This window comes from Roseovarius sp., from assembly GCF_965228755.1.
Lineage (GTDB): Bacteria > Pseudomonadota > Alphaproteobacteria > Rhodobacterales > Rhodobacteraceae > Roseovarius.
On sequence record NZ_CBDDIG010000013.1, the window covers coordinates 114,665 to 557,283 of the forward strand.

Here is a 442,619-nt window from a genome sequence, read left to right on the forward strand (position 1 = left end):
GGCCGTAATCCTTGACCGTGGTCCCGCAGCCGGAGGTGTTGATGACGATGGCGTCGAGCCCGTCGCCATCCATCTCCGCCGCCCAGGCGCGAATGTTCTTCGCAGCGGTGGCGTGGCTCTCCTTCGTCTTGCCCATGTGATGGGTCAGCGCCCCGCAACAGCCCGCACCTTCCGCCACTACAACGTCGCAGCCCAGCCGCGTGAGCAGGCGGATGGTCGCGTCGTTGATATCGGTATTGAGCGCCTTCTGCGCACAGCCCGTCATCAGCGCCACGCGCTTGCGGCGCTCGCCTTTCGCGGCAAAGGTCTGGGGGTCGTCATTTCGGCTGACGGGCGGGATGCGCTTCGGCGCCATCTCCAGCATTGCCTTGAGCCGTGCATCGGGCATCAGCCGCGCGAAGGGCCGCCCGATCTTGGCGCCCAGCAGCGCAAGGCGGAAGCGCGTCGGGTAGGGCAGGATCTGTGCCAGCGTCCAGCGCAGCATCCGCTCGTAGAAGGGGCGCTGGTAGCGCTCCTCGATATATTCCCGCGCGTGGTCGACGAGGTGCATGTAATGCACGCCCGAGGGGCAGGTCGTCATGCAGGCGAGGCAGGATAGGCACCGGTCGATATGCTTGACGGTCTTCTCGTCCGGCGTCCGGTCGTTCTCGAGCATGTCCTTGATCAGGTAGATGCGCCCGCGCGGGCTGTCGAGCTCGTCGCCGAGAACCTGGTAGGTGGGGCAGGTGGCGGTGCAGAAACCGCAATGGACACAGGCGCGCAGGATCTGGTTCGAGCGGGCGGTGGCCGGGTCCTGAAGCTGGGTCTCGGTGAATTCGGTCTTCATTCGGCTGCCTCGCGTGCCTGGGCCATGAGGCCGGGGTTGAGCAGGCCCTTCGGGTCGAACCGCTTGCGCAGGCCCTCCTGCAGGGCGGCGACGGGGGGCGCAAGCGGCTGGAACACGCCGCTGCGCCGCGTGCCGCGGATCAGGGTGGCGTGGCCGCCGGTTTTGGCGATGGCGGTGCGGATGTCCTGGCCGGCGGTGCCCTTGGGGACGCACAGCCAAATCAGCCCGCCGCCCCAGTCATAGAGCGCCTCGGCGCCGTCGATGCGGGCCACGAGGCCCGGCGCATCGGTGGGTTTGACCGAGAGGCGCCATATGTCGCCGTCCTTGCCATGGAAGGGCTGAACATCGCGGATCGCGCGCCATGTGGCTTTGGTGCTGTCGGGGTCGGTGTCGATGGTGAACTCGCCGAACGCGGCCAGCGCTTTCCGGAGCTCTCCCGCGCGATAGGCGACCGAGGCCTCTGTGCCTTCGATCCGGATCAGCGTAAGCGGCGCGCCCTCTGGCCCGGACTGCATATGCGCGGCGCCGGTCACCTCGTAGGGCGACCCCAGCGCGCGGCAAAGCGCCGCGATGGCGGTCTCGTCATCCAGCCCCTCGCAGGTCAGCGAACCTGTCACCTGTGTCTTCGGCAGCACCTTCAGCGCCACCTCGGTCAGGATGCCCAGCGTGCCGTAGCTGCCTGCCAACAGCTTGACGAGGTCATAGCCGGTGACGTTCTTCATCACCCGTCCGCCATTGCGGATCACCTCGCCCCGCCCGTCGACGAAGCGCACGCCCAGCAGGAAATCCCGCGCCGCGCCGCACTGGATACGCCGGGGGCCCGAGACGTTGGCGGCGAAGACACCGCCGATGGTGGGCTCGCCCTCGGTGCCCAGCAGCCCGCGATGGTCCATCGGCTCGAAGGCCAGCCGCTGGCCTTCCTCCGCCAGTGCCGCCTCGACCTCGGCCAGCGGCGTGCCCGCCTTGGCCACCAGCGTTAGCGCGCCCGGCTCGTAGAGGTCGATGCCCGACAGCCCCGCGGTGGTCAGCGGCGCCCCGTTCACCGGCACCCCGATCGGCCGCGTGCCGCCGCCGCGAATGCGCAGCGGCTCGGTCGTGTCACGCACGATCCTGGCCAGTTCGGCCTCGGTCTCGGGTCTCAAATCTTTCATTGTTCCAAAAGTACTCCGGGGTGAGGCCGCAGGCCGAGGGGCAGCGCCCCTATTCTGCGGCGATCCTGTGCGCGTCGGACGCGGCCAGCGGGAACACCTTGGCGGGGTTCAGCAGCCATTTCGGGTCGAACACGTCCTTCACGGCCATCTGCATGGCAAGGTCCTTCTCGCCATATTGATGCGCCATCAGGTCGCGTTTCTCGATGCCGACGCCATGCTCGCCCGTCAGGCAGCCGCCCACCTCGACGCAGAGCTTGAGGATCTCGGCGCCGAATGCCTCGCAGGTCTCCAGATCGCCGGGCTTGTTGGCGTCGAACAGGATCAGCGGGTGCATGTTGCCATCGCCCGCGTGGAAGACGTTGGCAACGTCGAGGCCGAATTCCTTCGACATCTCGCCAATGCGTTTCAAGACGTAGGGCAGCTGGCTTACCGGGATCGTACCGTCGAGGCACATGTAATCGTTGATGTTGCCCATGGCGCCGAAAGCGGATTTCCGGCCCAGCCAGATCTTGGCGCTTTCCTCGGCCGAGCCGCTCTGGCGCAGTTCGACGGGGTCATGGGTGCGGGCGATGCTCATGATGGTCTCGAGCTGTTCGTCGATCTCGGCCTCGCTGCCTTCGACCTCGACGATCAGCAGCGCCTCGCAATCCGGGTAGCCGGCCTGGGCGAAATCCTCGGTGGCGCGGATGCAGGGGCGGTCCATGAACTCGATGGCCACGGGAAGGACGCCGGCCTTGATGATGTCTGAAACACAGGCGCCCGCCACCTCGTTCGAGTCGAAGCCGATCAGCACGGGCCGCGCGCCCTCGGGTTTGTGCAGGATGCGCAGGTTGGCCTCGGTCACCACGCCAAGCTGGCCCTCCGAGCCGCAGATCAGGCCGAGCAGGTCATAGCCCTCGGCATCGAGATGCGCGCCGCCCAGTTCGATCACCGTGCCGTCCATCAGCACCATGGTCACGCCCAGAAGGTTGTTGGTGGTCACGCCATACTTCAGGCAATGCGCCCCGCCCGAGTTCATCGCGATGTTGCCCGCGATGGCGCAGGCGAGCTGGCTCGAGGGGTCGGGGGCGTAGAAATACCCGTCCTCCTCGACCGCGCCGGTGACGGAGAGGTTGGTGCGGCCCGACTGCACGCGGATGAAGCGGTTGTCGTAGTCGGTTTCGATCACGTCGTTGAGGCGCGCCACGCCGAGGATCACGCTATCTTCGGTCGGAAGCGCCCCGCCCGCCAGCGAGGTGCCCGAGCCGCGCGGCACCACCGGCACGCCCATCTCGTGACAGATGCGCAGCACGTCCGAGACCTCCTGCGTCGTCGAGGGCAGCACCGCGGCCAGCGGCGGGCACTTGTAGGCGGTCAGCGCGTCGCACTCGTAGGCCCGGGTTTCGGCCGGATCGGAGATGACGGCGTCGGCGGGCAGAATGTCCAGCAGGCGGGCGACAAGGTCGGCCTTCCTGGACAGGATGTCCGGATTGGGGGCGGGCATTTCCATTGAAGCCTCCTTAATTGGTAAAGTAATATAACCAATCCCCCAAATCGGCAAGGTGGCTCGTCTCGCCAAATGGTCGCGGCCGGCGCACACAAAGACGTGACCGCCTGACATACGATTCGCTTCTAAGGTTGCCGGATGAAGATGCGGTGGATTCTCCTTTTTGCCGGCCTGACCGCCGGCCAGGCCCTGGCTGGTGAGCCCGTGGTAAAGGATGTGACGGTCGAGAAGGTCGGCATGTTGTGGAACGTGCACGTGACGCTCGAACATGACGATACGGGATGGGACCACTTCGCCGATGGCTGGGAGGTGCTCGACAAGGAGGGCAACCGGCTGGCCTATCGCGAGCTGATGCATCCGCATGTGAAGGAACAGCCCTTCACGCGCTCGATCAGCGGGGTCGTCATCCCCGACGGGACGCGGGAGATCTTCATCAAGCCGCATTGCTCGGTTCATGGCTGGGCCGAGACGCCGACGCGGGTCGAGCTGTCGCCCTGAGCGTTTAGCGCCGCCCTTCCCTGAGCCATCCGCCGACGATCAAAGCCGCCGCCAGCGCCAGCACCAGCCACGCGGGCAGGAGCGGCAGCTGGGTGACGGCGCGGGTCTCATAGGCGCCGCGCGGAGTGATGCCGATCCAGCCGCGCCCGGCGGCAGGCCGGCCCTCGCGCACCTCGCGGATGCGGGGCAGGCCATGGGCCAGCGCCAGCGCGCCGCCGCCGGTGGCGTCGATCACCTCGGACAGGGGCTCGGTGCTGGCGATGGTTTCCTCGAACTCCACCGGCGAGGCGGGGCCGAGGCCGATGACGGCGGTATGATCGCCATTCTCGAGCCGGTAGAGGCCGATCTCGGGGCCGTCGAAGAGGGCCTCGAACCGGCCGGGCGAGACCTCTTCCAGCTCCATCTCCATGACCTCGCCCGAGGGGGTGGTGATGGTGACCGGCCCGACGGTTTCCGACAGTGAGCGGCGGATGATGCGCATCTGCTGGCCGGTGGCTTCGGCCCAGAGCGCCTCTTCCTCGAGCTCCGGCTCCTTCATCATCCAGTGGGCGAGGCGGCGGAGCAGTTCGAGCTGCGGCCCGCCCCCCTCGAAGCCGCGGTTCCAGAGCCAGGCGTGATCGGAGCCGAGCAGCGCCACGCGCCCCTCGCCGACCCGGTCGAGCACCAGGAGCGGGCTGTCGTCGGCGCCGGTCATGACCACGTCGCCCGTGGGCTCGGCCAGTTCGATCTGGCGCATCCAGCTGCCCCAGCCGTCATCGCTTTCGGGCTCCAGCCCGGCGGTAACCGGGTGGCGCTGGCCGAGGTCGGTGACCTGAGGACGGTAGCGGCGTTCGATGACCCGCGCCGTGGGGCGCGCGGGCATGATCGATTCCAGCGGTGTGCGAAACAGGCTGTCGGCGCTGGCGAAATCGGGGCCGGCGGCGATCAGCACCGCGCCGCCGGTCTCGACATAGTCGCGCACGTTGTCGAGGTAGATCGACGGCAGGATGCCGCGCCGCTTGTAGCGGTCGAAGATGATCAGGTCGAAATCCTCGATCTTCTCGAGGAACAACTCGCGCGTGGGGAAGGCGATGAGGGACAGTTCCCGCACCGGCACGCCGTCCTGCTTTTCGGGCGGGCGGAGGATGGTGAAATGCACGAGGTCGACCGAGCTGTCGGATTTCAGCAGGTTGCGCCATGTGCGCCCGCCCGGGTGCGGCTCGCCCGAGACCAGCAGCACGGAAAGGCGGTCGCGCACGCCGTTGATCTGCACCAGCGCGGTGTTGTTGCGATCGGTCAGTTCGCCCTCGGCCTCGGGCGTGGAGAATTGCAGCACGTTCCGCCCGCCATGGGGCAGGGTCAGCGGCAGGTCGATCTCCTGGCCGATGGGCACTTGGTAGCGCTGCGGTTCCTCGCCGTCGATCGAGATGTCGATCGGCACGGTGCTCACGCCCTCGGGTGCGGCGCCGTCATCGTCGACCCGCAGGGTCATCGTGATCTCTTCGCCGAGGATGCCGAAGGCGGGGGCGTTGTCGACGGTCAGCTTGCGATCCCAGTCCTCCTCGCGCCCGGTGTGCAGCAGGTGCAGCGGCGCGGGCAGGTTCGGGGCGCGGTCGAGGTCGTGCAGGCGGCCGTCGGAGAGCAGTATGGCGCCGGCGACGCGGCCGCTGGGTTCCTCGGCCAGCGCCTCGGAAAGGGCGGTCATCAGTTGCGTGCCGGAATTATCGGCCCCGTCCGGCACGGCGATACGGCGGACCTCGGTGTTCTCGCGGGCTTGTAGCCGCGTGGCGAGGGTTTCAGCGGCCTCCGACGTCGTGGTGGCGCGGTCGGCGAGGCGCTGGCTGGCCGACTGGTCCTCGACCAGCAGGACGATATCGGTCAGCGGGTCACGCTCTTCCTGCTGGTAGGCCGGGCCGGTGAGCGCGGCGATCACCACCAGCGCCGCCAGCCCGCGCAGGGGCCAGCCCGAAAGGCCGCGTAGCAGGGCCAGCCCGATGCCGACAATGGCCATGCCGCCCAGGCACGCGATCAGCCACCATGGCAGCAGCGGGTCGAAGACGATGGAACCGGTCATTGGCCAAGCCTGTCGAGCAGGGCAGGCACGTGCACCTGGTCGGATTTGTAGTTGCCCGTCAGCACGTGCATGACGAGGTTGACGCCGAAACGGTAGGCCAGTTCGCGCTGCCGCTCGCCGGCATAGCCGCGGCCCACGGGGAACATCGGCGCGCCGGTTTCATCCATCGCCCAGGCCGCCGCCCAGTCATTGCCGCCGATCACCACCGGGGTGACGTTGTCGTTGAGGTTGCGGAAGGGCATGCCCTCGACCTTCTCGGCATCGGCCGGCGCCGCCTCGACCCAGACGCCGCGGCCGGTGAAGCGGCCGGGGAAATCCTGCAGCAGGTAGAAGGTGCGGGTGAGCACGTGATCCTCGGGGATGGGCTCGAGCGGCGGGATGTCGAGCGGGCGGGCGAGGCGTTGCAGCTTCTGCCCGTTGGGCGAGGAGGCGCCGAAGCCCGCGACGTTGGCGTCGCGCGTGTCGAACAGGATCATGCCGCCGGTGCGCAGGTACTCGTTGAGCTTCACATAGGCCTCGGCGGTGGGGATCGGCTGGTCGGGCGTGACCGGCCAGTAGAGCAGCGGGTAGAGCGCGAGGTCGTCCTCTTCGAGGTTGACGCCGATAGGCTGCGCCGGCTCGACGGAGGTGCGGAAGTAGAGGGTTTCGCCGAGGCCACGGAGGCCGGCGTGGGCGGCCTCGTCAAGCTGGCTGTTGCCGGTCAGGACATGGGCCAGCACCACCTCGGAGGCGGCGGCGAGCGCCTTGTCCTGTTCCTGTGCCTCGCCCTGTTGGGGCATGGCCAGCAAGGCCGCGAGGATCAAGGCCGCGCGGACGGGCATCAGCCGGCCGGAGAGGGCGAGAGAGGCGAGGATATCGGCCATCAGCAGCACCAGCGCCGCCGCCAGAAGCCAGCCGCCCAGCGGCGCCTCGGGCGGGCGGGCGAGGCCCCTGACGGGGACATTGGCGGGCCATGTGGCGGGGCTGAGCGTGGTGTCGTCCTTGATCACGTTGAGTGCCAGCCGCCGGTCCGGCCCCTCGTAGAGGCCGGGGCGGAGGTTGGGGCCGATCGGGTCGGTGATGAGTGTCTCGCCATCGACGCCGGGCAGGGTATCGGCGTCGTTGAGCGTGCCGAACCCGTCGAGCACCTCGATCGGCTGCCACGTGGTGCCCTGCATCTCCGACAGGTCGGGCAGGGCCACGGCGGAGGAGACCGCGAGACGTTCGAGCATCTGCACGAAGAGGCCCGAAAGCGGCAGGGTGGACCATTCGGCATTGGCGGTGACGTGGAAGAGCACCACCTGCCCCGCGCCGATGCGCTTGCGGGTCACGAGCGGCGTGCCGTCGGTCAGCTGGGCGATGACGCGGGAGGCGAGCGTGGGGTCGGGCTGGGCCATGACCTGGGCCGAGACGGTGACATCGTCGCTGATCTCGAGGCCGAAGAAGGGGCTTTCCTCGGGGAAGGGGGCCAGCGACTTGGGCTCGCCCCAGCTCATCGCGCCGCCGACGGTGCGGCCCCCGGCGCGCAGGCGGACGGGCATGAGCGGCGCTTCCTCGTCGCGGGAGACGTCGCTGGCAGCAAGGCGCGGGCCGGCGAAGCGAAGGAGGAGGCCGCCGTTCTCGGCCCATTCGAGGAGTTCGGCCTGCTCGGCGCCAGAGAGGGTGGCGACATCGGCCAGCACGATCACGTCGGGGTTCGCCGGCAGGATGTCGATCAGGGCCCCGTCGAGGATATCGGCGGACGGGATCAATGCCTGTTCGAGGTAATGCAGCGGCGAGAGCAGTTCGAGGCCTTCACGGTCTTCCCGCCCGGCGATGAGCGCGATCTCGCGGCGGCGCAGGCTGTCATCGGTGAGGGTGACGGCGCCGGCGTGGCGCTGGCCTGCGATCTCGAAACGCGTGAGGCGGGCCCGGAGTTCGGCAGGAATGGACAGCTCGCCCGTGGCGGTGGTGGCGTCGGCCTCGAAGGTGAGGGGCATGGTGGCCAGCATCCGCGGCGTGCCGGAGGGGTCGCGGCCATGCGCCTCGACGGTAACCTCGCGCGGGGTGCCGGCGCGGGCGCGGGTGGCGGTGAGTTGCACGGCGCCGTCGATGATGGTGGCCGGCGCAAGGGCGATGACCGGGGCGGGGCTTTCGTAGACGGTGACGGGGCCGCGCGATTGCAGTTCGGACAGGAGCCGGTCGCGGCCGTCGCGGGCGAGACCGTCGGAGAACCAGCGCGTCTCGAAATCCTCGTCGCCCAGCATGGCGGCGGCTTCGGCCATGGTGCCCGGTGTCGCCTCCCATGCGGACGGGGCGAGGCCGGAGAGGCGGCTGCGCCAGGTCTCGGCAGCCTGGAAGTTGGGGGCTTGCGGTTCGGTCAGGCGGAGGATGGCGACGGGGCGGGATTCGCGGCCCGCCTCGGCCAGCATGGCGTCGAGCAGGTCTTCCTGTGCCGGCCAGTCGCGGGCGGCGGCCCAGGAGCCGTCGAGCACGATCAGCAGCGGGCCGGTGGCCGCCTGTTCACCGTCGTCCTGCGGGTTCAGCACGGGGCCGGCAAGGCCGACGATCAGCGCGGCAACGGCCAGCATTCGCAGCAGGAGAAGCCACCACGGGGTGCGGTCGGTGACGGTGTCGTCATCCGACAGGCCCAGGAGCAGCGCCACGCCGGGGAAGCGGCGGCGGATCGGGGCGGGGGGCACGGCGCGGAGCAGGATCCACAGGATCGGCAGGGCCGCGAGCGCCAGGAGGAGCCACGGGGCGGTAAAGCCGATGGGGCCCAGCATCATCGTGACGGCCCCCCGTCGAAGGCGCGGAACAGCCAGAGGAGCGCCGATTGGGCGCTGTCGGAGGTGTGGTGGAGGCCATATTGCCAGCCGGTCGTGGTGCAGAGCGCATTCAGCTCGGCCTTGCGCTGGGCCAGGCGGGCGAGGTAGCGGTCGCGCAGTTCGGAGGCCTTGAGGGTTTCGTGGGCCAAGGTGCCGCCGACGCTTTCGAAGATGGTGCGGCCGCGGTAGGGAAACGCCTCTTCCGCGGGGTCGAGCACTTGCAGCAGAACGCCCTGAACGCCGCGGTCGGCGGCGCCGGTGAGGGCGGTGCGGGCGGCGGCGATGTCGCCCATGAAATCGGAGATGAAGAGCGCCCGGCCATGGGGCAGCATGCCGGTGCTTTGCGGGTGGCCGTAATCGTCGGCGCCGTCCTTGACCAGGGCCTCGGCCAGCCGCATCATCTGGGCCTCGCCGCGCCTTGGCAGCAGGTCGGACCCGGCCAGCCCGACACGTTCGCCGGCCCGGTTCAGAAGGATCGCCACGGCCAGCGCCAGAAGGCGGGCGCGGTCTGATTTCTCGGGATATTTCGGGTCGGAGGCAAAGCGCATGGAGGCGGCGGCGTCGACCCAGATCACCACGCTCTGCGCGATCTGCCATTCGCGCTGGCGGACGAATTGCGAGTCGGACCGGGCCGAGCGGCGCCAGTCGATATAGCGGCGTTCGTCGCCGGCCTGGACGGGCCGGTATTGCCAGAAATCGTCGCCCAGCCCGGCGCGGCGGCGGCCGTGTTCGCCGAGTAGCACGGTGCCCGCCAGGTGCTCCGCCCGTGCAAGAAGCGGGGGGAGGCGGGCCGCCTCGTGTTCGGCCCGCGCGCGAAGGGGGGCGACGGTGCTCAAGCGGCGGCCTCGATCCGGGTGATGTCGGCCACGGTGTCGGCGATCAGCCCGTCGAGGCTTTCGCCGCTGGCGCGGGCGGCGAAGCTGAGGGCCATGCGGTGGGTGAGCACCGGCTGGGCCATCGCCGCCACGTCATCGGCATCGGGTGCGAGGCGGCCTTGCAGCATGGCGCGGGCGCGGACGGTGAGCATCAGCGCCTGTGCCGCACGCGGGCCGGGGCCCCAGGCGACGGTGTTGCGCACGGTCTCGGACGCCGTTGCATCGTCGGGCCGGAAGGCGCGGACGAGGTCGAGAATCATCTCCATCACGCTTTCGCCCACGGGCATCCGCCGCAGCAGGGTCTGGGCCGCGATCAAGTCTTCGGCGGTGAAGACCTGGTGGGCCTTCGCCTCTTCCGCGCCGGTGGTGGCGAGGAGAATCTCCCGCTCGGTGTCGCGGTCGGGATACTTGACGTCGATCTGCACGAGGAAGCGGTCGAGCTGGGCCTCGGGGAGGGGGTAGGTGCCCTCCTGTTCGATGGGGTTCTGGGTGGCCAGCACGTGGAAGGGCGGGGCGAGCGGGCGGTCTTCGCCGGCGACGGTCACCTGCCGTTCCTGCATGGCCTGAAGGAGCGCCGACTGGGTCCGGGGGCTGGCGCGGTTGATCTCGTCGGCCATCAGGAGTTGGCAGAAGATCGGGCCGGCGATGAACTTGAAGCCGCGGCTGCCGTCGGCGCCGGTTTCCAGCACCTCGGAGCCGAGGATGTCGGAGGGCATCAGGTCGGGGGTGAACTGGATGCGGTTGCTGTCGAGGCCCATGACGGTGGAGAGCGTCTCGACCAGCCGGGTCTTGCCTAGCCCCGGCAGGCCGATCAGCAGGCCGTGGCCGCCGCAGAGGAGTGCCGAAAGCGCAAGGTCGACGACCCGCTGCTGCCCGATGAACCGGTGGGTGATCGAGGCGCGCGCCTCGGCCAGCTTGGCCTCGAGCGCCTCGATTCCCTGGACCAGATCGGCATCGTCTGACATGGCAAAACTCCTGTGCAGGCTATATCCCTTGAGGAGAGTGTATCGCGCGGAACGCAAATGGCAAAAGCAATGAGCAAAGAAACGATCAACTCCCCGTCAACGGAAAGCCTGGCCGAGGCGGCCAAGGCGGCGCAGGGCAAGGGGCTGCCGCCGGTGCACCTTTGGACCCCTGATTTATCAGGCGATATGGACATGCGGATCGCCCGTGACGGCACGTGGTTTCACGAGGGGACGCCGATCAATCGCGAGGGGCTGGTGCGGCTGTTTTCGACCATACTGAAGCGGGAGGGGGACGCCTATTTTCTGGTCACTCCGGTCGAGAAATGGCGGATCGAGGTGGAGGATGCGCCCTTTGTCGCCGTGGATTTCGAGGCGGAAGGCGAGGGCGAGGCGCAGAGCCTGATCTTCGAGACCAACGTGGGCGACCGGGTGGTCGCCGGGAAGGACAACGCGATTCGGGTGGAGCGGGACGACGCGACCGGGGAGCCGGCGCCCTATGTCATGGTGCGCGACGGGCTGGAGGCGCTCATTGACCGGAAGAGTTTCTATCGGCTGGTGGAGATCGGGGCGGAGGTCGAGGGCTGGTTCGGGCTATGGTCCGAAGGTGTTTTCTTCAGGGTCATTCCCGCCGACGAAATGAAGGGGGAGGACGGGGCATGAGCACGAAACTGGCGGTGATCGTCGGCGTCGGGCCGGGGCTGTCGGCGTCGCTGGCGAGGCTGTTGTCGGGCGAGGGGTACGAGGTGGTTCTGGCGGCGCGGGACGTGGCCAAGCTCGAGGGGCTGGCGGTCGAGACCGGGGCACGGGCGGAGGCGCTGGATGCCGTTGATATCAAGGCTGTCGGGGCGTTCTTCGAGGCGCTGGACCGGGCGCCGGACGTGGTGGTCTACAACCCCTCGGCGCGGGTGCGGGGGCCTGTTGCGGAGCTTGATCCGGAGGCGGTGAGGAAGGCCGTCGAGGTGACCGCGTTCGGCGCGTTCCTGACCGGGCAGGCGGCGGCGAAGCGGATGTTGGCGGCGGAGCCGGAGGGCGGCGTGCGGGGGACGATCCTGTTCACCGGGGCGTCGGCCGGGGTGAAGGGGTTTCCGCAGTCGGCGACGTTCGCGATGGGCAAGTTTGCCCAGCGGGGGCTGGCCGAGAGCATGGCGCGGGAGTTGCATCCGCAGGGGGTCCACGTGGCCTGGGTCAATATCGACGGGGCGATCAGGAACCCCGGCCGGACGGAGCCCGCCGACAATCCGGACAGTATGCTGGATCCGGACGCGATTGCGCGCGCCTACCTGGACCTGATCCGGCAGGACAGGTCGGCATGGTCGAACGAGTTAACGCTTCGCCCCTGGGTGGAGCGTTTTTGAACGCGGGACGTTGAACGTACTGCGCCGGGGTGGAGACTGACCGGAAGAGATTACGGCTTGGTTAAGCCGGGGGACGCAAGCCTAGCTGCGCACCACGTAGACCGAGCATTCCGCGTGGGTGACCACGTGGGAGGCCGTGGTGCCCAGAAGGTAATCCTGCACCTTGGGGTTCGCCGCCTCCATCACGATGAGGTCGACCTTGCGCTCGTCGGCGAGCTTGACGATCTGGCGATGCACCGCGCCCTTGCGGACGATCGGCTCGACCTCGACCCCCTCGGCGGGGTGGGACCTGAGGAAGATCTGAAGCTGTTCGCCCCAGTAAGTGTCTGAATTGTATATGTTCATGTTGCGCTCGATCTCGGGCGCGACGGTGGCGAGGATGAGCCTGGCCCCGCGCCGGCGGGCCATGTCGACCGCCTCGGAATAGGCGTTGTACTCGACCTTGGCGTGGCGAAGGTTGATGGGGCAGAGGATCAGCCGGGTGGGGCGGGGCATTTCTATGGTCCGAATCGATGTGTTGGCCTTGCAAGGTAGCCGATCGCGCCTTTCCGGGAGGTTTCACAGCGACCGATCAGGGGCTAAAACGGACCATCGGCGGGGCCGGGAAAGGCCGGATTTCCGACGTCGGTATAACGTCGGTATTTTGTCGGTATTGCGTCGGTGCGGTGGGGTCAGGGTTTGGTGAGGATTTGGCCGGAGGGTGCGTTCCGGTGACGAGAAGGAGAGCGGCCATGGCCCGGAAGACCAAGACGCAGCGCATCGCGCAGGAGCGGCTGATGCATGACATGATCTACCTGATGCAGGACACATGGGTGCCCGAGCAGGTGGCCGAGGCGGTGCCGGAGGCGTGGCACACGCTGGAGCATGACCTCGACGTGACCGAGGGGAAGGAGAAGGTGACGCTGTACCTCGATGCCTCGGTGGCGAAGTTCTACCGGGCGATGGGGAGGGGCTACCAGGGGCGGATCAACCGGCTTCTGGGGACGTATGCGCATATGAAGGTGGCGGAAGAGGTGCGGGTGGCGGCGGCGTTGCGGAAGCGGTTGGGGTGATGTTCCGGTTTGGGGGTCGGGACGGGTGGCGTTCTGCGATGGGGGTGGGATGCCCCGGTCGTTGGGAGGCCCCGGGTGTGACCCGGGGCCTTTTGTGGTTCTGGGTCCCGGCTCGCGGCCGGGACGGGGAGGTGGCGCCTCGGCCTCAGATGCTCTGGCCGCCCGAGACCTCGATGCGCTGGGCGGTGATCCAGTGGGTCTCGCCCGCCAGCAGCGCCGCCACGGCGCCGCCGATGTCGTCGGGCAGGCCGGCGCGGCCGAGGGCGGTGTGCTCGGCGATCATCCGGTTGACCTCGGGGTTGTCGCGGACGGTGCCGCCGCCGAAATCGGTTTCGACGGCCCCCGGCGCAACGGTGTTGACCGAGATGCGGCGCTCGCCCAGCTCTTTGGCGAGGTAGCGGGTGAGCACCTCGACCGCGCCTTTCATCGCCGCGTAGGCTGCGTAACCCGGCAGGGCGAAGCGGGCGAGGCCGGAGGAGATCATGACGATCTTGCCGCCATCCTCGATCATCGGCAGGAGTGCCTGGGTCAGCAGGAAGGGCCCCTTGACGTGGACGGCGTAGAGGTCGTCGAGCTGGTCCGGCGTGGTGTCGGAGAAGAGCGCCCAGTGGCCGGTGCCGGCGTTGTTGACGATATGGTCGATCGTGTCGCGGTTGAAGGTCTCGCGCAGGGTGGTGCGGAGGCGGTCGGGGAGCGACGCGATCCGGGCCGGGTCGGTCTGGTCGAGCTGGAGGGCGGCGGCGGTGCCGCCTTGCGCTTCGATCTCGGCCAGGGTTTCCTCGGCGGCCCGGGCGTTGCCGGCGTAGGTGAAGACGACGCCGATGCCCTGTTGCGCCAGTTTGAGCGCCATGCTGCGGCCGAGGCCACGGCTGCCGCCGGTGATGAAGGTGATCTTGTCGGTCATGGGATGTCCTTTCGCGGTGTTTGCCTGTGACCGGATATGGCGGAAGGCGGGGCGCGGTGCCTGCCGGATTGTCCGGAAGACTTGCCCGATCCTCCGACAGTGGCGGGGAAAGGCGTGGCAGAGGGGCGCGGGCATGGCATAAAACTCCGGACGCGTGCGTGGAGGCGATGATGGCGGATGACAGGCTGGTGGCGGCGGCGGAGCGGATCTGTGCGGCCGGGGGCGTGCGGGACGGGACGCTGACAACCGGGGTGACCGGGCTGATGATCGCGCGGCGGCCGGCGCCGTCGGCGCTGGAGGCGATGGTCTACGAGCCGCTGGTGTGTTTCGTGGTGCAGGGGGCGAAGGACACCGGCACGAAGGCCGGGTCGGTCAGGGCGTCAGCGGGGCGGCTCTTGCTGGTGAGCCATGACATTCCGATCGTGTCGCGGATCGTCGAGGCGACGGCGGCGCGGCCCTATCTGGCGCTGATCCTGCCGCTGGACCTGTCGGTTTTGCGGGGGCTGGAGGAGGAAATCGGCGGGTCCGGGGGTGGCGCCGTGCGCGGGGCGCTTTCGGTGCACGAGGCCGACGCTCCGATGAGGGAGGCGTTCGGGCGGTTGCTGGGGCTGGTGGAGCGGCCCGGGGAGGCCGGGGTGCTGGGGCCGCTGGTGCAGAAGGAGATCCATTACCGGCTGCTGACCTCGCCGCAGGGGGCGACCCTCAGGGCGTTGTTGCAGGCGGATGGCCATGCCGGGCGGATCGGGCAGGTCATCGCGCACCTGCGGGCGCATGTGGCCGACCCGTTGACGACCGAGGAGCTGGCGCGGCTGGCGGGGATGAGCCGGTCGAGCTTTCACGAGCATTTCCGGACGGTGACGGCGACGACGCCGCTGCAATACCAGAAGGAATTGCGGCTGTTGCAGGCGCGGGAGCGGCTGCAGGCGGGCGGACAGAGCGTGTCGGCGGTGGCGTTCGAGGTGGGGTACGAGAGCCCGACGCAGTTCAGCCGGGAATATGCGCGGAAATTCGGCGCCTCGCCGCGGCATGACCTGCGGGCGTGAGGCTCAGATATCCTTGCGGGCGTTGAGGGCGGCGGTGATCGTGCCGTCGTCGAGGTAGTCGAGCTCGCCGCCGATGGGCACGCCCTGGGCCAGCGAGGTCAGGCGGACGCGGCCTTCGAGCTGGTCGGCGATGTAATGGGCGGTGGTCTGGCCATCGACGGTGGCGCCGACGGCGAGGATGACCTCGGTGATGCTTTCGGTGTCGATGCGGTCGATCAGCTTGGGGATGCGGAGCTGTTCCGGGCCGATCTGGTCGAGGGCGGAGAGGGTGCCGCCGAGGACGTGGTAGCGGCCCTTGAAGACCTGCGCGCGTTCCATCGCCCAGAGATCGGCCACGTCCTCGACCACGCAGATCTGGCCGTTGGCGCGTTTCCCGGCGGTGCAGATGTCGCAGAGCTCGGTGGTGCCCACGTTGCCGCAATTGTCGCATTCGCGGGCGGTGGCGGCGACGCGCTGCATCTGGTCGGCGAGGGGCATCAGCAGCAGTTCGCGCTTGCGGATGAGGTGGAGCACCGCCCGGCGGGCCGAGCGGGGGCCGAGGCCGGGGAGCTTGGCCATCATCTCGATCAGGGCGTCGATATCGCGGGTGGAGTTCATGATGAAACGCGCGGCAGGCCCCGGGTCAGGCCCGGGGCGGGGGCAGGATGCCGCCCCGATCCGGTGACTGCAAACCCCTGGTTCAGAACGGCAAATCCATGTCCTTGGGCAGGCCCATGCCCTCGGTGATCTTGCCCATCTCCTCCTTCGCCTTGTCGTTGGCGCGGGTCTGGGCGTTCTTGATGGCGGCGAGGATGAGGTCTTCGACCGCTTCCTTGTCGTCGGGGTTGAAGATCGAGGGGTCGATGTCGAGGCCCTTGAGTTCGCCCTTGACGGTGCAGGTGGCCTTGACGAGGCCGGCGCCGCTTTCGCCCTCGACGGTCATGTTGTGCATCTCTTCCTGAAGGCTGGCCATCTTCTGCTGCATCTCCTGCGCGGCCTTCATCATCTTGGCCATGTCGCCCATCTGGCCCAGTCCCTTGAACATGTGATCTCTCCGAAGTTCGGGTTTCGTTTCCGTGTTGACCCATAGATACGGGGGGCGGCGGGCCGGGACAAGGGCGGTGCAGAAGGCGGGACGGGCAGAGGGCGGGCGAATCGGGGTTAACGGGCTGAAATTGCGGGAAAACCGGGTGTCGGTACCGCGTCGGTGTCACGTCGGTATTTTGTCGGTGCAGCGGTCGGTGCCGGGGCCGGTCAATGTGGCGGGCGGTGCGGTAGGGGGCGATATCTTGAAAAGAGATCGGGGCGAGGTCTTTTCAAGAATTCGTTTGGCCGGGGCGGTCGATCGGCGCAGACTGGGGGCGACCGGATGGACCGTGAGAGGAGGCGGGCGATGCTGAGCGGGGGATGCCAGTGCGGGACGGTGCGCTACGAGGTGCGGGCCGAGCCGGTGGGGCTGTATGTCTGCCATTGCACGGAATGCCGGAAGCAGTCGGCCTCGGCCTTCGGGATCTCGGTGATCGTGCCGGCGGAGGCGCTGGCCGTCACGCAAGGCACCCCGTCGACATGGTCGCGGGCCACCGATCGGGGCACGGGGCTGGATTGCTTTTTCTGCCCGGATTGCGGCAGCCGGTTGTGGCATGCGCCGGACCCGGCCAAGGGGACGGTTTCGGTCAAGGGCGGGTCGCTCGATACGCCGGTCGACCTTGGCGCGGCGGTGCATATCTGGACGGCGCGGCGGTTGCCGGGCGTGGTGATCCCGGAGGGCGCGCGGAGTTTTCCGGGGGAGCCGGAATAGGGGCTGTCGCCCCGGTGCCTGCGTGAAACGTGTCAGTCGGTGAGCCGGAGAAACTCGAGCAGGTCGGCATCTCCCGGGGTGTCCGCCAGTCGCTCTCGTGCCAGCTTGCGGCCGCCCGACGTATCGCCCGACAGGTGCATCGCCCAGGCCAGTTCGGTCCAGTTCCGGGTCTCTTCCGGGGCGAGGGACATAAGCTTCCTGGCCAGCGGGAGCGCGCGGTCGCCATTGCCCAGCATGTTATGGGCGCGGACGGTGAAGTAGAGCGCATCGGTGTTGGCGGGGTCGCGCAGCACGGCCTGTTCGCAATCCGACACCGCTTGGGCGAACCGGTTGCGATCCTGCCGGACCACGCAGCGCGACAGCCAGCCCTGCCAATGGTCGTCGGTTTCAAGGATCCTGGTATAGAGCGCCTCGGCGTCTTCGTAGCGCTGCATGGTGCGGTACGTCCATGCGAGCATCCGCATGTGGGGCGCGGCCGGGTCGAGGCGGATGGCGGTCTCGAGGTCGTCCGCGCTTTGTGCGAGTTGGCCGAGTTCGCGGTGGGCGACGCCGCGGTTGGCATAGGCCTCGGCCAGCCACGCGTCTTCGAGCGTGTCCGAGGCGATGGCCGCCGTGCAGGCCGGAATGGCAATCCGGGGGTCGGTATTCGGGTCGGTTTCGAAACAGGTGAGGGGGCCCTGGGCCTGGGCGGCGAAGGGGATGAATGTCAGCAGGAGCGGGAGGAGGCGGTTGGACATTCGAGGGGGCGCTTCGGGTTTGGGGGCGGGATGGGCGAAGACGGGTGGGTTCGCGCCCACCCCGAGGATCATGGAACGACGGGTTCTCCCATCGGTAAGTTAAAGTCTTCGTATTCCCAGAGAAGGTAACGGCTCAGACGCTCGGTGAAGGCAGGCCAGCTGTGCGAGCGCCGGAATTGGTAGACGAGTGCCTCAAGCGTTTTCTGGACGTGGCCGGGGGTTATGGTCTCGACGATCAGCATGCCGCGCGGCCAGAGGCCCGAGCAGTTGGGCACCTGGGTGGCGATCCAGGCGGGGTTGCAGACGATGAGTTGGAAATTGTCCGCCGCGTCATTGCCACGCTCGCCTATGGACGCGGTCATGGCCAGCATCGCGGGGGTGCCATCGTTGGGCGGGAACGCGTCAACCCAGTCGATTGACTTCACTTCGGGGTCGAGCATGGGGTTACGTTCCTCTGCCGTGGGTTGGGGGACGGTACCACGGGAGGGGAGGGAGGCAATGGTTGGTTTGACTTTGTTCGGATGGCGCGTGCGGTGGGTTTCACCCACCCTTCGGGTGCGTTTTCCGGGGGAGCCGGAGCAGGGGCCAGGGTAACGGCACGCGCGACCCTGGCCCCGGGCAAACGTCACCCCATCTGTTCCTTGCGCAGCAGGATCACGGTTCCGGCCGGGTCCGACGTCCAGTGGCCGGTGACGTTGGTCAGCGGTTCCAGTTCGTCCCGGCAGGGGCTGCCAAGCTCTGACAGGGCCGTGTCCGGATCGTCGTCGAACAGCTCGATCCAGAGATCCGTCTGGCTTTGCTGCGGTACGCGGTCGATCCACAGGGTCATGCTGCCGAAATCGAACCCCGTGCTGTGATCCAGTTCACGGGTGACCGTCAGCCCCACCTTGTCGCGGTAGAAGGCGACGGTGTCCTCCCAGAGATGCAGGGGAACCTTGATGGCGATGTTCTTTCCGGGGGTCATCTGGTGTTGTCTCCTTTTCGGGTCCGGTTCACTTGTAGAAGCCGTCACGCAGGTTGATCCCGTGCTCCAGCCAGGCCTTCATGGCGCAGAGCATTCCCGTCCAGCCCTGGCAATTGCCGAAGGAGGAGGACAGGCCGGCCTCCGTTTCCGGCCAGCCGAACTCGCTGATCCGGACCAGCGTTCGCCCGTCTTCGAGCCCCTGGAATTCCATGGTCACGGTCGTCCAGGTGTCGGCGATCCCGTCGGCCTCCCATTGCAGCACGATCCGGCTGTTGGGCACGACCTCCTGCACCAGGACGGGAAAGGCACCGGGAAAATCGTGGAAATCCCATGTCACCTCGGCCCCGGTTTCCAGCCGCCCCCGTGCGCCGCCGGTGGTGAAATACTGCGACAGGCGGTCAGGCGAGACCACGGCCTCGAAGACCTCCTCCACCGGTTTGGCGATGCGCCCGGCGACGGTGAATTTCAGTTCCATGGTGCGAATCCTCTTTGTTTCCCGTTCATAATGTTATAGTTTTATAACATGTCAACGGAAGAAAGATTCGACACCCTTTTCAAGGCGCTCGGCCACCGGGCGCGGCGGCGGATTCTCGACCTGATCAAGGACGGCCCGAAAACCACGGGCGCGCTGTGCGAGGTGCTGACCGATCTGGATCGGTGCACGGTGATGCAGCACCTTTCGGTGCTGGAAAAAGCCGGGCTGGTGGTGGTGGAGCGGCGCGGTCGCGAGCGCTGGAACCACCTCGACGCCCTGCCCATCCATGACGTCCAGAAACGCTGGATCGGGCCTTATGCCGCGCACGCGATGGGCATGCTTTCGGAGTTGGAGGGGCTGGCGGAATCTGAGGCCGAAGTTATGCCGGGGGAGGCCGCCGACAAGACCAACGCCTGAGAGACGCGGGCCGCGCGGCAACCCGTCCCGGAACGTGAAAAGGGCGGGGAAATTCCCCGCCCTTTCCGTTTGGTCTGTCGCCCGGGTTACGCCGACTTGGCGAGGTTCCGGAGCACGTAGTGCAGCACGCCGCCATGCTCGACATATTCGATCTCGATCGCGGTATCGATCCGGCTTTTCAGCGTGATCTCCTTGGTCGAGCCGTCGGCATAGGTGATGGTGCAGGGCACCTCGGCCTGGGGCTTGATGTCGCCTTCGAGCCCGGTGATGTCGAAGGTTTCTTCGCCCGTCAGCTTGAGCGAGGAGCGGGTGTCGCCGCCGGTGAACTCGAACGGGATGACGCCCATGCCGACGAGGTTCGAGCGGTGGATGCGCTCGAAGCTTTCGGCGATCACGGCCTTGACGCCCAGCAGGTTGGTCCCCTTGGCCGCCCAGTCGCGCGAGGAGCCGGCGCCGTATTGCTCGCCGCCCACGACGACCAGCGGCACGCCCTGGTCCTGGAACGCCATCGCGGCCTCGAAGATCGAGGTCTGCTTGCCGTCGGGGCCCTTGGTATAGCCGCCCTCGACGCCGTCCAGCATCTCGTTCCTGATGCGGATATTGGCGAAGGTGCCGCGCATCATCACCTCGTGGTTGCCCCGGCGGGAGCCGTAGGAGTTGAACTCGCGCACCGGCACCTGCCTCTCGACAAGGTACTGCCCGGCGGGGGTGCTTTCCTTGAACGAGCCGGCGGGCGAGATGTGGTCGGTGGTGACCATGTCGCCCAGCAGCGCCAGCATCCGCGCGCCCTTGATATCCGAGATGGTGCCGGGATCCTTGGACATGCCCTGGAAGTAGGGCGGGTTCTGGACATAGGTCGATTGCGGCGGCCAGTCATAGGTTTCGCCTTCCGACGTCTCGACCGCCTGCCATTTCTCGTCGCCCTCGAAGACCTCGCCGTATTTCTCGATGAAGGACTCGCGCTTGACGGTCTTCTGCACGAGATCGGCGATTTCCTTCTGGCTCGGCCAGATGTCCTTGAGGAAGACGTCGTTGCCGTTCTTGTCCTGGCCCAGCGGCTCGCGGGTGATGTCGACATTCATGTCGCCCACCAGCGCGTAGGCCACCACCAGCGGCGGGGAGGCCAGGTAGTTGGCGCGGACGTCGGGCGAGATGCGGCCCTCGAAGTTGCGGTTGCCCGAGAGGACCGACACGCCGATCAGGTCGTTGTCGTTGATGCATTTCGAGATTTCCGGCGCCAGCGGGCCGGAGTTGCCGATGCAGGTGGTGCAGCCGTAACCGACGAGGTTGAAGCCGATGGCGTCGAGGTCGTCCTGAAGCTCGGCGGCCTCGAGATACTCGGTCACCACCTTGGAGCCGGGCGCCAGCGAGGTCTTGACCCACGGCTTGCGGTTCAGCCCCAGTTCGCGCGCTTTGCGGGCGACGAGGCCGGCGCCGATCATCACGTAGGGGTTCGAGGTGTTGGTGCAGGAGGTGATCGAGGCGATCACGATCGAGCCGTCATGCATCTGGTACTTGCTGTCCTCGGTCGAGACGTAGCCGCGGGCGTGGTGCCCCTCGTCGCCGGGGATGTCGCGGGGCTCGGGGGCGCCGCCCTCGTCCTCCCAGCGGACTTCGGACTTGCCGTTGACGTCGCGCCCCTCGCGGAAGCCGCGCACGTAATCGTGGAAGGTGGTCGCCGCCTTGTCGAGGTTGATGTGGTCCTGCGGCCGTTTCGGGCCGGAGATGGCGGGCACGACGGTGCCCATGTCAAGCTTGAGCGTGTCGGTATAGACCGGGTCGTAATCCGGCCCGCGCCAGAAGCCGTTTTCCTTGGCATAGGCCTCGACCAGCGCGATGCGGTCCTTGTCGCGGCCGGTGAGTTCGAGATAGCGCAGCGTCTCGTCGTCGATCGGGAAGAAGCCGCAGGTGGCGCCGTATTCGGGGGCCATGTTGGCGATGGTGGCCCGGTCGGCCAGCGGCAGGTGATCGAGGCCGGAGCCGTAGAATTCGACGAACTTGCCGACCACGCCCTTCTCGCGCAGCATCTCGACCACTTTCAGCACCAGGTCGGTGCCGGTGGTGCCCTCGACCATCTTGCCGGTCAGCTCGAAGCCCACGACCTCGGGGATCAGCATGGAAATGGGCTGGCCCAGCATCGCGGCCTCGGCCTCGATCCCGCCGACGCCCCAGCCGAGGACGGCCACGCCGTTGATCATGGTGGTGTGGCTGTCGGTGCCCACCAGCGTGTCGGGATAGGCGACGGTTTCGCCGTTCTGGTCCTCGTCGGTCCAGACGGTCTGGGCGAGGTATTCGAGGTTCACCTGGTGGCAGATGCCGGTGCCCGGCGGCACCACGCGGAAGTTGTTGAACGCGTCCTGGCCCCATTTGAGGAACTGGTAGCGCTCCATGTTCCGCTCGTACTCGCGGTCGACATTCATCTGGAAGGCGCGGGGGTTGCCGAACTCGTCGATCATGACCGAGTGGTCGATGACGAGGTCGACGGGGTTGAGCGGGTTGATCTGCTGCGCGTCGCCGCCCAGCGCCACGATCCCGTCGCGCATGGCGGCGAGGTCGACCACGGCCGGCACGCCGGTGAAATCCTGCATCAGCACGCGGGCCGGGCGATAGGCCAGCTCGCGGTTGGCGCGGCCGCCATTGTCGGCCCAGTCCGAGAAGGCCTTGATGTCATCGGTGGTGACGGTCTTGCCGTCCTCGAAGCGCAGCATGTTCTCGAGCACGACCTTGAGCGCGGCGGGCAGGCGGGAGAAATCGCCCAGCCCCGCCTTCTCGGCGGCGGCGATGGAGTAGTAGGAGACGGTCTGTCCGGCGACGGTCAGCGTCGTCCGTGTCTTCGAGGTATCCTGGCCGACTGTGATGGGCATGCGGGCATCCTTTCGCGATGAGGGCTGGCATTCCGGCCTGCTTCTGACCCATTTGGGCGTGGCGATCAAGGGGGCAGGGCGGTTTTGTATACTATTGCACACAATTACCCGAGTCGCAAGCATCACCCGGCTCTCGCGAAACCTTGATTGGTCATGTATGACGGGGGCGGGTAATCCTCGACGGGCACCAGAACAGACACAATTTCCGGACGATATCCATGGCTAGACTCGGCGCTTTGCTGACCGCATTCCTGATCACCCTCGCGGCCCCGGCGGCCGCGCAGGAGCGGCCCGTGCTGGTCGAGCTCTACACCTCGCAGGGCTGTTCCTCCTGCCCGCCGGCGGATGCCTTCCTGCACAAGCTGGCCGGGCGCGACGACGTGATCGCGCTGGCCCTGCACGTGGATTACTGGGATTACATCGGCTGGAAGGACAGCTTTGCCAAGGCGGAATACACCGCCCGGCAGCGCGGCTATGCCAGGGTTGCCAACCGGCGCATGGTCTATACCCCGCAGATGATCATCAACGGCACCGACCACGTGGTCGGCACCCGGCCGATGGACGTGACCGACCTGATCCGGAAGCATCGCGGTAGCGCGGCGCCGGTCGCCCTGTCGGTGGCCGAGCGGTCGGGCCGGCTGGAAATCGACGCCACCGCCGCGGCCGGCGCCGCCGGCAGGGCCACGGTGCGGCTGTTCCGCTACCTGCCGCAGGAAACGGTCGCCATCCAGCGCGGCGAGAACGCGGGCAAGTCGGTCAGCTATTCCCACATCGTCACCGACATGGATATCGTCGCCGACTGGGACATGCGCCAGCCGCTCGATATCGACGTGCCGCTCAGCGGCGACCTGCCCGCCGTGGTGGTGATCCAGCGCAACAGCTTCGGCCCGGTCGAGGCGGTCGCCAAGATCGACTGACGGCGCCGCCGCCCCGGGCTTCTTCTTGGGGAAAATATCCTGGGGGAGTCGTTGACCCCGCAGGGGGCAACGGCGGGGGCAAGGCCCCCTGCCCGGGCGCCGGGTCTCACTCCGCGAATATGGCCTTGTATTCCTGGATGCTGCGGGTTCTGGCCTTTGCGCGGGGGGTGCCTTTCGGCGGCAGGATGAGGCCCGACTCGTTGATGATCATGATATGGTCCTCGAGGACGCGGGCGGCCTTGTCGAGGTGTCCGGCCTTCAGTTCCGCCAGGATCTGCTTGTGTTCGCCGAAGGATTGGGTCCGGTAGCCGCCCTCGCCGCCCTGGAGGCGGACGCGCAGCGCCGTGATGGAAGAGGCGGTCAGGTCGTAGGCCTGCGGCAGGAAGCTGTTGCCCGATTCGCGTATGAAGACCTCGTGAAACTCCCTGTCGGCGGTCTCGTACTGGGCCCAGTTGTCACGGGACAGGGCCCGTTCCATGCGGTCGACCGTCTGCTCGAGCGCATCCAGAACGACGGGCGCCGCCTGCTGCATCGACAGCCGCATGCCCGCCTGTTCGAGCACGGCGCGAAAGGTGCTCATCTCGAGCACGTCCTCCGGGCCCGGCGAGAAGACGTAGGTGCCGGCCTGGGGGACGATGGTGACGAGGCGGATGTCGCGCAGCTTGAAGAAGGCCGTGCGAACAGGCGCCTTGCTCATCCCGAGGGCCTCGGCGATCTGCATCTCGGAGAGCCGTTCGCCGAAATCGAGATCGCCCGAGACAATCGCGTGGCGGATGCGGGTGAACGCCTGGTTGCTTAGCGACACATCAGTTTCCTTCGCTTCCTGCCGCAGCGCGCGGCGCAGGTGTTTTCCATAATTTATCCAAACCGCTTGACAAACAATAGTACAACTAGAATTCTAGTGTAAACAGTTTGCGTGAGGAAGATTGCAAGATGCCCAAGTTTCACCTGATGACCCCGGACGCCCAATATGCCGACGACGCGACGATCGAGCGCGAAACGGCGGGGCCGGATGTCACGTGGGACATCTTCCGTGAACGCGACCCCGGCCGGATTCCCGCCGAGGCCTGGAAGAAAGCCGACGCGCTGGTGGTCTGGCACGAGATGCCGATCACTGCCGAGGTGATCGACAGGCTTGACCGGTGCCGCGTCATCGTGCGCGCCGGCGTCGGCTTCGATCACATCGACCTGGACGCCGCCGCCGAACGTGGCATTCCGGTGTGCAACACGCCCGATTACGGCACCAGCGAGGTGGCGGACCATGCCATCGCGATGATGCTGAACTTCAAGCGCGGCCTCAGCTCCTATCATCGGCGGCTGATGGACTCGCCGCAGGAGGGGTTCGACCATTCCCGCGCGCCGCTCATGGGGCGGCTTCGGGGGCGGACGCTGGGGATCATCGGGCTGGGGCGGATCGGCACGGCCACGGCGCTGCGCGCCAAGGCGTTCGGGCTGGACGTGGTGTGCTATGACCCGCAGGTCTCGCGCGGTGCGGAGATCGCCGTGGGCGTGCGGCGGGTCGAAAGCCTGCGCGCGCTGCTCGAGACCAGCGACATCGTCAGCCTGCATTGCCCGCTTACCGACGGGACGCGCGGCATGATCAATGCCGAGACGCTGAAGCTGATGAAGCCCGGCGCCATCCTGATCAACACCGCGCGCGGCGCCATCGTGGACGTGCCCGCCCTGCTGGCGGCGCTGCGCGACGGGGTGATCGCGGGCGCCGGGCTCGACGTGCTGCCGACAGAGCCGCCCGCACCCGAGGACGCCATCGCGCGGGCCTATGCCGATCGGGCCGATCCGATGACGGGCGAGAGGCTGTTGCTGTCGCCGCACGCGGCCTGGTCGAGCCCCGAGAGCGTGGCCGATGCCCGCCGCCTTGCCGTGGAAACGGCGGTGATGTGCGTGGCCGAGGGCCGCATCCGCAACCTCGTGAACAAACCGGCCCCTGCCGCCATGACAGCGGCCGAATAGACCAACGCCTGCGGACCACGAACGGCCACCGCAGGCCGACGGAGGGAGGCCGGGCCACAGGCCCGGTCGTCCCGAATGACCAGAGCATCCATGGGAGGAGCAAACACATGAAAAGCAAGATAAGCATGATGATCGCCGCGGGCGCGTTGAGCGCGGCGGCGGGATTGCCGGCCGCGGCGCAGGAGTATTCGTTCAAGTTCCAGTCGGTCGACCCGGCGGGCAACCCGAACTTCATGATCCAGGACGAATGGACCGAGCGTGTCGAGCTGATGAGCGGCGGCCGGATCCAGATCGAGCTGCTGCCTGTGGGCGCCGTCGTGGAATACAACGAAACCCAGGATGCCGTCGGCGCCGGCATCCTCGACGGGCATATCACCGATGTCAGCTATTTCTCGGGCAAGGATCCGGCCTTTGGCCTGATCGCGAACCCGATCGGCGCCTGGTCGTCCCCCGAGGAGATGTTCCGCTTCATGCGCTATGGCGGCGGCAACGAGCTGATGCGCGGGTTGGAGGAGCCCTACAACCTTCGCTTCGTGGGCGCGACGACCACGGGGCTCGAAGGGTTCGTTTCCAGCGTTCCCCTGAGCGGTGTCGACGATCTCAAGGGCCTCAAGGTGCGCGCGCCCGAGGGGTTGATCCAGCAGGTCTTCGACGCGGCGGGCGCCGTGCCGGTGAACCTGCCCTATGCCGAGGTCTTTACCGCGCTGGACAAGGGCGTGATCGACGCGGCCGACTCGACGGTGTTCTCGACCAACCATTCGCAGGGGCTGCACGACGCGGGCAATCACCCGGTCTATCCGGGCTTCCATTCCATGCCGCTGGTGGAAGTCGCCATGAACCTCGACAAGTGGAACGAGCTGCCCGAGGACCTGCAGGAGATCATGACCGTGTCGGTGCGCGACCTGGCGTCGGACATGGTGGCGCAGCTGTCGATCAAGGATCTCGAGGCCGTCGCCGAAGCGAAGGCGGATCCCGACATCACCGTGCATAACTGGTCGAGCGAAGAGCGCACCCGTTTCCGGACGATCGCGATGGAACAGTGGGAGACCATGGCCGGCCAGTCCGAGAACGCCCGGAACGTCTATGACACGTTGACGACGTACCTGGCCGAGCAAGGCATGCTCGACTGATCCCTCGCGTCAGGCGGACGGATCGACCGTCCGCCTGACTTTGCTTGCCCTCAACCGGACAGTTTCAGAAATGGCACGACGCGACACTGCGACCAGCGAGGCGTTACCCGACGCTGTCGCCTCTCCGGGTTCCCCATTGCCCCAGTCCGGGCGCCTTGGCCGGGGCATCAGCCGCCTTACGGGGCTTTTCGCGGCCGGTATCCTGCTGGCGGCGGCGGTGCTCGTCCTGGAAGTGGTGATGCGGTATTTCTTCAATGCCCCCACCACCTGGGCGCATGAGACCTCGATCTTCCTCAGCGCGATCACCTTCATCTTCGGCGGGTTGCTCTGTGTCGTGCGCGACAGGCATATCCGTGTCGTGCTGCTTTATGACCTGGTGACCGGACGCGCCCGGCAGTTGTTGGACATCGTGATTTCCCTGCTGTGCGCGTTCTCTACCGGCTTTTTCACCTGGGCGGCGTGGCGCATGGTCGAAAAGGCCATCTTTCGCCCGTCGGGCGGTTTCTATCTCGAGACCAGCGGCAGCGCCTGGAATTCGCCCGCGCCGGCGCTGGTCAAGATCTTCCTGCTGGTCGTCCTGGTCGTGATGAGCATCCAGTTCCTGGTTCTGGCCATCCACTACATGCGGGCCGGGATCGGGCGCGGAAAGGCGGACCGCCCATGACCTTCCTGTCGTCATTCCTGGACCTGAGCGCGCTGGGTATCGAGGGCGGCACGCTCGTGATGTTCGGGCTGCTGGTGTTCCTGCTGCTGACCGGCATGCCCCTGGCGATGGTCACGCTTCTGGTCGCCCTGCTGTTCGCCATCGGCTGGTTCGGGCCGGCGGCGGTGCCGCTGATCACCAGCCGCGTCTATTCCTTCGTGTCCTCCTTCGTTTTCGTGTCGGTGCCGATGTTCGTGCTGATGGCCGCGATCCTCGACCGGTCCGGCATCGCCCGCGACCTGTTCGACGCGATGAAGCTGATCGCGGGCCGCGTGCGCGGGGGCGTCGCGGTGCAGACGATCTTCGTCGCGGTCATCCTCGCCGCCATGAGCGGCATCATCGGCGGCGAGATCGTGCTGCTGGGCCTGGTCGCCCTGCCGCAGATGCTGCGCCAGGGCTATGACCGCCGCCTCGCGATCGGCGTGGTCTGCGCCGGCGGATCGCTCGGCACCATGGTGCCGCCCTCGATCGTGCTGATCATTTACGGCCTGACGGCGAACGTCTCGGTCGGTGACCTGTTCACCGCCGCCTTCGTGCCCGGCTTCATGCTGGCGGCCTTCTACGTGGCCTATGTCCTGTTCCGCTCCTACACCGACCCCACCGCCGCCCCCCCGCCCGAGGCCGAGCAGATAGGCGCCCCCGCGCGCCGGGCGCTCCTCAAGGGGCTCGCGCTCCCGCTTCTGGTCGTCATCTTCGTCCTCGGGTCGATCTATGGCGGCATCGCCTCGGTCACCGAGGCCTCGGCCGTGGGGGTCGCCGGGGTGATCCTTTCGACCATCGTGCGCCGCGAGTTCAGCTTTGCCATGCTGCTCGACGCGGCCCGCCAGACGCTGATGACGGTCGGCATGATCGTCTGGATCGGTATCGGTGCCAGCGCGCTGGTGGGCGTCTATAACCTGATGGGCGGCATCGACTTCATCTCCTCGCTGATCGCGGGCGTTTCCGACAACCCGACGATCATCGTGCTGACGATGATGCTGATCCTGTTCCTGCTGGGCATGTTTCTCGACTGGGTCGGGATCGCGCTTCTGACGATGCCGATCTTCGTGCCGGTGATCCGCGACCTGGGTCTCGATCCGATCTGGTTCGGGGTGTTGTTCGCCATGAACATGCAGGTGTCGTTCCTGACACCCCCGTTCGGGCCGGCCGCGTTCTACCTCAAGAGCGTCACCCCGCCCGATATCACGCTGGGGGAGATATTCCGCTCTCTCGTGCCGTTCATCTGCCTGCAGGTTCTGGCGGTCGGGCTGCTGATCCTCTTCCCGCAGATCGCGGTTTACTGAGCGGGACGTCATCCATTCCCACACTGCGAAGAAAGGCAGAAATAGCATGAAACTGGTACGCCATGGCGGCGCCGGGCAGGAACGGCCCGGCCTGATCGACGAGAACGGCATTTTGCGGGACCTGTCGGGCAAGGTGCCCGATATCGACGGCCGGGTGCTCGGGCCCGAAGCGCTTGCGGACATCGCCGCGCTCGATCCGGCCACGCTGCCGCCGGTCGAGGGAACACCGCGCCTCGGGCCTTGCGTCGGCCGGGTGGGCAAGCTGATCGGCATCGGGCTGAACTATTCCGACCACGCGGCGGAATCCGGGCTGGACGTGCCCAGCGAGCCGATCGTCTTTCTCAAGGCCACCACCGCAATCTCGGGGCCCTACGATGATGTCGAACTGCCCAAGGGCGCCGAGAAGGTCGACTGGGAGATCGAGCTGGCCTTCGTGATCGGCACGCGCGCCAAGAACGTGTCGGAGGCCGACGCCATGGCGCACGTGGCGGGCTATACCATCGTCAACGACGTCTCAGAGCGGTGCTGGCAGGCCGAGCGTCAGGGGCAGTGGACCAAGGGCAAGAGCCACGACACTTTCGCGCCGATGGGCCCGTGGCTGGTGACGAAAGACGAGATCGCCGACCCGCATGACCTTGGCATGCGGCTGGATGTCGATGGCGAGCGCCGGCAGGACGGCACGACCCGGACGCTGATCTTCGGCATTCCGTACCTGGTCAGCTATCTCAGTCATTTCATGACGCTGGAGCCCGGCGACGTGGTGACCACCGGAACCCCGCCGGGCGTGGGCCTGGGGATGCGCCCGCAAGTCTGGCTGCAGGACGGGCAGACCATGCGGCTGGAAATCGACGGGCTGGGCGTGCAGGAGCAACAATGCGTTCGCACGGGATGACGGACCCGGCGGAGGCCGGCGAGTACGACTATATCGTTGTGGGGGCGGGTTCTGCCGGTTGCGTGCTGGCGAACCGTCTCAGCGCCGATCCGAAGACCCGTGTCCTGCTTCTCGAGGCCGGGGGCAGCGACAACCGGTTCTGGGTTCATGTGCCGATCGGTTATCTTCATGCCATGGGCAATCCGTCGATGGACTGGTGCTATCGGACCGAGACGGAGGAGGGGCTGGGCGGCAGGGCGCTGGATTATCCGCGCGGCAAGCTTCTGGGCGGGTGTTCGTCGATCAACGGCATGATCTACATGCGCGGGCAGGCGCGGGACTATGACCAGTGGCGGCAGATGGGCAATGCCGGCTGGGGGTGGGAGGATGTCCTGCCGTATTTCCGGAGGTCCGAAGATCATTTCGGCCCGGAGGATGCGGTGCACGGTGTCGGCGGCGAGTTGAGGGTGGAACGGCAGCGGCTGAACTGGCCCATCCTCGACGACGTGGCGAAGGCGGCGGCCGAGATCGGGATCGACCCCACCGAGGATTTCAACGACGGCGACAACGAGGGATCGGGCTATTTCCCGGTGACCCAGCGCCGCGGGATTCGGTGGAACGCGCGCAAGGCGTTCCTCGATCCCGCGCGGCGGCGGGCGAATTTGCAGGTGGTGACGGGCGCCCATGTGGAGCGGATCGTGCTGGATGGCACACGCGCGACGGGAGTGGAGTATTCCGTGGGGGGGCGAGCGGCGCCGGGCCCGGGCGGGGCGGGAGGTGGTGCTGTCGGCGGGCGCCATAGGCACGCCGCAGATTCTGGAACTGTCAGGGATCGGCGATCCGGGACTGCTGGCCGATCACGGGATCACCGTGCGCCACGCCCTGCCGGGCGTGGGCGAGAACCTGCAGGATCACCTGCAACTGAGGACCGTGTGGAAGATCACCGGGGGCAGGACGCTGAACGACCGGGCCGCCACGCTGTGGGGCAAAGCCTCGATCGGGCTCGAGTATTTGCTGAAACGCTCCGGCCCGATGTCGATGGCGCCGAGCCAGCTCGGGATATTCTGCCGCTCGTCCGACCGGCATGAGAGCGCCAATATCGAGTTCCATGTGCAGCCCCTTTCGCTCGACCGGTTCGGCGCGCCGCTGCACCGCTATCCGGGGATGACGGTGTCTGTCTGCAACCTGCGGCCCGAAAGCCGGGGCAGCGTGCATCTGCGGCCGGGCGATGTCTCGGGCGCGCCCGAGATCCGGCCCCGGTACCTTTCGACCGATGCCGACCGGATCGTGGCCGTGGAAAGCCTGCGCACGGCGCGGCGCCTGATGCGGACCGCCGGCATGGCCCGCTATGCGCCCGAAGAAGTGCTGCCGGGGCCATCCTGCGACAGCGACGCGGCGCTGGTGGAGGCGGCGGGGCAGGTGGGGACCACGATCTTCCACCCGGTCGGGACCGCCGCGATGGGCGAGGGGCCGATGGCGGTGGTCGACAATCGCCTGCGCGTCCATGGCCTGTCGGGTCTGCGCGTGGCCGATGCGTCGATCATGCCGACCATCGTGTCGGGCAATACCCAGGCCCCCGTCACGATGATCGCGGAGAAGGCGGCGGAGATGATGCTGGAGCGGTAAGGCCGGTTCGGCAAGCGCATGTGCTGGCCGGCCCGTCGAGGGCCACGGGCCGCGCCCGGACTGCGCCCGCTTTCAACGAGAGCAGGTGATGTTGGTCATGTGGGTGTTGCCGCGGAACTGGAAGTAGAGCGTGTTCGGGTCGGACATGATGGCCGGCATCTGGAAGGGCTGCTGGCCGCTGCCGGCGCGGTACATGGTGCCGAGGAAGACCACCTCGGCATTGCCGTAGCCGGGTTGGGGGCCGTATTGCCCCTGCATCTGGACGGGGGCGCGGCCGACCACGGGGTTCTCGTAGAAGCCCTCCGCGGTGAAGCCGGTGTCGGGCCGGGCGGTGAGTTGGTATTCCCAATAATGCAGGTCGAGGGGCTGGCCGCTGAAGGGTTCCATGGCGTAGCGGCAGTACCAGGAGCCGGCGAAGCGCTCGGCCTGGGCGTGGGCGAGGCCCGCGAGCCCGCAGAGGGCGAGGGCGGTGACGAGGGTGCGTGTCGGCATGGGCTGTGGCCTCCGGCGGGATGGGGGATGATAGCCCGGCCGGTGCGATCTGCCTAGCCGGTGATCAGGTCAGCACGCCCCCGACCGGCGCCAGCGGCGGCGGGGCGGGGCGGCCGAGCGCCTGGGCCGCGGAGATTTCGATGGTGCGGCACATGGTGTGGAGGGGCAGGCCGTTCTCGACATTCTGGAAGGGGTGTTCGAGCTCGCGGGTGACCGCCTGCAGCCCGAAGAAGACATAGGCGACGATGGCTGCGAGGAGAGGCGTGAACCAGCCCGCCTGGTCGGCGAGGGCGAAGGGCAGCAGGAAGCAGTAGAGGTAGGTGGTGCGCCGCACGAGCAGGGAATAGACGAAGGGCAGCGGCGTGGTGGCGATGCGTTCGCCGCCCGCTTGCGCCAGCCCCATGGCCGAGAGCGTGCCGGAGAGGGTCATGCGCGCGTAACCGTCGAGCCCGGCGCCGGCCAGCGCGGCGTTGATGCGGGAGAGGGCGGCGTCGGCGGGGTTGGACCGGGTCAGCAGGGCGTCGGCCTCGGCCGCGTCGAGCCAGGGCAGGAGGTCGGCGCGGGTGTCCTCGCCGCGCAGGGCGCCGCGGTGGAGGTGGGCGAAGGCCACGGCGTTCGACAGGACGCGGGCATGCAGCGCGGGGTCGGGGGAGAAGAGCGTGACCTGCCGGCCGAGGTTGCGGGTCTCGGCGATGAGCTGGCCCCAGAGGCTGCGGGCCTCCCACCAGCGGTCATAGGCGGCGTTGTTGCGGAAGCCGAGGAAGAGCGAGAGCGCGATGCCGAACACGCCGATGGCCGAGATCGAGACATGCGGCAGGGGCAGGGCAAGCCGGTCGATGGTGAGGATCGCCGCCGAGAGCCCGGCCACGGCGAGGATCTTGTGCAGGATGCGGGGCACGATGGAGCCCTGCATCACGAAGAAGAGGCGCAGTGCCGAGGGCTGGTCGAGCACGATCATGGGGTCGGGTCCGGTTCAGTCGCCGAGCTTGGCGTGGACCTCGTCGAGGTCGATCTCGCCCGTGGGCATCTTGTTGGACGGGTCTTCGAAATCGTAGCGGAAGAGGTCGAAGTCGCGTTTGTAGATCTCGTAGACGAGATGCATGGAGAGGTCGTCGAAATAGTCCTCGACCGGGTGGGCGCGTTTCGGCCCGTGGCCTTCGCTTTCGTTGAAGCGGGGGATCTTCGCCAGGTCGACCTTGTGCGGTGTTTCGATGGATTTCAGCACGTCGGCCATGCCGTCGTTGAACGCCTCGGTCCAGAAAATCTTGTCATAGCGGCCGCCGTTGACGATGAAGGTCGAGACGTGGCCGGACATGGCCGACCAGTGGATGTCGGGCTCCATCGGGCGTTTCCAGCGGATGGTGTCGCGGGCGAAGAGCAGGAAGCGGCGGAAGCTTTTGATCTGGTCGAACTCTTCCTTGCCGTCCTCGCCGCCGACCTCGACCCCGTATTTCTGGACGAGCAGGGGCACCAGCTTGCCGCGGTAGCGCTTGCCGTTGCGCTGGATGCCGCAGATCTTGTCGAAGAAGCTGGAGAGGATGCGGGTATAGGGGTTGCGCACGCAGGTGAAGGCGTAGGAGCGGTGTGCCGTCACGTTGTCATGGATGAGCGGCTGGCTTTCGTCGCGGGCCCATTTGTGCAGGCCGTCCTGCGCGTCGTGAATGTCACCGTCGAAGAATTCGCCGTGATCGGAGTAATACATGATCTGGCCGATCGTCGAGCAGGCGCATTTCGGCACCACGCGATAGACGACGCTTTCGCTTTCGGTCATCCACGTGCCCGGAAACCCCATATTTCTGCCTCCACCTTCACCCGCCGCCTTTTTTTTGCGGCTTCAGCTTTGTAGCGTGAGGAAAAACCCCGCGAAAGGACGTTTCTTCAGGCCGTGTTCATGTCTATCACTGTAATCGACAAAAGATAATATCGGGTAGCGCGTTTCCGTCATGGCAAGAATTGCCTTCATCCTTCTGTGCCACAAGGACCCCGACGCCATCATCCGTCAGGCCGAGATGCTGACGGCGGTGGGCGATTACATGGCGATTCATTTCGACGCGCGGGCCAAGGTGGAGCATTACCGGCGGATCCGCTCGGCGCTGGCGGACAACCCCAACGTGACCTTCGCGCGCAAGCGGATCAGGTGCGGGTGGGGGGAGTGGTCGCTGGTGCAGGCCTCGCTTTATGCCGTGGAGGCGGCGGTGGAGGCGTTTCCGCGGGCCACGCATTTCTACATGCTGTCGGGGGATTGCATGGCCGTGAAGTCGGCCGCCTACGCGCACGAGTTCCTTGACAATGACGATGCCGATTACATCGAGAGCTTCGATTTCTTCGAGAGCGACTGGATCAAGACCGGGATGAAGGAAGACCGGCTGATCTATCGGCATTACTTCAACGAGCGGGTGCAGAAGCGGCGGTTCTATACCTCATACAACCTGCAGAAGAAGCTGGGGCTGACGCGGCCCATTCCGGCCGATCTGCAGATCCAGATCGGCAGCCAGTGGTGGTGCCTGCGGCGGCGGACGATCGAATGGATCCTCGATTTCACCCGGCAGCGGCGCGACGTGATGCGGTTCTTTGCCACGACGTGGATTCCGGACGAGACGTTCTTCCAGACGCTGGTGCGGCACGTGGTGCCGGAGAAGGAGATCAGGACAAGGACGCTGACCTTCCTGATGTTCACCGATTACGGGATGCCGGTGACGTTCTACAACGATCACTATGACCTGCTGTTGTCGCAGGATGCGCTGTTCGCGCGGAAGATCAGCCCGGAGGCGACCGAGCTGAAGACGCGGCTGGGGGCGCTTTACGCCAACGAGGAGGCCACCTTCCAGATTTCCGACGAGGGGCGGAACCTTTACAAGTTCCTGACCGGGCGGGGGCGGATCGGGCGGCGGTTCGCCAGCCGGTTCTGGGAGACGGAAAGCTCGCTTGGCCGGGAGCGCGAGCTGATGATCGTGATCTGCAAGAAGTGGCACGTGGCCAAGCGGGTGATCCAGCGGATCCGGCAGGTGGCGAACGTGCCGACCATCGATTACCTGTTCAACGAGGAGGACACGCCGCTGCCCGACCTTGGCGGGATCCAGGCGACGCTGGGCAAGCGGACGCGGCACCGGCGGGCGCTTATGCGGATGCTGTTCGACTATTTCGACACCGATCGGCTGATCGTGTGCATGGACCCGTCGAACCTTGACCTGTTGCATGATTTCGCGGGCGACCGGTCGACGACGAAGATGCTGGAGATCCAGTGCGAGTTCACCGACGCGTACCTGATCGGGCATGCCAAGCGGGTGGGCTTGGCGGGCGAGCAGACGTCGCCCCAGACGCTGGAGCGGCTGTTGCCGACGATCCGGGGCGACATGATCTACGAGAGCGACCGGATCAGGGACGCGGAGTTCGAGCATCACGGGATCATCCGGGAGAGCGCCGAGCCGGACGAGAACGCGCCGCCGATCGCGCGCTTCCTTGATATCCCGCCAGAGAAGGCGCTAGAGATTGCCGAGACGCCCCGTCTTTTCGCTGACTAGGATGTGACCGCCATGCCTTTCGCCTATGACGACCAGAACATTTTCGCCAAGATCCTGCGCGGCGAGATTCCCAACGACACGGTGCTGGAGACCGAGCATACACTGGCCTTCAACGACATCCAGCCGCAGGCGCCGGTGCATGTGCTGATCATCCCCAAGGGGGCCTATGTCAGCCATGACCATTTCGCGGCGGAGGCGTCGGATGCGGAGATCGTGGATTTCACCCGCGCCACGGCCGAGGTGTGCCGCAAGACCGGCGTGACGCTGGGCGAGGGGGGCGAGGGGTTCCGCTCGATCGCCAATGCCGGGGTGCATGGCGTGCAGGAGGTGCCGCATTACCACCTGCATATCCTTGGCGGGCGGCATATGGGGCGGATGCTGTCGAAGGATTGAGGGGCGGCCGGCGCGCGGCCGCCCTGTCGGTCAGGCGCCCTCGGTTTCGCCGTTGAAGGCCCAGATGCGGTGTTCGAGCGCCGTGGTGCCGCAGCCGCCGCCGGCGTTGGCCTCGTAGATCGCGGCGCGCCCCGGTGAGGGGTGCGAGATGGTCAGCGCGTCGAGGATCGGGGTGCCGTCGCGGTTCCTGAACTGCCAGAGGAATTCGACCGTGCGGTTGCCGATCACGGCGATCGAGCCGAGGTCGTTCACGCCGGTATCGCCGCCCCCGTCGGCGGGGTAGGTGAAGCAGCCGAGGCCGACCTTCTTGCCGTCGACCTCGAGCAGGTCGACCTCGCGGGCGAGGCGGTGCAGCAGGACATCGGCGGTATAGGGCGTGGCGTTGACGCCGCCGTTGCAGGGCACGCTGTCGAAGAGGCCGGTTTCGTCGCAGAGGGTGACGCGGCGGGTGCCGTTGTCGGTGAGGCGGCGCAGGGCCGAGCGGTAGGGGCTGCCGGCCTCGTGGACGGTTTCGCGGATGGCGGGGATCTTGAGCACGCCGCTGAGGCCGGCGGGCAGGACGACCATGTCCTCGGAGCGGATCTTCTCGTCGGTCAGCGCCACCTCGGATTGCAGCGGGGTGAAACGGTATTTCCGGAACGCCTCCTCGTCGAACACCGCCTTGTCGGGGCCGAAGCAGGCATCCTCGTTCCAGCCCTCGGAAAAGGCGGCCTGTTTCGAGTAGAGCATGGCGCTGATGGCGATGGGCACGTCGGCGCCCACGAGGCGGCCGTTCAGCGCGTCGGCGATGCTGTCGCAGACGCGCTTGGTGTCGTGCCGGTCGGAGCCGACATCGCCCCAGGCGGCCTTGGTGGCCGGGTTGGTCTGGACGAAATAGTCGAGCGGTTGAACGATGTCGTTGTCGACGTGGATCTTGCTGTCGCGGATGTCGTTGAAGGTGGGGTCGGCGCTGGTGAGCAGGATCGAGGGCTGGTAGTCGAGCGAGACCTCGAGGCGCAGGTGGTTGTTGCGGTCTTCGGCGGTGCGGGTGTTGCGCGGGTAGAAATCGGCGCGGATGCCGTAGGTGCTTCCGGCGCCGGCGTGGCGCAGCGTGCGGCTGGCGGTGATGGTTTCGACCTGTTCGAACGGCTCGAACATGTCGTCGAGGAAATCCAGAGCGGCGCCGACGCGGGCGGCGTTCGACCCGAGAACGAGGCTGTTGAGGCTGGCAAGGCTGACCGTCTTGCCGTCGGCGCCGTTCCTGAACGTCTCGCTGCCGTCATTGCCGAGCGCGAAGAGCCGGGCGACGTTATCGGTCACGAACTCGGTGGTCGCGCCCCGGTGCAGCACCAGCCGGACGCGGCGGGACTCGTCGTTCTTGAAGAAGAAGCCGATCTCGCCGCCGAAATCGATCAACTGGTTGTCGGAGATCGAGGAGAAGCTCTGGCGGCTGGTATAGGCATAGACCGGGCGGCGGTGCAGCACCTTGACCTCGCCGTCGATGAATTCGACCACTTCGACCGAGAGCATGTAGGTCTGTTCGGTGTCGTTGAAGTAGCTGCCGAGCCAGCCGAGGAAGGAGCGGTCGGCGAATTCGCGGGAGTCCGGAGTCAGCTCGGCGCTGAGGGGGGTATTGTCCCTGGGGTCGAGCAGGCGGAAGGAGAGCCGCCCGTAGCCGGCGCGCGCGGGGGGCGCATCCAGCGTGACGGGCTCGTGCCAGGTGACGCGGGGGGCGAGGGTGAGGGCGATCGGATCGTCCGTGCCAGGCTTGGGGTCGGGGCAATGGCCCACCTCGACATTGCAGGCCGTGGCGGCGGTGCCGAAGGCGAAAAGCGCGCCGGCCAGAAGAATGGAAGGAATGCGGTTTTTCATGATGCTCCCCAAATAAATAGCTATTATTCCCCTAATACCCTGAAATTAGACCACAGTTTGGGCGATCCGTCGAGTGTGGCGTACCGCGGGCGGGTTTCGATCTTGCCGTTTGGGGGTCACTCCCCATATGCAGGCAGAGGACAGGAAACAGACGGATTTCGCTCCCATGACCCTTCGCGACCGCGCCGGTGCGTTCATCGACCGGCCTCTCGTCAGAAACTTCATTCTCGGCGTGATCCTGTTCAACGCGGCCATCCTGGGGCTCGAGACGTCGGATATCGCGATGGCGCGGGCCGGGGCGCTGATCGTCACGCTGGACAGTATCTGCCTGGCGATTTTCGTGGTGGAGATCGCGGTCAAGCTGTTTGCCCGAGGCGGGCGGTTCTTTCGCGACGGTTGGAACATCTTCGACTTCGTGATCGTGGCGATCTCGCTCGTTCCGGCGGCGCAGGGGCTTTCGGTGCTGCGGGCACTGCGCATCCTGCGGCTTCTCAGGGTGCTGTCGGTGACGCCGTCGCTGCGTCGGGTGGTGGAAGGGCTGATGAGTGCCTTGCCGGGGATGGCGTCGGTGTTCCTGCTGATGGGGATCATCTTCTACATCGGCTCGGTCATGGCGACGAAGCTGTTCGGCGAGAACTTCCCCGAGTGGTTCGGGACGCTGGGGCGGTCGGCCTATTCGCTGTTCCAGATCATGACGCTGGAAAGCTGGTCGATGGGGATCGTGCGGCCGGTGATGGAGGTCTATCCGCAGGCCTGGGCGTTCTTCGTGCCGTTCATCCTGGTGACGACCTTCGCGGTGGTGAACCTCGTGGTCGGCCTGATCGTGAACTCGATGCAGGATGCCCATCACGAGGAAGAGACCGAGAAGACCGGCAATTACCGCGACGAGGTGGTCGCGCGACTGGAGCGGATCGAGCGGATGCTGGAAAGCCGCGGGAAGTAGCCGCCCTCAGGTGCTGCGGGTGAGGTCGAGGAAGACATCCTCTAGATCGGCCTGTTCGGTGCGGACGTCCGAGATGCGGATGCCGGCGCCGCGGACCGCCTCGAGTACCTGCTCGGCGGAGGTGCGGCCCGACTGGTAGGTGATTGCCAGCTCGCCATGGGGGCGGGTTTCCACCTCGATCCCCTCGGCCTGTGGCAGGTGGGTGACCGGCGCGTCGGGGCGGATCACCAGCGTCTTGGCGTCGAGCCGGCCCAGGAGGTTGCCGGTGGTGTCGCGGGCCACCAGCTCGCCGTGGTTGATGATGGCGATCTCGTCGCACATCTGCTCGGCCTCTTCGAGGTAGTGGGTGGTGAGGATGATGGTCATCCCCTCGTCGTTGAGGCGGCGGACATTGTCCCACAGCATGCGGCGGAGTTCGATGTCGACCCCGGCGGTGGGCTCATCCAGCACCAGCACGGCGGGGTGATGGACCAGCGCCTTGGCCAGCAGCAGGCGGCGGCGCATCCCGCCGGAGAGGGTGCGGGCATAGGCGTGGGCCTTGTCCTCGAGCCCGACGAGGCGGAGGATCTCGTCGCTGCGGCGCTGGGATTTCGGTACGCCGTAGAGCCCGGCCTGCACCTCGAGCGCGCCGCGGGGGGTGAAGAACGGGTCGAGGTTCAGCTCCTGCGGCATGACGCCGATGGCGGCGCGGCTTTGCCTTGGGTTCACGTCCTGGTCGAAGCCCCAGATGGTGACCCGGCCGGCGGTCTTGACCACCAGCCCGGCGAGGATGTTGATGAGGGTGGACTTGCCCGCGCCGTTGGGGCCGAGGAGGCCGAAGACGCAGCCCGTGGGAATATCGAGATCGACGCCTTTGAGGGCGAGCTTTTCCGGTTCGCCCTTGTGCGGCGGGTAGGTCTTGGTCAGGCCCCGGATTTCAATGGCATTCCCGCCCATCGCTGCTCTTGCCCCCGGCTTTTCGATCTTCCATATTCGGACCTAGTTCAACCGAGCGGAAAAGGAAACTGCCAGATGGTGACACAGGCCCCCGAAACCCGGATCGTCGACAGCTACCGGATTGCCTGCGACGGCGGCGGAGAGGCGCTGGGCCATCCGCGTGTCTGGCTGATGATCCCGCAGACCCTCGGCTGGGTGGAATGCCCGTATTGCGACGCGAAGCTGATCCACAAGGATTTCGAAGGCAAGGTCTGAGGCGCGATGTGCGCCCGTGCGGGCGCGCCGGTTGTCTCGCCGTCGCCCCTTGGGCGCCGTCTCGGGTTTGTGGCCGGGGTGACGTGCCGGGGCGGGCGGTGGTCCGCGTGGATGGGGCCGGAGCCTCCGGCGGGGATATTTGGGCCAAGAAGATGCCGGGCTCGTGTGCGCCGGTATGGGAGGGCGCGGGATGCATCCGTTGATTTCTGAAGAGCATGTCGAGGCGTATCAGCGGGACGGTGTCGTGCTGATCGAGGGGTTGTTCGCCGATCATGTCGAGGCGCTGCGCGAGGGCGTGGCGCGGAACATGGCGGAGCCGGGGCCCTACGCGGCGGAGAACCTGAAGGAAGGGGAGGCCGGGCGGTTCTTCGACGATTACTGCAACTGGCAGCGGATTCCGGAGTTCCGGGAGGTGATCGAGGCCTCGCCCGTGGCGCAGGTGGCGGCGGAGCTGATGCGGTCGGAGACGGCGCAGGTGTTCCATGACCACGTGCTGGTGAAGGAGCCGGGGACGTCGAAGCCGACGCCGTGGCATCAGGACGGGCCCTATTATTTCGTCGAGGGGCGGCAGAACGTGAGTTTCTGGTCGCCGCTCGATCCGGTGGAGGAGGCGAGTTTGCGCTGCGTGGCGGGCTCGCACCTGTGGGAGAAGCCGGTGCTGCCGACGCGGTGGCTGTCGGAGGAGAGTTTCTATGCCGATCCGGAGGCCTATATGCCGGTGCCGGACCCGGATGCCGAGGGGATGCGGGTGGTGGAATGGGCGATGAAGCCCGGCGACGCGGTGGCGTTCCATTACGGCATCCTGCACGGGGCGCGCGGGAACGAGACCACGCGGCGGCGGCGAGCGTTTTCGCTGCGGCTGGTGGGGGATGATGCGCGGTACGTGGAGCGGCCGGGGCCGACCTCGCCGCCCTTTCCCGGGCACGGGATGGCGCCCGGGGAGCGGTTGCGCGAGGATTGGTTCCCGGTGGTCTGGCCGGCCTAGCCGAAGATGATGTAGAGGCCCGCCGCCGAGGTCAGCCCGCCGAGGACGCGCAGGGCCGGGGCGTTGGTGACGAGCAGGCGGGAGGCCGCGACCGCGATGCCGAGGCCGGCGGCGTGCAGCAGCGCCGTGGCGATGGCGAAGCCCGCGCCGAATTGCAGGGCGCTGGCGCCGCCCAGCTCGCCGCCATGGGCGTGGCCGTGGAACAGCGCGAAGGCGGCGACGAGGGCCATGGCGAGGCGCGGGTCGGGGCGGAGTGCCAGGGCCACGACGAGGCCCAGCACCACGATCGAGGTGAGGATCGCCGGTTCGACGAAGGACAGGGGCAGGCCGGCCAGCGCCAGCAGGAAGCCCGCGATCATGGTGGCGACGAAGGCGGTGGGGACGAGCCAGACGGCGCGGCCGCCGATCTGTGCCGCCCAGAGGCCGACGGCGATCATGGCGAGCACGTGGTCGAGGCCGAAGATCGGATGGGTGACGCCGGCGAGGAAGGAGCCGTATTCGCCCGGCGGCAGGTGGGCGGCGGCCGGGGTTGCGGCGAGCGTCAGGGCGAGGATGGGGAGGGTGCGGTTCATCGGTGGCTCCTTGGTGTGGGTTGGCCGGGCGCCCCGGTATGGGTCGCGCCTTTCGGTGAGGGGAGTTGTGCACGGGATGGCGGCGGCGCGCAAGCGGATGGCGCGCGCCATGTCGTTGCGGAAAACGAGGTCCCGGCCCGGGGGCCGGGACGGGTGGTTCGGGGCCCACCCCGCCGGGGCGGGGTGGGGGAGGCGGATCAGCCGAAGACCTTGGTGAGGGCCTTGTCGGTGGCCTCGATGATCTGGTCGATATCGTCCTTGGTGGCGATCAGCGCCGGGGAGTAGCAGAGCGTGTTGTTGAGCCCCGGGACCGAGCGGTTCATCACGCCGATGATCACGCCTTGGGCGTTGCAGTCGCCCGCGACGGCCTGGACCATCTTCTCTTCCGCCGGTTCCTTGGTGGCGCGGTCGGCCACCAGTTCGGCGCCGAGGAAGAGGCCCTTGCCGCGGACGTCGCCGATCACCTCGTGCTTGTCCTTGAGCGCGCGGAGCTGGTCGAGCATGTAGTCGCCCATCTTCGTGGTGTTCTCGAGCAGGCCTTCCTCCTCGATGATCGCCATGTTTTCCAGCGCCGCCGCCGGCCCAGCGGTGCAGCCGCCGAAGGTCGAGATGTCGCGGAAGTAGTTGAGCGGGTCGGAGGTGTCGTCCTGGAACATGTCGAACACCTTCTCGTTCGTCACGCAGCAGGCGATGGCGGCATAGCCCGAGGCCACGCCCTTGGCCATGGTCACGAAATCGGGCTCGACGCCGTAATGCTGGTAGCCGAACCATTCGGTGCCGGTGCGTCCGACGCCGCAGACGACCTCGTCGATATGCAGGAGGATGTCGTACTTGCGGCAGATTTCCTGCACGCGGGGCCAGTAGCCCGGCGGGGGCGTGATGACGCCGCCGCCCGCCGTCACCGGCTCGAGGCAGAGGGCGCCGACGGTGTCGGGGCCTTCGGCAAGGATTACCTCCTCGATGGCGTTGGCGGCGGCGAGGCCGTATTCCTCGCCTTCAAGATCCCACTGGGCGCGGTATTCCATGCAGTGCGGGACGCGGACGAAGCCGGGCACGAAGGGGCCGTATTGTTCGCCGCGCTGGTCCTGGCCGCCGGCCGAGATGGCGGCGATGGAGGAGCCGTGATAATCGCGGTCGCGGTAGAGGATCTTGTACTTCTTGCCGCCGTAGCGCTTGTGGGCGATCTGGCGGACCATCTTGAAGGCCTTTTCGTTGGCCTCGGTGCCGGAGTTGGTGAAGTAGACGCGGCTCATGCCGGGCATCTTCGAGATCAGCTTCTCGGAGAACTTGGCGCCGGGGATCGAGCCGGCGGTGCCGGCGAAGTAGTTCAGCTTGAGCAGCTGGTCGCGGACGGCGTTGGCGATGCGTTCGCGGCCGTAGCCGACGTTCACCGTCCAGACCCCGCCGGAGACGGCGTCGAGATGCTCCTTGCCGTGCTGGTCCCAGACACGCATGCCCTTGCCCTCGACGATGATGCGGGGGTCGGCCTTGGGGTCGGGGCCGGTCCAGCCGGCGTGCTGGATCAGGTGATGCCAGACATGGGCGCGGTCGGCCTCGACCACGCCGGAGAGGTCGTTATCAAGCGGTTTGCCGTCCATCGTGAATGCTCCATCATGTTGGGCCCGGCGGGAGGGGCCGGGCGGTGTCATTTGATCATATCAGACCCAGATCGGGCGAGACTGTTAGGGCCAGTGGTCATTCGCGTATAAGGCCAGCGTTTCGGGGGCTGGAAATGGGCGGTTTGTGGTGCGGGCGTTCGGGGGTAGGCTGGGCCGGGGGTGCGGGGCAAGACCCCGGTTGCGAAGGAGAGAGTCATGATCCGTGTTTTCAGTGGGTTGCTGATGGTGCTGGCGGCGCAGGCCGGCGCGCAGGAGGGCCCGTCATTCGATTGCGGCAAGGCCGGGAGTACGGCGGAGGAGCTGATCTGTGCCGATGCGGGGTTGGCCGCGCTGGATCGGCGGGTGGCCGGTCGGTACGCGGCGGCGCTGGAGGTCGCGGGCGGTGATGCGGACGAGCTGCGGGCCTACCAGCGGGGCTGGATCAAGGGGCGGGACGAGTGCTGGAAGGCGAATGATCCGGCGGACTGTGTCCGGGCCGAGTACCTGCGGCGGGAGGCGGAGCTGGTGACGCAATGGATGCTGGAGGCGCCGTTCAACACGGCGTTCTGGGCCTGCGGGGGCAATCCGGCGAACGAGGTGGTGACGATGTTCTTTGACACGGAGCTGCCCTCGCTGCGCTTCGAGCGGGGGGATTCGGTGGATACCGGGGTACAGGTGATGGCCGCCTCGGGGGCGAAATACGAGGGGAGTTTCGGGCGGTCGATCTGGATGAAGGGGGACCGGGCGACATACCGGGAGCCCGACCCGGACGGGACCAGCTTCGAGTGCGAGCTGGTGGAGGAGCGGTGACGGGCGCCGCGCGTGGCCCCGGCTCGGGGGCCGGGGCGGGTGAGGTTTGGTGGTGAGGGCGCCGTTCAGCGCAGGGTGACGGCGCCGCGGAGCGTGTTGGTGGCGGTGCCGTTGGCGGGGTTCACGTTGGACATGAAGGTGCCGCCGCCCGAGGCCTTGAGCCAGAGGCCGCTGCCGCTGCTGATGTGCCAGTAGCCGTGGATATTGCCCTGGGGGTCGCGGCGGCGGGCGTTCCAGCCGAGCGTGACCCGGTCGCCTTCCAGCCCGTCGAGCACGCAGACGCCGTTGCCCTCGACCGCGCCGCCGCGCACTTCCAGCACGCCGAAGCAGGGCCCGCTGAGCTTGTTCATGGGATTGGTGGAATCCTCCATCTCGAAGCTGTTGTAGATGGCGCGGACATTCATGAACTGGTGGTCGGCGCCGACCTCGATCACCTCGGTCTTGGACTGGCCCCTGGCGTTGCCGTCGCTAGTATAGGCCTGGGCCGTGGCATGGCCCGCGGCAAGGAGCGCGGCGAGGGCGGCGATGGTGGCTGTGCGTTTCATGATGTCTCCCCTTCGAGTTTGTCGTTGGTTCGTCATCCCGAGTCTAAGGGTGCAATCGTCACGCTGGCAAGCCGTGAGGGGCCTGGCCGTCAGGCGCGGGCGTCCTTGGGAGAGCCCATGACCACGAAGCTGGTGATGGCGTTGACCTGTGGCAGGGTGCCGATCACGTCGGTATGGAAGGCCTTGTAGGCGGGCAGGTCGGCCACCTCGATTCGCAGGAGATATTCGACCGAGCCGGTGATGTTGTGGCATTCGACCACTTCCGGCGCGACCGCCATCGCCCGCTCGAACGCCTCCTGGCTGGCCTTGGTGTGCGAGTTGAGGCCGACGGTGGCGTAGGCGACGAAGCCGATGCCGAGGCGGCTGCGGTCGAGCACGGCGCGGTAGCCGGCGATGACGCCGCGGCGTTCGAGCTCCTGCACGCGGCGGAGGCAGGCGGAGGGGGAGAGCCCGATTCGCTCGGCGAGGTCGAGATTGCTGATCCGGCCGTCGCGGGACAGCTCCTGCAATATATGTTGGTTGATGTGGTCCATGGGGATGAATAATTGCAAATTTTATCTTCAAGCGCAAAAGAAAGCAATTCAAATGCACGGATAGCAGCATAGGTTTGCGTTCATGACACTCGATATATTCACCGCCCTTGTCGCCTTTGCCTTCGTCACCGTCATCACGCCGGGGCCGAACAACTTCATGCTGATGGCCTCGGGGGCCAATTTCGGCTTCCGGCGGAGCGTGCCGCACATGATGGGGATCGGGCTGGGTTTTCCGTCGATGGTGGTGCTGGTCGGCGTGGGCGTGATGCAGGTCTTCGACCTTTGGACGCCGAGTTATACCATCCTGAAGGTCCTGAGCGTGGCCTACCTGCTGTACCTGGCGTGGAAGATCGCCCATGCCGCGCCGCCGAAGGAGGCGGAGGATGCGCCGGAGGGCAAGCCCCTGTCCTTCGTGCAGTCGGCGGCGTTCCAGTGGGTGAACCCGAAGGCGTGGAGCATGGCGTTGAGCGCCATCACCCTTTACGCCGCCAGCCGCGACCTTGCGGCGGTCCTGTGGGTTGCCGGGGTCTACGTGGCGGTCTCGGTGATCAGCACGACGAGCTGGACGGTTCTGGGCCAGCAGATGCGGCGGTTGCTGAACAATCGGGTGCGGCTGCGGGTGTTCAACTGGACCATGGCGGTGCTGCTGGTGGCGACGCTGGTGCCGGTGTTGTGGCCCGCCTCGACGTGAGGCGTTCGGCGCGGGCGTCGGGATCTGGATATTTGGACCAAGAAGAAGCCGGGGGAGTGCCGCGTCGGTGACGTTCGGTGCTTCTCGGGCCGGGCGGGCGCGTGCTATGGCGGTGGGCATGAGAGTGACGTTGCTGCATACGGCCGAGGGGCACCGGGCGCGGTTCGAGGCGCTGGGCGCGCGGATTTCGCCGGGGGCGGCGCTTTGCCAGGTGGTGCGGGAGGACTGGCTGGCCCGGGCGCAGGGCGGCGTTTCGGCGGAGCTTGAGGCGGAGATCGCCGATGCGGTGGCCGGGGCGGAGGGCGTGGTGATCTGTACCTGCACGACGATCGGGCCGGCGGCGGAGAAGGCGGGCGCGATGCGGGTGGACTGGCCGATGATGCGGGAGGCGGCGCGGAACGGCGGGCCGGTGCTGCTGGCCTACGGGCTGGAGAGCACCTGGGGGCCGAGCCTTGGCCTGCTGGAGCGGGCGCTGGCGGCGGAAGGGCGCGAGGCCGTGGTGCATCCGATGCCGCTGATGCGGTTCTGGCCGCTTTTCGAGGTGGGCGAGACGGAGGCGTTTGCCGCCGTGGTGGCCGGGGAGGTGCGGCAGGTGATCGAGAGCGGGCGGGAGATCGGCTGTGTCGTGCTGGCGCAGGTGTCGATGGCCGGGGCGGCGGAGTTGTTGGGGGATGTCGGCGTGCCGGTTCTGGCCTCGCCCGAGCTGGCGCTGAAGGCCGGGCTGGAGGCGTGAGCGATCCCGCGGAACTGGCCGGGCGGGTGCTGGAGACATACGAGCGGAACGCGGCGTGGTATGACCGGGAGCGGAGCCGGGTGCTGTTCGAGCGCGGGTGGCTGGACCGGTTTGCGGGGATGCTGCCCGGGGGCGGCCGGGTTCTGGACGTGGGCTGTGGCACCGGGGCGCCGATTGCGGAGTATCTGACAGGGCTGGGGTTTGCCGTGACCGGCGTGGACGGCGCGGCGGCGATGATCGAAATCGCGCGGGCAAGGCGGCCGGAGGGGGACTGGCGCGTGGCGGATATGCGGGCGCTGGCGCTGGAGGAGCGGTTCGACGGGGTGCTGGCGTGGGACAGTTTCTTTCATTTGACGCGGGAAGAGCAGCGGCAGGTGGTGCCGAAGCTGTTGCAGCATCTGGGGCCGGGCGGGCCGCTGATGCTGACGGTGGGGCCGGGGGATGGCGAGGCGGAGGGCTGCGTGGGGGACGAGCCGATCTACCATGCGAGCCTTGACGGGGAGGAGTATGCCAGCCTGTTGCGTGAGGGTGGGGCGGAGGTCGTGGCCTACGTGCTGAACGACGAGACCTGCGGGGGGCACGGGATCCTGCTGGCGCGGAAGCGCTAGCGGCGGAGCGAGAGGATGCCGGCGGCGACGATCAGGGTCATGCCGGCCAGCGTGACCGGGCCGGGGATGTCGGCGAAGAAGATCACGCCCCAGACCACCGCGAAGCCCACATAGGCGAAATCGAACGTGCCGATGACCGAGGAGGGCCCGGCCTGGTAGGCGATGGCGGTGCCGACGCTGCCGATGATGATGGAGAGCGCGAGGATCGCCATGGCGCCCCAGTTGGCCGAGGTCATGGCGGCCCAGGGGGCGGAGAGGAAGCCGGTGTCGGCTTGCGGCAGGAAGAGCGTGGCGAGCCCGCCCGCGAGGACGAAGGCGATGTTGAGGGCGAGGGCCAGCATCATCGGATGTTCGCCGCGGCATTTCGTGCGGGTGAGGATCATCGCCGCGGCGTAGAGCATGGCGGCGAGGAGGGGCAGGAGGGCATAGGCGCTGAAATGCTCGGCGTCGGGGCGGAGAATCAGCAGGACGCCGGCGAAGCCGAGGGCCACGGCGAGCCAGCCCAGGGGCGGGATGCGGTCGCGGGTGGCAAGCGCCGAGAAGAGGGTGATGAAGAGCGGCAGGGTGTAGTAGGCCGCCGCCGCGATGGCGAGCGGCAGGTGGGGGAGCGACGCGTAATAGGCGATCCACATCGTGACGAGGAGCAGGCTGCGCAGGGCCGTCCAGCCCGGCGCGGCGGGGCGGGTGAGGGCGGCGGGGAACCAGAGGGCGAGCACGCCCAGCAGCAGGGGCAGGGCGAGGGCCGAGCGGAGGGTGAAGATCTGCCAGAGCGGGAAGCTCGAGGAGGTGAGCTTGATGATGGCGTCGCCCAGCGACAGGCCCAGCACGGTAAAGACGATGGTGCCCACGGCGAGGGGCAGGTTGTCGGGCCGGTGCGGGGTGGCGGGGGCGGTCACGGGCGGGCTCCTGTCGGGTCGGGGGCAGCTTAGCCGGTGAGGGCGTGGCCGCAAGGCGATGGCGCGGGGGTGCTGACAGCCCCTGTCGGGGTGTCGATTTGTTTGCAAATCCACCCTTCAGCGGCCATATACGGGCACGACAGTACGGGAGCGACGTGGATGACCAATTACCTCGACTTCGAAAAGCCGCTGGCCGAGATCGAAGGCAAGGCCGAAGAGCTTCGGGCGATGGCGCGGGCGAACGAGGATATGGATGTCACGGAAGAGGCCGGGGCGCTGGACAAGAAGGCGGCCACGATGCTTCAGGACCTGTACAAGGGCCTCACGCCCTGGCGGAAATGCCAGGTGGCGCGGCACCCCGACCGGCCGCATTGCCGGGATTACATCAAGGCGCTGTTCCACGAGTACACGCCGCTGGCGGGCGACCGGAACTTTGCCGACGACCAGGCGGTGATGGGCGGGCTCGCGCGATTCAACGACCGGCCGGTGATGGTGATCGGGCACGAGAAGGGCAACGACACCAAGAGCCGGATCCAGCGGAATTTCGGCATGGCGCGGCCCGAGGGCTATCGCAAGGCGATCCGGCTGATGGAGATGGCGGACAAGTTCAACCTGCCGGTGATCACGCTGGTGGACACGCCCGGCGCCTATCCCGGCAAGGGCGCCGAGGAGCGGGGCCAGTCGGAAGCGATTGCACGGGCGACGGAGACCTGCCTGCAGATCGGCGTGCCGCTGGTGAGCGTGATCATCGGCGAGGGCGGCTCGGGCGGGGCAGTGGCGTTTGCCAGCGCCAACCGCGTGGCAATGCTGGAGCATTCGGTCTACTCGGTGATCAGCCCCGAGGGCTGTGCCTCGATCCTGTGGAAGGATGCCGAGAAGATGCGGGAGGCGGCGGAGGCGCTGCGCCTGACGGCGCAGGACCTGCACAAGCTGGGCGTGACCGACCGGATCATTCCCGAACCGCTGGGCGGCGCGCATCGCGATCCGCCGAAGACGATCAAGGCGGTGGGGGAAACCATCGAGGCGATGCTGGGCGAGCTGTCGGAGAAGCACCGCAAGGCGCTGGTCAAGGCGCGGCGGGACAAGTTCCTGGCGATGGGCAGCAAGGGGCTGGCGGCCTGACGAAGGCGGGGCGCCGACCCGGAGGCGTGAGGGATGGCGGCCATGTTCGACCACGTGACGCTGGGTGTTTCGGATATCGAGACGGCGCGGCGGTTCTATGACCGGGTGATGCCGGTGCTGGGCCTGCCGCTGCTGTGGGACAACGAAACGATGCTGACCTACGGGATCGAAGGCGGGCAGGATTTCGGCCTGCAGCGCGATGACGGCACCGCGCGGCATGGGACGCATGTGGCGTTCAGCGCGCCGGACCGGGAGAGTGTCGACCGGTTTCATGCCGAAGCGCTGGCCGGTGGTGGAAGCGACGCCGGTGCGCCGGGGCTGCGCCCGGAATACCACGGCGCCTATTACGCCGCCTTCGTCAACGATCCCGATGGCAATCGGCTCGAGGCGGTGTGTCACACGCCGTCAACCTGAGGGGCGCGCGGCCCACCGCGATGTCGGCGGGCGGTCAGGCCAGCAGCATCTTCAGCCCCTGGGTCACGTCCGAGCGCACGGCAAGGCGGAGGCCCGGTTCGTCGCCCGCCTTCAGCGCCGCGATGATCAGGCGGTGGTAATGCGGCGGGTCTTTCCGTTGCAGGCGGCCGTAAAGCGCCCGCATCGTCGGGCCAAGTTGCAGCCAGACTGTTTCCGCCATCGCCAGCATCGCCGGCGCCTGCGCCCGGAGGTAGAGGGTGCGGTGGAACTCGAGGTTGCGGCGGATATAGCCCACCGCGTCGTGCCGGGCGGTCATCTCGGCGATGTGGCCGTTGATCGACTGCAGCCGGTCGATCAGCGCGATATGGGCGCGGGGCAGGGCGCGACTGGCCAGTTCCACCTCGATCAGGGCGCGGAGGGCGGCCAGCTCCTCGATGCGTTCGTTGCCAAGCTCGGGCGTGGTGACGCGGCCCGAGCTGGAGACGGTGAGCGCGCCTTCGGCGGAGAGGCGGCGGATCGCCTCGCGCGCCGGGGTCATGGAGACGTCGTACTCGGCGGCCAGCCCGCGCAGGGTCAGGGCGTGGCCGGGGGGCAGTTCGCCATGCATGATGCGCGTACGCAGGCCCCGGTAGACGCGGTCATGGGCGGAGCTGGGCGCCGGATCGGGGCGGGGTGTGATCAACATGTCGGTATTTGTGATCACGCGCGGGCCCTCGTCAATCGCCAAAGCGGTAGCGGTGGAGCGACGCCCCGTTGTCGCGCAGCCAGCGGCGGAAGGGCTGGTAGCCCGGCTTGAGGCGCTCGACCGTGTCCCAGAAGGCGCGGGAATGGTTCATCTCGGCCAGGTGCGCGACCTCGTGCGCGGCGACGTAGTCGAGCACGTCCGCGGGGGCGAGGATCAGGCGCCAGGAATACATCAGCCCGCCGTCATGCGAGCACGAGCCCCAGCGCGAACGGGTGTCGCGCAGGGTGAGGCGGGCATAGGGGCGGCCGAGCACGGTGGCGTAGCGGTCGGACGCCTCGGCCAGCCGGTCGCGCGCCTGGGCCTTGAGCCAGGCGCGGAGGCGGGCGGGCACGGCCTCGGGCGCGCCGGGGACAAGGAGGGTTTCGCCCTCGGCGCGGACGCTGCGCCCGGTGCCTGCGACGATTCGCATCGGGACACCGCCGACGGGAAGCTCGGCGCCGAGGGTCACGTCGACCTCGTCGGGCCGCTGGCTGAGCTGCTTGCGCAGCCAGCCGGCCTTTTCCTCGGCGAATTCCAGCGCCTTCCGCTCGGCCACGCCGCGGGGCAGGGTCAGGGTGACCCGCCCGTCAACGCCCGAGACGCGCAGCGAAATCCGCCGGGCCCGGGCCGAGCGGCGCAGGATCAGGGCAACCGGGGGGTTGCCGGGAAGGATGTGATGGCCCATATGCCCTCGATACAAGCTTTTCGCGCAGGCCGGTGCAAAGCCTTTGACACCTCACCGGACTTATGGCAGGTGGCGCGGATTGTCTGCAAGACCAGAGAGATTCAAGAGGGATCACCCATGCCCAAGGAAGAATGGGGCGTAAAGCGCGTCTGCCCGACCACCGGCAAGCGGTTCTACGACCTGAACAAGAACCCGATCGTCAGCCCGTATACCGGCGAGGTGGTGGAACTGGAAACCGGCAAGAGCCGGTCGATCACCGCCGATGCGGAGGACGCGGAAACCAAGAAGATGAAAGCCGGCAGCGACGACGTGGATTCGAGCGTGCTGGACGATGATGATGATGTCGATGTCGATCTGGGCGATGACGTGCTGGACGACGACGATGATGACGACAACGTCTCGCTCGACGACATCGCCGACGTGTCGGACGAAGACAACGAGAACTGATGGCGCGGGGGCGGGATTTTCCACTTGATCCCGCCCGGCGCTTTGCCTAGATAGCGGCAATTGCCGGACCCGGTGGTCCGGACAGGTTTGGGGCCTTAGCTCAGCTGGGAGAGCGCTTGCATGGCATGCAAGAGGTCAGGGGTTCGATCCCCCTAGGCTCCACCAAACTTCCCTTTTTCAGAACATTCACAGGATTGCCCTGCTTGTCAGAAGTCGCGGGTTTGACGGTGGCGATGCCGTAAATGCCCCGCGCCCCGCTGGGCGCGCGTGTCTGCCGTTTGGCGGCGGCTGTCGAGCGTCAGGCCCTGGCGGCGTGCCTTGCGATACGCTCTGCCAGTTCCGGCAATATCGGCAGCGGAAGTTCGTGCCCGACACGATCGAGAACGTGAAGCGATGCGCCGGGAATACACTCGGCAAGGGCGCGTCCGTTCTCGACCGGCAGGATCGGGTCTTCGGCCCCGTGAATGACCAGAACCGGCTGGCCGATCTCCCGAAATCGGCTGGTCCAGTCGTCGCGGGTTGCAACCGCGCCGTGATTGAACATGCTGGACAGGCTATCCGTGCGCGACATCACCTTTTCGACCATTGCAATTGCGCGTTCTTCATCGAATGGGGCCATGCTCCCGGCGCAGAGCCGCTCACTCTCGACGAGAAACGCCCTCACGTCGTCGTGGTTCGACCAGTCCAATGTTCCAAGTCGTTCGAAATGATCAAGGAACGATTGCGAAATATGGGGCAGGTCTTCGCCGTCCCAGCCAAGCGGTTCTGACGCAATCAGGGTGAGCGTGGCGACCCGGTCCGGCCGTGTGAGGGCCAGCATCTGGCCGATATAGCCGCCCAGCGACATGCCGACGATGTCTGCCTTTTCGATCCCTTGGGAATCGAGCACGGCGAGCGCGTCCTCGGCAAGATCCTCTACCGAGTAGGACGCCTCGCCCAATGGCACGGTTGTCGATTGCCCGGTGTCGCGATGGTCGTAACGGATCACGTGATGCCCGCGTTCGGCCAGGGCGGTGCAAAATTCCTCCGGCCAGCCCAGCATGGACGCCGTCGCCCCCATGATCAGAAGTATTGGCGGGTTCCCCGGGTTTCCGAAGCTCTCGGTGGCCAGTGCAATGTTGTTATGTTCGACAAGCCGCATGTCAGGTTCCTCGCTCGAACTTCAAATACGAGCGGCGTGGGTTGGCTACAATGGCCAAGTCCGGGTCAAAGCGGACCTTCGCTTGAGGATGAGCGGCGATGGCGTGCCGTCAGGGCCGGTTGCGGGCTTCGAGCGCGGACAGGAGCAGCAGCGGCACGAGCGACAGGGCGAGGCCGAAACCGGCGGCGGGCAGCCAGCCGGCGTGGGAGACGACCGCCGCGTAGGCTGGCGGGCCGAGGAGGGAGCCGGCTGCCCCTGCCTGGGCCAGGGCGCCGTTGGCGGGCCCGAGCCCGCCGGGACCGGCGAAGCGGGGGATGGATCCGAAGGCCAATGGCGGGAAGAGGCCGGCCAGCAGGTTGAGCGCGAGGAAGAGCGCGGCGCTGGTGCCGAGCGACGCGGCCGGGTGGAAAACGCCGAAGAGCAGGCATGCCGGCAGGAGCAGGCCAAGGGCCAGGACCGGCAGGGAAAGCCGCAGCGGGGAGCGGCGCGAGAGCCAGAGCGGCAGGGCGATGCCGGCGATGGTGAGGAAGCCGCCGAGCCCGGTGATAAGTCCGGCCAGCCCCGGTGTGGCGCCTTTCTGCGAGATCAGGAATTCGGGCATCAGGGCGAGGATGCCAACGTGGAAGCAGGTGAAGCCGCCGAAGCCCGCGGCGAGGACGAGCGCCGTGCCGGAGGGGCGGAAGGCGGTGATCGGGGCGGTGGGTCTGGCGGCGGTTGCGTGGCGCGGGGCGCAGAACCAGAGGGCGGCGCCCGCCAGCGCCCACATCAGCAGCACCCCGCGCCAGCCGAGCGGGGCGGCCAGCGCGCCCGAGAGCACGGTGCCGAGGCCGAGCCCGGCCGGGAAGAACGTGCTCCAGACCACGAGGGCCGCGCCGGGGGAGAGGCGTTGCGCCTCGCGCGCCATCAGCACCGGGGCGGAGACGATGACCGCGAGGTAGCCGGCGCTTTCGGCCACGCGTGCGGCGGTGAGCCAGGGGCCGGCGGGGGCCAGCGCCTCGCCCAGGCTCCCGGCGGTCAGCAGCGCGAGGCCCAGCGACAGGGTGCGCCATTCGCCGCAGCGCGCGGCGATGCCGGCGGCGGGGGCACCGAAAAGCGCCCCGCCCAGTTCGATCAGCGAGATGACGATGGCGCCGGCCAGCAGGGAAAGGCCGAGCTCGGGCGAGATCAGCGGCATGAGCGGGGGCATCTTGCCCATCTGCGCCGCGGCCAGGAGGCCGGTCAGGTAGATCCAGGTTTCACGTCGTCCGAGCGGCATTGCGGCACCTCCGTGAGGCCGCGATAGTTGGCGCTTGCCGGGGGCGCGAGGCATAAGATATTCCTGACACCATGGACGAGACCCCTGACATGCCGCCGCGCTGCCGGAGCGATCTGGGGCGCGGGCTCAGGACGTGGCGCGCGCTGCACCGGGTGAAGCAGAGCCATGCGGCGGAGCTGTTGGGCGTGTCGCAGCCCCAGATCTCGCGCTGGGAGCGGGGCGAGCAGCGGCCCGGCGGGGCGGAGGCGCGGGCGCTGGCCGACCTGCTGGCGGCGCGGCTGACCGGGGCGGCGGATCGGCGGTTGGGACAATTCGTGCGGGACAGCGCGGCGCCGGTGCATCTTGTCTGCGACCTGACCCATCGGCTGCTGGCCTTCTCGGGCGCACGGGCGCGGAGCTTCCGGCGCCCGCCGGAGGAGCTTGACGGGGCGCTGCTGTGGGAATGCGCCAGCGCGGAGATCGTGGCGGCGGAGGGCCGGCTGGAGGCGGCGGGCTGGTACGACGTGGCGGCGCCGGTGATGGCGTTCCGGACGAGCGGGCGGAAGAGCCGGCTGCTGGAGATCCGCGAGGGGCCGATGGCGTGGACGCGGTTCCGGCTGTCGGATGGCAGCCATGCGCGGCTGGTAGAGACCTTGTGAGGCGGTAAGGGGCCGAAATCTTTAGAAGATTTCGGGACGATTTCTTTTGAAGAAATCGGGCCCCTGCCTCAGCTGTGTTCTTTCAGCAGGCGCTGTTTCTGGCGGTTCCAGTCGCGCTTGGCAGCGGTCTCGCGCTTGTCGTGGTTCTTCTTGCCCTTGGCGATGCCGATCTTGAGCTTGGCGATGCCGCGATGGTTGAAATACATCACCAGCGGCACCAGGGTCATGCCCTTGCGCTGGGTCTCGTTCCAGAGGCGGGCCAGTTCCTTCTTCGAGACCAGCAGCTTGCGCTTGCGGCGCTCGTCATGCTGGAAGGTCTTGGCCTGTTCGTAGGGCGCGATATAGCCGTTCACCAGCCACAGCTCGCCCTCCTCGACCATGGCGTAGCTTTCGGCGATGTTGGACGAGCCCTGGCGGAGGGATTTCACCTCGGAGCCTTCGAGGATGATGCCGCATTCGAGGTCGTCCTCGATGGCATAGTCGAACCGGGCGCGCCGGTTCTCGGCTACCACCTTGTAGTTCGGATTGTCCTTCGGTTTGGCCATCGGTCGTCCTCTGGGCGTCTCGGGTTGATGCCGGAAGGATGCAATATAGGGCATGGGCGACCCGGAGGAAAGGCGGGGGTTCGCCGATCGGGGGCCGGATGGGGGAGGAATGCCACAGGATTGTCGCGAGCCGTGATTGGACAGGCCCCGGCACAGGGGATATGGAGGTAAAAATGAGCGCGGCGCGACAGACCGAGCATGGCGGAGACGAGGATGAAAGACATGGCGGAAAAGCTGTTCGGAACCGATGGCGTACGAGGGAGGGCCAACAGCTGGCCGATGACGGCCGAGATGGCGCTGAAGCTGGGCACGGCGGCGGGCCGGTTCTTTCGCCGGGACCAGAACGAACACCGGGTGGTGATCGGCAAGGACACGCGGCGGTCGGGCTACATGATCGAGTATGCGCTGACGGCGGGGTTCACCTCGACCGGCATGGACGTGTTCCTGCTGGGCCCGGTGCCGACGCCGGCGATCGGGTACCTGACCCATGGCCTGCGGGCCGATGTGGGGGTGATGATCTCGGCTAGCCACAACCCGGCGCATGACAACGGTATCAAGCTGTTCGGGCCGGACGGGTTCAAGTTGTCGGACGAGGCCGAGGCGGGCATCGAGGCGCTGATGCAGAACGGCGTGCCGCTGTCGCAGCCCGACAATATCGGCCGGGCCAAGCGGTTCGAGGACGCGCGCGGGCGCTACGTGGAATATGCCAAGACGACCTTCCCCTATCGCAAGCGGCTGGACGGGTTGCGGGTGGTGGTGGATTGCGCCAACGGCGCCGCCTATCGCACCGCGCCGAGCGTGCTGTGGGAGCTGGGTGCCGAGGTGATCCCGATCGGGGTGGACCCGAACGGCTACAACATCAACGACGGCTGCGGCTCGACCCACCCGGAGGCGGCGGCGCAGAAGGTGCTGGAGACGCGGGCGGATATCGGTATCTGCCTGGATGGCGATGCCGACCGGGTGGTGCTGGTGGACGAGACCGGCCACGTGGCTGACGGCGACCAGATCATGGCGCTGATCGCCACGCGCTGGGCCGAGGACGGGCGGCTGGCGGGCAACACGCTGGTGGCGACGGTGATGTCGAACCTTGGCCTCGAGCGGCATCTCAATGCCAGGGGCATCGACCTGAAGCGGACCGCGGTGGGCGACCGCTACGTGGTCGAGGAGATGCGCGCCGGGGGTTACACGCTGGGCGGCGAGCAGTCGGGGCATATCGTGATGACGGATTATGCCACCACCGGCGACGGGCTGATCGGGGCGCTGCAGTTCCTGGGCTGCATGGTCGAGACCGGCAAGCCGGCGAGCGAGCTGGCCCGGGTGTTCGAACCGGTGCCGCAGAAGCTGGTGAACGTGCGCTACAAGCAGGGCTCGCAGCCGCTCTCGGCCGAGGCCGTGCAGGAGGCGATTGCCAAGGCCGAGACGCGGCTGGGCAATGACGGGCGGCTGCTCATCCGCAAGTCGGGGACCGAGCCGCTGATCCGGGTGATGGCCGAGGCGCTGGAGCCGGGGCTGCTGGACGATGTGCTGACCAGCGTGGTCGATGCGGTGAAGGCGGCGAGCTGAGGGTGGCGGCGGTTCGCGGCTTTAGGGTGACACGCTTCGCGCAGATCGTATAGTGGGACAGGCTTCGGGGCTCCGAATGTGTGCTTGGCGCGATTGGCCGCCAAGCGAGCGCGGTTGAAGCCGAACTAGTACACAGTCCCGATTGGTTTGCGCATGTCAAAAGAACTTTCGGATCATTGGTCAAAGCTGGAAGGCACGGTTCATCCCGTCGACGTGCCGACTTTCGAGTCCTTCCCGGATCATGAGTTCAATCTGGATTTTCCTCCTCCAGCCTTCATCGGAGACGTGATCAATGCCCCGATCGTCATACTGGGGAATAACGGCGGGTACAGCAGTTCGGGAACACCGAACGAGTTTCCTGATCCGAGGGCGCATGACGAATATCGTGACATGCTGGCGAATCCGCGTCCGGTCAGCCCAAACGAAAGAACCATAGCGCGCTATTACCTTGAGCGAAATTACAGTCGATGGTTGGTGGACGGTGTCGGGGTGCTGGTGAACGGGGTCGCCTACCGTTCAGTAGATGGAAGGGCGAAGCACGTAGCCCGCATGACGAGATCCCTTCCTTCGGCGTTGTACCACCAGGATTGGTTGCGGCAGGTATTACTGCCCCAGGTCGAGCGAGGCGAACGGTTCGTCATCGTTCATCGGTGGAGCCGCTGGAATGGTGCGGCGGAGTTGCTTCGCAATTGCCGGAACGCTGTGTTCTCAACGAATTCGATCAGCGGGAACCTGGCCGCTAGTCAATTGGAGGCGGGCGACTCATTCTTGTCGAGGCTTTAGGTCGCTGTACTCCGTGACGCTGAACGCCGAATACGTCCGTGCACTCGCCCCCCCTCACCCGAACAGGAAATCGTCCTCGTCGATCCGGCCTGTCACGCCCTCCAGCGTGATCGTCCCGTTGTCCCAGCTGATCACCGTGTCGCCGCCGCTGCGGCGGATCGTGAGGTCGTCGTAGTCGGCGCCCCCGTCGAGGCGGATCACGTCGGTGCCGTTCTGGTAATCGGTGATCGTGTCGTGGCCGGTGTTGGTATCGGTGTCGAAGATGAACACGTCGCGGGCGTTGCCGCCGCTGAGGATGTCGTCGCCGCCGCCGCCGATCAGGGTGTCGGCGCCGCCGATGCCGATCAGCGTGTCGTTGCCGTTGCCGCCGTCGAGCCAATCGTTGCCGTAGCCGCCTTCCAGTATGTCGTACCCGCCGCCGCCATACAGCACGTCGTTGCCGTTGTTGCCGCGCAGGCTGTCATCGTGGCGGCCGCCGTCGAGCGTGTCGTTGCCGTTCTGCCCGAGCAGCGTGTCGTTGCCGTCGCCGCCGGAGAGGCTGTCCCAGTTGAACCCGCCCTTGAGCGAGTCGGCGCCGCCATCGCCGAAGAGCGTGTCCTCGCCGTTGTTGCCGATCAGCGTGTCGCCGCCGTCGCCGCCGCGGGCGATGTCGTCGCCGTTCTGGGTGTGCAGGTAGTCCGCCCCGTTGCCGCCGATCAGCAGGTCGGCATCGCCGCCGCCCTTGATCGAGTCGTTGCCGTCGCCGCCGTTGAGCGTATCGCGGCCTGCCCCGCCATAGAGCGAGTCCGCCCCCGCGCCGCCGTACATCGAGTCGCTGCCCGCGTCGCCGCGAAGCTCGTCGTTGCCGGTGTCGCCGGTGATGTAATCGTGCCCCTCGCCGCCGTGCAGCCGGTCGTTGTGGTCGCCGCCGCGCAGCGTGTCGTTGCCGGCCTCGCCGTAGAGCGTGTCATGGCCGGTCTGGCCGAGGAGGCTGTCATTCCACCCGCCGCCGAAGAGGAGGTCGTTGCCACCGTCGCCGCTGAGCGTGTCGTGACCGCTGTCGCCGCGCAGCGTGTCGGCCCCCGCGCCGCCGAACAACCGGTCGTTGCCGACCTGGCCGCGCAGGGAATCGTTGCCATTCTCGCCGCGCAGCGTGTCGGCCCCCGATTGTCCGAACAGCCTGTCGTCGCCGTCGCCGCCCTCGAGGCTGTCATTGCCGGTGCCCCCGTCGAGCCGGTCGTTGCCCGCGTCGCCGGCCAGCGTGTCGTCGCCGTCGTCGCCGCGCAGGGTATCGGCGCCGTCGCCGCCATTGAGCCGGTCGTTCTGGGCGCCACCGAGCAACAGGTCGTTGCCCAGGTCGCCATGCAGGGTGTCATCGCCATTGCCGCCCTCGACGGTGTCGTCGTCACCCTGGCCGAACAGGGCGTCGCCGCCGTTCTGGCCCAGGAGCCGGTCGTTCCCGCTGCCGCCATAGAGCGTATCGGCGCCCTCGCCGCCGTAAAGCAGGTCGGTGCCGCGCCCGCCCTTCAGGATGTCGCCGCCATCCATTCCCAGGATCCGGTCGTTGCCCCGCCCGCCGACCAGGAGATCGCCGCCGTCATGCCCCTCGAGCGTGTCGTTGCCGTCATTGCCGATCAGCGTGTCGGGCCCCCAGTCGCCGCGCAGCAGGTCGGCGCCGGTCGTGCCGTCGATTTCACGGGCCGGGGCCGAGAAGCTGCGGTTGATCGCCACCTCGACGGCGCCGCGCACCGCCTCGGGGTCGAGCGGCTGGCCATTGGCACTGCGCAGGATGATGGTCTCGCCCCGGTAGGTGATGCGGGCGCCGTAGGAGGTGCTGACGATGTCCAGCCGCGCGACGTCGTAGAGGAAGGGCAGGCCCGAGAGGTCGAGGATGTCCTGGGCCGGGTCGAAGCCGACGATCGTGTCGGTCTGGCCGTCGGGGGTGAGCACGTAGCGGTCGGCACCGCCGCGCCCCTCGAGCCGGTCGCTGCCGCTGCCGTCGAGCAGGATGTCGTCGCGCCCGGTGCCGGTGAGGGTGTCGTTGCCGGTGCCGGCGACGAGGACGGTTCCCTGTTGCGACAGGTCGGCGCGGAGCACGGCGATGCCGGCGTCTTCCTCGGTGGCCGCGAAGACCTGGAGTTCGTCGCCGATGACGGCAAGCTCGAGCGCGGTCACGTCGCCGAGCGGGGCCTGGATCGTGCCTTCGAAGCTGTCGATATGGACGAGCCTTCCATCGGGCATGAGCTCGAACAGCGTGACACCGCCATCACCGCCCGCCGCCACCACGTAGGTATGCCCGTCATGGGTGAGGGTGGCCACTTTCTGGACGTTGCCGAAGCGCGAGTCGCGGGTGTCGAGCACGTGATCAGTCGGCGTCAGCCCGCCCTGCGCGTCGAGCCGCATGACGCTGAGCGCGCCGGACTCGCCGTTCGAGGGTTCCGAGGCGACGATCACGTAGGTGCCCTGGGCCGTGGTGGCAATGGCGATGTCGGTGGGCACCATGATGCCGAGGCCCTGCGCCGGGCCGATGCTGTCGCCCGCGCGGGCCTCGTTGGCGCCGATGGTGTAGGCCGTGACGCCGTACTCGGACTGGCTGGCGACGATGACGATATCGGTGCCGCCGACCCCCGCGGTGGCGGCCGCGGCGATGGCGTCGGCATGGGTCGCGGCGGTATCGGCGACGGTGTAGCCCGTGCCGAGCGACCCGCCGCCCGTGCCGTGCACCGAAAAGCCCGCCTGCCCCGGATCGGCGAGGATCAGGTCGCCGCCCGCCGTGATGGCCGCAACCGCGGGCGCCGCGCCGATATCGGCGCCGCGCAGGACCGCCCGCCCGCCAAGATCGCCGCCCGTGCCGAGGGTATAGCGGAGGATGCCGTCATTGTTGAAGCCGGTGGCGTAGAGCCGGACCGTGCCGCCGGTGTCGGTGACCAGAAGGTCGTGGCCGGCGCCGCTGACCTGGCCGGTGGTATGGAGTGCCTGATCCCCCGAATGCGGCAGGCGGTCCTCGCGCAGGCGGTAGGTTGCGAGCCCTCCTTCGGGTCCCGAGACCGAGATCAGCACCGGGCCGTTCGGCCCGTCGACATACTCGAGGTCGCTGATGCCCGTGTCCAGCACGCCCTGGCCGGTCGCGATCGTGCCCCGCAGTTGCAGTTCCATCCTGCTCACCCCTTTGTTCCACCGCCAGAAGGGATGCCGCGCGATGTGGCGCCGAAGCGGGATGGCATTGGGGCGAGACCGTGAAAAACCCGTCGAAATTAATTCGACGGGTTGGGTATTATCGGTCTGTTAAGGTTCCGGTCAGAAGCGGGCCGCCAGCGCGGCGAGGCCTTCGGGCGGGGCGGGCCAGTGCGCCGCATCGTCAACTGGCCGGGAGGGATCGTCTGTCGCCGTGGCGCAGGCCGCCCGCATCTCGGCGATCCAGCCCTGCATCCGCCGGATCGTCGCCACCTCGTTCTCCGTCAGGGCCGAGTCGCCGCCGCCCGCTCCCCGGCGCGCCTGTTCCGCGAGCAGGGCATGGGCCAGGTTCATCTGCGTCACCTCGTCCACGACCGCGAGGATGCGGCGGCGGCATTCGGTTTTCGCGGCCATATGCCGTGCCTCTGCCGCGCGGCGGGTCTTTTCCCCGGCGGTGATCATCTGGGTCAGGTCGATATTGCTCATGCCGGGCCCTCCGTTCCGGTGGCGTGGGGCGGCAGGGGCACCGGCCCGTCCGCCGTCAGGGTGAGGGGCGCGGGAAAGCGTGCGTCCTGCGCCGCGCCGGCCCCGTGCGGCAGGATCAGGGGCACCGTCAGTATACCTGCCGCGTCGCGGGTCACGTCGCCCGCGATCCACGGGCTGGCGATTGCCGCGCGCGGCAGGGTCGCGCCCGGCGGCACGGGCGCGAAATCGAACGGTTCGTCGTTGATCGTCAGGGTATCGCCCGACCGGGCGAGGGTCAGCGCCCCGTCGGCGCGGATCGGTGAAAAGGTCAGTTTCATGGTCTCGCTCCTCCTCAGAACCAGCGCCCGAAGGCGAAGACGTTCATATCCGTGGCCACCGGCCCGCCCGATGAGTCGAAGGCCTGAACGTCACAGCTTGTCGTGCCGGAGAACCCGGATTGCATCGCGCCGCCGCCAGACAGGGTGGCCTTGGTCAGAATCCCCTGCACCGTCGGCGCCTGGTCGAAGGCGGCGGGGTACGTCCAGATCACGGCGCCCACCGCACCGGCCAGCCTGCGCTTGCCGCAGATCTGCGTGCCGTCGGCAAAGCGCACGTAATCGCCGTTGGCATTGCTGCCCCGTTCGATGACCGCGCCGGTGGGGGTGCCGCCGGATTGGGTCACGGTGCCCAGCAGGTTGCCCGGCCCGAAGCCGTAATCGGCGCGCATCAGGCGGCCCGCGGTGGTATCGGTGGGGGATTGCTGGACGGCCGCGCCGGTGAGCTGGAAACCGGTTTCGATCTGCTGGGTCGCCGGATCGGCGCGCAGGGCGTCGTGCCACGTGCTGCCGTCATCGCTGACCTTCACGGAAAAGGCGGTGTCGCCGGCGAGGCCCATCTCGGCATGGCCGGTCCAGTTCGACTGGAAGAGCAGCGAGGCGGTGTCGGTTCCGGCGGATTTGTTGATCTTGAGCTGGTGGCCCGCGCCCTCGTGGGTGAGGAGCGTGGCGGCGGAGGCGACGGCGAGGCGGTTGGTGCCGTCGGAGGCCGTGTTGATGCCGATGCCGTCGAGGTTGTCGAGGTCGGGGAGGATCTCGGCCCAGCCGGTGCCGTCGAAGACCTTGAATTGTTCGGTGGCTTTGTCCCAGGCGCGCCAGCCCACCTGCGGGTCGATGAAGAGCCACGCCTCGGTGATGCGCAGGGCCAGCTTGTTCGGCTCTCCCGCCCAGTCGTCGGTCGGGCTGGGGCCGATGGCATAGAGCGTGCCGGTGACGGGCTCGAAGGGCGGGGTGTTGGCGCCGGTCTCTTCCAGCGCCGCCTGGACGAGGCCGTCGAGCACCTGGAGCGCCTCGTTATGGGTGACGTGTTTCTGCGCCTGGGACGGCTGGATCAACGGCAGGTCGAGGCGCGCGGTGATGTCGGACATGGGTGGTCGGCTCCCTTGGATTAGGTCGCCGGAGGTCTAGGGTGCGGTGCATTAACGGAGGTTGAGAGGACCGTGCGTTGCGCGGATCAGGCGCCGCGTTTCGAGCTGGTGGCCTGCGGGTCGATGTCGCCGTCGGGCCTGAGCACCACGCCGAAGAGGGTTTCGGCCTGATCAGTCGTGTAGCGGCCCAGCGCCACGTCCCGCGCGACCAGCGCGGGGTCGCGCGTCATCGGGTCGCCGTATCCGCCGCCGCCGGGGGTTTTCACGCGCACGCGGTCGCCGGGGGCCAGCGGGATGTCCTGTTCCTTGGAGAGGTGTTCAGGGACGTAGGCCGTGCCGTCGCGCCAGACGGTGACCTCGTTGGGCGCGCCGTCGGCGCCGCCCAACACGCCCTGGGGTCCATAGCGGCCGTGATCCATCACGAAGCTGGCCTTGGCATTGCCGCGGCGGAGTTCGAGCTCGTAATCGAGGCCGAAGCCGCCGCGCATCTGCCCTGCGCCGCCGGAGCCTTCGCGCAGGGCGTAGCGGTGGTAGAGGACGGGGAAGGCCTGTTCCATGATCTCCACCGGCGGGGCCTTGGAGATGCCGATGGTCGAGCAGCCGTTGGTGATGCCGTCGCCCCCCGCATAGCCGCCATAGCCGCCGCCGGAGAGCTGGTACATGACGAAGTCGCGGCCCTTCGCCGGGTCGTGGCCGCCAAGGGCGAAGTTGCCGGAGGTGCCGGCGGGGGCGGCGGTGACCCGGTCCGGGAGGGCGTCGACGAGCGCGGCGAAGACCGCCTCGGCGATGCGTTGCGAGACTTCCGCCGCGCAGCCCGAGACGGGGCGGGGGTATTGGGCGTCGAGGAAGGTGCCCTCGATCCCGGTGATGGTGAAGGGCTCGAAGGCGCCGGCGCTGATCGGGACCTCGGGGAAGATGTGGCGCATGGCGAGGTAGACCGACGAGAAGGTCGTGGCGCGGACGGAGTTCATCGGCCCGGCGCAGGGCGCGCTGGAGCCGGTGAAGTCGAAGGTGAGCTGGTCGTCCTGCCGGGTGACGGCAAGGCGGATGGCGAGGGGTTCGTTGACCACGCCGTCGCTGTCGACCCAGGCGGTGGATTGGTGCGTGCCCTCGGGGATGTCGGCGATGAAGCTGCGCATCTGGGCAGCGGCGCGCTTGCGGAGTTCGGCGATGGCCTGCGAGACGGTAGTGTCGCCGTACCGGTCGAGCAGCGCGTCGAGCCGGGCGGCGCCGAGGTCGAGCGCGGCGGCCTGGGCCTTGACGTCGCCGATGCGCTGGTCGGCGACGCGGATGTTGGAGCAGATGATGGCGTAGATTTCCGCGTCGAGCTGGCCTTTCTTGAAGAGCTTGATGGGCGGCAGGCGCAGGCCTTCCTGTTCCACCGCCGTGGCGGAGGCGGAGAAGCCGCCGGGCACCGCGCCGCCGGTGTCCGGCCAGTGGCCGGTGTTGGAAAGCCAGCACCAGAGCTGACCGTCGCGGTAATAGGGCCGCGCGAAGCGCACATCCATCAAGTGGGTGCCGCCGAGATAGGGGTCGTTGACGATGTAGATGTCGCCGGGCTCGGGGGCGCCGGCGCGGCCCTCGCGGATCATCCGGATGAGGGTGCGGGTGGAATATTGCATGGTGCCGACGAAGACCGGCAGGCCGCCCGCGCCTTGGGCGATGAGCGCGCCGTCGGCGGCGTCGTAGATGCCGTCGGAGCGGTCGTTGGCCTCGGCGATGACGGGAGAGAAGGCGGCGCGGGAGAAGCTGAGATCCATCTCGTCGCAGACCTGTTGCAGGCCCGCCTGGATGACGGAGAGGGTGATGGGGTCGATCATGCGGCTCGTCCCGGGTTTGTTTCGTGGTGCGAGGCCCCGGTTCGGGGGCCGGGGCGGGTGTGCGTTGGGGTCATGTTGGCGCCCCCACGTGAAGGATGATGTTGCCGTGCGGGTCGCCTGTCGCCCGGTCGCCGGGTTCGATGAGGAGGGTCGTGTCCATCTGTTCGATGATCGCCGGTCCGGAGAGGGTGAAGTCGAGCGGCAGGTGATCGCGCCAGTAGATTGGTGTGTCGTGGATGTCGTGGCCGAAGCGGACGGGGCGGGTGCCGGTCTGCGCGTCGGCGAGGGCGGGTTTGCGGCCCGACGGGTCGATCAGGGTGGAGAGGTCGAGCGGCACGCGGGCGCCGATGACGGAGCAGTTGGCGTTGACCACGTTGGCACGGATTTCCGAGAGTTCGACCCGGAAGCGGCGGAAATAGGCGATCTCGAACAGCTCGCGCAGGCTGGCGTTGTCGATCTCCGGCGTCTCGAGGTCTACGCGGAGGAGGTGGGTCTGGCCGACGAATTGCATGTCGACGCTGTAGAGGTGGCGGAGGCCGCGGATTTCGACCCGCTCCTTGGCGATCAGGCGTTCGCCCTCGGCTTTCTGGGCGGCGAAGATGTCGGCGAGCTGGGTTTCGGCCAAGGCATCGACGGGGGTGTTGATGGTTTGCACGAAATCGTGGCGGAGGTCGGCGACGACGCAGCCGATGGCGTTGGTGATCCCGGGGCGGCTGGGCACGAGGACGCGGGGGACACCGAGCTCGCGGGCCAGCGCCGCGGCGTGCAGCGGCCCCGCGCCGCCGAAGGCGAAGAGGGCGAAGTCGCGCGGGTCGGCGCCGAGGGAGAGGGAAACCATGCGGATCGCGCCTGCCATGGTGGTGTTGGCAAGTTGCACGACGGCTTGCGCGGCTTCGTGGGCGGTGAGGCCCAGCGGTTTGCCGAGGCGTTCGGCGAAGATGTCTTCGACGGTTTGGAGAGTGACGCCGCCCTTGACGGCAAGGCGCCCGGGGTCGAGCCGGCCGAGGAGGAGGTTGGCGTCGGAAATCGTGGGTTCGGTGCCGCCGCGGCCATAGCAGATGGGCCCGGGGTCGGCGCCGGCGCTTTGCGGGCCGACTTCGAGGAGGCCCGCGGCGTTGACGCGCGCGATGGAGCCGCCGCCGGCGCCGACGGTGCGCACGTCGACCATGGGCACGTGGATCGGCATGGCGTACTCGATCTCGATCTCGTTCGAGACGGCAGGTTCGGCGCCGCGCACCAGCGCCACGTCGGTCGAGGTGCCGCCCATGTCGTAGGTCAGCAGGTCGGGCATGCCGGCGACGCGGCCGGTATAGGCGGCGGCCATCACGCCAGAGGCGGGTCCGGACATGACGGTTTTCGCCGCTTCCCGTGCCACGAAACGCGAGGAGACCATGCCGCCATTGCCGTTCATCACCAGCACGTCGCGGTCGTACCCGCCCTCGGCGAGGCTTTCGGTCAGGCGGCGGAGGTAGCGGTCGAGGATGGGCTGGACGCTGGCATTGACCGCCGCCGTGACGCCCCGTTCGAATTCGCGGGATTCCTGCAGGATGGCGTGGCCGAGGGTGATGTGGCTGTTGGGCCAGATCTCGGCCAGCACGGCGCCGGCGCGCTGTTCATGGGCGGGGTTGGCGTAGGAATGGAGGAAGTGGACAACGACGGCCTCGCACCCGGCGTCGAGCAGGGTTTGCGCGGCGGCGCGCACGGCGTCTTCGTCAAGCGGGGTGACGACGGCGCCGGCGGCATCGACCCGTTCCGGCACTTCGAGGCGCAGGTCGCGGGGGATGAGGGGCGTGAACTGGCCGGTCATGCCGTAGGCCTGCGGCCGGGTGCGGCGGCCAAGTTCGAGCACGTCGCGGAAACCTTGCGTGGTGATGAGGCCGGTGCGGCTGAGCTTGCGTTCGAGAACGGCGTTGGTAGTTGTCGTGGTGCCGTGCACGATCAGGTCGAGCGCGGCGAGGTCGCATTCGGCGGCGGTGAGCGCGTTCATCACGCCAAAAGCCTGGTTTTCCGGCGTGCTGGGCACCTTGGCGATGCGCACGGCGCCGGTCGTCTGGTCGAGCTGCAATAGATCGGTGAACGTGCCGCCCACATCGATGCCCGCCACCAGCCCGGACCGTTCCTGCGCCATCTGCCCTCAACCCCTGTTGTTATCGGTTGCGAGCGTTGTCGAGCCTTGGGGAAAAGTCAACGTGGCGGGTTTGGGCTTGATCCCGCCGGGCCCGCGTATAACTTGGAATCATTCTAAACAGAAAGGCCGCACATGATTCCCGGTATATCCTCCCGCCGCCGGTTTTCGGATCTGAACGAACAGGAAATCCTCGCGCTTGCCATCTCCTCGGAGGAGGATGACGGGCGCATCTACCGCTCCTATGCCGAGATGTTGCGGGAGGATTACCCCGATACTGCCCGTGTCTTCGACGGGATGGCGGAAGAGGAGGATGGCCACCGAAAGGCGCTGATCGAGCTGCACCGCAAGCGGTTCGGCGAGGTGATCCCGCTGATCCGGCGCGAGCACGTGGCGGGGTATTACGCGCGGCGGCCGGTCTGGCTGGTGGAAAACCTCGGGATCGAACGGATCCGCGAGGAGGCCGAGGCGATGGAACGGGACGCGGAGGCGTTCTACCTCAAGGCGGCGGCCAACACGACGGATGCGGACACGCGCAAGCTGTTGGGAGACCTTGCGGCGGCAGAGGCGGGGCACCAGGACCGGGCCGGCGAGCTTGAGCAGGAACATCTCGACGACGACGCCCGCGCCGCCGAATCGCGCACCGCGCGGCGGCAGTTCGTGCTGACATGGGTGCAGCCCGGGCTGGCCGGGCTGATGGACGGCTCGGTCTCGACCCTGGCGCCGATCTTCGCCACGGCATTCGCCACGCAGGATACGTGGACCACCTTCCTTGTCGGGCTGGCGGCCAGCGTGGGGGCGGGGATATCCATGGGCTTCACCGAGGCCGCCAGCGACGATGGCGAGCTGTCGGGCCGGGGCAGCCCGGTGAAGCGCGGCATCGCCAGCGGGGTGATGACCACGGTGGGCGGGCTGGGCCACGCGCTGCCCTACCTGATCCCGGATTTCTGGACCGCGACGATCATCGCCTTCATCGTGGTCTTCGTGGAGCTGTGGGCGATCGCGTGGATCCAGAACCGCTACATGGAGACGCCGTTCTTCCGGGCGGCGTTCCAGGTGGTGCTGGGCGGCGCGCTCGTCTTCGCGGCCGGGGTGCTGATCGGGAGCGGGTAGAGGGGGCTGTCTGCCCCCTCCTGGCCTGCGGCCAGTTCACCCCCGAGGATATTTCCGGCCAGAAGAAGCCTGGGCGGCGGTGGCTAGGCGAGGTCGGTCTGGATCCAGCGGGGGGAGTGGTGGATGTCGATGGTCTGGAGGCGGCCGGGGCCGGCGTTCTCGAACCTGTGGGGCTGGCCGGCGGGGGCGAGCACGACCTCTCCGGCGGCGGCCTCGATCACCTCGTCGCCGACGAAGAAGCGGGCGTGGCCGGTGATCACCACGAAGGTCTCGTCGTAGGGGTGGACGTGCACGCGCGGGCCTTCGCCGATCGTGTCGGTTCCGTAGGCGAGGATGGTGTTGGCCGAGCCGATGGTTTCGCCGGCCAGAGCGCCGCGCCACGGGCCCTCGCCGGACGGGTCGAAGGCCCGGGCCTTGGCAGCGGGCCGGTCATCGGGCGGGGCGGTGGCGGGGTCGTAGTCGCGGCGCGCCATTCAGCCGGCATCCTCGCGCAGGGTGTCGGCGACGAGCGCGTTGGCGTGGCCGTGGCCCATGCCGTGCTCCTGCTTCAGCCAGGTGACCAGCTCCATGTGCTTCCTGCCGGGTTGGGTGCGGATCAGGGTCTTCCACTCGGCGATGGGGCGCCCGTATTTGGCCTCGATGGACGGGAAGTAGGAGGCGGGGCCCTTGATCTTGTCGGTCATTGTCTCTGCCTTTCCTTGCCGGGGCGATGGCCCGTTCGCGGCCAGATATACCGGCTTTGCGATCCGGGAGGGATGATTTCTTTTCCCTCGACCGCATGGCGCGGGTCGGGTGGCAACGGTTTGTTAACCATTGCCCGTCCAAGGTGGCAGCGCGGCCGATGCAGGGGTGCAGCCGGCCGCGCAAGGGCAGCCGCGGCGCGACATCCCCGTTCGCCGCTCGGGAGGGGGCAGGGCATCGCGCTGCCCCCTTCTTCCTGCGGCGGGGCGGCGGCGGCCGTATTCCCGTTTGCGCTCCGGGCGGGGCATGCTAACAAGCGGGCGATGCTGGAAATTTTCTTACAGACCCTGCCGTTCTTCTGCGTGATCGGGCTTGGCTTCGGGGCCGGGCGCACCGGCTTCTTCACCGAGGAGGCGACGGCGTGGCTGACCAAGTTCGTGTTCTATTTCGCGCTGTCGGCGATGCTGTTCCGGTTCTCGGCGAACCTCTCGTTCGGCGAGGTGTTCAACATGCGCTTCATCGCCGCCTACCTGTGGGCCACGGCCTTCGTCTATGGGGTGGTGATGATGGTGGCGTTCCTGCGCGGCGCCTCGATCGAGGAGGCGGCGTTCGAATCGCAATGCGGGGTGATCGGCAACGTGGGGTTCCTGGGCGTGCCGATGCTGACGCTGTTGATGGGCGAGGCGGCGATCGGGTCGGTGATGCTGGTGCTGTCGATCGACCTGATCGTGTTCGGCTCGCTTGTGGTGGTCCTGGTGACCGGGTCGCGCGACGGGGCCGTGGGGCTGGGCGCGCTGAAGACGGTGGGAATCGGGCTGCTGAAGAACCCGATGATCGTGTCGATCGTGCTGGGGCTGGGCTGGTCGGCGCTGAAGCTGCCGATCCCGGGCGTGATGAACGATTTCCTGTCGCTGCTGGGCGGCGCGGCGACGCCCGGGGCGCTGTTCGCCATTGGAGCGTCGCTGGCCACGAAGAAGGCCGAGCGGCCGGTGATCGCCGGGTGGCTGAGTTTCAGCAAGCTGGTGCTGCACCCCGGGGCGGTGGCGTTCTCGGCGCTGCTTTTGTTCCCGGTGGAGCCCTATGCCGCCGCCGTGATGATCGCCGCCGCGGCGCTGCCGGTGGCCGGCAACGTCTACATCCTGGCCGAGCATTACCGGATCGCGCCGCAGCGGGTGTCGGCCTCGATCCTGATCTCGACGGCGCTGGCGGTGATCACGGTGTCGCTGGTGATCGGCTGGGTGGGGCAGCTTTACTGAAAGGATCCGTCGCATGAGGGAAGAGCCATCCGGGTACGAGCCGCTGCCCCTGCCGCACCGGCGGGAGTTGGGCGATGCCGTCGCCTTGAAGGCGGTCGAGGCGTTCCGCGCCTTGATGCGGCAGCGGCACACGGTGCGGCACTACGAGACGCGGGCGGTGCCGGAGGAGGTGATCGCCACGGCGATCGAGACCGCGGGCCTGGCGCCGAGCGGGGCGAACCAGCAGCCCTGGCATTTCGCGGCCGTGGCCGACCCGGGGATGAAGGCGAAGATCCGGGCGGCGGCCGAGGAGGAGGAGCGGCAGTTCTACGAGGGCGGCGCGGGCGACGCGTGGCTGGCGGCGCTGGAGCCGATCGGGACGGATGCGAGCAAGCCGCACCTGACGGATGCGCCCTGGCTGATCGTGGTGTTCGCGCAGCGCTACGGGGTGAACCCCGACGGCACGCGGCGAAAACATTACTACGTGCCCGAGAGCGTGGGGATCGCGACCGGCCTGCTGATCACCGCGCTGCATACGGCGGGGCTGTCGATGCTCACGCATACGCCGAACCCGATGAAGTTCCTCAACGGATTGCTGAACCGGCCGGAGAATGAAAAGCCGGTGATGATCCTGACCGTGGGCCATGCCGCCCGGGAGGCGACGGTGCCCAGGGCGGCCACCATCAAGAAACCCCTGGCAGAGATCATGACGGTCTTTCGCGCGGAGTGAGGCGGCCCCGGGTTCAGCCGCCGCTTTCCATCAGGTCGACTTCAACGGGCTGGTAGAACAGTTCGACATCGCTTGCCGCCATGACCCCGGTGCAGACCCGCCGTGTCTCGATATCCTCCACCAAGAGCTCGAACATCGCGCGCTGTGTCTGGTGGAGGTCGCAGGAGGCGCTTTTCGAGACCTCGCAGATCACGCCGTGCAGGCGGTAGGCCCGCAGCATCGGGCAGCGCAGCGCCGTGTCCATGTCGATGCTGTGACGGAAGTCGAGCAGCTTCTGGCGGTCCTGTTCGGCGCGGGCCTTCTCGGCCTCGCTCAGGCTTTGCCACATGGCGCTGTCCGGCTGGTCTTCGAGGCTGTCGAGTTCGATGATGACCTGGGCCTTGGCCTGGGCGTAGCCGATCACGTGGCCGGGGTTGTGGTTGGAAAAGACGATGGTGTTGATCTTGTAGGGTTCGGCCTTGAGAAGGGCGCCTTTCGAGTCAACACGGCTCAGAACGTTCGCGTACTCCCTCCACAGCTCGGGATCGTAGGGAGAGGCCGCCAGTTGCCGGCGGACATATTCGAGCTCCTCCTCCGGCGGGACGCGCTCGACCACGCGGCTGGAGAACATGTCGCCCTTCATGTCGTATGTCGATATCCAGCTGGCCATGATCTTGTTCAGGCCGGGGTTGTAGGGATCGCATTTCAGCGCTTCGGCGGCGTGTTCCTTGGCGCGCCGCATGTGCGCCTCGCTGATGAAATCGTAGCCGTAGCGCCAGGCGACGTGCTCGTCGAAGCGCCGGGCGTTCTCGTAGTCGAAGAATCCGTCGCGCGTGAGATAGGCGTGGGCAAAGGCGGCATCGGCGCGCGTGGCGCTGTCCGAGGTGGCGTAATGGATGCGCAGGTAGTCGAGGGACGGCATCGGCGTCTCGGCAAGGGTCTTGAGCGCCCAGTCGCCTTTCTCGCCGTAGTAGAAGCTGAGGGCCGTTCCGACCTTGCAATGAAGCACCGGATCGACCTCGCCCATGTCGAGGGCGGGGGCGTAATAGTCGCACAGGGCCTCGACCATCTCCCACGAGCCGCCCCAGCCGGGGACGGTCATGTCGAGGCCGCGCTCGAGCGTACCGGGGTCGGGCCGCAAGGTCATGGCCTCGTCCAGCACCTCGAGGGCGCGGGCGGTTTGCCCCGTTGGATTGGCCAGCCGCAGGATCGCATCGGAGGCCGGCAGAAGGGCCGGTTCGCTTTCGTAGGCCGCATGGGCCAGTTGCCATGCATCGAACTGCAATTCGCGGAAGACGTCGAGCGCCTCGGGATAGATGAACCGGGCGCGTTTCTCGCCCCGGATATGCCAGGCGGTGGTGTAGAGGACCCAGGCCAGCCCGGTGCGGGCATAGGGGCTTTCGGGATGGGCCTCGAGCCACCCCTCGGCGAAGCCGGCGATCTCGGGGCTGTTGGTGCCGAAGACCTCGTAGAGCCAGCGCAGCTGATTGACGCTGACCTTGTCCGCCGCGGTCAGTGCCTGAAGCTCGGAAAAGGCGGTTTCGACGAGCGTATGGTCGCCCTCATCGATGGCGGCGTAGAGATCGGCCTTGGAGAAAAGCGCGTTCTCGTCGGCCGTGTCCTGGGCCGCGGCCGGTGCCGCCAAGGTGATGAGGGCCATCATCGTAAAGAACTTGATAACGCTGGACATGGTATCCCTTCCCGGAAGTTTCAGCTTCAGGTTGAGCTGCGCTTTGCGGCGTGAATGTGGCCCTTGCTGGGAAACTGGAAGGCTGGGCATGTCGCTGTTGCAATTGCCTGCGCCGGTTTTGCGTTTCCAGTCTTCGGCAGGCTTGTTAGAGACGGGTAACTCTGGGTCCTGGCATGGGAGAGAAGAATGGAAACCGTTTCCGAGAACGCCTGTTTCGGCGGTGTGCAGGGTGTGTACAGGCACGCCTCGAAGGCCTGCAGTTGCGACATGACCTTTGGCCTGTTCCTGCCGGAACAGGCGAAGGACGGGCCGGTGCCGGTGCTGTGGTACCTGTCGGGGCTGACCTGCACGCATGAGAATGCGATGACCAAGGCGGGCGCGCAGGGCTGGGCGGCCGAGCAGGGGATCGCGCTGGTGTTTCCCGATACGAGCCCGCGGGGTGAGGGCGTGGCCGACGAGGATTCGTTCGACATGGGCCAGGGCGCGGGGTTCTACGTGAACGCCACGCAGGATCCTTGGGCCAAGCATTTCCGGATGTGGGACTACGTCGGCGAGGAGCTTCCCGACCTGGTGGCGAGCGAGTTCGCGATTGACGCCAGCCGGCAGGGGATCACCGGGCATTCCATGGGCGGGCATGGCGCGCTGACGCTGGCGATGGGGCTGAAGGGGCGGTATCGCTCGGTGTCGGCCTTCGCGCCGATCTGCCATCCGACGGCGAGCGACTGGGGCCGCAAGCAATTGGGCGGCTACCTGGGCGATGGCGAGGCCGCGTGGGCCGCGCATGACGCGACGCTTTTGATGCGGGAGGCCGGGTTTGACGGGCCGATCCTGACGGATACCGGGACGAAGGACCAGTTCTTCAAGCTGCTCAACACCCATGACTTTGCCCATGCGGTGGCCGAGCGGGGGCAGCAGGCGAACCTGCGGCTGCAGCCGGGCTATGACCACAGCTATTTCTTCGTCTCGAGCTTCATGGAGGATCACGTGAGCTTCCATGCCGAGGCGCTTTATGCGGGGTAGCTTGGCTACGGTTTGCGAAACACGCGCGGTGTTAAGGGCTTCAGCCCGCCGCGCATCGGCCGCTGGCCGGCAGGCGATTGCTCGCAATCGCCGAGAGGTGGGCCGCCCCGACGGTCCGGCGATTTTGCTGGCGGAGCGTGACCTCGTGAGGGAAGAAGTGCCTGGCCGGTATAAAGCGCCAAGCCATATCCGTTGGTTCGCCGCTCCGCGGCCCGTCGATGCGCGGCTTCTCAACCGGGCGCCGGATTTCGCCGCAGACTGTATTCGGAAGGACATTGCATGAGCCATTACGACCTCATCATCATCGGTTCCGGCCCCGCCGGGCGGTCGGCCGCGATCCAGGCGGGGAAGCTGAAGCGGCGGGTGCTGGTGATCGACCGGCGTGACCGCCTTGGCGGTGTCTCGGTGCATACCGGCACGATCCCGTCGAAGACCCTGCGCGAGACGGTGCTGAACCTCTCCGGCTGGCGTGAGCGGAGCTTTTATGGCCGGTCCTACCGGGTGAAGGAGGATATCGGCGCGCAGGACCTCAAGTCGCGCCTGCACAAGACGCTCGATTACGAGGTCGACATCCTCGAACACCAGTTCAACCGCAACCATGTCGACACGCTGCACGGCATGGCAAAGTTCATCGGCCCGAACGAGGTGGAGGTGGCCACCGAGGCGGGCGAGGTCAGCCGGCTGACCGCCGACCGGTTCCTGATCTCGACCGGGACCAAGACCTATCGGCCCGATTACGTTCCTTTCAACGGCTCGACCATCGTCGACAGTGACGAGTTTCTCGAGCTGGCGCAGATCCCGCGCAGCCTCGTTGTTGTGGGCGCCGGGGTGATCGGGGTGGAATATGCCACCATGTTCTCCGCGCTCGACGTGCGGGTGACGCTGATCGAGCCGCGGGATACGTTCCTCGATTTCATCGACAGCCGGATCATCGAGGAGTTCACCCACCAGATCCGCGACAACGGCGTCGACCTGCGGCTTGGCTCGGCCATCGAACAGATCGAGGATGCCGGCGGCCATGTCGAGGTGAGCATGGCCAACGGGCGCCACGTGCGGGCCGAGATGCTGCTGTTCGCCGCCGGGCGGATGGGGGCGACCGAGCGGCTGAACCTCGATGCCGTGGGCATTGAGACCGACCATCGCGGGCGGATCGAGGTGGACCGCAAGACCTACCAGACCTCGGCCAGGCATATCTATGCCGCCGGCGACGTGATCGGGCACCCGAGCCTCGCCTCGACCTCGATCCAGCAGGGGCGGATCGCGGCGTGCCATGCGCTCGATACGCCGACGCTGCCGGAAAGCCCGTGGTTTCCCTATGGCATCTACTCGGTGCCCGAGATTTCCACCTGCGGCATGTCCGAGGAAGAGATGCAGGAGCGCGGCATTCCCTACGAGGTGGGCGTGGCCCGGTTCCGCGAGACCAGCCGGGGGCATATCATGGGGCTGGAGCACGGGATGCTGAAGATGCTGTTCAGCCTTAAGACCCGCCGGGTGCTGGGCGTGCAGATCGTGGGCGAGGGGGCGACCGAGCTCATCCATATCGCGCAGGCGGTGCTGAACCTGAAGGGGACGGTGGATTACTTCGTGCAGAACACGTTCAACTACCCGACGCTGGCCGAGGCCTACAAGATCGCCGGGCTCGATGCGTTCAACCGGATGCCCATTCCCGAGGAATACAAGGTGAAGCGGGAAGCGGGTAAGAAAGCGAAGAAGGCGTGATCTACGTCGATGCCGATGCCTGCCCGGTGAAGGCCGAGGTGGAGCGTGTGGCCACGCGGCACGGCGTAGGCGTGAAGATGGTGTCGAACGGCGGCATCCGGCCGTCGGCCAACCCGGCCGTCGAGACGGTGATCGTGCCCGAGGGGCCAGACGAGGCCGACAAGTGGATCGCCGAGCGGGCCGGTGTGGGCGACGTGGTGATCACCGCGGACATCCCGCTGGCCGCCCGCTGTGTCGAAGGCGGCGCGCTGGTGCTGAAACCCAATGGCGAGGCGCTGACCGAGCGCAACGTGGGCGCTGCGCTGGCCACGCGCGACCTGATGAGCGACCTGCGCGCCGCCGATCCGTTCCGGCAGGGCGGCGGCAAGGGGTTCACCAAGGCCGACCGGTCACGCTTTCTCGACGCGCTGGAACGGGCGCTTCGCCAGGCGTCGCGCTGAGCCGTTTTTCCGGGCGCGGCGCTTTACAATCCCCGCCCGCTCCCGTTTGTTGCCGGGAACAGCGAACGGGACTTCATGACGCAGGTTTCCATAGAACGGTCCAACCTGGTGGGCGCGCTCTGTGCGTTCACGGCGGCGCTGTGCTTTTCGCTGAACGACGTGGCGATCAAGTTCGTCTCCGACGGCTACGCGCTGCACCAGGTGGTGTTCCTGCGGGCGCTGGTGGGCATTCCGACCTTCCTGATCCTGGTGATGCCGTTCTTCGGCGGGTTCCGGGTGTTCCGCACCCGCCGCCCGCTGGCCCATGCCGTGCGGGGGCTTTGCGTGGTGTTCGCCAACTCCTTCCTGTTCCTCGGGCTGGCCGCCCTGCCGATTGCCGACGCGGTGGCGATCTTCTTCGTCTCGCCGCTGGTCATCACCGTCTTCTCGGTGATCTTCCTGCGCGAACGGGTGGGCGCGCGGCGCTGGGCGGCCATCGCGGTGGGGTTCGTGGGGGTGTTGCTGATCGTCAAGCCGGGCACGTCGGCGTTTCAGCTGGCCTCGGTCTTCCCGATGATCGCGGCCTCGCTTTACGCGGTGATGCACATCATCGCCCGGCGGATCGGCGACACGGAAAGTGCCGCGACCATGGCGATCTATTCGCAAAGCTGCTTCCTGGTCGTCAGCGCCGCCATCGGGTTCAGCATCGGCGACGGCAAGCTGGCCGGATTGGCGCCCGACGACCTGGATTTCCTGCTGCGGGCCTGGGCGCCGGTGGACATGGCGGATATCCCGATCTTCATCCTTCTGGGTGTCAGCGGGCTGGCCGGCGTGCTGTTCATCAGCCAGGCCTACCGGCTGAGCGAGGCGGCCTTTGCGGCGCCGTTCGAGTATGTCTCGATGCCGATGGCGATCCTCTGGGGTGTCACGGTGTTCGGCACCTGGCCCGACGCGGTGGCCTGGGCCGGCATCGCGCTGATCCTCGGGTCGGGGCTTTACCTTGTCTGGCGCGAATCGCGCAAGGGCACCCACGTGGCCGACGGGCCGGTCAGGAGATAGGGGCATTTCATGACGATCAACGCGGTGATTTTCGACATCGGCAACGTGCTGATCGAGTGGCAGCCGGAGAAGTATTTCGACCGGGTTCTGGGTAAGGCGCAGCGGCGCGAGCTGTTCGACGAGGTCGATATCCACGGCATGATGGTGAAGATCGACGCCGGCAATGTCTTTGCCGACGTGGTCGAGGATACGGGGTGGGCCCATCCGGCATGGCGGCAGGAAATCCTCAAGTTCCGCTGGAAATGGACCGAGATCGCCCAGCCGGAGATCCCGGAGTCGGTGAAGCTTCTGCGCGCGCTGAGGGCGAAGGGCGTGCCGGTCTTCGCGCTGAGCAATTTCGGCAAGGAGAACTTTCCGCTGAGCGAGGCGCAGTTTCCCTTTCTCAAGGAATTCGACCGCCGCTACATTTCCGGCGAGATGAAGATGATCAAGCCCGATCCGGAAATCTACGCCGCCGTCGAGGCCGATTGCGGCCTCGCCCCGGAGACGCTGTTCTTCACTGATGACCGCGAGGACAACATCGCCGCCGCCGCCGCGCGCGGCTGGCAGACACACCGTTTCGAAACGCCCGAGGGGCTGGCCCGGAGGCTGGTCGAGGCCGGGCTTCTGACGCAGGAGGATATCGCATGAGCATCACCATGATCCCGTTCGACGAGGGCGAGAAACATCTCGACTGGATGAAACTCTGCGCCGCGTTCGAGGCCGGGCACACCCTGCCCAAGGCCGAGATCGGCGATACCTTCCTCTACCGCGACCCCGACACGCTCCTGTCGCGCTCGGCGTGGATCGACGGCATGGGGCTGGCGGTGAAATCGGCGACGATCTTTCCGGACAACCCCAGGGCCGGCAAGCCGATGATCCACGGGTCTGTCTGTGTCTTCGGCGATGGCGACGGTCAGCTCGAGGCGGTGATCGACTTTCACCTCGTCACCAAGTGGAAAACGGCGGGCGACAGTCTCTATGCCGCCACGAAACTGGCCCGGCCCGACAGTGAGAACATCCTGATCGTGGGGGCCGGCACTGTGGGGCGGTCGCTGTTCCAGGCCTATTCCGCCGCCTTCCCCAAGGCGCGCTTCACCGTCTGGAACCGCACCCGCAAGAATGCCGAGGCGATGGTCGAAGACTGCCCGGGCCTGCAGGTGGCCGATGACCTCGAGGCCGCGGTCGGCGCCGCGGATATCGTCACCTCCGCCACCATGTCGACCGAGCCGCTGCTGAAGGGGGAATGGTTCCGACCCGGCCAGCATGTCGACCTGATCGGCGCCTACCGCCCGGACATGCGCGAGGTCGATGACACGGCGCTCAAGCGGGCGCGCATCTTCGTCGACAGCTACGACACCACCGTCGGCCATATCGGCGAGATCAAGATCCCGCTCGAGGCGGGGGTGATTGCCCGCGACGACCTCGTGGCGGACTATTACGAGGCCGATAACTTCAAGCGGCAGAGCGACGACGAGATCACGCTCTTCAAGAACGGCGGCGGCGCGCATCTCGACCTGATGACCAGCCGCTACATCCTCGACGCCTGGGCCGCCGCGCAATGACCTGGTGGGCCGTCATCGCCATCCTTGCCGCCGTGGCCATCTGGCCCTTCGCGGTCGAGGCGCTGCGGCCCCGGATGACCCGAACAAGGCGGGACGCCGCGCCGGGGCAGTTCACGACCCTCTCGCAGGGTGTCACCCACTACCAGTGGCGCGGGCCGGAGGATGGGCCAATTGCCGTCTGTGTCCACGGGCTCACCACCCCCTCCTTCGTTTGGGGGCCGATCGCCGAAGAGCTGGTGCAAGCAGGCTATCGCGTTCTGACCTATGACCTCTACGGCCGGGGTTTCTCCGACCGGCCGAGGGGCGAACAGGACAGCGCGTTCTTCCTCCGCCAGCTCGACGACCTGCTCGAGGATCAGGGCGTGTCGGGCGAGATCACCCTGCTCGGCTATTCCATGGGCGGCGCCATCGCGTCGGCCTTCGCGGCGCAGCAGGCCGGGCGCCTGCGGCAGCTTGTGCTGCTCGCGCCGGCGGGGCTGGGCCACGATCTCGGGCCGGTGGCGGACATGGCGGTGAAGTACAATTTCTTCGGCCGCTGGATGATGCTGGGCTTCTACGCCAAGTCCCTGCGCCGCGCGACCGAGGCCGAGCGCGGATTGCCCGGCCGGATCGACCGGATCGTCGAACTGCAGATCGCCGAGACGCGGCAGAAGGGGTTTGCACCCGCTGTCCTCTCCTCGCTGCGCGGTATCCTCGACGAGGATCTCGAAGACGCCCACCGCGCCATCGCGGGGGCGGGCACGCCGGTGCTGGCCATCTGGGGCGAAAAGGACGACGTGATCCCGCTCACCTGCAAGGACACGCTGGCCGAGTGGAACGGCCAGGCGCGGCAGGCCGTGGTGCCCGATGCCGGCCACGCGCTGGCCTATACCCACACCGATGCGGTGATGGCGGCGATGAAACCGGTGCTCTGACCGGCTCAGGTCAGCGCCGGCTGCATCCGGTTCTCCTTCACCGGCAGGTGCACCAGCGCCGAGAAGGCACCGACCCCCACGCCGACCCACCAGACGGCGGTGTAACTGCCGTAGATGTCATACATCCGCCCGCCCAGCCAGACGCCCAGGAAACTGCCCAGCTGGTGGCTGAAGAACACGATGCCATAGAGCGTGCCCATGTAGCGCAGCCCGTAGAGATGCGCGATCAGCCCGGAGGTCAGCGGCACCGTCGCCAGCCAAAGCGACCCCATCCCGACCGAGAAGATCAGCACCGTCGCCGGCGTCATCGGCACCATGATGAACCACGCGGCGATGATGGTTCGCCCCGTGTAGATGCCCGCCAGCAGGTATTTCTTGGAATAACGCTTGCCCAGCCAGCCCGCCGTCAGCGTCCCGGCGATGTTGGACAGGCCGATCACCGCGATCGCTGCCGCGCCCAGCGCCGAGGTCGAGGTGATGCCGATCCCGTGCAGCACGCTGCCCGAGGCGATGGGCCCGCACATCTCGGTCACGAAGGCGGGGAAATGGGCGGTCACGAAAGCGAGCTGGTAGCCGCAGGAGAAGAAGCCGAGGAAGATCAGCGTATAGGACGGGTCGCGGAACGCCCGGCCCAGGATCGCGCCCATGCTCTCCTCGAGCTCGGCCTTCGACGCAGGCTCGGGCGCGCGCATCAGCGGAAGCATCATCAGCGCGGCAAGGATGGTCACGGCAAAGACCACGAACACCATCTGCCAGCTCATCAGGCTCAGCAGCGCCTCGGCCACCGGTGGGCCCACCACCTGCCCGGCTGATCCGGCGGCGGTGGCGATGGCCAGGCTCATCGAGCGGTTCTCGTCCGAACTGGCCCGGCCCACCACGGCAAGGATCACGCCAAAGCCGGTGCCGGCAATGCCGAAGCCCACCAGAACCTCGTAGACCTGGTGCGCCCCGGGCGACACCGCGAAGGAGGACAGCACCAGCCCCGCGGCATAGATCACCGCGCCCATCACGATCGCCTTGCGGTCGCCGATCCGCTCGGCCAGCATACCGAAGATCGGCTGGCCGATCCCCCAGGCGAGGTTCTGGATGGCGATGGCCATGGAAAACTCGACCCGAAGCCAGCCGAACTCTTCCGCGATCGGGATCTGGAACACCCCGAACGAGGCGCGGATCGCGAAGGATATCAGCATGATGACACATCCGGCGATCAGCACCGGCGTGAAGAGGGGGGTCGATTTCTGCATGGCGCGCTCCTGTCGCCGCGCAGATTACCCCTCGGAAGGGCGGCGTCAATTCAAGGATTGTGCGGGTCACAATCACCGTTCGTGACGCCACGGCGGCACAGGCGCTTTTCTTGGCCGCGCCGTCGCGCTATGCGGGGCGGATGGAAACGCTGCCCCAAAGATATGACCGCCTCGTCGCCGAGGGCAAACTGACCCGCGATCCCGCGCAGGAGGCGGCGCTGCCCGAGTTCGAGCGCATCCGCGCCGATCTTGCGAAACCGCAGAAGAAGGGCTGGTTCCGCAAGGCGCCCGAACCGCCCAAGGGGCTTTACCTCTGGGGCGGGGTCGGGCGTGGCAAGTCGATGCTGATGGACCTGTTCGTCGACACGCTCGAGGTGCCCAACCGCCGGGTGCATTTCCACGCCTTCATGCAGGAAATCCACGCCGGCATGCACGCCGCCCGCAAGCAGGGGGTGGAGGATGCGCTTTCCCCGGTGGCCAAGGAGGTCACCGAAAGCGTCCGCCTGCTGGCCTTCGACGAGATGCAGATCACCGACATTACCGACGCGATGATCGTGGGCCGGCTTTTCGAGGCGCTGTTCGACGCCGGTGTCGTGGTGGTCACCACCTCCAACCGCGTGCCCGACGACCTTTACAAGAACGGCCTCAATCGCCAGCTTTTCCTGCCCTTCATCGACCTGGTGAAGGAGCGGATGGTGGTTCATGAAATGGCCGGCCCCACCGATTACCGGCAGGACAGGCTGGCCGGCACCCGCACCTATTTCACCCCGATCGACGCCGAGGCGCGCGAGAACATCAAGGCGGTCTGGAACGACCTCACCGATGGCGACAGTGCCCCCCACACCCTCGTGGTGAACAAGCGCGAGGTCACCATCCCCGCCTTCCGCAACGGCGTCGCGCGGGCCAGCTTCTACGACCTGTGCGCCAAGCCGCTCGGCCCCGCCGACTACCTCGCCATCGCCGAGGCGGCACGCGTGCTGGTGCTGGAGAACATCCCCCAGCTCTCGCGCTCGAACTTCAACGAGGCCAAGCGCTTCGTCACCCTCGTCGACGCGCTTTACGAGGCCGGCACCCAGCTCATCTGCTCCGCCGCCGCCGAGCCGGAATACCTCTATGTCGAGGGCGAGGGCAGCTTCGAATTCGAACGCACCGCCAGCCGCCTGCGCGAAATGCAGTCGGAAGGCTGGGCGGAGGATTAGACCCCACACCCGCTTCTTCTGGCCAGAAATATCCTGGGGGAGACGTTGAAATCCCGAAGGATTTCAACGGTGGGGGCAAAGCCCCCAGACCACCCTCACCCCGCCCGCGACGTCGCCTGAAGCCAGTTGATATACAGCCGCTCCGCCCGGTCGTTGAAGCTCTCCATCCGTTCCGCACAGGCCGCCTCGAGATCATGCACCGCGTCCGCCCCGATGGCCTTGTCGAGTGCACCCGCATATTCCGGGATGTTGTTCCAGTTGCGTACGGTATCGGCCTCGATCTCCATGTGAAACTGCATGGAATAGGCCCGCGTCTCCCATTTCATCGCCTGCACCGCGCAATCGGGCGAGGTGGCCAGCACCTGCGCCCCCTCGGGCAGGGCGGTCACCTCGGCCGAGTGCCATTGCAGGCAGTCGAACCGTTCCGGCAGCCCGTCGAACAGCACCCCGTTCGCCCCCGCTTCGGTCAATTGCACATCCATCACCCCGATCTCGGGCGTCTTCGACGGCCCCACCGAGCCGCCCAGCGCCTCGGCCAGAAGCTGATGGCCCAGGCACAGGCCCAGGTAGGGCATCCCCTCCTCGGCCACCGCCTTGCGGATGAACGCCTTTTCATCCTTCAGCCAGGGATGCTGTTCCTCCTGCCAGGTGTCCATCGGTCCGCCCATGACCCAGAGCGCGTCGAACCCCTCCGTGCTGTCGGGCAGCGGCTCGCCCTCGTCGAGCTCGATCGCCTCCCATGTATGACCGTCCTCGCGAAGGAATTTCCGGAAGACGCCGGGATGTTCGACACGTTCGTGCTGCAGGACGAGAATATGCATGGGGCCCTCCGTTCTCTCGCGCCCGAGACTATGGCGCGGGCCGGCAATTTGACAAGCGACGAGCGCAAACCGCGCCGCGCGTGACGCAATTGCATCCCCTTACCGATAGGCAGAAGGCGGCTGGCCGTACTGCGCCGCATAGGCGCGCGAGAAATGCGAGGAGCTGGCGAACCCGGTCGCCAGCGCGATCTCGGTCAGCGACAGGGGCGAGTTGCGCAGCAGGCTCTGCGCCTTCTCCAGCCGAAGCTCGCGGTAATAGCGCATCGTCGGCCGGCCCAGCTTGTCGGTGAAGAGCCGGTTGAGCTGCCGTTCCGACAGCCCGGCGGTCTGGGCCAGATGGGCCAGGTCGACCGGTTCGGCCACGTTCGCCTCCATCACCTCGACCGCGTCGAGGATGGCGGCGTTGTTCACCCCCACCCGCTCCACCAGCCCGGCGCGCTGCGGCCCGGCCGAGGGGCGCACCTCGGTATGCATGAACCAGTCACTGACCAGCCGGGCGAAGGGCTTGCCGTGATGCTGGGTGATCAGCGCGTGCATCAGGTCCATCGGCGCCGAGCCGCCGGCACATGTCACCCTGTCCCGGTCGATCACGTAGAGCGAGCGCTCGATCAGCAGGTGCGGCGAGATCTCGGCCAGCGCCGCGGCATGTTCCCAGTGCACCGTCATCCGCCGCCCGGCCATCAGCCCGGCGCGCGCCAGGATGATCGGCCCGCCCGACACGCCGCCCAGCGGCACCCCCTCCCGCGCCATCCGGGCCAGCCAGTTGATCACGGCGCGGTCGTCATACCTCGTGGGGTCGCCGCCCGCGACGACGAACAGGTAGTCGAGCGACAGGTCGTCGCCCACCTTGGCCTGCGGCATGACCAGCGCCGCGCCGGAGCTGGCGATCGGGTGGCCCGAGGCCGAGATGTTGATCATCTCGTAAAGCGTCCGCCGCGCCAGCACGTTCGCCGCCCGCATCGGCTCGGTCAGCGCGGCATAGGACATCACCGCGAACCCGTCGATCGGCAGGATGCCGATTCGCCGCCTGGTCACGGATTTTGTACCAATTCTGTCCATAAAAGGCATGTATCCGACTGTTTGGGAAAAGTCGAGACGATCGGAACGCGTCATGCTGGGGCTGACTCAAGGATAAGGATTCCCGCCCGATGCGCTATTCAGCATTCAGGATCTTCAAGGAAGGCCTGACCGGCAACAAGGGATGGAAACCCGTCTGGCGCGACCCCGAGCCGAAGGCGGAATACGATATCGTCATCATCGGTGGCGGCGGGCACGGTTTGGCCACGGCCTATTACCTCGCCAAGGAATTCGGCCACCGCAACGTCGCCGTGCTGGAAAAGGGCTGGCTGGGCTCGGGCAATATCGGGCGGAACACCACGATCATCCGCTCGAACTACCTGCTCCCGGGGAACGAGCCGTTCTACGAGATGTCGATGAAACTGTGGGAGAACCTCGAGCAGGACACCAACTACAACTCGATGGTGTCGCAGCGCTCGATCCTCAACCTCTTCCACACCGACGGACAGCGCGACGCCTTCGTGCGGCGGGCGAACGCCATGTTCCTCGCCGGCGCCGATGCCGAGCTGGCCGATGCCGCCGCGCTTCGGCGCGAGCTGCCCTTCCTCGATTTCGACAATGCCCGCTTCCCGATCAAGGGCGGCCTCTTCCAGCGCCGCGGCGGCACCGCCCGGCACGACGCGGTCGCCTGGGGCTACGCCCGCGGCGCCGATAGCCGCGGCGTCGACATCATCCAGAATTGCGAGGTCACCGGTTTCGACATCCAGAATGGCAAGTGCCTGGGCGTCGAAACCAACCGCGGCGCGATCAAGGCGAAGAAGGTGGCGGTCTGCGTCGCCGGCTCGTCAAGCCGCGTCATGGCCGCGGCGGGCATGCGCCTGCCGATCGAAAGCCACGTGCTGCAGGCTTTCGTCACCGAGGGTCTGAAGCCAGTTCTCCCGGGCGTCATCACCTTCGGTGCCGGCCATTTCTACGTCAGCCAGTCCGACAAGGGCGGGCTGGTCTTCGGCGGCGATATCGACGGCTACAACACCTATGCCCAGCGCGGCAACCTGCCGGTGGTCGAGGACGTGGCCGAGGGCGGCATGGCGATCATGCCGATGATCGGCCGCGCCCGGCTTCTGCGGTCCTGGGGCGGGCTGATGGACATGTCGATGGACGGCTCGCCCTTCATCGACAAGACCCATATCGACGGGCTCTATTTCAACGGCGGCTGGTGCTACGGCGGGTTCAAGGCGACGCCGGCGAGCGGGTACTGCTACGCCCACCTGCTGGCCAAGGACGAGCCGCACCCGACCGCCGCGCAGATGCGCCTCGACCGGTTCCGCAGCGGCAACATCATCGACGAAAAAGGCGTGGGCAATCAGCCCAACCTCCACTGACGAGCGCGCTCATGACTTTTCATCTTTCCAAAAATACTCACTGCGCAACGCCGGACACGGGGGCCACCGCATGATCATTCCCCACCCCCTTCTCGGCCCGCGCGACGCCGCCGAATTCGTCTATCTCGGTGATGCCAGCCTGATCGACCGGCCCGACTGGCAGGCCGAGGGCGCGATGGAGCAGTTCCACGATTACGGCTACCTGCGCGACAACCCGGCCGGGCAGCACCAGGAGCTCTGGTATCACGAACAGGGCGACCGCTCGTGGCTGGTGGTCACGCGCGACACGCTGACCCATGAAATCACCCATGTCGAACTGGCCCGCGACGTGGCGCGCGCAAGGGGGCGGGGCAAATGACGCAACCCAACCGCATCGGCGGTGGCCTGATCGACCGCGCGAAACCGCTCAAGTTCCGTTTCAACAACAAGCCCCTGACGGGGTTCGAAGGCGACACGCTCGCCTCGGCGCTTCTGGCCAACGGCCAGCGGCTGGTCGGCCGGTCCTTCAAGTATCACCGTCCGCGCGGCATCTTCACCGCCGGCTCGGAAGAGCCCAACGCGCTGGTCCACCTGCGCACCGGCGCCCATACCGAACCCAACACCCGCGCCACCATGGCCGAGCTCTTCGACGGTCTCACCGCCAGCAGCCAGAACCATCGCGGCTCGCTCGAATTCGACATGATGGCGATGACGGATTTCCTCTCGCCCTTCCTGTCGGCGGGCTTCTATTACAAGACCTTCATGTGGCCGAAAGCCTTCTGGGAAAAGGTCTACGAACCGGCGATCCGCGCCTCGGCGGGGCTCGGGCGGCTGTCGATGGAGGAAGACCCCGACCAGTATGACAAGGGCTTCCTGCACTGCGACCTGCTGGTGATCGGCTCGGGGCCCGCGGGCCTGTCGGCGGCACTGGCGGCGGGCCGGGCCGGGGCGCGCGTGATCCTGGCGGACGAGGATTTCATAGCCGGCGGCCGGCTCAATTCCGAGACACTGGAACTGGGCGGCATGGCCGGTCACGACTGGGCGGCACAGGCGCTGGCCGAACTGGCCTCGATGGACAACGTCCGGATCATGACCCGCACCACCGTTTACGGCGCCTACGATCACGGCATCTACGGCGCGCTGGAGCGGTGCACCGACCACCTTGCCGACAGCGCCGGCAAGCCGCGCCAAATCCTGTGGCGGATCTATTCAAAGCGCGCTGTCCTTGCGGCGGGAAGCACCGAGCGGCCCATCGCCTTCGGCAACAACGACCGCCCCGGCGTGATGCTGGCCGGCGCCGTGCGGACCTACGTCAACCGCTTCGGCGTGGCGCCGGGCAAGGAAGTGGCCGTTTTCACCAACAACGACGACGGCTGGCGCACCGCCGCCGACCTGTCGGCGCGCGGCGTGCATGTCCGTGCCGTGATCGACAGCCGCGACCGGGCTGCGCCGATCAGCCTGCCCGACGTGCGGCATATCCGCGGGGCGAGCGTGGTGAACACCGTGGGTCGCAAGGGGTTGAAGGCGATCACCCTGACCGACGGACAGGTGCTTCCGGTCGACTGCCTCGCCGTCTCGGGCGGGTGGAACCCCAACGTCCACCTGACCTGCCACCAGCGCGGCAAGCCGGAATGGCGCGAAGATATCAAGGCCTTCGTCCCCGGCGGCACCCTGCCCGCCGGCATGGTCGTGGCGGGCGCTGCAAATGGCTCGATGACGCTGGCCGCCGCCCTCGCCGAAGGCCGGGCACAGGCCGAGGCGCAGATTTCCGACCTCGGGTTCACCGCCGCCAAGGCCGACCCGGTCGCGGCCCAGGATGAACCACAGGAAAACGCCGCCTTCTGGTACGTGCCCGAAAGCCGCCATCGCGCCTGGCTCGACCAGCAGAACGACGTGACCGTCAAGGACGTGAAGCTCTCGCACCAGGAAGGCTTCCGCGCGGTCGAACACCTCAAGCGCTACACCACGCTCGGCATGGCCACCGACCAGGGCAAGACCGCCAATATCCCGGCGCTCGCCATCATGTCGGAAATTACCGGCCGGACCATCCCCGAGACCGGCACCACCATCTTCCGCCCGCCCTTCACCCCCGTGCCCATGGGCGCGCTGGCGGGCCGGGCACGCGGCAAGGATTTCCGCCCCTACCGCCTGACCCCTTCGCACAAATGGGCCGAAGAGCATGGCGCGAGCTTCGTCACCGTCGGCAACTGGCTGCGGGCGGAATGGTACGTTCAGGGCGACGAGAAGGGCTGGCGCGACTCCGTCGACCGCGAGGCCAAGACGGCCCGCGAAAAGGTCGGCATCTGCGATGTGACCACGCTGGGCAAGATCGACATCAAGGGCCGCGATGCCGGCGCCTTTCTCGACAAGGTCTATGCCAACACATTCTCGACCCTGAAGGTGGGCAAGGTCCGCTATGGCCTGATGCTGCGCGAGGATGGCATCTGTTACGATGACGGCACCACCGCTCGCCTAAGCGAGAACCATTACGTCATGACCACCACGACGGCCAATGCCGTTCTGGTCTTCCGCCGGATGGAGTTCGCCCGCCAGTGTCTCTGGCCCAACATGGACGTGCACCTGATTTCCACCACCGACGGCTGGGCCCAGTTCGCCGTCGCCGGCCCGAAATCGCGCGACCTGTTGCGCAAGGTGGTCGACAAGGATGTGGACCTGTCGAACGAGGCCTTCCCCTTCATGTCCTGCGCCGAGATCACCGTCTGCGGCGGCACGCCCGCGCGGCTGTTCCGCATCTCCTTCTCGGGCGAGCTGGCCTATGAAATCGCCGTGCCCGCCCGCTACGGCAACTCGATGATGGCGGTCCTGAACGAGGCCGGCGCAGAATTCGGCGCCGTTCCCTACGGCACCGAGGCGCTCAGCGTCATGCGGATCGAGAAGGGCCACGCCGTCGGCAACGAGCTGAACGGCCAGACCACCGCCCACAATATCGGGCTGGGCAAGATGGTCAGCCAGAAGAAGGAATGCATCGGCAACGTGCTGTCGCAACGCCCCGAGATGATCCGTGACGATGCGGTCCGGCTGATGGGCTTCCGCCCCGTCGACCGCTCGCAGAAGCTGATCACCGGCTCGCATTTCATCAACAAGGGCGAGGAGGCGGTGATGGTGAACGACCAGGGCTGGATGACCTCGGTCGCCTGGTCCCCCAACCTCGGCCATTCCATCGGGCTGGGCTTCATCAAGTCGGGGCACGAGCGCAAGGGCGAGATAGTTCGCGCCGTCAGCCCCGTGCACGGCACCGAGATGGAGGTCGAGATCGTGTCGGCCCATTTCATCGACCCGGAAGGAGAGCGTCTCCGTGGCTGAGTTCACCCTCACATCCGCCCCGCCGCTGGCCGGCGTGGACCAGACATTCGACGGCCTCCACCTGCGCGCGCCCAAGGATCTGGCGATCGTCGCCGTCGCCCTGCCGCTGGGCGGGGAGGATGCGGCGCTGGCCGCTATCCGCAAGGGCTATGGCGCCGACCTGCCTGCGCCCGGCAAATCCGCCACCGCACAGGAAGACGGCGCGACCCTCCTGCGGCTGGCCCCCGACCAGGCCTTCATCCTCTTCCACCGGGCCGAGCCGGATGCCGAAACCATCGTCGCCGGGCGGATCGGCGATACCGCCTATCTCACCGACCAGACCGACACCTGGGTCGCGCTGGAGCTGTCCGGCCCGCGCGCCCGCACGGCGCTGGAACGGATCTGCCCGCTCGACATTCACCCCGACGCCTTTGCCGTCGGTGACGCCGCGCGCACGGTGATGGAGCATCTGGGCACCATCATCCTCCGCACCGGGCAGGACAGCTTCCTGCTCCTCTCCGCCAGTTCCTCGGCCGGCTCGTTCCTGCATGCCGTGGAAACCTCGATCAAGAACGTCAGCTAAGGGATTCACAACGCGGATTTCAGGGCTCCGCGCCACGAAGGGAAAGGAAGATAGCACATGTATCTCGAGAACTTCGAACGCGCCCGTACCGCGGTGGCGACACCCGTGTCCGGACGGCGCAGCCTGTCCGGCGAATTCGTCTTCATCAGCCAGGATGACAGCGTGGCCTTCCTGGCCGAGGCCTGCATCGACGTGTTGCGCAGCGCCAACCGCCTGACCGGGCAAGCGGCCTACGACTGGGTGCATATCCGCGGTGAGGCAGAGCTGTCGCAAGCCTGCGGCCCGGTCTGCGGGCCCGACCAGACGCTGGTGCTGATCGGCGGCACCGACGCGCCGTGGCAGCCCTCGGCCGAGGGCCTGACCACCCTGCGCGCCGCGATCCGCAACGCCGCCCGCGTCTGCGTGGTGGGGGCGGCGGTCTTCGTGCCGCTCGCCGCCGGCGTGCTGGCCACCAAGCGGCTCGCGGTGCATCCCAGCTTCCGCCCCGGGGTCGAGGAAGGCGCTCAGGGCCCCGAGATCGTCGAAGGCACCACCTGTCACCACAAGGCGATGAGCAGCGCCACCGGCCATGTCTCGGCCATCCGGATGATGGTCGACCTTGTCGGCGTGCGCGATGGAGAGTTCACCCGCGTGGCGCTGGCCCGCGACCTCGGGCTCAACGAGCCACAGGCCGAATGCGGCTCTGGCGAGCACTGGCGCTACAAGCGCATGGCGCAGGGCGACGAGGTGATCTGCGAAGCCCTCCAGATCATGCGCGACCACCTCGAGGACACGCTGACCGTCGGCCAGATCGCCGATATCCTCGACGTCTCCCCCCGCAAGCTCGAACGCGGGTTCAGCGAGTATCTCGGCCAGACCCCCCTCAAGGTCTACCGCGACTTGCGGCTCGAAAGGGCGCACAGCCTTCTGGCCCAGACCTCGCTTCCGGTGGGCGAGGTGTCGGTCGCCTGCGGGTTTTCCAACGTGACGCTGATGAAGAAATGGTTCCACCGCAAATACGGCCAGATGCCGGGCGAAGTGCGCCGCCATGCCTTCGCCGGCGCCGGCCGCGCCGCGTAAGAGGGGTTTGACCGCCACGCGCGGTCTTGCCATCCTCTGGCCATGGTGAAAGGCGTCCTCCTCGATCTCTCCGGGGTTCTCTACGAAGGCGACCGGCCCGTGCCCGGCGCGGCCGAGGCCGTGGCGAAGCTGCGCGCGGCCGGCCTGCCGGTGCGCTTCCTGACCAACTCGACCCGCGCGCCCCGCCGCAAGCTGTTGGAAAAGCTGCGCAAAATGGGGTTCGAGCTGGAGGATGACGAGCTTTTCACCCCCGCCAAGGCCGCCTGCGAGAAACTGGAAGAAAACGGGCTCACGGCGCACCTTCTGATCCACCCCGACCTGGCCGAGGATTTCGCGGGCTACGAGACAGCGGAAACCCCCGGTGCCGTTGTGGTCGGCGATGCCGGCACCCATTTCACCTACGACGCGCTCAATGCCGCGTACCGCACCCTCGCCGATGGCGCCAGGTTCTACGCGCTCGCCGCCAACCGGGCTTTCTGCGACGCCGACGGCGCCCTGAGCATGGACGTCGGCGCCTTCGTCGCGGCGCTGGAATATGCCAGCGGGACAAAGGCCGAGGTTCTGGGCAAGCCCGCCAAGGCCTTCTTCCACACCGCGCTCGACGAGATGGGCGTGGCCCCCGAAGACGCCGCCATGGTCGGCGACGATGCCGAGTCGGACGTCGCCGGCGCCCTCCGCGCCGGGCTGGGCCGCGCGGTGCTGGTGAAGACCGGCAAGTACCGAGATGGCGACGAAGCCGGCACAGACCCGGCGCCAAGCCACGTGGCCGCCGACCTCTCCGCCGCGGTCGACTGGCTGCTCTCCTGACGCCTCAGAAGATCCTCTGCTCGATCTCCCTCGGGTCCGCCACCTCGACATGCCAGAAATCCACCGCCCCCTCGGGCAGGCGCTGCAATACCCGTTCCAGGTCGGCCCGGCTGGTATAGCGCCGCAGGGTCCATGCCACCGCCTCGATGGCATTTTCGGGCGTCAGGTTGTGATCTTTCCGCACCGCCATGACCTCGCGCACCAGCGCGGCGCGGTCGGCGAAGGGCAGGGGCGGTTCCTCCACCTGCCATCCGTTGATGAACACTGCCCGCGGGATGGAGGGAAGAACCGACGCGAAATCAATGCCTTGCTGCGCGGTCAGGCGGCGCCGGAACACCTGAAGCACGCCATCCATCGCGGTATAGGCCGAGTTGTCCGAGACAAGGTCCATCCGGTCCTTAAGGTCGTCCAGTATCGCCCGCCATTCCTTCGAGGCGTGGCGATAGGTCCATGGCATCGGCATCGGGTCCTCCTTCGCTGCACGTCGCCTTGGCCATCGCTTCTAGACCGTATCGGCTGATCTGTCTCCGGCGCGAAATAAAAAACCCCCGGCGTTTCCGCCGGGGGCCTTCTGACGTTCAATCCGCCTTGGCTCAGCCCGCGTGCCGGGCCTGGGCGCGGAACTCGGTCTGGTCGGTGATCGAGAACCGCCCGCCCTTGACCTTCTGCAGCTTGCCCTGCCGCAGCAGGTGCCCGAAGGAGCGCAGCCCGTCCTCGCGGGAGAACGACTCGAGCTCCACCTCCTTCAGCTTGCCCATCAGCATCGGGCGCGAGAACTGCTGGCGGCCCTCGATATCGGCCATGTAGGCGGCGGCGGCTTCCAGAAGCTCGGGCAGGGTGGAGGCGCCGATCTGTTCGGCGAACTCGCTGAACCCGCCGTCCTCCACCGGGGCGCTCCCGGTGGTGCCGGAGACCTGTGCCGACACGCGGCGCGGGCGAACAGGGTCGCGCGGCGTGTCGACCCGCTGTTCGGCCACCAGCTTCAGCGGCGCCTGCCGCGTTTCGGCACCGGGGCGGCGCGAGCGCGGGGCATCGTCCGTACCCATGGCGCGGTGGCGGCGCGGGCGCACCACGCTGGCCAGGTCCGAGCGATAGGGATCCTCGTCGGTTTCCTGCTCCAGCGTGCTGCCGGCGTTCTTCTCGGCCTTGGTGGCGGCCACGGCGGCGCGCAGGTGCTGGATGGCGTTGCGGCGCTTGTTGGAGTCGGGCGCCTCGAAATGCGTGTCGGCGGTGTCGAACAGGCGCGAGGCATCCGATTCGGTGTCCGAGCCCTGCAGGCGCGCGGCCCTGCGGGCCCCGGGCATGTCATCGGCCTCGTCCATCGCGGCCTCGACCGGCGCGGTCCCGGGCGCGGGGGCACGTTCCTCGAACATCTGCTCGGGCTCGTCGGCCTCCGCACGGACAGGCTCCGCATCCTCGAAATCGGTCTCGTCGATCCCGGCCTCGTCGCCCAGCATCTCGTGGGCGGCAGGGGCCTCGTCGAACGCGGCGCCCTGCTCCATCTCGGCCTCGACCTCGGCCAGCTCGCGCTGCAGCTCGGCCTCGTCCTCGGGGCTCAGCATCGCGTCGGTGTCATCGGCCGGGGCGGCCGCTTCCGGCGCGGCGGCGGCAGGCGCCTCGTCCTCGTCGAAATCTTCCTCGATCTGGCCCGAGGCGATCGCCGCCTCGAATTCGCTGCGCTTCATCTTCAGCACGCGGGCCCGCAGGGGGCGCTCGGGCTCTGCCGTGGCCTGTTCGCCGGTCAGCACGAAGGGCGTGGCGTCGTCCTCGGCGTCAAGGTCGTCCTGCCGGGCGTCATCCGTTCCGGCCTCGGCCACGTCGCCCCGGGCGGCCACGTCGTCGGCCGGCATCGCGTCGGCCAGAAGCTGCGACAGGGTATCGTCCGACATCCCGTCATCCAGCTCCGGCTCATCCGCGTCGGCCTCGGCGGTTTCGGCCTCGGGCTCTTCGGTGGCCTCGTCTGCCGCTTCGGCCAGGCGGGCGCTCAGGTCGGCAAAGTCGTCCTCGTCACTGTCCTCGGCCACGTCTTCGGCGCGTGCCACGGCGGCGTCATCCTCGGCCAGCGTGGCATCCAGCTCCTCGGCGGTGCGCTGCAGGAAATCCTGCGCGTGCTCGTCCTCGGAATAATCGTCGGTGGCGTAGCTGTCGCTCGAATGGGCGACGACCGACCGGATCCGGCGCAGCCGCGCGGCAACGCTGTCGGCCTCGTCGGCGGCGGGGGCCGGCGGGATGATCACTTCCTCGGCGTCATCCTCGGCGTAATCCTCGTCATAGCCGGCGGTCAGGTCATCGTCACCCTCATCCGCGACGTTGGCGAAGGCGTTCGGCTCTTCGTCCACGTAATCGTCATCGTCGTCGTCGTCTTCCGCCGTCAGGTCGGCCATGGCCTCCTGCAGGGCGGCATCGTCATCCGCGTCATCCGCCGGCTCTTCCTCGATAACGATCTCGTCTTCGGCAATGACCGGCTCTTCCGCGGCGGGGGCCGCGGCGGTCAGCGGTTGCTGCTCCTGCGGGGGCGTTTCGATGGCAACCTCGGCCGCGGCCTCGTCTTCCGGGGCCTCCTCTGCGGTGTCGGTATGGGCGTGGATCGCGGTTTTCAGCGCCTCGCTCTCATCCTCGACGCTGGCCAGCGCGGCGGCGGCGGCAATCTGCTTCGGCTCGGGTTTCGCCTCGGGCCCGGGTTCGGGGGCGGCCACCTCGGCCTCGGCCGCGGCCTCGGCGGCGCGCAGCACGATCCGGCCTTCGTTCTCGTGCGCCTCGACCCGGCGGGCGATCTCGCGCTCGGCGATCCGGGCCAGCATCTCGGCGTCCGGCGTCGGCGGCTCTGCCCCGAAATACCGGTCGTCGGCGGCGAGGTCACGGAAGTACTCCGCAATCGCCTTCATGGTTTCAAACGAGTCGTCGAACCCTTCAAGCGTGCATGAAAAGGTGCCGTAGGAAACCGTCAGGATTTTACTTGTACTTACCATAATATCGCTCACATTGATCTGCCCGCTGGCCCCGTGTTTACCATGTTCCCCTAGACCAAAGCGGTTCGATTCTTGGAGTATTACCGTATCATTTAGTGGTTAGAATGTGTTCTATTTCTTAATCGGGTTACAATCTGCGGAGTCTTGCCTTGATTGTGCATGCCAGTGAACCAGTCACGTTGATCGGCGGCGCGTCGGTGACGAAAACGCGTATCGAGCGGGCGCTGGCGTTGGCGCCGCAGGTCGTCGCGGCCGACAGCGGGGCCGACGCGGCGCTGGCAAACGGGGTCGAACCGGCCGCCGTGATCGGCGATTTCGATTCGATTTCCGACGCGGCACAGCGCGCCCTGCCGCCCGCCGCCCTCCACCGGATCGCCGAGCAGGACAGCACCGATTTCGAGAAATGCCTGCGCAACATCCGCGCGCCGCTGGTCGTCGGCATCGGCTTTTCCGGCGACCGGCTCGACCATGCGCTCGCCGCCTACAACACGCTGGTGCGCTTTCCGGGCCGCCGCTGCATCCTGCTGGGGGCCGAGGAGCTGGTCTTCCTCGCCCCGCCCTCGATCTCGCTCGACCTGACGGCGGAAACGCGGGTGTCGCTCTTTCCCATGGGCGCGGTCGAGGGGGTGTCGGACGGGCTGGAATGGCCGATCAACGGTCTGAACTTCGCCCCCGACGGGCGGGTCGGCACCTCGAACATCGCGACCGGCACGGTGCACATGTCCTTCACGGCGCCCAAGATGCTGGTCATTCTCCCCGAACACGCGCTGGAAACGGTGGTCCGGTCGCTTCTGGGCACCACGGCGCTCTGGTCGGGCGATTAGGGCTGCGGCACGGGGCGGCGTTCCAGCTTGCGCTCGCGCACGAACACGAACAGCCCCGACGCCACGATCAGCCCGATCCCGGCGAAGGCCAGCGCGTCGGGCAGGTCGCCGAACACGTAAAAGCCCAGGATCGTGGCGCTGACGATCTCGAGGTACTGGATCGGCGCCAGCAGCGAGGCCGGCGCGAAGGCCAGCGCGAAGCTGATGCAGACATGCGCCAGCGTCGCGAACACCCCCAGCGCCAGCAGCAGCCAGAACTCGCGCGCCTCCGGCCAGACCGGGTCGAGCGGGGCCACGCCCGAGCCGTCGAAGGCCCACAGCAGCGGCACCGCCAGCGCCAGCGCGGCAAAGCCGGTATAGACCTGCAGGGTGATCGGGTGCATCCGCGTCGCCATCCGCCGAGTCAGGATCATGTAGAAGGCAAAGCACAATGCGGTGACCAGCGGCAGCAGCGCCACCAGTCCGACCTCCTCGAAACTGGGCTGGATGATCAGCAGCGCCCCGGCAAAGCCGATGGCACAGGCGACATAGCGCCTTGGCCCGATCGGCTCGCCCAGCAGCAGCCCGCCCAGCAGGGTCAGGATGAAAGGCTCGACGAAGAAGATCGAGATCGCCTCGGCCACCGGCATGAACCGCAGCGCGGTGAAGAAGAACGCCGTCGCCACCAGCAGAAGCGCTGCCCGCACAAGGTGCAGCGCCACCTCGCCCCGCCCGGGCCGGTGCAGCCAGCCGAAGGCCAGCGCCAGCGGCACCAGCAGCACCGATTGCGCCACGAACCGCGTCGTCGCGATCTGGCCCACGGCCACGGCATCGCCGATCAGCTTGGCGCAGGTGTCCATGGCCGGGGCGATGATGGCAAAGCCCACCATTAACAGAATACCGAGGCCGGTCCGGCCGGTGTTTGCGATCATGGTCCTGCTGCCTGTCCTGCGTGCGTTCCTGCGCGGCACTGCACAGAAAAGCGGCAGGGGGTGCAAGCGCATTCTGTCCTGAAAACCGGTGACAATGCCGGGCTACCGATAGAACCTGTCGCCTGCCGCCCGACCCCTCAGCAGTTGGGCACGTTCACCGCCAGCCCGCCAAGCGAGGTTTCCTTGTACTTCTCGCTCATGTCCGCCCCGGTCTGCCGCATCGTCTCGATGCAGGCATCGAGCGGCACCAGGTGCGTGCCGTCGCCGCGCAGGGCCAGGCTGGCCGCGCTCACCGCTTTGATGGCGCCCAGCCCGTTGCGCTCGATGCAGGGCACCTGCACCAGCCCCTTCACCGGGTCGCAAGTCATGCCGAGGTGATGCTCCAGCGCGATCTCGGCCGCGTTCTCGATCTGCTGCGGCGTGCCGCCCAGCACCGCCGCCAGCCCGGCCGCCCCCATCGCCGCCGCGCTGCCGACTTCCGCCTGGCAACCGGCTTCGGCTCCCGAGATCGAGGCGTTGTACTTGACCAGCCCGCCGATCGCCGCCGCGGTCAGCAGGAAATCCTCCACCTGCGCCTCCGACGCGCCCGGCACATGCTCCAGCCAGTACTTGATCACCGCCGGCACGACGCCCGCCGCGCCGTTGGTGGGGGCGGTCACGACCTGCCCGCCGGCGGCGTTCTCCTCGTTGACGGCCATGGCATAGGCGCTCATCCAGTCGTTGATCTTGTGCGGCGCGTTCAGGTTGGTGCCCCGCTCGGCCACCAGCGCATCGGCAATCCCCTTGGCCCGCCGCTTGACATACAGCCCGCCGGGCAGCTCGCCCTCGGTGGTCAACCCGCGCTCGATACAGTCGTTCATCACCTGCCAGATACGGCTGACACCCGATTTCAGGTTCTCCGACCCGCCGCGCGAAATCTCGTTGGCCTTCTTCATCTGGGCGATGGACTTGCCGCTGGTCTCGGCCATCTCCAGCATCTCGGCGGCACTCTTGAACGGGTAGGGGACCGGCTCGCCCTCTTCCGTGTTGCGCCCCGCCGCCAGTTCGGCCTCGGTCATCACGAAACCGCCGCCGATGGAATAATACGTCTCCTGCAGGATCACGTCGCCCTGCTTGTCGGTCGCCATCAGGATCATGCCGTTGGCATGGCCGGGCAGGTTCGGCCCGAAATCGAAGGTCAGATCGTCCTTGGGGTGAAACTTCAACGTGCCGAGGCCCTCGGGCGACACCGTGTGCGTCTCGCGGATCTCCTCGAGCACCTTCTCGGCCCGCTCGTGGTCATAGGTCTCGGGCAGGAACCCGGCCAGCCCAAGGATCGTCGCCCGGTCCGTCGCATGGCCCACGCCGGTGAACGCCAGCGAGCCATGCAGCGAGCCCTTCACCCCGTGAAACCCGAACGGCGCCGCGCGCATCTTGTCGAGGAACTTGCCCGCCGCCACCATCGGCCCCATCGTGTGCGAGGAGGAGGGGCCGATACCGACCTTGAACATGTCGAAGACGGAAAGAAACATCAGGTGGCGCTGCCTTCTGGTGGTGTTGCGTGTCGCGGAGCGGTAAAGGGCGTCTCTCCCAGCCCCTCCGCATCTATGGCAGCCCCGACGGCCTTGCAACGTTCCAGACGCGTCGCCATGGCCTGCATATGCGGCCAATCCGCCAGCCGGACCCAGGCGTTGTGCTCCGCCGCGGGGTATAGCCGGGCCCAGCGGATCAGGCAGGCGATGTAGAAATCCAGCACCGAGCGGTCCGCCCCGCAAAGCCACCCCGGCCCCGCCGCCGCCTGCGCCTCGATCAGGGACAGGTGCCGGGCGATCTCACCCTTCAGATGCTCCCGAAGCGCGGCCTGCGCGCCTGGGTCGTCGCCCACGTACTGCGCCGGGTAGAACCGCATTCGCAGCGCCACGTGCAGCGTGTTCGAGGTGAAGAACAGCCATTTCAGGAACGCGCCGCGCTCGCTGCTGTCGGGCGCCGGGGCCAGCGCCCCGTGCCGGTCGGCCAGCCACAGAAGGATCGCGCCGGTCTCGAAGATTGGCCCCTCCGGCGTCTCCAGCGCGGGGATCAGCCCGGCAGGGTTCATCTTCAGATACTCCGGCGCCTTCTGGCCTCTTGCCTTGCGGTCGACCAGCGCGGTTTCGTACGGCACGCCCAGCTCCTCCAGCACCAGCCGGATGATGAGCGAGGCGTTGTCGGGGGCGTAATGCAGGCGATAGGGTCGGGTCATGCGCCGCGCATAGGGCCCTGCGCCCGGCCTGTCATGCCCGAAAACGACCTCCCGCCGCGCGGATCGGTGAATTTCACCGGCCGTTAACCATCTCGGCCTACCCTCCCGTCCACACATCCCGAAAGGAGGGGCGCCATGTCTGCCGCCTGGTTCGTTCTGTTTCTCGCCACGCTCTGGCTCGCCATGTTCGGCGCCGATCCGGGGCGCGCGGTCACCCATCCGCTGCAGGTGAAGGTCGTTCCGCCCGCCTAGGGCCCGATTCCCCCGCTTTTTTGCGGCAATTGCCCCTCGCACCGTGCGCGCAACTCTCTTATAACCGGCCAGAGTGTTCGGGAGTTGCCTGCCATGTCCGGAGAGTTGTCGCCCATCGACAAGGCGAAATTCGTCGCCGCCAAGCGATCCGTCGACTATGTCGAGGACGGCATGCGCGTGGGCCTCGGCACCGGAAGCACCGCGGCGTGGATGGTGCGCTGCCTGGGCGAACTGGTCCGCGACGACGGGCTCAAGATCCGCGGCGTGCCCACCTCCGCCCGCACGGCAGAGCTCGCCCGCGACGTGGGCATCGACGTGGTCAGCCTGGACGAGGCCAAGTGGCTCGACCTCACCATCGACGGCGCCGACGAGTTCGACGGCAACCTCAACCTCATCAAGGGCGGCGGCGGCGCGCTCTTGCAGGAGAAGATCGTCGCCACCGCCTCCGATCAGATGATCGTGATCGCCGATATCGGGAAAGAGGTCGAAACCCTCGGCGCCTTCCCCCTGCCGGTCGAGGTCATCCCCTTCGGCTGGCAGACCACCCGGTCGCTGATCGAGGAGCTTCTGGTCAGCATGGACGTGCTCGGCCGCGACGCCTCGCTCCGGATGAACGGCCGCCACCCCTACATCACCGACGAGGGCAACTACATCATCGACCTCCATCTCGGCCGCATCGGCAACCCGCATCAGCTCGCCATGGTGCTCAACCAGATGCCGGGCGTCGTTGAAAACGGGCTTTTCATGGATATCTGCGACATCGTGATCCTCGGCCACGGCAACGGCAAGGTCGAGACGCGCGATATCAACGAAGGCACGGTGGAAGAAGACCGTCTGGATTTCATGGAATCCGACAATCTCTTCTCCGACCTGCAGGATTAGGACAAAAACGATATGAGCTTCGACTACGATCTCTTCGTGATCGGCGGCGGATCGGGCGGCGTGCGCGCGGCCCGGGTAGCGGCGCAGGGCGGCGCCAAGGTGGCGCTGGCCGAGGAAGACCACTATGGCGGCACCTGCGTGATCCGGGGCTGCGTGCCCAAGAAGCTGATGGTCTTTGCCAGCGAATACCCCGGCCAGATCGAAGACGCACAGGCCTATGGCTGGAAGGTCGAGGCCGGCGCCTTCGACTGGACCGCCTTCAGGACCCGCCTGCATACCGAGCTCGACCGGCTGGAAGGCGTCTATCGCAAGCTGCTCTCCTCCAACGGGGTCGACACCTACGACGCCCGCGCCACGCTCGAGGATGCCCACACCGTCAAGCTGTCGACCGGCGAAACCTTCACCGCCAAGCACATCCTTCTGGCCACCGGCGGCCGCCCGGTCCGCCCCGACCTGCCCGGCGCCGACGAGGGGCTGGTATCGAACGACATCTTCCACCTCGACACGCTGCCGAAATCCATCCTGATCATCGGCGGCGGCTACATCGCCTGCGAGTTCGCCGGCATCCTCAACGGCCTCGGCGTCGAGGTGACGCAGTTCTACCGCGGCGCCCAGATCCTGCGCGGCTTCGACGAGGAGGCGCGCGGCCTGATCGCCGACGAGATGATCGCCGGCGGCATCCACCTGCATCTCGGCACCGACATCAAGCGGGTCGAGAAAACCGGCGACGGCTACCGCGTGACCGGCACCAACGGCACCGAGCACACGTTCGAAAAGATCTTTTTCGCCACGGGTCGCCGGCCCAACACCGACGGCATGGGGCTGGAAGAGGCGGGCGTGAAGCTCGGCCGCAAGGGCGAGGTGCTGGTCGACGAGTACAGCCAGACCAGCGTGCCCTCGATCTATGCCATCGGCGACGTGACCGACCGGGTGAACCTGACCCCCGTGGCGATCCGCGAGGGGATGGCCTTTGTCGAGACGGTGTTCAACGGCAACCCCACCCCGGTCGATCACGAGCTGATCCCGACGGCGATCTTCACCCAGCCCGAGTTCGGCACGGTGGGCCTGTCGGAAGAGGCGGCGCAGGAACAGGAACCGATCGAGGTCTACGCGACCTCGTTCAAGCCCATGCAACAGGCCTTCGCAGGCCGGTCCGACCGGGTGCTGATGAAGCTGATCGTCAGCCAGGCCAGCCGCAAGGTGCTGGGCTGTCACATCGTCGCGCCGGGCGCGGGCGAGATGATCCAGATGGCCGGTATCGCGGTCAAGATGGGCGCCACGAAAGAGGATTTCGACCGCACGGTGGCGGTACATCCCACCATGTCGGAAGAGATCGTGACCATGCGGAGCCCGGCGCGAACCGGTTGATTTTTGCCTGTGAAACCACAGGTTATGAAGTAGCGTTTGGACGGACGCCAAAACAGAGGAAGAGGTTAAATGGCTGGACATTCTGGCGGCCCCTGGGGCGGCGGCGGAAACTCGGGAGGCAACGGCGGAGACGACGACCGTCGCGGCAACCGGGGCGGGCGGCGCCCGCCGGAAGGGGGCTCGCAGATCCCCGAGATCGACGAGCTTGTCAGGAAAGGCCAGGATCAGCTCCGCGTGCTCATGGGCGGCCGCGGCGGTTCGGGCAAGGGCAACGGCACCGGCCCGGGCGGCGGCGCGCCCTTCGGACGCGGCGTTTTCGTCATCGGCGGCCTGATCGCCGTCGTGCTCTGGGCCATGGCCAGCTTCTACACCGTCAAACCCGAAGAGCAGTCGGTCGAGCTGTTCCTCGGCAAGTACTATTCCACCGGCGACCCCGGCCTCAACTTCGCGCCCTGGCCGCTCGTGACCGCCGAGGTGATCAACGTCACCTCCGAGCGCACCGAGAACATCGGCAGCGGTCGCGGCTCGTCTTCGGGCGGCGACGGCCTGATGCTGACCACCGACGCGAACATCGTCGATATCGACTTCCAGGTTGTCTGGAACATCAACGACCCGGCAAAGCTTCTATTCAACATCCGTGATCCGCAACTGACGGTTCAGGCGGTGTCCGAGGCCGTCATGCGCGAGATCATCGCCGCGACCAACCTCGCCCCGATCCTCAACCGCGACCGTGGGATCATCGCCGACACCGCGCGCGAGAATATCCAGGCGACGCTCGACGAATACCAAAGCGGCATCAACATCGTCCGGGTCAACCTCGACACCGCCGACCCGCCGCGCGAGGTGATCGACGCCTTCCGCGAGGTGCAGGCCGCCGAACAGGAACGCGACCGCCTGCAACGCCAGGCCGATGCCTACGCCAACCGCGTTCTGGCCGAGGCCCGCGGTGAAGCCGCGCAAGTGCTCGAACAGGCCGAAGGCTATCGCGCCCGCGTCGTCAACGAAGCCATCGGTGAGGCCAGCCGCTTCATCGCCGTGGCCCAGGAATTCAACCAGGCGCCCGAGGTCACCCAACGCCGCCTCTACCTCGAAACGGTAGAGCGCACGCTCGGCAAGATGGACAAGATCCTGCTCGACGAATCCACCGGTGCCAATGGCGAGGGCGTGCTGCCCTACCTGCCCCTTGACCAATTGCGCCGCCCGCGGCCCGCCGGCAACGAAGGATCGAACTGATGCGCAAATCCGCTTTCTTTCTGCCCATCCTTGCCGTTGCGATCATCGGCATCCTGTCCTCGCTCTACATCGTGGACGAACGTGAAAAGGCCCTTGTCCTGCAATTCGGCCAGATCAAGAAGGTCGTCGATCAGCCGGGCCTCGGCGTAAAGATCCCCCTGATCCAGGAGGTCGTGCGCTACGACCGGCGGATCCTGTCGCTCGATACCGACGCGATCGAGGTCACGCCCTCGGATGACCGCCGGCTCGTGGTCGATGCCTTCACCCGCTACCGGATCGCCGACGTGGTCCAGTTCCGGCAGGCTGTCGGCATCGGCGGCACGCGCGTCGCCGAAGACCGGCTCGCCTCGGTCCTGAACGCCCAGATCCGCGAGGTGCTGGGTGCCGATCAGGTGACATCCGACACGATCCTGTCGCCACAGCGGCGCGACCTTGCCGTCCGCATCCTCGAGCAGGCCCGTGCCAGCGCGGCGGGTCTCGGTCTCGAAATCGTCGACGTGCGGCTGAAGCAGACCAACCTGCCGCAGCAGAACCTCGACGCCACCTTCGCCCGGATGCGGGCCGAGCGGGAACGCGAGGCCGCCGACGAGATCGCCCGCGGTAACGAGGCGGCACAGCGCGTCCGCGCCGCCGCCGACCGGACCGTGGTGGAAACCGTGTCGAACGCCGAACGCGAGGCCGAGATCGCCCGAGGCGAGGCCGATGCCGAACGCAACCGGATCTATGCCGAGGCCTTCGGCAACAACCCGGATTTCTTCGCCTTCTACCGCTCGCTCTCTGCCCTCGAACGGTCGATGAACGAAGAGAATTCGACCATCGTCTTCTCCCCCAACAGCGAGTTCCTCGGCCAGATGTTCGAGGCCGTGCGCGCCGACGGTCTGGGCGAGGTCGCCATCGAGGAGATCGACATGGAACGCCTCCGCGAAATGGCTCCGGAAACCGAGATTTCGCCGGACCTTCCGGAAAGCGAGCGGCGCCGCCTCGAAGAGGACGCCGCCCAGCAGGAAGCCGAGAAGGAGGCCGAAGCGGCCGCGGAAGCCGCGGAAGAGGCGGCCGAGCAGGCCGCCGAGGATCTCGGCGAGGGGGCCGCCGCGGAAGAGGAGGCGGCGGAAGACGACACCGGCGCCACCTCCGACACCGCCACCGAGGAGCCGGAGGCCGACGACACGGCCACCGGTGACACCGCGACGGAGGACCAGGCCGCCGACGACACCGCGACGGACCAGCAGACCGACGCGGAAGACCCGGCCGATGAAGAGGTCACCAATTGATTGCCACGTTCTTTCTGGCCCTCGGGCTGGTACTCGTGGTCGAGGGGCTGGTCTATGCACTGGCCCCTTCGCTTGTCGAGCAACTGCTCGCCGCCCTGCGCGCCCTGCCGCATGACAGCCGTCGCCTGATCGGGCTGGGTTCGATCGCCATCGGGCTGGTGCTGGTATGGTGCGCAAAGATGCTTGGCGCCTGACATGCGCCCTTGCTTTGGCGCTCGCGACAGGTTCACATGGTCGTGACACCGGCTTGCCAAGTTTTGCGTCTCGGGCAACCGTTCATAAATAGAAGTCCAGGACAACAACTGCCCTACCGATGATGACAATCGGATCAACCGGAGGAGAGTTTCCATTGACAGCACAAACCATCGCACAGCAACAGGACGCACGCGGCGCACTGCGGGCCTTCTGGCTGACGGCGCTCGCCATGGGCCTCGTCATCGCCCAGGCCATCGCGGCCCAGGCGCGCCCCGACAGCTTTGCAGATCTCGCCGACACGGTCAGCCCGGCCGTCGTCAACATCACCACCTCGACGGTGGTGGCACAGGGCACCGGGCCTTCGCCCATCGTCCCCGAAGGCTCCCCCTTCGAGGATTTCTTTCGTGAATTCCAGGATCGCAACGGCGACAGCCCGCGCCGCACCTCGGCGCTGGGGTCCGGCTTCGTGATCTCCGAAGACGGCTATGTCGTCACCAACAACCACGTCATCGAAAGCGCCGACGAGGTGATCATCGAATTCTTCTCGGGCGAGGAACTTCCGGCCGAGGTGATCGGCACCGACCCCAAGACCGATATCGCACTGCTGAAGGTCGAGGCCGACAAGCCGCTGCCCTTCGTCAGCTTCGGCGACAGCGACGCGGCCCGCGTCGGCGACTGGGTCGTCGCCATGGGCAACCCGCTGGGTCAGGGCTTCTCGGTATCCGCCGGGATCGTCTCGGCCCGCAACCGGGCGCTGTCGGGCACCTACGATGACTACATCCAGACCGACGCCGCCATCAACCGCGGCAACTCGGGCGGCCCGCTCTTCAACCTCGACGGCCAGGTGATCGGCGTCAACACCGCCATCCTGTCGCCCACCGGCGGCTCGATCGGCATCGGCTTCTCGATGGCCTCCAACGTGGTCACCCGCGTGGTCGATCAGCTCAAGGAGTTCGGCGAAACCCGCCGCGGCTGGCTCGGCGTCCGCATCCAGGACGTGACCGACGACGTGGCCGAGGCCATCGGCCTCGAGAAGGTCGCGGGCGCGCTGGTCACCGACGTGCCCGAGGGCCCCGCCGCCGAGGCGGGCATGGAAGCCGGCGACGTGATCATGTCCTTCGACGGCAAGGATGTCACCGACACCCGCAGCCTCGTCCGCCAGGTCGGCAACAGCCCGGTCGGCAAGACCGTGCGCGTGGTCGTCTTCCGCGACGGCAAGACCAAGACGCTGAAGGTCGAACTTGGCCGCCGTGAAGAGGCCGAGGGCGCCATTCCCGCGGCCCAGCCGGGCGAGGACGAGCCCGACGCCCAGGAAGACGCGGAGAAGACCGTGCTCGGCCTGACCCTCGCGCCGCTCGATGACGAACTGCGCGGGCAGCTCGAGCTTGAGCCCGAAACCAACGGCCTTGTCGTCAAGGACATCGACACGCTGTCCGAGGCCTACGAGAAGGGCATGCGCGCCGGCGACGTGATCACCGAGGCCGGCCAGCAGAAGCTGCGCGCCATCGGCGATTTCGAGGACCGCATCGGCGAGGCCCGCGAGGCCGGGCGCAAGTCGCTCCTGCTTCTCGTCCGCCGCGCCGGCGAGCCGCGCTTCGTGGCCCTGTCGCTGGACGAGGCCGAAAGCGGCGGCAGCAGCGAATAAGCGACGCACTCGACCGTTAGCAAGCAACAGCCCCGGAGGTCTCTCCGGGGCTGTTTTTCGTATCCGGAACCGCCATGGCGCGGCCCGCTACAGCGATTTCATCAGCAGAACCCAGCGCTCGGTCTCGGTGTCCCAGCTTCCCTTTTCGCAGGGCCGCTCCGCCGTCTGCCGGTACCCGTGCCGTTCATATAGCCGCCGCGCCCCGGTATTGTCGCTCGCGACGATCACGCTCATCCGCGGCACCCCCTCCGCCCGGCCGATCTCTTCCGCGATATCCAGCAGTTGCGACCCGAGGCCCTTGCCCCTGTGCTCGGGATAGCAGGCCAGGACATTGACATACCAACTGTCGAGCGCCTCTTTCTCCAGCTCCTGAAGCGGCCGGAAGAGCGGCGGGAAATCCGCGCCGATCGACTCCGGCTCCGGCCCGATCCGGTACCCGGTCAAGCCGGCGACGGCCCCTTGCCCGAAATCCGCGACGACGATCTGCCCCTCGCCCGCCTTCGCGGCCTGCCGGGCACGGCCGATCTCCCACGGATCCTCGCCCGCGCCGGCAAGCCCGGTCCAGATATGCAGCGGCAGGCCCTCGCCGGCGAAGTTCACCAGGTCGGCAAGCTGCGGCGCGTCGCTTTCGCGGGCAAGCCTGAAGGGCGGGTCGAGTTCGATCATGGTGGCCTCCTGCCAGCCTTGCGGGTGCAACGCGGCGCGACAGGAGGGATTCCCTATGCCACCCCACGCAACGCCGCGCTTTCTTGAAAAGAAAGCGGACCGAAATCTTTCAAAGATTTCGCCCACTTGCGCCGATAACCGTCATCGGGGCGCCCCTCGCGGCGCGCCCCGACCCGTTCCGCTACGGCCTCAGAACGACTGCGTCGTGTAATCCACCTCGTCGGGGTACAGCGTGTCCTCGATCGACGTGGTATGCACCCGCTTGAGGAACCCGTCCTCGACCCGGCTGATATACTGGTGCCCGAACACCTGGTGGGTCTTGCCGTTGAACCGCTTCGCCCCCTGCGGATGCTCGTTCGATTCCGGCATGTCGGTCATCGCCTCCACCGCCTCGATCAGCGCGGCACGGTCATCCGGCCCCTTGTAATCGGCGGCCTCCATCCCGGCCTTCAGGATATGCAGCGTCTCCCAGCAGCCGAACATGTGGGCATAGGTCGACACGTCGCTCGCATCGCTCACCGACGCGCCGCGCTCGTCCACGCCCACCTTCTCGCGGAAGAACTTGTCGAACTCGGTCTGGTCCTCCTGCGCGTGGCGCGGGTTACCCTCCCAGAAATAGGTGCCGTCGAGGTACTCGAGGCCGGGGCTCGCCATGTCGACCGCCTCGAGGCTGTCGATGAAGCCGAAGATCTCCGGCCGGCTCGGCCCGAAGAACTCGCCCAGCTCCTTGACGAAGGTCAGCACGGCCGGGCCCACCATCACGTGATACAGAACCTCCGTCTCGCGCGGGATCTTGGGGAAATACTTGGTAAAGCTCGTCTCCGACGGCGGGATGGCGATATGCTCCAGCACCTCGCCGCCCTGCTCCTCGATCGCGGCGGTGAAGAAATCCCGGTGATCGTGGCCAAAGGCGAAGTCGGGGAAGACCATCGTGACCTTCTTGCCCAGGTTCTCCGCCACGTAGGGCGCCATCGCCTGCACCTGGCTTTTCACGTCCGTGATGCCGGGCTGCAGCGTGTACCGGTTGAGCATGCCGCTGGCCACGTGATGGCCCTCGGAGACCACGAAATACGGCAGCTTCAGCTCACCCGCCCGCGGGGCCGAACCGATCACCACGTGGCTGAACAGCGTGCCGAACCCCACGTCACAGCCATGCTGGTTGGCGAATTTCTCCACCACCTCGGCGCCGCGCTTGGGGTCGGTGCCGTCATCCTCGGCGACGATCTCGATCATCCGGCCATTGATCCCGCCATTCTCGTTGATCAGCTTGGCGGCGGCCTGTGTGGTGCGGTCGTACCAGCGGCCATAGGCGGCGCCGATGCCGGTGCGGTGCACCTGAAAGCCCACCTTGATCGGCTCCGATGTCTGCGCCTCGGCGAACCGCGCCCAGAGCGGCAGGCTCGCCGCGCCCGCGGCGCCCCCCGCCAGTGTCTTCAGCGCGCCGCGGCGCGTGGTGCCCTTGATGAGTCTGGTCATTGCAAGCTCTCCCTGTTGCTTGACCCGATCCTGCGAAGCGTCAGCGCGTTTGTCCAGTGTCTTGCGGGGGTCACAGGCCCCGTGGCGAGGCCAGCAGCCACAACCCGAACACCGTGTAGGCAACCATGAACGCCGCCAGCGGTGCCTGCCCCAGCACGGCGCGGCGGGTGCCGGGCGTGTCCTTCAGCGCCAGCGCATGGGCCAGCAGGATGGCGATCACGTGCCCCGCCACCACCACCCCGGCCTGCGTCAGCCAGATCAGCTTGACCGTGCCGGGCGTGTTGAAAAACCCCGTGGTGACATAGAACTCCGCCAGCCCCAGCAGGCTTGCACCGTTGCCCAGCGGGTCGTTCAGCGCCTTCAGCACATATTGCCCGTCGACCAGCAGCGCGGTCAGGTAATGGGCCACGTGATAGGCCAGCGCGATCGGCAGGATCGACGGCGCGAACAGGCAGAACGCCTCTCGCAAAGGCCGCCGCGTCCCCGCCAGCCGCTCCCCCAGCCACAGGCAACCGGCAAACGCCCCGATAAGCGCCAGGTTGCACCCCACCAGCCCCGCCAGCGTCTGCCCGATCACCGCTGACCGGCCGGGAAACTCCAGCGGGTTCACCCCCAACACGCCCATCCACCAGAACGTCTCGTTCAGCCCGTCGAAACTGCCGGTGCCCAGCAGAACCAGCGTGAACACCGCCAGCGCCAGCGGCGGCGCCTTGAGCCGGATCACCTGCCACCCCGGCAGCCCCGCCGCCACCCGGCCCCTGAACCGGCCCAGCACCGCCATCCGCGCATATATCCGCATCAGCACCGTGATCCCTTCGGCCCTTACCATCCAGGCGGGCCCGAACAGCACCAGCCCCAACAGCGCCACGTACCAGTAGGCCCCGGCATAGGCCGCCAGCCGCGCCGGATCGCTCGGCGCCGGATCGGCCAGCAGGAACCCGGCGAAGGCCACGAAGATCCCCACCGCCGGCCAATGCCCCAGCCTCCGCGGATAGCGCCACGGCGCCCGCGCCCCGGTCAGCCGGGCCAGTACCGCCGCCGGCCCCGTCCACGGGTTCGTCCAGCGCCAGTGAGGACCCACCAGCCCCTGCAGCGTGACCAGCCCGATCCACCACACCGTCCAGACGAAAAGCGGCATCGGGTTCACCGACGGATCCCGCGACCCAGTGAACCCGCGCCACACCAGAAAGGCCAGAAGCCCCGCCGTTAGGCAGGAGGTGACATGCCGGAACCCCGCGCTGGCGGGCCACAGCCGCACCGTGCGAAACAGCGCCTCCGCCGCGCCCGGCGGCAACAGCGCCAGCAGCACCACCGTCAGCCCGACACTCGCGCCCCCGGCGGCGATATAGACATCCGTGGGAAGCAGCAGCACGAACCCCTGCTCCGAGGCATGCGCCAGCGCCGCCCCCGCCGACAGCACGACACCCGCAACGACAGCGAGAAAGGCGAGCGCGGATATGGATATTTTAACCAAGAAGAAGCGCAGGCGCGCCCCGGCTTCTTCTGGCCCCAAATATCCCCGCCGGAGGCATCCCGTCACCTGCCCCAAGCGCGCCCGCCGATGGCTCATCCGCCGCTCTCCGCCTGCCTGTCCCGACGCCAGCGTCGGGCGTGGCGCGGGCCAAGTCAAGCGGCGCCGGGGTCAGGGCTGCTCCCCCCGGCGCGCCAGCTCGTCGACCCGGCCCAGCGACAGCAGGTGGATCTCCCGCGCCAGCCGCAGCGTCGGCTTGACGCAGAACAGGACCGAACCCACGACGAAGAACCAGATCGCCACCGTCTCGGTCTCCTTCCAGAAGAACAGCACCGAGCCGATCAGGAAACTCACCGCCGCGCTGAAATCGACGACCGTATGGGCGATCTCGTAGGCGGCATATAGACGTCGGCTGCGCTCGCTTCGCTGCCGGTTCTCATGTCTGAAAAGGGGCATGTGGCGACCTCCGGTTCCGGGACGTTCGCGGGATACCATAAACGCCCCGTTCCGTGTCGCAACCCGACGGCTCATAACGTGGATCGGATGCCGACGCTAAAGGCTTTAAGCTATTTGGGCGCGCCAATCGAGTAGAGCACCCAACTCGTCAAAAGTGCCGCTATTAATGACACTACAATCGTCGGTACATTCTCGACGGTATTGGATACCCAGCGATGTATAACGGGTCGATCGTTTTTCTCTATGAATTCCCATCCTTCCCGTGTGAGTCGAATAATTTCGTCTTCGGTTGGATAGGCTGACTTATCTACACCATGCTTCCAGGTCAGTTCTTTGTATTTCGAGCGCTCCAAGAAACCAAATCGCCAAGCTAGGATCAGATAATCCTCGAATTCTCTGCCCGAAAATGGGTGGGCTGATACCAAGGACCACCGCATCCTATTCGATTTTCGGCTGTGTTTCTCATTGGGCCAACCTTCCAATAAGCCGTTGTACTTCATCCCGTGGATTCCGGCTTCAGCAACGACAGATAGAGCTTGAGCCATAAGCTTACTGTCGTAACTGAAAGTCACCTACTTAACCCGCCATGCAGCGTCGGCACATCCAGGCTCGAAAACCCGTAATGCCGCAACCACCGCAGGTCGGAATCGAAGAACGCCCGCAGATCCGGGATGCCGTACTTCAGCATCGCCAGCCGGTCGATGCCGATGCCGAAGGCGAAGCCCTGCCAGCGGTCGGGGTCGATATTGCCGGCCTGCAGCACCTTGGGGTGCACCATGCCGCTCCCGAGGATCTCCATCCAGTCGTCGCCCTCGCCGATCTTCAGCGTGCCGCCTTCCCATGAACAGCGGATATCGACCTCGGCCGAGGGCTCCGTGAACGGGAAATGCGAGGCGCGGAAGCGCAGCTCGACCGCGTCCACCTCGAAGAACGCCTTCACGAACTCCTCGAGGCACCATTTCAGGTTCGCCATCGAGATATCGGTATCCACCGCCAGCCCCTCGACCTGGTGGAACATCGGCGTGTGCGTCTGGTCGTAATCGGCGCGGTAGACGCGGCCCGGGCAGATCACCCGCAGCGGCGCGCCCTGCAGCTCCATCGACCGGATCTGCACCGGCGAGGTATGGGTGCGCAGCACGTGCGGCGGGCGCTCGTCGCCCTCGGCCCGGTGCATGTAGAACGTGTCCATCTCGGCCCGCGCCGGGTGGTGGCCGGGAATGTTGAGCGCGTCGAAATTGTGCCAGTCGCTCTCGACCTGCGGCCCCTCGGCCACCGAGAACCCCATATCGGCAAAGATCGCCGTCACTTCCTCGGTCACCTGGCTGACCGGGTGGATCGTGCCGCTGCGCCGGGTCCGGCCGGGCAGGGTGACGTCCAGCCACTCGGTCTTCAGCCGCTCGTCCAGCGCCGCATCCGCCAGCGCCGCCTTCTTGGCCGCGAGCGCCGAGTTGATCTCGTCCTTCAGCGCGTTCAGCTTCGGCCCGGCCTCCTGCCGTTCCTCGGGCGTCATCTTGCCCAGCTCGCGCATCTTCAGGCTGACCTCGCCCTTCTTGCCGACGGCCTGCACGCGCAGGTCCTCCAGCGCGGCCTCGTCCTTGGCCCCGGAAATCAGGGAAATATACTTGTCGCGCAGATCGTCCATCGCCGGGCGCCCTTGGTTGTGCTGTCGGCTGTCCTGCTAGCCGGGCGGGGGCCCGAATGCAAGCGGTGGCGGGGCTTTCGCCCTATCGCAGCGCCTTGGCATAGTCGGCCGTGAAGGCCGCGTAGCCCTCCGACGTCACGGCATGGCGGCCCTGCATATGCCCGTGCAGCTCCGGCAGGCGGTGGAAGGGCACGTTGGGCAGGGTGTGATGTTCCACGTGATAGGGCATGTTCCACGCCAGGAACCGGATGATGCGGTTGGTATAGGTGGTGCGCGTGTTCTCGAACATGTTCGCGACGAAGGCACAACGCCCGTGCTCGGCCAGCAGGTAGAGCCGCAGGAAGGGCTGGCCGACAAGGCAGGGCAGCAGCCACACCCAGAAAAGGAGGGGCGTGAACAGAAGGCTCGCCAGCGCCACGGCATAGATCGCCAGCATCCATCGCGCCTCGGCCACCACCCGTGGCCGGGCGCGCTCCGGAATATACGGCCCCGGGTCGCGCCCCAGCGCATTCCGCACCGTCACCCCGATCATCGCTCCCCAGAAGGGCAGGCCCGAGACGTGGCGGATATACTGCCCCCAGGTCTCCGGCTTGCCGCCGCCGATCAGCTCCGGATCCTTGCCGGGGATATTGGTGAACCGATGATGGGCCAGGTGAAAATACCGGAACCACTCGAAGGGCTGCGACAACAGCAGGCCACAGATCCGCCCGACCCATTCGTTGACCCACAACGTCCGAAACGGCGTCTTGTGCGTCGCCTCGTGCTCCAGCGTGAACAGGAAGCAAATCGCGATTCCCTGCGCCACCACCGCCACCGGCCAGAGCCACCAGCCCTGCGCGATCCACACCCCGAACAGCCCGATCAGCCCGAAATGCCCCGCCAGGTGGCGCAGGCCGGGGGCATCCTCGGTCGCGTTCAGGTCGGCCAGCACCTCGCGGGGCAGGGCGGCGGTGAATTGCTTGTGGTCCATGGCGCAGAGCCTATGCAGGCGCCGCCCGCGCGGCAAGGGGCGTCGAAAGACCGCCGGCTCGCGCTTTCGTCGGTTGACACTGTGCGCGCGGATTCTTAGCGCAGCAAGACGACTCTTTTTCTCAAGAAAGGCAGGCCCGATGCGTTCCTTCTCCCCCGCAGACCAGTTCCTCTTCGGCCTGATGAACGCCAGCCTGCTGTTCACCATCGCCTACTGGATCCTCGGCTTCGACCGGCAATTCGCCACCGGCTTCGCCATCGAGGACGGGCCCGTCGAATACGGCACCGCGCTGATGCTGTTCGTCTCGGCGCTGGTGCTGGCCTGGCAGGCGGTACGCCAGGTCCGCAAGGGCCAGGCGCTGGCCGGCGCCTGCTTGACGCTCTACGCGCTGATTTTCGTCTTCGGCACGGGAGAGGAGATTTCCTGGGGCCAGCGCATCTTCGACCTGGAAACGCCCGACTACCTGATGGAGCACAACTACCAGGAGGAGATCACGCTGCACAACATCGTCGTGGGCGGCAAGCAGCTCACCAAGACGGTGTTCGGCGGCGGGCTGACCGTCGCCATCCTGCTCTACCTCCTGGCCCTGCCGGCGCTCTACGGCAAATCCGCCCTAGTCACCCGGCTGGCCGACCGGCTGGCGGTGCCGGTGCCGCTCTGGCGCCACGGGATCATGGGCGTCGTCGCCAGCGTGGTGATGCTGGTGATCGACATCCCCCGGCAGTGGGAGGTTTATGAGCTGGTCTTCAGCCTGCTCACCGTGTCGATCTTCCTCGCCCCCGCGAACCTCGCCTCCTTCGGGCGGCGCGAGGTTACTTGAGCAGCATCCACGCGCCCATCGCGATCATCACCAGGTTCTCGGTCAGCGACACGAAGCCCAGCGGCACGTTGGAATTCCCGCCGACACAGGCGCATTTCAACTCCCGCTTGTCCACGTAAACCGCCTTGAAGACCGAGATTGCGCCCACCGTGCCGATGAACAGCGCCACGGGGGCTGCCAGCCATATGAGCGCCCCGGCGATCATCAAGATCCCCGCCAGCGCCTCACCGAACGGGTAGAGATAGCCGTAAGGCACCCAGCGCCGGGCCAGCAGGTCGTAATTGAGGAACATGGTGGAAAAGCTCTCCACGTCCTGCAGCTTCTGCACCGCCAGCAGGGTCATGGCGGTCGCGGCGAACCATTCCACCGTGCGGATGTCCAGCACCGTGCCCAGCGACGCCCAGGCAATCGCCAGCGCCACCAGCGCCGAGACGGCGAAAATCGCGATCACGGGGGTGTAGGAGGTCTCGCCCTCCTTCGCCACGGAATACCCCAACCGCTCGCGCAACTCCTCGTAGCCGCCGACCCGCTCGCCGCCGATATAGGTCTGCGGCGTGGTCTCGACGCCTTCGCGCTCCATGAAGGCATCCACCTCCTCGCGGCTGGTGAGCAGGTGGTCGTCGACCTCGTAGCCCGACCGCTTCAACAACCAGCGCGACTTCAGCCCGAAGGGACAGAGATGATCCGGCATGTCCATCCGGTAGAGGCTGGCGGTGCGGGCATCGGCGGGGGCGGATATGTCGGCTGTGGCTTCGGTCATGACATGAGAGAAACGTGCCGGCCCTGCGGAGTGTTCCGGGCACGCTCGATTTCAGTCACCCGCCACCCAGTTTCACTTTTCCAAAAATACTCGAATCCCGCCGTCCGCCACGCGCGGGGCGGCCACCATCTTGCCACCCCCCCCAAACAGAAAAACGCCGCCGGCATCCCTGCCCGGCGGCGCTTCATTTTGTCCCTCGGTGCGACTGGCTTACCGTGCCAATGCGCTTTTTGCCTGCTCGACGATCGCGCCGAACGCCGCCGGCTCGTGCACGGCCAGGTCGGCGAGAACCTTGCGGTCCACCTCGACCCCGGCCAGGCTCAGGCCGTTGACGAAGCGCGAATAGGTCAGGCTTTCGTCATGTGCGCGCACTGCCGCGTTGATCCGCTGGATCCACAGCGCACGGAAGTTGCGCTTGCGGTTCTTGCGGTCCCGGGTGGCGTACTGGTTGGCCTTGTCGACAGCCTGTGCCGCCACCTTGAAGGTGTTCTTGCGGCGGCCGTAATAGCCTTTCGCGGCGCTGGTGACTTTCTTGTGACGGGCGTGGGTAACGGTCCCACCTTTAACGCGTGCCATTGATCAGTTCTCCTTAGCGCGAATAGGGCATCATCGGCTTGATGATCTTCTCATCAGCCTTGCTCAGCGTGGTCGTTCCACGCGCGTCGCGGATGAACTTGTTGGTGCGTTTGATCATCCCGTGCTGCTTGCCAGCCTGGGCGCGGATCACCTTTCCGGTGCCGCTGATCTTGAACCGCTTCTTGCAGCTCGACTTGGTCTTCATCTTGGGCATTTCCGGCTCCTTTGTCGGTCGGTTGTTCTACGCGACTCGGCATGCCACTCCGGCCGGCCGCGCTGATGAGCGGGCGATATACGAAGTTCCGACCAGATAAGCAAGGGGGAATCCGGGCGGCTCAGCCGGGCTCGTGCACGTGCCCGGCCTCGTCCCGCCGCTCCTCCAGCGCCTGCCGGATGATCTGCACCGAGGAGGTCAGGAACAGCCCCGCCATGATCCCCGCGACGATCAGGTCGGGCCAGCCGGTCGTGGTGCCCCAGACCCCCAGCGCGGCCAGCATCACCGCCACGTTGCCGATCGCGTCGTTGCGCGAACACAGCCAGACCGAGCGCACGTTGGCGTCGCCGTCCTTGTACTGCATCAAGAGCAGCACGCTCGCCACGTTCGCGGCCAGTGCCATGAACCCCACGACGCCCATGATCCCGGCCTCCGGCACGCCCACCACGAACACCCGGTAGACGGTCGAACCCATCACCCACAGCCCCATCAGCAACAGGCTCACGCCCTTGGCCAGCGCCGCCGTCGTGCGCACCTGCACCGAGGCGCCGATCACCGCCAGCGAAATGCCATAGGTCAGCGCGTCGCCCAGGAAATCCAGCGCGTCCGCCTTCAGCGCCTGCGACTGCGCCATCTGCCCGGCGCCCATCTCCACGGCGAACATCGCCGCGTTGATGGCGATCACCGCCCAGAGCCTGCGTTTATAGGCGTCCGACACCCCGTCGAACTTCGCATCATGTCCACAACAGCCTGCCATGGCCCACCTCGTTGAAATTCCGTTGAGCCCAACCTAATCTCTCTAGGAACTAGAGCTTCAAGAGGTCTTTTCATGTTTTCCATCGGAGAGCTGTCGCGCCGCACCGGGGTCAAGGTGCCCACCATCCGCTATTACGAGGAGATGGGCCTGATCGCCGCCGCCGGGCGCACATCGGGCAACCAGCGGCGCTATGGCCGCGACGAGCTGGAACAGCTGGGTTTCATCCGCCACGCCCGCGACCTCGGCTTTCCGCTCGGCGCCATATCCTCGCTGATCGAGCTGCAGCGCCACCCCGACCGCACCTGCCAGGAAGCCTCGGATATCGCGCAGGCCCAGCTTGAAGACGTGCGCCACAAGATCGCCCGGCTCAGGGCGCTCGAAACCGAACTGGGCCGCATCGTCGACGGCTGCTCGGGAAAGGGCGCGCCGCAGGATTGCTACGTGCTGGCCTCGCTGTCCGATCACGACATGTGCAATATAGAGCACGGCGCCGATCACTAGAGCCGATCATTAGCCGGGCCTCAGATGAACTCCGCCACCACCCGCACGAAGACCTCGGGGATTTCCTGGATCGTGTAGCCGCCCGGCTGTTCGCGGAAAGCCCAGACGATCATGCAGCCCGCGATGATCGCGACCACCGCCGCCACCCGCGGCGTCCGCCGGTCGGCAATGGCCGACAGCATCGACGGGACCGCCAGGACCGCCAGGACGATACCGATGACAAGCAGCAGGTCGGGGCTCACGCGCGGTCCTTCCCTCTCGTTGGGCGGGTCACAGCTTCCGGCTCAGGTTATCCCGGATCGGTGGAATAAATCAAACTCTCCTGACAGGGCGCCACCCGCAGGATGTTGGTGGTCCCCGGCACGTTGAAGGGCACCCCGGCGGTCACCACGATCTGGTCGAGCGGCTGGGCATAGCCCTGTTCGCGCGCCGCCCGCGCGGCGTTCAGCACCGCCTGCTTGAACCGGTCCAGCTGCCCCGTCATCACGCAGTTCACCCCCCAGGTCAGCGCCAGCCGCCGGGCGGTGCCGACAAGGTTGGTCATGGCGATGATCGGCACGCGCGGCCTTTCGCGGGCGGTCAGCAGGGCGGTCGTGCCCGACTGGCTGAAACAGCAGATGGCGACGATATCCGTGGCCTCGGCAATCTCGCGCGCGGCGGCGACGATGCCGTCGGCCACGCTGGTGCGGCTGATCACCCGCGACGCCTCGATGATCTGGGTGTAGGTCGGGTCGTTCTCCACCTCCCGCGCCACGTTGTCCATCGTGGTCACGGCCTCCACCGGATAGCTGCCCGCGGCGCTTTCCGCCGACAGCATCACCGCGTCGGTCCCCTCGTAGATGGCGGCGGCCACGTCCGACACCTCGGCCCGGGTCGGCATCGGGCTCTCGATCATCGATTCGAGCATCTGCGTCGCCACGATCACCGGCTTGGCCTGCGCCCGGCATTTCCGCACCAGCCGCTTCTGGATCGGCGGCACGTTCTGCACCGGCAGCTCGACGCCCAGGTCGCCCCGCGCCACCATGATCCCGTCCGAGGCGGCAAGGATGTTGTCGAACCACTCCACCGCCGAGGGCTTCTCGATCTTCGACAGGATCGCGGCCCGGCCCTTCGCCAGCGCCCGCGCCTCCTCGACATCCGCCGCCCGCTGCACGAAGCTCAGCGCCAGCCAGTCGACGCCCAGCTCGCAGGCGAATTCCAGATCCTCGCGGTCCTTTTCGCTCAGCGCCGCCAGCGGCAGCACCACGTCCGGCACGTTCACCCCCTTGCGGTTGGAAATCGTGCCGCCCACGATCACCTCGGTCTCGGCATAGCCCTCGCCGCACTCCGTCACCTTCAGCCGGATCTTCCCGTCATTGACCAGCAGCGTCGCGCCCGGTTCCAGCGCCTCGAAAATCTCCGGATGCGGCAGGCAGACACGAGTGCCATCCCCCTCCGCCTCGTCAAGGTCCAGCCGGAAGGCGGCGCCGGGCTCCAGCTCCTCCTCGCCCTTCGCGAATTCCCCCACCCGAAGCTTCGGGCCCTGCAAATCGGCCAGGATCCCGATCGGGCTGTTCAGCTCCTCCTCGATCTGCCGGATGATCCGGTGCTTCTCACGGATGCCTTCATGGGTGCCGTGGCTCATGTTCAGCCGGAACACGTCGGCCCCGGCTTCATGCAGGGCGCGGATCATCTCGTAGCTCTCGGACGACGGGCCGAGCGTGGCGACGATCTTGACGTTGCGGTGGCGTCTCATGGGCGGGGTGGTCCTCCGGCTGCTCGTCCGCCCGATCATCATGGCGCGGCGGGGCGTGTCAATGGGCCTGTCGTGAATGGCGGCAGGGCGTACGGATTAGCTGTTATCGCTAACGGGTTTACAGCCGGTTATTACCCAATTCACATCCCCGCGCAACTGTCCTAGAGGGTGGGCAAAGGACATGACACCCCGATGACATACCACCCGTTCGAGATCGAAGGGGCCGACCGCCCTGCGCGCTGGCTCGTGACCTGCGACCATGCCGCCAATACCGTGCCGCCTTTCGTCAATGGCGGCACGCTGGGGCTGGCGCAGGGCGACATGGCCCGCCACATCGCCTATGACGTGGGCGCCCTGGGCGTGGCCTGCGAACTGGCCCGACAGCTCGACGCCCCCTTCATCGCCACCAATTTCTCCCGCCTCGTGATCGACCCCAACCGGGGCGAGGATGACCCGACGCTGCTGATGAAGCTCTATGACGGCACGATCATCCCCGGCAACCGCCACGCCGGGGCGGAAGAGCTGGAGCTGCGCCTCAACCGCTGCTACCGGCCCTATCACACCGCGCTGGCCGAGCTTGCGGCGCGCCGGCCCGATACCGTCATCGTCTCGGTCCACAGCTTCACCCGCCAGCTTCAGGGCCGCCCGCCCCGGCCGTGGCACGTGGGCGTGCTCTACGCCGCCGACGAACGCCTCAGCCGCCCGCTCACGGCCCGCCTGAGGGAAGAGCCCGACCTCTGCATCGGCGAGAACGAACCCTATGGCGGCCACCTCCCCGGCGACGCCATCGCGCGGCACGCCATCGCCTATGAGCGGCCCAACGTCCTCTTGGAAGTCCGCAACGACCTGATCGAGGAAGAGGCCGACCAGGTCGCGTGGGGCAGGCGGCTCGCGCCGATCCTGGAGGAAGCGGCGGAGACGGCGGGAGTATAACGCCGGGCAGCGCCCGTCCGCGGGTGGGCGCTGCTTCAGCTTTGACTGTTGCTTTATGGTGCCGCCCACTTCCAACGTCTGATCAGCATGGCCCCGTCGCAAAAGCGCCCGCCCTCGGGGGCGGACGGGCGCTGCCCGGTGGCGCGCCCTTGGCGCGCCTTTGTTCCGGGCAGGAAACACTTCACCCCGACCGCAAAATCTTCTCCATCGCCTTCCCCTTCGCAAGCTCGTCCACCAGCTTGTCCAGGTACCGGATCTCCCGCATCAGCCGCTCCTCGATCTCCTCGACCCGCACGCCACAGATCACCCCCCTGATCTCGCCCCGCGCCGGGTTCATCTCCGGCGCATCGGCAAAGAACGCCTCGAAATCCCGCCCGTCCTCCAGAACCGCCTCCAACCCCGCCTGATCATACCCGGTCAGCCAGCGGATAATCTCGTCCACCTCCGCCTTGCTCCGGCCCTTCTTCTCGGCCTTGGCCACGTAATGCGGATAGACGCTCGCGAAACTCATCCTGTAAATCTTGTGCCCGGCCATCGACGCCTCCCTGTACGACTGACCCGATCCTACCACATGCCGCCCCCCGGCACAGGCCAACTTTCCGGTTGCACCCCGCGCCCCCGCCCGCCTTTACTCCCCCCAAACAGGAGACCGCCATGCCCCACATCACCATCGAACATTCCAAGGGCCTCGATACTACCCACGACCTGCAGGCCCTCTGCGACACCCTGTGGGAGGCCTTCGCCAACCCCCCCTCCGTCACCGCCCCCGACACCGTCCGCACCCGCACCATCGCCGCCACCGCCTCGCGCATCGGGGTCGAACCGCAAAGCTTCGCCCACGCCACCCTCCTCCTGCTCCCCGGCCGCGACGAGGCCACCCGCGCCGAACTGGCCCAGCTCACCATGGACCACCTGCAAAAACATCTCCCCGACGTCGGCAGCCTCACCGTCCGGCTCGACGACTTGAACCAGCCTTACCTCAAGCGCATGTTGTAACCCGCCTTGTCAGCGCCGCGCCAATATCCCGACGTGTTCCACAAGCACCGCTGGACGGTTCTTCCCGAACCCGTGCAACGCGCAGTCTACGAGATTGGCTGTGCCAGCCGCCGCGACCAGGTCGACCCGGGGCAGATCGACACGTACAGACAAGGCCTTGCCAACCTCACACCCGCGGCTGTGCCGCGCGGAGGCTACGAGATCAGGCGGCTTTACAAGCCGGACGAACCCTGGGTTCGTCCCGTGGATGAAATTCCCAACCAGGCGCCCCCTTGGTACCGCATCGGGCCCGGTGGCGGCGGCTCAGGTGACCGCCATCGCCTCACGCGGTACCCTGACCTTGGCTGGCTCTTCCTCTTCCACGGTGACGGCTATCTCCGCCAGGCAGCGCTTGAAGCGCTCCCCGGCCCGCCGCGGTCGCCCTTCGAATTCGCCGCCATCTGCTATCGCCTGAACGACTGGGTCGAGAACGTGCGTCTTGCGGCAGAGGCCTATGCCGCCCGCGCCTTCCCCGAGACCGACCCGAGTGTCATCGCCGGCGCCGCTCTCTTCCTGCTGGAGATGGAGCCGCACCTGCAACGCTGGTCCGACAGGGGGCAGGGCCTGATGCGTCATGCGCTTGCCCGCCCGGATGTCGCGGCCTCTCTTGCCCAGATACTGGAAACGGCCCTGACCGGCCGCCAGGGCTTTCTCCTGCAACAACTGCTTCGCGACCCGCCGCTAGACACCAGCCTGCATCGCCTCGCCCATCACGCCGCGCATCCGGGCGTGCGCCGCGTCGCCATGACGGCGCTGCTCACCGGCGAGGCGCGCTGGCTCACCGGCCACCGCTTCGAATGGACGGACAAGACGATGGGCCTTCGCAAGCGTATCCCGACCCACGACACCCGTTCCCTCACCGTCGCCCGCGACCTCCCCGCGCTCCTCTCCGCGGCCGCCCATGACCGGTCTCCCAAGGTCCGGGAAGTGGCTGCCGACGGCTTGATTGCCCACCGGGAAAAGGCCACATCCCACATGGACGCCCTTGCCGCACACCTTGCAGAAGACACATCTCCCTCGGTAAGGTCGCGTGCCGCCTTCTACCTGAACCGCCGATAAGGAGACCATCATGGACGACCAGACCCGCATCGAGCTCGAGGCCGCCGCCTTCCGCGCCCTGCGCGAGCACCTGATGGAAAAGCGCACCGACGTGCAGAATATCGACATGATGAACCTCGCCGGGTTCTGCCGGAACTGCCTGTCGCGCTGGTACCAGGAGGCCGCCAACGAGCGCGGCATCGAGATGGGCAAGGAAGAGGCGCGCGAGATCTTCTACGGCATGACGATGGACGAGTGGAAGGCCAACTACCAGACCGATGCCTCGCCCGAGAAGCAGGACGCCTTCAAGACCGCCTTCGCCGAGAACGTGGGCGACAAGGGCTGAGGTGCCGGCCTCCGACACGCTCAACCTCGTCGGCCGGGTGCTGATCGCGCTGCTGTTTCTCGGCGGCGCGGTGCAGAAGCTCTCCGACCCCTCGCAGGTGGTCGGGATGATCACCGGCATCGGCCTGCCCGGCTGGCTCGTCTGGCCGGTCACGGCCTTCAACATCGTCGCCGGCCTCTGCCTCGTGCTGGGGCCTTACGTCCGATGCTGGGCGCTGGTCCTCGCCGCCTATTGCGTGTTCACCAGCTATTTCCACTGGCAGCTCCGCGCGGACCCGTGGCAGGTGACGATCATGGTCAAGAATATCGCCATCGCCGGCGGGTTGCTGATCCTCGCGGCGCAGGGGCCGGGGCGGCTCACCCTCTTCGGCCGGGCGCCCCGCTAGGCCGAATCCCGCATCTTGTGCCTCAACCCACCGCGCGCCACATTCACACCCGCCCGATACCGGCCCCGCACCGACGCGATACCGACGAAATACCGACGTGATACCGACGTCGGAACCCCTTCAAAATATAGCCGTTAACCTTCGAATCGCCGATCTAGTCGATCCACACCGTCACCCGGTCCGCCCGCCCCTCGGCGTCGATCACCGACAGGGTGGAATATCCCCGCGACAGCCCGTCCAGCACCGTGTCCCGCCGATGCACCCCGGTCAGCACCGCCGCCCCGTTGGCCAGCCACGTAAAGGGCGGCGTCCCGTCGCGCAGCTTGACCGCCAGCCCCGCCCCCTCGACCGGAAGCCGCGCCCCGGCGGGCGGAAAGATCAGCTTCGGCGCATCCTCCTCCGGCCGGAACACCGCCTCGCGCCCGGTGAAGCGTTTCAGGGGCTGCGGCAGCTCCGCCGTCGACACGATCAGGGTCTCCGGCGGCGGCGGGCGCAACGGGTCGGCCTCGGGCTTAAGCCTCTGGAATGCCTCGAAAAGTATCGGCGCGGCCAGCTCCCCGCCAAAGGCGCCGGGCACCGGCGTACCATCGGCCCGGCCGATCCAGACACCGGCCACATGCGCCCCGTCGAACCCCACGGCCCAGGCATCCCGGTGGCCGTATGACGTGCCGGTCTTGTAGGCGATCCGCCCCCGCGGCGCCCCCGGCGGCGGCGCCAGCCCGGCCAGGATATCGCCCACCTGCCACGCCGCCGACCGGCTGATAACCTCCTGAACCGGAAGGGTTTCCGGGCCGTCCTGCCAGTAAAGCGGCCGGCTCCGCCCTTCGTTGGCCAGCATCGCGTAAAGCTGCACCAGGTCGGTCAGCGTCACCCCGATGCCCCCCAGCGCCACCGCCAGCCCCGCCTGGTCCCCCGGCAGCTCCGCCCGCACCCCCGCCTTGCGCAGCGCATCCATCAGGTGCGCCGGCCCGATCTCGTTCAACAACAGGATCACAGGGATATTCAGCGACTGGCGCAGCGCATCCGTCACCGGCAATTCCCCCCGGAACGCCCCGTCGAAATTCTGCGGCGCATAGCCGCCAAAGGCCACGGGCCGGTCGTTGATCAGCGTCTGCGGATGGGCCAGCCCGCGGTCGAACCCCATGGCATAGACCAGCGGTTTCAACGTCGATCCGGGCGAGCGCAGCGCGCGCGTCATGTCCACATATCCCTGCCGCCCGTCCCCCGCGCCATAGCTGGCCGATCCCACCGAGGCGAGGATCTCTCCCGACCGGTGATCGGCCAGAACCACCGCCACCGAAACCCCCTCGGGCAAGGTGCGCAGGCTGTCTTTTGCCAGCGATTCCAGGCTCTTCTGCAGTGTCCGGTCAATGGTCAGGCTGTGCCGTTGGGCCACCGGGTTGCCCGCCAGCGCAAGGTCGGTCAGGTGCGGCGCCAGCGCCGGGAAGGGCTTGCGCGCATGGGGCACCGGCTCCGACACCGCCGCGGTGATCTCGCTCTCCGACAGTACCCCCGCCCGCCCCAGCCGCAGCAACACCCGGTCACGGGCGTCCCCGGCGGCGGCGCGGTCCCGGTCCGGCCGCCGCGCCTCGGGCGACTGGGGCAGGGCGACCAGCAGCGCCGCCTCGGCCGCGGTCAGGCGCTTCGGTTCCTTGCCGAAATAGGCCAGCGTCGCCGCCCGGACCCCTTCGAGGTTCCCGCCAAACGGCGCCCGGGTGAGATAGAGCTGCAGGATCCGCTCCTTGCTGAACCGCCGCTCCAGCGCCAGCGCCACCCGCATCTGTCGCAGCTTGCCGGAAATCCGCCCGGTGCCGCTGTCCTCCAGCAGCCGCGCGGCCTGCATGGTCAGGGTCGAACCGCCCGAGACCACCTCCCCATGCCAGAGCGCCTGCCCCACCGCGCGCAGCATGGCGCGGGGGTCGACGCCGGCATGGCGATAGAACCGCTTGTCCTCGTACCCGATCAGCATCTCGACATAGCGCCGGTCCACCGCATCGGGGCTGACCGACAGGCGCCAGCGGCCATCCTCCACGGTGTAAAGCCGCAGCAACTCGCCATTCCGGTCTCGCATCTCGGTCGAGGTTTCGGTGACCAGCACGGGCAGGACGGTCGCATCGACCCAGCGGTCGAGCGCGTCGCGGCCAAGGGCAAAGCTGAACAAGGCGAGCGCCAGGGCGAGAGACAGGCGGTCAGCCCTCATGGGAAACCTCGCCTTCCCAAAGCGCCGGGTAGAGCGTGACGAACCCGGCCCGGTCATAGGTGAGCTGGGTCGCGTAATCGGTCTGTTCGGCCCTGTAGGACATGACGTCGGGCTGGCCGGTGCGGGCATAGGTCTGGTCTAGCCGTTGCAGCGCCGGCTCGGGATAGAACAGCCACGCCGCCGAGGATTCAAGCGCCTCGTCGCGGGTTTCGAGCAGGCGGCGCAAGGGCATCAGGTTGGTGGCGGGCGTGAAGGACAGGTCGATATCCACCACGCCGTCCAGCCCGGGCTGCTCGGTATCGTTGAGCAGCCACAGGCCGTTCTCGCGCCGCGCGTTGAACCGCACCTCGCGGTCGTCATGCACCCCCGCGATGTCGGCGCTCAGCGTGTGCCAGTCCGCATCACAGCGCACCACATAATCGAGCGCCGCAAAGCCGCCCTCGTCACGGAACCGCGCGTGCCCCAGCAGCAGCCAGCCATGGGCGGCGGGGCATAGGCGGCACGCGTCCTCCCCCTCGCGGTCGAGCGCGCGCCAGCGGGCGGTGGCGATGGCCTGCTCGGTCACTCGGTCACGCGCATCCGCCCGGTGGCCGAATGCGCCCGGTATTGCGGGCGGTACATGTCCTCCACCGAGACCGCCGGGTGGTGATACTCCCCCGGCGAGACGGCGCGCACGATATAGGCCAGCTCGAACGGCCGGTCCGAGAGCCAGTCGACGGCGGCAAGGAACCGGTCGGCGCGGAACTCGGTATGGCGCGCGTCGGCGGGCTCGAGCCAGTCGAGCGCGCGAATATCGCCGGAGCGCAGCAGGTTGGGGTTGTCGATCTCCAGCCCTGCCGGCAGCGGGTCGTCGACCATCAGCCGGGCCTCGCCCTTCTCGAAGGGGGTGACCTTGATGACGGTGACAAGGCGGGTGCCCGTCTCCACGCTGTCGAGTGTGACGGGCGCGCCGTCGAGGTCGAAGTAGCTCCGCTCGATGGCATAGCCATAGCCGCCCGCCTCGGGCGCGACGGTGGGCACGCCGATGGTGGTGAGTGTGATGTCGACCGGTCGCTCGCCGGTGTTGGCGATGGTCTGGTCGGTGAACATCTCGGCGCGCACCTTCTGCACCAGCGGGCCGGAAACCGGATCGCCGTTGAGGGTGAGCCCGGCCAGCGACGGATCGTCGATCAGCGCCTGGGTGGCCAGCAGCGTCCAGGCCTGTTCCTGGGTCGACATGTTGGGCCCCACGTCGGACAGCGTGTCGGCCAGCGCCGAGGCGTCGACCACGTTGCTGCCCGCCTCGACCGCCAGCGCCAGAAGGCCCGCGCGGTCGCGCAGCCGGGTGCCGTAATCGGCGCGCCAGACATGCTCTTCCGCCCCGTCCTGCGCCACGACCCGGCGCACGGCGAGCGCGAACATCCGGTCGGCGCGCGTCTGGTCGCCGTAGGAGGCCAGCGCCGAGCCGAGCTGAGCCAATGCCAGCGGGGTCGAGAACGCCTCGGCCTTCACGTCGGCATAGTAGCGCAGATCGCCCATCCGCGCCGCCCCTTCGCGGGCCAGCACCATCAGCGCATAGGCCACGTCTTCGCCGCCCTCGTCGAAATCGGGGGCATAGTTGACGCGGTTGCGCAGGTTGTCCATCGCCATGGCGAAGGCCTGTTGCGGCACGTCATGCCCCTTCGCCTTGGCGCGCGACAGGAAGTCGGTGACATAGGCGTCGAGCCAGAAATCGCCCGAATCCGGGTACCACAGGCCAAAGCCGCCGCCGGTGGATTGGCGGGCAAGGACGCGGGTCACGGATTGCCCGATGCGCCGGTCGATGCGGTCCTGCTCGCCCAGCCCCAGCGCCTCGGCCACCGCGTTGAAGTAAAGCAGCGGCATGGCCTGTGACGTGACCTGTTCGGTACAGCCATAGGGGTAGCGATCAAGCGCGGTCAGGAGTTGGGGGGCGTTCATCTTCGCCAGCGGGCCGGCGGAGAGGATGGCGCTTCCGGTGCCGGGTTTCAGTTCGGCGAAGACGTCTTCGTTCAGCGTGAAGCTGTTGCCCGCCGCGAGCGAGAGGCGGCGGGTCTCGGCCACCTCCGGATCGTTGGAGCGGACGCCGAGCTTGAGTGACTTGGTCAGTTGCTGCCCATCCGGCGTGGAGAGCGCGACGCGGAGGTCGTAATCCCCCACCTCTCCCGCCGTGACGGGCAGGCGGAAGGTGGCCTTCTGCTTTTCGCCAAGGTCGAAGCCCGACGGGATCGCATCGCCCAGCGTCAGCCCCTCGGCGGTCACATCCAGCCCCATCCGACCCGAAGGCCCGTCTGCATGGACGATCTCCAAGAGCAGGCGGCTCTGGTCGCCGGGGGCCAGGAAGCGCGGCAGCGAGGCGGTGACGACGACCGGGTCGCGCACGATGACGTCACGCTCGGCCTGACCCACGGCGCGGGGCGACCACGCGATGGCCATCAGGCGCACGGTGCCGTTGAAATCGGGGATGTCGAACGTGGCCCGCGCCGTGCCATCCGGGCCGATGGTGAGCGGGCCCGAGAAATAGGCGACAAGCTCGTCCTGCGGCGGGGGCGAGTCGAACTGGCTTCCCGAGGCGTCGCCGCCGGAGCGGACCTGCCCCTCTGCACCGTTCATCCCGTCGATCAGCCGCCCGTAAAGGTCGCGGATTTCCACGCCGAGGCGGCGCTGGCCGAAATAGTACTCCGACGGATCGGGGCTTTCGAACCCGGTGAGGTTGAGGATGCCCAGATCGACCGCGGCAAGCGTGACATAGGCGGTGTCGCCCTCCCCGATGCCGTCGACATTCACGGTGACATCCAATGGCCCGCGCGGGTCGGACATGTCCGGCGCGTCGATGGCGACGGAAAGCTGCCGGTCGCCGGGCTCGATCTTGGCATAGGACAGGCCCAGCGACCGCGCGGGGTTGTGGCCGGAGGCGACGTTCATCGGGCGGATCACCTGCGCCGTGACATAGGCGCCGGCGCCCCACTCGTCGGTGACATCAAGCGGAACGGTGTTCTCGCCCTCGGTGACCTCGACCGCCTGCATGTCGATCACGTGGTTGGACATGACGGTGATGAGCGCCGTGCCGGCATAGCGCGGCACGATGCGCAGTTGCGCGGTGTCGCCCGAGCGATAGCCGGGCTTGTCGAGCGACAGCTCCAGCGTGTCGGGCGTGCTGGAGGCGTCGGCGGGGGCGTACCAGCCGGCGTAGAAGTCGGAGGAGGCGGCGACGTAGGTGCCATCGGTACGTTCGACGACCAGCTCGTACTGGCCCCATTCGACAGGGGCGGAGACGGTCACCGGGTCCCCGCCCAGCGTGGCCTCGCCGGTGGCGACGCGCTTGCGGGTGGTGACGGGTTCCCAGTTCCACGAGCCGTAATCCTGGTACCACTGGTAGCGGGTTTCGACGCGGTTCACCGTCCATGTCACCTGCATCGGCCTGGGCGACAGGTCGGTGCCGAGGGAGATGACCTGGAAGGTGGCATCGGTGCCTTCGGCGACGACACCGTCGAAAGAGGGTTTCAGGCCGATCATCGGGCCGGCGGGGGCCAGCATCCGTTTCGTCTGGCGCTCGACCGGGCGGCCGGAGCCTTCGCGCACCGACATGGTCACCGTCGCCTCGAACGGGCGGTCGGTGACGGAGGTTTCGGGCATCTCGACGGGGGTGACGAGGATACCGTCAGGGCCGGTGGTGCCGCCGTCGATATAGCCGGAGCGGGCGTTGACCTGTTCGTCATGCCGCCCGAACTGGTAGCCGGGGAAGGCGTCGAGCGACCGCTTGGGCCGCAGCGTGACGGTGCCGTTGGCCTTGAGCCCGGCACCGGGCGCGCCGAAGAGGTACTTCGCATCGACGGTCAACTGCGGCTTGTCGCCCGGCCGGATCTCGCCCTCGGGCAGTGACAGCTCGAAGTCGATCCGTTCCGGCAGGAAATCCTCGACCAGAACGGTCTGGCTGGCCAGCGTCTCGGCGTCGGGGTCGGCCTTGATGTCCAGCGTCCACGCGCCGCGCGGGGCGGTGGCGGCGACGGGCAGGGTGAAGACATGCCCGCCGGCGGAATCCTCGGCCGAGAGGTGGCGGGAATACTCCACGCCATCGGGGCGCTTGAGGATGGCGGTCAGCGGCAGGCCCTGCACCGCCTCGGCGCCGCTGTCGCGGGCCAGTGCCGTGGCATGGATCACCTCGCCCGCACGATAGGCGCCGCGATCGGTGGCAAGGAACACGTCGACCGGCGGGGCGGGCTGCCGCCCCTCGACGCCACGGTCGGAGAGGTCGAAGGCCGGGTCGGTGAGGGAGAGGAAGGCGATATCCTCGTCGCCGCGCTTGGCAAGAACCATGGCGGGGCCCGCGCCGTCGGTGCCCCGCGTCAGGCCGGGGGCGAAGAGGGCGTGACCGTCGGCATCGGTTTGCAACTGGCCGAGTTCCCGGTTGCTGCGGGACAGCAGGGTCAGCGTCACGCCCTCCTGTGCCGCCGCATCGCTGAGGCCGCGGACGAAGACGTGCAGGCCGTCGGTGCCCTTGAGCGTTGTCAGCCCCAGATCGGTCAGCACGAACCATTGCGTCGCGCCGGCATCGTCGTAAAGGTCAACGCCCGGCACGCGGGCGGTCAGCGTGTAGATGCCCGGCGGCTGGTCGGCCAGCACCTCGCCCAGCGGCAGGCGGGTGGTCATCGTCCGGTTCAGCTCGTTCTGCACCTCGCCCTTGCCCTGCCAGATATCCTCGGCAATGTCGTCGGCGAAACGCGAGTCCTCGTAATAGCCCAGCGGACGGGCGAAATAATCGTCCTGGATGGCGCGCAACAGGTTGCGGTCGCTCACCCGGCGCAGGATCAGGTCGACCTCCTCGAGGTTGACGGTTTCCAGCGGCAGCGCGGTATCGGCGGCCTTGGGCAGCACGTAGTTGCGGCCCGGGAAGGCCACCTTGGGCGAGCGGTCGCGGACGTAAAGCGTGATCTCCACGTCTTTCAGAAGCGTCTCGCCCGTTGCCGCGGGCAGCCCTTTGCGGAAGGTGACGCGGTAGCGCTCCCCATGCTGGACACCGTCGATGCAAAGCTGGCGCTCCTCGGCCTGCACCACCAGCCCGGCATCGGGCAGGCGGACGTAAGGCGTGTAATCGGTGCCGGCCTGGATCAGGTCCTCCGAGAACTCGGCACAGATGCGCGGGCTGGCGCTTTCATTGTCGGACCGGTGCTCGGTGATGCGGAAGCCGTACTTGGCGACGGCGTTTTCAAGCGCCGACAGAACGTCGTCGCGCGGCTGGATGCTTTCGGCAAGGCGCAGGGCATGGACCATGTCGCGCCCCCGGTCGAGCCGTTCCAGTGCCGGGGCCATGGTCAGCAGCGCGTTGATCCGCACCGGGTCGGATCCCGCGCGAAGATAGGCGTTGGTGGCGGCCTCGACCGCGCGGCTGGCGTTCTGGCGCCGCTCGGAATGCTTGTCGGTGTCGATCAGCATCGACAGGCGGGCATACTCGGCCCACTGGTCGGCCGCGTCGGTGGCGGCGACGATGGCGCCGGTCCAGCGCATCGCGTTGAGGAAATCGTTCTGCGACATCTGCTGCTGCGCGGCCGAAAGCATGGCGGCGGGTTCGTACTGGCCGCCGGGGTGGCGCCACGAGATGTCGAGCGCCTGCGAGCGGGCGTTGTTCAGATCGCCGGGCGAGAGGAAATCGAGATCGGCGGCGCGGGCGCCGGCCTGTGACAGCACGCCGGCCTCGGTATTCATCACACGGGCCGAGACGGCCCCTTCGTAGGCCTGCGTATCCTGCACCGCGCTTTTCGGGAAACAGGCGTTGGAGCGGGAGTTGAACGTGTAGGCCCGGCAATTCGCATCGGCGAAACAGGCGGTGCGGCAGGCGGCGCGCGTGGTGTCGAAAAGCGGCTGCAGGTCGGCGCCGTAGAAATCGGTGTCGAGGGTGACGACCTCGCGCCGTTCCGGAACGGCGCCCTGCGCGGTGGCCAGCGTCGCGGCCATGGTGAACAGAATGACTGAAGCAATGAAACGGAGCATGGGACCCTCCCGGTCAAATGACGTCCCATGTTGCCACGCGGCTCGGCGTTGCACAACGATTCCAACGCGGGGACATGAAAGGTTAACGCCTTGTTCATGTTCCTGACGGAAGGTGGCGGCCTTATCCGGGGGATGTGCGGAGACCGGCCATGAGCCTTGCCAACAAACTGGCCGAAGAGCGCCGCGCGCGGCTGGCGGCGGAGCGGCTGCTGGAACAGAAGCAGGCCGAGCTTCATGCCGCGAACCGCAAGCTGGGCCGGCACGCCATGGCCCTGTCCGAGGAGATCGTCGAGACCCGCGCCGAGGTGCAGGTGGTGCGCGACGAGAACGCCCGCTTCCGCTCCGACCTGAGCGCCGCGAACCAGAAGATCCGGATCGCCGAGCGGCGGCTGTGGCACTCGATCGAGACGATCCAGGACGGGTTCGCCTTTTTCGACGCCGACGGCCGGATGATCGCCGCGAACAAGTCGTGGCTGTCCGTGTTCGACGGGCTGGAGGAGGTGAAGCCGGGCATCGCCTATGTCGAGATTCTGCAGATCGTCACCGAGGAGGGGATCGTCGACATAGGCCGGCAGGATCCGGCGGCATGGCGCGAGGCGATGCTCGACCGCTGGCAGGGCCCCGGCCCGGAACCCGAGGTCATCCGGCTCTGGAATGGCGAGTACATCAAGCTGATCGACCAGCGCGGGCATGGCGGCGACGTGGTCAGCCTTGCGCTGAACATTACCGATACCGTGCGCTACGAGGAACAGCTTAAGGACGCGCGGCGTCAGGCCGAGGCGGCGAGCAAGGCGAAATCCTCGTTCCTTGCCAACATGAGCCATGAGATCCGGACGCCGATGAACGGGATCGTCGGCATGTCGGAGCTGCTGATGGACACGGTGCTGAACGAGGAACAGCGCCTGTTCGCGGACACGATAAAAAGCTCGGGCGAGGCGCTCCTGGTGATCATCAACGACGTGCTCGACTATTCCAAGATCGAGGCCGGCAAGCTGGACCTGCACGAGGAACCGTTCGACCTCGAGCGCTGCATCTACGAGCTGGTCACCCTGATGCAGGCCAGCAGCCGCGACAAGGGGGTCGAGCTGTCGGTGGAATACGACATGTTCCTGCCGGGCCGGTTCGTGGGCGACCCGGGGCGTATCAGGCAGGTGCTGACCAACCTGCTCGGCAACGCGGTCAAGTTCACCGAGGCCGGCCAGGTCACCGTCCGGGCCACCGGGGTGCAGGGCGCGGACGGCATGACCGAGCTGCATGTCAGCATCGAGGATACCGGCATCGGCATCCCGGCGGACAAGGCCAAGCACATCTTCGGCGAGTTCAACCAGGTCGACGAGGCGCACACCCGCAAGTTCGAGGGCTCGGGGCTTGGGCTGGCGATATCGCAACAGTTGATCGCGATGATGGGCGGCCGGATCTGGGTGGAGTCGGAGGAGGGCGTCGGCTCGACCTTCGGCTTCACCCTCCGCCTTCCGACGGCCGAGGCGCTGGAGGCCGATGACGTGCGGTTGCCGGAGGGGTTGCGGACGGTGCTGGTCGTCGATCCGCAGGCGCCGCGGCGCGCCGTGCTGGAGCGGCAGATGACGGCGCTCGGGCTGTCGACGCTCAGCGTGGGAAGCGGTGCCGAGGCGCTGGCGGCCCTGTCGGAAACCGTCGATCTGGTGCTGGCCGAGCATACGATGCCCGAGATGGACGGCATGGAACTGGCCGAAGCGATGCGGGCGGCGGGGCAGGTGGCGCCCGTGCTGGTGCTGAGCCGCGAGCCGGGCGTGGCAGAGCAGGATCCTGCCAGGGAGTACGTGAATGGCATTCTGCCCCGGCCCCTGCAGAGGAGCGATTTCTTCACGGCGCTGCGCGGGCTGGAACCGGCCGGCGGGCCGGGCACCCCGGCCGCCGGGGGCCGGGCGATGCGGGTGCTGGCGGCCGAGGACAACCGGACCAACCGGCTGGTGTTTTCGAAGATGGTGGCGGCGCTGGATATCGAGCTGCGCTTTGCCGGCAACGGGATGGAGGCGGTGGAGGAGCACCGGGCGTTCGCGCCGGATTTGATCTTCATGGACATTTCCATGCCTGAAATGGACGGAAAGGCCGCCACGCGGTGCATCCGAGAGGCCGAGGCGGAGACCGGGCGCCACGTGCCCATCGTGGCGATGACGGCCCATGCCATGGGCGGGGACGAGGCGGAGATTTTGGCCGCCGGGCTGGATCGTTACATGTCCAAGCCGCTGAGCAAGGCGGCGATCACCGCCGAAATCGCGGCGGCCTGTCCGGCAGGGGTGCGCCCGCCGGTTGCCGGGGTTCAGGCCGCCTGCTGAGGGCGGACGAAGACGGGTTTTCCCGGTTCCGACAGGTCCGGGCGATGGCGGTAGCCGCCGCTGTCGAACCCGGTCAGGCTGTCGGGGTCTGTCAGGCGGCGCTGGAGGATGAAGCGCGCCATCGCGCCGCGTGCCTGCTTGGCGAAGAAGCTGACCACCTTGGGGCCCTCGGGCTTGTCCTCCATGAACACGGGCGTGACGACGCGAAGCTTGAGCGCGCCCGGCTTGACGGCGCCGAAATATTCCTGGCTGGCGCAGTTGACCAGCGTGTCGGTGCCCAGCGTGTCGGCGTGCTCGTTGAGCGCCTTGGCGATGCGGTCGCCCCAGTAGTCGTAAAGCGATGTGCCGCGCCGGGTCTTCAGGCGGCTGCCCATTTCGAGGCGGTAGGGCTCGATCGCGTCGCGCGGGCGCAGCAGGCCGTAAAGCCCCGACAGGATGCGCAGGTGATCCTGGGCGTAGTCCATCTCCTCGGGGTCGAGAGAGCCGGCTTCGAGCCCGGTATAGGTGTCACCGGCAAAGGCCAGCGCAGCGGGCTTGGTCTCCATCGTGCCGAAGGCCTTGAACCGGTCGGCGTTGAGCTTGGCGAGGGTTTCGCTGATCCCCATGAGCTTCTGCAGGTCTTTGCGCGTGAGGCGGCGGGCGGTCCTGGCCAGCGACTCGGCGTCGTCCGCGAAATGCGGGTCGGTGGCGGGGATATCCACCGCCGACATGTCGAGTTTCTTCGCAGGCGAAAGCACCACCAGCATTGATTGATCCCCCAGGTAATATCCGCTGCCGGTGACTTAATCCGCCATCTGCAGAACGTCCAGAAACGCCGCGCCGAACCTGTCGGAGCGTTTCTCGCCCAGAAGGCGCGCCATGTCCTGCAGCGTGCCCGGCCGGGCCGAGGCGACGCGGGCGAGGAGCGACGATGAACAGCTCAGCGGCTTGTCGGTGCCGCATTCACCCCGGGCCAGGTCGGCCTGCACGGCCAGAAGCCGGTCGTACAGCTCCCCCGCCTCGCGCCCGGCCAGCTTGCGGCGGGTGGGGTGCATGGCCTCGGCCTCGCCCCGGATCACCTCGAGGAACCCCGCGCCATACTGCTCCAGCTTCTTGGCGCCGACGCCGCTGATCCTCGCCATGTCGTCGAGCGTCTGCGGCCGGCGCTCGGCCATCTCGATCAGGGTGCGGTCGTTGAAGACGATATAGGCGGGCATCTTCGCCGCCTCGGCCAGCGCGCGGCGCTTGGCCTTCAGCGCCGAGAGAAGCGGCGCGTCCTCCTCCGACACCAGCGCCTTGGCGGCGGGCCGGCGGGGCGTCTTCTGCATCGTGTCGCGGCGCAGCGTGATGGGCTCCTCGCCGCGCAGCACCGGGTGCGCGGCCTCGGTGATGCGCAGCGCGCCGTGGCGTTCGGGGTCGGGGCGGACAAGGTCGTGGCCCATCATCTGCCGGAAGATCGCCTGCCAGCCGCGCCGGTCGATATCGCGACCGACGCCGAAGGTGGGCAGGTCGTCATGTCCGCGGGCGCGGACCTTTTCGGTCTCGTTCCCGGTCAGCACGTCGATCAGGTGCCCGGCGCCGAAATACTCGCCTGTCCGCAACGCGGCCGACAAAGCCTTCTGCACCGCCTCGGTCGCATCGAACGTCTCCGGCGGCCGGTCGCAGAGGTCGCAATTGCCGCAGCCCTGCGCGTCCTCCCCGAAATAGCGCAGAAGCGTGGTGCGGCGGCATTCCAGCGCCTCGGCCAGACCCAGCAGCGCGTTGAGCCGCGCGTGATCGGCCAGCCGCCGCTCGGGCGGGGCGAGCCCCTCGTCGATCTGGGAGCGGCGCAGGCGGATATCGTCGGCCCCGAACAGGGTCAGCGTCTCCGCCGGGGCGCCATCGCGGCCCGCTCGGCCGATCTCCTGGTAATAGGCCTCGATCGACTTGGGCAGGTCGGCATGTACCACCCAGCGGATGTCGGGCTTGTCGACCCCCATGCCGAAGGCCACGGTGGCAACCACGATCAGCCCGTCCTCGGTGCTGAAGCGGTGTTCCACATGGCGCCGGTCGTCGGCCTCCATCCCGCCATGGTAATGGCAGGCATTATGCCCGTCATCCCGCAGCGCCTTGGCCAGCGTTTCCGTCTTCGCCCGGGTGCCGCAATAGACGATGCCCGACTGCCCCTTGCGGGCGGCGACGAAAGCGGTGACCTGCTGGCGCGGGCGGTCCTTCTCGGCAAAGGCGAGGTGGATGTTGGGCCGGTCGAAGCCGCGCAGGAAGGTCTGGGGCGTCTGGCCGTCGAAGAGCTTCTGAACGATCTCGTCCTGCGTCTCGGCATCGGCGGTGGCGGTAAAGGCCGCCAGCGGCACGTCGAGGGCGCGCCGCAACTCGCCGATCCGCAGGTAATCGGGCCGGAAATCATGGCCCCATTGCGAGACGCAGTGGGCTTCATCGACCGCGATGAGCGACACGCCGATGCGGCGGAGCATCCCCATCGAGGAGCCGGCGGCGAGGCGTTCGGGGGCGATGTAGAGGAGCTTCAGCCGCCCTTCCTCCAGCGCCTCCCACACCGCACGGGTCTCCTCCTCGGTATTGCCGGAGGTCAGCGCGCCCGCCTCGACCCCGGCCGCCCGCAGCGCGCGCACCTGGTCGCGCATCAGCGCTATGAGGGGAGAGATGACGACGGTCACCCCCTCGCGAAGCAGCGCGGGCAGTTGATAGCACAGGGATTTGCCCCCGCCCGTGGGCATGATGGCCAGCGTGTTCTGGCCCTCGGCGACGGTGTGAACGATCTCTTCCTGCCCCGGCCGGAAGGTCTGGAATCCGAAGACATCGTGCAGAAGCGTGGCAGCGCTGTGCATGAAAAGGCCCGTAGAATTTTATCTGTCTGCTCTTACGCAGAACCTTTTCACACTAAGATTCGGTAAACAAGACCCGGCTCAGTAAAACGCCGCCGCGTTGTTCGCCAGGATGATCCGGATCGCGTAGACGCCGATCAGGGCCACCAGCGGCGCGAGGTCGATGCCGGACATCGGCGGAAGGATCTTGCGGATCGGCCGGTAGATCGGTTCGAGGATGCGGTTGAGCATGTCCCAGATCTGCGCGACGAGCGGCTGGTGCAGGTTCAGCACCTGGAAATTGATCAACCAGCTCATGATCACGTGGGCGATGATGAAGAACCACAGGATATCCAGCAGAAGAAACAGGATCTGTAAAATCGACGTCATCGGCACCTTCCTCGATCTGCGACCGCTCAACACCTAAGCGGGCAGCCCCGGAATCGCAAGTCTGACGCAGGGTTTCGGTTGACGTCGCGGACAGGCAGGCAGAGGTCAGGGGCAAACCGCAGGAGGCAACGCCCGATGTACCCCTTCATTCGCATGGTCTGGCAGGTGTGGAAATACCGCAAGGCGGCACCGCTTTCGGTGTTCGGCACGCACGTGTCGCGGCATGTCTGCCTGCCGTGGGATATCGACATGTGGATGGAACTGAACAACGGTCGGACGCTGACGCTCTATGACCTGGGCCGCATCCCGATGGCCTATCGCGTCGGGCTGGTCGAGGTGCTCAGGCGCAAGCGCTGGGGGCTGACCATGGCGGGGGCGAGCGTGCGCTACCGGCGCCGGGTGCGGGCCTTCGAGACGGTCGAGATGCGCTCGCGGCTGGCGTATTGGGACGCGCGGTTCTTCTATATCGAACAGTCGATGTGGAAGAAGAGCGGCGACTGCGCCAACCACATCGTCTATCGCTCGGCCGTGACCGGCAAGGACGGGATCGTGCCACCGGCCGAGGTGATGGGCGAACTGGGCGTCGAGGCCGCGGCGCCGCCCGCGCCCGAGTGGGTGGCCGCGTGGATCGAGGCCGACAACGTGCGCCCGTGGCCGCCGATGCAGGATTGACTTGAAAGCCGCTCTCTGAGCCTGTCTTATCGCCAAAAAGGCATTGGGGACAGGCATGGCGGAACCGTCGCGACGCAAACGAATCTGGGGCTGGTACTTTTTCGACTGGGCCAGCCAGCCCTATCACACGTTGCTGGTCACCTTCGTCTTCGGGCCGTTCTTCGCCTCGGTGGCGTCGGAATACTTCATGAACGCCGGGCTGGCCGAAGAGGCGGCCGACGCACAGGCGCAAGGCCTGTGGTCGATGTGCCTGACGGTGACGGGGCTGATCATCGGGTTCGGGGCGCCCTTCATCGGCGCGCTGGCCGATACCGCCGGGCGGCGGCTTCCGTGGATCGTGGCGTTCTCGGTGATGTACGTGGTCGGCGCCACCGGCATCTGGTGGACCGAACCGGACGGGTCGAACATGCTGTTCGCGCTGTCCTGCTTCGGCATCGGCTTCATCGGGGCGGAATACGCGCTGATCTTCGTCAACTCGCAGCTTCCCTCGCTGGCGCCGAAGGAGGAGGCCGGCGCGGTCTCGGGCTCCGGCTTCGCCTTCGGCTATGTCGGCGGGATCGTGTCGCTGGCGATCATGCTGACGCTGTTCTTCGACGACGGCGGCAAGACGCTGCTGGGCGCCGACCCGGCCCTCGGCCTCGACCCCGAGGCGCGCGAGGGCACGCGCTTTGTCGGGCCGTTCACGGCGCTCTGGTTCGCGGTCTTCATGATCCCCTATTTCCTCTGGGTGCGCGATACCGGCCCGTCGCGCAAGGGGCGCGGGGTGGGCGATGCGCTGCGGCTGCTGAAAAAGTCGATCGTGGCGCTGAAACACCGGATAAGCCTGTCGGTCTATCTCGGCTCGTCGATGTTCTACCGCGACGCGCTGAACGGGCTTTACGGGTTCGGCGGCACCTACGCGGTGCTGGTGCTGAACTGGTCCATCATCTCGGTGGCCATCTTCGGCATCGTCGGCGCGATTTCGGCGGCGGCGTTCAGCTGGGTCGGCGGCCGGTTCGACCGGGCCTTCGGGCCAAAGCCGGTGATCATCGTGGCGATCCTCGGGCTGATGCTGGTCTGCTTCACCGTGGTGGGGATGGACCGGGCCCAATTCTTCGGCATCCCGCTGGAAGCGGGCTCGGCCCTGCCGGACATGGTGTTCTTCGGCTGCGGCGCGCTGATCGGCGGGCTGGGCGGCGTGTTGCAGGCCTCCAGCCGCACGCTGATGGTGCGCCATACCGATCCGGCGGCCCCCACCGAAAGCTTCGGCCTCTACGGTCTTTCGGGGCGGGCGACGGCCTTCATGGCGCCGGCGCTGATCGGGCTTGTCACCACCCTCAGCGGCAGTGCGCGGATCGGCGTCTCGCCGGTAATTCTCCTTTTCCTGATCGGCCTCGTCCTGCTACGCTGGGTGAAAGCAGAAGGGGACAGCGACACATGGTCCGTCACGTCAAACTGATCGCGCTCATCATCGGCCTTGCGGGCTGTGGCGGCTCGGCGCCGCAGGATTACGCGGCGAGCGAGCCGATCCTCTCGACCCAGAACATCCCGGCCTCGATGCAGGGCGTCGAGGCCAAGCAGCTTTTCGGCGCCCGGCCGCAGGGCTCGCAACAGGCGCCCACGCCCTTCGGCAGCTACGCCAAGGGCTGTGTCGCCGGCGGCGTGCAATTGCCCGAAACCGGGCCGACATGGCAGGCGATGCGCCTGTCGCGGAACCGCAACTGGGGCCACCCCGAGACCATCGACTTCATCAAGAAACTGTCGGCGAAGGCGGCGCAGCAGCCGGGCTGGGAGGGCCTCTATGTCGGCGATATCAGCCAGCCGCGCGGCGGGCCGATGCTGACCGGGCACCGCAGCCACCAGATGGGGCTCGACGTCGATATCTGGATGCTGCCGCCCAAGCGGCTGAACCTCACCCGGGCCGAGCGCGAGAACATCTCCTCGATCTCGCTGCGGCGGGCGAACGGGGCCTATACCAACGACAACTGGACGCGCCAGCATCACGAGATCATCAAGGCCGCCGCGCAGGATCCGCGCACCGCCCGGATCTTCGTCTTCCCCGGCGCCAAGGTGAGGATGTGCAAGGAAGAGACGGGCGACCGCTCCTACCTGAACAAGATCCGGCCGTGGTACGGGCACCATTACCATTTCCACGTCCGGCTGAGCTGTCCGCGCGGCGCCAAGAACTGCGAGAACCAGGCGGCGCCGCCCGCCGGCGATGGCTGTGACGATGCGGAGGAATGGGTGCGCAACATCATCAACCCGCCGCCGCCCGACCCCAACGCCCCGCGCCCCAACCCGCGGCGCGAGCTGACCATGGCCGACCTGCCGGGGCAGTGCGTGTCGGTGCTGACCTCGGAATAGGCGCGGGCCTTGCCACCCGGCGGGGCAGGCTGTAAGGGCGACCGGTCCCCCGGCAGGGGACTTGCGGAAGGGATCGTCCGACGTCATGAAACACACCCTGCTTCCCGGCATCCTGGCCATGGCCGCGATCGTCGTGGCCTCGAACATCCTGGTGCAGTTCCTGTTCGGCCAGTGGCTGACATGGGGGGCGTTCACCTATCCGCTGGCCTTCCTCGTGACCGACGTGATGAACCGGGTCTACGGGCGCGCCGCCGCCCGGCGCGTGGTCATCGCGGGCTTCCTCGTCGGGCTCGCCTGTTCCTTCATCGGCACGCAGATCACGGGCGAGTTCGGGCCGCTCGTCACCCTGCGCATCGCGCTAGGCTCGGCCGTCGCCTTCCTCACGGCGCAATTGCTCGACATCGCCATCTTCGACCGTCTCCGCGCCGGGGCGTGGTGGCGGGCGCCGATGGTCTCCTCGCTGATCGGCAGCACCGTGGATACCGCGCTTTTCTTCACCATCGCCTTCTCCGCCAGCCTCACCATGCTGGAGCCCGGCAACGATGTCGGCTGGGCCAACGAGGCGCTGCCGCTGCTGGGCCTCGGCCCGGTCGCGCCGCTCTGGATTTCGCTGGCGGTGGCGGACTGGATGGTCAAGCTGGCACTGGCTTTGCTCGCTTTAGTGCCGTTTCGCATCATCGTGAGGTCACTGATGCGCCGGACCACATGATTTTGTTTTGACAAAGCGAAAATCTGTGGCAGGCTCTGGATAACGGCAACAGTTTGAAAGGAGGTGATCCAGTGTCTATAGAGGTATTGGAGAGAGGTGACGGAACAGTTCGGGAGGGTCTCGTCTAGGGCAGCCCCTGGGCGTCTGACGCCCCCGGATTGGTGCGCCTAACCGCACCGCCTCCTACAACTCTAGAGGGCCGCTTCCTTGCCGGGGCGGCCCTTTTGAATTCGGCCATGTCCGACGTCGGTATCACGTCGGTATTCTGTCGGTATCGCGTCGGTGCCAAGGCCCGACAGCAAGAGGACCCCATGCTGCGCATCACCAGCCAGATCACCATCGAGGACTGGGAACTGACCGAGCAGTTCACCCGCTCGGGCGGCCCCGGCGGGCAGAACGTCAACAAGGTCTCGACGGCAGTCGAACTGCGCTTCGAGGCCGAACGCTCGCCCAACCTGCCCGACCCGGTGAAACGCCGGCTGAAACGGCTGGCCGGCCGGCGCTGGACGAAGGACGGCGCGGTGCTGATCCAGGTCGAGGACACCCGCAGCCAGGCCCGCAACCGCGAGATCGCCCGCGACCGGCTGGCGGAACTGGTGAAGAAGGCCTGCGAAATGCCCAAACGCCGCATCCCCACGAAGCCGTCGCTGGGCTCGAAGAAGCGGCGGCTGAAGGCGAAGAAGGTGCGCGGGGAGGTGAAGGCGCTGCGCGGACGGGTCGAGGGGGAGGAGTGAGGATGCGCCGAGGGGCGCTTCCGTTGCGGGATGTACCAAGGATTGGTATATTAAATGCGAAGGAGAGCGCCCATGCCCCGCAACACCTCGGTCGTGCTCAGCGACCACTTTAACGATTTCATAACCCGCGCGGTGGAGAGTGGCCGCTACAGCTCGGCCAGTGACGTCGTGCGCGCGGGGTTGCGGATGTTGGAAGAAAACGAAAAGGCATTCCTGGAACTGAAGGCCGAGGTCGAGGCGGCCCACCGGCAGGTGGAGGCCGGTGAAACGGTTGAGACGGACCTCGATGGGTTTCTTGGCAAGATGCGTTCGCGGGCTGAATGAGGCGGTTTCACCTGTCGCCACTTGCCGAGAGCGATCTGACGGAGATCTGGAGGTACTCGGCCGAGACATGGGGCGAAGCGCAGGCTGACCGGTATGTAAGCGATTTGTTCGACAGGTTCGCATGGGTGGCGGATCACCCGGAGATGGGGCGCAAACGTCCCGAGATATTGCCCGGTGCCAGTTCGATGCAGGTTGGGCGTCATGTGATCTTCTATGAGACGGTAGCGGGGCGTGTCGTGATTCTGCGGATCGTTCACGAGAGGCGGAACATGGCGGCGTTGCGGTTTGTGGGTGAGGGGGAGTGACGGTGGGTCGATGCACGTCGTATGAGCGGTTTTAGGCAGCGAAGTGAGAAGATGTCGGATGCCGGGCTGAAGCCCGGCCTACACCCCCACCTCCCCCAACGTCACAAACCCCACCCCCCGCTCAACAACCGCCCCCAGGAACCGCCGCAGATCCTCCGGGGTCGAGAAGAACTGCGAGCCCTTGCCCGGCGCCCTGATGTCGTGGCCGGCGAAGACCCCCGTGCCGCCCGTCTCGGCGATCCGGTCGAGCAGCCGCTCCTGCCAGTCCCACCCCGGAAAGGCGTTGTGCCGGAAGTCGCAGAACCCCACGCAGTCGACCGCGTTATGCCGCCCCGGCGCATGGTAGAGGCGCGCCGGGATATCCGCCTCCGACAGGTTCTTCGGCCCGGCCGCGCGGGTCACGGCAAAGCGTTTGGCGGTCTCCGCCAGCGTCTCCTCGGTGAAGGCATGGAACGGGCTGGCAAAGCTCTTCGCGGGAAAGCCCAGGGCCCGGTGCTCGGCCACGCCCGCGTCGATCTCGTGCTCCAGCCAATGGGCCAGGCCATGCCGGCGCAAGTAGGGGCCGAGCTTGGGATGGGTGCGGGAGTGGAAGGCGATCTCGTGCCCGTCCGCCTGCAGGGCCTGCAGTTTCTTCACCTGCCGGGGCTTGGCGTTGTGCAGGTTGCAGACGCAGAAGGTGGCCCGGGCGCCGAATTCGTCGAAGACGGGCCGCGCCGCGTGCCAGCTTCCGGCGAAGAGATCGTCGAAGGTGAGGCAGACGGCGCCGCTCACACCACCACCTCCAGCGCCTCCTGTTCCCCCACGCCGAAGACGCGCTTGTAGCGGGCGATCTCGCTTTCGGGGCCCATCGCCTTGTTGGGGTTGTCGGAGAGTTTCACCGTGGGGCGGCCATTGGCCGACACCGCCTTGCACACCAGCGAGAAGGGGGCGAGCCGGTCGTCGGGGGTCAGCCCGCGGAAATCGTTCGTGAGCAGCGTGCCCCAGCCGAAGGAGGGGCGGCAGCGCCCGGCGAAGCGGCTGTGCAGGTCGATGATCTTGTCGGTGTCGAGCCCGTCGGAGAAAATGATGAGCTTCTTGGTCGGGTCCTCGCCGCGGGATTTCCACCAGTCGATGGCGATCTCCGCCCCCTCGGCCGGGTCGCCGCTGTCGACGCGGATGCCCGTCCAGCCCGCCAGCCAGTCGGGCGCGCGGTCGAGGAACCCCTTGGTGCCGTAGGTGTCGGGCAGGATGATCCGCAGGTTGCCGTCATGCTCCTCGTGCCAGTCCGACAGCACGTCATAGGGGGCGCGGGCGAGGTCGTCGTCGGTGTCAGCGAGCGCGGCGTAGACCATCGGCAATTCATGGGCGTTGGTGCCGATCGCCTCGAGATCGCGGTTCTTGGCGATGAGACAGTTGGAGGTGCCGACGAATTTCTCCCCCAGCCCCTCGCACATGGCGCGCACGCACCAGTCCTGCCAGAGGAAGGAATGCCGCCGCCGGGTGCCGAAATCGGCGATGCGCAGGCCGGGCACGTCGCGCAGGCGCTCGACCTTCTCCCACAGCTTGGTCATGGCGCGGGCATAGAGCACTTGGAGCTCGAAGCGGCGCATGTCGTGCAGGACGGCGCGGCCGCGCAGTTCCATCAGCACCGCCAGCGCCGGGATCTCCCAGAGCATCACCTCGGGCCAGGAGCCTTCGAAGGTCAGCTCGTACTGCCCGTCGCGTTTTTCAAGCTGGTAGGGCGGCAGGCGCAGGTTCTCGAACCATTCCATGAAGGCCGGCGTGAACATCTGGCGCTTGCCATAGAAGGTGTTGCCGCGCAGCCATGTGCTCTCGCCCCTTGTCAGGGAAAGCGAGCGGATATGGTCGAGCTGTTCGCGGAGTTCGCCCTCGTCCACCAGCTCGGCCAGCTTCACGTCGGTCGAGCGGTTGATGAGGGAGAAGGTGACCTGCGTGTCGGGCTTGTTGCGGAAGACCGACTGGCACATCAGCAGCTTGTAGAAATCCGTGTCGATGAGCGAGCGGACGATCGGGTCGATCTTCCACTTGTGGTTCCAGACACGGGTCGCGATATCGACCATGGGTTTCCTCCCGGGCGGGTTGCCGGACCGGTTAAAGCAAAGGGGGGCGGGGGTGGCAAGCCTTGGCGGTCGGGGTCGGTTGCTGCCGCGCAGCGCTGGGCCGCGGGCGGCGATCCAACGGAAGTGATTGGCAGTTTATGCCAGCCACGTCATCGAGACCTGACAGCATTGCGCCGTGCTTGGCGAAATCGCCGGGCCGGGGGGCGGCCCGGCGATGCGCGGCGGCGCGCCCTTGGCGCGCCTTTGTTCCGCGCGAGGTTTCCTTGACGGGATCGAAGTTCGAAGGGAGGTGTCACGCCTCGTTCGATGGCGTCCTCTTCCGTTTGCCAGTACCCGAAGGTTCAGCCGCCGTGTTCGGCCTTGCTGTCTTCCGGCGCCTCCGCGCGTTCGTTCAGCCCGTAGTCGCGCAGCACGTGGGCCACGCGGAGGCGATAATCGGCGAACATGCCCGCCCGCCCCTTGGCCTGGGCCCGGCGATGGGCGGCGAGCCGGCGCCATTCCTCGACCGCCTCTTCGCTTTCCCAGAAGGACAGCGAGAGCAGCTTTTCCGGGTGCATCAGGCTCTGGAACCGTTCGACCGAGATGAAGCCGTCGATCTGTTCGGCGAGCGGGCGCATTTCGGCGGCGATGTCGAGATAGTGGTCCTGTTTCCCCTCGGTGGGGATGACCTCGAAGATGATGGCGATCATTGGCTCTCTCCGTGCGGTGTCGAGACGAGTTTCAGGAAGGTCCGGTCTTCGCGCAACAGGAAGTTTTCGGCCTGGGCGAAGGCGTAGTTCTCCTGTCCCAGCGGATCGGCGGCCAGCCGGGCGCGGTAGGCTTCGTACTCCGCCAGCGACGGGATGGTGTAGATGCCGTAGGCCAGCGTCGAGGAGCCTTCGTGCGGGGCGAAATAGCCGATCAGCCCGGCGCCGCAGCGGGGGATGGCCTGGCCCCAGTTGCGGGCGTATTGCGTGAACTGGTCTTTCTTGGTGGGGTCGATGTGATAGCGGATGACGCAGGTGAGCATCGGGGTCTCCTTTCCGGGGTGATGGGGGCAGCCTAGGGCATTGTGTGGTTCCGATGGTTCGGTTACGGTCAAACCATGAGAGACGGACCTGACATTGCCCGGGTGGCCGCGCTGATCGGTGATCCGGCGCGGGCGAACATCCTGACCGCGCTGATGAGCGGCAAGGCGTTGACCCTGTCGGAACTGGCGGGCGAGGCCGGGGTGACGCTGCCCACCGCCTCGGGGCACATGGCGAAGCTGGCCGAGGGCGGGCTGGTGGGCACGCGCAAGCAGGGGCGGCACAAGTATTTCGCGCTGGCGAGCGACGATGTCGCGCATGTGCTGGAGGCGCTGATGGGGCTGGCGGCGGGCACCGGTCAGTTGCGCCACCGCCCCGGCCCGCGCGACCCCGAGATGCGGAAGGCGCGGGTCTGCTACAACCACCTGGCCGGCGACATGGGCACGCAGATGTATGACAGCCTGATGGCGCGCGGGATGCTGCGCCATGCGGGCAAGGCGCTGGAACTGACCGATGAGGGGCGAGCCTTCGTGGCGGCGTTCGGCATCGACCTCGACGCACTGCCCCGCTCGCGGGCGCCGCTCTGCCGCGATTGCCTCGACTGGTCGGAGCGGCGGGCCCATCTCGCGGGGCGTCTGGGCCGGGCGATGCTGGGGCATATGGAGGCGTCGGGCTGGGTCAGCCGGGTGAAGGGCTCGCGCATCCTGCGGTTCTCGGCGCGGGGCGACGCGGCCTTTCGCGAGGCGTTCGGCCCGGCCTGACGCTCAATACCAGATTGCGGGCGGGATAAGGCCAGTATACGTTTGGCCCTATGTCGATCCCCGTCGAGACCTTTTTCCTCAATCCCGAAGCGCAGGGCACGCTGCAAGCGCAGATCCAGCAGATGATCGCGCAGGGCATCCTGTCGGGGCGGCTGCGGAAGGGGGAAAAGCTGCCCTCCTCGCGGAAACTGGCGGCGCATCTGGGGGTCAGCCGCATCACCGTGACGCTGGCCTATACCGAGCTGCAGGCCTCCGATTACCTCGAATCGCGCGACCGCTCGGGCTATTTCGTCTCGCAGAACGCGCCGGAGCCGCCGCAGTTCGCCGCGCGGCATCCGCGGCAGGACAGCATCGACTGGTCGCGCGCGCTGGGCCGTCGGTTTACCGGCGGGGCGACGCCGGTCAAGCCGCGCGACTGGTGGAGCTTTCGCTATCCCTTCGTCTATGGGCAGACCGATCCGTCGCTCTTCGATCATGCCAACTGGCGGCATTGCGCGCTCCGGGCGCTGGGGCAGAAGGATTTCCAGGCGCTGACGACGGATTACTACGACAATGACGACCCGCAGCTGATCGAGTTCATCGCGCGGCATACGCTGCCGCGGCGGGGGATCCTGGCGCGGCCCGAGGAAATCCTCGTCACCATGGGGGCGCAGAACGCGCTGTGGCTGACGGCGCAGGTGCTGTTGACGCAGCGGCGCACGGCGGTGGCGGAGGAGCCGTGCTACCACGCGCTGCGCGATATCCTGACGCAGTCGCGCTGTCACCTTGCCCCGGTGCCGGTGGACAAGGACGGGCTGCCGCCCGAGGCGCTGCCGGACAGCGCCGACGTGATCTTCACCACGCCCAGCCACCAGTCGCCGACCAATGCCACCATGCCGCTGGCCCGGCGCAAGGCCCTGATGGCAAGGGCGCGGGAGATGGAGGCGCTGATCGTCGAGGACGATTACGAGTTCGAGATGGCCTTCCTCCGGGCGCCGCTGCCGGCGCTGAAATCGCTCGATACCGATGGGCGGGTGATCTACGTGGGCAGCTTCTCCAAGTCGATCTTTCCGGGGCTCAGGCTGGGCTATCTCGTCGGGCCCGAGCCGTTCATCCGCGAGGCGCGGGCGCTGCGCGCCAGCGTCTACCGCCACCCGCCGGGGCATATCCAGCGGACGGCGGCCTACTTCCTCAGCCTCGGTCATTACGACAGCCTGATCCGGCGGATGGGGCAGGTCTTCGCCCGCCGCCGCAAGGTGATGGAGGAGGCGCTGGCGGATCACGGCCTCGGCGTGGCGGGCCGCGGCGTGTTCGGCGGCTCGTCGATCTGGATGCGCGCGCCGGAGACCGTGGACACGGGCGAGCTTGACCGGCGCCTGCGCGACAAGGGCGTGCTGATCGAGCCGGGGCGGCCGTTCTTTCACGCGCCCGAGCCGCCGGGGAATTACTACCGGCTGGCCTATTCCTCGATTTCCTCCGAGCGCATCCCCGAAGGGGTGGCGCGGCTGGCCAACGAACTGGCGCTGATGCGCTGACTGGCTTTAGTCGGGCGCCAATTCTGGCCCTAACGATGCCCCGGCCCGTGCCGTAGGTTTGCCGCAACTCCGGCGCACCGCCGGCTTTGGATTTCAGGAGACACCCGCATGAAAATGACGACCGAAGAAGCTTTCGTGAAGACGCTGCAGATGCATGGCATCCAGCACGCCTTCGGAATCATCGGGTCCGCCATGATGCCGATTTCGGATATTTTCCCCAAGGCGGGGATCACCTTCTGGGATTGCGCGCACGAGGGCAGCGCCGGGATGATGGCCGATGGCTATACCCGCGCGACCGGCAAGATGAGCATGATGATCGCCCAGAACGGGCCGGGCATCACCAATTTCGTGACCGCCGTGAAGACCGCCTACTGGAACCACACGCCGCTGCTGCTGGTGACGCCGCAGGCGGCGAACAAGACCATCGGGCAGGGCGGCTTCCAGGAAGTCGAGCAGATGAAGCTGTTCGAGGACATGGTGGCCTACCAGGAAGAAGTGCGCGACCCGACGCGGATCGCCGAGGTGCTGAACCGGGTGATCCTCAAGGCCAAGCGCGCCAGCGCCCCGGCGCAGATCAACGTGCCCCGCGATTACTGGACGCAGGTGGTCGATATCGAGCTGCCGCAGATCGTGGCGTTCGAGCGGCCGACGGGCGGGAAGGAGTCGCTCGACCGGGCGGCGGAGCTGCTGAACGCCGCGAAGTTCCCGGTGATCCTGAACGGCGCGGGCGTGGTTCTGGCTGGCGGGATCGAGGCCAGCAAGCAACTGGCCGAGCGGCTGGATGCGCCGGTCTGCGTGGGCTACCAGCACAACGACGCCTTCCCCGGCTCGCACCCGCTCTTCGCGGGGCCGCTGGGCTATAACGGGTCGAAGGCGGGGATGGAGCTGATCTCGCAGGCGGACGTGGTGCTGTGCCTCGGCACGCGGCTCAACCCGTTCTCGACCCTGCCGGGCTATGGCATCGATTACTGGCCCAAGGGCGCCAAGATCATCCAGGTCGACCTGAACCCCGACCGGATCGGGCTGACCAAGCCGGTCAGCGTTGGGATCGTGGGCGATGCCAAGGCGGTGGCCGAGGGCATTCTCGAGCGGTTGTCGGACAGCGCGGGCGATGCCGGGCGCGACGAGCGCAAGGCGCTCATTGCCAAGACGAAATCGGCCTGGGCGCAGCAACTGTCCAGCATGGATCACGAGGATGACGATCCGGGCACCACGTGGAACGAGCGCGCGCGCAAGGACAAGCCCGACTGGATGAGCCCGCGCATGGCGTGGCGGGCGATACAACAGGCGCTGCCGAAGGAGGCGATCATCTCGTCGGATATCGGCAACAACTGTGCCATCGGCAACGCCTACCCGTCCTTCGAGGAAGGCCGGAAATACCTGGCGCCGGGGCTGTTCGGGCCGTGTGGCTATGGCCTGCCCTCGGTGATGGGGGCCAAGATCGGCTGTCCGGACGTTCCGGTGGTGGGCTTTGCCGGCGACGGGGCGTTCGGCATCGCCGTCAACGAGCTGACCGCCATCGGCCGCGAGGAATGGCCGGCGATGACGCAGATCGTCTTCCGCAACTACCAGTGGGGCGCCGAGAAGCGGAACTCGACCCTGTGGTTCGACGACAACTTCGTCGGCACCGAGCTGGACGAGGGCGTCAGCTATGCCGGGATCGCCAATGCCTGCGGGCTGAAGGGTGTGGTGGCGCGGACGATGGACGAGCTGACCGACGCGCTGAACCAGGCGATCAAGGACCAGATGGAGAACGGCACCACCACGCTGATCGAGGCGATGATCAACCAGGAGCTGGGCGAGCCGTTCCGCCGCGACGCGATGAAGAAGCCGGTGGAAGTGGCGGGCATCGACCCGGCCGACATGCGCGAGCAGGTGGTCTGAGCCGATGAGCGGTGCCGGCGGCGAGGACGCGATACTGGTTCTCAATGCCGGGTCCTCCTCGATCAAGTTCGCGGTGTTCGGCGGCGACCTGAAGGAGCGGCTGCGCGGGATGGCCGACGGCATCGGCGGCGAGGGCGCGCTGCGCGTCGGGCGCAACCGGCAGAAAGCCACGTTCGGCACCCATGCCGCCGCGCTGGCGGCGGTGCTGGAAGGGCTGGCGGCGCAGGGCTTCTCGGCCGACCGGTTCCGCGCGGCGGCGCACCGGGTGGTGCATGGCGGCATGGAGCTGACGGCGCCGGCGAAGATCGACGTGCACGTGCTGGCCGGCATCCGGCGCTGCGTGCCGCTGGCGCCGCTGCACAACCCGCACAACCTTGCCGCCATCGAGACGCTGGCGCGGCTGGCGCCGGACCTGCCGCAATGCGCCAGTTTCGACACCGGGTTTCACGCCTCCAACCCCGAGGTGGCCAAGCGCTATGCCCTGCCGGCGGATATCGAGGCGCGGGGCATCCGGCGCTACGGGTTTCACGGGCTCTCCTATGCCTCGCTCGTGCGGGCCATGCCGGAGGTGACGGGGGAGGCGCTGCCCAAGCGGCTGCTGGCCTTCCACCTCGGCAACGGCGCGTCGATCTGCGCCATCCGCGACGGGAAATCCGTGGCCACGACCATGGGCTATTCGCCGCTTGAGGGGCTGAGCATGGGCACGCGGGCGGGCAGTATCGACGGCAATGCCGTCCTCCGCCTCGCGGGCGAGGACGGGATGGATGCGACGCTCAGGATGCTGAACAAGGAAAGCGGGCTCTGGGGCCTGTCGGGCGGCATTTCCGACATGCGCGCGCTGCTTGAGGATGAGGGCGAGCGGAGCCGCTTCGCGGTCGAGCATTTCTGCTACTGGGCGGTGCGGCACGCGGGCTCGATGATCGCGGCGATGGAGGGGTTGGATGCCGTGGCCTTCACCGGCGGCATCGGCGAGAACGCCGCCCCGGTCCGCGCGCGGATCGCCGAGGGGCTGGGCTGGCTGGGGCTGCAGCTCGACCAAGAAGCCAACGACGCCGGCCGCCCGAGGCTGCATGCCGATGGATCCGACGTCGGCTGCTGGATCGTCGAGGCACAGGAAGAGCGCCGGATCGCGGCGGATGCGCTGGACTTGCTGGGGGCCGGATGATTGGATCGCGTGGGAAAATCGTCTGGATTTCCGCTCGACGTGGAACGCATGGTTTCCAACGGGCGGGAAATTCAGGAAAAGGGTCGCCGGCCCTATCAACCTATCATAACGTGCCGCCGGATCGGGAGACAGATTTCACATGAGCTTTGAGCAGCCGCGAATCAATACCTCGCCCAAGGTGTCGGACGAGGTGCGGAAGACCACGTGCTACATGTGCGCCTGCCGCTGCGGGATCAACGTGCACATGAAGGACGGCAAGGTCGCCTATATCGAGGGCAACCGCGACCATCCGGTGAACAAGGGCGTGCTTTGCGCCAAGGGCAGCGCCGGGATCATGCAGGTCAACGCGCCGTCACGCCTGCGGGCGCCGTTGAAGCGTGTCGGCCCGCGCGGCTCGGGCGAGTTCGAGGAGATCAGCTGGGACGAGGCGCTCGATATCGCCACCGGCTGGCTGGCGCCCTTGCGCAAGAACGACCCGTCGAAGCTCGCCTTCTTCACCGGCCGGGATCAGAGCCAGTCCTTCACCAGCTTCTGGGCGCAGAATTTCGGCACGCCCAACTATGCCGCGCATGGCGGCTTCTGCTCGGTCAACATGGCCGCCGCCGGTATCTACACCATGGGCGGCGCCTTCTGGGAGTTCGGGCAGCCCGACTGGGACCATACCAAGCTGTTCATGATCTTCGGCGTGGCCGAGGACCATGACAGCAACCCCATCAAGATGGGCATCGGCAAGATCAAGGCGCGCGGCGCCAAGGTGATCGGGGTGAACCCGATCCGCTCGGGCTACAATGCCGTCGCCGATGACTGGGTCGGGATCACGCCGGGCACCGATGGGCTCTTCATCCTGTCGCTGGTGCATTGCCTGCTGAAGGCCGGCAAGATCGACCTCGACTACCTCGCCCGCTACACCAACGCCGCCTGCCTGGTGAATCGGGATTCCAAGTCGCCCGAGTATGGGCTGTTCCTGCGCGACGCCGACGGCAAGCCGCAGGTGATCGACCGCAACACCGGCAAGCTGGCGCCGTTCGACCAGAAGGGCGTGCGGCCCGATCTTTCCGCCAGCTACCGGCAGGGCGGGATCACCCACAAGCCGGTGATGCACCTGATGGCCTCGCGCTACCTTGCCAAGGAATACGCGCCCGAGGCGGTGGCCGAGCAATGCGGCGTGAAACCCGCCAAAATCCGGGCCATCGCCAACGAACTCGCCCGCGTGGCCTTCGAGGAAGAGATCGTGCTCGAGCGGGAATGGACCGATTTCCGCGGCGAGAAGCACTCCGTCATGAAGGGCCGCCCGGTCAGCTTCCACGCCATGCGCGGCATCTCGGCCCATTCCAACGGGTTCCAGACCTGCCGGGCGCTGCACATGCTGCAGATCCTGCTGGGCTCGGTCGAGGTGCCGGGCGGGTTCCGGTTCAAGCCGCCCTATCCCAAGCCCGTTCATGCCCACCCGACGCCGCATTGCAAGTCCACCCCCGACGCCCCGCTCGACGGCCCGCACCTGGGCTTCGTGCGCGGCCCGCAAGACCTTGCGCTGAAGGAAGATGGCAGCCCGGCGCGGATCGACAAGGCGTTCACATGGGAAAACCCGATGAGCGCGCACGGGCTGATGCACATGGTCATCAGCAACGCCCATGCCGGCGACCCCTACAAGATCGACACGCTGTTCATGTACATGGCCAACATGTCGTGGAACTCCAGCATGAACACGCGCGGCGTGATCGACATGCTGACGGACAAGGACGAGAACGGCGAGTATGTCATCCCACGGATCATCTATTCCGATGCCTACAGCTCCGAGATGGTCGCCTATGCCGACCTGATCCTGCCCGACAAGACCTATCTCGAGCGCTACGACTGTATCAGCCTGCTCGACCGCCCGATCTGCGAGGCGGACGCGGCGGCCGACGCGATCCGCTGGCCGGTGGTGGAGCCCGACCGCGACGTGCGCGGCTTCCAGACGGTGCTGGTGCAGCTGGCCAACAAGCTGAAGCTGCCGGGGTTCACCGATGAGGCGGGTGCCGCGAAATACACCGACTACGCCGATTACATCACCAACCACGAGCGCAAGCCGGGCATCGGCCCGCTCGCCGGGTGGCGCAGCGGCAAGACCGGCCTCACCCACGGGCGCGGCGCGCCGAACCCCTCGCAGTTGAAAAGCTACATCGCCAATGGCGGGTTCTTCATCAAGCACATCCCCGACGAGGCGGCCTATATGAAGCCGTGGAACATGGCCTACCAGGAGTGGGCCGTGGGGATGGGCATCTATGACAGCCCGCAGCCTTATGTCTTCGACCTCTATGTCGAGACGATGCGCCACTTCCAGCTCGCCGCCGAGGGCCATGGCGAGCGCCAGCCGCCCGCGCATCTGCGCGAGCGGATCAAGCAGACCCTCGACCCGCTGCCGGTCTGGTACCCGCCCTTCGAGGACGGCAGCATCGACACCGGGGAATACCCGGTCCACGCCCTGACCCAGCGGCCGATGGCGATGTACCACAGCTGGGGCTCGCAGAACGCGTGGCTGCGGCAGATCCACGGGCAGAACCCGCTCTACGTGCCGACCAAGATCTGGCAGAAGGAGGGATTTGCCGAGGGCGACTGGGCGAAGGTCACGTCCGCCCATGGCGAAATCGTGGTGCCGGTGGCGCATATGGCGGCGCTGAACGAGAACACGGTCTGGACATGGAACGCCATCGGCAAGCGCAAGGGCGCCTGGGCGCTCGACGAGGATGCGCCGGAGGCGACGCGGGGCTTCCTGCTGAACCACCTGATCCATGAATTGCTGCCGCCCAAGGGCGACGGGCTGCGCTGGTCGAATTCCGATCCGATCACCGGGCAGGCGGCGTGGTTCGACCTGCGGGTGAAGATCGAGAAGACCGCCGCGCCGGACCAGGCGAAGCCCGAGTTCAGTGCCATCCGCTCGCCCGTCGGCAAGGGGCCGGACGAGCTGCGCTGGAAGGTGGGCAAATGAGCGCGCCGGAGATCACGGGACGTGACGGCGTGCGGCTGGCCACGTATGCCGAGGGCCCCGAGGACGCCCCGGCGCTGCTGTTTATCCACGGCTGGGCACAGCAATCGGTCTGCTGGCGGCCGGTGATGGACCGTCTGAAGGACCGCTTCCGCGTGGTGGCGATGGACCTGCGCGGCCACGGCGCGTCGGACAAGCCGGAGGGCGACGGGCCCTATACCGACACGTCCCTCTGGGCCGATGATGTGAAAGCGGTGATCGAAGGTTACGGGCTGGAAAAGCCGGTGCTCGTGGGTTGGTCCTATGGCAGCCGGGTGATCGCCTCCTACCTGTCGGTGCATGGCGATGACGCCCTGGCCGGTGTCGTGCTGGCGGGCGGTATCCTGACCATCGGCGCGGCGCGGGAAGACTGGATGGTCGGGCCGTCGAGCCCCGGCGTGCAGCGCGACCTCTACACCGACGACCTGCCAAGGCGGCTGGCCGCGACGGCAAAGTTCGTGCGGGAGTGCACGGCGCAGCCGCTCGATACGCAGGCGTATGGTGAGCTGGTCGGCGCCAACATGCTCTGCCCGCCGCATGTGCGCCGGGCGCTTTTCGCGCCGGCATGGGATTTCCGCCCGGTCTACGCGGCGATGACCTGCCCCGGGCTGGTGATCCACGGCGTGAAGGACGACGTGGTCTCCGCCGCCACGGGCGAAGCGGCGGCGGCACTGATGCAAGACGCCCGCTACCTGCCCTACGACGGAACCGGCCACGCGCCCTTCCTCGAAAACCCCGATCGTTTCGCGGCGGATGTCGCGGACTTCACCGAAACCCGTGCCAGACGGAAGGAGGCGGTATGACGAGCCTGCCCGAGAAAACCGACCGCAAGCTGGGGCTGGTGATCGACCTCGACACCTGTGTCGGCTGTCACGCCTGCGTGGTCAGCTGCAAGGGCTGGAACACCGAGAATTACGGCGCCCCCCTGTCCGACCAGGACCCGTACGGCGCCGACCCCTCGGGCACCTTCCTCAACCGCGTGCATTCCTACGAGGTCCAGCCCGAGGAAGGGGCGGCGCAGCTCATCCACTTCCCCAAAAGCTGCCTGCATTGCGAGGATGCGCCCTGTGTGACCGTCTGCCCCACCGGCGCCAGCTACAAGCGCGTCGAGGACGGCATCGTGCTGGTGAACGAAAGCGCCTGCATCGGCTGTGGCCTGTGTGCCTGGGCCTGCCCCTATGGCGCGCGCGAGATGGACGCGGCGGAGGGGGTGATGAAGAAATGCACGCTCTGCGTCGACCGGATCTACAACGTGAACCTGCCCGAGGAAGACCGGGTGCCCGCCTGCGTGCGCACCTGCCCGGCGGGCGCACGGCATTTCGGCGATCTGGGCGACACGGAGAGCGCTGTCTCGAAACTGGTCGAGGAACGCGGCGGCATGGACCTGATGCCGGAACAGGGCACGAAGCCCGTCAACAAGTACCTGCCGCCCCGGCCCAAGGACGAACTCGACCAGGTCGACGTGCTGGCGCCCTATCTTCAGCCGGTGGCGGAGGAGCCGAAAGGGTTCATCGGCTGGCTTGATCGTACACTGGAGAAGCTCTGACATGCATCCGGCGCCGTCCGTCATCATCTTCACCACCCTGTCGGGGCTGGGCTTCGGCCTCCTGGCCTGGCTGGGCCTCGGCTTTCCGGAGGTCACCGGCTGGGTCGCCTTCACCTTCTTCGCCATCGCCTATGCGCTGGCGGTGGGCGGGCTGGTCTCCTCGACCTTCCACCTCGGCCACCCGGAACGCGCCCTGCTGGCCTTCACCCAGTGGCGGACATCATGGCTCAGCCGCGAGGGCGTCGTCTCGGTCGCCACGCTTCTGGTGATGGCTGTCTATGGCGCGGGGCAGGTGTTCTGGGGCGAAAGCTGGCGCCTCCTCGGCGTGATCGGCGCGGTTCTGTCGCTGGGCACGGTGTTCTGCACGGCGATGATCTATGCCCAAATGTCCACGGTGCCGCGCTGGAAGACACCGCTCACGCCGCTCCTCTACCTGATGCTGGCCATCGCCGGCGGCGCGCTCTTGGCGGGTCAGGTGAAGGCGGCGATGCTGCTCCTGCCGCTGGCGGCGGCCGCACAGGTGCTGTGGTGGATGCGCGGCGACGGCGCGTTCGCGCAGAGCGGCACGACACTGGCGACGGCCACCGGGCTTGGCGGCACCGGCAAGGTGCGCTCCTTCGAGCATCCGCATACCGGCAGCAACTACCTGCTGCGGGAATTCACCTTCCAGGTGGGCCGCAAACATGCCACCAAGCTGCGCTCGATCGCGATGCTGCTGGGCTACGTGCTGCCCTTCTCGCTGCTGCTCATGCCGTTCTCGCACGCGCTGGCGCTGGTGGCGGTCATCAGCCACCTTGCCGGCGTCGCGGCCTCGCGCTGGCTGTTCTTCGCGGAAGCCGAGCACGTGGTGGGCCTCTACTACGGCAAACGCTGACCGCCGCGCGTCAGCCCTTGCGGGTGGCCGCGCCCCCGGCTTCTTCTTGGGAATAAATATCCAAAACCCGACGGTTCAGCGGGCGCAGGCACATCCGGGGCTCAGCCCCACCCGTCGGTCCATTCGTCGACCTTCGGATCGACCCGGTTCCGCCGGAACCGCTTCCACCGCACGCGGATCGCCCAGAACAGCGCGGCCAGCACCGTCAGCACGATGATGTTGAACCACGGGATGATCCGCACGTCCGGCCCGGCGACAATCTTGACGTTCACCGCGTTGGGATAGATCGAGATGAACTCGTTCCGCCAGCCATAGTGGCGGATCGACACCCAGCGCGGGTTTTCCGAGGTCGACCTCAGGTCGGCCGCCTCGGCCTGAAGGTTCGAGGTGTCGAACTTGAAATAGGGCGGCCAGCCCCAGCCGGTATCCTCGTTGCGATACACCATCACCCGGCCGTTCGACCGTACCGCCGTGATGAAGAATACGTCGCGGTTCACCGTCCCCTCGGCCTCGCCCGTGCCCTGGTTCGCCCAGAAGATCGAGTTCTCGCCGAAATCGACCCGTTTTTCATAGGTGTCGGTGATCCGCGCGATGTCGTGCTGCGGCAGGGTGTAGTGCAGGAAGGCGCCCACAAGCAGCCAGAAGGCGATGATGAAAACCCATTTGACGTAGACCATGCCGGCCCCCTTTCCTGCTGTTCGCGCGATTCCTGCCTGTAGGTCTTGCATATAGGCATGGTGAGGCCATGGGCCAGACGTGAGCGCCGCGAGGTGCGGAATTTCGCGGCGGCGGCAGGGCCCTCGGCGCGGCGGGCGGAGACTCCATTTGGGCCCGGGGCCGGATTCGCGGTAGACTGGCGGGATAATCATAAAACAGGGAGTGCGATCCATGTGTGATATCTGCGTCATGAACGCCGTGAAGGAAAAGATGCTGTCACGGCGAAGTTTCTTTGCGGCCACCGCCGCAACCGGTGCCGCCGCCGTGCTGGGCGGCACGATCGCCGCGCCGCCGGCCATGGCCGCCGGGCACGGTGCGGTCGAGGATCTGACCCATGCCTACGGCCCCGATTTCCCGACCTTCTTCGGCGTCCCCGGCATCGAGATGGAGGCAAAGTTCAATTTCGACGAACACGGGTTCAACCTTTTCAACCTGAGCCTCAATGAACACACCGGCACCCATATCGACGCGCCGATGCATTTCTCGGCCGATGGCGCCTCGGTCGACGAATTGCCGGTGTCGTCGCTGGTGGCGCCGCTCTGCGTGGTGGATATCGCCGCCCGGGCCGAGGATGACCCGGATACGCAGGTGACGCCGGAGGATCTGAAGGCCTGGATCGACGCCAATGGCGAGATTCCCGAGAATGCCTGTGTCGCCATGCATTCGGGCTGGGGCGCCAAGGTCGGGGGTGACGGCTATCGCAACGCCGACGGGGAGGGGGCGATGCATTTCCCCGGCTTCCATGTCGATGCGGCCACCATGCTGATCGAGGAGACGGCGGCCCAGTCGATCGCGGTCGACACCCTGTCGCTCGACCACGGGCCCTCGCCCGATTTCGCGACGCATTACGCCTGGCTGCCCTCCGGCCGGTTCGGGATCGAGTGCATTGCCAATCTCGACAAGCTGCCCGCCGCCGGGGCGACCATCGTCGTGGGGGCGCCCAAGCACAAGGGCGGCTCCGGCGGCCCGGCGCGGATCTTCGCGATGACGTGATAGGGGAGCGGGGGCCTATGCGGTCCCCGATGCCCTACGGCGCCGCGCTGAGGATTTCGCCCACTTTCAGCGCCCGCATCGGGCTGCCGTCGACCTTGAGCTTGCCGGTCATCACCGCGGTGGTGGGGCTCTGGCTGCCTTCGACGATATTACGGAAGACCTGCGAGGTGGCCGTCAGTGTCAGGTCGGCTTCGCGGTCGCTTTCCACGGCGCCGGTCTCGTCCACGTAAAGACGGCCGAGATCGGGCATGTCGAGCGCGACGGAGCCCCGGATACGCCCCTTGGCGCGGGCACTGACGGCGGCGGCGAAGTCTTCGAGCGGGGTCATGGGCGGGGCTCCGGCTGGATGTTCGGGGACAGCATGCCAGAGGGCGCGGGAAAGCAAAGTGTGACGGTGGGTCATTTCGGCGATCGCAGGGAGGGAAGCCGCAGGTTTGGCCCAGGATGTCCTTGACGTAGGGAGGCCCCGGCTCGGGGGCCGGGGCGGGGAAGAAAATGATACCCGTCCCGGGCCTGACCCGGGACCTCTCGGCCAGCAAGACGCCCCGGCGCGGAGGCCGGGACGGAGCTAGCCTCACCCCACCACGTTGAACCCCGTCCCGTAGGGATAGCCGGTGATGTTCTCGTGGCCCTCCTCGGTGATCACCAGCACGTTATGCTCGCGATAGCCCCCCGCACCGGGCGCCCCCTCGGGCAGGGTCAGCATCGGCTCCATCGAGATGACCATGCCGGGTTGTAGCACCGTGTCTATATCCTCGCGCAGCTCCAGCCCCGCCTCTCGGCCATAGTAATGGCTGAGGATGCCGAAGGAATGGCCATAGCCGAAGGTGCGGTATTGCAGCAGGTCACGTTCTTCGAGGAAGGCGTTGATCTTATGGGTGACCTCGGCACAGCTCACCCCCGGCTTCAACAGCGACATGCCGTATTCGTGGGCGGCGACGTTGGCCTCCCATATCCTGCGGGAGGCTTCATCAACCTCGCCCAGGAACATCGTCCGCTCCAAAGCCACGTAATAGCCCGACACCATCGGAAAGGTATTGAGGCTGAGGATATCCCCGCGCTGCAATGGCCGCGCCGTGACCGGGTTATGCGCGCCATCGGTGTTCCGCCCCGACTGAAACCAGACCCAGGTATCGCGATACTCGGCCTCCGGAAAGACGCGCGCAATCTCCAGCTCCATCGCGTCGCGCCCCGCCATGGCCACGTCGATCTCCCGCACGCCTTCGCGCACCGCGTCGCGGATCGCGTAACCACCCACATCGGCAATGGCCGTGCATTTGCGGATCAGCGCGATTTCGGCCTCGGATTTCATCATCCGCTGGCGCATCGTCGCCGGCGCGATATCCAGCATGGTCAGCGGCTTGAGGAAATCCTCCAGCTTGTCCCGCCCGGCCAGCGTCAGGTGATCCCCCTCGTAGCCGATCACCGCGTTCTCGCCCGTCACCTCGCGCACCGCGCGCCAGAAATTGTCGCGCTGCCAGTCGGTATAGGTGATGTTGTCGCCCACCGACCGCCGCCACGGCTGGCCCGCGTCGATCCCCGCCGAGATGGTGACACAGTCGGTCTCGGTCACGACACAGGCATAGGGCCGCCCGAAGGAACAATAGAGAAACCCCGAGAAATAGGCGACGTTGTGCATCGAGGTCAGCACACAGGCGCTGGCACCCATCTGCTCCATCGTGTCGCGCAGATCGGCGAGGCGGGCCTCGTATTCGGAATTGGCGAAGGGCAGGGGCGCCTTCTCGCCATTGTGGAAGCGGTAGAAGTCAGGACGTGCAGTCATTTTCAGACCCTCCTTGATCAGAAAGGTCCCGGCGTTCAGGACTGTGGGGAAGGGCCGTGAGGGGGCGACGCCATCGCCCGGGCCCGTGGCTGTTCTTGCCGATCCGGGGCGATCCGGTCAAGACTGTTTGAGACTGAAGGAGAGTGGTGCGTGACGGAAGCATATCAGCCGGGCAAACGGAACCTGATCACCGATGTCGCGGGGCTGCGCGTGGGGCACGCGGGCGATGCGCGGGTCAAGACCGGGGCGACGGTGCTGGTCGGAGACAAGCCCTTCACCGCCGGCGTCCACGTCATGGGCGGCGCGCCCGGCACGCGGGAGACGGACCTGCTGGCGCCCGACAAGACGGTGCAGGAAGTGGATGCGCTCGTGCTTTCGGGCGGCTCGGCCTTCGGGCTCGATGCGGCCTCGGGCGTGGCGGACGCGCTGCGCGTCTCGGGGCGTGGTCTCGCCGTGGGGCCCGTGCGGGTGCCGATCGTACCGGGGGCGATCCTGTTCGACCTGGCGAACGGGGGCGAGAAGGACTGGCCGGAAAATCCCTACAAGCGGCTGGGGGCAGAAGCGCTGGAGGCCGCCGCTCCCGGTTTCGCGCTGGGCACGGAAGGGGCCGGAACGGGGGCGATGACGGCGGGTCTGAAAGGCGGGATCGGCTCGGCCTCGCTGGTGCTGCCCTCGGGCCACGTGGTGGGCGCGCTGGTGGCGGTGAACGCGCTGGGCTCGGCCATCATGGGGGACGGGCCGCAATTCTGGGCCGCGCCCTTCGAGATCGGCGAGGAGTTCGGCGGGCACGGGCTGGCCCCAACCGCCCCGCCACTGGCGCCGCACATCAAAGGCCGCGATCCGGGCAACACCACCATCGGCATCGTCGCCACCGACGCCGCGTTGACGCAAGCACAATGCACCCGCCTGGCCACCGCCGCCCATGACGGGCTGGCGCGTGCCCTTGTGCCGGCCCACACCCCGCTCGACGGCGACCTGATCTTTGCCGCCGCCACCGGGGAAAAGCCGCTCACCGATCCGCTGGCCGATCCGCTCCTGCTGGGCCATGCCGCCGCCATTTGCGTGGCCCGCGCCATCGCCCGCGGCATCTACGAGGCGCGGGCGGAGGCGGGGGATCTGACCCCCTGCTGGCGCGCCCGGTTCGGCTGACAGCTCTATTGAGTATTTGGGGAAAGATGAAAGACAGGCCCCGCTTTCACTTTTCCAGAAATACTCAAATTCCCGCCGGAGCTACGGGCGGCTCCAATTGCGTTTCTCTTGCGACGGGGCCGGACTCGCTATATCTCCATCCCCATGACACGGATTTTCGACATGGATGACCGCGCGCGCCTGCCCTGGCGCTTCCACGGCGCGACGATGACGGTGCTGGCGCGCCTATGAGCGCGCGGCCATTCCTGTCACACCATACTTCCATCTGAAGAACCGGAGAGGACCCATGTCCCCCAAGACACTCTATGACAAGATCTGGGATGCCCATCTCGCCCACGAGGCCGAGGACGGCACATCCCTTCTCTATATCGACAGGCACCTCGTGCACGAAGTGACCAGCCCGCAGGCCTTCGAAGGGCTGCGCATGGCGGGCCGCACCGTCCGGGCACCCGAGAAGACCATCGCGGTTCCCGACCACAACGTGCCCACCACCCCTGACCGGGTGAACGGGATCGAGAACCCCGAAAGCCGCATCCAGGTCGAGGCGCTGGACAAGAACGCCAGGGATTTCGGCGTGCATTACTACCCGGTCAACGACATCCGCCAGGGCATCGTGCATATCGTCGGGCCAGAGCAGGGCTGGACCCTGCCGGGCATGACCGTGGTCTGCGGCGACAGCCATACCGCCACGCATGGTGCCTTCGGCGCGCTGGCGCATGGCATCGGCACGTCGGAGGTCGAACATGTGCTGGCCACCCAGACGCTGATCCAGACCAAGTCGAAGAACATGAAGGTCGAGATCACCGGCCAGCTTCGCCCCGGCGTCACCGCCAAGGACATCACCCTCTCGGTGATCGGTCGCACCGGCACCGCCGGCGGCACCGGCTACGTCATCGAATATTGCGGCGAGGCGATCCGCTCGCTCTCGATGGAGGGCCGCATGACCGTATGCAACATGGCGATCGAAGGCGGCGCCCGCGCCGGCCTGATCGCGCCGGACGAGACCACCTTCGAATACATCAAGGGCCGCCCCCACACCCCGAAAGGCGCCCAGTGGGAGGCCGCGCTGGCATGGTGGAAGACGCTCTATTCAGATGACGACGCCCAGTGGGACAAGGTGATCACCATCAAGGGCGAGGATATCGCCCCCGTCGTCACCTGGGGCACCAGCCCCGAGGATGTCCTGCCCATCGACGCCACCGTGCCGGCTCCGGAAGATTTCAAGGGCGGCAAGGTCGAGGCCGCCCGCCGGTCGCTGGAATACATGGGGCTCAAAGCCGGCACGCCGCTGTCGGAGATCGAGATCGACACGGTCTTCATCGGCTCCTGCACCAACGGCCGGATCGAGGACCTGCGCGCCGCCGCCGCGATCCTCAAGGGCAAGAAGATCAAGGAAGGCCTCCGCGCCATGGTCGTGCCCGGCTCGGGCCTCGTCCGCGCGCAGGCGGAGGAAGAGGGGCTGGCCGACATCTTCAAGGATGCGGGCTTCGAATGGCGGCTTGCGGGCTGTTCCATGTGCCTGGCCATGAACCCCGATCAGCTCGCGCCCGGAGAACGCTGTGCCGCCACCTCGAACCGCAACTTCGAGGGCCGGCAGGGCCGCGGCGGCCGTACCCACCTGATGAGCCCGGCCATGGCCGCGGCAGCGGCGGTGACCGGCAAGCTGACCGACGTGCGGCAGATGATGTAATCTTTGGGGTTCTCGGATTACATCATCTATCTGGATGAAAGTGGGTCGCCCTCGATCGAGGCAGATAAGGGCGACTTTCCAGTGTTTGTCCTCGCATGCGTGTGCATTTCCAAGGAGCACTACGCCGATGTGATGGTGCCGAGACTACAAGCACTCAAGTTCAAGTACTTTGGCCATGATCAAGTCGTGTTTCACGAGCGTGACATCCGTCGGCAAAGCGGCGATTTTGTTGTCCTGCGAGGGGACAGAGACTTGCGTGAGAGCTTCTTGGTGGAAGTTACTGAGCTCGTTGCTTCATTCGACTTTGATTTGGCCGCAACCGTTATCGACAAGTCGAAGCTGGCGGAAAGATATCCCAATCCGATTTCGCCGTACGAATTGAGCCTGCAACTCACGATGGAACATTTAGCTCTAACTTTGCGAGAACATAACCAACTTGGAAAAGTTGTCCACGTGATCGCAGAATCGCGCGGAAAGTCGGAAGATGATCAACTTGAGCTAGTGTTCAGGCGTATCGCAGATGGTCAGCCACCGTTGCCGTCAAATCAAAGGAGACTGATTACTCAGTTCGATTGGAGGATTCGGTTTTGCGATAAGAAATCGAACTCATCAGGACTGCAGCTGGCGGACCTGATCGCAAGACCCGTAGGACTTAAACACCTTCGTCCAGATCAACCGAACCGCTCCTATGATGTGATCCAAAGGAAAGTAAAATGGTGGGTCAAACACTTCCCTTGAAAAGCGAAAGGCCACCGGACAAGCCAGTAGCCTAACGCCGACCGAAAAAAGTCCAGCCCACTTGCGTTTTAATATAACGTCGAATGGGTAAAATACAAGTTACCGTGACGGAGACAGAAATGGAAAAATTCACGAAAATCACCGGGGTCGCGGCGCCCATGCCGATGATCAACGTCGATACCGACATGATCATCCCCAAGCAGTTCCTGAAGACGATCAAGCGCTCGGGGCTGGGGGTGAACCTGTTCCACGAGATGCGCTTCGACGATGACGGCAACGAGATCGAGAGCTTCGTGCTGAACAAGCCGCAATACCGCGAGGCCGAGGTGCTTGTCGCCGGCGACAATTTCGGCTGTGGCTCGAGCCGCGAGCACGCCCCCTGGGCGATCAAGGATTTCGGCATCCGCTGTGTCATCGCGCCCAGCTTTGCCGACATCTTCTACAACAACTGCTTCAAGAACGGCATCCTGCCGATCGCGCTCCCGCAGGAGCAGGTGGACGTGCTGATGAAGGATGCCGAGAAGGGTTCGAACGCGCGGATGGAGGTCGACCTCGAGGCGCAGACCGTGACCACCTCGGATGGCGAGGTGATCCGCTTCGAGATCGACAGCTTCAAGAAGCACTGCCTTCTGGAAGGGCTCGACGATATCGGCCTGACGATGGAAAAGGCCGACGCGATTGCCGCCTTCGAGACCCGCGCCGCGGCCGAGCGCCCCTGGGTCTGAGGCGGCCCCGCTGCCTTAATTCCACGAGGATTTCGGCCTGCACGCCCCGCGTGCGGGCCGGAAACGCGCCACAGGCCTTAAGCGAAAGTTAGCGCGCGCCGTTCAGGTATAGTGGTGGAATTTGTGCCAACCACTGCATCTTGTGTATATACACAAGAACGTCAAATTTCCGTTCTTAAATTGATGCATTCCCGCACCACTTGCATCATCAATTGGACAGAAAATTCTGCTCTACTACCACCCAAGCTTGAGCCCATGGGGGAAAAGGGGCAAAAATTGGACAAGAATGAGGCAGACCGCCAAAATGAGCGGGATCAAGTTGGGACAAAGGCGCGGCGTCGTACCGCGCCTGGCCAGTTTGAAGGGAAACGGGCAGTGGTTTCGCAGATTGTCAGTGCGCTTTTTCGCGCTTATTGCGTGGCGGTTCTCGTCGCGCTTCCGGCGTTGCTGCTGCCGACCATCGCCTCCGATACCGCCCAGATCGTTGTCGTCATCGCCCTGCTGGCCGCCCTGCTGACCTTCATGGAATATTACGGCAAGTATCCCAGCATCGTCGAATTCCGCTTTGCCGCGCCTTTCAACCGCATCAAGTTCATCGCCCTGGCCGTGGCGATCATCACCATCTCGCTGATCATGCGGGGCAAGACCGACCCGAACGGGCTGACCGAGGTGCTGAGCCTGATCGGCGACGCGCTGGGCCGGGTGATCGATTTCCCCTATTCGCCGGTGCGGCTGGTGATCCTGATGCTGCCGCCCGATGCCGGGCCCGGCCTCGTGCAGGACGTGCGCACCGCGGCGGGCATCTCCTATTCCGTCTCGCTGGTGATGATGCTGGTCTTCGTCACCTACGTGCGGATGCTGAACTGGCCGATGCGCAAGGGGTCGTTCAACGTGTGGGTGAACCTGCCGCTCTTCGATCCGACGCGCGGCGGCGACGTGGTCGACCGGCTCAAGCGCGATGCCGGCGTTAACATTGTATTAGGGGCTTTGCTGCCATTCATTATCCCGACGGCGATCAAGGCGACGTCGGATATCATCGATCCGGTGTCGGTCGCCAATCCGCAAACGCTGATCTGGACGATAACGGCATGGGCCTTCCTTCCTGCAAGCATGTTGATCCGGGGCATCGCCCTGTCGCGCGTGGCCGAGCTGATCGAGGCCAAGCGCCGCCGGGTCTATGGCAAGGATGGCGCCGACGGGTTGCAGGAAGCCTGATCCTCGCCCTTGCTGCCTGGCTCTGGGCCGGGTCGGCGGTGGCCGAAACCCTCCGCATCGCGACATTCCACACCGAGCTGTCACGCAAGGGCCCGGGGCTTCTGCTGCGCGACATCCTGAAAGGCGATCCGCAGGCCGAGGCGGTGGCCGAGGTGGTGGCGCATGTGGCGCCCGACGTGCTGATCCTGCAGGGGGTGGATTACGATCACGGGCAGGAAACTCTGCGCGCCCTGCGTGACCTGATCGGCGCGGCGGGGGCCGATTATCCGCATGTCTTCGCCCTGCAACCCAACAGCGGCATGGCGAGCGGGCATGACCTTGACGGCGACGGGCGGCTGGGCGAGCCGGAAGATGCGCAGGGCTACGGCTGGTTCGCGGGCGAGGGGGGCATGGCGGTGCTCTCGCGCTACCCGGTGGCGCAAGCGGAGGTGCAGGATTTCAGCGACATGCTCTGGGCCGATCTGCCCGGCCAGATGGCTGATGACGGGATGAACGCGGCGGTACAGCGGCTCTCTTCTGTCGGGCACTGGGTGGTTCCGGTGAATTTGGGTGAGACGCGGCTGAACCTGCTCACCTTCCACGCCACGCCGCCGGTCTTCGACGGGCCGGAGGACCGGAACGGCCGGCGGAACCATGACGAGATCGCCTTCTGGCAGCGCTACCTCGACGGGGCATTCGGGCCGGTGGCCGAGGGGGCGTTCGTGCTGGCGGGCAATGCCAATCTCGACCCGGTCGATGGCGACGGGCGCAAGGGGGCGATCATGGCCCTGCTGGATGATCCGCGATTACAGGATCCCGTGCCGCGCCGCGCCGGCCCGGTGGAACAGGGCGAGGGGCAGGCGGGCGACCCGGCGCTCGACACCGTGGCGTGGACGACACCAGTGCCGGGGCACCTGCGGGTCAGCTACGTGCTGCCCTCGGCCAGCCTCGAAGTGCTGGCCTCAGGCGTGTTCTGGCCGGGCGAGGGCGACACGCTGGCTGACGCCGCCCGCGCCGCCAGCCGTCACAGGGTGGTCTGGGTCGACCTGCGCATCGAGTGATGGCGACACCGCCGCCGCGCCGGCTTGAGCCACGGCCCCGCCGCCCTTGCCAGCGCCTCCTGCGGCGGCGTGGCGGCGAAACGCGGGCAAAGCTCGTCGAACCGGTCGCTTTCCAGCCAGTGCGGCGTGTCCCACAGATAGCGCATCTCCAGCAACGAGCGCCCCAGCGGCCAGACCGGCGAGGCCAGGCTCAGCGGCAGCCACGACATCCGGCGCAGCGCGATGCTGCGCCCGGTCACGGCGGTCAGCATGTCGGTCATCTCGAACCCGGTCAGCGTGTAGCCGGGGAAGGTGACATCGGTGAAACCCGGCAGGCTTTCCTTCTGCCCGGCGATCTCGGCCGCGGCCCGGGTCAGATCGGGCAGGTAGGCCCAGGCATGGGGAATGTCCGGCTGCCCCGGATATGTCAGCTTGTCCCTCGGCAGCGACGGCAGCATCATCCGGTCGAGCCAGTTGCCCGACGCCTCGGTATCGATGAAATCGCCGGCGCGCAGGATCACGGTCTGTACCCCGCTGTCGCGATAGCTCTGCTCCATGCCGATGCGCAGCTCGCCCAGCGGGTTGGTGGCGTTGTGCGGCGTATCCTCTCGCCACGGCGCGGGCGTCTGGGCCCCGTAGACATAGACGTTGCCGGGGATCAGCACCATCGCCCCCGACAGGCGCGCGGCATCCTGGATCCGGGCGTGCAGCCCGGGCATCTCCGCGGCCCAGTCAGGGTAGGCGGGGTTCCACGCCGCGACGATCACGTCGGCGCCCCGCGCGGCCTCGTTCAGGTCATCGCGGCGGCGGTCGAAGGCGCGAATCGACCAGCCGGCATTCCAGAAGGCATCGGCGGCGTTGCGGCCGAACCGGCCCGACGCCCCGAGGATCAATACGGATTTCTGCATCTTTCGGCTCCCGTGTGTCCGATTGGATGACGCGACGATACCTGTTCCTGTCCGAATGGAAATTGCCAAAATTTCGTGAACTGGTATTCATGGGTGAATGGATAAATCGCTCTCCTCTCTCGACTGGACGCTGGTGCGCGCCTTCCTCGCTGTGGCCGATACCGGCTCGCTCTCGGGCGCGGCGCGGCGGCTGGGCGGCAGCCAGCCGACGCTGGGCCGCCAGATCCGGCAGTTGGAAACCGCGCTGGGGCAGGCGCTGTTCCACCGCCGCCCCAAGGGCCTCGCGCTGACAGAGAACGGCCGCGCGCTCCTGCCGGGGGCGCAGAAGATGCAGGCCGCCATGCACGAGATCGAGCTGACGGCGGCGGGCCGAGAAACCGGGCTGTCCGGCCCGGTGCGGATCACGGCAAGCGAGACTGTCTCGTTCTCGATCCTGCCGCCGATCCTCGCGAAGCTGCGGCTGGACGCGCCCGGCATCTCCATCGACCTCGTGCCCAGCGACAGCACCGAGAACCTGCTCTTCCGCGAGGCCGACATCGCGCTCCGCATGTACCGCCCGCGACAGCTCGAACTGGTGGCCCGGCACCTGGGCGACATCCGGCTCGGCATCTACGCCTCCCGCGCCTATCTCGACCGGGCCGGGCGGCCCGCCACCGCGCGCGAGCTCTTCGATCATCCGATCATCGGCTACGACCGCAACGAGGAGATCATCCGCGAACTGCAATCGCGCGGCTTCCCGGCCACGCGCGACTGGTTCGCCTTCCGCTGCGACAGCCACACGGTCAACTGGGAACTGGTGCGCGCCGGCTGTGGCATCGGCTTCGGCCAGGCCGGCGTGGCCCGGTCCGACCCCGGGATCGAGGAGATCCCGATCGACGTGAACCTGCCGGTGCTGCCGGTCTGGCTGGCCACCCACCAGGCGCTCAGGCATAGTCCGAGAATCGCGATGGTGTGGGATGCGCTGGCCGAGGGGATGGCGCCCCACCTGATGTGAAGGGGAGGTGCGGGATGGACAGGGTGACGGGCGGCTGCCTCTGCGGCAAGGTGCGGATCACGGCGGAGGGGGCGCCCGACCGGGTGGGCCTCTGCCATTGCCTCGACTGCCGCAAGCACCACGGCGCGCTGTTCTTCGCTGCGGCGATCTACCCGGCGGCGGCGGTGACCGTGGAGGGGGAAACGAAGGCCTTCAGGGGCCGCCATTTCTGCCCCGACTGCGGCTCGTCCCTCTTCGCCGAAAGCGGCGGGGAAAGGGAGGTGCATCTCGGCGCCCTCGACGCCCCCGACCAGTTCCGCCCCACCTACGAGGCCTGGCGCATCCGCCGCGAGGCGTGGCTGCCGGAATTTCCGCTCGCCGACAGCTACGAGAGGGACCGGGAAGAGGGCGCCTAGCCCGCCCTTTCTTGACCCTCCCCCGGCTTCGGGCTAGGCGATGGCGAGACATTCCCAGACAGAGGACCGCCCCCATGACCAACCCTTCGCTTCTTATCCTCCCCGGTGACGGGATCGGCCCCGAAGTGATGGCGGAAGTCGTCAAGATCATCGGCTGGTACGGCGACAAGCGGGACCTCAAGTTCGACGTCAGCGAAGACCTCGTCGGCGGCGCCGCCTATGACAAGCACGGCACGCCGCTGGCCGATGTCACCATGGACCGCGCGCAGAAGGTCGATGCCGTCCTGCTCGGCGCCGTCGGCGGGCCGAAATACGACAATCTCGACTTCTCGGTGAAGCCCGAGCGCGGCCTCCTGCGCCTGCGCAAGGAGATGGACCTCTTCGCCAACCTCCGCCCGGCGCAATGTTTCGATGCGCTGGCCGACTTCTCTTCGCTCAAGAAGGACGTGGTCGCCGGCCTCGACATCATGATCGTCCGCGAACTCACCAGCGGCGTCTATTTCGGCGAGCCGCGCGGCATCTTCGAGGAAGGCAACGAACGGGTCGGCATCAACACCCAGCGCTACACCGAGTCCGAGATCGACCGCGTCGCCCGCGCCGCGTTCGAGCTGGCCCGGCGGCGGGGCAACAAGGTCTGCTCGATGGAGAAGGCCAATGTGATGGAATCCGGCATCCTCTGGCGCGAGGTCGTGCAGAAGGTGCATGACGAGGATTACGCCGATGTTCAGCTCTCCCACATGTACGCCGACGCCGGCGCGATGCAGCTCACCCGCTGGCCCAAGCAGTTCGACGTGATCGTGACCGACAACCTCTTCGGCGACCTGCTGTCGGACCTCGCCGCCATGCTGACCGGCTCGCTCGGGATGCTGCCTTCGGCCAGCCTCGGCGCGCCGATGGCGAACGGCCGGCCCAAGGCGCTCTATGAGCCGGTCCACGGCTCGGCCCCGGATATCGCCGGGCAGGGCAAGGCCAACCCGATCGCCTGCATCCTCAGCTTCGCCATGGCGCTGCGCTATTCCTTCGACAAGGGCGACGAGGCCGCCCGCCTCGAAGGCGCGGTCGAGAAGGTTCTCGCCGACGGCCTCCGCACCGCCGACCTGCTGGGCGAAGAGGGCGTGACGCCCGTGTCGACCAGCGAGATGGGCGATGCCATCGTCGCGGCGCTCGACGCCAGCCTGTGATCGAAACGCGGCCCTATGCCCCCGGCGACGGGGCCGCGTTCGAGACGCTCTACCACGGCTACCTTGACCATTACCGCCTCGGCCCCCCGGACGGGGCCGAGACCGCGCGGCTGATCGCCCTCCTGGATGACGGCCGGCACATGTCCTGCCTGATGGCCCATGACGGCGGCCGGCCCGTGGGCTTTGCCACCTGGGCGCTGACCTTCCCGGCGGGGCGGGGCACGGCACTGCTCATGAAGGAGCTGTTCGTCGACCCGCAGGCGCGGGGGCGGGGCGTGGGGCGGCACCTGCTGGCGGGTCTTGTCGAAATCGCCGAGGCCGAAGGCTGCGTGCGGTTCGACTGGCAAACCGATGGCAGCAACGCCGGCGCGCAGGCCTTCTACAAGGCCGTCGGCGCGCCACAGGTCGGCAAGCTCAGCTACCGCGTCCCGGCGGACGCGCTCGCCGCCTTCCGCGCCCGGCTCACCCCGCCTTCCGGTCGCCGGCCGTAGGCGCCGAGACCCAGTAGCCCGCCAGCCGGTCGGCCAGAACGCCCTTCTTCTCGCCCAGCATCTGCGCCGCCAGCCCGAACGCCCGCTCGCGCAGCACCCGGCTCTCCGCCGCCGCCAGCGCCTCGACCCGCTTGCGGGCCTTCTTCGGCAGGTCGTCCGACGCCGCCTTCAGCGCCGCGTTCAGCACCACCAGGTCATGATCGCTGCCCAGCACGTCCGACAGCTCGTCCAGCGTGTCGATCCTGGCATGCATTGTCTCGGGCCACGCCTCGCGCAGAAGGCGGCAATGGTACCAGTGGTACTTCACCCGCTTGCGCCATTCATGCAGCAGCTCGGCATTCCCCGGGTCGCGCCCGGCCTTGCGCCAGCACTTGCGCGCCCGGCCATAGGTCTTCTTCAGCCCGCCTGCGATCACCTCGTGCGTGGTGCCCTCGACCGGCCAGGCCACGGCCCGCTTGCGGGCGTCTTCCAGCCGGGTCGCGACCTCCTCGATCCGGCCGGGAAGGTCGGGGTCGTGCAGCATCGCGTCGCAGCGCTCGGTGGCCCAGTTCATCAGCGGGGCCAGGCTGTCGTCGCCGGCCTTTCCGGCCAGCACGTCCAGCGTCTTGCTCAGAACCTGCGCATCGCGCAACTCCGAGAACAGCCGCCCGATATCGCGGAACTCCCGGTTCTCCGCCGTGTACAGCTCGCCCAGCCCGGGCCGCACCAGCCGCACCAGCCCGCGCAGCTTCTTCATCCGCTTGCGCACGTCATGCACCCGCGGCTCCAGGTCGCCGCCGTCCGCCAGCGAGTCGAGCGCCGCACCGATCTGGTCATCGGCGACGCGCCGCAGATTCTCGGTCAGCGGCAGGCCGGGTTTGAAATGGTATGTCATGTCACCGGTCATTACATATCAAGCCTTGCACCGATTTCCATGATTTCGCCACTTGCAAAACGCCGGGCAGGCGTATAATCGCGTGGCTCAGCGTCGGAGTGTAGCTCAGCCTGGTAGAGCACTGTCTTCGGGAGGCAGGGGCCGGAGGTTCGAATCCTCTCACTCCGACCATTTAAAAGGGTCCACAGGGGCCCTTTGGTTTTTCAGGGCTTGTTCATCCGGGACGCGTCCCGGAAACGAGAGGCCACCATGGTCGCACGGTGGCGAGATCGCTGAAACGGCGCAGCGCCTCAGGCGAGCTCCAATACTTTTTCGATCACGTACTCGGTCTGCTCTGCCGTCTGTCCGGGGCACATGGGCAGGCTGATGACCTCGTTCGCCAGCCGTTCGGCAAGGGGAAAGGCACCTTGCCCATGGCCAAGGTCGGCATAGGCTTTCTGCAGGTGGGGCGGGATGGGATAGTGGATCACGGTCCCGATCCCGGCCTCGGACAGGCGCGCCTGAAAGCGGTCGCGGTCGGGGTGGCGCAGCACGTAAAGGTGCCAGACCGGCTCGGCCCAGTCGGGCACGTAAGGAACGCACAGCCCGGCGCGGGAAAAGGCGGCGGTGTAGTCGCGCGCGATGGCGCGGCGGTGCTCGGTCCAACTGTCCAGAACCCGTAGTTTCACCGATAGCAGGGCGGCCTGAAGAGGATCCAGGCGGCTGTTGAAGCCCCGAATATCGTTCTCGTACTTTCGCTCGGACCCGTAGTTTCGCAGCAGCCTGACAGTCTGCGCAACATCGTCTTTCGATGTCGTCAAAGCCCCTGCATCCCCCAGCGCACCAAGGTTCTTGGTGGGATAAAAGCTCCAGGCCGCAGTGCCCACGCTGCCGATCCTGCGCGACTTGTAGCGTGCGCCATGCGCCTGTGCGGCGTCCTCCAGAACCTTCAGCCCGTTCTGACTGGCCACGGCGTTCAGCGCGTCCATGTCGGCGGGCTGCCCATACAGATGCACCGGCAGGATGGCCTTGGTGCGCCCGGTGATCGCTGCGGAGGCGCCGTCGGGGTCGATGTTATGCGTGTCCTCGAGTGGTTCGACGGGCACCGGAATTGCGCCGCACTGGCTCACGGCGAGCCAGGTGGCGATGTAGGTGTTCGACGGCACGATGACCTCGTCGCCCGGGCCGATGCCCAGCGCGAGAAGTCCCAGCTGAAGCGCGTCCAGCCCGTTTGCCGTTCCGATGCAGGCGCCGGCCTCGACATAGGCCGCAAAAGCGGCTTCGAAACGCTCCAGCTCGGGGCCCATGACATAGCTGCCGGAATGCGCGACGCGCAGAAGCTCGTGGTCCAGCTCGGCCTGTATGCCCGCCCGTGCCGCCGCAAGATCCAGGAAGGGGACGATCACGCCGCCCCCACCGCTTTGAGAAACTCGCCGCGGTCGCGGATATAATCCGTCTCGTCATAGGGTGCGGAGGCCAGAACCATGCAGACAGACCCGGAGGAGAAATTGTCGAGATAGCGCCACATCATCGGGCAGATATATATGCCGTAATAAGGCCGGTTGAGCTGGAACCGTTTCTTCTCGAACCCGTCATCCAGAAGCAGGTCGAAACTTCCCGACATCGAGATCACGAACTGGTGCAGGTGCTTGTGCGCGTGCTCGCCCCGGTCGGCGCCGCCGGGAACGTCGTAAAGGTAATAGACCCGCTTGACGTCGAACGGGATGTGGTTGTTTCCCTCGACGAAGGTAAGATTGCCGCGACGATCTTCAATTTTCGGGAGATCAATGAGCTTGCAGTCACTTAGGGGCATCTCAAATTACTCCACCTGCTTTCAGTGCTCGTTTCATTGCCGTGTCGGGACTTGATGCATTGAATACGGCTGTAATGCAACGTAGTGATATTCTACTTCTGACGCACAACAAACTGGCCAAGAATGTCTGACACAGGAGATGCGTTTTGAGGCGCGACGCGAAGCAGATCTTCGTCGGCGGTGTTCACAGATCGGGCACGACACTCGTTCAAAGGATCATGGGGTCTCACTCGGAAATCTACGCCGGACGAGAGTTTGATTTTACCAAGGACATCGCTGCCCTGCGTCGCCGTCTGCACGGCGGACACGAAACTGGGCGTATCGCGGACCTGGTCAACAAAGATGATATCGACAAGGCGGTCGAAAGCTTCACGATGAAGCTTTTCGAGCGTGCCCTGCGCGAAAGCGGAAAAAACATCCTTTGCGAAAAAACCCCGACAAACGCCTTGGTCATGGCAGACCTTTGCGAGTGTATGCCAAACGCATACTGTATTCTGGTTTTGCGCGACCCGCGGGCCATTGTCGCGTCAAATAAAGAGGTGGCGCGAAAGTACTTCGCGGAAGGGCTTCGTCCGCCTGCCTTTTGCGCCAGTGTGTCGGCCAGCATAAAGGACATCAACGAAACCTGGCGCAAAGGTTTGGCGGCGGCCGAGACATACGACCGTGTGAAAGCGATCCTTTATGAAGACTTGATCGCCAACCCCGAGCGCGTTGTCCGAGACATCTGCCAATTCGTCGGTTTGGAGTATGAGGAAGGCATGGTTCGGCCCGCTCCTTTGGAGGATCGGCAAAACCATGTGAGCGATCAGTTCTGGTATACGAAGGAAGAGCTGGCAAAGCCGATTTCGGATAACAGCCTCGAGAAGTACAAACAGGTCCTTTCACCGTCCGAGATCACCTTGGTGGAACGGTTCGTGGTCAGTTACCCGTTGGTTCAACATTACGGCATTGGCCAGCAGTCGCCTTCGTTTCTTGACCACTGCGCGATGTTGCGGAGCAAGTTCAACGCGCTGAAGATCATACAGAAAATTCGGGCCAGGCTCAGATGCTGAGGTCGGGCGATATAGAAGCAGCTTGCCGGATCGAAGCAACAACGCCACCGCGGATCTTTCCAGCGTCCCGTAACAGCGACAGGATGCAAACGTGACCATGACTGTCGATATCTCTCGTTACAGTTCCGACAAGAAAGGGGTGTGGGACGCGTTCGTAAAGACATCAAAGAACGCAACCTTCCTGCATTTCCGAGACTTCATGGAGTACCATGCAGATCGGTTCACCGACCATTCCCTGATGATGGCTGTGGACGGAGACCTCGTTGCAATATTGCCGGCGTGTGAAGAGCAGGGTGTTTTGAAATCCCACGCGGGTCTGACCTACGGGGGTATTCTGACAGGTCCGAGAATGACAGCGGAACGCATGTTGTTCATTGTTGAAACCCTTTTGCAGTATCTTCGCGACAACGGTTTCGACAGCCTCCAATACAGCCCTGCTCCTCATATCTACCACACACAGCCGGCAGAGGAGGACATCTATGCGATGCACCGCTTTGGCGGCGTGGTGACCAGGGTTGATGTCTCGTCGACAATAAACATGCTGGATCCCTTGCCCTGGTCGACGTTGAGAAAACGTGGCGTGAAGAAAGCACGGAAAGCAGGTTTGATTGCCGTCGAGAACAGTAAGTATGCACCGGTCTGGGACATTCTGGAGGAGAACCTCTCGTCCAAGCACGGGGCTCGCCCCACCCACACCCTTGCCGAGATAGAATATCTCGCCGGAAAGTTCCCGAAGGCCATCAGATTGTTCAACGCCATGAAAGATGACAAGGTTCTCGGGGCGATCGTCGTTTTCGACTGTGGTCAAGTGGCGCATGCGCAGTATATCACGAGCAACGAGGAAGGCCGGGATCTTGGCGCTTTGGATTACCTGACCGACAGCCTTTTAACCGAGCATTTCGCCAGTCGTCGCTGGTTCGATTTCGGGATCTCGACGACCGATCAAGGCCGCAATCTGAATGCGGGTCTGGCAAGACAGAAGGAAATGTTCGGCGCCAGAACGGTCCTGTACCAGCACTATCAACTCGAAGCCTGAAATAAAAAAGAGCAGCGGCAGACCGTGAAGAACTCCTATTCCATCGTAGTAATCGCGTACAATCAGTCCGCCTGGATCGAAGACTCGGTCAAGGCTGTCCTGCAACAGGACTGTGATCCCATAGAAATCGTGTTGAGCGACGATTGTTCGACGGACGACACGTTCACGAAGATGACCGCACTCGCGCAGAGCTACGACGGTCCTCACACGGTCGTACTCAACAGAAACCCCGTGAACCTGGGCGTGGCCGACCACGTCAACCGGACGTATGACCTGGCGTCCGGAGATGTCATAATCTCCGTGGCGGGGGACGATATCTGCTATCCCAATCGGGCGTCTCGAACGATCGAGGCCTTTGAAACCGATGATCCGCTGCTGGTCTTCTCGCAGGCACGGGTGGAAACCTTCGATGGGCAGGAAATGCCCAGAACCTATCAGAAGGGTGCACTCTACTCGGCTTATGACCTGACGTCGGTCGCGGTCTCGATGGAACTCTACCTTGGCGCAACGGCCGCCTGGCACAAGGACCTGTTCCGAAAGTACGGCCCGATCGCTTACCCCGAATGCTACGAGGATCTGATCTTCGGTTTTCGGGCCGCATTGGAGGATCGTGTCTCCTGCATAAACGAAGATCTTGTGCTCTATCGAGTTGGAAATGGCCTGACCAACAGCACGACACGGCCGTTAAACCGTGAAGAAAATTCCGAGAAGCGCGTGCGACTGTTGCAGCGCATGATCTCTGTGTTGGAACAACGGTATCAGGATGCCCGTACGTTCGGGTTGGATGAAGCTCACCCGGTATGCCAGACCCTCAAGGCCCTGCGGGATCGAACGGAAATGCGACTTTCGCACTATCGGGGAAACAGGCGACGCCACGTTCGAACGCCTGCTCGGTTAACGCATGCCTTGCTGTCGGAATGGCTGCGTGATGTCAGGAAACGCTGACAGGGCGCTCGCTCGAAGCAAGGCTCAGACCTTCCTTGCGCTCTCTACAAGGCGGTTCAACTCGCCGAACAGGTCCGCCAGCTTCTTGCGCTGTTCGGCTTCTTCAGCGCTCATCACGTCGCGCGGTTGCGCGTCCGCCTTCTCGCGCAGTTTCTCGGCAAGCTTTTCGTGCAGGCGGATGGGGCGGGGGTTCGCATTGTGCAGCTCGTACCCCAGTTTCTGCAGAACCTTGCCCCCCTCGGCTTCGACATATTCCAGTTCGCGTCCATCCATGGCCTCGAGATATTTTCGCGAATTATCCGCCTTGATAGGCTGCGCCACTTCCTTCCAGTAGATCGAGCTCTGAGCGTGCTTGATCGTCTCCGAACTGCTGTAAAACTCCAACTGTGACGCCTCGAACTCCAGCCCGACGCTTTCCATGATCGGGCTCAGAACCGCCTCCGGCGAGGTGATCAAATCCTCGTAGCGGATCGTGTGGGTTATGTTCGCCACGCGCGTGTCTTCCAGGGCCGACAGCATCCCCTCCTGCTCTCGCTTCCAGCGTGCCATGCCCTGCCGCATGGTGTTGGCGTAATGCCTTTTGCGTACCATGGAGACCGCAACATCGCGCCCGTCCCTAACCAGGTAGATGAAATGAGCGTTTGGAAAGTTCGCGGCAATCTCGACGGCATGCCCCATCAACCCTGGCTCCTTGCTCAGCCAGATTTCGCCACCACACTTCTCCAAGTAATATGAATTGTAGGCTGCGAACAAATCCCAGAAATTCGGCTCCCTCGGAAGCATCGCGAGAATGTCATCGGGATCCGGGAAATGCGGCCATTTGTTCATATGCGTCTGCGTAAGCTCACTCGCATAGGAGGTGATCTTCGCCAGCGGCAATTCTGCACCTTCGCGTTTGAAGGCCTCGAACACCGGGTGCAGGCCCGAGACCATCCCCGACGGCGGCGGTGAGGAAATGCGGGAGTTCGCGGACAAGATCGACCGAAGCAGGTTTGTGCCCGACCGTTCAGACGCCAGAATGAAGATGGCGGGTTTGTCGCGCATTGTGGTCATCCGACACTCCCCAGGTGGCCTGCCTGCTGTCATTACGATCGCTTGGACCTGTCGGTCGAACAAGCGTTACCTGCCTAACGCGGCACCTGCGGTTGTGCAATCCGCCGGATCAGGCCTGCGATTGCTTCTCACGTCCATGTCCCGCCATCAGATCAGCCCCCTGTCGTCAAGCTCCTTGCGGATGGCGTCGCCGTCGGCGCCGCGTTCGGGCGGGGCGGCGGGGGCCGGGACGGCCCCGCCGAAACGCGGGGCGGGCGCCGGTTGCAGGGTGGCGCCCGCCTCGGACCAGACGGCGCGGGCTTGCATGTGCGGGTCCCGTGCGGCCGCCTCCGGCGACAGGACCGGCGCGACACAGGCGTCGGAGCCGTCGAACAGCCCGGCCCAGTGGTCCACCGATTTCCCCGCGAAGATCGCCGCAAGGCGGACGCATTGATCGGGCCACTGCTCCCGGTCGTATTGCGCGGCAAAGGCGGGGTCGTCGGCAAGGCCCATGCGCGACAGGAACTCCGCATAGAATTTCGGCTCGAGGCATTGCACGCTGATCCATTGCCCGTCGGCACAGGCATAGGTCCGGCACCAATGCGCCCCGTCCAGCAGGCTCTGGCCCCGTTCGGTCACCGTGTTGCCCGAGGGCGCCATCGACATCAGAAGCGCCATCATGTGGGCCGAGCCGTCGACGATGGCGGCATCGACCACCGTGCCTTGCCCCGTGCGCCCGGCATTGAGGATCCCCGCCAGCAGCCCCGCCACGAGGTAGAGCGCCCCGCCGCCCACGTCTCCCACCAGCGTCGGCGGCGTGACCGGCGCATCGCCCGGCGCGCCCGCGTACCAAAGCGCGCCCGAGGTGGCGATATAGTTGAGGTCATGCCCGGCGGTCATCGCCCGCGGCCCGGTCTGTCCCCAGCCGGTCATCCGGCCATAGACGAGCTTCGGGTTGCTTTCCGCGAAACTCTCCGGCCCCAGCCCCAGTCGCTCCATCACGCCGGGGCGGAAGCCTTCGATCAGCGCGTCGGCCGAGGTGATCAGCGCCCGGGCGGTCGCAAGGTCGCTTGCATCCTTCAGGTCGAGCGTGATGGAGCGCTTGCCCCGGTCGAGCAGCGAGGGCCCGCTGCCCGTGGGGTTGGCCGAAACGGGGCGATGGATCACGATCACCTCCGCCCCCATATCGGCCAGCATCATGCCGGCAAACGGCCCGGGCCCCAGCCCCTCGACCTCGACGATGCGAATGCCTTTTAGCATGTGTGCCTCCCTCTTTCAGGCGGAGGGTAGCGAAGAGTGGAGACAGGGGAAATGCCGTTTCAACCGAGTGCCCCGCCAGACCCCCCGTTGCGCGCCACGCAACATCTCGTGGCACCCCCCAACGCACGCCACATCAACCAAGGCAGACACCGCCAAAAACACCGACGTAATACCGACAAAATACCGACGTTATACCGACCAGGGCTTCCTCTGCAAAATCAACGCATTAACCTTGATTCGCACCGAAGCGCCCAATCGCCCCGCTCAGAACCGCCGATGCAGCCGCTTCCGCGTCACCACGTACCGCTTCTTCTGCCGCTCCCGCAGGAACACGAACAGCCCCGCCCCCAGGATCAGCGCGATCCCGGCCAGCACCACCGGCCCCGGGAACTCGCCCCACACCAGCCAGCCCCACAGGATCGCCAGCGGCAGACCCACGTATTCGAACGGCGCAATCGTCGCGGCATCGGCAATCCGGTAGGCCGCGCTCAGGCAATAGCCGACGATGGCCGAGTTGACCCCCAGCGCCAGGAACAGCCACACATCCGCCCCCTCCGGCCAGACCCACGCCCGAAGCAGGAAAACAAGGCTCCCGTTTTCCACCCCCGCCGCATACCGCCCGTCGCCTGCCACCAGCCAGAACAGCCCGCTGACGATGATGAACCCCACCTGGATATAGATCGCCATCGCCGAGGCCTTGGAACTCACCCCCAGCTTCCGCGTCAGCACCTGGTTCAACGCATAGGCCAGCGCCGCGATCACCGGCAGCAGGTAGACCCACAGCGACACGTCGCGCGAGGCGTCGCTCTCCCACGGCCGGGTCATGATGATCACGCCCACCAGCCCCACCACCACGGCCCCGATCCGGAGCGGCCCGACCTTCTCGCCCAGAAGCGGGATCGACAGCAGGGTGATCATCAGCGGCGCCACGAAGAACACCGCCGTCGCCTCCGCCAGCGGCAGCACGGCCAGCGCGGCGAAATAGGTCATGTTGGCGAAGATGATCATCAGGCAGCGCAGCGCGTGCAGCCCCGGCGTGGCGGTGCGCAGAAGCGTCCAGCCGCCCTCAAACTGCAGGATGACAAGGCTGAAGGCGATGCCGATGGCCGAGCGGCAGAACACCATCTGGTGCAACGGATAACCGCCGGACAGGAATTTGATCAGCACGTCATTCCCGGACAGCGCCACAATCGCCAGCAGGATGAAACCGATCCCCGCCGAGGGGTTCTGAAGCCGTGCGATCCCTGTCATGAGGTGTCCTTTCCCCGATGGCCTAGCACGGGCGGGCAGGGCGCTCCATCCTCAATTGCGACATTCCGCCACATGGATGCGCGGCGCGCTCTTGGCCCGGCCCCGGCCCTGCGCTACGCTCGGCCCGACAGCGCGACAGGAGGGAGCCGCCGCCATGAAGATGAGTGACGAGAAGCAGATCAACGCCGACCGCGAAACCGTCTGGAACGCGCTGACCAGCCCCGACGTGCTTCAGGAATGCGTCCCCGGCGCCCAGGATGTGACCGGATCGCCCGAGGAGGGGTTCGAGGCCACCGTCACCCAGAAGGTCGGCCCGGTGAAGGCGACCTTCAAGGGCACCGTCACCTTCTCGGAAATGGAGAAGCCCGAGAAGCTGACCCTGACCGGCGAGGGCAAGGGTGGTGCGGCCGGCTTCGCCAAGGGCAGCGCGGCAGTGCGCCTGACCGAGAACGAGGGCGGCACGCTTCTGTCCTACGATGTCGAGGCGAAGGTGGGCGGCAAGCTTGCCCAGCTCGGCAGCCGGATCGTCGACGGCTTCGCCAAGAAGATGGCCGACCAGTTCTTCACCCGCCTCGAAGAGGTGATCGAGGGCCCGAAGGACGAGGATGAAAAGGCCGAGGCCGAGAAGAAGGGCTGGCTGAAGCGCCTGATCTCCTGACGGCGCAGGGGCGGCGATGGGTCGGCACCCAACCCGGAATTGTTCCGCCCAAATGAAAAGAGGCGGACCAAGGCCCGCCCCGTCTCGTCCGTATCAGATCGGCCTTACGGCCCTTCGATGATGTTCGCCACCATCTGGCCTATGGCGTTGCTGCCCTTGATCGACGGGTGGATCATGTCGAGCGCGTGATAGGAGGCATCCCCCTCGGGCACGAGGTCGGAGAGCGACAGGAAATGCACCCCGCTATCCAGCGCGGCCAGCTTCTCGACCCGGCGTTCCAGCTCGTCCCCCTCGTCGCGGCAATGCTCGATCAGTGACCCGCGCCCGGGGCTGCGCATGTACCCCACATAGACCACCTGGGCCCCCGACTGGCGCAGCTCCGACAGGAAGCCGGGGATGCGCCCCTTGCGCCCGTCTTTCGAGATCAGCCGGTTCAGCTTGCCGTCGCACACCATGCAGCCACAGCCGAGCCACAGGTCGTTGCCCCCGCCATTGACCACGATCCAGTCCCATTTGCCGGGCACGTATTGCTTGGTGATGTTGAGCCCCGCGCTGCCCGAGATCGGAAGCGGGTAGAAAAAGCGCGCGCCGATCACCGAGCGGTCGACCACCGGTTCGTGCAATGTCTGCTCGACGGCATCGGCCACGGCCCGGTCGGACATCCGGTGCGAGGCCAGCATCGAGTCGCCGACGAAAAGGATACGGGAGGGGTGATCGCGGCTGACGGATTCGCCGCAACCGGCCAGCAACAGGGCCGCGGCGGCCAGTTTGAACAAACGGGAAATTTTCATGGCAACAGACGTCCGACTCTTGAACAACCGAAGAGAAATGTGAAAGCAATCAAGCTTTCATCTTCGACCGTGACGCCCCCAGGAAGAGAGCGTGGCAGCAAAGTGTTTGATTCTCAACAAAATTCGGACACACCTGTTCGAGCGGGGGAAACAGTTGCGGTGAATCCTCACGATTCCGCGATTTTCGCACAGTTCGCACTGCGGTCAGGGCCAATTGCACTTCCCGGCGCGAAAGTTAGGTTGGCCGGATTACCAATCGCGAACAGGTGAGAATATGGCCCCCATTGTCGATGTCAGAGACCTGCGCAAAACCTTCGAAGGCGGGTTCGAGGCGCTGAAGGGCGTTTCGCTGCAGATCGAGGAAGGCGAGATTCTGGCCCTGCTGGGGCCGAACGGCGCGGGCAAGACCACGCTGATCTCGGCATTGTGCGGCATCACCACGCCGACCAGCGGAAGCGCCCTGGTGGGCGGGCACGACATTCTGACCGACTATCGCGCCGCGCGGCAGATGATCGGCCTGGTCCCGCAGGAAATCGCGCTGGAACCGTTCGAGAAGGTGATCAACTCCGTCCGCTTCTCGCGCGGGCTGTTCGGCAAGACGCGCGACGACGCCTTCATCGAAAAGACGCTCCGGCAGCTTTCGCTCTGGGACAAGCGCGACTCCAAGGTGATGGAACTGTCGGGCGGGATGAAACGGCGCGTGCTGATCGCCAAGGCGCTGTGCCACGAGCCGCGCGTGCTGTTCCTCGACGAACCCACCGCAGGCGTCGATGTCGAGCTGCGCCGCGACATGTGGCAGGTGGTGGCGGGCCTGAAGGAAAGCGGCGTCACCATCATCCTGACCACCCACTACATCGAGGAGGCCGAGGCCATCGCCGACCGCGTCGCCGTGATCAACAAGGGCGAGATCCTGCTGGTCGAGGAGAAATCGGAGCTGATGACCCGGATGGGCCGCAAGAGCCTCCGGATCGAGCTGACGGATCCGATCAGCGCGGTGCCGGAGGGGGTCGAGGACTATCACCTCGAACTGGCCCCGGACGGCCGCGCGCTGACCTATACCTATGACACCAACGCCGAGCGCACCGGCATCACCCGGCTGCTGCAAAGCCTGTCGGAGAAGGGCGTGGCGCTCAAGGATCTGCAGACCAAGCAGTCGAGCCTCGAGGAAATCTTCGTGAGTCTCGTCAACGAGGAGGACGCGGCATGAACCTGACGGCCGTTCGCGCAATCTACACCTTCGAAATGGCGCGGTTCTTCCGCACGCTGCTGCAAAGCTTCATCTCGCCGGTGATTTCCACATCGCTTTACTTCGTCGTCTTCGGCGCCGCCATCGGCAGCCGCATCGACCAGGTCGAGGGCGTCAGCTATGGCGCCTTCATCGTGCCGGGGCTGATCATGCTGACGGTGATGACCCAGGGCATCTCGAACGCCTCCTTCGGCATCTACTTTCCGAAGTTCATCGGCACGATCTTCGAGCTTCTGTCCGCGCCGGTGAATTTCCTCGAGATCGTGCTCGGCTATGTCGGCGCGGCGGCGACCAAGGCGCTGTTCATCGGCATCGTGATCCTCGGCACCTCGGCCTTCTTCGTCGACCTGAACATCCAGCATCCGCTGGCGATGGTGGCGTTCCTTTTGCTGACCTGCATCTCGTTCTCGCTCTTCGGCTTCATCATCGGGATCTGGGCGAAGAACTTCGAACAGCTTCAGCTCATTCCGCTGCTGATCATCACGCCGCTGGTCTTCCTCGGGGGCTCGTTCTACTCGATCTCGATGCTGCCGCCGGTCTGGCAGACGATCACCATGTTCAACCCGGTGGTCTACCTGATCTCGGGCTTCCGCTGGTCGTTCTTCGGTCAGGCCGACGTGGCGATCGGGTTCAGCCTCTTCGCCATCGGCCTGTTCACGGCGATCTGCCTCGGGATCATCTGGCTGATCTTCAAGACCGGCTGGCGCCTTCGCGCGTGACGGCCGCCGGAAAGCGGGCGTTCGGCCAAAGGCGAGGGGCAGGGCGGGGCGTGCCGCGGGGTAAGTGCGGCCAATAATGTGCCCCGCGTACAAGTTTTTTTCCTCCTGCGGGTAAAACAGCGGGCCCCGGCGCCTTGTTATGCCGGTCCCCGCAATCTACATCGGGCGGATGAAGCTTTCTTTGCCCCTTGTCGACCGCGGGACGCTGGTCGCCGTGATCCGCCTCAATGGTGCCATCGGTACGGGCGGCCGCGCCCAGCTCAATGACGAGGCGTTGGCCCCGATCATCGAAAAGGCCTTCAAGCGCGGCAAGCCGAAGGCGGTGGCGCTGGTGATCAATTCCCCCGGCGGCTCGCCCGTGCAATCCTCGCTCATCGCCGCGCGCATCCGACGGCTGGCCGAGGAAAAGGGCATTCCCGTCCACGCCTTCGTCGAGGACGTGGCGGCCTCGGGCGGCTACTGGCTGGCGGCCTCGGCCGACGATATCTGGGTCGACGACTGCTCGATCGTGGGCTCGATCGGGGTGATCTCGGCCGGGTTCGGCGCGCATGTCCTGCTGGCCCGGCAGGGGGTCGAACGCCGCGTCTACACCGCCGGCAAGTCGAAAAGCATGCTGGACCCGTTCCAGCCCGAGAAGGAAGAGGACGTCAAACGCCTCAAGTCCCTGCTCGACCAGATGCACGAGACCTTCACGGCTTACGTCAAATCCCGCCGCGGCGACCGGCTGGCCGACCGGCAGGACCTTTTTACCGGAGAGTTCTGGCTGGGCGCCCGCGCGGTCGAGCTGGGGCTGGTCGACGGGGTGGGGCACGTGGTGCCCAAGCTCAAGTCACTGTACGGCGACAAGGTGCGCTTTGCCCGCTACGGCAAGAAGCGCAGCCTGTTCCAGCGCTTCGGCGCGACCATGGCGCAGGATGCCATCGACACGATCGAGGAGCGGGCGGCCTTTGCCCGCTTCGGCCTCTGACGTGATCGTCAAAGTCGTCATACTGTTCCTCGTTTTCATGGTGGTGATGGCCATGTTCGGCAAGCTGAGGTTCCCCGGCCAGCAAAAGCTGGCCTCGGCGCGCTGCAGCCATTGCGGCAGGTTCCGGCTTGGCAAGGGCCCGTGCGACTGCCGGAAAGGCAAGCCGAAATGATGCCGTGGCTCTCTGCGGGACTCGGGTTGCTGATTCTCCTGCTCGCGGGGGACGCCCTCGTGAAAGGTGCTGTTAACCTCAGCCTTCGCGTCGGCATCCCCGCGCTGATCGTCAGCCTGACGATCGTGGCCTTCGGCACCTCTGCGCCGGAACTGCTGATCTCGCTCAACGCGGTGCTGGATGACAAGCCGGGCCTCGCGCTGGGCAACGTGGTCGGATCGAACACCGCGAATATCCTGCTGGTGCTGGGGGTGCCGGCGCTGATCTCGGGCCTGCACACCAGCCAGTGCGACACGCGCAAGACCTACCTGTTCATGATCGGCGCGTCGGTGATCTTCATCGGCCTCGCCTTCCGCGGCACGTTCGACGTGCTGTCGGGCGCCGTGCTGCTGGCGTTGCTGGGCTACGTTCTGGTCGATGCCTTCCGCGACGCGCGCGACCATCGCCGGGCCTGTGCCGCCGCCGTGCTCGACCCCGATGACGAGGAAGAGGTCGAGGGCGCCGATCCGGACATGCCGTGGTGGCAGATCTTCGTCTTCCTCGTGCTGGGCCTTGCCGGCCTGCCGCTGGGCGCCGACCTGCTGGTCGACAATGCCTCGATCATCGCGCGGCACTATGGCGTCAGCGACTCGGTCATCGGGCTGACGCTGGTGGCGCTGGGCACCTCGCTCCCGGAACTGGCGACCACGGTGATGGCCGCCCTGCGCCGACAGGCCGACGTGGCGCTGGGCAACGTGATCGGGTCGAACCTGTTCAACCTGCTGGCCATCATCGGCATCACCACCCTGATAGGACGCATTCCGGTCGATCCGGAATTCCTGCAATTCGACCTGTGGGTGATGCTGGCGGCCTCGCTGCTGCTGGGGCCGTTCGTCTTCCTGAAGTTGGATATCAGCCGGCTTTGGGGTATCGCCCTGACGATACTCTATCTCGTCTACGTCTTCGTCGTACTGAGCTGAGAAGGGGGGCAGGACAGATGACACGGGCACTGGTAACCGGGGCGGGCAAGCGGCTGGGCCGCGCGATGGCGCTGGAACTTGCGCGGCGCGGGCATGACGTGGCGGTGCATTACGCCAGCTCTGCCGACGCCGCGGCCGAGGTGGTCGCCGAGATCGAGGGGACGGGCCGCCGCGCCGTGGCGCTTCAGGCCGACCTGCTGGTCGAGGACGAGGTGCAGGCCCTTCTCCCCCGCGCGGCCGAGGCGCTGGGCGGGCCGATCCTGACGCTGGTCAACAACGCCTCGATCTTCGAGTATGACAGGATCGACACCGCCACCCGCGAAAGCTGGGACAGGCACCTCGAAAGCAACCTGCGCGCCCCCTTCGTGCTGATCCAGGCGCTGGCGGCCCAGGTGCCCGAGCCCGAGACGGACGAGAACGGCGAACCGGTGGCGCAGGGCCTCGCCGTCAACATGATCGACCAGCGCGTGCGCAAGCTGACGCCCGAGTTCATGAGCTACACCATCGCCAAGTCGGCCCTCTGGACCCTGACGCGTACCGCCGCGCAGGGCCTGGCGCCGAGGGTCAGGGTCAACGGCATCGGGCCGGGCCCCACGATCATCGGCCACCGACAGAGCGACGACCACTTCCGCCGCCAGCGGCAGGGCACCGTCCTGAAGCGCGGCGCCGACGCGACCGACATCGTCGCGGCGCTGGGATACCTGCTCGATGCGCGGGCGGTCACCGGGCAATTGATCTGTGTCGACGGGGGGCAGCACCTGGCCTGGCAGACACCCGACATCCAGGGCGTCGAGCCCTGAGCCTGCGACAAGTTGTACACCTGTCACGGCCCCGTGAGAGAAGCGTTACAAAAAGTTTAATGTTTTCAGTAGATTGCTGTATATACATTATTTTTTGTAACGATTTCAGTGGCTTGCAAAACTGCCTAAAAAATAGGCAGGTTAAGGAAACCAGCCAAAAACAACGGAAATTTTGGTATGCCAAGAAGTTGTCCGCAGTCTTATCCACAGGAATCGTGGAAAGCTTTCCTCTTGATCTCGCCCGGTTAAGATTGCAGCCCAGAGCAAGAATCATCAAGTTCCCCCAATGAACGACCAAACCCAGCAAACCGCGCCGCGCACCGGCCATTCCGTCATCCAGGGCTACCTGAAGACGCTCGACGCCTCGCCGGGTGTCTACCGGATGCTCGATGCCCATGCGCGCGTGCTCTACGTCGGCAAGGCGCGGAACCTGCGGGCGCGGGTGTCGAACTATGCGCGGCCCGCGGGGCACACGCCGCGCATCGCCCGGATGATCCGCGAAACCGCGTCGATGATGTTCCTCACCACCTCGACCGAGACCGAGGCGCTGCTGCTCGAACAGAACCTCATCAAGCAGCTCAAACCGCGCTACAACGTGCTGCTGCGCGACGACAAGAGCTTCCCCAACATCATGGTGACCAAGGCGCACCCCTACCCGATGATCAAGAAGCACCGGGGCGCCAAGAAGGAGAAGGGCGCCTATTACGGCCCCTTCGCCAGCGCCGGCGCGGTGAACCGCACGCTGGCGCAGCTTCAGAAGGTGTTCCAGCTCCGCAACTGCTCGGATTCGATGTTCGAAAGCCGCACGCGCCCCTGCCTTCAATACCAGATCAAGCGCTGCACCGCGCCCTGTGTCGGCTACATCTCGGAAGAGGATTACGGCGCGCAAGTGCGGGACGCCGAGCGCTACCTCTCCGGCCGGTCCACCGACGTGCAGGAGAAGCTGAAGACCCAGATGATGGACGCCTCCGAACAGATGGAGTTCGAGCGCGCCGCCGCCCTGCGCGACCGGATCAAGGCGCTGACCCAGGTGCAGACGGCCCAGGGCATCAATCCCCGCACCGTGAAAGAGGCCGACCTGCTGGCGCTGCATCTCGAGAACGGACAGGCCTGCGTGCAGGTCTTCTTCATCCGCGCCGGGCAGAACTGGGGCAACAACGATTTCTACCCGCGCGTCGGCGCCGACGTGGAAGAGGCCGAGGTGCTCGAGGCCTTCCTCGGCCAGTTCTACGACAACAAGGAGCCGCCGCGTCAGGTGATCCTCTCGCACCCGATCGAGAACGAAGACCTGATGGCCGACGCCCTGTCGGGCAAGCGGGGCGGAAAGGTCGAGATCCTCGTGCCCCGGCGCGGCGAGAAGGCCGAGCTGGTCGACAGCGCCCTGCGCAATGCCCGCGAAAGCCTCGCCCGAAAGATGGCCGAGACGGCGACGCAGGCCAAGCTGCTCAAGGGGCTGGCCGAGGCGTTCGAGCTGGACGAGCCGCCGAAACGCATCGAGGTCTACGACAACAGCCACATCCAGGGCACCAATGCCGTGGGCGCCATGATCGTCGCCGGGCCCGACGGGCTGATGAAGAACCAGTACCGCAAGTTCAACATCCGCGGCGACGACCTGACCCCCGGCGACGATTTCGGCATGATGAAAGAGGTGCTGACCCGCCGTTTCAAACGCCTGCTGAAAGAAGACCCCGACCGCGAAGAGGGCCACTGGCCCGACCTGCTGCTGATCGACGGCGGGGCAGGGCAGGTCAGCGCCGTGGCCCAGATCATGCGCGAGATGGGCGTACAGGACATCCCCATGGTCGGCGTCGCCAAGGGCATCGACCGCGACCACGGCAAGGAGGAATTCCACCGCACCGGCAAGCGCCCCACCGCGCTGCGCCACAACGACCCGGTGCTCTACTTCATCCAGCGCCTGCGCGACGAGGCGCACCGTTTCGCCATCGGAACCCACCGCGCGAAACGCGCCAAGGGCGTCTCGGCCTCGCCGCTCGACGACATCCCCGGCGTGGGTGCGGCACGCAAGCGCGCGCTGCTCACCCATTTCGGCTCCGCCAAGGCCGTCAGCCGCGCGGCGCTGAGCGATCTCAAGGCGGTCGACGGCGTCTCGGAAGGTCTGGCCCAGAAGGTCTACGACTATTTCCACGAGAAGGGCTAGGCGCCCGGGGGTTTCCACGGCGCCCTCCCGTGCTTACCTCATCCCCATTCCTCACCGCCCCTGACGCCGCCATTCAAGCGGCGCGAACGGCGGGTCACCCCGAAGAGGAGCACGGCAGGACAAGCGGCCAATCGGCTCCGCCCCACGCGACGCTTGACCTTTCCCGTGCCTCCGGAAAGGTCTAAGACTGGCCCCATGACGTGGACCATACCAAACGTGCTCACCACCCTCCGGCTGCTGGCGGCGCCGGCGGTGGCGGTGATGTTCCTCTATTTCACCCGGCCCTGGGCCGACTGGTTTGCGCTGGTCCTCTTCGTGGGCGCGGCGATCACCGATTATTTCGACGGCTACCTCGCCCGGATCTGGAAACAGACCACCAAGCTCGGCACCATGCTCGACCCCATCGCCGACAAGGCGATGGTGGTGATCGCGCTGATGGTGATCGTGGGCTATTCCAGCATGTCGCCCTGGCTGGTCCTGCCGGCCACCGTGATCCTCTTCCGCGAGGTGTTCGTCAGCGGGTTGCGCGAATTCCTCGGCGACACCGCCGGCACGCTTAAGGTCACCAGGCTCGCCAAGTGGAAGACCACCGCCCAGATGATCGCCATCGCCGTGCTCTTTGCCCAGGGCGTGTTCGAGCATTACCTCTGGGCCAGCACCGAAGGCATGGATCAGAACCTCGTCGACGCAATCCTGCGCGGGCAGGAGGACGACCTGCACGGCCTGCAATGGAAGATGACCGGCATGGTCTGGTCGGGCCATGTGGGCCTCTGGCTACTCTGGATCGCCGCGGCGCTGACGCTCATCACCGGGTTCGACTATTTCCGCAAGGCGACCCCGTTTCTGAAGGACTGACGCGATGGATGTTCTCTATTTCGCATGGGTGCGCGAACGCATCGGCCACCCCAAGGACCGCATCGAAACGCCCCCCGGCACGGTGCGCGAGCTGGTCGAGGACCTGCGCGGGCGCGAGGAGCGCTATGCCGTTGCCTTCGCCGATCTCTCGGCGCTGCGCGTGGCGGTCGACCAGCAGCTTTCCGATTTCGACGCCCCCCTCGACGGCGTGCGCGAGGTGGCGTTCTTCCCGCCGATGACCGGGGGCTGAGGCGCATGGAGATCCGCGTTCAGGCAGAGCCGTTCGATTTCGGCGCCGAGGCCGGCGCCTTCGCCGCGCGGCAGGCGGGCATGGGCGCCGTCGTCACCTTCACGGGCATCGTCCGCGACCTGCCGGATGGCGGCCTCCGCGCGATGGAGATCGAGCATTACCCGGGCATGACCGAAAAGGCGATCGGGGCCATCGCGTCAGAGGCCGCCGACCGCTGGCATACCGGCGACCTGCTGGTGATCCACCGTTACGGGCCGCTCGCGCCGGGCGAGATGATCATGATGGTCGCCACCGCCGCCCCGCACCGGGCCGACGCCTTCCAGGCGGCAGAGTTCCTGATGGATTTCCTGAAATCCCGCGCGCCCTTCTGGAAAAAGGAAGTGGCGCAGGACGGATCGGACTGGGTCGCCGCCCGCGACGAAGATGAAGACGCGCTGAACCGCTGGTAGGCGGCCGCGCTCAGTCGCGATAGTCCTCAGGATCCTCGGCCAGGGTCGAGCCGCCCACCGCCCAGTACCTGTCGCCCTCGTCGTCATCGGGTTTCCGGACCCCGGCAAAGAACAGCACGACTCCGACGAAGCCCAACAGCCCGCCACCGAACAGCGCGATATAGATATGGTCCTGATTGCTGCTTCCGGTGGCAAGGTTCAGCTCGTTCAGAACAAACGCCACCCCGCCCAGGACAAAGCCCAGCGACAGCAGCAGAAGGGTGATCTTCCTGATCATTCCGGCTCCTCCTCCACTGGAGGTAGCACAGTGTCGCGCGATTTCATCTTTCTGTCAAAGCCGGATCGGCGGGTTATGGCGCGCCCCAGCCGCCACCGCCGGGGGTCTCCATGCCGAAAACGCTGCCCGCGGGCAGCTCTATCTCGTCATTCCCGCCCATCTCGCGCCGCTCCCCATCGGGCAGAACGGCCCAGTTGCGCCCCACCTTGCCGGGCTCGCCCCCATCTACGCCGAAGGGCGGAACGATCCGGTGATTCGACAGCGTGGTCACCGTCGCCGGCTCCAGGAACCGCAACAGCCGGATCACCCCGTGCCCGCCACGCCACCGGCCCGCACCCCCCGATCCGGGCCGGATCGAGAACTCCTCCAGCCTGACCGGAAACCGTTTCTCGAGGATCTCCGGGTCGGTCATCCGCGTGTTGGTCATATGCGTCTGCACCGCGTCGCACCCGTCGAACCCCGGCCCCGCACCGGTGCCCCCGGCGATGGTCTCGTAATTCTGGAACCGGTCATTGCCCCAGACGAAATTGTTCATCGTCGCCTGGGATCCCGCAATCACGTGCAGCGCGCCGTAGAGCGCGTTGCACGTGGCCTGGCTCACCTCCGTATTGCCGGAAATCACCGCCGCCGGGTAAACCGGGTTCAGCATCGAGCCTTCGGGGACCGCGATGTTCAATGGCTTCAGGCAGCCCTCGTTCAGCGGTATCTCCGCCCCCACCATCGTCCGGAACACGTACAGCACCACGGCCCGGCAAATCGACCTGGGCGCGTTGTAATTCCCCTCGTGCTGCGGGCTGGTGCCGGTGAAGTCGATCGTGGCCTCCCGCGCCCCCGCATCCACCGTCACCTCCACCTCGATCACCGCGCCATGATCCATCGGGTAGGTGAACCGCCCGTCTTTCAGCCGGTCGATCACCCGCCGCACGCTTTCCTCGGCATTGTCCTGCACGTGGCCCATATAGGCCCGCACCACGTCCAGCCCGAAATTGTCCACCACCTTCAGAAGCGCCTGCCGCCCGGTCTCGTTCGCGGCAATCTGCGCCTTCAGATCGGCCATGTTCTGCGGGATGTTGCGACAGGGGTAGCGGCCCGATGCCAACAGCGCCTCCGCCTCCTGCTCCAGCAACCTGCCCTGATCGACCAGCTTCACGTTGTCGATCAGCACGCCTTCCTCGTCGATATGCCGGCTGTCGGGCGGCGCGCTGCCGGGCGTGCGCCCGCCGATATCCGCATGATGCCCGCGCGAGCCCAGCCAGAACACCGGCTTGTCGTCCACGAAGACCGGCGTCACCACCGTGACATCCGGCAGATGTGTGCCGCCATTGTAGGGCGAGTTCAGCACATAGGCATCGCCCGGCGCCGCGTCGGGGTTCAGCCGCATCACCGTCTTGATGGAATCCGACATCGACCCGAGATGCACCGGCACATGCGGCGCGTTCGCCACAAGGTCGCCGCGCGCGTCGAAGATGGCACAGGAGAAATCCAGCCGTTCTTTTATATTGACCGAGGCCGAGGTGTTCTCGAGCGTCGCGCCCATCTGGTCGGCCACCGACATGAAGAGGTTGTTGAACACCTCCAGCAGCACCGGGTCGGCCTCCGTGCCCGCCGCGCGATCCCGCGTCTTCGCCTCGACCCGTTCCAGCAGCAGGTTGCCCATCCCGTCCACCGACGCGGCCCAGCCCGGCTCGACCACGTTGGTGCCCGTGGGCTCCGTGATGATCGCCGGCCCGGTGATCCGGCTTTCGGGCGACAGCCTCTCCCGCTCGTATAACGGCACCTCCCGCCGTTCGCCCTCGATATGCACCGGCACCTGCGCCACCGGCTTGCCATCCCCCTCCGGCAGGGCCGCGCCGGGGCTTTGCCCCGTGCGCCCGATCGCCTCGACGCTCAGCATCTCGAACACGATTTCCCGCTCGGGTGAGGCAAAGCCGAACCGCTGCCGATGCGCCGCCTCGAAGCCCTCGCGCATCTCCTCCTCCGTCCCGAACGCCACCTCCAGCGCCTGGTGCGCGCCCTCGTACCGCAGATGCGCCCGCCGCGCGACGTCGATATCGGTGATCCCCTGGCTCTCCACCTCGGTCCGCGCCTGCCCGGCGATCCGCTCCAGCACCTCCCGCGCGGCCCCGACCTCCGCCAGCGGCGCATCCATCTGCACCTCCCGCATCGCCCGCACCTCGGCCAAGCCCATGCCATAGGCCGACAGCACCCCGGCATGCGGATGGATCAGCACCTTCCGCATCCCCAGCGCATCCGCCACCAGGCAGGCATGCTGCCCGCCCGCACCGCCGAAGCATTGCAGCGTGTAGCGGGTCACGTCATGCCCCCGCTGAACGGAAATCTTCTTGATCGCATTCGCCATGTTGTCGACGGCGATGCGCAGGAACCCTTCCGCCATTTCCTCCGGGCTGCGCGCCGCCTCCCCGGTCTCCGCCGCCACCGTCTCTGCCAGTTCGGCAAACCGCTGCCTCACCACGTCGGCATCGAGGGGCTCATCCCCCTCCGGCCCGAAGACGGCCGGGAAATGCCCGGGATTCAGCTTGCCCAGCAACACGTTGCAATCCGTCACCGCCAGCGGCCCGCCCCGCCGATAGCACGCCGGCCCCGGGTCCGCCCCGGCGCTCTCCGGCCCCACCTGGAACCTCCCGTCCTCGAACTTGCAGATCGACCCGCCCCCGGCGGCCACGGTATGGATATCCATCATTGGCGCGCGCATCCGCACGCCCGCCACTTCCGTCTCGAAGCTGCGTTCGTAATCGCCGGCATAGTGGCTGACATCCGTGCTGGTCCCGCCCATGTCGAACCCGATCAGCCGGTCATGCCCCGCCGCCTCGCCGGTCTTGACCATGCCGACGATCCCGCCCGCCGGCCCCGACAGTATCGCGTCCTTCCCCTGGAACAGCCGCGCATCGGTCAGCCCGCCATTCGACTGCATGAACAACAGCGCCTCGCAGGCCCGCCCCACGTCCAGCGCGTCGGCCACCTGGTCGACATACCGCCGCAACAGCGGCGACAGGTACGCATCCACCACCGCCGTATCCCCGCGCCCCACCAGCTTGGCCAGCCGGTTGACCTCGTGGCTCGCGGTGATCTGGGTGAACCCGATTTCGGCCGCGATATCCGCCACACGCCGTTCGTGCTCGGGGTTGAGATAGGCGTGCAGCCCGGCAATGGCCACGGCGCGGATGCCCCGCTCATACGCCCCCTGCAGCGTGATCCTGGCCTTGTCCTCGTCCAGCGGCGTCACCACCGCGCCATCGGCATCCAGCCGCTCGTCGAGTTCCGCCACCTCCTCGTACAGAAGATCGGGCCGCCTTATATGCAGGTCGAACAGCCGCGGCCGTGTCTGGTAGCCGATCCGCAACAGGTCGCGAAACCCCTTGGTGATCAGCAGCAGAACCCGCTCGCCCTTGCGCTCCAGAAGCGCGTTGGTGGCCACCGTCGTGCCCATTTTCACCGCCCGGATCGACCCGTCGGCGAAATTCCCCCGTTCCTCCATCACCTCGCGAATGCCCTGCACGGCGGCATCGCGATAGCGCTCGGGGTTTTCCGACAACAGCTTGTGGGTATGCACGTGTCCATTGGGGGCCAGCGCCACGATGTCGGTGAACGTGCCGCCCCGGTCGATCCAGAATTCCCACCGGCCCTCGCTCATCCTGCCGTGCCTCCTCACCCGCGTCTGGCAAGGTTTGGCCCCGCCGGTTCAAATGTCAACGCCGGATGGCATTGAAATCGGTGCGGTTTTCGGCGCTAATGCGGGCGAGTTTTGGATAAGGACGACCGCCCATGGAACTACGCCGGATCACGGAAGATTACACGGTCTCACCGCAGATCGACGTCGAGGATGTGCCAGAGATCGTGGGGGCGGGCTTCCGGTCGATCATGTGCAACCGGCCCGATGGCGAGGAGCCGGGCCAGACCGGCTTCGGCCTCATCGCCGAGGCGGCCGAGAAACAGGGGCTCGAGGTGCGCTCCGTGCCGATCGTCTCGGGCATGATCACTCCCGAGGCCCTCGACGAGTTCCGCGCCGCGCTCGAGGTGATGCCCCGGCCGATGCTGGCCTATTGCCGCTCGGGCACGCGCTGCACGATGCTGTGGGCGATTGCCCAGCACGGCAACATGGACGATGCCGAGATCGAGCGGCGCGCGGCGGCGGCGGGCTACGACGTCTCCGGCGTGCTGCGCCAACTTGGGGCGCAATGACCGGCTGGATCGCGCTGGGACGGGCCCCCGACGGTGTGCGCGCCTGCGTGATGCGGGGCGGGCAGCTTGCGGAACAGGTCACCGCCGGCACCGAGGCCGCGGCGCTGGGCAAGCTCTCCGAGCCGCCCGACCGGATCGTCCGCATCGGTGACGGGCCGCCCGCCAATCTGCCGGCACCGGTCCTGCCGCGTGAGGGCCGCGGCCTGCTCGGTTTCAGCCAGTCCTCCCCGCCCGACGTGATCGGTGGCTGGGTCCGGCTCTGGATTGCCGGCTTCCTGGCGACCCGTCCCAACTGGGACGGGGTGATCAACGCCACCGAAGGCCCGGTCAGCCACTGGATTCACATTAGCGCGGGCGAGGCGGTCAGCTCGCAAAGCTTCCTCACCCCCCGGCTGGTCGACGCGCTGGGCGGGGCCGAAACCTCCGATGCCGACGCCATGGCCGACAGCCTCAGCCGCCCTGAACGCCTCGCCGCCCATCTCCGCGCGGCCGAGGTTTCCGGCAACCTGCAGGCCCTCACCGGCCATCTCATCGGCGCCGAGCTCGCCGCCGCCCGCGCCTACTGGCTGGGCCAGCAAGTCGCGGTCATCGCCCCGCCCCCGGCCCCCGTCGCCACCGCGCTCAAGGCCCAGGGCGTCCCCTGCGACACCCACGCCCCCGACGATCTCCTCGCCCCCGGCCTCGCCGCCGTGGGCAAGGCCCTGGGCATGTAACCCGCCCCACGCTTCTTCTGGCCAAAAATATCCCGGGGGTCCGGGGGCTGGCCCCCGGTTCTGAACTACCCCGCAGGTGCCCCCGCCCGGTGCCGGCACGGCCCCGCCACGGCCGCCACGCCAAGGATCACCCCTGACACCGTCGCGATCATCCCCGCCGCGCTCACCGCGTTCTGTCCGCCCAGCCACAGTGGCCCGTAGCCCGCCAGCACGTAGCCCAGCACCGCCGACAGCGTCGCGAACCCCACCGACCAGCCGATCTGCGCCTCCAGCCGGTTGGTCATCATCCGCGCGGCGGCGGGCGGGCAGATGAACATGGCGATCACGATGATTGAGCCCACGGCGTCGAACGCCGCCACCGCCGCGATGGCAGCCACCACGACCAGCGACAGCCCGATCAGCCCGGTCGGCAAGCCCAGCGTCCGCGCGAACCCCTCGTCGAAGGTCGACAATTTCAGGGGCCGCCACAGCAGGAAGATGAACCCGCAGACGAAGACCAGCGTGAAGAACATCCGCGGCAGTTCCGGCGGCATCCCCTTCAGCGCCTCCCAATCGAGAAGCGAGGCCCAGCCCAGCCCGTCCAGCCAGATCAGGCTTTCGAGATTGCCGTAAAGCGCGTGCTGCACGTCGAGATGCACGCTCGACGTATCCGACTGCTCCAGCAGCAGCACGCCGCCCGCGAACATCGCGGTGAACACCACCCCCATCGCCGCGCCCGGCTCGATCCGGCCCACCCGGCGGATGATCTCGATCAGCAGCACCGTCACCAGCGCCGCCGCCCCCGCGCCCAGCAGCATCGGCCAAGCGGACACAACCCCCGTCACCAGGAAGGCCAGCACGATGCCGGGCAGCACCACGTGGCTGATCGCGTCACCGATCAGCGCCTGCCGCCGCAGCAGCAGGAAATTCCCCGGCAAGGCACAGGCAATCGCCGCGAAGATCCCGATCAGCAGCGGCGGAAGTGACAGCGAGACGAATTCCAGGCCCATCATGTCGCCGCCTCCGGTTTCAGCGAGCGGTCAAGCTCGGCTATCTGGTCCGCCGTCAAAAGCGTCTCCAGCGGCGTCAGCCCGTCATACCGGGCGGCGGCCGCCTCGTGCCGCGGATCGGCGCGCAACAATTGCCAGCGCCGCTCGTCCAGCAACGCGCGCGCCGCCTTGGCCCGCCCGGCCTCGGTGGCCACGCCGTCGGCGCGGATCAGCCCCGCCCGCCGCATCAGTCGCAGGGTCAGCCCCTCGTAGATCGGCTGCTCCTGCGCCAGGGCCAGCAGCCCCTGCCGCACATGCACCCGCGCTTGGAACCTGCGATGCCGCAGCACGGCGGCCAGCACTCCGCGCCCCGGCGCGCATAGCAGCGAGACGGCGAAGAAAGCGGCGGCGACGACCACGATGATCGGCCCCGTGGGCAGGTCCGGTGCCGTCGCCGACAGCGCCGCGCCGATCCAGCCCGAGGCCCCGCCGATGGCGCCTGCGATGCCCACCACGTGCCCCATCCGGTCGCTCCAGAACCGCGCCGCGACGGCAGGGATGATCAAGAGCGCCACGATCAGGATCAGCCCGACGATCTTCAGCCCCACCACCGTGATCGCCAGCGCCAGCCCCATCATCGCCAGGTCGGTCCGCCGCACGTCCACCCCGGTCGAGGCCGCGAACTCGGCATCGAACGCCACCAGCGTCATCGGCCGCCGCAACAGGATCACCAGCGCCAGCACCAGCGCGCCGCCGGTCGCTATGATCACCGCGTCGTTCCACAGCATCCCGGCGGTCGAGCCCAGCAGGAACGTCTCCAGCCCCGCCTGCCGCCCGGAACTCATCGTCTGGATCACCGTCAGCAACACGATCCCCAGCCCGAAGAACACCGACAGCACCGCCCCGATCGCCGCATCCTCCGCCAGCCGCGTACGGGTGGACAGCCAGCTCACGCAAAGGAGGCCAATCGCGGCAGAGACGGCCGAGCCCAACAGCAACCCCGGCAGGAACCGCCCGTCGCCGCCCAGCAGCACCATCGCGATGAACGCCAGCCCGACACCCGGCAGCGTCGCATGGCTGATCGCATCGCTCACCAGCGCCCGCTTGCCCACGTAAAGGAAGGTACCGGTGGCCCCGGCGGCAATGCCAAGCAGGGTGGCGCCGATGGTCACCAGCGTGGCGTTGTAACCAAGTTGCAGGGTAAGGGCGTCAAGCAGCATGGCTCAAACCCCGCGCGCGGCGATGCAGGCAACCCCCGCCCCGGGCCTGACCCGGGGCCACCGGGCCAGCCACAAGGCCCCGGCTCGGGGACCGGGGCGCGTATCGTCCCACGTCCAAGCCATCGAAAACCTACCCCGCCACGTTCATCTGCGCCGTCGCCAGCCGGCCGCCATAGGCCTCGTGCAGATGCGCCTCGGTGAACGCCTCCTCGACCGTGCCCTCGGCCACCCGCGTGGTGTTGATCAGGAACACCCGGTCGAAATACTCCGGCACCGTCGACAGGTCGTGATGCACCGCCACCACCGTCTTGCCCTGCGCCTTCAGCTCCTTCAGGACCGCGATGATCGCCTTTTCCGTCGCCGCATCCACGCCGGCGAACGGCTCGTCCAGCAGGTACAGGTCCGCCCCCTGCGCCAGCGCCCGGGCCAGGAACACCCTTTGCTGCTGCCCGCCGGACAACTGCCCGATCTGCCGGTCGGCGAAATCGCTCATGCCCACCCGGTCGAGACAGGCCAGCGCCGTCTGCAACTGCTTCGTGTTCACCCGGCCAAGCAGCCCAAGTTGCCGGTAGAGCCCCATCAGCACCACGTCGAGCACCCGCGTCGGGAAATCCCAGTCCACGCTCGCCCGCTGCGGCACATAGGCGATCCGCCCCCGCTGCTTCGCCAGCGGCTGGCCATAGCACGTGACCTTCCCCGACAGCGGACGCACGATCCCCAGCGCGGCCTTCAACAGGGTCGATTTTCCCGCCCCGTTCGGCCCCACGATCGCCGTCATCGCCCCCGCCTGGAACGTCGCATCGACCGAGAACACCGCCGGCTTCTCGCCATAGGAGACCGTCAGCCCCCGCACCGCCAACGGGCTTTCGGCCCGACCCTCGTCACGGGGCTGGTTGCGCCCGTCCTTTGCTGCAAGCGTCAGGTTCATCGCCTCAGCTCCCCGCCGCCAGCTTGCCGGTCATCCCGCGCTCGGGCACGTCGCCCCCCAGCGCCCCGGCGATGGTGCTCACGTTATGGTCGATCATCCCGATATAGGTGCCCTCGTAGGTGCCCGGCTTGCCCATCGCGTCGGAAAACAGCTCGCCGCCGATCTTCACCTCGTGGCCCTGCGCCGCGGCGCCTTCGACCAGCGCGCGCATGTTCCGGTCGGAGACCGAGCTTTCCACGAACACCGCCCCGATCTGCCGCTCGACCAGCATATCGACCAGCGTCCTGATCCGGTCCAGCCCGGCCTCGGATTCGGTCGATATCCCCTGGATGCCGACGACCTCGTAACCATAGCTCCGCCCGAAATAGCCGAACGCGTCATGCGCGGTCAGCAGCACCCGGGCGGGCTCGGGCACGGTGGCGAGCCTTTCGCGGGCATAGGCGCCCAGCCGCTCGATCTCCGCCAGGTGCGCCTCGGCATTCGCGGCAAACACCTCCGCATGCTCCGGCGCGGTCGCGGCCAGCGCCGTTTCCACCCCGCGCACCACGTGCGCCCACAGCTCCGGGACCATCCAGACGTGGGGGTCGAACTTGTTCTCGTAATCCTCGTGGCCGATCCGCTCGTCCACCGGCACGGCCTCGCCCACGGCGACGACATTGCCGCGCTCCCCGAGCTTCAGCAGCAGCTCTTCCATCTGCGCCTCGAGGTACAGCCCGTGCCACAGCACGAGGTCGGCGCGCGTGAGCGCAACGATATCGGTGCGCGTCTGGCGATAGGAATGCGGGTCGACGCCGGGGCCCATCAGCCCCTGCACCTCGACCAGCTCGCCGCCCACCTGCCGCGCGGCATCGGCGATCATGCCGGTCGTGGCGACCACGCCGATTTTCTCCTCGGCGGCCTGCAGCGGGCCCGCGGCCAGCGCCGTACCGGCAAGGATCAGTCCAAGGAAGTGACGTCGCAGGGTCAGCATGAATCGCGGTCCTTTCGGTTGCCTTGGCTCATGAATATGCGAGTCATTCGCAAAAAGTCAATGCAGTTGCGACTTATTCTCATTTTGCCCGGCATTCCCCCGCCGAAACCGTCGCGGCCTGCCGTGGCGGCCGGCTTGCCAAGGGCCGGGCCCCGTGCCACGCTTCCCCCATGAGCGACACGCAGGATGCCCCTTCACCGACGCAAACCGACCCCGCGCAGATGCACCTGCCGCAGGCGGTCGAGCCGCGCAACGCGGGCCTGCCGCTGGATATGGCCTGGCTCCGCTCGGTCCAGGCCAACACCTCCGCCATCGAACGCCGCGCCAAAACCCTGCCGGGCCGCCGCACCGTCAAGAAGGACCACCAGGCGGCATGGCTCTGCCGCGCCATCTCCTGCATCGACCTGACCACGCTCTCGGGCGACGACACCGAGGGCCGCGTCCGCCGCCTCTGCGCCAAGGCGCGCCAGCCGGTCCGACACGACCTGCTCGAGGCGCTGGGGATGGACGGCCTCACCGTCGGCGCCATCTGCGTCTACCACGAGATGGTCGCCCCCGCCGTCGCCGCCCTGCAAGGCACCAACATCCCCGTCGCCGCCGTCTCCACCGGCTTCCCGGCGGGCCTCTCGCCCTTCCCCCTGCGCGTCGCGGAAATCGAGGCCAGCACCGCCGCCGGCGCCCGCGAGATTGACATCGTCATCTCCCGCCGCCACGTCCTGACCGGCAACTGGCAGGCGCTCTACGACGAAATGCGCGCCTTTCGCGAGGCCTGCGGTGAGGCGCACGTGAAGGCCATCCTCGCCACAGGCGAGCTGGGCTCGCTCCGCAACGTCGCGCGCGCCTCGCTGGTCTGCATGATGGCGGGGGCGGATTTCATCAAGACGTCGACCGGCAAGGAAAGCGTCAACGCCACCCTGCCGGTGACGCTGGTCATGCTGCGCGCCATCCGCGAGTACCACGCCGCCACTGGCTGGCGCGTCGGCTACAAACCGGCGGGCGGGATATCCAAGGCGAAGGACGCGCTCGTCTACCTCTCGATGATCAAGGAGGAACTTGGCGACCGCTGGCTGCGGCCCGACCTCTTCCGCTTCGGCGCGTCGTCGCTACTGGGCGATATCGAGCGGCAGTTGGAGCATCACGTAACGGGCGATTACTCTGCCGGGTGGCGCCATGCCGTTGCGTGATCGCGCGGGGCCGACGTTGCGCCATTTGGATATTTGGACCAAGAAGAAGCCATGAGCGTTCGCGACATATACGATACGATGGCGTATGGTTCGGCCCCGGAAAGCGCCGCCGACGCCTATGCCTGGCTGGTCGACCAGGGCGACCGGTTCGGCCATTTCATCGACGGCGCCTTCACCGAGCCGGGCGAGGGGTTCGACTCGAAGAACCCCGCCACCGGCGAGGTGCTGGCAACGCTGACACAGGCCAGCGCGGCGGATGTCGACGCGGCGGTGGCGGCGGCCCGCAAGGCGCAGGGCAGGTGGGAACGCCTCGGCGGGCCCGGCCGGGCCCGGTACCTCTACGCGCTGGCCAGGCTCCTGCAGAAACACGCCCGCCTCTTCGCCGTGCTCGAAACCCTCGACAATGGCAAACCCATCCGCGAGGCGCGTGACATCGACGTGCCGCTGGCCCAGCGGCATTTCTACTTCCACGCCGGCCTTGCCCAGCTTCTGGAAAGTGAAAGGCCCGGCCAGCAGGCGCTCGGGGTCTGCGGGCAGGTGATCCCGTGGAACTTCCCGCTCCTCATGTTGTCGTGGAAGATCGCCCCGGCGCTGGCGGCGGGCAATACCGTGGTCCTGAAACCCGCGGAATGGACCTCGCTCACGGCGTTGCTCTTCGCCGATATCTGCCGGCAGGCGGGGCTGCCGAAGGGCGTGGTGAACATTGTCACCGGCGATGGCTCGGTCGGCGAAATGATCGTCGCCCATGACGGCATCGACAAGGTCGCGTTCACCGGCTCCACCACCGTCGGCCGACGCATCCGCGAGGTGACGGCAGGGCAGGGCAAGGCGCTCACCCTCGAACTGGGCGGCAAGTCGCCCTACGTGGTTTTCGACGATGCCGACCTCGACAGCGCGGTCGAAGGTCTCGTCGATGCCATCTGGTTCAACCAGGGTCAGGTCTGCTGCGCCGGTTCCCGCCTGCTGGTGCAGGAAGGCATCGCCGACCGCTTCCACGACAAGCTGCGCCACCGCATGGCCAACCTGCGCATGGGCAACCCGCTCGACAAGTGCATCGACATCGGCGCCATGGTCGACCCGGTGCAGCGCGACCGCGTGGCCGACATGGTCGCCGCTTGCGACAGCGGTCAGACCTACCGCGCCAACATCGACACCCCGCAAACCGGCGCCTTCTACCCGCCCACGCTGATCACCGGCCTGTCCCCCGCCGACCCGCTGATGCAGGAAGAGATCTTCGGCCCCGTCCTCGTCGGCACCACCTTCCGCACGCCGGCCGAGGCGGTGCAGCTGGCCAACAACACCCGCTACGGGCTGGCGGCCTCGGTGTGGTCCGAGAACCTCAACCTCGCGCTCGACGTGGCCCCCAAGCTGGCGGCCGGCGTGGTCTGGGTCAACGGCACCAACATGTTCGACGCCGCCGCCCCCTTCGGCGGGGTGCGCGAAAGCGGCTTCGGCCGCGAAGGCGGGTGGGAGGGGTTGTCGGCCTATCTCAGGCCGTCGGGCACCGTGAAGAAACTCAAACCCATCGAACCCTTCCCCGGCAATGGCGATCCGGATGAAGGCATCGACCGCACTCCCAAGCTCTATATCGGCGGCAAGCAGGCCCGGCCCGACGGCGGCTATTCCCGCGCCATCCACTCCCGCAGCGGCAAGTTGCTCGGCCAGGTGCCCATCGCCAACCGCAAGGATATCCGCAACGCGGTCGAGGCGGCGCGCGGCGCCTCCGCGTGGGCCTCGACCCCCGGCCATGCCCGCGCCCAGATCCTCTATTACATGGCCGAGAACCTCTCGGCCCGCGCCACCGATTTCGCCGCGCAGATCGACGCCCAGACCGGCACCCGCACCGGCAAGAAGGAAGTCGAGACCGCCATCACCCGCCTTTTCACCTATGCCGCCTGGGCCGACAAGTTCGACGGGCAGGCCCACGGCGTCCCCCTCCGCGGCATGGCGCTGGCGATGCGCGCGCCCGTGGGCGTGATCGGCGCCATCTGCCCCGACGAGGCGCCGCTCCTCGGGCTCGTCTCCGTTCTCGGGCCGGCCATGGCCATGGGCAACCGCGCGGTGCTTCTGGCCTCGGAACCCTTCCCGCTTTCGGCGCTCGAATTCGTGCAGGTGCTGGAAACGTCCGACGTGCCGGGCGGCGTGGCGAACATCCTCACCGGCTCCCATGCCGAGCTTGCCCCCCACCTCGCCGGCCACGCCGATATCGACGCCACCTGGTCCTTCTCCTCCTCCGACATCTCGGGGGACATCGAACGCGCCAGCGCCGGCAACCTCAAACGCACCTGGGTCAACAACCGCCTCTCGCGCGACTGGTTCGCCCCCGACGCCGAGGGCCGCGAATTCCTCGACCAGGCGACTGAGGTGAAAACCGTCTGGGTGCCCTACGGGGAATAGGGCCCGCGCCGGTCCGCCTTCTCCGTCAGCCCGGTAATATAGCGGCTGAACGCGTCATCCTCGCCCTCCAGAAGCCGGGGCAGCGCGGCGCGGAAATCGGTGCGGCGCAGCCAGTCGATCATGTCATCCTCCCACGACAGCCAGCGCCGCTTCGCGTCGCCCGTCAGGTGCTCGGAATGCAGGATGATATAGGCCTTCTCGAACAGCGAGACGAGCATCTCGAACACGATCTCCCGCCGCTCCTTCTGTTCGTCGGTCAGCGTGGTCTTCGGCGCGGCCCGGCTCATCAGCAGCAGGTCGGCATTGTCCATCACCAGCCGCAGGAAGCCGTCATATTCCTGTGTCAGGTTGCGGTGCAGCTCGTGCTCCTCGTTGATCCGCCGCAGCCGCTCCTCTCGGACGATCACGAAGATCGCGATCGGAAAGCCGAGCACGGTGACGACATAGCTGAGCCCTTCGAGCCATTGCATCAGCATGGGGGCGGTCCTTCCTTCGCGTGACACGCGACAGGATAGGGCAGGGGGCGGTCGTCGGGCAATGGCGACCACGTCCCGCCCCATCGGCCAGAAGCCGCGCGCCGCCACGGCCGCTTCGGCAGGCGCCTGCCGAGAAATGGCCGACCCGCTGACGCGCCCCCGGTTCGCGCTAGACTGATGGCCAGTCCCGCAGCATCAGCCAGGAGGTCCGACCATGCTCACATTCAACCGCTCCGCCGCCCTCGCGGTGCTCGCATCCCTGGCCCTGGCGGCAGGCAGCGCCTCGGCCCAGGGGTGGAACGACGGCGGCGCCTACTGGGACGGCTACAACGACGGCCAGCGCGATGCCTTCGTTCAGGGCAACTACATCCCGCGCGACCTCTACCGCCTGCTCGGGCCGGAGGCCTATTACCGCGACTACGGCCGCCCGCTCGAGCACGGCCTCTGGTATGCGGCGGCCAATGACGGCTCGCGCGTGCTGATCGACGCGGCAAGCGGTGTGCTCGTCGAGGTGCTTTCGCCCGGCCGCCGTGCGTCGCGGCCCTGGCAGAACCAGGCCGGCTACAACATCCCGCGCGGGGCCATGCCGCCGCCGGGGCTTTGCCGTGTCTGGTATCCGGACCGCCCCCCGGGCCACCAGCCGCCGCCGGGGCCGTGCAACGTCCACGTGCCCCGGGGCGCGGTGCTGGTCAGGGGATAAGGCCGCGCATCCTTGCCGATCCCGGCTTCCCCCGTCGCGCATAAAAAAAGCCCCCGCCAACAAGGCGGGGGTCACAGTTGAGTGCCTGCAATGTCAGGCCACAGGCACCGGCGGTGTTCTTCGGATTTCGGTAAGGGGCTTAGTTGGGCCTGTCGCCCATCTCCGCCCGGATCTGCTGGCGGAAGATGTCGATCGGCACCTTCTTCCCGTCGCGCTTGATGCACCAATAGGTCCAGCCGTTGCAGCTTGGTGCGCCTTCCAGCGCGGCGCCCACCTGGTGAATCGAGCCCTTCACGTCGTCGCCCACAAGCGTGCCGTCGGCGCGCACCTTGGCCTTGTGGCGGTTGTTCAGGGAATACAGTTCCTCGCCCGGGCGCAGCATCCCGCGTTCGATCAGCTGCCCGAACGGCACGCGCGGCGCGGCCCGCTTCGAGGCCGAAACCTCCAGCGCCGCCCGGTCATAGCGGCGGGTGTTGGCCAGGCGCTTCTCGGCGACCTTGCGATAGCTCTCCTCGCGCTCGATGCCGATGTAGTCGCGGCCCAGCATCTTGGCCACGGCGCCGGTCGTGCCGGTGCCGAAGAACGGGTCGAGCACCACGTCACCCGGATTGGTCGCGCCCACCAGCACCCGGTGCAACAGCCCCTCGGGTTTCTGCGTCGGGTGCGCCTTGTCGCCGTTCTCGTCCTTCAGCCGCTCATGGCCCGTGCACAGCGGCAGAACCCAGTCCGACCGCATCTGGATGCCTTCGTTCAGCGATTTCAGCGCCTCGTAATTGAACGTGTATTTCGCGCCTTCCTCCTTCGAGGCCCAGATCATTGTCTCATGCGCGTTGGTGAACCGCTTGCCGCGGAAATTCGGCATCGGGTTGGACTTGCGCCAGATCACGTCGTTGAGGATCCAGAACCCCGAATCCTGCAGCGCCGCGCCGACCCGGAAGATGTTGTGATAGGAGCCGATGACCCAGATCGCCCCGTTGGGTTTCAGCAGGCGCCGCGCGGCGGCCAGCCATGCGCGGGTGAACTTGTCATAGACCTCGAAACTGGCGAACTGGTCCCACGCATCGTCGACCGCATCCACCTGGCTGTTATCCGGCCGGTGCAGGTCGCCCCGCAATTGCAGGTTGTAGGGGGGATCGGCAAAGATCAGGTCGACGCTGGCCTCCGGCAGGCCATTCATCACCTCGATGCAATCGCCGGCAAGGATCGTGTTGAGCGGAAGCGCGGGCGCGCTCGCAACCTTGGTCATCTTCGTCATTGTCTGCCTCTGTCCCGGCGCTTCATGCGCTCTGAGTTGTTGGCTCCGAAGATGAGTCAAACCCGATTCGGCGTCAATTTCTTTTTTGAATCAGGAGGTTACTGATTTAACTTGATACAAGATATTGTGTACCGGTTTGAACGAACGCCTATGGTGTGGGGTCACACCGAGATTTTGAAGCGCGGCCATGTGGCTTTTCGAGCCATAGCCGGCATTGGTCTCCCAGCCGTATCCGGGAAACTGTTGCGCCAAATCCCACATGATGCGATCGCGCCGGGTTTTCGCCACAATCGACGCGGCAGCGATCGACACGCACAGCCCGTCTCCGCGGATCACCGCCCGCGCCGGGCCGCCACAGTTCCGGGGAATCATGTTGCCGTCGATCAGCGCCATGCAGGCCGGCCGGCTCAGCCCGGCCAGTGCCCGCTCCATCGCCAGGTGCGCGGCCCGCAGGATGTTGATCTCGTCGATCTCCTCGACGCTGGCATGGGCCACCGACACCTCGGCACAGGCCATGATCTGATCGTGCAGCTCGGCGCGCCGTTGGGCGGTCAGCTTCTTGGAATCGTCCAGCCCCTCGGGGATGCAATCCCGCTCAAGCACCACGGCGCAGGCGGTCACTGGCCCCGCCAGCGGCCCGCGCCCCGCCTCGTCGACCCCGGCCACGCGCAGCGCGCCCTGGCCCAGCAGGTCGAGTTCCATGGTGTAGTCTGGCCCGGTCATACGGGCAGAAAGCATGTTGCCCGGGGAAATGCAAAGGGCTCTTTGCCGCTGCCGCCCCTTGTCGCCCCGCGTCGCTCCGCCCCACCCGCCAAACGGAAAGAGAGGGCCGAAGCCCTCTCTCCCCAATGCGCGATGGAGCCGCCGGTTACCAGTTGCGGCGATGGCTGTGCCCGTAATCGTGATCGCAATACCGGTCATGGCGGTGATACCGTTGCCGCTGATACCGTTGCTGCCGGACCCAGCGATTGTGCTGCCGGACGCGCTGCTGCTGAACCCATCGGTTGTGCTGCCGCAGGCGCTGTGCCCGGTACGGGTCATAGCCGTGCCGCGAGACGTAATAGCCGTCGTTGTCGTTGGCGTCCGCGATGGCCATGCCGATGATCGCCAGCGCGGCGGCACCGGCGATGATCTTGGCGGTGTCGTTATCCGCGCGCGCCGGCGCGGATGACAGCACCGTCAGCGCCATGGCGGCGGCCATGATCGAGGTGATGAAGCGTTTGAATGGCATCGGGGCCTCCTTTCAGGCAGGGGTTACCATTACATCCGACCTCGCGATCGCCAGCGATGCCGGTCATGCCCCGAATCCTGCGCCCACCCCCCTCTGACAGGCAATATCGCCACGCCGTTATCCGATAACACGTCCGGAAAAGCCCATTTCCGGCAGGCCGTTATTGAATAGCCGCAGGGTTCGGCGCATGTTGGCGCCATGAAACGAACCCTCATCATATGCCTGCTTAGCGCAGGTCTCGCGCTGTCTGCCGCCGCATCGGCCCAGGCCGCCTGTCGTGTCGAATACAAGGCCAAGCGCGACAACCCGCTCGAGCTGTTCTTCGAAGTAGCGGTCGTGCCCGGCCCGTGCAACCCTGCAACCGCCCAGGCGCAACTTCGGCCAATCCTTGCCGGGAAAGGGCTGACCCTGCTCAAGATTCTGTCGGTGCGCGAAGAGTGACGGTAATGGGATGACGTGATGTGACGATGGGGGCACGCCAGTGGTGACAGACGATACAGGATTGGCCGCGGATGCGCGCCGCTCGGGCAGCCGCGTTGTGGTGGGCGGCGTCATCGCCATCGTGACGATCCTGTCAATGACCGCCGTCTTCCTGTTCCTGACCCTGCCCGACGGCAACGCCTTCAACGCCCGGGTCGAGCGTATCTTCGTCGAGAACGACGCGCTGACGGCCGAGGCCGAGATCAAGCTGCTGGAAATCCTCGCCCTCTCGGGCACCGCCTTTTCCGAAACGCTGACCAGCTATCGCATCGTCATCTTCGTGCTGCTGGTCTTCGCCACGGCGCTGCTGATCGCTGCGCTGGTCTTCCTCGTGATGCTGGTGGCGCTCAACCGCCGCATGGCCCAGATCGAGCGCTCGGGCATCCAGGTCAGCTCGCTCCTGATCAGCCGGGACGAGAACACCGTCTACCTCAACAACATGGGCTTCAAGCTGACCGAGGCGGCGATGGAAACCCTGGCCGTGCTGGCCGAGGCCCGGATGGACGACGACGTGCTCACCGGCGCCGAGATCGAATCGGTCATCTCCGGCCGCTCCAAGGAAGACTGCGAGGAAGCCGCGGGCGCCACCCGCATCAAGCGCCTGCGCGACACGCTGGGCAACCAGATGATCTCGGAACTTCTGGTCAAGAACATCGCCCGCCGCGGCTACATGCTGGCCATCGACAAGGACGTGATCCGGGTGATCTGATCGCGGTCCGCCGGGCGCCCCGCCGCCCGGCCTGCGTCCCGACGGCAACGCTTTTCGCCTTTGTCCCGGTGAAAGGTGGCTTTCTGTTCCCCGAAAGGTTGCGGGCCCGTGCCGCCCGTGCAACCTTACCTTTCCGCAAGGGAATTTGACAGAAGGCGGGGCCCACATGACATCCGGAATACGTGACCGCAAACGCGCCTGGCGCTTCGGTGCCGCCCTCGCCACGCTCCTTTCCCTTTCGGCCCCGGCCGCGGCCGACATCTTCGTCGGCGGCCCCAGCGCCGAGGTCGAGATCCTCACCGACGAATTCATGTCGCCCGAGGCCACGCTCAACTTCGTCGAAATGGCCCAGGCCTCGTATTTCGGCGCCTTCGTCTACAACCGGGCCGAAGGCACGTGGGGCGGGATCGCCAATGTCCACTCGCTGAAGTTCGCCCGCGCCCGCGCCATGTCGCTCTGCCGCAGCGAATCCCGGGTGCCGTCGCATTGCAAGGATTACGGCTATGTCACCGCCCATGGATACAGCCGGTCAAGTGGTCAGACCACGCTCAACAGCTCCGCCTCCGCCATGTTCCGGGCCTATCTGAAATCGACCTCTCCCGGGGGCTTCGGCGCCTTCGCCATCGCGCCCTTCGGCGCGGCGGCCTATTCCGGCAACAACGCCACCAGCAAGGGCGCGGCCGCCGATGCGCTCGGCAAGTGCCAGAAGGTGTCCAACGAGACCCGCGCCCGCGCCGCCCCCCATTTCTCCGCCGACAAGAGCTTCTTCAAGGCCAGCAACTGGAAATGCCAGGTCATCCACGTCCAGTCCCGATAGCGGCAAGGGGCGCTGGCGACCCCGGCAGGATTCGAACCTGCAACCTGCCCCTTAGGAGGGTATCGTTTATCATCTCATTTTCCTTTCTGTTTCAGGGGGATACCGGTTTCATCTTCAGTACGCTGTACGCGTCCTGTACGAATTTGCTCGCGCAGCATGGCTTGATCATCCTCCGCGTGGGCGTAAATCTGGTCGGGCAGAGAGACTGATTTCCAGCGGCCTGCCTTGGCGGCTGACACTGGATCTACACCCTGCCTCACGCGCAACTCAGTGTAGAAGCCGTGCCGGCCGGCAGCGTGGGCGGAAAGTGGTGCAATACCGGCGTCGCGACAGATCGTCAGCCATCGTTTGCGGTATCCTGTGGGGGTGGCATAGCCGAACACCCGAGCTTCCATGCGTTTGCCCGTTTTGCGGTTCAGAGGCCGCTTGGGCGGCAGGTTTGCCAGCTCAATCATCATGTCGTGTGAGATATCGACCCATTGGGCCGGATGGCCTTTCGCGGCTTTCAGCCAAACTCTCTTTCTCAGAAGGTCCAAATGCTCAGGGAGGATGGAAATCGCCTGGTCGATTCTCGCAGCCGTTTCGAACATGAAGTGCGCCAAGGCAGCGTTGTGGACGTCGGCATGAGCGCAGAATGCCGCTATCCACGCTCTGTCAGATGGTTTGCGCTCTACCCGGCTTTGTTTCCCTCGGTTGAGGTCTTGGTCGATCCGTTCCTTATCGGTGTACCGCTTGACCTTGATTGGTGGGCACTTCCCCAGATCATGGGCATTGTTTATCACCGCTCGGAGCGGGGTTACGATGCTTCGCCACATGGTGTCGGTGGAGGCATTGGGCTTTAGACGGAACCCGAGGTCGCGGAGATAGCGCGGTGTCACTTCGACAATTGGCTTTTCTAGAAAGTCATCTCCAAGAGCGTCCACGATGTCGAGAAGGCATTTGGCGTCGGCCGGCTTGGCATCGTAAAGCTGGACGGCATCCCCCATCGTCAGCTGTTCAGCCTCGTCTCCAAGGAGGTAACGACGCCTTTGCCTTTCCGTTTCCCGTTGGATCCATTCATGCGCGCCCGCTTTTGTAGATGCTCCCGTGCTGACTCTGTAGTACTCGGTGATCGGGCGCCCTTCGTATTCGACGCGGCCTCGGGCCCAGTAAACTGAACCGCGGGAGTATGCTTCGAGCGGCATGGTTGCGACTCCATCAAGATTTGATCGATGTGCTCGGGTAGAAGAATCATCGCGTTGCCAAACTTGCAGCACGCTCCAATGCGCTTTGCGCCCTCGCGAAGTGTTCGCACGCTGATCTCGAACCCGCGTTCCAACATCAGCTCAACCCACTGCTCCGGCGTTTTGCCGGTGTCGAGAATGATTGATCCAGTGTCGCGAAGTTCGGTCATATGCTCTTGCTTGGCTATCGGGATCATTCTGAGGCTCAGATGCCGAGTTCTTGGGCTGCAGCTTCCAATACTGAGTTCGGCTCGAGTGCCATCTTCCAGCACGTTTCAATCCAGATCCGGTCGACCGGAAGAACAAAAACTCCGCCCGGATTTCCCAAGAGGACATTCGCCTCCTTCCACCAATCGAAACCAGCATATCTTGGCACGGCGGTGGAGCCTTTGTGCGAGACGCAAAGCATCGTTTCGACCTTCGCATTCGGGTCGACAAAGGGAACACCAGGGATGCGGGCGTATTGTCCAGAAGATGGCCCCGCGGAATGTGCAAATGTCGCGCCAGCCCGTAGTGCCATTTCAGTTGATACGCTGCTTTTGATCAGTTGCGCTGCAATGGCGTATTGAACGACGCCATAACCTGTGAAGGTTCGATGCCGGCCCTGACTGCCACCACCTTCCGGCCCGTCCTCCGGCTTTGCACTATCAACGTACCGTGAAATCCACGTTTGAAGAGTAGCAGGTCGGATATCGGCGATCTCGGCCAATTCCTTGGAAGAGAACTGCTTGTCGCGAAGAACGTTCATTGCATCACCTCGAAAAACTCATGTGCAGTTTTACTCACAGTGCAGCTAAATTCAAGATAAAAATTCAGGTGAGTGAACAGTGGTTATTGCAGAGGGCTGCGTCGGCCAGTTCGCTTACCGTCGGCGGGTCATCCCGCTCGAACATGTCCTCGAATTGATCGGCCGGGATATTCCCCGTCCGCATCGCCTGCTTGTGCTGGTGTGGAGACATGCCAGCAGCGCGGGCGGCGTCGGTGCGGGAAAAAGGTCGGGCGCCCACCTTCTTTGTCCCCGGTGAATTGTGCATGCCCGTCGCCGGCTCAATCTGCTGCATTAGCTCGGCATAGTGGCGCAGCGCCCGGCCCTTGATCCGCATCGCCGCCAAATTCCGCAGGTGCGGATCAACATCTTCGTCGGCCTCCGGCGGCTCCTGATAGGTCGACCGGCGCGGCTTGGTGGAGGGGTAGCTCTTGCCGTCAGCGCCGGTGATCTTGGTGGGGGCGTCAGGTGCCGCATTTGCGGCAGCTAAGTTGCGGCGTACGGTGTCGTTGTTTACAGTCCCATCCGCCTCCGCGATCTGGCGGTAGGACATGCCGTCAGCGCTTTATCCGCGCCCACTTCGGCCTGCTGGAACTCGGTCCAGCAGCAATGGCTCACCACGGCGATAGGAAATACGCGGCGCCCAAACCCAATTCAGGTTCATGCGGGGGTAGACGGTTTTTATGATTTTGCTTGTTGAGAACATGATGCGCGCGACGAACTGGCTGTTTACGAACATGTTGAGCATTTTCTTTCCTTCGATTTAACTATTGAGCTCTCAGTAGGTTGACTGAGAGCGAACTTCGTCCTCTACCTTTTCCCATACCTCGACGGCGCCGGCGACAAAGCCGCGAGCGTATTGACGGCTCTGATCTTTGAAAAAGATGTCGTGCTCGTGCCTAACCTCGAACGGCGTGCCATCGCTTTTGCCATCGAAGATCAAATCTACAGCGTCGTCGGTCTCTGACAACCACATGAGCTGGTCAGCTTCGGCTTCTTTTGCAGCCCATTTCACGCCGTCCTCGTGGCCAGTGTTGAAATCTGCTTCCGCAGTGACAGCGTAACTCGCTTTCAGTCGGTCGACGATTTGTGCGTGATCCATATCCGTAATCCTTTTCCTTTTGTTGACCTCGAGCTCGAAAGCACGCGCGGCGACGCCTGACCAGGATACGATCTCCACCTCATCCATGCGTGCTCTGAGTTCGTCGGGGATACTGATGTTCATTCGTGCCATGCGCACTGCCTTCCATTGATGCGCATATTAATACAATTTTGCGCATAAATGGTCAATATGGTACTTGGTTGTGTAGCTTCTGGTTCTTTCGTCACGATGCGCAAAGAAGATGATGGCGGAAGGCGGGGTATGTTATATTTTTCAATAATTTAAGGGGACCGGCGCCGGGCGCTGCGCACAAGATACGCGAAAAATAGATTTTTCGCCGACAACGAATACCCACCAAAACCTTCCAAAACCTGACATTTGCTAGCTGCCCGGCGAGTAAAGTCCCTGCCACCTTGTGGGCATGTGGCCGTTCACCAGCAAACCGAAAATCGAAACGAAGGGGCTCGCCGAACCCGGCGATGACCTCTTCGCTGTCTTCGGTATCACGCCGACCTCATCGGGCAACGTCACCGTCACGCCGGATGCGGCGCTGCGAGTGCCTGCAGTCGGCTCTGCGATCCGCGTGATCTCCGAGGCCGTGGCCACGCTCGACGTGAGCGTGAAGCGCATCGAGAAGGATGGCACCGAGATCCTGGAGCCCGATCACCCGGCCCTGACGTTCCTTCGCGACAGCGCCAACGACTGGACCAGCGGCTTCGAGTTCCTGCGTGACCTGGTGATCGACGCGCTGTCCGACGACCGGGGCGGTACAGCCTATGTCAACCGCCTGGGCGACGGCCGCATTGGAGAGGTCCTCCGGTATCGCCGGGGCGTGGTCGACGTGCAGTTCGACGGCACCACGGGCGAGCCCACCTACAAGATCGACGCGCGCCCTGTGCCCGCCACGAACGTGGTCCACCTTCGCAGCCCGTTCGGACGCGCGCCGCTGTCGCTGGCCCGCGAGGCCATCGGCACGGCCATCGCCCTCGACCTGCACGCGGCCAAGCTGTTCGGGCGCGGGGCCCGGCCCTCTGGCGCGCTGAAGTTTCCGAAGGGCATGCCCGAGGAGTCGGTGAAAAAGGCGCGCGCGGCATGGCGGACCACGCACGAAGGCACCGATACGCAGGGGCAGACCGCGATCCTTTACGATGGCACCGAGTTCGAGCCATTCACCTTCAGCTCGACCGACGCCCAGTTTCTTGAAAACCGCAAGTTCCAGATCCTCGAAATCGCCCGGTGTTTCCGCGTGCCGCCGCCCATGCTGTTCGACCTGGAACGTGCCACGTGGAGCAACGGGGAACAGCAGGGCCGGGAGTTCCTGAGTTACACGCTTGAACCGTGGCTGAGGGCCACTGAGGGCGCCCTGCGCCGGGCGCTCTTCACCGATGAGGAGCGCGGCCAGTACGTCATCCGGTTCGATCGCGATGACCTCACCCGCGCCGATCTCGACACCCGCTCGACGGTGATCAACTCACTGATTTCGTCGCAAGTGATCAACCCCAACGAGGGCCGGCAATGGCTCGGCCTGCCGCCGCGCGAGGGCGGTAACCAGTTCATGAATCCGAACATCACGGCCGACGCTTCTCGGAACCAGGATGCCGACGACGACGAGGAGAACGACGATGCAGCTTGATGATATCCGCGCCTTCTCCGCCGACCAGGAGCGCGGCGCCTGGTTCGAACTCCTCGATCCGGTGACCGGCAAGTCGACCGGGATTCGGTTCAAGCTGGCCGGTCCCGACAGCGAGACACAGAACCGCGCCCGGCTGCGCCTGGCTGACGACCTGGCGGAAGTGGCGGATGCCGAGGGCCGCGTGTCTGCCGAGGCGCGGGAACGTGCCCGGCTCGACAGCCTGGCCCGCTGCATCCTCGACTGGGAAATCAGCGAAGGCGGAGAAGCACTTCCCTTCACGCATGCCAGCGCCGTTCGCCTCCTCAAGGCGGCGACATGGGTACAGGCGCAGGTGGATAGCTTCGCGTCTGACCGAGCTGCATTCCGGAGGGACGGCTGATGGAACGCGTATATCTCGAAACCAAGCTGGACGCCTCGGATGACGGCACGATTGAGGGGCTGGCATGGAAGTATGCCGAGGCCGACCGCATCGGCGACATGATCCAGAAGGGCGCCTTCACCAACACCTCGCTGCCGCTGCCCATGCTCTTCGGGCATGACCAGAACGATCCGATTGGCACGTGGGACACCGCCGAAGACGATACCGAGGGGCTGCGCCTCAAAGGGCGGCTTCTGGTGGATGAAGTGGCCCGCGCACGCGAGGTGCGCGCCCTGGTCCGTGCTGGCGCCGTGCGTGGCATCTCGATCGGCTTCCGCACCAAGAAGGCCACCCCGCACGCCCGTGGCGGCCGGACGATCACCGAGCTGGATCTCGTGGAAGCCAGCCTCTGCGTGATCCCGATGCACCCCGGTGCACGGGTGACCTCCGCAAAAACCGCCGTCCGCGCCCTGTCGCTGGCGGCATCCCTTCAACGCGCTGCGGCGCAGCTCGCACAAAGGACCTGACATGCGACATATCAAAAAGACCGAGCTGCTTGGCAGCACGGCGCTCACCCTCAAGGATGGCAGCGACGACGATCCGAACGACATCGTCACGAAAGCCATCGGCGATCTGACCGAGACCGTGAACAAGCGGCTCGATGAGATCGAGGAAAAGACCGACACCTCGAAGCTCGAGGAGCGGCTCGACAAGATCGAGGCAAAGTCGAACCGCGCCAAGGGCGGCGACGACGATCCCGACGAACAGGCAGAAATCGAGAAGAAGGCGTTCGGCAACTACCTGCGCCTCGGGAACCAGACACCACCCGACGAGATCAAGGCGCTCACCGTTTCAAATGATCCGCAGGCCGGCTATCTCGCGCCGGCGGAGATGTCGACGGAGTTCATCCGCGACCTGGTGGAGTACTCGCCTATCCGGTCGATTGCCAGTGTTCGCAGCATCACCTCCTCCTCTGTTAAGTATCCCAAGCGTACCGGCGTTACCAACGCGCAATGGGAAGGCGAGACCGAGGAATCAGAGGAGAGCGCGCCCACATTCGGCCAGCTCGAAGTGGTTCCGCACAAGCTGACGACCTTCACCGATGTTTCGAATGAACTTCTAAACGACAGCGGGGGCACCGCCGAGGCCGAGGTCCGTATGGCTCTGGCAGAGGACTTCGGGAAAAAAGAAGGTACCGCATTCGTCAACGGCACCGGCTCCGGTCAGCCCGAGGGCCTGATGACCCATGCCGATGTCCCGGCGACCATCAACGGTTCCACCTCGGCCCTCTCGGCCGACAAGTTGATTGAGCTCATGTACGCGCTTCCGGCAATGTACCGGAACGCGGGTACGTGGATGATGAACGGCACCACGCTGGGCGTGATCCGGAAACTAACCGATGGCGACGGAAACTTTCTTTGGCAACCATCGTTCCAGGCTGGCCAGCCCGAGACGCTACTTGGACGACCGGTGATCGAGGCCGTGGACATGCCCGATTACGAGAGTGGTTCATTCCCGATCATCTTCGGCGATTTCTCCGCCTATCGGATCGTGGATCGCCTCGCCATGTCGATCCTCTCCGACCCGTACACGCAGGCCCGCAAGGGCATCACCCGCATGCACGCCACCCGCCGGGTTGGTGGCCGCGTCCTGCAGGCCGCGCGCTTCCGCAAACTCAAGATGGCGACCAGCTAAGGAGCAACTGACATGCGAGACCAAGGATCGAATATCGGAGTGGTTCAGGCGGTCGCACCCGCCGTTCTCTCCGCCACCAACACCGCTGACCCGATCGACCTGCTGGGCTTCAACGCGGCGACGGTGGTCATCAACACCGGGGCCATCGTCTCTTCGGGCAACTTCACCGCGACGCTGCAGGAGAGCGAAGACGGCTCGACCGGCTGGACGGACGTTGCCGCCGCGCACCTCGTAGGCACTCTGCCTGCCACGCTCGAAGCCAACAGCGTCTACAAGCAAGGCTACATCGGTTACCGGCGGTACATCCGCACGGTCCTCACCAAGAACAGCGGCACCTCGATTGCCGCCGGGGTGACGATCGTGAAGGGACACCCCGCCGACGCGCCGGTGAGCTAAGGAATGGCAGGGGCAGCACAATGCCGCAAATTCCTCCTAGGTTGTGTTCATGCGGACACCGTTGTGGTGTCGGTGTTCGTTGCCCCTGCCAGCAAAAACGGGATGCCGAGCGCAAGGCGCGCTTCGACAAGACCCGACCGAATTCCAGCCAGCGCGGCTACACCGGTGCCTGGGAGAAAGCCCGCAAGGCGTTCCTGCGCCGCAAGCCGCGCTGCGCCCGCTGCGGTGCCCAGGCGACCGTGGTGGACCACATCAAACCGCACAAGGGCGACCAGACGCTGTTCTGGGATCAGGCCAATTGGCAACCGCTCTGCACACCCTGTCACTCCGGCGCCAAGCAACGTGAAGAGCGCCGTCTATCAGAAAGGTGAATGACATGACTATCTACGCAACCGCCGGAGCCAAGCTTTATATTGGTGGTGTCCTGGAGGACAAATCCAGTGACTTCGAGGAGTCGGATTTCGACGCCATCAGCTGGACCGAGATCAAGAGCCTGGAATCCCTCGGCACTCTCGGCGATCAGGCAAACGAAGTCACGATCGATGTTATCGGGGAAAATCGTACGAAACGGTTCAAGGGAACGCGCAATGCGCCGCCGATGGAGGTTGTCTGCGGGCTCGACTACTCCGACGCAGGACAGCAGGCCGTGATCGCCGCGGAGAAGGAAATCCACGATTATGCGTTCCGCGTCGTGTTTGACGATGCGCCGAGTGGCGGCACACCTTCTGAGCGCATGTTCATCGCCAAGGTTGCCAGCGCCTCAGAGGCCTACGATACAGCGAATTCCGTGATGCGGATGAACGTTTCCTTGTGGGTTAACTCCAACGTTGTGCGCATTGACGCAGACGATGGCGTGTAAGGCTGGCCGATGGCGATCGCGACCCTCGACCAATTGAACGATCAACTCTCGCTGACAACGGATATCCTCGTCTACGATGGGAACCTTTTGCAGGACAAACTTGATGCCGCGCAGGCTTACATCGAACGGATGCTGGGGTTTCGCATCGAGGAAGAATTCGGCGGTGAGGGGCAAGACCCCATCCCGCCTGATCTGGTCGAGGCCGTGCTGCAGTTGGCGGCGTGGTGGTACGAACAGCGCGAGACGGCCCTGACCGGTACGATCGTCGCCGAGGTGCCATTCGGCGTGCAGGAGATCATCACCGCCTATCGTGAGTTCACCTTCTGATGTCAGACGCTTCGCTCAAAAAATTCCAGGCACGGATGAGGGCCATTCCCAAGGCCGCGCGGAATGCGGTGCAGCCTGCCCTCGCGCAAGGCGGATATGAGATCGCCGAGGCCATGGAAAGCCTGGCACCGGAAGACAGCGGCGATCTGGTGGGCTCCATCGCGGTGACCCTCTCCGGTCAATCCACGCCACCCTATTCGCAGCCGGGTGGCTCGCATGTCGTACCAGAGAACCAGGTGGCCATCACCGCCGGGAACTCGGATGTGCGCTATCCACACCTGCAGGAATACGGCACCAAGCACCATCAAGCTCAACCGTTCTTCTGGCCCGGCTTCCGTCTGGCGAAACCGAAAGCCGAACGGCGCATCAAGCGCGCCATCGCCAAGGCGATCCGGGAGGCGAAATGAGCGTGGATCTTGCGGTTCAAAAAGCCATCCGTGCGCGTCTCGTGGCCACGTCAGCGGTCACCGATCTCGTGCCCGCAGTCTCGATCCTCGATCGCAACAGGGCGCCCGCACCAAGTCCGAGCATCATCCTGGGCGAGGTGCAGATCATGGACGAGGGTGACAGCATCAAACGCACGCGGTCGAGGGTCTACCATACGATCCACGTCTGGAAGGTTGAGCCATCCCGCGAGGGTGTGAAACTGATCAACGCGGCGATCAAGGCGGCCATCCATGCCGGTCGGCTGGATCTCGGCCCCGGCCTGCATTGTGCAGACTGGCGGGTGGCTTCCATGCGCGCCCTCAGCGACCCTGACGGCGAAACCTCGCACGGCATCGTAACCGTCAATCTCCTGGTGCAGGAGGTGCCATCATGAGGTCGGGCAAGCTTGTGCATATCATCGCGGTGCTACGCGCCACCACCACGGTGAATGATACCGGAACGCCGGTTCGGACCTGGGCGCAAGTTGCGGTTCTGCGTGCCGAGATCGTTGAGCGCGCAACACAGGACTTCCTTGAGAACGCGGGCGAAATCAGCACGGCGCGCACGGTCTTTCGGACGCGGTATCTCGATTGTGTGCTGACCACCGACCGGATCAACTTCGATGGCCAGCATTTCGAGATCGAAGAGATCAGCCGCATCGGTCGCCAAAAGGGGCTGGAAATCCGGTGCCGGCAGGTGACCGAGGAGGCCAGGTCATGAGGGGCACAAAGCCGAACCTGAGCACCGATCCGGACGCGCTTGGCTATGTGCCTGCGCCGGATTGGCTCGCCGACGAAGCCGCGAAGGAATGGCACCGCGTGATGCCGATCCTGACCGAACGGCGCATCCTGACCGATGCAGATCTCGGAAGCCTCGAAAATTACTGCATCGCCATCGGTACGGTGCGCGATATGGAAGCGCATCTTCAGGAGCATGGTCACGTCACGAAAGATATCGAAGGGCGGATGAAGCGTAACCCGGCGGTGGGCATTCAGTCGGACGCCATGACCCGTGCCCGCCTGTTGGCCGCCGAGCTTGGCCTGACGCCAGTGTCGCGGTCGCGCCCGGCAATCAGAGAGGAGGACCCGGCCAATGACGGCGACAACCCCCTCGACGTTTCCTGAGTGGATCTACGACGGTTCCGAAATCCCTGACCCGTTCGGCTATGGCGAGCGGGCGGTGAAGTTTCTGCGGGCGCTGCGGCACCCGAAATCCACGCTGCCCCGCCGGGCCTTCCAGCTCGACCCGTGGCAGGAGCGGATTGTGCGCCGCATCTACGGGCCACGCGACGAACATGGCCGGCGGATCGTCACGAGCGCGATTTTGCTTCTGCCACGCGGAAACAGGAAGACCAGCTTGTCCGCAGCGCTGGCCCTTCTCCACACCATCGGGCCGGAACGGGCACCCTCTGGCGAGGCCATCTTCGCCGCCCTCGACCGGACACAGGCCGGGATCGCCTTCCGCGAGGCGATGGGCATCATTCGGGAAGACAAGAGGATCGAGACGGCCGTCAAAGCCTACGATGCCCACAATGCCCCGAAGAAGGTGATCTACAAGAAGGACGATGCGGCGATGCAAGTGGTGTCCGGCGATGCCGGGCCTCAGCACGGCTCGACCCCGAACTTCGTGCTCGCCGATGAAATCCACCTCTGGCCCAACCGCTCCCTCTGGGAAGCCCTGACCACTGGTCTCGACAAGGTGGACGACAGCCTTCTCGTGGTGGCCACCACCGCCGGAAGGGGCAACGACAACCTTGCCCACGAGGTCATCGAGGATGCGCGCCGCGTGGCACGGGGCGATGTGGACGACCCGACAATCCTGCCCATTCTCTTCGAGGCTGCGCGGGATGTCGACTGGCGCGACGAGGAATTCTGGCATCGCGTCAATCCGGGTTTGCGCCATGGGTATCCGAGCCTTGCCGGCTTCCGGCGCCATGCGCAGCGTGCGGAACGCAGTGTCGGTGAACGGCAATCGCTGAAGCAGTTGAAGCTCAACATCTGGATCGACGCTGCAACCGACCCGTTCGTGGACATGGAGATCTATGACGCCGGGCGGAAGAGCTTCGACCTGGACACGCTGGAAGAGGCGGATTGCTGGCTGGCGGTTGACCTGTCATCGACCACTGACCTTTCCGTCATCGTGGCATGCTGGCGCGTGGCCGAGGGGTACTACGTGCACCCGTGGTTCTTCTGTCCGGAAGATACGCTGCGGATCAGAGAAAATGCCTCCGGTGCGAACTATGTCGAATGGCACGAGCAAGGCTTGATCACCGCGACGGAGGGCAACGTGATCGACTACCGCGAAATCGAAAGTCAGATCGTGGAGCTATGCGAGCGGTTCAATGTGCGCGAGATCGCCTTCGACCCGCACCTCGCACGGCAAGTGCAGCCCAACATCCTCGACAAAGGCCTACCTGCGATCGACATGCGGCAAGTGCCGTCCCTGATGATGCCCGCCTATCAGGAACTGGAACGCGCCATCCTCGGCGGTGAATTCCATCACGGCGCTCACCCGGTGCTGCGCCATTGTTTCGCGAACGTCGCGGTCAAGCGGAACGATCACGGCCATGTGGCCAAGTTCACCAAGGCCCAGAAATGGCTTTCGATCGACGGGGCCGTGGCAGCGGCAATGGCGGTATCGCGTTGCTCTGCAGATGAGGGCGGGCTCGTGACCTCGGCGGGCTGGTTCACTGACGACATGTGGACCGCATAAGGAGAATGGGAAATGGATGAAGAACGCCTGATCGTTGCCCTCGAAGCCCGCATCAGGGATTTCGAGAAGAACATGGCCAAGGCCGAGCGCCGGGGCACCAAGACCTACACCGGCCTGCGCCGAGGTTCCAAGGTCGCGACAACCGCGATGGAGCGGGATATGCTGGGCTCGACGCGCCGGATCAACCAGGCGCTCGCAACCACCTCGACCCGCATCGGATCATTCGGCAAGGCATTTGCAGCCGCCACTATCGCCGCCGGCATGGCTGCCATCACACGAGGGTCAACCCAAGCCGTTCGCAGCATGGCCGAGATTGGTCGACAAGCCGAACGGGCCGGGCTGAGCATCGAAGCGTTCCAGGAACTGAAGTTCGTCGGGGAACAGAACCGGATCGAGGTTGATGCCCTGGTTGACGGGCTGAAGGAATTGCAGCTACGCGCCGATGAGTTCATCGTCACGGGCCAAGGGCCGGCGGCCGAGGCGTTCAAGCGGCTGGGCTATGGGGCCAGCGACCTGAAGCGCCGACTCGAAGAACCGGAAGAGCTCTTCGCGGACATCATTGGCCGGATGGAAGGTCTCGACAGCGCCGCGCAGATCCGCGTGGCCGACGAGGTGTTCGGTGGGACGGCGGGCGAGCGGTTCGTGGAATTGCTCGACCAGGGTGAACGGGGCATCCGGCAGCTCACGGCACGGGCCAACGAGCTCGGCATCGTAATTGACGAAGAGGCGGTGGAGAAGGCTGCCGAGCTCGACCGTAAGTTCGCAGAGGTCCAGGCGCGGGTCGCAACCCTGTCGAAGACCGTAGTCGTGAATCTTGCCGGCGCCTTGGAGGAAGCCTTCAGCTTCGACGTAGATGACCTCTTCGGATCGGCCGAGCGGGCCGTTGCGATGATGGGCGCGGAAAACTACCGCGCGCTGAAAGACGCGGCGGCGGTAACCGAGGATCAGAAGAACAGCGCCGAAGACCTTGTGGAAACCTATGAAGAGCTGTTCCGCGCCATCAACCAGGCCACCGGGCCCGATGGTATCCGGCTCATGGATGTGGCCGACGTTGAAGAAGCCCATGAACTAGCGGCGATCCTGCAAGACATCGACGCCCAGATGCAGGCATTCCAGCGTGGCGAGACCAGCGCTGGAGACTTTGAGGGCGCCGTGGCCGATCTCGTGGAGGAAGCCGAAAACCTCGTGCAGGGGCTGAGTGATGTGGATGCCCAGCGGTTCGGCAATGTCATCGGGGCCATTGGTGGAATTGCGCAGGCGCTGAAGACCGCCGCAGAGAACGCCGCGGCGCTTCGCGAAAACCTGCCCGAGGGCGATACCGAAACCGGCATCGAGTACGGCCCGCGCAATGGCAGGCCGAACAACCGACCGCCGAGCCCGTATGCGCCGAAGACCTCACTGCGGCCACGACTACCGACCATCGACGCGAGCTTCGGCGTGCCTGACAGCTCGACCAGCGGCGGCTCGCAAAGCCTCGACGGGTTCCAGCGGGAGATCGAGAAGACACGGGCCGATATTGCCGCGCTGGAACAGGAAGCCATAGCGCTGACCTCAGTGGCGCAGAGCGGGCGGAACGTGGGCGATGCGATGGACTACGCCTCCAAGAAGGCCGAGTTGCTGTACGAGGCACAACAGGCAGGTGTGGAGCTGACACCGGAGATGATCGCCCAGATCGAGGCGTTGGCGGCACAGTACGTCGAGGCCGCAAATGGTGTGGACGTGATCCGCGAACGGATGGAAGAGGCACAGGATATCCAGGAAGAATTCCGGGGCGCGGCACAGAGTGCGTTCGCAGACTTCGTCACCGGCGCGGCAAGCGCCGAGGAGGCGATCGGCCGGTTGATATCGAGGCTGGCAGACCTTGCCCTGGAAGCGGCGCTCAGCGGCCTGTTCAGCGGCTTTGGCGGGTCAAGTGGCGGCATCTTTGGCGGTGCCGTCATTCCCGGCATCCTTCATGATGGCGGGGTGGCCGGCAGGGATGGCTACGGGCACGGCCGCGCGGTTTCGCCTTCGGTCTTCCGAGGCGCGCCCCGGTATCATTCGGGTGGCATTGCGGGGCTGCGCCCGAACGAAGTACCGGCCATTCTTCAAAAGGGTGAGCTCGTCATTCCCGCTGGCGCGAGGCCGCAGAGCGTCGGACCCAAGGGCGAGGCCGTGCTGCGCATCGAGGCACCGGAAGGTTTCTCTGTCGAGCAAGAGGGGCGCATCCAGGGTATCTCCATCAAGACCGTGCAGCAAGGTCTTGCGGAGTACGATCGCGGACAACTTCCGAACAGCGTCAAGCGTATCACCGATGATCCGACGAGGCGCGGCTGATGGTTCGCCTCCACAAACTTCTCACCCGCGCCCTGGAAGACCACCTCGCGGGTGGGCCCCCGCGCCCCCCAGAAGGCGCGGAGGTGCTCTGGAACGCGTTCAACGCCCTTTCACATGCGCGCACACTTGGGCCAGTCGGGCCGAACCCGATACAGCCGTCCGAGATCGAATCCTGGGCACGGCTGATGCGCATGCCGCTGGAACCGCACCACGTGGCCATCCTCGCCGAGCTCGACCGGATCTGGATGCGCGATGCGTACAGTAAGCAGAGCGCGCCGGAGGGCGTGAAGACCCTACCGCAGCGATCGACCCACGCAATCACGCCGGGACTGTTTGATCTGGCGGTGGGGTGAGGTTCTCGATCAGATTGATGCGGTGTAAACGTGCGCAGATCGGGGTTGAAGACAACGAGCGGAATTTGAGCAATAAAGTATCCAGAGGGAAATTTACCGCTGGATGCTTTTTGCTATGTTTGCACGCATTGGAATCATCGCACTTGTTCTTGGACTAGCTCTTTCGACGTGGCTACAGGCTCAGGAAAATGAAGCCGAGCCAGAAGTACAGCTAGAAACCAATCAGGAACAGGCCCCGGAGCAGGCCGCCGTAGAGCCAGCGCCAGTTGAGCCAACGATCACCACCCCAACTAACGAACCCCGCCCCGAACATAATCAAGACACTCCCACCGATAGCAATGAAGAGGCGCATCAATACCCCAGCACCATTCTTGGGGACGGATGGGCACAGTGGGCAATGGCGTTTTTTGCGTTTTTGGGCGTGGCCATAAGTGCTTGGGCGGTCTGGCTGCTCAAGAGAACTTTGGATGAAACCGTAAGAGCTGTTCGAGAAGGTGAGAAAGCTACCTCTGCAAGTCTGGAGGCCGCCAAAGCCGCTCAAGAGGCCAACCAAATCATGCGAAATGAGCAGAGGCCGTGGCTTGATTTCGAGGTTCTGGAATTCAAAATTCGTCACGCCCGCACCGAGAACGGCGGGGTTGTCCCCTACTTCATTCCAAAGGTTCAAATCACCAACCACGGCAAATCCCCCGCGTTCAAGACGGTCTTTGTTGTTCGGCTCTTGGTTAGCGATACTTTCGAAAGCACCAGTATTGACCAATTTGTGAAAGATACCGCTGAGCGGTCTGTTATCTTGGCGGAACACAGCGTTTTCCCTGGCACACCAAAAATCATTGAACCGACCACCACCACCTTCGAGACAATTGTTATGCACATTTCCGGATCGGACCTCACCGCTAAGACGGCATACATCATGGCACTGGTCGAATATGTTTGGGATGACAGGCGCGCCTTCGCCGCGCGGCTCTACACTTGCAAAGCGATGGACCTGCTCCCGCGCCCCACTACTGACGCCTTCAAGCCAGTGGTCCTCAACGGGTTCGAGAAGCGCAACTAGCACCAGAGCCTTAATCACCGCTCAGTCCTCCGGCTAGTGCGTTTGACGCATAGGTCCGTAAAGGCGATCGTCGCACCGGCTGATCGTAACCGTGCCAGGGTTATCCGTATGTTCTATGTCCTTGGTCATTCTGCTGACTCCGTTGATTGGATCGGGTGCCCTCTGAGCCCCTCGTAAACCTTTGTTGCGCGGACTGAGATTGCGTCCGCGATCTCCGGATCACTGATGTGGACGGCAATCTGATGACCGCGGTGGCTCTTGCCCTTGGGGCCATTGACCACGAGCTTGCCGTCATGTCTCTGCACGAGGGAGCAACCGCAGATCTGCAATCCGGCAATGTTCAGTTCGAACACCCCGAGAATTCGGTTGCCGGATCGGCTCGGCCGACCGTCGACCACCACCATCCTGTCGAGACTAAAGTCCATCTTCACTTCCTTTTCTTCTTCAGCCACGCCATCAGCTCGGACCGAAAGGCAAAGAAGCTGCCGCCGGGCTCGGGTCGATAGATCGGGCAGTCATCGAGCCGGGCCAAGCGACGTGCCTTGTCCGTGCTCACGCCAAGCGCCTGAGCGATGTTGTTCAAGCCCCAGATCTTCTCGGGGCTGGTGAGTGTGTCGAACCGCGCCGGGTCCAGTTGAGGTTGGTTACTGTTCATGGTCCTGCCTTTCGATTGGACATACTACCGCCACCCGCTCCTTCCCCCCGATACACGGGGGAAGGCCCTACACTCCCTGCTCCGTATCCACGCGATGCCCGATATCGGGGGCCAACCGCTTCCCCGCAGGGTTTTCTCCTGCCCCGCCCTTTGCAGCTCAGCGCCGGTGCGGTCCCCGGTTTGCCCGGTGGGTTACGTTGTCGCGCTTCTGCGTCGGTCCAGTAGGAGCCGATCCGACGCGGGCCGGGTGAGTTCCCCGGAGCATCTCCCTCTTTGGCACGGGAAGAGGGCAAACCGTGGCAGGTCTCTTTGCTCATCGCTGATGCGTTGAGTGACTGAGGAGAAAGACCTGCATAAACCCTTTGCAGATCAGTCCTCGATCACTTGCAGTTCGCCCTCCTCTTTGACGCCACGCGAAAACAGGTCACTGACCAGCGTCCGCATGATGTTCAGCTGCTTCGGAGACGGCGCCCAACGGCGCCGATTGGCCTGGCGGATGATGGAGCGTCCGAAGTTCGCCGCCCATGTATTTTCGGTCCAACTCACCGCGGCAGGCATATGGTACAACAGGCGCTCGATTTCCTCTTCCGTCGGGCGGGTAAAGGCGTGGCGTTGTATGGTCATGCACAAGCCCTCCTCTGCACGAATTCGAGGAACGCGGCTTGCCGCGCCGGTGCCATCCGGTTGAAGGCAGCCAGGCAATACGCTTCCCGCTCTTCGGGTTCGGCCCAAGCAGCCCAGGAATTCGCCTGATCCATGAAGCTAAAGATCGGGGCTTGAGGTTGACCGGCTCCAGCGTAGAGCGCTGCCTCTGCTGTCATAACGGCGTCGTCGCGATCCATGGACTTGAGCGACATGAAGGCCAGCGCAGCGCGCTCCTGGGCCGTCAAGCGGGCCTTGAAGACGGGAACCAGTCCCCACCAGGCAACCTGTGTCCCGAGTGTAAGAACATAGCTCAACGCCCTTGCAACGCGGGTGCGTTCCGGGGTATCTTGTTCGTGGTAGGAGCCACACTCATGAGCCCCGTTCGACGTTGCTGCGTCGGCGGGGCTTTCCTTTTCCGAAACTGGAACATTCTGTGAATCTCTGGAAAGCCCTTGTACGGGATTTGTACGGCCGTTCACGCATCGTTCGCAGGAATCAACTGCAGAATCCTGCTTTCCAGGTGCGGTAGAGCTAACCGCCTCTCTGCAAGGTTCTGAAATATCTGTATTATTTGGCGACCCCGGCAGGATTCGAACCTGCAACCTGCCCCTTAGGAGGGGGCTGCTCTATCCAGTTGAGCCACGGGGTCGCGCAGGGCTGCAATAGCGGCTGACGCGGCGCTTGTCAGCCCGAAATTCCCCTGCACGGCCCTTCAGCAACGCTTAACCCCTCTGGCCTATCCTGATGCGCGGGCCAGCAATTCCAAGGGGCGGCGATGCGCGACAGGCAGGTGAAAGTGAAGCGGCCCGGGGCAAGCCTCCGGGTCAGGGTGCCGGCCATGGTGGCCGGCGCGGCGGTGGTGATGCTCTGCGCCGTGGCTTTCCTTTCCTTCCACTCCGCCCGCACCATTCTGCGCGACGGGATCGAGGCGCGCTTCGCCGCCCTCCTGCAGGCCCGCGCCGACGGGCTGGCCGACTGGTTCGCCGCGCAGGAGCGCGCGCTGCTGGTCCAGACCGGCAGCAGCATGATGCAGGACGCCCTGTTCGAATTCGACGCCATCTGGCTCAAGGACAAGGCGGGCACCCGCACCGCGCTGATCGCGGATTATGTCACCGGCAATCCCCACCCTCCCGTCGAACGGCACAAGCTCGCGGCCGGGGAGGGGCACAAGCTCTATGCCCGCGCCCACGGGCATTATCACCCCCAGCTTCTCGCGGTGACGGAGGAGGGCGGGCTGGCCGACCTGTACCTCGTCAATCTCGATGGCGACGTGGTCTATTCCGCCGCCAAGGGCGGGGATTTCGCCGCCAACCTGCAGGATGGCGACCTGGCCGAAACCGGCCTGGGCCGGGCCTGGCGCGCGGCGGTGGCGGCCGGGTCCGGGGCCGTCGTGTTCGAGGATTTCACGCCCTACGGCCCGGCCGATGCCAGCGCCGGGTTCTTCGCCACGCCGGTCACCGGCATGGGCACCACGATCGGCTTCGCCGTGCTGCAGGTCCGGCCCGGGGCGCTGGCCGGGGTGCTGGCCAAGGGGCTAAGCCCGGGCGAAGGTGCGCGCGCCCGGCTGGTGGGGCGCGACGGTGCGATCCGGGCCACGTCCGATCCGGCCGGCGCGCACGTCCCGATCGGCGACAGCGCGGCCTTCCGCCGCGCGTTGGCCGGCGAAACCGTCGGCCTTGTCCGGCACGAGACCGGCGGCGCCGTGCCGCACCTGATCTCGATGAGGCCTTTCTCGGCCATGGGGGGCGATTGGGTGCTCGAGGCCGATATCCCGGTCGCCGCGGCGATGGCCCCGGTCGCGCGCCTGCGCGCCATGCTGCTCGGTGTCGTGGCGGTCTGCGTGGCCGTTGCTGCCGGGCTCGCCGTGGTCTTCAGCCGCCTGCTGACTCGCCCGATCCTCCAGTTGCAGGACCGGGTTGCCGCCATGCGCCATGGCGATCTCGACAGTCCCGTCCCCTCCCGCCAGCGCCGGCACGAGATCGGCTGGCTGGCTGGTGACCTCGACGACCTGCGCAACCAGCTCGCCCGCGCCGCCGAGCAGGAGCGGCAGGCCGCCGCCCAGCAAAAGGCCGCCCGTCGGCAGGAACAGGCCGCCCAGCAGGAGGCACGCGACCAGAAGCGCGTCGTCGACCTGCTCAGCCAGGCGATCTCCCGGCTGGAAACCGGCGATCTTACCGCAAGGGTCGAGGGCGACGTGCCGGCGAAATACGACATCCTCCGTGCGGGGCTCAACGCGGCCATCGCCCGCCTTCGCGATACCGTGGTCTCGATCTCCGGCATCGCCGGCGCCATCGACAACGGCGCGCGCGACATCGAAACCTCGCTGCAGGGCGTGCGCGGCCAGGCCGAGACACAGGCGACCGACCTCGCCGACACCGCCGCCGCCCTCAAACAGCTGACCCAGTCGGTCTCCGAGGCCGCCGACGGCACGCTCGCCGCCGAACAGGGCATGCAGGCCACCATCGAGGAGGTCCGGCGGAACGAGGCCACGGTGACCGAGGCGCGCACCACGATGGAGGAGATTTCCGCCTCCGCCGACCGGATCCTCTCGGTCACCACGCTGATTGATTCGGTCGCCTACCAGACCAACCTGCTGGCGCTGAACGCCAGCGTCGAGGCGGCCCGCGCCGGCGAGGCCGGCAAGGGCTTCGGCGTCGTCGCCGCCGAGGTGCGCGACCTGGCCGAGCGCACCGCCCAGGCCGCCAGCGACATCAAGCGGCAGCTTGACGGCAACGCCCGGATGATCGGCGCCGGCACCGGCGCGGTGAGCCGGCTGGCGGAATGTTTCACCTCGATGATCACCCGGCTGCACGGCGCCAGCGCCTCGATCGCCGCAATCTCCACGGCGGCGCAGGAACAGTCCGACAGCGTCCGGCAGATCGACGCCGCCGTCTCCCGGCTCGACACCCGCACCCGGCAGAATGCGGCCCGCATGGCGGAACTGCACGAGGCCGGCGTCACCATGGCCGGTGAGGCCGCCCGCCTGCGCGAGCTCTCCGGCGATTTCCGCACCTCCGACGATGCGTCGCGCCCGTGCACCATGTCCGGCGCAGCCTGATCCGCAGCGGTGCGAAGTTATTGCGCGGGGCCGAGCGTTCGCGGTAACATTCGGAAAACAACGCTGAGGATCCGAGCCCGTGAGCGCCAACGACAACCGCCCCCTGACCCTGCGCGACGTGTCCGAGGCGTCGGGCGTCTCGGAAATGACCGTCAGCCGGGTGCTCCGCAACCGCGGCGACGTCTCCGACGCCACCCGCCAGCGTGTGCTCGAGGCGGCCAAGGACCTGGGCTACGTCCCCAACAAGATCGCCGGCGCGCTCGCCTCGCAGCGGGTCAACCTCGTCGCCGTGATCATCCCGTCACTGTCGAACATGGTCTTCCCCGAGGTCATGACCGGCATCAGCGAGGCGCTCGAGGAAACCGGGCTTCAGCCCGTGGTCGGCGTCACCGGTTACTCCCCCGAGAAAGAGGAGAAGGTGCTCTACGAGATGCTCTCCTGGCGCCCCTCCGGCGTGATCATCGCAGGGCTCGAGCATTCCGACGCCTCCCGCGCCATGCTGCGCGCCTCCGGCATCCCCGTGGTCGAGATCATGGATGTCGACGGCACGCCGGTCGATTCGGTCGTCGGCATCTCGCACCGCCGCGCCGGCCAGCAGATGGCCCAGGCGATCCTCAAGGACGGCTATGAACACATCGCCTTCCTCGGCACCAAGATGGCGCAGGACCACCGGGCGCGCAAACGTTTCGAGGGCTTCACCGAGGCGCTCGCCAAGGCCGGGGTCGAGATCGAGGACCGCGAGTTCTACTCCGGCGGCTCGGCGCTGGTGAAGGGGCGCGAAATGACCAAGGAGGTGCTCGACCGCTCCCCCGACCTCGATTTTATCTACTATTCCAACGACCTGATCGGCGCGGGCGGGCTGCTCTACCTGCTCGAACAGGGCGTGAGGATCCCGGCCGATTTCGGCCTCGCGGGCTTCAACGGCCTGAACCTGCTCAAGGGCCTCCCGCGCGAACTGGCCTCGATGGATGCCTGCCGCCACGAAATCGGCTTCAAGGCGGCCGAGATCATCGCCCGCCGGGTCGAGGCGGGCGACACCGGCCAGCCCGAGCGCGTCGTGCTCGAACCCAAGATCAGCTACGGCGATACCCTCCGCCGCCGGTAGCCAGAATTCGCGCGAATTCCGGCCCCGGAAAATGCGCATTTTCCGGGGAATTTTCTGCGAAGAAAATTCCCTTCCCCGTACCTCCCGTGTCGCGCCGCGCCGGAAAATTCCAATTTTCCGGCCCGTTTTCTCCCAAGAAAACGCCCCCGCCGCACAAACCGATTTACAATCCGGTTTCCCCTGTCGAAATGGGCAACGACACAGGGAGGCGCTTCAATGAAAACAGGCTTCATCGGTCTCGGCAATGTCGGCGGCAAGCTCGGCGGCTCGCTCCTGCGCAACGGAGTCGACCTCACCGTCCACGACCTCAACACCGCCCTGGTCGACAGCTTCGTGGCCCGCGGCGCGAAACCCGGCGGCAGCCCCGCCGAGATGATGCGCACCTGCGACGCCGTCATCACCTGCCTGCCCTCTCCCGCCGCCTCCGCCGCCGTGGTCGAGGAGATGCTGCCCGAGATCACCCCCGGCAAGATCTGGATGGAGATGTCCACCACCGACGAGGCCGAGGTCAAGCGCCTCGGCCAGCAGGTCATCGACCGCGGCGGTGCCGCCGTCGACTGCCCCGTCTCCGGCGGCTGCCACCGGGCCGACACCGGCAACATCTCGATCTTCGCCGGCTGCGACCGGGCCACGTTCGATCGCATCCTGCCGCTCCTGAAAACCATGGGCCGCCGCATCCTGCACACCGGCGACCTGGGCTCGGCCTCGGTGCTCAAGGTCATCACCAACTACCTCGCCACCGCCAACCTCCTCACCTGCTGCGAGGCGTTGGTCACCGCCAAGGCCGCCGGCATGGACCTCGCCACCGCCTACGAGGCCATCGCCATCAGCTCCGGCACCTCCTTCGTCCACGAAACCGAAAGCCAGGTGATCCTCAATGGAAGCCGCGACATCTCCTTCACCATGGACCTCGTCGCCAAGGATATCGGCCTCTTCCAGGCGGTCGCCGACCGTGCCGGCGTGCCGCTGGAGATGAACCCGCTGATGATCAGGATCTTCGAAGACGGCATCTCCCGCTTCGGCCCGCGAGAGCTGTCGCCCAACATCATCAAGCGGCTGGAAGAGGCCACCGGCCTCGACATCACCGCCCCCGGCTTCCCGCCGGAAATGACCGATGACGAGCCCGAGGAACAGGGTTACGAGGTCATCCCCCGCGGCCACCCTGCCCCCTGACCCGTTAACCATTTGCCCCTGTTTTCTTTGACCCGGGCGCCCCTTTCCGGGCATATCACCACGGGGGTGTTTGGGATTATGTGTGATGTTTCTGTTTGCGGGTATGCTCGGCATGCTGGCCGTGGGGGCGGCTGCGTTCGTCGGGCTGGATAGTGGGATCGACGAAGTGGAGCCGGAGGCGAATGATACGCCCGAGGCCCAAGAAACGCAGGACAGCGGCGAGACGATCGACCTCGCCGCCTTCCTGAACGGCGGCATGCCGGAGGCGCCGGCCGGGGACGCAGGCTGCGACGCGACTGACGACGCCACCGAAGAAGCCACCGAGGATGGCACCGAAGATGCCATCGGCGACGACTGGACGATCTCGACCGGCGGCGAGGCGGGCGATACCGTCACAGGCACCGACGGAAGCGATTTCCTTCTCGGCTACGCGGGCGACGACCTTGTCACCGGCGAAGATGGCGCCGACCAGATCGAAGGCGGCGATGGCGAGGACACGCTCCACGGCGACGCCGGCGATGACACGCTCCATGGCGAGGCGGGCGACGACCTGCTTCTCGGCGGCGCGGGCGCTGACGACCTCTACGGTCATGACGGCGCCGACACGCTCGACGGCGGGGCCGGCGAAGACAGCCTCACCGGCGGCACCGGCAACGACTCCCTTGAGGGCGGCGAAGGCGACGACGCGCTGCACGGCTATCACGGCGCCGACACGCTCGACGGCGGGGCAGGGGAAGACACGCTGTTCGGCGGCTGGGGCGACGATACCGTCAATGGCCTCGGCCCCGACGGCACCGAAGACGGCGAGACGGATTACCTCAACGGTGGCGACGGCGACGACCGGATCACCGCCGGCGCCACCGACATCGTCACCGGCGGCGACGGGGCCGATACCATCTTCCTCGGCGGCCAGGCCGGCGTCGACGGCGCGGCCGAGATCATGGATTTCACCCCGGGCGAGGACAGCCTGTTGATCGAATGCGACCCCGCCAGCGGCGAGCCCCAGCTCGAGGTCACGCAGGACACCGCCGACACCGGCCTCTTCCGCGTCACCCTGAACGGCACCGAGGTGGCCCTCGTCCACAGCCCCACGGGGCTCGGGCCGGCCGATATCGCCCTCGTGCCGCCGGGCACGGTTTAACCGGCGCGACACACCACCGGGAATTCGGGCTTTTCTTTTGCCCGGACTCCCGCTATACGCGCCCATCTGCCGGGCCTCCCGGCATATCTCCAAAGGACCTTGCTGGACGACATCCCGGCTCGCGCCCTCAACCCCTCACTTCGAAAGGAGACCCCGATGTCGATCACGGTTGAAGAAAAGCACAAGATTCTCAAGGACTTCGCGACCAAGGAAGGCGACACCGGCTCGCCCGAGGTCCAGGTGGCCATCCTGACCTCCCGCATCGCGACCCTGACCGAGCACTTCAAGACTCACACCAAGGACAACCACGGCCGCCGCGGCCTGCTGAAACTGGTGGCCCAGCGCCGCAAGCTGCTGGACTACCTCAAGGGCAAGGACGAGGGCCGTTACCTCGACCTGATCAAGCGCCTCGGCATCCGCCGCTAAGCCCGGCCGTCCACGGTTCGACCTTCAAACGCCCGTCTCGAAAGAGGCGGGCGTTTTGCTGCCGGTCGCCCTGCGCCAATCTTGCAGCCCCGGTCCCCGCTCCATACATCCATAACAGTCAAAGCGAGGACCAATCCCATGCAAATCCAGGTGAACACAGACAATTTCATCCATGGCGACGACCGCCTGACGGAGGTGGCCGAAAACGCCGTCCACAGCGATCTCGGCCACATGGAAGACCGCCTCACCCGGGTCGAGGTTCACCTCAAGGACCAGAACGCCGACAAGCACGGCCCCGATCACATCCGCTGCACCATCGAGGCCCGCCCGCGCGGCCTGGGCCCCATGGCCGCCCACCACGACGGGCCCGACATTCCTGCGGCGCTCAAGGGCGCGACCAAGAAACTCCGCTCGCGGCTGTCGAGCGAGTTCGAAAAGCTCGATCCGCACCGCTAGGCCGGGCCACCCGGGGGAGGGTGCCGCCCGCCCCCCTACAGCAGGCTGTTCTCCGAAACCGGCCCCTCCGCCACAGCCACCGGCTCCAGAACCTCCCCCCGTTCCAGCCGCCGCCGCTCGCGCGAGGACAGCTCCCCGCGGATATCCCGCAGCACCTGCCGATGGTCCGGCGCCCGCTCGCAGAACGCGGCGATCCGGCCCCGCTGCTCGGCCACGAAGGCCCACCATTTCTCCTCGTTGAGCGCGAAGGCCGCCGTGATGTCCTGCGCCGCGTACCCCGCCTCGTACACCCGCTTGCCCATCAGCACCGCCTGGTAGGTCCGGTAGGAAAACAGCGTCGCGGTCGGCATGTCGTGATAGCTGGGCAGCGTATGCCGCCACAGCTCGAGGTTCTCCGCCAGGCTGTCCGGCACTGACAGTTCCTCCCGCGCGTCGATCCAGTATTGCGAATCCACCCGGTTCCCCAGCGCGTAATGCAAACAGATGAAATCCCGCACCTCGTCGTACAAACGCTCCATCCGCTGATTGTACCGTTTCCGCACCGGCTCCGGATAACTCGCATCGGGAAACAGCCGCATCAGGTGCCGGATCGACATGTCCACCATGTGAATCGCCGTCGATTCCAGCGGCTCGATGAACCCGCCCGAGAGCCCCACCGCGATCACGTTCTTCACCCAGGCCTCGCGGTTCCGCCCCACCCGCATCGGGATCACCCGCGGCTCGAGCCCCTCCGCCGCCGGGCCCAGATGCGCCATGAACTCGTCGCGCGCCTCCTCGTCGGTCCGGTGCGCGCTGGAAAACACGTACCCCGTTCCAACCCGGTTATACAAAGGCACCCGCCAGCTCCACCCGGCGCCCAGCGCGGTCGACCGCGTGCCGGGCTCCAGCGCCTCGCCCTGGTGCGGGATCTGCACCGCCATCGCCCGGTCATTGGCAAGGCAATCGGCGTAGCTCACGAATTCCGTGCCCAGCACCTCGTTGATGATCAGCCCGCGAAAACCGGTACAGTCGAGCACCAGCTCCACCTCCCGCCGCCCTGTCTTCTCGAGCTGCAAGGCGGTGACATAACCGCGCTCGTCCTGCTCGACCTCCCGAAGGTTGTCGAGGATATGCGTCACCCCCCGTTCGGTGCACACGTCGCGCAGCAGCGCCGCGAACTTCCCGGCATCGAGGTGATAGGCAAAGCTCGCCTCCTGCGCAAAGGCCGGCGCGCGAAACCCCCTCGGCCCCCGTTTCTCGTGGATCAGGTCGAGGTTCGGCCCGCACAGCTCGGCAAAGTCCAGCTCCCCGGCCCCGAAGCGCAGCATGTAGGCGGCAAGGTCCATCCCGTCGATCACCGGCGGCTCGTCGAACGGGTTGAGATAGCAGATCGGCCGCCCCTCGCGGTCGACGTTCCAGTTGTCGAACAGCACCCCCAGCTTGAAGGAACTGTTGCACGCGCGAAAGAACGCGGCCTCCGATATCCCGCAATCGATCAGCGTGCGCGGCATGTTCGGCACCGTCGCCTCGCCCACGCCCACCGTGGGAATATCGGGCGACTCGATCAGCGTGACGTCAAGCGCGTGCTCGGGCGCCGTGCTCCGCGACAGGCCCGAATTCAGGATAAGCGCGGCCAGCCACCCGGCGGTGCCCCCGCCGACGATGGTCACGGATCGGATCGGCTCTGCCATGTTGTCCCCCATGCGGCCCGACCGGGACAGCTTACCTTGACGTAGCGTCAAATCAAGCCGCCTGCCGGGCAGGCCATTGGCGGGGCGGACGCCAAAATTCTCATCAATTTAATGCGAATGGTCTGAAAAAAGCCGGAATCAGCCACTAATGCAAAACCGCGACACATCATTCGCTTGGCAGATGCGGCGCAAAAGCTTAGATTGCCCAGAAAAAACAAGCAAATAATGTTTTGGTCCGCGCAAGGCGCGCGGCGAGGAGCAGGAAGATGGCAGGCGAACGATTTCTGCTGTCCGGTAACCAGATTGCGACCTACGGGTCATGGAACACCAGCTATCCCGGCGGGCTGACGACGATCAAGCTGCACCAGCTGTCGACTCTCGGCGACGCCGACAGCCGTTATTTCCTCGTCCGCACCCAGGGCGATGGCGACACCGTCACCAATGGCCAGTACTTCGCCGTTTACGAGGCGGTCGATGACGGCAACGGCAACCTCGTGCCCGGCCCCATGGTCATTCCCCCCACCTTCGCCACGCCGGATGCCTTCAACAACACCGGCGCCGGTGACGATTACATCGTTTTCGGCATGTTCGGCGGGTCGAAATTCGCGGTCGACCTCGGCGGCTTCGAACCGGGCAACACCGCCTCCTTCAAACAGGGCGAAGACGTGCTGCCGGGCGGCGATGGCGAGCTCAACATCGGCACGATCCAGCAGGCCAACCCCGATGCCTCGGCCATCTGTTTTGCCCGCGGCACGCTGATCCGCACACCCTCGGGCGACGTGCCGGTCGAAACGCTCGCGGTGGGCGCGCTGGTCTGCGTGCCGGGCGGCCCGCCTCGGCCGATCAGGTGGATCGCCCGCCGCACCATCCCGCTGGGCACGGCCAACCGTCACCTCGCCCCGGTCCGCATTGCCCGCGGCGCCTTCGGCCCGGGCCTGCCGTCGCGGAACCTGCGTGTCTCGCCCAATCACCGGGTCATGCACCGCAGCCCGTGGGCCCAGCTCTGGTTCGACTCCGCCTCCGTCCTCTTGCCCGCCAAGTTCATGGTCAACGGCCGCACCGTCCGCCACGAGACCACCGCGCGCCGGGTGGAATACTGGCACTTCCTCCTCGACAGCCACGAACTCGTCTGGTCCAACGGCGTGCTCACCGAAAGCCTGCACCCGGGCGACGTCACCCTCACCGGCATGGCGGCGGCCACCCGCGCCGAACTGCTCGAGATCTTCCCCGGGCTGGCCGGCCACGACGCCCCCCTGCAACAGACCTGCCTGCCCTCCCTCCGCCGCTTCGAGGCCGACCTCCTCCTCCGCTCCGGCGACCTCCAGCTTTCGGATGGCGAGGGGTGAGAGGGGCAGGTTAACAATTCCTTCCCGAAAAGCGACGTTCACCGCAACGCCCGGCCCCTTAACCCGGCCCGTGCCGACCGCCGCACCGACGTAATACCGACAAAATACCGACGTTATACCGACGTGCCAAACCTCAGTGTTTGCTGGCATTAACCCCGATTCGCCTCACCTCCACGTGATCTGAGCTTTCATTCCTCCTTAAACTCCTCTATAGCGCCGCCATCTGAGACGTGATGCCCTTGGCCCCGGGCGCATGAAGAAGAGATGGGGTCGGCGGCAATGGGGCCGCCATTGAAACGGAGGACTTGGGATACGCCCAAGAGCGCCTCCAACCAGGAAAACGACAGATGTTCAACGAAGTGAAGAAGACGATGCAGTGGGGCGAGGAAACGCTCACACTGGAAACGGGCAAGGTTGCCCGTCAGGCAGATGGCTCGGTCATCGCCACCCTTGGGGAAACCTCGGTCATGGCCAACGTGACCTTCGCCAAGCAACCGAAAGAAGGGCAGGATTTCTTCCCCCTGACCGTTCATTACCAGGAAAAATACTACGCCGCGGGCAAGGTGCCCGGCGGCTTCTTCAAGCGCGAGGCGCGGCCGACCGAAAAGGAAACGCTCACCGCCCGCCTGATCGACCGGCCGATCCGGCCGCTCTTTGTCCCGGGCTTCAAGAACGAAGTCCTGGTCATGTGCACCGTGCTCTCGCACGACCTCGTCAACGACCCCGACATGGTGGCGATGATCGCTGCCTCGGCCGCCCTGACGATCTCCGGCGCGCCCTTCATGGGCCCGATCGCCGGTTGCCGCGTGGGCTATGAGGATGGCGAATACATCCTCAACCCCGATGTCGAGGACATGCACGACCTGCGCAACAACCCCGACCAGCGCCTCGACCTCGTCGTCGCCGGCACCAAGGACGCGGTGATGATGGTCGAATCGGAAGCCTACGAGCTGACCGAAGAGGAAATGCTGGGCGCCGTGACCTTCGCGCATGAGCAGATCCAGCCGGTGATCGACCTGATCATCGACCTGGCCGAAGATGCCGCGAAAGAGCCGTTTGACTTCCAACCGCCTGATTACACGGAGCTTTACGAAGCCGTGAAAGCCGCCGGTGAAGACCAGATGCGCTCGGCCTTCGCCATCACCGACAAGCAGGAGCGCACCGCCGCCGTCGCGGCCGCGCGTGAGGCGATCAAGGAAAAGCTGACCGAGGAACAACTCGAAGACGCCAATCTTGGCTCGGCCATGAAGAAGCTCGAAGCCGGCGTTCTGCGCGGCGACGTGGTGAAATCCGGCCGGCGGATCGACGGCCGCGCCCTCAACGAGGTGCGCCCGATCGTTTCCGAAACGGGCATCCTGCCCCGCACCCACGGCTCGGCGCTCTTCACCCGCGGTGAAACGCAGGGTCTCGTGGTCACGACGCTGGGCACCGGCGATGACGAACAGATCATCGACGCGCTGCACGGGAACTTCCGCTCGAACTTCCTGCTGCACTACAACTTCCCGCCCTACTCGGTCGGTGAAGCCGGGCGCGTGGGCCCTCCGGGCCGTCGTGAAATCGGTCACGGCAAGCTGGCATGGCGCGCGCTTCAGGCGGTGCTGCCGGCCGCGACCGACTTCCCCTACACCATCCGCGTCGTGTCCGAGATCACGGAATCGAACGGCTCCTCCTCGATGGCCTCCGTCTGTGGCGGCTCGCTGTCGATGATGGATGCGGGCGTTCCGCTCAAGGCCGCCGTGGCCGGTGTGGCCATGGGCCTCGTGCTGGAAGAAGACGGCTCCTACGGGATCCTGACCGACATCCTTGGCGACGAGGATCACCTCGGCGACATGGACTTCAAGGTCGCCGGCACCGAGAACGGCATCACCTCGCTGCAGATGGACATCAAGGTCGCCGGCATCACGCCCGAGATCATGAAGAACGCCCTGGCGCAGGCCCGCGAAGGCCGCCTGCATATCCTCGGCGAGATGTCCAAGGCCCTGTCGGAAGCGGGCGATTTCTCGATCCACGCCCCGCGGATCGAGACGATGCACATTCCCACCGACAAGATCCGCGAAGTGATCGGTTCGGGCGGCAAGGTCATCCGCGAGATCGTCGAGGTCTCGGGCGCCAAGGTCGACATCAACGACGACGGCGTGATCAAGATCGCCTCGCCGAACGGCGAGGCCATTCAGAAAGCCTATGACATGATCCACTCGATCGTGGCCGAGCCGGAAGAAGGGCACATCTACAAGGGCACCGTCGTCAAGATCGTCGATTTCGGCGCCTTCGTGAACTTCTTCGGCAAGCGCGACGGGCTGGTCCATGTCAGCCAGATCGAGAACCGCCGCCTGAACCATCCCTCGGATGTGCTGAAGGAAGGCCAGGAAGTCTGGGTCAAGCTGCTGGGCTTCGACGACCGCGGCAAGGTTCGCCTGTCGATGAAGGTCGTCGACCAGGAGACCGGCGAAGAAGCCAAGAAAGAGGAAAAGGCAGAGGACTGATCCCCTCGGCCATTCCGAAACACAGGGGCCCCGGTGGAAACGCCGGGGCCTCTTTCCGTTTCGACCGGGTCAGAAAGCAGGGCAGGGCAGGGGCGCCGGCCGGGCGCTCAGCAGGCTCGCAGCCTCGCGAAACGTCAGGAACGGCCGCGCGGCCCGTTGCGCCCGGCGCAGCGCCGCCAGCCCCGGCAGCCCGGCAAGATCGTCCCGTAGGATCAGGTCCGCCTCGTCCCCGAGGAACAGGCTTTCGCATTCCGCGCCCTCGGCCCTCAGCAGGTGGTGATGCTCTGTCAGGACGTGAACGAACTCGACTTCGGAACAGGGGGCGTAGCTGACACCTGGCCGACCCGCGAACGCCTTTGCCGGAACCAGAACCTCATGGCTGGCGAACATCAGCTCTGCCCGCGGCGATCGAAGCAGCACACGGTGCTGTTGCGAAAGCAGCAGCGGCGCGGTGTTGCCGATCGCTCCCGTCGCGAAGCGCACCGGCGTGTTGCGCCCGCGTCCCGGCACCCTCCTGCCGCCCGCCCACAGAACGGCCTGGTACCCGGCATCCCGCGTCCAGACACGCATGCCCGCGCGGATCTGCCCGGCCGGCAGCCAGCCCGTATTCGTCAGAAGACGCGCCCGCGCGTCGAAGCAGACCACGCTGTGCGAATAGCTGGCGTCCTGATCGCTCGTCCAGAACTCGGGCGACGCCCCGCTGTCGTAATTCTCCCAGTACCAGGCTTCCAGGTCGAACCCGGGCGACCAGACGACCTGCACGAGGTCGCCGTTCTCGTCCGTGCCTTCGAACACGATGACACCCCCCTCGCCGGGGGAGGTATCGCTGCGGATGACAACGGCATCCTCGATCACACCGCCGCCGCCGGTGCCCGACCACGATATGTCATAACTGTCACCCGGTTCGAACAGGGTGGGGTCCGTGTCACCGGAGTTCGACGTGACCGTCAGGTTCGAGGTGCCGTTCGGCGGATAGTCGAAGGTCGACGTGCCGGCGCCGCTGTTGACGTTGCTGCCGGTTGAAACGGCAAACTCGGTGTCGACTGTGTCGAATGACCTGACCATATCCGCCCTCGTCTGAGGGGGCGAATTTGGCCGGAAGAAGCGAATAGCGGTTTAACCGCGACATCGAATCTTTCTCGGATTTTACCCAATCCGCCTGGCCGGCCGGGATGGGAAACCCGGTCAGCCCCGCGCCGTCTCCAGGATCATGTCTGCCGCCTTCTCGGCGATCATGATCGTCGGCGAATTGGTGTTGCCGCTGGTAATCGTCGGCATGACAGAGGCATCGACCACCCGCAGCCCCGTCACCCCGCGCAGCCGCAGTTCCGGATCGAGCGGCGCCTCCTCGCCCGGGCCCATATGGACGGTGCCCACCGGGTGAAAGATCGTCGTGCCGATATCGCCCGCCGCCTTGGCCAACTCCTCGTCGCTCTGCGCCGTGATCCCCGGCCGGAACTCCTCGGGCGCATAGCGCGCCATCGGGTCCTGCTCCATGATCCGCCGGGTCAGCCGTATCGACGCCGCCGCCACCTGCCTGTCCCCCTCGGTCGACAGGTAGCGCGGCGCAATCACCGGCGCGTCGGCGGCATTGGCCGAGGCGATGGTGACGGTCCCCCGCGATTCGGGCCGCAGGTTGCACACGCTGGCGGTGATGGCCGGGAAATCGTGCAGGTCGCCCCCGAACGCATCGAGCGACAGCGGCTGCACGTGGTACTCCAGGTCGGGCGTCGCAAGGTCGGGCCGCGACCGCGCGAACGCGCCAAGCTGGCTGGGCGCCATTGCCATCGGGCCGGACCGCTTCAACGCATATTCCAGCGCGATCATGGCCTTCCCCCACAATGATCCGACCATCGTGTTCAGCGTCTTCGCTCCGGTCAGCTTCCACGCGCAGCGCAGTTGCAGATGGTCCTGCAGATTGCCGCCCACGGCCGGGATGTCGCGCTTCACCTCGATCCCGTGCTCGCGCAGCAACTCCGCCGGCCCCAGCCCCGACAACTGCAACAATTGCGGGCTGCCGATCGCCCCCGCCGATAGGATCACCTCGGCCCTTGCCCGCGCAACCTGCCTTTCATTGTTCTGCAAATACTCAACACCGACCGCGCGCCCATCCTCGACGATGACCTTTTGCGTATGCGCCCCGGTCTCGACCTTCAGCCCCTTGCCGGTGCCCGCCCGCAGGAAGGCCTTGGCGCTCGTCACCCGCCAGCCGTTGCGCTGGTTGACCTTGAAATAGCCGACGCCTTCGTTGTCGCCCCGGTTGAAATCATCCGTCGCCGGCAGGCCCGCCGCCACCGCCGCGTCGCGCCAGTGGTCCAGCACGTCCCAGTGCAGGCGCATGTTCTCGACCCGCCATTCGCCGCCCGCGCCGTGATGCTCCGACGCGCCGTCGACGTAATCCTGCGAGCGTTTGAAATAGGGCAGCACGTCATCCCAGCCCCAGCCCGGGTTGCCCATCTGCCGCCAGCCGTCATAGTCGGCGGCCTGCCCGCGCATGTAGATCATCCCGTTGATCGCGCTGCACCCACCCAGCACCTTGCCCCTTGGATAAAGCAGCGAGCGGCCATTCAGCCCCGGCTCCTCGGCCGTGCGGAAACACCAGTCGGTGCGCGGATTGCCGATGCAGTAAAGATAGCCCACCGGGATATGCACCCAGTGGTAATTGTCGCGCCCCCCGGCCTCGAGCAGGAGAACGGTGTGGCCCGCGCGGCTGAGGCGGTTGGCCAGAACGCAGCCGGCGCTGCCCGCACCGACGATAATGTAATCGTATTCCATGGCGCGCAATTTGGGCAAACCGCGCCGCCTTGGCAAGCCGCGTCAGAGCGGCAGGGCGGTGGTATTCGACACGGTCCGCAGCGTGAAGCTCGACTGCATCTTCGCCACGCCGGGCAGGCGGGCCAGGTGCTGGCGGTGGATGCGGGCGAAATCCTCGGTGCTGTCGGCCACGACCTTGAGGATGTAATCCGCGGCCCCCGCCGTGTGGTAGCATTCCAGCACGTCCGGAATGCGCCCCACCGCCTTCTCGAATGCCTCCAGGACGTCGTCAGCCTGGGTCGACAGCGTGATCTCGACAAAGATCGTCGCCGACATGCCCAGCTTGCGCGCATCCAGCAGGGCGACATAGCCACGGATATACCCGTCGGCCTCCAGCCGCCCGACCCGGCGGTGACAAGCGCTGGCCGACAGGTTCACCTCCTCGGCAAGGTCGGCGTTCGAGATGCGCCCGCGCCGCTGCAACACGGAAAGCAGGCGACGGTCTGTTGCGTCGAGGGACATATGCGCAAGGCCTTTCGATTAACCTGCCGTTTATTCGAAGAACCTTCACTCTGTCGTCAAGGGAGCGGCAAAGATTTCAAGCCAATTGCGTGCGATCTGCGACATTCTGGCATGGATTCAGGAGGAGGATCTATCCATGAAAATCGGCTGCCCGGCAGAGATCAAGCCGCAGGAGTTCCGCGTCGGCATGACGCCCAACGCCGCACAGGAGGCGGTGGCCCACGGTCACGAGGTGATCATTCAGGCCGGCGCCGGCAAGGGCGCAGGGTTCGAGGACGCGGCCTATGTCGCCGCCGGCGCCCACATCCTCGACACTGCCGAGGAGATCTTTGCCATCGCCGACATGATCGTGAAGGTGAAGGAGCCTCAGGCCGCCGAACGCAAGATGCTGCGAGAAGGTCAGCTTCTGTTTACCTATCTCCACCTCGCCCCCGACCCGGCCCAGACCAGGGACCTGCTGGAAAGCGGCTGCACCGCCATCGCCTACGAGACGGTGACCGATGACCGCGGCGGCCTGCCGCTGCTGGCGCCGATGTCCGAGGTCGCCGGTCGGCTGGCCCCGCAAGTGGGCGCCTGGACCCTGCAGAAGGCCAACGGCGGGCGCGGCGTGCTGATGGGCGGCGTGCCGGGCGTGGGCCCGGCCGACGTGCTGGTGATCGGCGGCGGCGTCGTCGGCACCCATGCCGCGCGCATCGCCGCCGGAATGGGCGCGGATGTCACCGTGCTCGACCGCTCGCTGCCGCGCCTGCGTTACCTCGACGATGTCTTCGCGGGGGTCTTCAAGACCGGCTATTCCTCCGCCGGCCTGCTGGAAGAGCACCTGACCCGCGCCGACATGGTAATCGGCGCCGTGCTCATCCCCGGCGCCGAGGCGCCCAAGCTCGTCCGCCGCGAGCAGTTCCCCACCATGAAGCCCGGCGCGGCGCTGGTCGACGTGGCCATCGACCAGGGCGGCTGTTTCGAGACCTCGAAGCCCACCACCCATGCCGATCCGATCTACGATGTCGACGGGATCATGCATTACTGTGTCGCCAACATGCCCGGCGCCGTGGCGCGCACCTCGACCATCGCGCTTGGCAACGCCACCATGCCCTTCATGCTGGCGCTGGCCGACAAGGGCTGGCAACAGGCCTGCGCCGACGATCCGCACCTGCTCAACGGGCTCAACGTCCATGCGGGTCAACTGACCTACTACGCCGTCGGCCGGGCGCTCGGGATCGACGTGATCTCGCCCCAGAAGATCGTCAAGGGCTGAGCCACCGACCACCCCCCTTCCCGCCGCCCATCGACCGCCGGAACATCCTCCCCTCTTCCGGCGGTTCCCGGCGGCGGGTCTTTTGCAGCGCTTGCGCGACCGCCCTGCTTCCCCCGCCCCCGTGTCGCAATCTGTCCGCCCCATGCCGGTCTCCGCGCAGCAATATTGCGCATCCCAAGTCAGAACTTCCCGACAAATGCGGAACGTCTGGACCGAACGGCTTTTGTTGTTTAGCGTTTCTCGTGGACAGGACTCCTTCCTGAGCAAAAAACAAGAGCCAACAGGGGGCCATTGATGGGGAAGTTCATTTTGCGCCGGATCGGCGTCATGATCCTGACGGCGCTGTGCCTGACCTTCATCGTCTTTTTCCTCACCAACCTGTATCCCAACCTCGAAAAATTCGCCAAGACCCAGGGCAACTTCCGCATGTCCGACGAGGAGGTCGCGACTTTTCTCAACAATCGCGGGTACTTGCAGCCGACGGTCACCAAGTATGGCCAATGGCTGGGCGTGCTGCCGGGCTACGTGATCGAAGGCACTGACGGCAAGGTCCGCGCCCGCTGCGCCGCCCCCGGCCAGCCGATCGAGGAGGCGCCCCGCTTCTGCGGCGTGCTGCAGGGCAACTGGGGCTTTTCCACCACCATCAAGGAGGACGTGGGCGGCATCATCCTCGAGAAGCTGGGGCTGACCGGGATCCTGATGTTCTGGGTGATGCTGTTGATGGTGCCCTCGGCGCTGATCCTCGGCGTGCTGGCCGGGATGCGCGAGGGCTCCCGCCTCGACCGCTCGCTCTCCACCTTCTCGATCAGTACGACGGCCACGCCGGAATACGTCTCGGGCGTCCTCTTCATCGCCATCTTCGCCAGCTCCGCCGTGGGCCTGAAATGGTTCAAGGGCACCGCCACCAGCGCGATGGACAACGTCACCTTCGAGAACTTCTTCCTGCCGGTGCTGACCATCGCGGCCTATGGCATGGGCTACATCGCCCGGATGACCCGCGCCTCGATGGCCGAGGTGATGACATCGCAATATATCCGCACCGCGCGGCTAAAGGGGGTGAGCTTCCCCAACATCGTCATGAAACACGCGCTCCGCAACGCGCTGATCGCCCCGTTCACGGTGATCATGCTGCAGTTCCCCTGGCTGCTGAACGGGGTGGTGATCGTCGAGACGCTGTTCAACTACAAGGGCTTCGGCTGGACGCTGGTGCTGGCCGCCGGGAACAACGATATCGAGCTTCTTCTGGGGGTCTCGGTCATATCCGTTTTCGTGGTTCTGGTGACGCAGCTGATATCGGATATCGGCTATGTCTACCTGAACCCGCGGATCAGCGTGAGCTAGGGAGGGGCCGCAGAGATGAACAAAGACGCACTCAGCTGGGGCGCGATCTTCGGCCAGATGGTCATCCAGTTCGCGCCGGTCCTGATCCTGCTGGTGATCACCTTCGCGCTTTCCCTCGTCTTCAAGCGCAGGCTGGGCCTTTACGGCAAGCTGTTCGACAGCACGGTCGGCATGATCGGCCTCGCGCTGGTACTGTTCTGGGTCTTCACGGCGTTCTTCGCCGGCGTGTTCGACATGGTGGCCACCCACAACCCGCTCGACCAGTCGGCGCTGATGAAGAAGGCCCTGCCCGGCACGCCCTATTCCAAGCTGATCGGCACGCCCGACCCGAATGCCGGGGCCTATTACCTGCTGGGCGGTGACAACCTCGGGCGTGACGTGTTCAGCCGGGTCATCGCCGGCTCGATCAAGGTGATCCTGATCGCCCCCTTCGCCACCGTCTTCGCCTTCATGGTCGGCATCACGCTGGGCCTGCCGGCGGGCTATTACGGCGGGCGGTTCGACACGGTGCTGTCCTTCCTGTCGAACCTCGTGTTGGCCTTCCCGGTGATCCTGCTCTTCTACCTTCTGGTGACGCCCGAGATCGTGCAGACCGGCATTCCCGTCTACATGGCCGCGGTGCTGTTCATCTTCCCGCTCGTCTTCCTCGTGATCCTGTGGAACTCGCGCTATCACACCCAGCCGATGAAGCGGAACGTCTACCTGGCGATCACGCTGGTGATCGGCATCTGGGTCTATCTCGGCATCGCCTGGGATGCCGACCCGTTGGGCCTCATCCGCTTCCCGCCCAACGTGCTGGTGGTCTTCGTCTCGGTCGTCTTCGTCAACTCGCCCACCGTCTTCCGGATCGTGCGGGGCCTCGTGCTCGACATCAAGACACGCGACTACGTCGCCGCCGCCCAGACACGGGGCGAGGGGCCGTGGTACATCATGCTGTGGGAAATACTGCCCAACGCGCGCGGGCCGCTGCTCGTCGATTTCTGCCTGCGCATCGGCTACACCACCATCCTTCTGGGAACGCTGGGCTTCTTCGGCCTCGGGCTGGAATCGGAAAGCCCGGACTGGGGCAAGATGATCATCGACGGCCGCCGCCTCCTGTCGGCCAATATTCTGCATATCGCCATTCCGCCGGCGCTGGCCCTGCTGACGCTGGTGTTGGGGCTCAACTTCCTCGCGGATGGCCTGCGGGAAGAAAGCCTGAGGGATTAACCGCCCGCTTCGGGAAAGGACAACGAGATGTCGCAGACGCCAGACCATGACGGCCCGATCCTCGAAATCGACAGCCTGTCGATCTCGTTCTTCACCCGGCTGCGGGAAATCCCGGCGGTGATGGACTTCTCGGTCGAGGTGCAGCCGGGCGAGGCGGTGGGTCTCGTCGGCGAAAGCGGCTGTGGCAAGTCGACCGTCGCGCTGGGCGTGATGCAGGATCTTGGGGTGAACGGTCGGATCGTCGGCGGCTCGATCAAGTTCAAGGGCCGCGACCTTAACGCCATGTCACCCGACGAGCTGCGCCACATCCGCGGCAACGAAATCGCCATGATCTACCAGGAGCCGATGGCGAGCCTGAACCCGGCGATGAAGATCGGCAAACAGCTCATGGAAGTGCCGATGATCCACGAGAAGGTGTCGGAGAAGGAGGCCTATCAACGCGCCCTCGAAGTGGTGCGCGACGTGAAGCTGCCCGACCCCGAGCGCATTCTCAAATCCTTCCCCCACCAGCTTTCCGGCGGCCAGCAGCAGCGCATCGTCATCGCCATGGCGCTGATGGCCAACCCCAGCCTGCTGATCCTAGACGAGCCCACCACCGCGCTCGACGTGACGGTCGAGGCGGCCGTGGTCGAGCTGGTGAAAGAGCTGGGCCGCAAGTACGGCACGTCGATGCTGTTCATCAGCCACAACCTCGGGCTGGTGCTGGAAACCTGCGACCGGATCTGCGTGATGTATTCCGGCGAGGCGGTCGAGACCGGCAGCATCAAGGACGTGTTCGACAAGATGCAGCACCCCTACACACAGGCGCTCTTCCGGTCGATCCCGCTGCCCGGCGCCGACAAGAACGCCCGCCCGCTGGTGGCCATCCCCGGCAACTTCCCCCTCCCGCACGAACGTCCGCCGGGCTGCAATTTCGGCCCGCGCTGCGACTATTTCCAGGACGGCCGCTGCAACCAGGACATCGCCATCCCGATGGAACAGATCGACGGCGACGACCGGCATTTCACCCGCTGCCTGCGCTACCAGGAAATCGACTGGCACGCCCCGATCAAGGCCGCCAAACAGACCGAGGCGACGAAGAAGGGCGACGTCATCCTGAAGATGGACAACCTCAAGAAATACTACGAGGTTGCGGCCAACGCGCTGTTCGGTGCCAGCGGGGCGACCAAGGTGGTCAAGGCCAACGAAACCCTCACCTTCGAGGCCCGCGAGAGCGAGACGCTCGCCATCGTGGGCGAATCGGGCTGTGGCAAGTCGACCTTCGCCAAGGTGCTGATGGGTCTGGAAACCGCGACCGACGGGCAGATCCTGCTCGACAACAAGAACATCGAACATATCCCGATCCAGAGCCGCGACACCAAGACGGTGGCCGACATCCAGATGGTCTTCCAGAACCCGTTCGACACGCTGAACCCCTCGATGACCGTGGGCCGCCAGATCATGCGGGCGCTAGAGATCTTCGGCCACGGCAAGTCGGACGACGATCGCCGCAAGGAAATGATGCGCCTGCTCGACCTCGTGAAGCTCCCGCGCGAGTTCGCCGACCGGATGCCGCGCCAGCTGTCCGGCGGCCAGAAACAGCGCGTCGGCATTGCCCGCGCCTTCGCCGGCGGCGCCCGGATCGTGGTGGCGGACGAGCCCGTATCGGCGCTCGACGTGTCGGTACAGGCGGCGGTGACCGACCTGCTGATGGAAATCCAGCGCGAGAAGAAGACGACCCTGCTGTTCATCTCGCACGACCTGTCGATCGTGCGGTATCTCTCTGACCGGGTGATGGTCATGTATCTCGGTCACGTGGTCGAGCTGGGCACCACCGAACAGGTCTTCTCGCCCCCCTACCACCCTTACACCGAGGCGCTGCTCTCCGCCGTGCCCATCGCCGACACCCATGTCGAGAAGAAGCACATCGTGCTCGAGGGCGACGTGCCCTCGGCCATGAACCCGCCGCCCGGCTGCCCGTTCCAGACGCGCTGCCGCTGGAAATCGCAGGTGCCCGGCAACCTGTGCGAAACCGAGGTGCCGCCGGTGCGGATGCTGGCCGAGGGGCACCAGGTCAAGTGTCACCTCGCCGACGACATCCTCGCCCGGATGGAACCCGTCATCAAGATCGCGGCGGAGTAACCGCACCCTTACCTGCGCGAAACGCCGCCCCCAAAGCGGGGGCGGTTTTCCGTTCTGCGGATTCTTTCCTTGACGATTATTATGTGCAGACATAATAAGTGAGTCACATCGCCTCACATCAGGGAAAGACCGCGCATGCTGTTACGGAACGCGACCATTGCCACGATGACCGGAGACGGCGCCTATGGCCTGATCGAGAAAGGCGCAATTTCTCATGACGACGGAAAAATCCGCTGGGTCGGGCCCGAGGCCGATCTTCCCTCTGACCTGTCCGAACGGGGTGAGGACATGGAGGGCCGCCTGGTCACCCCCGCCCTGATCGATTGTCACACCCATATCGTCTTCGGCGGCAACCGCGCCGGCGAATTCGAGATGCGCCTGAACGGGGCCAGCTACGAGGAAGTTGCGCGCGCCGGCGGCGGGATCGTCTCGACCGTCACCGCCACCCGCGACACGCCCGAGGGCGCGTTGCTGACCGATGCGCTGACCCGTGCCGATGCGCTGATTGCCGAGGGTGTCTCGGTCATCGAGATCAAGTCGGGCTACGGGCTCGACATCGACACCGAGATCAAGATGCTGCGCGTCGCCCGCCGGGTCGCCGCCTCGCGCGATGTGCGGGTGAAAACCTCCTTCCTTGGCGCCCATGCCGTGCCGGTCGAGTACAAGGGCCGCAACGCCGACTACATCGCCGAAATCTGCCTGCCCGCCCTCGAACAGGCCGCCGCCGAGGGGCTGGCCGACGCCGTAGACGGTTTCTGCGAGGGCATCGCCTTCTCCGTCGAAGAGATCGAGCCGGTCTTCGCCAAGGCAAAAGAGCTTGGCCTGCCCGTCAAGCTTCACGCCGAACAGCTCAGCAATATCGGCGGCACCAAGCTGGCCGCCAAGTACGGCGCACTGTCCGCCGATCACGTGGAATATGCCGACGAAAGCGACGCCAAGGCGCTGGCCGGGTCGGGCAGCGTGGCCGTCCTTTTGCCCGGCGCGTTCTACACCCTGCACGAGAAACAGGTGCCGCCCGTCGATGCCTTCCGCAAGCACGGCGTGCCGATGGCGCTGGCGACCGATTGCAACCCCGGCTCCTCCCCGCTGGCCTCGCTGCTGCTGACGATGAACATGGGCTGCACCCTGTTCCGCATGACGCCGGAGGAGGCGCTGGCCGGCGTCACCCGCCACGCGGCACAGGCGCTCGGCCTCGACGATACCGGCGTGATCGCGCCGGGCAAACGCGCCGACCTTGCCGTGTGGAACGTGGCCCAGCCGGCCGAACTGGCCTACCGCATTGGTTTCAACCCGCTGAACCGGCGGATCTTCGGAGGTGAAGGATGAGCGAGGTTCTGACACCCGGCACGGTTACCCTGCCCACGCTCGAGGCGATCTGGCGCGAGGGGCGGGCGGCCACGCTCGACCGGTCGGCAAAACCCGCGGTCGAAGCGGCCGCCGACCTCGTGCGCCGTGCCGCCGAAGGGCAGGAGGCCGTCTACGGCGTGAACACCGGCTTCGGCAAGCTGGCCAGCGTCAAGATCCCGTCCGAGCAGACCGAGGCGCTGCAACGCAACCTGATCCTCAGCCATTGCTGCGGCGTGGGCGAGGCGCTGGACGAGGGGGCGACCCGGCTGATGATGGTGCTCAAGCTGATGTCGCTCGGGCGCGGGGCATCGGGCGTGAAGTGGCAGACGATCGAACTGATCGAGGGGATGCTGGCGAAAGGCGTCACCCCGGTCGTGCCCGATCAGGGCTCCGTCGGGGCGTCGGGCGACCTTGCGCCGCTGGCGCATATGGCCGCCGTGATGCTTGGCGAGGGGGAAGCGACGTTCGACGGTCAGCGACTGCCCGGCGGCGAGGCGCTCGCCGCGTCCGGCCTCTCCCCCATCGTTCTCGGCCCCAAGGAAGGGCTTGCGCTGATCAACGGCACGCAATTCTCCACCGCGCTGGCCCTGATCGGCCTCTGGCAGGCGTGGCGGAACGCCGAGAACTGCATCGTCACCGCGTCGCTCTCGACCGATGCCATCATGGGCTCCACCGCCCCGCTGGTCGACGCCATCCACACCCTGCGCGGCCACAAGGGCCAGATCATGGCCGCCCGCGCGCAAAGCGCCCTGATGGAAGGCAGCGAGATCCGCGAAAGCCACCGGGAGGGCGACAGCCGCGTGCAGGATCCGTACTGCATCCGCTGCCAGGCCCAGGTGAGCGGCGCCGCGATCGACCTGCTCCGCCGCGCGGGCGAGGTGCTGGAGATCGAGGCCAACGCGGTCACCGACAACCCGCTCGTGCTGGTCGAAGAAGAGCGCATCGTCTCCGGCGGCAACTTCCATGCCGAGCCGGTGGGCTTCGCCGCCGACCAGATCGCCATGGCCATCGCCGAACTGGGCGCGATTGCCCAGCGGCGGGTGGCACTGATGGTCGATCCGACACTGAGCTTCGACCTGCCGCCGTTCCTGACGCCCGAGCCGGGGCTGAACTCTGGCCTGATGATCGCCGAGGTGACGACCGCCGCGCTGATGAGCGAGAACAAGCACCTCGCCAACCCCTGCACGACCGACAGCACGCCGACCTCCGCCAACCAGGAGGATCACGTCAGCATGGCGGCCCACGCGGCCCGGCGGCTGATGCGGATGAACGCCAACCTGAGCAACATTCTCGGGGTCGAGGCCATCTGTGCCGCACAAGGCATCGACTTCCGCGCCCCGCTCAAGACCAGCGAGCCCCTCCAACGCGCCATGGCCCGCCTGCGAGAGGCCGTGCCCGCGCTGAAGGAAGACCGCTACCTTGCGCCCGACCTCAACGCCGCCGCACAGTTGATCCGCGACGGCGCGTTGGTAAGCGCCGCGGGGCTGGCACTGGAGAAGGGAGGCGCATGATGGACGCTGTCGAGGTGATCCGCGGCGATAGCCCGGTCGTTCTGGGCATGCCCCATACCGGCACCTACGTGCCCGCCGACATCAAGCGCTGCCTGAACGAGCGGGGGCGCGGGTTGTCGGATACCGACTGGCATATTCACGATCTCTACGACGGGCTGCTGGCCGGTGCCACCGTGGTGCGTGCCACCTTCCACCGCTACGTGATCGACGCCAACCGCGACCCCTCGGGCGCCTCGCTCTACCCGGGACAGAACACCACCGGCCTCGTCCCGCTCACCGATTTCGACGGGCAGGACATCTGGGACACCCCGCCGACCGAGGCCGACATCGCTGCCCGCAAGCACGCCTTCCACGCGCCCTATCATGCGGCTTTGGAAGCGGAATTGCAGCGCGTTCAAGCGGCGCACGGCGTGGCGGTGCTCTACGACTGTCATTCCATACGCTCCCGTATCCCGTTCCTGTTCGAGGGCACCTTGCCGGATTTCAACATCGGCACCAACAACGGCACCACCTGTGATGCCAAAATCTCCGAGGCGGTGGCCGAGGTTTGCGAATCCGCCGAAGGCTTCACCTCTGTCACCAACGGCCGTTTCAAGGGCGGCTGGACAACCCGCCACCACGGCCGCCCCGACACCGGCCGCCATGCCATCCAGATGGAACTTGCCCAATCCACCTACATGGAGGAAGCGCCGCCGTGGTCCTATCGCCCCGACCGGGCCGAGCGCATCCGCCCGCACCTGAAAACCATACTGACCCGTATTGACCAGCTTGCCCGCGAAGGAGAGCTTGCATGACCAACCCCCGCCACAACACCCGTGACATCTATCCCGACACCGGCACCCAGATCAGCGCCAAGAGCTGGATGACCGAGGCGCCGATGCGGATGCTGATGAACAACCTGCACCCCGACGTGGCCGAGAACCCGCATGAGCTGGTGGTCTATGGCGGCATCGGCCGCGCCGCCCGCACGTGGGAGGATTTCGACCGCATCGTCGGCACCCTCAAGGGGCTCGAGGAAGACGAGACCCTGCTGGTGCAGTCGGGCAAGCCGGTGGGTGTGTTCAAGACCCACGCGGACGCGCCGCGCGTACTGATCGCCAACTCGAACCTCGTGCCGCACTGGGCCAACTGGGACCATTTCAGCGAGCTCGATAAGAAGGGCCTGATGATGTACGGCCAGATGACGGCCGGGTCGTGGATCTACATCGGCACGCAGGGCATCGTGCAGGGCACCTACGAAACCTTCGCCGAGGCCGGGGGCCAGCACTACGACGGCGACCTCAAGGGCCGCTGGATCCTGACCGGTGGCCTTGGCGGCATGGGCGGGGCCCAGCCGCTGGCGGCGGTGTTCGCGGGGGCCTGCTGTCTTGCCGTGGAATGCGACGAGACCCGCGCCGAGTTCCGCAAGCGCACCCGCTATGTCGATGAGATCACCCATTCGCTGGACGATGCGCTCGAGATGATCGACTGCTGGACCAAGGCGGGCGAGGCCAAGTCGGTCGCGCTGATCGGCAACGCGGCGGATGTCTTCCCCGAACTGGTAAAGCGCGGCGTGAAGCCCGACATCGTCACCGACCAGACCAGCGCCCATGACCCGGTGCACGGCTACCTGCCGCAGGGCTGGACCGTGGGCGAATGGCGCGCCAAGCAGGAGAGTGACCCGAAGGCGGTGGAAAAGGCCGCCCGGGCGTCGATGAAGGTGCATGTGCAGGCGATGGTCGATTTCTGGAACGCAGGCGTTCCGACGCTCGACTATGGCAACAACATCCGTCAGGTCGCGCTGGAAGAGGGGCTGGAAGATGCCTTCGCCTTCCCGGGCTTCGTGCCCGCCTATATCCGTCCGCTCTTCTGCAAGGGGATCGGGCCGTTCCGCTGGTGCGCCCTTTCGGGCGACCCGGAAGATATCTACAAGACCGACGCCAAGATGAAGGAGCTGTTCCCCGACCATGCCGACCTGCACCGCTGGCTCGACATGGCGCAGGAACGGATCGCCTTCCAGGGCCTGCCGGCGCGGATCTGCTGGATCGGGCTGGGCGAGCGGCACAAGGCCGGGCTGGCCTTCAACGAGATGGTGCGCAATGGCGAGCTGAAGGCGCCCGTGGTGATCGGGCGCGACCACCTCGACAGCGGCTCGGTCGCGTCGCCCAACCGGGAAACCGAGGCGATGAAGGACGGCTCCGATGCAGTCAGCGACTGGCCGCTGCTCAACGCGCTTCTCAACACCGCAAGCGGCGCGACCTGGGTCAGCCTGCACCACGGCGGCGGCGTCGGTATGGGGTTCTCGCAGCATTCCGGCATGGTGATTTGCTGCGACGGGTCGGAAGATGCCGACCGCCGGCTCGAGCGTGTGCTGTGGAACGATCCGGCGACCGGCGTGATGCGCCACGCGGATGCGGGCTACGACATCGCCATCGATTGCGCGCGCGAGCACGGGCTGAAACTGCCGGGCATCTTGAAGTGATCCCCGCCGCGGGGCAGGATGCGGTGCAGCGCATCCTGTGGAGGCGGCATGAGCCTTGAGCGGTTCACCGAAGCACAAGATCGGGTCTGGCCCGCACCGCTGGAGGAAATCCAGCGGGGGCGGAAGGACAGCCACTGGATGTGGTTCGTCTTTCCGCAGCTGAAGGGGCTGGGCCGTTCGGCCACCGCGCTGCATTACGGGATAGACGACAGGGCCGAGGCTGCAGCGTATCTGGCCCACCCGGTGCTCGGGCCGCGGTTGCTGGAGATATCGCGGGCGATGCTATCTCACGCCGGAACCGCCCCCGAAACCATCCTGGGGCCGGTCGACGCGCTCAAGCTTCGTTCCTCCGCAACGCTTTTCGAGGCAGCGGAGGGCGACCCGGTGTTCGCGGATATCATCGAGGCGTTCCACGACGGCGAATGCTGCCGGAAAACGCTCGATCTGCTGGGCTGACACCGCCTGCCTGCGTGATTTGAGCATTAAATTCATTAAATAAGAAGAGGTTGACGGTTCTCACTCAAAAAGTGAACCGTTCCGTTCAGTTTTCACTTGAAAACTAAACCGATCTGTTTAGATATCAGAAAGTGAACGAAGCAGTTCAGTTAGGAGAGACCCATGAAACCTGTTCTCGCACTCCTCGCAATATCCCTGTTGCCGCTTGCCACGCCCGTTCAGGCCCAAAGCGTCGACGTCGGCAGCCTGTTTCCCACGCTGACCTACCCGACCCCCGCGACCGAACCGGTGACGCGGACCATCTCGGACGTTGAACGATAACCCGTGATCGCCCTGCCGCGGGTGGCGGATGCCCCCGCGGCACATGCGGATTTGCTTGCGGGACAGACGACCCCCCGGCTAGGGTGGACAGGCGACTTCTCGGAGGATGCGCATGACGGCGATGGCCGCTGAAATCAAGAAAGGCCGGAAATTCGACCAGGTGCTCGACGGGGCGCGGGAAATTTTCCTGCGCGACGGCTTCGAGGGTGCCAGTGTCGATGACATCGCCCGTGCTGCGGGCGTGTCGAAAGCCACGCTTTACAGTTACTTCCCCGACAAGCGCCTGCTGTTTTCCGAGGTCGCGCGGATCGAATGCAACCGCCAGGCCGAGGAGGCGCTTAACGTCATCGGCACCGGCGCGCCGATCGAGGTGGTGCTGCACGAGGCGGCGAACCGGATCGTCCGGTTCTTCCTGTCCGATTTCGGCCGGCAGGTGTTTCGCATCTGCGTTTCGGAATCCTACCGCTTTCCCGAGCTTGGGCGGCGGTTCTACGAATCCGGGCCCAAGCTGGTGCGCGAACGGATGTCGAAGGTGCTGACCCCTTATGTCGAGCGTGGCGTGCTCAAGATCGACGACATGGACCTTGCCGCGAACCAGTTCGGCGAGCTGTGCAAATCCGACCTTTTCGTCCGCAGCCTGTGCGGCGTCTGCGGCGAAGTGACTGAGGCCGATATCGAGCGCGTGGTCAACGGCGCGGTCGACATGTTCCTCGCCCGCTACCGCGCCTGATAGCGGCGGGCGTCAGCCGCCTGCCTCGACGATGGCCTTGGCCAGGATCGGCACCGTGGCCTTGTTCAGCCCGGCGATATTGATCCGCGAGTCGCCCACCATGTAGATGCCGTGATCCTTGCGCAGGGTCTCGACGATCTCGGGCGACAGGCCGAGGCGCGAGAACATGCCGCGGTGCTGGGCGATGAAACCATAGCGGTCGGACCCGGTGAGGCGCTGCATCTCGCGCGCCAGTTGTTCACGCAGCCCGAGCATGCCTTCGCGCACCTCTTCCAGTTCCGCCTGCCAGTCGGCGCGCAGGCTGTCGTCGTTCAGCACCAGCGTCACCAACCGGGCGCCGTGGTCGGGCGGGAAAGAGTAGTTCTGGCGATTGAGATAGGCGAGGTTGCCCTGGGCCGCCTTCTGTTTCGCAGCATCCTGCGACACGGCCATCAGAAGGCCGGTGCGCTCGCGGTAGATGCCGAAATTCTTCGAGCAGCTGGCGGCGATCAGGGTTTCCGGGCAGGAGGACGCGACTTCGCGGGTCGCCAGCGCGTCGACGTCGAGCCCGTCGCCGAAGCCCTGGTAGGCGATGTCGATCATCGGCAGGGCGCCCTTGGCGTTCATCAGCTCGATCACCGCCTTGAACTCGGTCAGGTTCAGGTTGGCGCCGGTGGGGTTGTGGCAACAGCCGTGGAGGAGGACGACATCGCCGGCCTCGACCTTCTCGAGGTCTTCCATCATGCCGGCGAAATCGACGGCGCAGGTCGCTTCGTCGAAATAGCGGTAGGGGACGGCCTCGATCCCGAGATATTTCAATATGCTCAGGTGGTTGGGCCATGTCGGATCGGAGACGTGGACGCGCGCGCCGGGGTTGGCCATCTTCACCAGCTCGAAGGCCTGCCGCACGGCACCGGTGCCGCCGGGGGTGGCCACCGCGGCGACGCTGTCGCGCGGCACGGCATCGCCCAGGACGAGGCCGATCATGGCGTCGGCAAAGGCCGGGTCACCTGCGAGGCCGGTATAGGCCTTGGTGGTCTCTTCCTCCCACCATTTCTGTTCGGCCGCCTTGACGGCGCGCATGATGGGGGTCACGCCTTCGGCGTTCTTGTAGACGCCGACGCCAAGGTCGATCTTCTGCTCGCGGGGGTCCTCGCGATACATCTGCATCAGCATGAGGATCTTGTCGGCGGGCTGTTCTTTCAGCGCTTCGAACATCTGGTCAGTCTCCGGTCGCGACGGGCACGGTGCCGAAGGCGCCCCATTCGGCCCAGGATCCGTCGTAAAGCGCGTGGTCGGTCTTGCCGATGCGTTCCAGCGCGAGGTTGATGATGGCGGCGGTGACGCCCGAGCCGCAGGTGGTGATGACGGGGCGGGACAGGTCGACGCCGGCTTTTTCCAGCACGGCGCGCAGGCCGTCGGGGTCTTTCATCGTGCCGTCATCGTTCATAAGTTCCCGATAATGCACGTTTTTCGAGCCCGGCACGTGGCCGCTGCGCAGGCCCTCGCGGGGTTCGGGTTCCTCGCCCCGGAAGCGGCCGGGGGAGCGGGCGTCGAGGATCTCGTAATCGCCCAGCTTGGAGGCGGAGGAGACCTGCGTGACGTCCTTGATCATGTGGGCCTGGCGGCGGACGGTCATGTGACGGTCGCGGATGATGGGCTCCATGTCCTCGGTCTCGCGGCCCTCGGCGACCCACTTGGGCAGGCCCCCGTCAAGCACGGCGATATCGGTCTGGCCCATCAGCCGGAACAGCCACCAGACACGCGCCGCGGAGAACAGGCCGTGGGTGTCGTAGACCACCACCTGGTGCCCGTCGCCGACGCCCATGGCGCGCAGGCGGGACATGAATTTTTCAACGGGCGGAGCCATGTGGGGCAGGTCGGAGCGGTTGTCGGATATCTCGTCGATATCGAAGAAACGCGCGCCGGGGATGTGGGTTTCCGCATACTCGGCGCGGGCGTCGCGGCCGGTGCCGGGCAGGAACATCGTGCCGTCGAGAATACGCAGGTCGGGGTCCTTGATGTGGGCCGCGAGCCAGTCGGTGGAAACAAGGGTTTTCGGATCGTCCTGTGCCATGTCGCCCCTCGGGTTGGATGCCTTCGTGACTACAGCCAAGGGCCGCGAAGGGCAAGGTCGGGCGGTGTGAGACGGGCTGTCGACAGCGGTTTGGCGCGAATCAGGGTTAACGCGTTGATTTGGCGAGAAACCCCATGTCGGTATCACGTCGGTATCGCGTCGGTATTACGTCGGTGTTTTCAACCGGCGGGGCGGCGTTAACGCACCGCGCGGGCGTGGATGCCCCCGCAACGGGCCCATCACCGTCCCCGGCGGCCCGATGTGCGCGCGGCGAAATCCATCAGCCGGCGGAACTTCGGACAGTCCATATGCGTCTCGGCCGGGCAGTCGGCGACGTGGCGCAGCGCGTCGCGCAGGCGGGTCAGGCCGCGGATCTGTTCGTCGAGCGCGTCGGCGCGCAGGTGCAGCTCGGGACGGGGCAGCTGCGGGGTGCCGTCGCGGGCGAACATGGCGCGGATGTCGCCCAGCGAAAACCCGGCCATCTTGCCCAGCGATATCAGCGCAAGCTGGGTGACGACCGGGGTGTCGTATTGCCGGCGGAGCCCGTGCCGCCCGGCAGAGCGGATCAGGCCGATTTCCTCGTAATAGCGCAAGGTGGAGGGCGGGACGCCGCTGCGCTCGGAGACGGTGCCGATATCGAGAAGTTTCATGCTTGACCTCAAGCTGGCTTGAAGTGGCAGCCTAGGCGCTCATTGCCATGAATGACAAGCGAGTCCTGCCATGACCGAACCGAAAACCGCCGAACCGACCACCACGCCCGAGACCCTGCCGCTGATGATCGCGCTGGCCGCCGCGACGCTGACCGCGTCGCTGGGGATCAGCATCGCCTCGGTGCTGCTGCCGACACTGAGCCAAGAGATCGGGGTGACGGTGACGGCGGTGCAATGGGTGGTTCTGGCCTACCTGATGTCGATCACCGTGGCCGTGGTGTCGGCCGGGCGGCTGGGCGACCTGTTCGGCCACAGGCGGGTTCTGCTGGCGGGGCTGGTGCTGTTCATCGCGGCCTCGGGCCTGTGCGCCGTGGCGCCGGGCTTCGGCCTGCTGATCGCCGGGCGGGCGCTGCAGGGGTTCGGCGGGGCGATACTGATCGCGCTGCCGATGTCGCTGGCGCGTGACCTTGTGCCGGAGACGCGGCTGGGCGCGGCGATGGGGCTGATCGCCACAACCTCGGCCGCCGGCACCGCGCTGGGCCCCTCGCTGGGCGGTGTGCTGCTGGCGTGGGGCGACTGGCGGATGGCATTCTGGGCGCTGGCGGGGTGCGGGGCGGTTTCGCTTCTTCTTTGCCTTGCCGGGATCGAGCGGGTGCCGGGCCGGGCGGGGGTTACGCTGCGGGCGCTGGACTTGCCGGGGACCGCCGTCCTGATGGTGGCGTTGTCGGCCTATGCGCTGGCGACGAGCGGGGCGGGGCTGGCGCTGTCGCCCGCCGTGCTGCTGGCCTTGGCGGTCGTCGCGCTGGCGGTGTTCGCGGGGATCGAGCGGCGCGCCGCCGCGCCGCTGGTGCCGCTGGAGCTTTTGGCGGACCGCAGGACGGGGGCCGCAGTGATCATGCATGTGGCGGTGGGCACGGTGATGATGGCGACGCTGGTGGTGGGGCCGTTCCATCTTGCCTTCGGGCTGGGGCTGAACGCGGCGCTGGTGGGGCTGGTGATGGCGGTGGGGCCCGCGGTGGCGACGCTGGCGGGCGTGCCGGCGGGGCGGCTGACCGACCGGCTGGGCGCGGCGCGGGTGTTGCGGATTGGGCTGGGGCAGATGGTGGTGGGCCTTCTGTGCCTGGCGTTCCTGCCGCGCGTGTTCGGCGTGAGCGGATACGTGGCGGCGCTGATCCTGCTGACGCCGTCGTTCCAGATGTTCCTTGCGGCGAACAACACGGGCGTTTTGGCGCGTGCCGCGCCGGCAGAGCGGGGGCGGCTATCGGGCCTGCTGGGGCTGGCGCGGAACCTCGGGCTGATGACCGGGGCGTCGGTGATGCCGGCGCTGTTCGCCTTCGTGCTGGGCACGGGCGATGCGGCGGGCGCCCCGGCGGAGCAGGTCGCGCGGGCGTTCTCGGCAAGCTTCGCGGTGGCGGCGGGGCTGGTGGCCGTCACGCTGGGGCTGGCGGTGGTCAGCCTGCGGGGCGCGGGGGACGTGGCGAGGGATCATGCGATTTGATTTGCAAAATCCGGCATTGCCTTCCATCCTTTCGGAAGGGGAGGCGTGTTTGCCGCCCCGGTTCCCGGCGCCGTGCATCCTGATCCCGTTTCGCGCACTGCGCCGAGAGGGAGGAGTCGATATGTGCCAGATATTCGCCGGGCAGGACCCGGAACGTTACCAGCTCGAAACCCGCCGCATGCGGCTGAACGGCCAGAGCACCAGCATCAGGCTGGAGCATTCCTTCTGGGCGATTCTCGACGAGATCGCCGAGGGAGAGGGGCTGACGACGCCGGGCTTCGTGTCGAAGCTGCATGACGAGGTGCTGGAGCTGCACGGGGAATCGAAGAATTTCACCGCGCTGCTGCGCTGTACCTGCCTTGTCTATCGCGAGATGCCGCCCAAGGCCGAGGGGGCGCGGATCGCCGCGGAATGAGCGCGGCGGCGGTGTAGTAACCCCTTACTACCCGGCCGCGATCGCGGCCTGATACCCTGTTCCGGACAAGACACAAGTTCGGAGGACAGGCATGGCGAAGGCCATTCACAGCATGATCCGGGTGCTCGACGAGGCACGCTCGGTTGATTTCTACCGGCGGGCCTTCGGGCTCGAGGTCGCGGATCGGCTGGATTTCGAGAAATTCACCCTTGTTTACATGAGCAACGGGGAAAGCCCGTTCGAGGTGGAGCTGACGGTCAACAAGGGCCGGACGGAGCCCTATGACCTGGGCGACGGATACGGGCATCTTGCCGTGCTGGTGGAGGACCTGGCGGCGGAGCATGCCCGGTTCGAGGCGGAAGGTCTCAACCCCCGGAAAATGGTGGAGTTCGCGCCGGATGGCGAGGTGGTGGCGAAGTTCTTCTTCGTGGCCGACCCGGACGGCTACGAGATCGAGGTTCTGCAGAGAGGCGGGCGGTTCAAGTAATTCAAGAGAAGACGTCGACGTAGGGAGGAGACGACAATGAAAGACAACAGCCAGCAACGCGGATTGACGCGGCGCGAGCTTCTGTCGCGCAGCATGGCCGCGGGCGCGAGTTTCGTGGTGGGCGGGGGCTATGTGGCCAGCGCCGACGCGGCATGGGCGATGGAGACCGCCGCCCTGAAGCCGGAGACGATGGCGACGCTGATCCAGATGGCGCGCGATATCTATCCGCATGACCACGTGGGGGACGAGTATTACGCCATCGCGGTCAAGGGCTATGACAGCGAGGAGGCCGCGCCGGCCATCGAGGCCGGGATCGCCGGGCTGAACGCCGCGGCGCAGGGCAAGGGCTTTGCCGATTACCTGTCGGTCGGGTGGGAGCGTGACCGGGTCGATATCCTGCGCGGGATCGAGGACAGCGCCTTCTTCCAGACGGTCAGGGGCGGTTTGGTGACCGGTCTCTATAACCAGAAGGCGGTGTGGCCGCTCTTTGGCTACGAGGGCGAGTCCTATTCCCAGGGCGGGTACATGCACCGCGGCTTCGACGACATCACCTGGCTTTGAGCCATAGCAGACGGAGGAGGAAAGACTATGGCTGCACCTTTTGACAAGACGGACAGCAACGTGGTGGTCGTGATCGGCACCGGCGCGGGCGGCGGGGTTCTGGCGAACGAGCTGGCCCAGAGGGGCGTTTCGGTCGTGGCGCTGGAGGCGGGCGGGCGTTACCTGCCCGAGGATTACGTGAACGACGAGTGGGAGAGCTTTGGCCAGCTCGCCTGGACCGATCCGCGGACGACCAGCGGCGACTGGCGGGTGGCGAAGGATTTCTCGGGCCTGCCGGCGTGGATCGTGAAGGCCGTGGGCGGCACGACGACCCACTGGGCCGGCGCCTCGCTTCGCTTCCAGGAACACGAGTGGAAGGCGAAGACCAATTACGGCGAGGTGCAGGGCGCGAACCTGCTCGACTGGCCGATCGACGGCGAGGAAATGGCGCCGTGGTACGAGAAGGCCGAGGCCAAGCTTGGCGTCACCCGCACCGGGGGCCGGGAGGGCTTGCCGGGGAACAACAACTTCAAGGTGTTCGAGGCCGGGGCAAAGGCGGTGGGCTATTCGGAGGTGCATACCGGGCGGATGGCGATCAACAGCGCCGAGTATGACGGCCGGATGGCGTGCCAGCAGACCGGTTTCTGTTTCCAGGGCTGCAAGTGGGGTGCCAAGTGGTCGGCGGCCTACACGGACATTCCGCGCGGCGAGGCGACGGGCAACCTGGAGGTGCGCGAGAAGGCGCACGTGCTGCGGATCGAGCACGGCGAGGATGGCCGGGTGAACGGCGTGGTCTATGCCGATGCGGAAGGGAACGAGCACAAGCAGATGGCGCGGGTTGTCTGCCTGGCCGGCAACTCGTTCGAGAGCCCGCGGGTGCTGCTGAATTCGGCGAGTGCGATGTTTCCCGACGGGCTGGCCAACAGCTCGGGGCAGGTGGGGCGCAACTACATGCGGCACATGACCGGGTCGGTCTATGCCACCTTCGAAGAGCCGGTGAAGATGTGGCGCGGGACGACCATGGCCGGGATCATCCAGGACGAGGCGAAGCACGACCCGAGCCGCGGTTTCGTGGGCGGTTACGAGCTTGAGACGCTGGCGCTGGGGCTGCCGTTCATGGCGGCGTTCCTCGACCCCGGCGGGTGGGGGCGCGAGTTCACCACGGCGCTGGATTCCTACGAGAATATGGCCGGCATGTGGATCGTCGGCGAAGACATGCCGCAGGAAACGAACCGCGTGACGCTGAACCATGACGTGACGGACCAGTTCGGGCTGCCGGTGGCGAACGTGCATTTCGACGATCACCCCAACGACGTGGCGATGCGCAACCATGCCTATGCCCGGGGCAAGGCGGTGTACGAGGCGGTGGGCGCGACGCGCACCTTCCCGACGCCGCCCTACCCGTCGACCCACAACCTTGGCACCAACCGGATGTCGGAAAATCCGAGGGACGGGGTGGTGAACAAGTGGGGCCGCACGCATGACATCGAGAACCTGTTCATCTCGGACGGGTCGCAGTTCACGACCGGCGCGGCGGAGAACCCGACGCTGACCATCGTGGCGCTGGCGATCCGGCAGGCGGATCACATCGCGGGCGAGTTGTCGCGCGGGAACATGTGAGGCGACTGGCGCCCCCGGCCGTGGCCGGGGCGTTTCTCCCGGCCCGGCGCCCGAGGTTTTCGGGCGCCGGGTTTTTCCTGTCACGGATCAGCTGCCGTGGCGGTCGATCACCTCGGACAGCGCGACATGCCCGAGACAGGCGCCGGTGCCGGTGGGCGTGGCGCCCTCCTCGATGGCGGTGGCGTAGGTGACGGCCGGCGTCGCCTCGATCCGGGCGCGCAGGGCGGCGAGTTTCGGCCAGCGGGACGCCTCGGCCAGCGCGTGGAAATCGAGCCAGCGGGCCACGCCGATCAGCACGCCGTCGGCCAGCGTGGGGTGATCGGCGACGAGGAAATCGGTGTCGCCGATCATCTCTTCCAGCCGGTCGTGGCGTTCGAGCACGGCCTCGCGCCCCCAGTCGTGCAGCGTGGCCTTTACCACCGGGTCGGGGTTGTCCATCTCCATCGCCGCCCAGACCGGGGAGAAGGCGCCGGTGAAGCCGGTGTTGAGGAAGGCCATGAGCTGATGCATCCGGTCGGCCTGGGGCGACAGGGGATCGAAGCTGATCCGCCGGTCGGTGTCGCGGGCCGAGAGCCAGAGGGCGATGGCCATGGTCTCGGTCAGCACCGCGCCGGTGTCGGTGATCAGCGCCGGGGTTTCGACGCGGGAGTTGAGGCGCTTGTAGGCCGGTTCGCGCATCTCGCCGAACATGTCGACGCGGCAGAGGCGGTAGGGTTTGCCCAGCCATTCGAGGCAGGCGACAAGACCCATGGAGCTTCCCGAGGGGAAGCCGTATAACAGGACAGGTTCCATTGTGTTCTCCGTGATCGGGTTTGGTCACGCTGCGCAGCTGGGGCGGACCATAGCGATCTGCCGGGGCCCGTAAATTACGCACCTTTTGGTAACCGGGAGAGAGCGATGAAGACCCTGGTGTCCCGATGCCCGATCGAGGAAGTGATGCAGGTTCTGAGCGGGCGCTGGCCGACGCTGCTGATCTATTACCTGCAGGAGGGGACCAAGCGGTTCGGCGAGCTGCGGCGCGACAACCCGACGATTTCGCACAAGATGCTGACGCAGGAATTGCGGAAGCTGGAGCAGGCGGGGATCATCCGGCGGACGGAGTATGGCGGCTATCCGCTGCGGGTGGAGTATGACCTGACGGAGGACGGCCGGCGGCTGGTGCCGCTGATCGACGCGCTGGGCGACTGGTGGGAAAGCGCCGGCGGGGCCGAGGCGGTCGTACGGCAAAGCGCGGCGGAGTGACGGGTGCGGGGCCCCGGGTCAGGCCCGGGGCGGGTGGTGCCGGGCCCGCGGGGCGGGGTGTTTCACCAGACGTGATTTGACAAGTTGGTGAGCGTGCCTTTGCAATTGTCTTCAATGGCGCCATGTGATGCGCCAAGGCAGAACGCGAAAGGGGAACCGCCGGATGGGATACGAAAGGTCGAAGGAAGCGATCGAGAAGCTGACGCCGGAACAATTCCGGATCACCCAGAGGGCCGGGACGGAACGGCCGTTCACCGGCGAGTACAACGATCACAAGCAGCCGGGGATCTATGTCGATATCGTCTCGGGCGAGCCGCTGTTCGCCTCGTCGGACAAGTTCGAGTCGGGCTGCGGCTGGCCGAGCTTCACCAAGCCGATCGTACCCGCCTACGTGACCGAGCATCGGGACGAAAGCCTTGGCATGGTGCGCACCGAGGTGCGGTCGAAACACGGCGACAGCCACCTGGGCCATGTCTTCAACGACGGGCCGCGCGACCGGGGCGGGCTGCGCTATTGCATCAATTCCGCCGCCCTGCGGTTCATCCATCGCGACGACATGGAGGCCGAGGGCTATGGCGATTACCTGAACCAATTGGAGGACGTTTAGATGTCTGATCAACGCGCCGTTCTGGCAGGCGGCTGTTTCTGGGGCATGCAGGACCTGATCCGCAAGCTTCCGGGCGTGAAAAGCACCCGCGTGGGATACACCGGGGGCGACGTGCCCGATGCCACCTATCGCAATCACGGCACCCATGCCGAGGGGATCGAGATCATCTACGATCCCGAGAGGATCACCTATCGCGAGCTCTTGGAGTTCTTCTTCCAGATCCACGACCCGACGACGGTGAACCGGCAGGGCAATGACGTGGGCATGTCGTACCGCTCGGCGATCTACTATGTCGACGCGATGCAGCAGCAGGTGGCGCTGGAGACCATCGCCGATGTCGAGGCCAGCGGCCTGTGGCCCGGCAAGGTGGTGACCGAGGTCGAGCCGGTGGGCGATTTCTGGGAAGCCGAGCCCGAGCACCAGGATTACCTGGAGCGGATTCCCAACGGCTATACCTGCCATTTCCCGCGCGCCGACTGGGTGCTGCCCAAGCGGGCGGCGGCGGAGTAGGCGCTGGCGGTCGAGGTTATCGGCTTTGGTGGCGGGTGCCACTGGTGCACCGAGGCCGTCTTTGCCGCCTTGAGAGGTGTCGGCCGGGTGGAGCAGGGCTTCATCCGGTCGGAGCCGCCCGACGATGGCTGGTCGGAGGCGGTGCGGCTGGGGTTCGACCCGGGCGAGATTGACCGCGAGGTGCTGATCGAGGTGCATCTGCGGACCCATGCCAGCACGAGCGATCATTCCATGCGGGGCAAGTACCGGAGCGCCGTCTATGTGACGGATGCGGCGCAAGGGGCGGCCGTGCGCGACAGCCTTGACCGGTTGCAGGCGGGGTTCGACCGGCCGCTGGTGACGCGGGTTCTGCCGTTGGCCGCGTTCCGGGCGTCGGAGGAGCGGTTCCGAAACTACCATGAAAAACAGGCGGGCGGGCCGTTCTGCACGCGGTATATCGACCCAAAGCTCGACCGGCTGCGGGCGGAGTTCGCGCCGCATCTGCGGTGATCCGGGCGGGGGCGAATTTCAGGTTGGCATGAGGCGTGTGGTCTTTATGCTGGCGGCCACAACAACAAAACGCGTCTTTTGGGAGGACATAACATGCAAAGACTTCTGGGACTTGGCCTGACCACCGCGCTCGGGCTGGTATTCGCGGGCGAAGCCGTGGCGACCGAATGGAACGTGTCGGTCTGGGGCAAGCGCCGTGCCTTTACCGAGCACATCGAGAAGCTGGCCGAGCTGGTGGCCGAGAAGACCGATGGCGAATTCACCATGAACGTGAGCTATGGCGGGTTGTCGAAGAACCGCGAGAACCTTGACGGGATTTCCATCGGCGCCTTCGAGATGGCGCAGTTCTGTGCCGGGTATCACCCCGACAAGAACCGGCTGATCACCGTGCTGGAGCTGCCGTTCCTGGGCGTCGAGAACCTCGACCAGGAAGTCGCCGTGAGCCATGCCGTCTATGATCACCCGGCGGTGCAGGAGGAGATGGCGCAGTGGAACGCGAAGCTGCTGATGACCTCGCCCATGCCGCAGTACAACATCGTCGGCACCGGCGAGCCGCGCGATTCCCTCGAGGATTTCGAGGGCATGCGGGTGCGCGCCACCGGCGGGCTTGGCGAGGCGTTCGAGGCCGTGGGCGCGGTGCCGACCTCGGTGACCGCGACGGAGGCCTACCAGGCGATGGAGTCGGGTGTGGTCGATACCGTGGCGTTTGCCCAGCACGCGCACCTGTCCTTCGGCACGATCAACCAGGCTGACTGGTGGACGGCGAACCTCAACCCCGGCACGGTGAACTGCCCGGTGGTGGTGAATATCGACGCCTACGAGGGCCTGTCGGATGCCGAGCGTGAGGCGCTCGACAGCTCGGTGCCGGAGGCGATCGACCATTACCTTGCCAACTATGCCGAGCTGCTGAAGCGCTGGGACGAGGTTCTGGCCGAGAAGGAGGTCGAGAAGGTGACGATCTCCGAGGAGGAGCTGGCCGCGTTCCGCGAGAAGGCCGCCGACCCGATCCGCCAGCAGTGGATCGAGGATATTGAGGGCCAGGGCCTGCCGGGGCAGGAGCTGTACGACCTCGTGAGCTCGACGCTGGAAGAGGCGAAGGCGTCGAACTGATCGCGTGACTTCGGGCCGTCCGGCTGACCCGGGCGGCCCATTCGATTCCGGACATATCGGAACGGGGAGGGACCATGGCCGGTGCATCGACCGTGCTGGAAGACGGCAGCCTGCTGAGCCGGCTGGACCGGCACCTTGCGAAGCTGGAACGGTTCTTCGCGCTGCTGAGCGGGATCGCGGTGTTCTCGCTCATGTTCCTGGCCGCCTATTCGGTGGGCGGGCGGAAATTCTTCGGCACGCCGATGGCGGGCTATGTCGACTGGATCGAGATGCTGATGCCGCTCATTGCGTTCATGGGGATCGCCTATGTGCAGCGCGATGGCGGGCATATCCGGATGGATATCGTGATCGGTCAGTTGAAGGGCCGGGTTCTGTGGGCGGCGGAGCTGTTGTCGGTGGTGCTGATCCTGCTGCTGATCGTCGGGCTGATCTGGGGAAGCTGGGCGCATTTCGACCGGAGTTTCGATTTCTCGCGCCCGTTGTGGAGCCGGGACAGCACGATTGACATCGGGCTGCCGGTCTGGCCCTCGAAGATACTGGTGCCGGTGGCGTTCTCGGTGCTGTGCCTGCGGCTGCTGATCCAGATATGGGCCTATGGCCGGGCCTTCGTTCTGGGGCTCGAGCGGCCGGTGTCGGTGCCGCTGATCCAGTCGGTGGCGGAACAGGCGGCGCAGGAAGCCGACCAGCTTGAGGGGCATGACTGATGGACAGCATTGAGATCGGCCTCTGGGTCACTGGCGCCATGCTGGTGATGGTGGTGCTGGGGATGCGCGTGGCCTTTGCCGCGGCACTGGCCGGATTCGTCGGGCTGGTGGTGATCTTCTGGTCGAAGAAGGATTTCGCCGGCGAGGATTTCACCTGGGCGCTGACGGTGGCGACGAAGACCGCGGGCCAGGTGCCGCATTCCAAGGTGTCGGCCCATGCGCTGAGCCTGATCCCGACTTTCATCCTGATCGGCTATCTCGCCTATTACGCCGGGCTGACGCGGGCGATGTTCGAGGCGGCGAAGCGGTGGATCGCGTGGCTGCCCGGCGGGCTGGCGGTGTCGACGGTGTTCGCCACGGCCGGGTTCGCCGCGGTGTCGGGCGCATCGGTGGCGACGGCGGCAGTGTTCGCAAGGATCGCCATCCCCGAGATGCTGAAGATCGGGTACAACAAGCCCTTTGCCGCCGGCGTGGTGGCCGCGGGCGGGACGCTGGCGAGCCTTATTCCGCCGTCGGCGATCCTGGTGATCTATGCCATCATCGTCGAGCAGGACGTGGGCAAGCTGCTGCTGGCGGGGTTCATTCCCGGCGCGTTCTCGGCGATCATTTATGCCGTGCTGATCGTCGGCATCGCGGTGTTGTTCAAATCGGTCGGCCCGCCGGTGACGGGGTTCACCTGGCGCGAGCGCTTCGCGTCGCTGCCGCCCGCCCTGCCGATCGTGGCGGTGGTCGTGATCATCATCTTCTTCGTCTACAACCCGTTCGGCGATGCCTGGGGCACGCCGACCGAGGGCGGCGCGGTGGGGGCGTTCATCGTCTTCCTGATGGCGCTGTACCGGGGGATGCGGTGGAAGGAGCTGAAATCGGCGCTGATCGAGACCGCGAAGCTGACGGTGATGATCTTTACCATCATCTGGGGCGTGCTGATCTACGTGCGGTTCCTCGGGTTTGCCGACCTGCCGGGGGCGTTCTCCGACTGGATCACCTCGCTGACCGTGTCGCCGATGCTGATCCTGGTGTGCATCCTGCTTGCCTATGCGGTGCTGGGGATGTTCATGGACGCGATCGGGATGCTGCTGCTGACGCTGCCCGTGGTCTATCCGGCGGTGATGGCGCTCAACGGGGGCGAAATGGTGTCGGCAGCCGACAGCACCTTCGGCATGAGCGGGACGATGTGCGCGATCTGGTTCGGGATCCTGGTGGTGAAGATGGCGGAGTTCTGCCTGATCACGCCGCCGATCGGGCTGAACTGTTTCGTCGTGGCCGGGGTGCGGCCCGATTTGAGCGTGCAGGACGTGTTCAAGGGGGTGACGCCGTTCTTCATCGCCGACGCGGTGACGATCGGGTTGCTGGTGGCGTTTCCGTGGATCGTGCTTTGGCTGCCGAGCCTGGCTTGACCTGGGTCGCGTGATGGGGCGAGGCCCCGGGTCAGGCCCGGGGCGGGTGGTTTTGTGCCGTGCCCGTCCCGGCCTTTGAGCCGGGACCCCTTGGTTTTGGCTGGGGGTCGGGGTGGCTCAGGCTGCGAGGTCGCCCGGTGAGGGCCGGGGGAAGCGGTCGAGGGCGGTCATGACGACCTGGCGGGCGCGGGCGCCTTCCCAATCGTCGCCGAGCAGGATATCGGGCAGGTCGTCATGGCGCAGGCGGAGGCGGCGCCAGTGGTGCAGCGTGAGGATGCGGACCGCGCTGAGTGTCAGGGCATCGTGCGGCGGGGTGGCGGCAAGGATGTCGGTGACCGCCGTGCTGAGCCGGGCGTAATCCTGCCGGAGTTCGGGGGCGGCGACGGCGTCGGCCACCCAGGCCGGCGCGGTGCCGGGGGTGAGTGGGGTGATCCAGTAATCCGGCGGCAGCCCCGTGGCCGGACCGGCGAGGATGGCGGTGCGCGGCGCGAGGGCGGCGGCGGTTTTCGGCAGGACGGAGGTGAAATCGGCGGCGGTGACGCTGGGCGGGGCGAGGATCATCCGGGCCGGCCCGGCGGGCGGCTGGCCGGTGGCATAGATCCGGTCGCGCACGGCCTGGGTTTCACGCCAGCCCATGGCCGACAGGCGGTAGGCGGCGTCGCGCCCCTTCTTCTCGGTCTGGATCCAGCCATCGCGTTTCAGGCGGTGGAGGGCCACGCGCATGGTGGGCGCGGTGAGCCCGATCCGCTCGATCAGGGCGTTGAGGTCGCGGCCCGAGATGCTGTCGTGCCGGGCAAGGCAGAAATCGCCCAGCACGGAGACGATCACCGACCAGGCCTTGAGCGGGCCGCAGTCGGCGAGGCGTTGGATTTTTCGTTCCGTGTCAGGCGTTTGCATATACACAGTATAGGCAGGCGCCGGGCGTGCCTCAAGTGGCGTTCATGGTCAGAAGCTCATATTCCGCGACCTTCTCGTCATCGTGATTGGTCAGGGTGACCTGCCAGCGAACCTCGCCATAGTCGGGGGTGCGCGGGGTCTTGGCCTTGACGATCAGCCGGACCTTGATGGCGTCGCCCGCTTCGACCGGCTTCATGAAACGCAGGTTGTCGAGCCCGGTATTGGCCAGCACCGGCCCCTCGTTCGGTTCGACGAACAGGCCGGCGGCGAAGGAGATGAGCAGGTAGCCATGGGCCACGCGGCCGGGGAAGAACGGGTTCCGCTTCGCCGCCTCGTCATCCATGTGGGCATAGAAGGTGTCGCCGGTGAAATGGGCGAAGGTCTCGATATCTTCCAGCGTGACGGTGCGGGCGGGGGTGTGGAGCGTGTCGCCGATGTCGAGCTCGGTGAACTTGCGGGTGAAGGGGTGGGCCGGGCGTTCGGTTTCCTCGGAGCCGGGGATCCACGTGCCGGTGATGGCGGTGAGCATGTCGGGCGAGCCCTGGATGGCGGTGCGCTGCATGTAGTGTTTCACGCCACGGATGCCGCCGAGCTCCTCGCCGCCGCCCGCGCGGCCGGGGCCGCCATGGACCATGTGCGGCATGGGCGAACCGTGGCCGGTGCTTTCCTTCATCGAGGTTCGGTCGTTGATGTAGAGGCGGCCGTGATAGGCGGCGGTGCCGAGCGTGACCTCGCGCGCGGTGGCGGGGTCGTGGGTGACCAGCGAGGTGACGAGCGACCCGCCGCCGCGATTGGCGAGCTCTACTGCGTGGTCGATGTCGCGGTAGCCCATGATGGTGGAGACCGGCCCGAAGGCTTCGGTGTCGTGGATGCGCCGGGCGCGGTCGGGGTCGGTGCAGTGGTAGAGCATCGGGGGCAGGAAGGCACCGGTCTGGGCGTCATCGCCGTTGATGGTGAAATCGTCGGGGTCGCCGAAGACACGGCTGGCCTCGGCGCCGAGGATATCGAGCTTTTCCAGCACGTCGCGTTTCTGGTCGGCCGAGACGAGGGCGCCCATGCGGGTGTCTTCGAGCCGTGGGTCGCCGGTGACGGATTTGGAGAGCTTGGCGGAGAGCGCCTCGATCACCGCGTCGACATGTGTTTCGGGGGCGAGGATGCGGCGGGTGGCGGTGCATTTCTGGCCCGCCTTGGTGGTGATCTCGCTGACCGCCTCCTTGATGAAGAGATCGAACTCGGGCGTGCCAGGCTCGGCATCGGGGCCGAGGATGGAAGCGTTGAGGCTGTCCTGCTCGGCCATGAAGCGGGTGGAGTTCTGCACGAGGTTCGGATTGCCGCGCAGCTTGGTGGCGGTGGCGGCGGAGCCGGTGAAGCCGACCACGTCCTGGCAGTCGAGCCGGTCGAGCATGTCGCCGATACCGCCCGAGACGAGTTGCAGCGCGCCTTCGGGCAGGATGTCGGCCTCGAGCATCAGGCGCACGCAGGCCTCGGTGACGTAGCAGGTGGCGGTGGCGGGTTTGACGATGGCGGGCATGCCGGCGAGGAGCGTCGGCGCCAGCTTTTCCAGCATCCCCCAGACAGGGAAGTTGAAGGCGTTGATGTGGATGGCGGTGCCGAGGAGGGGGGTGCAGATATGCTGGCCCAGGAAGCTACCGGAGCGGGAGAGGTCTTCGAGCCCGCCATCGGGCAGGACATGCCCGTCGGGCATTTCGCGGCGGCCCTTGGAGGCGAAGACGAACATGGTGCCGATGCCGCCGTCGATGTCGAAGGCGTGGTCGCGCTTGGTGGCGCCGGTGTCGTAGGAGATGTCGTAGAGCGCCTGCTTGTGCTCGGTCAGGTGCTGGGCCAGCGCCTTGAGCATGCGGGCGCGGTCGTGGAAGGTGAGCTTGCGGAGGGCGGGGCCGCCCTTGCTGCGGGCGTGGTCGAGCATGGCCTGCGGGTCGAGGGCGCTTGTTCCGGCGCGGGCGATGACCTGTCCGGTGATGGCGCTTTCGATCTCGCGCGCCGAATCGTCGGGCGCGATCCATTCGCCGGCCGCGTAGCTTTTGACGTTCATGAGGGTCATCTGGGCGCTCCTTCCATCCGGGTGCGGGGCGTCGGAATCGACGATCGGTTATTTATTGACCAACCGGTCGGTTTATGCAAGATGCGATTTGGAAACACGCGGGGAGGCAGCGGCATGAGCGAGACGATTCTGGTGGAGGATCATGGGGGCTGGGTCGAGATTACCCTCAACCGCCCCGACCGGATGAACAGCTTTACCGAGGAGATGCACAAGGCGCTTCGGGCCGCGCTGGAGGCGGCGCGGGACGACGGCAAACGCGCGGTGCTGCTGACCGGGGCGGGCCGTGGCTTTTGCGCCGGTCAGGATCTTGGCGATCGCGACCCGTCGAAGATGGACGGGCCGCCGGACCTCGGCAAGACGGTGCGCGAATTGTGGGCGCCGCTGGTGCGGCTGATCCGGTCGCTGGAGTGTCCGGTGATCTGTGCCGTGAACGGCGTGGCGGCGGGGGCGGGGGCGAACCTGACGCTGGCCTGCGATTTCGTGCTGGCGGCGGAAAGTGCCAAGTTCATCCAGTCCTTTGCCAAGGTTGGGCTGATCCCCGACACCGGCGGAAGCTGGCACCTGTCGCATCTGATTGGCGAGGCGCGGGCGAAGGGGCTGGCCTTCACCGCCGAGCCGATCACCGCGCAGAAGGCCGAGGATTGGGGGCTGATCTGGAAGGCGCTGCCGGACGAGGGCCTGATGGAAGAGGCGCGGGGTTATGCGCAGCGGTTCGCGGAGGGGCCGACGCTGGGCTTTGCCGAGACCAAGGCGTGCATACACGCGGCCGCGGCCAATACGCTCGACGAGCACCTCGAGCGCGAGGCGGAGGCGATGAAACGCTGTGGCGAGAGCGCGGATTATGCCGAGGGGGTGTCGGCCTTCCTTGGCAAGCGCGCGCCGGTCTTCAAGGGGGAATGACCATGACGCCCAAGGAACGGGCCGAGAGGTCGGCCGAGGCGATGTGGAAGGGCGACCGGGCCAGCCAGTGGTTCGGCATGGAGATCGTCGAGGTCGACGAGGGCCGCGCCGTGATGCGGATGACCGTGGCGCCGGAACATTGCAACGGGCACGGCATGTGCCATGGCGGCGTGACCTTCACGCTGGCCGACAGCGCCTTTGCCTTTGCCTGCAACAGCCGCAACCAGTCGACCGTGGCCCAGCACAACGTCATCAGCTACCTCGCGCCGGGGATGGCGGGCGATGTGCTGACGGCGGAGGCGGAAGAGACCGACCTGTCGGGGCGCAGCGGTATCTACGACGTGACCGTGACCAACCAGGATGGCCGCAAGATCGCCGAGTTCCGGGGCTTTTCCCGGACGATCAGCGGCACCCTGTTCGACGAATAACGCGAGGGAGGACGCGATGAAGGACCTGACGCCGGAGAAATCGAGCCTCGATGCGATCGAGGTGGCCTCGATCGACGAGATCCGCGGGTTGCAGCTTGACCGGCTGAAATGGTCGCTGCGCCATGCCTATGAGAACGTGCCGATGTATCGGAAACGGTTCGATGCGGCGGGGGTGCATCCGGATGACCTCAAGTCGTTGAGCGACCTGGCGAAGTTTCCGTTCACCAACAAGGCCGACCTGCGGGACAACTACCCGTTCGGCCTGTTCGCCGTGCCGCGGGAGAAGATCGTGCGGGTGCATGCGTCGTCGGGCACGACGGGCAAGCCGACGGTGGTGGGTTATACGCGGAACGATATCGACATGTGGGCCGACATGGTGGCCCGGTCGATGCGGGCGAGTGGCACGTGGCGCGGGGATATCGTGCATGTGGCCTATGGCTACGGGCTCTTCACCGGGGGCCTTGGCGCGCATTACGGGGCCGAGCGGCTGGGCTGTACCGTGGTGCCGGTCTCGGGCGGGATGACCGAGCGGCAGGTGACGCTGATCGACGATTTCAAGCCGACCACGATCATGGTGACGCCGTCCTACATGCTCAACATTCTCGAGCAGTTCCACAAGGCGGGGCTGGACCCGCGGGAGAGCTCGCTGGAGGTGGGTATCTTCGGCGCCGAGCCGTGGACCAATGCGATGCGGTCCGAGGTGGAGGAGGCGTTCGACATGCATGCCGTCGACATCTACGGGCTTTCCGAGATCATGGGGCCGGGCGTGGCCAATGAATGCGTCGAGACCAAGGACGGGCTGCATATCTGGGAGGATCATTTCTTTCCCGAGATCATCAACCCCGAGACCGGCGAGGTGGTCGAGGATGGCGAGATGGGCGAACTGGTCTTCACCACGCTGACCAAGGAGGGCCTCCCGATGATCCGGTACCGGACGCGCGACCTGACGCGGCTTTTGCCCGGGACGGCCCGCAGCATGCGGCGGATGGAGAAGATTACGGGTCGGTCGGACGACATGATCATCCTGCGCGGGGTCAACGTCTTCCCGACGCAGATCGAGGAGCAGGTGATGGCCACGGGTGGCCTTGCGCCGCATTTCCAGATCGAGCTCTACAAGGCGGGCCGGATGGATGCGATGCGGGTCTTCGTGGAGGCCGATCCGAAGGCCGCCGACGAGGCCAGCAAGAGCGCCGCGGCACGGATGCTGACCAAGCATATCAAGGACGTGGTGGGCGTGTCGGCGGAGGTGATCGTGGGCGAGCCCGGTGACGTGGCCCGCTCGCAGGGCAAGGCGCAGCGCGTGGTCGACAACCGGGCGAAGGGATAAGGTTTGGCCCGGACGATCGCCAAGGACCACGACGAGAAGCGGGCGCAGATCCTGGCCTCGGCCGCGAAGGTGTTCGCGACCGAGGGGTTCGACCGGGCGTCGATGACCCAGCTGGCGCGGGATTGCGGGATCTCGAAGGCGAATATCTATCACTACTATGACGGCAAGGACGCGATTCTCTACGATATTCTCGAGACTTACCTGCGGGGCTTGCGGGATCGGGTCTGCGGCATCGCGCTGGAGGGTCTGAGCCCGGAGGATCGGGTGCGGGCCGTGGTGCGCGAGGTGCTGCTGGCCTACCAGGGCTCGGATCACGAGCACCGGGTGCAGGTCAATGGCGTGGGGCGCCTGCCGGCCGAGCAGCAGACGGTGCTGCGGGGCTACCAGCGGGAGATGGTGGTCTATGTGGGCGAGGTTCTGAAGGGCGTGGCGCCAGAGGCGCTGGGCCGGGACGGGGCGAAGCTGCGGTCGGTGACGATGTCGGTGTTCGGGATGCTGAACTGGTATTTCATGTGGAACAGCGGCGCCGGGCCCGAGGCGCGGGAGGATTACGCGCGGGTGGTGGCCGACCTGACCCTGAACGGGGTGCGGGGCGTCTGAGGCGGGGTTGACGCCGGGGCGCAATCATCGAAGGGTGAACGGGTTTCCAACCTGCCCTTTGGGAGAGCGCCATGGCGGACCGGCCGGACGAATTGCAGAGCTTCCTCGATGCCAGTCTCGATGCGTTCGAGGCGCATGCGGACCATCCGAGGGCGCAGGCCTCGCTGGCGAAGATCCGGGCGGCGCTGGCGGAGACCGGGGAGATGGCGGAGACGGCGGCCGGGCGGTTGCCGGTCTGTGCGCTGCTGGACGAGATGGCCGCGCCGGAGCGATTTGACGAGCCGGATTTGCACCGTGTTATCAAGGCCTTCGGGGATATCGAGCCGCGGCTGGAATGGCGGACGCGGGGTGGGGACATGTCGACCGCGAGCGAGAATATCAACGACGGCCATGCCAACGCGATGATCGTCGGCCCCGGCGGGATCGAGCGGCGGTCGGACGTGTGGCTGGGCGTGTCGCTGCTGGCGCCGCACGTGCGCTATCCCGATCACAACCACCCGCCGGAGGAGACCTATCTCGTTCTGAGCGAAGGAGAATTCCGGCATGGCGACAGCGGCTGGTTCGCGCCGGGCGTGGGCGGATCGCTGTATAACGAGCCGGGGATTTCCCATGCCATGCGGACGGGCGACAAGCCGATGCTGGCGATGTGGGCGTTGTGGGGCAGAGAGTAGATCGGGCGGGAATTCCGACGTCGGTATCGCGTCGGTATAACGTCGGTATTTTGTCGGTGTTTTTCTCGCGGCCCGCTTCTGGACGGGCGATACCGGTGGCGCGAGGGCCCGGGGTTATTCGATCCCCGGAATGTCGCGGACTCGTTCGGCAAGGAAATCGACGAGCAGCCTTACGCGGGTGATGCCGCTCCGCTCGGGGACGATCAGCATGCTGAGCGGCACGGGCGGCAGCGCGTAATCCGGCAGGAGGACCTCGAGCTCGCCGCTGCGGATCAGGTCGTCGACCAGCCACATATGCGCCGGCCCGATGCCGCGACCTGCGAGCAGCGCCTGCCGCGCGGCGAGGCCGTGATCGACCCGGAACATGCCCGAGAGCCTGGCCACCTGCCTGTCGTCCTTCGCCCCCGTGAGTTCGAGCGAGTCGCTTCCGGCCACGTTGGTCATGCGGATCGTTTCGAGCCGGGCGAGGTCTTCGGGCGTCTCGGGCCGGGCAACCTTGCGCAGGTAGGATGGCGCGGCGACCAGGATACGCCGGGACATCCCCAGCGCATGCAGTTTCATCGCGCTGTCATCGAGCGGGCCCAGGCGCATGGCGATATCGACCCCTTCCCTTACGAGATCGACGCGCGCGTCCGTCAGGCTGAAATCGAGGCCGATCGCAGGGTAGAGATCCTGGAAGTCGAAGAGAAGCCGGCTGACGTGCAGAATGCCGAAAGCGGAGGTGCAGGAGATCCGGATGTTGCCTGCCGGCGCGCTGCGGTCGGTGACGGCTTCGTCGTTCGCCTGCTCCACAAGGCGCAGGATGTTGAGGCAGTTGGCATAGTAGCGCTGCCCCTCGTCGGTCAGGGCCACGCGCCGGGTCGTGCGGGTGAGCAGGGGCACGCCCACGGCCTCCTCGAGTTCGTTGAGCTGCCGGGTGATGGTGGATTGCCCGGCGCCGATCTCGCGGGCGACGGCGGACAGGCTGCCGCGTTCGGCCACGCGGACGAAAGTGCGAATCCTGTCGAGCGTTACGGTTGATCTATCCATAATTCGGAAGAGCCTTATGCATTATCACAGTATAGCGCAATAGACTGCGCAAGGCTAACTCTGACGGGAGCGGTGATCACCGGCCCGGCCAACCGATGTGAGGCCCGGCCGGACATCGCGGACGAGATCAAACCCAAACAAGGGAAATCCGACATGTCTATGACCGAGAAACCACTGATCGTGATCGCCGGGGCGACCAGCAAGCAGGGACGCAGCGCCGCGAAGAGCCTTCTGGCCAGCAACCGGTTCGGGGTGCGCGCGCTGACGCGCCGGACCGATACGCCAGAGGCCCTGGCGCTGGCCGGGCTGGGTGCCGAAGTTGTCGCCGTGCCGCTGGACATGGGCCGGAAGGCGCAGTTCGTCTCGGCAATGGCAGGGGCGGACGGCGCTTTCCTCATGACGCCCACGATCGCACCGCCCGACACCCACGAGGCGCCCCTTGGCGTCCTGCTGGCGGATGCGGCGGTCGAGGCCGGCGTGCAGCATATCGTGTTCAGCACGCTCGAACATGCCGACAGGCGCACCGGGGGGCGCAAATACGTGCCTCATTTCACCGACAAGGGCCGGGTAGCAGACCATATCCGCGGCCTGAACGTGCCTCACACGTTCATCATGCTCAGCTTCTTCTATACCAATCTGCTCGAGTACTACGTTCCCCGGATGGACGGCGACACGCTTCTGCTGCCGATCTACCTTCCCGAGGATTTCCGGGCGCCTTTCGTCGACCCGCTCACGGCGACGGGGCCGGCGATCCTGGAGATCTTCTCGAATCCCGGCCAGTACACCAACCGGACATTGCCGATTGTCGGCGACATCCTCTCGCCGCGCGAGATGGTTGAGACCTTCGAGGCCGTGACCGGGATCCGGGCGGAGTATCGCAATGCCTATACCCGAGGCGGCCTTTTGCAGCATTTCCCGGAGTTCGCGGCGAATGAGCTGCTTGTCCTGGAGATTCTCGGGATGGTCGAATACGCCGTGGAATACGGCTATTTCAGCGAAGACCGCGACCTTCAATGGAGCCGGCGGGTGGATCCCGATGCCTTGACCTGGGAGCAGTTCCTTCGCCGGACGGGGTGGCGCGGCGAGAAGACCTCATACGGCCTCGGAGCTGTCGCGGCCTAGTCGCGCGCCGGGGTCAGCCCTAATCCCTCGAGCTGTTGGCCGGTCTCGGTTTCCCAGGTTGCGCGGAGGTCGGCGTTGGGGGTGTGGCGGAGGCCCATGGCTTTCAGTGCGTCGAATTTCTGCGAGCTGGTGGTGCCGAAGGAGGCCGCCACGCGGGGCCACCAGTAGTCGACCGACGCCTGAAGGGTGGGTTTGTCCTGCGTCTCGAGGAGGCGGTCGACGCCTTCGCGGGCGAGTTCGGCGTGGTGGGTTTCGACGGGCAGGATGGTGCGGAAGGCCTCAGCCAGGGGCTGGTAGGACACGTGGATCATCTCGCCCATTTGGACCACCACGGCGCGGCCCATCAGGAGGTTCATCACCACCGCGTCGGCCCAGCCCTCGATCGGGTAGTTGAGGACCGAGAGGCGCATGTCGTGCTCGCCCCTTGTGGTGCCGATATCGGCGTCGCGGTCCAGCCGGGTCGTCCAGGGGTGGTGGTTGGCGTAGCGGGCGGTGTCGGCGCCGAATTCGCCCATGATGCGCAGGACGCGGTCGGCGTTGTCGGTCTTTTCCAGCACGATGCGGGCGGCGGCGATGCGTTCCTTGATGCCAGGGCCGGCGTTGATGAGGTCGGCGAAGCCCGCGGCACCGGCAAGCGAGCTGTCGACGAAGCTGGCCATCATCTTGAGCAGCTCGGCGCGGTAGCGCGGGGGCACGTTGGCCGGGCTGGTCAGCTTGCCGCCTTGTGCGAGGTAGTCGGAAAGGGGCATGTCCTCGGCCATGGGGCGGCCTCCTCTACTGGTCGTAGTCGACGGTGACGCGGTCGGTGAGGGCGTAGGACTGGCAGGAGAGCACGTAGCCCTTTTCGACCTCGTAATCCTCGAGCGCGTGGTTGGTGAGCATTTCCACCTCGCCCTCGATCACCCGGCAGCGGCAGGTGGAGCAGACGCCGGCCTTGCAGGCGAAGGGCGCGTCGAGGTCGCTGGCGAGGGCGGCTTCGAGAATGCTCTGATCCTTGTCGGCGGTGACGGTGCGGGTGGCGCCGTCGAGGGTGACGGCGACGGTGGTGGTGTCGGCCTTGGTGTCGGAGGACTTGGGCAGGGCGGCGCGCTTGAGGCGGCCGGGCTGGGCGGAGGCGAAGAGCTCGAACTTGATGTTGGCGTCGTCGAGCCCGGCCTTGCGCAGGGCCGAGGCGATGCCGAGCATCATCGGTTCGGGCCCGCAGATGAAGGCGGTGTCGATGGAGGCGGCGTCGATCCAGCCCGAGGCGAAGAGCTGGGCGCATTTTTCTTCGGTCACGAGGCCGGTGAAGAGGTCGATTTCCTGCGCGTCGGTTTCCAGCACGTGGATCACGTTGAAGCGGCCGAGATGGAGGTTCTTGAGGTCGTCGAGCTCCTCGCGGAACATGATCGTGTTCACGCCCTTGTTGGCGTAGACCAGCGTGAAGGTGGAGTGGGGCTCCTGCGCCAGCGTGGTCTTGATGATCGACAGGACGGGCGTGATGCCCGAGCCGCCGGCGAAGCCGAGGTAGTGGTTGCGGTTGGCGGGGTCGAGTTTGGTGAAGAAGCCGCCCATGGGGGGCATGGCCTGGAGTACCTCGCCCGGTTGCAGGTCTTCGTTGGCCCAGGTGGAGAAGGCGCCGCCGTCGACGCGCTTGATGCCGACCTGAAGCACGCCGTCTTCCTTGCCGGCGCAGATCGAGTAGGAGCGGCGGAGTTCCTCGCCGTCGAAATCACGGCGGAATGTGAGGTACTGGCCCTGGGTGAAGTCGAAATGCTCGGCCGCGCCATTGACGGGCTTGAGGGTCACCACCACCGCGTCGCGGATGGTCTTGCGGATATCGGTGACTTCGAGATCGTGGAACCGGGACATGGCGTTTCTCAGATGCACTTGAAGTAGTCGAAGGGTTCAAGGCAGTCGCGGCAGCGCCACTGGGCCTTGCAGGGGGTCGAGCCGAACTGGCTGAGCCGTTCGAGGTTGTCGCTTTGGCAGCGGGGGCAGGCCTTGGGGCCGCCCGCGGGCTGCGGGGGCGCGATGCCGTAGGCTTCGAGCTTGGCGCGGCCTTCCTCGGTCATCCAGTCGGTTGTCCAGGCGGGGCTGAGCTGGCGTTTGAGGGTCAGCTTGTCGATGCCGTGGGCGCGCAGGGCGGTCTCGATCTCGAAATTGATGAGCGAGGTGGCGGGGCAGCCGGAATAGGTGGGCGTGACGGTGACGGTGAGGGTGTCACCCGCCCAGGCGACATCGCGGATGATGCCGAGATCGGTGAGCGAGATCGCCGGGATCTCCGGGTCGGGGATCTCGTTCAGCCAGTGCCAGACCTGTTCGGTGCTTGGCCGTTGCATGGCGGTTACCATGTGTTGCCGGGGTAGGCGCGCTGGAGCCACTGCATCTGGGTCAGGATGTGGCCCAGGTGCTCGGTATGCATCCGGCCGTTGCGGCCGCCGGAATGGGCGAAGCGGTCTTCGGGCAGGGTGAGGGTGGCGCGGGCCATGACGCGCTCGACGAAGGCGTCGTATTCGGCGCGCAGGCTGGCCGGGTCGGGGGCGATGCCGGCGGCGGCCAGGGCGGCGTCGGTGTCGTCGGAGAGGAAGAACTCGCCGACATAGGGGTAGAGGTAGTCGAGCGCCGACTGCATGCGCTTGTGGCTTTCCTCGGTGCCGTCGCCGAGGCCCACGACCGTGTCGGCGGAGCGTTCGACGTGGTAGGCCACCTCTTTAGCTGCCTTCTCGGCGATCTCGGCGATGCGCGGGTCGGAGGAGTTGGCGAGGCGCGGCATGAGGATCGAGGACCACGCGTCGAAGAAGAATTGCCGCATGAGGGTCTGGCCGAAATCGCCATTGGGCAGTTCGACCAGCAGGACATTGCGGAAATCCCACGCGTCGCGGAGGAAGGCGAGATCGTCGGCCGACTTGCCCTCGCCCTCGACCTCGGCCGCGTAGCCGAGCCAGAGCTGGGTCTGGCCGATCAGGTCGAGCGCGGTGTTGGCGAGCGCGATATCCTCTTCCAGCACGGGGGCCTTGCCGCACCATTCCGACACGCGGTGGCCGAGGATGAGGGTGTTGTCCCCCATCCGCAGCAGGAATTGCAGCAGCGCGGTCTGGTCGATATCGGCCATTACATGTGCCCCACGTCGTCGGGAATGTCGTAGAAGGTCGGGTGGCGGTAAATCTTGCTTTCGGAGGGCTCGAAGAGCGGGCCCTTCTCGCCCGGGGCGGTGGCCGAGATGTGGCGGGATTCGACGACCCAGATCGAGACGCCCTCGTTCCGGCGGGTATAGACATCGCGGGCGTTCTTGATGGCCATCTCGGCGTCGGGCGCGTGGAGGGAGCCCACGTGCCGGTGGTTCAGGCCGTGCTGGCCGCGGATGAACACCTCCCACAGGGGCCATTCGTGGCGGGGGGATTTGCCCTTGCCCTCGCTGTCGGGCAGTTCGCCGGGGGTGACGGAACTCATGTGCGTGGTCTCCTATTCCGCCGCGAGTTTGCTGGCGGCCTTCTTGCGGGCGTGGGCGAGCAGGCCGTCGCGGACCCATTGCCCCTCGTCCCAGGCTTTCTGGCGGGCGGACAGGCGTTCGGCGTTGCAGGGGCCGTTGCCCTTGAGGACGTTGAAGAACTCGTCCCAGTCGGGCTGGGAGAAATCGTAATGGCCGCGTTCCTCGTTCCACTTTAGGTTCTCGTCGGGGACGGTGAGGCCGAGGAACTCGGCCTGGGGCACGGTCTGGTCGACGAATTTCTGGCGCAGCTCGTCATTGGTGTTCATCTTGATCTTCCACGCCATCGACTGGGCCGAGTGGACGCTTTCGGCGTCGGAGGGCCCGAACATCATCAGCGAGGGGTACCAGAAGCGGTTGAGCGCATCCTGGGCCATGCGTTTCTGGGCCTCGGAGCCTTGCGCCATCTTCATCATGATGTCGTAGCCCTGCCGCTGGTGAAAGCTTTCCTCCTTGCAGATGCGGATCATGGCGCGGGAATAGGGGCCGTAGGAGGTGCGTTGCAGCGGCACCTGGTTCATGATGGCGGCGCCGTCGACCAGCCAGCCCACCGCGCCCATGTCGGCCCAGGTGAGGGTGGGGTAGTTGAAGATCGAGGAGTATTTCATCTTCCCCGACAGGAGCTGTTCGGTCATGTCGTCGCGGGTGATGCCCAGCGTTTCGGCGGCGGCGTAGAGGTAGAGGCCGTGGCCGGCCTCGTCCTGCACCTTGGCCAGCAGGATCATCTTGCGTTCCAGCGTGGGGGCGCGGGTGATCCAGTTGCCCTCGGGCAATTGGCCGACGATCTCGGAATGGGCGTGCTGGCCAATCTGGCGGATCAGCGTCTTGCGGTAGCCCTCGGGCATCCAGTCGCGGGGTTCGATCTTGATGTCGGCATCGACGCGGTCCTGGAAGGCGCGTTCCTCGGCCGACATCTCCTCGCGCGGAGTGACGCCCTTGCCGGTGCTCTTGACCATCTGTGCATACATCGTTGCGGTCCTTTCGTTCGTCGCGCTGAATTAACCGACCGTGCGGTCGAAGTAGGGCAAACAGTGATTCGCTTCAAGGTAAATGTTACGTTTTGCAATAAGTCGGCAGAATTCTGTAACAGTTTTGGCCGCGTCGCCTAGAGCCGCTTGGCCACTTCCTCGAGCATCACTTCGGTCGCGCCGCCGCCGATTGCCTGAACGCGGGCGTCGCGGGTCATTCGTTCTATGGTGGCCTCGCGCATGTAGCCGAAGCCGCCGTGGAACTGGAGGCAATCATACATCACTTCGTTGACCAGTTCACCGCACAAGGCCTTGATCATCGAGACCTCGCGCGTGACCTCCTCGCCGTTGGCATCACGGGCGGCGGTGGCGTAGACGAACTGCCGTGCGGCGGCGACGCGGGCGGCGAGCATGGCGAGGCGCTGGCGGATGGCCTGCTTGTCCCAGAGGGGGGCGCCGAAGGCCTTGCGGTTCTTGACGTAGTCGAGGGTGAGGTCGAGGGCGGCCTGTGCCTCGCCCATGGCCATGGCGCCGAGGACGATACGCTCGTTCTGGAAGTTCTTCATGATCGCGTAGAAGCCGCGACCTTCGTCGCCGAGAATGTTCTCGGCGGGGATGCGGCAGTTGTCGAAGGCCAGTTCCGCCGTGTCGGAGGAGCGCCAGCCGTGCTTGTCGAGCGCGCGGGAGACGGTGAAGCCGGGGGTGTCCTTCTCGACGAGGAACATGGTGACCGACTGGCTGGCGGGGCCCTGGGCGTCGGTCTTGGCGGCGACGCAGTAGAGGTTGGCGTGGACGCCGTTGGTGATGAACATCTTGGCGCCGTTGAGGATGTAGCTGTCGCCGTCGCGGCGGGCGGTGGTCCGGATGCCCTTCACGTCGGAGCCGGCGTCGGGTTCGGTGACGCCGACGGCGGTGATGGTGTCGCCCGAGATGATGCCCGGCATGTGGGCGGCCTTCTGGGCCTCGGAGCCCGCGTTGAAGAGGTGGACGGAGGCCATGTCGGTATGGACCAGCACGGTGATGGCGAAGCCGGCGTAGGTGGAGCGGCCGAGTTCCTCGGCCAATACGGCGGTGGCGCGGGTGTCCATCGCCGAGCCGCCGTATTCCTCGGGGTAGCGGATGCCGAGGAAGCCGAGCGCGCCCATCTCGCGGAGCACGTCGCGGGAGACGGCGCCGTCAACCTCCCACTGGTCGGCGTGGGGTTGCACCTTCTCGGCCACGAAACGGCGCAGCTGGTCGCGCAGCATCTCGTGCTCCTCGGTCAGGAACAGGTGGTGTGTCATGCGTCCTCCCTTGGCCCGTGCGGGTTCAGGGCACGGTCAGGGTATCTGAGCGCATGGGACGGGGCGATGCAATGGGCCTGTCAGGCGGATTTGCGCATGTCGGGAATGGGCTGGGGCCGGATCGTCTTGTCCTCGGCGAGGGTGACGTAGAAGGTCGAGCCGACGCCCTCGACGCTTTCGAAGTCGATCTCGCCGCCATGGGCCTGCATGATGTGGCGCGAGATGTTCATGCCCAGCCCGGTGCCGCCGTGGCGGCGGATGTCGGAGGAGTTCACCTGGCTGAACTGTTCGAACACCTTCTCGGAGGCGTCCTTGGGGATGCCGATGCCGTAATCCTTGACCGCGAGGCTGATCTGGTCGTCATGGGCGCCGAGGCTGATCTCGACCCGGCCGCCGGTCTCGGAGAACTTGGCGGCGTTCGAGAGCATGTTGACCAGCACCTGTTCGATGCGGTGGCGGTCGGCGTTGACCCAGTATTCGCGCTTGGGCTGTTCCATGTGCAGGGTCACGTCGAAGCGCGCGGCATAGGGGCGGGTGCGGTCGACCGTGGCGGCGGCGACGGCGCCCAGCTCGATCGGTTCGATATGAAGCTCGAGCTTGCCGGTCTCGGCGCGCTGCAGGTCGAGCAGGTCGTTGACGAGGTTGGCGAGGCTTTCGCTGTTGCTGCTGGCCATGTTGAAGAGGTGCTGCATCTTCGGCGGCACCGTGCCGAGGGCGCCCGAGCCGATCAGCTGCAGCGCGCCCTTGATGGCGGTCAGCGGCGTGCGCAGCTCGTGGCTCACGGTGGCGAGGAATTCCTGCTTGGCGTTGTAGGCGGCCTTGGTCTTTTCGTGTTCGGCCACCAGCGCGTTGATGTAGCGCAGGTTCTTGACGTAGCCGACGAGGAAGCTTCGGCTGCATTCGAGGATGAAGGACAGCACGAAGAGCACGGTGAAGAACTGAAGCCAGAGCGGCGAGCTGAGCGGCGGGTTGGTGGCGACGAGATCGCGAATCGGGATGAAGAGCAGGGCGGCGATGTAGATCGACAGTCGCAGCACCAGCACCGACAGGATCTGGTGGTTGTTGATCGCCGCGAAGATCGCCGCCGAGAACAGCATGAAGAGCGCCCAGAAATGCATCGTGTGCCCCTGCTGGGCGGCGAGCGAGATCGAGAAGGACGCGATGACCGTGGCGCTGAACAGCGTGCCGATATAGATCATCAGCACGAAATGGCGGGCTTTCGCCCAATCGCGGTCGCGCCAGCGCAGGATCTGGTTGAAGACGTAGCCGTCAAAGGCCTCGCCGAGCCAGACCATGGCGTAGAAAAACAACGCCGTGGAGGTATCGTAGTAATACCCGGCTAGCAAAATGGCGGCACTGTAGATTATGATTCGCTGCAGGAACAACTGACGACCGACGACGGCATAGTCCCGCAATCGCCGTTTCAGGGAAACGATGTCTGACGGTCCCGCAAAGGAGGATCGAATCGCTTCAAGTCCTGGGATCATTTTTCCTAGCCAAATCTGTTGCAACCAAAGCGTTAAAGGGCAATAATGGCACAACTTTGGCTGTATCTTCGGGAGTGTGGTTTCGGGAGGGTAATATCCGGGCTTCGCGGCCCAATGTTGGCAAAAATAAGAAAATATCGCAGCTCTGAGGCAGTAATAAGGTGGGCTATCAATCTGTAACGACATTGCAGGGACGCGCGAAACGCGTGTTCCCTGAGCTGGAGCCGGCCGGAGGCCGGCAAATGGTCTGGCACAGCGATGCCGAACCGTCGCCCGTCTCGGAACAGGCGGGCCGGGCCAATTTTGCCAAGCCGCCGACCCTTCGTGCGACGACTTTGTCGATCACCAACCTGCATCGGCATGGCGAGCTTTATGCCGAGTTCCTGAAGGCCCGGAAGCGGGTCTTCATCGACGGCAAGGGCTGGGATCTGCCCTCGACCGACGGGATGGAGTTCGACCAGTACGACACGCCTCTGAGCCGCTGGATCGTGGTGCACGAGTTCGGCGAGGTGCTGGCCGGGATTCGGCTGACGCCGACGACGGCGCAGTGCGGGATCTACAGCTACATGCTGCGCGATGCGCAGCGGGGGCTTCTGGGCGACATTCCCGCGACGGTGCTGCATTACCGTGCCCCGGTGTCGGACAAGATATGGGAGGCGGCGCGGCTTTTCGTGTCGGACGGCCAGCCGGCGAGCCGGCGGTCGCTGTTGCAGAAGACGCTGCTTCTGTCGATGGCGCGGTCGGCCGTCGAGGTGGGCGCGACGCAGGTGATCGGCATCGTGCCGGCGGTCTTCCAGCGCTGGATGGCGCGGATCGGGATGAGCGCCCTGCCGATCGGCCCGCGGATGGAGATCGACGGAGACCGGACCCAGGCCGCGATGATGAACGTGCGGGCCCTGGTCGAGGGGCTGACCAACGAGGGGTAGGGCGGGCCCCGAGTCGTCGAGCGGGAGAGATTGACCGGTTTGGTGATCGGGAACCGAGCCGGCCCGCGCCGAGGTCAGGAACGATTCGGCGAGCTTTTTCAAAAAGTTGGAAACATCCGGCATCCAGCCCCTGCGGGGCTTGAATGATGTTCAGGAAGTGGTGAGCCGTGCAGGATTCGAACCTGCGACCCACTGATTAAAAGTCAGTTGCTCTACCAACTGAGCTAACGGCCCACTAGGCGGCCTATCTAGAAAGAGGCGGGGGGGCGGTCAACCCATAATTTGGGGAATTTCACGTGGCCGCTGGATTCGTTGCAGGCGGGCCGTTATATGCCGCCCCATGAGCATCGATCGCCATAGCGGGTTGCCCTTCATGAAGATGCACGGGCTGGGGAACGACTTTGTCGTGCTCGACGGGCGTGCGCGGGCGATTTCCGTGTCGGCGGGGCTGGCCGTGGCGCTGGGGAACCGGCGGACGGGGATCGGGTTCGACCAGCTGGCGTTGATCGAACAGGGCGAGGGCGGCGCGGATGCGCGGCTGACGTTCTGGAACGCCGACGGGTCGTTCTCGGCGGCGTGCGGCAATGCCACGCGGTGCATTGCGCGGTTCCTGATGGACGAGACGGGGCGCGACCGGCTGCACCTGGTGACGGCGCGGGGGGATTTGTACGCGGTCGATGCGGGCGACGGGCTGACCTCGGTCAACATGGGGCAGCCTCAGTTGGATTGGGACGAGATCCCGCTGGCCGAGGAGATGGACACGCTGGAGCTGCCGATCGAGGGCGGGCCGACCGCCACCGGCATGGGCAATCCGCACTGCACCTTCTTCGTGGAAAACGCCGAGGCGGTTCCGCTGGAGCAGTTCGGGCCGCGGTACGAGCATCATCCGCTTTATCCGGAGCGCACCAATGTGCAGGTGGCGAGTGTCATCGGCCCCGATCACCTGCGGATGCGGGTGTGGGAGCGGGGTGCGGGGCTGACGCTGGCGTCGGGGTCGTCGTCCTGTGCCGCGGCTGTGGCCGCGGCAAGGCGGGGGCTGACGGGGCGCAAGGTGCGGGTCGACCTGGATGGCGGGACGTTGTGGATCGACTGGCGCGAGGACGGCGTCTGGATGACCGGGCCGACCACGCATGTGTGCGACGGGGTGATCACGGCGGATTTCCTCGGGGGTGTGGCATGAGCGCGCCGGTGTTCTCGACCATGGGCTGCCGGCTGAACGCCTACGAGACCGAGGCGATGAAGGAGCTGGCGGGGTCGGTGGGCCTCGATAACGCGGTGGTGGTGAACACCTGCGCGGTGACGGCGGAGGCCGTGCGGAAGGCGCGGCAGGAGATCCGGCGCCTGCGGCGGGAGAACCCGGGCGCGCGGCTGATCGTGACGGGCTGTGCGGCGCAGACCGAGCCGGAGACGTTTTCGGCGATGGACGAGGTCGACGTGGTCATCGGCAATACCGAGAAGATGCAGCCCGAGACGTGGCGCGGGATGGCGGCCGATTTCATCGGGCAGACGGAGGCCGTGCAGGTCGATGACATCATGTCGGTGACCGAGACCGCCGGGCATTTGATCGACGGGTTCGGGACGCGGAGCCGCGCCTATGTTCAGGTGCAGAACGGGTGCGATCACCGCTGTACCTTCTGCATCATCCCCTATGGGCGAGGCAATTCGCGGTCAGTGCCGGCCGGCGTCGTGGTGGAGCAGATCAAGCGGCTGGTGGGCAAGGGGTTCAACGAGGTCGTGCTGACCGGCGTGGACCTGACGAGCTGGGGCGCCGATCTGCCGGCGGCGCCGAAGCTGGGCGACCTGGTGATGCGGATATTGAAGCTGGTGCCGGATCTGCCGCGGCTGCGGATTTCGTCGATCGATTCGATCGAGGTGGACGAGAACCTGATGCAGGCGATCGCGACGGAGCCGCGGTTGATGCCGCATCTGCATTTGTCGTTGCAGCATGGCGATGACCTGATCCTGAAACGGATGAAGCGGCGGCATTTGCGGGACGACGCGATTAGGTTTGCCGAGGAGGCACGGCGGCTGCGGCCCGAGATGACGTTTGGCGCCGATATTATTGCAGGCTTTCCGACGGAGAGTGCCGAGGCCTTCGAGAACTCGCTGAAGCTGGTGGAGGAGTGCGGCCTGACCTGGTTACATGTCTTCCCCTACAGCCCTCGGCCCGGCACGCCGGCGGCGCGGATGCCGCAGGTGAACGGCAAGGACATCAAGGCGCGGGCCGCGCGGTTGCGGGCGGCGGGGGAGGCGCGCGTGGCGCGGCATCTGCAGGAGCAGCAGGGCCGGGCGCATCGTGTGTTGATGGAGAATGCGCGGATGGGCCGGACCGAGCAGTTCACCGAGGTGGTCTTCGGCGAGGACCGCGAGGAGGGCGCCATCGTGGAGGCGAAGGTGACCGGGGTGCATGGGCATCAGCTGACTGCGGCGTAGGGCGGGTGCAAACCCACCGTTGCGCCGGAAATCGGTCTCGGTATGGTGAGTTCGCACCCACCATACGGATCATGTCATGCACCCGAACCCGGCCTTTCGCCAGACGCCCGAGGCGCGCAGCATCGGTTTTGCCCGCGAGCAGGGATTCGGCCTGCTCTGCGTGGGGACCGGGGACGCGCCGCTGGTGAGCCATATCCCCTTCCTGTTGTCCGAGGATGGCAAGCGGGCGGAGTTCCATCTTGTCCGGTCGAACCCGATCGCGCGCATGCTTGCCGTGCCGGTGCAGGCGCGTCTCGCGGTGCAGGGACCGCAATCCTATGTCTCGCCCGACTGGTACGGGGTCGAGGACCAGGTGCCGACGTGGAATTACATCGCCGTGCATCTCGTGGGCGAGGTGAGCCTGCAGCCGCAGGAGCGCCTGCACGACCTGCTTGACCGGCAGTCGGCCATGTTCGAGGAACAGCTTGCCCCCAAGACGCCATGGACGACCGCGAAGATGAGCGATGGCGTGATGGAGAAGATGATGCGGCAGATCGTGCCCTGCGTGATGCAGGTGGCCGAAATCGACTCGACGTGGAAGCTGAACCAGAACAAGCCCGGCGAGGTGCGCCTGCGGGCCGCGGGCGAGGTGGCGGACCACGGGCTGGGGCAGGAGACCGCGGCGCTGGCCGCCCATATGCGCGCGCCGGACGGATAGCGATGGACAGGGCGGCGGGGTGGCCCTAGCTTTCCGCTCGAACGCTCAAGGGAGGCCCGCCACATGAAACTGATCGCCGCACTGCCATCGCCGTTTGTCCGCAAGGTGCGGGTGCTGTTGCACGAGACCGGCCAGACCGATGCGGTCGAGCTGGTGGAAATCTCGACCACGCCGATGAAGACCGATGCGCAGGCCGCCGCCGCCAACCCGGTGGGCAAGATCCCGGCGCTGGTGCGCGAGGACGGGCCGGCGATCTATGAGAGCCGGGTGATCTGCCGCTATCTCGACGACCGGTTCGGCGCGGGATTCTACCCGCAGGCGCGGGTGTGGGAGACGCTGACGCTGGAGGCGACGGCGGACGCGATGATGGAGGCGGCCATACTGATGGTCTACGAGCACCGGGTGCGCCCGCCCGAGAAGGTGTTCGACGGCTGGATCGACGCGCAATGGGCCAAGGTCGCCCGCTGTGTCGAGGCGGTGAACGACCGCTGGATGAGCCACCTGAACGGGCCGCTGGACATGAGCCATGTCGCCATCGCCTGTGCGCTGGGCTATCTCGATTTCCGCCATCCCGACCGGAACTGGCGCGATGGGGCCGGGGCGCTGGATGACTGGTACGCGGTGTTCAGCGCGCGCGAGAGCATGAAGGCCACCGCACCGGAGTGAGCGGCGCGGCCGGGGAGGGTGGCATGGGTCATATCGATTTCTGGTACTCGATCGGCAGCACCTATACCTATCTGACCGTGCCGCGCATCGAGGCTGTCGCGCAGCAGGCCGGCGTGGCGGTGCGCTGGCGGCCGTTCAACGTGCGCACGGTGATGGTCGAACAGAACAACATCCCCTTCATGAACAAGCCGGTGAAATCGGCCTACATGTGGCGCGATATCGGGCGTCGGGCGGCGCGCTACGGGCTGACGCCGCGCCTGCCCGCGCCCTATCCGCTGGCGGGGCTGGAACTGGCCAACCGGGTTGCCGTGCTGGCGGAGGAGGAGGGCTGGGTTGCCGAGTATACCCGCGCCACCTATCGCCGCTGGTTCGAGGAGGGGCTTCCGGCGGGCGAGGAGCCGAACCTGAGCGCCAGCATCGCCGAAACCGGGCTCGACCCGGCGCGAGTGATCGCGGAGGCGCAGGGCGAGGCCACCGGCGCCGTGCTCGAGGCGGTCACCGAGGAGGCGGTGGCGCTGGGCGTCTTCGGATCGCCCAGCTTCGTGGCGGGGGGCGAGGTGTTCTGGGGCGACGACCGGCTGGAGGATGCGCTGGATTGGGCAAGGCGTGACGCCGCGCCCCGGTGAGGGCGCGGCAGGCCGGTGTCAGGCGAGACGCGCCCGCAGCCCCGGCAGGCGCGAGAGCAGCACGAGGTCGAAAAGCAGCACCGCGATCAGGGTGAGCCCGGCCAGCGGGAAGGCCAGCGACACGATCAGCCCCGTCAGCACCGCGCCGCGCCAGAGCGGCAGGTCGGCGGGCAGGGGCGGCGGCAACAGGCGAAGCTGGCCACGCGGGCGGCGTTTCCACCACATGACCACGCCGCTAAGGCAGAGGAACAGCACCGACAGGCAGAAGGCGGTGTTGGCCAGGACGCTCCAGAGACCGAGCGTGCCCATGTGCAGGGCGATGCCCACCGCCATGGCCTTGCCGAACCACGAGTAATCCTCGTAGCGCACATCGGCGAGGATCTTGCCGGTGTGGCGGTCGATATGGGTGGTGCGGTCGGCCGTGGGATCGGTGCTGTCGGTGCTCATCGAATCGCGGCTGAGCGTCCAGACGCCGGTGTCGCCCTGCGGCAGGTTCATCTGGTAGCGCCCGTCGAAGCCGATCCGGCGGGCGAAGGCATCGACCGAGTCGAGGCTGAGCGGCCCGGCGATCCCCTCGGTGCCGGCGTCGCTGCCCGAGGCGGGCATCGGGGTCTGCTCCAGCGCCCAGGGCACTTCCTTGGGGCCGTGGTTCATGCTGGCATGGGTGCTGTCCGAGAGCGGCACGTCAACGCCCCATTTGCCGGCCGGGAACTGGTTCCAGGCCTGCACGATCTTCTCGCCCCAGACGCCGGACCAGGACAGGCCGGAGACGAGGAAGAAGATCAGGATGACCGAGATCCAGAGACCCACCGCCCCGTGCAGCGCCCGCCAGCCGGCGCGGCCGCGGCCGATGCGGGGCAGGAGCGCCCGGGCAAGGCCGGTGCCGCGCGGCCACCAGAGGTAGAGGCCGGTGGCGATCAGCACCATGCCGAGGGAGGCCGCGATCTCGATCATCCGGTCGCCGGTGACGCCGAGCAGCAGGGTGCCGTGGAAGTCGTCCGCCAGGTCGTACCAGCCGCTGCGGCGGGGGAAGGTCTCGAGCACTTCGGCGGTGTATGGGTCGAGGGCGACCATGGTGGCGCTGTCGCCCTGATCGACGCGGAAGATGGCGGCGAGGTCGGGGGCCCGCGGGGCGATGTATTGCACGAGGTGGCTGTTGGGCACGGCGGCGAGCGCTGCGTCGGCCTGTACCGAGACGGCCAACGGGGCTTCTTGCGGGGTGACGGGCAGGCGCTCGCCATCGCGCCCGTCGATCCAGGCGATCCAGAGCATGGCCATGCCGGAGAGGGCGAGCATGATGAAGAAGGGGATGATGTAGAGCCCCGCGTAGAAATGCCAGCGCCATGCGGCGCGATAGAACGGGGTGGCCGCCGCGGCGGCGGAGCGGTCACGCGCAGGCGTGCCGGTCAGGTCGGTCGAAACCATGGGAATAGTCCTCTGAAGGGGAAGGGAAATGTCTTCGGTTCAGAGGAGACGCGGCGGGGCGCGCGGGGATTGCAGCAGGAAGGGGGGTGCCACGCGGGCGGCGAAGGCGCGGATCTCGGCGTCGGCCGGGTGGGCCGTGGCGGGGCGCGGCAGGGCGGGGGCCGGCGCGGCGGTATCGGCGGCCAGGAGCTGTACCGACCAGTCGCAGCGCTGGTGGGTGCGCTCGACCGGATTGCCGTTTTCGTCGAGCGTGACGGTGACGGTTTCGCCGCCGGTACACAGGACGAGGGTCAGCGCCCCGTTCATCCAGGCGGGCATGGTGCCGGGGGCGAGCCCGGCATAGAGGGCGAAGATCAGGACGAGGACAGCGCCGACCGGCCGCAGGCGCCGGCGAGGCCGGGCGGTTGCAGTCATTTGGCGGGCCCTTCAGCCGTCATGGCGCGCCGGCCCCCTGATCAGAAGCTGTAGCTGACGCCGAAATTGATGGCGTGGGTGGTCAGCTCGGTGCTGAGGCGGCCGGGAAGCTGGCCGGGCACCGCCGGGTCGGCGTCGAGCGTGATGTCGTTGTCGGACCAGGTGATCTGGTACTCGCCGAAGAGCGCCCAGCGGTCGTTCAGGTCGTATTTCATGCCCGCGATCCCGCGCAGCGCGATGCCGGTCTGTTCGTAGTCGAAGGTGCGGTTGGTGGCACCGACCACCTGTGCATCGACATGCGGGATGGCAAGGCCGACACCGGCGCCCAGATAGGGCGTGAAGTTCGAGCCCTTGAAGAAGCCGGGCCAGCGTTTCATCACGTTGGCGGTGATGATGTTGTGGCCGTCGGACAGCTCGAACCGGCCGAGGCCCGTCGCGGCGAGATCGGCGGCCGAGGCATAGGCCTTGGTATGCGTGCCCTCGACACCGAAACCGATGTTGTTGCTGTTCCACCACATGGCGCGGCCGCCATAGTAGATCGGCGCCTCGAACGGCTTGCCGTCCCAGTTGAACTTGCGGCTGAACGCCGCGCCGCCGGGCAGGGTGCCGCTGCCGCGGCTGTCGGACACGCCCTGCCAGCCGAGATAGAGGCTGAGCTCGATTTCCGCGGCGGCCGGGCTGGCCAGCAGGACAAGGGCGGCGAGGGCGGATCTGGCGTAACGCAGCATGGGGGTCTCTTTTTTCCGGTGTGCGGTTCGGTGCCTGCTTACACGCCACCGTCCCGGCCCACAAGCGCGACAGATGAGCGCCCTTGTCAAATCGTGGCGAATGTGCACTGGACGCCTCGCCAAACGCCCGCTAAACAGCGGGTCGGAAACGTGCCCGGTGCTCTTGCGCCGTGGTCATGTCATTGAGATGATGAACTTGGCCGGTTCCGGCTTGAGAATGGAGTAAACCTCGTGTCCCACGAAGAAGATCACGCAGGCACTCGTAGGGATTTCCTCTACTATGCCACCGCAGGCGCAGGTATCGTCACCACGGGGGCCGTTGTCTGGCCGCTGGTGAACCAGATGAACCCGTCGGCCGACGTTCAGGCGCTGAGCTCGATCCGGGTGGATGTTTCTGGCGTCTCGGCCGGCACCCAGCTGACGGTGAAATGGCTGGGCAAGCCGGTCTTCATCCGCCGCCGGACCGAGGAAGAGATCACCGCCGCCCGCGAGACCGACGTGTCGACGCTGCCCGACGGGCTGGCGCGCAACGACAACCTGCCGCCCGACGCCCCGGCGACCGACGAGAACCGCTCGTTCGGCGAGACCGGCGAATGGCTGGTGGAAATGGGCGTCTGCACGCACCTCGGCTGTGTGCCGCTGGGCAATGCCGGCGATTTCGGCGGCTGGTTCTGCCCCTGCCACGGGTCGCACTACGACACGGCCGGCCGCATCCGCAAAGGCCCCGCGCCCGAGAACCTGCCGGTTCCGATCGCGGAATTCGTCGACGAAACCACGATCCAACTCGGATAAGGAAGCGCGCTCATGTCCGGAATTCCGCACGATCACTACGAACCGAAATCGGGCGCCGAGAAGTGGCTGCACAAGCGGCTTCCCATCGTCAGCCTGATGTATGACACGCTGATGATCCCCACGCCCAAGAACCTCAACTGGATGTGGATCTGGGGGATCGTCCTGACCTTCTGCCTGGTGCTGCAGATCGTCACCGGCATCGTCCTGGTGATGCATTACACGCCGCATGTCGACCTGGCCTTCGCCTCGATCGAGCACATCATGCGCAACGTGAACGGCGGCTACATGATCCGCTACCTTCACATGAACGGCGCCTCGCTGTTCTTCTTCGCCGTCTACATCCACATCTTCCGCGGCCTCTACTACGGCTCGTACAAGGCCCCGCGCGAGATCACGTGGATCGTCGGCATGCTGATCTACCTGGCGATGATGGGCACGGCCTTCATGGGCTACGTGCTGCCCTGGGGGCAGATGTCGTTCTGGGGCGCCACGGTGATCACCGGCCTGTTCGGCGCGATCCCGTTCATCGGCGAATCGATCCAGACCTGGCTGTTGGGCGGACCGGCGGTGGACAATGCCACGCTGAACCGCTTCTTCAGCCTGCACTACCTGCTGCCCTTCGTGATCGCCGCCCTGGTGGCCGTTCACATCTGGGCCTTCCACACCACGGGCAACAACAACCCCACCGGTGTCGACGTGCGCCGCACCTCGAAGGCCGATGCCGAGAAGGACACGGTTCCGTTCTGGCCCTATTTCGTCATCAAGGACCTGTTCGCGCTGGGCGTGATCATGGTGGTGTTCTTCGCCATCGTGGGCTTCATGCCGAACTACCTCGGCCACCCGGACAACTATATCGAGGCCAACGCGCTGGTGACGCCTGCGCATATCGTGCCCGAATGGTACTTCCTGCCGTTCTACGCGATCCTGCGCGCCTTCACCTCGGACGTGTGGGTGGTGATGCTGGCAAGCTGGATCACCGGCGGCATCGTCAACGCCAAGTTCTTCGGCGTGCTGGCCATGTTCGGCGCAATCGCGGTGATGGCGCTGGTGCCGTGGCTCGACACCTCGTCGGTGCGCTCGGGCCGCTACCGGCCGATGTTCAAGTGGTGGTTCTGGCTGCTGGTCATCGACTTCGTCGTGCTGATGTGGGCCGGGGCCATGCCGGCCGAGCCGCCCTACTCGACGATCTCGCTGATCGGGTCGGCCTACTGGTTCGCGTACTTCCTGGTAATCCTGCCGCTGCTTGGCGTGATCGAGAAGCCCGAGGCGCAGCCCGAGACCATCGAGGACGATTTCAAGGCCCATTACGGCAAAGCCGAAACGCCGGCCGAGTGAAGAAAGGACAAGGGACAATGTTGAAAAAGATTGCGATCTCCGCAGTTGCCGCCCTGGCCCTTTCGGGCTCGGGGGTGATGGCGGCCGAAGGCGAAAGCCACGTGCATGACGTCGACTTCTCGTTCGAGGGGCCGTTCGGCTCTTTCGACCAGAACCAGCTTCAGCGCGGGCTCAAGGTCTATACCGAGGTCTGCGCCTCCTGCCACGGCATGCAATACGTGCCGTTCCGGACGCTGTCGGACGAGGGCGGGCCGCACCTGCCCGAGGACCAGATGCGGGCCTACACGGCGAATTTCGAGGTCTTCGACCCCGAGCTCGACGATTTCCGCACCGCGAAGCCGACCGACCACTTCCCCAAGTCGAACCTGGAAAACGCCCCTGACCTGAGCCTGATGGCCAAGGCGCGTGCCGGGTTCCACGGGCCCTACGGCACCGGCATCAACCAGCTCTTCAAGGGCATGGGCGGGCCGGAATACATCGTGTCGATCCTGACCGGCTATACCGGCGAGACCAAGGAAGAGGCGGGCACCACGCTTTACGAGAACACCGCCTTCCCCGGCGGCTGGATCGCGATGGCGCCGCCGCTTTACGGCGAGGACGTGGAGTTCGACGACGGGCACTCGAACGAGCTGCACCACGAGGCCGAGGACGTGGCCGCCTTCCTGACCTGGGCCGCCGAGCCCAAGCTGATGGCGCGCAAGCAGGCCGGGCTGGCCGGGGTGATCTTCCTCACGGTGCTGACCGTGCTGCTGTACCTGACGAACAAGCGCCTCTGGGCGCCGATCAAGGGCAAGAAGACGGCCTGATCCGCACGGCATTTGAATTTGGGAAACCCCTGCCTGAATTGGCGGGGGTTTTTCTTTGGGCTGGCGTTGGAAGGGGGCGCTGCGCCTAGCGTTGAATTTCCAGCGGAAATTCAACGTCTCCCCCGGGATATTTTCCGGCCAGAAGAAGCCGGGGCGGGGCTTTGCTCAGGCGCCGCGGGGCATGGGGTTCTGGGCCTTGTTGTAGGGCAGCCAGTCGGTGATCTCGGGGTAGTACATCTGCCGCCACTGGCGCACGCGGGGGTTCATCACGCGGTGCCAGACCGGGGGCACCATCGCCGCCATGGTCATGACCGGGTAGCCGTAGGGCAGTTGGGGCGCCTCGTCCTGTCCGTAATTCTGCAGGAGCGGGAAGCGGCGATCGGGCTTGTAATGGTGGTCGGAATGGCGCTGGAGGTTGATCAGCAGCCAGTTCGACGCCTTGTGCGCCGCGTTCCAGCTGTGCTGGGGTTTGACGTGTTCGTAGCGGCCCTCGCCCAGGTGTTTGCGGGTGAGGCCGTAATGCTCGACATAGTTGACGAGCTCGAGCTGCCAGACCGCGACGAAGGCTTGCCAGAGGAAGAGGAAGAGCCCGGCCCAGCCGCCGATCAGGATGGCCAGCAGCAGCATGAAGCCCTGCAGCACCCAGTAGCGGAAGAACGGGTTCGACAGGTCCGACCAGGGCAGGCCCTTGCGGGCGAGCATGGCCTTTTCCGCCTTGAAGGAGGATTTCAACGAGCCCAGCAGGACGCGGGGGAAGAAGCGGTAAAAGCCCTCGTTGTAGCGCGCGGTCACCGGGTCGCGCGGGGTGCCGACATGGCGGTGATGCACCTGCAGGTGTTCGGAGCGGAAATGCGAGTAGAGCACCATCGACAGCAGCACGTCCCCCAGGAAGCGCTCGCCCCGGTCCTTCTGGTGCATGAGCTCGTGGGAGTAGTTGATGCCGACGGTGCCGGTGATGACGCCCACGCCGAAGAACAGCACGATGGTTTCCAGTGCCGAGAGATGCGCATCGCCCGGGCCGGTGACGTACCAGATCAGCCCGAAGAGCAGGGCGAACTGCACCGGCGGCCACACGAGGGTGATGGCCTTGTACCATGTCAGGTCATCCTCGCCCGTCTCGGGGTCGGCATTGTCGAGGTTGAGGCCGAGGATCGCGTCGAGGATCGAGAAGAAATACCACGTCACGATCGGCACGAGGATCACCGTCCAGCCGCCGACGGTGGCGCCGAGAATGGCGACGGGCACGAGCAGCAGCGACATCCAGAAGGGGATGGCGTTCTGCAGGTTGATGGCCTGTCTGGCAGGGATCATGGCGTGGCTCCTCGGTTCTTGCCGCGCGGTCAGTCTAGCGGGCATTTTCGAAGCTTCCATGCGCCAAGTCAAAAACCTTTCGCATGACGGTGGGTAACGATGCGGGGCGGAAATCCCTCGGCAGGAGGAAGGTGCCGCGGGCCGGTGCGGTGTCGGCGGGGACGAGCGCCACGTCGATCTTCAGGCGCAGGTGGAAATGGGTGAAGGTGTGGCGGGCTTCCTCGGGGAGGCGGTGCCAGTCGGCCGCGAGGGGCGGGGCGGGCCGGGGGGCTTCGTTCCAATCGCTGCCGGGCCAGCCGAGCATGCCGCCGAGGAGGCCGCTGTCGGGGCGGCGTTCCAGCAGCCAGGCGCCATCGGTGCGGCGGGCGACATAGGCGTAGCCATACCGGGTGGGCTTGGTCTTTTTCGGCGCCTTGACGGGGAGCTCGGATTCCACGCCGGCCCTGCGGGCGAGGCAAGGCTCGCGCCAGGGGCAGATGCCGCAGGCGGGGGAGCGGGGCGTGCAGATGGTGGCGCCGAGGTCCATCACCGCCTGGGCGTAGCAGCCGGGGCGCTCATTCGGGGTCATCCGGGCGGCGGCGGCCGTCATCTCGGGCTTGGCGGCGGGCAGGGGGGTGCGGATGTTGAAAAGCCGGGCCATCACCCGCTCGACATTGCCGTCAACCACCACCTCCGGCGCGTCGTAGGCGATGGCCGAGATGGCGGCGGCGGTATAGGGGCCGATGCCGGGCAGGGCCAGAAGCCCCTCGCGCGTGTCGGGGAAGCGGCCTCCATGCTCCTCCGCGACGACACGGGCGCATTTCAAAAGGTTGCGGGCACGGGCGTAATAGCCAAGCCCCGCCCATTCGCCCATCACCACGCCATCCTCGGCCCGCGCGAGGTCGTTCACCGTGGGCCAGAGCGTGGTGAAGCGTTCGAAATAGGCTTTCACCGCCGCGACGGTGGTCTGTTGCAGCATCACCTCGGACAGCCAAACGCGGTAGGGGTCGGGCCGCACGCCCGCCGCCCGCGCCGACGGCCCCACGCGCCACGGCAGGTCGCGGGCATGCCGGTCGTACCAGTCGAGGAGTTCCTGAACCTGCCCGTCACGCATCTGTTATGCCTCTCCCTCATCTCGGGGGCTGTCATCGCCCGCCACTTGGCCTAAGTTAGGGCAGAACCGCCGGGAGGTCAGCCATGCCCGCCCACAAGGGCACAACATTCGGTTTCAAGCGCGGTGCGACCCTGTTGGGGCCGCAAATTCGCAAGGCGTCCGAGACGCGGGGCTTTGCCGTGAGCCGCGTGCTGACCCATTGGGCCGAGATCGTGGGTGACGAGATCGCCGCCATCGCCCGCCCCGTCGAGGTGAGTTATGGCCGGCAAGGGTTCGGCGCAACCCTGTCGGTGCTGACCACCGGCGCGCAGGCCCCGATGCTGGAGATGCAGAAGGAGGTCCTGCGCGAGCGGGTGAACGCGGCCTATGGCTACAACGCCATCGCCCGCATCCGCATCACCCAGACCGCCCCCACCGGCTTTGCCGAGGGGCAGGTGGCGTTCGAGACACGCCCGAAAAAGGCCCCGGCGGCCGCGCCCGACCCCGAGGCCGGGCGCCACGCCGCCGAGATCGCCGCGCCGGTCCATGACGAGGGGCTGAGGCAGGCCCTTGAAGCCCTGGGCCGGAACGTTCTATCCAGACGCAAACCCTGACCGAAGGAATTCCGCGATGAACCGCATGATCATCCCCGGGGCCGTGGCCCTTGCCCTTGTTGCCGGCCTGGCGTGGTGGCTGAACTCGCAGCCCACCCCGGCGCAGAGCGACCTGCCCTTTGCCGCCGTCAACGCGCAGCAGACCGATGGCGAGGCGGCGGAGACCGCCGAGACGGAAGAGGCGGCCGACATGGAAGAGGGGGCCGCGAGCGAAGAGGCCGCCGAGGCCGAGGATGGCGCTGCCACCGATGAGGGCGCCGAGGTGGCCGATGAAGAGATCGATACCTCGACCATCGTCGAGATGTCGCTGGGCAACCCGGACTCGAAGGTCACGATGATCGAATACGCCTCGTTCACCTGCCCGCATTGCGCCAATTTCCACCAGAACCAATTCAAGCAGCTGAAGGCGGATTACATCGACACCGACAAGATCCACTTCATCTACCGCGACGTCTATTTCGACCGCTACGGGCTCTGGGCCGCAATGGTCGCCCGCTGTGGCGGGGAAGAGCGGTTCTTCGGCATCGCCGACATGCTCTATACCCAGCAGCGCGACTGGATCGGCACCGGGCAGGATCCGGTGGCCATCGCCGACCGGCTGCGCAAGATCGGCAAGGTGGCCGGGCTGGAGGAAGACCAGCTCGAGGCGTGCCTGACCGACAACCAGAAGGCCAAGACGCTGGTCGCCTGGTACCAGGAGCACGCCGAGGAAGACGAGATCAGCTCGACCCCGACGCTGATGATCAACGGCGAGCAGCATTCCAACATGTCCTATGACGAGCTGAAAGAGGTGCTGGACGAGGCGCTCGGCGAATGAAGCAGGCACCGCTGGCCGGGCTGAAGGTCGTCGAACTGGCCCGGATCCTTGCCGGCCCCTGGGCCGGGCAGACGCTGGCCGACCTGGGCGCCGAGGTGATCAAGGTGGAAAGCCCCGCGGGCGACGATACCCGCGCGTGGGGCCCGCCCTTCATCGAGCGGGGCGAGGACCGGACGGCCGCCTATTTCCATTCCTGCAACCGGGGCAAGGCCAGCGTGGCCGTCGATTTCCGCACCGAGGCGGGCCAGGCCCGGGTGCGGGAACTGGTGGCCGAGGCCGATATCCTGATCGAGAATTTCAAGGTGGGTGGTCTGGCCAAGTACGGGCTGGATTACGCCAGCCTGTCGGAGCTGAACCCGCGGCTGATCTATTGTTCGATCACCGGGTTCGGGCAGGACGGGCCTTATGCCCACCGTGCCGGGTACGATTACATCATCCAGGGCATGTCGGGGCTGATGTCGATCACGGGCGAGCCTGACGGCCAGCCCCAGCGTGCGGGCGTGGCGGTGACGGACCTGTTCACCGGGCTTTATTCCGTGGCCGGTATCCTGGCCGCGCTGCACCAGCGGGAGCGGACGGGCAAGGGCCAGCATATCGACATGGCGCTGCTCGATTGCGCCGTGGCGGCGACGGCGAACCAGGCGATGAACTACCTCGCCACCGGCACGCCGCCGGGGCGGACGGGGAACTATCACCCGAACCTCGCGCCCTACCAGGTGTTCGACTGTGCCGACGGCTATATCATCATCGCCACCGGCAACGATGCGCAGTACCAGCGGCTGTGCCGGGTGCTGGGCTGTGACGACCTGGCCGAGGCGCCGGACTTCCTGCGCAATGCCGACCGGGTGGCGAACCGCGAGGCGCTGATCGCGGCGCTGACGGCGCGGACGTTGACGTTTTCCAAGGCCGACCTGCTGGCCGCCTGCGAGGCCGAGGGCATTCCCGCCGGGCCGATCAACGACCTGTCGGAGGTGTTTGAAGACCCGCAGGTGAAAGCGCGCGGGATGCGCGTGGAGCTTGACGGCGTGCCGGGCGTGCGGGGGCCGTTCACGTTTTCCGATGCGGAGCTGGCGCTGGAGCGGGCGTCGCCGAAGCTGGGCGAGGACGGGTGAGATTTTGGGCGATGGTGGGTTTCACCCACCCTATAGGACCTTTTCTAACGCCTCTTCGAAGGCCGACCAATCTTCTATTTCGAGTCTGACCGGCAGGGTCAGCACCTTCTGACGGAAGGCTTGCGGCAGACGGACGGCATCCTTCTCCGTCGTGACGAGCTGGGCGTTCAGCAGCTTCGACTCCGCCTCAAGCCGGGTCATCAGGGCCTGGGTCAGCGGCTGGTGATCCTCCAGCGCCTCGGCGCGGGACAGTTCGGCGCCCTGCGCGCGGAGGGTGGCGAAGAACTTCTCGGGGTGGCCGATGCCGGCGAAGGCGAGGAAGCGGGTGCCGGACCAGTCCATGCCGGTCTGCAGCGGCGCGAGATGGCCGGTCAGGGCCGGAACGGTGAGGGAGGGGCCCCAGGTTTCGCGGAATGCCGCCTGTGCGTCCCCGGGCCCGATGCTGAGCAGCAGGTCGGCGCGGGAGAGGCCGGTTTCCACCGGCTCCCGCAGGGGGCCGGCCGGGATGCAACGCCCGTTGCCGAAGCCGCGGGCGGCGTCGACCACCACCAGCGATAAATCCTTGGCCACCGACGGGTTCTGGAACCCGTCATCCATCACGATCACGTCGGCCCCGGCCTTGGCCGCCGCCCGGGCCGCAGCCGCCCGGTCGCGACCGATCCAGACGGGGGTGAAGGCGGCGATCAGCAGCGGCTCGTCACCAACCTCGGCATAGCCGTGGGTCTTGGGATCGACCTCCACCGGGCCGGTCAGGGTGCCGCCATAGCCGCGCGAGACGACGACGGGCTTCAGCCCCTTCGCCTGCAGCCGCTGCACCAGCGCGATCACGGTAGGAGTCTTGCCGGTGCCCCCGGCGTTGAGGTTGCCGACGCAGATCACCGGCACGCCGGGCCGGATCCCCTCGGCCCCGGCCAGCCGCCGCGCCGTCGCCCGCGCGTAGAGCGCGCCCAGGGGCGACAGCAGCCGCGCCGCAAGGCCCGGCGTCTCGGGCGGCCTGTCCCAGAAGGCGGGCGCGCGCATCAGGCCACCGTGCGTTCGTCGAGGGCGAGGAGGATGGCGTCGACCAGCTGGTCCATCACCGCCGCGCTTTGGGTGGCGACGTCCCACGCCGCGTGGGCCATCGCCGCCGACTGGTCGGGCGGGATGATCCGCTGCACCGCCTCGGCCAGCGTGCGGGCATCGCGCACAATCCGCGCCGCGCCGGCCTCGGCGAAGCGTGAATAGGCGGAAAGGTAGGTGCGGATATTGGGCCCGTAGAGGATGGCCGAACCGTGCGCCGCCGGCTCGTTCGGGTCGCTGCCATGGGCGCCGGCGACCAGCGACGAACCCATGAAGCATATGGGCGAAATCCTGTACCACAGCCCCAGTTCGCCGCGTGTGTCGGCCAGGATCACCTGTGTCGTTTCGTCCGGCAGGGTGCCGTCGGACCAGGTGATATAGCGCAGGCCGCTGGCCTTCAGCGCGGCGTGAAACGGCGCGCTTTCCTCGGGGTTGGCCGGCACGATGACCAGCAGCACCCGGTGCGACATGCCGATGACGGCCTCGTTCGCCTCGAGCACGGCGTCGAGCTCGTCCACATGAACCCGTGCGGCCAGCCAGACGGGCCGACCGCGCAACAGCCCGGTCAGCTCTTCTCGGTCGCTTTCGTTGTAGGGAAGGGGCTTGGATTCCTCGCGCAGGGCGCCGGTCACGCGGATCGAGACATCGCGCAGGCCGACGCGGCGGCGCAGGAAGGTCTCGGTGCCCGGCGTGCGCGCCATGATGAACGAGAACCGCCGCAACGCGCCGCGGCTGGCATTGGGCAAAAGGCGCCAACCCGGCTGTGTGAGCCGCGATTCGTCGGCATCGACGAGGTAGAGCGGAATGCCCGTCCGGTGCGCCGCGGCCAGGATCGCGGGTTTCAGGTCGCCCGCCGTCCAGACGCAGATATCGGGGCGCCAGTGGTTGATGAAGGCCTGCGCCGCGCCCGAGTTGTCGGCCGGGGTGGGGTGCACGTAGACGCTGCCGGGCTCGTCGGGAAGGATGTCGGGCGCGCCGGTCAGCAGCACGTGGATATCGGGCCGGGCATGGGCCAGCCGGTCGGCGAGGTGCAGCGCCACGTCGGAATGGGTGCGGGTGGTGGCATGGCACCAGACAACCTCGCCCTCGGGCCGCGAGGGCGGGGCGGTGCTGTCGCTTGACGGTTCACGCCCTGCCACGGCCGGTTTAGCCCAATTCCTCGGTTGACGAGGCCGGTGTTTCCTCGTCGCGGAGGCGGTGCAGGTGGGCGATGTAATAGCGCATGTGGGCGTTGTCGACGGTGCGGTGCGCCTCGGATTTCCAGGCGTTGTAGGCGCTGTCGTAATCGGGGAAGATGCCGACGATATGCAGGTCGTCGATATTCTTGAAGACGTTGCGCGAGGGGTCTTCCAGCTCGCCGCCGAAGACGAGGTGCAGGCGTTGGGTCATGGTGTGTCCTCCCGCTTGGGTCAAATCGGGCGCAGGGTAGTCCTTTGCCCGGCAGGGTCAAGCACGGCGCCTTGACGGGGGGCGGGAAAGCGGCCAGTCAGGAGGGGTTTTCTTGCGGGACCGATCCACCATGTCGAAACCCTTCCTCGTGCTGCAGCTGCGCCCCGAACAGGAGGCCGCCGACGACGAGTTCGCGGCGATCCTGCGCAAGGGCGGGCTGGAGGAGGGGCAGGCGCGGCGGGTGCGGCTGGACCGGGAGGACCTGCCCGGCGACCTGCGGCTCGATGATTTGGCGGGCGTGATCGTGGGCGGCGGCCCCGGCTGTGTCAGCGACGCGCCGGAGGAGAAGACCGAGGTCGAGGTGCGGATCGAGCGGCAGGTGCTGTCGCTGATGCCCGAGATCACGGCGCGCGATTTTCCTTTCCTCGGCTGCTGTTACGGGATCGGCATCCTCGGCAAGCACCTGGCGGGCGATGTCAGCAAGCGGGCGCATGGCGAGCCGGTGGGCACGTCGGCCTGCGAGGTGACGGCGGAGGGCAAGGACGACCCGCTCCTCGATGGCGTGCCGACGGCGTTCGACGCCTTCGTGGGCCACAAGGAAGCGCTGCAGGCGCTGCCGCAGGGTTGTGTGCACCTCGTGCGGTCGGAGGCCTGCCCGTTCCAGATGGTCCGACACGGCGCGCATGTCTATGCCACGCAGTTCCACCCCGAGGCCGATGCGGACGGGTTCGAGACCCGCATCCGCATCTATCGCAACAAGGGGTATTTCCCGCCCGAGACGGCGGATGACCTGATCGCCATGTGCCGCGCGGCGGAGGTGTTCGCGCCGGAGATGATCCTGCGGAACTTCGTGGCGCGCTACGGCTGAGGGCTTAGCCCTCGATCATCTCGACGCGCGTGGCGTGGCGGCCGCCCTCGAACTCGGTCGACAGGAAGGCGTCGACGATCTCCAGCGCCAGCCCCTCGCCCACCACCCGCGCGCCGAGCGACAGGATGTTGGCGTCGTTGTGCTGGCGGATCATCCGGGCCGAGAACGTGTCGGAGCAGACGCCACAGCGGATGCCCTTCACCTTGTTGGCGGCCATCATGATGCCCTGCCCGGTGCCGCAGAGGATGATGCCGAGCGCGCAATCGCCCGAGGCGACCTTTTCCGCCGCGGCCTGCCCGTGTTTGGGGTAGTGGGTGCTTTCGGGCGTCATCGGCCCGATATCCACGGCCTCCCACCCGGCGGCGGTGATGTGCTCGGCGATGGCCTTGCGAAGGTCGATGGCGGCGTGGTCGCTGGAAAGGACGATGCGCTTGCTGGTCATGGGAGGGGTGCCCCGATCTGGAGTGTCGTGAATGGGAGGTGGGGACCGCCTAGCAAACCCGGCCGGCTTTCGGAAGCCCGAAAGGACGTCGCCGCGGGCGGTATCTTGCCGCGGTTCGGGTGGGGGCTTGCGGTGCCGGGCGAATCGTAACATATGAAGTTACATGAAACGGGACAGCCGCCTTTCCTCCGTCCTCCACGCGCTCCTGCACATGGCCGAGCGGGACGCGCCGATGACCTCGGAACAGCTTTCGCGCTGCCTCGGGACCAACCCGGTGGTGGTAAGGCGTACCATGGGGTTCCTGCGCCGGGCGGGGATCGTGGCGTCGGACCGCGGGCAGGCCGGGGGCTGGCGGATCGCGGCGGACCTGTCGGCGATTACCTTGCGCGACCTGCATGTCGCGCTGGAAGAGCCGGATGTCTTCGCCATCGGCCACCGCAACGACGCGCCGGAATGCCTTGTCGAGCAGTCGGTGAACGCCGCGCTGGACAAGACCTTTGCCGAGGCCGAGGCGTTGCTTCTTCGGCGCATGGGGGAGGTGACGCTGGCCGATCTCGCACGGGATTTCGCGGAGCGCTTCGCCGCCCGGCGGCAGCAGGTCGAGGATTGGAAGAATGGTGCATGATGTTGTTATCATTGGCGGCGGCTATGCCGGTATGGCAGCGGCGCTTCAGTTGCTGCGCGCCCGGCGGTCGGTGGCCATCGTCGACGCCGGGCTGCGCCGGAACCGGTTTGCCAGCCACGCCCACGGGTTCCTGTCACAGGACGGTGTCCCGCCCGGGGAGATTGCCGCGCAATCGCGGGCGCAGTTGGAGCGTTACGCGGACCTGACGTGGATCGAGGGGGAGGCCGCGACGCTCGACGGGGCGCGGGATGCGTTCGAGGTCGGGCTGGGCGACGGGGCGCCCCTCACCGGGCGCCGGGTTCTGATGGCCGCCGGGGTGCGGGATACGCTGCCGGAGGTCGACGGGATCGGGGAACGCTGGGGCCGGTCGGTCTTTCACTGTCCCTATTGCCATGGCTACGAGCTCGACCGGGGCCCGATCGGCGTGATCGGCAGCGGGCCGATGTCGGTGCATCAGGCGGAATTGCTGACGGAATGGGGGCGTGTCACGTTCTTTCCCAATGGCGCGGTCGCGCTTGAGGCCGATATGCGCGAGGCGCTGGAGAGGCGCGGGGTGACGGTCGAGGATGCGGTCATCGAGAGGATCGAGGGTGAGGCCGATATCTGTCTTGCCGATGGCCGCCGGCTTGCCTTTGCGGGGCTCTTCGCCGCGCCGACCGTCTCGCCCGCCAGCCCGCTGGCGGAACGGGCCGGCTGCGCGCTGGAGGACACGCCGATGGGGATGATCCTTCGCACCGACGCGGCGAAACAGACCACGGTGCCCGGCATATATGCCTGCGGCGACGTCGCCACCATGCCGCATTCGGTCTCGCTGGCGGTGAGCGACGGCGCGATGGCCGGGGCTCAGGTCCACCGCTCGCTGGTCTGGCCGGAGGCATGAGCGAGACGACTCCCGGCCATGCCGCGGGCTATGCCGAAAGGGTGGCGCGGCAGGTGCCGGGGCTGCGCGATCTGCACGTCATGACCGGCCTGCTTCTGGCCGAGCACGTGCCCGAGCGGGCGCGGATCCTCGTGCTGGGTGCTGGCGGCGGGCTGGAGCTTCGAGCGCTGGCCGCGGCCCATGCCGGCTGGCGTTTCGACGGGATCGACCCGTCGGCGGCGATGCTGGACCAGGCGCGGGCGACGATGGGCGGGATGGCCGACAGCGTGGTGCTGCACGAGGGGTATATCGGGGATGCGCCGGCGGGGCCGTTCGACGGGGCGGTCTGCCTGCTGACGCTGCATTTCCTGCCGCGAGAGGAGCGGGTGCAGACCTTGCGGCGGCTGGCGGATCGGCTTCGGCCCGGGGCGCCGCTGGTGGTGGCGCATCACAGCTTTCCCGCGGAGGACGGGCAGGCGGATCGCTGGCTGTGGCGCTATGCGCGGTATCAGGCGGCGCGCGGGATGCCGCGGGAGCAGGCGGAGCAGGGGGTTGAGGCGATGAAGGCGCGCCTTCCGTCGCTGTTGCCGGAGGAGGACGAGGCGGTGCTGCGCGAGGCGGGGTTCGGGAGGATCGAGCTTTTCTACGCCGCGCTGACCTTCAAGGGGTGGCTCGCGATCCGGGGGTGACACCGTTCGTTCATGGGCGCCGCATAGGAAAAGGCCGCGGGCAATGCCGCGGCCTTTCCGGTGTCTGTGAGGCCGGCTCAGTTGCCGCCGTTCAGCGCCGTGAGGCCCTTGAGGATGTCGATGGCATAGGCCAGCTGGTAATCCTCGTCGCGCAGCTTGGCGGCCTCTTCGGCGCGCTCCTGCTCTTCCTCGATCTGGCGGATCTCGTCCTCGGACAGGCTGTCATTGTCCAGCCGGCCGCGCAGATCGGCCTCGGAGCGCGAGCGGGGGCGGGTGTTCTCTTCCGCCTCGTCCTCGTTCTCGCTGGCCGGGGGGGTGCGGGGCTGGGCCACGACGATGTCGGGCGAGACGCCCAGCGCCTGGATCGAGCGGCCCGACGGGGTGTAGTAGCGCGCGGTGGTCAGGCGCATCGCGCCGTCGCCCCGCAGCGGCATGACCGTCTGGACCGAGCCCTTGCCGAAGCTCTTGGTGCCGACCACGATGGCGCGGCGGTGATCCTTGAGGGCGCCGGCGACGATTTCCGACGCGCTGGCCGAGCCGCCGTTGATCAGAACCACCATCGGCAGGCCGTTGGCCAGGTCGCCCTCGGTTGCGTTGAAGCGCTCGCCATCCTCGGGGTTGCGGCCCCGGGTGCTGACGATCTCGCCCTTGTCGAGGAAGGCGTCGGCCACCTTGATCGCCTGGGTCAGGAGCCCGCCGGGGTTGTTGCGCAGGTCGAGCACGATGCCGGTGACCTTGTCCATCCCGCCGGCTTCCTCGATCTGTTCGTTGAGGCCGCTTTCGAGGTTCTTGAACGTCTGGTCGTTGAAGGTGGTCACGCGGAGAACGACCGAGTTCCGCTCGGTCCGGGCGCGCACGGCGGTCAGCTTGATGGTGTCGCGGATGATCGAGACGTCGAACGGCTCGGCCTCGCCCTCGCGCACCACGGTGATCACGATTTCCGAGCCCACCGGCCCGCGCATCATGTCGACCGCCTCGTCGAGGGTCAGGCCCAGCACGCTTTCGCCGTCGACATGGGTGATGAAATCGCCCGCCTCGACGCCCGCGCTGTCGGCCGGGGTGCCGTCGATCGGCGAGACGACCTTCACGAAGCCCTCTTCCTGCGTCACCTCGATGCCGAGGCCGCCGAATTCACCACGCGTCTGCACGCGCATGTCGGCGGCGTCGTTGGGCGAGAGATAGCTGGAATGCGGGTCGAGCGAGGTCAGCATGCCGTTGATCGCGGCCTCGATCAGCTCGCCCTCGTCGACCTCCTCGACATATTGCGAGCGGATGCGCTCGAAGATGTCGCCGAACAGGTCCAGCTGTTCGTAGACATTCGTCGTCTTGGCGGATTCCTGCGCCAGAAGCGGCGCGGCGACCTGGGTTGTCACGACCACGCTGGCCAGCGTTCCGGCCACTGCAGCCATAAGGAATTTCTTCATCGGTTCGTCATCCTCTGTCTGTCTTGAACCACGCCTCGGGATCAACCGGCGTGTTGTCCTGCCTGACCTCTACGTAAAGCGTTTCCGTCTGTCCGGCGCCGTTGCCGCTGCCCTCGCGGGTCAGAAGGTCGTCGGCGCCGGTATCCGGCCCGCCCATCAGGCCGACCGGGCTGCCGCCGGGCAGCACTTCACCTGTCTTCCCATAGACCACATCAAGCCCCGCGATCACAAGTAAAATGCCCGCCTGAGGCTCGAGAATGATCACATTCCCGTAATCCAGCAGTGAGCCGCGATAGCGCACGGTGGCCGGCGCCGGGGTGGTCACCAGCGCCCGCGGGCGGGTGGCCATGACGATGCCGGGGCGGGTGATGCCGGCGGCGTCGGCCTCTCCGGCGCGGCGCAGGATCGTGCCCTTGACCGGCAGCGGCAATTCGCCCTTGCGGTCCGAGATGCCCGGCAGGCTTCCCGGGGCCTCGTCCACCGCGATCTGGCTGAGGCCGCTAGCGAAACCTTCCAGCGTTTCGGTCGAGGCCACCAGCAGGGCGGTCTGCACCGGGTCCTCGGTAAAGCGCTTCGGCAGGTCGGTGCGGTCGGCAATCGCCTGACTGAGGGCGGCGCGGGCGGTCTGGGCGCCCTCCAGCCCCTGTTGCAGCTTGTCGGCCGCGCTTTCCTGCAGCGCGCGCAGGACGCTCACCTCCTGCAAATCCTTGCGCAGGCTGCGGGCGCGAATGTCGAGCGCCGGGGCCACCTCGGCCAGGATCATGCCCGAACGGGCGGTGCCCACGGGGCCCGAGGGATGGACAAGCTGCACCGGGGTAGGTGACGCGCCGATGCCCTGCAGGACGCCCAGCAATTGCGCGATCTCGCCCTCGCGGGCCTGCAGGTCGCGCGACAGCACCTCCTCGCGGATGGCGGCGCGGCGCAGGCCCTCGCGCATGGCTTCCAGCCCGTCCTCGTAGGCGCGGATCGCCTCGGTCAGGGCGCGCACGCGGTTGCGGGCGCCATCGGCCTCGTCGAGCAGGGCGCTCGCCTCGGCCAGCCGGGTGGCGGCGGCGCGGGCGGCCTCGGCGGGCTGGGCCGCCTCCTGCGCGGTGGCCGCGCCGGCAAGGCACAGGGCTATGAGCGCGGCCGCCAGCCTCATGAAATAAGGCTCTCCCCGGTCATCTCGGCGGGTTTGTCGAGCCCCATGAGCCCCTTCCGGCCCGCCGGTCAGGATGACAGGCACCGGGTTCAGCGTGTGGGCGGTGTGGGGCTTGCCGGTTCTGGGGTCGATCATGGTTTCGCAATTGCCGTGGTCCGCCGTCACGATCATCGCGCCGCCGGCCTTGTCAAGCGCTTCCAGCACGCGGCCCAGCCCCTGGTCGACCGCCTCGCAGGCGGCGATGGCCGCCGTCAGGTCGCCGGTATGGCCCACCATGTCGAGGTTGGCATAGTTCACCACGATCAGATCGAAGCCCTTCTCGATCGCGCCGACGAAGTGATCGGTCACCTCCGCCGCCGACATCTCGGGCTGCAGATCATAGGTCGCGACCTTGGGGGAGGGAGCCATGTAGCGCTCTTCGCCGTCCTCGGGGGCTTCCTTGCCGCCGTTCAGGAAGAAGGTGACATGGGGGTATTTCTCGGTCTCGGCGGCGTGGAACTGGGTCTTGCCCTGCCTGGCGACCCATTCGCTGAGCGTGTTGGCGGGGCGCTCGTCGGGGAAGATGCAATCCATGTAGGTGGAGTGGCGCCGCGAATACTCGGTAAAGCCGCTGACGATGGCGAAGCGGGGGCGCGTGCCGGTGTCGAAACTGTCGAAATCGGGGTCGGCGAAGGCGGCGAGGATTTCGCGCGCCCGGTCGGCCCGGAAGTTGAGGCAGAGGATGCCGTCGCCATCCGCCATGCCGGCGTAATCGCCCAGCACGCGCGGCTTGATGAACTCGTCGGTGCGGCCCTTGTCATAGGCGTTGGCGATGCCCTCGGCGGCGGTGGCGGCGGTGTAGCCCTTGCCCTGTGCCAGCGCCTCGTAGGCCAGTTGCACCCGCTCCCAACGGTTGTCGCGGTCCATGGCGTAATACCGGCCCGAAACGGTGGCGATATAGGCGCCTTCGGGCAGCGACCGGCGCAGCGCCTCGAGATAGGACTTGGCCGAGACCGGCGCCACGTCGCGCCCGTCGGTGAAGGCGTGGATGGCGACGGGGATCCCGTGGCCGGTCAGGGCGTTGGCGGCGGCAATCATGTGGGTGATATGCGAATGCACCCCGCCATCGGACAGCACGCCCAGGATATGCGCGGTGCCGCCCGTCTCCTTCATCTTCTCGACGAAGCGCAGCACGCCGGGCAGGGTGGCAAAGGCGCCGGTCTCGATCGCCTGGTCGATGCGGCGGAGGTCCATCTCGACCACGCGGCCGGCGCCGATATTCATGTGGCCGACCTCCGAATTGCCCATCTGCCCCTCGGGCAGGCCCACGTCGGGGCCGTGGGTGATCAGCGTCGAATGCGGGCAGGTTGCCATCAGCCGGTCGAAATGCGGGGTATCGGCCAGCACCGGCGCGTTGGCCTCGGTCCGGTCGGACAGCCCCCAGCCATCGAGAATGCACAGCACAACGGGTTTGGGTACGCTCATGGTCACTCCTGCCTGCCTGCGCGCCTTCTAGCGCGGTCGCAAGGCAGGGGAAACCGGTTTGCGTTAACAGGCGGGGATATGCCGCGGAATTGCGGGGTCGTGGCGGCTCATTGCCGGTGATAGGGCGCGCCGGCAAGGATCGAGGCGGCGCGGTAGAGCTGTTCGGCCAGCATCACCCGGGCCAGCATGTGGGGCCAGACCATCTTGCCGAAGGACAGCTTGAAATCGGCGCGGTCGCGCAGCGCGGGCTCGATCCCGTCCGCACCGCCGATGACGAAGGCCACGTCGCCCTGCCCCTCGTCGCGCCAGCGGCCGAGGAGGTCGGCGAAATCCGGGGATGACAGAAGCTTGCCGCGCTCGTCCAGCGCCACGGTCAGCGCGCCCTTGGGGATCGCCCGGTCAAGCAGCTCGGCCTCGGCACTCATGCCGCCGCCCTTGCGGTCCTCGACCTCGGTCATGGCAGCGGGGCCAAGCCCCAGCGCCCGCCCCGTCCGGTCGAACCGGGCCAGGTAATCATCGAGCAAATCGCGCTCAGGGCCGGAACGCAGCCGGCCCACGGCACAGATATGAACGCGCATTCAGCTTGGTGTGGCGGCGGCCTGGTGGGTCGGCAGCCACATTTTTTCCAGCTGGTAGAACTCGCGCACTTCCGGGCGGAAGACATGGACGATCACGTCGCCCGTGTCGATCAGCACCCAGTCTCCGGTATCCTTGCCCTCGATCTTGCTGGCGACGCCAAGCTCGGTCTTCAGGCGCTCGGCCAGTTTCTCCGAGATCGACGAGACCTGACGGCTCGACCGGCCGGAGCAGATCACCATGTAATCGCCGATCGCGGTTTTCCCGCGCAGGTCGATCTGCACGATGTCTTCGGCCTTGTCGTCGTCAAGTGAGGTCAGGATACGCTCAAGCTGCGTTTCGCTCGTTGCGTTCATTGCGGGCAAGCCTTGCGCCGCAGGGTCAGCGGCCATTGCCGCATCAGCCGTAAAAGACAGGACATTGTCCTCCTTCATTGCACACCGTCCAAAGCCCCGGTGCCGGGCATGACATAAAGGTAGCAAGCGCAGGGTGACATTTCAATGAATGGCGGGGGTGGCAAATACGCCGTGGCGCATTTGCGCCACCTTTTTCGTCAGTCCTTGACGCTCGCGGCCGTCGGCAGCTCCGATCCCGGCGGTTCCGGGTCGTTGCCCAGCAACCGAACCTCCCGCTGCGGGAAGGGGATGGAGATGCCGTTCTCCTTGAACGCGTCCCAAAGCGCCAGGTAGACATTGCCCCGGATATTGGTGAGCCCCCCGGTCGGGTCGGAGATCCAGAAGCGCAGGATATAATCGACCGAGCTGTCGCCGAACCCCACGATATGGCAGACCGGTTTCTTGAAGCTCAGCACCCGCTCGACCTTCTGCGAGGCCTCGATGGCGATGCGCCGCACCTCGTGCGGATCGTCGGCATAGGCGGTGCCGAAATAGATATCCAGCCGCACGTAATCGTTGGAATGCGACCAGTTCACCACCTGGCCGGTGATCAGGTCCTCGTTCGGGATCAGGTATTCCTTGCCGTCCCGCGTGGTGATCGAGACGTAGCGCGCGCCAAGGCTGTTGATCCAGCCGAAGGTTTCGCCAAGGCTGATCACGTCGCCCGGCTTGATCGACCGGTCGAGCAGCAGGATCACCCCCGAGACGAGGTTCGACACCACCTTCTGCAGGCCGAAGCCAAGGCCCACGCCGATGGCCCCCGACAGCACGGCCAGCCCGGTCAGGTCGACGCCCACGGCCTTCAGCCCGATGAAGAAGGCCGCGCCGTAAAGCACCACCTGCAGCAGCTTGATCGCCAGCACCTGCATCGAGGGCGAGATTTCCTTGTTCGACCGGATCCGCGCCGAGGTGGTGCCCGAGATGAACCGCGCGCCGTACATCAGCAGCATGATCACGGCGATGCCCTGCAGGATCACCCAGAGCGACAGGCGCATCTCGCCGATCTCGATCGCCGCGCTTTCCAGTAGCGATTGCGCCTCGTCGGTCAGGTCGAGGATGCTCAGCGTCACCCATGTCCAGCCGACATAGCGCACGGCCGAGCGGATCACGCCGTTGGTGATCAGCCGGGTGACGATGGCGATGATCAGCCAGGCCAGCGCAAGCTGGGCCACGATGAACAACAGGTAGGACCGGCTGGGCCACGTCACCTCGCGCATGATCCAGACGGCGGGCCAGCTCAGCAGCACGAAGAAGATCAGCCGCAGCCGCCGGTGGATAAGCACCAGGAACCGCATCCGCCATTTCGGCCAGCCCTCTCGCGCGCGCATCCAGTCGTGCAGGCGCGGGCCGAACAGGCGAGACAGCACATGCGCCACCACCACCAGCCCGACGATGATCGCGACCTGGTAGGCGTTCCACGGCCTGAGCAGGTTCAGCGCAAAAACCTGAACCTGGTCCCAGACGCCCAGGGCGATTTCCTGTGCATCCTCGAGGGTGTTGATTTCCTCTTCCATGGTCAAAGAGTTACACGCCGGGGCGCACCCGGCAAGTCTGCACTGGACATGGGGGCCATCTGGCGTAGGCTCGGCATCCGCGACAACCGGAGACCATGATGACCACCCTTCTCGTGACCCATGACGATTGCACCCGCCACCTGACGCCCGCGGGCCACCCCGAGCGCGTCGCCCGGCTGGAACACCTGATGGCGGCGCTGGAGGGCAAGGCCCTGACCCGGATCGAGGCGCCGGAGGCCAGCGACGACGATATCTGCCTGGTTCACCCGCAGGCCTATCTCGACCGCATCCGCGCGGCGGAACCGTCCGAGGGGATCGTCGCGCTCGATGCCGACACGCACATGTCGCCCGGCTCCTTCGACGCCGCGATGCGGGCCGTGGGCGGGGCGTTGCAGGCGGTCGACATGGTGATGGCCGGCGAGGCCGCGAACGCTTTCGTCGCCACGCGCCCGCCCGGCCACCACGCCGAGACCGAAACGCCGATGGGTTTCTGCCTGTTCGGCAACGCCGCCATCGCCGCCAAACACGCGCTCGACCGGCACGGCCTGTCGCGGGTGGCGGTGGTCGATTTCGACGTGCACCACGGCAACGGCACGCAGGATCTGCTGTGGTCCGAGGCGCGCACGCTGTTCGTTTCCTCCCACCAGATGCCGCTCTGGCCCGGCACCGGCGCGGCGGAGGAACGCGGCGCGCATGAGAACGTCATCAACGTCCCCCTCGCCCCGCAGACCGGCGGCGACGGGTTCCGCAAGGCCTACGAGGCGCAGGTTTTCCCGGCGCTGGAAGAGTTCAAGCCGGAGCTTCTGATCATCTCGGCCGGGTTCGACGCCCACAAGGCCGATCCGCTGGCCAACCTGATGCTGGACGAGGACGATTTTGCCTGGGTCTCGCGCAAGCTGTGCGAGATCGCAGCCCGGCACGGCGAGGGGCGCGTGGTGTCCTGCCTCGAAGGGGGATACGACCTGGGCGGCTTGTCGCGCGGCGCCGCAGCGCATGTCGACGAGCTGATCCGCGCCGGCGGCTGAACCGCTATCCGGTGGCGTACCGCTTGCGCGCTGCGCTCTCGCTCATCAGCCATTCGGCCACCACGTCGCTTTCCGCGTGCGGTTTCGCGCCGTTCCGCCGCAGGAGGTAATAGCCCGACTCCGTGCGCACATGCGTCTCGCCCAGCGGCTTGACCAGCGTGCCGGCCTGCAGGTGCCGGTCGACCAGGTGCCCCCAGCCCAGCGCGATGCCCAGCCCGTCGATCGCCGCCTGTATCGCCAGCGGGTAGGTGTTGACGAAGGTCGATAGCCGTACGCTGGCCGGGTCGATGCCGTGATGGCCCAGCCACGTCTTCCAGTTCAGCCATTCGGTGTGGTTGTTCGTCACCTCGATCAGCGATTGCGCCGGCAGTTGCTCGACCTTCTCGACCCGCGGCTCGCACAGCAGGTAGCCGGGCGCGCAGACCGGGAACACCGTCTCGCCGAACAGCCTGTCGGCGGTATAGCCGGGCCAGTCGCCGTCGCCGCGCAGGATCGTCAGGTCGAAATGCTCGGCCAGGCATTCGCTGTCGATGTCCGAGGATACCAGGCTGATGGTGATGTTGGCGTTCGACTGGTGGAACTTGTGCAACCGCGGCATCAGCCACAGCGACGAGACCGAGTTGGTGGCGGCCATCCGCACGGTGCTGCGCTGGCGCTCGCTCAGCATGTTCTCCGAGGCGCGTTCCAGCGTCTTCAGCGCCGGCACGATCCCGTTCAGAAGCTTGCGCCCGTGATCGGTCAGCCGCACAGAACGGTGCCCCCGCACGAAGAGCGCACAGTTGAAATGATGCTCCAGCAGGCGGATCTTGCGGCTGACCGCCGTTTCGCTGACGTGAAGCTCTTTCGCGGCCGCGGCAAAGCTTTCCAGCTCCGCCGCCGCCTCGAAGGTCAGCAGGTAGTCGAGCCGTGGCAGGGCCGCCCTGTTTTTAAGCATCTTTGTCGTGCCTCCGCGGTGGGGCAGGTGAAGAATGCAGTTGCAGCATAAGGTACAGGGCCGCGCCGGGGTTTGCCAAACTTTTTTTGGGGCCAACCACAACCAATTTAGAATCAGAACCGGCCCGGATGTTTGCGATACTGGCCCTGCTGAAAGAAGCGACCCGGACAAACCGGGCGCTCGAACCGCAATGGGGAGTTAACATGAAACTAGCAAAAATGGTGTCGGTGGCGGCGCTTGGCCTGGCCATGGCGACCGCCTCGACGGCGCAGGAAGACAGTTCCGAGCCGATCGTCATCCCGATTCACAACTGGTCGAGCCAGATCGTGATGTCGCACGTGGTCGGCCAGATGTACGAGATGATGGGCAACAACGTCGAATTCGTCACCACCGACAGCCAGGCGGTCTACGAATCGGTCCGCCTTGGCGACGTGACGCTCGAGCTCGAGGTCTGGGAAGGCGCGTTCGGCGCCTCGTTCCGGACCGCTCTGGAAAAGGGCGGCCTGCACGACGCGGGCGATCATGACGCGGTGACGCGCGAAGACTGGTGGTACCCGATGTGGACCAAGGAGGCCTGCCCGGGCCTGCCCGACTGGAAGGCGCTCAACGACTGTGCCGAACTGTTCGCCACGGCCGAAAGCGGTGACAAGGGCATGTTCCTCGACGGCCCCGTCGACTGGCTCAAGCACGGCAAGGAACGGGCCGAGGCGCTCGACCTGAACTACGTGGTGAAGAACGCGGGCTCCGCCGCCGCCCTCTGGGCGCATATCGGCGCGGCCGAGTCGGACAAGACGCCGGTGCTGGTCTTCAACTGGACGCCCAACTTTGCCGAAGCCGTCTGGCCCGGCGAGTTCGTCGAGTTCCCGGAATGGGAAGACGGCTGCGACACCGATCCGGCGAAGGGCCCGAACCCCGACGCGCTTTATGACTGCGGCAACCCCGCCGACGGCTACCTGAAAAAGGCCGCCTGGGACGGGATGAAGGACAAGTGGCCGAACGCTTACGAGGTGCTGACCAAGATCTCCTTCACCAATGCCCAGATCGCCGACATGGCCAAGCTGGTCGATATCGACGAGTACGAGCCGGAAGAAGCCGCCCAGATCTGGCTGGAAGAGAACGAGGATGTCTGGAAAGCGTGGATGCCGGAAGGCGCCACCTGACCCGCATGTCCGCCTCCTGTCCGGCCGCGTGGCCGGGCAGGGGGCATTTCCATCGCTCCTTTCGCCCGGGTCGCCCGCGCGGCACGGACGATTTGGTCACTTCGCGGGCCTGCCGTAAGCTCGGCATGAACCAGACAGGGATAAACCGACCATGACCAGCGAACCCCCCGTCATTTCCTGCCGCAACGCCTGGAAGATTTTCGGGGCCGATCCGAAGGGGTACCTTCGGTCCATGCCCGAGGGGCACAGCTATGACCAGATCCGCGCCGACGGCTACATCGCCGGGGTCAAGGATGTCTCGGTCGACGTGGCCAAGGGCGAGATGCTCGTCATCATGGGCCTGTCGGGCTCGGGCAAGTCCACGCTCGTGCGCTGTTTCTCGCGCCTGCACGACATCACCGGCGGCACGATCGAGGTCGAGGGGCAGGATATCATGGCCCTTTCGGAGAACGAGCTGATCGAGCTGCGGCGTTCCAAGATGGGCATGGTGTTCCAGTCCTTCGGCCTGCTGCCGCACCGCACGGTGCTGGAAAACGTGGCCTTCCCGCTGGAAATGCGCGGGCAGGACAGGCACGCGCGGCGTGAGCGCGCGCTCGAGGTGATCAAGCTGGTAGGGCTGGAGGGGCGCGAGGATTACTTCCCGCGCGAGCTTTCGGGCGGCCAGCAACAGCGGGTGGGCATCGCCCGCTCGCTTGCCATCGAGCCGGATATCTGGTTCCTCGACGAGCCCTTTTCGGCGCTTGACCCGCTCATTCGGCGCGAGATGCAGGACGAATTCTTGCGCCTGCAGGACATGCTGGGCAAGACCATCGTCTTCATCACCCACGATTTCGACGAGGCGCTGCGCCTGGCCGACCGTATCGCGATAATGAAGGACGGCGCGATCGAGCAATGCGACACGCCCGACCAGATCGTGCTGAACCCCCAGACGGCCTATGTTCGCAAGTTCACAGAGGATATCGACAAGGCCCGCGTGGTGCATGCCGGCGTGCTGGCATCGCCCGTGAACGGTCAGGCGCCCGAGGGCGAGCCGGTGCAGGGCGACATGACCATCCTGCAACTGGCCCGGCTGTTGGTGAACGACACGCGGGATCACCTGCCGGTGACGGCGAAGGACGGCACGCTGATGGGCGTGCTGGAACGGCGCAAGGCGCTCGACGTGCTGCTGGGGGACCAGTGAGATGGCCGACCTCGCCGTCAGCACCCCGGCCCGCGACACCGGCGCGACACAGGACAGGGTTCTTCAGATCCTGCTCGGCGCCGCGCTTATGCTGTGCCTTGCCAAGCCGGTGCTGCCCGACTTCCTGGTCCGCCTGCCCGAGGCGTGGATTCCGCCGCTGGCCCAGTGGCTCGACTATTTCTTCAACGTCATCGTCATCGACACGCTGCACATCAACCAGCTCACCCGATGGTTCGCCGAGGGCCCGCTGGATTTCCTGCTGGGCGCCACCGCCAACCTGCTCGAGGGGAAATACCGCTGGCCCTATCTCGACGACCCGCTGCCGTGGTCGTCGATCGCCGCCGTGGCGGCGGTGATCGGCTATTATCTCGGCGGCTGGAAGATGGCGCTTCTCGCGGGCGGCACCTTCGTCTGGACCGCCGTGATGGGCCAGTGGGAAATCACCATGCAGACCCTCTCGGTGCTGGCCGTCGCCGCGCCGCTGGGCTTCGCGATCGGGCTGGTCACCGGCATCGCCGCGTGGAAGTGGAAGGCGTTCGACAACGCGATCAAACCGCTCCTGGCGGTGATGCAGACCCTGCCGTTCTACACCTACCTTTTGCCGGCGGTGATCTTCTTCAAGGTGGGGCCGACGGCGGGCGCCATCGCCACCACGATCTATGCCACCCCGCCGATGATCCTGATGACCACCATCGGCCTGAAGAAAGTGCCGCCCGAGATCGTCGAGGCCGGCAAGATGGCCGGCAGCACCCGCTGGCAAATGCTGACGCGTGTCTTCATCCCCTCGGCCCGGACCGAGATTCTCGTGGGCGTGAACCAGGTGATCATGCTCTGCCTCGCCATGGTGGTTCTCACCGCCTTCATCGGCATGCCCGGCCTTGGCGGCAAGCTGCTGGCGATGATGAACAGCTTCAAGCTGGGCCGCTCCTTCGAGATCGGCATCACCATCGTGCTGGTCGCGATCATGCTCGACCAGTTGTCGAAAGCCTGGGTCGTCAAGCTGCCCGAGCATCACGAGCGGGGCACGCCATGGTACATCCGGCACAAGTACCTGGTGCTGGCCCTCGTGCTTTTCGCGGGCTTCTTCGGCCTCGCGCAGGTGGTCGAGTATTTCGACGAGGTCGGCCGCCGCCAGTCGCTCTCGGTCGGGCGCGAGATGGACAAGATCATCAAGTGGGTCCTCGATATCGACCTGATCCAGGCGATCACCGGGGGCATCCGCTACGTGCTCAACGTCTGGGTGCTGATCCCCTTCCGCAACGCGCTTCTGTGGATCCCGACCTCGGCCTTCATCCTGCTGATGGTGGCCTTTGCCTGGGGCGTGGGCGGCAAGCGGCCGGCGATCTATGCCGCCGTCTTCTTCACCATCATCGCCTTCACCGGCTGGTGGGACCGGTCGGTCATCACGCTCTACTCGGTCATCTCGGCGGTGATCCTGTCGATGTTCATCGGCATCCCGCTGGGCATCTTCGCCGCCCGCTCGGCCAAGTGGTCGCGGCGGATGCTGATCATCTGCGACACCGCCCAGACCTTCCCCAGCTTCATCTACCTGCTGCCCGCCATCATGCTGTTCGGCGTGTCCGACGTGACGGTGGTGCTGTCGATCGTGATCTTCACCACCGTGCCGCTGACCCGCTATACCATCGAGGGCCTGCGCGGCGTGCCCCCGGAAATGACCGAGGCTGCCGACATGTCGGGCGCGACGAAACGCCAGAAGCTGCTCAGCGTGCAACTGCCGCTGGCGATGCCGACGATGGCGGTGGGCTTCAACCAGGCGATCATGTTTGCCTTCTTCATGGTGATCATCGCCGCCTTCATCGGCACGCAGGATTTGGGACAGGAGCTTCAGCGCACGCTGGCGGGCACCGACCTCGGCAAGAACTTCGTCCTCGGGATCAACGTCTCGCTGATGGCGTTGACCTTTGACATGGCGCTCACCCGCTGGGCCGCGAAACGCAAGGAAGCATTGGGACTGGGCTGATGGGAACACTCGCAGATCACCGCAACGTCATGACCTTCGACCGCACCGGTTTCGTCAAGATGCCAATGCCCGGCCTGCCGGACGAGGATGTCTGGTGGAAGAACGTCTCCTATGACGAGACCGCGGGGCAGGGCAGCTACCTGATGATCATGGCGCCCGGCACCCGCTGCAACCCCCATCGCCACAACGGACCGGAGGAGTTCTACGTGGTGGAGGGCGATCTTGAAGATTGCGACGGCCACATGTACCGGGCAGGCGATTTCGTCTCGCTCTCGGGCGGGTCGGCGCATTTCTCGGTCTCGCATTCGGGCTGTCGGCTGGTGGTGACTCATCGCGGCACGATCGACGATCTGGATCAGGACGAATTGGAGGAGACCTGATGACCGTAACCCCGGTGTTCGAAACCCCGTACGAGCGGGCGGGCGTCATCACGCCCGGCCTGCCGATATTGCCCCACGGCACGGAACGCCATCCGGTGCCCGGCGGCGGCTCTCGCGCCGTGCCGGTGTACAAGGGCGACGAGATTTCCGTGCTCGACCGCGAGGGGCTGCAGAAGGGCGAACTGGTGTTCTTCAAGCCCGACGGCACCTCCGACGCCGCGATGCTGGGCGCCGCCAGCTACGGCCGCCCCGACGGGGTGATCTCGGTGCTGGCCAATGGCTCGCGCTCTGGTGCGAAGGTGGCAAAGGCACTCGACAAGGCGGGCTTCGACCTCGGCAAGGGGCAGGCGATCCGCGTCTTCTCCGACGGCTCGAACCCCGGCGACATGGCTACCTTCCATGCCGAGTGCGACGGGCTGCTGATCGTGGCGTCGCCCGGCGGCCCGATGGCGCCGGAGACGCAGAACCCGCCGACTGAGCTGATCCTCTATATCCGCCGCGCCAACCCCGGCGAGGGAAAGGGCGGCATGGCCCCGCCCGACCCGCTGGCCGACCCGATCCACGATATCAACATCCAGCCGGGCAACGCCAAAAGCTACGAAGTGAAGAAGGGCGAATACATCCAGGTGCTCGACGTGCAGGGCCGCGAATGCTCGGATTTCCAGGCCTTCGCCCTGCGTGACCTCGACAAGGGGCTCGAGCGGGAAATCGACCCGACCACCACCCGCACGCTGATGGGCCTCGTCTACCCCGCGCCCGGCATCTTCTCGAAATACTGGAATGTCGATCAGCAGCCGCTGGTCGAGATCGTGCAGGACACCTGCGGCCGGCACGACACGTTCGGCCTGGCCTGCACGGCGCGGTATTACGAGGAGCTGGGCTATCCGGGCCATGTCAACTGTTCCGACAACATCAACAAGGACCTCGCGCAATACAATGTCCGCCCGCGCGCCGGCTGGCCCGCGATCAATTTCTTCTTCAACACCATGCTCGACGAGACCAACGCCATCGGCATGGATGACCCGTGGTCGCGCCCCGGCGACTACGTGCTTTTGAAGGCGCTGACCGATCTCGTCTGCGTCTCGACGGCCTGCCCCTGCGACGTGGACCAGGCCAACGGGTGGAACCCGACCGATATCCAGGTGCGCACCTACGGCGCATCGGAGACCTTCAGCCGCTCCGTCGGCTACCGGAAATCTGCGGAGTCAGAATTGGAACAGACCAAGGAAACCGGCTTTCACGCCTGCTTTGCCCGCCACACGCGCGATTTCGTCGAATACAACGGCTACTGGCTGCCCAACAGCTTCACCAATCACGGGCCGGTCGCCGAATACTGGGCCTGCCGCGAAAAGGCCGCGATCATGGACCTTTCGCCGTTGCGCAAATACGAGGTCACGGGGCCCGATGCCGAGAAGCTGATGCAGTATTGCGTGACCCGCAACGTCAAGAAGCTGGCGGTGGGGCAGCTGGTCTATACCGCCATCTGTTATGACCACGGCGGCATGATCGACGATGGCACGCTGTTCCGGCTGGGCGAGTACAATTTCCGCTGGATCGGCGGCAACGACACCTCCGGCCTGTGGCTGCGCGAGCAGGCGCAGAAGCTGGGGCTGAACGCCTGGGTGCGCAGTTCGACGGACCAGTTGCACAACGTGGCGGTGCAGGGGCCGAAATCGCGCGATATCCTGAAGGACATCCTCTGGACCGCGCCCGACAAGCCGACGGTCGAGGAGCTGGGCATGTTCCGCTTCACCCCCGCGCGGCTGCATGATTTCGACGGCACTTCCATCGTGCTGGGCCGGGCCGGCTATTCCGGCGAACTGGGCTACGAGATCTTCTGCCACCCGAAGGACGCCGAGGAGGTGTTCGACACGATCTGGAAGGCCGGCGAGCCGCATGGGCTGACCCCCCTCGGCCTTGCCGCGCTCGACATGGTGCGGATCGAGGCGGGGCTGATCTTCGCCGGGTCCGAGTTCGACGACCAGACCGACCCGTTCGAGGCCGGGATCGGCTTCACCGTGCCGCTCAAGTCGAAGAACGACGATTTCATCGGCCGGGCGGCGCTGGAGGAACGCAAGGCGCATCCGCAGCGCAAGATGGTGGGCCTCGAAATCGAGGCCGGGCTGGTGCCCTCGCCCGGCGACTGCCTGCGCATCGGCAAGGCGCAGGTGGGCCAGGTGACGAGCGCGCTCAAGTCGCCCATTCTCGGCAAGAACATCGCGCTGGCGCGGGTCGACGTGACCCATGCCGAGCATGGTACCGAGATCGAGGTCGGCCAGCTCGACGGCCAGCAGAAACGCCTGAAAGCCAAGGTCGTGCCCTACCCGCATTTCGACCCGACCAAGGAGCGGGTGAAGGGCAACTACGCCTGAGCCACGCCGCTCACCGGCCCTTGCAGGCCGTCTCGCAAGGGCCGGGGTGTAACCCCCCGAACGTCGGTGCCTGCCGGACGCGCAGGATGCCTCCGGCGGGAGTATTTCCGGAACGGTGAAACACAGGGCTTGCGCTTCATCTTGCCTGAAATATTCCGGGGGGAGCGTTGAAATCTTCTGATTTCAACGTGGGGGGCTGGCCCCCCTTGCAACGCCCTCAGCCGCGGCCGATATAGGGCATCTTCGTTGCCATCACCGTCATGAACTGCACGTTCGCCTCGGGCGGCATCTCGGCCATGTGCAGCACCGAGCGGGCGGCCTCGCCCACCTCCATCATCGGCATCAGCGTCACGTTCGGGTCGGCTTGCAGAGCGCGGGCGTTCAGCTCCTCCACCAGCTCCGACCGGGCGTTGCCGATATCGATCTGCCCGCAGGCAATGTCGAACGCCCGCCCATCCAGCGACAGGCTCCGCGTCAGCCCGGTGATGGCGTGTTTCGACAGGGTGTAACAGACCGAACCGGGCCGCGGGTTATGCGCCGAGAGCGAACCGTTGTTGATGATCCGCCCACCTTGCGGGCTTTGCTTCCGCATATGGCCGAAGGCCAGCCGGGCGGCGATGAACATGCCGCGGATATTGACGTTCATCACCTGCTCGAACCCGTCGAGCGGGATGTCGTCGATCGGTCCCGCCGGCCCGAACATCCCGGCATTGTTGAACAGCACGTCGAGCCGCCCGGCCTGCGCCACGAAGCTGTCGAACGCCCCTTCCATGGCAGCCGCATCCGTCACGTCGGCGGGCAGGGGGATGGCGTTCGGGTACTGCCCCGCCATCTCCTCCAGCCGGTCGGCGCGCCGTGCGATCAGCCCGACCTGCCAGCCCGCGTCAAGAAACACCTCCGCCGTGGCACGGCCGATGCCCGAGCTTGCCCCGGTGATCACGATCGTCTTCATGTCTCCGTCTCCCCCTCCAGTGTCAGCGGCACGGGCGCGGTGCGCAGGTCATCCACCCTCAGCGGCCCCGTCGGTTTCGCCAGCCGGTTGCGCACCACCCAGTGCAGCCGCTCCTCGGCCCGCGTGATGGCGACATAGGCCAGCCGTTTCCACAAGGGTTGCCCGGCCTCGCTCCGCCCCATGCGGGCGGCGGCGTAGATATCCGGCGCGAACACCTGAACGTCGGGCCATTGCGAGCCTTGCGCCTTGTGGATCGTCACCGCCGCCCCGTGAAGGAAAGTGGCCCCCATGTTGGCGGCGAAGGGGATGAACGGCTCTTCCTCCTCCGGCTTCTCGATCTTCACGATCGAGGCGGCGCTCACCTGCGGATCCTCGGCGCCGATCACGTGCAGGCGCGAGAACCCAGGCTTTCGCCCCGGCCCGAGATAGATCACCTGCGCCCCCTTGATCAGCCCGCGCGCCTCGAGATCCAGCCGCTTCTTGCGGTGCTTGAGCGGCAGTTCGAGCCCGTCGCAGATCAGCGGCTCGCCTTCCAGCAGCTCCGTCTCCGGCGCGCCATGCACCGACCGGAAGGCGTTGATCAGCCGGATGCGCGTGGCGTTGCGCCAGACCAGCACGGGCGAGCGCGCCATCAGGTCGACCTCCACCCGCTGCGCCCAGCTTACCCGCTCGTCGCGCTGCGCCGTCTCCTGCACCAGCCGCTCGAAATCCTCGAACCCCACCTCCGGGTCACCCAGCGCATGGGCCAGGTCGAGGATCGGGTTGTCGGCATCCTGCCGGTGGATGCGGTGCAGCTCCAGCTTGGCGGGCGCCGCGAGCGTGTCGAACACCATGCCGCCGCCCTCGCCCTTCACCGGCGGCAACTGCGCCGGGTCGCCGAACAGCAGCAGCGTCGGAAAAATCTCCTGCAGATCCTCGAACTGCTTGGCATCCAGCATCGAGGCCTCGTCGATGAAGCCGATATCCAGCGGTTCCTCCCGCCGTTTCCAGCCGGTGATGAAATCCGAGCCCCGCAGCCCCGCCGCCGCCAGTGCGCCGGGGATCGACTTGTTGGTCTGGAAGAAGGCATGCGCCCGGTCGAGCGCCTGTTCGGTCAGCCCCTCGATCTCGGGCTTTTCGCCGTTCCCGGCCAGCCATTCGGCGATCTTCTCGTATTCCGGGTGATAGACGGGAGTGTAAAGGATGCGGTGTATGGTCGTCGCCGGCACGCCGCGCATGCGCAGGACGCTCGCCGCCTTGTTCGTCGGGGCGAGGATCGCCAGCGTTCGCCGGTCACGCCGGCGGCGCCCCTCGTAATCGCCCGAGACCACCTCGACGCCCGCCTCCTCCAGCGCGCGGTAGAGCGCGGCCAGCAACAGTGTTTTGCCAGAGCCCGCCTTGCCGATCACCGCCATCACCCGCTCCTTGCCCTCGCGTGGCGGGGTCAGCAGCCCCTCCTCGAGGTCGACGCCGGCGCCCTGCAGCATGGCGGTGATGCGGTCATGGGCCTCGGCCTGGTCTTCGGAATATGTCAGTGCGGTCGCGGTCATGGCGCGACCCTAACGGCGCGTCCGAAGCCATGCCAGCGAAAGCGACAGTAAGGCCCGCGCGTCATGCCGCTCACACGAAGATCAGCCCCCGGCTGAGCGCGCGGGCCACGGCATGCACAGTGTTGATCGCGCCCAGCTTGAACCGCGCGCTTTCGATATAGACACGCAGCGTGTGTTCCGAGATCGCCAGCGTCTCGGCCACCTGTGCCCGGCCGTATCCCAGCGCCAGCAGGGTCAGCGCATCCACCTCCCGCGGGCTGAGCGACAGGGTCTTGCCGGCCTCCGCCCGCTCCGGCTCGAACTCCAGCGCCTTGCGGTTGAAATCATGCGCGATCAGGATCAGCTCGCGGCAATGCGCCTGGGTGAAGGCGCGCCACGCCTCGTCGTCGCAGTCGTGGTTGGCGGTGAACAGCGCGAACTGCCCGTTCGGCCCCCTGAGCGGGACCGAAAAGCCCTGGTTGCCCACCCCGTGCTTGCGCGCCTCGGCAAAGAAGGCGCGCACCGCCTTGCCGGACCAGTCGAGCCGCTTCCAGTCGACCGGGTGGAAGCGCTGGTAACAGCCCAGCACCACCGGATCGACGCGCAGGTAATCCCGCTCGAGATAGCGGCGCATCCACTCGGGCGGGTAGGTTCCCACCGAGAATTGGGCGCCATCGGCGCTCAGCCAGTGGTAGGCCAGGTGATCGATGCGGAAGTGATCGCGCAGCGCGACGATGGCATCCTGAAGCTCGCCCGGATCAGACGCTTTCTCCAAGCAGGTCAGCAGCCGTTCCATCCTTGCCGGCGGTGCCACGTTCATGTCCGGGCAGTCCTTCCGCAGTCGATGCAATCTCGACCGCCGCCAGCAGGCATGTTTCGTCAATCTGCTCCGCCAGGGCCGGAAGGCCGTTCTGGCGGGCGAATGTCCTGAGGTCGGCGAGTACGTCGAGTATCCATTCGGTTTCCATGCCGAACCTCCACGATGAGCCTTAAAGAACGATTAACCAAACCCTAGCACGGGCGGCAAATTCGCCATACTCGCTGGTTCGCCCTCCCCCGAAATAGCGGGGTATACCGGTTCAACCTGTTGATTTCACGTCATTGACGGGCGGCCGAATGCGCGACGCCCGCGAACCGGATCACCGATTCGCGGGCGTCTGCCGTTTGCCGGAATGGGGCCGCTTACTTGCCCGCTTCCAGCACGTCCTCGACCGTGCGCAGCCCGGTCTTCGGCGCCTGCACCAGCACGGCCATGTTGCCCGGCTTGTGCTCGTTGCGCTTCATCTTCATGTGCGCGTGCGGGATCTCGTCCCACGGGAACACTTCCGACATGCAGGGATCGAGCCGCCGCTCGATCATCAGGCGATTCGCGGCCGCGGCCTGCTTCAGGTGGGCGAAGTGGCTGCCCTGCAGGCGCTTCTGGTGCATCCACATGTAGCGCACGTCGAACGTGGTGTTGAAGCCGCTGGTCCCGGCACAGATCACCACCATACCGCCCTTCTTCACCACCAGCGTCGACACCGGGAAGGTCGCCTCGCCGGGGTGCTCGAAGACCATGTCCACGTTCACGCCCTTGCCGGTGATGTCCCAGATCGCCTTGCCGAACTTGCGCGCCTCTTTCAGCCAGTCGAAATATTCCGGGCTGTTGACGATGGGCAGCTGCCCCCAACAGTTGAAATCCTTCCGGTTGATGACGCCCTTGGCGCCCATCGACATCACGAAGTCGCGCTTGTCCTCGTCCGAGATCACCCCGATCGCGTTGGCGCCCGCCGTGTTGGCAAGCTGGATCGCGTAGGAGCCAAGGCCCCCCGACGCGCCCCAGACCAGCACGTTCTGCCCGGGCTTCAGCTCATGCGGGTGATGGCCGAACAGCATCCGGTAGGCGGTGGCCAGCGTCAGCGTGTAACAGGCGCTTTCCTCCCATGTCAGGTGCTTGGGCCGCGGCATCAGCTGTTGCGCCTGCACCTTGGTGAACTGGGCAAACGAGCCGTCGCCGGTCTCGTAGCCCCAGATCCGCTGAGTCGGCGACAGCATCGGGTCGCCGCCGTTGCAATCCTCGTCGTTGCCGTCATCCTGGTTGCAGTGGATCACGACCTCGTCGCCCACCTTCCAGTTCTTCACCTTGTCACCGACTTTCCAGACGATGCCCGAGGCATCGGAGCCGGCGATGTGGTAATCCTGCCCGTGCACGTCGAACGGGCTGATCGGCTGGCCAAGGCCCGCCCAGACGCCGTTGTAGTTGACGCCCGCGGCCATCACCAGGACCAGAACCTCGTGGCTGTCGATCTCCCAGGTGTCGACCACCTCGACCTGAAACGACTTGTCGGGCTCGCCATGCCGCTCGCGCCGGATGGCCCAGGCGTACATCTGCTTGGGCACGTATCCCAGCGGCGGCATTTCCCCCACCTCGTAAAGGTCCTTCTCGGGCGCGTCGTAGGGCGCGATGCCGGTCTCGGTGTCCAGGGCCATCCTCAGCCTCCTTCAGTCAAGAATTCGCCGCAATGCAGAATCACGGCCTTCGAGGGTGGAATATAATCCTCCGCGCAACAATGCAATGCCCTGAGCGTGAATTTGGTAATTTTATAACCTCGCAGTTGCAGAAAGTCGCCCATCATTCGCTGCGGTCGCGAAGAAGATGCGCGATCGACCGCGCATAATACGCCACCACCGGCCGGTCCGCCTCGTTGACGGCAATGCCTGCGTCGCTCTCCACCAGCATCCCGCGCTTGCGCAGGTTGCGCAGGCCCACTTCCACCGCATAGGCCGCATCGTCCCGCGGCAGGTGCACATGCGCCTGTGGCAGTTGCACGGCCATCTCCCCCAGTTGCCGCTCCAGCTCGGCCCGGCTCACCGGCCCCTCCGCCTGCGTCAGCACATGCGCCACCGCGGGCACCGGCAGCACCGGCACCTCCTCGCCGATCCGGGTCATCAGGCGGCGGCCCAGGTCCTCGATCGTGGCGCCCGGCGTCTCGGCCTCGAACGCCTCCAGCGACAGCGGCGCACCGAAGCTGGCGGCGGCATAGCCGTGCCGGTGATAGCGTCCCGTCAGCCGCAGCCAGAACTGCCGCAGGATGAACCTCGCCACCACGCTGATCCGCGCCCGGAACCGCCGGTCGCCCCGTTGCCCGGCGGCCACAAGCACCCGGTCCTCGAACACCCGGTCGTAATTCACCGCCACCGGCACGAACACCACGTCGCGCCCGCCGCTCTCGTGCCCTTCGACGATGTATTTCAGCAATCCCAGCCGCGGCGGCGCCAGCGCCCCGTCAAGCGACAGGCCCCCTTCGGGAAAGATCGCCTGTGTCACGCCGCCCGCCGTGGCCATGCCGACATAGCGCGCCAGTACCCGGCGATAGAGCTCGTTGCGCGGCCGGCGGCGGATGAAATACGCCCCCATCGCCTTGATCAGCCGGCTCAGCGGCCAGACCCGTGCCCATTCCCCCACCGCGTAGGTCAGCGCCGTCCGCTCGGCGGCCAGCCAGGTGACCAGCACGTAATCCATGTTCGAGCGGTGGTTCATCACGAAGACTACCGTCGCCTCGCGGTCGACATGGCGGAATTCCTCCTCGTCGTAATGCCCCAGCCGCACGCGGTAGAGCGACTGGCTCAACCACCGCGCCGCCTTGATGGCAAAGCCGAAATAGGCGGTCGCGGAAAAGCTCGGCACGATCTCGCGCGCGTACCGCTTGGCCTGCTCGAAGGCGACGTTCTCGGGAATCCCCTGTTCGGCGGCATGATCGGCAATCGCGCGGGCGACCTCGGGGTGATAGATCAGCCGCTGGATCATGTCATAGCGCCGGGCCAGCTTGAACGGCTCGATCGGCCGCGCCAGACGCTCGTTCAGCCGCGCCACCACCCGCTCCATCCGCCGCCGGAAGAACCAGCGCACCGAGGGAAACAGGAAATGCGAGGCAAAGGTGACCGCGGCGAACAGCACGATCAGGACAAACAGCCAGAGGGGCAGCTCGACGGTCGAAGTCATGCCTGATCCTTGCACTTCACTTGCCGACAAGCTTTATCAGGGCCATGGCGGATGGACCAGACACCGTGACACCGATCCTGACGCCCGGTTTCGACCGGGAAGAGCGCCCCCATGCCGCGCGCCTCTTCTGGCAGGCCTTCAGTGGCAAGCTGGGCCCGGTGCTGGCGCCCGAGGACAAGGCGCTCCGTTTCCTCTCTGCCGCCCTGCACCCCGATTTCGCCATTTCCGCCCGCGACCGCGACGGGCGGCTCCTAGGGCTGGCGGGGCTCAAGACGGCGCAGGGCGGGCTGGTCGGCGGCGGCTGGCGCGACCTCGCGCGGGTCTATGGCTGGCCCGGCGCGCTCTGGCGGGGCGGGGCGCTGTCGCTGCTGGAACGGCAGGTCCGGCCCGACACCCTGCTGATGGATGGCATCTTCGTCGCCGAAGAGGCCCGGGGCAGGGGGGTCGGCAGCGCGCTTCTCGGCGCGGTCAAGGCGCGGGCGGCGCAAGACGGCAAATCCTCCGTCCGGCTCGACGTGATCGACAGCAACCCGCGCGCCCGCGCGCTTTACGAACGTCACGGTTTCGTCGCCGGCGATGTCACCCATATCGGCCCGCTGCATCACCTCTTCGGCTTTCGCAGCAGCACCGAAATGAACTGCGCCATACCCGCCCCGGCCCCCGATTGCCGCAACGCAGCGAATTGACACCCTCATAATATTCCCGTTATCAAGTGCCGAGCGTAACAAAATTGCGCAACCCGATTCACGAGGCCGCCCCATGTCGCAGACGCAGCAAAACGCCAAGTCCGCCCCGGAGAAAGACCGTCCCTGGCTGATCCGCACCTATGCGGGGCATTCCACGGCCGAAGCCTCGAACGCGCTCTACCGCTCGAACCTCGCACGCGGGCAGACGGGGCTTTCCGTCGCCTTCGACCTGCCCACTCAAACCGGCTATGACAGCGATCACGTGCTGGCGCGCGGCGAGGTCGGCAAGGTCGGCGTGCCCATTTGCCACCTCGGCGACATGCGCACCCTCTTCGACCAGATCCCGCTCGAGGAGATGAACACCTCGATGACGATCAACGCCACGGCGCCGTGGCTCCTGTCGCTCTACATCGCCGTGGCCGAGGAGCAGGGGGCGGATGTCTCGAAGCTCACCGGCACGGTGCAGAACGACCTGATCAAGGAATACCTCTCGCGCGGGACATATATCTGCCCGCCCAAACCCTCGCTGAAGATGATCGGCGACGTGGCCGAGTATTGCTACAAGGCCGTCCCCAAGTGGAACCCGATGAACGTCTGCTCCTACCACCTGCAGGAGGCCGGCGCGACGCCGGAACAGGAGCTGGCCTACGCGCTTGGCACCGCCATCGCCGTGCTGGACGAGCTGAAACCGCGCGTTCCGGAGGAAGACTTCCCCGTGCTCGCCGGCCGCATCTCGTTCTTCGTCAACGCCGGCATCCGCTTCGTCACCGAGATGTGCAAGATGCGCGCCTTCGTCGATCTCTGGGACGAGATCCTCGAAACCCGCTACGGCGTCGACAACCCGAAATTCCGCCGCTTCCGCTACGGCGTGCAGGTCAACTCTCTCGGCCTGACCGAGCAGCAGCCGGAAAACAACGTTTACCGCATCCTGATCGAAATGCTGGCTGTGACCCTGTCGAAGAAGGCCCGCGCCCGCGCGGTCCAGCTTCCGGCGTGGAACGAGGCGCTGGGCCTGCCCCGCCCGTGGGATCAGCAATGGTCGATGCGGATGCAACAGATCCTCGCCTACGAGACCGACCTTCTGGAATTCGACGACCTGTTCGATCACAACCCGGCGGTCGACGCCAAAGTCGAGGCGTTGAAGGACGGCGCCCGCCACGAGCTGGCCAATCTCGACAGCATGGGCGGTGCGATCAACTCCATCGAGTACATGAAATCACGCCTCGTCGACAGCAACGCCGAGCGCCTCAACCGGATCGAACGGAACGAAACCGTCGTCGTCGGCGTCAACAAGTGGACCGAGGGCGAACCCTCGCCCCTGCAATCGGAAGATGGCGGCATCCTCGTGGTCGACCAAGGCGTCGAGGCCGACCAGATCGACCGCCTCAACCAGTGGCGCGCCGAGCGTGACGAGGACGCGGTGAAAGCCGCGCTGTCCGCCCTGCGCGAGGCCGCGGCGATGGGCCAGAACGTCATGCCCGCCTCGATCAACGCGGCCAAGGCGGGTGTCACCACCGGCGAATGGGCCCAGCAAATGCGCGAAGTGCACGGCGAATACCGCGGTCCCACCGGCGTCTCCGGCAGCCCGTCGAACAAGACCGAGGGGCTGGACGAGCTGCGCGCCGCCGTCGACGCGGTGTCGGACCGTCTGGGCCGGCGGCTCTCCTTCCTCGTCGGCAAGCCTGGCCTCGACGGCCATTCCAACGGCGCCGAACAGATCGCCTTCCGCGCCCGCGACTGCGGGATGTCCATCAATTACGAGGGTATCCGCCTGACGCCCGAGGAAATCGTCACCGCCGCGCAGGAACAGCGGGCCCACGTGGTGGGCCTCTCGATCCTGTCAGGCTCGCATATTCCGCTGGTGGAAGACCTGATGACCCGCATGAAGGAGGCCGGCCTCGGCGACATTCCCGTCATCGTCGGCGGCATCATCCCCGAGGAAGACGCAAGGCGCCTTCGGGAAATGGGCGTCGCGCGGGTCTACACGCCCAAGGATTTCGAGCTCAACACCATCATGATGGATATCGTCACCCTCGCCGACCCGCAGGCGGTGGCGGCGGAGTAACCCGCCGCCGGCCCCGGTCTTACTCGGTGACCGTCTCGCCCTCGGTCGAGCCGTCTTCGCTCTCGCTCGCGCCGGGCTGTTGCAGCGGCTTGCGCTTCTGCTGCTGTTTCTCGCGCAGTTCCGCGATCCGGGTGGTGATCTTCTCGCCCAGCTCCTGGTTGCCCTGCGCGGCGCGGCCGATGGCAAGGTATTCGCCCGGCGTGATGCCCTTGGTCTTGGTCACGGCGGCCTTGGCGGCCTCGTCCGCCTCGGCGGCCAGCGCCTGACGCTCGTCGTCGGTCTCGGCGGCCTGGATCTGGGGCAGGTACTCGGCCCGGATCCGTTCCAGCGCGATCATCGCGTTGACGAAGCTCGTGATCTGGCCCTGCGTCACGTCTTCGGGGGCGATCTGCGGCACGTCCGGCATGGACGGGTCGGTGGCCTGGTCCGTCGCCTGGCTCTGCGTCTGGTCCTGGGCCTCGCCCTCCGTCTGGTCCTGCGCCAGCGCCGGCCCGCTCAGGCCGATGCTCGCCGCGGCGATCACCATCGTCAGCGTCGATGCGAATTTCATGGGTGTCTCCCTTTTCTGCCTCGTGGGTCAGGGCCTCTCCCCGCACCCGGTGAACGGCAGATGGCCATTCCCCCGCGCCTGCGCAAACCCCCTCGGCGGAAAAATGCCTCTCCGCGGGCCTATCGGGGCCGGTCAACATGGTCTAGAACCGGGGCAGGACCAACTTTTTCGAAGGCACGCCCATGTCCCGGACCGTCACCATCCGCCCGCTCGAACCCGCTGACAAGCCGCAGTGGTCGGCGCTCTGGAAGGCCTACCTGGAGTTCTACGAAACCTCCGTCGCGCAGGAGGTCTACGACACCACGTTCGACCGGCTCTGTTCCCCCGACCACCCCGAACAGAACGCGCTGCTGGCGCTGGTCGACGGCACGCCGGTGGGCCTGGTCCACTACATTTACCACCCCCATAACTGGCGGATCGAGAAGGTCTGCTACCTGCAGGATCTCTATGCCGACCCCGACGTGCGCGGCACCGGCGTGGGCCGCAAGCTGATCGAGGCGGTCTATGCCGCCGCCGACGAGGCCGGCTGCCCCTCGGTCTACTGGCTGACGCAGGATTTCAACACCACTGCCCGCCAGCTCTACGACCGGATCGGCACGCTGACCCCCTTCATCAAGTACAACCGCAAGTAAGGGGCCGGGCCCATGTCCATCCATATCGGCGCCGCGCCGGGCGATATCGCCGAATGCGTCCTGATGCCGGGCGACCCGCTGCGCGCGAAGTGGGCGGCGGAAACCTTCCTGTCGGACCTCCGCCAGGTCAACGCCACCCGTGGCATGCTGGGCTTTACCGGCACGTGGCAGGGCCACCCCGTCACCATCCAGGGCTCCGGCATGGGCATGCCCAGCCTGTCGATCTACGCCAACGAGCTGATCCGCGACTTCGGCGCCAAACGCCTGATCCGCATCGGCTCCTGCGGGGCGATGCAGGCGCATGTGAGGCTCAACGACGTGATCGTCGCCATGACCGCCAGCAGCACGACGACCCCATCCTCGACCATGCTGCGCGAAGTGAACTTCGCTCCATCGGCCGATTACACCCTCCTGCGCGCCGCCGTCGATGCGGCCGGGGCCAGGGGCACCCGCACCCATGTCGGCAGCCTCTACTCCTCCGACACGTTCTATGACGAGCGCCCCGACCTGACCGAGCAGATGACCCGCCACGGCATCCTCGCGGTCGAGATGGAAGCGGCCGAGCTCTACACCGTCGCCGCCCGCCACGGCGCCGCGGCCCTTGCCGTCTGCACCGTCTCCGACCACCTGCAGACGGGCGAGGCGCTCTCGGCCGAGGCGCGCGAGCAAAGCTTCTCCGACATGGTCGAGATTGCCCTCACCGCCGCCTTCCCGCGCTGACCCGCCCTTTCATCTTTCCAAAATACTCGAATCGCCACACCCGCCACGGGCGCACCGCCCGAGGCCCTTGCCCCCACCGGGCCCTTGCGCTTAGCTGCGGCAAACCAGGGGAAGACGGGACATGCCCAAACCACTCGACATCATCGTGATCGGCGCCGGCATCTGCGGCCTCAGCGCCGCGATCTGGCTGCGCCGCGCGGGGCATACCGTCACCCTGATCGACAAGGACCACCCCGGCGCCGGGGCCTCCTACGGCAATGCCGGGCTGCTGGCGCAATGGGCCATCGTGCCGATGAACACGCCCGATCTGCGCAAGACCGCCTTCAAGTATCTCACCAGCCCCGACTCGCCCCTGTTCTTCCAGCGCAACGCCTGGCCCGCCCTCGTGCCGTGGCTCTGGCAGTTCCTGCGCAACGCCACGCCCGCCCGCAACGCCCACATGACCGAAGGGCTGACACACCTCCTCACCGACAGCGTTGCCCAGCACCGCGCGCTCACCCGTGGCACACAGGCCGAGGACTGGATCGCCGACAGCGCGCTCACCTATGCCTATGCCAGCCGCGCGGCCTTCGAGGCGGACGCCGCTAGCTGGGAGACCAAGCGCCGCGCCGGCTTCACGCCCGAGATCATCGAGGGCCCCGCTGTGCAGGAGGTCGAGCCGATGCTGGGCTCCGAGACCGGCTTCCTCGCCGTGCTCAAGGATCACGGCCACATCATCAACCCCGGCGCCTACATGGAAGCGCTGGCCAAGGTGCTGGAGGACGAGGGCGGCACCTACCTTCAGGCCGAGGCGCAGGATATCGAGCTTCAGGGCGGCAAGGTCACCGCCGTTCTGACCAACCGGGGCCGTCTGCCATGTGACCGGGCGGTGCTGGCCGCCGGGATCTGGTCGAAACCGCTGATGCGCAAGCTGGGCCTGCGGGTGCCGCTGGTGGCCGAACGCGGCTATCACCTGCATTTCACCGGCCCTTCGCAGATGCCGAAGAACCCGATGATGATGACGCAGGGCAAGTTCGCGGTGAACCCGATGGCCTCGGGCCTGCGCTGTGCCGGCACGGTCGAGCTGGGCGATACGACCCGTGGCCCGTCCCGCGGCCCGCGCGACCTGATCGCCCGCAACGTCAGGAAACTGTTCCCGGCGCTGAAATACGAGGGCGTCGAGGAATGGATGGGTTTCCGCCCCTCCACCCCCGACAGCCTGCCGCTGATCGGAGAGATCAAGGGGACGGGCGTACATGCCGCCTTCGGGCACCAGCATGTCGGCCTGACCGCCGGGCCCAAGACCGGGCGCCTCGTCGCCGCGCTGATCGACGGCCAGCCGCCCAATATCGACCTTGCGCCCTACGACGCCAACCGGTTCTGAGGGGCCGGGCGCTAACGCCCGGCCATCAGCTGCACCATCGTCGCCTGCGAGATGAACCCGGTCACCGGCAGGTTGCGCGAGCGCTGGAACTGCCGGATTGCCCGGCGCGTCTGGCGGGTGAATTCGCCATCCGTCGCGCCCGGGTTGGTGCCCAGGCTGCTCAGCCGCCGCTCGATCAGCACCCGCGCGATCAGGGTCGAGGTGAACTGTCGCTCCTGTGCCCGGGCCGCCTCGATCTCGGCGGCGTTCTCGCGCCGGTCGGTCAACTCGTTCAGCCGCGCCCGTGCGGCGCTGGCGAAGGTGCTGTCGGGATAGGTGTTCAGGAACGCGCTGTAGCTCTCGGCCGTGTCGGCATTGCGCGCCGCATCCCACGCCTCGCGCTCCTCGCGCTCCGCCTCCTCGCGCTTCACCGCCTCGATCTCGTCCAGCCGGCCCTGCGCCTCGTCGGCGAACAGCCCGTCGGGATAGCGGTCGAGATAGGCGCGCAGGCCGTCCTCGCCGCCCGCCTCGCCGGTCTCGCGCCAATAGGCGCGATCGCGGCGTTCCTCTTCCTCGCGGCGCTGGCGGGCTTCCTCTTCCTGCCGCTGCGCCTCGGCCTGGGCCTGGTCGCGCAGCCGCAGAAGTTGGTTGCCGGTCAGGTAGCCGGTCTTCACGAACCCGTTTTCGGCCTGCCAGTCACTGATGGCGGAACGGCTTCCGGGGCCGAAGATCCCGTCGATACCCTTGGGGTCGAACCCGATCAGGGCGAGGTTGCGCTGGATCTCCCGCCGGTCGTTGCGCGACAGGTCGAGCCCCTCCTCGATCGACTTCGCCTCGCGCTCCGGCTCGTCGGTGAGATATGCGATGCGCTCCTCGGCCTCGGCCACATATGCGCCCTCGGGGAACTCGCCCAGGTAGGTCCGGTAGGCCGAGATCGTGTCGAAGGTCTGGACCGCCTGCCAGAACCCGGCCTCCACCGCCTCTTCCGAAGGCGGCATCGTCGCGGGGCCCATCAGCCCGGCATCGCGGGAGATGTTACCCTCCACCCGAACGCCGTCGGGCGCGGTCTCGGCCAGTTCGGCAAACGAGACCCCCTCCAGCAGGACCGACCCGGCCAGCATGTCGGCCAGCGCCGGGGACGGGCCGGTGATATAGGTCACGCCCTCCGCCATGCGGAAGGCCCGCGGCCGCGGGCGAAGCCCCGGCGCCAGCCCCTCGGGCGACATGCCGGGCGCCACCATGATGACGGTCGGCACGCCCTGCTGCTCGGCGATCGAGCCCAGGGCGTTGAGCGAAATGCCCATTGCCCCGGCCATCATCCGCTTCATGCCCTCGGCATTGTTCGACAGGATCCAGCTGTCCTGCCCGTCGGTGGCAAAGGGGCCCGTGGCCACGATCACCAGCCGGTCGACCTCGCCCTCGGTCAGCGCGGTCTCGACATTGACGGCGGCCAGGCGCATCGAGCGGATATCCCGGTCCGGCGGCTCGACCACCCGGAACCCGGCCTGGGTCAGCGCATCGCGGAAATCTCCCGCGCCGGCGCCTTCATCGTCCCGAAAGACGCTGGCCTGCCCGCGGTCACCGAACAGAAGCGCGATATTCTCGGCCTGCACGGCAGGCGCGGCAAGGCAAAGGGCTGTCACCAGCCCGCAACACAGTCGAAACATGCGACGACACCTCCCTGTCGTGGCTCACTCGTAGCTGCGCTGATCCTCTATGACTTTGCCGTCGTTTGGAAGGCTGCCCTTGGCCACGATCTCGATCCGGCCCTTCAGCTTGAGCGTATCGGCCACCGCTCCGGCATAGGTTTCCGGCTCTCCGCCATCCGCCTCGATCTGCACGGTCATCACGTCCATTTCGCCCTCGCGCGTGGCAATCACCCTGGCGCGCGATATCCCGTCATGGCGCGAGACCAGCGCCGCCACCTGCTCCGGCCGCACGAACATGCCCTTGATCTTGGTCGTCTGGTCGGCCCGGCCCATCCAGCCCTTGATCCGAATGTTCGTGCGTCCACAGGGGCTTGCGCCCTCCATGACGGCCGACAAATCGCCGGTGGCGAACCGGATCAGCGGATAGTCGGGGTTCAGCGTGGTCACCACCACCTCGCCCACCTCGCCGGGGGCGACGGGCGTGCCGGTGCCGGGCGTGACGATCTCGACGATCACGCCCTCGTCGACGATCATGCCCTCGGCCGCCTCGCTTTCATAGGCGATATTGCCCAGGTCGGCGGTGGCATAACATTGCAGACAGGTGATCCCCCGTTCGGCATATTCCTGCCGGAGCGACGGGAACAGCGCCCCGCCCCCGACCGCCGCTTTCGTGATCCCGAGCTTGAGGCCCATCTCGTCGGCCTTGTCCAGAATCACCTTCAGATAGTCCGGCGTCCCGGCATAGGCGGTGACGCCGATATCATGCGCGGCGCGTGCCTGAAGCTCTGTCTGCCCCGTTCCCGCGGGCAGCACGGCGGCCCCCACGGCCCGCGCGCCGTTCTCGAAAATCATCCCCGCCGGGGTCAGGTGATAGCCGAAGCAGTTCTGCACGATATCGCCCTTGCCCACGCCGCAGGCATGCAGGAACCGACCCACGCGCCACCAGTCGTGGCCCACGCCACCCGGCTCGTAGATGGGCCCCGGCGACTGGAAGATATGCGCGAACCCCTCCGGTGACAGCGTGGTCAGCCCGCCGAAGGGCGGGTGGCCCGACTGCGCCTTGCCAAGGTCGCTTTTCCGCAGCACCGGCAGCACCGACAGCGCCTCGACGCTGGTGATCGCTCCCGCATCCACCGGCCCCAGCGCATCGCCATAGCCGGGCAGGGCCTTCGCGCGGGCGATCTGTTCGGGCAGGGCGCGGGCGATGTCCGCGGCGCGGTCCTCGGCCGAGCGGGTTTCGAGGTCATCGAAATAGCGGGTCATGACGGCATCCTTTGGCTTGCGCCCGGGGGCGCGACAGCTTGACCAATTGAACGGTTGAACGAGTTGCGGCATAGACTGCATACGTTTGTATACAGTTGCATTTTGTCTGGCTTCTCATAAGGAACAGAACGATGACCCATGCCGCTGCGCATCCGGCCGCGGACAAGGCTGACCTCGATCGCAGGATCACCTTCCACGCCGCCGACCAGATCATGGAGGTCGATTTCTCCGACCTCGAATTCGATGGATCGCTGATCGTCAATGCCGTCTACGACAGGCTCGAGGAACGTATCGCCGAAACCGGCGAAGACCTCTGGTTCTTCCTCGTCAATCTCAACGGCACCCGCATCGACCCGGCGGCCTGGACCGCCTATTCCCGCCGGGGCAGGGCGCTGAACTACGCGCATTCCATGGGCTCGGTCCGTTTCGACGCCTCCGAGGAAACCCGCGCCCAGATCCTGCGCGCCGCCAATACCGAGGCGTTCGATCCCAACCTCTTTTCCAGCCGTGACGAGGCCGTCGCACGCCTGCGCAGCCTGCCCGGCAAGCGGCGCGCGGCGCGTGTCACCCATGACGGCACCTATGCCACCCCCGATTTCGTGCGCCGCGTCAGTTTCGACCGCGAGAACACGATCATGGAGGTCGATTTCTCGCATTTCACCTTTCATCACAGCCGGGACGTCGACGATTTCTACGACTTCCTCGAAGACCGGATCCGCGAAAGCGACCGGCGCTGGTTCTTCCTCGTGAACCTCAACCAGTGCGAGATCCTGCCGGCGGCCTGGGTCCGCTATGCCCATCGCGGAAAACGCCTGAACGAGGCGGGTTCGCTCGGCTCGGTCCGCTTTGCCGCGGGGTCCGAGACGGCCGAGGACATCCGCCTGCGCGCCGAGACGCAGGGCTTCCGGCCCAACATCCGGAACACCCGCGAAGAGGCGCTCGAGCTGATCGAGGAAATGCGCGCGGAGCTGTTGCAAGACCAGTAAACCTTCAGCTCAGCCACCGCTTGCGGCGGCGATAGCTGCGCACGTCGCGAAAGCTCTTGCGGCCTTCCTCGGACATGCCGAGGTAGAATTCCTTCACGTCCGGGTTCTCGCGCAGGCTCTTGGCCGGCCCGTCCATCACCACGCGGCCGTTCTCGAGGATATAGCCGTAATGCGCGAAGCGCAGCGCGACGTTGGTGTTCTGCTCGGCCAGCAGGAAGGTATAGCCCTCCTCCTCGTTGAGCGATTTGACGATCCCGAAGATCTGCTCCACCAGCTGCGGGGCAAGGCCCATGCTGGGCTCGTCCAGCAGGATCGTCTCGGGCCGGCTCATCAGCGCGCGGCCGATCGCCACCATCTGCTGCTCGCCGCCCGAGGTATAGCCCGCCTGGCTGCGGCGGCGCTCCTTCAGGCGCGGGAAATAGGTATAGACCAGCTCCAGGTCCTTCTCGATCTCGCCCCGCGACGAGCCGCGCGTATAGGCCCCGGTCAGCAGGTTCTCCTCGACCGTCAGGTGCTCGAAGCAGTGCCGCCCTTCCATCACCTGGATGACGCCCTTCTTCACAAGGTCGGACGGCACCAGGTCCTGCACCCGCTCGCCGCGATAGCGGATGGTGCCCTTGGTCACCTCGCCCCGCTCCGACTTGAGCAGGTTGGAAATCGCTTTCAGCGTCGTGGTCTTGCCCGCGCCGTTGCCGCCCAGCAGGGCGGTGATGCCGCCCTTGGGCACCGACAGGCTGACCCCCTTCAGCACGAGGATCACGTGGTTGTAGATCACCTCGATATTGTTGACCTCGAGAAGGGTCTCTTCGGTCCGGCCGTCCTCGGGCATGGCGCATCTCCTTCGGGTCGGGGCCGAAATGCCCCTCTCGTTTCGGTTCAGGTAAAGGTCCAAACGAATACCCCCGGCCGCCGCGTCCGCCGCGGCCGGGGAAAGGGGCTTAGTTGCAGCCCGCCTCGATGCCGTTCTCTTCGGCGAAGGCGGCCGAGTCTTCCTCGATCAGCGCCTGCAGCACGTCCTGGTCCGACTGGTAATAGTCGGTGATCAGGGTGAACTCGCCGGATTCCGCATCCCATTGCGACACGGCGCCATAGCCGTTGCCACCATGGTTCTCACAGGTCACCTTGAACTCCGGCCCGAAGTTGGGAAGGCCAAGCGCGGCCATCTTCTCTTCGGTCATTTCGAGGTTCTCCATGCCGTCGCGCATCTGCTCGGGCGTGATGGCGGCCGTGCCGTGCATTTCCTGCGCGGTCTTGATCGCCTCGGCGGCCAGCATCGCGGCATACATGCCGCGGTTGTACAGCACGGTGCCGATGTTATCGCCCGCACCCGCCGCGTTGCCGGTGTCGACGACATGTTTCTGGATGTCGTCATAGACCGGGTAGTCGCTGCCGAGGTTGTGGAAGGTCAGCGCCTTGTAGCCATTGGCGCGGTCGCCCGCCGCTTTCACGTCGTTCTCCGAGCCGGACCACCAGATGCCGATGAAGTTCTCCATCGGGAAGCGGATGTTCACGGCTTCCTGGATCGCGACCTGGTTCATCACGCCCCAGCCCCACATGATCACGTAGTCGGGGCTTTCGCGGCGAATCTGAAGCCATTGCGACTTCTGCTCCTGGCCGGGGTGATCGACCGGCAGCAGGGTCAGCTCGTAGCCGTGCTTCTTGGCCAGTTCTTCCAGCGTCCGGATCGGTTCCTTGCCATAGGCCGAGTTGTGATAGACGAGCGCGACCTTCTTGCCGCTGATATCGCCGTCATTCTCGTTCAGGATATGGGTGATCGCGTGGCTCGCACCGTCCCAGTAGTTGGCCGGATAGTTGAACACCCAGCGGAACACTTCGCCGTTCTTGGCCGAGGTCCGGCCATAGCCCATCGTGTGCAGCGGAATGCCGTCGGCCGTCGCCTTGGGGATCAGCTGATAGGTGATGCCCGTCGACAGCGGCTGGAACACCAGCGCGTCGCCGCCCTTGTTGGCCTCGTAACACTCCACACCCTTCTCGGTGTTGTAGCCGGTCTCGCATTCGACGAGGTTGATCTTCTCGCCGCCAATGCCGCCGTCACGTTGGTTCAGCAGGGTGAAGTAATCATGGTAGCCATCCGAGAACGGGATGCCGTTCGCGGCATAGGGCCCCGTCCGGTAGCTGGTATCGACGATCTTGAGGTCGGCCAGCGCCGGCCCCGCCGTCAGGGTGGCAGCGGCCAGCACCGCCATCAGTTTCTGTTTCATCGGTTCATTTCCTCCCTTGGTTTCTCCGATGGTCTTGCAGGGTGGGGCGCGCCCCACCGCACCTCTCACCCCTCCCTAGTGCGGGAAGGGCCAAAGTCTCAGCTTCTCCTTCGTGACGCGCCACAGCTGCGCCAGCCCGTGCGGCTCGGCGATCAGGAACAGCACGATCAGCGCGCCGACGATGATGAACTCGAAATGCGCCGCCAGGTCCGTGGGCCAGCCCATCGTGCCCACCAGCACGTTCTTCAGCAGCACCGGCAGAAGCACCAGGAACGCCGCCCCGGCAAAGCTTCCGAAGATCGAGCCCAGCCCGCCGATGATCACCATGAACAGAACCAGGAACGACTTGTTGATCCCGTAGACCTCGCCCACTTCGACGGCGCCAAGATAGACGGCAAAGAACAGCGCCCCGGCGATCCCCACGAAGAACCCCGAGATGGCAAAGGCCGACAGCTTGGCGCGCAGCGGGTTCACCCCGATGATCTCGGCGGCGATATCCATGTCGCGGATCGCCATCCATTTCCGCCCCGCCGTGCCGCGCGTCAGGTTTCGCGCCAGGATCGCGGCCAGCACCGTGAACACCAGGCAGAACAGGTAGGTCGCCCACGGCTCGGTGCCCGCCCCGGTGATCGGGATGCCGAACAGCGTGCGCTCCGGCGCGCTGATCTGGCCCGAGGCCGAGTAGTTGTAGAACCACGGCACCCGGTTGAAGAGCCAGACAAGGAAGAACTGCGCCGCCAGCGTCGCCACCGCAAGGTAGAACCCCTTGATCCGCAGGCTTGGCAGGCCGAACAGCACACAGACCCCGGCGGTGATGCCGCCCGCGATGATCACGTGGAAGAAGATGTTGATCTCGGGGAAACTGGTCATCAGCTTGTAGACGGAATACGCCCCCACCGCCATGAACCCGCCCGTCCCAAGGCTGACCTGCCCGCAATAGCCCACCAGGATGTTCAGCCCGATCGCCGCGATGGCATAGATCAGGAAGGGCAGGAAGACGGCGTTCACCCAGTAGTCGTTGATCAGGAACGGCACCACGGCGAACGCCACCAGCAGGACGACGTAATACCGGTACCGGTCGAACTTGATCGGGAAGGTCTGCGCGTCGTCCTGGTAGGACGTCTTGAAGTCACCCGCTTCGCGATAGAACATGTCAGACAATCTCCCCGATGGTCTCGTCGCGCTTCTCCGCGCGGTTTGGGGCCTTGGCATAGCCCGTTTCTTCCGAATGGCGCACCAGCCACAGGTAGGCCAGCATACCCGCCCCGCCGCCGGCGGCGGCCAGCAGCGCGGCAACAACCATCTGCCGCTCGGCCTCGGCCGTCAGCGCCAGGTAGCCGAAGGCCCAGAACCCCGACCAGGCCACGACATTGGCAATGGCGATCAGCTGTTTCATGCCTCGCCCCCCTCGAACTCGGCCGCATCGCCGGGCCAGTCCTCGCCCTGCGGCCCGACAAGGCAGAACCGGTGCCCGGTGGGCGCCTCCATGACGATCCAGGTCTTCAGCCGGGCGATCTCCTTCGCGCCCAGACCCTTCAGCCGTTCGCACTCGGCTTCCTTGTCGTCGGTCTCGATGTCGAGATGCACGCGCGGCTCGTGATCCACGGCCTGAAGCAGCACCTTGGGGTGGCCTTTGTGCCCGTCGAACTGGGTGTACTTGCCCCGCTCGTCGATCCGGCCCTCCTTGCCCAGCATCGCCGACCAGAAGGCCGTGGCCTCCGAAAGGTCGTCGGTCTTGCAGTCGATGCAGACAACGCTGATGCGCGACTTGTGGGTCATGACCGCCTTATACCCTCTCGATGATCTTCTCGCCGAACAGGCCCTGCGGCCGGAACACGAGGAACAGAAGAGCCAGCACGTAGGCGAACCAGATCTCCGTCGCGCCGCCCAGGTAGGGCGCGCCGATGGCGAACTCGAACAGCTTCTCGCCCACGCCGATCACCAGCCCGCCGACGATGGCGCCGGGGATCGAAGTGAACCCGCCCAGCATCAGCACCGGCAGCGCCTTCAGCGCGATCAGCGACAGCGAGAACTGCACGCCCGACTTGGTGCCCCACATGATCCCCGCGACCAGCGCCACGAAGCCCGCCAGCGACCAGACCATGACCCAGATGAAGTTGAGCGAGATACCCACCGACAGCGCCGCCTGGTGGTCGTCGGCCACGGCCCGCATGGCCCGGCCCTGCTTGGTATATTGCGCGAAGATCACCAGCGCGATCACCAGCAGCGCGGCCACCGCCGTCGCCACGAGGTCGAGATTGTCGATGAAGAAGCCGTAATCGAAGATGTTGTAGGTGAACTCGTCGATGACGCTGTTGATCCCCTGCGGCAGGCCCACGTCGAGCGTCTTGATATCGGCGCCCCACATGATGTCGCCGAACCCTTCGAGGAAATAGGCCAGCCCGATCGTCGCCATGAACAGGATGATCGGCTCCTGGTTCACGAGGTGGTTGAAGATCAGCTTGTTCACGACCCAGGCGAGCGCGATCATCACCACCATCGTAAGCAATATCGCCGCCAGCGCCGGCACGTGCCAGCCGAAGTGATGCACATCCGTGCCGAAGACCGCGTTGATCAGGTGGGCGAAGGGCACCTGGCCCTCCATGATCCCCACCAGCGTCAGCGCGGCGAACAGCGCCAGCACGCCCTGCGCATAGTTGAAGATGCCGCTCGCCTTGAAGATCAGCACGAAGCCAAGCGCCACCAGCGCGTACAGCACCCCGGCCATCAATCCGTTCAGGAAAACCTCGATTCCCCATATCAGCTGATCAGGCATGTGCACTCTCCCCCATGCGGCCGTCGGTGGGTCGCACCGACGAAATACCGACAAAATACCGACGTGATACCGACGTTGCGAATTCAGTCATGAGCGACCCCCAGGTAGGCGTCGACAACGTCCTGGTTGTTGCGCACCTCGTCGGGTGTGCCGTCGCCGATCTTCTTGCCGTAATCCATCACCACGACCCTGTCCGACAGGTCCATGACGACGCCCATGTCATGCTCGATCAGCACAATGGTCGTTCCGAATTCGTCATTCACATCAAGGACAAAGCGGCTCATGTCCTCTTTCTCCTCGACGTTCATGCCCGCCATCGGCTCGTCCAGCAAAAGGATCGACGGCTCGGCCGCCAGCGCGCGGGCCAGCTCGACCCGTTTCTTCAACCCGTAGGGCAGGCGGCCAACCGGTGTTTTCCGGATCGACTGGATTTCCAGGAAGTCGATGATCTTCTCGACCACCTCCCGGTTCTCGACCTCTTCCCGCTCGGCCTTGCCCTTCCAGATCGCCTGCGCCAGCAGGCCCGATTTCATCTGCCGGATGCGGCCCGTCATGACGTTGTCGAGCACGGTCATCCCCTCGAACAGGGCGATGTTCTGGAAGGTCCGCGCAATCCCTTGCTGCGCCACCTGGTAAGGCTTCATCTGCGGGCGCTTCTGGCCCTTGTAGAAGACCTCGCCCTCCTGCGGGTTGTAGAAGCCGCTGATCACGTTCAGCATGCTCGACTTGCCCGCGCCGTTCGGCCCGATGATCGCGCGGATCTCGCCCTCGCGGATGTCGAAGCTGATATCCTTGATCGCCACCACGCCGCCAAAGCGCAGCGTGATGTTCTTCATCTCCATCACCACCCCGCCGATCTTGCGGCCGTCCTCGGTGACATATCCCTCGGTCGCGTCAAGCATGTTGATATTCCTCGATAAACCCTGCCGGGATGGCGCGCCGTGCGGGGTGCGCACGGTCGATGCATCGGCGGTTAGTGGTTATACGCCCAATCTGGTCCCGCGCCGTCTCCGCAGCGGTGTCTTCGCCCGGCAGGGCAAAGGCACAGAAAACGCACCGGTCGTAACCTTTTGTTAACCTCATTCCGCCGCCACCTTCTCGGCCGTGTTGACCGGCACGACCTTGGCGTCGATGATCTTCAGCGTGGCGCTGATATAGCCCTTGCGGCCATCCTCGTAGGTCACTTCCGTCCGCGTGCTGATCTCGTCCGAGCCGTCATACAGCGCGCCCAGCAGGTCCTCGAACTTCTCGCCGATCACGCCCCGCCGCACCTTGCGCGTCCGGGTCATCTCGCCATCGTCGGCGTCCAGCTCCTTGTGCAGCACCAGGAACCGATGCACCTGGCAATGCGCCAGCATCGGGTCTTCCGACAGGCTCCGGTTGACCTCCTCGACATGCTCGCGGATCGTCTCCAGCACCCGCGGATGCCCGGCCAGCTCCTGGTAGGAGCCATAGCCGATATTGTTTCGCTCGGCCCAGTTGCCCACCGCCGTCAGGTCGATGTTGATGAAGGCGGTGCATTCCGACCGTTCATTGCCAAAGACCACGGCCTCGAGGATGTTGGGGAAGAATTTAAGCTTGTTTTCCACATACTTGGGCGCGAACATCTTGCCGTCGGCCATCTTGCCTACGTCCTTGGCGCGGTCGATGATCCGCAAATGCCCGGTGCCTTCCTCGAAGAACCCGGCATCGCCCGTCGCGACCCAGCCCTCGGCATCCTTGGTCGAGGCGGTGCTTTCGGCGTTCTTGTAATACTCCTCGAACACGCCCGGGCTGCGATAGAACACCTCGCCATTCTCGGCGATGCGAATCTCTACCCCCGGCGCGGGCACGCCCACCGTGTCCGACCGCACCTCGCCATCGGGCTGCACGGTGATGAAGACCGAGGCCTCGGTCTGGCCGTAAAGCTGTTTCAGGTTGATCCCCAGCGAGCGGTAGAAATCGAAGATCTCCGGGCCGATCGCCTCGCCCGCGGTATAGCCCACGCGCACCCGGCCAAAGCCCATCGTGTCCTTCAGCGGGCCATAGACGCACAGGTCGCCCAGCCAGTACTTGAACCGGTCCCAGCCGCTGACCTTCTTGCCGTCAAGGATCGCCGGGCCCACCCGGCGGGCATGCTCCATGAAGTACCGGAACATCCGCTGTTTCAGCCGGCTGGCATCCTCCATCCGGATCATCACGTTGGTGAGCTGCGTCTCGAACACCCGCGGCGGGGCAAAGTAATAGGTCGGCCCGATCTCGCGCAGGTCGGTCTGCATCGTATCGGCGCTTTCCGGGCAGTTCACGCAGAACGCGCACCAATAGGCCTGCCCGATCGAGAAGATGTAATCGCCCACCCAAGCCATCGGCAGGTAGGCCAGAACCTCGTCTTCCTTGCGCAGGTGGTCGAACTCGGCCGAGGATTTCGACGCCTCGATGATGTTGCGGTTCGACAGCACCACGCCCTTGGGCTTGCCCGTGGTGCCCGACGTGTAAAGCATCACGCAGATGCTGGAGTAATCCAGCTTCTCGCGCCGCGCCTTCAGTGTCTCGATGAATTCCTCGTGCGCCGCCCGGCCCTGTTCCTGAACACGGGCATACTGGTGCAGCTTGCTGTGATCGTACTTCCGCAGTCCCCGCGGATCGACATAAATCATGTGCTCGAACTGGTGGAGCTTGTCCTGGATGTCGATGATCTTGTCGACCTGCTCCTGGTCCTCGACGATCGCAAACCGCGCGCCGCAATGTTCCAGCACATAGGCCATCTCGTCGGCCGCGGCGTCCTGGTAGACCGGCACGGGAATGGCGCCGACCGATTGCGCGGCCACCATCGACCAGTAGAAATGCGGCCGGTTGCGCCCGGCAATGGCGATGAAGTCGCCCTCGTTCACCCCGAGGTTCAGCAGGCCCAGGGCCAGCGCCTCGATCTCCTTCTCGGTCTCGGCCCAGGTCCAGCTTTGCCAGATGCCGAATTCCTTTTCCCGATAGGCGGGGCGATGTGCGAACTGGCTTGCGTTTCGCTGCAATAGCGCCGGAATGGACCGAAGCCCATCCGCCGCCTGTGACGACTTACCCAAGTTTTCTCCTCCCTTTGTCCGCAATGCGAACAGATCGCCATTCGGGGCGATTCATTCCCCAATAAAGCGTGGTCCCGACCGTTGCCGTCAACTTTTTCCTGAAGATTTCCCAAATCTTACGAATTGTAACAGGCCTTGCGGGAAGGCTTGACACCACCCGACCGCGGCCGGAAACCTGCATCGACCCCTGCAATCCAGCGCGGAAGGAGGACCGCATGGCACGTCCCAGGCTGGAATTCTGGTTCGAATTCGCCTCGACCTATTCCTACCTCAGCGCGATGCGCCTGCCCGGACTGGCGCAGGCCGCCGGGGTCGACGTGGTCTGGCGGCCGTTCCTGCTGGGCCCGATCTTCAACAGCCAGGGCTGGAAGACCTCGCCGTTCAACATCTATCACGCCAAGGGCACCTACATGTGGCGCGACATGGAACGACGGGCCGAACGCTACGGGTTGGGCTTCAACCGCCCCGATCCGTTCCCGCAGAACAGCCTGCTTGCCGCCCGCGTGGCCCAGGCCGCGCCAGAGGGGGCGGCGAAGGTGGCCTTCTGCCAGAACGTCTACCTGATGCAGTTCTCCGAATCGCAGGACATCTCCGAGCCCGACGTGATCGCGGCCTGCGCCGGGATGGCGAAGCTGCCCGAGGGTATTCTCGACGCAGCCCAGGGCGACAAAAACAAGCACGCCCTGCGGCTCTCGACGGAGGAGGCCGGCCGCCGCGGCATGTTCGGCGCGCCCAGCTTTACCGTGGGCGACGAGCTGTTCTGGGGCGATGACCGGCTGGAAGATGCGCTGGCATGGGCGGCCCGGGATGGCTGACACGCTCCAGACAGACATGATGACCATGGCGGGCCTGAACCTGATCCAGCAGGCCCTGACCATCTATGACCGCGACCTGCAGCTGGTCATCTGCAACCAGCGCTTTCGAGACATGTTCAACCTGCCCGATTCGCTGTGCACCCCCGGCGCATCGTTCGAAGACACGATCCGCCACCTCGTGACGCGCGGCGAATACGGGCCCGTCGATGATGTCGAGGCAGCGGTCGAGGCGCGGGTCGACACCGCGCTGGCCTTCAAGCCGCATTACATGGAGCGGACCCGCTCGAACGGGCGGATGATCTCGGTCGAGGGCTCGCCGCTGCCGCAGGGTGGCTGGATCGCCGTCTACACCGACATCACCCGCGTCAAGCAGCAGGAGGCCCTCCTGCGCGCCCGGTCGGAGGAGCTGTCGGGCCAGCTCATGGGGTATTCCGAGGAACTGGCCGCCACCAACCGCCGGCTGCAGGCCACCATCACCGCGCTGGAAGAGGCGCAGCGCCAGCTCACCGAATCCGAGGCGCGAACAAGGCTCACGACCGAGATGATGCCCGCCCATATCGCCCATGTCGGCGGCGACCGGCGCTATACGTATTCCAACCGCCGGCTCAGCGCCGTGCTGCCCGGCTCGAAATCCGACATTATCGGCCTGCCCATCGACGAGGCGCTCGACCCGGCGGCTTATGGCATGATCCGCGAAAAGCTCGACGCGGCCTTCGCGGGCGAGGCGTCGGTGTTCGAATTCACCCACGAGCCCAGTTCCCGCCGCATCCGCACGGCCTTCACGCCCGACGAAACGCAGGGCGGCGTCTACCTGCTGTCGATGGATGTCACCGAAGAGGCCCAGACCCGCGCGGCGCTGCAACAGACCAGGCGGCGCGAGATGGCGGCGCAGCTGACCAGCGGCATGGCGCATGATTTCTCGAACCTGCTGACCATCATCCTCGGCATGCAGTCCAAGCTGCAACGCATGGACCTGCCGGAGGAGGCCAGCGGCCTGATCGCCGCCACCATCTCGGCGGCCCGCCGCGGCGGCGGGTTGCTCAACCGGATCGCCGACATGACCGGCCCGCGCGAGCACACCGCCCGGCCGACCAACCTGCCGGCCTTCCTTGCCGACCTGGAAACGCTGGCCCTGTCGACCCTGCCGGAAGGGGTGCAGCTGTCGATCAACAACCTGGCCGACGCGCCGTCCTACAGCCTCGATACGGGGATGCTGCAGGATTCCCTCCTCAACCTCGTGATCAACGCCCGCGACGCCTGTGGCGCCTCGGGCCGGATCACGCTGACGGCCCGCAGCGTGCGCGAGACCTGGCTGGAATTCACGGTCGAGGATACCGGCCCCGGCTTTTCCGAACAGGCGCTGCAACACGCGCTGGCGCCGTTCTTCACGACCAAGGGCGGCGAGGGGTCGGGCCTCGGCCTGGCGATGGTCTATGACATGACCAAGCTGGCCGGCGGCCGGGTGCGCCTGTCGAATACCGAGGGCGGCGGGCATGTTTCGATCCGTCTGCCGCTGCGGGTGGCCGAGGGCGGGGTGGCGCCCGGGCTGGTGCTGCTGGTCGAGGACAGCCCCGACCTGCGCGACACGATCCGCGAGATGCTGCGCGACGCGGGCCACCTTGTGATCGAGGCGTCGAGCGCCGCCGAGGCGCTGTCGCTGGTCGCGGAGTTGCCGGAGATATCGGTGCTGCTGTCTGATATCTCGCTCGAGGGCGACCAGACCGGCATCGACCTTCTCGATGCGCTGCCCGAGGGGCATTGCCCGGCCTACCTGATGACCTCGCTGCCGCCCGACGACCCGCTGCACCGCGCCGCACGTCAGCGCGCGCCGGTCCTGCGCAAACCCTTCGCCGCCGCCGAACTGGCGGCGCTGCTGGCAACCGGGGCGGCGGCATGAGCGCGCCGCTGGTCACCATCCTCGACGACGAGCCCGCCATCCGGTCGATGCTCTCCGACGCGCTGGAAGAGGCGGGCTTCCGCACCATGGCCTTTTCCCGCGCGACCGAGTTCGAGGCGGCGATCCGGCAGACGAAACCCGATGTCTGCCTTGTCGACCTATCGTTGCCCGACCGCGACGGGCTAACGCTGGTGCACCGGCTGGCGCTGGAACAGGGGGCGACCGTCATCATCATCTCGGGCCGCGCGCAGGTGCAGGACCGGGTGACGGGGCTGGAACTGGGTGCCGACGATTACATCATCAAGCCCTTCGACCCGGCCGAAGTGGTGGCCCGCATCCGCGCCCGCCTGCGCCGTGACACGCTGACGCCGCAAACCGGCGACACCGCCCGGTTCAACGGGTGGACGGCGCATTTCGACCGCTACGCGCTGGAAGACGAAACCGGAACGGAAACCCCCTTTTCCCATGCCGAGGGCGAGGTGCTGCGCCTGTTTCTCGAGCGGCCCAAGCGGCTGATTTCCCGCCAGGCGATGCAGGAGGCGCTGGGCGGTGCGGCGGGGGACAGCTTCGACCGTGCGATGGATGTGCGCATCTCGCGCCTGCGCACCAAGCTGCGCGAAGACCCCAAGAACCCCCGCCTCATCAAGACGATCTACGGCGCGGGGTACATCTTCCTCGGTGACGTGGATTGGGGCTGAGGTTCAGCCGACCATCTGCCGGATATAGGGCAGCAGGCCCGCCGCCGCGATTCCGACCCCGATGCCGAGCGCCACGCGCACCGGCGCCTCGCCGATCCTCGGGCTGATACCGCCCAACACGCCACAGATGGCGCCGTAGTACACAAGTCCGATGATATCCATTCCCGTCTCCCTCTCCCGTTCCCCTGTCCCTGGATGCGGACAAAAGCCCTAGCGCGCCTGCCCAAGCCGCGCCACGGCGCCCGCCAGAACCTTCAACCCGGTCACCAGGTCGCCCTCGTCGGTGTCCTCCGCGAAATCGTGGCTGATCCCGCCTATGGACGGCACGAACAGCATCCCCGCCGGCATGAGTTTGGCGACGTTCGTCGCGTCGTGCAGAGCGCCCGAGGGCATGTCGCGCCACCGTCCCGGCGATTGCGTCTCGGCGCTCTCCTGCAACGCCTTGCGCAGATGCGGGGCCATCTCCACCGGCTCCAGCCCCAGCATCGGGCCGAAATCCAGCCCCAGCCCGAAGTCCTGCGCCACCTCCTCCGCCGTGGCGCGGATGATCTCTTCCATCCGGAGCAGTCGGTCCCCGTCGCCATCCCGCCACTGCATCGAGAATACGCATTGCCCCGGCACGATGGAATGGGCGTCGGGGTGCAGCCGGACATGGCCGATGGTCCAGACGGTCTGGGGTGTCACGACGTCGCGGAAACGGTCGTTGGTCCGCTGGTTGAAAGCCGAGAGGCCTTGAAACGCGTCGCGGCGCAGGTGCATGGGCGTGGTGCCGGCGTGGTTCTGCTGGCCGGTAAGCGTGATCCGCATGTCGCGGATGCCGACGATGCCGCTGACCACGCCCACCGCCTCGCCCGCCTGTTCCAGCCAGGGGCCCTGCTCGATATGCATCTCGAGGAAGCCGTTGAAGTGCGACGGCTCGACGAAATCGCCCGCCAGATGCTGCATCGACGCTCGCGCGTTGGCCAGCGTGACGCCCTCCCGGTCGGTCAGCTTGTCCGCCTCCTCCAGCGACAACGCCCCCGACCAGACCGTGCTGCCGGTGGTCACGCCGAACCGGCCTTCCTCGTCCTGGAACGACACGCAGGACACCGGCGGCCCGCCGGCCTCCTTCGCGGCGCGGGCGATCTCCAGCCCCGCCATCGCGCCAAGGGCCCCGTCAAGCCAGCCGCCCTCGGGCTGGCTGTCGGTATGGCTTCCGACCAGCAGGCTGTGCCCCTCGGCCAGACCGAATACCGACCCCATCGGATCGACCCGCGGTTCGAGCCCAGCCGCTTCGATCCGGCCGATCAGCCATTCGCGTGCCGCCACGTCCGCCTCGGAATAGGCCGGGCGCACGACGCCCTTGCCCACACCTGCGGCGCCGAACTGCCGCAGCTCGTGCAGCTCCGACAGGAATCTTTCGGAATCGACGTCCAACATCGCGCACTCCCTGCATTTTCACTGTTCCACAAATACTCATGGACCAGCGCTTGCAGCAAGCGGGGCGGCGCCGGTTCGCGTTACTCCGCCGCCACCTGCTCCGGATCGACGGCCTCGACCTTCACCGCCGAATACTTGAACTCGGGGATCTTGCCGTAGGGGTCGAGCGCCGGGTTGGTCAGGATGTTCGCCGCCGCCTCGACATAGGCGAAGGGCAGGAACACCATGTCGGGCGCGATGGCGCGGTCGGCGCGGGCCATGACCTCGATGCTGCCGCGCTTGGTGGTCAGCCGCAGCATGCCTCCCGGCTCCACCCCCAGCTTGCGCAGGGTCGAGGGGTGCAGCGAGCAGTTGGCCTCGGGTTCGACCGCGTCCAGCACCGATGCGCGGCGGGTCATCGACCCGGTGTGCCAGTGTTCGAGCTGTCGGCCCGTGGTCAGGACCATCGGATACTCCGCGTCCGGCACGTCGTCGGGCGGGATGACGCTGGCCGGGGTAAAGCGCGCGCGGCCCTCGCTACGCGGGAAGCCGTCGCCGAAGACGATGGGCTGCCCCGGATCCTCGGGCGAGAGCGACGGGTAGGTCACCGCGTTCTCGTTCGCCAGCCGGTCCCAGGTGATGTTGTCGAAGGACTTCATGTTCAGCTTCATCTCGGCGAACACGTCCGCCGGGCTGTCGTAGCGCCAGTCGAGCCCAAGGCGTTGCGCCAGTTCGACGGTGATTTTCCAGTCCTCGCGCGCCTCGCCCGGGGGCGACACGGCGGGGCGGCCCATCTGGACCTGCCGGTTGGTGTTGGTGACGGTGCCCGACTTCTCGTAGAAGGCCGAGGCGGGCAGGATCACGTCGGCATAGTTCGCCGTCTCGGTCAGGAAGATATCCTGCACGACAAGGTGTTCGAGCTTGGCCAGCGCGTCGCGGGCGTGTTCCACATCCGGGTCCGACATGGCCGGGTTCTCGCCCAGGATATACATGCCGCGGGTGTTGCCGGCATGGACGTCATCCATGATCTCGGTGACGGTCAGGCCCTTCTCGCTCGAGAAATCGCCCGATTCCCAGACTTCGGTGAACGCCTTGCGCACGCCGTCGTCGGTGACCGGCTGGTAATCGGGCAGGAACATCGGGATCAGGCCGGCATCCGAGGCGCCCTGAACGTTGTTCTGGCCGCGCAGCGGGTGCAGCCCGGTGCCGGGCCGGCCCACATGGCCGCACATAAGTGCCAGCGAAATCAGGCAGCGCGAGTTGTCAGTGCCGTGGATATGCTGCGAGATGCCCATGCCCCAGAAGATCATGCCCCGCTTGGCGGTGGCGAAGTCGCGGGCGACCTCTCGCAGCGTCTCGGCGGGAATGCCGCAGAGCGCTTCCATCTTCTCGGGCGGGAACTGGGCGAGGTGGTCCTTCTCGGCCTTCCAGTTCTCGGTGAAGGCCTCGATATACTGCTGGTCGTAGAGCTTTTCCTCGACGATCACGTGCATGATCGCGTTGAGCATCGACACGTCGGCGCCCGGCTTGAACTGCAGCATGTGGGTGGCGAAGCGGCGCAGGCCAACGCCGCGCGGGTCCATCACGATCAGTTTGCCGCCGCGCTTGGTGAACTGCTTGAAATAGGTCGCGGCGACGGGGTGGTTCTCGATCGGGTTGGCGCCGATGACGATGGCCACGTCGGCATTCTCGATCTCGTTGAACGTCGCGGTCACGGCGCCGGAACCGACATTCTCCATCAGCGCGGCCACCGAGGAGGCGTGGCACAGCCGGGTGCAGTGATCGACGTTGTTGTGGCCAAAGCCCTGCCGGATGAACTTCTGGAAGAGATAGGCTTCTTCATTGGTGCACTTGGCGCTGCCGAACCCCGCGACCGACTTGCCGCCATGCGTGTCCTTCAGCTTTTGCAGGCCGCCTGCGGCAAAGCTCATTGCTTCGTCCCAGTCGGCTTCGCGGAAGAATTCCTGCCAGTTCGACGGATCAACGTTCAGACCCTTCTCGGGAGCATCCTCGCGCCGGATCAGCGGCTTGGTCAGGCGGTGGGGGTGGTGGATGTAGTCGAAACCGAACCGGCCCTTCACACACAGCCGCCCCTCGTTCGCCGGGCCGTTGATGCCGTCGACGTATTTCACCTTGCCGTCCTTGACCTTCAGGCTGACCTGGCAGCCGACGCCGCAGAACGGGCAGACGCTTTGAACTTCCTCGTCGTAATCCGCGCTGTCGCCGACCTGTGCCTCGTCCAGCACGGTGGCTTCCATCAGCGCGCCGGTCGGGCAGGCCTGAACGCATTCGCCGCAGGCCACGCAGGTCGATTCTCCCATCGGGTCGTCGAAGTCGAAGACGGGGTAGGCATCGTGCCCGCGGCCCGCCATGCCGATCACGTCGTTGACCTGGACCTCGCGGCAGGCGCGGACGCACAGGTTGCACTGGATGCAGGCATCGAGGTTGACGCGCATGGCGACGTGGCTGTCGTCGAGCAGCGGTACGCGGTCCTTCTCGAGCTTCGGAAAGCGGCTTTCGGTGACACCCTGGAGTTTCGCCATGTCCCACAGGTGGCTCGACTTGTCGTGCGCCTCTTCCTGTTCGGGCTGGTCGGCCAGCAGCATTTCGACCACCAGTTTGCGGGCATTCTCGGCCCGGGCGGAATTGGTGGTGACGTTCATGCCGTCCTTCGCTTCGCGGATGCAGGAGGCGACGAGCGTGCGCTCGCCCTCGACCTCGACCATGCAGGCCCGGCAGTTGCCATCGGGGCGATAGCCCGGCGCCGGCTTGTGGCACAGGTGCGGAATCACCAGCCCGCGGCCATGGGCCACTTCCCAGATCGTCTGGCCGGCCTCGGCTTCGATTTCCTTGCCATCCAGCGTGATCTTGATCGTCTCGGACATGGGGTGCCTCCTTTGTCGCGCATGATAGAGCATGCGCGGGCGAATTCGAGTCCGACAATCCCGACACCTCGCAACGGATTTGCGCCACGGGGCGGAACCGAAGTTTCTGATCGTCAACGAAATGGTGCTTATTTAGGTGAACGGCTAAGTTTCAGCTTGACGGGAATCGAGCGGCCATTTACTTAGCTTTATGGCTAAGTATGATGCAAAGCTCGATGCTGTCTTCACTGCGCTGGGCGACCCGACCCGCCGCGAAATCCTGTCGCGGCTGGCGCGGGGCCCGGCCAGTGTCAGCGAGCTGGCGGCGCCGCACGACATGGCGTTGCCGTCCTTCATGGGCCATCTGCGAAAGCTGGAGGATGCCCGGCTGATCGCGACCGAGAAAAAGGGCCGCACCCGCATCTGCAGGCTGATGCCCGATGCCTTCCTGCCCGTCACCGGCTGGCTGGAGGAACAGCGCGCCCTGTGGGAAGGGCGGCTTGACCAGTCCGACGACTATGTCACCCAACTTGCAAGGAAACGCGAAAATGACCCTCGACCCGAAAACTGATCTCAGCTTCACCAGAACGCTGAAAGCGCCGCGCGCATTGCTCTGGGAATGCTGGACGACGCCCGAACACATCAAGCAGTTCTTCGTACCGAAGCCCCACAAGGTGACCGATTGCGAGATCGACCTGCGCGTTGGCGGGCGGTTCAATACCGTCTTCGAGGTCGAAGGCAAGAAGATGGACAACAAGGGCGTTTTTCTCGACGTTGTCGACCAGGAAAAGCTTGTCTTCACGGATGCCTACAGCGAAGGCTGGAAACCCGCGCCCGATCCGTTCATGACCGCCATCGTCCTGTTCGAGGATGCCGGCAACGGGGCGACCACCTACACCGCCATCGCCCGGCACCGTTCTGAGGAGTCGCGCAAGACCCATGAAGACATGGGCTTCTTCGACGGCTGGGGCACGGTGGCCGACCAGCTCGAGGCCTATGCGCAGTCGCTTGCGAAGTAACCGGCCCGACGTAGTCCCATAAATCGCCGCCACCTGCTTTTCCCTTCGCTGGATCGCCGCTAAGAACGTGCGGAACGACGAGAGAGGGCGCAGGTGGCGGAAATTATCCTTGTGCGGCATGGGCAGGCGAACAGCCATGCCACCGACGAAGAGAGCTATGACAGGCTGTCCGATCTCGGGCGGGAGCAGGCAAGGTGGCTGGGCGCGCACCTGCGCGATACCAACCCGCATTTCGACGCCGTCATCACCGGAACCCTGTCGCGCCAGACCGAAACGGCTCTGGAGATGGGGTTTGACATCACCAAGCAGGATGCGCGGCTCGACGAGCTGAGCTATTTCGCCATGGCCACGGCGATGGAGGCCCAGCACGGCATCCCCGCGCCGCGCGACCCGACAGAGTTCGCCATCCACCTGCCGCAGGTCATTACCCACTGGACCGAGGACCGACTGACCACGGTGCCCGAGACCTATCCGCAGTTTTCCGAACGCGTGACCGCGGTGGTCGACGAACTGTGCGGCGGGAACGGGCGCATCCTGATCGTGACCTCGGGCGGCGTGATCGGGATGGCGATGCGCCACGCGCTCGGGCTGGACAACAGCGGCATGGCCAAGGTCATGCTGCAGATCATGAACAGCTCGATGCACCGGCTGCATTACGTGCATGACATGCTGATGGTGGGGACGTTCAACGCCACGCCGCATCTGGACGCGCCCGACCGGGCCCACGCCCGCACCTTTGTCTGAGGGTTTTCAAGAATGACGCATCTTTGGGTCCGCGCCGAGCAGCGGGAAAACGAGGAACGCGTGGGCATCACGCCCGCCGGCGCGGCGGAGCTGATCGCGCAGGGGTTTCGCGTGACGGTCGAGGACAGCGCCACGCGCATCCTGCCGATCGAGGGCTATGCCGACGCGGGATGCGAGGTGGCGCCGGAGAACAGCTGGCCGGATGCCCCGCGCGAGGCGATCATCTTCGGGCTCAAGGAGTTGCCCGACGACGGCACGCCGCTGCCGCACCGGCACATCATGTTCGGCCATGCGTTCAAGGGCCAGTTCGCCGGCCGCCGCCTGCTGGAGCGGTTCAAGGCCGGGGGCGGGACGCTTTATGACCTCGAGTACCTCGTGGATGAGAGCGGCCGGCGCGTGGCTGCTTTCGGCTACTGGGCGGGCTATGCCGGGGCGGCAGTGTCGCTCAAGGCGTGGGCGGCGCAGAAACAGGGCGGCTATTGCCCGCCGGTCAGCACGTGGCGGGACAAGGGCGCGCTGCTGTCTGACCTCGCTGCCGATCTCGACAGGGCGGGCGGAACCCGGCCCACCGCCATCGTGATCGGTGCACTGGGCAGGGTCGGCACCGGTGCCGCGGACCTGTGTGAGGCCATGGGCATCACCCCCACCCGCTGGGACATGGAGGAGACCGCCTCGGGCGGGCCGTTCCCGGAGATCCTGGACCATGACCTGTTCTTCAACTGCATTCTCGCCCACCCCGGCACGCCCGTCTTCGTACCGCAATCGGCGCTCAACGCGGACCGCCGGCTATCCGTCGTAGGCGATATCGCCTGCGACCCCGACAGCGATTACAATCCGGTGCGGGTTTACAGCGAGGCCACAACCTGGGCCGCGCCGGCCGTCCGGGTGCATGACGCCCCGCCGCTCGACGTGATGGCGATCGACAACCTGCCGTCGCTTCTGCCGCTGGAGTCGTCGGAAGACTTTGCCGAACAGCTCTTCCCCTCGCTCAAGGCATTGGACAAGTTGCAAGAAAATGTCTGGGGCCGGGCCGAGGCCACGTTCCGGACCCATCTGAAGGAGGTCTGAGACATGACGATTCATTGGTGCGGCACCGGCCTTTCCGCCATCCCCGGCCTGCGGCGGCTGATCGAGAACGGGCACCCCGTCAAGGTCTGGAACCGGACCGCCGACAAGGCGCGAGAGGCGGTGGGCGACCTGACCGACAACATCGCCGCTTTCGATTTCGATCAGCTTTCGTCCGAAACCGAGGAAGGCGATGTGGTCGTCTCGATGCTGCCGGGCGACTGGCACGTGCCGATCGCCGAGATGTGCATCAATCACGGAGCGCATTTCGTCTCCTCCTCCTACATCGCGCCCGAGATGCGGGAGCTGCACGCCAAGGCGCTGGTGCGCGGGGTGTGCTGCGTCAACGAGGTCGGCCTCGACCCCGGCATCGACCACCTGATGGCGCATCACCTTGTGACCGATTACCGCGGGTCGGACGAATTCTCGCCCGACAACGACCTGTCTTTCACCTCCTATTGCGGCGGCATTCCGAAATACGCCAATGCCTTTCGCTACAAGTTCAGCTGGTCGCCCCTTGGCGTGCTGAAGGCGTTGCGTTCGCCTTCCCGGTCGATCCGAAACTTCACCGAGTTGCAGGTGGCTCGGCCGTGGGATGCGATTTCCAGCTACGACGCGCCACTGCCCACGCCGGAAACCTTCGAGGTCTACCCGAACCGCGACAGCGTGCCCTTCATCGAGGATTACCGCTTCGACCCCTCGTGGAGGGTGAAGGAATTCGTGCGCGGCACGCTGCGGCTCAACGGCTGGGCCGACGCATGGAAGGATATCTTTGCCGAGGTCGAGACGCTGGAAGGCAAATCCGGCGACGAGCGGCTGCGCGAGATGTCCGAGCAGTTCTGGAATGAGCACGCCTATGACGAGGGCGAGCCCGACCGCGTGGTGCTCTGTGTCTCGCTCAATGCCGAGCGTGAGGGGGTGACCGTCTGGCACAAGACCTTCGTGATGGATGCCTGGGGCGACGAGCGCGGCACGGCGATGGCGCGGCTTGTGTCAATCCCGGTGTCGCTGGCGATCGAGGCGTTGCTGAACCGCGAGATCCCGGCCGGGGTTTCGCCCGCCCCGCACGATCCGCGGCTGGTGCTGCGGTTCCTGGGCGAGGTGGACCGGCTGGCGCAGCATCTGCAGGTGGTCAATCACATGTGACCGGGGTCAGCCGGTGAAGCTGGCCTCGGAATAGAGCAGCCTCATGCGCGGATTGACGGTACGCTCGCCGTCGTGCGGTTCACCTGACAGCAGCGCGCAGACGGCCTTGTGCAGGTCCGAAAGATCGGCGTAACCCAGCCTGGGCACGTCATCGGTGCCGCCCTCGGTCTGGCCATGCGCGCCGAGGATCTCGATATCCCCGGGCAGGCTGTCGAGCCGCGTTTCGAGCGTGGCTCGGTAATCCGGCAGGGAGGCGCCGGGCGTCTGGGCATAGAGCGCCCCGCGATAAACGAAATCGGCCGCGTAGAGACGGTTCCGCGCCGGCTCCCACAGCGACACCGAGTCGGGCGAATGGCCGGGCGTGTGCAACAAGTGCAGGTGGCGCAGGCCCACCTGCAGAACGTCGCCGATCCCGGCCCAATGGCCGACAGGGAAGCTCGGTGGTGTGAGGTTCTCGTAATGCCCAAGATACGCCTCTTCGGTCGGGGTCAGCGTGTCATCGGGGGCCATCGCCCGAAGCATGGGCAGGTCGGCCACGATGACCGGGCCGAACGCGTTGACGCCGCCGAGATGGTCGAAATGCATGTGCGAGGGAAAGGCCTGGGTCGACGCGGCGGTATGCCGGGCCACCAGCGGGGCGATGGGGCGCCGCCCGGAGCCCGTGTCGAACAGCAGGCTCTCGCCGCCATCGGTGATCAGGTAGCTCCAGTTCTTCTGGTGATAGGCCGGCTCTCCGATCGCCAGGGTGTCGGCATCGACAGTGCCGACAGCGAACCAGACATCCTCCCATCGCAGGCCCTCGGCAAGCATGACGGTGTCTATCGGTTGTTCGAGATCACCCACGCCACTCACCCGGCATCCGCGACGAAACCCGCTGCTTCGATGCCCGCCACGGCAAAGGCCTCGTCATATTCCCCGGCCTCGCCTGCTACGCCAACCGCGCCGAGCACCTTGCCGCCCGAATCCCTTACGAAAACGCCGCCCTTGCTGGCGGTCAGTGGAAGGCCCGAGCGGGCCAGCGCCACCTCGCGCACGCCGTGAAACCAGTTCGGCGTCTCGTTGGCCCATTCCATCACGGTCTTCGTGGGTTTGCCGTAGAGGATGCAGGTGCGCGCCTTGGCCTCGGCGATATGCGCCAGAAGCGGTGCCGCGTCAGGTTCTCGCTGCATGGCCAGCGGATGGCCGCCGGCATCGACCACGCAGACGGCGATTCGCCGATCCGGGCCCGAGCGGGTACCGGACAGCGCGGTTTCGATGATCCGCAGGGCGGCGGGCAGGGAAAGATCGGTCATGGGCCGGGCCTGGCTTGGGGCGTGTCCCGCGAAGCCTAGTACGGCCCGGCATCGTTCCAAAGGCGTTTCTGCCGCCTCAGCCGCCCCGCACGAGGTCGTCTTCGTCGTCGATTACCGAAATGCCAAGCTCGTCGAGCCCGTTCTCGAGATGATCGGACAGGTGCGGCGATCCGAGCAGGTAGTCGGCGGTCGGCGTCGTCGCCTCGTTCATCGCAGTGGTTTTCGCCTCCTCCAACTCGTCTGCGCCGAAGCTGCCCCGGCCGATCCACATCACGGCGACAAGGCTGGCCTGTTCCTCCTCGGTCAGGCGGTCGATGAAGGCGCGAAGCTCGCCCTCGGCGCGGCCAAGTTCGCGCGCCATCAGGATCACCTGTGCGATCTTGTAGCTGCTGATCTCAAGCATGTTCCAACTCCCGTTCACGCATATGGCGAGGATCATCGCCTGACAGCTTAGCGGGAGTCCTTGATCTCACGCAAACAGCCGGTAGTAGGCCCAGTTCGGCAGGAACCGTGACAGCCGGAACACCCAGCTGAAGGCGGCGGGAAAATGCCGGTCGAAGGCACTCTCGTCACGCATCAGGGTCATCATCTCTGCCGCGGCCTGCTCCGGGGACATCAGGAACGGCATGCGAAAGTCGTTCTTGTCGGTGAGCCGGGTCTTGATGAAGCCGGGGTTGGCCAGTTGCACCCGCACCCCCGTGCGCCACAAATCGGCCCGCATCGACTGGGCCAGTGCCATCACCCCGGCCTTCGACGGGGCATAGCCCACGGCGCCGGGCAGTCCGCGAAAGCCGGACAGCGAGCCGGTCAGAACGATATGACCGTGATCCCGCTCGACCATCTTGGGCACGACCTGCCCCAGCACGCGGAAGGCGCCGGTGAAGTTGATGTCGGCCATCTTGATGCCGTGCTCGGTATTCCACTCGGTCGCCGGCATGGGCCAGTAGACGCCGGCCAGATAGACCAGCCCGTCGACTTCCCCGACCTCCTGCGCGGCGTTGCGCACGCTGTCCTCGTCGCTGACATCGATGGTCACCACCCGGGCGCGGCCGGGCAGGGCGGTCGCCACCTCCTCCAGCCGCTCGCGGTTGCGCGCGGACAGGATCAGGCTTGCCCCCTCGATGCTGAGCTTGTGGGCCAGAGCCTCGCCCAGCCCTTCGCTGGCGCCGACCAGCCAGTATGTCTTGCCAGAAAATTCCGTCAAACCGTGTCTACCCTTCGCATTGTTGCCACCAGTTCCGCCACCTTGATCCCGAACTTGCGAAACTGGCTGCGGTTCACGATCACCCCGTTCGGCGCAAGGTACATCCAGTCGGTCACGTTCAGCACGTGGCCCCCGGCCTCACGCGGGAGGCGGATCGTGTAGTTGAGGTTTACGCTGGGCCCCTCTTGTTGCCCGCTGCCGGTTCCGATCACATCGTCGGCCTCGGCCCTGATGCGGCCGTCATTTCCCAGTTGCAGCTGCCACTGGCGGGTCTGGGTGGTGCCGCTGTCATACAGGAAATACTCGGTCATCACGCCCCGATTGCCCTGCCAATTCGCCTCGAAATCCCCCACGAAACGAGAGGCGACGCGTCCGGTCGGCCCATAGATCACGCCCTCGCACTTGATTGCCCCGCTGAGATGGGTGCGCAGGTCAAAGGCGGGATCCTGACCGGCATAATCGGACGTTTTCTGTGCCGAGAAGCCCGTGATCCGGTTGAAGAGCAGAACGCCCGCCAGCGCCGCAATGACCCCGAGAAGGAAGCAAGTGACAGGCGTCATGCCGCAACCTCCCGTTCCCCGAAGTCAATCGTTGCCAACAGCCCGATCGCCAGCAGTTTCAGAATGCACGGCACCGCGCCGTAAAGCAGGCTGAGCAGCCAGAGCGCGCCGGCGCCGTTCTCTCCGCCGGCGGTGAATCCGCCCGCTTCGAGCAGCGGCAGGAGCGTGACCGCCGCGAAGGCCAGCGTGAATTTCGACACGAAGGACCACAGGCCGAACGCCTCGCTCGCGCCCGGCGATATCTCGGCCATGCGCCGGGCGAAGAGGGCGGGCAGAAGCGTCATGTCGGCCCCGAGCGCCGCGCCCGAGGCAAGGCAGATCAGCCCGAAGGCCAACGTATCGCCCGCGCCCAGCCAGATGGCACTGCCGAAGGAGAGGATCGAGAGCACCATGCCGATCAGCAGAACCCGTCTTGCACCCGCCGTCTCGGCCAGCTTGCCCCAGAAGGGCGCGGCCAGCGCGGCGGACAGGAAGAACAGCAACAGGAACGGACCTTCCCAGCCGGGCGCCTGAAGGCGGCTTTCCACGTAGAACAGGAAGAGGGTCGAGCTGACGGCGACAGGGGCCGCATTGAAGAGGGCCACCAGCAACAGCCTGCGGGCCACCGAGTCGCGCAGGACGGTGAGAAAGCCCATGTCGTTGCCAACCGCCGCGCCGCGCCATTCCCGGTGCATGGCCCGGATTGCCACGACGGACAGGAGGGCGAAGGCCAGCGCGAAGCCGCCATATCCCCCGATCAGCACCGGCGCGACCGAAGCGACGCAAATGCCCAGAAGGGCGCCGGTTTCCCGCCAGCGGGCGAGTTGGAGGTGGCCCTGGCCGGTCAATCGGGCGGCGGAGCACACGCCTTCGGCATAGAAGCAGATGGTCAGGTAGCTGAAGCTGGAGAAGACCAGCGTCAGCATGAGCGCGAACCATGCGAGCGGTGCGAAGGGCGGCGCAACCGCGAACAGGCCCAGCATCGCGGCGGCCATTGTAATCACGGCGACGGCCACCGAAATGGCCCGCCGGTTCTGAAGGAGGGATGCCAGACGACCGAGTAGCGGGTCCTGCACCACGTCGATCAGCCGCAGCGCAAACAGCACCGTTCCAAGGGCGGCCAGAGAGACGCCGTATTCGTCGACGTAGAATTTCGGCGCATGGATGTAGAGCGGCAGCCCGGCCGCGGCCAGCATGGCGGCAAAGAGGCCGAACGCAGGCAGGCGCGGCGCGGTTTTCACCGGCTGACCTCTTGCCGTGGCGGTTCGGGGCGGGCGCGGAAATGCGCGCCCTTCCACCACAGCTTCAGCGCCTGCCAGTGAATCAGCGCCAGAACCCGGCGCGACCCGAAGGGCCGCCGCAGGCAGGCGTTGATCAGGCTCCAGTTGCTCAGGCGTTGCCGCTTGCCGACCAGCGTCGCCGTGACGCCGCCATTGCCGCCGGTGAAATCGATCCAGATCCCGATATGGTCGGGGCGCAGGTCGAATCGGAACTCGTATCCCCCCTCGACCCGCTGGAAGGGCGACACGTGCAGAAGCTTGCGGGCTTTCAGCCGATCCTGCGCGCCGATCGGGGCAAGATCCTCGCGATGGCAGAGATAGCAATGGCGGTCGCCATAGGTGTTGGTGACCTCGGCGATGATCACGGGCACGTTGCCCTCGTCATCGCGGCAGATCCAGAATGCCACCGGGTTGAAGACGTGGCCGAGGATACGGGGCTGCGCGAGAAGCTCGATGCGCGCGGGGCTGCCCAGCCCATGCGTCTCCAGCACCTCGCGCACCCATGCCGGGCCGCGCCCGTGTTTCGGCGGCCCGCCATGATCGCTGTCCCAGACCGAGGCCAGCCCGGCGCGGTTTCGCCCGAACAGCCGGGGGGCGTCCGGTTCGCCCTCGGCATCGAGCAGCACGTAGTCGATCCCGTAGCGGAAGGCGTTCTCGACCGCGCCCTTGCGCCCGTGCCACGTGTGGCCGGCGATATGGTCGACCTGGTTCATTCGGCCGCCATCGGGATCGCGCTCTTCGCAACGATTGCGTCGGCCACCTCGAGCCCCGAGGCCAGCCCGTCCTCGTGAAAGCCGTCGCGCATCCACGCGCCGCAATACCACGTGTTCCGCGCCCCGTTCATCGCCCGCAACGTTGCCTGCGCGTCAAAGGCGGCAAGGTCATAGACAGGGTGGCGCAGGGTGACCTGGTCGTAGATCAGCTCCTCCCGGATCGGCCGGTTGGAGTTGAGCGTCACGAAATGCGGGTCATCCGCCGGGATCGGCTGCAGGCGGTTCATCCAGTAGGTGATGTCGATCTGGCCGTCGCGCCTTGCCGGGCTTTCGGAATAGTTCCACGACGACCAGACCGGGCGGCGCCTTGGCATCACGCTAGTATCGGCGTGCAGTACGACGTCGTTCGGCTGGTAGCGCACGGCGCCGAGCGCGGCCTTTTCCTCGGGGCTGGGGACGTTCAGCAGGGCGAGGCTGTCGTCGGAATGGGTGGCGAAAACGATATCGTCGAAATGCTCCCAGTCGCCGCCATGGGTCTTGACGAAGACGCCCGTCGCGTCGCGCCGCACGCCCTGCACCGGGCAGCCGAGGCGCAGTTCTGCCCCCTGCCGGCGGAGCGCGGCGCCGACCCGGTCCACGTACTGTACCGAGCCGCCCCGGACCGTGTACCACTGGTGCTGCCCGTCATAGGACAAAAGGCCGTGGTTCTTCAGGAACCGCACCATCGCCTTTGCCGGGAAGGCCCCCACCTGCCGTGTCGGCGTGGACCAGATCGCGCCGGTGAGGGGCAGCAGGTAATAGTCGCGGAACCAGCGGCCGGTCCCGACATGGTGCAGAAACTCGTTGATCGAGAGGTCGGGGCAAGCGCCCACCGTATCCAGCGCGCGGGCATTGAAGCGGAAGATGTCGCGCAGGAGCGACAGGAACCACGGATTCAGCGCATTGCGCTTCTGCGCAAAGAACGCCGCAGCCCCGGCCAGGCCGTATTCCACCGCGCCACCGCGCACCGATGCGCCGAAGCTCATGTCGCTCTTCGTGACGGGCACGTCGAGTTCCTTGAACAGGCGTGTCAGGTTCGGGTAATTGGCATGGTTAAAAACGATGAACCCGGTATCAACCGGCTGATCGCCATTCTTGCCGGCCATGACCGTACGGGCGTGGCCGCCCAACCGAGGCTCTGCCTCGAACAGGGTCACGTCCTGCAGGCCCGACAGGGCATAGGCCGCGCCCATTCCCGATATTCCTGCGCCAACCACGGCAACTCGTCTGCGCGTCATTGCGCCACTCTCAAACGGCATTCGTTCCCCAACTCGTTAATTCGTTGTTCTTGAGGGTTTTACGCGGGGGGGTGGGAATCGGATGAAAACGGAAAAAAATAATTAGTGGCGGTGATCCAACACGCCGGGATGTCCGTAAATTCCCCATGTACAGTGAAACCGCACCGTTGGAAGAGCCGGCAGTCTCGCCCGTCGTTATCGGGCGTGCTATTCACCGGTTACGACCGATAACGGTGGTGGAGCCGGTGAAAGCGAAGGACGAACCAGAATATCCAGGCCTCGAATGGTCGACGTGCATCCTTCGCATACGGGAGTCGCGCGACAAAGCGGCCTTTGCGGCGCTCTTTCGGCACTTTGCCCCGAGGGTGAAGGCATTCCTGATGCGTTCGGGCGCGGATGCCGCGATGGCCGAGGAATGCACGCAGGAGGTGATGGCCGCCGTGTGGCAAAAGGCGCACCAGTTCGACCCGACCCGCGCCAGCGCGGCGACCTGGATTTTCACCATCGCGCGGAATCGCAAGATCGACGCGCTGCGCAAGATGAAGCGGCCTGAACCGGAAGACCTTCCGTGGGGACCGGAAGAAGAGCCGGACCAGGAGGATATCCTGGCCCTGCAACAGGAGAGCGAGAAGCTGGAGCAGGCGGTTGCCGCGCTTCCTGCGAAACAGAGGGAACTGATCGAGAAGGCGTATTTCGGTGACCTGAGTCACCGTGAAATCGCCGAGGAAACCGGGCTTCCGCTCGGCACGATCAAATCGAGGATACGGCTGGCGCTGGATCGCCTGCGCCATGCGATGAAGTAGAAGAGAATGACACAGGACACGATCAAACATCACCTTACTGACGCGCTGCTGATGGCTTATTCGGCGGGCTCGCTCCCCGAGGCGTTCAGCCTTGCCGTGGCGGCGCATGTCTCGATGTGTGACGAATGCCGCGCCCGGCTCGGGGCGTTCGATACCGTCGGCGGTTCCTTGATGGACAGTTGCGAGGCGGAGGAGATGTCGGCAGACAGCCTTGCCTCGACGCTCAAGCTGATCGAGCTGTCCGACACGCGGCCGCTCGCGCCCGCTGACGCGGCGCCGATAGAAGAAGGCGTTCTTCCCGCGCCGGTGCGGGCCTATGTGGGCGGCGATCTCGAAGCGGTCCGCTGGCGATCCGTGGGGATGGGCGTGAAGCAGGCAATTCTGCCGACTTCAGGCGGTGCGACCGCGCGGCTGCTTTACATCCCCGCCGGTGCGGCCGTGCCGGATCACGGTCACAGGGGCACTGAACTGACGCTGGTTCTCAAGGGTGCTTTCGAGGACAAGGTCGATCATTTCGGCCCCGGCGATATCGAGGTCGCCAATGAAGACCTCGATCACACGCCGATTGCCGATATCGGCGAGGATTGCATCTGCCTTGCCGCGACCGACGCGCCGCTGAAATTCAACAGCTGGCTGCCGCGGATTGCGCAACCCTTCCTGCGGATTTGAGCTGCCGGATCACCGGCTCTTCAACTGTTTGAGCACGTCCTGCGAGGGGTTGCCATCGGGCCGCATACCAGCAGAGCGCTGAAAGTCGGCGATGGCCGTGCGGGTGTTCGGCCCGATCAGGCCGTCGATCTTCTCCAGCGCATAGCCGCGGCTTTTGAGCAGGCTCTGCAATTCCATCTTCTCGTTGAACGAGAGCGGTTCGTACCCGCGCGGCCATGGCCCCTGGATCGGCGGCCCGCCCTTCAAGCGGTCCGACAGGTGGCCGACCCCGAGGGCATAGGCGTCGGAATTGTTGTAGCGCTTGATGACCGAGAAATTCTTGAAGACGAGGAAGGCCGCACCATTGCGTCCCGCGGGCATCAGCAGCGATGCGCTACCATAATCGCGCACCGGCCGGCCATCTACGCCGACCACGCCGAGCTGGGCCCATTGCGACGGCATCCGCTGCCCGCCCGTACTCCCGAGCCCGCGGGGAACGCGTACTTCGACCCCCCATGGCTGGCCCGTGATCCAGCCGAAGCGCCGCAGGTAGGCGGCCGTCGATGCCAACGCATCGCCAGGATCGCTCGACCAGACGTCGCGTTTTCCGTCGCCGTCGAAATCGACCGCATAGGCCATGTACGACGTTGGAATGAACTGGGTGTGTCCCATTGCACCGGCCCAGGATCCTTGAAAATCGCGCAAGGTCACATCGCCTGACTGCACGATCTTCAGAGCCGTGATCAATTGCTTTTCGAAGAAACTGCCCCGCCGCCCGTCGAAGGCGAGCGTGGCGAGGGCGTCGATCATGGGATAGGTGCCCATGCGGGTGCCATAGCGGCTTTCCAATCCCCAGACCGCTGCCACAACTTCCTTGTCGACCCCGTAACGTTGCTCGATCCGCTGCAGGGTGGGGTTGTGGCGGCGCAGGGCCTGCTGGCCTTCCTCGACTTTCGGCGGGGCCGCGGCATTGTCGAGGTAATCCCAGATGTTGCTTTTGAACTCGGTCTGATTGCGATCCTTGATGATCACGTCGGGCGTGTAGCGCGCATTCTGGAAGGCCGCATCGAAGACGCGCGCACTTATCCCCTGGGCGAGTGCCCGGCCGCGGAACCCGCGTATCCATCTGTCGAAAGCGGCGTTAGAGGTCGATACGGGTGCGGCCTCGGCGGTTTCCAGATCCTTGGGTCTTGCCAGCGGTCGAACACTGCTGGTCAGCTCGGCGTATATGGTAGCCTGCGTATCGGCAACGGCAGGGATCTGCGTCCCGTCGGGCCGCGCCTTGGGGCGCAAAGACGTATCGATCGGGGATGCTAAGGCTATCCCGACGGTTGCAAACGTAGCCACGAAGGCCGTTATTACTGTGCTGCTCATGCCTGACCCTTTTGCCGGGTATTTTGACATATCGTAACGCGAACTCGGTTTTCGCGAAAGTGCCCCATCCGCTGGGGGCACGATCCCTGGCTCTATCCGGCCGCCCGCTCGTGCGCCTGATCGCTCATTTCGGCCAGATAGGCGCGCAACATGGGCACCCTGCGGGGCCGGAACGACGTACCTGTAAGCGACAATTCGCGCATCCGGTCCAACCTGAAAGCGCGGAAGTCCTCGCGCAGGTGACACCAGGCCAGCAAACAGTGCGAGGCCTGCATGTAGATCACCGAGAGCGGATCGACCTCGCGTTGCGTCTGGCGGCCCTCGGCATCGGTGTAGTCGAAACGGATGGTGCGCTCGTCCCAAGTGGCCTGCCGCAAGAGGCTTACATCGATGCCGGGCTCGGGCAGGGGCGTGAATCTCTGTGCCGTCAGCACCGCGTGTTTCAGGCGGTGTGCCTGGCTGGCCGGCAGCCGTGCGCCTAGCTTGGCCAGCGCCGAACGGGCGGCGGCGGCCAGCACCGGGTCGCCCACCTGATCGACCTCGCGAAGACCCAGCACCAGCGCCTCCAGCTCGTCGGTGTCGAAGCTGAGCGGCGGCAAAGCGGCATCTTCGATCAGCGTGTAGCCGAAACCCGAGGCGCCATCGATCACGGCTCCCAACCCCCGTAGCGTCTCGATATCGCGGTAGATCGTGCGCGGTGTCACGTCGAGCATGGCCGCCAGCCGCGCAGCGGTCGCGGGGGGCGGGACGCTGCGCAGGGCCTGCATCAGCTGGAACAATCTGTCGGTTCGGCTCATTGGGTCACTATCGCCGGTGCTCCTGACAAGTAGTGTCACGAAGTGTTGCTAACGTCCAGCCAACCCCGTCTTATCCAGAGTACGCCAATGCTGACCCTGCTTTCCTTTCCCGGTGACGACCGGCACCCGAGCTTCAGCCCGTTCTGCCTGAAGGCGATGTGCCTGCTCGACATGTCTGGCGAGGATTGGGAGCCGAGCTTCACGACCGACACGTCGAAAATGCCGTATCGCCGCCTGCCGGTCCTGAAAACGGCCGAGGCGCTGATACCGGATAGCGGCCGGATCCAGGCATGGCTCGAAGAGCGTGGCGCGGGGTTCGACGAGTCCCTGACAGCAGGGGAACGGGCGCACAGCCACGCGCTTGTGCGGATGGTCGAAGACGGGTTGCGGTATGGGCTGGTGCATGACCGCTGGTTGCGAGACGAGTGCTGGGAGGTGCTGCGCGACCGGTTTTTCGGCGAACTGCCGGCGCCCCTTCGCGGTACGATTGCCGGAACGGCCCGCAAGCGCATACGTCGCATGCTTGAAATGCAGGGTATTGCCCGGTTTTCCGAGGCCGACCGGTTGAGCGCCATGGCGCGCGACCTGGAGGCAATCCGGAACACGCTCGGCAATACCGGGTACCTGTTCGGGCCCGCCCCGAGTTCCGCCGATGCGGCGGTGGTGCCGGTGCTCGACATGATCCGCGCGTTGCCTTGCGAGACGGAGCTGAGGACATTGGTTCGCGACGACGATCGCATCGCTGCCTATCTCGACCGCGCCGCAGCCGTCCTTTACCCGTCATGAGCCTCGACGGTATGTCGGATCCGGTCCGCGATGTCATCGACGGATACCCGCCCGAAGCGCGCGAGGGCGTGTTGGCGCTTCGCCGGCTGATCTTCGAAGTGGCGCGCGGCCTTCCCATGGTCGGCCCGCTCGACGAGACACTCAAATGGGGCCAGCCCGCCTATCTTCCCCGGCGGCCCCGCACGGGGTCCACGCTTCGCACAGGCCTCCACAATGAGTCGCAGTTCGCGCTCTTCGCCCATTGTCAGACGACCATAATCTCGAGCTATGCTGCGGCTTTTCCGGCTTGGGACAGGCTCGACGGGCACCGTGCGGTACTTTTCGACGCGCCGGCCCAGATCGAGCCGGAGCGATTGTCGCATCTGATCCGGCATGCGCTGACCTATCATCTCCGACCTGGCCAAGCCCCAGGAAATATAGGTATTGCGGCCCCTTGAAAGGTCGCTGCACCAACCGCATCTGCCGAGTCTGAACGCCCAGTCCCCGGGCGCCAATACGCAAGGGAGCACGGGTATGGACATTGTCCTCGTTCTAGCCGGGCTGGTCGCGTTACTGGTCGGTGGCGACATGCTGGTCCGCGGCGCCGTGGCATTGGCGCGGGCCTTCGGCGTGTCGCCCCTGCTGATCGGGCTGACCATCGTGGGCTTCGGCACCTCGGCGCCGGAACTCGTCACCAGCCTGCAAGCGGCTTTCGCCGGATCGCCCGGCATCGCCATCGGCAACATCGTCGGCAGCAACAGCGGCAACATCCTTCTCATCCTCGGCATCGGTGCACTGATCGCCCCCATCAGCGTGGCGCCAGAGGTGTTGAAACGCGACGGCAGCGTCTTGGCCCTGGCCACTCTCGCCTGCGTCGGCGCCGTTATGGCCGGGGGTGTCGGTCGGGCGATCGGGGCCGCGTTTGTGGCCGCCTTGCTGGCCTATCTTTTGGCAACAGTTCTCATCGAGCGCCGCCGCCAAACGGCCGCCGCTGGCATGTACGAACACGAGGCCGAGGTTCTGCCCGCACCGCGAGGCGCCACGTGGCGTGCGGCGCTGATCCTTCTGGTCGGTCTCGCCGCTACCCTGTTGGGCGCGCGGTTCCTTGTCGACGGTGCCATATCGCTGGCCGAGCGGTTTGGCATGCCCGAGGAAGTGATCGGCCTGACCATCGTCGCCATCGGCACCTCGATGCCCGAACTGGTGACATCCGTCATCGCGGCGCGCAAGGGGCAGGGCGACGTGGCCTTCGGCAACGTCGTGGGCAGTAATATCTTCAACATCCTCGGCATCCTGGGCATCACCGCCATGGTGTCGCCCCTCGCCATACCCGCCAGCATCGCCGGGTTCGACATCTGGGTCATGCTGGCCGCGACCGTGATCTTCCTGGTCTTCGCGCGCAGCGGTTGGCGCGTTGGGCGGCGCGAGGGCGCGGCGTTGGTCACGGCCTACGTGGCCTATGTCGGCTGGCTGGTCTTGACGGTCTAGCGCCGGCTGCGCTTGACCTTCCGCTTGACCTTGGCGTCCTTCTTCGCGGCCCGCGCGGGCTTGCGCTTGACCGGTTTGCCACGGGACTTGCCGCGCTTGGCGCTTTGACCCTGTTGCACGGTCTTGCCGTCAATGCTGATCAGGTCGAGCGCGATGCCCCCCGTCACCGGCGCCGCTTCGGACAGGCGCACAGTAACCCGCTGACCCAGTCCGATGGTGAGGCCCGTATCGGCCCCCATCAGGGTGCCTGCATCCCGGTCGAAATGAAAGTATTCCCGCCCCAGCGCGCGCACCGGGATCAGCCCGTCGGCGCCGGTCTCGTCCAGCCGCACGAAGGCGCCGAACCGGGCCACGCCGCTGACCCGGCCGGTGAACTCTTCGCCCACCCGTTCCGAGAGGTAGGCGGCAAGGTAGCGGTCGTTCGTGTCCCGCTCGGCGGTCATCGAGCGGCGCTCGGTCTCGCTGATATGTTCGGCGGTGCCTTGCAGTTGCTCCTCGTCGGCGCGGCTCAGCCCGTCTTCGCCCCAGCCATGGGCCGAGATCAGCCCCCGGTGCACGATGAGGTCGGCATAGCGCCGGATCGGCGAGGTAAAATGCGAATAGGCCTGCAACGCCAGCCCGAAATGACCGAAATTCGACGGGTTGTAATAGGCCTGGGTCATGGCGCGAAGGGTCGACATGTTGATCACGTCGGAATGGTCGGTGCCCTCGGCGGCATGCAGAAGCTGGTTCAGGTGCGACGTGCGCAGAACCTGACCCTTGGCCAGCACCAGCCCGGCGGCCTCGGCCACCTCGCGCAGGGTCTCGAGCTTCTCGGGCGGCGGCTCTTCGTGGACGCGGAAGAGCAGGGGGGATTTCTTGGCGATCAGGGTCTCGGCGGCGGCCACGTTGGCCAGCACCATGAACTCCTCGATCAGCTTGTGGGCATCCAGCCGGTCGGCGAAATTGACTGACAGCACCTTGCCCTCGTCGCTCAGCACCACCTTGCGCTCGGGCAGGTCGAGGTCGAGCGGCTGGCGCGTCTTGCGGGCGGTCTGCAGGGCGGCGTGCGCGGCGTAGAGCGGCTTGATCACCTCGTCCATCAGCGGGCCGCACTTGTCGCTGGGCTCCCCGTCCATCGCCCGCTGCACTTCCTCGTAGCTCAGCGAGGCGGCGGAGCGCATCAGCCCGCGCACGAAGCGGTGGCCGACCTTCTGGCCATGCGCGTCGATCTGCATCCGCACGGCGATACAGGCACGGGGCACGCCCTCGTGCAGGCTGCACAGGTCGCCTGACAGGCGGTCGGGAAGCATCGGCACGACGCGATCGGGGAAGTAGCTGGAATTGCCCCGCTTGCGCGCCTCGGCATCCAGCGCCGAGCCGGGGGGCACGTAATGCGCCACATCCGCGATGGCGACCCAAAGCACATGGCCGCCCTCATTCTTCGGGTCGTCATCGGCATGGGCCCAGACCGCATCGTCATGGTCGCGCGCATCCGAGGGGTCGATGGTGACCAGAGGCATGTCGCGCAGGTCTTCGCGCCCCGACAGGCCGGCGGGCTTCATACTGTCCGCCTCGGTGATCACTTCGTCGGGAAAATCGTCGGGAATGCCGTGCTGGTGGATGGCAATGAGCGATACAGCCTTGGGTGCCGACGGGTCGCCCAGCCGCTCGACGATGCGCGCCTTGGGCAGGCCCATCCGGCCCTTGGGCCCGGCCTGTTCGGCCTCGACCAGTTCGCCATCCTTGGCGCCGCCAGTGGCATCGGCCGCCACGGTCCATTCCTTGCCGTCGCCCTTGTCAATGGGCATGACCCGCCCGCCCTCGACGCCCTTGCGGAACACGCCGAGGATCTTACGCGGGTTGGTTCCGATGCGGCGGATCAGGCGGGCCTCGTAATGGTGATCCTCGCCCTTGACCTCCTGCAAACGCGCCAGGATCCGGTCGCCTTCGCCAAGCGCCGGGTCCGATGCGCGCGGGATCAGCAGGACCACCGGCTCGACCCCCTCGCCGTGCCATTCCAGCGGCTTGGCCAGTAGTTCACCGTCGCTGGTCTGGCCCGAGACCTGCAACACGCTCACCGGCGGCAGCTTGTCGGGGTCGCGGTAGGTCTTCTTGCGCTTCTCGAGATGACCCTCATCCTCGAGTTCCCTAAGTACGCGTTTCAGGTCGATCCGCGCAGCGCCCTTGATCCCGAAGGCCTTGGCGATATCGCGTTTCGAGGTAAGTGTCGGGTTGTCGGAAATCCACTTGAGGATTTCGTCCTTCGAGGGCGTCTGGCTCATGGGAGTGAGGTAGCACGGTTGGGTAGGAGCGTCATCCGGGAAAAACGCGGGCGATGCGCGACTGTTCCTGCCCTATTCCGGCGTCACCCCTGTCTGAGCATCCGGAATGCGGCCGAGGCGCCCCATCCGGCGGCGATGGCGATGGCCAGCGACATGAGCCCGTAGAACAGAGGCTGTTCCCGCGACATGTTGTAGAGCCAGCGTTCCAGTCCGACCTTGCGCACGTCGATCGTGGTTTCGTAGACCGAGACGACCCTGCCTTCCCGTGTCAGGAAAATGCGGGTGGAATATTCCCCCTCGGTCAGGTTCGCCGGCATGTCGATGGCTGTACGAAACAGCGTCTGCTGATCGACGGCCACCGAATCCTCGACGATCTTGTACAGCCCCGAGCGTTCGCGGATACGCACCACGGCATCGGCGAAGTTCTGGGCCCCGCGAATATGCATCGCCGCGCCGACCGAGCGGATGGCCCGTTCGATGGAGATCCGGTGGCGCAGGTCCTCGACATCGGTCAGCACTTCGCCGAACGGCCCGCTGGTGGCGACCGCGTAAAAGCTGGGCGCGCTGTCAACAAGGACGCTGTCGGTATTCAACCAGATGCCGAACCGCCGTTCCTTGCGGCGCACGAGCACGGGCTTCGACGGCCCCGAGACCGCGACGACCACCTGAAGCGGCGGGCCCGCAGGGATCGGCACTTCCCGCTTCACCGCTCCGAAAACCAGGATGTGCGAACCATCGAAGTTCGCCGTGATTGCCACTTCGTCCTGGCTGAGGCCAAGCACGACTTCCTCGGCCCGGGCGGGCAGGGCGAAGAGCAGGAGGATGACCAGGAGCCGCGCCATCGGTCAGTGCCCCCCGAGCGCGCCGATGGAATACAGCTCGCTCGGCTGCAGGAGTAGGTCGAGGGCCAGCTTGAAACAGACCGCCAGCACCATCAGCGCGAGCAGGATACGCAGTTGTTCGGCCTTCATCCTCGTGCCGATGCTGGTTCCGATCTGTGCGCCGATCACGCCCCCCACCAAAAGCAGAACAGCCAGCGCCACGTCGACCGTGTAGTTGGTCGTCGCGTGCAGCATGGTGGTGAAGGCGGTCACGAAGATGATCTGGAAGAGCGAGGTGCCGACGACGACCTTGGTGGGCATCCCGAGGATGTAGATCATCGCCGGCACCATGATGAACCCGCCGCCGACGCCCATGATCGCCGCGAGAATGCCAACCAGGATCCCGACGACCACCGGAGGAATGACACTGATATAGAGGCCGGACGTGCGGAACCGCATCTTGAAGGGCAGGCCCTGCACCCAGGTGTGTTTCCGCCGGGTGGCTGCGCCACCGCCGCGCCGCGATTTGCGAATCGCACGCAGGCTTTCGAAGAACATCATCCCGCCGATCACGCCCAGGAAGACGACATAGCAAAGCCGGACCAGAAGATCGACCTGGCCCAGGGAGCGCAGGTAGTTGAAGACCACGACGCCAAGCGCGGCCCCGATGAGGCCGCCGATCAGCAGCACGGTTCCCATACGAAGATCGACCGTTTTCCGCCGCAGATGTGCCAGAACGCCCGAGAAGGACGACGCGACGATCTGGTTCGCCTCGGTCGCCACGGCCACGGCGGGTGGAATGCCGATGAAGAACAGGAGCGGCGTCATCAGGAACCCGCCGCCAACGCCGAACATGCCCGACAATACACCGACCAGCCCGCCCAGCCCCAGAAGAAGGAAGGCGTTGACGGAGACCTCGGCGATCGGAAGGTATATCAGCATGAAGCCCCTTAGCCCCATGTCCCTGTTCAATGCAAGCGGGCACGCCACTGCAAGTGGCTCTGGTCGGATCACATGTTGTGAACTGGATTTACAGTTGCGTGAATATGCGCCTCTGTCCGGAAAGGCGGGTGCCCCGGTTTGCCTGTTCGTGAAGGTGGATGTGCAGGCCGTCCCTTGCGCCCATGACATGCGGCCCGGCATGGCCGAAGACCCGCATGGCATACATCGCCCGATTGGACCCGCAGGATTACTACCGCTCTTTTACATACGGCTGGCCGCCGGCCCGGGGTGGGATGGCCCGCCCGACGAACCCGGCAAGGATGATCACCGTCAGGATATAGGGCAGTGCATCCATCAACTGTACCGGGATGATCAGGCCGCCAAGCTCGATATTCTGATACCGCAGCGCAACGGCCTGCAGGAAGCCGAAGAGAAGTGTCGCCGAAAGGGCGTACCAGGGTCGCCATTTGGCGAAGATGAGCGCGGCGAGCGCGATATACCCCCGGCCCGCTGTCATATCTTTCACGAACCCCGCCTGCAGGGATGTGGCGAGGTAGGCACCCGCGATGCCGCACAGCACCCCGCAGATGCCGACGGCCGCATAACGCATCCCGATCACCGAGATTCCCGCAGTATCGACCGCCGCCGGGTTTTCCCCCACGGCCCTGAGCCTCAGGCCGAAGCGGGTGCGGAACAGCACCCACCATGTCGCCGGCACGCAGGCCAGAGCGAGGTAAACAACGACCGTGTGACCCGATATCAGTTCCGCATAGATCGGCCCGAGCACCGGTACGCTACGCAGGGTTTCCGCCAGTGGCAGGGTGATGGGCTCGAACCGTGCGGCCCCGAGCAGCGACGGGGTGCGGCCGCCTTCGGCAAACCAGTCCTGCGCGATCAGCACCGTCATGCCCGCCGCAAGAAAGTTGATCGCCACGCCGGAAATAAGCTGGTCCCCCCGGAAGGTGATCGACGCCAGCCCATGGAGCCCCGCCAGCAGCATCGACGACCCGATCCCCGCCAACAGGCCCAGCCAGACCGACCCGCTGGTATAGGCCACCGCCGCCGAAAAGAAGGCCGCGATCAGCATCTTGCCTTCCAGACCGATATCGAAAATCCCCGCCCGCTCGCTGAACAGCCCGGCAAGGCACGCCAGCAGAAGCGGCGTGGCCAACCTGACCGTGCTGTCCAGCACCTGCAGGGCTGTCATGAAATCCATCGCGCTACCTTTCTGCCGTTGCCAGCTTGAAGGCGGCGAAGCCAAAGAAGCTTCCCAGCCCCGCCTCGATCCACCGCCGTCCGCCGGCGTAGGCCGCGCGTACCGGGCGCGACGACAGGACAAGTGCCCATGCCGCATGCATCACGAAGGAAATGAAGAAGGCACCCAACACGAAAGTCGCGATCACCGCCATGGGCGCCCCGTTCACCGCGCCCACGGCGGCGATGGCCAGCCAGAAGGCGATGGCCTTCGGATTGGTCACCTGCAACAGGTATCCCTTGGTAAAGAGTGCCGCCGTCGATTGCGGGGCCGTCGGTTCCGCGCTCACCGAGGGTGGGTTCAACGCCTTGCGAAACGCCCCCCAGGCCAGCCAGAGCAGGTAGGCCGCGCCGATGAGACGCAAAAGGTTCATGGCCCACGCCGCCTGCGACAACAGCAGGCCGACACCGATCATTGTCAGCAGGTTGATCGTCATGCTGCCGGTGGCAATTCCCAGGCAGGTTATCAAAGCGGGCCCGCGCCCCTGCACGGTTGAGATTCCCAACAGCATCGCCACGGCCGGACCGGGCGAGGCCGCGCCCACCAGCAGGATCGCATATGCGGCGATGAAACCGGGCAGGTAGGGGACCAGATCGATCATGTCCGTCTCCGCTTTCGCGTTGCCATGAATATCCGTTCCAGCGGTATCCTCACCATGTTGTCGAGCGCGCCCGTGAACAGGATGACCAGCGCCTGGATGACGATGATCAACTCTCGCGGAATCGTCGTCCACAGTGCCAGCTCCGCCCCGCCCTGGTAGAGGAAACCGAACAGGATCGCCGCGAGAAACACGCCCAGCGGGTGATTGCGCCCCATCAGCGCCACCGCGATACCGATGAACCCTGCGCCTTCTGTCGCGTTCAGGATCAGGCGTTCGGCCTCTCCCATCACGTTGTTGATCGCCATGCAGCCCGACAGGGCGCCGGAGATCAGCATCGCGATGACCACGATCTTCACCGGCGGAATCCCGGCATATCGCGAGGCGCTTTCCGAATGACCGAGCGCGCGTATCTCGAACCCCAGCCGCGTCCGCCAGATCAACAGCCACACCAGCACGCAGGCGGCCACAGCCACCACCAGGCTGACATTTGCGGGTGCCGATTTCGAGAACGCGATGCCGAAAGGCGCCAGAAGATCATGCAGCGTGGGTAGATGCGCGCCCTCGGGAAACTTCGCCGTCGCCGGGTCCATCGACCCGGCCGGACGCAGGATGTTGACCAGCATGTAGTTCAGTACGGCTGCCGCGATGAAGTTGAACATTATGGTGGTAATGACGATATGGCTGCCCCGCTTGGCCTGAAGCCATGCCGGAATGAGCGCCCACAGCGCGCCGAATGCCGCTGCGCCGACGATGGCGGCGGGCAGGGCCAGCGCCCAGTGTGGCCAAGGAATTGCCAGACAGACAAGCGCAACGCCCAGCCCGCCGATCATCGCCTGCCCTTCGGAGCCGATATTGAACAGCCCCGCATGGCTCGCCACGGCAAAGGCCAGTCCGGTAAACAGGAAATTTGTGGCGTAATAGAGCGTGTACCCCCAGCCATAGGTCGACCCCAGCGCGCCCGTCATCATCAGCTTGAAAGCCGCGATCGGGTCTTCGCCGATGAACAGGATCACCAGCGCCGAGATCAGCGCCGCCAGGATGATCGAGATGAGAGGCACCAGCACCGCATCGGCCCAAGCCGGCATCCTATCCATGATGCTTCTCCTCCTCGGTTTCGGCGGCCTGGGCGAATTGCGCCTCCTCGATGGCCCTGAAGGCGTCTTCGGGCTTGCCCTCGATCCCGGCCATCAGCAGGCCCAGTTCGGTCTCGTCCGTTTCGTCGGGCCGCCGCTCGCCCATGATCCTGCCATCGAACATCACCGCGATCCGGTCCGACAGGGCCATGATTTCGTCAAGCTCGACGCTGACCAGAAGGATCGCCTTGCCCTCGTCGCGAAGTCGGATGATCTGGCTGTGAATGAACTCGATCGCGCCGATATCCACGCCCCGGGTCGGCTGACCGATCAGTAGAACATCGGGGTTCCGCTCGATCTCCCGGGCGAGAACGATCTTTTGCTGATTGCCGCCGCTGAAGTTCTTGGCCGATAGCTTCTCGTTCGGCGGGCGCACGTCGAACCGGCCCATCTTCTTGCGGGCCTCGGCCATGAGAGCCGCGTTGTCCATCAGTATGCCGCGCCCGATGGATGGGTCACGGTGATAACCGAAGATCATGTTTTCCCATGCCGCGTAATCCATGATCAGGCCTTCTCGCTGGCGATCTTCCGGCACGTGGCCAATGCCGGCAGCCCGTCGGTCACGGCCATTGGCGCCATGACCTTTCAGACTGAGCGGCTGACCGTTGACCTTCACCTCGCCGCGGGCCTCGCGTATCCCGCCCAGCACCTCCAGAAGTTCCGATTGCCCGTTCCCGGCTACGCCCGCCAGACCCACGATCTCGCCTGCCCGAACGGTCAGGTCGATGCCGCGCAGCCGTTCCACACCCTGGCTGTCGGTTACCTTCAGACCTTGGACCTCAAGCACGGGTTTCCCGGGGTCGGCCGGAGACTTTTCAACGCGGAGCAACACCTTCCGGCCCACCATCAACTCGGCCAGTTGTTCCGGGCTGGTTTCGGCCGTCTGCACGGTCTCCACTATCTTGCCCAGTCGCATGACGCTGACAGTGTCGGTGATCTCCATGATCTCGCGCAGCTTGTGGGTGATCAGGATGATCGTCTTGCCCTCTTCCTTCAGCCGGGCGAGAATGCGGAACAGCTGGTCCGCCTCGGCAGGCGTCAGCACGCCGGTCGGCTCGTCGAGGATGAGGATATCGGCCTGGCGATACAGCGCCTTGAGAATCTCGACCCGCTGCTGCATGCCGACGCCGATATCCTCTATCAGCGCGTCGGGCTTGACGTGCAGCTCGTATTCGTCGGCGAGCTCCTCGAGCGATTTTCGCGCCTTGGCGATGCTGGGCTTCAGCAACCGCCCGTCCTCGGCCCCGAGGATCACGTTTTCCAGAACGGTGAAATTCTCGACCAGCTTGAAATGCTGGAACACCATGCCGATGCCCGCAGCAATCGCGGCCTGGCTGTCGGGGATGCGCGTTTCACGCCCCTTGATGTAGATCTTGCCACTGTCGGCCCTGTAGAACCCGTAAAGGATCGACATCAGGGTCGACTTGCCGGCCCCGTTCTCGCCGATGATCCCGTGAATGGTGCCGGGCTTCACGGTGATCGAAATATCCTTGTTCGCCTGAACCGGGCCGAACGCCTTGGAAATGCCCCTCAGTTCAATGGCCGGGGCGGCAGAAGCCTGCCGCCCCGTATCGTGTTCGCCCGTCATCCGCTGTTATTCGACGGGGCAGGTATTGTCGGACATGTAATCATGCACCTCGAGCTCGCCGCTGGCGATCTTCTCGGCGGCCTCGTCGACGGCGGCCTTCATCTCGTCGGTAACAAGGCTTTCGTTGTGCTCGTCCATGGCGTAGCTCACGCCGTCATTCGAGATTCCCATGACCTGAATGCCGGTTTCCATATCTGTCCCGGCCGACATCGCGTCATAGACGGCGTTGTCGACCCGCTTGACCATCGAGGTCAGGATCGAGCCGGGATGCATGTAATTCTGGTTGCTGTCCACTCCGATGCCGAGGATGCCCTCGTCAGCTGCGGTCTGCAGCACACCGGTGCCGGTGCCGCCTGCGGCGTGATAGACCACGTCCGCGCCCTGGCTGATCTGCGCCTTGGTCAGTTCCGAGCCCTTCACCGGGTCGTTCCATGCGGCGGGCGTCGTGCCGGTCATGTTCTGGATCACGGTGGCATCCGGGTTCACCGCCTTGACACCCTGCACGTAACCGCAAGCGAACTTGCGGATCAGCGGAATGTCCATGCCACCAATGAAGCCCACGGTGCCGCTTTCGCTGGTTTGTGCAGCCAACATGCCGACGAGATAGCTACCCTGGTGCTCGTTGAACACGACGGAGCGCACATTGGGCTCTTCGACCACCATGTCGATGATGGCGAACTTGGTTTCGGGGTAATCCCCGGCAACCTCGCCCAGCGATTCGCCGAAGGCGAATCCGACCATGACGATGGGGTTGTTGCCGGCCTCGGCAAAGCGGCGCAGCGCCTGTTCGCGCTGGGCTTCCGATTGCAGCTCGACTTCGTTGTAGCTACCACCGGTTTCTTCTGCCCAGCGTTGTGCGCCATTATGCGCGCTCTCGTTGAACGACTTGTCGAACTTGCCCCCGAGATCGAAGATCAGAGCCGGGTCGGCCAGAGCGGCGCCCGCGCCGAGGGCAAGCGTGGCCGCCGCGCCAAGGAAGTGTTTCATCATCGTCATTGTGTCTCTCCCTGAACATGACCGCGCGCGCCGGGCCTGATTGGCCTCTTCCTGCGCGGTGCCGATGTAATGGGGGCAAGTAAGCCCGCACTTGCCGCTCCGGGTCAATAGAAGATGCGGCCTGCCGCCGCGTCAAAGTTCCGGACCCCGCAGTACCGGGCCAGACAAAGCAACCAACACGTTTCACCACTGGCAGACAGATGCACGGGACGCACGGGAACGGTCTCGTGTGAAAGCCGGGAAGCTCAACCCAGGGTTTTCTCCATCAATAGGGCGTCCTCTTGCCCCTCAGACGTCTGGTAATAGCCCGCGCGACGCCCCGTCACCCGGTACCCGCTGCCATTGTAAAGTGCGATTGCGGGTGCGTTTCCCGCCGCGACTTCAAGGAAGACTCGGCTGGCTCCCCGGGCCGCTGCCGTGGCCTCGAAGTTCGACAAGGCCTCGCGTCCAAGGCCCTGTCGCTGATACGACGGGTCTGTGGCGATGGTCAGAAGCTCCGCCTCGTCGGCCACGGCACGGCCGAGCGCGAAAGCATGCGCATTTCCTGAGGAGAACACGTAGGGGCTGTCGAGAAGGCCGGCGAATTCCCGTGCTGACCATGGGCGCCCCTGCGCGGCAAAGGCGCGGGCATGGCAGTTGGCCATCTCTTCAGCTGTCATCGTCGAGGATGACCGGCGGTGCTTCGCGCGGCGGCGCGGCGTCGGCGGGGCGGATGTAAAGCGGGGCAGGGGCGGCGGCCGGCAAATCTGCCTGTGCCGCCAACCGGGCAATGGCGGCTGCCAGTTCTCCGGGCGGAGGCGGGTAGACCAACGGCTGGCCGAGGCGCTCTGCCTCCTCCACCGAAACCAGGCGCGGGTTCGACGCCTTCGGCCGGATGTAGACCTGATTTCTCGGGGCAGGAACGATAGGCAGGTGTGAACCCGTGGTCGCGAGACTGACCGCGTCGAACGTGGCAATGCCTATTGCCGGAATGTCCAGCGCCAGGGCCAAACCGCGCGCCGCCGAAACGGAGATCCGAATTCCCGTGAAATTGCCCGGGCCTGTCCCCGTGCCAATTCGGCTGAGGTCGCGCCAACAGGCGCCGCCTTCGGTCAGCACCTCTTCAAGCAGCGGCATCAGCCTTTCCGCCTGCCCACGTCCCATTTCCTCGGCACGTACACTCAGAACCCGGTCGCCGGACAGCAAAGCGGCCGCGCAATGCGCGGCCGATGTGTCGAACCCCAGAACGAGCTCGTCAGATCCCAACGGGTCGAACCTCGGTGACCTCGGGAATGTAATGGCGCAGCAGGTTCTCGATCCCCATCTTCAGGGTGATGGTCGAGGAGGGGCAGCCGGCGCAGGCGCCTTGCATGTGCAGGTATACGACGCCGCGCTCGAACCCGTGGAACGTGATGTCACCACCATCCTGGGCCACCGCGGGGCGGACGCGGGTGTCGAGCAGTTCCTTGATCTGGCCAACGATCTCGGAATCTTCCCCGTCATGCTCGGCATGGCCCGACGTGGCCACGGAGTCGCCCGACATGACCGGCTTGCCCGACTGGAAATGCTCCATGATGGCGCCAAGGATGGCCGGCTTCATGTGATCCCACTCGGTTTCGTCGGCCTTGGTGACGGTGACGAAGTCATTGCCGAAGAACACACCTGTCACGCCCTGTACCTTGAACAGGCGCTCAGCCAGTGGCGACTTGCCCGCTGTTTCGGGGGTGGGGAAATCCGCGGTGCCGGCGTCCAGAACAGTCTGTCCGGGAAGAAACTTCAGCGTCGCGGGATTCGGGGTGGATTCGGTCTGAATGAACATGGGTCACGCCTTTCCATAGATGTACCGGATATGCGCCCCATGGCTGCGCCTGTCAAGGTTTGGAATGATTCTAAATACAGTGACGGCGGCGGAAGCCGAACTATTCGACCGGCCTAATCAACTTGCGTTCGAGCACCCGAAGCACGGTTTTCAGGTCACTTCCGCGCTTCAGGATCTGCCCATCCATGCCGATTACCGTGTACTGGCCTTGCCGCGTCCGGAGGTGAGGGCGTTTCTCGATGCGGTAGAGAGGGTGCTCTGCCGTGCGCCTGAATACCGAGAACACCGCCACGTCTTTCAAGCAGGAAATGCCGTAATCCCGCCATTCGCCGGCGGCGACCATGCGGCCGTACAAGGACAGGATAATACCGAGTTCCGATCTCTGGAACGCCACCTGCGCGGTGCCGGGCTGCGCGGGAAACGGTGTGGATTGGAATGTCATGCGGCCAGAGTTGCGCCAAGTGCCGCGCAAATCAAGAGAAATACGCCTCCTCGGCTTTTGGTCCTTCAATAGTCCTTTTCATAGAAGATGCCGAGGCCGGTGTCGCCATCACTGCTGGCGCTGCCTTTCACCGTGACAGACGAGGACAGGTCGAGGTTCAGGTTGATCTCGTTGTTGCCGTCGCTGTCAGCGGTAAACTCGGAATAGATGTTCTCGGAAATATAGGCGCCGGCGCTGAACTGGGTGGCGCCGGAGTCAGTAGTGGTGACGTCGAAATCGCTGAGACCCAGCGCCCCGCGGAGCCGTCCTGTCAGCCCGCCCGAGCCCCGACCCGAGAGCGTGGCGACGGCACTGACAAGCTGGGCCGCCTGGAAGGCCGACATGGAGGTGAAACTGCGCCCGAAGAGCAGCTGGGCGAGGATTTCCTCCTGCGGGAGGTCGGGGGAGGAGGTGAAGGTGATGTTGGGGTCGCTGGCGAGGCCTTCGAGAATGATGTCGATGGTCAGCTCGTCGGTTTCCGTACGCGCGACAAAGCGCAGGTAAGGGTCGAGTGCGCCGCGCAGGTCGATGAGCCCCTCGGTCAGGTCGAGCCGCTTGGTCAGAATGTCCATCCGGCCGCGGATCAATTCAAACGTGCCGCTTGGCCGGACGTTGGCAGTGGTGCCGCTGAGGCGGATGGCGCCCCCCAGTTCGGCATCGAGCCCGCGACCCCGCACGAAAACCTGGTTCGGTGCGTTGATAATGAGGTCGAGCGGGAAGGCGGCCGTCGGCCCACCGCGCTTGCCGGTTTCGATCATGCCTGCGCGAAGGCGACTCCGGCGCACGGCGGCGGGTTCGTTGACATGGCGCAGGTTGGGGATCGTGCCGGGGGCGCTGCTGCCGCCGGAGGGAACCTGAATCTCCGTCCGGCCAAGCAAGATGGCCCCGCCGATGCGCGCCCCGCCGGTCAATGGGCCGGTGACGGTGACGCGACCGTCGACGATGGTCTCGAACAGCGACGGGTCGATCACGCGGAGGCGGTTGAGGCGGGCTTCGAGCGAGGCGTTGTAGGGCGCGGAGAGGGCGATCGGGCCGGTGATGCGGAAATTGCCGCCGGTTCCGGTGTTCCCGGTAATGTCGGCATTGGCCCGCCCACCGGAAAGGTTCACGGTGCCGGTGAGCCCTTCGATGGCGGTGGCGACGCCGGGAACCGAGACGCGGGCATTGTTGATCGACGCCTGGCCGGAGAGGGCGGAAAGGCCGGGTTTGCCGTCGACGCGGAGGTCGAAGCGGGCCGGGCCTTCGATCGAGGTGGGCTGAATGAAGCTGTTGGCAAGCGCAAGCGGCGCGTTGCCGTTGATGGCGAGCGCGACGGTTTGACCGAGGTCGTTGATCCGCCCGGTGATGCGGGCGCCGACGCCGCCGGGGCCGTCGAAATTGAGGTTCACGTCGAGGTCTTCGCCGCGGCTGTCGAGAATGGTCACGCGGCCGTTCAGAGTGGCGGGCCCGTTGATGCCCGGCGCCATGAGGCCAAGATCGGCAAGGCGCGCGGAAATGGTGACCGGCTCGCCCGGCGCCGCGCTGGAAGCCGAGGCGGAGAGGCGGGCGGCAGCGAGTTCCAGGGTTTCGACGAAGGGTGTGTTGTCGCCGTAGGCGAGCTTGGTGTCGAGGGTGATGTCGGAGCCGAAAATGCGGTCGACCTGGGCGATGCCGGAGCGGAAGCCTGTGGCGTCGAGCGAGACCTCTGCGTCGACGCTGCGGCCCTTGATCTTGCCCGACCCCGCGACATCGAGGTCAATGCGACCTGCCAGCGGCCGCCCGGCAAGCCCCGCAAGGCGCGAGAGATCGGCGGCGTCGAGCGAGAGGCGACCGTTCACAGGCAAATCGGGATCGCCGGTGCCGATGGTGCCCTCGGTATCGAGGCTGGCGTCAAGCGCGTCGACAGTGAGGCGGGAGATGGTAAGTTGCCCGTCATCGGCGCGCCACGTCATCGCCGTGTTGACGTTGGCAGGTCCGGAGAGGCTGGGCTCGACGAGGCCGATGTTGTCCATCCGGGCCTTGAGGGCAAGCGTGGCGTTTTCGCTGTTCAGTTGCGCGTCGCCTTCGGCGGTAACGGCGTCACTGTCGACCATCAGCCGGTCGATGGCGGTGCCTTCTTCGGTGCGGCTGGACTCGAGCTCTATCCGAGCGTTGCCGCGCAGGATCGGGTCGAGACGCGCGATGCCAGTCTGCAGGTTCTGCGAGGTGGCGGTGAGATCGATTTCGAAGGTGTCGCCGAGAAGGTTCTCGACCTGTGCGACGATGGAGTCGATGCCGTCGGGCAGGGTTTCGGGTTCGTCCACCTCTTCGGATTTGCGGATTGTGCCGGTGCCGGTGACATCGAGGTCGATGGCGCCGTCGAGCGGGCGGTTGGCCAAGTCGGCGAGGCGCGAGAGGTCGGCGGCCTGGAGCTTGACGCGCCCGTTGAATGGCAGGGTTCTGGCCTGGGCGTTGAGCGTGCCTTCGGCGGTGAGGGTGGTGTCGACCGCCTCGAAGAGGAGGCGGTTGACGGTGATCTGCCCGTCGGCCTGCCAGCCCAGGTTGGTGTCGATGGTGGCCGGGCCGGCGATGCGGGGTTCTACGAGTGAGAGGTCCTGAAGCCGGCCCTCGAGGGTGAGCGCCCCCCTTTCGGCGTCGAGCCGCGCTTCGGCGGTGGCGGCGACGGAGGCGTTGTCGATGACGAGCCGGTCGATGAAGGTGCCTTCCTCGGTGCGGCGGGCGTCGATTTCCAGGGTGCTGCGGCCGGTGAGCAGGGGGTCGAGCCGGTCGGTGCCGGTTTCGAGGTCCTGGGTGGCGGCCTCGATCTCGACGTCAAAGGCGCCGCCGAGGAGGTTGCCCTCGCCCAGCACGGTCAGGTTGGCGGAGCCGGCAAGGTCGCGCCGGGCGACGCCGGCGAAGCGGCGCAGGTCGTCGGCCTGCAGGGTGGCGCGGCCGGAGACGGGGAAGCCCTCGGCCAGCCCGTCGAGGGTGCCCTGCGCGGTGAGGGTGGCATCGCCGCTGGCCACTTCCAGAGTTTCGATCTGGGTCGGGCGGTCGGGCTGGTAGGTCAGGCGGAGCTTGCCGTTCGGGGCGCCGCCGATGGCGCGGGTCAGCGCCTCGTCGCGGTGGGTGACGCCCTGGGTGCTGAAGGTGAGGTCGGCGAGGAAGCTCTCGTTGTCGCCGCGGGTGATGGTGCCCGTCCCCTCGACGCGGGCCCCGTCGATCTCGAGCCCGTCGCGAGTGAGCCCGTCGACCGAAATCTCGGCCGTCCACGCGTCGCCTTCGGCTGCGTTGTAGCCGGCCGTGATGCGGCCAGACTCGATGGTGGTGATCGGCTCGGAGATAGGCAGACGCAGGCGGCCGTTGCCTCCGACGCGGCCGTCGAGGTTGAATTCCCGGGGCCAGCCTTCGGAGTCGAGGGCCAGATCACCGTTGAGTTCAATGCCGCCGGCTTCAAGCGCGAGCGTGTCTAGCGTGAGGCTGCCGTTGGAGTAGGTCTGACCCGCTACCCGAAGCGAGGCGTTTTCGCCGAAAAAGGGGTGCAGGTCGGGGGTGAAGAGCTGGCGGAGGTCGCCGGACAGGTCGGTAGAGAAGGCGTAGCCGGCTTCCTCGTTGTCGTCGTCGAGCGCGCCAATACGGATCGCGCCGCCGAAGCGTCGGGTGCCATCGGAAGAAAGTGCGACCTGAGCCTCGAAATCCGACAGGGGTGCCTCGCCTTGCACTTGAAGGCGCATGGCGGGCTCTCCGGGGATTTTCAGAGCCTTGGAGACCATCCCGCCCTCGCCCTCATCGAAATCAAGGTCGATGGCGAGCACGCGGGATTCGTTGTCGAAGGCGGCGTCGAGCGTGATCTGGTCGGGTCGGTCGGTGCGTTCGATCGCAAGCTGCGCCTCGCCCGTGCCTTCGGCAAGCTGCACGGTGGCCTCGACCGACATGGTGGCAGGCTCGCCGAGGATCGGCGCGCCGAGCCGGACCTCGTCGGCCCGGAGGTCGTCGATGGAGATCGAGACGGGGAGTTCGGGCAGGGCGAAGGCGGTGGCCTCGGCATCATCGGCGGAGATCTTTTCACCGCCTTCGGGAAGGCGGGCGATGTCGATGACGGCGGCGGAAAGCTCGGTCACGTCGACCTCGCCGCGCAGGAGGGCAGAGCGGGACCAGACGAGCGTGGCGTCCTCCATGGTCAGCCAGATGCCCTCGTCGTCGGAAATGGTCATCCGTTCCAGCGTGGCGTTCGAGGAGAGCGCGCCGCGGAAACCGGTGATGGTGACCGAGCGGCCGGCGCCCGAGAGCGCGTCCTCGATCCAGCCTTCCAGATAGGTCTTGTCGGCCTCGTTCTCTTCCTGCGCGGCGGCGGGCAGGGCGGTGAGGGTGACGAGTGCGATGAGGCGGAGGAGACGCATCAGAATGCCTGTCCTATCCCGATATAGAGTTCGATGTCTTCGCCCGCGTCGCTGCCGAGCGGGGTGGCGATGTCGACGCGGATCGGGCCGAGGCCGGTGTCGTAGCGCACGCCGAAGCCCGCGCCGTAATGGGCCTTGCCGTCGTCCCACCAGCTGTCGGCGCCGACGAAGCCCGCGTCGGCGAAACCCACGACCGACCACTTGTCCTTCACCCGGGCGCGCAGTTCGGCGGAGAGCGCCGCGAAGGAACGCCCCCCGATACGCAGGCCGGGCCCCAGATCCACCGCCAGTGACTTGTAGGATTGGCCGCGCACGGTGCCCGCGCCGCCGGAATAGAACAGCATGTTGGGAGGAACTTCGCCGATCCCCGCGCCGCTGACCGAGCCGAGCTGGGCGCGGGTGGCGAAGGTAAGCCCGTCGTTTTTGCCGAAGGTGAGGTAAGTGCGGGCGTCGAGGTACATGCGCGCGCCGAGGCTGTCATTGTCGAGGCCCAAGAAGGGGGTCACTTCCAGATCGGCGTAAACGCCCTTCTTGGCATTCAGCTCTTCGTCCCGGGTGTCGTACTCGAGGCTGGCGGGCAGCAGGAAATGCTCGAGCGTGCGCGAGCCGAGGTCATCATTGATATCGGAATACTGGTAAGCGACGCCGATCTCGCCGGTCAGCTCTTCCGAGAACCTGTGCAGGAAGCCGCCGCCGATGCGGACGCTGCGCTCGCGGAAATCGGGCTCGTCGAGTTCCTGCGCCTTGGCGCTGAGATAGAGGTCGGTGTCGGGGTTGAAGGTGGCGGGCCGTTCGAAGCGGGTCGAGAAGACGTAGTCCATCCCGCCGGAATCGCCTCCGATGCCGCTGACCTCGCCCTCGATCCGAAGGCGTTCGGCGCCACCAAACAGGTTGCGGTGGAGCCAGAAGCTCGAGACTGTGAGCCCTTCGAGCGAGGATATCTCGGCGCCGAAGCCGAAGCGGCGGGGTTTGGCATCGGCCACCGTGGCGTGGATGTCGAGCGTGTTGCCGGGGCCGATGGTTTCGGCATCTTCCAGCACCACCGAGGAGAAGGCCCCGGTGCGGCGGAGGCGCCGGCTGGCGTTGCGGACCTCTTCCGGCGAATAGACCTTCCCCGTGGGCAGGCCGGCGATGGCCCGGATACGCTCGGGCCGGACGGCCCCCGAACGCTTGATGACGAGGTTGCCGAAGGTCAGGCGGGGGCCAGGAGCAAGCGTGACGTCGGCCGAAAGCCGGGCGCCGGCATGGTTGGCCGTGATGCGCTGGTCGGCGATGGCGACCTTGGCATGGCCGCGGTTGCGCCAAGTGTCGCCGGCCACGTCGATCGATTGCCCGATCACTGCGGAATAGGCCGGGGCGCCGGGGCGGAACCCCTCGGGCAGCTCGGTTTCCGGGGCGAGCGGGGCGATGCGGGTGGTGGAAAAGCGGAAGAGGGGGCCGGGCTGGACCTGTATGACGATCTGGCGGACCTGCCGTGGCGTGGCGAGGGGCGAGATGTCGGCGACTTCGCGGCCATCGACTTTTACGCTGACCACGCCGCCATAGCGCCCGACCTCGTAGAGCGCGCCGACCATGCGGGCATAATCGGCGCGGGCGGCCGCCATGAGATCCTGTGCGGTGACACCCTCTTCCTCGGCTGTCTGGACGCTGAGGGAGGCATCACGAAGGTGGCCATTGAGGCCCTGCGCGTCGGCGGGAAGCTGGATGTAAACCTCGGCTGCCACGGCGATGCGGGCCGCGCCGAGAAATGTCAGCAAAAGAAGGCAGCGTGCAATCTGTCGGGTCGAAAGCAAGGGTGAAACTCCACTGTCGCTTTCAATATATCGCAAGTTCCGTGCGGATCGACCACACAATGCGGTTGACGGCCTGAAATCTGATCCCTTTTCAAGTCTTGACGGCCTTACGCGGGGGAAGCGAATTCGCTTTGTGCGATAGGCGGCTTTCGGTCTGCGCGGATGAAGAACACGTAATAAAACACCGGGGCCGCAATCAGCGTCAGGATCGAGGCGAAGGCAAGCCCGCCCATGATGGTCACCGCCATCGACTGGAAGAACGCATCCCAGATCAGCGGGATCATGCCGAGGATGGTCGTGGCCGCCGCCAGCACGACCGGGCGGAGACGCGATACAGAGGCGGCGACAATCGAATCTTTCAACGGTTGCGCCGGCTTGTCGCGGCGTTCGATGTCGATCTGGTCGACCAGGACGATGCCGTTCTTGATCAGCATCCCCGACAGCGACAGGAGGCCGAGGAGCGCGGTGAAGGTGAACGGCATGCCGGTGCCCAGAAGCGCAAGGCTGACACCGTTGACAGACATCGGGACCAGCAGCCAGATGATCAGCGGCTGGCGGACCGCATTGAAGAGCAGCACCGAGATCGTGACCATGACGATCAGGCTGAGGGGGAGCTGGCGGCCGAGGCTTTCCTGCGCCTGGCTCGAACTCTCGAGTTCGCCACCCCATTCCATTTGGTAGCCGGTCGGAAGCTCCATGTCCTCGATCGTTTGGGTGACCTCGGACTGCACCTGTGCCGCGGTGAGCCCGGGCGCGATGTCGGCGCCGACGGTAATGGTGAGCACGCGGTCGCGGCGTTTCAGGAGGGTGTTCTGCGGATCGAAGCGCAGGCCGTTGGTCATCTGCTCGAAGGGCACGAAGGCCTGGGCGCTTTCGGAGTAGATGACGAAATCGGTCAGGGCGAGTTCGGCGTCACGGTCGGCGCGCAGGATGATGGGGATCTGGCGTTCTCCCTCTCGGTAGACACCGGCCTGGATGCCGTCGGTGGCGAAGCGCAGGATGCCGGTCACGTCGTCGCGGTTGATACCCGCCTCCTGGGCGCGGTCGGTGGCATAGACGGGTCGCAGGACCAGTTCCTGTTCGCGCCAGTCGATGCGGGGGGCGACGATGTTGTCGGAGGCGGCCTCAAGCCGTTCGGCGGCCTGTTCGGCAAGCTCGCGCAGGACCGCCGGGTCGGAGCCGGAGAAGCGGGCCTCGATCGGGTTGCCGCCGCCGGGGCCGAAGGCGAGGCGCTTGGCGCGGAATTCGCCCTCGGGGAGGGTCTGGGCGGTGAATTCCTCCATCCGGTTGATGACAAAGGCGATGGTATCGATCGTCTCGGTCCGGACGATGATGTGCCCGTAGGACGGGTTGGGGTCTTCCGCCTGGTAGGTGAGCATGAAGCGGATCGCGCCCTGCCCGGCATAGGAGGTGGTGGAGACGACCTCGTCCTGCTGCATCAGCCAGTCTTCCATCACGCGCAGGTCCTCGGAGGTCTGGTGGATCGAGGCACCCTGTTCGAGCTTGTAGTGGACGAAGAAGAGCGGCGTGTTGCTGTCGGGGAAGAACTGTTGCTTGATCTGGCCGAAGAGCATGAAGCAGACCACGGTAATGGCGACGAGGCCGGGGATGACAAGCCACCAGAGCCGCAGGCAGGCACGCAGGAGGCCTGCGTAGGCGCGGAAGATCGCGCCGTCGTAGCTGCCGCCCTCTTCGCCGGTGCCACGCTTGAAGAAGTAATGCCCGAGCAGCGGCGTGACGGTCAGCGCCAGCAGCCAGGAAAGCAGCAGCGAGATCCCGATCACCGCGAAGAGCGAGAACAGGAACTCGCCCGTCGCGTCCGGGCTGAGGCCGATGCCGGCAAAGGCCATGATGCCGATGACGGTGGCGCCGAGGAGGGGGATCTGGGTCTGGCCCGCGGCCTCTTCCGCGGCATCGTGAGAGGATTTGCCGCGCAGCATGGTCATCTGCATCCCCTCGGCCACGACGATGGCGTTGTCGACCAGCATGCCCATGGCGATGATCAGCGCGCCGAGCGAGATGCGTTCCATCTCGATCGAGAAGAGCCCCATGAAGAAGAGCGTGCCGACCACCGTGAGCAGGAGCGTCGCGCCAACCACGACCGCGGCGCGCCAGCCCATGAAGAGCGCCAGCACGATCACCACGATGGAGACCGACATGGCGAGGTTGGTGAGGAAGTCGTTGGAGGCTTCTTCGACCACCTCGTGCTGCTGGTAGATCGGGTGGATGGCGATGCCCAGCGGCAGGCGGGGCGCGAGCTCGTCGAGCTTTGCGTCGGCGCGCTTGCCCACGTCGACAATGTTCTCGGAACTGACGCCGGCGATGCCGAGGGTAAAGGCCTCCTGCCCGTTGTGGCGGATCAGGATGTCCGGGTCTTCCTCGCGGTCGCGGTAGACGTTGGAGAAATCGAAGAGGTTCAGCACCTCGCCGCCCACGCCCACGGTGAGACCGGCTATTTCCGAAACGGTGTCGCTGCCTTCCGGCCCCTGGATCAGGATGCGGCCGGTCTCGGTTTCCAGCGTGCCGCCCTCGGTGACGCTGTCGGCGTTGGCGATGGCCTGCTGGATGGCCCCGGGGGGCACGTTCTGGTTGGTGGTCTGGACAAGGTCGGGCTCCACATAGACCACCTCCTGCGGGACGCCGGAGATGCTGACATCGGCGACGCCATCGACGGTAAGCAATTCGCGGCGGAGGAAGCGGGAGAGCTCGTAGAGTTCGCGGTCGGAATAGCCCGGGGCGGTGATGGCGTAGTAGATGCCGAAGACGTCGCCGTAGCTGTCGTTGACGAAGGGCCGGCTGCTGCCGTCGGGAAGCTGGGCATCACTGACGCGGGTGCGCAGCTTGGTCCAGATCTCGGGCAGTTCGTCGCCGGCGTAGGTGTCTTTCATGTCCACCGTGATGCGCGACAGGCCCGGCTGGTTGACCGAGCGGATCTCGTCGACCTCGCTCATCTTCTGGATCTCGGATTCCAGCGGTTCGGAGACCTCGCGCGAGACCTGGAGGGCGCTGGCGCCGGGGTAGCGGGTGGTGATCACCGCGCTCTTGATGGTGAAGGAGGGATCTTCGAGGCGGCCGACGGTGGCGAAGCCCCAGATGCCGCCCAGGAGGCAGACCAGGACGAGGATCCAGACGTAGATCGGCCGGGCGATGGAGAAGGTGGCGATGTTCATGGCCGCCGGCTCATTCCGGGAAGGTGCCGAAACGGGCGACGCGGTCGCCGTCTTTCAGGCCGGCGGCGCCGGACGCGACGATTTCCTGCCCCTCTTCGAGCCCGTCGGTCACGCGGACGCGGCCGGTATTGGTGGGCTCGACGGTGACGGGGGTGCGGGCGACGGTGCCGGCGGCGGCATCGTCGTCGTCGGGGGAAAAGAGCATCACGTAGGGGCTGCCATCGTTGCTCATGACCACGGCGGTCTTGGGGATGGTGATGGCGGCGCCGGGCTTGCGCAGGGTGGCGGTGACCTCGACCGAGGAGCCGGGCAGCACGATCAGGTCGTCGGGCGGCGGCATGGCCAGCGTGATGCGGAAGGTCTGGCCGATATCGGAGGTTTCGGCGTTGAATTCCCGCACGGTGAGGGGGAAGCGTTCGTCGGAGGCGGGGAAGCTGGCGAAAAGCTCGATATCCGGGTCACGGCCGGCCTGCTGGAAGAGCACCTCGGGCACGTCGATCTCGACTCGGAGTTCGGACATGTCGTGCAGGCGGACGATGGCGGTGCCCGCGGCGACGGAGCTGAAGTTGGCCACCATGCGGCGGGCGACGAGCCCGTCGAAGGGCGCCTCGAGCGTGGCTTCCTCGAGCGAGCGTTCGGCGTTGCGCACGGCGATGCCGGCGAGGTTGGACTGGGTCTCGGCATCCTCGACGGAAACCTGGCTGACGGCGTTGCCCTCGAGCTTGCGGAGGCGTTCGAGGGTGCGGTCGGCCTGTTCCTTTTCCACGCGGGCCTGTTCGAGGGAGAGCTCGAACGGTTCGAGGTCAAGCTGGGCGATCAGGTCGCCCTCGGTGATCGGGTTGCCCTCGACCACGGGGAGTTTGACCACCTGACCGCCGACCTGGAAGGCGAGATCGACGGTTTCCTTCGCGGCGACATGTCCGAAGAACTTGCGGGTGACGGCGGCATCGCCGGCCTCGACCGGGATCAGCTTGGCGAGCGGCAGGCGCTCTGCCTGCTGGGCGAAGGTGGGGCCCGGCAGGGTGGCGGCCAGAATCAGCGCGGCCAGGATTGTTCGCATGGGTGTCCCCCGAAAGCCGGTGGTTCTTTGTTCGCGTCTTGGCCCCGGCACGGTTGCGGCACGTGCCTTTCCCAAGGTCATTTGTACGTCAGGTACGTTTCAGTTGAAAGACTGACCTTGCGACAGAGATGGGGCGGGGGAGAGGCCGGACAAGTCGCGGATGGCGTCGAGCACCGCCTGCTGGCCTTCGCGGTGGCGCAGCGCGGTGAAGAGGACAGGGCGGGCGCCGCGCATTTTCTCGGCGTCGCGGGCCATGACGTCGAGCGAGGCGCCGACATGGGGGGCGAGGTCGGTCTTGTTGATCACCAGCAGGTCGGAGCGGGTGATGGCGGGGCCGCCCTTGCGGGGGATCTCTTCGCCCGCGGCGACGTCGATGACGTAGATGGTGAGGTCGGCGAGTTCCGGGCTGAAGGTGGCCGACAGGTTGTCGCCGCCGGATTCGATGAGGACGATTTCGAGGTCGGGGTGGCGTTGCTGCATCTCGGCCACGGCGGCGAGGTTGATGGAGGCGTCCTCGCGGATGGCCGTGTGGGGGCAGCCGCCGGTTTCGACTCCGAGGACGCGGTCGGAGGGGAGGATCTGCATGCGCATCAGCGCCTCGGCGTCTTCCTGGGTGTAGATGTCGTTGGTGATGACGCCGATGGAATACGTGTCTTTCATCAGTTCGGCGAGGCGGGCGGTGAGGGTGGTCTTGCCCGCACCGACGGGGCCGCCGATGCCGATGCGGAGGGGGCCGTTCATGCGTGTCATGACTGGAAGAGCCTTGGTTGCAGGGTTTCGTGGGTCATCGCGGCGATGTCGGAGAGGAAGGTGTTGCTGTGGAGGTCGGCCGCGGTGGCGCCGGCGGTGTCCGAGACGAGGCGCTGGCAGAGGGGGGCAAGGCGGGAGAGCGTGCGCTGGGCTTGCGTCTGGCCCAGGGGCATGAGGCGCTGGGCGGCGGAGGTGAGGTTGGAGACGAAGCCCTGCAGGTAGAGCATGGTGGTGATGTCGGCATCGAGCGAGAGGAGGCCCGCGGCGCGGCCGACGGCGACGGGGAGGAGGAGGTCGGGCAGGTCGATGGACCAGACCGGGCCGGTGACGCGGGCGAAGGCTGTGCCCTGGCGCTGGGCCTCGCGCAGGCGCTCGGCGGAGGGGGCGAGGGCGCGGGCGGTGGCGTCGATATCTTCGAGGGCTTCTGGGGTGGGGGCGGCGTGGGCGAGGCGGAGGAGGATGGCGTCATTGCGGCCGGAGCCGTCTGTCAGCAGGTCGGCGAGCCAGTCTTCCAGCGTGTCGGCGTCATGGACCCAGCCCGCGCGGACGGCACTTTCGAGCCCGTGGGAGAAGGCGAAGCTGCCCAGCGGGTAGGCGGGCGAGAGCCATTGCATGAGGGTGAGAAGGCGGGGGTCAGCCTGCATCGACGGTCTCGTCGTGGTCGTGTTCGGGATCGTGTTCCTGATGGCGGTCGGGGCTGTGGCTATGGCCGTGATCGTGGGAATGGGTGCGGCCGTGGCCATAGGCGCCGCCCTCGGGGGTGAAGGGGTGGCGGGCTTCCTCGACCGTGGCGCCGAGCAGGTCGAGCATCCGGCGGATCACCGGGTCGCGCTGGATGAGCAGGCGGTCGGGGTCGATCTGGCAGGGGGTGTGGCGGTTGCCGATATGCCAGGCGAGGCGCGGCAGGCTTTTGCCGGTGACGACGAGCACGTCCTCCTCGGCGGCGCGAATGACCACGCGGGAGCCGTCATCGAGTTCCAGCGCGTCGCCGTCTTCGAGGGAGGTGGTCTTTTCGAGGTCGATCACGAAGGGGCGGCCGGTGTCTGTGGCAAGGCGTTTGCGGCGCAGGAAGCGGGTGTCGTAATCGAGGGTGACGATCTCGGCCACGCCGCGCCATTCCCCGGCGCGGCGGACGGTCTGGGCGAGGGGCAGGTCGGTCATGTCGTGTTCCTTCAGAACAGGAAGTAGCGCTGGGCCATGGGCAGGGTCTCGGCGGGCTCGCAGGTGAGGAGTTCGCCGTCGGCGCGGACTTCGTAGGTTTCGGGGTTCACCTCGATCTGCGGGGTGGCGTCGTTGAGCAGGAGGTCTTTCTTGCCGATATTGCGGGTGTTGCGGACGGCGAGCGTGTCCTTGGCGAGGCCGAGCGCCTTGCCGATGCCTTCGGATTGCGCGGCTTCGGAGATGAAGGTGACGGCGGAGCGTTCGACCGAGCGGCCATAGGCGCCGAACATGGGCCGGGAATAGACCGGCTGGGGCGTGGGGATCGAGGCGTTGGGGTCACCCATCTGCGCACAGGCGATGGTGCCGCCGATCAGGACCATCTCGGGTTTCACGCCGAAGAAGGCGGGGTTCCAGAGGACGAGGTCGGCGCGCTTGCCGGGTTCCACGCTGCCGATCTCGTGCGAGAGGCCGTGGGCGATGGCGGGGTTGATGGTGTATTTCGCCACGTAGCGGCGGACGCGGAAATTGTCGTTGTCGCCAGTTTCCTCCGAGAGGCGGCCACGCTGTTTCTTCATCTTGTCGGCGGTCTGCCATGTGCGGACGATCACCTCGCCCACGCGGCCCATGGCCTGGCTGTCGGAGGCGATGATCGAGAAGGCGCCCATGTCGTGGAGGATGTCCTCGGCGGCAATGGTCTCGCGGCGGATGCGGCTTTCGGCGAAGGCCACGTCCTCGGGGATGGATTTGTCGAGGTGGTGGCAGACCATGAGCATGTCGAGATGCTCTTCCAGCGTGTTGACGGTGAAGGGGCGCGTGGGGTTGGTGGAGGAGGGCAGCACGTGCTCCTCCCCGCAGATGCGGATGATGTCGGGGGCATGGCCGCCCCCCGCGCCCTCGGTGTGGAAGGCGTGGATGGTGCGGCCCTTCATGGCCTTGACGGTGTTCTCGACGAAGCCGCTTTCGTTGAGCGTGTCGGTGTGGATCATCACCTGCACGTCGAGCGCGTCGGCGACGGAGAGGCAGCAATCGATGGCGCCGGGGGTGGTGCCCCAGTCCTCGTGCAGCTTGAGGGCGCAGGCGCCGGCGTTGACCTGTTCCTCGAGCGCGGCGGGGAGGGAAGCGTTGCCCTTGCCGGCGAAGGCGAGGTTCATCGGGAAGGCGTCGGCGGCCTGCAACATGCGGCCGATATGCCAGGGGCCGGGCGTGCAGGTGGTGGCGAGCGTGCCGTGGGCGGGGCCGGTGCCGCCGCCGAGCATGGTGGTGAGGCCCGAGTGCAGGGCGTCCTCGATCTGCTGGGGGCAGATGAAGTGGATGTGGCTGTCGAAGCCACCGGCGGTGAGGACGCGCCCCTCGCCCGCAATGGCCTCGGTGCCGGGGCCGACGATGATGTCGACGCCGGGCTGGGTGTCGGGGTTGCCGGCCTTGCCGATGGCGGCGATGCGGCCATCTTTGAGGCCCACGTCGGCCTTGATGATGCCGGTCACGTCGACGATGAGCGCGTTGGTGATGACGGTGTCGACGGCGCCCTCGGCGCGGGTGGCCTGGGACTGGCCCATGCCGTCGCGGATGACCTTGCCGCCGCCGAACTTGACCTCTTCCCCATACGTCAGCGTATTGTTGCCGGAGCCGCCGGTGGCCGCCGCGCCGGCGCGTTCGGCGATGAGGTCACGCTCGACCTCGACGATGAGGTCGGTGTCGGCCAGCCGCAGCCTGTCGCCCACGGTGGGGCCGAACATGGCGGCATAGGAGGCGCGGGAAATGGTGGCGGGCATCAGAGATCTCCCATCACGGACTGGTTGAAGCCGAAGATGCGGCGGGCGCCGGAGACGGGGATCAGGCTGACCTCGCGGCGCTGGCCGGGCTCGAAGCGGACGGCGGTGCCGGCGGCGATGTCGAGGCGCATGCCGCGGGCGGCGTCGCGGTCGAAGTCTAGGGCCGAATTGGCCTCGGCGAAGTGGTAGTGGCTGCCGACCTGAACGGGGCGGTCGCCGGTGTTGGCGACCATCAGGGTGATCGGTTTCGCGTCGGCGTTGAGGGTCAGCGTGCCTTCGGCGGGAAAGAGCTCTCCGGGGATCATGGCGGGTCTTTCAGCGGATCGGGTTGTGGACGGTGACGAGCTTGGTGCCGTCTGGGAAGGTGGCCTCGACCTGGACCTCGTGGATCATCTCGGGGACGCCTTCCATGCATTGATCGCGGGTGATGACCTTGGCGCCCGCTTCCATCATGTCGGCGACGGAGCGGCCGTCGCGGGCGCCTTCGACGACCGCGTCGGTGATCAGCGCGATGGCCTCGGGGTGGTTGAGCCGGACGCCGCGAGCCAGCCTTTTGCGGGCGATCTCGGCGGCCATGGCGACCAGCAGCTTGTCTTTTTCCCGGGGGGTCAGGTTCATCGGGTCACAGTCTCCATGACGTGGGGAGGGCGCCGCCGCTGAGCCGGTCGAGCGCGGGCAGGAGGTGGCTGCGGAGCGCGTGGCCGTCGGGGGCCACGAGGCGCAGTGTGAGCATGTCGGGGGCGAGGAGGGAGGCGCCGCCGGTTGGGGGCAGGAGTTGGCGAAGCGGGTTGAGATGGGCCACGGCGTCGGGGGCGACGTAGAGGAGGGATACCATCGCCGCCGCGCCGTTGCCCGAGGAGGCGCGGGCAAGGCGGGCGGCGAGATCGCCGGTGAGGGAGACACCGTCGAAGTAAAGCGGGCGGTCGGCGCGGGTGATGCGGATGCGGTCGCGGAAGCTGGCGTCGGTCAGGGTTTCGCCCATGGCGGCGCGGCCGAACAGGACGGGTTCGGCGATCAGCAGGCGGGCGGTGGGGGCGAGGTCGATCTCGAGCCGGCGGTCGAGGGCGCAGCCGTTGTAGAGGATGAGTTCCTGCGGGAGCCAGTGGAGGGTGGCGTTTTCTGCCACCGTGAGGCGCGAGCGCATGTGGCCGGTTTCGCCGGGAATGGCGCGGTAGGCGCGTTCGGCGGCCTGCGTCGTTAGCGTGGTATGGGTGTCGGTCCCGATATGGGCGGAGACGTGGAAGCGGTCGCCGCCGGTGACGCCGCCGGCGGTGTTGATCAGGATGGCCTGCAACCCGTGCTCGGGGCGGGGAAAGAGGGCCTTGAAGGCGCCGGATTGGCGGAGGGTGTCGAGTACGCTGCGCCCGCCGACCGGCTTGGTCGAGAGGGCGATCTCGCCCCGGGCCCGCGGGAGGACGGGCGGCAGAACATGGGCCGGATGCAGCGTGATGACCGTTCTCCCCCCGAGCTTGGCGTGGTGTTTCAATGGATCGGATCACGGGGGCGGGGGTGCGGCAAGATTCGGAGGGTGCGCGCGGAGCGGGGTCGGTGCCATTGCGCAAATGATGGGCGATCTGCCCGATTTTCGGGCAGCGGCGGCGCGGTGCGGCGGGCGTTCTCATCGGGGTCGTTTTGCGCTAACACGCGGAGGAGTTTCAGAACAGGGAAGTGGCCATGACGGAATTGCAGTTCGCGGAGAACCTTTCGCGCCTCGGAACGGAATCGGCCTTCACGGTGCTGGCCAAGGCCGGGAAGATGGCGGCCGAGGGGCGCGATATCATCAACCTCGGGATCGGTCAGCCGGATTTCCGGACGCCCGAACATATCGTCGAGGCGGGGATCAAGGCGCTGCGCGACGGGCATCACGGGTACACGCCCGCGAACGGGTTGCCGGAGCTGCGCGAGGCGGTGGCGGCGGACCTGCACCGGCGGCACGGGGTGGAGGTGAACCCCGATCACGTGGTGGCGGTGCCCGGCGGCAAGCCCACGATGTTCTTTGCCGTGCTGATGTTCGGCGAGCCGGGGGCGGAGATCATGTATCCGAACCCGGGCTTTCCGATCTACGAGAGCGTGATCCGGTATAGCGGGGCGACGCCGGTGCCGATCGAGTTGAAGGAGGAGAACGGGTTTGCCTTTTCCGCCGAGGCGGTGCTGGGGCAGATCACGCCGAAGACGCGGCTGATCATCATCAACAGCCCGGCGAATCCCACAGGCGGTGTGACGCCGAAGGAGGAGATCGACAAGCTGGTGGCGGGGCTGGCCGAGCATCCGCAGGTGGCGGTGATGTCGGACGAGATCTATTCCAACATGCTGTATGGCGGGCGGGAACATGTGAGCCTGTTGCAGTATCCCGAGATCCGCGACCGGCTGATCATGCTGGACGGGTGGTCGAAGACCTACGCGATGACGGGCTGGCGGCTGGGCTATGCGGTGTGGCCCGAGGCAGCGGTGGATCACGTGACGCGGCTGTGCATCAACGACCATTCTTGTGTGAACGCGGCGACGCAGCATGCGGGGATCGCCGCGCTGAACGGGCCGCAGGACGCGGTGCGCGAGATGGTGGCGGAGTTCGACGCCCGGCGGCAGGTGATCGTGGAGGCGCTGAACGGGTTGCCGGGGGTCAGGTGTGCCGATGCGGCCGGCGCGTTCTATGCGTTTCCGAATATCGAGGGGACGGGGATGACCAGCCGGGAGGCGCAGGACCGGTTCCTGGAGGAGGCCGGGGTGGCTGCGATTGCGGGCACGTCGTTCGGCAAGTTCGGCGAGGGGTATCTGCGGTTCTCCTATGCCAACAGCACGGAGAATATCCGCGAGGCGATCCGGCGGATCGGGGAATTGCTTTAGTCGGCGAGGCCGACTTAACATGGCTGGACGTGTTCTGGCCGAAAGTGGACCCATGCCCGCGCCCCGCAATCCGGTGCAGCTTGCCGTACTGGTGACGCCGCATTTCAACCTTGCCGCGACGGTGGGGTTCATCGACCCGTTTCGCGTGGCGAATTACCTGAACGGGCAGATCCTGTTCCGCTGGGACGTGGTGTCGGAGGCGGGCGGGGCGTGTGCGGCCAGTAACGGGATGGTGATCGGGACGCGCGCCCTGGCGGAGATCGCGGGGCAGCGGCGGGATATCGTGGCGGTTTCGTCGAGCTGGACGCCGGAGGAGCATCGCTCGGCGCAGTTGCAGGCGGCCTTGTGGCGCTGGGCCAGGGCCGGTGCAACGATGGCGGCGCTGGATACGGGGGCGTTCATCCTGGCCGAGGCGGGCTTGCTGAAAGGGCGGCGGGCGACGGTGCATTACGAGCATATCGATGCGTTCGGGGAGATGTACCCGGAGACCGAGGTGACGGAGGATCTGTTCGTTTATGACGGCAACCGGATCAGTTGCAGCGGCGGGAGTGCGGCGACGGATTTCGCGCTGAACATCTTGCGGGGGACGCATGGGGATGCTCTGGCGAACCGGGCGGCGCGATATCTGTTTCACCAGAGCGTGCGGCCGGCGGGGAGCCAGCAAAACGCGGACCCGCTGGAGCCCTTGGGGAACACCGCGCCGAGGAACGTGCGGCGGGCGATCGCGCTGATGGAGAAGCACCTGGAAGTCCCGCTGTCGATTGCCGAAATCTGCGAGCGGATGGAGATATCGCACCGGCAGTTGGACCGGTTGTTCCGGCGGTACGTGAAGAAGGCGCCGGCGGCGTATTACCGGGATATCCGGCTGGACCGGGCGCGGGGGCTGGTGACGCAGACGGAGATGGCGCTGAGCCAGGTGGCGCTGGCGTCGGGGTTTGCCAGCCAGGTGCATTTTTCGCGGGCCTATCGGGCAAGGTTCGGGTTGCCGCCGAGGCAGGACCGGATCGAGGGGCGGGTGCCGTTCGAGTTCCGGGCGTGGCCGATGCATCGGAAGACGGTGTGATGTCTGGTTTGGTCAAGTTGGCGGCGGATTTGGCATAAATGCGCCGGAGGATTGGGGGTGATGCTGTGGAGGTAGGCGGGCGCCCCGAGTCGCGGGCGGCCTGTCAGCCAGCAGGAGGGCCGAGCCATGACCGACATGCCGAAACGCGCCGATTTCGAGAGACTCCGGCAGGGGTATTCCGAAGATGCCGGCAGGTCGCTGTCGCTGCACGCCGATGCCTATACGGAGGCGGGGTGGTACAAGGCGGATCTGCAGGCGGTGATCGCGAAGACGTGGCAGTGGGTGTGTCATGTCGAGAAGCTGCGGGAGCCGGGGTCTTATGTCACCGTGAGCATTGCCGAGCGGCCGATTTTCGTGGTGCGGGACCGGGAGGGGGTGCTGCGCGCCTTCTACAACGTGTGCAGGCACCGGGCGCATGAATTGCTGCGGGGCGAGGGGCAGACGAGCCGGATCATGTGCCCCTATCACGCGTGGGTCTACAAGCTGGATGGGCAGCTGGTGCGCGCGCCGGAGACGGAGCACCTGGAGGATTTCGAGACGGGGGAGATCTGCCTCGACGCCGTGCAGGTGGAGGCGTTCTGCGGCTTCGTCTTCGTCAATCTCGACCCCGAGGCCGCGCCGCTGCACGAGCAGTCGGGGAGCCTTGGCACCGAGATCCGGCATTGGGCGCCGGATATCGAGGATCTGACCTTCGGGCATCGGCTGACCTATGACATCCGGTCGAACTGGAAGAACGTGGTCGACAATTTCCTCGAGTGCTACCACTGCCCGACCGCGCACAAGGATTTCTGCGATCTCGTGGATATGGATACCTACAAGGTGACCACCTACGGGATCTATTCCAGTCACATGGCGGATGCGGGACAGGGGGCGAACAGCGCCTATGACGTCTCGAACGCCACGGTGCGGACCCATGCCGTGTGGTGGCTTTGGCCGACGACATGTTTGATGCGGTATCCGGGGCGGTCGAGCATGATCGTTCTCAACATCATCCCGGCGGGGCCGGACCGGACGCTCGAGACCTATGATTTCTTCCTCGAGACGCCGGAGCCGGATGCGATGGAGCTGGATGCGATCCGGTATCTCGACGAGGTGTTGCAGGTCGAGGATATCGGGCTGGTGGAGAGCGTGCAGCGGGGGATGAGCACGCCGGCCTTCACGCAAGGGCGGATCGTGAACGACCCGAGCGGATCGGGGAAGTCGGAGCATGCGGTGCATCATTTCCACGGGCTGATGCTGAAGGCGTATGAGAAGGCGATCGGGTGAGCGTGGTGAGAGGTCCCGGCTCGGGGGCCGGGACGGGGAGGGGTCATGACAGGACGGCTTGAAGGGAAGGTGGCGCTGGTGACCGGCGGGCGCGGCGGGATCGGGCGGGCGATCTGTGCGCGGTTCGAGGCGGAGGGGGCGGTGGTTTACGCGGCCGATCTGAGCGAGGGCGGATCGCTCGCCGCGCCTGACGGCGCGTCTCGCTTTGTTCGGGTGGATGTGTCGGACGAGGAGAGCGTCAAGGGGGCGATGGCACGGGTGGCCGAGGAGCAGGGGCGGCTGAATGTGCTGGTGAATGCTGCCGGGATCGAGATCGAGAAGACGATCGAGGAGACGAGCCTGGAGGAGTGGAACCGGTCTTTCGCGGTGAACGTGACGGGGACGTTCCTGACCTCGAAACATGCGTTACCGTTGTTGCGGAAGGCGGCGGCGGATGGCGTGAGTTCGGGGATCATCAATTTCGGGTCTTATGACGGGTTCATCGCCGATCCGGGGCTGGCCGCCTATTGCGCCACCAAGGGGGCGGTGCATGCGCTGACCCGGGCGATGGCCTGCGATCACGGGCCGGAGGGGATACGCGTGAACGCGATTTGCCCCGGATACATTGACACGCCGATGCTGCAGAGTTTCTTTACCGGAGACGGGTCGGGCGGGGGCGGCAAGAGCATCGGAGAGTTGCAGCAGGCAGTGCGGGATGTGCATCCGCTGCGGACCTATGGCACGCCGGAGGATATCGCCAACCTGGTGACCTGGCTGGCGAGTGACGAGGCAAGGTATGCGAGCGGGCAGTTGTGGGTGCTGGATGGCGGGCTGTCGGCGCAGGTACAGCAGATGAGGATTTGAGTATTATCGAAACAGTGAAGGTTCGGTCGGGGGAACGGGATGCGGCTTGAGGGAAAGCGGGCGCTGGTGACCGGCGGGCGGCAGTGGATCGGGCGTGCGATCGTCGGGTCGTTTTTGCGCGAAGGCGCCGAGGTTGTGACCTGTGGGCGCAGGGGCGATCCGGGGGATTTGCCGGAGGGCTGTGGCTGGGTGACGGCGGATGTGTCGGACCCGGCGCAGGCGGCGGCGCTGGTGGAGGCCTGCGGGGCGTTGGACGTGCTGGTGAACAATGCGGGCGTGCAGGTAGAGAAGACGGTTGTCGATAGCACGGATGCGGATTGGGAGCTGGTGATCGGGGCGAATTGCCGGGGGGTGTTCAACATGTGCCGGGCGGCGATCCCGGTGATGCGGAACGGCGGGGCGATCGTGAATATCGGGTCGATCTCCGGCCGGCAGGCGGACCCGTCGATGGCGCTTTATAACGCATCGAAGGCGTTCGTGCACGGTCTGACGCGGTCGATCGCGGTGGATCACGGGCCGAAGATCCGGTGCAATGCGATCTGTCCGGGGTGGATCAACACGGGGATGCTGGAGGCGGGGTTCGAACTGGCCGGTGATCCGGCGGCGGCGCGGCGTGACGCGATTGCGCGGCATCCGGTGCGGCGGTTCGGGGAGCCGAAGGATATTGCCGCGATGGCGGTGTGGCTCGCCTCGGACGAGGCGGGGTTTGCCAGCGGGCAGTTGTTTACTATCGACGGGGGGATGACCGCGGCCTCGCCCCTCAATCCGGGGATGTTCTGAATGAATGAAGTGACACATTGCGCCGTGCTGGGCGCGGGGGTGATCGGGGCGAGCTGGACGGCGTTGTTCCTGGCGTCGGGCCGGTCGGTGGCGGTCTATGACCCGGCGGAGGGGGCCGAGGCGGCGGTGCGGGCCTATGTCGATCGGGCGTGGCCGACGATGGACGCGCTGGGGCTGACGGAGCGGGGTGACCCGGGGCGGGTGACGTTCCATGGCTCGGCGGCGGAGGCCGTCGAGGGGGCCGGGTTCGTGCAGGAGAACGTGCCGGAGCGGGTGGCGATCAAGCACGCGACATTTGCCGAGATCGAGCCGGTGCTGGCGCCGGGGGCGGTGGTGGCGAGCTCTGCCTCGGGGCTGACACTGGGGCAGATGCAGGCGGGGTGGCAATCGCCGGGGCGGTTCATCCTCGGGCATCCCTTCAACCCGCCGCATCTTATTCCGCTGGTGGAGCTGATGGCGAACGGGCGGACCGAGGATGGCGTGCTGGACGCGGCGGAGGCGTTCTATGCCGATATCGGCAAGGTGACGATCCGGGTGAAGCGCGAGGTGCCGGGGCACGTGGCGAACCGGTTGCAGGCGGCGGTGTGGCGGGAGGCCATTCACCTTGTGCAGAGCGGTGTGGCGAGCGTTGCGGACGTGGACAAGGCGATGAGCGCGGGGCCGGGGCTGCGCTGGGCGGCGATGGGGCCGACAGCGTTGTTCGGTCTGGGCGCCGGGGCTGGCGGGTTGCAGGCGTTTTGCGATCACTTCTCCGAGACGTTCAACGGGTGGTGGCAGGATATGGGTGAGCCGGTGCTGGACGCGGAGACGATTGCGTTGCTGGTCGAGGGGCTGGAGGAGGCCAATGCCGGGCAGTCGGTGGAGGAGCTGAGCGCGCGGCGGGATGCGATGATACTGGCGATGCGTCAGGCGCTTGCGGGGGTCCAGTCGGCGTAGCCGCGGGTTGTCAGGGCCTTGTGAAGGGCAGCATGCAGGTCTTCGGTGAGGGTTTGCGGGTGTGCCGCGAGGTCGGCGAGGCGGCTGTGCACGTCGAGGGCGAAGCGGGTGTCGTGGCCGAGGGCGGTGGCTAGGCGCTGGACGGCGGCGACGGCCGGGGCGAGGTCGATATCGGTGAGGATGAGGGCGTGGGCGAGGCAGGTGTTGCCGCGCCAGCGCTGGGCCGTGCCGACGATCTTGCGGCCCGAAACGGCGAGGTTGTAGTCGCCGTCGCAGAAGCTGCCCTCGACGGGCTGGGTGCTGGAGGCGATGCCAAGGGTGGCGAAGGCGTCGGTGAGCGGCTCGGTGATCTCGGCATAGCTGCCGCGGATGTCGCGGCCGTGCGGTGGGGCGACGGTGAAGGCCAGGGCCACGTTCAGGACGCCGGGCCCTTGCGGGGTGATGCCGCCGCCGGTCTGGCGGGGGGTGACGGGCCAGCCTTCAGCGGCGGAGGCGCGGGCGGCCTGCGGGTAGGTGTCGGTGAGGGTGTAGCGCCGGGGCAGGACGAGGCAGGGCGCAGCGGCGGACCAGAGGAAGGCGGAGTGCGGCGCGTCGCCCGAGGCCACGGCGGAGAGCATGGCCATCTCGGCTGCGAGGCCGGCATCGGCTGTCTCGAAGAGGATCGGGGCGGCGGGCAGGGCGTGTTCCTCGGGCTGACCGGGCGGGGCGCCAGTTAAGGCGGGCCCGATGGGGAGGTCAAGGCAGCGCTCATTTCACGTGCGGGCCGAAGGGGGTGCTGTTGAGGACTTCGGCGCCGTCCGGGCCGAGGAGGACGGTGTTCGACACGAAGTAGTTGCCGCGGCCGGTTTCGGTGAACCATGACATGAGGTGGAAGGTCATGCCGACCTTCATCTCGAGGTCGGAATCGTGGCGCAGGCCGGTGACGCGGGGGCCGCCTGTCCATGACGGCGGGAAGCCGATGCCGACGAGGTAGCCGCAATGGTGGCGGCGGTATGTGGGCAGGCCCGCTTCGTCGACCACGGATTGCCAGCCGTTGTAGACATCGCGGGCGGTCACGCCGGGCCTGAGTGCGTCGAGGGTGGCGTGGAAGGCGTGTTTGGACAGCTCGGCCATCTCGGCGTCTTCGTCGGAGATGTAGCCGATATGGACGAGCCGGCCCATCGGCGCGTTGTAGCGGGCGACGCAGCCCGCGACCTCGAGGAAGACGGTCTGGTGGTGGGTGCCGTCGCCCCAGCTTGTGTGTTCCTCGGCCATGCGGGCGGCGGGGCGGATGAATGGCCCGAATCCCGGCGGCGTGCCACCGGCGCGGGTCATGGCGGCGAGGCAGTCGGCCGCGACATCGGTTTCGCGGGCGCCGTCGTGGATGGCGTCGATGGCCGCTTGCGTGCCGGCGTCGGCGGCCTTGGCGGCGGCGCGCATGAAGGTGATTTCCTCGGGCGATTTGACGAGGCGCATGAGGTCGAGCATGCCGGTGATATCCTGCCATCCGGCGGCGTCGATCTGGTTGGTGAGTTGGTGGCCCATGCCGTAGGCGAGGCCGGAGGACCAGTTTTCGAGGCCGAGTGTAAGGCCCCCGCACTGGCCGTTCAGGTGTTTCACCGCGACATCGGCGGCGGTTTCGGAATCGGTGTGGCCGATGAACGCGGCGTTGCGGACCTGGTTGCGGATGACGGCCTGTTCCATCTGTCGCGTGATGAGGGTGAGGTCGCCCTCGGCCGGGACGATGAGGAGGTGGGGGGCGAAGTAGCCCCAGTGATCGAGACCGATCAGGTAGAAGATGTTCTCGGGCGAGCTGAAGAGGGCCATGTCGAGGCCGCGTTTGGCCATCTCGGTGCGGGTGGCGGCGAGGCGGCGGGCGAGTTCGGCATCGGTGAAGGGGTTCGAATGCATGGCGGGCTCCTTCATGGAATCGGGTCAAGCTGTATACAGGTTGGAAGCTATCGGATATCACGGCAACGGGTTTGTGCGGAATCGACGGCTGGTGTATACATATGCGACAGATCCCGGAGGGAGTTGCCCAGATGAACGCCAATGATCCGATGACCGAGGCCGCGCGGGCGGCGATCCTGAACGCGGTGGGATTCGACGAGGGGCGCAATGCGCGGGCGAAGATCGGTTTCGTGCTGATCCCCAACGAGCAGACGATCGAGGAGGAGATGCTGCGCTACATGCCGCCGGGCGTGGGCGCGTATTTCAGCCGGGCGCCGATGCCGCGGGATATCACCTCGGAGAGCTTGGCGCAGTTGAAGCAGTCGCTGGCCGCGGCGGCGGGGCGGATCTTGCCGGATGACGGGCTGGACGTGGTGACGCTGGGCTGTACCTCGGGGACCGTGGCGGTGGGCGAGGCTGCGGCCTGTGCCGAGCTGGAGAAGGGGGCCAAGGGGGCCGTGGCCTCGACCCTGGCGGGGGCGGTGCGCAAGGCGCTGGCGGCGGTAGGTGCGGCGAAGATCGTGCTGGGCTCGCCTTACGTGCCGGAGCTGAACGCGCGGATGGTACGCTACCTTGAAGAGGCCGGGTTCGAGGTGCTGCGCGCGCATGGCATGGGATTGAGCTACGACACCGAGATGATCCGGGTCTCGCCCGGGTACCTGATGGATTACGCGCGGGCGATCGACCATCCGGAGGCGGATACGGTGCTGCTGAGCTGTGGCGCGCTGCGCAGCATGGAGGTCATCGACCGGATCGAGCAGGCGCTGGGAAAGACGTCGATCTGTTCCAACCAGGCGATGTTGTGGGACGTGCTTCGGCTGGCCGGGGTGCCGGACCGGCTGGAGGGGCTGGGCCGGCTGTTGCGCGAGCATTGAGGGACGGGGCCGAGACCACGGGCGCCGCGGCGATCTTCCGGGCGGTGCGCGAGCGGATCTGTACGCTGGAACTGCCATTCGGGGCGGTACTGCGCGAAGTCGAGCTGGCGCGGGAGTTCGGGGTGAGCCGGACGCCGGTGCGGCAGGCGCTGCACCAGCTTGCGGCGTTCGGGCTGGTGGAGACGCGCAACGGTGTGGGCACGCTGGTGACGGCGGGCGACCCGGAGACGCTGGCCGATATCTACGAGTTGCGGATCCGGCTGGCCGGGCTGATCGGCGAGCTGGCGTCGGGGCCCTGTCCGCGCGAGTCGGCCGACGCGATGCGGGCGTTGCAGGCGCAGGCCGAGGCGCTGCCGAACCCGCCGGGCGCGCAGGCGTTCTGGCAGCTCAACGAGGACCGGCACGAGATCGTCAACGCGCTGATCGGGAATCGCGAGCTTAGGGGGCTTCACGACCTTTACTACTTCAAGGTCGCGCCGTTCTGGTTCGCGCTCTACGCAGAGGCGCCAGAGCGGGAATTCACGTTGCTGCTGCGGGAGATTCGCGAAATGGTCTTCTGGCTTGAGCAGGGCGACATGAAGGCGGTGGCCAACATGCAGGAGAACAACACCGCGATGGCGGCCCGGCGGGTCGCGGCGGCCTTCGGGCGGGGCGGGATGAGCCGGAAATCGCCCAATTAATGATAAGAAAAGATGAAGTAATTAAAAAGTGAAATAAGCCATGTTGACCGTAACGGGGGAGTTTTCTACGGGTCGAAACTGGTTGCAGGCAACATGGACAGGCAAGGAATGCCATCGACTTACAAAATCGTCCTCGGGGTCATCGGGGCAGAGCAGCAAACGGTCGGGAACTGCGTGATGGCGCAGGTTTTGACCGATCACGGGTTCGAAGTTGAGAATGTCGGCTGCTGCGACAGCCGGGCCGAGCTGGTCAGGGCGGCGGTCGAGACGGGGGCGGATGCGATCCTGGTCTCCTGTGCCGACGGGCTGGCCGAATCAGAGTGCAAGTGCCTGCGCGAGACCTGCGCGGAAAGAGGTGTGAACGATGTGCTGCTGTACCTGGGCGGCCGGTTCCTTGCCGCCAAGGGAAGCTGGGACGAGACCGAGGCGCTGTTTCTTGCCAAGGGGTTCGACCGGGTGTTTCCGGCGCGTGCGAACATCACCCGCATCGCGGCGAAGTTGCGCGACGATATCGACATGCGCCGGCCGGGCGCGCACCTGTACGGGGCGGGCGCCTTCGGCGTGGCGCCGGCGGTGGCGGCTTACGACTAGCCCGGTGCGAGCGTGGGGCCGAAGAAGTCGCGCATGAAGCGCGGGCCCTTCGCCTTGATGAAATCGCGGAACTGCCGGGCGGCGGCGCCGAGCACGGCCTCTTTCGGGTAAAGCACGAACCAGTCGCGCAGTTCGGGCATGCCCTCGGCGTCGAGGATGGTCAGCTTGCCGGCCTCGTATTCCAGCGCGATGGTGTGGGCCGAAATGAACGCGAGGCCCATATTGGCCATCACCGCCTGCTTGATGTTGGCGTTGCTGTCCATCTCCTGCGACTGCGGGAGAGAGAGGCCGTCGCTCTGGAAGTAGTGCTCGTGAACCATGCGGGTGCCGGAGCCGGTCTCGCGCACAAGGAAGCGGTGCGCGGCGAGGTCGGCGCGGCGAATGCGGCGGAACCGGGCGAGTGGATGGTCGGGGTGGCTGATCAGCACGTAGGGGTGACGGGCGAACTGGTGCGCCGTCACCTCGATCCGCCGCGGGGGACGGCCCATCAGGGCAAGGTCGATCTGGCCGGTTTCCAGCGCCTCGATCACGCCGCGGCGGTTGGCGATGGTGATCTGCAGGTCGATTCGGGGGTGGTGCTTCTGGAATTCCTGGAAGAGCTGCGGGCCGAAGTTGCGGGCGGTCGAGACCATGGCCACGCGCACCCGGTTGTCGAGCTCGCCCTGCATGGATTTCACCATCTCGACCGCGTCGGTCAGGGTGGAGGTCATCTGGCGGGCGTAGGGCACGAGGGCATTGGCGATCTCGGTCGGCTGGATCGAGCGGCCGTCCTTCTCGAACAGGACGGCGCCCAGCTCCTCTCCCAGCTTGCTCATCTGCATCGAGACCGCCGGGGCGGAGAGCGACAGGGTTTCGGCCGCGGCGGCGAAACTGCGGTTTTCCACGGCGGCGAGGAAAATCTCGAGTTGGCGCAGGGTGATCCTTGAGCCATCTTTCGACATGGCGAGCGCCCCCCTTCTGGTCTTGCGTAGTAATGACTAGCGGAGGTGCCGGGTAAGTTCAAAATTTCTTATTGGTCAGGCCTGTCGCGGATTGGCGTCATCGGGGCTTGTCAGCGGTAGGGCCGGTGCTAGCATCCGCGCCATGTGCAACCTGCATTCCAACATGACCACGCAACAGGCGATGCGCCAGTTGTTCGATGTCGCCGCCGGGTTCGACGGGCTGGGCAATTTCGCACCGCTGCCGGCGATCTTTCCGCGGTACAGCGCGCCCGTCGTGCGAATTGGCGAGGGCGGCCAGCGCGAGCTGGTGTCGATGCACTGGGGGTTCCTGATGCCGCAAGTGTCGAAGAAGACGGGCAAGCCGATTATGCCCAAGGCGGTGAACAACGCGCGCGACGACAAGGTGCGGCATTCCGGCTTCTGGCGGGCGAGCTTGGAGGCACGGCGCTGCCTGATCCCGGCCACGTCCTTTTGCGAGGCGAAGGGGCGCAACCCGGCGACGTACTATTGGTTCGGGATGGCGAGCGAGGACCCCGACGCGCGCCCGCCCTTTGCCTTTGCCGGGATGTGGCGGGGGTTTCGGGGCGAGTATCGGGGCGAGCTGGTGGATATCGAGACGCATACGATGGTGACCTCGACGCCGAACGAGCTGGTGAAGCCGGTGCATCCGGACCGGATGCCGGTGATCCTAGAGCCCGGGGATTACGAGACATGGCTGACCGGCACGCCGGAGGCGGCGGCGGCACTGATGCGGCCCTATCCGGCGGGGAAGATGCGGATCGTGCAGCAGGGCGAGGGCGTGAAGGAAGACCCGGCGGGGTGAGTGGTGCGGGCCCTTGTCAACGGTGTCCTGTCTGGTAATATGTCTGCACATATTATCAGAAGGGACCCGACGATATGCCGACAATCTGGTCGAAACAGGCGCTGACGGCCGAAGGCTGGCAACGGGACGTGGTGGTGGAGCTTGACGGCGCAGGGCGTATCGCCAGCGTCCGGGCGGGCCAGCCGGAGAGCGGCGAGCGGGTGGAGATATTGCTGCCGGCACCGGTGAACGCGCACAGCCACGCCTTCCAGCGGGCCATGGCCGGCATGACCGAGCGGAGGGGGCCGAGCGGGAGCGACAGTTTCTGGACGTGGCGGCAGTTGATGTTCCGGTTCCTGGACCAGCTGACGCCCGAGCATATCGAGTCGATCGCCGCCTTCGTGCAGATGGAGATGCTGGAAGCCGGGTATGCCACGAATGTGGAGTTCCATTACCTGCATCACCAGCCGGGCGGGGTGCCTTACGACAACATTGCCGAGACCAGCGCGAGGATCGCGGCGGCGGCGGCGGAGACGGGTATCGGGCTGACGCTGTTGCCGGTGCATTACCAGTATGGCGGCTGTGACCGGCGGGAACTGGGGCCGGGGCAGATCCGGTTCGGGAACGATCCGGAGCGGTTTGCGAGGCTGCACGAAGGGGCCGGGGTGGCACTGAAGGGGTTGCCCGGCGATACCGTGCTGGGCGTGGCGCCACACAGCTTGCGGGCGGTGGGAAAAGATGATCTTGCGGCGACGGCGGCCTTGGCCGGCGAGGGGCCGGTGCACATGCACCTGGCCGAACAGGTGGCCGAGGTCGAGGAGGTCGAAGCGGCCTGGGGCAAGCGGCCCGTGGAGTGGGTGCTTGAGACGGGACAGGTGGACGAGCGCTGGTGCATGATCCACTGTACGCAGATGGAGCCGCACGAGACCGAGGGGCTGGCCGCGACCGGGGCCGTGGCGGGGTTGTGCCCGATCACCGAGAGCAGCCTTGGCGACGGGATCTTCGACGGGGTGCGGTGGTTCGATGCGGGCGGCCGGATTGCCATCGGGTCGGACAGCAATATCAGGATTTCGCTGACCGAGGAGCTTCGGACGCTTGAATATTCCCAGCGGCTGCGGGACCGGTCGCGGGCGGCGCTGGCCTCGGCTGGCCAGTCGACGGGGCGGCGGATATTCGAGGCGATGGTCTCGGGCGGTGCGCAGGCGGCCGGCCGGGGCGTCGGCGGGATTGCCGAGGGCAGCTGGGGCGATCTGCTGGCGCTGGATGGCCGGGCGGTGGACCTGCAGGGGCGCGAGGGGGATGCCGTGCTCGACGCCTATATCTTCGCGGGCGATGACCGGATGGTCTCGCGCGTGTGGGCGGCCGGGCGGCCCGTGGTCGAGGGCGGGCGGCACGTGAAGCACGCCGAGATCCGCGACCGGTACGCCGCGACGATGGCCAAGCTGAGCGCGGCGCTGTGACGGCGGGTGAATTCAAGAACTGGCAGGCGGTGCAGGAGGAAGTGCGCCGCCGCATCCATGCGCGGATCTGGGCGCCGGGAGAGATGATCCCGAACGAGCAGGACCTGGCCGAAGAGTTCGGCTGTGCCCGGGCGACGGTGAACCGCGCCTTGAGAAACCTGTCGGAGGCCGGGTTGCTGGAACGGCGGCGCAAGGCGGGCACGCGGGTGGCACTGCACCCGGTGCGGAAGGCGACGCTGAGCATCCCGATGATCCGGAAGGAGATCGAGGACCGGGGCCAGAGCTATGGCTACGAGCGGCTGTTCTATCGACGCGGTACGCCGCCCGAGGCGCTGTTGCGGCAGTTGAAGGCGCGGGAGAACGACCAATTCGTCCGGGTGAAATCGGTACAGACGGCGGATGGTGTGCCGTTCGTGTTCGAGGACCGCTGGGTCAACCTTTCCACGGTCCCCGGCGCGGCAGAGGAAGGGTTCGCGGAGACGAGCGCGAACGAGTGGCTGCTGACCCACGCGCCCTATACCGAGGGCGATATCGCCTTCTTCGCCGAGAACGCGAGCGAAGAGGTGGCCGGAACTCTCGGTTGTGACCTCGGCGCCGCGATCTTCGTGATCGACCGGGTCACGTGGGACAACGACCGCTCGATCACGTCGGTGCGGCAGTTTTTCCCGCCGGGCTATCGAATGCAGACCAGCGTCTGAAGCGGAACGGCCCGGGTTTCACGCGTTGTCGTCGGCGACCGGTATGGCTTTCGTGGCCCATGTGCTGTCTTCGGGCGGCGACGGCGGCTCGACGGCGACGCGGCGGCGGTGGATGGCGACCTTGGCGATGAACATGGCCGATACGGGGGCTGTCACGAACAGGAACGCCATGATCAGGAATTCATGCACCGACCCGTCACCCCAGACGAAGGCATAGATCATCGAGGCCGCAAGCGTACTGCCGACACCCAGCGTGCCGGCCTTGGTGGGGGCATGCAGGCGGGACATCGGGCTGTCGAGCTTGAGCAACCCGTAAGACCCCACGAGGATGAAGAGAGCGCCGATGACGATCAGCGCGCTGACGAGGATTTCGGCCACTTCCATCATTCGATCACGTCCCGGCGCAGGATGAAGCGCGCATAGGCCACGGTCGACACGAAACCCAGCATGGCAATGAGCAGGGCGGCCTCAAAGTAGACCTGGGTCCGGGTGAGAATTCCATACAGCACGATAAGGGCCACGGCGTTGACAGAGATCGTGTCGAGCGCAAGGACCCGATCGCCCGAGCCCGGGCCGATGAGCAGCCGCCAGAGGGCAAGAACCTGCGACAGGCCCACCGCGGCGAAGGCGAAGTACAGCGCATAGGTGATCATTCGAAAATCTCCTTCAGGCGGCGTTCGTAACGGTGCTTGATGTCGTCGCGCACGGCATCGGGGTCAGGGGCATCGAGTGCATGGACCAAAAGTGAGTGCCCTTCGTCGGAAAGGTCGGCCGAGACGGTGCCGGGGGTCAGGGTGATGGTGCCGGCAAGGATGGCGATGGCCTCGGGCGTGCGCAAATCGAGCGGGATGCAGACCCAGTTGGGCTTCATCCGGGCGTTGCTCTTGAACAGGACGATCAGGGCGACCTGCACGTTGGCGAGTACGATGTCCCAGACGACGATGAGTATATAGGTAACCATCCGGTACGGCCGCCGCATGATCGGGCGCTGGGGCCAGTAGGCCGCCGTCAGGATCGGGATCAGGATGCCGAGGATCAGGCCGAAGGCGACTGCGCCGGTGCTGGGCGTGTTGATCAGCATGCACCAGACAAGGGTCAGCAGCAGGGTGAGGAGCGGGTGCGGGAAGATGCGTCGGGTCAGGCGGCTTGCCATGTCAGTGCGCCTCCTCTTCAAGCGGCGTCTCCGGGTTGTCCGCGCCGTGGGAATCCCTGGCCTTGCTTTCCGTGTCGTGGTCGTCCTCGCCGTGGCCCTTGTAGGTGATTTCCTTGCCGGGCGTCTCCAGCACGGTCGAGATATAGGGGGCGGGCGCGAAGAGCTGGTCGGCGGTAGCCGCGAGGTGGCGTTGCAGGGGCCCGGCGAAAACGGTGACGGCCACGAGCGTGGCGAGAATGCCGCCGATGGCGACCATCGGCAGGACGGGCATCGGTGCCAGCGCGGCCTCGTCCTCGGGCGGTGTTCCCTGGTCATAGGCCGCTTCCGAGGCATGGGCGCGCCAGAAGATCGTGCTGCCGGCGCGGGCGAAGCCGATGACGGCGATCAGGCTCATCCCGAGGATGATGGCCCAGACCCAGGCCATGCGCGCGTCGGCCATGGCCGCGTCGAGGATGAGCAGCTTGCCGATGAAACCCGAAAGGGGCGGCAGGCCCGCCATGGCGATGGCCGCGGCGAAGAACATTCCGGCCACCAGCGCGCCGCCGGCGATGGGCGGGGCGAGGTCGAAGGTGAGCAGGTTGCGCTCGCGCCGGTCGCGGACCACGTCGACCAGCAGGAAGAGCGCCGCCGTGGCCAGCGTGGAATGGATGGCGTAGAAGAGCGCCGCGGCGATGCCCTGGGGCGTGAAGACCGAAACCGCCGCCATCAGCATCCCCATCGAGCCGATCACCGCGAAGGCCACCAGCCTGTCGAGCCGGCGCGCGCCGAGCACGCCCAGCATCCCCAGGATAAGGGTCATCAGTGCGGCAGGCAGGAGCCAGGTGTCGAAGAGGCCCTGCGTGGCTTCGAGGTCGGGCGGGAAGATCAGCGTGTAGAAGCGGATGATGGCATAGGCGCCGACCTTGGTCATGATCGCGAAGAGCGCGGCCACCGGGGCGGGCGCGCTGGCATAGGCCGAGGGCAGCCAGAAATGCAGCGGCAGGATCGCGGCCTTCACCGCGAAGACCATCAGCAGCATGACCGAGGCCGCGCGGATGCCGGCCGTATGCTCGGCCGGTGCGGCGGCGATGCGCTGCGCAAGGTCGGCCATGTTGAGCGTGCCGGTCTCGGCGTAGATCGTGCCGAGGGCGAAGAGGAAGAGCGTCGAGCCCAGCAGGTTGAAGACCACGTATTGCACGCCCACGCGGAAACGTTCGGGCCCGCCCGAGTGGATCATCAGCCCGTAGGAGGCGATGAGCAACACCTCGAAGAAGACGAAGAGGTTGAAGGCATCGCCCGTCAGGAAGGCGCCGATGATGCCCATGAGCTGGAACTGGAAGAGCGCGTAGAAATGCCGGCCGCGCGTGTCCCATTTCGAGCCGACGGCGTAGAGCTGGACGAAGATCGCCAGCAGGGACGTGAGGAAGACAAACAGTGTCGACAGTCGGTCGGCCACCAGCACGATGCCGAAGGGCGCGGCCCAGTTGCCGAGCTGGTAGAGGATGACCGTGCCGTCCCACGTGGCGATGACGAGCCCGGCGGCGATGGCCAGCAGTGCCACGGTGCCGGCCAGCGAGAAGACCCGCTGTAACGTCACGTGGTGGCGGACGACAAGCACGATGAAGGCCGCCATCATCGCAGGCAGGACGACGGGAAGGATGATCCAGTGGCTCATGATTGCGCCCCCTCGTCATCGGTCTCGGGCAGGTCGTCGATATGGTCATCCTCGGAACTGAGATAGGCGCCGAGCGCCACCATCACCACGACCGCCGTCATCCCGAAGGAGATCACGATCGCCGTCAGCACCAGCGCCTGCGGGAGCGGGTCGGTATAAGCGGTGGCTGCATCGGTCAGCACCGGCGGCTGGTGGACCGCGAGGCGCCCGGAGGCGAACAGGAAGACGTTGACCGCGTAGGACAGGAAGGCTGTGCCGACGATCACCGGGAAGGTGCGCTGGCGCAGGACGAGGTAGACCCCCGCTGCGGTGAGAACGCCGACGGCGCTTGCAAGCAGAAGCTCCATCTCAGCCCTCCTTTCCGGTGGTTTGCGGTGCGTCGTCACGCGACGGGTCGATATCCATGGCGTACTCGCTGACCTCGGTGTCGCTGCGGCGGGCGAGGCGCGAGAAGCTTTCCAGTGACAGCATCACCGCGCCCACGACGCAGAGGAACACGCCCAGGTCGAAGCCCATGGCGGTGGCCAGTTCGAACTCCTGGAACGGCGGAATGCGGAAGTACCCGAAGGAGGAGCTCAGGAACTCGGCCCCGAAGAACCAGGCGCCGATGCCGGTCAGCCCCGCCACCAGCACGCCCGCGCCGATGATGCCATGGAACGGGTAGCGCTGGCGGGCCGAGGCCCAGGAATACCCCGAGGCCATGTATTGCATCACCACGCCGATGGCCACGACCAGGCCGGCGATGAAGCCGCCGCCCGGTTCGTTGTGGCCGCGCAGGAAGATGTAGACGCCGACCATCAGCACCACGGGCATCATCACGCGAGTCACGACGACCATCATCATCGGGTGCGCGTCCCCGGCCACGTCATCGGACGGCCGGTTGAGCAGCCGGGCGCGAACCGGCCCCGACAGCAGCGCCTCGGTGATGGCGTAGATGATCAGCGCGGCGATGCCGAGCACGATGATCTCGCCGAACGTGTCGAAGCCGCGGAAGTCGACAAGGATCACGTTGACCACGTTGGTGCCACCGCCACCCTTGTAGGAGTTCTCGAGGTGGTAGGCGGAGATCGACGGCTCGACGAAGTCTCGCAGCATCATCGCATAGATCAACGCCGCCGCGCCGATACCGGCGCCGACCGAGATCACCCCGTCGCGCAGGCGCCGCCCGGCGGAGCTTTCGACCGGCGTGTAGCGTGGCAGGAAATTGAGCGCCAGCAGCAGCAGGATGATGGTGACCACCTCGACCGAAAGCTGGGTCAAAGCAAGATCGGGCGCGCTGAGATAGGCAAAGGCCAACGAGACGACAAGCCCCACCACTCCCATCAGTATGAGCGCGAGAAAACGGTTGCGGTGATAACGCAGCAGCACGGCGGTGGCGGTGACCAGCAGGATCCACGCGGTCATCGGCACCGGCTCGATCGGCAGCGCCTCGCGGCTGGGCAGGCCGACCCCGCCCGAGAACCACGCGTGGGCCGTGACGGCGAAGACGGTGACGGTGAAGATCGCCGCGTAGCGGGTGAGAGAACCATCGTGCAGGCGACCGGTGACGGCCTGGGCGATGGCCACCAGCATGGCGATGATCGCGTCGAAGATCGCCTTGGCGAAGGGCGGCCCGGCGGCCGCCCACGCGCGGGCGAGCGGCTTGAACATCAGCAGAAGGATGATGCCGCCCGCGACGGCGATGACCGACATCCACAGCGCCGGGGTGACGCCGTGCCAGATTTTCAGGTGGGCATCGGGCAATTCGGCCGTGCCGCCGAGGACGGCGGCGGTGACGGTCTTGACCAGTGGTTCGGCTAGAAAGGGCGCGACGCCGATGGCGATGACGAGGATTACCAGCAGCGCGGGCGGCCCCCACATGCCGACGCCCGGGTCGTGCGGGTGGCCCGGGTAGTCGTCGCGTTCCGGCCCGAGGAAGGTGTGGACTATGTAGCGGAACGAATAGGCCGCCGAGAAGAGCGCGCCGATCGTCGCCAGTACGGGCACCAGCATCGGGTAGCCGAAAAGCGTGGTGTGGGTGGTTTCCTCGAGCATCATTTCCTTGGACAGGAACCCGTTGAAAAACGGAATGCCCGCCATCGAGAGCGAGGCGATGGTGGCGATCACGAAGGTGACCGGCATGAGCCGGCGCAAGCCGCCCAACAGGGTGATGTCGCGGGTGCCGGCCTCGTGGTCGATGATGCCGGCGGACATGAAGAGCGCCGCCTTGAAGGTGGCGTGGTTGAGAATGTGGAACACCGCCGCCATCGCGCCGAACGGCGTGCTGGTGCCCAGCAGCATGGTGATGAGGCCAAGATGCGAGACGGTCGAGAAGGCCAGCAGCGCCTTCAGGTCGTTCTTGAAGAGCGCCACGATGGCGCCGATCACCATGGTCACCAGCCCCGCCCCGGTGACGAGGATGAACCACGCATCCGTGCCCGAAAGCACCGGCCAGAGCCGCGCCATCAGGAAGATGCCGGCCTTCACCATGGTGGCCGAGTGCAGGTAGGCCGAAACGGGCGTGGGCGCCGCCATGGCGTGCGGCAGCCAGAAGTGGAAGGGGAACTGGGCCGACTTGGTGAAACAGCCCAGCAGGATCAGGATCAGCGCGGGCATGTAGTAGGGCGAGGCCTGGATCTCGTCGCGGTGCTGGAGGATCACGGTCAGGTCGTAGCTGCCCGCGATATCGCCCAGCAGCATCATGCCCCCGATCATCGCCAGCCCGCCCGCGCCGGTGACCGCCAGCGCCATGCGCGCACCCTGCCGCCCTTCGGGGAGGTGTTTCCAGTAGCCGATCAGCAGGAAGGAGGAGAGCGAAGTCAGCTCCCAGAAAATAAGCAACATCAGGATGTTGTCGCACAGAACGATCCCCACCATGGCGCCCTGGAAGAGCAGGAGGTAGGTGTAGAACTCGCCCATGTTGTCTTCGCGGGACAGGTAGAAGCGGGCGTAGGTGATGATCAGCAGGCCGATGCCAAGGATCAGCGACGCGAAGAACAGGCCGAGCCCGTCGACGAACAGGTTGAAGTTGAGACCCAGCGAAGGCATCCAGTCGAGCCGGGCCGTCACCGTCTCGCCCGCCATCACCGCGGGCAGGTGGGTCATCAGCCCGAGGAACGCGGTCAGCGTCACGAGGAAGGTGACCATGCCGCATGCCTGACGCCCGGCGCGGATCATCAGCCCGGGCAGAAGCGCGCCCAGGATTGGCAGTGCGACAATCAGAAATAACGACATCTTCACCTGTCCCAATAGGTCTGACCGACAATAACCGGGTCATTCCGTGATGAAAGCCCCCCAATCGAAAGATTGGTCCCGGAGTCCGGTTTTCCAGAGGTTCCCGCCGGGATCAACCCGAAACAGGCGTGCGGCGCGGGCTGTGAGGGCCCGCGCCGGTAATTGGATCTCTTATGTTTCCTGACGTCAGCCGGCGGTGTAGGTGACCATGCCGCCGCAGATTGTCGCGGCGATTTGTGTCTGGTCGAGCTGGTCGAGCGGCTGGCTTTCGATGTCGCGGTCGAGGATGACGACATCGGCCAGCTTGCCCTTGGCAAGCGAGCCTTTCTTGGTGTCGGTGCCCTCGGCCCAGGCGCCGCCGATGGTATAGCCGGCCAGCGCCTCGTTCAGGGTGAAACGGTGGTTCGGGACGTCATCGGCCCATGCTTCGCGTGTCGTGGCGGCGTGCAGGCCGCGAATGATCGAGATGTCGGAGACCGGCCAGTCGGAGGCGAGCGCGATGGGGGCGCCGGCCTTGGCGAGGCGTTGCCAGGCAAAGGCGTCTTTCCACCGGTCGCGGCCGATATTGGTCAGCGTAGGCTCCAGCGGCAGGCCGCAGCAACCCGGCGCATGGGGCGGCTGGATGGAGGCGGTGATGCCCATGGCGCCGATGCGCTCGAAATCCTCGGGCGCGACCAGTTCGAGGTGTTCGATGCGGTGGCGCGGGCCTGTGGGGCCGTTGGCCTTGCGGGCGGCTTCGTAGCCGTCGAGCACGCGCTGGGTGGCGGCGTCGCCGATGGAATGCACGGCGATCTGCAGGCCCATCGCGTCGACCCGCGTGGCGAGGTCGGCAAAGCGCTCGGCGTCGAACCGGCCGTGCGAGCGATAGCCGGGCTGGCCGGGATAGTCGTTCTTCATGAAGGCGGTGCGGCTGTCGATCACGCCATCCATGAAGAACTTGACGAAACCGGAGGCGAGCCAGTCGTCGTTCCACGTCTCGTGCATGTACCTGGCGGCTTCCAGATCGGCCGCCTCCATCTCGGGGACGAAGTGGAAGGGGACGCGGACGCGCACCTGAAGCTCGCGCCGGGCGCGAAGCTCTGTCAGCAGTTCGAGGAGGTAGGTGTTGCCGTCCATGTTGACGATGGATGTGATGCCGTGGCGGGCGGCGTGGTCGAGGCCGCGCTTGAGGTGTTTGAGGTCTTCCTCGCGTTCTTCTTCCGTTGGCCACGGGTCGGGGTCGCGCCCGGTGGTGAGGCCGAGGCTGACCCGTTCCTGTCCGGCAAGGCGGAGGACGGGGCCGAAGGCCTCGGGCTCCAGCAGGGCGCCGTTGGCGCGGCCGTCGGCGCCCATCACCACCTCGTGGCCGGGGGAGGTTTCGAGCCCGTCGATCAGCCCCGCCTGTTCCAGTGCGATGGTGTTGGCCCAGACGGTGTGGTGGTCATGCGCCATCATCGCCAGCGGCCGGTCGCGAAGCATGCTGTCGAGCACCTCACGCGGGGACGCCTCGGCAAAGACGGCGTAATCGGGGGCCTGCGCCATGACGAGCGGCAAGTCGGGGCGCTCGGCGGCGTAGGCGCGGACATGCCTGCGAATTTCGTCGGGGTCGCTGGCGCCGTCGAGCTGGAGGTTCTGCAACTCGCAGCCGCCGATGAAGAGGTGCATGTGACTTTCGATGAAGCCCGGCAGGACGGTGGCGCCCTTGGCGTCGATCCAGCGGGTGTCGGGGCCGGCCAGTGCCTCGACATCCGCCGCATCGCCGATGGCGTCTATATAGCCGCTGTTGATGGCGATGGCCTCGGCGCGGGGCTTGTCCCCCTCCATCGTGAGGATCCTGCCGCCGGTGATGATGAGATCGGCTGTCATGTCGTGGCCTCCCTAAATGGTCTGTCGTCAGGCGCCGAGCGCGTCGCGGATGGCATCGAAGGCGCGCATCGTGTTGCGGGTGTATTCGGCGATCAGGTAGTCGGGCCAGCTCGAGACCAGGGCGATCACGAGGGCGCTTTTCGGGTCGATATAGATGAACTGGCCGAAGACGCCGCGGGCGCAGATATCGCCGCGGTCGGCATCGCGGATCCACCAGAAGCGGCGGTAGGCGCCGTTGGGGAAATTGTCGGACCAGGGCGGGCCGAAGACGGAGGGGTCGCCCGTGCGCATCTGGTCGATCCAGGCTTGCGGGACAAGCTGCCGGTCGCCGGCGCGGCCGCCGTCGAGGACAAGCTGGCCGAGGCGGGCATAGTCGCGGAGGGTGGCGTTGAAGCCGCCATCGGCCAAGGCCGTTGCGTCTTCGTCGACGGTGAAATTGGCGTCGCGTGTGGCGCCGATATGCTGCCAGATGCGGGTGCCGAGCAGGGTGGCGAGATCGTCGCCCGCGACCCGTTCCATGACCCATGCGACAACATCCGTTTCGATCGAGCGGTAGTCGAAATCGCCGCCATGGGGCCGGATCTTCGGCAGGGAGAGGATGACCTCGCGGATCGTCGGGCGCCCCTCGGCCGGGTCGGCGGGGCGCCAGCCGGAGGCGATGTCGATGCGGGTCATGTCGCTGCCCGGCGTGTTGTACTCCTCGGTGAAGCGAACGCCGGAGCGCATGTCGAGCACCTGGTCGAGCGTGGCATCGGCATAGCCGCTGTCCTTCAGCTCGGGGATGATATCGGCCAACGGCGCGTCGAGGTCGAGCAGGCCGTCGGCCCATATCCCGCCGGCGACCAGTGCGGTGACGGATTTCGCCACCGACTGCGACAGGTGCAGGCTGTGGGGGGCCATGTCGTTGAAATAGCGTTCATAGACGGCGCGGCCGCGGTGCATGACGAAGATGCCGTCGGCATAGACCGCCTGCAGGAAATGCGAGAGGCCGGGCGTTTCGCCGGTCTCGGTGGGAACGGGGATGGCGTCGAGGTTGGCAGGTGTCTCGCGCAGGTCGCTTTCCGGGCCGGTGCCGCGGAAGACATCCGCCGTGGGGAAAAGGCGGTGCATGTTCCGGAAACTCCACCGGTTGTAGGGCGGCAGGTCCCAGTTCGTGAGGGTGGGGCGCTTGTCGCGGGGCGGGGGGAAGCCCTGCATGATGCCCTGGGCACGCGCCGTTTCTGGCACGCCTGCGGGGGGCGTGGGTCGGGCCGTCATGATCTGTCCTCGAAATGTCTTCTGGGGCGAGGCGCGCGGCCCAACCGCGCGCCTCGGTGTCCGCGTTACTGCTTCAGGCGCGTCCAGACCTTGTTGTAGAGATCTACCACTTCCTGCGGGCAGGGCTGCACGAAGTCCGGCGCCGGGGCGTCTTCGGGCATGACGATCTCGGGCGCGCTCAGCATCTCTTCATCCATGAATTCCTCGGAACCGACGATGCCATTCGCATAGCGGGCGAAGTTCGAGGTCATCGCGGCGTTCTCGGGGTCCATCATGAAGTTGATGAAGAGCTTGGCGTTTTCCATGTTCGGCGCGTCTGCCAGAACAGCCACGTTGTCCATCCAGCCGGTGAAGCCTTCCTTGGGATAGGCATATTGCAGCGTCGGGCGCTGGGCGCGGGCGCGCATGGCAGCGCCGTTCCAGTTCTGCGACAGGTCGACATCACCCGAGGTCAGCTTCTCGATGGTGGAATAGTCCATCGTGCGCCAGTGCTGCTTGGCCTCGAGCAGAAGCTCAAGCACTTCGCGCATCTCGTCCTCGTTGCCGTTGCAGCGGCCGTAGCCGAGATAGCGCAGGCCGGCATTGATGACGTCGTTCATGTCGTTGAGCATGTTGATCCGGCCCTGAAGGACTTCGGGCGGGTCGAACATCAGCGCGAGCGTGTTGATGTCGCCGTCATAGACTGCCGTGTCGACGGTGAAGGCGGTGGTGCCCCACTGGTAGGGGATCGAGTAGTTGCGGCCCTCGTCCCACCAGACATCGACCCATTTGGGATCGACATTCTTGAAGTTTTCCATCTCGTTCGGCTTCACCTCGGCCAGCAGGCCCTCGCCGATCATGACCTTGATCATGTAGTCGCCGGGCACGACGATGTCATAGCCGGTATTGCCGGCCTGAACCTTGGCCAGCATGGTTTCGTTCGAGTCGTAGCTGTCGAGGTTGACGGTGACGTCATGCTCCTGCTCGAACTTCTCGATCATCTCGGGGTTGGTGTAGTTGCCCCAGTTGTAGATGTTGAGTTCACCCTCGGCGAGGGCCGCACCGCCGGCAAGCGCCAGCGCCGTGGCCGCCGTCAGGGCCTTCATCGTGGTTTTCATCTTTTGTACCTCCTGTTGGTTTGGTCTTTTGGTTACTTCTTCATGTTCCCCTGAACGAGGAACAGCACGAGCACGAGCAGCACCGACACGCCGACAAGGATGGTCGACACAGCATTGATCTCGGGCGTGATGCCGCGGCGCAGGGCGCCGAGGATGTATATGGGCAGGGTGGTCTCGCCCGGGCCTGCCACCATCAGCGTGATGATCACGTCGTCGAGCGAGACGACAAAGGCCAGCATCGCCCCGGCCAGGATGCCGGGCATGAGAAGCGGCAGGGTGATGTATCGGAAGGTTTGCCAGGGCGTGGCATAGAGGTCGGCGCCCGCCTGTTCGAGCGTCAGTGTCATGTCCTCCAGCCGGGCGCGGATGGGCATGTAGGCGAAGGGGATGCAGAAGGCGGTATGCGCCGCCATCAGGTAACCAACGCCGGTGATACCGGTGAGATACTTGACCAGCGAGAACAGCGACAATGTCGAGATGGCGGTGACGATCTCGGGGATCATCAGCGGCTGGTTGATGATGCCGTAGGCCAGACCCTGACCACGGAAGGCCGCCGTGCGGGTGGTGGCCAGCGCCGCCATGGTGGCTGCAATGGTCGAGAAGACGGTGGCGACCAGCGCCACCTTGACCGACATCCATGCGGCGTTGCGGATGCCTTCGTTTTCAAGGGCGGCCTCGTACCAGCGCAGGGAGAACTCGGTCCATTTCACGACCGAGCGATTGTCGTTGAACGAGAAGACGACCAGCACGACCAGCGGCAGGTAGAGCGCGAAGATGCAGGCCCAGCCGGCGGCCTTGAACCCCGGCATCGCCTTGAGATCACGCGAGCGCATCCTGCGGCGGGTCGACGGCGCGGTGGCTCCCGCGGCGAGAGGGGGAGTGTCAGCCATGGGCGCGCGCTCCCTTGCTTACCGAACGGGCATAGATCAGCAGGGCAATCACCACGAGCGCCATCAGGATCAGCGCCGCCGCCGAGCCGAAGGGCCAGTTGCGGGACGAGCCGAACTGGATGGCGATCATGTTGCCGATCATCAGCTTCTTGCCGCCACCCAGAAGCTCCGGGGTGATGTAAGCGCCAAGCCCGGGGATGAAGACGAGGATGCAGCCGGCGATGATGCCGGGTTTGGCGATCGGCGCGATGATGTGGCGCAGCACGCGAAAGCGGTTGGCGTAGAGGTCGTAACCCGCCTCGACCAGCCGGAAATCGAGTTTTTCGAGGCTGGCATAGAGCGGTAGCACCATGAAGGGGAGGTAGCTGTAGATCAGCCCGATGAAGACCGCCGTGTCGGTATAGAGGATCGACAGCGGCCGCTCGATCACGCCGACGCCCATGAGTGAAAGGTTGATCAGCCCCTCGTCTCGCAGGATCAGCAGCATCGCATAGGTCCGGATCAGCAGGTTGGTCCAGAACGGCAGGGTGATCAGGAACAGCCAGAAGTTCCGCTGGTCGCGCGGCTTGGTGGCGATGAAATAGGCGGTGGGAAAGCCGATCAGCAGCGCGCCGATGGTGGCCCCGAAGGCCAGCCCGATCGAGCGCATGTAGATCGTGAGGTACGAGTCGTTGAACTGCAGCGTGCCGTCGAAGATGTCGCGTTCGAACAGGAACTGGACATAGGCATAGGGGGTGAATTCCCAGATCACGCCGCCATAGGTGCCGGGCGTCAGGAAGGAATAGAGCGCGGTGATGCCGAGCGGCAGGATGCTGATCGTCAGGATGATGATCAGCGCCGGGGCCAGCAGAAAGCGGCGGGTTCGGCGTCGCCGGCGGCGCGATTCCTGTTCGGCGAGGGTGAGGCTGGTGTCGGTCATGCCAGAACCCGCGCGCCGCCCTGGGCGATGACGACGCCCACCTGAGCGCCCGGCGACACGTCGATCCCCTCGGTCGAGCCGCCATGGCGGACGACCAGTTCCTCGCCCGAGCCGAGCCGGATATGCAGGTTGTGGGCCGAGCCCATGTAGACGAGGTTCTCGAGCTGACCGGTGAGTGCGGGCGTTTCGCCGGCCTGTGCGACGCGGATGCTTTCGGGTCGGAGGGCGACGGCGCAGTGGCCTTGCGTATCGGCCCCGGTGGAGCGCGCCAGCATGGTGGTGCCGTCCTTGAGGCGCACGCGGGTCTGGTCGCCCTCAGTGCCTTCGACCTGCGCTTCGAGGATGTTGATGTCGCCGATGAAGTCGGCCACGAAGCGGTGCGTGGGCTTGTCGTAGATTTCCTTGGGCGTGCCGATCTGGAGGATCTGACCGTCGCGCATGACGGCGATCCGGTCGGACATGGTCAGCGCTTCTTCCTGGTCGTGGGTGACGAAGATGAAGGTGATCCCGGTCTCGGCCTGCAGGCTTTTCAACTCGATCTGCATGTTCTTGCGCAGCTTGAGGTCGAGCGCCGCCAGCGGTTCGTCGAGCAATAGCACCTTGGGCGCAGGGGCAAGGGCCCGCGCCAGCGCGACCCGTTGCTGTTGCCCGCCCGAAAGCTGGTCGGTCCGGCGGTTCGCCATGGCCTCCAGCTGGACGAGGGAGAGCATTTCCTTGACGCGACTTCCGATCTCGCCCGAAGGCTTGCCCAGCATCTTGAGGCCGAAGCCGATGTTCTCCGACACGGTCATGTGCGGGAAGAGCGCGTAGTTCTGGAACACCGTGTTCACGGGCCGAACATGCGGGGGCAGGGCGGTGATGTCCTGCCCGTCAAGTTCGATCGTGCCGCTGGTGGGCAGTTCGAACCCGGCGATCAGCCGTAGAAGCGTGGTCTTGCCACAGCCCGAGGGGCCCAGCAGCGTGAAAAACTCGTTTTCGCGGATCTTGATGTCGACATTGTCGAGAGCGGTGACCGCCATCTCGCCTTGCCCGAAGGTTTTCGTCAGGTCGCGGGCCGAGATCATGTTGCGTCGTGTGGTAGCGTCTTTGGGGGCCTTTGCGGTATCGCTGGTCATTCCCTGTCCCTGTTTTTTGTCGCCGCGACATTGTTTATGGTATTTATTTATCGAATCGCGATACTGTTATGATAATAACATGACTGGTCCCACGGCAACATCAACTTTCGCCCCCGCGGCGTCGCTTGAGAAACGCATCGAGAATGTGTGGGACAGCCTGTCGTCGGCCGAACGCCGGGCGGCGGCGTGCATGCGGGCGCGGGGCAGCCTTCTGTCGCTCGATACCGGCGCCGCATTGGCGCAGGAGGCGGGCGTCAGCCAGATGACCGTCAGCCGGCTGCTCAAGAAGATGGGGTTCCAGGGGGTGGCGGCGCTGAAGCGGGCGCTGCGCGAGGACGAGGCGCTGGACGCGATCGACCTGAAGGACCGCAACGAGCGACTGCTCGACGGCTCGATCGGCGATTTCCTCAAGCGTGAAGCCGAGGCGGTGCTGGCCCTGGCTGAGCTTGTGGCCTCGGACCGCTGGCGCGAGGCGGTCGAGGTGGTGCACGGCGCCGACGACGTGGTGGTGGCCGGGTTCCAGATGCTGCGCGGGCACGTCGAGGATTTCGCGCGGCGGCTGTCGACCTATCGGGATAACGTGCGATATGCGGCCACCCATGACGGGTGCCTGTCCGAGCTGATCCCGCCGAAAGGGCGGGCGCGGCGGCGTGTGCTGATCCTTGTCGATATCGTGCCCTACGGGCGCGAGGCCGAGACGGTGGCGGCGCTGGCGCGGAAATCGGGTTTCGAGGTGCTGATCCTGACCGACGAGCTGAACGAGTGGGCGAAGGCGCATACCGATCTTGTGCTGACGGCGCGCATCTCCACCGACCTGACGATTGAATCCACGGGGCCGCTGGCGACGCTGTTGTCGCTGCTGGCGCAGGCGGTGGCCGAGCATGACCCGGTGGCCACCGCGGCGCGGCTGGATCACTGGGCGCAGATCGCCGGGGAGATGCGGTACTATTCGCGCAAGACCCCGCGCCGGCGCCGCCCGCTTTGGAAGGCGAGCTATTCCGGGCCGAAGGGTTAGCCCCGGCCCGGCGAAGCTATGTCCGGCCGCGGTCAGGCGGCAAAGTCCATCTGTTCCAGTTCGCTCAGCGCATCTGCAAAGGCGTCGACGATGAGGTCGATCTCGTCCCGCTCGATGATCAGGGGCGGGCAGAAGGCCATCGCATCCATCATCGCCCGCGAGATCACGCCGCGCTCGAACAGCAGCTTGTTCATCGCCGCGCCCAGCTTGCCCGGATTCAGGTCTGCGCCCATGTCCGGGTGCACCAGCTCGACCGCCGCGATCATGCCGACGCCTCGGACCTCGCCCACCATCGGGTGGCGGGCGAACTGGGCCAGCTTGTCACGGAAATAGGCGCCGTTCTCGGCAGCCTTGGTCACGAGGTCGCGTTCCTCGATGATCTTGATGTTCTCCAGCGCGACGGCCGCGCCCACAGGGTGGCCCGCGCCGGTATAGCCGTGGCCCAGCACGCCGATCCGGCCGCTTTCCTCGGCGATGGGTTCGTAGAACCGGTCGTTCAGCAGGATGGCCGAGAAGGGCACGTAGCTCGACGTGATCTGTTTCGACATGACGATGGCGTCGGGCCGGATGCCGTAGGTTTCACAACCGAACATCTTGCCGGTGCGGCCGAAGCCGTTGATGACCTCGTCGGCGATCAGCAGGATGTCGTACTTCGCGAGCACCGCCTGGATCTTTTCCCAGTAGGTGGCGGGGGGGACGACCACGCCGCCCGCGCCCATCACCGGCTCGCCGATGAAGGCGGCGACGGTATCGGGGCCCTCGGCCTGGATCATCGCGTCGAGATCCTCGGCGCAGCGGGTGGCGAACTCTTCCTCGCTCTCGCCATCACGGCCTTCCTTCCAATAATGCGGGCAGGTCGTGTGAAGCACGCCGGGAAGGGGCAGGTCGAACGAGCGGTGGTTGTTGGGCAGACCGGTCAGGCTGGCCGAGGCGATGGTGACGCCGTGATAGCCGCGGTTGCGCGAGATGATCTTCTTCTTCTCGGGCTTGCCGAGCGCGTTGGAGCGATACCAGATCATCTTCATGACCGTGTCGTTCGCCTCGGAGCCGGAGTTGGTGTAGAACACCTTCGACATCGGCACCGGCGCGATGGAGACCAGTTTCTCGGCAAGGTCGATGGCCGCCGGATGCGCGCGGTGGGCGAAGTTGTGGTAGTAGGGCAGCTTCTTCATCTGCTCCGTCGCCGCGTTGACCAAGCGGTCTTCGCCGAAGCCGACGGCGACGCTCCAGAGGCCGGCCATCGCCTCGACATAGCGCTTGCCGTGATTGTCGAACACGAAGACGCCTTCACCGTGCTCGATGATCTGCGGGCCGTTCTCGGCGTGGGCCATGGCATCGGTGTAGGAGTGGAAGTGATAGGCGATGTCGCGCGCTTCGGGGGAATTGGGAGCAAGTGTCATGAGACTATCCGTATTGAAAGGCCACTGATCCGGGGTTCGGTAAAACACTGGCAGAAGTGGCGGTGAAAGCAAATCGGAAATTTGATCAAAAAATTCTTCGGCCATGCCCCGCCGAGCTTGCAGTCCGGATGAGCAACAAGGCCTGTAGCCAATCAAAAAAGAATATGTTAGCGCTATCATAAATGCGACAACAGGAAGAGGGATCCTCTATTATGACTGCCAAGCTTGCCATCAACGGCTTCGGCCGCATCGGCCGTTGTGTCCTTCGTGCGTGGGTCGAGTCGGGGCGGGACGATATCGAGATCGTCGCGATCAACGACCTCGCGCCGGTCGAGACCAGCGCGCATCTCCTGAAATATGACAGCGTCCATGGCCGCATGTCGGCGGATGTCTCGGTGGAGGGCGGTCACCTGAACGTGGGCGGGCGGCGCATCCGTGTCACCGCCGAGCGGGCGCCGGAGAACCTGCCGTGGTCGGACGTGGACGTGGCGCTGGAATGCACCGGGGTGTTCACAGCGCGCGACAAGGCGGCGCGGCATCTGCAGAACGGGTCGGGCCGGGTGCTGGTTTCGGCGCCGGCAGAGGGGGCGGACAAGACCATCGTTTACGGGGTCAATCACCAGAGCTTGAGCGCGAATGACACGGTCATTTCCAATGCCTCCTGCACGACGAACTGCCTTGCCCCGGTGGCCAAGGTGCTGGACGATGCGTTCGGGATCGAGACCGGCTACATGACGACGGTGCACAGCTATACCGGCGACCAGCCGACGCTGGATGCGGCGCACAAGGATCTGTACCGGGCGCGGGGTGCGGCGTTGTCGATGATCCCGACGTCGACGGGTGCGGCACGGGCCGTGGGGCTGGTGCTGCCGCACCTTGCCGGGCGGCTGGACGGGGCGGCGATCCGGGTGCCGACGCCGAATGTCTCGGTGGTCGATCTGACCTTCATGCCAAGGCGCAGGGCCACCGCGGAGCAGGTCAACGAGGCTATCCGAAAGGCAGCAGGGCAAGGGCCGTTAGAGGGTATCCTGGCGGTGAACGACGCACCGCTGGTGTCGAGCGATTTCAACCACGATTCCCATTCCTCGGTCTTCTGCCCCGGTCAGACGCGGGTGACGGAGGGCGGCATGGTGCGGGTGCTGTCGTGGTATGACAACGAGTGGGGATTCTCGAACCGGATGCTGGATACCGGGGCGTGGATCGGCAAGCGGCTGGGGCTGCCGGTGGGCGAGCAGAGGCTGGCGGGTTAAAGGGCCTCGGACCCCGAATTTTCAACGTCGGTATAACGTCGGTATTTTGTCGGTATTGCGTCGGTGCAATTTCGGTGAGGCCGGAGGGTGCCCGCGCCGCCATGTCGGCCGCGCGGGCGGTTTCGTAGTGGCGCTCAGTAGCCGGACGGATAGACCGGGAAGCCCGCCATCTGCCACGCCGTGATGCCGCCGCGATACCAGTAGACGTTCGTATAGCCGGCCGCGACCACCCGCAGGGTGGCGTTGTAGCTGAGCCAGCATTGCGGGTCGGAGCAGTAGAGGATGATCGGGTAATCGGCGAGTTGGCCGGTCACCTGCCCGAGGAACTGCCCGGTCTGCTGTTGAATCCGGTCCTCGTAGGAGCCGGGAGACGACATTTCCGGGATCATGTAGGCGCCGGGCAGGGCGTATTCGCCGCCCAACACGTCGATGATGATCATCTCGAGACCGCTGGCCATGGCGTTGGCGAGGCCTTCCGTCGAGACGACCGAGGCGCCGGGCACCGCGGTGGGGGTCGGCGCGTGCATGCCGCCATTGCGCAGGTTGCCCGAGGGCGGCACGCCGTAGTCACGGCTTTCGAAGGAAAGGATCTGGGGATCGACCGTGATCGCCTGGGCCTGGGCCTGCCCGCCCTGATCGGTTTCGGGCTGGGTCTCTGGTTGGGTTTCGGGCATGGCGGTTTCGGTGCTGTCACCGGTTCCGGTGCCGGAGCCGGTGATCGCGAAGTCGGGATCGAAGCTGCCGTCCTCGGGCGCGGTGTCCGCCGTCGTGCCGCTATCGGCCGTGCCGGTATCGCCGGTGGTGGTGCCGCTGTCGGTCGTGGTTTCGGTTCCCGGTCCGAAACTGCCGCCGAAGCCGTCATTGGTGGCCGGTTCAGAGGCGGCTTGCGCCCCGGTGTCCGAGCCGGTGTCCGGCTCGGGTTGCTTGGCGTCGGACGTGGCCTCGACGGCGGGCTCGCCGTCGTCGAAGCTGCCGCCGAAGCCGTCGTCGGCGAGCGCCGGGACGCTGAGAAGCGCCGCCAGCGCCGCGCCTGTCGCGGTGCGTGCAATCAAGGTCATACGTTCTCTCCTTCCCGCGGATCAGCCGCGCACGTGGGCTGCAATCCAGTCGAAGTAGTTCGACACGCGGGTGTAGACCGAGTAGAGGTTCTCGTGCCCGCAGGGCTCGGCCGAGCCGAGGGGTTTGCGGCCCCAGCTGACGATGCCGACCTGGAGCCAGTCGCCGTCGGCTTCCTTGATCATCAGCGGGCCGCCGCTGTCGCCGTTGCAGGAGGTGCGCTTGCCGCTGGGAACGCCGGCGCAGATCATGTTTTCGGTCAGCGCGTCACCCCAGTTGTTCAGGATGATCGCGTAGGCCTCCTCGAGGCTGGTCATCGGGATCCGGTTCTCGGTGCCGATGGCGAGGAGGAAGGCCCCGAGATCGCGCTGGGATACCTCGGCCATGCCCTTGTTGCAGGTGGCGTTGGATACGATGTCGATATCGGTTTCCATCAGGTCGACCGGGAACTTGGCCTCTTCCATCATGCCCCAGCCGATGACGACCGCCGGGCCCTCGGGAAGCTGGGTCGAGCCGGTCTGCACCGGGATGGCGGCGACCGGGCCGGAACTGTCGCTGATCGGCTCGGCCAACTGGATCAGGCCGATATCGGCGTCGCCGGTGCGGGGATCGTAGTTCTCGTGGATGATCACCTGGGCCACGGCGCGCAGGTCGCCCTGGCCAAGGTCGACGGCACCGGATTTCACCGCCACCTCGCCCGGCTGGACGGCGCGGCCCTCGTCATCGGCGATGCAGTGGGCGGCGGTCAGCACCCATTGGCGGGCGATGATCGAGCCACCGCAGAATTGCGAGCCGTAAAGCCCCTCGGTGGTGCCGTCGAGCCGTTCGGTCAGGTGCAGCGACACCTGGTGCGGCCAGGCGCCATCCTGGGCGGCGCGGCCGCCATAGATGCGCGAGGCCGTTTCCCCCGGCACGTTCTCGGCGCGTTCGCGTTCGCCGATGACGTAGTTCGCGACTGACGTCCCCGTGCCCTGGGCCGGTACGGCAACCTTGGAAAAACTCGAATCCTGCGCCATGGCCGGCGGCGCAATCATGCAGAACACGGACAATGCCGTGGCGCTTGAGGTCAGAAATTTCATTTGTCTTCTCCCGTTAAAAGTCCTGTTTCTTCCCCTGGTAATTCGTTGACTCGATCGACCGGCCCGCGCGCAGGAACGCTTCGCGGCGGGGCAGGACCTGCCAGGTCCATGCCTCGACCCAGATGCCGGCGGAGCCGAGCCCGCCAAAGGCACCGCGCGTGTCGCCGCGCTGGGCCAGGTCTTCGAGAAAGGCGCGCGGGTCGGCTGCGGTGCCCCTTGCGGGGCCGTCGGTGCAGGTCTCGACCAGCCCTTCGAGGTTGAGCGCCTCGGTGTTGTCGCGGGCCTCGGTCACGACGACGAACAGCCGCTCGGTGCCGGCGGAATAGCCGCCGGGACAGTCGGAGCAGATGGTCATGGCCGGGCCGAGGGGCAGCGCATTGGCGTTGCCGGTGATCCGTTCGTGTTCGGCATGGACGCAAAACTGCGCGTCGACATGCACGCGATTGACGTCGAAGGTGCCGCCGGTGGCGCCCTGGGCGCTGAAGGCGAGCCCGTCGCATTGCTTGAGCCGGGCGCCGCGGTCGAGGGGGACGGGCGCAGTGCCGCTGGCGGCACGGTAGGCGGCGCGGCATTCGCGGCGGGGGGAGGTGTCGCTTCCAAGGTCGGCCAGCGCCTCGATCGGGACGGGCTGGAGTTGGGTTTCGACGTCGATCGGGCTGGGGTTCAGGAGCGAGCCGGAGGCGGAGAGGTTTTCCAGCATCCGGGCCAGGGTTTCGGCGCGGGCGATGCGGGCGAGGATTGCGGGAAGGTCGGGGCTGCTCTCTGGCGTCCAGGTGAGGCCGGCGGGGCTGTCGCCGGCCTGGGCGGGCAGGCCGAACCAGAGGGCGCCGTCGGTGTGGAGCACGTCGATATCGGCCTCGGTGGCCGACAGGGTGACGGCGGGGCCGGTGCCATCTGCCGTGGCGGTGACGGCTTCGGACAGGGCCGTGACAAGTGGGTGGTCGTCGGGCAGGGCGGTGCCGGTGGCGAGGTCGCGGGGAAGGGCCAGCGCGATGGTGAGGTCGACCGGGTGGGCGATGACCTGGGCGAAGCGGGCCTCGGGCGGCAGGGTGCCGCCGATGTCGCAGAGCGTGTCGGCGCGCGGGGTGCAGTCGGCGGCGACGGGGCGGAGGAAGGCCTCGGCCGCGTCGGGGTCTTCGACCTGGGCGAAGCCGATCAGGGCGTCGGGCGCGTCCGCCGCGTCGGCCACCAGACCCAGCAGCGTGCCCTCGGCCAGGCCGTGGACCATGCCGGCGGCGACGCTGTCATCGGTGACGGCGAAGCGGCGCACGCCCGCCGTGTCGCGCCCGCCGAAGACGGCGGCGTCGATCAGGTCGCCTTCCCAGAGCGGCGTCTGGAGCTTGGCGACGCCGGGGACGTGGGAGGCGTTCATGTCGGAGAGCACGGCCTGGAAGAGCTGGCGGAAGGAGAGCGCGGCGTCGTCCTGCAGCCGGGCGGCGAGGGTGGAGGTGAAGAAGCCGTACCAGTCGTCGCCGCCCTCGGCCTCGGCGAAGTTGATCTCGCGCGCCAGTTCGGTGGATTGTGCGGCGTAGAAGGCGAGGAGGCCGCCGGGCGGTTCGGCATCGGTGGCGGCGGGGTCGGTGGCGTCCTCGGCCTGGTGCGCGGGGGTGACGGAGACGCCGAGGGCGGCGGGGTCGACGAAGCGGGCGACGGTTCCGGGGGTGGCGGCGCGGGTGCCGGAGCCGGAGTGGCAGCTGTCGAGCACGAACCAGACATCGGCGCCGGTCATGCGGATGGCATGGAGTGCTTCGCCGATCTCGTCATCGGTGATGGCGTTGGGGATGGCCCCGGCGCCGGGTTCGGCGCGGGCGGTGTCGGCGGGCAGGAAGACCTCGTCGAGCCCGTCGGCCTCGTCACCGGTGCGGTCGGGCTGGCGGGTGCCGTGGCCGGAGAGGTGGATGTAGATGAAATCGCCGTCCTGCGCCGTGGCGGCGAGGCCGGCGAAGGCGTCGAGGATGGCGGCGCGGGTCGGGCGCGGGGCGCCCTCGATCCCGTCGGCGAGCACGGTGATATCCGAAATGCCGCGGCTTTCGAGGGTGGTGTGGAGAAGGCGGACATCGTTGGCGGGGCCCTTGAGGTCGGCCACGCCGGCGGCATCGTCGTAATCGGAAACCCCGATCAGCAGGGCGCGTGTTTCCGCCGCCGCAACGTGGGGCGCGGCAAGGAAAATGCCATAGATCAAAAACACCAGCAGGCCGCGCATCATGCAGGCCATCCTCCCCGGGAGTCGCGATGCGTACGAATTAACCGAGGGTCAGCTTACGCCGGGTTATGTAATTTCTCATAGGAAAAAATATCCCGACCCGCGCGGTCCGCGGGCCGGGAGTGCTGCCATTTACTCAATTCTGCGTGAAACGCCGGTGATCAGCGGTCCTGCAGAAGCTGTGCGATGCGCGACCGGAAGATCTCGGAATCGCGGACGACGGCGGCCCAGCCGGTGGGATCAGTGCGGCGGGCTTCGCGCAGGCTGTCGATCGTCGCCTCGAAGGTGGAGGCCAGGTCACCGAAGTCGGCAAAGCCCAGCGAACCGGCCGACCCCGCGATGCGGTGGTAGACCGAGCGGATCTCGGCCATGCCGAGATCGATCGGCGCCTCGTCCTGTTCCACCTTGCGGCGGGCCTCGACGATCTCGCGATCGCGCTCGGCCAGAACCTTCAGGAAGAGATCGCGCGTCTTGGCCAGCCTCTGGGCCATGATCTGATCAAGATCTTCCATCTGTGCCTGTGTCATGTCTGCTCCCGTTTATGCTCTTGCGGTTTGAAGGATCGATTTGGGCTGGCTCTTGTGCGGCAGGGGGAACTGCGCCAGGGACCGGGCTTTCTCGAGCATGCTTGCCGGGTCGCCGAGTTGAAGGAGCGCCGGGCGCACGACCGGGCCGACGGTGACCACCGGGCGCATCACGTCGGGCTCGTCGAGCTGATCGTAGAACTGCTCGAGCGCGATGTTGATCAGCGCTTCCAGCTCGCCCGGGTCGATGGCCGCGAGGCGGGGCAGGAGGGCGACGAAATCCCCCGAGCCCGCATAGGCGAACATGTGGTGCATGGTCTGCAGCTCGCCATGGGCGGTTTCGGCCACGTCGCCCAGCATGTCCATGAAGGCGGTGCGGGTCATCAGGCCGAAGAGTTTCTCGGCGTTGCGGATGTGGATGCACATGGCGGCGTGGTTCATCATCCGCAGGCGGCCAACGGTCTCGAGGTAGTTCTTGACCGCGACGTAGTGCATGACCCCATCGACATCGTTGAGCGCGACCGGCTCGTCGAAATCGCGCATCCCCTGCTCGATGGCGTCGTGGTCGCGCAGCATCGCCTTCATCGACTCGAAGCGGCGGCTTTCGCGGACGATCCGCTCGACGGCGCTGAGGCGGCCGCGGAGCTGGTTGATGTCGAGCGGCTTGGACAGGTAGTCGATGGCCCCGGCCTGGAAGGCGCCGTCGACGCTGTCGCGGTCGCCCATCGAGGTGATCATCACCACCGGGGCGCGCTTGCCGCTTTCGGTCGAGCGGATGTTGCGGACCAGTTCGATGCCATTCATGCCGGGCATCTCGATGTCGCAGAGGAAACAGTCGAACGGCTGCGGTGCCGCCTGAATGAATTTCAGTGCCTCGGGCCCGGACGTTGCGTAGGTGACGTCGGGATAGCCCAGCCTGTCCATGTAGGACTCGAGGATCTCGCGAAATACGGGATCATCGTCTACGGCAAGAATTCTCATCATCGTGGTTCCATTTCGTAAGCAGGGGCAATCCCTTAAGAACTTAAAAATTTCTCGCTCATATTGAGGGCGCAATTTGGGCGATTTCGTGGCGTCAGACCGTCTGGGTTGCGAAAACCGGCAATTATTCGCTTGTCAGGCGCGCCGTTCCCGAACCTGGGGCTCATCCGTGACCAGTTCGCTGACCAGTCGGATAAGTTTCTGCCATTCCAAAGGCTTGGACAGGACGGCGACATTCTCGGGCAGGTTGCCCTGCAAATCGCCGACATTGCCGGACATCAGCAGCGCCGGGGTGCGCCGGTTGGGGCCGCTGCTCTGCCGGATGGTGTGGACGGCGGTGGCGCCGTTCATGCCCAGCAGGTTCTGGTCGAACATCATCAGGTCGTAGCGTTCCTGACCGGCGGCACCGACGGCGACATCGCCACTGTCGACCGCGCGCAGGTTGGTGATGCCCATGAGGCCCAGCATCTCGGTGATAACGCCGCGCGAGATCTCGTCATCCTCGGCCAGCAGGATGCGGGCGTCGCCCAGGGCGATATTGAGGATCTCGTCGGGGCGGTCGGTGTCGGCGGTGGTTTCGGCGGCATCCTCGGCATCGACGCGGTCGAGGGGCAGTTCGATGCGGAAGGTGGCACCGGCGCCGGGGGCGCTGTGGATCGAGATGGAGCCGCCCATCAGGCGCACCAGCTCGGCGCAGATGGCCAGGCCCAGGCCCGAGCCCTCGCGCTCGCCGCTGCGGCCGTCATCGACCTGCCGGAAGCGTTCGAAAAGGTGCGGCTGGTCGGCCAGCGGGATGCCCGGCCCCTCGTCGGAGACGTTGAAGGTGATGTCGCCGTCGGGCGTGGTGCCGGCATGGACACGGACTTCGCCGTCCGAGGAGAACTTGACCGCGTTGCCGGTGAGGTTGATCAGCACCTGCCGGATGCGGCCGCGGTCGCCCAGCACGCGCCGGGGCACGGACGGGTCGACCTGCGCGACGAGGCGCAGCCCCTTGTTCTCGGCCTGGTCGATCAGGGTGTCGCGCACCTCGTCGACGAGGGAGGCCACCGCGAAGGGTTCGGCATGCAGGGTCAGCAGCCCGGCCTCGATGCGGGAGAGGTCGAGCGTGTGGTTGACCAGCTCGTGCAGGATGCCGCAGTTCTTGCGGATGCGGTTGGCGAGGCTGGCGTGCTCTTCGGAAAGATCGGACCAGAGCAGAACCTGGGTGGTGCCGGATATGCCGTTGAGAAGGTTGCGGATTTCGTGGGTGGTGTGGGCCAGCGCCTCGGATTTGCGGCGGTCGCGCTCCTCGGCCTGGACGCGCTCGGACTGGATCTTTGTGATGTCGCTGACGACGCCGAGACTGCGGACCGGGAAGCCGGTTTCGTCGGGCACGATGCGGCCGCGCAGGCGCAACCACATCCAGGCGCCGTCCTCTTTCCGGAAGCGGCAGGTCACGTCGAGATCGGCGCCGGCGTAATGGCGAAGCATCGCCCGGTGCAGCCAGCGCCGTTCCGACGGGTGGGCGTGCTGCAGCAGCCATTCGAATTCGAACTGGCCGTCGCGGCCCGGTGTACTGCCGAGCATTGTTGCGAAATTGTCGGAGAACTCGCAATGGCCGGTGTTGAGCTCGAGATCCCAGAAGGGCAGGGCGCCGTAGTCGAGCACCATGCGGAGCTGGTCGCGGCTGCGCTGAAGCTCGACCTCGGTCTGCTTGTGGCGGGTGATGTCCTGCTGGATCGAGACGAAATGGGTCAGCCGGCCGCCGGCGTCGATGACCGGGTTGATCAGCATGTTCAGCCAGTAGGGATCGCCCGATTTCTTGTAATTGAGGATCTCGACATCGACGGATTCGTGATTGGCGAGTCGCTGGCTGATCAGGCGCACGGTGGCCGGATCGGTTTCGGGCCCCTGCAGCAGGTCGCCGGGCCTCTGGCCGATATACTCGCTGGCCTCGTAGCCGGTCAGCCGCTCGAAAGCGCTGTTGGCCCAGACGATGCGGCCGGTGTGATCGGAGGTGATCGCGATGTCGGACGTGTGGGTGGCGATGAGGGCCGCGGGCCCGGCCGTTCCGGCCCCTGCCAGCGCATCCTGCGCCATGGCGCCCGCGTCGGTGCCGGTCTGCTCGCCCTTCAGCCTGCTGTCCACCGTCTTATGCCTTGTACCGCCAATCGCGGAAAATCGTCTTGACGTAATGTCATTGAACATACTCGATACCACTTTTTTCACCAATATCAATCCTCATCACGGCGGCCGTGGCGGTCAGGCGAAATCGTCGGCCGTGCGGATGCGCCCCTTTCGTACAAAGCGCCCGGGGAGACGCAGGAGACTGTCTTCCTTTCTTCCGGTTTCCAGATCGCGCCGACGGCGTTCCACGCTGAGCAGGGCGCGTTCAAGCAGGCGGAGGGGTTCGTCGGCGAAAAACATCGAAGGGGTGATCGGGTTGCCCACGATCAGGCCCGGCGTCCAGCCGCCGGCGTTCCGGTGGCTGGCCTGGATCTGTTCGACCAGCCGGTGGGTCAGCACCAGCGGCGTTTCGGAGGGCCGGGCCGAGAGGGCCGCAACCACCTGGTGATCGGTCATCGACGTGCAGATCACCAGCCGCCGGTCGAACACGCGCGAGAGCGCGCCGATGATCGCGGGCAGGACGCCTTCGGGCTCGTTGCCGGAGGCGGCCATCTCGCGGGCGGCAAGGTGGTCGACGGCCAGCAGGGTCGTCTTGCGAACCTGGCCGGGGTCGAGGCTGTGGAGGAAATTGAGGAACACCTCGCTGCTGCGATAGGCCTGACCGGTGAGGCCGGGCAGGGCCGGCAGGGTCTGGCGCCGGGGCGCGGGGAGGTTGGCGGATTTCGTGCGCATCTGCGGCTGGGCCAGGCTGAGGCGGGCGATCAGCTCGGACGGGATGAACGGCTTTGCGAGGAAGTCCGTGGCGCCGGCGCAGAAGGCGTCGACGATGGTTGCCTCGTCATCGCTCTTGGTGACCACGATCATCGGGGTCTCGTCGTAGCCGCGCAGGGCGCGCGCCTTCTCGGTGAACTCGATGCCGGTCATGTCGGGCAGGTTGACGTCGATCAGCAGGCAGTCGAACTTGCGCAGCCCCTCGGTCAGCATGGTGAGACCCTGCGCACCGGTATCGGCAAATTCGATCCGGTAGCCACCCTTGGTCTCGAGCGTGGCCGCGATCATGTCCTGCATGATCAGATCGTCTTCGATACTCAGTACACGTAACACCGGTGCCCTCGCTCATTACCCTTTGGTTGTTTTTTGACGAAAACTGGACCGAAAATTCGGTGCGGGTGTGGCAGATTTGAGTATTCTGTTTGTCCTTTCTGGCTGAATTGCGGCAGGAAGCGGGCGCCCCGGGCCCCGGCGCGGGTTTTCGCCAGTGCGACCGGTCGCACTGTGGCCTTAATGCACAATTAGAAAGTGTTAAGTCTACGTTTATAATCCTCATTTGCGTGTGAACGAGTTCCGTCACATTGTTCAGGGGTGAATGTTTTATATGCGCAACATTATCGGTCCTGAAATGCGGAGCCGACCAGCCATCGCTGGAAGTCGCGCGGGGCGCATGCCAAGGAGCCGCGTTACCGCGCTCACCGGTAATGGCCTAGTCTGCAATCCTTCGGAGTATCCCGCGTGACGTCTGGACCAAGTGTGATCGAGCGAGTCGCCGGGCTGCTGCTTTTGTCGGGGCTGGCCTATGCCGGCAATGCGGCGTCGCTGACGCTGTTCAGCCCGATATCCTTCATATTCGGGTCGATCTTCGCGCTGATTGCCGTGCGGCTGTTCGGGCTGGCCGGCGGTTGCGTCGTGGCGCTGATGGGGTCGTGCTATACCGTCTATGCGTGGGGTCACCCCTATGCGCTGATCATTTTCACTGCAGAGGCGGCGGCGGTCTACGTGCTGTCGCGCCGTGTGTCCAACCTTGCCATGGCCGATGCGCTGTTCTGGATCTTCGCCGGGTGTCCGCTGGCGCTGGTCTTCTATTCGGGCGTGATGCAGATGGAGAGCGTGTCGGCCGGGCTGATCGCGCTCAAGCAGACGACGAACGGGGTGTTCAACGCGGTGGTGGCGGGGCTTTTGCTGATCGCGCTGCGGCGCTGGCTGCCGCAGGGGTTCAGGGCCGGCACGCGGGCGTCGTTCCATTCGCTGGTCTTCTACGTGCTGGTGCTGGTGGCGAGCGTCTCGGCCGCCGGGATGACCGTGCTGGAAAGCCGGCGGGAGCATCGGCAGGCGGTGGAACACGTGGATGCGCTGGTGTCGCTGCTGTTGGGCTGGTCGCGGCAGGAACTGGCGGCTGGTCGGAGCCTTTCGGAGATCGAGGCGGCCTATCAGCGCGATATCGGCCTGTTCATGGCCAACCTGGCCCATGACCAGCCGCGCCGGCCGGAGATCGGGCTGGCCCTGATAAGTCCGGACGGAGAGAGCGAGGTGCTGATCGGATCGGTCAGCAGCCTGAACCGCGCGGGCGAGATCACCCGGCTTGACGACATGCTCATGCTGTGGGAGCCGTCGGGCGACATGCCGGCGATGACGCGGTCGCGCGCGAGCCGATACCTTTCGCGTGCACCGCTCGAGGGCGATGCGGCAGGCCGCGAGCTTCTGGTGGAGGTGTCGGCGAACGCCCTGGTGGCGCAGATGGAGGCCGGCGGGCGCTGGAACATGACGATGCTGGCCATCGCCATCGGGCTGGCGATGATCGTGTCGAAGGTGCTGAGCGAATGGCTGGGTGCGCCGATCGGCCGGCTGGCCCGGCTGAGCGACGGGCTGACCGGGTCGATCACCTCGGGCCAGGATGCCGGCGTGATCTTTCCCACGAGCAATATCGCCGAATACGAGACACTGTCGACGTCGCTGCGCGACATGTCGTCCCGGCTGAGCGAAAGCTTTCGGTCGCAGAAGGCGGTTCAGAAGACCCTGGAGGAACGTGTGCAGGATCGGACCCGCGCGCTGGACCGGATGTCGCAGGTCGCACGGCAGACGACCAACTCGGTGCTGATCATGGACACCGACGCCCGGATCGAGTGGGTCAACGAGGCGTTCACCGACATGACCGGATACACGCTGGATGGTGTGGTGGGCAAGATGCCCGGCCGGGTGTTCCTCGGGGTCGAGTCGGACAGGGACGTGATCGGCGAGATGCAAGACGCACTGAGCCGGATCGAGGGGTTCGACGTCGAGGTCGTGATCTATGACATGCGCCAGAAGCCGTTCTGGGCCGAGGTGCGCTGTAACCCTATCTGGGATTCGGGCGGGCGCCATGCGGGGTTCATCGCGATCATGAACGACATCACCCAGCGGCGGAAAACCTCGCAGATGCTGCAGGATTCGCTGGAGCGGGTGCAACTGGCGACCGAAGTGGCGCAGATCGGCATCTGGACCTATGATCCGGCCTCCGGGAAGGTCGAGTGGAGCGACGGTAATTTCCGGCTGTACGGGCTGTCGCAGCGGTCGTTCAACGAGACGATCGGCGCGTGGCCCGACCTGCTCAACCCCGATGACCGGGCGCGCGTGGCGCAGGAGGTCGAGGCGGCGCTGGCCAGTGACGCGACGCCGTTCGAGTCGGAATTCCGGGTCTACAACCCGGAGAAGGGCGCGCGGGTGTTCCGCTCGGTCGCGCGGGTGACGCGGGACGACCAGGGCCGGGCAGTGCGGATGACGGGCGTGAATCTCGACGTGACCGAGGACCGCCGCGCGGCGGAAGCGCTGCGCAACGCCGCCAAGCGCAACGCCGCCGTGCTGGACAACGTGGCCGACAGCATCATCACGCTGGACCGGAAGGGAGCGATCCAGTCGTTCAACCGGGCGTCGGAGAGCATGTTCGGCTATCCGGCGGAGGACGTGATCGGGCGGGACGTCAAGACGTTGTTCCCGTCGGAGACGGGCGGGCTGGAATGCGGGTTCATGGCCGAATACCTGTCGGAGCGGGGGCCCGAGCTGCTCGGGCAGGTGCGCGAGATGGAGGCACTTCGCCGGAACGGAGAGGCCTTTCCGGTGGCGCTGGCGGTGTCGGAGGTCGAGACCCGGGGCGAGACGGTGTTCATCGCCATCATCCGGGATATCACCGAAAGCCGGCGGGTGGCACGGATGCAGGCCGAGTTCATCGCCACGGTCAGCCACGAGCTGCGCACGCCGCTGACCTCGATCAAGGGGACGCTGTCGCTGATCCGGGGTGGGGTTCTGGGCACGCTGGACGAGAAGGGCGAGAAGATCGTCGGCGCGGCGATGGCCAACAGCGACCGGCTGTCGGGGCTGATCGACGAGATCCTCGATCTCGAGCGGCTGACGGCGGGCAAGCTGACGCTGGATATCGCGCCGTGCCGGCTGGATGTGCTGGTGCGGCAGTCGGTCGAGGTCAACCACGGCTATGCCGACCGGTTCGGCGTGCACCTGGAGATAGAGGGAACGCTGCCGGAGCTGGAGGTGGCGGTCGATCAGCTACGTGCCGGGCAGATCCTGAGCAATTACATCTCGAACGCGGTCAAGTTCTCGGAGTCCGGCCAGACGGTGACCGTCAGCGCCGAGAAGGCCCGCAACGCGGTGCGGGTCGTCGTGTCGGACAAGGGGCAGGGCATCCCTGAGAAGTTTCACGGGGCGATCTTCAAGAAGTTTTCGCAGACCGATGCCTCGGACACGCGCAAGAGCGGTGGCTCCGGGCTTGGACTTGCCATATCGAAGGAACTGGCGAACCAGATGGGCGGACGAGTTGGTTTCATCTCTCACGAGGGTGAAGGTGCGCGGTTTTGGGTAGAATTTCCGCTATGCGAAACGGGAATTGACGTAACGGGAGCTTTTGAACATGCCTGACACGCAAATCTGTACCATACTGGACCTCGCCGGGAGACAAAGCAAAGGAAGAGAAATGAGCGAGCTGGAGAGGGTCATGTTCGTCGATGACGACCCGGCGATCCGCGACCTGATCGATGTGGCCCTGTGTACCGTCGGAGGGCTTTCGGCGCAGGGTTACGCCTCCGGGGAAGAGGCCGTGTCGGCCGCGCAGGGCTTCGCACCGCAGCTTTTGCTGTTGGATGTGATGATGCCGGACATGGACGGGCCGATGACCATGGCGGCGCTGAAATCCATCGAGGGGCTGGAAGAGGCGCCGGCGGTTTTCCTGACGGCGAAGGTGCATGGCAAGGAGGTCGAGCGGCTCATGGGGCTTGGCGCCGTCAGGGTGTTGCCGAAGCCGTTCGACCCGATGACGCTGGCAGACGACCTGCGGGCGATCTGGGCGGAAACGGAGAAGGGCACGGCGGGGTGAGTCATTCCTGCGACGGTCTTGACGCAAGGGCAGCCGACGGGTCGACGCGGCCGGTTTCGACGTGTTATCAGACCGCGGATTGCGACGGGATAATGTCGCAAATCTGATTTAAAACCAAGAGCATCCTTAAAGATGCCGTATTTATGTGGTGCATCGCACCCTGTAGTTTCCGGAGAAATTCGAATGGACATGACCCATTCGCGCGCAGTGAAAGATCAGGCATTCGTCACGAGGCTTCTTGCCGATCTCGTGCGGGCGACACCGGACGATCTGGATGCGCTGCTGGAACAGGGAATCGAACGGGTCGGCGCGATTGCCGGGGCGGATCGGTGCTATATCTTCCGGATCGGGCCCGAGGGGCGGATGGACAACACCCACGAGTGGGTGGCCGAGACCACGCGACCGGCGATCGACGAAAACCAGGACATGCCGGTCGACCTGATGGAGCCGTGGTTGCCCGACCTGCTCGAGGGGCGGCATATCCATATTCCCGATGTCGAGAACTGGCACGCCGAGAGCGCCTTGCCCGATATCCTTCGGAAACAGGATATCAAGGCCATCCTCGTGGTGCCGTTCCTGCATGACGGTGAGCTTGGCGGGCTGATCGGATTCGATAACACGCGCATCGCCACGCCGTTCGCCGAGCCCACGATCGACCTGCTGAAGGCCGTGGCCGACATCATCTGGGTGACCATCCGGCGGATCGAGTCGGAGCAGGCCCGCGAACGGGCCGAGGAGGCGCTGCGCCTGACCACGAACCGCTTCAAGGCGCTGTTCCGTACCCTGCCGGAGCTGTTCTTCGAACTCGATGCCGAGCGGCGGTACACCGGCATTTCCGCCGGCCCCTCGGACATGATGATCGTGCCGATGGAGCGGCGCGCCGGCAAGACGCCGGCGGATGTTCTGCCGGGCTATATCGCGAAGATCCTCGATACCTGCATGGACGAGGCCGAGCGCGCGGGCGTGTCGAAATCGCGCCGTTTCGATCGCGCCGTCGATGGCGGCACGCAGGTGCACGAGGCGACGGTGGCCGCCAGCGGCCGGCCCGGGGACGCCGATTTCCGGTTCGTCGCCGTGATCCGCGACGTGACGCAGGACGCCCATGCCCGCAACCGGCTGGAACGGCTGAGCAAGGTGGCCGAGCTGATGACGAACCTGGTCGTCATCACCGACCGGGCCGGCAACGTGATCTGGGCGAACCGGGCGTTCGTCGAGAAATCGGGCTACGCGGTCGAGGAGATGACAGGCCGGTCGCTGCTGGAATTCACCCGCAGCGGCAAGACCGATCCCTCAACCGGGAGAAGGATCAACGAGGCGATTCAGACCGGCCGGACCTTCCGCGGAGAGATCCTGAACGAGACGCGGACGGGCGAGGAATACTGGGTCGACCTGAACATCAGTTCGGAGATCGAGGAGGAGGGCGCCGACGGTATCCTCGTGCACGTGGCCACCGACATCACGGCGATGAAGACGGCCGAGCAGGATGCCGAGCGGTCGCGCGGGCTGCTGGAGAACGCGTTGTCGGCGCTGCCCGACGCGTTCGCCTATTACGACCAGGACGACCGGCTGGTGATCTGCAACGACAAGTACCGCGAGTTCTATCCGCGTTCGGCCGAGCTGATGGAGCCGGGGGTCCGGTTCGAGGACCTGCTGCGACGGGGTGTCGAGCGTGGCGAATATGCCGAAGCCATCGGCCGCGAGGAGGCCTGGATCGCCGAGAGGCTGGCACGCCACGCCGCGGCGACCGAGCATTTCGAGACCATGGCGAACGGGCGGTGCATCCGCGTTCTGGAACAGGCCACGCCCGATGGCGGCCGCGTCGGGATGCGGATCGACATCACCGAGCTGAAACGGGCCGAAGAGCGGCTTGCCGAGATCATCGAGGGGGCGCAGGTGGGCACGTGGGAATGGCGCCGTGGCGTCGACCAGGTGATCACCAATGACCGCTATGCCGGGATCCTGGGACATGCCCGCGAGGAAATATCCGGCACGTCGGTTATGTCGCATTTCGAAATGGTCGCCCCCGATCAGCGCGAGGAAGTGCTTCAGCATTTCGAGATGCTGCTGAACGGCCAGCGCAACCAGGTGCGGCGCGAGTTCCGGATGAAACATGCCGGGGGCCAGTATACCTGGGTCGAGATGCGCGGGCGGATCACGTCGCGCGATGAAGAGGGCCGCACACTGCGCATCTCGGGCGTGTTGATCGACATTTCCGCGCGCAAGGCGTCGGAAGAAGCGCTGCGCCGGTCGAACGAGGACCTGACGCGCGCCCTGCAGGAGCGCGACACCGCCGTCCGGCGGTTCTATGACGTCGCCGCGATATCGAGCGACTGGTTCTTCGAGCTGGATGCCGATCTGAACCACAGTTTCCTGTCGGACACGTTCGAGACCATCACCGGGCAGGACCCGGCCGAGCTTGACGGGCGCGACCTGTCGGCGCTGATGCCGGGTGGCAAGCCGGCGGAATCGGACGTGGCGGCGTGGACCGCCGTGCGCGAGGCGCTGGAGGCGCGGAAGGGCTTTTCCAACCATATCCTGTCGTCGCGCAAGACCGATGGCTCGCAGATCTGGATCCGGCTTTCGGCGGCGCCGTTCCACGATGTCGGCACCGGCGAGTTCAGCGGCTATCGCGGTGTCGGCTCGGACGTGACCGAGCTTTACAACGAGCGGCTCAAGGCGCTGGCGGCGAGCGATGCGAAGAGCATGTTCCTGGCCAACATGAGCCACGAGATCCGGACGCCGCTGAACGGCGTCCTGGGGATTGCCGACCTGCTGGCGCCGACGCTGGAGACCGAGCGGCAGCACAAGATGATCGACACGATCCGCAACTCGGGCGAGCTGTTGCTGCGGATCCTGAACAACATCCTGGACATGTCGAAGATCGAGGCGGGCGAGCTGGAGATCGTGTCGGCGCCGTTCAGCCCGCTGGAGATGGTCGAGGAAGTGGCCGAAATCTACAGCACGCTGGCCGAGAGCAAGGGCGTGGGCTTCCGCCTGCTGGTCAGCCCCGGCGCGGGCGAGGGCCGGCGCGGCGACGAGCACCGCCTCAAGCAGGTGCTGCACAACCTGCTGAACAACGCGATGAAGTTTACCTCCGATGGCGAGGTGACGCTGAAACTGTCGGCGCGGAAGAACAAGCCGCTAATCTTCGAGGTGACGGATTCCGGGATCGGCATGACCGAGGAGCAGCTTGGCAATATCTTCCAGGCCTTCCGGCAGGCCGGGGCGGATATCTCGGCGCGCTATGGCGGCACCGGGCTGGGCCTTGCGGTGGTGCGTGACATGACGCGGCTGATGGGCGGCGAGATCGGGGTGACCAGCACGCCGGGCGAGGGCACGACCTTCCGCGTGGTGCTGCCGCTGCCCGAGGCGGCGTTGCCGGTGGCCTCGGTGCCGGGCGAGGGAGACAGCCCGGACGAGCGCCCGCTGCGCGACACCTTCCCGGGCCGCCGGGCGCTGGTGGCCGACGACAGTTCGACCAACCGGCTGGTGATCACCACCATGCTGGGCAGCACCGGCGTCGAGATCGAGGAGGCGAAGGACGGGCGCGAGGCGGTCGAGATGTGGCAGGCAGCGCAGGAGGCCTGTGGCGGGGCGCCGTTCGACGTGCTGATGATCGACATCTCGATGCCCGAGATGGACGGGCTGACCTGCCTCGAGGAGATCCGGCGGCTCGAGCGGGAAGCCGGGCTTGAGCCGGCGCCGGCCGTGGCCGCGACCGCCAACGCCATGCCGCAGCAGATCGCCGATTACATCGTGGGGGGCTTCGACAGCTACCTGTCGAAACCGTTCCGGCAGCGGGAGCTGCTTCAGCTGCTCGATGCCTTCATTCCGGCGGAGGAGCCATGAACGACATGTCCAAACCGGCAAAGCCCGGCGACAGTGCTGCGAAGGTCCTGCTGGCCGACGACGACGAGATCGCGCGGAGCATCATTTCGGACGTGCTGAGCGCGGCGCTTTCGGTCGAGTTCACCATGGTGACGGATGGCCGGCAGGCGCTGGTCTCGGCGCTGTCGCAGCGGTTCGACCTGCTGATCTTCGATCGCAACATGGACCCGATCAAGGGCGACCGCATCATCCGCTGTCTGCGCACCGGCGCGAGCCCGAACCGGGAGGCCCCGATGATCCTGACCACGGCGGAACTGGATCACGTCAGGGAAGGCAGCTTGCATCTGGCCGAGGCCAGCCTGTACATGCCCAAGCCGATCGACGCATCGGGCCTGATCAAATGGGTAAGCCGAAGCCTCGCCTTGCAGTGATTTCGGGTTTCAGAAGCAGGTAATTTCCATCGGAAGGCCGCCGAAAATTGTTCGATCTTGCGCACGCGCCCACGCTTATCGTCGTGATCAATGCGGCGTTGATGGTCTTCTGCATCCTGTTCCTGGGCGGGCGGACCTTCTTCAACGGCAAGCCGTTCATGATGCTGACCTGCGCGGCGATGTTCTGGTGGCTTGTCAGCGCGGGCATGGAAATCCAGTCGGTGACGCTGGAATCCAAGGTGTTCTGGGCAATCGCCGCCTGGCCGGCCATCGCCACGGTGCCGGTGACGTGGTTCTTCTTCCTTTACAACTATGCCTTCCTGGTGCGCAGCGACCATGACCAGCGCGTCAAGGCGCTGATCCTGGTGGTGCTGGTCGGGGTGATGGCGATCACGTTGACGAACCCGTGGCACGGGGCGTTCTACGGGGACGACACGACCTTGCAGGAGGTCAACGGCCGGCTGTCGGCGAGTTTCGATCACGGGCCGCTCTTCTACGTGACCGCGCTGGTGCTGTACGTCTTCCTTGCCGCGGCGGTGGGGATCCTGGCCTATGCCTCGGTCCGGGCCAAGAAGATGTACCGGCCGTTCTTCCGCGCGCTGCTGATCGTGACGGTGGTGCCGGTGGCCGGCAACCTGGGCTACCTGCTCTACGACATCACGATATTCGGCTTCGACCCGACGCCGTTCCTGTTCTCGGCGGTGGTCACGCTGTTCGTGTGGCTGCTGATCGTCAGCCGGGTGCTGAACCTGGACAGTATCGGCAAGGAGGTGCTGTTCCTGTCGAACTCGGACGGGATCGTCGTGCTGGACACGGATGGCATCGTCTGGGGCGCGAACGAACCGGCGCGGGAATTGCTGGGGCAGGATCTGACGCGCGTGGGGGCGTCGCTGCGCGGGCTGGAGCCGATCTGGTCCTACGTGCAGGAGAACCTGCCGCGCGAGACCCCGCCCGAGCCGCGGATCATCCGGTTCCAGGACCGCGCGTTCGACACGCGGCTGGTGCCGATCTTCCGGCCGCTGCATATCGGGCGTGTGACGATGGGCTGGGTGCTGAGCCTGCGCGACACGACCGAGCTGCTTGACCTGTCGCGGCGGCTGGAGGCCGAGCGGGACCGGCTGCAATCGCTGATGGAGAACAGCGCCATCGGCATCTTCCTTGTCGATGAGCGCGGCGGCATCGTCTATGCCAACCCGGAGGCCGAGCTGATCACCGGGCGGCCCGTGTCGGAGATCACCGCGCGGAACGTCAGGGATGACGACTGGCAGGTCACGACGGTCGAGGGCGCGCCGCTGAAACGAGAGGCCCTGCCGGCGGCGGTGGTGCTGCGGACCGGCGAGAAGGTCATCGACATGCGCTTTGCGCTGGTCCGCCCCGATGGCGATCGGCGGGTGATATCGGTCAACGCGGTGCCCGTCATGGGGCCGGAAGGCCGGCAGGTGGTGTGCAGCGTCAGCGACGTGACCGCGCAGGAGGCGGCGGCGGATTTCCTGCGGCAGGCGCGCGACCGGGCGGAGGCGGCGAACGCGGCCAAGACGCAGTTCCTGTCGAACATGAGCCACGAGATCCGCACGCCGCTGAACGGGGTGCTGGGGATGGCCGAGCTTCTGGGGCACACCGACCTGAACGACGAGCAGCGGCGGCACCTTGCCGTGTTGCGGGAGTCGGGCGAGGGGCTGGTGGGCATCCTCGACGACATGCTGGACATGGCCAAGCTGGAAGGCGAGGCGGTGACGCTGGCGCGCGAGCCGTTCACGCCTGACGAGCTGGCCGGCCGGCTGGACGCGCAATTTGCCGAGAAGGCCGAGGACAAGGGGCTCGATTTCGAGCTGTATATCTCGGCCGGCGGCAGCACGGTCCTGACCGGCGATCCGAAGCGGATCCTGCAGATCGGCCAGCACCTGATCCGCAACGCGATCAAGTTCACCGACAAGGGCCGGGTGACGGTGACGATGACGCTGGGCCGCGACCGGGTGCTCGAACTGAGTGTCGAGGATACCGGCGCGGGCATGACCGGCGAGGAGCTGGAGCGGGTGTTCCAGCCCTTCACGCAGGCCGACGAGAGCCGCACGCGGCGGCACGGCGGCACCGGGATCGGGCTGGCCGTGGTGGCGCGGCTGGTCGAGTTGATGGACGGGCAGATCGAGACCGATACGGCGCCCGGAAAGGGTACGACCATCACCGTGAGGCTGCCGTTTCCGGAGGGCTGAGCGACCCGTGGCCGCCCGTCAGTGATCGCGGTCGCGCAGTCCCGCCACGGCTTGTGCGAGGGCCGGGCCGATCGTGTTGCGGAACTCGTCTGTTGTGACGTCGTCGTAGGTGGAGCCGCTGAAGAACACCACCGGGCTGCCGAACTCGTGCGGGCGGTAGGGGACGGCGATGCTGTTGATGTTGCGGGAATAATGCCGGTCGCGGGGGACGCGGACAAAGCCGGTCTCCTGCAGTTCCGTGACGGCCTTTGCCCTTGCCTCGCAGAGGGCTTCGTATGTCGCTTCCTGCCGGGCGGTGAGCATGGTCACGAGCTGGCCGAACTCGGCATCGGTGACGGCGGCGAGATAGGCCTTGCCGGTCGAGGAGGTGAGCATCGGCAGGCGGTAACCCACCTCGAGCCAGATCGAGGCCGAACCCACGGGCCGCCATGACTTCGTCAGCAGCATCCGCCCGCTGTCGTGGATGGCGATGCCGATGAGGGTGCCGGTGTCGTTGGCCAGCTCCTGGAGGTCCGGCCCGGCGGTTTCCACGAAGGAGAAGGAAGCCGCCGCGATGTTGCCGAGCGCGAGCGCGGCGGGGCCGAGCCGGTACTTGTCGTGCTTGCGGCCATGGGTGAGGTAGCCGAGCGCGCAGAGCGTGAAGGTCAGGCGCGAGACGGTGGGCCGGGGGATGCCGGTGCGTTCGGAGATGTCCTGGTTGCCGAGCCCCGCGTCGGTGGGCCGGAAGGCGCGCAGGATGCTGAGGCCGCGGGCGAGGGTGGTGGCGAAGCGGCGGTCGGAGGGGTCGGTCATGGGCTGGCCTCCGGCGGGATGGCGAGGGCGGCGGCGAAGCTGTCGATCAGCTTCGATTTGAGGATCTTGCCGGTGGCGGCGGCGGGCAGGTCGTGGGCCACGATGATGCGGGACGGGCGCTTGTAGGGGGCGAGGCGGGTTGCGGCGAAGGCCATCAGCTCGGGCTCGGTCACGGTGCTGTGCTCGCGGATGGCGACGAAGGCGAGGACTTCCTCGTTGCCCTCGACCGGGCGGCCCACGACGCCGGCCATGACCACGTCGGGGTGGTCGGTCAGGGTGGCCTCGATCTCGGGCGGGTAGACGTTGAAGCCGGAGCGTATGATCAGTTCCTTGCTGCGGCCGGAGATGTGGAGGCGGCCCTCGGCGTCGAAGCGGCCCAGGTCGCCGGTGCGAAAGAAGCCGTCTTCGGTGAAGGCCTGTGCGGTGAGGTCGGGGGCGCGGAAATAGCCGCTGGCGATCTGCGGGCCGCCTGCGAGGATTTCGCCGATCCCTTCGTCCGGCGTGGCGCCGGGGGCGGTCATGTCGAGCTTGACGAGGCAGTTCAGCATCGGGCG

The 442,619-nt window shown here is 66.3% G+C and carries 436 protein-coding genes, 4 tRNA genes and 2 pseudogenes (2 of these 442 running past the window's edge); 225 read left to right on the plus strand and 217 right to left on the minus strand.

What is annotated here, in order from left to right; all coding sequences use genetic code 11:
- The 3 genes in view from glcF to ACO07J_RS18840 are tightly spaced (at most 58 nt apart) and all read right to left on the minus strand, a layout consistent with a single transcriptional unit that may run on beyond the window.
- On the minus strand, positions 1 to 826 hold the 5' portion of the coding sequence (gene glcF, locus ACO07J_RS18830; RefSeq protein WP_422031811.1) for a glycolate oxidase subunit GlcF. It extends 497 nt beyond the left edge of the window; the window shows 826 of its 1,323 coding nt (coding positions 1-826); its start codon is at positions 824 to 826; the stop codon falls past the left edge of the window.
- Positions 823 to 1,968: a glycolate oxidase subunit GlcE gene (gene glcE, locus ACO07J_RS18835; RefSeq protein ID WP_422033444.1), complete on the minus strand. Its 1,146-nt coding sequence runs from the start codon at positions 1,966 to 1,968 to the stop codon at positions 823 to 825. Before glcE ends, glcF begins: the two co-directional genes overlap by 4 nt.
- Positions 1,969 to 2,026: 58 nt before the next feature.
- Positions 2,027 to 3,466: an FAD-linked oxidase C-terminal domain-containing protein gene (locus tag ACO07J_RS18840; RefSeq protein ID WP_422031813.1), complete on the minus strand. Its 1,440-nt coding sequence runs from the start codon at positions 3,464 to 3,466 to the stop codon at positions 2,027 to 2,029.
- A 141-nt stretch (positions 3,467 to 3,607) separates the two neighbouring features.
- Between ACO07J_RS18840 and ACO07J_RS18845 the strand changes: the two genes are divergently transcribed.
- A complete protein-coding gene (locus ACO07J_RS18845) occupies positions 3,608 to 3,961 on the plus strand; it encodes a hypothetical protein (protein ID WP_422031815.1) in 354 nt (117 codons plus the stop codon).
- Between the two features lie 4 nt (positions 3,962 to 3,965).
- Here the strand turns inward: ACO07J_RS18845 and ACO07J_RS18850 are convergent, their stop codons facing one another.
- The 4 genes from ACO07J_RS18850 to ACO07J_RS18865 are packed head-to-tail and all read right to left on the minus strand — an operon-like array spanning position 3,966 to position 10,640.
- Complete coding sequence (locus ACO07J_RS18850) at positions 3,966 to 6,014, minus strand: hypothetical protein (RefSeq protein WP_422031817.1); 2,049 nt, start codon at positions 6,012 to 6,014, stop codon at positions 3,966 to 3,968.
- Entirely contained in the window at positions 6,011 to 8,761 is a 2,751-nt protein-coding gene (locus ACO07J_RS18855) for a DUF4159 domain-containing protein (protein ID WP_422031819.1), read from the minus strand. The genes ACO07J_RS18850 and ACO07J_RS18855 overlap by 4 nt, the downstream gene beginning before the upstream one ends.
- A complete protein-coding gene (locus ACO07J_RS18860; RefSeq protein WP_422031821.1) occupies positions 8,758 to 9,636 on the minus strand; it encodes a DUF58 domain-containing protein in 879 nt (292 codons plus the stop codon). The genes ACO07J_RS18855 and ACO07J_RS18860 overlap by 4 nt, the downstream gene beginning before the upstream one ends.
- On the minus strand, positions 9,633 to 10,640 hold the full coding sequence (locus ACO07J_RS18865) for an AAA family ATPase (protein ID WP_422031823.1): 1,008 nt from the start codon (positions 10,638 to 10,640) through the stop codon (positions 9,633 to 9,635). The genes ACO07J_RS18860 and ACO07J_RS18865 overlap by 4 nt, the downstream gene beginning before the upstream one ends.
- Before the next feature lie 69 nt (positions 10,641 to 10,709).
- Here ACO07J_RS18865 and ACO07J_RS18870 point away from each other — a divergent pair, with 69 nt between their 5' ends.
- Positions 10,710 to 11,300, plus strand: coding sequence for a DUF1285 domain-containing protein (locus tag ACO07J_RS18870; RefSeq protein WP_422031825.1), 591 nt, complete (start codon positions 10,710 to 10,712; stop codon positions 11,298 to 11,300).
- Positions 11,297 to 11,995 carry an SDR family NAD(P)-dependent oxidoreductase gene (locus tag ACO07J_RS18875; RefSeq protein ID WP_422031827.1) on the plus strand — a complete coding sequence of 233 codons (699 nt, stop codon included), beginning with the start codon at positions 11,297 to 11,299 and terminating at the stop codon, positions 11,993 to 11,995. The genes ACO07J_RS18870 and ACO07J_RS18875 overlap by 4 nt, the downstream gene beginning before the upstream one ends.
- Before the next feature lie 81 nt (positions 11,996 to 12,076).
- Here the strand turns inward: ACO07J_RS18875 and ACO07J_RS18880 are convergent, their stop codons facing one another.
- The gene (locus ACO07J_RS18880; protein ID WP_422031829.1) at positions 12,077 to 12,490 is read right to left on the minus strand and encodes a universal stress protein; all 414 of its coding nucleotides are present in this window, start codon (positions 12,488 to 12,490) and stop codon (positions 12,077 to 12,079) included.
- 236 nt (positions 12,491 to 12,726) lie between these two features.
- Between ACO07J_RS18880 and ACO07J_RS18885 the strand changes: the two genes are divergently transcribed.
- Positions 12,727 to 13,047: a BrnA antitoxin family protein gene (locus ACO07J_RS18885; protein WP_422031831.1), complete on the plus strand. Its 321-nt coding sequence runs from the start codon at positions 12,727 to 12,729 to the stop codon at positions 13,045 to 13,047.
- Positions 13,048 to 13,192: 145 nt separating this feature from the next.
- Here ACO07J_RS18885 and ACO07J_RS18890 read toward each other — a convergent pair whose 3' ends face one another.
- Positions 13,193 to 13,951: an SDR family NAD(P)-dependent oxidoreductase gene (locus ACO07J_RS18890; RefSeq protein ID WP_422031833.1), complete on the minus strand. Its 759-nt coding sequence runs from the start codon at positions 13,949 to 13,951 to the stop codon at positions 13,193 to 13,195.
- Between the two features lie 170 nt (positions 13,952 to 14,121).
- Between ACO07J_RS18890 and ACO07J_RS18895 the strand changes: the two genes are divergently transcribed.
- Positions 14,122 to 14,994, plus strand: coding sequence for an AraC family transcriptional regulator N-terminal domain-containing protein (locus ACO07J_RS18895; protein WP_422031835.1), 873 nt, complete (start codon positions 14,122 to 14,124; stop codon positions 14,992 to 14,994).
- A gap of 3 nt (positions 14,995 to 14,997) precedes the next feature.
- Here the strand turns inward: ACO07J_RS18895 and recR are convergent, their stop codons facing one another.
- Both recR and ACO07J_RS18905 read right to left on the minus strand, forming a co-directional pair.
- The gene (gene recR / locus ACO07J_RS18900) at positions 14,998 to 15,591 is read right to left on the minus strand and encodes a recombination mediator RecR (RefSeq protein ID WP_422031837.1); all 594 of its coding nucleotides are present in this window, start codon (positions 15,589 to 15,591) and stop codon (positions 14,998 to 15,000) included.
- 82 nt (positions 15,592 to 15,673) lie between these two features.
- Positions 15,674 to 16,018 (minus strand): YbaB/EbfC family nucleoid-associated protein, encoded by a 345-nt coding sequence (locus ACO07J_RS18905; protein ID WP_300891585.1) that lies wholly within the window; start codon positions 16,016 to 16,018, stop codon positions 15,674 to 15,676.
- 348 nt (positions 16,019 to 16,366) lie between these two features.
- Between ACO07J_RS18905 and ACO07J_RS18910 the strand changes: the two genes are divergently transcribed.
- Complete coding sequence (locus ACO07J_RS18910; RefSeq protein ID WP_422031839.1) at positions 16,367 to 16,771, plus strand: GFA family protein; 405 nt, start codon at positions 16,367 to 16,369, stop codon at positions 16,769 to 16,771.
- Between the two features lie 32 nt (positions 16,772 to 16,803).
- On the opposite strand, the gene ACO07J_RS18915 is transcribed toward ACO07J_RS18910, so the two are convergent.
- The 4 genes from ACO07J_RS18915 to ACO07J_RS18930 all read right to left on the minus strand — a co-directional run bounded on the left by ACO07J_RS18915 (position 16,804) and on the right by ACO07J_RS18930 (position 18,947).
- A complete protein-coding gene (locus tag ACO07J_RS18915; RefSeq protein WP_422031841.1) occupies positions 16,804 to 17,508 on the minus strand; it encodes a tetratricopeptide repeat protein in 705 nt (234 codons plus the stop codon).
- A gap of 68 nt (positions 17,509 to 17,576) precedes the next feature.
- On the minus strand, positions 17,577 to 17,948 hold the full coding sequence (locus tag ACO07J_RS18920) for an Imm8 family immunity protein (RefSeq protein WP_422031843.1): 372 nt from the start codon (positions 17,946 to 17,948) through the stop codon (positions 17,577 to 17,579).
- Positions 17,949 to 18,133: 185 nt separating this feature from the next.
- Positions 18,134 to 18,472, minus strand: a complete 339-nt coding sequence (locus tag ACO07J_RS18925) for a hypothetical protein (RefSeq protein WP_422031845.1) — start codon at positions 18,470 to 18,472, stop codon at positions 18,134 to 18,136.
- Between the two features lie 28 nt (positions 18,473 to 18,500).
- On the minus strand, positions 18,501 to 18,947 hold the full coding sequence (locus ACO07J_RS18930; protein ID WP_422031847.1) for an SRPBCC family protein: 447 nt from the start codon (positions 18,945 to 18,947) through the stop codon (positions 18,501 to 18,503).
- 48 nt (positions 18,948 to 18,995) lie between these two features.
- On the opposite strand from ACO07J_RS18930, the gene ACO07J_RS18935 reads away from it, so the two are divergent.
- Positions 18,996 to 19,364, plus strand: a complete 369-nt coding sequence (locus ACO07J_RS18935) for an ArsR/SmtB family transcription factor (protein WP_422031849.1) — start codon at positions 18,996 to 18,998, stop codon at positions 19,362 to 19,364.
- An 86-nt stretch (positions 19,365 to 19,450) separates the two neighbouring features.
- Here the strand turns inward: ACO07J_RS18935 and acnA are convergent, their stop codons facing one another.
- A complete protein-coding gene (gene acnA, locus ACO07J_RS18940; RefSeq protein WP_422031851.1) occupies positions 19,451 to 22,228 on the minus strand; it encodes an aconitate hydratase AcnA in 2,778 nt (925 codons plus the stop codon).
- 218 nt (positions 22,229 to 22,446) lie between these two features.
- On the opposite strand from acnA, the gene ACO07J_RS18945 reads away from it, so the two are divergent.
- Positions 22,447 to 23,145: a DUF1223 domain-containing protein gene (locus ACO07J_RS18945; protein ID WP_422031853.1), complete on the plus strand. Its 699-nt coding sequence runs from the start codon at positions 22,447 to 22,449 to the stop codon at positions 23,143 to 23,145.
- A 106-nt stretch (positions 23,146 to 23,251) separates the two neighbouring features.
- On the opposite strand, the gene ACO07J_RS18950 is transcribed toward ACO07J_RS18945, so the two are convergent.
- Entirely contained in the window at positions 23,252 to 23,950 is a 699-nt protein-coding gene (locus ACO07J_RS18950) for a GntR family transcriptional regulator (RefSeq protein WP_422031855.1), read from the minus strand.
- Between the two features lie 128 nt (positions 23,951 to 24,078).
- Between ACO07J_RS18950 and ACO07J_RS18955 the strand changes: the two genes are divergently transcribed.
- The 6 genes and pseudogenes from ACO07J_RS18955 (at position 24,079) to ACO07J_RS18980 (ending at position 30,729) form a co-directional block, all read left to right on the plus strand.
- Positions 24,079 to 25,116: a C-terminal binding protein gene (locus ACO07J_RS18955; RefSeq protein WP_422031857.1), complete on the plus strand. Its 1,038-nt coding sequence runs from the start codon at positions 24,079 to 24,081 to the stop codon at positions 25,114 to 25,116.
- Positions 25,117 to 25,223: 107 nt separating this feature from the next.
- Positions 25,224 to 26,246 carry a TRAP transporter substrate-binding protein gene (locus ACO07J_RS18960; protein ID WP_422031859.1) on the plus strand — a complete coding sequence of 341 codons (1,023 nt, stop codon included), beginning with the start codon at positions 25,224 to 25,226 and terminating at the stop codon, positions 26,244 to 26,246.
- A gap of 70 nt (positions 26,247 to 26,316) precedes the next feature.
- On the plus strand, positions 26,317 to 26,910 hold the full coding sequence (locus ACO07J_RS18965) for a TRAP transporter small permease subunit (protein WP_422031861.1): 594 nt from the start codon (positions 26,317 to 26,319) through the stop codon (positions 26,908 to 26,910).
- Complete coding sequence (locus ACO07J_RS18970; RefSeq protein WP_422031863.1) at positions 26,907 to 28,232, plus strand: TRAP transporter large permease; 1,326 nt, start codon at positions 26,907 to 26,909, stop codon at positions 28,230 to 28,232. Before ACO07J_RS18965 ends, ACO07J_RS18970 begins: the two co-directional genes overlap by 4 nt.
- A gap of 46 nt (positions 28,233 to 28,278) precedes the next feature.
- The gene (locus tag ACO07J_RS18975) at positions 28,279 to 29,124 is read left to right on the plus strand and encodes a fumarylacetoacetate hydrolase family protein (protein WP_422031865.1); all 846 of its coding nucleotides are present in this window, start codon (positions 28,279 to 28,281) and stop codon (positions 29,122 to 29,124) included.
- A pseudogene (locus ACO07J_RS18980) lies at positions 29,121 to 30,729 on the plus strand (GMC family oxidoreductase). Before ACO07J_RS18975 ends, ACO07J_RS18980 begins: the two are co-directional and overlap by 4 nt.
- 72 nt (positions 30,730 to 30,801) lie before the next feature.
- On the opposite strand, the gene ACO07J_RS18985 reads toward ACO07J_RS18980, so the two are convergent.
- The 3 genes from ACO07J_RS18985 to ACO07J_RS18995 all read right to left on the minus strand — a co-directional run bounded on the left by ACO07J_RS18985 (position 30,802) and on the right by ACO07J_RS18995 (position 33,013).
- On the minus strand, positions 30,802 to 31,221 hold the full coding sequence (locus ACO07J_RS18985) for a hypothetical protein (protein ID WP_422031867.1): 420 nt from the start codon (positions 31,219 to 31,221) through the stop codon (positions 30,802 to 30,804).
- Between the two features lie 64 nt (positions 31,222 to 31,285).
- Positions 31,286 to 32,179: a bestrophin family protein gene (locus ACO07J_RS18990; protein WP_422031869.1), complete on the minus strand. Its 894-nt coding sequence runs from the start codon at positions 32,177 to 32,179 to the stop codon at positions 31,286 to 31,288.
- Positions 32,180 to 32,194: 15 nt separating this feature from the next.
- Positions 32,195 to 33,013 (minus strand): sulfotransferase family protein, encoded by an 819-nt coding sequence (locus tag ACO07J_RS18995; protein WP_422031871.1) that lies wholly within the window; start codon positions 33,011 to 33,013, stop codon positions 32,195 to 32,197.
- A gap of 151 nt (positions 33,014 to 33,164) precedes the next feature.
- Between ACO07J_RS18995 and ACO07J_RS19000 the strand changes: the two genes are divergently transcribed.
- Both ACO07J_RS19000 and ACO07J_RS19005 read left to right on the plus strand, forming a co-directional pair.
- Entirely contained in the window at positions 33,165 to 34,742 is a 1,578-nt protein-coding gene (locus ACO07J_RS19000) for a DUF5928 domain-containing protein (protein WP_422031873.1), read from the plus strand.
- A gap of 12 nt (positions 34,743 to 34,754) precedes the next feature.
- Positions 34,755 to 35,135 carry an HIT domain-containing protein gene (locus ACO07J_RS19005; protein WP_422031875.1) on the plus strand — a complete coding sequence of 127 codons (381 nt, stop codon included), beginning with the start codon at positions 34,755 to 34,757 and terminating at the stop codon, positions 35,133 to 35,135.
- 30 nt (positions 35,136 to 35,165) lie between these two features.
- Here ACO07J_RS19005 and ACO07J_RS19010 read toward each other — a convergent pair whose 3' ends face one another.
- A complete protein-coding gene (locus ACO07J_RS19010) occupies positions 35,166 to 36,986 on the minus strand; it encodes a hypothetical protein (RefSeq protein ID WP_422031877.1) in 1,821 nt (606 codons plus the stop codon).
- A gap of 166 nt (positions 36,987 to 37,152) precedes the next feature.
- Between ACO07J_RS19010 and ACO07J_RS19015 the strand changes: the two genes are divergently transcribed.
- Positions 37,153 to 37,929 (plus strand): ion transporter, encoded by a 777-nt coding sequence (locus ACO07J_RS19015; RefSeq protein WP_422031879.1) that lies wholly within the window; start codon positions 37,153 to 37,155, stop codon positions 37,927 to 37,929.
- 6 nt (positions 37,930 to 37,935) lie between these two features.
- Here the strand turns inward: ACO07J_RS19015 and ACO07J_RS19020 are convergent, their stop codons facing one another.
- The gene (locus ACO07J_RS19020) at positions 37,936 to 38,865 is read right to left on the minus strand and encodes an ABC transporter ATP-binding protein (protein WP_422031881.1); all 930 of its coding nucleotides are present in this window, start codon (positions 38,863 to 38,865) and stop codon (positions 37,936 to 37,938) included.
- Positions 38,866 to 38,940: 75 nt separating this feature from the next.
- Between ACO07J_RS19020 and ACO07J_RS19025 the strand changes: the two genes are divergently transcribed.
- Together ACO07J_RS19025 and ACO07J_RS19030 are read left to right on the plus strand one after the other, a co-directional pair.
- Entirely contained in the window at positions 38,941 to 39,120 is a 180-nt protein-coding gene (locus tag ACO07J_RS19025) for a zinc-finger domain-containing protein (RefSeq protein ID WP_422031883.1), read from the plus strand.
- A 190-nt stretch (positions 39,121 to 39,310) separates the two neighbouring features.
- A complete protein-coding gene (locus ACO07J_RS19030) occupies positions 39,311 to 40,105 on the plus strand; it encodes a phytanoyl-CoA dioxygenase family protein (protein WP_422031885.1) in 795 nt (264 codons plus the stop codon).
- Here the strand turns inward: ACO07J_RS19030 and ACO07J_RS19035 are convergent.
- Both ACO07J_RS19035 and ACO07J_RS19040 read right to left on the minus strand, forming a co-directional pair.
- On the minus strand, positions 40,102 to 40,677 hold the full coding sequence (locus ACO07J_RS19035) for a HupE/UreJ family protein (protein WP_422031887.1): 576 nt from the start codon (positions 40,675 to 40,677) through the stop codon (positions 40,102 to 40,104). The genes ACO07J_RS19030 and ACO07J_RS19035 overlap by 4 nt on opposite strands.
- A 197-nt stretch (positions 40,678 to 40,874) precedes the next feature.
- Positions 40,875 to 42,275, minus strand: coding sequence for an aspartate aminotransferase family protein (locus ACO07J_RS19040; RefSeq protein WP_422031889.1), 1,401 nt, complete (start codon positions 42,273 to 42,275; stop codon positions 40,875 to 40,877).
- Positions 42,276 to 42,491: 216 nt separating this feature from the next.
- Between ACO07J_RS19040 and ACO07J_RS19045 the strand changes: the two genes are divergently transcribed.
- A complete protein-coding gene (locus tag ACO07J_RS19045) occupies positions 42,492 to 43,085 on the plus strand; it encodes an MliC family protein (RefSeq protein WP_422031891.1) in 594 nt (197 codons plus the stop codon).
- Between the two features lie 65 nt (positions 43,086 to 43,150).
- Here the strand turns inward: ACO07J_RS19045 and ACO07J_RS19050 are convergent, their stop codons facing one another.
- Both ACO07J_RS19050 and ACO07J_RS19055 read right to left on the minus strand, forming a co-directional pair.
- Entirely contained in the window at positions 43,151 to 43,630 is a 480-nt protein-coding gene (locus ACO07J_RS19050; protein WP_422031893.1) for a hypothetical protein, read from the minus strand.
- Between the two features lie 89 nt (positions 43,631 to 43,719).
- Positions 43,720 to 44,163 carry an Lrp/AsnC family transcriptional regulator gene (locus ACO07J_RS19055; RefSeq protein ID WP_422031895.1) on the minus strand — a complete coding sequence of 148 codons (444 nt, stop codon included), beginning with the start codon at positions 44,161 to 44,163 and terminating at the stop codon, positions 43,720 to 43,722.
- An 82-nt stretch (positions 44,164 to 44,245) separates the two neighbouring features.
- Here ACO07J_RS19055 and ACO07J_RS19060 point away from each other — a divergent pair, with 82 nt between their 5' ends.
- The 3 genes from ACO07J_RS19060 (at position 44,246) to ACO07J_RS19070 (ending at position 46,195) form a co-directional block, all read left to right on the plus strand.
- On the plus strand, positions 44,246 to 44,854 hold the full coding sequence (locus ACO07J_RS19060) for a LysE family translocator (protein WP_422031897.1): 609 nt from the start codon (positions 44,246 to 44,248) through the stop codon (positions 44,852 to 44,854).
- Positions 44,855 to 44,972: 118 nt separating this feature from the next.
- Positions 44,973 to 45,587: a hypothetical protein gene (locus ACO07J_RS19065; RefSeq protein ID WP_422031899.1), complete on the plus strand. Its 615-nt coding sequence runs from the start codon at positions 44,973 to 44,975 to the stop codon at positions 45,585 to 45,587.
- Positions 45,584 to 46,195 carry a class I SAM-dependent methyltransferase gene (locus ACO07J_RS19070; RefSeq protein ID WP_422031901.1) on the plus strand — a complete coding sequence of 204 codons (612 nt, stop codon included), beginning with the start codon at positions 45,584 to 45,586 and terminating at the stop codon, positions 46,193 to 46,195. The genes ACO07J_RS19065 and ACO07J_RS19070 overlap by 4 nt, the downstream gene beginning before the upstream one ends.
- Here ACO07J_RS19070 and ACO07J_RS19075 read toward each other — a convergent pair.
- Positions 46,192 to 47,091 carry a DMT family transporter gene (locus ACO07J_RS19075; RefSeq protein WP_422031903.1) on the minus strand — a complete coding sequence of 300 codons (900 nt, stop codon included), beginning with the start codon at positions 47,089 to 47,091 and terminating at the stop codon, positions 46,192 to 46,194. The two genes, ACO07J_RS19070 and ACO07J_RS19075, sit on opposite strands and share 4 nt — an antisense overlap.
- A 159-nt stretch (positions 47,092 to 47,250) precedes the next feature.
- Here ACO07J_RS19075 and ACO07J_RS19080 point away from each other — a divergent pair, with 159 nt between their 5' ends.
- Both ACO07J_RS19080 and ACO07J_RS19085 read left to right on the plus strand, forming a co-directional pair.
- Positions 47,251 to 48,213 carry an acetyl-CoA carboxylase carboxyltransferase subunit alpha gene (locus ACO07J_RS19080; protein WP_422031905.1) on the plus strand — a complete coding sequence of 321 codons (963 nt, stop codon included), beginning with the start codon at positions 47,251 to 47,253 and terminating at the stop codon, positions 48,211 to 48,213.
- Positions 48,214 to 48,255: 42 nt separating this feature from the next.
- Positions 48,256 to 48,627 (plus strand): VOC family protein, encoded by a 372-nt coding sequence (locus ACO07J_RS19085; protein ID WP_422031907.1) that lies wholly within the window; start codon positions 48,256 to 48,258, stop codon positions 48,625 to 48,627.
- A gap of 34 nt (positions 48,628 to 48,661) precedes the next feature.
- Here ACO07J_RS19085 and ACO07J_RS19090 read toward each other — a convergent pair whose 3' ends face one another.
- The gene (locus ACO07J_RS19090; RefSeq protein WP_422031909.1) at positions 48,662 to 49,312 is read right to left on the minus strand and encodes a GntR family transcriptional regulator; all 651 of its coding nucleotides are present in this window, start codon (positions 49,310 to 49,312) and stop codon (positions 48,662 to 48,664) included.
- Between the two features lie 31 nt (positions 49,313 to 49,343).
- The gene (locus ACO07J_RS19095; RefSeq protein ID WP_422031910.1) at positions 49,344 to 50,036 is read right to left on the minus strand and encodes a M48 family metallopeptidase; all 693 of its coding nucleotides are present in this window, start codon (positions 50,034 to 50,036) and stop codon (positions 49,344 to 49,346) included.
- A gap of 117 nt (positions 50,037 to 50,153) precedes the next feature.
- Between ACO07J_RS19095 and ACO07J_RS19100 the strand changes: the two genes are divergently transcribed.
- Together ACO07J_RS19100 and ACO07J_RS19105 are read left to right on the plus strand one after the other, a co-directional pair.
- Complete coding sequence (locus tag ACO07J_RS19100) at positions 50,154 to 50,483, plus strand: TIGR02300 family protein (RefSeq protein WP_422031912.1); 330 nt, start codon at positions 50,154 to 50,156, stop codon at positions 50,481 to 50,483.
- Positions 50,484 to 50,572: 89 nt separating this feature from the next.
- Positions 50,573 to 50,648: transfer RNA gene (locus ACO07J_RS19105), tRNA-Ala, on the plus strand.
- Between the two features lie 133 nt (positions 50,649 to 50,781).
- Here ACO07J_RS19105 and ACO07J_RS19110 read toward each other — a convergent pair.
- The gene (locus ACO07J_RS19110; RefSeq protein WP_422031914.1) at positions 50,782 to 51,624 is read right to left on the minus strand and encodes an alpha/beta fold hydrolase; all 843 of its coding nucleotides are present in this window, start codon (positions 51,622 to 51,624) and stop codon (positions 50,782 to 50,784) included.
- 109 nt (positions 51,625 to 51,733) lie between these two features.
- A complete protein-coding gene (locus tag ACO07J_RS19115) occupies positions 51,734 to 52,879 on the minus strand; it encodes an MFS transporter (protein ID WP_422031916.1) in 1,146 nt (381 codons plus the stop codon).
- A 71-nt stretch (positions 52,880 to 52,950) separates the two neighbouring features.
- Between ACO07J_RS19115 and ACO07J_RS19120 the strand changes: the two genes are divergently transcribed.
- Positions 52,951 to 53,517 carry a helix-turn-helix domain-containing protein gene (locus ACO07J_RS19120; RefSeq protein ID WP_422031918.1) on the plus strand — a complete coding sequence of 189 codons (567 nt, stop codon included), beginning with the start codon at positions 52,951 to 52,953 and terminating at the stop codon, positions 53,515 to 53,517.
- Between the two features lie 68 nt (positions 53,518 to 53,585).
- Here ACO07J_RS19120 and smpB read toward each other — a convergent pair whose 3' ends face one another.
- Complete coding sequence (smpB, locus tag ACO07J_RS19125; protein WP_422031920.1) at positions 53,586 to 54,062, minus strand: SsrA-binding protein SmpB; 477 nt, start codon at positions 54,060 to 54,062, stop codon at positions 53,586 to 53,588.
- A gap of 222 nt (positions 54,063 to 54,284) precedes the next feature.
- On the opposite strand from smpB, the gene glmM reads away from it, so the two are divergent.
- On the plus strand, positions 54,285 to 55,625 hold the full coding sequence (gene glmM, locus ACO07J_RS19130) for a phosphoglucosamine mutase (RefSeq protein WP_422033446.1): 1,341 nt from the start codon (positions 54,285 to 54,287) through the stop codon (positions 55,623 to 55,625).
- A 153-nt stretch (positions 55,626 to 55,778) separates the two neighbouring features.
- Complete coding sequence (locus ACO07J_RS19135) at positions 55,779 to 56,408, plus strand: hypothetical protein (RefSeq protein ID WP_422031922.1); 630 nt, start codon at positions 55,779 to 55,781, stop codon at positions 56,406 to 56,408.
- A gap of 54 nt (positions 56,409 to 56,462) precedes the next feature.
- On the opposite strand, the gene ACO07J_RS19140 is transcribed toward ACO07J_RS19135, so the two are convergent.
- The 6 genes from ACO07J_RS19140 to ACO07J_RS19165 all read right to left on the minus strand — a co-directional run bounded on the left by ACO07J_RS19140 (position 56,463) and on the right by ACO07J_RS19165 (position 65,397).
- Entirely contained in the window at positions 56,463 to 59,543 is a 3,081-nt protein-coding gene (locus ACO07J_RS19140) for a calcium-binding protein (protein WP_422031924.1), read from the minus strand.
- Between the two features lie 141 nt (positions 59,544 to 59,684).
- Positions 59,685 to 60,047, minus strand: coding sequence for a hypothetical protein (locus tag ACO07J_RS19145; RefSeq protein WP_422031926.1), 363 nt, complete (start codon positions 60,045 to 60,047; stop codon positions 59,685 to 59,687).
- Entirely contained in the window at positions 60,044 to 60,364 is a 321-nt protein-coding gene (locus ACO07J_RS19150; protein ID WP_422031928.1) for a hypothetical protein, read from the minus strand. Before ACO07J_RS19150 ends, ACO07J_RS19145 begins: the two co-directional genes overlap by 4 nt.
- A gap of 14 nt (positions 60,365 to 60,378) precedes the next feature.
- Positions 60,379 to 61,449, minus strand: a complete 1,071-nt coding sequence (locus ACO07J_RS19155; RefSeq protein ID WP_422031930.1) for a DUF2793 domain-containing protein — start codon at positions 61,447 to 61,449, stop codon at positions 60,379 to 60,381.
- An 86-nt stretch (positions 61,450 to 61,535) separates the two neighbouring features.
- Entirely contained in the window at positions 61,536 to 63,269 is a 1,734-nt protein-coding gene (locus ACO07J_RS19160) for a hydantoinase B/oxoprolinase family protein (RefSeq protein WP_422031932.1), read from the minus strand.
- Positions 63,270 to 63,339: 70 nt separating this feature from the next.
- Complete coding sequence (locus ACO07J_RS19165) at positions 63,340 to 65,397, minus strand: hydantoinase/oxoprolinase family protein (RefSeq protein WP_422031934.1); 2,058 nt, start codon at positions 65,395 to 65,397, stop codon at positions 63,340 to 63,342.
- A 132-nt stretch (positions 65,398 to 65,529) separates the two neighbouring features.
- Between ACO07J_RS19165 and mbfA the strand changes: the two genes are divergently transcribed.
- On the plus strand, positions 65,530 to 66,507 hold the full coding sequence (mbfA, locus tag ACO07J_RS19170) for an iron exporter MbfA (RefSeq protein WP_422031936.1): 978 nt from the start codon (positions 65,530 to 65,532) through the stop codon (positions 66,505 to 66,507).
- 83 nt (positions 66,508 to 66,590) lie between these two features.
- On the opposite strand, the gene ACO07J_RS19175 is transcribed toward mbfA, so the two are convergent.
- The gene (locus ACO07J_RS19175; protein WP_422031938.1) at positions 66,591 to 66,980 is read right to left on the minus strand and encodes a cupin domain-containing protein; all 390 of its coding nucleotides are present in this window, start codon (positions 66,978 to 66,980) and stop codon (positions 66,591 to 66,593) included.
- Complete coding sequence (locus ACO07J_RS19180; protein ID WP_422031940.1) at positions 66,981 to 67,190, minus strand: DUF4287 domain-containing protein; 210 nt, start codon at positions 67,188 to 67,190, stop codon at positions 66,981 to 66,983.
- A 321-nt stretch (positions 67,191 to 67,511) separates the two neighbouring features.
- On the opposite strand from ACO07J_RS19180, the gene ACO07J_RS19185 reads away from it, so the two are divergent.
- On the plus strand, positions 67,512 to 68,444 hold the full coding sequence (locus ACO07J_RS19185) for an AEC family transporter (RefSeq protein WP_422031942.1): 933 nt from the start codon (positions 67,512 to 67,514) through the stop codon (positions 68,442 to 68,444).
- Between the two features lie 13 nt (positions 68,445 to 68,457).
- On the plus strand, positions 68,458 to 69,153 hold the full coding sequence (locus tag ACO07J_RS19190) for a nitroreductase family protein (RefSeq protein ID WP_422031944.1): 696 nt from the start codon (positions 68,458 to 68,460) through the stop codon (positions 69,151 to 69,153).
- A gap of 13 nt (positions 69,154 to 69,166) precedes the next feature.
- Here the strand turns inward: ACO07J_RS19190 and ACO07J_RS19195 are convergent, their stop codons facing one another.
- Positions 69,167 to 70,822, minus strand: coding sequence for a hypothetical protein (locus ACO07J_RS19195; RefSeq protein WP_422031946.1), 1,656 nt, complete (start codon positions 70,820 to 70,822; stop codon positions 69,167 to 69,169).
- Positions 70,823 to 71,008: 186 nt separating this feature from the next.
- Here ACO07J_RS19195 and fghA point away from each other — a divergent pair, with 186 nt between their 5' ends.
- The 7 genes from fghA (at position 71,009) to ACO07J_RS19230 (ending at position 77,497) form a co-directional block, all read left to right on the plus strand.
- A complete protein-coding gene (gene fghA / locus ACO07J_RS19200; RefSeq protein WP_422031948.1) occupies positions 71,009 to 71,842 on the plus strand; it encodes an S-formylglutathione hydrolase in 834 nt (277 codons plus the stop codon).
- 279 nt (positions 71,843 to 72,121) lie between these two features.
- A complete protein-coding gene (gene sthA / locus ACO07J_RS19205) occupies positions 72,122 to 73,561 on the plus strand; it encodes a Si-specific NAD(P)(+) transhydrogenase (protein WP_422031950.1) in 1,440 nt (479 codons plus the stop codon).
- Positions 73,558 to 74,001: a YaiI/YqxD family protein gene (locus ACO07J_RS19210; protein WP_422031952.1), complete on the plus strand. Its 444-nt coding sequence runs from the start codon at positions 73,558 to 73,560 to the stop codon at positions 73,999 to 74,001. The genes sthA and ACO07J_RS19210 overlap by 4 nt, the downstream gene beginning before the upstream one ends.
- 75 nt (positions 74,002 to 74,076) lie before the next feature.
- Positions 74,077 to 75,039 (plus strand): DMT family transporter, encoded by a 963-nt coding sequence (locus ACO07J_RS19215; RefSeq protein WP_422031954.1) that lies wholly within the window; start codon positions 74,077 to 74,079, stop codon positions 75,037 to 75,039.
- Between the two features lie 9 nt (positions 75,040 to 75,048).
- Complete coding sequence (locus ACO07J_RS19220) at positions 75,049 to 75,669, plus strand: HAD family hydrolase (protein ID WP_422031956.1); 621 nt, start codon at positions 75,049 to 75,051, stop codon at positions 75,667 to 75,669.
- The gene (locus tag ACO07J_RS19225) at positions 75,666 to 76,583 is read left to right on the plus strand and encodes an ornithine cyclodeaminase family protein (RefSeq protein WP_422031958.1); all 918 of its coding nucleotides are present in this window, start codon (positions 75,666 to 75,668) and stop codon (positions 76,581 to 76,583) included. Before ACO07J_RS19220 ends, ACO07J_RS19225 begins: the two co-directional genes overlap by 4 nt.
- Complete coding sequence (locus ACO07J_RS19230; protein ID WP_422031960.1) at positions 76,580 to 77,497, plus strand: alpha/beta fold hydrolase; 918 nt, start codon at positions 76,580 to 76,582, stop codon at positions 77,495 to 77,497. The genes ACO07J_RS19225 and ACO07J_RS19230 overlap by 4 nt, the downstream gene beginning before the upstream one ends.
- Before the next feature lie 5 nt (positions 77,498 to 77,502).
- Here ACO07J_RS19230 and ACO07J_RS19235 read toward each other — a convergent pair whose 3' ends face one another.
- Positions 77,503 to 78,741 carry an MFS transporter gene (locus ACO07J_RS19235; RefSeq protein WP_422031962.1) on the minus strand — a complete coding sequence of 413 codons (1,239 nt, stop codon included), beginning with the start codon at positions 78,739 to 78,741 and terminating at the stop codon, positions 77,503 to 77,505.
- A gap of 140 nt (positions 78,742 to 78,881) precedes the next feature.
- On the opposite strand from ACO07J_RS19235, the gene zapE reads away from it, so the two are divergent.
- A complete protein-coding gene (gene zapE, locus ACO07J_RS19240; RefSeq protein WP_422033448.1) occupies positions 78,882 to 79,940 on the plus strand; it encodes a cell division protein ZapE in 1,059 nt (352 codons plus the stop codon).
- Positions 79,941 to 80,035: 95 nt separating this feature from the next.
- Here the strand turns inward: zapE and ACO07J_RS19245 are convergent, their stop codons facing one another.
- The gene (locus ACO07J_RS19245; RefSeq protein WP_422031964.1) at positions 80,036 to 80,761 is read right to left on the minus strand and encodes a type 1 glutamine amidotransferase; all 726 of its coding nucleotides are present in this window, start codon (positions 80,759 to 80,761) and stop codon (positions 80,036 to 80,038) included.
- A 99-nt stretch (positions 80,762 to 80,860) separates the two neighbouring features.
- Positions 80,861 to 81,796, minus strand: a complete 936-nt coding sequence (locus tag ACO07J_RS19250) for a GlxA family transcriptional regulator (protein ID WP_422031966.1) — start codon at positions 81,794 to 81,796, stop codon at positions 80,861 to 80,863.
- Positions 81,797 to 81,909: 113 nt separating this feature from the next.
- Here ACO07J_RS19250 and ACO07J_RS19255 point away from each other — a divergent pair, with 113 nt between their 5' ends.
- The 6 genes from ACO07J_RS19255 to ACO07J_RS19280 all read left to right on the plus strand — a co-directional run bounded on the left by ACO07J_RS19255 (position 81,910) and on the right by ACO07J_RS19280 (position 88,891).
- Positions 81,910 to 83,160 carry a sarcosine oxidase subunit beta family protein gene (locus tag ACO07J_RS19255; protein ID WP_422031968.1) on the plus strand — a complete coding sequence of 417 codons (1,251 nt, stop codon included), beginning with the start codon at positions 81,910 to 81,912 and terminating at the stop codon, positions 83,158 to 83,160.
- A gap of 70 nt (positions 83,161 to 83,230) precedes the next feature.
- Entirely contained in the window at positions 83,231 to 83,518 is a 288-nt protein-coding gene (locus ACO07J_RS19260; protein ID WP_422031970.1) for a sarcosine oxidase subunit delta, read from the plus strand.
- Complete coding sequence (locus ACO07J_RS19265; protein WP_422031971.1) at positions 83,515 to 86,463, plus strand: sarcosine oxidase subunit alpha family protein; 2,949 nt, start codon at positions 83,515 to 83,517, stop codon at positions 86,461 to 86,463. The genes ACO07J_RS19260 and ACO07J_RS19265 overlap by 4 nt, the downstream gene beginning before the upstream one ends.
- On the plus strand, positions 86,456 to 87,025 hold the full coding sequence (locus tag ACO07J_RS19270) for a sarcosine oxidase subunit gamma (RefSeq protein ID WP_422031973.1): 570 nt from the start codon (positions 86,456 to 86,458) through the stop codon (positions 87,023 to 87,025). Before ACO07J_RS19265 ends, ACO07J_RS19270 begins: the two co-directional genes overlap by 8 nt.
- A gap of 57 nt (positions 87,026 to 87,082) precedes the next feature.
- The gene (locus ACO07J_RS19275) at positions 87,083 to 88,084 is read left to right on the plus strand and encodes a helix-turn-helix domain-containing protein (RefSeq protein WP_422031975.1); all 1,002 of its coding nucleotides are present in this window, start codon (positions 87,083 to 87,085) and stop codon (positions 88,082 to 88,084) included.
- A 42-nt stretch (positions 88,085 to 88,126) separates the two neighbouring features.
- Positions 88,127 to 88,891, plus strand: a complete 765-nt coding sequence (locus ACO07J_RS19280; protein WP_422031977.1) for a TIGR01458 family HAD-type hydrolase — start codon at positions 88,127 to 88,129, stop codon at positions 88,889 to 88,891.
- Positions 88,892 to 88,895: 4 nt separating this feature from the next.
- Here ACO07J_RS19280 and ACO07J_RS19285 read toward each other — a convergent pair whose 3' ends face one another.
- Both ACO07J_RS19285 and ACO07J_RS19290 read right to left on the minus strand, forming a co-directional pair.
- Entirely contained in the window at positions 88,896 to 89,354 is a 459-nt protein-coding gene (locus ACO07J_RS19285; RefSeq protein WP_422031979.1) for a DUF2267 domain-containing protein, read from the minus strand.
- A gap of 130 nt (positions 89,355 to 89,484) precedes the next feature.
- The gene (locus tag ACO07J_RS19290) at positions 89,485 to 91,860 is read right to left on the minus strand and encodes a hypothetical protein (protein ID WP_422031981.1); all 2,376 of its coding nucleotides are present in this window, start codon (positions 91,858 to 91,860) and stop codon (positions 89,485 to 89,487) included.
- Positions 91,861 to 92,015: 155 nt separating this feature from the next.
- Between ACO07J_RS19290 and ACO07J_RS19295 the strand changes: the two genes are divergently transcribed.
- Positions 92,016 to 92,684, plus strand: coding sequence for a thiamine diphosphokinase (locus ACO07J_RS19295; RefSeq protein WP_422033450.1), 669 nt, complete (start codon positions 92,016 to 92,018; stop codon positions 92,682 to 92,684).
- Here ACO07J_RS19295 and ACO07J_RS19300 read toward each other — a convergent pair.
- The 3 genes from ACO07J_RS19300 to ACO07J_RS19310 all read right to left on the minus strand — a co-directional run bounded on the left by ACO07J_RS19300 (position 92,681) and on the right by ACO07J_RS19310 (position 95,813).
- Positions 92,681 to 93,595, minus strand: coding sequence for a DMT family transporter (locus ACO07J_RS19300; protein WP_422031983.1), 915 nt, complete (start codon positions 93,593 to 93,595; stop codon positions 92,681 to 92,683). The genes ACO07J_RS19295 and ACO07J_RS19300 overlap by 4 nt on opposite strands.
- A gap of 137 nt (positions 93,596 to 93,732) precedes the next feature.
- Positions 93,733 to 95,106, minus strand: coding sequence for an L-serine ammonia-lyase (locus tag ACO07J_RS19305; protein WP_422031985.1), 1,374 nt, complete (start codon positions 95,104 to 95,106; stop codon positions 93,733 to 93,735).
- Positions 95,106 to 95,813: a glutathione S-transferase family protein gene (locus tag ACO07J_RS19310; protein WP_422031987.1), complete on the minus strand. Its 708-nt coding sequence runs from the start codon at positions 95,811 to 95,813 to the stop codon at positions 95,106 to 95,108. The genes ACO07J_RS19305 and ACO07J_RS19310 overlap by 1 nt, the downstream gene beginning before the upstream one ends.
- 345 nt (positions 95,814 to 96,158) lie before the next feature.
- On the opposite strand from ACO07J_RS19310, the gene rpiA reads away from it, so the two are divergent.
- The 6 genes from rpiA (at position 96,159) to ACO07J_RS19340 (ending at position 102,659) form a co-directional block, all read left to right on the plus strand.
- Positions 96,159 to 96,947, plus strand: coding sequence for a ribose-5-phosphate isomerase RpiA (rpiA, locus tag ACO07J_RS19315; RefSeq protein WP_422031989.1), 789 nt, complete (start codon positions 96,159 to 96,161; stop codon positions 96,945 to 96,947).
- Between the two features lie 12 nt (positions 96,948 to 96,959).
- Positions 96,960 to 98,315: a glutathione-disulfide reductase gene (gene gor, locus ACO07J_RS19320; RefSeq protein WP_422031991.1), complete on the plus strand. Its 1,356-nt coding sequence runs from the start codon at positions 96,960 to 96,962 to the stop codon at positions 98,313 to 98,315.
- A gap of 69 nt (positions 98,316 to 98,384) precedes the next feature.
- Positions 98,385 to 99,548, plus strand: a complete 1,164-nt coding sequence (gene hflK, locus ACO07J_RS19325; RefSeq protein WP_422031993.1) for an FtsH protease activity modulator HflK — start codon at positions 98,385 to 98,387, stop codon at positions 99,546 to 99,548.
- Positions 99,548 to 100,819: a protease modulator HflC gene (hflC, locus tag ACO07J_RS19330; RefSeq protein ID WP_422031995.1), complete on the plus strand. Its 1,272-nt coding sequence runs from the start codon at positions 99,548 to 99,550 to the stop codon at positions 100,817 to 100,819. The genes hflK and hflC overlap by 1 nt, the downstream gene beginning before the upstream one ends.
- On the plus strand, positions 100,819 to 101,013 hold the full coding sequence (locus tag ACO07J_RS19335; RefSeq protein ID WP_422033452.1) for a DUF2065 domain-containing protein: 195 nt from the start codon (positions 100,819 to 100,821) through the stop codon (positions 101,011 to 101,013). Before hflC ends, ACO07J_RS19335 begins: the two co-directional genes overlap by 1 nt.
- A 230-nt stretch (positions 101,014 to 101,243) precedes the next feature.
- On the plus strand, positions 101,244 to 102,659 hold the full coding sequence (locus ACO07J_RS19340) for a Do family serine endopeptidase (protein WP_422033454.1): 1,416 nt from the start codon (positions 101,244 to 101,246) through the stop codon (positions 102,657 to 102,659).
- Between the two features lie 87 nt (positions 102,660 to 102,746).
- Here ACO07J_RS19340 and ACO07J_RS19345 read toward each other — a convergent pair whose 3' ends face one another.
- The 6 genes from ACO07J_RS19345 to ACO07J_RS19370 all read right to left on the minus strand — a co-directional run bounded on the left by ACO07J_RS19345 (position 102,747) and on the right by ACO07J_RS19370 (position 109,340).
- On the minus strand, positions 102,747 to 103,325 hold the full coding sequence (locus tag ACO07J_RS19345) for a GNAT family N-acetyltransferase (RefSeq protein ID WP_422031997.1): 579 nt from the start codon (positions 103,323 to 103,325) through the stop codon (positions 102,747 to 102,749).
- A gap of 189 nt (positions 103,326 to 103,514) precedes the next feature.
- Positions 103,515 to 104,801 (minus strand): ABC transporter substrate-binding protein, encoded by a 1,287-nt coding sequence (locus ACO07J_RS19350; RefSeq protein ID WP_422031999.1) that lies wholly within the window; start codon positions 104,799 to 104,801, stop codon positions 103,515 to 103,517.
- A gap of 70 nt (positions 104,802 to 104,871) precedes the next feature.
- Complete coding sequence (locus ACO07J_RS19355) at positions 104,872 to 106,275, minus strand: hypothetical protein (protein ID WP_422032001.1); 1,404 nt, start codon at positions 106,273 to 106,275, stop codon at positions 104,872 to 104,874.
- A 168-nt stretch (positions 106,276 to 106,443) separates the two neighbouring features.
- Positions 106,444 to 106,728, minus strand: coding sequence for a YrhK family protein (locus ACO07J_RS19360; protein ID WP_422032003.1), 285 nt, complete (start codon positions 106,726 to 106,728; stop codon positions 106,444 to 106,446).
- A gap of 568 nt (positions 106,729 to 107,296) precedes the next feature.
- A complete protein-coding gene (gene pheS, locus ACO07J_RS19365) occupies positions 107,297 to 108,370 on the minus strand; it encodes a phenylalanine--tRNA ligase subunit alpha (protein WP_422032005.1) in 1,074 nt (357 codons plus the stop codon).
- Between the two features lie 82 nt (positions 108,371 to 108,452).
- Positions 108,453 to 109,340 (minus strand): fatty acid desaturase family protein, encoded by an 888-nt coding sequence (locus tag ACO07J_RS19370; RefSeq protein WP_422032007.1) that lies wholly within the window; start codon positions 109,338 to 109,340, stop codon positions 108,453 to 108,455.
- A gap of 139 nt (positions 109,341 to 109,479) precedes the next feature.
- Between ACO07J_RS19370 and ACO07J_RS19375 the strand changes: the two genes are divergently transcribed.
- A complete protein-coding gene (locus ACO07J_RS19375) occupies positions 109,480 to 110,160 on the plus strand; it encodes a hypothetical protein (RefSeq protein ID WP_422032009.1) in 681 nt (226 codons plus the stop codon).
- Here the strand turns inward: ACO07J_RS19375 and ACO07J_RS19380 are convergent.
- From ACO07J_RS19380 to ACO07J_RS19395, 4 genes are all read right to left on the minus strand, one after another.
- Positions 110,153 to 110,920: a MauE/DoxX family redox-associated membrane protein gene (locus tag ACO07J_RS19380; protein ID WP_422032011.1), complete on the minus strand. Its 768-nt coding sequence runs from the start codon at positions 110,918 to 110,920 to the stop codon at positions 110,153 to 110,155. The genes ACO07J_RS19375 and ACO07J_RS19380 overlap by 8 nt on opposite strands.
- Positions 110,921 to 111,130: 210 nt before the next feature.
- Positions 111,131 to 111,496 (minus strand): 50S ribosomal protein L20, encoded by a 366-nt coding sequence (gene rplT / locus ACO07J_RS19385; RefSeq protein WP_300891780.1) that lies wholly within the window; start codon positions 111,494 to 111,496, stop codon positions 111,131 to 111,133.
- Positions 111,497 to 111,509: 13 nt separating this feature from the next.
- Positions 111,510 to 111,710, minus strand: a complete 201-nt coding sequence (rpmI, locus tag ACO07J_RS19390) for a 50S ribosomal protein L35 (protein ID WP_300891778.1) — start codon at positions 111,708 to 111,710, stop codon at positions 111,510 to 111,512.
- Between the two features lie 121 nt (positions 111,711 to 111,831).
- Positions 111,832 to 112,467 (minus strand): cation transporter, encoded by a 636-nt coding sequence (locus ACO07J_RS19395; RefSeq protein WP_422032014.1) that lies wholly within the window; start codon positions 112,465 to 112,467, stop codon positions 111,832 to 111,834.
- Between the two features lie 72 nt (positions 112,468 to 112,539).
- Here ACO07J_RS19395 and ACO07J_RS19400 point away from each other — a divergent pair, with 72 nt between their 5' ends.
- Positions 112,540 to 112,968, plus strand: coding sequence for a MerR family transcriptional regulator (locus tag ACO07J_RS19400; protein WP_422032016.1), 429 nt, complete (start codon positions 112,540 to 112,542; stop codon positions 112,966 to 112,968).
- Between the two features lie 20 nt (positions 112,969 to 112,988).
- Here ACO07J_RS19400 and ACO07J_RS19405 read toward each other — a convergent pair whose 3' ends face one another.
- Together ACO07J_RS19405 and pyk are read right to left on the minus strand one after the other, a co-directional pair.
- Positions 112,989 to 113,210 carry a hypothetical protein gene (locus ACO07J_RS19405; RefSeq protein ID WP_422032018.1) on the minus strand — a complete coding sequence of 74 codons (222 nt, stop codon included), beginning with the start codon at positions 113,208 to 113,210 and terminating at the stop codon, positions 112,989 to 112,991.
- 47 nt (positions 113,211 to 113,257) lie between these two features.
- On the minus strand, positions 113,258 to 114,703 hold the full coding sequence (gene pyk / locus ACO07J_RS19410) for a pyruvate kinase (RefSeq protein WP_422032020.1): 1,446 nt from the start codon (positions 114,701 to 114,703) through the stop codon (positions 113,258 to 113,260).
- A gap of 192 nt (positions 114,704 to 114,895) precedes the next feature.
- Here pyk and ACO07J_RS19415 point away from each other — a divergent pair, with 192 nt between their 5' ends.
- Complete coding sequence (locus ACO07J_RS19415) at positions 114,896 to 115,636, plus strand: N-formylglutamate amidohydrolase (RefSeq protein WP_422032022.1); 741 nt, start codon at positions 114,896 to 114,898, stop codon at positions 115,634 to 115,636.
- A gap of 181 nt (positions 115,637 to 115,817) precedes the next feature.
- On the opposite strand, the gene ACO07J_RS19420 is transcribed toward ACO07J_RS19415, so the two are convergent.
- A complete protein-coding gene (locus ACO07J_RS19420; protein ID WP_422032024.1) occupies positions 115,818 to 116,147 on the minus strand; it encodes a DUF2200 domain-containing protein in 330 nt (109 codons plus the stop codon).
- Between the two features lie 143 nt (positions 116,148 to 116,290).
- Here ACO07J_RS19420 and ACO07J_RS19425 point away from each other — a divergent pair, with 143 nt between their 5' ends.
- The 4 genes from ACO07J_RS19425 to ACO07J_RS19440 are packed head-to-tail and all read left to right on the plus strand — an operon-like array spanning position 116,291 to position 118,440.
- Positions 116,291 to 116,632: a 5-carboxymethyl-2-hydroxymuconate isomerase gene (locus ACO07J_RS19425; RefSeq protein WP_422032026.1), complete on the plus strand. Its 342-nt coding sequence runs from the start codon at positions 116,291 to 116,293 to the stop codon at positions 116,630 to 116,632.
- A gap of 6 nt (positions 116,633 to 116,638) precedes the next feature.
- Positions 116,639 to 117,730 (plus strand): hypothetical protein, encoded by a 1,092-nt coding sequence (locus ACO07J_RS19430; RefSeq protein WP_422032028.1) that lies wholly within the window; start codon positions 116,639 to 116,641, stop codon positions 117,728 to 117,730.
- Positions 117,731 to 117,740: 10 nt separating this feature from the next.
- Entirely contained in the window at positions 117,741 to 118,055 is a 315-nt protein-coding gene (locus ACO07J_RS19435; protein WP_422032030.1) for a DUF1244 domain-containing protein, read from the plus strand.
- Position 118,056: 1 nt separating this feature from the next.
- The gene (locus ACO07J_RS19440) at positions 118,057 to 118,440 is read left to right on the plus strand and encodes a DoxX family protein (protein WP_422032032.1); all 384 of its coding nucleotides are present in this window, start codon (positions 118,057 to 118,059) and stop codon (positions 118,438 to 118,440) included.
- A gap of 154 nt (positions 118,441 to 118,594) precedes the next feature.
- Here the strand turns inward: ACO07J_RS19440 and pbpC are convergent, their stop codons facing one another.
- Genes pbpC through ACO07J_RS19455 form a run of 3 tightly spaced genes read right to left on the minus strand, consistent with a single transcriptional unit; the run spans position 118,595 to position 126,625 of the window.
- Entirely contained in the window at positions 118,595 to 120,640 is a 2,046-nt protein-coding gene (pbpC, locus tag ACO07J_RS19445) for a penicillin-binding protein 1C (RefSeq protein ID WP_422032034.1), read from the minus strand.
- Complete coding sequence (locus ACO07J_RS19450; protein ID WP_422032036.1) at positions 120,630 to 121,205, minus strand: putative glycolipid-binding domain-containing protein; 576 nt, start codon at positions 121,203 to 121,205, stop codon at positions 120,630 to 120,632. The genes pbpC and ACO07J_RS19450 overlap by 11 nt, the downstream gene beginning before the upstream one ends.
- Positions 121,202 to 126,625 carry an alpha-2-macroglobulin family protein gene (locus tag ACO07J_RS19455; protein WP_422032038.1) on the minus strand — a complete coding sequence of 1,808 codons (5,424 nt, stop codon included), beginning with the start codon at positions 126,623 to 126,625 and terminating at the stop codon, positions 121,202 to 121,204. Before ACO07J_RS19455 ends, ACO07J_RS19450 begins: the two co-directional genes overlap by 4 nt.
- A 149-nt stretch (positions 126,626 to 126,774) precedes the next feature.
- Between ACO07J_RS19455 and ACO07J_RS19460 the strand changes: the two genes are divergently transcribed.
- Positions 126,775 to 128,940, plus strand: coding sequence for a response regulator (locus tag ACO07J_RS19460; protein ID WP_422032040.1), 2,166 nt, complete (start codon positions 126,775 to 126,777; stop codon positions 128,938 to 128,940).
- Here ACO07J_RS19460 and yaaA read toward each other — a convergent pair.
- The 3 genes from yaaA to ACO07J_RS19475 all read right to left on the minus strand — a co-directional run bounded on the left by yaaA (position 128,925) and on the right by ACO07J_RS19475 (position 132,128).
- Positions 128,925 to 129,686 (minus strand): peroxide stress protein YaaA, encoded by a 762-nt coding sequence (yaaA, locus tag ACO07J_RS19465; RefSeq protein ID WP_422032042.1) that lies wholly within the window; start codon positions 129,684 to 129,686, stop codon positions 128,925 to 128,927. The genes ACO07J_RS19460 and yaaA overlap by 16 nt on opposite strands.
- 36 nt (positions 129,687 to 129,722) lie before the next feature.
- Complete coding sequence (gene recQ, locus ACO07J_RS19470; RefSeq protein WP_422032044.1) at positions 129,723 to 131,762, minus strand: DNA helicase RecQ; 2,040 nt, start codon at positions 131,760 to 131,762, stop codon at positions 129,723 to 129,725.
- A gap of 78 nt (positions 131,763 to 131,840) precedes the next feature.
- On the minus strand, positions 131,841 to 132,128 hold the full coding sequence (locus ACO07J_RS19475; RefSeq protein ID WP_300891906.1) for a YggT family protein: 288 nt from the start codon (positions 132,126 to 132,128) through the stop codon (positions 131,841 to 131,843).
- Positions 132,129 to 132,263: 135 nt separating this feature from the next.
- On the opposite strand from ACO07J_RS19475, the gene ACO07J_RS19480 reads away from it, so the two are divergent.
- From ACO07J_RS19480 to ACO07J_RS19510, 7 genes are all read left to right on the plus strand, one after another.
- Positions 132,264 to 132,800: an acyl-CoA thioesterase gene (locus ACO07J_RS19480; protein WP_422032046.1), complete on the plus strand. Its 537-nt coding sequence runs from the start codon at positions 132,264 to 132,266 to the stop codon at positions 132,798 to 132,800.
- Between the two features lie 55 nt (positions 132,801 to 132,855).
- Positions 132,856 to 134,238: an MFS transporter gene (locus tag ACO07J_RS19485; RefSeq protein ID WP_422032048.1), complete on the plus strand. Its 1,383-nt coding sequence runs from the start codon at positions 132,856 to 132,858 to the stop codon at positions 134,236 to 134,238.
- Positions 134,217 to 135,143, plus strand: coding sequence for a penicillin-insensitive murein endopeptidase (gene mepA, locus ACO07J_RS19490; RefSeq protein WP_422032050.1), 927 nt, complete (start codon positions 134,217 to 134,219; stop codon positions 135,141 to 135,143). Before ACO07J_RS19485 ends, mepA begins: the two co-directional genes overlap by 22 nt.
- Positions 135,144 to 135,228: 85 nt before the next feature.
- Positions 135,229 to 135,852, plus strand: coding sequence for a queuosine precursor transporter (locus ACO07J_RS19495; protein ID WP_422032052.1), 624 nt, complete (start codon positions 135,229 to 135,231; stop codon positions 135,850 to 135,852).
- 311 nt (positions 135,853 to 136,163) lie between these two features.
- Positions 136,164 to 136,586, plus strand: a complete 423-nt coding sequence (gene arfB / locus ACO07J_RS19500; RefSeq protein WP_422032054.1) for an alternative ribosome rescue aminoacyl-tRNA hydrolase ArfB — start codon at positions 136,164 to 136,166, stop codon at positions 136,584 to 136,586.
- Positions 136,587 to 136,658: 72 nt separating this feature from the next.
- The gene (locus ACO07J_RS19505) at positions 136,659 to 136,910 is read left to right on the plus strand and encodes a type II toxin-antitoxin system ParD family antitoxin (RefSeq protein ID WP_422032056.1); all 252 of its coding nucleotides are present in this window, start codon (positions 136,659 to 136,661) and stop codon (positions 136,908 to 136,910) included.
- Complete coding sequence (locus tag ACO07J_RS19510; protein WP_422032058.1) at positions 136,907 to 137,215, plus strand: type II toxin-antitoxin system RelE/ParE family toxin; 309 nt, start codon at positions 136,907 to 136,909, stop codon at positions 137,213 to 137,215. The genes ACO07J_RS19505 and ACO07J_RS19510 overlap by 4 nt, the downstream gene beginning before the upstream one ends.
- A 78-nt stretch (positions 137,216 to 137,293) precedes the next feature.
- Here the strand turns inward: ACO07J_RS19510 and ACO07J_RS19515 are convergent, their stop codons facing one another.
- The 4 genes from ACO07J_RS19515 to ACO07J_RS19530 all read right to left on the minus strand — a co-directional run bounded on the left by ACO07J_RS19515 (position 137,294) and on the right by ACO07J_RS19530 (position 140,284).
- Complete coding sequence (locus ACO07J_RS19515) at positions 137,294 to 137,986, minus strand: polysaccharide deacetylase family protein (protein ID WP_422032060.1); 693 nt, start codon at positions 137,984 to 137,986, stop codon at positions 137,294 to 137,296.
- On the minus strand, positions 137,983 to 139,275 hold the full coding sequence (gene pncB / locus ACO07J_RS19520) for a nicotinate phosphoribosyltransferase (RefSeq protein ID WP_422032062.1): 1,293 nt from the start codon (positions 139,273 to 139,275) through the stop codon (positions 137,983 to 137,985). Before pncB ends, ACO07J_RS19515 begins: the two co-directional genes overlap by 4 nt.
- 341 nt (positions 139,276 to 139,616) lie before the next feature.
- On the minus strand, positions 139,617 to 139,964 hold the full coding sequence (locus ACO07J_RS19525) for an antibiotic biosynthesis monooxygenase family protein (RefSeq protein ID WP_422032064.1): 348 nt from the start codon (positions 139,962 to 139,964) through the stop codon (positions 139,617 to 139,619).
- Positions 139,961 to 140,284 carry an NIPSNAP family protein gene (locus ACO07J_RS19530; protein ID WP_422032066.1) on the minus strand — a complete coding sequence of 108 codons (324 nt, stop codon included), beginning with the start codon at positions 140,282 to 140,284 and terminating at the stop codon, positions 139,961 to 139,963. Before ACO07J_RS19530 ends, ACO07J_RS19525 begins: the two co-directional genes overlap by 4 nt.
- 75 nt (positions 140,285 to 140,359) lie before the next feature.
- Between ACO07J_RS19530 and ACO07J_RS19535 the strand changes: the two genes are divergently transcribed.
- The 8 genes from ACO07J_RS19535 to ACO07J_RS19570 all read left to right on the plus strand — a co-directional run bounded on the left by ACO07J_RS19535 (position 140,360) and on the right by ACO07J_RS19570 (position 151,030).
- A complete protein-coding gene (locus ACO07J_RS19535; protein WP_422032068.1) occupies positions 140,360 to 141,043 on the plus strand; it encodes an ArsR/SmtB family transcription factor in 684 nt (227 codons plus the stop codon).
- Between the two features lie 50 nt (positions 141,044 to 141,093).
- The gene (locus ACO07J_RS19540) at positions 141,094 to 142,557 is read left to right on the plus strand and encodes a PLP-dependent aminotransferase family protein (protein WP_422032070.1); all 1,464 of its coding nucleotides are present in this window, start codon (positions 141,094 to 141,096) and stop codon (positions 142,555 to 142,557) included.
- Positions 142,558 to 142,665: 108 nt separating this feature from the next.
- Positions 142,666 to 144,441 carry a sulfoacetaldehyde acetyltransferase gene (gene xsc, locus ACO07J_RS19545; protein ID WP_422032072.1) on the plus strand — a complete coding sequence of 592 codons (1,776 nt, stop codon included), beginning with the start codon at positions 142,666 to 142,668 and terminating at the stop codon, positions 144,439 to 144,441.
- Between the two features lie 4 nt (positions 144,442 to 144,445).
- Positions 144,446 to 145,606 carry an acetate/propionate family kinase gene (locus tag ACO07J_RS19550; protein ID WP_422032075.1) on the plus strand — a complete coding sequence of 387 codons (1,161 nt, stop codon included), beginning with the start codon at positions 144,446 to 144,448 and terminating at the stop codon, positions 145,604 to 145,606.
- A 139-nt stretch (positions 145,607 to 145,745) separates the two neighbouring features.
- Positions 145,746 to 148,574, plus strand: coding sequence for a molybdopterin oxidoreductase family protein (locus ACO07J_RS19555; RefSeq protein WP_422032077.1), 2,829 nt, complete (start codon positions 145,746 to 145,748; stop codon positions 148,572 to 148,574).
- Entirely contained in the window at positions 148,571 to 149,413 is an 843-nt protein-coding gene (locus ACO07J_RS19560) for an alpha/beta fold hydrolase (protein WP_422032078.1), read from the plus strand. The genes ACO07J_RS19555 and ACO07J_RS19560 overlap by 4 nt, the downstream gene beginning before the upstream one ends.
- The gene (locus ACO07J_RS19565; RefSeq protein WP_422032080.1) at positions 149,410 to 150,156 is read left to right on the plus strand and encodes a 4Fe-4S dicluster domain-containing protein; all 747 of its coding nucleotides are present in this window, start codon (positions 149,410 to 149,412) and stop codon (positions 150,154 to 150,156) included. The genes ACO07J_RS19560 and ACO07J_RS19565 overlap by 4 nt, the downstream gene beginning before the upstream one ends.
- 1 nt (position 150,157) lies before the next feature.
- Positions 150,158 to 151,030, plus strand: a complete 873-nt coding sequence (locus ACO07J_RS19570) for a dimethyl sulfoxide reductase anchor subunit family protein (protein WP_422032082.1) — start codon at positions 150,158 to 150,160, stop codon at positions 151,028 to 151,030.
- A 101-nt stretch (positions 151,031 to 151,131) separates the two neighbouring features.
- Here ACO07J_RS19570 and ACO07J_RS19575 read toward each other — a convergent pair whose 3' ends face one another.
- The gene (locus tag ACO07J_RS19575) at positions 151,132 to 151,707 is read right to left on the minus strand and encodes a DUF1523 family protein (RefSeq protein ID WP_422032084.1); all 576 of its coding nucleotides are present in this window, start codon (positions 151,705 to 151,707) and stop codon (positions 151,132 to 151,134) included.
- Between the two features lie 211 nt (positions 151,708 to 151,918).
- Between ACO07J_RS19575 and ACO07J_RS19580 the strand changes: the two genes are divergently transcribed.
- Positions 151,919 to 152,740: a cyclase family protein gene (locus tag ACO07J_RS19580; RefSeq protein ID WP_422032086.1), complete on the plus strand. Its 822-nt coding sequence runs from the start codon at positions 151,919 to 151,921 to the stop codon at positions 152,738 to 152,740.
- Positions 152,741 to 152,774: 34 nt separating this feature from the next.
- On the opposite strand, the gene ACO07J_RS19585 is transcribed toward ACO07J_RS19580, so the two are convergent.
- Both ACO07J_RS19585 and ACO07J_RS19590 read right to left on the minus strand, forming a co-directional pair.
- Positions 152,775 to 153,068: an SCP2 sterol-binding domain-containing protein gene (locus ACO07J_RS19585; protein ID WP_422032088.1), complete on the minus strand. Its 294-nt coding sequence runs from the start codon at positions 153,066 to 153,068 to the stop codon at positions 152,775 to 152,777.
- Between the two features lie 246 nt (positions 153,069 to 153,314).
- Complete coding sequence (locus tag ACO07J_RS19590) at positions 153,315 to 154,523, minus strand: M24 family metallopeptidase (RefSeq protein WP_422032090.1); 1,209 nt, start codon at positions 154,521 to 154,523, stop codon at positions 153,315 to 153,317.
- Between the two features lie 150 nt (positions 154,524 to 154,673).
- On the opposite strand from ACO07J_RS19590, the gene ACO07J_RS19595 reads away from it, so the two are divergent.
- The 6 genes from ACO07J_RS19595 (at position 154,674) to ACO07J_RS19620 (ending at position 161,080) form a co-directional block, all read left to right on the plus strand.
- Complete coding sequence (locus ACO07J_RS19595) at positions 154,674 to 155,672, plus strand: P1 family peptidase (RefSeq protein WP_422032092.1); 999 nt, start codon at positions 154,674 to 154,676, stop codon at positions 155,670 to 155,672.
- 286 nt (positions 155,673 to 155,958) lie between these two features.
- Positions 155,959 to 157,362 carry a 3-isopropylmalate dehydratase large subunit gene (gene leuC / locus ACO07J_RS19600; protein ID WP_422032094.1) on the plus strand — a complete coding sequence of 468 codons (1,404 nt, stop codon included), beginning with the start codon at positions 155,959 to 155,961 and terminating at the stop codon, positions 157,360 to 157,362.
- 3 nt (positions 157,363 to 157,365) lie between these two features.
- Complete coding sequence (locus tag ACO07J_RS19605; RefSeq protein WP_422032096.1) at positions 157,366 to 158,100, plus strand: DUF3800 domain-containing protein; 735 nt, start codon at positions 157,366 to 157,368, stop codon at positions 158,098 to 158,100.
- 119 nt (positions 158,101 to 158,219) lie between these two features.
- On the plus strand, positions 158,220 to 158,825 hold the full coding sequence (leuD, locus tag ACO07J_RS19610; RefSeq protein ID WP_422032098.1) for a 3-isopropylmalate dehydratase small subunit: 606 nt from the start codon (positions 158,220 to 158,222) through the stop codon (positions 158,823 to 158,825).
- Positions 158,826 to 159,200: 375 nt separating this feature from the next.
- On the plus strand, positions 159,201 to 160,040 hold the full coding sequence (locus ACO07J_RS19615; RefSeq protein ID WP_422032100.1) for a hypothetical protein: 840 nt from the start codon (positions 159,201 to 159,203) through the stop codon (positions 160,038 to 160,040).
- A 38-nt stretch (positions 160,041 to 160,078) separates the two neighbouring features.
- The gene (locus ACO07J_RS19620; RefSeq protein WP_422032102.1) at positions 160,079 to 161,080 is read left to right on the plus strand and encodes an endonuclease/exonuclease/phosphatase family protein; all 1,002 of its coding nucleotides are present in this window, start codon (positions 160,079 to 160,081) and stop codon (positions 161,078 to 161,080) included.
- Here the strand turns inward: ACO07J_RS19620 and ACO07J_RS19625 are convergent.
- Positions 161,044 to 161,967: an epimerase gene (locus ACO07J_RS19625; RefSeq protein WP_422032104.1), complete on the minus strand. Its 924-nt coding sequence runs from the start codon at positions 161,965 to 161,967 to the stop codon at positions 161,044 to 161,046. The two genes, ACO07J_RS19620 and ACO07J_RS19625, sit on opposite strands and share 37 nt — an antisense overlap.
- 97 nt (positions 161,968 to 162,064) lie before the next feature.
- Here ACO07J_RS19625 and ACO07J_RS19630 point away from each other — a divergent pair, with 97 nt between their 5' ends.
- From ACO07J_RS19630 to ACO07J_RS19645, 4 genes are all read left to right on the plus strand, one after another.
- Complete coding sequence (locus tag ACO07J_RS19630) at positions 162,065 to 162,961, plus strand: LysR family transcriptional regulator (protein WP_422032106.1); 897 nt, start codon at positions 162,065 to 162,067, stop codon at positions 162,959 to 162,961.
- A 14-nt stretch (positions 162,962 to 162,975) separates the two neighbouring features.
- On the plus strand, positions 162,976 to 163,356 hold the full coding sequence (locus ACO07J_RS19635; protein ID WP_422032108.1) for a GFA family protein: 381 nt from the start codon (positions 162,976 to 162,978) through the stop codon (positions 163,354 to 163,356).
- A gap of 74 nt (positions 163,357 to 163,430) precedes the next feature.
- Positions 163,431 to 164,537, plus strand: coding sequence for a 3-isopropylmalate dehydrogenase (gene leuB / locus ACO07J_RS19640; RefSeq protein ID WP_422032110.1), 1,107 nt, complete (start codon positions 163,431 to 163,433; stop codon positions 164,535 to 164,537).
- Positions 164,534 to 165,028, plus strand: coding sequence for a GNAT family N-acetyltransferase (locus ACO07J_RS19645; RefSeq protein WP_422032112.1), 495 nt, complete (start codon positions 164,534 to 164,536; stop codon positions 165,026 to 165,028). The genes leuB and ACO07J_RS19645 overlap by 4 nt, the downstream gene beginning before the upstream one ends.
- Here the strand turns inward: ACO07J_RS19645 and ACO07J_RS19650 are convergent.
- Positions 165,000 to 165,902, minus strand: coding sequence for a CHAD domain-containing protein (locus ACO07J_RS19650; protein WP_422032114.1), 903 nt, complete (start codon positions 165,900 to 165,902; stop codon positions 165,000 to 165,002). The two genes, ACO07J_RS19645 and ACO07J_RS19650, sit on opposite strands and share 29 nt — an antisense overlap.
- 94 nt (positions 165,903 to 165,996) lie before the next feature.
- Here ACO07J_RS19650 and ACO07J_RS19655 point away from each other — a divergent pair.
- A tRNA-Pro gene (locus tag ACO07J_RS19655) sits at positions 165,997 to 166,073 on the plus strand.
- Between the two features lie 119 nt (positions 166,074 to 166,192).
- Here the strand turns inward: ACO07J_RS19655 and ACO07J_RS19660 are convergent.
- Together ACO07J_RS19660 and ACO07J_RS19665 are read right to left on the minus strand one after the other, a co-directional pair.
- On the minus strand, positions 166,193 to 167,287 hold the full coding sequence (locus ACO07J_RS19660) for a DegT/DnrJ/EryC1/StrS family aminotransferase (RefSeq protein WP_422032116.1): 1,095 nt from the start codon (positions 167,285 to 167,287) through the stop codon (positions 166,193 to 166,195).
- On the minus strand, positions 167,284 to 167,694 hold the full coding sequence (locus tag ACO07J_RS19665; RefSeq protein ID WP_422032118.1) for a sugar 3,4-ketoisomerase: 411 nt from the start codon (positions 167,692 to 167,694) through the stop codon (positions 167,284 to 167,286). Before ACO07J_RS19665 ends, ACO07J_RS19660 begins: the two co-directional genes overlap by 4 nt.
- A 146-nt stretch (positions 167,695 to 167,840) precedes the next feature.
- Here ACO07J_RS19665 and ACO07J_RS19670 point away from each other — a divergent pair, with 146 nt between their 5' ends.
- The 3 genes from ACO07J_RS19670 to ACO07J_RS19680 all read left to right on the plus strand — a co-directional run bounded on the left by ACO07J_RS19670 (position 167,841) and on the right by ACO07J_RS19680 (position 170,727).
- A complete protein-coding gene (locus ACO07J_RS19670; protein ID WP_422032120.1) occupies positions 167,841 to 168,746 on the plus strand; it encodes a sulfotransferase family protein in 906 nt (301 codons plus the stop codon).
- A gap of 97 nt (positions 168,747 to 168,843) precedes the next feature.
- Positions 168,844 to 169,782, plus strand: a complete 939-nt coding sequence (locus ACO07J_RS19675; protein WP_422033456.1) for a GNAT family N-acetyltransferase — start codon at positions 168,844 to 168,846, stop codon at positions 169,780 to 169,782.
- 24 nt (positions 169,783 to 169,806) lie between these two features.
- Complete coding sequence (locus ACO07J_RS19680) at positions 169,807 to 170,727, plus strand: glycosyltransferase family 2 protein (RefSeq protein WP_422032122.1); 921 nt, start codon at positions 169,807 to 169,809, stop codon at positions 170,725 to 170,727.
- 24 nt (positions 170,728 to 170,751) lie between these two features.
- On the opposite strand, the gene ACO07J_RS19685 is transcribed toward ACO07J_RS19680, so the two are convergent.
- The 3 genes from ACO07J_RS19685 to ACO07J_RS19695 form a co-directional block, all read right to left on the minus strand.
- Complete coding sequence (locus ACO07J_RS19685; RefSeq protein WP_422032124.1) at positions 170,752 to 171,771, minus strand: sulfotransferase family protein; 1,020 nt, start codon at positions 171,769 to 171,771, stop codon at positions 170,752 to 170,754.
- A 156-nt stretch (positions 171,772 to 171,927) separates the two neighbouring features.
- Positions 171,928 to 173,019 (minus strand): CaiB/BaiF CoA transferase family protein, encoded by a 1,092-nt coding sequence (locus ACO07J_RS19690; protein ID WP_422032126.1) that lies wholly within the window; start codon positions 173,017 to 173,019, stop codon positions 171,928 to 171,930.
- Positions 173,020 to 173,283: 264 nt separating this feature from the next.
- Positions 173,284 to 174,270, minus strand: coding sequence for a DMT family transporter (locus ACO07J_RS19695; RefSeq protein WP_422032128.1), 987 nt, complete (start codon positions 174,268 to 174,270; stop codon positions 173,284 to 173,286).
- A 154-nt stretch (positions 174,271 to 174,424) separates the two neighbouring features.
- Between ACO07J_RS19695 and ACO07J_RS19700 the strand changes: the two genes are divergently transcribed.
- The gene (locus tag ACO07J_RS19700) at positions 174,425 to 174,928 is read left to right on the plus strand and encodes a CoxG family protein (RefSeq protein ID WP_422032130.1); all 504 of its coding nucleotides are present in this window, start codon (positions 174,425 to 174,427) and stop codon (positions 174,926 to 174,928) included.
- A 104-nt stretch (positions 174,929 to 175,032) separates the two neighbouring features.
- Here ACO07J_RS19700 and ACO07J_RS19705 read toward each other — a convergent pair whose 3' ends face one another.
- Entirely contained in the window at positions 175,033 to 175,719 is a 687-nt protein-coding gene (locus tag ACO07J_RS19705) for an SGNH/GDSL hydrolase family protein (RefSeq protein ID WP_422032132.1), read from the minus strand.
- A gap of 274 nt (positions 175,720 to 175,993) precedes the next feature.
- On the opposite strand from ACO07J_RS19705, the gene ACO07J_RS19710 reads away from it, so the two are divergent.
- The 10 genes from ACO07J_RS19710 (at position 175,994) to ACO07J_RS19755 (ending at position 184,294) form a co-directional block, all read left to right on the plus strand.
- Positions 175,994 to 176,926 (plus strand): ABC transporter ATP-binding protein, encoded by a 933-nt coding sequence (locus tag ACO07J_RS19710; protein ID WP_422032134.1) that lies wholly within the window; start codon positions 175,994 to 175,996, stop codon positions 176,924 to 176,926.
- Positions 176,923 to 177,684, plus strand: a complete 762-nt coding sequence (locus ACO07J_RS19715) for an ABC transporter permease (protein WP_422032136.1) — start codon at positions 176,923 to 176,925, stop codon at positions 177,682 to 177,684. Before ACO07J_RS19710 ends, ACO07J_RS19715 begins: the two co-directional genes overlap by 4 nt.
- Positions 177,685 to 177,853: 169 nt before the next feature.
- Positions 177,854 to 178,651 (plus strand): S49 family peptidase, encoded by a 798-nt coding sequence (locus ACO07J_RS19720; RefSeq protein WP_422033458.1) that lies wholly within the window; start codon positions 177,854 to 177,856, stop codon positions 178,649 to 178,651.
- Position 178,652: 1 nt separating this feature from the next.
- A complete protein-coding gene (locus tag ACO07J_RS19725) occupies positions 178,653 to 178,823 on the plus strand; it encodes a hypothetical protein (RefSeq protein ID WP_422032138.1) in 171 nt (56 codons plus the stop codon).
- Positions 178,820 to 179,782 (plus strand): calcium/sodium antiporter, encoded by a 963-nt coding sequence (locus tag ACO07J_RS19730; protein WP_422032140.1) that lies wholly within the window; start codon positions 178,820 to 178,822, stop codon positions 179,780 to 179,782. The genes ACO07J_RS19725 and ACO07J_RS19730 overlap by 4 nt, the downstream gene beginning before the upstream one ends.
- 17 nt (positions 179,783 to 179,799) lie before the next feature.
- Positions 179,800 to 180,582, plus strand: a complete 783-nt coding sequence (locus ACO07J_RS19735) for an SDR family oxidoreductase (protein ID WP_422032142.1) — start codon at positions 179,800 to 179,802, stop codon at positions 180,580 to 180,582.
- Positions 180,583 to 180,868: 286 nt separating this feature from the next.
- Positions 180,869 to 182,740: an excinuclease ABC subunit UvrC gene (gene uvrC / locus ACO07J_RS19740; RefSeq protein ID WP_422032143.1), complete on the plus strand. Its 1,872-nt coding sequence runs from the start codon at positions 180,869 to 180,871 to the stop codon at positions 182,738 to 182,740.
- A gap of 195 nt (positions 182,741 to 182,935) precedes the next feature.
- Complete coding sequence (gene pgsA, locus ACO07J_RS19745; protein ID WP_422032145.1) at positions 182,936 to 183,595, plus strand: CDP-diacylglycerol--glycerol-3-phosphate 3-phosphatidyltransferase; 660 nt, start codon at positions 182,936 to 182,938, stop codon at positions 183,593 to 183,595.
- 4 nt (positions 183,596 to 183,599) lie between these two features.
- On the plus strand, positions 183,600 to 183,845 hold the full coding sequence (gene moaD, locus ACO07J_RS19750; protein ID WP_422032147.1) for a molybdopterin converting factor subunit 1: 246 nt from the start codon (positions 183,600 to 183,602) through the stop codon (positions 183,843 to 183,845).
- Between the two features lie 5 nt (positions 183,846 to 183,850).
- Positions 183,851 to 184,294, plus strand: a complete 444-nt coding sequence (locus ACO07J_RS19755; RefSeq protein ID WP_422032149.1) for a molybdenum cofactor biosynthesis protein MoaE — start codon at positions 183,851 to 183,853, stop codon at positions 184,292 to 184,294.
- A 10-nt stretch (positions 184,295 to 184,304) separates the two neighbouring features.
- Here ACO07J_RS19755 and ACO07J_RS19760 read toward each other — a convergent pair whose 3' ends face one another.
- A complete protein-coding gene (locus ACO07J_RS19760; protein ID WP_422032151.1) occupies positions 184,305 to 184,571 on the minus strand; it encodes a hypothetical protein in 267 nt (88 codons plus the stop codon).
- 73 nt (positions 184,572 to 184,644) lie between these two features.
- Complete coding sequence (locus tag ACO07J_RS19765; RefSeq protein ID WP_422032153.1) at positions 184,645 to 188,223, minus strand: hydantoinase B/oxoprolinase family protein; 3,579 nt, start codon at positions 188,221 to 188,223, stop codon at positions 184,645 to 184,647.
- 131 nt (positions 188,224 to 188,354) lie between these two features.
- On the opposite strand from ACO07J_RS19765, the gene ACO07J_RS19770 reads away from it, so the two are divergent.
- Positions 188,355 to 188,771 (plus strand): TIGR01244 family sulfur transferase, encoded by a 417-nt coding sequence (locus ACO07J_RS19770; protein ID WP_422032155.1) that lies wholly within the window; start codon positions 188,355 to 188,357, stop codon positions 188,769 to 188,771.
- Positions 188,768 to 189,484, plus strand: a complete 717-nt coding sequence (locus tag ACO07J_RS19775; RefSeq protein WP_422032157.1) for a 2-dehydro-3-deoxygalactonokinase — start codon at positions 188,768 to 188,770, stop codon at positions 189,482 to 189,484. Before ACO07J_RS19770 ends, ACO07J_RS19775 begins: the two co-directional genes overlap by 4 nt.
- 65 nt (positions 189,485 to 189,549) lie before the next feature.
- On the opposite strand, the gene ACO07J_RS19780 is transcribed toward ACO07J_RS19775, so the two are convergent.
- The 4 genes from ACO07J_RS19780 to ACO07J_RS19795 form a co-directional block, all read right to left on the minus strand.
- Positions 189,550 to 190,476: a metal ABC transporter permease gene (locus ACO07J_RS19780; protein WP_422032159.1), complete on the minus strand. Its 927-nt coding sequence runs from the start codon at positions 190,474 to 190,476 to the stop codon at positions 189,550 to 189,552.
- Entirely contained in the window at positions 190,473 to 191,672 is a 1,200-nt protein-coding gene (locus tag ACO07J_RS19785) for a metal ABC transporter permease (protein ID WP_422032161.1), read from the minus strand. Before ACO07J_RS19785 ends, ACO07J_RS19780 begins: the two co-directional genes overlap by 4 nt.
- 130 nt (positions 191,673 to 191,802) lie before the next feature.
- Positions 191,803 to 192,600 (minus strand): metal ABC transporter ATP-binding protein, encoded by a 798-nt coding sequence (locus ACO07J_RS19790; protein ID WP_422032163.1) that lies wholly within the window; start codon positions 192,598 to 192,600, stop codon positions 191,803 to 191,805.
- Positions 192,601 to 192,604: 4 nt separating this feature from the next.
- A complete protein-coding gene (locus tag ACO07J_RS19795) occupies positions 192,605 to 193,570 on the minus strand; it encodes a metal ABC transporter solute-binding protein, Zn/Mn family (protein ID WP_422032165.1) in 966 nt (321 codons plus the stop codon).
- A 170-nt stretch (positions 193,571 to 193,740) separates the two neighbouring features.
- On the opposite strand from ACO07J_RS19795, the gene deoC reads away from it, so the two are divergent.
- Positions 193,741 to 194,754 carry a deoxyribose-phosphate aldolase gene (gene deoC / locus ACO07J_RS19800; protein WP_422032167.1) on the plus strand — a complete coding sequence of 338 codons (1,014 nt, stop codon included), beginning with the start codon at positions 193,741 to 193,743 and terminating at the stop codon, positions 194,752 to 194,754.
- A 51-nt stretch (positions 194,755 to 194,805) separates the two neighbouring features.
- Positions 194,806 to 197,151 (plus strand): aldehyde dehydrogenase family protein, encoded by a 2,346-nt coding sequence (locus tag ACO07J_RS19805; RefSeq protein ID WP_422032169.1) that lies wholly within the window; start codon positions 194,806 to 194,808, stop codon positions 197,149 to 197,151.
- Here the strand turns inward: ACO07J_RS19805 and ACO07J_RS19810 are convergent.
- Positions 197,139 to 197,627 carry a hypothetical protein gene (locus ACO07J_RS19810; protein ID WP_422032171.1) on the minus strand — a complete coding sequence of 163 codons (489 nt, stop codon included), beginning with the start codon at positions 197,625 to 197,627 and terminating at the stop codon, positions 197,139 to 197,141. The genes ACO07J_RS19805 and ACO07J_RS19810 overlap by 13 nt on opposite strands.
- Before the next feature lie 214 nt (positions 197,628 to 197,841).
- Here ACO07J_RS19810 and ACO07J_RS19815 point away from each other — a divergent pair, with 214 nt between their 5' ends.
- Positions 197,842 to 198,327 carry a hypothetical protein gene (locus ACO07J_RS19815; RefSeq protein ID WP_422032173.1) on the plus strand — a complete coding sequence of 162 codons (486 nt, stop codon included), beginning with the start codon at positions 197,842 to 197,844 and terminating at the stop codon, positions 198,325 to 198,327.
- Between the two features lie 139 nt (positions 198,328 to 198,466).
- Here the strand turns inward: ACO07J_RS19815 and ACO07J_RS19820 are convergent, their stop codons facing one another.
- The 3 genes from ACO07J_RS19820 to ACO07J_RS19830 all read right to left on the minus strand — a co-directional run bounded on the left by ACO07J_RS19820 (position 198,467) and on the right by ACO07J_RS19830 (position 200,813).
- On the minus strand, positions 198,467 to 199,582 hold the full coding sequence (locus ACO07J_RS19820; protein WP_422032175.1) for a site-specific DNA-methyltransferase: 1,116 nt from the start codon (positions 199,580 to 199,582) through the stop codon (positions 198,467 to 198,469).
- A gap of 90 nt (positions 199,583 to 199,672) precedes the next feature.
- A complete protein-coding gene (locus ACO07J_RS19825) occupies positions 199,673 to 200,305 on the minus strand; it encodes a ribonuclease HII (protein WP_422033460.1) in 633 nt (210 codons plus the stop codon).
- A 145-nt stretch (positions 200,306 to 200,450) separates the two neighbouring features.
- A complete protein-coding gene (locus ACO07J_RS19830) occupies positions 200,451 to 200,813 on the minus strand; it encodes a hypothetical protein (RefSeq protein ID WP_422032177.1) in 363 nt (120 codons plus the stop codon).
- Positions 200,814 to 201,011: 198 nt separating this feature from the next.
- On the opposite strand from ACO07J_RS19830, the gene ACO07J_RS19835 reads away from it, so the two are divergent.
- The 3 genes from ACO07J_RS19835 (at position 201,012) to ACO07J_RS19845 (ending at position 202,819) form a co-directional block, all read left to right on the plus strand.
- The gene (locus ACO07J_RS19835; protein WP_422032179.1) at positions 201,012 to 201,254 is read left to right on the plus strand and encodes a hypothetical protein; all 243 of its coding nucleotides are present in this window, start codon (positions 201,012 to 201,014) and stop codon (positions 201,252 to 201,254) included.
- 43 nt (positions 201,255 to 201,297) lie between these two features.
- A complete protein-coding gene (locus ACO07J_RS19840) occupies positions 201,298 to 202,002 on the plus strand; it encodes a winged helix-turn-helix domain-containing protein (protein ID WP_422032181.1) in 705 nt (234 codons plus the stop codon).
- 166 nt (positions 202,003 to 202,168) lie between these two features.
- On the plus strand, positions 202,169 to 202,819 hold the full coding sequence (locus tag ACO07J_RS19845) for a hypothetical protein (RefSeq protein ID WP_422032183.1): 651 nt from the start codon (positions 202,169 to 202,171) through the stop codon (positions 202,817 to 202,819).
- A 74-nt stretch (positions 202,820 to 202,893) separates the two neighbouring features.
- On the opposite strand, the gene ACO07J_RS19850 is transcribed toward ACO07J_RS19845, so the two are convergent.
- The 5 genes from ACO07J_RS19850 to ACO07J_RS19870 all read right to left on the minus strand — a co-directional run bounded on the left by ACO07J_RS19850 (position 202,894) and on the right by ACO07J_RS19870 (position 206,042).
- The gene (locus ACO07J_RS19850; RefSeq protein ID WP_422032185.1) at positions 202,894 to 204,003 is read right to left on the minus strand and encodes a tyrosine-type recombinase/integrase; all 1,110 of its coding nucleotides are present in this window, start codon (positions 204,001 to 204,003) and stop codon (positions 202,894 to 202,896) included.
- A 244-nt stretch (positions 204,004 to 204,247) separates the two neighbouring features.
- On the minus strand, positions 204,248 to 204,790 hold the full coding sequence (locus ACO07J_RS19855) for a hypothetical protein (protein WP_422032187.1): 543 nt from the start codon (positions 204,788 to 204,790) through the stop codon (positions 204,248 to 204,250).
- Positions 204,791 to 204,854: 64 nt separating this feature from the next.
- The gene (locus ACO07J_RS19860) at positions 204,855 to 205,361 is read right to left on the minus strand and encodes a hypothetical protein (protein ID WP_422032189.1); all 507 of its coding nucleotides are present in this window, start codon (positions 205,359 to 205,361) and stop codon (positions 204,855 to 204,857) included.
- A gap of 12 nt (positions 205,362 to 205,373) precedes the next feature.
- On the minus strand, positions 205,374 to 205,556 hold the full coding sequence (locus ACO07J_RS19865) for a hypothetical protein (RefSeq protein WP_422032191.1): 183 nt from the start codon (positions 205,554 to 205,556) through the stop codon (positions 205,374 to 205,376).
- A 30-nt stretch (positions 205,557 to 205,586) separates the two neighbouring features.
- Complete coding sequence (locus ACO07J_RS19870; protein WP_422032193.1) at positions 205,587 to 206,042, minus strand: hypothetical protein; 456 nt, start codon at positions 206,040 to 206,042, stop codon at positions 205,587 to 205,589.
- Positions 206,043 to 206,331: 289 nt separating this feature from the next.
- Here ACO07J_RS19870 and ACO07J_RS19875 point away from each other — a divergent pair, with 289 nt between their 5' ends.
- Genes ACO07J_RS19875 through ACO07J_RS19955 form a run of 17 tightly spaced genes read left to right on the plus strand, consistent with a single transcriptional unit; the run spans position 206,332 to position 218,042 of the window.
- A complete protein-coding gene (locus ACO07J_RS19875; protein ID WP_422032195.1) occupies positions 206,332 to 207,543 on the plus strand; it encodes a phage portal protein in 1,212 nt (403 codons plus the stop codon).
- Positions 207,533 to 207,922, plus strand: a complete 390-nt coding sequence (locus ACO07J_RS19880) for a hypothetical protein (protein ID WP_422032197.1) — start codon at positions 207,533 to 207,535, stop codon at positions 207,920 to 207,922. Before ACO07J_RS19875 ends, ACO07J_RS19880 begins: the two co-directional genes overlap by 11 nt.
- The gene (locus ACO07J_RS19885; RefSeq protein WP_422032198.1) at positions 207,922 to 208,428 is read left to right on the plus strand and encodes an HK97 family phage prohead protease; all 507 of its coding nucleotides are present in this window, start codon (positions 207,922 to 207,924) and stop codon (positions 208,426 to 208,428) included. Before ACO07J_RS19880 ends, ACO07J_RS19885 begins: the two co-directional genes overlap by 1 nt.
- Before the next feature lies 1 nt (position 208,429).
- Positions 208,430 to 209,596: a phage major capsid protein gene (locus ACO07J_RS19890; protein ID WP_422032200.1), complete on the plus strand. Its 1,167-nt coding sequence runs from the start codon at positions 208,430 to 208,432 to the stop codon at positions 209,594 to 209,596.
- Between the two features lie 12 nt (positions 209,597 to 209,608).
- On the plus strand, positions 209,609 to 209,992 hold the full coding sequence (locus ACO07J_RS19895; RefSeq protein WP_422032202.1) for a hypothetical protein: 384 nt from the start codon (positions 209,609 to 209,611) through the stop codon (positions 209,990 to 209,992).
- 20 nt (positions 209,993 to 210,012) lie between these two features.
- Positions 210,013 to 210,363, plus strand: a complete 351-nt coding sequence (locus ACO07J_RS19900) for an HNH endonuclease signature motif containing protein (protein WP_350095600.1) — start codon at positions 210,013 to 210,015, stop codon at positions 210,361 to 210,363.
- A 5-nt stretch (positions 210,364 to 210,368) separates the two neighbouring features.
- On the plus strand, positions 210,369 to 210,851 hold the full coding sequence (locus ACO07J_RS19905; protein WP_422032204.1) for a hypothetical protein: 483 nt from the start codon (positions 210,369 to 210,371) through the stop codon (positions 210,849 to 210,851).
- Positions 210,852 to 210,860: 9 nt separating this feature from the next.
- Positions 210,861 to 211,178 (plus strand): head-tail connector protein, encoded by a 318-nt coding sequence (locus ACO07J_RS19910; protein ID WP_422032206.1) that lies wholly within the window; start codon positions 210,861 to 210,863, stop codon positions 211,176 to 211,178.
- On the plus strand, positions 211,178 to 211,585 hold the full coding sequence (locus ACO07J_RS19915) for an HK97-gp10 family putative phage morphogenesis protein (protein ID WP_422032208.1): 408 nt from the start codon (positions 211,178 to 211,180) through the stop codon (positions 211,583 to 211,585). The genes ACO07J_RS19910 and ACO07J_RS19915 overlap by 1 nt, the downstream gene beginning before the upstream one ends.
- Positions 211,582 to 211,998, plus strand: coding sequence for a DUF3168 domain-containing protein (locus ACO07J_RS19920; protein ID WP_422032210.1), 417 nt, complete (start codon positions 211,582 to 211,584; stop codon positions 211,996 to 211,998). The genes ACO07J_RS19915 and ACO07J_RS19920 overlap by 4 nt, the downstream gene beginning before the upstream one ends.
- Positions 211,995 to 212,324, plus strand: a complete 330-nt coding sequence (locus ACO07J_RS19925; RefSeq protein WP_350095585.1) for a phage head closure protein — start codon at positions 211,995 to 211,997, stop codon at positions 212,322 to 212,324. Before ACO07J_RS19920 ends, ACO07J_RS19925 begins: the two co-directional genes overlap by 4 nt.
- On the plus strand, positions 212,321 to 212,728 hold the full coding sequence (locus ACO07J_RS19930) for a phage terminase small subunit P27 family (protein WP_422032213.1): 408 nt from the start codon (positions 212,321 to 212,323) through the stop codon (positions 212,726 to 212,728). The genes ACO07J_RS19925 and ACO07J_RS19930 overlap by 4 nt, the downstream gene beginning before the upstream one ends.
- Positions 212,697 to 214,316, plus strand: coding sequence for a terminase large subunit (locus ACO07J_RS19935; RefSeq protein WP_422032215.1), 1,620 nt, complete (start codon positions 212,697 to 212,699; stop codon positions 214,314 to 214,316). Before ACO07J_RS19930 ends, ACO07J_RS19935 begins: the two co-directional genes overlap by 32 nt.
- A 12-nt stretch (positions 214,317 to 214,328) precedes the next feature.
- Positions 214,329 to 216,632, plus strand: coding sequence for a hypothetical protein (locus ACO07J_RS19940; RefSeq protein ID WP_422032217.1), 2,304 nt, complete (start codon positions 214,329 to 214,331; stop codon positions 216,630 to 216,632).
- Positions 216,632 to 216,985: a phage tail assembly chaperone gene (locus tag ACO07J_RS19945; protein ID WP_422032219.1), complete on the plus strand. Its 354-nt coding sequence runs from the start codon at positions 216,632 to 216,634 to the stop codon at positions 216,983 to 216,985. The genes ACO07J_RS19940 and ACO07J_RS19945 overlap by 1 nt, the downstream gene beginning before the upstream one ends.
- Before the next feature lie 17 nt (positions 216,986 to 217,002).
- The gene (locus ACO07J_RS19950; RefSeq protein ID WP_422033462.1) at positions 217,003 to 217,143 is read left to right on the plus strand and encodes a DUF6471 domain-containing protein; all 141 of its coding nucleotides are present in this window, start codon (positions 217,003 to 217,005) and stop codon (positions 217,141 to 217,143) included.
- Positions 217,101 to 218,042: a hypothetical protein gene (locus tag ACO07J_RS19955; RefSeq protein WP_422032221.1), complete on the plus strand. Its 942-nt coding sequence runs from the start codon at positions 217,101 to 217,103 to the stop codon at positions 218,040 to 218,042. Before ACO07J_RS19950 ends, ACO07J_RS19955 begins: the two co-directional genes overlap by 43 nt.
- Positions 218,043 to 218,167: 125 nt before the next feature.
- Here ACO07J_RS19955 and ACO07J_RS19960 read toward each other — a convergent pair whose 3' ends face one another.
- From ACO07J_RS19960 to ACO07J_RS19980, 5 genes are all read right to left on the minus strand, one after another.
- Positions 218,168 to 218,494, minus strand: coding sequence for a hypothetical protein (locus ACO07J_RS19960; protein WP_422032223.1), 327 nt, complete (start codon positions 218,492 to 218,494; stop codon positions 218,168 to 218,170).
- Positions 218,470 to 218,697, minus strand: a complete 228-nt coding sequence (locus ACO07J_RS19965) for a DNA-binding protein (protein WP_422032225.1) — start codon at positions 218,695 to 218,697, stop codon at positions 218,470 to 218,472. The genes ACO07J_RS19960 and ACO07J_RS19965 overlap by 25 nt, the downstream gene beginning before the upstream one ends.
- Positions 218,698 to 219,066: 369 nt before the next feature.
- Positions 219,067 to 219,321, minus strand: a complete 255-nt coding sequence (locus tag ACO07J_RS19970; protein WP_422032226.1) for a hypothetical protein — start codon at positions 219,319 to 219,321, stop codon at positions 219,067 to 219,069.
- Positions 219,318 to 219,656 carry a hypothetical protein gene (locus ACO07J_RS19975; protein ID WP_422032228.1) on the minus strand — a complete coding sequence of 113 codons (339 nt, stop codon included), beginning with the start codon at positions 219,654 to 219,656 and terminating at the stop codon, positions 219,318 to 219,320. The genes ACO07J_RS19970 and ACO07J_RS19975 overlap by 4 nt, the downstream gene beginning before the upstream one ends.
- 258 nt (positions 219,657 to 219,914) lie before the next feature.
- A tRNA-Arg gene (locus tag ACO07J_RS19980) sits at positions 219,915 to 219,991 on the minus strand.
- Positions 219,992 to 220,117: 126 nt separating this feature from the next.
- Here ACO07J_RS19980 and ACO07J_RS19985 point away from each other — a divergent pair.
- The 6 genes from ACO07J_RS19985 (at position 220,118) to ACO07J_RS20010 (ending at position 226,701) form a co-directional block, all read left to right on the plus strand.
- Positions 220,118 to 222,400, plus strand: a complete 2,283-nt coding sequence (locus tag ACO07J_RS19985; RefSeq protein WP_422032230.1) for a methyl-accepting chemotaxis protein — start codon at positions 220,118 to 220,120, stop codon at positions 222,398 to 222,400.
- A 79-nt stretch (positions 222,401 to 222,479) separates the two neighbouring features.
- Complete coding sequence (locus ACO07J_RS19990) at positions 222,480 to 223,505, plus strand: LacI family DNA-binding transcriptional regulator (protein ID WP_422032232.1); 1,026 nt, start codon at positions 222,480 to 222,482, stop codon at positions 223,503 to 223,505.
- A 216-nt stretch (positions 223,506 to 223,721) separates the two neighbouring features.
- Positions 223,722 to 224,678, plus strand: coding sequence for an NAD(P)-dependent oxidoreductase (locus ACO07J_RS19995; protein WP_422032234.1), 957 nt, complete (start codon positions 223,722 to 223,724; stop codon positions 224,676 to 224,678).
- A gap of 85 nt (positions 224,679 to 224,763) precedes the next feature.
- Positions 224,764 to 225,819, plus strand: a complete 1,056-nt coding sequence (locus tag ACO07J_RS20000; protein ID WP_422032236.1) for a calcium-binding protein — start codon at positions 224,764 to 224,766, stop codon at positions 225,817 to 225,819.
- Positions 225,820 to 225,975: 156 nt separating this feature from the next.
- Positions 225,976 to 226,245 (plus strand): 30S ribosomal protein S15, encoded by a 270-nt coding sequence (gene rpsO, locus ACO07J_RS20005; RefSeq protein ID WP_300891727.1) that lies wholly within the window; start codon positions 225,976 to 225,978, stop codon positions 226,243 to 226,245.
- Positions 226,246 to 226,383: 138 nt separating this feature from the next.
- On the plus strand, positions 226,384 to 226,701 hold the full coding sequence (locus ACO07J_RS20010; protein WP_422032239.1) for an HPF/RaiA family ribosome-associated protein: 318 nt from the start codon (positions 226,384 to 226,386) through the stop codon (positions 226,699 to 226,701).
- Positions 226,702 to 226,736: 35 nt separating this feature from the next.
- On the opposite strand, the gene ACO07J_RS20015 is transcribed toward ACO07J_RS20010, so the two are convergent.
- Complete coding sequence (locus tag ACO07J_RS20015; RefSeq protein ID WP_422032241.1) at positions 226,737 to 228,371, minus strand: tryptophan halogenase family protein; 1,635 nt, start codon at positions 228,369 to 228,371, stop codon at positions 226,737 to 226,739.
- Between the two features lie 266 nt (positions 228,372 to 228,637).
- On the opposite strand from ACO07J_RS20015, the gene ACO07J_RS20020 reads away from it, so the two are divergent.
- Positions 228,638 to 229,717 (plus strand): Hint domain-containing protein, encoded by a 1,080-nt coding sequence (locus tag ACO07J_RS20020; protein ID WP_422032243.1) that lies wholly within the window; start codon positions 228,638 to 228,640, stop codon positions 229,715 to 229,717.
- A gap of 347 nt (positions 229,718 to 230,064) precedes the next feature.
- Complete coding sequence (gene pnp / locus ACO07J_RS20025) at positions 230,065 to 232,200, plus strand: polyribonucleotide nucleotidyltransferase (protein WP_422032245.1); 2,136 nt, start codon at positions 230,065 to 230,067, stop codon at positions 232,198 to 232,200.
- 69 nt (positions 232,201 to 232,269) lie between these two features.
- Here the strand turns inward: pnp and ACO07J_RS20030 are convergent, their stop codons facing one another.
- The 3 genes from ACO07J_RS20030 to ACO07J_RS20040 all read right to left on the minus strand — a co-directional run bounded on the left by ACO07J_RS20030 (position 232,270) and on the right by ACO07J_RS20040 (position 235,476).
- The gene (locus tag ACO07J_RS20030; protein WP_422032247.1) at positions 232,270 to 233,265 is read right to left on the minus strand and encodes a Hint domain-containing protein; all 996 of its coding nucleotides are present in this window, start codon (positions 233,263 to 233,265) and stop codon (positions 232,270 to 232,272) included.
- A 120-nt stretch (positions 233,266 to 233,385) separates the two neighbouring features.
- On the minus strand, positions 233,386 to 234,975 hold the full coding sequence (locus ACO07J_RS20035; RefSeq protein WP_422033464.1) for a GMC family oxidoreductase: 1,590 nt from the start codon (positions 234,973 to 234,975) through the stop codon (positions 233,386 to 233,388).
- Positions 234,976 to 235,017: 42 nt separating this feature from the next.
- A complete protein-coding gene (locus tag ACO07J_RS20040) occupies positions 235,018 to 235,476 on the minus strand; it encodes an Lrp/AsnC family transcriptional regulator (protein WP_422032249.1) in 459 nt (152 codons plus the stop codon).
- 136 nt (positions 235,477 to 235,612) lie between these two features.
- Here ACO07J_RS20040 and ald point away from each other — a divergent pair, with 136 nt between their 5' ends.
- From ald to ACO07J_RS20095, 11 genes are all read left to right on the plus strand, one after another.
- On the plus strand, positions 235,613 to 236,731 hold the full coding sequence (ald, locus tag ACO07J_RS20045; RefSeq protein ID WP_422032251.1) for an alanine dehydrogenase: 1,119 nt from the start codon (positions 235,613 to 235,615) through the stop codon (positions 236,729 to 236,731).
- Between the two features lie 294 nt (positions 236,732 to 237,025).
- Complete coding sequence (locus ACO07J_RS20050; RefSeq protein WP_350123421.1) at positions 237,026 to 238,072, plus strand: ABC transporter permease; 1,047 nt, start codon at positions 237,026 to 237,028, stop codon at positions 238,070 to 238,072.
- A 15-nt stretch (positions 238,073 to 238,087) separates the two neighbouring features.
- A complete protein-coding gene (locus tag ACO07J_RS20055; RefSeq protein ID WP_422032253.1) occupies positions 238,088 to 239,281 on the plus strand; it encodes an ABC transporter permease in 1,194 nt (397 codons plus the stop codon).
- 27 nt (positions 239,282 to 239,308) lie between these two features.
- Complete coding sequence (locus tag ACO07J_RS20060; protein ID WP_422032255.1) at positions 239,309 to 241,402, plus strand: dipeptide ABC transporter ATP-binding protein; 2,094 nt, start codon at positions 239,309 to 239,311, stop codon at positions 241,400 to 241,402.
- A gap of 135 nt (positions 241,403 to 241,537) precedes the next feature.
- Positions 241,538 to 242,728: an imidazolonepropionase gene (gene hutI / locus ACO07J_RS20065; protein WP_422032257.1), complete on the plus strand. Its 1,191-nt coding sequence runs from the start codon at positions 241,538 to 241,540 to the stop codon at positions 242,726 to 242,728.
- A complete protein-coding gene (hutH, locus tag ACO07J_RS20070) occupies positions 242,725 to 244,260 on the plus strand; it encodes a histidine ammonia-lyase (protein ID WP_422032259.1) in 1,536 nt (511 codons plus the stop codon). The genes hutI and hutH overlap by 4 nt, the downstream gene beginning before the upstream one ends.
- Positions 244,260 to 245,054 carry an N-formylglutamate deformylase gene (gene hutG, locus ACO07J_RS20075; protein ID WP_422033466.1) on the plus strand — a complete coding sequence of 265 codons (795 nt, stop codon included), beginning with the start codon at positions 244,260 to 244,262 and terminating at the stop codon, positions 245,052 to 245,054. The genes hutH and hutG overlap by 1 nt, the downstream gene beginning before the upstream one ends.
- Complete coding sequence (gene hutU, locus ACO07J_RS20080) at positions 245,051 to 246,721, plus strand: urocanate hydratase (protein WP_422032261.1); 1,671 nt, start codon at positions 245,051 to 245,053, stop codon at positions 246,719 to 246,721. Before hutG ends, hutU begins: the two co-directional genes overlap by 4 nt.
- A 48-nt stretch (positions 246,722 to 246,769) precedes the next feature.
- Positions 246,770 to 247,177 (plus strand): DUF1810 domain-containing protein, encoded by a 408-nt coding sequence (locus ACO07J_RS20085; RefSeq protein ID WP_422032263.1) that lies wholly within the window; start codon positions 246,770 to 246,772, stop codon positions 247,175 to 247,177.
- Positions 247,178 to 247,339: 162 nt separating this feature from the next.
- The gene (locus ACO07J_RS20090) at positions 247,340 to 247,498 is read left to right on the plus strand and encodes a hypothetical protein (RefSeq protein ID WP_422032265.1); all 159 of its coding nucleotides are present in this window, start codon (positions 247,340 to 247,342) and stop codon (positions 247,496 to 247,498) included.
- Positions 247,499 to 247,610: 112 nt separating this feature from the next.
- On the plus strand, positions 247,611 to 248,228 hold the full coding sequence (locus ACO07J_RS20095) for a TetR/AcrR family transcriptional regulator (RefSeq protein ID WP_422032267.1): 618 nt from the start codon (positions 247,611 to 247,613) through the stop codon (positions 248,226 to 248,228).
- A gap of 12 nt (positions 248,229 to 248,240) precedes the next feature.
- Here ACO07J_RS20095 and ACO07J_RS20100 read toward each other — a convergent pair whose 3' ends face one another.
- The 3 genes from ACO07J_RS20100 to ACO07J_RS20110 all read right to left on the minus strand — a co-directional run bounded on the left by ACO07J_RS20100 (position 248,241) and on the right by ACO07J_RS20110 (position 250,934).
- Positions 248,241 to 249,425: an aromatic amino acid transaminase gene (locus ACO07J_RS20100; protein ID WP_422032269.1), complete on the minus strand. Its 1,185-nt coding sequence runs from the start codon at positions 249,423 to 249,425 to the stop codon at positions 248,241 to 248,243.
- A 4-nt stretch (positions 249,426 to 249,429) separates the two neighbouring features.
- Positions 249,430 to 250,284 (minus strand): 3-mercaptopyruvate sulfurtransferase, encoded by an 855-nt coding sequence (sseA, locus tag ACO07J_RS20105; RefSeq protein WP_422032271.1) that lies wholly within the window; start codon positions 250,282 to 250,284, stop codon positions 249,430 to 249,432.
- Between the two features lie 239 nt (positions 250,285 to 250,523).
- On the minus strand, positions 250,524 to 250,934 hold the full coding sequence (locus tag ACO07J_RS20110; protein ID WP_422032273.1) for a helix-turn-helix domain-containing protein: 411 nt from the start codon (positions 250,932 to 250,934) through the stop codon (positions 250,524 to 250,526).
- A 70-nt stretch (positions 250,935 to 251,004) separates the two neighbouring features.
- On the opposite strand from ACO07J_RS20110, the gene ACO07J_RS20115 reads away from it, so the two are divergent.
- The 5 genes from ACO07J_RS20115 to ACO07J_RS20135 all read left to right on the plus strand — a co-directional run bounded on the left by ACO07J_RS20115 (position 251,005) and on the right by ACO07J_RS20135 (position 255,494).
- Positions 251,005 to 252,432: an MFS transporter gene (locus tag ACO07J_RS20115; protein ID WP_422032275.1), complete on the plus strand. Its 1,428-nt coding sequence runs from the start codon at positions 251,005 to 251,007 to the stop codon at positions 252,430 to 252,432.
- A gap of 121 nt (positions 252,433 to 252,553) precedes the next feature.
- Positions 252,554 to 252,847 carry a ribbon-helix-helix domain-containing protein gene (locus tag ACO07J_RS20120; protein WP_422032277.1) on the plus strand — a complete coding sequence of 98 codons (294 nt, stop codon included), beginning with the start codon at positions 252,554 to 252,556 and terminating at the stop codon, positions 252,845 to 252,847.
- Between the two features lie 91 nt (positions 252,848 to 252,938).
- Positions 252,939 to 253,334, plus strand: a complete 396-nt coding sequence (locus tag ACO07J_RS20125) for a VOC family protein (protein WP_300891704.1) — start codon at positions 252,939 to 252,941, stop codon at positions 253,332 to 253,334.
- Between the two features lie 36 nt (positions 253,335 to 253,370).
- Positions 253,371 to 253,895, plus strand: coding sequence for a Twin-arginine translocation pathway signal (locus ACO07J_RS20130; RefSeq protein WP_422032279.1), 525 nt, complete (start codon positions 253,371 to 253,373; stop codon positions 253,893 to 253,895).
- 27 nt (positions 253,896 to 253,922) lie between these two features.
- Positions 253,923 to 255,494 (plus strand): GMC family oxidoreductase, encoded by a 1,572-nt coding sequence (locus ACO07J_RS20135; RefSeq protein WP_422032281.1) that lies wholly within the window; start codon positions 253,923 to 253,925, stop codon positions 255,492 to 255,494.
- Between the two features lie 87 nt (positions 255,495 to 255,581).
- On the opposite strand, the gene ACO07J_RS20140 is transcribed toward ACO07J_RS20135, so the two are convergent.
- Positions 255,582 to 256,286 (minus strand): glutathione S-transferase family protein, encoded by a 705-nt coding sequence (locus tag ACO07J_RS20140; protein WP_422032283.1) that lies wholly within the window; start codon positions 256,284 to 256,286, stop codon positions 255,582 to 255,584.
- Between the two features lie 105 nt (positions 256,287 to 256,391).
- On the opposite strand from ACO07J_RS20140, the gene ACO07J_RS20145 reads away from it, so the two are divergent.
- The 7 genes from ACO07J_RS20145 (at position 256,392) to ACO07J_RS20175 (ending at position 261,553) form a co-directional block, all read left to right on the plus strand.
- Complete coding sequence (locus tag ACO07J_RS20145) at positions 256,392 to 256,736, plus strand: winged helix-turn-helix transcriptional regulator (protein ID WP_422032285.1); 345 nt, start codon at positions 256,392 to 256,394, stop codon at positions 256,734 to 256,736.
- 163 nt (positions 256,737 to 256,899) lie between these two features.
- Positions 256,900 to 257,343 (plus strand): peptide-methionine (R)-S-oxide reductase MsrB, encoded by a 444-nt coding sequence (gene msrB / locus ACO07J_RS20150; RefSeq protein WP_422032287.1) that lies wholly within the window; start codon positions 256,900 to 256,902, stop codon positions 257,341 to 257,343.
- Positions 257,344 to 257,853: a peptide-methionine (S)-S-oxide reductase MsrA gene (gene msrA / locus ACO07J_RS20155; protein ID WP_422032289.1), complete on the plus strand. Its 510-nt coding sequence runs from the start codon at positions 257,344 to 257,346 to the stop codon at positions 257,851 to 257,853.
- 18 nt (positions 257,854 to 257,871) lie between these two features.
- Entirely contained in the window at positions 257,872 to 258,342 is a 471-nt protein-coding gene (locus ACO07J_RS20160; RefSeq protein WP_422033468.1) for a peptide-methionine (S)-S-oxide reductase, read from the plus strand.
- A gap of 93 nt (positions 258,343 to 258,435) precedes the next feature.
- Positions 258,436 to 259,452: a C4-dicarboxylate TRAP transporter substrate-binding protein gene (locus ACO07J_RS20165; RefSeq protein WP_422032291.1), complete on the plus strand. Its 1,017-nt coding sequence runs from the start codon at positions 258,436 to 258,438 to the stop codon at positions 259,450 to 259,452.
- 74 nt (positions 259,453 to 259,526) lie between these two features.
- Positions 259,527 to 260,156 (plus strand): TRAP transporter small permease subunit, encoded by a 630-nt coding sequence (locus ACO07J_RS20170; protein WP_422032293.1) that lies wholly within the window; start codon positions 259,527 to 259,529, stop codon positions 260,154 to 260,156.
- Entirely contained in the window at positions 260,156 to 261,553 is a 1,398-nt protein-coding gene (locus ACO07J_RS20175) for a TRAP transporter large permease (protein WP_422032295.1), read from the plus strand. The genes ACO07J_RS20170 and ACO07J_RS20175 overlap by 1 nt, the downstream gene beginning before the upstream one ends.
- Positions 261,554 to 261,670: 117 nt before the next feature.
- Here the strand turns inward: ACO07J_RS20175 and ACO07J_RS20180 are convergent, their stop codons facing one another.
- The gene (locus tag ACO07J_RS20180) at positions 261,671 to 262,450 is read right to left on the minus strand and encodes a PaaX family transcriptional regulator C-terminal domain-containing protein (RefSeq protein ID WP_422032297.1); all 780 of its coding nucleotides are present in this window, start codon (positions 262,448 to 262,450) and stop codon (positions 261,671 to 261,673) included.
- Positions 262,451 to 262,481: 31 nt separating this feature from the next.
- A complete protein-coding gene (gene paaZ, locus ACO07J_RS20185) occupies positions 262,482 to 264,512 on the minus strand; it encodes a phenylacetic acid degradation bifunctional protein PaaZ (RefSeq protein WP_422032298.1) in 2,031 nt (676 codons plus the stop codon).
- A gap of 114 nt (positions 264,513 to 264,626) precedes the next feature.
- Between paaZ and paaG the strand changes: the two genes are divergently transcribed.
- The 5 genes from paaG (at position 264,627) to ACO07J_RS20210 (ending at position 268,438) form a co-directional block, all read left to right on the plus strand.
- Entirely contained in the window at positions 264,627 to 265,412 is a 786-nt protein-coding gene (gene paaG, locus ACO07J_RS20190; protein ID WP_422032300.1) for a 2-(1,2-epoxy-1,2-dihydrophenyl)acetyl-CoA isomerase PaaG, read from the plus strand.
- Positions 265,413 to 265,414: 2 nt separating this feature from the next.
- Positions 265,415 to 265,840 carry a hydroxyphenylacetyl-CoA thioesterase PaaI gene (gene paaI, locus ACO07J_RS20195; RefSeq protein WP_422033470.1) on the plus strand — a complete coding sequence of 142 codons (426 nt, stop codon included), beginning with the start codon at positions 265,415 to 265,417 and terminating at the stop codon, positions 265,838 to 265,840.
- A gap of 16 nt (positions 265,841 to 265,856) precedes the next feature.
- A complete protein-coding gene (paaK, locus tag ACO07J_RS20200) occupies positions 265,857 to 267,167 on the plus strand; it encodes a phenylacetate--CoA ligase PaaK (protein WP_422032302.1) in 1,311 nt (436 codons plus the stop codon).
- 3 nt (positions 267,168 to 267,170) lie between these two features.
- Positions 267,171 to 267,767 (plus strand): TetR/AcrR family transcriptional regulator, encoded by a 597-nt coding sequence (locus ACO07J_RS20205; RefSeq protein WP_350123492.1) that lies wholly within the window; start codon positions 267,171 to 267,173, stop codon positions 267,765 to 267,767.
- Between the two features lie 71 nt (positions 267,768 to 267,838).
- A complete protein-coding gene (locus tag ACO07J_RS20210) occupies positions 267,839 to 268,438 on the plus strand; it encodes a dimethylsulfonioproprionate lyase family protein (RefSeq protein ID WP_422032305.1) in 600 nt (199 codons plus the stop codon).
- A 114-nt stretch (positions 268,439 to 268,552) separates the two neighbouring features.
- Here the strand turns inward: ACO07J_RS20210 and ACO07J_RS20215 are convergent, their stop codons facing one another.
- Entirely contained in the window at positions 268,553 to 269,467 is a 915-nt protein-coding gene (locus tag ACO07J_RS20215; protein ID WP_422032307.1) for a LysR family transcriptional regulator, read from the minus strand.
- A gap of 153 nt (positions 269,468 to 269,620) precedes the next feature.
- Here ACO07J_RS20215 and ACO07J_RS20220 point away from each other — a divergent pair, with 153 nt between their 5' ends.
- A complete protein-coding gene (locus ACO07J_RS20220) occupies positions 269,621 to 270,589 on the plus strand; it encodes an NmrA/HSCARG family protein (protein ID WP_422032309.1) in 969 nt (322 codons plus the stop codon).
- On the opposite strand, the gene ACO07J_RS20225 is transcribed toward ACO07J_RS20220, so the two are convergent.
- From ACO07J_RS20225 to ACO07J_RS20260, 8 genes are all read right to left on the minus strand, one after another.
- Complete coding sequence (locus ACO07J_RS20225) at positions 270,586 to 271,350, minus strand: Phenylacetic acid catabolic protein (protein WP_422032311.1); 765 nt, start codon at positions 271,348 to 271,350, stop codon at positions 270,586 to 270,588. The genes ACO07J_RS20220 and ACO07J_RS20225 overlap by 4 nt on opposite strands.
- Positions 271,351 to 271,363: 13 nt before the next feature.
- On the minus strand, positions 271,364 to 272,440 hold the full coding sequence (locus tag ACO07J_RS20230) for a 2Fe-2S iron-sulfur cluster-binding protein (RefSeq protein WP_422032313.1): 1,077 nt from the start codon (positions 272,438 to 272,440) through the stop codon (positions 271,364 to 271,366).
- 8 nt (positions 272,441 to 272,448) lie between these two features.
- Positions 272,449 to 272,910 (minus strand): 1,2-phenylacetyl-CoA epoxidase subunit PaaD, encoded by a 462-nt coding sequence (paaD, locus tag ACO07J_RS20235; protein ID WP_422032315.1) that lies wholly within the window; start codon positions 272,908 to 272,910, stop codon positions 272,449 to 272,451.
- A 5-nt stretch (positions 272,911 to 272,915) separates the two neighbouring features.
- A complete protein-coding gene (gene paaC, locus ACO07J_RS20240) occupies positions 272,916 to 273,683 on the minus strand; it encodes a 1,2-phenylacetyl-CoA epoxidase subunit PaaC (protein WP_422032317.1) in 768 nt (255 codons plus the stop codon).
- Positions 273,683 to 274,021 carry a 1,2-phenylacetyl-CoA epoxidase subunit PaaB gene (gene paaB / locus ACO07J_RS20245; RefSeq protein ID WP_235607866.1) on the minus strand — a complete coding sequence of 113 codons (339 nt, stop codon included), beginning with the start codon at positions 274,019 to 274,021 and terminating at the stop codon, positions 273,683 to 273,685. The genes paaC and paaB overlap by 1 nt, the downstream gene beginning before the upstream one ends.
- Before the next feature lie 12 nt (positions 274,022 to 274,033).
- Positions 274,034 to 275,026, minus strand: a complete 993-nt coding sequence (gene paaA, locus ACO07J_RS20250) for a 1,2-phenylacetyl-CoA epoxidase subunit PaaA (RefSeq protein ID WP_422032320.1) — start codon at positions 275,024 to 275,026, stop codon at positions 274,034 to 274,036.
- 137 nt (positions 275,027 to 275,163) lie between these two features.
- Positions 275,164 to 276,309: an acyl-CoA dehydrogenase family protein gene (locus ACO07J_RS20255; protein ID WP_422032322.1), complete on the minus strand. Its 1,146-nt coding sequence runs from the start codon at positions 276,307 to 276,309 to the stop codon at positions 275,164 to 275,166.
- An 80-nt stretch (positions 276,310 to 276,389) separates the two neighbouring features.
- Positions 276,390 to 277,724, minus strand: a complete 1,335-nt coding sequence (locus ACO07J_RS20260; protein WP_422032324.1) for a sensor histidine kinase — start codon at positions 277,722 to 277,724, stop codon at positions 276,390 to 276,392.
- Between the two features lie 314 nt (positions 277,725 to 278,038).
- Between ACO07J_RS20260 and ACO07J_RS20265 the strand changes: the two genes are divergently transcribed.
- Complete coding sequence (locus ACO07J_RS20265) at positions 278,039 to 278,722, plus strand: acyl-homoserine-lactone synthase (protein ID WP_422032326.1); 684 nt, start codon at positions 278,039 to 278,041, stop codon at positions 278,720 to 278,722.
- A 158-nt stretch (positions 278,723 to 278,880) separates the two neighbouring features.
- On the opposite strand, the gene ACO07J_RS20270 is transcribed toward ACO07J_RS20265, so the two are convergent.
- A tRNA-Lys gene (locus ACO07J_RS20270) sits at positions 278,881 to 278,956 on the minus strand.
- A 106-nt stretch (positions 278,957 to 279,062) separates the two neighbouring features.
- On the opposite strand from ACO07J_RS20270, the gene dapF reads away from it, so the two are divergent.
- The 5 genes from dapF to ACO07J_RS20295 all read left to right on the plus strand — a co-directional run bounded on the left by dapF (position 279,063) and on the right by ACO07J_RS20295 (position 283,144).
- Positions 279,063 to 279,902, plus strand: coding sequence for a diaminopimelate epimerase (gene dapF, locus ACO07J_RS20275; RefSeq protein WP_422032328.1), 840 nt, complete (start codon positions 279,063 to 279,065; stop codon positions 279,900 to 279,902).
- Positions 279,899 to 281,155 carry a tRNA (N(6)-L-threonylcarbamoyladenosine(37)-C(2))-methylthiotransferase MtaB gene (mtaB, locus tag ACO07J_RS20280; RefSeq protein ID WP_422032330.1) on the plus strand — a complete coding sequence of 419 codons (1,257 nt, stop codon included), beginning with the start codon at positions 279,899 to 279,901 and terminating at the stop codon, positions 281,153 to 281,155. The genes dapF and mtaB overlap by 4 nt, the downstream gene beginning before the upstream one ends.
- 76 nt (positions 281,156 to 281,231) lie before the next feature.
- Entirely contained in the window at positions 281,232 to 281,852 is a 621-nt protein-coding gene (locus ACO07J_RS20285; RefSeq protein WP_422032332.1) for an FMN-binding negative transcriptional regulator, read from the plus strand.
- Between the two features lie 63 nt (positions 281,853 to 281,915).
- Positions 281,916 to 282,518 (plus strand): glutathione S-transferase, encoded by a 603-nt coding sequence (locus ACO07J_RS20290; protein ID WP_422032334.1) that lies wholly within the window; start codon positions 281,916 to 281,918, stop codon positions 282,516 to 282,518.
- A gap of 23 nt (positions 282,519 to 282,541) precedes the next feature.
- Positions 282,542 to 283,144 carry a 2-hydroxychromene-2-carboxylate isomerase gene (locus ACO07J_RS20295; RefSeq protein WP_422032336.1) on the plus strand — a complete coding sequence of 201 codons (603 nt, stop codon included), beginning with the start codon at positions 282,542 to 282,544 and terminating at the stop codon, positions 283,142 to 283,144.
- Positions 283,145 to 283,162: 18 nt separating this feature from the next.
- Here the strand turns inward: ACO07J_RS20295 and ACO07J_RS20300 are convergent, their stop codons facing one another.
- Genes ACO07J_RS20300 through ACO07J_RS20310 form a run of 3 tightly spaced genes read right to left on the minus strand, consistent with a single transcriptional unit; the run spans position 283,163 to position 285,711 of the window.
- Positions 283,163 to 284,569: a PepSY-associated TM helix domain-containing protein gene (locus ACO07J_RS20300; protein ID WP_422032338.1), complete on the minus strand. Its 1,407-nt coding sequence runs from the start codon at positions 284,567 to 284,569 to the stop codon at positions 283,163 to 283,165.
- Positions 284,570 to 284,608: 39 nt separating this feature from the next.
- Entirely contained in the window at positions 284,609 to 284,983 is a 375-nt protein-coding gene (locus ACO07J_RS20305; protein WP_422032340.1) for a hypothetical protein, read from the minus strand.
- A gap of 41 nt (positions 284,984 to 285,024) precedes the next feature.
- Complete coding sequence (locus ACO07J_RS20310; protein ID WP_422032342.1) at positions 285,025 to 285,711, minus strand: outer membrane protein; 687 nt, start codon at positions 285,709 to 285,711, stop codon at positions 285,025 to 285,027.
- A 231-nt stretch (positions 285,712 to 285,942) separates the two neighbouring features.
- Between ACO07J_RS20310 and petA the strand changes: the two genes are divergently transcribed.
- The 3 genes from petA to ACO07J_RS20325 are packed head-to-tail and all read left to right on the plus strand — an operon-like array spanning position 285,943 to position 288,644.
- Entirely contained in the window at positions 285,943 to 286,503 is a 561-nt protein-coding gene (petA, locus tag ACO07J_RS20315) for a ubiquinol-cytochrome c reductase iron-sulfur subunit (RefSeq protein ID WP_422032344.1), read from the plus strand.
- 12 nt (positions 286,504 to 286,515) lie between these two features.
- Positions 286,516 to 287,838, plus strand: a complete 1,323-nt coding sequence (gene petB / locus ACO07J_RS20320) for a cytochrome b (protein WP_422032346.1) — start codon at positions 286,516 to 286,518, stop codon at positions 287,836 to 287,838.
- Between the two features lie 17 nt (positions 287,839 to 287,855).
- Entirely contained in the window at positions 287,856 to 288,644 is a 789-nt protein-coding gene (locus tag ACO07J_RS20325; RefSeq protein WP_422032348.1) for a cytochrome c1, read from the plus strand.
- A gap of 165 nt (positions 288,645 to 288,809) precedes the next feature.
- Here the strand turns inward: ACO07J_RS20325 and ACO07J_RS20330 are convergent, their stop codons facing one another.
- Entirely contained in the window at positions 288,810 to 289,955 is a 1,146-nt protein-coding gene (locus tag ACO07J_RS20330; protein WP_422032350.1) for an alkane 1-monooxygenase, read from the minus strand.
- A 34-nt stretch (positions 289,956 to 289,989) separates the two neighbouring features.
- On the minus strand, positions 289,990 to 291,048 hold the full coding sequence (gene mutY, locus ACO07J_RS20335) for an A/G-specific adenine glycosylase (RefSeq protein ID WP_422032352.1): 1,059 nt from the start codon (positions 291,046 to 291,048) through the stop codon (positions 289,990 to 289,992).
- Between the two features lie 83 nt (positions 291,049 to 291,131).
- On the opposite strand from mutY, the gene ACO07J_RS20340 reads away from it, so the two are divergent.
- The 3 genes from ACO07J_RS20340 to ACO07J_RS20350 are packed head-to-tail and all read left to right on the plus strand — an operon-like array spanning position 291,132 to position 293,570.
- A complete protein-coding gene (locus ACO07J_RS20340; RefSeq protein ID WP_422032354.1) occupies positions 291,132 to 291,641 on the plus strand; it encodes a DUF721 domain-containing protein in 510 nt (169 codons plus the stop codon).
- Positions 291,642 to 291,657: 16 nt separating this feature from the next.
- Positions 291,658 to 292,458, plus strand: a complete 801-nt coding sequence (locus tag ACO07J_RS20345) for a DsbA family protein (protein WP_422032356.1) — start codon at positions 291,658 to 291,660, stop codon at positions 292,456 to 292,458.
- The gene (locus ACO07J_RS20350; protein WP_422032358.1) at positions 292,455 to 293,570 is read left to right on the plus strand and encodes a CaiB/BaiF CoA transferase family protein; all 1,116 of its coding nucleotides are present in this window, start codon (positions 292,455 to 292,457) and stop codon (positions 293,568 to 293,570) included. The genes ACO07J_RS20345 and ACO07J_RS20350 overlap by 4 nt, the downstream gene beginning before the upstream one ends.
- A gap of 30 nt (positions 293,571 to 293,600) precedes the next feature.
- Here the strand turns inward: ACO07J_RS20350 and lpxK are convergent, their stop codons facing one another.
- The 3 genes from lpxK to ACO07J_RS20365 are packed head-to-tail and all read right to left on the minus strand — an operon-like array spanning position 293,601 to position 296,018.
- Positions 293,601 to 294,590 carry a tetraacyldisaccharide 4'-kinase gene (gene lpxK, locus ACO07J_RS20355; RefSeq protein ID WP_422032360.1) on the minus strand — a complete coding sequence of 330 codons (990 nt, stop codon included), beginning with the start codon at positions 294,588 to 294,590 and terminating at the stop codon, positions 293,601 to 293,603.
- Positions 294,590 to 295,768, minus strand: coding sequence for a 3-deoxy-D-manno-octulosonic acid transferase (locus ACO07J_RS20360; protein WP_422032362.1), 1,179 nt, complete (start codon positions 295,766 to 295,768; stop codon positions 294,590 to 294,592). The genes lpxK and ACO07J_RS20360 overlap by 1 nt, the downstream gene beginning before the upstream one ends.
- Before the next feature lie 7 nt (positions 295,769 to 295,775).
- Positions 295,776 to 296,018 carry a DUF4170 domain-containing protein gene (locus tag ACO07J_RS20365; protein WP_422032364.1) on the minus strand — a complete coding sequence of 81 codons (243 nt, stop codon included), beginning with the start codon at positions 296,016 to 296,018 and terminating at the stop codon, positions 295,776 to 295,778.
- Between the two features lie 130 nt (positions 296,019 to 296,148).
- Here ACO07J_RS20365 and ACO07J_RS20370 point away from each other — a divergent pair, with 130 nt between their 5' ends.
- Positions 296,149 to 296,886 (plus strand): glutamine amidotransferase, encoded by a 738-nt coding sequence (locus ACO07J_RS20370; protein WP_422033472.1) that lies wholly within the window; start codon positions 296,149 to 296,151, stop codon positions 296,884 to 296,886.
- A 4-nt stretch (positions 296,887 to 296,890) separates the two neighbouring features.
- On the opposite strand, the gene rpiB is transcribed toward ACO07J_RS20370, so the two are convergent.
- Complete coding sequence (gene rpiB / locus ACO07J_RS20375; RefSeq protein ID WP_422032366.1) at positions 296,891 to 297,328, minus strand: ribose 5-phosphate isomerase B; 438 nt, start codon at positions 297,326 to 297,328, stop codon at positions 296,891 to 296,893.
- Between the two features lie 163 nt (positions 297,329 to 297,491).
- Between rpiB and ACO07J_RS20380 the strand changes: the two genes are divergently transcribed.
- The 3 genes from ACO07J_RS20380 to ACO07J_RS20390 are packed head-to-tail and all read left to right on the plus strand — an operon-like array spanning position 297,492 to position 299,501.
- The gene (locus ACO07J_RS20380; RefSeq protein ID WP_422032368.1) at positions 297,492 to 297,953 is read left to right on the plus strand and encodes an RrF2 family transcriptional regulator; all 462 of its coding nucleotides are present in this window, start codon (positions 297,492 to 297,494) and stop codon (positions 297,951 to 297,953) included.
- Positions 297,943 to 298,833: an NAD(P)/FAD-dependent oxidoreductase gene (locus ACO07J_RS20385; protein ID WP_422032370.1), complete on the plus strand. Its 891-nt coding sequence runs from the start codon at positions 297,943 to 297,945 to the stop codon at positions 298,831 to 298,833. The genes ACO07J_RS20380 and ACO07J_RS20385 overlap by 11 nt, the downstream gene beginning before the upstream one ends.
- Positions 298,830 to 299,501, plus strand: a complete 672-nt coding sequence (locus ACO07J_RS20390) for a class I SAM-dependent methyltransferase (protein WP_422032372.1) — start codon at positions 298,830 to 298,832, stop codon at positions 299,499 to 299,501. The genes ACO07J_RS20385 and ACO07J_RS20390 overlap by 4 nt, the downstream gene beginning before the upstream one ends.
- 77 nt (positions 299,502 to 299,578) lie before the next feature.
- Here ACO07J_RS20390 and ACO07J_RS20395 read toward each other — a convergent pair whose 3' ends face one another.
- From ACO07J_RS20395 to ACO07J_RS20420, 6 genes and pseudogenes are all read right to left on the minus strand, one after another.
- On the minus strand, positions 299,579 to 300,925 hold the full coding sequence (locus tag ACO07J_RS20395; RefSeq protein ID WP_422032374.1) for a S41 family peptidase: 1,347 nt from the start codon (positions 300,923 to 300,925) through the stop codon (positions 299,579 to 299,581).
- 7 nt (positions 300,926 to 300,932) lie between these two features.
- On the minus strand, positions 300,933 to 302,066 hold the full coding sequence (locus ACO07J_RS20400) for a murein hydrolase activator EnvC family protein (RefSeq protein WP_422032376.1): 1,134 nt from the start codon (positions 302,064 to 302,066) through the stop codon (positions 300,933 to 300,935).
- Positions 302,063 to 303,530 (minus strand): annotated as a pseudogene (gene gpmI, locus ACO07J_RS20405) (2,3-bisphosphoglycerate-independent phosphoglycerate mutase). The gene ACO07J_RS20400 and the pseudogene gpmI overlap by 4 nt, the downstream one beginning before the upstream one ends.
- Before the next feature lie 107 nt (positions 303,531 to 303,637).
- A complete protein-coding gene (gene rlmH, locus ACO07J_RS20410; protein ID WP_422032378.1) occupies positions 303,638 to 304,108 on the minus strand; it encodes a 23S rRNA (pseudouridine(1915)-N(3))-methyltransferase RlmH in 471 nt (156 codons plus the stop codon).
- Positions 304,109 to 304,498, minus strand: coding sequence for a ribosome silencing factor (rsfS, locus tag ACO07J_RS20415; RefSeq protein WP_300896381.1), 390 nt, complete (start codon positions 304,496 to 304,498; stop codon positions 304,109 to 304,111).
- Between the two features lie 161 nt (positions 304,499 to 304,659).
- Positions 304,660 to 306,015: a mechanosensitive ion channel family protein gene (locus ACO07J_RS20420; protein ID WP_422033474.1), complete on the minus strand. Its 1,356-nt coding sequence runs from the start codon at positions 306,013 to 306,015 to the stop codon at positions 304,660 to 304,662.
- A 98-nt stretch (positions 306,016 to 306,113) separates the two neighbouring features.
- Here ACO07J_RS20420 and ACO07J_RS20425 point away from each other — a divergent pair, with 98 nt between their 5' ends.
- Complete coding sequence (locus ACO07J_RS20425) at positions 306,114 to 307,040, plus strand: histone deacetylase family protein (protein ID WP_422032380.1); 927 nt, start codon at positions 306,114 to 306,116, stop codon at positions 307,038 to 307,040.
- A gap of 4 nt (positions 307,041 to 307,044) precedes the next feature.
- On the opposite strand, the gene ACO07J_RS20430 is transcribed toward ACO07J_RS20425, so the two are convergent.
- Positions 307,045 to 307,974, minus strand: coding sequence for a LysR substrate-binding domain-containing protein (locus ACO07J_RS20430; RefSeq protein ID WP_422032382.1), 930 nt, complete (start codon positions 307,972 to 307,974; stop codon positions 307,045 to 307,047).
- Positions 307,975 to 308,192: 218 nt separating this feature from the next.
- Here ACO07J_RS20430 and ACO07J_RS20435 point away from each other — a divergent pair, with 218 nt between their 5' ends.
- From ACO07J_RS20435 to ACO07J_RS20455, 5 genes are all read left to right on the plus strand, one after another.
- Complete coding sequence (locus ACO07J_RS20435; RefSeq protein WP_422033476.1) at positions 308,193 to 309,134, plus strand: ABC transporter substrate-binding protein; 942 nt, start codon at positions 308,193 to 308,195, stop codon at positions 309,132 to 309,134.
- A 151-nt stretch (positions 309,135 to 309,285) separates the two neighbouring features.
- Positions 309,286 to 310,314, plus strand: a complete 1,029-nt coding sequence (locus tag ACO07J_RS20440) for a quaternary amine ABC transporter ATP-binding protein (protein WP_422032384.1) — start codon at positions 309,286 to 309,288, stop codon at positions 310,312 to 310,314.
- A 1-nt stretch (position 310,315) separates the two neighbouring features.
- Positions 310,316 to 312,295, plus strand: coding sequence for an ABC transporter permease (locus tag ACO07J_RS20445; protein ID WP_422032386.1), 1,980 nt, complete (start codon positions 310,316 to 310,318; stop codon positions 312,293 to 312,295).
- Complete coding sequence (locus ACO07J_RS20450) at positions 312,295 to 312,675, plus strand: cupin domain-containing protein (protein WP_422032388.1); 381 nt, start codon at positions 312,295 to 312,297, stop codon at positions 312,673 to 312,675. Before ACO07J_RS20445 ends, ACO07J_RS20450 begins: the two co-directional genes overlap by 1 nt.
- Positions 312,675 to 315,047: a DUF1989 domain-containing protein gene (locus tag ACO07J_RS20455; protein ID WP_422032390.1), complete on the plus strand. Its 2,373-nt coding sequence runs from the start codon at positions 312,675 to 312,677 to the stop codon at positions 315,045 to 315,047. The genes ACO07J_RS20450 and ACO07J_RS20455 overlap by 1 nt, the downstream gene beginning before the upstream one ends.
- Positions 315,048 to 315,264: 217 nt before the next feature.
- Here ACO07J_RS20455 and ACO07J_RS20460 read toward each other — a convergent pair whose 3' ends face one another.
- The 6 genes from ACO07J_RS20460 to ACO07J_RS20485 all read right to left on the minus strand — a co-directional run bounded on the left by ACO07J_RS20460 (position 315,265) and on the right by ACO07J_RS20485 (position 321,489).
- A complete protein-coding gene (locus ACO07J_RS20460) occupies positions 315,265 to 315,999 on the minus strand; it encodes an SDR family oxidoreductase (RefSeq protein ID WP_422032392.1) in 735 nt (244 codons plus the stop codon).
- The gene (locus ACO07J_RS20465) at positions 315,996 to 317,528 is read right to left on the minus strand and encodes an ATP-dependent DNA helicase (RefSeq protein ID WP_422032394.1); all 1,533 of its coding nucleotides are present in this window, start codon (positions 317,526 to 317,528) and stop codon (positions 315,996 to 315,998) included. The genes ACO07J_RS20460 and ACO07J_RS20465 overlap by 4 nt, the downstream gene beginning before the upstream one ends.
- A 70-nt stretch (positions 317,529 to 317,598) precedes the next feature.
- The gene (locus ACO07J_RS20470; RefSeq protein WP_422032396.1) at positions 317,599 to 318,327 is read right to left on the minus strand and encodes a helix-turn-helix transcriptional regulator; all 729 of its coding nucleotides are present in this window, start codon (positions 318,325 to 318,327) and stop codon (positions 317,599 to 317,601) included.
- A complete protein-coding gene (locus tag ACO07J_RS20475; protein WP_422032398.1) occupies positions 318,266 to 318,475 on the minus strand; it encodes a hypothetical protein in 210 nt (69 codons plus the stop codon). Before ACO07J_RS20475 ends, ACO07J_RS20470 begins: the two co-directional genes overlap by 62 nt.
- Positions 318,476 to 318,689: 214 nt before the next feature.
- Positions 318,690 to 319,976 carry a crotonyl-CoA carboxylase/reductase gene (gene ccrA / locus ACO07J_RS20480; protein WP_422032400.1) on the minus strand — a complete coding sequence of 429 codons (1,287 nt, stop codon included), beginning with the start codon at positions 319,974 to 319,976 and terminating at the stop codon, positions 318,690 to 318,692.
- Between the two features lie 142 nt (positions 319,977 to 320,118).
- Positions 320,119 to 321,489 carry a 1-acyl-sn-glycerol-3-phosphate acyltransferase gene (locus ACO07J_RS20485; RefSeq protein ID WP_422032402.1) on the minus strand — a complete coding sequence of 457 codons (1,371 nt, stop codon included), beginning with the start codon at positions 321,487 to 321,489 and terminating at the stop codon, positions 320,119 to 320,121.
- A gap of 65 nt (positions 321,490 to 321,554) precedes the next feature.
- On the opposite strand from ACO07J_RS20485, the gene ACO07J_RS20490 reads away from it, so the two are divergent.
- The gene (locus ACO07J_RS20490; RefSeq protein ID WP_422032404.1) at positions 321,555 to 322,175 is read left to right on the plus strand and encodes a GNAT family N-acetyltransferase; all 621 of its coding nucleotides are present in this window, start codon (positions 321,555 to 321,557) and stop codon (positions 322,173 to 322,175) included.
- Positions 322,176 to 322,248: 73 nt separating this feature from the next.
- Positions 322,249 to 324,240, plus strand: coding sequence for a methylmalonyl-CoA mutase family protein (locus tag ACO07J_RS20495; RefSeq protein WP_422032406.1), 1,992 nt, complete (start codon positions 322,249 to 322,251; stop codon positions 324,238 to 324,240).
- Between the two features lie 19 nt (positions 324,241 to 324,259).
- On the opposite strand, the gene ACO07J_RS20500 is transcribed toward ACO07J_RS20495, so the two are convergent.
- A complete protein-coding gene (locus ACO07J_RS20500; RefSeq protein ID WP_422032408.1) occupies positions 324,260 to 324,790 on the minus strand; it encodes a DUF4168 domain-containing protein in 531 nt (176 codons plus the stop codon).
- A 182-nt stretch (positions 324,791 to 324,972) separates the two neighbouring features.
- Here ACO07J_RS20500 and ACO07J_RS20505 point away from each other — a divergent pair, with 182 nt between their 5' ends.
- From ACO07J_RS20505 to ACO07J_RS20515, 3 genes are all read left to right on the plus strand, one after another.
- Positions 324,973 to 325,422: a GNAT family N-acetyltransferase gene (locus ACO07J_RS20505; protein ID WP_422032410.1), complete on the plus strand. Its 450-nt coding sequence runs from the start codon at positions 324,973 to 324,975 to the stop codon at positions 325,420 to 325,422.
- A 12-nt stretch (positions 325,423 to 325,434) separates the two neighbouring features.
- Positions 325,435 to 326,142: a purine-nucleoside phosphorylase gene (gene deoD, locus ACO07J_RS20510; RefSeq protein ID WP_422032412.1), complete on the plus strand. Its 708-nt coding sequence runs from the start codon at positions 325,435 to 325,437 to the stop codon at positions 326,140 to 326,142.
- A 121-nt stretch (positions 326,143 to 326,263) separates the two neighbouring features.
- Entirely contained in the window at positions 326,264 to 327,505 is a 1,242-nt protein-coding gene (locus ACO07J_RS20515) for an NAD(P)/FAD-dependent oxidoreductase (RefSeq protein ID WP_422032414.1), read from the plus strand.
- An 11-nt stretch (positions 327,506 to 327,516) separates the two neighbouring features.
- Here ACO07J_RS20515 and ACO07J_RS20520 read toward each other — a convergent pair whose 3' ends face one another.
- Both ACO07J_RS20520 and ACO07J_RS20525 read right to left on the minus strand, forming a co-directional pair.
- Positions 327,517 to 329,151, minus strand: a complete 1,635-nt coding sequence (locus ACO07J_RS20520) for a peptidoglycan-binding protein (protein WP_422032416.1) — start codon at positions 329,149 to 329,151, stop codon at positions 327,517 to 327,519.
- 24 nt (positions 329,152 to 329,175) lie between these two features.
- Positions 329,176 to 330,396 (minus strand): phenylacetate--CoA ligase family protein, encoded by a 1,221-nt coding sequence (locus ACO07J_RS20525; protein ID WP_422032418.1) that lies wholly within the window; start codon positions 330,394 to 330,396, stop codon positions 329,176 to 329,178.
- 131 nt (positions 330,397 to 330,527) lie between these two features.
- On the opposite strand from ACO07J_RS20525, the gene ACO07J_RS20530 reads away from it, so the two are divergent.
- Positions 330,528 to 331,382 carry a hypothetical protein gene (locus ACO07J_RS20530; RefSeq protein ID WP_422032420.1) on the plus strand — a complete coding sequence of 285 codons (855 nt, stop codon included), beginning with the start codon at positions 330,528 to 330,530 and terminating at the stop codon, positions 331,380 to 331,382.
- 4 nt (positions 331,383 to 331,386) lie between these two features.
- Here the strand turns inward: ACO07J_RS20530 and ACO07J_RS20535 are convergent, their stop codons facing one another.
- The 8 genes from ACO07J_RS20535 to ACO07J_RS20570 all read right to left on the minus strand — a co-directional run bounded on the left by ACO07J_RS20535 (position 331,387) and on the right by ACO07J_RS20570 (position 339,436).
- Positions 331,387 to 332,211, minus strand: a complete 825-nt coding sequence (locus ACO07J_RS20535) for an ABC transporter ATP-binding protein (RefSeq protein ID WP_422032422.1) — start codon at positions 332,209 to 332,211, stop codon at positions 331,387 to 331,389.
- A gap of 109 nt (positions 332,212 to 332,320) precedes the next feature.
- Positions 332,321 to 333,604 carry an ABC transporter substrate-binding protein gene (locus ACO07J_RS20540; protein ID WP_422032424.1) on the minus strand — a complete coding sequence of 428 codons (1,284 nt, stop codon included), beginning with the start codon at positions 333,602 to 333,604 and terminating at the stop codon, positions 332,321 to 332,323.
- A gap of 75 nt (positions 333,605 to 333,679) precedes the next feature.
- On the minus strand, positions 333,680 to 334,756 hold the full coding sequence (locus tag ACO07J_RS20545) for a branched-chain amino acid ABC transporter permease (RefSeq protein WP_422032426.1): 1,077 nt from the start codon (positions 334,754 to 334,756) through the stop codon (positions 333,680 to 333,682).
- Between the two features lies 1 nt (position 334,757).
- Positions 334,758 to 335,000: a hypothetical protein gene (locus ACO07J_RS20550; protein WP_422032428.1), complete on the minus strand. Its 243-nt coding sequence runs from the start codon at positions 334,998 to 335,000 to the stop codon at positions 334,758 to 334,760.
- Positions 334,997 to 335,383: a VOC family protein gene (locus tag ACO07J_RS20555; RefSeq protein WP_422032430.1), complete on the minus strand. Its 387-nt coding sequence runs from the start codon at positions 335,381 to 335,383 to the stop codon at positions 334,997 to 334,999. The genes ACO07J_RS20550 and ACO07J_RS20555 overlap by 4 nt, the downstream gene beginning before the upstream one ends.
- 7 nt (positions 335,384 to 335,390) lie before the next feature.
- Positions 335,391 to 336,380, minus strand: a complete 990-nt coding sequence (locus ACO07J_RS20560; RefSeq protein WP_422032432.1) for a branched-chain amino acid ABC transporter permease — start codon at positions 336,378 to 336,380, stop codon at positions 335,391 to 335,393.
- An 83-nt stretch (positions 336,381 to 336,463) separates the two neighbouring features.
- On the minus strand, positions 336,464 to 337,282 hold the full coding sequence (locus ACO07J_RS20565; RefSeq protein ID WP_422032434.1) for an ABC transporter ATP-binding protein: 819 nt from the start codon (positions 337,280 to 337,282) through the stop codon (positions 336,464 to 336,466).
- A 177-nt stretch (positions 337,283 to 337,459) separates the two neighbouring features.
- The gene (locus tag ACO07J_RS20570) at positions 337,460 to 339,436 is read right to left on the minus strand and encodes an AMP-binding protein (RefSeq protein ID WP_422032436.1); all 1,977 of its coding nucleotides are present in this window, start codon (positions 339,434 to 339,436) and stop codon (positions 337,460 to 337,462) included.
- A 215-nt stretch (positions 339,437 to 339,651) separates the two neighbouring features.
- Between ACO07J_RS20570 and ACO07J_RS20575 the strand changes: the two genes are divergently transcribed.
- The 3 genes from ACO07J_RS20575 to ACO07J_RS20585 are packed head-to-tail and all read left to right on the plus strand — an operon-like array spanning position 339,652 to position 342,846.
- Entirely contained in the window at positions 339,652 to 340,251 is a 600-nt protein-coding gene (locus ACO07J_RS20575; RefSeq protein ID WP_422032438.1) for a 2-hydroxychromene-2-carboxylate isomerase, read from the plus strand.
- Positions 340,244 to 342,148, plus strand: a complete 1,905-nt coding sequence (locus tag ACO07J_RS20580; RefSeq protein WP_422032440.1) for a PAS-domain containing protein — start codon at positions 340,244 to 340,246, stop codon at positions 342,146 to 342,148. Before ACO07J_RS20575 ends, ACO07J_RS20580 begins: the two co-directional genes overlap by 8 nt.
- Positions 342,145 to 342,846: a response regulator transcription factor gene (locus ACO07J_RS20585; protein ID WP_422032442.1), complete on the plus strand. Its 702-nt coding sequence runs from the start codon at positions 342,145 to 342,147 to the stop codon at positions 342,844 to 342,846. The genes ACO07J_RS20580 and ACO07J_RS20585 overlap by 4 nt, the downstream gene beginning before the upstream one ends.
- A 3-nt stretch (positions 342,847 to 342,849) precedes the next feature.
- On the opposite strand, the gene ACO07J_RS20590 is transcribed toward ACO07J_RS20585, so the two are convergent.
- The 3 genes from ACO07J_RS20590 to fdhF all read right to left on the minus strand — a co-directional run bounded on the left by ACO07J_RS20590 (position 342,850) and on the right by fdhF (position 347,129).
- Positions 342,850 to 343,008 carry a hypothetical protein gene (locus ACO07J_RS20590; RefSeq protein WP_422032444.1) on the minus strand — a complete coding sequence of 53 codons (159 nt, stop codon included), beginning with the start codon at positions 343,006 to 343,008 and terminating at the stop codon, positions 342,850 to 342,852.
- Between the two features lie 48 nt (positions 343,009 to 343,056).
- Positions 343,057 to 344,265: a hydantoinase/carbamoylase family amidase gene (locus tag ACO07J_RS20595; RefSeq protein WP_422032446.1), complete on the minus strand. Its 1,209-nt coding sequence runs from the start codon at positions 344,263 to 344,265 to the stop codon at positions 343,057 to 343,059.
- 80 nt (positions 344,266 to 344,345) lie between these two features.
- A complete protein-coding gene (fdhF, locus tag ACO07J_RS20600) occupies positions 344,346 to 347,129 on the minus strand; it encodes a formate dehydrogenase subunit alpha (RefSeq protein WP_422032448.1) in 2,784 nt (927 codons plus the stop codon).
- Positions 347,130 to 347,319: 190 nt separating this feature from the next.
- On the opposite strand from fdhF, the gene ACO07J_RS20605 reads away from it, so the two are divergent.
- From ACO07J_RS20605 to ACO07J_RS20625, 5 genes are all read left to right on the plus strand, one after another.
- A complete protein-coding gene (locus ACO07J_RS20605; protein ID WP_422032450.1) occupies positions 347,320 to 347,679 on the plus strand; it encodes an ArsR/SmtB family transcription factor in 360 nt (119 codons plus the stop codon).
- Positions 347,657 to 348,127: an SRPBCC family protein gene (locus ACO07J_RS20610; RefSeq protein ID WP_422032452.1), complete on the plus strand. Its 471-nt coding sequence runs from the start codon at positions 347,657 to 347,659 to the stop codon at positions 348,125 to 348,127. The genes ACO07J_RS20605 and ACO07J_RS20610 overlap by 23 nt, the downstream gene beginning before the upstream one ends.
- 93 nt (positions 348,128 to 348,220) lie before the next feature.
- A complete protein-coding gene (locus tag ACO07J_RS20615) occupies positions 348,221 to 348,871 on the plus strand; it encodes a histidine phosphatase family protein (protein ID WP_422032454.1) in 651 nt (216 codons plus the stop codon).
- A 12-nt stretch (positions 348,872 to 348,883) separates the two neighbouring features.
- On the plus strand, positions 348,884 to 349,939 hold the full coding sequence (locus ACO07J_RS20620) for a saccharopine dehydrogenase (RefSeq protein ID WP_422032456.1): 1,056 nt from the start codon (positions 348,884 to 348,886) through the stop codon (positions 349,937 to 349,939).
- Between the two features lie 3 nt (positions 349,940 to 349,942).
- Complete coding sequence (locus ACO07J_RS20625) at positions 349,943 to 351,082, plus strand: saccharopine dehydrogenase family protein (protein WP_422032458.1); 1,140 nt, start codon at positions 349,943 to 349,945, stop codon at positions 351,080 to 351,082.
- Between the two features lie 6 nt (positions 351,083 to 351,088).
- Here the strand turns inward: ACO07J_RS20625 and ACO07J_RS20630 are convergent, their stop codons facing one another.
- The 8 genes from ACO07J_RS20630 to ACO07J_RS20665 all read right to left on the minus strand — a co-directional run bounded on the left by ACO07J_RS20630 (position 351,089) and on the right by ACO07J_RS20665 (position 357,408).
- Positions 351,089 to 351,925 carry an MBL fold metallo-hydrolase gene (locus ACO07J_RS20630; RefSeq protein WP_422032460.1) on the minus strand — a complete coding sequence of 279 codons (837 nt, stop codon included), beginning with the start codon at positions 351,923 to 351,925 and terminating at the stop codon, positions 351,089 to 351,091.
- Between the two features lie 5 nt (positions 351,926 to 351,930).
- Positions 351,931 to 352,374: a GlcG/HbpS family heme-binding protein gene (locus ACO07J_RS20635; protein WP_422032462.1), complete on the minus strand. Its 444-nt coding sequence runs from the start codon at positions 352,372 to 352,374 to the stop codon at positions 351,931 to 351,933.
- A 76-nt stretch (positions 352,375 to 352,450) separates the two neighbouring features.
- Entirely contained in the window at positions 352,451 to 352,777 is a 327-nt protein-coding gene (locus ACO07J_RS20640) for a DUF3775 domain-containing protein (protein WP_422032464.1), read from the minus strand.
- A 66-nt stretch (positions 352,778 to 352,843) separates the two neighbouring features.
- Positions 352,844 to 353,578: an SDR family NAD(P)-dependent oxidoreductase gene (locus ACO07J_RS20645; RefSeq protein WP_422032466.1), complete on the minus strand. Its 735-nt coding sequence runs from the start codon at positions 353,576 to 353,578 to the stop codon at positions 352,844 to 352,846.
- Positions 353,575 to 354,138 carry a DUF3833 domain-containing protein gene (locus ACO07J_RS20650; protein WP_422032468.1) on the minus strand — a complete coding sequence of 188 codons (564 nt, stop codon included), beginning with the start codon at positions 354,136 to 354,138 and terminating at the stop codon, positions 353,575 to 353,577. Before ACO07J_RS20650 ends, ACO07J_RS20645 begins: the two co-directional genes overlap by 4 nt.
- A complete protein-coding gene (locus ACO07J_RS20655) occupies positions 354,135 to 355,358 on the minus strand; it encodes an MFS transporter (RefSeq protein ID WP_422032470.1) in 1,224 nt (407 codons plus the stop codon). The genes ACO07J_RS20650 and ACO07J_RS20655 overlap by 4 nt, the downstream gene beginning before the upstream one ends.
- Complete coding sequence (locus tag ACO07J_RS20660; RefSeq protein WP_422032472.1) at positions 355,355 to 356,110, minus strand: DUF1365 domain-containing protein; 756 nt, start codon at positions 356,108 to 356,110, stop codon at positions 355,355 to 355,357. The genes ACO07J_RS20655 and ACO07J_RS20660 overlap by 4 nt, the downstream gene beginning before the upstream one ends.
- Positions 356,107 to 357,408, minus strand: coding sequence for an NAD(P)/FAD-dependent oxidoreductase (locus ACO07J_RS20665; protein WP_422032474.1), 1,302 nt, complete (start codon positions 357,406 to 357,408; stop codon positions 356,107 to 356,109). The genes ACO07J_RS20660 and ACO07J_RS20665 overlap by 4 nt, the downstream gene beginning before the upstream one ends.
- A 125-nt stretch (positions 357,409 to 357,533) precedes the next feature.
- Between ACO07J_RS20665 and ACO07J_RS20670 the strand changes: the two genes are divergently transcribed.
- Positions 357,534 to 358,190 (plus strand): sigma-70 family RNA polymerase sigma factor, encoded by a 657-nt coding sequence (locus tag ACO07J_RS20670; protein WP_422032476.1) that lies wholly within the window; start codon positions 357,534 to 357,536, stop codon positions 358,188 to 358,190.
- Positions 358,191 to 358,196: 6 nt separating this feature from the next.
- Entirely contained in the window at positions 358,197 to 358,859 is a 663-nt protein-coding gene (locus ACO07J_RS20675) for a ChrR family anti-sigma-E factor (protein ID WP_422032478.1), read from the plus strand.
- A gap of 9 nt (positions 358,860 to 358,868) precedes the next feature.
- On the opposite strand, the gene ACO07J_RS20680 is transcribed toward ACO07J_RS20675, so the two are convergent.
- Positions 358,869 to 360,212: a lytic murein transglycosylase gene (locus tag ACO07J_RS20680; RefSeq protein WP_422032480.1), complete on the minus strand. Its 1,344-nt coding sequence runs from the start codon at positions 360,210 to 360,212 to the stop codon at positions 358,869 to 358,871.
- A gap of 92 nt (positions 360,213 to 360,304) precedes the next feature.
- On the minus strand, positions 360,305 to 361,009 hold the full coding sequence (locus tag ACO07J_RS20685; RefSeq protein WP_422033478.1) for a helix-turn-helix transcriptional regulator: 705 nt from the start codon (positions 361,007 to 361,009) through the stop codon (positions 360,305 to 360,307).
- 87 nt (positions 361,010 to 361,096) lie between these two features.
- Here ACO07J_RS20685 and ACO07J_RS20690 point away from each other — a divergent pair, with 87 nt between their 5' ends.
- The 3 genes from ACO07J_RS20690 (at position 361,097) to ACO07J_RS20700 (ending at position 363,262) form a co-directional block, all read left to right on the plus strand.
- Positions 361,097 to 361,795 carry a glutathione S-transferase family protein gene (locus tag ACO07J_RS20690; protein WP_422032482.1) on the plus strand — a complete coding sequence of 233 codons (699 nt, stop codon included), beginning with the start codon at positions 361,097 to 361,099 and terminating at the stop codon, positions 361,793 to 361,795.
- 11 nt (positions 361,796 to 361,806) lie between these two features.
- Positions 361,807 to 362,232, plus strand: coding sequence for a DUF1801 domain-containing protein (locus ACO07J_RS20695; protein WP_422032484.1), 426 nt, complete (start codon positions 361,807 to 361,809; stop codon positions 362,230 to 362,232).
- 76 nt (positions 362,233 to 362,308) lie between these two features.
- Complete coding sequence (locus ACO07J_RS20700) at positions 362,309 to 363,262, plus strand: calcium/sodium antiporter (RefSeq protein ID WP_422032485.1); 954 nt, start codon at positions 362,309 to 362,311, stop codon at positions 363,260 to 363,262.
- Here ACO07J_RS20700 and rnr read toward each other — a convergent pair.
- The 23 genes from rnr to ACO07J_RS20815 form a co-directional block, all read right to left on the minus strand.
- On the minus strand, positions 363,259 to 365,526 hold the full coding sequence (gene rnr, locus ACO07J_RS20705) for a ribonuclease R (RefSeq protein ID WP_422032487.1): 2,268 nt from the start codon (positions 365,524 to 365,526) through the stop codon (positions 363,259 to 363,261). The genes ACO07J_RS20700 and rnr overlap by 4 nt on opposite strands.
- Before the next feature lie 83 nt (positions 365,527 to 365,609).
- Positions 365,610 to 366,368 (minus strand): TIGR02186 family protein, encoded by a 759-nt coding sequence (locus tag ACO07J_RS20710; RefSeq protein ID WP_422032490.1) that lies wholly within the window; start codon positions 366,366 to 366,368, stop codon positions 365,610 to 365,612.
- 3 nt (positions 366,369 to 366,371) lie between these two features.
- Entirely contained in the window at positions 366,372 to 367,289 is a 918-nt protein-coding gene (locus ACO07J_RS20715; RefSeq protein ID WP_422032492.1) for a sulfite exporter TauE/SafE family protein, read from the minus strand.
- A gap of 250 nt (positions 367,290 to 367,539) precedes the next feature.
- Entirely contained in the window at positions 367,540 to 368,505 is a 966-nt protein-coding gene (locus ACO07J_RS20720; protein WP_422032494.1) for an ABC transporter permease, read from the minus strand.
- A 4-nt stretch (positions 368,506 to 368,509) separates the two neighbouring features.
- Positions 368,510 to 369,145, minus strand: coding sequence for a LysE family translocator (locus ACO07J_RS20725; RefSeq protein WP_422032496.1), 636 nt, complete (start codon positions 369,143 to 369,145; stop codon positions 368,510 to 368,512).
- Positions 369,142 to 370,239, minus strand: a complete 1,098-nt coding sequence (locus ACO07J_RS20730) for an ABC transporter permease (RefSeq protein WP_422032498.1) — start codon at positions 370,237 to 370,239, stop codon at positions 369,142 to 369,144. Before ACO07J_RS20730 ends, ACO07J_RS20725 begins: the two co-directional genes overlap by 4 nt.
- Positions 370,232 to 371,866 (minus strand): ABC transporter ATP-binding protein, encoded by a 1,635-nt coding sequence (locus ACO07J_RS20735; protein ID WP_422032500.1) that lies wholly within the window; start codon positions 371,864 to 371,866, stop codon positions 370,232 to 370,234. The genes ACO07J_RS20730 and ACO07J_RS20735 overlap by 8 nt, the downstream gene beginning before the upstream one ends.
- A 6-nt stretch (positions 371,867 to 371,872) precedes the next feature.
- The gene (locus ACO07J_RS20740) at positions 371,873 to 372,862 is read right to left on the minus strand and encodes a BMP family lipoprotein (RefSeq protein ID WP_422032502.1); all 990 of its coding nucleotides are present in this window, start codon (positions 372,860 to 372,862) and stop codon (positions 371,873 to 371,875) included.
- Between the two features lie 245 nt (positions 372,863 to 373,107).
- The gene (locus ACO07J_RS20745; protein WP_422032504.1) at positions 373,108 to 373,521 is read right to left on the minus strand and encodes a GNAT family N-acetyltransferase; all 414 of its coding nucleotides are present in this window, start codon (positions 373,519 to 373,521) and stop codon (positions 373,108 to 373,110) included.
- Complete coding sequence (gene tsaB / locus ACO07J_RS20750) at positions 373,511 to 374,107, minus strand: tRNA (adenosine(37)-N6)-threonylcarbamoyltransferase complex dimerization subunit type 1 TsaB (protein ID WP_422032506.1); 597 nt, start codon at positions 374,105 to 374,107, stop codon at positions 373,511 to 373,513. The genes ACO07J_RS20745 and tsaB overlap by 11 nt, the downstream gene beginning before the upstream one ends.
- Complete coding sequence (locus ACO07J_RS20755) at positions 374,097 to 374,660, minus strand: NifU family protein (protein ID WP_422032508.1); 564 nt, start codon at positions 374,658 to 374,660, stop codon at positions 374,097 to 374,099. The genes tsaB and ACO07J_RS20755 overlap by 11 nt, the downstream gene beginning before the upstream one ends.
- 100 nt (positions 374,661 to 374,760) lie before the next feature.
- On the minus strand, positions 374,761 to 375,102 hold the full coding sequence (locus ACO07J_RS20760) for a DUF2794 domain-containing protein (protein ID WP_422033480.1): 342 nt from the start codon (positions 375,100 to 375,102) through the stop codon (positions 374,761 to 374,763).
- A 65-nt stretch (positions 375,103 to 375,167) separates the two neighbouring features.
- A complete protein-coding gene (locus ACO07J_RS20765; protein WP_422032510.1) occupies positions 375,168 to 379,499 on the minus strand; it encodes a translocation/assembly module TamB domain-containing protein in 4,332 nt (1,443 codons plus the stop codon).
- Positions 379,499 to 381,292 carry an autotransporter assembly complex protein TamA gene (locus ACO07J_RS20770; protein ID WP_422032512.1) on the minus strand — a complete coding sequence of 598 codons (1,794 nt, stop codon included), beginning with the start codon at positions 381,290 to 381,292 and terminating at the stop codon, positions 379,499 to 379,501. The genes ACO07J_RS20765 and ACO07J_RS20770 overlap by 1 nt, the downstream gene beginning before the upstream one ends.
- Positions 381,293 to 381,399: 107 nt before the next feature.
- Positions 381,400 to 384,462 (minus strand): efflux RND transporter permease subunit, encoded by a 3,063-nt coding sequence (locus tag ACO07J_RS20775; protein ID WP_422032514.1) that lies wholly within the window; start codon positions 384,460 to 384,462, stop codon positions 381,400 to 381,402.
- A 10-nt stretch (positions 384,463 to 384,472) separates the two neighbouring features.
- Positions 384,473 to 385,522 carry an efflux RND transporter periplasmic adaptor subunit gene (locus tag ACO07J_RS20780; protein ID WP_422032516.1) on the minus strand — a complete coding sequence of 350 codons (1,050 nt, stop codon included), beginning with the start codon at positions 385,520 to 385,522 and terminating at the stop codon, positions 384,473 to 384,475.
- Positions 385,523 to 385,621: 99 nt separating this feature from the next.
- Positions 385,622 to 386,272 carry an urease accessory protein UreG gene (ureG, locus tag ACO07J_RS20785; RefSeq protein ID WP_422032518.1) on the minus strand — a complete coding sequence of 217 codons (651 nt, stop codon included), beginning with the start codon at positions 386,270 to 386,272 and terminating at the stop codon, positions 385,622 to 385,624.
- Positions 386,269 to 386,916, minus strand: a complete 648-nt coding sequence (locus tag ACO07J_RS20790; RefSeq protein ID WP_422032520.1) for an urease accessory protein UreF — start codon at positions 386,914 to 386,916, stop codon at positions 386,269 to 386,271. Before ACO07J_RS20790 ends, ureG begins: the two co-directional genes overlap by 4 nt.
- A complete protein-coding gene (gene ureE, locus ACO07J_RS20795; protein WP_422032522.1) occupies positions 386,906 to 387,433 on the minus strand; it encodes an urease accessory protein UreE in 528 nt (175 codons plus the stop codon). Before ureE ends, ACO07J_RS20790 begins: the two co-directional genes overlap by 11 nt.
- A gap of 11 nt (positions 387,434 to 387,444) precedes the next feature.
- Positions 387,445 to 389,205 (minus strand): urease subunit alpha, encoded by a 1,761-nt coding sequence (ureC, locus tag ACO07J_RS20800; protein WP_422032524.1) that lies wholly within the window; start codon positions 389,203 to 389,205, stop codon positions 387,445 to 387,447.
- Positions 389,205 to 389,510 carry an urease subunit beta gene (locus tag ACO07J_RS20805; RefSeq protein WP_422032526.1) on the minus strand — a complete coding sequence of 102 codons (306 nt, stop codon included), beginning with the start codon at positions 389,508 to 389,510 and terminating at the stop codon, positions 389,205 to 389,207. Before ACO07J_RS20805 ends, ureC begins: the two co-directional genes overlap by 1 nt.
- Positions 389,511 to 389,520: 10 nt before the next feature.
- Positions 389,521 to 389,823 carry an urease subunit gamma gene (locus ACO07J_RS20810; RefSeq protein WP_300891507.1) on the minus strand — a complete coding sequence of 101 codons (303 nt, stop codon included), beginning with the start codon at positions 389,821 to 389,823 and terminating at the stop codon, positions 389,521 to 389,523.
- 4 nt (positions 389,824 to 389,827) lie between these two features.
- Entirely contained in the window at positions 389,828 to 390,691 is an 864-nt protein-coding gene (locus ACO07J_RS20815) for an urease accessory protein UreD (protein WP_422032529.1), read from the minus strand.
- Between the two features lie 188 nt (positions 390,692 to 390,879).
- On the opposite strand from ACO07J_RS20815, the gene ACO07J_RS20820 reads away from it, so the two are divergent.
- The 6 genes from ACO07J_RS20820 (at position 390,880) to ACO07J_RS20845 (ending at position 396,937) form a co-directional block, all read left to right on the plus strand.
- The gene (locus ACO07J_RS20820; RefSeq protein ID WP_422032531.1) at positions 390,880 to 392,049 is read left to right on the plus strand and encodes a pyridoxal phosphate-dependent aminotransferase; all 1,170 of its coding nucleotides are present in this window, start codon (positions 390,880 to 390,882) and stop codon (positions 392,047 to 392,049) included.
- 19 nt (positions 392,050 to 392,068) lie between these two features.
- Positions 392,069 to 393,112 (plus strand): GlxA family transcriptional regulator, encoded by a 1,044-nt coding sequence (locus ACO07J_RS20825; protein ID WP_422032533.1) that lies wholly within the window; start codon positions 392,069 to 392,071, stop codon positions 393,110 to 393,112.
- Between the two features lie 126 nt (positions 393,113 to 393,238).
- Positions 393,239 to 394,378, plus strand: a complete 1,140-nt coding sequence (locus ACO07J_RS20830; protein ID WP_422032535.1) for an aromatic ring-hydroxylating oxygenase subunit alpha — start codon at positions 393,239 to 393,241, stop codon at positions 394,376 to 394,378.
- A gap of 45 nt (positions 394,379 to 394,423) precedes the next feature.
- A complete protein-coding gene (locus ACO07J_RS20835; RefSeq protein WP_422032537.1) occupies positions 394,424 to 395,221 on the plus strand; it encodes an SDR family NAD(P)-dependent oxidoreductase in 798 nt (265 codons plus the stop codon).
- A gap of 39 nt (positions 395,222 to 395,260) precedes the next feature.
- Positions 395,261 to 396,001 carry an SDR family NAD(P)-dependent oxidoreductase gene (locus tag ACO07J_RS20840; protein WP_422032539.1) on the plus strand — a complete coding sequence of 247 codons (741 nt, stop codon included), beginning with the start codon at positions 395,261 to 395,263 and terminating at the stop codon, positions 395,999 to 396,001.
- Positions 396,002 to 396,937, plus strand: coding sequence for a 3-hydroxyacyl-CoA dehydrogenase NAD-binding domain-containing protein (locus ACO07J_RS20845; protein ID WP_422032541.1), 936 nt, complete (start codon positions 396,002 to 396,004; stop codon positions 396,935 to 396,937).
- On the opposite strand, the gene ACO07J_RS20850 is transcribed toward ACO07J_RS20845, so the two are convergent.
- The gene (locus ACO07J_RS20850) at positions 396,907 to 397,560 is read right to left on the minus strand and encodes a lipoate--protein ligase family protein (protein ID WP_422032543.1); all 654 of its coding nucleotides are present in this window, start codon (positions 397,558 to 397,560) and stop codon (positions 396,907 to 396,909) included. The genes ACO07J_RS20845 and ACO07J_RS20850 overlap by 31 nt on opposite strands.
- Before the next feature lie 124 nt (positions 397,561 to 397,684).
- Entirely contained in the window at positions 397,685 to 398,827 is a 1,143-nt protein-coding gene (locus ACO07J_RS20855) for a M24 family metallopeptidase (protein WP_422032545.1), read from the minus strand.
- A gap of 131 nt (positions 398,828 to 398,958) precedes the next feature.
- Here ACO07J_RS20855 and ACO07J_RS20860 point away from each other — a divergent pair, with 131 nt between their 5' ends.
- The 3 genes from ACO07J_RS20860 to glmS all read left to right on the plus strand — a co-directional run bounded on the left by ACO07J_RS20860 (position 398,959) and on the right by glmS (position 401,012).
- Positions 398,959 to 399,741, plus strand: a complete 783-nt coding sequence (locus ACO07J_RS20860) for a maleate cis-trans isomerase family protein (protein WP_422032547.1) — start codon at positions 398,959 to 398,961, stop codon at positions 399,739 to 399,741.
- On the plus strand, positions 399,738 to 400,421 hold the full coding sequence (locus tag ACO07J_RS20865) for a GntR family transcriptional regulator (RefSeq protein WP_422032549.1): 684 nt from the start codon (positions 399,738 to 399,740) through the stop codon (positions 400,419 to 400,421). The genes ACO07J_RS20860 and ACO07J_RS20865 overlap by 4 nt, the downstream gene beginning before the upstream one ends.
- Positions 400,422 to 400,529: 108 nt before the next feature.
- Complete coding sequence (gene glmS, locus ACO07J_RS20870) at positions 400,530 to 401,012, plus strand: methylaspartate mutase subunit S (RefSeq protein ID WP_422032551.1); 483 nt, start codon at positions 400,530 to 400,532, stop codon at positions 401,010 to 401,012.
- On the opposite strand, the gene ACO07J_RS20875 is transcribed toward glmS, so the two are convergent.
- The gene (locus ACO07J_RS20875) at positions 401,009 to 401,953 is read right to left on the minus strand and encodes a LysR family transcriptional regulator (RefSeq protein WP_422032553.1); all 945 of its coding nucleotides are present in this window, start codon (positions 401,951 to 401,953) and stop codon (positions 401,009 to 401,011) included. The genes glmS and ACO07J_RS20875 overlap by 4 nt on opposite strands.
- 142 nt (positions 401,954 to 402,095) lie before the next feature.
- Between ACO07J_RS20875 and ACO07J_RS20880 the strand changes: the two genes are divergently transcribed.
- The 3 genes from ACO07J_RS20880 to ACO07J_RS20890 all read left to right on the plus strand — a co-directional run bounded on the left by ACO07J_RS20880 (position 402,096) and on the right by ACO07J_RS20890 (position 404,913).
- Positions 402,096 to 402,776 (plus strand): SOS response-associated peptidase, encoded by a 681-nt coding sequence (locus ACO07J_RS20880; RefSeq protein ID WP_422032555.1) that lies wholly within the window; start codon positions 402,096 to 402,098, stop codon positions 402,774 to 402,776.
- Between the two features lie 74 nt (positions 402,777 to 402,850).
- The gene (locus ACO07J_RS20885) at positions 402,851 to 404,215 is read left to right on the plus strand and encodes a formimidoylglutamate deiminase (protein ID WP_422032557.1); all 1,365 of its coding nucleotides are present in this window, start codon (positions 402,851 to 402,853) and stop codon (positions 404,213 to 404,215) included.
- Positions 404,212 to 404,913, plus strand: a complete 702-nt coding sequence (locus ACO07J_RS20890; RefSeq protein ID WP_422032559.1) for a GntR family transcriptional regulator — start codon at positions 404,212 to 404,214, stop codon at positions 404,911 to 404,913. The genes ACO07J_RS20885 and ACO07J_RS20890 overlap by 4 nt, the downstream gene beginning before the upstream one ends.
- 18 nt (positions 404,914 to 404,931) lie before the next feature.
- On the opposite strand, the gene ACO07J_RS20895 is transcribed toward ACO07J_RS20890, so the two are convergent.
- From ACO07J_RS20895 to ACO07J_RS20950, 12 genes are all read right to left on the minus strand, one after another.
- A complete protein-coding gene (locus tag ACO07J_RS20895) occupies positions 404,932 to 405,297 on the minus strand; it encodes a Na+/H+ antiporter subunit G (RefSeq protein ID WP_422033482.1) in 366 nt (121 codons plus the stop codon).
- Positions 405,297 to 405,566, minus strand: a complete 270-nt coding sequence (locus ACO07J_RS20900) for a K+/H+ antiporter subunit F (RefSeq protein ID WP_350127253.1) — start codon at positions 405,564 to 405,566, stop codon at positions 405,297 to 405,299. The genes ACO07J_RS20895 and ACO07J_RS20900 overlap by 1 nt, the downstream gene beginning before the upstream one ends.
- Complete coding sequence (locus ACO07J_RS20905) at positions 405,563 to 406,066, minus strand: Na+/H+ antiporter subunit E (RefSeq protein ID WP_422032561.1); 504 nt, start codon at positions 406,064 to 406,066, stop codon at positions 405,563 to 405,565. The genes ACO07J_RS20900 and ACO07J_RS20905 overlap by 4 nt, the downstream gene beginning before the upstream one ends.
- A gap of 1 nt (position 406,067) precedes the next feature.
- On the minus strand, positions 406,068 to 407,720 hold the full coding sequence (locus ACO07J_RS20910; protein WP_422032563.1) for a monovalent cation/H+ antiporter subunit D: 1,653 nt from the start codon (positions 407,718 to 407,720) through the stop codon (positions 406,068 to 406,070).
- Entirely contained in the window at positions 407,717 to 408,067 is a 351-nt protein-coding gene (locus ACO07J_RS20915; protein ID WP_422032565.1) for a Na+/H+ antiporter subunit C, read from the minus strand. Before ACO07J_RS20915 ends, ACO07J_RS20910 begins: the two co-directional genes overlap by 4 nt.
- 1 nt (position 408,068) lies before the next feature.
- A complete protein-coding gene (locus ACO07J_RS20920; protein ID WP_422032567.1) occupies positions 408,069 to 410,933 on the minus strand; it encodes a monovalent cation/H+ antiporter subunit A in 2,865 nt (954 codons plus the stop codon).
- 186 nt (positions 410,934 to 411,119) lie between these two features.
- Positions 411,120 to 412,778, minus strand: coding sequence for an amidohydrolase (locus ACO07J_RS20925; protein WP_422032569.1), 1,659 nt, complete (start codon positions 412,776 to 412,778; stop codon positions 411,120 to 411,122).
- A gap of 27 nt (positions 412,779 to 412,805) precedes the next feature.
- Complete coding sequence (locus tag ACO07J_RS20930) at positions 412,806 to 414,035, minus strand: serine hydrolase domain-containing protein (RefSeq protein WP_422032571.1); 1,230 nt, start codon at positions 414,033 to 414,035, stop codon at positions 412,806 to 412,808.
- Between the two features lie 65 nt (positions 414,036 to 414,100).
- A complete protein-coding gene (locus tag ACO07J_RS20935; RefSeq protein WP_422032573.1) occupies positions 414,101 to 415,132 on the minus strand; it encodes an extracellular solute-binding protein in 1,032 nt (343 codons plus the stop codon).
- Between the two features lie 32 nt (positions 415,133 to 415,164).
- Positions 415,165 to 416,022 carry an ABC transporter permease gene (locus tag ACO07J_RS20940; protein WP_422032575.1) on the minus strand — a complete coding sequence of 286 codons (858 nt, stop codon included), beginning with the start codon at positions 416,020 to 416,022 and terminating at the stop codon, positions 415,165 to 415,167.
- A complete protein-coding gene (locus ACO07J_RS20945) occupies positions 416,015 to 416,941 on the minus strand; it encodes an ABC transporter permease (RefSeq protein WP_422032577.1) in 927 nt (308 codons plus the stop codon). Before ACO07J_RS20945 ends, ACO07J_RS20940 begins: the two co-directional genes overlap by 8 nt.
- Positions 416,938 to 418,056 (minus strand): ABC transporter ATP-binding protein, encoded by a 1,119-nt coding sequence (locus ACO07J_RS20950; RefSeq protein WP_422032579.1) that lies wholly within the window; start codon positions 418,054 to 418,056, stop codon positions 416,938 to 416,940. Before ACO07J_RS20950 ends, ACO07J_RS20945 begins: the two co-directional genes overlap by 4 nt.
- A 79-nt stretch (positions 418,057 to 418,135) precedes the next feature.
- Here ACO07J_RS20950 and ACO07J_RS20955 point away from each other — a divergent pair, with 79 nt between their 5' ends.
- The gene (locus tag ACO07J_RS20955) at positions 418,136 to 419,071 is read left to right on the plus strand and encodes a MurR/RpiR family transcriptional regulator (protein ID WP_422032581.1); all 936 of its coding nucleotides are present in this window, start codon (positions 418,136 to 418,138) and stop codon (positions 419,069 to 419,071) included.
- A gap of 32 nt (positions 419,072 to 419,103) precedes the next feature.
- Here ACO07J_RS20955 and ACO07J_RS20960 read toward each other — a convergent pair whose 3' ends face one another.
- Positions 419,104 to 420,471, minus strand: a complete 1,368-nt coding sequence (locus tag ACO07J_RS20960; protein WP_422032583.1) for an aspartate aminotransferase family protein — start codon at positions 420,469 to 420,471, stop codon at positions 419,104 to 419,106.
- 212 nt (positions 420,472 to 420,683) lie between these two features.
- Between ACO07J_RS20960 and gap the strand changes: the two genes are divergently transcribed.
- Positions 420,684 to 421,721, plus strand: a complete 1,038-nt coding sequence (gene gap, locus ACO07J_RS20965; RefSeq protein ID WP_422032585.1) for a type I glyceraldehyde-3-phosphate dehydrogenase — start codon at positions 420,684 to 420,686, stop codon at positions 421,719 to 421,721.
- 134 nt (positions 421,722 to 421,855) lie between these two features.
- Here gap and ACO07J_RS20970 read toward each other — a convergent pair whose 3' ends face one another.
- From ACO07J_RS20970 to ACO07J_RS21000, 7 genes are all read right to left on the minus strand, one after another.
- A complete protein-coding gene (locus ACO07J_RS20970) occupies positions 421,856 to 422,779 on the minus strand; it encodes a rhodanese-like domain-containing protein (protein ID WP_422032587.1) in 924 nt (307 codons plus the stop codon).
- A 21-nt stretch (positions 422,780 to 422,800) separates the two neighbouring features.
- Complete coding sequence (locus ACO07J_RS20975; RefSeq protein WP_422032589.1) at positions 422,801 to 423,856, minus strand: S1 family serine peptidase; 1,056 nt, start codon at positions 423,854 to 423,856, stop codon at positions 422,801 to 422,803.
- A gap of 13 nt (positions 423,857 to 423,869) precedes the next feature.
- On the minus strand, positions 423,870 to 426,062 hold the full coding sequence (locus tag ACO07J_RS20980) for a caspase family protein (RefSeq protein WP_422032591.1): 2,193 nt from the start codon (positions 426,060 to 426,062) through the stop codon (positions 423,870 to 423,872).
- Positions 426,063 to 426,220: 158 nt separating this feature from the next.
- Entirely contained in the window at positions 426,221 to 426,586 is a 366-nt protein-coding gene (locus ACO07J_RS20985) for an Hpt domain-containing protein (protein WP_422032593.1), read from the minus strand.
- Positions 426,587 to 426,598: 12 nt separating this feature from the next.
- Entirely contained in the window at positions 426,599 to 427,564 is a 966-nt protein-coding gene (locus ACO07J_RS20990) for a response regulator (protein ID WP_422032595.1), read from the minus strand.
- Positions 427,565 to 427,699: 135 nt separating this feature from the next.
- On the minus strand, positions 427,700 to 429,691 hold the full coding sequence (locus tag ACO07J_RS20995; RefSeq protein ID WP_422032597.1) for a PAS domain-containing hybrid sensor histidine kinase/response regulator: 1,992 nt from the start codon (positions 429,689 to 429,691) through the stop codon (positions 427,700 to 427,702).
- Positions 429,692 to 429,805: 114 nt separating this feature from the next.
- A complete protein-coding gene (locus ACO07J_RS21000; RefSeq protein WP_422032599.1) occupies positions 429,806 to 430,774 on the minus strand; it encodes a response regulator in 969 nt (322 codons plus the stop codon).
- A gap of 423 nt (positions 430,775 to 431,197) precedes the next feature.
- Between ACO07J_RS21000 and ACO07J_RS21005 the strand changes: the two genes are divergently transcribed.
- The 5 genes from ACO07J_RS21005 (at position 431,198) to ACO07J_RS21025 (ending at position 441,273) form a co-directional block, all read left to right on the plus strand.
- On the plus strand, positions 431,198 to 434,350 hold the full coding sequence (locus ACO07J_RS21005) for a PAS domain S-box protein (RefSeq protein WP_422032601.1): 3,153 nt from the start codon (positions 431,198 to 431,200) through the stop codon (positions 434,348 to 434,350).
- A gap of 55 nt (positions 434,351 to 434,405) precedes the next feature.
- A complete protein-coding gene (locus tag ACO07J_RS21010; protein ID WP_422032603.1) occupies positions 434,406 to 434,804 on the plus strand; it encodes a response regulator in 399 nt (132 codons plus the stop codon).
- Between the two features lie 183 nt (positions 434,805 to 434,987).
- Positions 434,988 to 438,653, plus strand: coding sequence for a PAS domain S-box protein (locus ACO07J_RS21015; RefSeq protein ID WP_422032605.1), 3,666 nt, complete (start codon positions 434,988 to 434,990; stop codon positions 438,651 to 438,653).
- Positions 438,654 to 438,658: 5 nt separating this feature from the next.
- Positions 438,659 to 439,063 (plus strand): response regulator, encoded by a 405-nt coding sequence (locus ACO07J_RS21020; protein ID WP_422032607.1) that lies wholly within the window; start codon positions 438,659 to 438,661, stop codon positions 439,061 to 439,063.
- A 47-nt stretch (positions 439,064 to 439,110) separates the two neighbouring features.
- Positions 439,111 to 441,273, plus strand: coding sequence for a histidine kinase N-terminal 7TM domain-containing protein (locus tag ACO07J_RS21025; protein ID WP_422032609.1), 2,163 nt, complete (start codon positions 439,111 to 439,113; stop codon positions 441,271 to 441,273).
- Between the two features lie 18 nt (positions 441,274 to 441,291).
- Here ACO07J_RS21025 and ACO07J_RS21030 read toward each other — a convergent pair whose 3' ends face one another.
- Both ACO07J_RS21030 and ACO07J_RS21035 read right to left on the minus strand, forming a co-directional pair.
- A complete protein-coding gene (locus ACO07J_RS21030; RefSeq protein ID WP_422032611.1) occupies positions 441,292 to 442,065 on the minus strand; it encodes an IclR family transcriptional regulator in 774 nt (257 codons plus the stop codon).
- Positions 442,062 to 442,619, minus strand: the end of a protein-coding gene (locus tag ACO07J_RS21035; RefSeq protein ID WP_422032613.1) for a class I adenylate-forming enzyme family protein. 951 nt of this gene lie beyond the right edge of the window; only the last 558 of its 1,509 coding nucleotides appear in the window; its start codon lies off the right edge, out of view; its stop codon occupies positions 442,062 to 442,064. The genes ACO07J_RS21030 and ACO07J_RS21035 overlap by 4 nt, the downstream gene beginning before the upstream one ends.

Bases quoted from the DNA above. Each gene is read 5' to 3' on its own strand.
- ACO07J_RS20050 (WP_350123421.1), top strand. From the start codon at position 237,026: ATGGGGAAGTTCATTTTGCGCCGGATCGGCGTCATGATCCTGACGGCG.
- ACO07J_RS18970 (WP_422031863.1), top strand. From the start codon at position 26,907: ATGACCTTCCTGTCGTCATTCCTGGACCTGAGCGCGCTGGGTATCGAG.
- pyk (WP_422032020.1), bottom strand. From the start codon at position 114,703: ATGAGACGCCACCGCAACGTCAAGATCGTCGCCACGCTCGGCCCGTCG.
- ACO07J_RS20295 (WP_422032336.1), top strand. From the start codon at position 282,542: ATGGGTCATATCGATTTCTGGTACTCGATCGGCAGCACCTATACCTAT.
- ACO07J_RS19150 (WP_422031928.1), bottom strand. From the start codon at position 60,364: ATGAAACTGACCTTTTCACCGATCCGCGCCGACGGGGCGCTGACCCTC.
- ACO07J_RS18855 (WP_422031819.1), bottom strand. From the start codon at position 8,761: ATGATGCTGGGCCCCATCGGCTTTACCGCCCCGTGGCTCCTCCTGGCG.
- petB (WP_422032346.1), top strand. From the start codon at position 286,516: ATGTCCGGAATTCCGCACGATCACTACGAACCGAAATCGGGCGCCGAG.
- ACO07J_RS19835 (WP_422032179.1), top strand. From the start codon at position 201,012: ATGAAACGAACCCTCATCATATGCCTGCTTAGCGCAGGTCTCGCGCTG.
- ACO07J_RS20935 (WP_422032573.1), bottom strand. From the start codon at position 415,132: ATGAAAACCACGATGAAGGCCCTGACGGCGGCCACGGCGCTGGCGCTT.
- ACO07J_RS19700 (WP_422032130.1), top strand. From the start codon at position 174,425: ATGAAGATGAGTGACGAGAAGCAGATCAACGCCGACCGCGAAACCGTC.
- ACO07J_RS19235 (WP_422031962.1), bottom strand. From the start codon at position 78,741: ATGCAGAAATCGACCCCCCTCTTCACGCCGGTGCTGATCGCCGGATGT.
- ACO07J_RS20095 (WP_422032267.1), top strand. From the start codon at position 247,611: ATGACGGCGATGGCCGCTGAAATCAAGAAAGGCCGGAAATTCGACCAG.
- ACO07J_RS19135 (WP_422031922.1), top strand. From the start codon at position 55,779: ATGTCAAAAGAACTTTCGGATCATTGGTCAAAGCTGGAAGGCACGGTT.
- ACO07J_RS19255 (WP_422031968.1), top strand. From the start codon at position 81,910: ATGCGCTATTCAGCATTCAGGATCTTCAAGGAAGGCCTGACCGGCAAC.
- zapE (WP_422033448.1), top strand. From the start codon at position 78,882: ATGGAAACGCTGCCCCAAAGATATGACCGCCTCGTCGCCGAGGGCAAA.
- ACO07J_RS19950 (WP_422033462.1), top strand. From the start codon at position 217,003: ATGCGGTGTAAACGTGCGCAGATCGGGGTTGAAGACAACGAGCGGAAT.
- dapF (WP_422032328.1), top strand. From the start codon at position 279,063: ATGAGCATCGATCGCCATAGCGGGTTGCCCTTCATGAAGATGCACGGG.
- ACO07J_RS20130 (WP_422032279.1), top strand. From the start codon at position 253,371: ATGAAAGACAACAGCCAGCAACGCGGATTGACGCGGCGCGAGCTTCTG.
- ACO07J_RS19340 (WP_422033454.1), top strand. From the start codon at position 101,244: ATGGGCCTCGTCATCGCCCAGGCCATCGCGGCCCAGGCGCGCCCCGAC.
- ACO07J_RS20670 (WP_422032476.1), top strand. From the start codon at position 357,534: ATGTACAGTGAAACCGCACCGTTGGAAGAGCCGGCAGTCTCGCCCGTC.
- ACO07J_RS19590 (WP_422032090.1), bottom strand. From the start codon at position 154,523: ATGACTGCACGTCCTGACTTCTACCGCTTCCACAATGGCGAGAAGGCG.
- ACO07J_RS19690 (WP_422032126.1), bottom strand. From the start codon at position 173,019: ATGCTAAAAGGCATTCGCATCGTCGAGGTCGAGGGGCTGGGGCCCGGG.
- ACO07J_RS20530 (WP_422032420.1), top strand. From the start codon at position 330,528: ATGACCCATGCCGCTGCGCATCCGGCCGCGGACAAGGCTGACCTCGAT.
- ACO07J_RS20650 (WP_422032468.1), bottom strand. From the start codon at position 354,138: ATGACGCCTGTCACTTGCTTCCTTCTCGGGGTCATTGCGGCGCTGGCG.
- ACO07J_RS21010 (WP_422032603.1), top strand. From the start codon at position 434,406: ATGAGCGAGCTGGAGAGGGTCATGTTCGTCGATGACGACCCGGCGATC.
- ACO07J_RS20900 (WP_350127253.1), bottom strand. From the start codon at position 405,566: ATGATCACCTATGCGCTGTACTTCGCCTTCGCCGCGGTGGGCCTGTCG.
- gor (WP_422031991.1), top strand. From the start codon at position 96,960: ATGAGCTTCGACTACGATCTCTTCGTGATCGGCGGCGGATCGGGCGGC.
- ACO07J_RS19230 (WP_422031960.1), top strand. From the start codon at position 76,580: ATGACCTGGTGGGCCGTCATCGCCATCCTTGCCGCCGTGGCCATCTGG.
- ACO07J_RS19965 (WP_422032225.1), bottom strand. From the start codon at position 218,697: ATGAACAGTAACCAACCTCAACTGGACCCGGCGCGGTTCGACACACTC.
- ACO07J_RS19480 (WP_422032046.1), top strand. From the start codon at position 132,264: ATGTACCCCTTCATTCGCATGGTCTGGCAGGTGTGGAAATACCGCAAG.
- ACO07J_RS20030 (WP_422032247.1), bottom strand. From the start codon at position 233,265: ATGGTCAGGTCATTCGACACAGTCGACACCGAGTTTGCCGTTTCAACC.
- ACO07J_RS20885 (WP_422032557.1), top strand. From the start codon at position 402,851: ATGCCGACAATCTGGTCGAAACAGGCGCTGACGGCCGAAGGCTGGCAA.
- ACO07J_RS19935 (WP_422032215.1), top strand. From the start codon at position 212,697: ATGACGGCGACAACCCCCTCGACGTTTCCTGAGTGGATCTACGACGGT.
- ACO07J_RS20970 (WP_422032587.1), bottom strand. From the start codon at position 422,779: ATGACCTTGATTGCACGCACCGCGACAGGCGCGGCGCTGGCGGCGCTT.
- ACO07J_RS20700 (WP_422032485.1), top strand. From the start codon at position 362,309: ATGGACATTGTCCTCGTTCTAGCCGGGCTGGTCGCGTTACTGGTCGGT.
- leuB (WP_422032110.1), top strand. From the start codon at position 163,431: ATGACCAACCCTTCGCTTCTTATCCTCCCCGGTGACGGGATCGGCCCC.
- ACO07J_RS19400 (WP_422032016.1), top strand. From the start codon at position 112,540: ATGTTTTCCATCGGAGAGCTGTCGCGCCGCACCGGGGTCAAGGTGCCC.
- ACO07J_RS19485 (WP_422032048.1), top strand. From the start codon at position 132,856: ATGGCGGAACCGTCGCGACGCAAACGAATCTGGGGCTGGTACTTTTTC.
- ACO07J_RS20325 (WP_422032348.1), top strand. From the start codon at position 287,856: ATGTTGAAAAAGATTGCGATCTCCGCAGTTGCCGCCCTGGCCCTTTCG.
- ACO07J_RS20665 (WP_422032474.1), bottom strand. From the start codon at position 357,408: ATGCCGTTTGAGAGTGGCGCAATGACGCGCAGACGAGTTGCCGTGGTT.
- ACO07J_RS18870 (WP_422031825.1), top strand. From the start codon at position 10,710: ATGAGCAAAGAAACGATCAACTCCCCGTCAACGGAAAGCCTGGCCGAG.
- ACO07J_RS20350 (WP_422032358.1), top strand. From the start codon at position 292,455: ATGAAGCAGGCACCGCTGGCCGGGCTGAAGGTCGTCGAACTGGCCCGG.
- ccrA (WP_422032400.1), bottom strand. From the start codon at position 319,976: ATGGCCCTGGACACCGAGACCGGCATCGCGCCCTACGACGCGCCCGAG.
- ACO07J_RS19420 (WP_422032024.1), bottom strand. From the start codon at position 116,147: ATGAGTTTCGCGAGCGTCTATCCGCATTACGTGGCCAAGGCCGAGAAG.
- ACO07J_RS20845 (WP_422032541.1), top strand. From the start codon at position 396,002: ATGAATGAAGTGACACATTGCGCCGTGCTGGGCGCGGGGGTGATCGGG.
- ACO07J_RS19575 (WP_422032084.1), bottom strand. From the start codon at position 151,707: ATGGTCTACGTCAAATGGGTTTTCATCATCGCCTTCTGGCTGCTTGTG.
- ACO07J_RS20640 (WP_422032464.1), bottom strand. From the start codon at position 352,777: ATGCTTGAGATCAGCAGCTACAAGATCGCACAGGTGATCCTGATGGCG.
- ACO07J_RS20395 (WP_422032374.1), bottom strand. From the start codon at position 300,925: ATGAAGAAATTCCTTATGGCTGCAGTGGCCGGAACGCTGGCCAGCGTG.
- ACO07J_RS20980 (WP_422032591.1), bottom strand. From the start codon at position 426,062: ATGATGCGCGGCCTGCTGGTGTTTTTGATCTATGGCATTTTCCTTGCC.
- ACO07J_RS20445 (WP_422032386.1), top strand. From the start codon at position 310,316: ATGGCCGACCTCGCCGTCAGCACCCCGGCCCGCGACACCGGCGCGACA.
- mbfA (WP_422031936.1), top strand. From the start codon at position 65,530: ATGATTCCCGGTATATCCTCCCGCCGCCGGTTTTCGGATCTGAACGAA.
- paaG (WP_422032300.1), top strand. From the start codon at position 264,627: ATGAGCGAGACGATTCTGGTGGAGGATCATGGGGGCTGGGTCGAGATT.
- ACO07J_RS19905 (WP_422032204.1), top strand. From the start codon at position 210,369: ATGACTATCTACGCAACCGCCGGAGCCAAGCTTTATATTGGTGGTGTC.
- ACO07J_RS20255 (WP_422032322.1), bottom strand. From the start codon at position 276,309: ATGACACACCACCTGTTCCTGACCGAGGAGCACGAGATGCTGCGCGAC.
- ACO07J_RS20170 (WP_422032293.1), top strand. From the start codon at position 259,527: ATGGCCGGTGCATCGACCGTGCTGGAAGACGGCAGCCTGCTGAGCCGG.
- ACO07J_RS20485 (WP_422032402.1), bottom strand. From the start codon at position 321,489: ATGACTTCGACCGTCGAGCTGCCCCTCTGGCTGTTTGTCCTGATCGTG.
- ACO07J_RS19715 (WP_422032136.1), top strand. From the start codon at position 176,923: ATGAACCTGACGGCCGTTCGCGCAATCTACACCTTCGAAATGGCGCGG.
- acnA (WP_422031851.1), bottom strand. From the start codon at position 22,228: ATGCCCATCACAGTCGGCCAGGATACCTCGAAGACACGGACGACGCTG.
- rpiA (WP_422031989.1), top strand. From the start codon at position 96,159: ATGTCCGGAGAGTTGTCGCCCATCGACAAGGCGAAATTCGTCGCCGCC.
- ACO07J_RS19705 (WP_422032132.1), bottom strand. From the start codon at position 175,719: ATGAAAATTTCCCGTTTGTTCAAACTGGCCGCCGCGGCCCTGTTGCTG.
- ACO07J_RS19865 (WP_422032191.1), bottom strand. From the start codon at position 205,556: ATGCTCAACATGTTCGTAAACAGCCAGTTCGTCGCGCGCATCATGTTC.
- ACO07J_RS20720 (WP_422032494.1), bottom strand. From the start codon at position 368,505: ATGGATTTCATGACAGCCCTGCAGGTGCTGGACAGCACGGTCAGGTTG.
- glmS (WP_422032551.1), top strand. From the start codon at position 400,530: ATGCCATCGACTTACAAAATCGTCCTCGGGGTCATCGGGGCAGAGCAG.
- ACO07J_RS20595 (WP_422032446.1), bottom strand. From the start codon at position 344,265: ATGTTGGACGTCGATTCCGAAAGATTCCTGTCGGAGCTGCACGAGCTG.
- ACO07J_RS19805 (WP_422032169.1), top strand. From the start codon at position 194,806: ATGAGCGTTCGCGACATATACGATACGATGGCGTATGGTTCGGCCCCG.
- ACO07J_RS20755 (WP_422032508.1), bottom strand. From the start codon at position 374,660: ATGTTCATTCAGACCGAATCCACCCCGAATCCCGCGACGCTGAAGTTT.
- xsc (WP_422032072.1), top strand. From the start codon at position 142,666: ATGAAAATGACGACCGAAGAAGCTTTCGTGAAGACGCTGCAGATGCAT.
- ACO07J_RS20425 (WP_422032380.1), top strand. From the start codon at position 306,114: ATGACCACCCTTCTCGTGACCCATGACGATTGCACCCGCCACCTGACG.
- ACO07J_RS20430 (WP_422032382.1), bottom strand. From the start codon at position 307,974: ATGCTTAAAAACAGGGCGGCCCTGCCACGGCTCGACTACCTGCTGACC.
- ACO07J_RS19180 (WP_422031940.1), bottom strand. From the start codon at position 67,190: ATGACCGACAAGATCAAGGGCCCCGCCTCCTACTTCCCGTCCATCGAG.
- ACO07J_RS20680 (WP_422032480.1), bottom strand. From the start codon at position 360,212: ATGAGCAGCACAGTAATAACGGCCTTCGTGGCTACGTTTGCAACCGTC.
- ACO07J_RS18935 (WP_422031849.1), top strand. From the start codon at position 18,996: ATGTCAACGGAAGAAAGATTCGACACCCTTTTCAAGGCGCTCGGCCAC.
- ACO07J_RS19095 (WP_422031910.1), bottom strand. From the start codon at position 50,036: ATGGGCCATCACATCCTTCCCGGCAACCCCCCGGTTGCCCTGATCCTG.
- ACO07J_RS19810 (WP_422032171.1), bottom strand. From the start codon at position 197,627: ATGCTGATGCAATGGCTCGAAGGGCTCAGCTATGTCGTCACCGTGCTC.
- ACO07J_RS18955 (WP_422031857.1), top strand. From the start codon at position 24,079: ATGCCCAAGTTTCACCTGATGACCCCGGACGCCCAATATGCCGACGAC.
- ACO07J_RS20440 (WP_422032384.1), top strand. From the start codon at position 309,286: ATGACCAGCGAACCCCCCGTCATTTCCTGCCGCAACGCCTGGAAGATT.
- ACO07J_RS19720 (WP_422033458.1), top strand. From the start codon at position 177,854: ATGAAGCTTTCTTTGCCCCTTGTCGACCGCGGGACGCTGGTCGCCGTG.
- ACO07J_RS20945 (WP_422032577.1), bottom strand. From the start codon at position 416,941: ATGACCGACACCAGCCTCACCCTCGCCGAACAGGAATCGCGCCGCCGG.
- ACO07J_RS20505 (WP_422032410.1), top strand. From the start codon at position 324,973: ATGTCCCGGACCGTCACCATCCGCCCGCTCGAACCCGCTGACAAGCCG.
- ACO07J_RS19985 (WP_422032230.1), top strand. From the start codon at position 220,118: ATGCGCGACAGGCAGGTGAAAGTGAAGCGGCCCGGGGCAAGCCTCCGG.
- ACO07J_RS18945 (WP_422031853.1), top strand. From the start codon at position 22,447: ATGGCTAGACTCGGCGCTTTGCTGACCGCATTCCTGATCACCCTCGCG.
- rpsO (WP_300891727.1), top strand. From the start codon at position 225,976: ATGTCGATCACGGTTGAAGAAAAGCACAAGATTCTCAAGGACTTCGCG.
- ACO07J_RS19845 (WP_422032183.1), top strand. From the start codon at position 202,169: ATGACATCCGGAATACGTGACCGCAAACGCGCCTGGCGCTTCGGTGCC.
- ACO07J_RS20015 (WP_422032241.1), bottom strand. From the start codon at position 228,371: ATGGCAGAGCCGATCCGATCCGTGACCATCGTCGGCGGGGGCACCGCC.
- glmM (WP_422033446.1), top strand. From the start codon at position 54,285: ATGGCGGAAAAGCTGTTCGGAACCGATGGCGTACGAGGGAGGGCCAAC.
- ACO07J_RS19525 (WP_422032064.1), bottom strand. From the start codon at position 139,964: ATGATCGCCATCATCTTCGAGGTCATCCCCACCGAGGGGAAACAGGAC.
- ACO07J_RS19565 (WP_422032080.1), top strand. From the start codon at position 149,410: ATGACGAGCCTGCCCGAGAAAACCGACCGCAAGCTGGGGCTGGTGATC.
- ACO07J_RS19625 (WP_422032104.1), bottom strand. From the start codon at position 161,967: ATGCAGAAATCCGTATTGATCCTCGGGGCGTCGGGCCGGTTCGGCCGC.
- ACO07J_RS19475 (WP_300891906.1), bottom strand. From the start codon at position 132,128: ATGACGTCGATTTTACAGATCCTGTTTCTTCTGCTGGATATCCTGTGG.
- mepA (WP_422032050.1), top strand. From the start codon at position 134,217: ATGGTCCGTCACGTCAAACTGATCGCGCTCATCATCGGCCTTGCGGGC.
- ACO07J_RS19995 (WP_422032234.1), top strand. From the start codon at position 223,722: ATGAAAACAGGCTTCATCGGTCTCGGCAATGTCGGCGGCAAGCTCGGC.
- ACO07J_RS19345 (WP_422031997.1), bottom strand. From the start codon at position 103,325: ATGATCGAACTCGACCCGCCCTTCAGGCTTGCCCGCGAAAGCGACGCG.
- ACO07J_RS19940 (WP_422032217.1), top strand. From the start codon at position 214,329: ATGGATGAAGAACGCCTGATCGTTGCCCTCGAAGCCCGCATCAGGGAT.
- yaaA (WP_422032042.1), bottom strand. From the start codon at position 129,686: ATGCTGGTGGTGCTTTCGCCTGCGAAGAAACTCGACATGTCGGCGGTG.
- sthA (WP_422031950.1), top strand. From the start codon at position 72,122: ATGAGCCATTACGACCTCATCATCATCGGTTCCGGCCCCGCCGGGCGG.
- ACO07J_RS19955 (WP_422032221.1), top strand. From the start codon at position 217,101: ATGTTTGCACGCATTGGAATCATCGCACTTGTTCTTGGACTAGCTCTT.
- msrB (WP_422032287.1), top strand. From the start codon at position 256,900: ATGGGATACGAAAGGTCGAAGGAAGCGATCGAGAAGCTGACGCCGGAA.
- ACO07J_RS19055 (WP_422031895.1), bottom strand. From the start codon at position 44,163: ATGGACCACATCAACCAACATATATTGCAGGAGCTGTCCCGCGACGGC.
- ACO07J_RS20825 (WP_422032533.1), top strand. From the start codon at position 392,069: ATGGCTGGACGTGTTCTGGCCGAAAGTGGACCCATGCCCGCGCCCCGC.
- ACO07J_RS20610 (WP_422032452.1), top strand. From the start codon at position 347,657: ATGACCCTCGACCCGAAAACTGATCTCAGCTTCACCAGAACGCTGAAA.
- ACO07J_RS19885 (WP_422032198.1), top strand. From the start codon at position 207,922: ATGGAACGCGTATATCTCGAAACCAAGCTGGACGCCTCGGATGACGGC.
- ACO07J_RS20710 (WP_422032490.1), bottom strand. From the start codon at position 366,368: ATGGCGCGGCTCCTGGTCATCCTCCTGCTCTTCGCCCTGCCCGCCCGG.
- ACO07J_RS19920 (WP_422032210.1), top strand. From the start codon at position 211,582: ATGAGCGTGGATCTTGCGGTTCAAAAAGCCATCCGTGCGCGTCTCGTG.
- ACO07J_RS20840 (WP_422032539.1), top strand. From the start codon at position 395,261: ATGCGGCTTGAGGGAAAGCGGGCGCTGGTGACCGGCGGGCGGCAGTGG.
- ACO07J_RS18865 (WP_422031823.1), bottom strand. From the start codon at position 10,640: ATGTCAGACGATGCCGATCTGGTCCAGGGAATCGAGGCGCTCGAGGCC.
- ACO07J_RS20300 (WP_422032338.1), bottom strand. From the start codon at position 284,569: ATGGTTTCGACCGACCTGACCGGCACGCCTGCGCGTGACCGCTCCGCC.
- ACO07J_RS19395 (WP_422032014.1), bottom strand. From the start codon at position 112,467: ATGGCAGGCTGTTGTGGACATGATGCGAAGTTCGACGGGGTGTCGGAC.
- ACO07J_RS19530 (WP_422032066.1), bottom strand. From the start codon at position 140,284: ATGCTCACCTGCGTCATCCGCTATCACATCGACCCCACCAAGAAAGAC.
- ACO07J_RS19925 (WP_350095585.1), top strand. From the start codon at position 211,995: ATGAGGTCGGGCAAGCTTGTGCATATCATCGCGGTGCTACGCGCCACC.
- ACO07J_RS19535 (WP_422032068.1), top strand. From the start codon at position 140,360: ATGAGAGACGGACCTGACATTGCCCGGGTGGCCGCGCTGATCGGTGAT.
- ACO07J_RS20690 (WP_422032482.1), top strand. From the start codon at position 361,097: ATGCTGACCCTGCTTTCCTTTCCCGGTGACGACCGGCACCCGAGCTTC.
- ACO07J_RS19855 (WP_422032187.1), bottom strand. From the start codon at position 204,790: ATGAACGTTCTTCGCGACAAGCAGTTCTCTTCCAAGGAATTGGCCGAG.
- ACO07J_RS18885 (WP_422031831.1), top strand. From the start codon at position 12,727: ATGGCCCGGAAGACCAAGACGCAGCGCATCGCGCAGGAGCGGCTGATG.
- ACO07J_RS19025 (WP_422031883.1), top strand. From the start codon at position 38,941: ATGGTGACACAGGCCCCCGAAACCCGGATCGTCGACAGCTACCGGATT.
- ACO07J_RS21015 (WP_422032605.1), top strand. From the start codon at position 434,988: ATGGACATGACCCATTCGCGCGCAGTGAAAGATCAGGCATTCGTCACG.
- ACO07J_RS19100 (WP_422031912.1), top strand. From the start codon at position 50,154: ATGCCCAAGGAAGAATGGGGCGTAAAGCGCGTCTGCCCGACCACCGGC.
- ACO07J_RS18920 (WP_422031843.1), bottom strand. From the start codon at position 17,948: ATGCTCGACCCCGAAGTGAAGTCAATCGACTGGGTTGACGCGTTCCCG.
- ACO07J_RS19895 (WP_422032202.1), top strand. From the start codon at position 209,609: ATGCGAGACCAAGGATCGAATATCGGAGTGGTTCAGGCGGTCGCACCC.
- ACO07J_RS20345 (WP_422032356.1), top strand. From the start codon at position 291,658: ATGAACCGCATGATCATCCCCGGGGCCGTGGCCCTTGCCCTTGTTGCC.
- ACO07J_RS19245 (WP_422031964.1), bottom strand. From the start codon at position 80,761: ATGCATATTCTCGTCCTGCAGCACGAACGTGTCGAACATCCCGGCGTC.
- ACO07J_RS18890 (WP_422031833.1), bottom strand. From the start codon at position 13,951: ATGACCGACAAGATCACCTTCATCACCGGCGGCAGCCGTGGCCTCGGC.
- ACO07J_RS20380 (WP_422032368.1), top strand. From the start codon at position 297,492: ATGAAACGGGACAGCCGCCTTTCCTCCGTCCTCCACGCGCTCCTGCAC.
- ACO07J_RS20810 (WP_300891507.1), bottom strand. From the start codon at position 389,823: ATGAACCTGACCCCCCGGGAAAAAGACAAGCTGCTGGTCGCCATGGCC.
- ACO07J_RS19045 (WP_422031891.1), top strand. From the start codon at position 42,492: ATGATCCGTGTTTTCAGTGGGTTGCTGATGGTGCTGGCGGCGCAGGCC.
- ACO07J_RS20385 (WP_422032370.1), top strand. From the start codon at position 297,943: ATGGTGCATGATGTTGTTATCATTGGCGGCGGCTATGCCGGTATGGCA.
- ACO07J_RS20685 (WP_422033478.1), bottom strand. From the start codon at position 361,009: ATGAGCCGAACCGACAGATTGTTCCAGCTGATGCAGGCCCTGCGCAGC.
- ACO07J_RS20955 (WP_422032581.1), top strand. From the start codon at position 418,136: ATGACTGGTCCCACGGCAACATCAACTTTCGCCCCCGCGGCGTCGCTT.
- ACO07J_RS20875 (WP_422032553.1), bottom strand. From the start codon at position 401,953: ATGTCGAAAGATGGCTCAAGGATCACCCTGCGCCAACTCGAGATTTTC.
- ACO07J_RS19510 (WP_422032058.1), top strand. From the start codon at position 136,907: ATGAGGCGGTTTCACCTGTCGCCACTTGCCGAGAGCGATCTGACGGAG.
- rlmH (WP_422032378.1), bottom strand. From the start codon at position 304,108: ATGCGCGTTCATATCTGTGCCGTGGGCCGGCTGCGTTCCGGCCCTGAG.
- ACO07J_RS20450 (WP_422032388.1), top strand. From the start codon at position 312,295: ATGGGAACACTCGCAGATCACCGCAACGTCATGACCTTCGACCGCACC.
- arfB (WP_422032054.1), top strand. From the start codon at position 136,164: ATGCTGCGCATCACCAGCCAGATCACCATCGAGGACTGGGAACTGACC.
- ACO07J_RS20420 (WP_422033474.1), bottom strand. From the start codon at position 306,015: ATGGAAGAGGAAATCAACACCCTCGAGGATGCACAGGAAATCGCCCTG.
- ACO07J_RS19540 (WP_422032070.1), top strand. From the start codon at position 141,094: ATGTCGATCCCCGTCGAGACCTTTTTCCTCAATCCCGAAGCGCAGGGC.
- recQ (WP_422032044.1), bottom strand. From the start codon at position 131,762: ATGCACAGCGCTGCCACGCTTCTGCACGATGTCTTCGGATTCCAGACC.
- hutU (WP_422032261.1), top strand. From the start codon at position 245,051: ATGACCAACCCCCGCCACAACACCCGTGACATCTATCCCGACACCGGC.
- ACO07J_RS20370 (WP_422033472.1), top strand. From the start codon at position 296,149: ATGTCGAAACCCTTCCTCGTGCTGCAGCTGCGCCCCGAACAGGAGGCC.
- smpB (WP_422031920.1), bottom strand. From the start codon at position 54,062: ATGGCCAAACCGAAGGACAATCCGAACTACAAGGTGGTAGCCGAGAAC.
- ACO07J_RS19165 (WP_422031934.1), bottom strand. From the start codon at position 65,397: ATGGCGCAGGAACGGTCCGGGCTGGTGGCGGGCATCGATGTGGGCGGC.
- paaK (WP_422032302.1), top strand. From the start codon at position 265,857: ATGAAGGACCTGACGCCGGAGAAATCGAGCCTCGATGCGATCGAGGTG.
- ACO07J_RS20040 (WP_422032249.1), bottom strand. From the start codon at position 235,476: ATGTCCCTCGACGCAACAGACCGTCGCCTGCTTTCCGTGTTGCAGCGG.
- ACO07J_RS19755 (WP_422032149.1), top strand. From the start codon at position 183,851: ATGGAGATCCGCGTTCAGGCAGAGCCGTTCGATTTCGGCGCCGAGGCC.
- ACO07J_RS20735 (WP_422032500.1), bottom strand. From the start codon at position 371,866: ATGACGGGCGAACACGATACGGGGCGGCAGGCTTCTGCCGCCCCGGCC.
- ACO07J_RS19675 (WP_422033456.1), top strand. From the start codon at position 168,844: ATGACTGTCGATATCTCTCGTTACAGTTCCGACAAGAAAGGGGTGTGG.
- ACO07J_RS19635 (WP_422032108.1), top strand. From the start codon at position 162,976: ATGGACAGGGTGACGGGCGGCTGCCTCTGCGGCAAGGTGCGGATCACG.
- rnr (WP_422032487.1), bottom strand. From the start codon at position 365,526: ATGAGCCAGACGCCCTCGAAGGACGAAATCCTCAAGTGGATTTCCGAC.
- ACO07J_RS19260 (WP_422031970.1), top strand. From the start codon at position 83,231: ATGATCATTCCCCACCCCCTTCTCGGCCCGCGCGACGCCGCCGAATTC.
- ACO07J_RS19380 (WP_422032011.1), bottom strand. From the start codon at position 110,920: ATGACCGAAGCCACAGCCGACATATCCGCCCCCGCCGATGCCCGCACC.
- ACO07J_RS19495 (WP_422032052.1), top strand. From the start codon at position 135,229: ATGAAACACACCCTGCTTCCCGGCATCCTGGCCATGGCCGCGATCGTC.
- ACO07J_RS19585 (WP_422032088.1), bottom strand. From the start codon at position 153,068: ATGACCCCGCTCGAAGACTTCGCCGCCGCCGTCAGTGCCCGCGCCAAG.
- ACO07J_RS19730 (WP_422032140.1), top strand. From the start codon at position 178,820: ATGATGCCGTGGCTCTCTGCGGGACTCGGGTTGCTGATTCTCCTGCTC.
- ACO07J_RS20920 (WP_422032567.1), bottom strand. From the start codon at position 410,933: ATGTCGTTATTTCTGATTGTCGCACTGCCAATCCTGGGCGCGCTTCTG.
- ACO07J_RS19775 (WP_422032157.1), top strand. From the start codon at position 188,768: ATGACCGGCTGGATCGCGCTGGGACGGGCCCCCGACGGTGTGCGCGCC.
- ACO07J_RS19850 (WP_422032185.1), bottom strand. From the start codon at position 204,003: ATGCCGCTCGAAGCATACTCCCGCGGTTCAGTTTACTGGGCCCGAGGC.
- ACO07J_RS19460 (WP_422032040.1), top strand. From the start codon at position 126,775: ATGAGCCTTGCCAACAAACTGGCCGAAGAGCGCCGCGCGCGGCTGGCG.
- ACO07J_RS18990 (WP_422031869.1), bottom strand. From the start codon at position 32,179: ATGATCGTGCTCGACCAGCCCTCGGCACTGCGCCTCTTCTTCGTGATG.
- ACO07J_RS20620 (WP_422032456.1), top strand. From the start codon at position 348,884: ATGACGCATCTTTGGGTCCGCGCCGAGCAGCGGGAAAACGAGGAACGC.
- ACO07J_RS19060 (WP_422031897.1), top strand. From the start codon at position 44,246: ATGACACTCGATATATTCACCGCCCTTGTCGCCTTTGCCTTCGTCACC.
- ACO07J_RS18850 (WP_422031817.1), bottom strand. From the start codon at position 6,014: ATGACCGGTTCCATCGTCTTCGACCCGCTGCTGCCATGGTGGCTGATC.
- ACO07J_RS20090 (WP_422032265.1), top strand. From the start codon at position 247,340: ATGAAACCTGTTCTCGCACTCCTCGCAATATCCCTGTTGCCGCTTGCC.
- ACO07J_RS19310 (WP_422031987.1), bottom strand. From the start codon at position 95,813: ATGACCCGACCCTATCGCCTGCATTACGCCCCCGACAACGCCTCGCTC.
- ald (WP_422032251.1), top strand. From the start codon at position 235,613: ATGAAAATCGGCTGCCCGGCAGAGATCAAGCCGCAGGAGTTCCGCGTC.
- ACO07J_RS20990 (WP_422032595.1), bottom strand. From the start codon at position 427,564: ATGAGAATTCTTGCCGTAGACGATGATCCCGTATTTCGCGAGATCCTC.
- ACO07J_RS19785 (WP_422032161.1), bottom strand. From the start codon at position 191,672: ATGCTGCTTGACGCCCTTACCCTGCAACTTGGTTACAACGCCACGCTG.
- ACO07J_RS19080 (WP_422031905.1), top strand. From the start codon at position 47,251: ATGACCAATTACCTCGACTTCGAAAAGCCGCTGGCCGAGATCGAAGGC.
- ACO07J_RS18905 (WP_300891585.1), bottom strand. From the start codon at position 16,018: ATGTTCAAGGGACTGGGCCAGATGGGCGACATGGCCAAGATGATGAAG.
- ACO07J_RS19015 (WP_422031879.1), top strand. From the start codon at position 37,153: ATGACCCTTCGCGACCGCGCCGGTGCGTTCATCGACCGGCCTCTCGTC.
- rpmI (WP_300891778.1), bottom strand. From the start codon at position 111,710: ATGCCCAAGATGAAGACCAAGTCGAGCTGCAAGAAGCGGTTCAAGATC.
- ACO07J_RS20695 (WP_422032484.1), top strand. From the start codon at position 361,807: ATGTCGGATCCGGTCCGCGATGTCATCGACGGATACCCGCCCGAAGCG.
- ACO07J_RS19160 (WP_422031932.1), bottom strand. From the start codon at position 63,269: ATGATCGACCCCATCACCCTCTCCGTCATCCAGGCGGGCCTGCAACAG.
- mutY (WP_422032352.1), bottom strand. From the start codon at position 291,048: ATGCGTGACGGGCAGGTTCAGGAACTCCTCGACTGGTACGACCGGCAT.
- ACO07J_RS19030 (WP_422031885.1), top strand. From the start codon at position 39,311: ATGCATCCGTTGATTTCTGAAGAGCATGTCGAGGCGTATCAGCGGGAC.
- ACO07J_RS20540 (WP_422032424.1), bottom strand. From the start codon at position 333,604: ATGAAACAGAAACTGATGGCGGTGCTGGCCGCTGCCACCCTGACGGCG.
- ACO07J_RS19350 (WP_422031999.1), bottom strand. From the start codon at position 104,801: ATGACCAGACTCATCAAGGGCACCACGCGCCGCGGCGCGCTGAAGACA.
- ACO07J_RS19040 (WP_422031889.1), bottom strand. From the start codon at position 42,275: ATGGACGGCAAACCGCTTGATAACGACCTCTCCGGCGTGGTCGAGGCC.
- ACO07J_RS18845 (WP_422031815.1), top strand. From the start codon at position 3,608: ATGCGGTGGATTCTCCTTTTTGCCGGCCTGACCGCCGGCCAGGCCCTG.
- deoC (WP_422032167.1), top strand. From the start codon at position 193,741: ATGAGCGACACGCAGGATGCCCCTTCACCGACGCAAACCGACCCCGCG.
- ACO07J_RS20125 (WP_300891704.1), top strand. From the start codon at position 252,939: ATGGCGAAGGCCATTCACAGCATGATCCGGGTGCTCGACGAGGCACGC.
- ACO07J_RS20390 (WP_422032372.1), top strand. From the start codon at position 298,830: ATGAGCGAGACGACTCCCGGCCATGCCGCGGGCTATGCCGAAAGGGTG.
- ACO07J_RS20780 (WP_422032516.1), bottom strand. From the start codon at position 385,522: ATGCGAACAATCCTGGCCGCGCTGATTCTGGCCGCCACCCTGCCGGGC.
- ACO07J_RS19300 (WP_422031983.1), bottom strand. From the start codon at position 93,595: ATGATCGCAAACACCGGCCGGACCGGCCTCGGTATTCTGTTAATGGTG.
- ACO07J_RS20220 (WP_422032309.1), top strand. From the start codon at position 269,621: ATGTCTATGACCGAGAAACCACTGATCGTGATCGCCGGGGCGACCAGC.
- ACO07J_RS20740 (WP_422032502.1), bottom strand. From the start codon at position 372,862: ATGACGATGATGAAACACTTCCTTGGCGCGGCGGCCACGCTTGCCCTC.
- ACO07J_RS20765 (WP_422032510.1), bottom strand. From the start codon at position 379,499: ATGCGTCTCCTCCGCCTCATCGCACTCGTCACCCTCACCGCCCTGCCC.
- ACO07J_RS19880 (WP_422032197.1), top strand. From the start codon at position 207,533: ATGCAGCTTGATGATATCCGCGCCTTCTCCGCCGACCAGGAGCGCGGC.
- ACO07J_RS20565 (WP_422032434.1), bottom strand. From the start codon at position 337,282: ATGCTTGACGCGACCGAGGGATATGTCACCGAGGACGGCCGCAAGATC.
- ACO07J_RS20625 (WP_422032458.1), top strand. From the start codon at position 349,943: ATGACGATTCATTGGTGCGGCACCGGCCTTTCCGCCATCCCCGGCCTG.
- ACO07J_RS20930 (WP_422032571.1), bottom strand. From the start codon at position 414,035: ATGACGGCCCGACCCACGCCCCCCGCAGGCGTGCCAGAAACGGCGCGT.
- ACO07J_RS19710 (WP_422032134.1), top strand. From the start codon at position 175,994: ATGGCCCCCATTGTCGATGTCAGAGACCTGCGCAAAACCTTCGAAGGC.
- ACO07J_RS20110 (WP_422032273.1), bottom strand. From the start codon at position 250,934: ATGAAACTTCTCGATATCGGCACCGTCTCCGAGCGCAGCGGCGTCCCG.
- ACO07J_RS19225 (WP_422031958.1), top strand. From the start codon at position 75,666: ATGAGCATCACCATGATCCCGTTCGACGAGGGCGAGAAACATCTCGAC.
- ACO07J_RS20525 (WP_422032418.1), bottom strand. From the start codon at position 330,396: ATGACCCGCTATTTCGATGACCTCGAAACCCGCTCGGCCGAGGACCGC.
- sseA (WP_422032271.1), bottom strand. From the start codon at position 250,284: ATGGCACAGGACGATCCGAAAACCCTTGTTTCCACCGACTGGCTCGCG.
- ACO07J_RS19570 (WP_422032082.1), top strand. From the start codon at position 150,158: ATGCATCCGGCGCCGTCCGTCATCATCTTCACCACCCTGTCGGGGCTG.
- ACO07J_RS18960 (WP_422031859.1), top strand. From the start codon at position 25,224: ATGAAAAGCAAGATAAGCATGATGATCGCCGCGGGCGCGTTGAGCGCG.
- ACO07J_RS19945 (WP_422032219.1), top strand. From the start codon at position 216,632: ATGGTTCGCCTCCACAAACTTCTCACCCGCGCCCTGGAAGACCACCTC.
- ACO07J_RS19760 (WP_422032151.1), bottom strand. From the start codon at position 184,571: ATGATCAGGAAGATCACCCTTCTGCTGCTGTCGCTGGGCTTTGTCCTG.
- ACO07J_RS19280 (WP_422031977.1), top strand. From the start codon at position 88,127: ATGGTGAAAGGCGTCCTCCTCGATCTCTCCGGGGTTCTCTACGAAGGC.
- ACO07J_RS20475 (WP_422032398.1), bottom strand. From the start codon at position 318,475: ATGGAAACCGAATGGATACTCGACGTACTCGCCGACCTCAGGACATTC.
- ACO07J_RS20085 (WP_422032263.1), top strand. From the start codon at position 246,770: ATGAGCCTTGAGCGGTTCACCGAAGCACAAGATCGGGTCTGGCCCGCA.
- ACO07J_RS19050 (WP_422031893.1), bottom strand. From the start codon at position 43,630: ATGAAACGCACAGCCACCATCGCCGCCCTCGCCGCGCTCCTTGCCGCG.
- paaD (WP_422032315.1), bottom strand. From the start codon at position 272,910: ATGCAACGGCCAAGCACCGAACAGGTCTGGCACTGGCTGAACGAGATC.
- ACO07J_RS19900 (WP_350095600.1), top strand. From the start codon at position 210,013: ATGCCGCAAATTCCTCCTAGGTTGTGTTCATGCGGACACCGTTGTGGT.
- ACO07J_RS19825 (WP_422033460.1), bottom strand. From the start codon at position 200,305: ATGACCGGGCCAGACTACACCATGGAACTCGACCTGCTGGGCCAGGGC.
- ACO07J_RS20455 (WP_422032390.1), top strand. From the start codon at position 312,675: ATGACCGTAACCCCGGTGTTCGAAACCCCGTACGAGCGGGCGGGCGTC.
- ACO07J_RS20880 (WP_422032555.1), top strand. From the start codon at position 402,096: ATGTGCAACCTGCATTCCAACATGACCACGCAACAGGCGATGCGCCAG.
- ACO07J_RS20775 (WP_422032514.1), bottom strand. From the start codon at position 384,462: ATGAACATCGCCACCTTCTCCATCGCCCGGCCGATCTACGTCTGGATC.
- ACO07J_RS20340 (WP_422032354.1), top strand. From the start codon at position 291,132: ATGCCCGCCCACAAGGGCACAACATTCGGTTTCAAGCGCGGTGCGACC.
- ACO07J_RS18875 (WP_422031827.1), top strand. From the start codon at position 11,297: ATGAGCACGAAACTGGCGGTGATCGTCGGCGTCGGGCCGGGGCTGTCG.
- ureG (WP_422032518.1), bottom strand. From the start codon at position 386,272: ATGACACGCATGAACGGCCCCCTCCGCATCGGCATCGGCGGCCCCGTC.
- ACO07J_RS18840 (WP_422031813.1), bottom strand. From the start codon at position 3,466: ATGGAAATGCCCGCCCCCAATCCGGACATCCTGTCCAGGAAGGCCGAC.
- ACO07J_RS19220 (WP_422031956.1), top strand. From the start codon at position 75,049: ATGACGATCAACGCGGTGATTTTCGACATCGGCAACGTGCTGATCGAG.
- ACO07J_RS20060 (WP_422032255.1), top strand. From the start codon at position 239,309: ATGTCGCAGACGCCAGACCATGACGGCCCGATCCTCGAAATCGACAGC.
- ACO07J_RS20175 (WP_422032295.1), top strand. From the start codon at position 260,156: ATGGACAGCATTGAGATCGGCCTCTGGGTCACTGGCGCCATGCTGGTG.
- gap (WP_422032585.1), top strand. From the start codon at position 420,684: ATGACTGCCAAGCTTGCCATCAACGGCTTCGGCCGCATCGGCCGTTGT.
- ACO07J_RS19425 (WP_422032026.1), top strand. From the start codon at position 116,291: ATGCCCCACATCACCATCGAACATTCCAAGGGCCTCGATACTACCCAC.
- ACO07J_RS19435 (WP_422032030.1), top strand. From the start codon at position 117,741: ATGGACGACCAGACCCGCATCGAGCTCGAGGCCGCCGCCTTCCGCGCC.
- ACO07J_RS19910 (WP_422032206.1), top strand. From the start codon at position 210,861: ATGGCGATCGCGACCCTCGACCAATTGAACGATCAACTCTCGCTGACA.
- ACO07J_RS20535 (WP_422032422.1), bottom strand. From the start codon at position 332,211: ATGCCCGAGGACGGCCGGACCGAAGAGACCCTTCTCGAGGTCAACAAT.
- ACO07J_RS19185 (WP_422031942.1), top strand. From the start codon at position 67,512: ATGCTGGAAATTTTCTTACAGACCCTGCCGTTCTTCTGCGTGATCGGG.
- ACO07J_RS19555 (WP_422032077.1), top strand. From the start codon at position 145,746: ATGAGCTTTGAGCAGCCGCGAATCAATACCTCGCCCAAGGTGTCGGAC.
- ACO07J_RS19890 (WP_422032200.1), top strand. From the start codon at position 208,430: ATGCGACATATCAAAAAGACCGAGCTGCTTGGCAGCACGGCGCTCACC.
- ACO07J_RS19560 (WP_422032078.1), top strand. From the start codon at position 148,571: ATGAGCGCGCCGGAGATCACGGGACGTGACGGCGTGCGGCTGGCCACG.
- ACO07J_RS20140 (WP_422032283.1), bottom strand. From the start codon at position 256,286: ATGGAACCTGTCCTGTTATACGGCTTCCCCTCGGGAAGCTCCATGGGT.
- pheS (WP_422032005.1), bottom strand. From the start codon at position 108,370: ATGGACGATCTGCGCGACAAGTATATTTCCCTGATTTCCGGGGCCAAG.
- ACO07J_RS20165 (WP_422032291.1), top strand. From the start codon at position 258,436: ATGCAAAGACTTCTGGGACTTGGCCTGACCACCGCGCTCGGGCTGGTA.
- ACO07J_RS18925 (WP_422031845.1), bottom strand. From the start codon at position 18,472: ATGACCCCCGGAAAGAACATCGCCATCAAGGTTCCCCTGCATCTCTGG.
- ACO07J_RS20285 (WP_422032332.1), top strand. From the start codon at position 281,232: ATGCACCCGAACCCGGCCTTTCGCCAGACGCCCGAGGCGCGCAGCATC.
- ACO07J_RS19115 (WP_422031916.1), bottom strand. From the start codon at position 52,879: ATGCCGCTCGGACGACGTGAAACCTGGATCTACCTGACCGGCCTCCTG.
- ACO07J_RS19735 (WP_422032142.1), top strand. From the start codon at position 179,800: ATGACACGGGCACTGGTAACCGGGGCGGGCAAGCGGCTGGGCCGCGCG.
- ACO07J_RS18910 (WP_422031839.1), top strand. From the start codon at position 16,367: ATGCTGAGCGGGGGATGCCAGTGCGGGACGGTGCGCTACGAGGTGCGG.
- ACO07J_RS20855 (WP_422032545.1), bottom strand. From the start codon at position 398,827: ATGCATTCGAACCCCTTCACCGATGCCGAACTCGCCCGCCGCCTCGCC.
- ACO07J_RS20100 (WP_422032269.1), bottom strand. From the start codon at position 249,425: ATGTTCGAAGCGCTGAAAGAACAGCCCGCCGACAAGATCCTCATGCTG.
- ACO07J_RS19455 (WP_422032038.1), bottom strand. From the start codon at position 126,625: ATGCTCCGTTTCATTGCTTCAGTCATTCTGTTCACCATGGCCGCGACG.
- msrA (WP_422032289.1), top strand. From the start codon at position 257,344: ATGTCTGATCAACGCGCCGTTCTGGCAGGCGGCTGTTTCTGGGGCATG.
- ACO07J_RS20660 (WP_422032472.1), bottom strand. From the start codon at position 356,110: ATGAACCAGGTCGACCATATCGCCGGCCACACGTGGCACGGGCGCAAG.
- ACO07J_RS20265 (WP_422032326.1), top strand. From the start codon at position 278,039: ATGGTCTGGCACAGCGATGCCGAACCGTCGCCCGTCTCGGAACAGGCG.
- hutG (WP_422033466.1), top strand. From the start codon at position 244,260: ATGGACGCTGTCGAGGTGATCCGCGGCGATAGCCCGGTCGTTCTGGGC.
- ACO07J_RS19630 (WP_422032106.1), top strand. From the start codon at position 162,065: ATGGATAAATCGCTCTCCTCTCTCGACTGGACGCTGGTGCGCGCCTTC.
- ACO07J_RS19065 (WP_422031899.1), top strand. From the start codon at position 44,973: ATGAGAGTGACGTTGCTGCATACGGCCGAGGGGCACCGGGCGCGGTTC.
- ACO07J_RS19815 (WP_422032173.1), top strand. From the start codon at position 197,842: ATGCTCACATTCAACCGCTCCGCCGCCCTCGCGGTGCTCGCATCCCTG.
- ACO07J_RS20895 (WP_422033482.1), bottom strand. From the start codon at position 405,297: ATGGAAGTGGCCGAAATCCTCGTCAGCGCGCTGATCGTCATCGGCGCT.
- ACO07J_RS20310 (WP_422032342.1), bottom strand. From the start codon at position 285,711: ATGCTGCGTTACGCCAGATCCGCCCTCGCCGCCCTTGTCCTGCTGGCC.
- uvrC (WP_422032143.1), top strand. From the start codon at position 180,869: ATGAACGACCAAACCCAGCAAACCGCGCCGCGCACCGGCCATTCCGTC.
- moaD (WP_422032147.1), top strand. From the start codon at position 183,600: ATGGATGTTCTCTATTTCGCATGGGTGCGCGAACGCATCGGCCACCCC.
- ACO07J_RS20975 (WP_422032589.1), bottom strand. From the start codon at position 423,856: ATGAAATTTCTGACCTCAAGCGCCACGGCATTGTCCGTGTTCTGCATG.
- ACO07J_RS19010 (WP_422031877.1), bottom strand. From the start codon at position 36,986: ATGAAAAACCGCATTCCTTCCATTCTTCTGGCCGGCGCGCTTTTCGCC.
- ACO07J_RS20590 (WP_422032444.1), bottom strand. From the start codon at position 343,008: ATGGATATCATCGGACTTGTGTACTACGGCGCCATCTGTGGCGTGTTG.
- paaZ (WP_422032298.1), bottom strand. From the start codon at position 264,512: ATGACCCTCATGAACGTCAAAAGCTACGCGGCCGGCGAATGGATCGCG.
- ACO07J_RS19830 (WP_422032177.1), bottom strand. From the start codon at position 200,813: ATGCCATTCAAACGCTTCATCACCTCGATCATGGCCGCCGCCATGGCG.
- ACO07J_RS20940 (WP_422032575.1), bottom strand. From the start codon at position 416,022: ATGGCTGACACTCCCCCTCTCGCCGCGGGAGCCACCGCGCCGTCGACC.
- ACO07J_RS19685 (WP_422032124.1), bottom strand. From the start codon at position 171,771: ATGCGCGACAAACCCGCCATCTTCATTCTGGCGTCTGAACGGTCGGGC.
- ACO07J_RS19820 (WP_422032175.1), bottom strand. From the start codon at position 199,582: ATGACGAAGATGACCAAGGTTGCGAGCGCGCCCGCGCTTCCGCTCAAC.
- ACO07J_RS19695 (WP_422032128.1), bottom strand. From the start codon at position 174,270: ATGACAGGGATCGCACGGCTTCAGAACCCCTCGGCGGGGATCGGTTTC.
- ACO07J_RS20635 (WP_422032462.1), bottom strand. From the start codon at position 352,374: ATGACCGATCTTTCCCTGCCCGCCGCCCTGCGGATCATCGAAACCGCG.
- ACO07J_RS20915 (WP_422032565.1), bottom strand. From the start codon at position 408,067: ATGGAGCTTCTGCTTGCAAGCGCCGTCGGCGTTCTCACCGCAGCGGGG.
- ACO07J_RS19930 (WP_422032213.1), top strand. From the start codon at position 212,321: ATGAGGGGCACAAAGCCGAACCTGAGCACCGATCCGGACGCGCTTGGC.
- ACO07J_RS20305 (WP_422032340.1), bottom strand. From the start codon at position 284,983: ATGACTGCAACCGCCCGGCCTCGCCGGCGCCTGCGGCCGGTCGGCGCT.
- ACO07J_RS19195 (WP_422031946.1), bottom strand. From the start codon at position 70,822: ATGTCCAGCGTTATCAAGTTCTTTACGATGATGGCCCTCATCACCTTG.
- hflC (WP_422031995.1), top strand. From the start codon at position 99,548: ATGCGCAAATCCGCTTTCTTTCTGCCCATCCTTGCCGTTGCGATCATC.
- ACO07J_RS20985 (WP_422032593.1), bottom strand. From the start codon at position 426,586: ATGACACAGGCACAGATGGAAGATCTTGATCAGATCATGGCCCAGAGG.
- ACO07J_RS18895 (WP_422031835.1), top strand. From the start codon at position 14,122: ATGGCGGATGACAGGCTGGTGGCGGCGGCGGAGCGGATCTGTGCGGCC.
- rpiB (WP_422032366.1), bottom strand. From the start codon at position 297,328: ATGACCAGCAAGCGCATCGTCCTTTCCAGCGACCACGCCGCCATCGAC.
- ACO07J_RS20520 (WP_422032416.1), bottom strand. From the start codon at position 329,151: ATGTTTCGACTGTGTTGCGGGCTGGTGACAGCCCTTTGCCTTGCCGCG.
- ACO07J_RS20500 (WP_422032408.1), bottom strand. From the start codon at position 324,790: ATGAAATTCGCATCGACGCTGACGATGGTGATCGCCGCGGCGAGCATC.
- ACO07J_RS19090 (WP_422031909.1), bottom strand. From the start codon at position 49,312: ATGTTGATCACACCCCGCCCCGATCCGGCGCCCAGCTCCGCCCATGAC.
- ACO07J_RS20850 (WP_422032543.1), bottom strand. From the start codon at position 397,560: ATGGCCATGCTCTCCGCCGTGGCCTCGGGCGACGCGCCGCACTCCGCC.
- ACO07J_RS20120 (WP_422032277.1), top strand. From the start codon at position 252,554: ATGTGCCAGATATTCGCCGGGCAGGACCCGGAACGTTACCAGCTCGAA.
- ACO07J_RS20555 (WP_422032430.1), bottom strand. From the start codon at position 335,383: ATGACCCACAAGTCGCGCATCAGCGTTGTCTGCATCGACTGCAAGACC.
- ACO07J_RS20230 (WP_422032313.1), bottom strand. From the start codon at position 272,440: ATGTCCCGGTTCCACGATCTCGAAGTCACCGATATCCGCAAGACCATC.
- ACO07J_RS19285 (WP_422031979.1), bottom strand. From the start codon at position 89,354: ATGCCGATGCCATGGACCTATCGCCACGCCTCGAAGGAATGGCGGGCG.
- ACO07J_RS18930 (WP_422031847.1), bottom strand. From the start codon at position 18,947: ATGGAACTGAAATTCACCGTCGCCGGGCGCATCGCCAAACCGGTGGAG.
- ACO07J_RS19305 (WP_422031985.1), bottom strand. From the start codon at position 95,106: ATGTTTCTTTCCGTCTTCGACATGTTCAAGGTCGGTATCGGCCCCTCC.
- ACO07J_RS19780 (WP_422032159.1), bottom strand. From the start codon at position 190,476: ATGATGGGCCTGGAATTCGTCTCGCTGTCACTTCCGCCGCTGCTGATC.
- leuD (WP_422032098.1), top strand. From the start codon at position 158,220: ATGGAAAAATTCACGAAAATCACCGGGGTCGCGGCGCCCATGCCGATG.
- ACO07J_RS19005 (WP_422031875.1), top strand. From the start codon at position 34,755: ATGCCTTTCGCCTATGACGACCAGAACATTTTCGCCAAGATCCTGCGC.
- ACO07J_RS18975 (WP_422031865.1), top strand. From the start codon at position 28,279: ATGAAACTGGTACGCCATGGCGGCGCCGGGCAGGAACGGCCCGGCCTG.
- rplT (WP_300891780.1), bottom strand. From the start codon at position 111,496: ATGGCACGCGTTAAAGGTGGGACCGTTACCCACGCCCGTCACAAGAAA.
- ACO07J_RS20820 (WP_422032531.1), top strand. From the start codon at position 390,880: ATGACGGAATTGCAGTTCGCGGAGAACCTTTCGCGCCTCGGAACGGAA.
- ACO07J_RS19360 (WP_422032003.1), bottom strand. From the start codon at position 106,728: ATGCCCCTTTTCAGACATGAGAACCGGCAGCGAAGCGAGCGCAGCCGA.
- ACO07J_RS20290 (WP_422032334.1), top strand. From the start codon at position 281,916: ATGAAACTGATCGCCGCACTGCCATCGCCGTTTGTCCGCAAGGTGCGG.
- ACO07J_RS19110 (WP_422031914.1), bottom strand. From the start codon at position 51,624: ATGCGGCTTGTCGAACATAACAACATTGCACTGGCCACCGAGAGCTTC.
- ACO07J_RS19550 (WP_422032075.1), top strand. From the start codon at position 144,446: ATGAGCGGTGCCGGCGGCGAGGACGCGATACTGGTTCTCAATGCCGGG.
- ACO07J_RS19415 (WP_422032022.1), top strand. From the start codon at position 114,896: ATGACATACCACCCGTTCGAGATCGAAGGGGCCGACCGCCCTGCGCGC.
- leuC (WP_422032094.1), top strand. From the start codon at position 155,959: ATGTCCCCCAAGACACTCTATGACAAGATCTGGGATGCCCATCTCGCC.
- ACO07J_RS20580 (WP_422032440.1), top strand. From the start codon at position 340,244: ATGGCTGACACGCTCCAGACAGACATGATGACCATGGCGGGCCTGAAC.
- mtaB (WP_422032330.1), top strand. From the start codon at position 279,899: ATGAGCGCGCCGGTGTTCTCGACCATGGGCTGCCGGCTGAACGCCTAC.
- ACO07J_RS20000 (WP_422032236.1), top strand. From the start codon at position 224,764: ATGTTTCTGTTTGCGGGTATGCTCGGCATGCTGGCCGTGGGGGCGGCT.
- ACO07J_RS19505 (WP_422032056.1), top strand. From the start codon at position 136,659: ATGCCCCGCAACACCTCGGTCGTGCTCAGCGACCACTTTAACGATTTC.
- rsfS (WP_300896381.1), bottom strand. From the start codon at position 304,498: ATGGCCGCTGACCCTGCGGCGCAAGGCTTGCCCGCAATGAACGCAACG.
- ACO07J_RS20435 (WP_422033476.1), top strand. From the start codon at position 308,193: ATGGTGTCGGTGGCGGCGCTTGGCCTGGCCATGGCGACCGCCTCGACG.
- ACO07J_RS20605 (WP_422032450.1), top strand. From the start codon at position 347,320: ATGGCTAAGTATGATGCAAAGCTCGATGCTGTCTTCACTGCGCTGGGC.
- ACO07J_RS20725 (WP_422032496.1), bottom strand. From the start codon at position 369,145: ATGATCGATCTGGTCCCCTACCTGCCCGGTTTCATCGCCGCATATGCG.
- ACO07J_RS19035 (WP_422031887.1), bottom strand. From the start codon at position 40,677: ATGAACCGCACCCTCCCCATCCTCGCCCTGACGCTCGCCGCAACCCCG.
- ACO07J_RS20585 (WP_422032442.1), top strand. From the start codon at position 342,145: ATGAGCGCGCCGCTGGTCACCATCCTCGACGACGAGCCCGCCATCCGG.
- hutI (WP_422032257.1), top strand. From the start codon at position 241,538: ATGCTGTTACGGAACGCGACCATTGCCACGATGACCGGAGACGGCGCC.
- ACO07J_RS19085 (WP_422031907.1), top strand. From the start codon at position 48,256: ATGTTCGACCACGTGACGCTGGGTGTTTCGGATATCGAGACGGCGCGG.
- ACO07J_RS20730 (WP_422032498.1), bottom strand. From the start codon at position 370,239: ATGGATAGGATGCCGGCTTGGGCCGATGCGGTGCTGGTGCCTCTCATC.
- ACO07J_RS19120 (WP_422031918.1), top strand. From the start codon at position 52,951: ATGGACGAGACCCCTGACATGCCGCCGCGCTGCCGGAGCGATCTGGGG.
- ACO07J_RS19275 (WP_422031975.1), top strand. From the start codon at position 87,083: ATGTATCTCGAGAACTTCGAACGCGCCCGTACCGCGGTGGCGACACCC.
- recR (WP_422031837.1), bottom strand. From the start codon at position 15,591: ATGAACTCCACCCGCGATATCGACGCCCTGATCGAGATGATGGCCAAG.
- ACO07J_RS21020 (WP_422032607.1), top strand. From the start codon at position 438,659: ATGTCCAAACCGGCAAAGCCCGGCGACAGTGCTGCGAAGGTCCTGCTG.
- hutH (WP_422032259.1), top strand. From the start codon at position 242,725: ATGAGCGAGGTTCTGACACCCGGCACGGTTACCCTGCCCACGCTCGAG.
- ACO07J_RS19870 (WP_422032193.1), bottom strand. From the start codon at position 206,042: ATGGCACGAATGAACATCAGTATCCCCGACGAACTCAGAGCACGCATG.
- ACO07J_RS20515 (WP_422032414.1), top strand. From the start codon at position 326,264: ATGCCCAAACCACTCGACATCATCGTGATCGGCGCCGGCATCTGCGGC.
- ACO07J_RS20860 (WP_422032547.1), top strand. From the start codon at position 398,959: ATGAACGCCAATGATCCGATGACCGAGGCCGCGCGGGCGGCGATCCTG.
- ACO07J_RS18995 (WP_422031871.1), bottom strand. From the start codon at position 33,013: ATGGGGTTTCCGGGCACGTGGATGACCGAAAGCGAAAGCGTCGTCTAT.
- ACO07J_RS19790 (WP_422032163.1), bottom strand. From the start codon at position 192,600: ATGAACCTGACGCTTGCAGCAAAGGACGGGCGCAACCAGCCCCGTGAC.
- pgsA (WP_422032145.1), top strand. From the start codon at position 182,936: ATGACGTGGACCATACCAAACGTGCTCACCACCCTCCGGCTGCTGGCG.
- ACO07J_RS20560 (WP_422032432.1), bottom strand. From the start codon at position 336,380: ATGCCTGATCAGCTGATATGGGGAATCGAGGTTTTCCTGAACGGATTG.
- ACO07J_RS20495 (WP_422032406.1), top strand. From the start codon at position 322,249: ATGTCGCAGACGCAGCAAAACGCCAAGTCCGCCCCGGAGAAAGACCGT.
- ACO07J_RS20010 (WP_422032239.1), top strand. From the start codon at position 226,384: ATGCAAATCCAGGTGAACACAGACAATTTCATCCATGGCGACGACCGC.
- ACO07J_RS20180 (WP_422032297.1), bottom strand. From the start codon at position 262,450: ATGCAAACGCCTGACACGGAACGAAAAATCCAACGCCTCGCCGACTGC.
- pncB (WP_422032062.1), bottom strand. From the start codon at position 139,275: ATGGTCGATATCGCGACCCGTGTCTGGAACCACAAGTGGAAGATCGAC.
- fdhF (WP_422032448.1), bottom strand. From the start codon at position 347,129: ATGTCCGAGACGATCAAGATCACGCTGGATGGCAAGGAAATCGAAGCC.
- ACO07J_RS20675 (WP_422032478.1), top strand. From the start codon at position 358,197: ATGACACAGGACACGATCAAACATCACCTTACTGACGCGCTGCTGATG.
- lpxK (WP_422032360.1), bottom strand. From the start codon at position 294,590: ATGCGCGCGCCCGCCTTCTGGGACAGGCCGCCCGAGACGCCGGGCCTT.
- ACO07J_RS20215 (WP_422032307.1), bottom strand. From the start codon at position 269,467: ATGGATAGATCAACCGTAACGCTCGACAGGATTCGCACTTTCGTCCGC.
- ACO07J_RS20465 (WP_422032394.1), bottom strand. From the start codon at position 317,528: ATGACCGCGACCGCACTGACATATTCCGAAGACCAGGCCGAGGCCCAT.
- ACO07J_RS20790 (WP_422032520.1), bottom strand. From the start codon at position 386,916: ATGCAGGCTGACCCCCGCCTTCTCACCCTCATGCAATGGCTCTCGCCC.
- ACO07J_RS19000 (WP_422031873.1), top strand. From the start codon at position 33,165: ATGGCAAGAATTGCCTTCATCCTTCTGTGCCACAAGGACCCCGACGCC.
- ACO07J_RS19290 (WP_422031981.1), bottom strand. From the start codon at position 91,860: ATGGTAAGTACAAGTAAAATCCTGACGGTTTCCTACGGCACCTTTTCA.
- ACO07J_RS19580 (WP_422032086.1), top strand. From the start codon at position 151,919: ATGTGTGATATCTGCGTCATGAACGCCGTGAAGGAAAAGATGCTGTCA.
- ACO07J_RS20830 (WP_422032535.1), top strand. From the start codon at position 393,239: ATGACCGACATGCCGAAACGCGCCGATTTCGAGAGACTCCGGCAGGGG.
- ACO07J_RS20960 (WP_422032583.1), bottom strand. From the start codon at position 420,471: ATGACACTTGCTCCCAATTCCCCCGAAGCGCGCGACATCGCCTATCAC.
- ACO07J_RS20145 (WP_422032285.1), top strand. From the start codon at position 256,392: ATGAAGACCCTGGTGTCCCGATGCCCGATCGAGGAAGTGATGCAGGTT.
- ACO07J_RS19665 (WP_422032118.1), bottom strand. From the start codon at position 167,694: ATGCCCCTAAGTGACTGCAAGCTCATTGATCTCCCGAAAATTGAAGAT.
- ACO07J_RS20210 (WP_422032305.1), top strand. From the start codon at position 267,839: ATGGCGGACCGGCCGGACGAATTGCAGAGCTTCCTCGATGCCAGTCTC.
- deoD (WP_422032412.1), top strand. From the start codon at position 325,435: ATGTCCATCCATATCGGCGCCGCGCCGGGCGATATCGCCGAATGCGTC.
- fghA (WP_422031948.1), top strand. From the start codon at position 71,009: ATGGAAACCGTTTCCGAGAACGCCTGTTTCGGCGGTGTGCAGGGTGTG.
- ACO07J_RS19875 (WP_422032195.1), top strand. From the start codon at position 206,332: ATGTGGCCGTTCACCAGCAAACCGAAAATCGAAACGAAGGGGCTCGCC.
- ACO07J_RS19370 (WP_422032007.1), bottom strand. From the start codon at position 109,340: ATGGACCACAAGCAATTCACCGCCGCCCTGCCCCGCGAGGTGCTGGCC.
- ACO07J_RS20115 (WP_422032275.1), top strand. From the start codon at position 251,005: ATGACCGAACCGAAAACCGCCGAACCGACCACCACGCCCGAGACCCTG.
- paaC (WP_422032317.1), bottom strand. From the start codon at position 273,683: ATGGCCGATATCGACCAGACCGCGCTGCTGCAATTCCTGCTGCGGATG.
- paaA (WP_422032320.1), bottom strand. From the start codon at position 275,026: ATGTATGCACAGATGGTCAAGAGCACCGGCAAGGGCGTCACTCCGCGC.
- ACO07J_RS20545 (WP_422032426.1), bottom strand. From the start codon at position 334,756: ATGTTCTATCGCGAAGCGGGTGACTTCAAGACGTCCTACCAGGACGAC.
- ACO07J_RS21030 (WP_422032611.1), bottom strand. From the start codon at position 442,065: ATGACCGACCCCTCCGACCGCCGCTTCGCCACCACCCTCGCCCGCGGC.
- ACO07J_RS20910 (WP_422032563.1), bottom strand. From the start codon at position 407,720: ATGAGCCACTGGATCATCCTTCCCGTCGTCCTGCCTGCGATGATGGCG.
- ACO07J_RS19145 (WP_422031926.1), bottom strand. From the start codon at position 60,047: ATGAGCAATATCGACCTGACCCAGATGATCACCGCCGGGGAAAAGACC.
- ureE (WP_422032522.1), bottom strand. From the start codon at position 387,433: ATGACCGACCTGCCCCTCGCCCAGACCGTCCGCCGCGCCGGGGAATGG.
- ACO07J_RS19175 (WP_422031938.1), bottom strand. From the start codon at position 66,980: ATGGCGCGCCGCGACTACGACCCCGCCACCGCCCCGCCCGATGACCGG.
- ACO07J_RS19375 (WP_422032009.1), top strand. From the start codon at position 109,480: ATGCGTTCCTTCTCCCCCGCAGACCAGTTCCTCTTCGGCCTGATGAAC.
- ACO07J_RS20925 (WP_422032569.1), bottom strand. From the start codon at position 412,778: ATGACAGCCGATCTCATCATCACCGGCGGCAGGATCCTCACGATGGAG.
- ACO07J_RS20950 (WP_422032579.1), bottom strand. From the start codon at position 418,056: ATGACCAGCGATACCGCAAAGGCCCCCAAAGACGCTACCACACGACGC.
- ACO07J_RS20550 (WP_422032428.1), bottom strand. From the start codon at position 335,000: ATGAAACAGCTGATCGCCATTGCCAATGTCGTGGCCTGGTCGGGGTTC.
- ACO07J_RS18915 (WP_422031841.1), bottom strand. From the start codon at position 17,508: ATGTCCAACCGCCTCCTCCCGCTCCTGCTGACATTCATCCCCTTCGCC.
- pbpC (WP_422032034.1), bottom strand. From the start codon at position 120,640: ATGAGGGCTGACCGCCTGTCTCTCGCCCTGGCGCTCGCCTTGTTCAGC.
- ACO07J_RS19215 (WP_422031954.1), top strand. From the start codon at position 74,077: ATGACGCAGGTTTCCATAGAACGGTCCAACCTGGTGGGCGCGCTCTGT.
- hflK (WP_422031993.1), top strand. From the start codon at position 98,385: ATGGCTGGACATTCTGGCGGCCCCTGGGGCGGCGGCGGAAACTCGGGA.
- ACO07J_RS19860 (WP_422032189.1), bottom strand. From the start codon at position 205,361: ATGTCCTACCGCCAGATCGCGGAGGCGGATGGGACTGTAAACAACGAC.
- ACO07J_RS19155 (WP_422031930.1), bottom strand. From the start codon at position 61,449: ATGTCCGACATCACCGCGCGCCTCGACCTGCCGTTGATCCAGCCGTCC.
- ACO07J_RS20035 (WP_422033464.1), bottom strand. From the start codon at position 234,975: ATGGAATACGATTACATTATCGTCGGTGCGGGCAGCGCCGGCTGCGTT.
- ACO07J_RS20460 (WP_422032392.1), bottom strand. From the start codon at position 315,999: ATGAAGACGATCGTGATCACCGGGGCAAGCTCGGGCATCGGCCGTGCC.
- ACO07J_RS20905 (WP_422032561.1), bottom strand. From the start codon at position 406,066: ATGGCAAGCCGCCTGACCCGACGCATCTTCCCGCACCCGCTCCTCACC.
- ACO07J_RS20835 (WP_422032537.1), top strand. From the start codon at position 394,424: ATGACAGGACGGCTTGAAGGGAAGGTGGCGCTGGTGACCGGCGGGCGC.
- ACO07J_RS19190 (WP_422031944.1), top strand. From the start codon at position 68,458: ATGAGGGAAGAGCCATCCGGGTACGAGCCGCTGCCCCTGCCGCACCGG.
- ACO07J_RS20055 (WP_422032253.1), top strand. From the start codon at position 238,088: ATGAACAAAGACGCACTCAGCTGGGGCGCGATCTTCGGCCAGATGGTC.
- ACO07J_RS20400 (WP_422032376.1), bottom strand. From the start codon at position 302,066: ATGAGGCTGGCGGCCGCGCTCATAGCCCTGTGCCTTGCCGGCGCGGCC.
- ACO07J_RS19140 (WP_422031924.1), bottom strand. From the start codon at position 59,543: ATGGAACTGCAACTGCGGGGCACGATCGCGACCGGCCAGGGCGTGCTG.
- ACO07J_RS19915 (WP_422032208.1), top strand. From the start codon at position 211,178: ATGTCAGACGCTTCGCTCAAAAAATTCCAGGCACGGATGAGGGCCATT.
- pnp (WP_422032245.1), top strand. From the start codon at position 230,065: ATGTTCAACGAAGTGAAGAAGACGATGCAGTGGGGCGAGGAAACGCTC.
- ACO07J_RS20715 (WP_422032492.1), bottom strand. From the start codon at position 367,289: ATGCTGATATACCTTCCGATCGCCGAGGTCTCCGTCAACGCCTTCCTT.
- ACO07J_RS20225 (WP_422032311.1), bottom strand. From the start codon at position 271,350: ATGGCCGAGGACATGCCCCTTTCCGACTACCTCGCACAAGGCGGCAAG.
- paaB (WP_235607866.1), bottom strand. From the start codon at position 274,021: ATGAGTTCCGTCACCCCCGGCGAACTGCCCGACAGCGAGGGCAAGGGC.
- ACO07J_RS20330 (WP_422032350.1), bottom strand. From the start codon at position 289,955: ATGATCCCTGCCAGACAGGCCATCAACCTGCAGAACGCCATCCCCTTC.
- ACO07J_RS18985 (WP_422031867.1), bottom strand. From the start codon at position 31,221: ATGCCGACACGCACCCTCGTCACCGCCCTCGCCCTCTGCGGGCTCGCG.
- ureC (WP_422032524.1), bottom strand. From the start codon at position 389,205: ATGCCCGCCACCATTTCCCGCGCCTCCTATGCCGCCATGTTCGGCCCC.
- ACO07J_RS20470 (WP_422032396.1), bottom strand. From the start codon at position 318,327: ATGAACGTGGCACCGCCGGCAAGGATGGAACGGCTGCTGACCTGCTTG.
- ACO07J_RS18965 (WP_422031861.1), top strand. From the start codon at position 26,317: ATGGCACGACGCGACACTGCGACCAGCGAGGCGTTACCCGACGCTGTC.
- ACO07J_RS20365 (WP_422032364.1), bottom strand. From the start codon at position 296,018: ATGACCCAACGCCTGCACCTCGTCTTCGGCGGCGAGCTGGAAGACCCC.
- ACO07J_RS19970 (WP_422032226.1), bottom strand. From the start codon at position 219,321: ATGACCATACAACGCCACGCCTTTACCCGCCCGACGGAAGAGGAAATC.
- ACO07J_RS18880 (WP_422031829.1), bottom strand. From the start codon at position 12,490: ATGCCCCGCCCCACCCGGCTGATCCTCTGCCCCATCAACCTTCGCCAC.
- ACO07J_RS19795 (WP_422032165.1), bottom strand. From the start codon at position 193,570: ATGCTGACCCTGCGACGTCACTTCCTTGGACTGATCCTTGCCGGTACG.
- ACO07J_RS20020 (WP_422032243.1), top strand. From the start codon at position 228,638: ATGGCAGGCGAACGATTTCTGCTGTCCGGTAACCAGATTGCGACCTAC.
- ACO07J_RS20760 (WP_422033480.1), bottom strand. From the start codon at position 375,102: ATGACATTCCAATCCACACCGTTTCCCGCGCAGCCCGGCACCGCGCAG.
- ACO07J_RS19650 (WP_422032114.1), bottom strand. From the start codon at position 165,902: ATGACATACCATTTCAAACCCGGCCTGCCGCTGACCGAGAATCTGCGG.
- paaI (WP_422033470.1), top strand. From the start codon at position 265,415: ATGACGCCCAAGGAACGGGCCGAGAGGTCGGCCGAGGCGATGTGGAAG.
- ACO07J_RS20135 (WP_422032281.1), top strand. From the start codon at position 253,923: ATGGCTGCACCTTTTGACAAGACGGACAGCAACGTGGTGGTCGTGATC.
- ACO07J_RS19265 (WP_422031971.1), top strand. From the start codon at position 83,515: ATGACGCAACCCAACCGCATCGGCGGTGGCCTGATCGACCGCGCGAAA.
- ACO07J_RS20805 (WP_422032526.1), bottom strand. From the start codon at position 389,510: ATGATCCCCGGAGAGCTCTTTCCCGCCGAAGGCACGCTGACCCTCAAC.
- ACO07J_RS19770 (WP_422032155.1), top strand. From the start codon at position 188,355: ATGGAACTACGCCGGATCACGGAAGATTACACGGTCTCACCGCAGATC.
- ACO07J_RS19020 (WP_422031881.1), bottom strand. From the start codon at position 38,865: ATGGGCGGGAATGCCATTGAAATCCGGGGCCTGACCAAGACCTACCCG.
- ACO07J_RS20575 (WP_422032438.1), top strand. From the start codon at position 339,652: ATGGCACGTCCCAGGCTGGAATTCTGGTTCGAATTCGCCTCGACCTAT.
- ACO07J_RS19765 (WP_422032153.1), bottom strand. From the start codon at position 188,223: ATGAGCGAGGGCCGGTGGGAATTCTGGATCGACCGGGGCGGCACGTTC.
- ACO07J_RS20745 (WP_422032504.1), bottom strand. From the start codon at position 373,521: ATGACAGCTGAAGAGATGGCCAACTGCCATGCCCGCGCCTTTGCCGCG.